At 73.0% G+C, this 461,373-nt stretch carries 324 protein-coding genes, 4 tRNA genes and 7 pseudogenes (2 of these 335 running past the window's edge); 178 read left to right on the top strand and 157 right to left on the bottom strand.

Features of this window, described 5'->3' with window-relative positions:
- Positions 1-827 (bottom strand): annotated as a pseudogene (locus tag ACSMXW_RS15945) (helix-turn-helix domain-containing protein); it reaches 381 nt to the left of the window's first position.
- Positions 828-1,088: 261 nt separating this feature from the next.
- Positions 1,089-3,380: a potassium channel family protein gene (locus ACSMXW_RS15940; RefSeq protein WP_485808075.1), complete on the bottom strand. Its 2,292-nt coding sequence runs from the start codon at positions 3,378-3,380 to the stop codon at positions 1,089-1,091.
- Between the two features lie 336 nt (positions 3,381-3,716).
- Between ACSMXW_RS15940 and ACSMXW_RS15935 the strand changes: the two genes are divergently transcribed.
- Positions 3,717-4,586 carry an acyl carrier protein gene (locus tag ACSMXW_RS15935; RefSeq protein ID WP_485807139.1) on the top strand — a complete coding sequence of 290 codons (870 nt, stop codon included), beginning with the start codon at positions 3,717-3,719 and terminating at the stop codon, positions 4,584-4,586.
- Between the two features lie 203 nt (positions 4,587-4,789).
- On the opposite strand, the gene ACSMXW_RS15930 is transcribed toward ACSMXW_RS15935, so the two are convergent.
- Both ACSMXW_RS15930 and ACSMXW_RS15925 read right to left on the bottom strand, forming a co-directional pair.
- Entirely contained in the window at positions 4,790-5,626 is an 837-nt protein-coding gene (locus tag ACSMXW_RS15930; protein ID WP_485807137.1) for an undecaprenyl-diphosphate phosphatase, read from the bottom strand.
- 354 nt (positions 5,627-5,980) lie between these two features.
- On the bottom strand, positions 5,981-8,368 hold the full coding sequence (locus tag ACSMXW_RS15925) for a glycoside hydrolase family 9 protein (RefSeq protein ID WP_485808073.1): 2,388 nt from the start codon (positions 8,366-8,368) through the stop codon (positions 5,981-5,983).
- Positions 8,369-9,301: 933 nt separating this feature from the next.
- Between ACSMXW_RS15925 and ACSMXW_RS15920 the strand changes: the two genes are divergently transcribed.
- Complete coding sequence (locus ACSMXW_RS15920) at positions 9,302-10,501, top strand: hypothetical protein (RefSeq protein ID WP_485808072.1); 1,200 nt, start codon at positions 9,302-9,304, stop codon at positions 10,499-10,501.
- Entirely contained in the window at positions 10,498-11,211 is a 714-nt protein-coding gene (locus ACSMXW_RS15915) for a hypothetical protein (RefSeq protein WP_485807135.1), read from the top strand. Before ACSMXW_RS15920 ends, ACSMXW_RS15915 begins: the two co-directional genes overlap by 4 nt.
- Before the next feature lie 296 nt (positions 11,212-11,507).
- On the opposite strand, the gene ACSMXW_RS15910 is transcribed toward ACSMXW_RS15915, so the two are convergent.
- A complete protein-coding gene (locus ACSMXW_RS15910; protein ID WP_485807134.1) occupies positions 11,508-14,006 on the bottom strand; it encodes a tetratricopeptide repeat protein in 2,499 nt (832 codons plus the stop codon).
- Between the two features lie 1,203 nt (positions 14,007-15,209).
- Between ACSMXW_RS15910 and ACSMXW_RS15905 the strand changes: the two genes are divergently transcribed.
- Both ACSMXW_RS15905 and ACSMXW_RS15900 read left to right on the top strand, forming a co-directional pair.
- Positions 15,210-18,608, top strand: a complete 3,399-nt coding sequence (locus tag ACSMXW_RS15905; protein WP_485808071.1) for an AfsR/SARP family transcriptional regulator — start codon at positions 15,210-15,212, stop codon at positions 18,606-18,608.
- A 420-nt stretch (positions 18,609-19,028) separates the two neighbouring features.
- Positions 19,029-19,757, top strand: a complete 729-nt coding sequence (locus tag ACSMXW_RS15900) for a GntR family transcriptional regulator (RefSeq protein WP_485807132.1) — start codon at positions 19,029-19,031, stop codon at positions 19,755-19,757.
- A 577-nt stretch (positions 19,758-20,334) separates the two neighbouring features.
- Here ACSMXW_RS15900 and murQ read toward each other — a convergent pair.
- Together murQ and ACSMXW_RS15890 are read right to left on the bottom strand one after the other, a co-directional pair.
- Complete coding sequence (gene murQ, locus ACSMXW_RS15895; protein WP_485807130.1) at positions 20,335-21,402, bottom strand: N-acetylmuramic acid 6-phosphate etherase; 1,068 nt, start codon at positions 21,400-21,402, stop codon at positions 20,335-20,337.
- A gap of 630 nt (positions 21,403-22,032) precedes the next feature.
- Positions 22,033-22,959 carry a MurR/RpiR family transcriptional regulator gene (locus ACSMXW_RS15890; protein ID WP_485807128.1) on the bottom strand — a complete coding sequence of 309 codons (927 nt, stop codon included), beginning with the start codon at positions 22,957-22,959 and terminating at the stop codon, positions 22,033-22,035.
- Between the two features lie 175 nt (positions 22,960-23,134).
- Between ACSMXW_RS15890 and ACSMXW_RS15885 the strand changes: the two genes are divergently transcribed.
- Entirely contained in the window at positions 23,135-23,551 is a 417-nt protein-coding gene (locus ACSMXW_RS15885; protein WP_485807127.1) for a hypothetical protein, read from the top strand.
- A complete protein-coding gene (locus ACSMXW_RS15880; protein WP_485807125.1) occupies positions 23,548-23,853 on the top strand; it encodes a DUF4031 domain-containing protein in 306 nt (101 codons plus the stop codon). The genes ACSMXW_RS15885 and ACSMXW_RS15880 overlap by 4 nt, the downstream gene beginning before the upstream one ends.
- Here ACSMXW_RS15880 and ACSMXW_RS15875 read toward each other — a convergent pair.
- Both ACSMXW_RS15875 and ACSMXW_RS15870 read right to left on the bottom strand, forming a co-directional pair.
- Positions 23,744-25,132 carry a Cmx/CmrA family chloramphenicol efflux MFS transporter gene (locus ACSMXW_RS15875; protein ID WP_485808069.1) on the bottom strand — a complete coding sequence of 463 codons (1,389 nt, stop codon included), beginning with the start codon at positions 25,130-25,132 and terminating at the stop codon, positions 23,744-23,746. The two genes, ACSMXW_RS15880 and ACSMXW_RS15875, sit on opposite strands and share 110 nt — an antisense overlap.
- A 411-nt stretch (positions 25,133-25,543) precedes the next feature.
- Positions 25,544-26,215, bottom strand: coding sequence for an HD domain-containing protein (locus ACSMXW_RS15870; protein WP_485807123.1), 672 nt, complete (start codon positions 26,213-26,215; stop codon positions 25,544-25,546).
- Positions 26,216-26,438: 223 nt separating this feature from the next.
- Between ACSMXW_RS15870 and ACSMXW_RS15865 the strand changes: the two genes are divergently transcribed.
- Positions 26,439-27,158 (top strand): maleylpyruvate isomerase family mycothiol-dependent enzyme, encoded by a 720-nt coding sequence (locus ACSMXW_RS15865; RefSeq protein ID WP_485807121.1) that lies wholly within the window; start codon positions 26,439-26,441, stop codon positions 27,156-27,158.
- Positions 27,159-27,472: 314 nt separating this feature from the next.
- Positions 27,473-28,180, top strand: coding sequence for a copper homeostasis protein CutC (locus tag ACSMXW_RS15860; protein WP_485807119.1), 708 nt, complete (start codon positions 27,473-27,475; stop codon positions 28,178-28,180).
- A 353-nt stretch (positions 28,181-28,533) separates the two neighbouring features.
- Here ACSMXW_RS15860 and ACSMXW_RS15855 read toward each other — a convergent pair whose 3' ends face one another.
- On the bottom strand, positions 28,534-30,657 hold the full coding sequence (locus ACSMXW_RS15855) for a HelD family protein (protein ID WP_485808068.1): 2,124 nt from the start codon (positions 30,655-30,657) through the stop codon (positions 28,534-28,536).
- Positions 30,658-31,524: 867 nt separating this feature from the next.
- Between ACSMXW_RS15855 and ACSMXW_RS15850 the strand changes: the two genes are divergently transcribed.
- Positions 31,525-31,725: a hypothetical protein gene (locus ACSMXW_RS15850; protein ID WP_485807117.1), complete on the top strand. Its 201-nt coding sequence runs from the start codon at positions 31,525-31,527 to the stop codon at positions 31,723-31,725.
- 298 nt (positions 31,726-32,023) lie between these two features.
- Here ACSMXW_RS15850 and ACSMXW_RS15845 read toward each other — a convergent pair whose 3' ends face one another.
- Both ACSMXW_RS15845 and ACSMXW_RS15840 read right to left on the bottom strand, forming a co-directional pair.
- The gene (locus tag ACSMXW_RS15845; protein ID WP_485807115.1) at positions 32,024-33,673 is read right to left on the bottom strand and encodes a DNA repair helicase XPB; all 1,650 of its coding nucleotides are present in this window, start codon (positions 33,671-33,673) and stop codon (positions 32,024-32,026) included.
- Between the two features lie 750 nt (positions 33,674-34,423).
- Positions 34,424-37,174, bottom strand: a complete 2,751-nt coding sequence (locus ACSMXW_RS15840; protein WP_485807113.1) for a helicase-associated domain-containing protein — start codon at positions 37,172-37,174, stop codon at positions 34,424-34,426.
- A 749-nt stretch (positions 37,175-37,923) separates the two neighbouring features.
- Between ACSMXW_RS15840 and ACSMXW_RS15835 the strand changes: the two genes are divergently transcribed.
- The 3 genes from ACSMXW_RS15835 (at position 37,924) to ACSMXW_RS15825 (ending at position 40,892) form a co-directional block, all read left to right on the top strand.
- Positions 37,924-39,072 (top strand): hypothetical protein, encoded by a 1,149-nt coding sequence (locus ACSMXW_RS15835; protein ID WP_485807111.1) that lies wholly within the window; start codon positions 37,924-37,926, stop codon positions 39,070-39,072.
- 152 nt (positions 39,073-39,224) lie between these two features.
- Complete coding sequence (locus tag ACSMXW_RS15830; RefSeq protein ID WP_485807109.1) at positions 39,225-39,998, top strand: hypothetical protein; 774 nt, start codon at positions 39,225-39,227, stop codon at positions 39,996-39,998.
- A gap of 270 nt (positions 39,999-40,268) precedes the next feature.
- On the top strand, positions 40,269-40,892 hold the full coding sequence (locus ACSMXW_RS15825) for an HAD family hydrolase (RefSeq protein WP_485807107.1): 624 nt from the start codon (positions 40,269-40,271) through the stop codon (positions 40,890-40,892).
- A gap of 40 nt (positions 40,893-40,932) precedes the next feature.
- Here the strand turns inward: ACSMXW_RS15825 and ACSMXW_RS15820 are convergent, their stop codons facing one another.
- Positions 40,933-41,163, bottom strand: a complete 231-nt coding sequence (locus tag ACSMXW_RS15820) for a hypothetical protein (RefSeq protein ID WP_485807105.1) — start codon at positions 41,161-41,163, stop codon at positions 40,933-40,935.
- 167 nt (positions 41,164-41,330) lie between these two features.
- On the opposite strand from ACSMXW_RS15820, the gene ACSMXW_RS15815 reads away from it, so the two are divergent.
- Positions 41,331-41,714, top strand: coding sequence for a cold-shock protein (locus ACSMXW_RS15815; protein WP_485808067.1), 384 nt, complete (start codon positions 41,331-41,333; stop codon positions 41,712-41,714).
- Between the two features lie 113 nt (positions 41,715-41,827).
- Here ACSMXW_RS15815 and ACSMXW_RS15810 read toward each other — a convergent pair whose 3' ends face one another.
- From ACSMXW_RS15810 to ACSMXW_RS15795, 4 genes are all read right to left on the bottom strand, one after another.
- Positions 41,828-42,712 (bottom strand): 1,4-dihydroxy-6-naphtoate synthase, encoded by an 885-nt coding sequence (locus ACSMXW_RS15810; protein WP_485807103.1) that lies wholly within the window; start codon positions 42,710-42,712, stop codon positions 41,828-41,830.
- Positions 42,669-43,508 (bottom strand): futalosine hydrolase, encoded by an 840-nt coding sequence (locus ACSMXW_RS15805; RefSeq protein ID WP_485807101.1) that lies wholly within the window; start codon positions 43,506-43,508, stop codon positions 42,669-42,671. Before ACSMXW_RS15805 ends, ACSMXW_RS15810 begins: the two co-directional genes overlap by 44 nt.
- A gap of 254 nt (positions 43,509-43,762) precedes the next feature.
- Positions 43,763-44,365 carry a DUF2771 domain-containing protein gene (locus ACSMXW_RS15800; protein ID WP_485807099.1) on the bottom strand — a complete coding sequence of 201 codons (603 nt, stop codon included), beginning with the start codon at positions 44,363-44,365 and terminating at the stop codon, positions 43,763-43,765.
- Between the two features lie 134 nt (positions 44,366-44,499).
- Entirely contained in the window at positions 44,500-45,945 is a 1,446-nt protein-coding gene (locus ACSMXW_RS15795) for an MFS transporter (protein ID WP_485807097.1), read from the bottom strand.
- Between the two features lie 898 nt (positions 45,946-46,843).
- Between ACSMXW_RS15795 and ACSMXW_RS15790 the strand changes: the two genes are divergently transcribed.
- The 3 genes from ACSMXW_RS15790 (at position 46,844) to ACSMXW_RS15780 (ending at position 52,931) form a co-directional block, all read left to right on the top strand.
- Positions 46,844-47,764, top strand: coding sequence for a DUF3027 domain-containing protein (locus ACSMXW_RS15790; protein WP_485807095.1), 921 nt, complete (start codon positions 46,844-46,846; stop codon positions 47,762-47,764).
- Between the two features lie 544 nt (positions 47,765-48,308).
- The gene (locus ACSMXW_RS15785; protein ID WP_485807093.1) at positions 48,309-51,854 is read left to right on the top strand and encodes a sacsin N-terminal ATP-binding-like domain-containing protein; all 3,546 of its coding nucleotides are present in this window, start codon (positions 48,309-48,311) and stop codon (positions 51,852-51,854) included.
- Positions 51,855-52,052: 198 nt separating this feature from the next.
- Positions 52,053-52,931: a calcium-binding protein gene (locus ACSMXW_RS15780; RefSeq protein WP_485807091.1), complete on the top strand. Its 879-nt coding sequence runs from the start codon at positions 52,053-52,055 to the stop codon at positions 52,929-52,931.
- A 3-nt stretch (positions 52,932-52,934) separates the two neighbouring features.
- On the opposite strand, the gene ACSMXW_RS15775 is transcribed toward ACSMXW_RS15780, so the two are convergent.
- On the bottom strand, positions 52,935-55,433 hold the full coding sequence (locus tag ACSMXW_RS15775) for a cation-translocating P-type ATPase (RefSeq protein ID WP_485807089.1): 2,499 nt from the start codon (positions 55,431-55,433) through the stop codon (positions 52,935-52,937).
- A gap of 114 nt (positions 55,434-55,547) precedes the next feature.
- Positions 55,548-55,844 (bottom strand): DUF2530 domain-containing protein, encoded by a 297-nt coding sequence (locus tag ACSMXW_RS15770; RefSeq protein WP_485807087.1) that lies wholly within the window; start codon positions 55,842-55,844, stop codon positions 55,548-55,550.
- A gap of 182 nt (positions 55,845-56,026) precedes the next feature.
- On the opposite strand from ACSMXW_RS15770, the gene ACSMXW_RS15765 reads away from it, so the two are divergent.
- A complete protein-coding gene (locus ACSMXW_RS15765) occupies positions 56,027-57,454 on the top strand; it encodes an NCS2 family permease (protein WP_485807085.1) in 1,428 nt (475 codons plus the stop codon).
- A 33-nt stretch (positions 57,455-57,487) separates the two neighbouring features.
- Here ACSMXW_RS15765 and ACSMXW_RS15760 read toward each other — a convergent pair whose 3' ends face one another.
- A complete protein-coding gene (locus tag ACSMXW_RS15760; protein ID WP_485807083.1) occupies positions 57,488-57,676 on the bottom strand; it encodes a ribbon-helix-helix protein, CopG family in 189 nt (62 codons plus the stop codon).
- A gap of 165 nt (positions 57,677-57,841) precedes the next feature.
- On the opposite strand from ACSMXW_RS15760, the gene ACSMXW_RS15755 reads away from it, so the two are divergent.
- Both ACSMXW_RS15755 and ACSMXW_RS15750 read left to right on the top strand, forming a co-directional pair.
- Complete coding sequence (locus ACSMXW_RS15755) at positions 57,842-58,279, top strand: MarR family winged helix-turn-helix transcriptional regulator (RefSeq protein WP_485807081.1); 438 nt, start codon at positions 57,842-57,844, stop codon at positions 58,277-58,279.
- Positions 58,280-58,823: 544 nt separating this feature from the next.
- Entirely contained in the window at positions 58,824-60,089 is a 1,266-nt protein-coding gene (locus tag ACSMXW_RS15750) for an MFS transporter (protein ID WP_485808066.1), read from the top strand.
- A gap of 87 nt (positions 60,090-60,176) precedes the next feature.
- Here the strand turns inward: ACSMXW_RS15750 and ACSMXW_RS15745 are convergent, their stop codons facing one another.
- Together ACSMXW_RS15745 and ACSMXW_RS15740 are read right to left on the bottom strand one after the other, a co-directional pair.
- Positions 60,177-60,455, bottom strand: a complete 279-nt coding sequence (locus ACSMXW_RS15745; RefSeq protein WP_485807079.1) for a DUF397 domain-containing protein — start codon at positions 60,453-60,455, stop codon at positions 60,177-60,179.
- On the bottom strand, positions 60,448-61,242 hold the full coding sequence (locus ACSMXW_RS15740; RefSeq protein ID WP_485807077.1) for a helix-turn-helix domain-containing protein: 795 nt from the start codon (positions 61,240-61,242) through the stop codon (positions 60,448-60,450). Before ACSMXW_RS15740 ends, ACSMXW_RS15745 begins: the two co-directional genes overlap by 8 nt.
- A 132-nt stretch (positions 61,243-61,374) precedes the next feature.
- Here ACSMXW_RS15740 and ACSMXW_RS15735 point away from each other — a divergent pair, with 132 nt between their 5' ends.
- A complete protein-coding gene (locus ACSMXW_RS15735; protein ID WP_485807075.1) occupies positions 61,375-61,740 on the top strand; it encodes a hypothetical protein in 366 nt (121 codons plus the stop codon).
- A 415-nt stretch (positions 61,741-62,155) separates the two neighbouring features.
- Here the strand turns inward: ACSMXW_RS15735 and ACSMXW_RS15730 are convergent, their stop codons facing one another.
- Positions 62,156-63,145, bottom strand: coding sequence for a winged helix-turn-helix transcriptional regulator (locus tag ACSMXW_RS15730; RefSeq protein WP_485807073.1), 990 nt, complete (start codon positions 63,143-63,145; stop codon positions 62,156-62,158).
- 394 nt (positions 63,146-63,539) lie between these two features.
- On the opposite strand from ACSMXW_RS15730, the gene ACSMXW_RS15725 reads away from it, so the two are divergent.
- Entirely contained in the window at positions 63,540-66,503 is a 2,964-nt protein-coding gene (locus ACSMXW_RS15725; RefSeq protein WP_485807071.1) for a S8 family serine peptidase, read from the top strand.
- Between the two features lie 159 nt (positions 66,504-66,662).
- A complete protein-coding gene (gene thpR, locus ACSMXW_RS15720) occupies positions 66,663-67,241 on the top strand; it encodes an RNA 2',3'-cyclic phosphodiesterase (RefSeq protein WP_485807069.1) in 579 nt (192 codons plus the stop codon).
- A 261-nt stretch (positions 67,242-67,502) separates the two neighbouring features.
- Here thpR and ACSMXW_RS15715 read toward each other — a convergent pair whose 3' ends face one another.
- Both ACSMXW_RS15715 and ACSMXW_RS15710 read right to left on the bottom strand, forming a co-directional pair.
- Positions 67,503-68,492, bottom strand: coding sequence for an aldo/keto reductase (locus ACSMXW_RS15715; protein WP_485807067.1), 990 nt, complete (start codon positions 68,490-68,492; stop codon positions 67,503-67,505).
- Between the two features lie 128 nt (positions 68,493-68,620).
- Positions 68,621-69,238, bottom strand: coding sequence for a Uma2 family endonuclease (locus ACSMXW_RS15710; RefSeq protein ID WP_485807065.1), 618 nt, complete (start codon positions 69,236-69,238; stop codon positions 68,621-68,623).
- 149 nt (positions 69,239-69,387) lie between these two features.
- On the opposite strand from ACSMXW_RS15710, the gene ACSMXW_RS15705 reads away from it, so the two are divergent.
- Entirely contained in the window at positions 69,388-70,371 is a 984-nt protein-coding gene (locus ACSMXW_RS15705) for an aldo/keto reductase (protein ID WP_485807063.1), read from the top strand.
- A gap of 409 nt (positions 70,372-70,780) precedes the next feature.
- On the opposite strand, the gene ACSMXW_RS15700 is transcribed toward ACSMXW_RS15705, so the two are convergent.
- Complete coding sequence (locus ACSMXW_RS15700; RefSeq protein ID WP_485807061.1) at positions 70,781-71,470, bottom strand: SGNH/GDSL hydrolase family protein; 690 nt, start codon at positions 71,468-71,470, stop codon at positions 70,781-70,783.
- 116 nt (positions 71,471-71,586) lie between these two features.
- Here ACSMXW_RS15700 and ACSMXW_RS15695 point away from each other — a divergent pair, with 116 nt between their 5' ends.
- Positions 71,587-72,576, top strand: a complete 990-nt coding sequence (locus tag ACSMXW_RS15695; RefSeq protein ID WP_485807059.1) for a WD40 repeat domain-containing protein — start codon at positions 71,587-71,589, stop codon at positions 72,574-72,576.
- A gap of 187 nt (positions 72,577-72,763) precedes the next feature.
- On the opposite strand, the gene ACSMXW_RS15690 is transcribed toward ACSMXW_RS15695, so the two are convergent.
- From ACSMXW_RS15690 to ACSMXW_RS15680, 3 genes are all read right to left on the bottom strand, one after another.
- The gene (locus tag ACSMXW_RS15690) at positions 72,764-73,213 is read right to left on the bottom strand and encodes a PPOX class F420-dependent oxidoreductase (protein WP_485807057.1); all 450 of its coding nucleotides are present in this window, start codon (positions 73,211-73,213) and stop codon (positions 72,764-72,766) included.
- Between the two features lie 119 nt (positions 73,214-73,332).
- Positions 73,333-74,451 (bottom strand): phosphoserine transaminase, encoded by a 1,119-nt coding sequence (gene serC / locus ACSMXW_RS15685; protein ID WP_485807055.1) that lies wholly within the window; start codon positions 74,449-74,451, stop codon positions 73,333-73,335.
- A 195-nt stretch (positions 74,452-74,646) separates the two neighbouring features.
- The gene (locus ACSMXW_RS15680; RefSeq protein ID WP_485807053.1) at positions 74,647-75,528 is read right to left on the bottom strand and encodes a LysR family transcriptional regulator; all 882 of its coding nucleotides are present in this window, start codon (positions 75,526-75,528) and stop codon (positions 74,647-74,649) included.
- A 296-nt stretch (positions 75,529-75,824) separates the two neighbouring features.
- Here ACSMXW_RS15680 and ACSMXW_RS15675 point away from each other — a divergent pair, with 296 nt between their 5' ends.
- Positions 75,825-76,538, top strand: a complete 714-nt coding sequence (locus tag ACSMXW_RS15675; RefSeq protein ID WP_485807051.1) for an SDR family oxidoreductase — start codon at positions 75,825-75,827, stop codon at positions 76,536-76,538.
- A gap of 290 nt (positions 76,539-76,828) precedes the next feature.
- Here ACSMXW_RS15675 and ACSMXW_RS15670 read toward each other — a convergent pair whose 3' ends face one another.
- Positions 76,829-77,119: a hypothetical protein gene (locus tag ACSMXW_RS15670; protein ID WP_485807049.1), complete on the bottom strand. Its 291-nt coding sequence runs from the start codon at positions 77,117-77,119 to the stop codon at positions 76,829-76,831.
- Between the two features lie 83 nt (positions 77,120-77,202).
- On the opposite strand from ACSMXW_RS15670, the gene ACSMXW_RS15665 reads away from it, so the two are divergent.
- The 8 genes from ACSMXW_RS15665 to ACSMXW_RS15630 all read left to right on the top strand — a co-directional run bounded on the left by ACSMXW_RS15665 (position 77,203) and on the right by ACSMXW_RS15630 (position 88,542).
- Positions 77,203-77,907, top strand: a complete 705-nt coding sequence (locus ACSMXW_RS15665) for an RNA polymerase sigma factor (RefSeq protein ID WP_485807047.1) — start codon at positions 77,203-77,205, stop codon at positions 77,905-77,907.
- Between the two features lie 71 nt (positions 77,908-77,978).
- Positions 77,979-78,488, top strand: a complete 510-nt coding sequence (locus ACSMXW_RS15660; protein WP_485807045.1) for a hypothetical protein — start codon at positions 77,979-77,981, stop codon at positions 78,486-78,488.
- A 435-nt stretch (positions 78,489-78,923) separates the two neighbouring features.
- Positions 78,924-79,784 (top strand): helix-turn-helix domain-containing protein, encoded by an 861-nt coding sequence (locus ACSMXW_RS15655; protein WP_485807043.1) that lies wholly within the window; start codon positions 78,924-78,926, stop codon positions 79,782-79,784.
- 215 nt (positions 79,785-79,999) lie between these two features.
- A complete protein-coding gene (locus tag ACSMXW_RS15650; protein ID WP_485807041.1) occupies positions 80,000-83,215 on the top strand; it encodes an FAD-binding and (Fe-S)-binding domain-containing protein in 3,216 nt (1,071 codons plus the stop codon).
- A gap of 317 nt (positions 83,216-83,532) precedes the next feature.
- A complete protein-coding gene (locus ACSMXW_RS15645; protein WP_485808065.1) occupies positions 83,533-84,552 on the top strand; it encodes an EamA family transporter in 1,020 nt (339 codons plus the stop codon).
- Between the two features lie 46 nt (positions 84,553-84,598).
- Complete coding sequence (locus ACSMXW_RS15640) at positions 84,599-85,339, top strand: SDR family oxidoreductase (protein ID WP_485807039.1); 741 nt, start codon at positions 84,599-84,601, stop codon at positions 85,337-85,339.
- Positions 85,340-85,785: 446 nt separating this feature from the next.
- The gene (locus ACSMXW_RS15635; RefSeq protein WP_485808064.1) at positions 85,786-87,483 is read left to right on the top strand and encodes an APC family permease; all 1,698 of its coding nucleotides are present in this window, start codon (positions 85,786-85,788) and stop codon (positions 87,481-87,483) included.
- Between the two features lie 189 nt (positions 87,484-87,672).
- Positions 87,673-88,542, top strand: coding sequence for an LLM class flavin-dependent oxidoreductase (locus ACSMXW_RS15630; RefSeq protein WP_485807037.1), 870 nt, complete (start codon positions 87,673-87,675; stop codon positions 88,540-88,542).
- 177 nt (positions 88,543-88,719) lie between these two features.
- Here the strand turns inward: ACSMXW_RS15630 and ACSMXW_RS15625 are convergent, their stop codons facing one another.
- Entirely contained in the window at positions 88,720-89,517 is a 798-nt protein-coding gene (locus ACSMXW_RS15625; protein WP_485807035.1) for a GntR family transcriptional regulator, read from the bottom strand.
- A gap of 2 nt (positions 89,518-89,519) precedes the next feature.
- Positions 89,520-90,068, bottom strand: a complete 549-nt coding sequence (locus ACSMXW_RS15620; RefSeq protein ID WP_485807033.1) for a GntR family transcriptional regulator — start codon at positions 90,066-90,068, stop codon at positions 89,520-89,522.
- Positions 90,069-90,214: 146 nt separating this feature from the next.
- Here ACSMXW_RS15620 and ACSMXW_RS15615 point away from each other — a divergent pair.
- Positions 90,215-90,517 (top strand): annotated as a pseudogene (locus ACSMXW_RS15615) (ATP-binding protein); the annotation flags it as partial.
- A gap of 105 nt (positions 90,518-90,622) precedes the next feature.
- Here ACSMXW_RS15615 and ACSMXW_RS15610 read toward each other — a convergent pair.
- Positions 90,623-91,303, bottom strand: a complete 681-nt coding sequence (locus ACSMXW_RS15610; protein ID WP_485807031.1) for a response regulator — start codon at positions 91,301-91,303, stop codon at positions 90,623-90,625.
- Positions 91,300-95,973 (bottom strand): HAMP domain-containing protein, encoded by a 4,674-nt coding sequence (locus ACSMXW_RS15605; protein WP_485807030.1) that lies wholly within the window; start codon positions 95,971-95,973, stop codon positions 91,300-91,302. The genes ACSMXW_RS15610 and ACSMXW_RS15605 overlap by 4 nt, the downstream gene beginning before the upstream one ends.
- 160 nt (positions 95,974-96,133) lie before the next feature.
- On the opposite strand from ACSMXW_RS15605, the gene ACSMXW_RS15600 reads away from it, so the two are divergent.
- From ACSMXW_RS15600 to ACSMXW_RS15565, 8 genes are all read left to right on the top strand, one after another.
- Positions 96,134-97,933, top strand: a complete 1,800-nt coding sequence (locus ACSMXW_RS15600; protein ID WP_485807028.1) for a SpoIIE family protein phosphatase — start codon at positions 96,134-96,136, stop codon at positions 97,931-97,933.
- A 261-nt stretch (positions 97,934-98,194) separates the two neighbouring features.
- A complete protein-coding gene (locus ACSMXW_RS15595) occupies positions 98,195-100,252 on the top strand; it encodes an acyclic terpene utilization AtuA family protein (RefSeq protein WP_485808063.1) in 2,058 nt (685 codons plus the stop codon).
- On the top strand, positions 100,249-101,853 hold the full coding sequence (locus ACSMXW_RS15590; RefSeq protein ID WP_485807026.1) for an acyl-CoA carboxylase subunit beta: 1,605 nt from the start codon (positions 100,249-100,251) through the stop codon (positions 101,851-101,853). The genes ACSMXW_RS15595 and ACSMXW_RS15590 overlap by 4 nt, the downstream gene beginning before the upstream one ends.
- Before the next feature lie 9 nt (positions 101,854-101,862).
- Positions 101,863-104,154 (top strand): acetyl/propionyl/methylcrotonyl-CoA carboxylase subunit alpha, encoded by a 2,292-nt coding sequence (locus ACSMXW_RS15585; protein ID WP_485807024.1) that lies wholly within the window; start codon positions 101,863-101,865, stop codon positions 104,152-104,154.
- Complete coding sequence (locus tag ACSMXW_RS15580; protein WP_485807022.1) at positions 104,151-104,468, top strand: hypothetical protein; 318 nt, start codon at positions 104,151-104,153, stop codon at positions 104,466-104,468. Before ACSMXW_RS15585 ends, ACSMXW_RS15580 begins: the two co-directional genes overlap by 4 nt.
- Entirely contained in the window at positions 104,465-105,631 is a 1,167-nt protein-coding gene (locus ACSMXW_RS15575; RefSeq protein ID WP_485807020.1) for an acyl-CoA dehydrogenase family protein, read from the top strand. Before ACSMXW_RS15580 ends, ACSMXW_RS15575 begins: the two co-directional genes overlap by 4 nt.
- A 530-nt stretch (positions 105,632-106,161) precedes the next feature.
- A complete protein-coding gene (locus tag ACSMXW_RS15570) occupies positions 106,162-106,899 on the top strand; it encodes an enoyl-CoA hydratase family protein (protein WP_485807018.1) in 738 nt (245 codons plus the stop codon).
- Between the two features lie 51 nt (positions 106,900-106,950).
- On the top strand, positions 106,951-107,550 hold the full coding sequence (locus ACSMXW_RS15565; protein WP_485807016.1) for a TetR/AcrR family transcriptional regulator: 600 nt from the start codon (positions 106,951-106,953) through the stop codon (positions 107,548-107,550).
- A 336-nt stretch (positions 107,551-107,886) separates the two neighbouring features.
- Here the strand turns inward: ACSMXW_RS15565 and ACSMXW_RS15560 are convergent, their stop codons facing one another.
- Entirely contained in the window at positions 107,887-109,023 is a 1,137-nt protein-coding gene (locus ACSMXW_RS15560; RefSeq protein WP_485807014.1) for a citrate synthase 2, read from the bottom strand.
- A 328-nt stretch (positions 109,024-109,351) separates the two neighbouring features.
- On the opposite strand from ACSMXW_RS15560, the gene pdxH reads away from it, so the two are divergent.
- Together pdxH and ACSMXW_RS15550 are read left to right on the top strand one after the other, a co-directional pair.
- Positions 109,352-109,990 (top strand): pyridoxamine 5'-phosphate oxidase, encoded by a 639-nt coding sequence (gene pdxH, locus ACSMXW_RS15555; protein ID WP_485808062.1) that lies wholly within the window; start codon positions 109,352-109,354, stop codon positions 109,988-109,990.
- 622 nt (positions 109,991-110,612) lie between these two features.
- Positions 110,613-112,082, top strand: a complete 1,470-nt coding sequence (locus ACSMXW_RS15550) for a PAS domain S-box protein (protein WP_485807012.1) — start codon at positions 110,613-110,615, stop codon at positions 112,080-112,082.
- 113 nt (positions 112,083-112,195) lie between these two features.
- On the opposite strand, the gene ACSMXW_RS15545 is transcribed toward ACSMXW_RS15550, so the two are convergent.
- On the bottom strand, positions 112,196-112,963 hold the full coding sequence (locus ACSMXW_RS15545) for an SIS domain-containing protein (RefSeq protein WP_485807011.1): 768 nt from the start codon (positions 112,961-112,963) through the stop codon (positions 112,196-112,198).
- A gap of 434 nt (positions 112,964-113,397) precedes the next feature.
- Here ACSMXW_RS15545 and ACSMXW_RS15540 point away from each other — a divergent pair, with 434 nt between their 5' ends.
- On the top strand, positions 113,398-114,090 hold the full coding sequence (locus ACSMXW_RS15540) for an iron-dependent transcriptional repressor DtxR (protein WP_485807009.1): 693 nt from the start codon (positions 113,398-113,400) through the stop codon (positions 114,088-114,090).
- Between the two features lie 727 nt (positions 114,091-114,817).
- On the top strand, positions 114,818-115,678 hold the full coding sequence (locus ACSMXW_RS15535) for an alpha/beta fold hydrolase (protein WP_485807008.1): 861 nt from the start codon (positions 114,818-114,820) through the stop codon (positions 115,676-115,678).
- A gap of 312 nt (positions 115,679-115,990) precedes the next feature.
- Here ACSMXW_RS15535 and ACSMXW_RS15530 read toward each other — a convergent pair whose 3' ends face one another.
- The 3 genes from ACSMXW_RS15530 to ACSMXW_RS15520 form a co-directional block, all read right to left on the bottom strand.
- Positions 115,991-117,655, bottom strand: coding sequence for a transporter (locus tag ACSMXW_RS15530; protein WP_485807007.1), 1,665 nt, complete (start codon positions 117,653-117,655; stop codon positions 115,991-115,993).
- Entirely contained in the window at positions 117,652-118,404 is a 753-nt protein-coding gene (locus tag ACSMXW_RS15525; RefSeq protein ID WP_485808060.1) for an ABC transporter ATP-binding protein, read from the bottom strand. The genes ACSMXW_RS15530 and ACSMXW_RS15525 overlap by 4 nt, the downstream gene beginning before the upstream one ends.
- A gap of 855 nt (positions 118,405-119,259) precedes the next feature.
- Positions 119,260-119,883 (bottom strand): bifunctional DNA primase/polymerase, encoded by a 624-nt coding sequence (locus ACSMXW_RS15520; RefSeq protein ID WP_485807005.1) that lies wholly within the window; start codon positions 119,881-119,883, stop codon positions 119,260-119,262.
- A 1,079-nt stretch (positions 119,884-120,962) separates the two neighbouring features.
- Between ACSMXW_RS15520 and ACSMXW_RS15515 the strand changes: the two genes are divergently transcribed.
- Together ACSMXW_RS15515 and ACSMXW_RS15510 are read left to right on the top strand one after the other, a co-directional pair.
- Positions 120,963-122,351, top strand: a complete 1,389-nt coding sequence (locus ACSMXW_RS15515) for an NsdA family TPR-like regulatory protein (RefSeq protein WP_485807003.1) — start codon at positions 120,963-120,965, stop codon at positions 122,349-122,351.
- Positions 122,352-122,862: 511 nt separating this feature from the next.
- On the top strand, positions 122,863-124,698 hold the full coding sequence (locus tag ACSMXW_RS15510) for a hypothetical protein (RefSeq protein ID WP_485807001.1): 1,836 nt from the start codon (positions 122,863-122,865) through the stop codon (positions 124,696-124,698).
- Between the two features lie 169 nt (positions 124,699-124,867).
- On the opposite strand, the gene ACSMXW_RS15505 is transcribed toward ACSMXW_RS15510, so the two are convergent.
- Positions 124,868-126,247, bottom strand: coding sequence for an ABC transporter substrate-binding protein (locus ACSMXW_RS15505; RefSeq protein WP_485807000.1), 1,380 nt, complete (start codon positions 126,245-126,247; stop codon positions 124,868-124,870).
- 171 nt (positions 126,248-126,418) lie between these two features.
- On the opposite strand from ACSMXW_RS15505, the gene ACSMXW_RS15500 reads away from it, so the two are divergent.
- Both ACSMXW_RS15500 and purU read left to right on the top strand, forming a co-directional pair.
- Positions 126,419-126,865, top strand: coding sequence for an SCO4402 family protein (locus ACSMXW_RS15500; protein WP_485806998.1), 447 nt, complete (start codon positions 126,419-126,421; stop codon positions 126,863-126,865).
- 31 nt (positions 126,866-126,896) lie between these two features.
- Complete coding sequence (gene purU / locus ACSMXW_RS15495) at positions 126,897-127,778, top strand: formyltetrahydrofolate deformylase (RefSeq protein WP_485806997.1); 882 nt, start codon at positions 126,897-126,899, stop codon at positions 127,776-127,778.
- Positions 127,779-127,828: 50 nt separating this feature from the next.
- Here purU and ACSMXW_RS15490 read toward each other — a convergent pair whose 3' ends face one another.
- Both ACSMXW_RS15490 and ACSMXW_RS15485 read right to left on the bottom strand, forming a co-directional pair.
- Positions 127,829-129,277: a zf-HC2 domain-containing protein gene (locus ACSMXW_RS15490; RefSeq protein WP_485806995.1), complete on the bottom strand. Its 1,449-nt coding sequence runs from the start codon at positions 129,275-129,277 to the stop codon at positions 127,829-127,831.
- Between the two features lie 290 nt (positions 129,278-129,567).
- Positions 129,568-130,239 carry an RNA polymerase sigma factor gene (locus ACSMXW_RS15485; RefSeq protein ID WP_485806994.1) on the bottom strand — a complete coding sequence of 224 codons (672 nt, stop codon included), beginning with the start codon at positions 130,237-130,239 and terminating at the stop codon, positions 129,568-129,570.
- A 632-nt stretch (positions 130,240-130,871) separates the two neighbouring features.
- Here ACSMXW_RS15485 and ACSMXW_RS15480 point away from each other — a divergent pair.
- The 3 genes from ACSMXW_RS15480 to ACSMXW_RS15470 all read left to right on the top strand — a co-directional run bounded on the left by ACSMXW_RS15480 (position 130,872) and on the right by ACSMXW_RS15470 (position 133,117).
- Positions 130,872-131,246, top strand: coding sequence for an STAS domain-containing protein (locus ACSMXW_RS15480; protein ID WP_485806993.1), 375 nt, complete (start codon positions 130,872-130,874; stop codon positions 131,244-131,246).
- Between the two features lie 288 nt (positions 131,247-131,534).
- Positions 131,535-132,047: an EF-hand domain-containing protein gene (locus tag ACSMXW_RS15475; protein WP_485806992.1), complete on the top strand. Its 513-nt coding sequence runs from the start codon at positions 131,535-131,537 to the stop codon at positions 132,045-132,047.
- 557 nt (positions 132,048-132,604) lie between these two features.
- Positions 132,605-133,117 carry an ATP-binding protein gene (locus ACSMXW_RS15470; RefSeq protein WP_485806991.1) on the top strand — a complete coding sequence of 171 codons (513 nt, stop codon included), beginning with the start codon at positions 132,605-132,607 and terminating at the stop codon, positions 133,115-133,117.
- A gap of 654 nt (positions 133,118-133,771) precedes the next feature.
- Here the strand turns inward: ACSMXW_RS15470 and ACSMXW_RS15465 are convergent.
- Positions 133,772-134,797 (bottom strand): GlxA family transcriptional regulator, encoded by a 1,026-nt coding sequence (locus ACSMXW_RS15465; RefSeq protein WP_485806989.1) that lies wholly within the window; start codon positions 134,795-134,797, stop codon positions 133,772-133,774.
- Between the two features lie 70 nt (positions 134,798-134,867).
- Here ACSMXW_RS15465 and ACSMXW_RS15460 point away from each other — a divergent pair, with 70 nt between their 5' ends.
- Complete coding sequence (locus tag ACSMXW_RS15460) at positions 134,868-136,181, top strand: MFS transporter (protein ID WP_485806987.1); 1,314 nt, start codon at positions 134,868-134,870, stop codon at positions 136,179-136,181.
- Between the two features lie 188 nt (positions 136,182-136,369).
- Here the strand turns inward: ACSMXW_RS15460 and ACSMXW_RS15455 are convergent, their stop codons facing one another.
- Positions 136,370-137,557 carry a flavin-containing monooxygenase gene (locus ACSMXW_RS15455; RefSeq protein WP_485806986.1) on the bottom strand — a complete coding sequence of 396 codons (1,188 nt, stop codon included), beginning with the start codon at positions 137,555-137,557 and terminating at the stop codon, positions 136,370-136,372.
- 356 nt (positions 137,558-137,913) lie between these two features.
- Here ACSMXW_RS15455 and ACSMXW_RS15450 point away from each other — a divergent pair, with 356 nt between their 5' ends.
- Entirely contained in the window at positions 137,914-138,663 is a 750-nt protein-coding gene (locus ACSMXW_RS15450; protein WP_485806985.1) for a GNAT family N-acetyltransferase, read from the top strand.
- 376 nt (positions 138,664-139,039) lie between these two features.
- Here ACSMXW_RS15450 and ACSMXW_RS15445 read toward each other — a convergent pair whose 3' ends face one another.
- Positions 139,040-139,687 (bottom strand): TetR family transcriptional regulator, encoded by a 648-nt coding sequence (locus tag ACSMXW_RS15445; protein ID WP_485806983.1) that lies wholly within the window; start codon positions 139,685-139,687, stop codon positions 139,040-139,042.
- Between the two features lie 220 nt (positions 139,688-139,907).
- On the opposite strand from ACSMXW_RS15445, the gene ACSMXW_RS15440 reads away from it, so the two are divergent.
- The 6 genes and pseudogenes from ACSMXW_RS15440 to ACSMXW_RS15415 all read left to right on the top strand — a co-directional run.
- Complete coding sequence (locus ACSMXW_RS15440; protein ID WP_485806981.1) at positions 139,908-140,231, top strand: hypothetical protein; 324 nt, start codon at positions 139,908-139,910, stop codon at positions 140,229-140,231.
- 593 nt (positions 140,232-140,824) lie between these two features.
- Entirely contained in the window at positions 140,825-143,239 is a 2,415-nt protein-coding gene (gene afsK, locus ACSMXW_RS15435; RefSeq protein ID WP_485806979.1) for a protein serine/threonine kinase AfsK, read from the top strand.
- A gap of 402 nt (positions 143,240-143,641) precedes the next feature.
- Positions 143,642-144,640: an aldo/keto reductase gene (locus ACSMXW_RS15430; RefSeq protein WP_485806977.1), complete on the top strand. Its 999-nt coding sequence runs from the start codon at positions 143,642-143,644 to the stop codon at positions 144,638-144,640.
- Between the two features lie 48 nt (positions 144,641-144,688).
- Positions 144,689-145,528: a helix-turn-helix transcriptional regulator gene (locus tag ACSMXW_RS15425; RefSeq protein WP_485806975.1), complete on the top strand. Its 840-nt coding sequence runs from the start codon at positions 144,689-144,691 to the stop codon at positions 145,526-145,528.
- Between the two features lie 705 nt (positions 145,529-146,233).
- Positions 146,234-147,364: a helix-turn-helix domain-containing protein gene (locus ACSMXW_RS15420; RefSeq protein WP_485806974.1), complete on the top strand. Its 1,131-nt coding sequence runs from the start codon at positions 146,234-146,236 to the stop codon at positions 147,362-147,364.
- A 69-nt stretch (positions 147,365-147,433) separates the two neighbouring features.
- Positions 147,434-148,486 (top strand): annotated as a pseudogene (locus tag ACSMXW_RS15415) (AMP-binding protein); the annotation flags it as partial.
- Positions 148,487-148,618: 132 nt separating this feature from the next.
- Here ACSMXW_RS15415 and ACSMXW_RS15410 read toward each other — a convergent pair.
- The 5 genes from ACSMXW_RS15410 to ACSMXW_RS15390 all read right to left on the bottom strand — a co-directional run bounded on the left by ACSMXW_RS15410 (position 148,619) and on the right by ACSMXW_RS15390 (position 152,896).
- The gene (locus tag ACSMXW_RS15410; RefSeq protein WP_485806972.1) at positions 148,619-148,978 is read right to left on the bottom strand and encodes an ASCH domain-containing protein; all 360 of its coding nucleotides are present in this window, start codon (positions 148,976-148,978) and stop codon (positions 148,619-148,621) included.
- Entirely contained in the window at positions 148,975-150,090 is a 1,116-nt protein-coding gene (locus tag ACSMXW_RS15405; RefSeq protein ID WP_485806971.1) for a hypothetical protein, read from the bottom strand. Before ACSMXW_RS15405 ends, ACSMXW_RS15410 begins: the two co-directional genes overlap by 4 nt.
- 562 nt (positions 150,091-150,652) lie before the next feature.
- Positions 150,653-151,093 carry a hypothetical protein gene (locus ACSMXW_RS15400; RefSeq protein ID WP_485806969.1) on the bottom strand — a complete coding sequence of 147 codons (441 nt, stop codon included), beginning with the start codon at positions 151,091-151,093 and terminating at the stop codon, positions 150,653-150,655.
- 55 nt (positions 151,094-151,148) lie between these two features.
- A complete protein-coding gene (locus tag ACSMXW_RS15395) occupies positions 151,149-152,381 on the bottom strand; it encodes a helix-turn-helix domain-containing protein (RefSeq protein ID WP_485806968.1) in 1,233 nt (410 codons plus the stop codon).
- Between the two features lie 194 nt (positions 152,382-152,575).
- The gene (locus ACSMXW_RS15390; protein WP_485806966.1) at positions 152,576-152,896 is read right to left on the bottom strand and encodes a hypothetical protein; all 321 of its coding nucleotides are present in this window, start codon (positions 152,894-152,896) and stop codon (positions 152,576-152,578) included.
- Positions 152,897-153,303: 407 nt separating this feature from the next.
- On the opposite strand from ACSMXW_RS15390, the gene ACSMXW_RS15385 reads away from it, so the two are divergent.
- From ACSMXW_RS15385 to ACSMXW_RS15370, 4 genes are all read left to right on the top strand, one after another.
- On the top strand, positions 153,304-154,830 hold the full coding sequence (locus ACSMXW_RS15385) for an AMP-binding protein (protein WP_485806964.1): 1,527 nt from the start codon (positions 153,304-153,306) through the stop codon (positions 154,828-154,830).
- 367 nt (positions 154,831-155,197) lie between these two features.
- Complete coding sequence (locus tag ACSMXW_RS15380; RefSeq protein WP_485806963.1) at positions 155,198-155,623, top strand: hypothetical protein; 426 nt, start codon at positions 155,198-155,200, stop codon at positions 155,621-155,623.
- A 266-nt stretch (positions 155,624-155,889) separates the two neighbouring features.
- Complete coding sequence (locus ACSMXW_RS15375; protein WP_485806962.1) at positions 155,890-157,137, top strand: alpha/beta hydrolase; 1,248 nt, start codon at positions 155,890-155,892, stop codon at positions 157,135-157,137.
- A 303-nt stretch (positions 157,138-157,440) separates the two neighbouring features.
- Complete coding sequence (locus ACSMXW_RS15370; protein ID WP_485806960.1) at positions 157,441-158,628, top strand: phospholipase D-like domain-containing protein; 1,188 nt, start codon at positions 157,441-157,443, stop codon at positions 158,626-158,628.
- Positions 158,629-158,823: 195 nt separating this feature from the next.
- Here the strand turns inward: ACSMXW_RS15370 and leuS are convergent, their stop codons facing one another.
- The 7 genes from leuS to ACSMXW_RS15335 form a co-directional block, all read right to left on the bottom strand.
- Positions 158,824-161,289, bottom strand: a complete 2,466-nt coding sequence (gene leuS / locus ACSMXW_RS15365) for a leucine--tRNA ligase (RefSeq protein ID WP_485806958.1) — start codon at positions 161,287-161,289, stop codon at positions 158,824-158,826.
- A 427-nt stretch (positions 161,290-161,716) separates the two neighbouring features.
- Positions 161,717-162,130, bottom strand: a complete 414-nt coding sequence (locus ACSMXW_RS15360; protein ID WP_485806957.1) for a nuclear transport factor 2 family protein — start codon at positions 162,128-162,130, stop codon at positions 161,717-161,719.
- Positions 162,127-163,359, bottom strand: a complete 1,233-nt coding sequence (locus ACSMXW_RS15355; protein ID WP_485806955.1) for an FAD-dependent monooxygenase — start codon at positions 163,357-163,359, stop codon at positions 162,127-162,129. The genes ACSMXW_RS15360 and ACSMXW_RS15355 overlap by 4 nt, the downstream gene beginning before the upstream one ends.
- Before the next feature lies 1 nt (position 163,360).
- Positions 163,361-172,354 carry an amino acid adenylation domain-containing protein gene (locus tag ACSMXW_RS15350; RefSeq protein WP_485806954.1) on the bottom strand — a complete coding sequence of 2,998 codons (8,994 nt, stop codon included), beginning with the start codon at positions 172,352-172,354 and terminating at the stop codon, positions 163,361-163,363.
- Positions 172,355-173,071: 717 nt separating this feature from the next.
- Positions 173,072-173,455: a hypothetical protein gene (locus tag ACSMXW_RS15345; RefSeq protein WP_485806953.1), complete on the bottom strand. Its 384-nt coding sequence runs from the start codon at positions 173,453-173,455 to the stop codon at positions 173,072-173,074.
- Between the two features lie 243 nt (positions 173,456-173,698).
- Positions 173,699-176,656: an SARP-family global regulator AfsR gene (gene afsR / locus ACSMXW_RS15340; protein WP_485806951.1), complete on the bottom strand. Its 2,958-nt coding sequence runs from the start codon at positions 176,654-176,656 to the stop codon at positions 173,699-173,701.
- A gap of 795 nt (positions 176,657-177,451) precedes the next feature.
- Complete coding sequence (locus ACSMXW_RS15335; protein WP_485806950.1) at positions 177,452-179,098, bottom strand: CehA/McbA family metallohydrolase; 1,647 nt, start codon at positions 179,096-179,098, stop codon at positions 177,452-177,454.
- 733 nt (positions 179,099-179,831) lie between these two features.
- Between ACSMXW_RS15335 and ACSMXW_RS15330 the strand changes: the two genes are divergently transcribed.
- From ACSMXW_RS15330 to ACSMXW_RS15320, 3 genes are all read left to right on the top strand, one after another.
- Positions 179,832-182,435, top strand: coding sequence for a bifunctional FO biosynthesis protein CofGH (locus tag ACSMXW_RS15330; RefSeq protein WP_485806948.1), 2,604 nt, complete (start codon positions 179,832-179,834; stop codon positions 182,433-182,435).
- Between the two features lie 303 nt (positions 182,436-182,738).
- Positions 182,739-186,056 (top strand): tetratricopeptide repeat protein, encoded by a 3,318-nt coding sequence (locus ACSMXW_RS15325; protein ID WP_485808059.1) that lies wholly within the window; start codon positions 182,739-182,741, stop codon positions 186,054-186,056.
- A gap of 195 nt (positions 186,057-186,251) precedes the next feature.
- Positions 186,252-187,367, top strand: a complete 1,116-nt coding sequence (locus ACSMXW_RS15320) for an ADP-ribosylglycohydrolase family protein (RefSeq protein ID WP_485806946.1) — start codon at positions 186,252-186,254, stop codon at positions 187,365-187,367.
- Here ACSMXW_RS15320 and ACSMXW_RS15315 read toward each other — a convergent pair.
- The 7 genes from ACSMXW_RS15315 to ACSMXW_RS15285 all read right to left on the bottom strand — a co-directional run bounded on the left by ACSMXW_RS15315 (position 187,364) and on the right by ACSMXW_RS15285 (position 198,879).
- Positions 187,364-188,101, bottom strand: a complete 738-nt coding sequence (locus ACSMXW_RS15315; RefSeq protein ID WP_485806945.1) for an SDR family oxidoreductase — start codon at positions 188,099-188,101, stop codon at positions 187,364-187,366. The genes ACSMXW_RS15320 and ACSMXW_RS15315 overlap by 4 nt on opposite strands.
- A gap of 241 nt (positions 188,102-188,342) precedes the next feature.
- Positions 188,343-190,976, bottom strand: a complete 2,634-nt coding sequence (locus ACSMXW_RS15310) for a fibronectin type III domain-containing protein (RefSeq protein WP_485806943.1) — start codon at positions 190,974-190,976, stop codon at positions 188,343-188,345.
- A gap of 82 nt (positions 190,977-191,058) precedes the next feature.
- On the bottom strand, positions 191,059-193,404 hold the full coding sequence (locus ACSMXW_RS15305; protein WP_485806942.1) for a glycosyl hydrolase family 95 catalytic domain-containing protein: 2,346 nt from the start codon (positions 193,402-193,404) through the stop codon (positions 191,059-191,061).
- Positions 193,405-194,061: 657 nt separating this feature from the next.
- On the bottom strand, positions 194,062-195,594 hold the full coding sequence (locus tag ACSMXW_RS15300) for a sodium:solute symporter family protein (protein ID WP_485806941.1): 1,533 nt from the start codon (positions 195,592-195,594) through the stop codon (positions 194,062-194,064).
- 474 nt (positions 195,595-196,068) lie between these two features.
- Positions 196,069-196,278 carry a DUF397 domain-containing protein gene (locus tag ACSMXW_RS15295; protein ID WP_485806940.1) on the bottom strand — a complete coding sequence of 70 codons (210 nt, stop codon included), beginning with the start codon at positions 196,276-196,278 and terminating at the stop codon, positions 196,069-196,071.
- A gap of 337 nt (positions 196,279-196,615) precedes the next feature.
- Positions 196,616-197,473 carry a helix-turn-helix domain-containing protein gene (locus ACSMXW_RS15290; RefSeq protein ID WP_485806939.1) on the bottom strand — a complete coding sequence of 286 codons (858 nt, stop codon included), beginning with the start codon at positions 197,471-197,473 and terminating at the stop codon, positions 196,616-196,618.
- A gap of 659 nt (positions 197,474-198,132) precedes the next feature.
- The gene (locus tag ACSMXW_RS15285; protein WP_485806937.1) at positions 198,133-198,879 is read right to left on the bottom strand and encodes a GOLPH3/VPS74 family protein; all 747 of its coding nucleotides are present in this window, start codon (positions 198,877-198,879) and stop codon (positions 198,133-198,135) included.
- A gap of 192 nt (positions 198,880-199,071) precedes the next feature.
- Between ACSMXW_RS15285 and ACSMXW_RS15280 the strand changes: the two genes are divergently transcribed.
- Positions 199,072-202,023, top strand: a complete 2,952-nt coding sequence (locus ACSMXW_RS15280; protein WP_485806935.1) for a serine hydrolase — start codon at positions 199,072-199,074, stop codon at positions 202,021-202,023.
- A gap of 942 nt (positions 202,024-202,965) precedes the next feature.
- Entirely contained in the window at positions 202,966-204,684 is a 1,719-nt protein-coding gene (locus tag ACSMXW_RS15275; protein ID WP_485808057.1) for an MFS transporter, read from the top strand.
- A 205-nt stretch (positions 204,685-204,889) separates the two neighbouring features.
- Here ACSMXW_RS15275 and ACSMXW_RS15270 read toward each other — a convergent pair whose 3' ends face one another.
- From ACSMXW_RS15270 to ACSMXW_RS15260, 3 genes are all read right to left on the bottom strand, one after another.
- A complete protein-coding gene (locus ACSMXW_RS15270) occupies positions 204,890-205,783 on the bottom strand; it encodes a MerR family transcriptional regulator (RefSeq protein WP_485808055.1) in 894 nt (297 codons plus the stop codon).
- A gap of 723 nt (positions 205,784-206,506) precedes the next feature.
- The gene (locus ACSMXW_RS15265; protein WP_485806933.1) at positions 206,507-207,028 is read right to left on the bottom strand and encodes a glutathione peroxidase; all 522 of its coding nucleotides are present in this window, start codon (positions 207,026-207,028) and stop codon (positions 206,507-206,509) included.
- Between the two features lie 85 nt (positions 207,029-207,113).
- Positions 207,114-207,845, bottom strand: a complete 732-nt coding sequence (locus ACSMXW_RS15260) for a chitinase (protein ID WP_485806931.1) — start codon at positions 207,843-207,845, stop codon at positions 207,114-207,116.
- 767 nt (positions 207,846-208,612) lie between these two features.
- On the opposite strand from ACSMXW_RS15260, the gene ACSMXW_RS15255 reads away from it, so the two are divergent.
- The 3 genes from ACSMXW_RS15255 (at position 208,613) to ACSMXW_RS15245 (ending at position 212,505) form a co-directional block, all read left to right on the top strand.
- A complete protein-coding gene (locus tag ACSMXW_RS15255) occupies positions 208,613-210,049 on the top strand; it encodes a 2-oxoadipate dioxygenase/decarboxylase family protein (protein ID WP_485808053.1) in 1,437 nt (478 codons plus the stop codon).
- Between the two features lie 270 nt (positions 210,050-210,319).
- Entirely contained in the window at positions 210,320-211,990 is a 1,671-nt protein-coding gene (amaB, locus tag ACSMXW_RS15250) for an L-piperidine-6-carboxylate dehydrogenase (RefSeq protein WP_485806929.1), read from the top strand.
- A gap of 442 nt (positions 211,991-212,432) precedes the next feature.
- A tRNA-Arg gene (locus tag ACSMXW_RS15245) sits at positions 212,433-212,505 on the top strand.
- A gap of 129 nt (positions 212,506-212,634) precedes the next feature.
- On the opposite strand, the gene ACSMXW_RS15240 is transcribed toward ACSMXW_RS15245, so the two are convergent.
- From ACSMXW_RS15240 to ACSMXW_RS15200, 9 genes and pseudogenes are all read right to left on the bottom strand, one after another.
- A complete protein-coding gene (locus tag ACSMXW_RS15240; RefSeq protein ID WP_485806927.1) occupies positions 212,635-213,120 on the bottom strand; it encodes a tyrosine-type recombinase/integrase in 486 nt (161 codons plus the stop codon).
- A gap of 90 nt (positions 213,121-213,210) precedes the next feature.
- A complete protein-coding gene (locus ACSMXW_RS15235) occupies positions 213,211-213,576 on the bottom strand; it encodes a tyrosine-type recombinase/integrase (protein ID WP_485806926.1) in 366 nt (121 codons plus the stop codon).
- Positions 213,576-213,782 carry an excisionase family DNA-binding protein gene (locus tag ACSMXW_RS15230; protein ID WP_485806924.1) on the bottom strand — a complete coding sequence of 69 codons (207 nt, stop codon included), beginning with the start codon at positions 213,780-213,782 and terminating at the stop codon, positions 213,576-213,578. Before ACSMXW_RS15230 ends, ACSMXW_RS15235 begins: the two co-directional genes overlap by 1 nt.
- Positions 213,775-214,218, bottom strand: coding sequence for a replication initiator (locus ACSMXW_RS15225; protein WP_485806922.1), 444 nt, complete (start codon positions 214,216-214,218; stop codon positions 213,775-213,777). Before ACSMXW_RS15225 ends, ACSMXW_RS15230 begins: the two co-directional genes overlap by 8 nt.
- Positions 214,219-214,569: 351 nt before the next feature.
- Positions 214,570-214,854 (bottom strand): annotated as a pseudogene (locus ACSMXW_RS15220) (replication initiator); the annotation flags it as partial.
- Complete coding sequence (locus ACSMXW_RS15215) at positions 214,790-215,134, bottom strand: replication initiator (protein ID WP_485806921.1); 345 nt, start codon at positions 215,132-215,134, stop codon at positions 214,790-214,792. The pseudogene ACSMXW_RS15220 and the gene ACSMXW_RS15215, both read right to left, overlap by 65 nt.
- 417 nt (positions 215,135-215,551) lie before the next feature.
- The gene (locus ACSMXW_RS15210) at positions 215,552-216,430 is read right to left on the bottom strand and encodes a hypothetical protein (RefSeq protein ID WP_485806919.1); all 879 of its coding nucleotides are present in this window, start codon (positions 216,428-216,430) and stop codon (positions 215,552-215,554) included.
- On the bottom strand, positions 216,427-217,629 hold the full coding sequence (locus ACSMXW_RS15205; RefSeq protein WP_485806917.1) for a hypothetical protein: 1,203 nt from the start codon (positions 217,627-217,629) through the stop codon (positions 216,427-216,429). Before ACSMXW_RS15205 ends, ACSMXW_RS15210 begins: the two co-directional genes overlap by 4 nt.
- A 665-nt stretch (positions 217,630-218,294) precedes the next feature.
- A pseudogene (locus ACSMXW_RS15200) lies at positions 218,295-218,735 on the bottom strand (transposase); the annotation flags it as partial.
- A gap of 178 nt (positions 218,736-218,913) precedes the next feature.
- On the opposite strand from ACSMXW_RS15200, the gene ACSMXW_RS15195 reads away from it, so the two are divergent.
- On the top strand, positions 218,914-219,072 hold the full coding sequence (locus ACSMXW_RS15195) for a hypothetical protein (RefSeq protein WP_485806916.1): 159 nt from the start codon (positions 218,914-218,916) through the stop codon (positions 219,070-219,072).
- 135 nt (positions 219,073-219,207) lie between these two features.
- Positions 219,208-219,474, top strand: coding sequence for a hypothetical protein (locus ACSMXW_RS15190; RefSeq protein WP_485806914.1), 267 nt, complete (start codon positions 219,208-219,210; stop codon positions 219,472-219,474).
- Between the two features lie 542 nt (positions 219,475-220,016).
- Here the strand turns inward: ACSMXW_RS15190 and ACSMXW_RS15185 are convergent.
- A complete protein-coding gene (locus ACSMXW_RS15185) occupies positions 220,017-220,415 on the bottom strand; it encodes a hypothetical protein (RefSeq protein WP_485806912.1) in 399 nt (132 codons plus the stop codon).
- A gap of 872 nt (positions 220,416-221,287) precedes the next feature.
- On the opposite strand from ACSMXW_RS15185, the gene ACSMXW_RS15180 reads away from it, so the two are divergent.
- Together ACSMXW_RS15180 and ACSMXW_RS15175 are read left to right on the top strand one after the other, a co-directional pair.
- A complete protein-coding gene (locus ACSMXW_RS15180) occupies positions 221,288-223,915 on the top strand; it encodes an MFS transporter (RefSeq protein WP_485806910.1) in 2,628 nt (875 codons plus the stop codon).
- 340 nt (positions 223,916-224,255) lie between these two features.
- Positions 224,256-224,744: a hypothetical protein gene (locus tag ACSMXW_RS15175; RefSeq protein ID WP_485806909.1), complete on the top strand. Its 489-nt coding sequence runs from the start codon at positions 224,256-224,258 to the stop codon at positions 224,742-224,744.
- Positions 224,745-224,751: 7 nt separating this feature from the next.
- Here the strand turns inward: ACSMXW_RS15175 and ACSMXW_RS15170 are convergent, their stop codons facing one another.
- Together ACSMXW_RS15170 and ACSMXW_RS15165 are read right to left on the bottom strand one after the other, a co-directional pair.
- The gene (locus ACSMXW_RS15170; RefSeq protein ID WP_485806907.1) at positions 224,752-225,432 is read right to left on the bottom strand and encodes a DUF899 family protein; all 681 of its coding nucleotides are present in this window, start codon (positions 225,430-225,432) and stop codon (positions 224,752-224,754) included.
- Positions 225,433-225,852: 420 nt separating this feature from the next.
- Positions 225,853-226,299: a hypothetical protein gene (locus tag ACSMXW_RS15165; protein ID WP_485806905.1), complete on the bottom strand. Its 447-nt coding sequence runs from the start codon at positions 226,297-226,299 to the stop codon at positions 225,853-225,855.
- A gap of 264 nt (positions 226,300-226,563) precedes the next feature.
- Here ACSMXW_RS15165 and ACSMXW_RS15160 point away from each other — a divergent pair, with 264 nt between their 5' ends.
- Entirely contained in the window at positions 226,564-227,109 is a 546-nt protein-coding gene (locus ACSMXW_RS15160) for a GIY-YIG nuclease family protein (protein ID WP_485806903.1), read from the top strand.
- A 76-nt stretch (positions 227,110-227,185) separates the two neighbouring features.
- Here ACSMXW_RS15160 and ACSMXW_RS15155 read toward each other — a convergent pair whose 3' ends face one another.
- Positions 227,186-229,327, bottom strand: a complete 2,142-nt coding sequence (locus ACSMXW_RS15155; protein WP_485806902.1) for a glycoside hydrolase family 31 protein — start codon at positions 229,325-229,327, stop codon at positions 227,186-227,188.
- Positions 229,328-229,767: 440 nt separating this feature from the next.
- Positions 229,768-230,376: a TetR/AcrR family transcriptional regulator gene (locus ACSMXW_RS15150; protein WP_485806900.1), complete on the bottom strand. Its 609-nt coding sequence runs from the start codon at positions 230,374-230,376 to the stop codon at positions 229,768-229,770.
- A 145-nt stretch (positions 230,377-230,521) separates the two neighbouring features.
- Here ACSMXW_RS15150 and ACSMXW_RS15145 point away from each other — a divergent pair, with 145 nt between their 5' ends.
- Both ACSMXW_RS15145 and ACSMXW_RS15140 read left to right on the top strand, forming a co-directional pair.
- Positions 230,522-231,301 (top strand): SDR family NAD(P)-dependent oxidoreductase, encoded by a 780-nt coding sequence (locus tag ACSMXW_RS15145; protein WP_485806898.1) that lies wholly within the window; start codon positions 230,522-230,524, stop codon positions 231,299-231,301.
- A 179-nt stretch (positions 231,302-231,480) separates the two neighbouring features.
- Positions 231,481-232,374: an amidohydrolase family protein gene (locus ACSMXW_RS15140; RefSeq protein ID WP_485806896.1), complete on the top strand. Its 894-nt coding sequence runs from the start codon at positions 231,481-231,483 to the stop codon at positions 232,372-232,374.
- Positions 232,375-232,505: 131 nt separating this feature from the next.
- Here ACSMXW_RS15140 and ACSMXW_RS15135 read toward each other — a convergent pair whose 3' ends face one another.
- From ACSMXW_RS15135 to ACSMXW_RS15125, 3 genes are all read right to left on the bottom strand, one after another.
- Entirely contained in the window at positions 232,506-233,603 is a 1,098-nt protein-coding gene (locus ACSMXW_RS15135; protein WP_485806894.1) for an esterase-like activity of phytase family protein, read from the bottom strand.
- 547 nt (positions 233,604-234,150) lie between these two features.
- A complete protein-coding gene (locus ACSMXW_RS15130; protein ID WP_485806892.1) occupies positions 234,151-236,490 on the bottom strand; it encodes a galactose-binding domain-containing protein in 2,340 nt (779 codons plus the stop codon).
- A gap of 320 nt (positions 236,491-236,810) precedes the next feature.
- Positions 236,811-237,191 carry a peptidase inhibitor family I36 protein gene (locus ACSMXW_RS15125; RefSeq protein ID WP_485806890.1) on the bottom strand — a complete coding sequence of 127 codons (381 nt, stop codon included), beginning with the start codon at positions 237,189-237,191 and terminating at the stop codon, positions 236,811-236,813.
- Positions 237,192-237,745: 554 nt separating this feature from the next.
- Between ACSMXW_RS15125 and ACSMXW_RS15120 the strand changes: the two genes are divergently transcribed.
- The gene (locus tag ACSMXW_RS15120; protein ID WP_485806889.1) at positions 237,746-238,678 is read left to right on the top strand and encodes a ketopantoate reductase family protein; all 933 of its coding nucleotides are present in this window, start codon (positions 237,746-237,748) and stop codon (positions 238,676-238,678) included.
- A 584-nt stretch (positions 238,679-239,262) separates the two neighbouring features.
- On the opposite strand, the gene ACSMXW_RS15115 is transcribed toward ACSMXW_RS15120, so the two are convergent.
- Positions 239,263-240,060 (bottom strand): type III effector protein, encoded by a 798-nt coding sequence (locus ACSMXW_RS15115; protein ID WP_485806888.1) that lies wholly within the window; start codon positions 240,058-240,060, stop codon positions 239,263-239,265.
- Positions 240,061-240,326: 266 nt separating this feature from the next.
- On the opposite strand from ACSMXW_RS15115, the gene ACSMXW_RS15110 reads away from it, so the two are divergent.
- A complete protein-coding gene (locus ACSMXW_RS15110; protein ID WP_485806886.1) occupies positions 240,327-240,761 on the top strand; it encodes an Hsp20/alpha crystallin family protein in 435 nt (144 codons plus the stop codon).
- Between the two features lie 236 nt (positions 240,762-240,997).
- Positions 240,998-241,558, top strand: coding sequence for a DUF2267 domain-containing protein (locus ACSMXW_RS15105; RefSeq protein ID WP_485806884.1), 561 nt, complete (start codon positions 240,998-241,000; stop codon positions 241,556-241,558).
- 413 nt (positions 241,559-241,971) lie between these two features.
- Here the strand turns inward: ACSMXW_RS15105 and ACSMXW_RS15100 are convergent, their stop codons facing one another.
- On the bottom strand, positions 241,972-243,210 hold the full coding sequence (locus ACSMXW_RS15100) for a M6 family metalloprotease domain-containing protein (protein WP_485806882.1): 1,239 nt from the start codon (positions 243,208-243,210) through the stop codon (positions 241,972-241,974).
- A 617-nt stretch (positions 243,211-243,827) separates the two neighbouring features.
- Between ACSMXW_RS15100 and ACSMXW_RS15095 the strand changes: the two genes are divergently transcribed.
- Positions 243,828-244,448: a TetR/AcrR family transcriptional regulator gene (locus ACSMXW_RS15095; protein ID WP_485808052.1), complete on the top strand. Its 621-nt coding sequence runs from the start codon at positions 243,828-243,830 to the stop codon at positions 244,446-244,448.
- Positions 244,449-244,938: 490 nt separating this feature from the next.
- Positions 244,939-246,507 (top strand): MFS transporter, encoded by a 1,569-nt coding sequence (locus ACSMXW_RS15090; protein ID WP_485806880.1) that lies wholly within the window; start codon positions 244,939-244,941, stop codon positions 246,505-246,507.
- 234 nt (positions 246,508-246,741) lie between these two features.
- Here ACSMXW_RS15090 and ACSMXW_RS15085 read toward each other — a convergent pair whose 3' ends face one another.
- The gene (locus tag ACSMXW_RS15085) at positions 246,742-247,266 is read right to left on the bottom strand and encodes a MarR family winged helix-turn-helix transcriptional regulator (protein WP_485808051.1); all 525 of its coding nucleotides are present in this window, start codon (positions 247,264-247,266) and stop codon (positions 246,742-246,744) included.
- 266 nt (positions 247,267-247,532) lie between these two features.
- The gene (locus tag ACSMXW_RS15080; protein WP_485806879.1) at positions 247,533-248,081 is read right to left on the bottom strand and encodes a GNAT family N-acetyltransferase; all 549 of its coding nucleotides are present in this window, start codon (positions 248,079-248,081) and stop codon (positions 247,533-247,535) included.
- A gap of 214 nt (positions 248,082-248,295) precedes the next feature.
- Here ACSMXW_RS15080 and ACSMXW_RS15075 point away from each other — a divergent pair, with 214 nt between their 5' ends.
- From ACSMXW_RS15075 to ACSMXW_RS15060, 4 genes are all read left to right on the top strand, one after another.
- Entirely contained in the window at positions 248,296-249,303 is a 1,008-nt protein-coding gene (locus tag ACSMXW_RS15075; protein ID WP_485806877.1) for a sigma-70 family RNA polymerase sigma factor, read from the top strand.
- A 528-nt stretch (positions 249,304-249,831) separates the two neighbouring features.
- Complete coding sequence (locus ACSMXW_RS15070; protein WP_485806876.1) at positions 249,832-250,722, top strand: DeoR/GlpR family DNA-binding transcription regulator; 891 nt, start codon at positions 249,832-249,834, stop codon at positions 250,720-250,722.
- The gene (gene pfkB, locus ACSMXW_RS15065) at positions 250,719-251,702 is read left to right on the top strand and encodes a 1-phosphofructokinase (protein WP_485806874.1); all 984 of its coding nucleotides are present in this window, start codon (positions 250,719-250,721) and stop codon (positions 251,700-251,702) included. Before ACSMXW_RS15070 ends, pfkB begins: the two co-directional genes overlap by 4 nt.
- A complete protein-coding gene (locus tag ACSMXW_RS15060) occupies positions 251,699-253,894 on the top strand; it encodes a PTS fructose transporter subunit IIABC (protein ID WP_485806872.1) in 2,196 nt (731 codons plus the stop codon). The genes pfkB and ACSMXW_RS15060 overlap by 4 nt, the downstream gene beginning before the upstream one ends.
- 604 nt (positions 253,895-254,498) lie before the next feature.
- On the opposite strand, the gene ACSMXW_RS15055 is transcribed toward ACSMXW_RS15060, so the two are convergent.
- From ACSMXW_RS15055 to ACSMXW_RS15040, 4 genes are all read right to left on the bottom strand, one after another.
- On the bottom strand, positions 254,499-255,302 hold the full coding sequence (locus ACSMXW_RS15055) for a DUF6227 family protein (RefSeq protein WP_485806870.1): 804 nt from the start codon (positions 255,300-255,302) through the stop codon (positions 254,499-254,501).
- A 216-nt stretch (positions 255,303-255,518) separates the two neighbouring features.
- The gene (locus tag ACSMXW_RS15050) at positions 255,519-256,832 is read right to left on the bottom strand and encodes a L,D-transpeptidase (RefSeq protein ID WP_485806868.1); all 1,314 of its coding nucleotides are present in this window, start codon (positions 256,830-256,832) and stop codon (positions 255,519-255,521) included.
- Between the two features lie 155 nt (positions 256,833-256,987).
- Positions 256,988-258,151 (bottom strand): P1 family peptidase, encoded by a 1,164-nt coding sequence (locus ACSMXW_RS15045; RefSeq protein WP_485806866.1) that lies wholly within the window; start codon positions 258,149-258,151, stop codon positions 256,988-256,990.
- A gap of 12 nt (positions 258,152-258,163) precedes the next feature.
- Entirely contained in the window at positions 258,164-259,429 is a 1,266-nt protein-coding gene (locus ACSMXW_RS15040) for a low temperature requirement protein A (RefSeq protein ID WP_485806864.1), read from the bottom strand.
- A 601-nt stretch (positions 259,430-260,030) separates the two neighbouring features.
- On the opposite strand from ACSMXW_RS15040, the gene ACSMXW_RS15035 reads away from it, so the two are divergent.
- Positions 260,031-260,171 carry a hypothetical protein gene (locus ACSMXW_RS15035; protein ID WP_485806862.1) on the top strand — a complete coding sequence of 47 codons (141 nt, stop codon included), beginning with the start codon at positions 260,031-260,033 and terminating at the stop codon, positions 260,169-260,171.
- A 166-nt stretch (positions 260,172-260,337) separates the two neighbouring features.
- Here the strand turns inward: ACSMXW_RS15035 and ACSMXW_RS15030 are convergent, their stop codons facing one another.
- From ACSMXW_RS15030 to ACSMXW_RS15010, 5 genes are all read right to left on the bottom strand, one after another.
- Complete coding sequence (locus ACSMXW_RS15030; RefSeq protein ID WP_485808050.1) at positions 260,338-260,766, bottom strand: large conductance mechanosensitive channel protein MscL; 429 nt, start codon at positions 260,764-260,766, stop codon at positions 260,338-260,340.
- Between the two features lie 189 nt (positions 260,767-260,955).
- On the bottom strand, positions 260,956-261,585 hold the full coding sequence (locus tag ACSMXW_RS15025; RefSeq protein WP_485806860.1) for a hypothetical protein: 630 nt from the start codon (positions 261,583-261,585) through the stop codon (positions 260,956-260,958).
- A 551-nt stretch (positions 261,586-262,136) separates the two neighbouring features.
- Positions 262,137-262,988: an S-methyl-5'-thioadenosine phosphorylase gene (locus tag ACSMXW_RS15020; protein WP_485806858.1), complete on the bottom strand. Its 852-nt coding sequence runs from the start codon at positions 262,986-262,988 to the stop codon at positions 262,137-262,139.
- A 526-nt stretch (positions 262,989-263,514) separates the two neighbouring features.
- Positions 263,515-263,871 carry an FmdB family zinc ribbon protein gene (locus ACSMXW_RS15015; protein ID WP_485806856.1) on the bottom strand — a complete coding sequence of 119 codons (357 nt, stop codon included), beginning with the start codon at positions 263,869-263,871 and terminating at the stop codon, positions 263,515-263,517.
- A 388-nt stretch (positions 263,872-264,259) separates the two neighbouring features.
- Complete coding sequence (locus tag ACSMXW_RS15010; protein ID WP_485808049.1) at positions 264,260-265,786, bottom strand: potassium/proton antiporter; 1,527 nt, start codon at positions 265,784-265,786, stop codon at positions 264,260-264,262.
- A 399-nt stretch (positions 265,787-266,185) separates the two neighbouring features.
- Here ACSMXW_RS15010 and ACSMXW_RS15005 point away from each other — a divergent pair, with 399 nt between their 5' ends.
- On the top strand, positions 266,186-269,047 hold the full coding sequence (locus tag ACSMXW_RS15005; RefSeq protein WP_485806854.1) for a penicillin acylase family protein: 2,862 nt from the start codon (positions 266,186-266,188) through the stop codon (positions 269,045-269,047).
- A gap of 256 nt (positions 269,048-269,303) precedes the next feature.
- Here ACSMXW_RS15005 and ACSMXW_RS15000 read toward each other — a convergent pair whose 3' ends face one another.
- Complete coding sequence (locus tag ACSMXW_RS15000) at positions 269,304-269,927, bottom strand: 5-formyltetrahydrofolate cyclo-ligase (RefSeq protein ID WP_485806852.1); 624 nt, start codon at positions 269,925-269,927, stop codon at positions 269,304-269,306.
- Positions 269,928-270,020: 93 nt separating this feature from the next.
- Between ACSMXW_RS15000 and galU the strand changes: the two genes are divergently transcribed.
- The 12 genes from galU (at position 270,021) to pglX (ending at position 289,337) form a co-directional block, all read left to right on the top strand.
- Entirely contained in the window at positions 270,021-270,926 is a 906-nt protein-coding gene (gene galU / locus ACSMXW_RS14995; RefSeq protein WP_485806851.1) for a UTP--glucose-1-phosphate uridylyltransferase GalU, read from the top strand.
- 4 nt (positions 270,927-270,930) lie between these two features.
- Positions 270,931-272,277 carry a molybdotransferase-like divisome protein Glp gene (gene glp / locus ACSMXW_RS14990; protein WP_485806850.1) on the top strand — a complete coding sequence of 449 codons (1,347 nt, stop codon included), beginning with the start codon at positions 270,931-270,933 and terminating at the stop codon, positions 272,275-272,277.
- Between the two features lie 339 nt (positions 272,278-272,616).
- Positions 272,617-273,087, top strand: a complete 471-nt coding sequence (moaC, locus tag ACSMXW_RS14985; protein ID WP_485808048.1) for a cyclic pyranopterin monophosphate synthase MoaC — start codon at positions 272,617-272,619, stop codon at positions 273,085-273,087.
- Positions 273,088-273,443: 356 nt separating this feature from the next.
- Entirely contained in the window at positions 273,444-273,953 is a 510-nt protein-coding gene (locus ACSMXW_RS14980) for a MogA/MoaB family molybdenum cofactor biosynthesis protein (protein WP_485808046.1), read from the top strand.
- Positions 273,950-274,585 (top strand): GNAT family N-acetyltransferase, encoded by a 636-nt coding sequence (locus ACSMXW_RS14975; protein WP_485808044.1) that lies wholly within the window; start codon positions 273,950-273,952, stop codon positions 274,583-274,585. The genes ACSMXW_RS14980 and ACSMXW_RS14975 overlap by 4 nt, the downstream gene beginning before the upstream one ends.
- Before the next feature lie 631 nt (positions 274,586-275,216).
- On the top strand, positions 275,217-276,800 hold the full coding sequence (locus tag ACSMXW_RS14970; RefSeq protein WP_485806849.1) for a hypothetical protein: 1,584 nt from the start codon (positions 275,217-275,219) through the stop codon (positions 276,798-276,800).
- Positions 276,801-277,030: 230 nt separating this feature from the next.
- Positions 277,031-277,104 (top strand) — tRNA-Ala (locus ACSMXW_RS14965).
- 384 nt (positions 277,105-277,488) lie between these two features.
- A complete protein-coding gene (pglW, locus tag ACSMXW_RS14960; RefSeq protein WP_485806848.1) occupies positions 277,489-281,925 on the top strand; it encodes a BREX system serine/threonine kinase PglW in 4,437 nt (1,478 codons plus the stop codon).
- A gap of 84 nt (positions 281,926-282,009) precedes the next feature.
- The gene (locus ACSMXW_RS14955) at positions 282,010-282,471 is read left to right on the top strand and encodes a hypothetical protein (protein ID WP_485806847.1); all 462 of its coding nucleotides are present in this window, start codon (positions 282,010-282,012) and stop codon (positions 282,469-282,471) included.
- Positions 282,468-283,877: a KGGVGR-motif variant AAA ATPase gene (locus ACSMXW_RS14950; protein ID WP_485806846.1), complete on the top strand. Its 1,410-nt coding sequence runs from the start codon at positions 282,468-282,470 to the stop codon at positions 283,875-283,877. Before ACSMXW_RS14955 ends, ACSMXW_RS14950 begins: the two co-directional genes overlap by 4 nt.
- The gene (locus ACSMXW_RS14945) at positions 283,877-285,361 is read left to right on the top strand and encodes a hypothetical protein (protein WP_485806845.1); all 1,485 of its coding nucleotides are present in this window, start codon (positions 283,877-283,879) and stop codon (positions 285,359-285,361) included. Before ACSMXW_RS14950 ends, ACSMXW_RS14945 begins: the two co-directional genes overlap by 1 nt.
- Before the next feature lie 169 nt (positions 285,362-285,530).
- Complete coding sequence (gene pglX / locus ACSMXW_RS14940) at positions 285,531-289,337, top strand: BREX-2 system adenine-specific DNA-methyltransferase PglX (protein ID WP_485806843.1); 3,807 nt, start codon at positions 285,531-285,533, stop codon at positions 289,335-289,337.
- Positions 289,338-289,341: 4 nt separating this feature from the next.
- Here pglX and ACSMXW_RS14935 read toward each other — a convergent pair whose 3' ends face one another.
- Positions 289,342-289,626, bottom strand: a complete 285-nt coding sequence (locus tag ACSMXW_RS14935) for a GntR family transcriptional regulator (protein ID WP_485806841.1) — start codon at positions 289,624-289,626, stop codon at positions 289,342-289,344.
- A 289-nt stretch (positions 289,627-289,915) separates the two neighbouring features.
- Between ACSMXW_RS14935 and ACSMXW_RS14930 the strand changes: the two genes are divergently transcribed.
- The 9 genes from ACSMXW_RS14930 (at position 289,916) to ACSMXW_RS14890 (ending at position 304,429) form a co-directional block, all read left to right on the top strand.
- Positions 289,916-290,236, top strand: coding sequence for a hypothetical protein (locus tag ACSMXW_RS14930; RefSeq protein ID WP_485806839.1), 321 nt, complete (start codon positions 289,916-289,918; stop codon positions 290,234-290,236).
- A gap of 98 nt (positions 290,237-290,334) precedes the next feature.
- Entirely contained in the window at positions 290,335-290,757 is a 423-nt protein-coding gene (locus ACSMXW_RS14925) for a hypothetical protein (RefSeq protein WP_485806838.1), read from the top strand.
- A 212-nt stretch (positions 290,758-290,969) separates the two neighbouring features.
- Positions 290,970-291,434 carry a hypothetical protein gene (locus tag ACSMXW_RS14920; protein WP_485806836.1) on the top strand — a complete coding sequence of 155 codons (465 nt, stop codon included), beginning with the start codon at positions 290,970-290,972 and terminating at the stop codon, positions 291,432-291,434.
- A 9-nt stretch (positions 291,435-291,443) separates the two neighbouring features.
- Positions 291,444-293,267 (top strand): alpha/beta hydrolase, encoded by a 1,824-nt coding sequence (locus ACSMXW_RS14915; RefSeq protein WP_485806834.1) that lies wholly within the window; start codon positions 291,444-291,446, stop codon positions 293,265-293,267.
- Positions 293,268-293,430: 163 nt separating this feature from the next.
- The gene (locus ACSMXW_RS14910) at positions 293,431-293,895 is read left to right on the top strand and encodes a hypothetical protein (RefSeq protein ID WP_485806833.1); all 465 of its coding nucleotides are present in this window, start codon (positions 293,431-293,433) and stop codon (positions 293,893-293,895) included.
- A 173-nt stretch (positions 293,896-294,068) separates the two neighbouring features.
- Positions 294,069-298,067: a BREX-2 system ATPase PglY family protein gene (locus tag ACSMXW_RS14905; protein ID WP_485806831.1), complete on the top strand. Its 3,999-nt coding sequence runs from the start codon at positions 294,069-294,071 to the stop codon at positions 298,065-298,067.
- Positions 298,067-300,856, top strand: a complete 2,790-nt coding sequence (pglZ, locus tag ACSMXW_RS14900; RefSeq protein ID WP_485806829.1) for a BREX-2 system phosphatase PglZ — start codon at positions 298,067-298,069, stop codon at positions 300,854-300,856. Before ACSMXW_RS14905 ends, pglZ begins: the two co-directional genes overlap by 1 nt.
- Before the next feature lies 1 nt (position 300,857).
- Complete coding sequence (gene brxD / locus ACSMXW_RS14895; RefSeq protein WP_485806827.1) at positions 300,858-302,195, top strand: BREX system ATP-binding protein BrxD; 1,338 nt, start codon at positions 300,858-300,860, stop codon at positions 302,193-302,195.
- Positions 302,192-304,429 (top strand): DEAD/DEAH box helicase, encoded by a 2,238-nt coding sequence (locus ACSMXW_RS14890; RefSeq protein ID WP_485806826.1) that lies wholly within the window; start codon positions 302,192-302,194, stop codon positions 304,427-304,429. Before brxD ends, ACSMXW_RS14890 begins: the two co-directional genes overlap by 4 nt.
- A gap of 15 nt (positions 304,430-304,444) precedes the next feature.
- Here the strand turns inward: ACSMXW_RS14890 and ACSMXW_RS14885 are convergent, their stop codons facing one another.
- Positions 304,445-305,755 (bottom strand): 7-cyano-7-deazaguanine synthase, encoded by a 1,311-nt coding sequence (locus ACSMXW_RS14885; RefSeq protein ID WP_485806824.1) that lies wholly within the window; start codon positions 305,753-305,755, stop codon positions 304,445-304,447.
- Positions 305,752-306,525 (bottom strand): hypothetical protein, encoded by a 774-nt coding sequence (locus ACSMXW_RS14880; protein ID WP_485806823.1) that lies wholly within the window; start codon positions 306,523-306,525, stop codon positions 305,752-305,754. Before ACSMXW_RS14880 ends, ACSMXW_RS14885 begins: the two co-directional genes overlap by 4 nt.
- Before the next feature lie 785 nt (positions 306,526-307,310).
- On the opposite strand from ACSMXW_RS14880, the gene ACSMXW_RS14875 reads away from it, so the two are divergent.
- Positions 307,311-309,296 carry a type I restriction-modification system subunit M/S gene (locus ACSMXW_RS14875; protein WP_485806821.1) on the top strand — a complete coding sequence of 662 codons (1,986 nt, stop codon included), beginning with the start codon at positions 307,311-307,313 and terminating at the stop codon, positions 309,294-309,296.
- 62 nt (positions 309,297-309,358) lie between these two features.
- A complete protein-coding gene (locus ACSMXW_RS14870) occupies positions 309,359-309,598 on the top strand; it encodes a hypothetical protein (protein WP_485806819.1) in 240 nt (79 codons plus the stop codon).
- A gap of 745 nt (positions 309,599-310,343) precedes the next feature.
- On the opposite strand, the gene ACSMXW_RS14865 is transcribed toward ACSMXW_RS14870, so the two are convergent.
- The gene (locus ACSMXW_RS14865) at positions 310,344-311,114 is read right to left on the bottom strand and encodes an isocitrate lyase/PEP mutase family protein (protein ID WP_485806818.1); all 771 of its coding nucleotides are present in this window, start codon (positions 311,112-311,114) and stop codon (positions 310,344-310,346) included.
- A gap of 460 nt (positions 311,115-311,574) precedes the next feature.
- On the opposite strand from ACSMXW_RS14865, the gene ACSMXW_RS14860 reads away from it, so the two are divergent.
- Together ACSMXW_RS14860 and ACSMXW_RS14855 are read left to right on the top strand one after the other, a co-directional pair.
- Complete coding sequence (locus ACSMXW_RS14860; RefSeq protein ID WP_485806816.1) at positions 311,575-312,249, top strand: transcriptional regulator; 675 nt, start codon at positions 311,575-311,577, stop codon at positions 312,247-312,249.
- Positions 312,250-312,493: 244 nt separating this feature from the next.
- Positions 312,494-312,976, top strand: a pseudogene (locus ACSMXW_RS14855) (GNAT family N-acetyltransferase); the annotation flags it as partial.
- 134 nt (positions 312,977-313,110) lie between these two features.
- Here ACSMXW_RS14855 and ACSMXW_RS14850 read toward each other — a convergent pair.
- A complete protein-coding gene (locus ACSMXW_RS14850; RefSeq protein WP_485806815.1) occupies positions 313,111-313,797 on the bottom strand; it encodes a MerR family transcriptional regulator in 687 nt (228 codons plus the stop codon).
- Positions 313,798-314,044: 247 nt separating this feature from the next.
- Here ACSMXW_RS14850 and ACSMXW_RS14845 point away from each other — a divergent pair, with 247 nt between their 5' ends.
- The 3 genes from ACSMXW_RS14845 (at position 314,045) to ACSMXW_RS14835 (ending at position 317,582) form a co-directional block, all read left to right on the top strand.
- The gene (locus tag ACSMXW_RS14845; RefSeq protein ID WP_485806813.1) at positions 314,045-315,577 is read left to right on the top strand and encodes a flavin-containing monooxygenase; all 1,533 of its coding nucleotides are present in this window, start codon (positions 314,045-314,047) and stop codon (positions 315,575-315,577) included.
- A 179-nt stretch (positions 315,578-315,756) separates the two neighbouring features.
- Positions 315,757-316,683: an alpha/beta fold hydrolase gene (locus ACSMXW_RS14840; RefSeq protein ID WP_485808043.1), complete on the top strand. Its 927-nt coding sequence runs from the start codon at positions 315,757-315,759 to the stop codon at positions 316,681-316,683.
- Positions 316,680-317,582 (top strand): SDR family oxidoreductase, encoded by a 903-nt coding sequence (locus ACSMXW_RS14835; protein ID WP_485806812.1) that lies wholly within the window; start codon positions 316,680-316,682, stop codon positions 317,580-317,582. The genes ACSMXW_RS14840 and ACSMXW_RS14835 overlap by 4 nt, the downstream gene beginning before the upstream one ends.
- Before the next feature lie 251 nt (positions 317,583-317,833).
- Here the strand turns inward: ACSMXW_RS14835 and ACSMXW_RS14830 are convergent, their stop codons facing one another.
- The 8 genes from ACSMXW_RS14830 to ACSMXW_RS14795 all read right to left on the bottom strand — a co-directional run bounded on the left by ACSMXW_RS14830 (position 317,834) and on the right by ACSMXW_RS14795 (position 327,950).
- Positions 317,834-318,013 (bottom strand): hypothetical protein, encoded by a 180-nt coding sequence (locus ACSMXW_RS14830; protein WP_485806810.1) that lies wholly within the window; start codon positions 318,011-318,013, stop codon positions 317,834-317,836.
- 26 nt (positions 318,014-318,039) lie between these two features.
- Positions 318,040-321,573 (bottom strand): S41 family peptidase, encoded by a 3,534-nt coding sequence (locus ACSMXW_RS14825; protein ID WP_485808041.1) that lies wholly within the window; start codon positions 321,571-321,573, stop codon positions 318,040-318,042.
- Between the two features lie 243 nt (positions 321,574-321,816).
- Positions 321,817-322,182, bottom strand: a complete 366-nt coding sequence (locus ACSMXW_RS14820; protein WP_485806808.1) for an SsgA family sporulation/cell division regulator — start codon at positions 322,180-322,182, stop codon at positions 321,817-321,819.
- Positions 322,183-322,364: 182 nt separating this feature from the next.
- Entirely contained in the window at positions 322,365-323,216 is an 852-nt protein-coding gene (locus ACSMXW_RS14815) for an EamA family transporter (protein WP_485806806.1), read from the bottom strand.
- Positions 323,213-323,779: a YbaK/EbsC family protein gene (locus tag ACSMXW_RS14810; protein ID WP_485806805.1), complete on the bottom strand. Its 567-nt coding sequence runs from the start codon at positions 323,777-323,779 to the stop codon at positions 323,213-323,215. The genes ACSMXW_RS14815 and ACSMXW_RS14810 overlap by 4 nt, the downstream gene beginning before the upstream one ends.
- 43 nt (positions 323,780-323,822) lie before the next feature.
- Positions 323,823-324,452, bottom strand: coding sequence for a TetR/AcrR family transcriptional regulator (locus ACSMXW_RS14805; RefSeq protein ID WP_485806803.1), 630 nt, complete (start codon positions 324,450-324,452; stop codon positions 323,823-323,825).
- A 77-nt stretch (positions 324,453-324,529) separates the two neighbouring features.
- Complete coding sequence (locus ACSMXW_RS14800; RefSeq protein WP_485806801.1) at positions 324,530-325,423, bottom strand: SDR family oxidoreductase; 894 nt, start codon at positions 325,421-325,423, stop codon at positions 324,530-324,532.
- Positions 325,424-326,321: 898 nt separating this feature from the next.
- Positions 326,322-327,950, bottom strand: coding sequence for a penicillin-binding transpeptidase domain-containing protein (locus ACSMXW_RS14795; RefSeq protein ID WP_485806800.1), 1,629 nt, complete (start codon positions 327,948-327,950; stop codon positions 326,322-326,324).
- A gap of 217 nt (positions 327,951-328,167) precedes the next feature.
- On the opposite strand from ACSMXW_RS14795, the gene ACSMXW_RS14790 reads away from it, so the two are divergent.
- The gene (locus tag ACSMXW_RS14790; RefSeq protein ID WP_485806799.1) at positions 328,168-328,788 is read left to right on the top strand and encodes a dihydrofolate reductase family protein; all 621 of its coding nucleotides are present in this window, start codon (positions 328,168-328,170) and stop codon (positions 328,786-328,788) included.
- 222 nt (positions 328,789-329,010) lie between these two features.
- Here the strand turns inward: ACSMXW_RS14790 and ACSMXW_RS14785 are convergent, their stop codons facing one another.
- Positions 329,011-330,777 (bottom strand): dolichyl-phosphate-mannose--protein mannosyltransferase, encoded by a 1,767-nt coding sequence (locus ACSMXW_RS14785; protein WP_485806797.1) that lies wholly within the window; start codon positions 330,775-330,777, stop codon positions 329,011-329,013.
- Between the two features lie 158 nt (positions 330,778-330,935).
- Between ACSMXW_RS14785 and rsmI the strand changes: the two genes are divergently transcribed.
- The 10 genes from rsmI (at position 330,936) to ACSMXW_RS14735 (ending at position 344,690) form a co-directional block, all read left to right on the top strand.
- On the top strand, positions 330,936-331,835 hold the full coding sequence (gene rsmI, locus ACSMXW_RS14780; RefSeq protein WP_485808039.1) for a 16S rRNA (cytidine(1402)-2'-O)-methyltransferase: 900 nt from the start codon (positions 330,936-330,938) through the stop codon (positions 331,833-331,835).
- 216 nt (positions 331,836-332,051) lie between these two features.
- Positions 332,052-332,573: a hypothetical protein gene (locus ACSMXW_RS14775; protein ID WP_485806795.1), complete on the top strand. Its 522-nt coding sequence runs from the start codon at positions 332,052-332,054 to the stop codon at positions 332,571-332,573.
- A gap of 116 nt (positions 332,574-332,689) precedes the next feature.
- The gene (locus ACSMXW_RS14770; protein WP_485806794.1) at positions 332,690-333,619 is read left to right on the top strand and encodes a TatD family hydrolase; all 930 of its coding nucleotides are present in this window, start codon (positions 332,690-332,692) and stop codon (positions 333,617-333,619) included.
- A 139-nt stretch (positions 333,620-333,758) separates the two neighbouring features.
- Positions 333,759-335,342: a resuscitation-promoting factor gene (locus tag ACSMXW_RS14765; RefSeq protein ID WP_485806793.1), complete on the top strand. Its 1,584-nt coding sequence runs from the start codon at positions 333,759-333,761 to the stop codon at positions 335,340-335,342.
- A gap of 287 nt (positions 335,343-335,629) precedes the next feature.
- Entirely contained in the window at positions 335,630-336,541 is a 912-nt protein-coding gene (gene rsmA / locus ACSMXW_RS14760) for a 16S rRNA (adenine(1518)-N(6)/adenine(1519)-N(6))-dimethyltransferase RsmA (RefSeq protein WP_485806792.1), read from the top strand.
- The gene (locus ACSMXW_RS14755) at positions 336,538-337,440 is read left to right on the top strand and encodes a 4-(cytidine 5'-diphospho)-2-C-methyl-D-erythritol kinase (protein WP_485806791.1); all 903 of its coding nucleotides are present in this window, start codon (positions 336,538-336,540) and stop codon (positions 337,438-337,440) included. Before rsmA ends, ACSMXW_RS14755 begins: the two co-directional genes overlap by 4 nt.
- A 120-nt stretch (positions 337,441-337,560) precedes the next feature.
- Entirely contained in the window at positions 337,561-339,375 is a 1,815-nt protein-coding gene (locus ACSMXW_RS14750) for an ABC-F family ATP-binding cassette domain-containing protein (protein WP_485806790.1), read from the top strand.
- A gap of 366 nt (positions 339,376-339,741) precedes the next feature.
- Positions 339,742-341,637 carry an outer membrane protein assembly factor BamB family protein gene (locus ACSMXW_RS14745; protein ID WP_485806788.1) on the top strand — a complete coding sequence of 632 codons (1,896 nt, stop codon included), beginning with the start codon at positions 339,742-339,744 and terminating at the stop codon, positions 341,635-341,637.
- A 61-nt stretch (positions 341,638-341,698) separates the two neighbouring features.
- Positions 341,699-343,612, top strand: a complete 1,914-nt coding sequence (locus ACSMXW_RS14740; protein ID WP_485806786.1) for an outer membrane protein assembly factor BamB family protein — start codon at positions 341,699-341,701, stop codon at positions 343,610-343,612.
- 394 nt (positions 343,613-344,006) lie between these two features.
- Positions 344,007-344,690 carry a response regulator transcription factor gene (locus ACSMXW_RS14735; RefSeq protein ID WP_485806784.1) on the top strand — a complete coding sequence of 228 codons (684 nt, stop codon included), beginning with the start codon at positions 344,007-344,009 and terminating at the stop codon, positions 344,688-344,690.
- Positions 344,691-345,321: 631 nt separating this feature from the next.
- Here ACSMXW_RS14735 and ACSMXW_RS14730 read toward each other — a convergent pair.
- The 3 genes from ACSMXW_RS14730 to ACSMXW_RS14720 form a co-directional block, all read right to left on the bottom strand.
- Positions 345,322-346,446 (bottom strand): hypothetical protein, encoded by a 1,125-nt coding sequence (locus ACSMXW_RS14730; RefSeq protein ID WP_485806783.1) that lies wholly within the window; start codon positions 346,444-346,446, stop codon positions 345,322-345,324.
- A 316-nt stretch (positions 346,447-346,762) separates the two neighbouring features.
- Positions 346,763-347,098 (bottom strand): hypothetical protein, encoded by a 336-nt coding sequence (locus ACSMXW_RS14725; RefSeq protein ID WP_485806781.1) that lies wholly within the window; start codon positions 347,096-347,098, stop codon positions 346,763-346,765.
- A 49-nt stretch (positions 347,099-347,147) separates the two neighbouring features.
- Complete coding sequence (locus ACSMXW_RS14720; RefSeq protein ID WP_485806780.1) at positions 347,148-348,818, bottom strand: sodium:solute symporter family protein; 1,671 nt, start codon at positions 348,816-348,818, stop codon at positions 347,148-347,150.
- A gap of 258 nt (positions 348,819-349,076) precedes the next feature.
- On the opposite strand from ACSMXW_RS14720, the gene galT reads away from it, so the two are divergent.
- The 3 genes from galT to galK all read left to right on the top strand — a co-directional run bounded on the left by galT (position 349,077) and on the right by galK (position 352,455).
- A complete protein-coding gene (gene galT, locus ACSMXW_RS14715; protein WP_485806778.1) occupies positions 349,077-350,198 on the top strand; it encodes a galactose-1-phosphate uridylyltransferase in 1,122 nt (373 codons plus the stop codon).
- Positions 350,195-351,187, top strand: a complete 993-nt coding sequence (galE, locus tag ACSMXW_RS14710) for a UDP-glucose 4-epimerase GalE (protein WP_485806777.1) — start codon at positions 350,195-350,197, stop codon at positions 351,185-351,187. Before galT ends, galE begins: the two co-directional genes overlap by 4 nt.
- A 77-nt stretch (positions 351,188-351,264) precedes the next feature.
- Positions 351,265-352,455, top strand: a complete 1,191-nt coding sequence (gene galK / locus ACSMXW_RS14705) for a galactokinase (protein WP_485806776.1) — start codon at positions 351,265-351,267, stop codon at positions 352,453-352,455.
- A 74-nt stretch (positions 352,456-352,529) separates the two neighbouring features.
- On the opposite strand, the gene ACSMXW_RS14700 is transcribed toward galK, so the two are convergent.
- Positions 352,530-352,991 carry a GNAT family N-acetyltransferase gene (locus ACSMXW_RS14700; RefSeq protein ID WP_485806775.1) on the bottom strand — a complete coding sequence of 154 codons (462 nt, stop codon included), beginning with the start codon at positions 352,989-352,991 and terminating at the stop codon, positions 352,530-352,532.
- A gap of 324 nt (positions 352,992-353,315) precedes the next feature.
- Between ACSMXW_RS14700 and ACSMXW_RS14695 the strand changes: the two genes are divergently transcribed.
- Entirely contained in the window at positions 353,316-354,125 is an 810-nt protein-coding gene (locus ACSMXW_RS14695; RefSeq protein WP_485806774.1) for a response regulator transcription factor, read from the top strand.
- Between the two features lie 344 nt (positions 354,126-354,469).
- Here the strand turns inward: ACSMXW_RS14695 and ACSMXW_RS14690 are convergent, their stop codons facing one another.
- Entirely contained in the window at positions 354,470-354,967 is a 498-nt protein-coding gene (locus ACSMXW_RS14690) for a MarR family winged helix-turn-helix transcriptional regulator (protein ID WP_485806772.1), read from the bottom strand.
- Positions 354,968-355,167: 200 nt separating this feature from the next.
- Here ACSMXW_RS14690 and ACSMXW_RS14685 point away from each other — a divergent pair, with 200 nt between their 5' ends.
- Positions 355,168-356,106, top strand: coding sequence for a trans-aconitate 2-methyltransferase (locus ACSMXW_RS14685; RefSeq protein WP_485806770.1), 939 nt, complete (start codon positions 355,168-355,170; stop codon positions 356,104-356,106).
- 27 nt (positions 356,107-356,133) lie between these two features.
- Positions 356,134-356,502, top strand: coding sequence for a VOC family protein (locus ACSMXW_RS14680; RefSeq protein ID WP_485806769.1), 369 nt, complete (start codon positions 356,134-356,136; stop codon positions 356,500-356,502).
- Here the strand turns inward: ACSMXW_RS14680 and ACSMXW_RS14675 are convergent.
- The 3 genes from ACSMXW_RS14675 to ACSMXW_RS14665 all read right to left on the bottom strand — a co-directional run bounded on the left by ACSMXW_RS14675 (position 356,489) and on the right by ACSMXW_RS14665 (position 359,003).
- Positions 356,489-357,091 carry a Uma2 family endonuclease gene (locus ACSMXW_RS14675; protein ID WP_485806767.1) on the bottom strand — a complete coding sequence of 201 codons (603 nt, stop codon included), beginning with the start codon at positions 357,089-357,091 and terminating at the stop codon, positions 356,489-356,491. The two genes, ACSMXW_RS14680 and ACSMXW_RS14675, sit on opposite strands and share 14 nt — an antisense overlap.
- 233 nt (positions 357,092-357,324) lie before the next feature.
- A complete protein-coding gene (locus ACSMXW_RS14670; RefSeq protein ID WP_485806765.1) occupies positions 357,325-358,002 on the bottom strand; it encodes a TetR family transcriptional regulator in 678 nt (225 codons plus the stop codon).
- Positions 357,999-359,003: an acyl-CoA desaturase gene (locus ACSMXW_RS14665; protein WP_485806764.1), complete on the bottom strand. Its 1,005-nt coding sequence runs from the start codon at positions 359,001-359,003 to the stop codon at positions 357,999-358,001. The genes ACSMXW_RS14670 and ACSMXW_RS14665 overlap by 4 nt, the downstream gene beginning before the upstream one ends.
- 330 nt (positions 359,004-359,333) lie before the next feature.
- Here ACSMXW_RS14665 and ppc point away from each other — a divergent pair, with 330 nt between their 5' ends.
- Positions 359,334-362,090 (top strand): phosphoenolpyruvate carboxylase, encoded by a 2,757-nt coding sequence (ppc, locus tag ACSMXW_RS14660; protein WP_485806763.1) that lies wholly within the window; start codon positions 359,334-359,336, stop codon positions 362,088-362,090.
- A 566-nt stretch (positions 362,091-362,656) separates the two neighbouring features.
- On the opposite strand, the gene ACSMXW_RS14655 is transcribed toward ppc, so the two are convergent.
- The 6 genes from ACSMXW_RS14655 to ACSMXW_RS14630 all read right to left on the bottom strand — a co-directional run bounded on the left by ACSMXW_RS14655 (position 362,657) and on the right by ACSMXW_RS14630 (position 368,251).
- Positions 362,657-363,181 (bottom strand): hypothetical protein, encoded by a 525-nt coding sequence (locus ACSMXW_RS14655; protein ID WP_485806761.1) that lies wholly within the window; start codon positions 363,179-363,181, stop codon positions 362,657-362,659.
- A gap of 115 nt (positions 363,182-363,296) precedes the next feature.
- On the bottom strand, positions 363,297-363,890 hold the full coding sequence (pth, locus tag ACSMXW_RS14650; RefSeq protein WP_485806759.1) for an aminoacyl-tRNA hydrolase: 594 nt from the start codon (positions 363,888-363,890) through the stop codon (positions 363,297-363,299).
- Between the two features lie 224 nt (positions 363,891-364,114).
- Complete coding sequence (locus tag ACSMXW_RS14645) at positions 364,115-364,708, bottom strand: 50S ribosomal protein L25/general stress protein Ctc (protein ID WP_485806758.1); 594 nt, start codon at positions 364,706-364,708, stop codon at positions 364,115-364,117.
- Between the two features lie 482 nt (positions 364,709-365,190).
- Positions 365,191-366,165 (bottom strand): ribose-phosphate diphosphokinase, encoded by a 975-nt coding sequence (locus ACSMXW_RS14640; RefSeq protein WP_485806756.1) that lies wholly within the window; start codon positions 366,163-366,165, stop codon positions 365,191-365,193.
- A 268-nt stretch (positions 366,166-366,433) separates the two neighbouring features.
- Positions 366,434-368,104, bottom strand: a complete 1,671-nt coding sequence (glmU, locus tag ACSMXW_RS14635) for a bifunctional UDP-N-acetylglucosamine diphosphorylase/glucosamine-1-phosphate N-acetyltransferase GlmU (protein WP_485806754.1) — start codon at positions 368,102-368,104, stop codon at positions 366,434-366,436.
- Between the two features lie 75 nt (positions 368,105-368,179).
- Positions 368,180-368,251: transfer RNA gene (locus ACSMXW_RS14630), tRNA-Gln, on the bottom strand.
- A 412-nt stretch (positions 368,252-368,663) separates the two neighbouring features.
- Here ACSMXW_RS14630 and ACSMXW_RS14625 point away from each other — a divergent pair.
- A complete protein-coding gene (locus ACSMXW_RS14625) occupies positions 368,664-369,980 on the top strand; it encodes a sensor histidine kinase (protein WP_485806753.1) in 1,317 nt (438 codons plus the stop codon).
- Between the two features lie 480 nt (positions 369,981-370,460).
- On the opposite strand, the gene ACSMXW_RS14620 is transcribed toward ACSMXW_RS14625, so the two are convergent.
- Together ACSMXW_RS14620 and ACSMXW_RS14615 are read right to left on the bottom strand one after the other, a co-directional pair.
- Positions 370,461-370,976: an SUKH-3 domain-containing protein gene (locus ACSMXW_RS14620; protein WP_485806751.1), complete on the bottom strand. Its 516-nt coding sequence runs from the start codon at positions 370,974-370,976 to the stop codon at positions 370,461-370,463.
- 257 nt (positions 370,977-371,233) lie between these two features.
- Positions 371,234-371,848, bottom strand: a complete 615-nt coding sequence (locus ACSMXW_RS14615) for a YwqJ-related putative deaminase (protein WP_485806749.1) — start codon at positions 371,846-371,848, stop codon at positions 371,234-371,236.
- A gap of 484 nt (positions 371,849-372,332) precedes the next feature.
- Here ACSMXW_RS14615 and ACSMXW_RS14610 point away from each other — a divergent pair, with 484 nt between their 5' ends.
- Entirely contained in the window at positions 372,333-373,337 is a 1,005-nt protein-coding gene (locus ACSMXW_RS14610; RefSeq protein WP_485806748.1) for an SMI1/KNR4 family protein, read from the top strand.
- A gap of 31 nt (positions 373,338-373,368) precedes the next feature.
- Complete coding sequence (locus ACSMXW_RS14605; protein WP_485806746.1) at positions 373,369-376,773, top strand: SUKH-4 family immunity protein; 3,405 nt, start codon at positions 373,369-373,371, stop codon at positions 376,771-376,773.
- Positions 376,774-377,214: 441 nt separating this feature from the next.
- On the opposite strand, the gene ACSMXW_RS14600 is transcribed toward ACSMXW_RS14605, so the two are convergent.
- Positions 377,215-378,111: a cellulose-binding protein gene (locus tag ACSMXW_RS14600; RefSeq protein WP_485806744.1), complete on the bottom strand. Its 897-nt coding sequence runs from the start codon at positions 378,109-378,111 to the stop codon at positions 377,215-377,217.
- Positions 378,112-379,109: 998 nt separating this feature from the next.
- On the opposite strand from ACSMXW_RS14600, the gene ACSMXW_RS14595 reads away from it, so the two are divergent.
- From ACSMXW_RS14595 to ACSMXW_RS14565, 7 genes and pseudogenes are all read left to right on the top strand, one after another.
- Entirely contained in the window at positions 379,110-379,928 is an 819-nt protein-coding gene (locus ACSMXW_RS14595; protein ID WP_485806742.1) for an ABC transporter ATP-binding protein, read from the top strand.
- Positions 379,925-382,495, top strand: a complete 2,571-nt coding sequence (locus tag ACSMXW_RS14590; protein WP_485806740.1) for an ABC transporter permease — start codon at positions 379,925-379,927, stop codon at positions 382,493-382,495. The genes ACSMXW_RS14595 and ACSMXW_RS14590 overlap by 4 nt, the downstream gene beginning before the upstream one ends.
- Before the next feature lie 366 nt (positions 382,496-382,861).
- Positions 382,862-383,653: a S1 family peptidase gene (locus tag ACSMXW_RS14585; protein ID WP_485806739.1), complete on the top strand. Its 792-nt coding sequence runs from the start codon at positions 382,862-382,864 to the stop codon at positions 383,651-383,653.
- A gap of 318 nt (positions 383,654-383,971) precedes the next feature.
- Positions 383,972-387,532: a transcription-repair coupling factor gene (mfd, locus tag ACSMXW_RS14580; protein WP_485806737.1), complete on the top strand. Its 3,561-nt coding sequence runs from the start codon at positions 383,972-383,974 to the stop codon at positions 387,530-387,532.
- A 139-nt stretch (positions 387,533-387,671) separates the two neighbouring features.
- Positions 387,672-388,181: pseudogene (locus ACSMXW_RS14575) on the top strand (hypothetical protein); the annotation flags it as partial.
- A gap of 161 nt (positions 388,182-388,342) precedes the next feature.
- Positions 388,343-388,999: a SurA N-terminal domain-containing protein gene (locus ACSMXW_RS14570; RefSeq protein ID WP_485806736.1), complete on the top strand. Its 657-nt coding sequence runs from the start codon at positions 388,343-388,345 to the stop codon at positions 388,997-388,999.
- 187 nt (positions 389,000-389,186) lie between these two features.
- A complete protein-coding gene (locus tag ACSMXW_RS14565) occupies positions 389,187-390,323 on the top strand; it encodes a nucleoside triphosphate pyrophosphohydrolase (RefSeq protein WP_485808038.1) in 1,137 nt (378 codons plus the stop codon).
- 154 nt (positions 390,324-390,477) lie between these two features.
- Here the strand turns inward: ACSMXW_RS14565 and ACSMXW_RS14560 are convergent, their stop codons facing one another.
- Positions 390,478-391,734 (bottom strand): cytochrome P450 family protein, encoded by a 1,257-nt coding sequence (locus ACSMXW_RS14560; RefSeq protein WP_485806735.1) that lies wholly within the window; start codon positions 391,732-391,734, stop codon positions 390,478-390,480.
- A 323-nt stretch (positions 391,735-392,057) separates the two neighbouring features.
- On the opposite strand from ACSMXW_RS14560, the gene ACSMXW_RS14555 reads away from it, so the two are divergent.
- The 6 genes from ACSMXW_RS14555 to ACSMXW_RS14530 all read left to right on the top strand — a co-directional run bounded on the left by ACSMXW_RS14555 (position 392,058) and on the right by ACSMXW_RS14530 (position 398,688).
- Positions 392,058-393,143 (top strand): transglycosylase family protein, encoded by a 1,086-nt coding sequence (locus tag ACSMXW_RS14555; protein ID WP_485806733.1) that lies wholly within the window; start codon positions 392,058-392,060, stop codon positions 393,141-393,143.
- A gap of 464 nt (positions 393,144-393,607) precedes the next feature.
- Positions 393,608-394,330 carry a transglycosylase family protein gene (locus ACSMXW_RS14550; protein WP_485806732.1) on the top strand — a complete coding sequence of 241 codons (723 nt, stop codon included), beginning with the start codon at positions 393,608-393,610 and terminating at the stop codon, positions 394,328-394,330.
- Positions 394,331-394,592: 262 nt separating this feature from the next.
- Positions 394,593-395,882 carry a phosphopyruvate hydratase gene (gene eno / locus ACSMXW_RS14545; RefSeq protein ID WP_485806730.1) on the top strand — a complete coding sequence of 430 codons (1,290 nt, stop codon included), beginning with the start codon at positions 394,593-394,595 and terminating at the stop codon, positions 395,880-395,882.
- Between the two features lie 175 nt (positions 395,883-396,057).
- Positions 396,058-396,609 carry an FtsB family cell division protein gene (locus ACSMXW_RS14540; protein WP_485806728.1) on the top strand — a complete coding sequence of 184 codons (552 nt, stop codon included), beginning with the start codon at positions 396,058-396,060 and terminating at the stop codon, positions 396,607-396,609.
- Positions 396,610-396,892: 283 nt separating this feature from the next.
- A complete protein-coding gene (locus ACSMXW_RS14535; RefSeq protein ID WP_485808036.1) occupies positions 396,893-397,414 on the top strand; it encodes a DUF501 domain-containing protein in 522 nt (173 codons plus the stop codon).
- Positions 397,415-397,734: 320 nt separating this feature from the next.
- A complete protein-coding gene (locus tag ACSMXW_RS14530) occupies positions 397,735-398,688 on the top strand; it encodes a Ppx/GppA phosphatase family protein (protein WP_485806726.1) in 954 nt (317 codons plus the stop codon).
- A 37-nt stretch (positions 398,689-398,725) separates the two neighbouring features.
- Here ACSMXW_RS14530 and ACSMXW_RS14525 read toward each other — a convergent pair whose 3' ends face one another.
- Positions 398,726-398,995: a type II toxin-antitoxin system RelE family toxin gene (locus ACSMXW_RS14525; RefSeq protein ID WP_485806724.1), complete on the bottom strand. Its 270-nt coding sequence runs from the start codon at positions 398,993-398,995 to the stop codon at positions 398,726-398,728.
- Complete coding sequence (locus ACSMXW_RS14520) at positions 398,992-399,264, bottom strand: type II toxin-antitoxin system Phd/YefM family antitoxin (RefSeq protein WP_048457331.1); 273 nt, start codon at positions 399,262-399,264, stop codon at positions 398,992-398,994. Before ACSMXW_RS14520 ends, ACSMXW_RS14525 begins: the two co-directional genes overlap by 4 nt.
- 691 nt (positions 399,265-399,955) lie before the next feature.
- Between ACSMXW_RS14520 and ACSMXW_RS14515 the strand changes: the two genes are divergently transcribed.
- Together ACSMXW_RS14515 and ACSMXW_RS14510 are read left to right on the top strand one after the other, a co-directional pair.
- The gene (locus ACSMXW_RS14515) at positions 399,956-401,362 is read left to right on the top strand and encodes an NAD(P)/FAD-dependent oxidoreductase (protein ID WP_485806722.1); all 1,407 of its coding nucleotides are present in this window, start codon (positions 399,956-399,958) and stop codon (positions 401,360-401,362) included.
- A gap of 442 nt (positions 401,363-401,804) precedes the next feature.
- Positions 401,805-403,187: a class I SAM-dependent methyltransferase gene (locus ACSMXW_RS14510; protein WP_485806721.1), complete on the top strand. Its 1,383-nt coding sequence runs from the start codon at positions 401,805-401,807 to the stop codon at positions 403,185-403,187.
- 253 nt (positions 403,188-403,440) lie between these two features.
- Here ACSMXW_RS14510 and ACSMXW_RS14505 read toward each other — a convergent pair whose 3' ends face one another.
- Both ACSMXW_RS14505 and ACSMXW_RS14500 read right to left on the bottom strand, forming a co-directional pair.
- The gene (locus ACSMXW_RS14505; RefSeq protein WP_485806719.1) at positions 403,441-405,969 is read right to left on the bottom strand and encodes an ABC transporter permease; all 2,529 of its coding nucleotides are present in this window, start codon (positions 405,967-405,969) and stop codon (positions 403,441-403,443) included.
- 21 nt (positions 405,970-405,990) lie between these two features.
- Positions 405,991-406,797: an ABC transporter ATP-binding protein gene (locus ACSMXW_RS14500; protein WP_485806717.1), complete on the bottom strand. Its 807-nt coding sequence runs from the start codon at positions 406,795-406,797 to the stop codon at positions 405,991-405,993.
- 429 nt (positions 406,798-407,226) lie between these two features.
- Here ACSMXW_RS14500 and ACSMXW_RS14495 point away from each other — a divergent pair.
- A tRNA-Leu gene (locus ACSMXW_RS14495) sits at positions 407,227-407,312 on the top strand.
- Between the two features lie 379 nt (positions 407,313-407,691).
- Here ACSMXW_RS14495 and ACSMXW_RS14490 read toward each other — a convergent pair.
- The gene (locus ACSMXW_RS14490) at positions 407,692-407,883 is read right to left on the bottom strand and encodes a hypothetical protein (protein WP_485806715.1); all 192 of its coding nucleotides are present in this window, start codon (positions 407,881-407,883) and stop codon (positions 407,692-407,694) included.
- A gap of 437 nt (positions 407,884-408,320) precedes the next feature.
- Entirely contained in the window at positions 408,321-410,330 is a 2,010-nt protein-coding gene (locus tag ACSMXW_RS14485; RefSeq protein WP_485806713.1) for an IclR family transcriptional regulator domain-containing protein, read from the bottom strand.
- A 359-nt stretch (positions 410,331-410,689) separates the two neighbouring features.
- Here ACSMXW_RS14485 and ACSMXW_RS14480 point away from each other — a divergent pair, with 359 nt between their 5' ends.
- Positions 410,690-411,904, top strand: coding sequence for a 4-hydroxybenzoate 3-monooxygenase (locus ACSMXW_RS14480; protein WP_485806711.1), 1,215 nt, complete (start codon positions 410,690-410,692; stop codon positions 411,902-411,904).
- Positions 411,905-412,170: 266 nt separating this feature from the next.
- The gene (locus tag ACSMXW_RS14475; protein ID WP_485806709.1) at positions 412,171-413,076 is read left to right on the top strand and encodes a Bax inhibitor-1/YccA family protein; all 906 of its coding nucleotides are present in this window, start codon (positions 412,171-412,173) and stop codon (positions 413,074-413,076) included.
- Between the two features lie 271 nt (positions 413,077-413,347).
- On the opposite strand, the gene ACSMXW_RS14470 is transcribed toward ACSMXW_RS14475, so the two are convergent.
- Positions 413,348-413,578 carry a DUF4287 domain-containing protein gene (locus ACSMXW_RS14470; RefSeq protein ID WP_485806707.1) on the bottom strand — a complete coding sequence of 77 codons (231 nt, stop codon included), beginning with the start codon at positions 413,576-413,578 and terminating at the stop codon, positions 413,348-413,350.
- 101 nt (positions 413,579-413,679) lie between these two features.
- On the opposite strand from ACSMXW_RS14470, the gene ACSMXW_RS14465 reads away from it, so the two are divergent.
- Positions 413,680-413,991: a hypothetical protein gene (locus ACSMXW_RS14465; RefSeq protein ID WP_485806705.1), complete on the top strand. Its 312-nt coding sequence runs from the start codon at positions 413,680-413,682 to the stop codon at positions 413,989-413,991.
- Between the two features lie 130 nt (positions 413,992-414,121).
- Here the strand turns inward: ACSMXW_RS14465 and ACSMXW_RS14460 are convergent, their stop codons facing one another.
- From ACSMXW_RS14460 to ACSMXW_RS14450, 3 genes are all read right to left on the bottom strand, one after another.
- Positions 414,122-414,955: a hypothetical protein gene (locus ACSMXW_RS14460; protein ID WP_485806704.1), complete on the bottom strand. Its 834-nt coding sequence runs from the start codon at positions 414,953-414,955 to the stop codon at positions 414,122-414,124.
- Positions 414,956-415,552: 597 nt separating this feature from the next.
- Positions 415,553-416,773 (bottom strand): acetyl-CoA C-acetyltransferase, encoded by a 1,221-nt coding sequence (locus ACSMXW_RS14455; protein ID WP_485806702.1) that lies wholly within the window; start codon positions 416,771-416,773, stop codon positions 415,553-415,555.
- A 363-nt stretch (positions 416,774-417,136) separates the two neighbouring features.
- A complete protein-coding gene (locus ACSMXW_RS14450) occupies positions 417,137-418,153 on the bottom strand; it encodes an SGNH/GDSL hydrolase family protein (protein ID WP_485808034.1) in 1,017 nt (338 codons plus the stop codon).
- Positions 418,154-418,338: 185 nt separating this feature from the next.
- Between ACSMXW_RS14450 and ACSMXW_RS14445 the strand changes: the two genes are divergently transcribed.
- Positions 418,339-419,745, top strand: coding sequence for a cystathionine beta-synthase (locus tag ACSMXW_RS14445; RefSeq protein ID WP_485806700.1), 1,407 nt, complete (start codon positions 418,339-418,341; stop codon positions 419,743-419,745).
- A 730-nt stretch (positions 419,746-420,475) separates the two neighbouring features.
- Here ACSMXW_RS14445 and ACSMXW_RS14440 read toward each other — a convergent pair.
- A complete protein-coding gene (locus ACSMXW_RS14440; protein ID WP_485806698.1) occupies positions 420,476-420,892 on the bottom strand; it encodes a hypothetical protein in 417 nt (138 codons plus the stop codon).
- A gap of 252 nt (positions 420,893-421,144) precedes the next feature.
- Here ACSMXW_RS14440 and ACSMXW_RS14435 point away from each other — a divergent pair, with 252 nt between their 5' ends.
- Together ACSMXW_RS14435 and ACSMXW_RS14430 are read left to right on the top strand one after the other, a co-directional pair.
- Positions 421,145-421,978, top strand: coding sequence for a MurR/RpiR family transcriptional regulator (locus tag ACSMXW_RS14435; protein WP_485806697.1), 834 nt, complete (start codon positions 421,145-421,147; stop codon positions 421,976-421,978).
- Positions 421,979-422,411: 433 nt separating this feature from the next.
- Positions 422,412-422,981, top strand: a complete 570-nt coding sequence (locus tag ACSMXW_RS14430) for a hypothetical protein (RefSeq protein ID WP_485806696.1) — start codon at positions 422,412-422,414, stop codon at positions 422,979-422,981.
- Positions 422,982-423,428: 447 nt separating this feature from the next.
- Here ACSMXW_RS14430 and ACSMXW_RS14425 read toward each other — a convergent pair whose 3' ends face one another.
- Together ACSMXW_RS14425 and ACSMXW_RS14420 are read right to left on the bottom strand one after the other, a co-directional pair.
- On the bottom strand, positions 423,429-424,793 hold the full coding sequence (locus ACSMXW_RS14425) for an APC family permease (RefSeq protein ID WP_485806694.1): 1,365 nt from the start codon (positions 424,791-424,793) through the stop codon (positions 423,429-423,431).
- 361 nt (positions 424,794-425,154) lie between these two features.
- Positions 425,155-426,669, bottom strand: coding sequence for a type III PLP-dependent enzyme domain-containing protein (locus ACSMXW_RS14420; RefSeq protein WP_485808033.1), 1,515 nt, complete (start codon positions 426,667-426,669; stop codon positions 425,155-425,157).
- Positions 426,670-427,246: 577 nt separating this feature from the next.
- Between ACSMXW_RS14420 and hutU the strand changes: the two genes are divergently transcribed.
- From hutU to hutI, 4 genes are all read left to right on the top strand, one after another.
- Entirely contained in the window at positions 427,247-428,962 is a 1,716-nt protein-coding gene (gene hutU / locus ACSMXW_RS14415) for a urocanate hydratase (RefSeq protein WP_485806692.1), read from the top strand.
- Between the two features lie 368 nt (positions 428,963-429,330).
- Entirely contained in the window at positions 429,331-430,719 is a 1,389-nt protein-coding gene (locus tag ACSMXW_RS14410) for an allantoate amidohydrolase (RefSeq protein WP_485808032.1), read from the top strand.
- Positions 430,716-432,059 carry a formimidoylglutamate deiminase gene (locus tag ACSMXW_RS14405; protein ID WP_485806690.1) on the top strand — a complete coding sequence of 448 codons (1,344 nt, stop codon included), beginning with the start codon at positions 430,716-430,718 and terminating at the stop codon, positions 432,057-432,059. Before ACSMXW_RS14410 ends, ACSMXW_RS14405 begins: the two co-directional genes overlap by 4 nt.
- An 18-nt stretch (positions 432,060-432,077) precedes the next feature.
- Positions 432,078-433,502, top strand: a complete 1,425-nt coding sequence (gene hutI / locus ACSMXW_RS14400) for an imidazolonepropionase (protein ID WP_485806688.1) — start codon at positions 432,078-432,080, stop codon at positions 433,500-433,502.
- A 212-nt stretch (positions 433,503-433,714) separates the two neighbouring features.
- On the opposite strand, the gene ACSMXW_RS14395 is transcribed toward hutI, so the two are convergent.
- Positions 433,715-434,644, bottom strand: coding sequence for an RNA polymerase sigma factor SigF (locus tag ACSMXW_RS14395; RefSeq protein WP_485806687.1), 930 nt, complete (start codon positions 434,642-434,644; stop codon positions 433,715-433,717).
- A 236-nt stretch (positions 434,645-434,880) separates the two neighbouring features.
- Between ACSMXW_RS14395 and ACSMXW_RS14390 the strand changes: the two genes are divergently transcribed.
- Both ACSMXW_RS14390 and ACSMXW_RS14385 read left to right on the top strand, forming a co-directional pair.
- On the top strand, positions 434,881-435,249 hold the full coding sequence (locus ACSMXW_RS14390) for an STAS domain-containing protein (protein ID WP_485806685.1): 369 nt from the start codon (positions 434,881-434,883) through the stop codon (positions 435,247-435,249).
- A gap of 234 nt (positions 435,250-435,483) precedes the next feature.
- Positions 435,484-436,107 (top strand): ATP-binding protein, encoded by a 624-nt coding sequence (locus ACSMXW_RS14385; protein WP_485806683.1) that lies wholly within the window; start codon positions 435,484-435,486, stop codon positions 436,105-436,107.
- Positions 436,108-436,199: 92 nt separating this feature from the next.
- On the opposite strand, the gene ACSMXW_RS14380 is transcribed toward ACSMXW_RS14385, so the two are convergent.
- Complete coding sequence (locus ACSMXW_RS14380) at positions 436,200-437,717, bottom strand: peptide MFS transporter (RefSeq protein WP_485806681.1); 1,518 nt, start codon at positions 437,715-437,717, stop codon at positions 436,200-436,202.
- Between the two features lie 593 nt (positions 437,718-438,310).
- On the opposite strand from ACSMXW_RS14380, the gene ACSMXW_RS14375 reads away from it, so the two are divergent.
- Together ACSMXW_RS14375 and ACSMXW_RS14370 are read left to right on the top strand one after the other, a co-directional pair.
- Complete coding sequence (locus ACSMXW_RS14375; RefSeq protein WP_212912349.1) at positions 438,311-438,988, top strand: response regulator transcription factor; 678 nt, start codon at positions 438,311-438,313, stop codon at positions 438,986-438,988.
- Positions 438,989-439,293: 305 nt separating this feature from the next.
- A complete protein-coding gene (locus ACSMXW_RS14370; protein WP_485806679.1) occupies positions 439,294-440,562 on the top strand; it encodes an ATP-binding protein in 1,269 nt (422 codons plus the stop codon).
- Between the two features lie 240 nt (positions 440,563-440,802).
- Here ACSMXW_RS14370 and ACSMXW_RS14365 read toward each other — a convergent pair whose 3' ends face one another.
- Positions 440,803-441,312 (bottom strand): GtrA family protein, encoded by a 510-nt coding sequence (locus tag ACSMXW_RS14365; RefSeq protein WP_485806677.1) that lies wholly within the window; start codon positions 441,310-441,312, stop codon positions 440,803-440,805.
- A 101-nt stretch (positions 441,313-441,413) separates the two neighbouring features.
- On the opposite strand from ACSMXW_RS14365, the gene ACSMXW_RS14360 reads away from it, so the two are divergent.
- From ACSMXW_RS14360 to ACSMXW_RS14350, 3 genes are all read left to right on the top strand, one after another.
- Complete coding sequence (locus ACSMXW_RS14360) at positions 441,414-442,619, top strand: 5-(carboxyamino)imidazole ribonucleotide synthase (protein ID WP_485806676.1); 1,206 nt, start codon at positions 441,414-441,416, stop codon at positions 442,617-442,619.
- Between the two features lie 131 nt (positions 442,620-442,750).
- Complete coding sequence (gene purE / locus ACSMXW_RS14355) at positions 442,751-443,257, top strand: 5-(carboxyamino)imidazole ribonucleotide mutase (RefSeq protein ID WP_485808030.1); 507 nt, start codon at positions 442,751-442,753, stop codon at positions 443,255-443,257.
- A gap of 4 nt (positions 443,258-443,261) precedes the next feature.
- Positions 443,262-444,680: a dipeptidase gene (locus ACSMXW_RS14350; RefSeq protein ID WP_485806674.1), complete on the top strand. Its 1,419-nt coding sequence runs from the start codon at positions 443,262-443,264 to the stop codon at positions 444,678-444,680.
- A gap of 258 nt (positions 444,681-444,938) precedes the next feature.
- Here ACSMXW_RS14350 and ACSMXW_RS14345 read toward each other — a convergent pair whose 3' ends face one another.
- Positions 444,939-446,279 (bottom strand): UDP-glucose dehydrogenase family protein, encoded by a 1,341-nt coding sequence (locus ACSMXW_RS14345; RefSeq protein WP_485806672.1) that lies wholly within the window; start codon positions 446,277-446,279, stop codon positions 444,939-444,941.
- A 283-nt stretch (positions 446,280-446,562) separates the two neighbouring features.
- Here ACSMXW_RS14345 and ACSMXW_RS14340 point away from each other — a divergent pair, with 283 nt between their 5' ends.
- Positions 446,563-447,750: an acyl-CoA dehydrogenase family protein gene (locus ACSMXW_RS14340; RefSeq protein ID WP_485806671.1), complete on the top strand. Its 1,188-nt coding sequence runs from the start codon at positions 446,563-446,565 to the stop codon at positions 447,748-447,750.
- A 129-nt stretch (positions 447,751-447,879) separates the two neighbouring features.
- On the opposite strand, the gene ACSMXW_RS14335 is transcribed toward ACSMXW_RS14340, so the two are convergent.
- From ACSMXW_RS14335 to ACSMXW_RS14315, 5 genes are all read right to left on the bottom strand, one after another.
- The gene (locus ACSMXW_RS14335) at positions 447,880-448,365 is read right to left on the bottom strand and encodes a hypothetical protein (protein ID WP_485808028.1); all 486 of its coding nucleotides are present in this window, start codon (positions 448,363-448,365) and stop codon (positions 447,880-447,882) included.
- A gap of 83 nt (positions 448,366-448,448) precedes the next feature.
- Positions 448,449-448,673, bottom strand: coding sequence for a DUF397 domain-containing protein (locus tag ACSMXW_RS14330; RefSeq protein WP_485806669.1), 225 nt, complete (start codon positions 448,671-448,673; stop codon positions 448,449-448,451).
- A gap of 306 nt (positions 448,674-448,979) precedes the next feature.
- Entirely contained in the window at positions 448,980-449,810 is an 831-nt protein-coding gene (locus tag ACSMXW_RS14325) for a helix-turn-helix domain-containing protein (RefSeq protein WP_485806667.1), read from the bottom strand.
- Positions 449,807-450,331: a DUF6879 family protein gene (locus ACSMXW_RS14320; protein WP_485806665.1), complete on the bottom strand. Its 525-nt coding sequence runs from the start codon at positions 450,329-450,331 to the stop codon at positions 449,807-449,809. The genes ACSMXW_RS14325 and ACSMXW_RS14320 overlap by 4 nt, the downstream gene beginning before the upstream one ends.
- Entirely contained in the window at positions 450,315-450,506 is a 192-nt protein-coding gene (locus ACSMXW_RS14315) for a hypothetical protein (RefSeq protein ID WP_027734738.1), read from the bottom strand. Before ACSMXW_RS14315 ends, ACSMXW_RS14320 begins: the two co-directional genes overlap by 17 nt.
- Positions 450,507-451,110: 604 nt before the next feature.
- On the opposite strand from ACSMXW_RS14315, the gene ACSMXW_RS14310 reads away from it, so the two are divergent.
- Together ACSMXW_RS14310 and ACSMXW_RS14305 are read left to right on the top strand one after the other, a co-directional pair.
- On the top strand, positions 451,111-451,323 hold the full coding sequence (locus ACSMXW_RS14310; RefSeq protein ID WP_485806663.1) for a helix-turn-helix transcriptional regulator: 213 nt from the start codon (positions 451,111-451,113) through the stop codon (positions 451,321-451,323).
- Positions 451,324-451,837: 514 nt separating this feature from the next.
- A complete protein-coding gene (locus ACSMXW_RS14305) occupies positions 451,838-452,116 on the top strand; it encodes a DUF6415 family natural product biosynthesis protein (RefSeq protein ID WP_485808027.1) in 279 nt (92 codons plus the stop codon).
- Positions 452,117-452,252: 136 nt separating this feature from the next.
- Here ACSMXW_RS14305 and ACSMXW_RS14300 read toward each other — a convergent pair whose 3' ends face one another.
- The 3 genes from ACSMXW_RS14300 to ACSMXW_RS14290 form a co-directional block, all read right to left on the bottom strand.
- Positions 452,253-453,341: an amidohydrolase family protein gene (locus tag ACSMXW_RS14300; RefSeq protein WP_485806661.1), complete on the bottom strand. Its 1,089-nt coding sequence runs from the start codon at positions 453,339-453,341 to the stop codon at positions 452,253-452,255.
- A gap of 143 nt (positions 453,342-453,484) precedes the next feature.
- A complete protein-coding gene (locus ACSMXW_RS14295) occupies positions 453,485-454,849 on the bottom strand; it encodes an LCP family protein (RefSeq protein WP_485806660.1) in 1,365 nt (454 codons plus the stop codon).
- 449 nt (positions 454,850-455,298) lie between these two features.
- The gene (locus ACSMXW_RS14290; RefSeq protein WP_485806659.1) at positions 455,299-456,870 is read right to left on the bottom strand and encodes an LCP family protein; all 1,572 of its coding nucleotides are present in this window, start codon (positions 456,868-456,870) and stop codon (positions 455,299-455,301) included.
- A 297-nt stretch (positions 456,871-457,167) separates the two neighbouring features.
- On the opposite strand from ACSMXW_RS14290, the gene ACSMXW_RS14285 reads away from it, so the two are divergent.
- Positions 457,168-458,199 carry a glycosyltransferase family 2 protein gene (locus ACSMXW_RS14285; RefSeq protein WP_485806658.1) on the top strand — a complete coding sequence of 344 codons (1,032 nt, stop codon included), beginning with the start codon at positions 457,168-457,170 and terminating at the stop codon, positions 458,197-458,199.
- 227 nt (positions 458,200-458,426) lie between these two features.
- Here the strand turns inward: ACSMXW_RS14285 and ACSMXW_RS14280 are convergent, their stop codons facing one another.
- Together ACSMXW_RS14280 and ACSMXW_RS14275 are read right to left on the bottom strand one after the other, a co-directional pair.
- Entirely contained in the window at positions 458,427-460,172 is a 1,746-nt protein-coding gene (locus ACSMXW_RS14280) for an LCP family protein (protein ID WP_485806656.1), read from the bottom strand.
- A 70-nt stretch (positions 460,173-460,242) separates the two neighbouring features.
- Positions 460,243-461,373 carry the 3' portion of an LCP family protein gene (locus ACSMXW_RS14275; protein WP_485806654.1) on the bottom strand. Its footprint extends 708 nt past the window's final position, so 1,131 of the gene's 1,839 nt are visible here — the last part of the coding sequence; its start codon lies beyond the right edge, outside the window; the stop codon is at positions 460,243-460,245.

Here is a 461,373-nt window from a genome sequence, read left to right as displayed (position 1 = left end):
CGCCATGGCGCGTGCCTGGTCCCAGTACCGCCATGCCGTGCCGGTCTCCATCCGGCGTGCCGCGGTGTACCCGGCGGCGAACGTCAACGCGCCCGCGATGGCCAGTACGTCGTCGGAGGCGTCGGGGAGAGGGGTGCGAGGTAGGCCAGGCCTTCCTGCGCAATGGTGTCGGCGGCGTCGAAATGCGCAGGACCGGAATCCCGGTGGGCCTCGGCGGCGAGCCAGGCGGCCACGCCGATCGCCCTTGCGTCGCCGCTCTCCTGAGCCGCTACCAGGGCCCGCTCCGCGACGCGCCACAGGAGTGCGGCGTCCGGCTGGTAGGCCACGAAGAACTGGCAGAGCGAATAGGTCTCGCTCAGCAGAGCCTGCGCCCTGCGCCGATCAACGGAGGTGTCCGCCTGCCGCGCGGAGGCCTGGGCGTCCCGGATGAGGTCAGGAAGGAGCGCACCGATGACGTCGCGGTGGTTGGGCGCCTTGTGACGTGCCTGCCAGGCCAGGTCGAGACGCGCCCGCACATGGGCGATCGGCGGCGCTTTTGTGCGGTCGGCGACGGGAAAGGCATCGACGGCCGCTCTGACACCGGGCAGACGGGGATGGCCCGGTCCGGCGAAGAGGTCGACCGGAATGTCGTTGCCGGTGAGCTCTGCCAGGTTGCGCACCCGCAGGATCTCCGCGATGCGCAGGACGACGTCCAGTTTCGGGGTCTGGAGCCGACCGCTCTCCACGCCCTTCACCCAGGACCCGGTCAGCCCCAGCAATCCGCCGAGCTGATCCCGCGTGATGCCTCTCCGCTGCCGGAGGATCTGCAAACGCTGACCGAAGGCCAGCGGGTGGGCGTTGGGGTCCGGAGTACCGGTTGAGGAAGTCACGGCGGCCTCGCCCTCCTTGCGGCTTCGTGACTGTCAAGCGTAGGGCAGCACCGCCTGCTTGTGAGCGGTGTCCGGTTACGCCGCCCGTAGACCCCAGGTGACGGGCGGCACGCGCCCCGGCTGGCGGGCGGGCCGAGGCGGCGGCCCGGCGCGACCTGCCGGGCCGGACAGGCGTTCATGCACCTCGGGGCAGGCCGCGCCGTCGCGCCCAGCGCTCCCTCACCGCGGCGCCGAATGCCGCGTCCGCCGTCCCAGAAGCTCGGCCAGGCCCTGGCGGGTGGCCGCGAGGACGACCCGGTCGCCGGGGTGGAGGCGGGTGTCGGGAGGCAGGTTCCAGACCAGGTCGGGGTTCCGGTCGGAGCCCGGGGCCCGACCGCCGGAGGCCGCCGTCCGTCCGCCGGACCCGGACGCCCGTCCGCCGGACCCGGACGTCCGTCCGCCGGACCCGGACGCCCGTCCGCCGGACCCGGGTGCCCGCCCGCCGGAACCGGAACCGGAACCGGAGCCCGCCGTCCGCCCGCCGGAGCCGGAACCAGACGTTCGGCCGCCGGTCGCCGGCGGGCGCTCCGCCGAGGGGTCCGTGGGGGCCGCGAGGGCCAGGATGCGCCACTGGCCGGGGCGGAATGCCTCCCGGACCGTGTGACCCTCCAGCTGGGGGTGCCCGGCGACGTCGACCACCGCGAACAGCAGCACCCGCCGCTCCACGGGGATCGCGCCGAGGATCTGGCGGCCCATCATCGCCCCGGCGAACGAGGGCGCGGCCAGATGGGAGACGCTGCGGCTGCGGGTGAGCGCATGCGGGTGTGCGGCGCGCAGGGTGCGGTAGACGACGGTCGCGAAGTCGTCGTCGTACAGCCGCAGCACCACCCGCAGTTCCGGCTTGACGGAGCGGGCGATCAGCGCGGCCTCCAGATTGATGGTGTCCAGGCTGGTGAGCGCGAGCAGCGCGCCCGCGCGGTGGATCTTGGCGGCCTCCAGGACGCCCTCCTGGGTGACGTCGCCCAGCACCACCGGCACCCGCAGCCGCCGCGCCACCGCGATGCCCCGCGCCTCCGGGTCCAACTCCACGCACACCACCGGGATGTTCAGCTTCCGCAGCTCCACCAGCACCCGGGTGCCGATCTTGCCCAGGCCGAGCAGCACCACGTGGTCGGAGAGGCCGCGCGGCGGCCGGCGCGCCACCGACCCGCTCCGGAAGCTGCCCAGCGCCTCCAGGACCGCCGCCAGCAGCACCGGCAGCAACAGCAGCCCCACCACCCCGGAGAGGAGTTGCAGGATCTGCCGGGCTCTGGGCCCGTGCGTCGCCGGGTCGTTGATGGCGAGCAGGTCCAGCACGGTGAGGTAGATCGCGTGCAGCGGGTGGTCGCCGGTGGTCAGCATCGACGCCACCGCGAGCGCCAGCACCGCTCCCACCAGCACGGTGAACGACCAGCGCAGCCGGCGCGACAGCAGCCACCCGAGCGGCACGCTGCGGCTGCGCGCCGGCTGCGGACCCGAGTACGACACGGTCTGCAGCACCACCTTGCCGCGGCCGGCCGCCGCGGCCACCTCCGCCTCGTCCGGAAGCAGCCGGGGCCGCTCCGCGCCGCTCATGTCGGAGCCCTCGGCACCGGCCGGATCGGCGGCGGTGGACGACAGCAGCGCCAGCACGCACATGCCCTGCCCGGCCGCCTCGCCCCGCCGCGGGTCGACCTCCGCGGCCCGCAGCAGCAGGCCGCCCGCGCGGACGACCTTGCTGGAGCCGGCGATCGCGGTGGCGGCCAGCGCGGGCGCGGCCGTGTCGGCGTCCGACAGGACGGTGGTGGAGGCGTCCAGCTCCGCCGTGTCCATGCCGGGACTGACCATCGCCGCCGCCTGGTCGAGCAGGTCCTCCAGGTACTGGCCGAGGCGGCGGTTGTAGAGCCGGATCACCAGGCGCAGCCGGGGGTTGAGGCGGCGGGCGGCGAGTGCGGCGCGGATGTTGGTCTCGTCGTCGTCATGGACCAGGGCGAGGGCGGCGGCCTGCTGCACACCGGCGTCGGCGAGCACGTCCTCGGTGAGCTCGGGCGCCTCGATGATCCGGTCGGCGGCCTCCATGCCCCGCTCTCCGGCACCCCGCTCGGCCGTCCCCGGCGGGCGTATGCCCCGCTCGGCGGGCCCCGCGGTGCGCCCGGTTCGGTCCGCCGGTCCCGCGGATCGTCCGCCCCGCTCGGCGGCGGGGCCGGTCGAACGGCCGCCCTGCGCAGGCCGGGTGCCGGAGCCGGCGCGGCCGGGCACCGCCTCGCCGCCTCCGGACCCGCTCGCGCCGTTCGCGCCGTTCCCCCCGCCCGCCGCCGCGGTCGCGGCGCCGGTGGCGCGGGTGACGGCCGCCGAGATCCGGCCGAACAGCATCGAGGCGCGGGCCCGGCCGGAGGCCGGCTGACCGGTGTCGCTTCCCGGACCCGGCACCACCAGGGTGACCGTTTCTCCATAGAGGCCGCGCAGCTCGGCGGCGAGCCGGTGCGCCAGGGCGTCGTCCCCGCAGACCACCATGGTCCCGGTGACGTCCTTCGGCGGCGCGGCGGTTTGCAGCGGAAGACTCGGAAGACTGGCCACGTAGGGAAAGACTGCCCCACGGCACGGCATAGTTCCCATCCGGCCGGCCAACAAGCGGTGCACGCGCTCCGGTTGACGCCGCGCCATCCCAACGGCACCCGTACACCTGCCGAATTCCGGGTGTCCGGCCCGTGCATTCTTGCCGGCCGCTACAACCGCGCCCCACCGCTTGCGGTCCAACGGGTGCCGGCACGCCAGGGGCGCCGCCGGCAAGACGAACCGGCCGGCCGTACCAACCGGCCGGCCGCCTCGACCACGGAGCTGCACGTGCACATGAGTCCCACCACGGCGCGCCTCGCCGCGACCGCCCTGCTCGCCCTCGCCACGACCGCGGCCGGTGTGCTGCCGGCCCAGGCCCTCCCCGCCGGGTCCGGCGCCGCCGCGCACGGCGCCGCCGCCGAACCCGGTACCGCCGCCGAACCCGGCACCGCCTCCACCGCCGCGGCCGGCTACCACCTCGCCCTGACCACCGACCCCGCCTCGCCCGACTTCGTCAGCCGCACGGTCGACGTCACCGGCGTGCTCACCCGGGACGACGGCACCCCGGTCGCGAACGCCCCCGTCTCGCTCGGCGAGGCAGTGCTGTACGAGACCTGGAACCCGTGGGGCGACCCCATCGACCCCGTGGAGCGGGAGAGCCGGAGCCTCGGCACCTTCCAGACGGACGAGAACGGCCGCTTCACCGTCCCCGGCGTCACGGCGGACCGCTGGGACAGCACGCCCAGCCCCTTCCTGAACCCGCTCCACGAGGTGCAGTTCTGGGCGGACTACGACCCGCCGGAGGACCCCACCGACCAGGACCTCGTCTACGCCGACGCCTACGTCAACACCCCGTCGGTCAGCAGCGGCATCACCTACAAGGTCAACAAGACCAAGGTGCGCGCCGGTGACACCCTCACCGTGACGGGCAAGGTGATCTTCCCCGACGGGCACGGGCCCGTCGCCGGCACCCGGGTCTTCCTGCGCGGGTACTACGAGAGCGAGTACAACGCCCAGACCACCGCCGACGCCGCCGGCAACTTCACCGTCAGCCTCAAGGTGAAGGACTACTACCAGGACTTCGCCGTCTTCTCCGCGCCGGACGACTACTACATCTCGCGTGCCGGCCAGGATCTGCCGGTGACGAACGTCTCGGCGCCCTGACCCTCCTCCGTGGTCCGCCGGGCCGGACTCGCCCCGGCGTGGTGAGCGCCGTCACGGTGGAGGGCCCGCTGCCGTCTCCACCGGCAGCGGGCCCTCGGTCCGTGGTCCCGGGCGTTCCGCCCGGCCCCTTGTGGTTTCGTCGTCGGCTGCCCGGCCGGTGGGGGCCGGGCGCGGCCCCGCGGCGGAGCCTCCCTTCGGGTGCCCTACGCGTTCAGGACGCCCGTGCCCAGGAGCCCGAAGAGCAGGACGCCGACCGCGATGCGGTAGAGCACGAAGGCGTTGAAGGAGTGCTTGGCGACGAACTTCAGCAGCCAGGCGATGGAGCCGTAGGCCACCACGAACGACACCGCCGTGCCCACCGCCAGCGGCATCACGGGCGCGCCGCCGCCCACCGCGTCCTTCAGCTCGTAGACGCCGGCGCCGGTGAGCGCGGGCAGGCCGAGGAAGAACGACAGCCGGGTCGCGGCCACCCGGTCCAGGTCGAGGACGAGCGCCGTGGACATGGTGGCGCCGGAGCGCGAGAAGCCGGGGAAGAGCAGCGCCAGGATCTGCGAGCAGCCCACCAGCATGGCGTCCTTGAACGACGTGTCGTCCTCACCGCGCTTGTGCCGCCCCATCTGGTCGGCCGCCCACATCACCGCGCTGCCCACGATCAGCGACCCCGCGACCACCCAGAGCGAGGCGAGCGGCCCCTCGATCAGCGGCTTCGCGGCAAGGCCCACGGCCACGATCGGAATGGTGGCGTAGATCACCCACCAGGCGAACTTGTAGTCGTGGTGATAGCGCTCCTCGCGGTTGGCGATGCCCCTGAACAGGGCGCGGACGAACCGCACGATGTCCTTGAAGAAGTAGACGAACACCGCGGCGATGGCCCCGACCTGGATCACCGCCGTGAACGCCACCACGGACTTGTCGTCGACCGGGATGTCCATCAGGCCTTCGGTGATCTTCAGGTGGCCGGTGGAGGAGACGGGAAGGAATTCGGTGATCCCTTCGACGATCCCGAGGACCGTGGCCTGGCCCGTGTTGATGGCGCTCACGTGATCCGTCCTTATGCGCGGGGGAGACGGAAGCGACTGTACTGGAGCGGGCTCGCGGGCCCGTACCGCGCACTGGGCGTGCGGCCCGCCCGGGCGGGCGGTGGGCACCCGGCCACCCGGGCCGCCTGGCCGGCGGGCCCCTGCGGAGGGCGCCCTCCGGGCGGGCGTCTGCCCTCCGGGCGGGGTGGTCCGGTCGTTGCGGGATCGTCCGCCGGTGGGGGCTGAGCGCGCAGTTCCCCGCGCCCCTTCTGGGGTGGGCCCGGACGATGGGGCGTCCTGGGAACGGCCGGGGTGTCCCCCCACGGGGCGCCCCGGCCGTTCGTCTCTCAGTGGTGCACTACCGTGTGGGCCGGCTCACCCCCGGTGACCGCCGTGGCCGTGCCCGTGGCCGCCGTGCCCGTGGCCGCCGTGCCCGTGGCCGCCGTGGCCGTGAGAGCCGTGGCCGTGGTGGTCGTGGGAACCGTCGGGGCCCTGGGGGCCGGCCGCGGTGCCCAGGTCGTCCACGTAGGACGCCACCCAGGCCAGCGGCGCGTTCCAGTTGATCGCCATCTCGTTGGTCGAGTAGGACTCGATGTCGTCGATGTAGCACATCGCGGCCACACACCCCGCGAGCTTCTGCTCCGCCTTCGGGTCCTCCAGCGCGTCGTCGGGGCCGCCCGCCATCGAGCCGGCGATCGGATGGGCGAGGTCCGCGTCGAGCTGGTGGGCGTAGATGCGGTTGTGCTGGTTCTGCGTCGCGCGCTCGCCGAAACCGGTCACGTACGACTGGTTCATCGGGTTCTCGCCGAGGATGTAGTCGACGGCGCCCAGCACGGCGTCCTTGTACTTCGCCCGGCCGGTCAGGTCGGCGGCCGTGGCGAGCACCACCGCGTTGTTGAGCACCTGGCTGTTGGAGCCCCACACCCAGTGGCCGCCCTCCGGGTCGTACGGCATGCCGTACGCGGCCTCGGCGGCGTCCGCGGCGTACCCGTCGGCCGCGGCCGTGACCTCGCCGCGCACCTCGGCGAGCTGCGCAGCGGTGAGCCCGCTGGGCACCGTCGCCAGGTCGAGCGCGCCCAGCGCGGCCGTCGAGCCCCAGGAGAAGCCGCCCTGCGGGAAGACGTCCGCGGTCTCGCCCCACAGCGGGGAGTCCAGCACCGCGTCGCGGTAGGCGGCCTCACCGGTGGTGAGGTACAGCTCGGCCGCGGCCCAGTAGAACTCGTCCGTGACGTTGTCGTCGTTGTACGCGCCGCCGCCCGTGGAGTCCGTCGCGGGGGCGTAGACCGCCGGGTGCGCCACCGCCGCGTCGTACGCGGTGCGGGCCGAGGCCAGCAACTTGCCGGCGAACGCCGGGTCGTGGTCCTCGAAGAGCCGGGCGCCCTGTGCGGCGGCCGCGGCGAGGTTGAGCGTGGCCGCCGTGGACGGCGGGTGCAGCTCACGCGGCTGGTCGTCGTCGGTGGGCTGGGTCGGCAGCGCGGTCCACTGCGCGTCGTGCAGCTTGTGGTGGACCATGCCGGCCAGCTCCTCGCCCTCCGGCACCTGCATCGACATCAGGAACGACAGCTCCCAGCGGGCCTCGTCCAGGATGTCCGGCACACCGTTGCCCCGCTCGGGCACCCGCAGCGTGCCGTCGCCCAGCGCGTCCTTCGACGCGCCCTTCGCGGTCAGCGTCCGCTCGTAGCCCGACAGCAGCTGGGCCGTCGCGATGCCGCCGTTCACCACGTACTTGCCCTGGTCACCGGCGTCGTACCAGCCGCCGGCCGCGTCCAGGGTGTAGTCGCAGGGGTGGGCGGCGACACAGGTCACGTTGTTGTCGCCCTTGTTCGGGGCGACGTTCAGGTGCCCCGCGGGCCGCGCCCAGGCGTCGCCGACGAGGTCGCCGCGGATCTCGACGCCGCTGCGCTCCACGTAGAAGTACTGGAGCGCGTCCTTGCGCAGGTCGCTGTAGATGTCCGCGCCGATGGAGAACGGCTCGCTGGTCTGGTCGCCGATCGTCACCGTGTAGCCGTCGCCGTGCGCCGTGACGTCGCTGAAGTCGAACGACTGCACGTTCTGGCCCGACGACTTGTCCACGCCCCGCGGCGTGGTCGTCCCGCTCGCCACCTCTGTGCCGTCGGCGTCCTTCAGCAACCAGGCGGCGGGCGTGGTCGCGTCCGTGACGAACACGCCGGTCTTCGGCCCGTCGGGCAGGTAGCCGACCTGGTTGACGCGGACCGGTGAGCCGGTGTCCGGGTCGTACGGGGGCGTCTGAGCGCCGCCCGTCAGCGAGATGTCGTCCACGCAGAACGTGTACGCCTCGTCGCTGCCGCCGATCTGGAACGCGAGCTGCGCCGCGGCGTCGTCCGTCTTCGCCGTGAACGTCTGCTGGAACGTCTTCGGCTCGTCGGTGAGCTGGTCCGCCGACGTGAAGTACTGGGTGTACGGCTCCGTGGCCCGCTGGACGTTGGTGGTGACGGTCACCGGGACCGTGGCGCTCGCGGTGTACGTCAGCGCGTAGGTCTCGCCTGCGGTCACCGGCAGGTCGTTCTGCCCGATGATGGCGTCCCACGGGTTGGCGGTGCCGGCCGGCACGTCGGCGCAGAGCCGGCCGTCGACCACCGAGGCCGGGTTGTTCGCGGTCCACCACCAGGGTGCCGTGGCGCCGTCCGCGAAGTCGCCGTTGACGATCTCCTCGGCGCCGGCGCCGGCGCCGGCGCCGGCGGCGGATCCGGCGGCCGGGGCCACGGGCGCGGCGGAGGCGTTCGCGGCGAGCGCGCCGGCCATCAGCCCGGCACAGGCGAGCGCGGCGACCAGGCGGAACACCGGTCTGCCACGCCGCCCACGCCGCACACGGGCCGCACCGGCGGCTTCCTGAACGGGGGGTTGGGTCACGGTCGGATCCTTCCGGGTAACAGGGGCAACGTCGGTGAGCAGAGGGTCGATCGACTCGGCGAGCTGGGTCGGGCGGCGAGCGGCGGCTCCATTCGCGGGGGGCGATATGACCATCGGAGCGGAGGCCCACGTGTCGTGGGGCATCGGGGGTATGGGAGCGCTCCCATACCCCCGCATCGTGGTGGGTTGCCCAAAGGTTCGTCAAGACGTTGGAAGCTTCCGGGACTTCACCTGTGTAACGCGGCAGGTGGTGGTCGGGGTGCGCGTGGGATGGGGCGCGGCGTCTTTCCGGCTGCGGGGTGTGTCGGGATGCGGGGTGTACCGGGCCGTCATGCTCCGGTTGCGGTGGGCGCGGGGGCGGCTCTGGCGCGTTGGCGGACGTTGTGCGAAGGTCGCGTGCGCCGTATTCGGCGCCCCGATCGCGGCGGGCACCCCCGGCGCGCCCGCGTGCTCCCGGGAATGGGGCTCGGCAAGGTTTCTGCAAGGCAACGGCAAGGGCGCTTCGAGGATTTGGCAGGCAATCCGTCGGATCGGCTGGTGACCACCCCCTGCAGTGGCCCGTGGACCGCGGGCCCGCCAACCGGAATCTGCCAACCCATCTGTCCGGCCGCGGAGCCCATCCGCGCGGCGGCAGAGGAAGCACGGGGGATTGTCATGTCTGTCTGGAACACGGCAACGTCACCACCTTCACCGGGGCTGCCTCCGCGGGGGCCGTCTCCGCAGGGGCTGCCCGGATCCCATGGGCCCGGTGTGCAGCCGGAGGAGTGCCGCGACGGCCGGGCGTCCGGCGGCGCCGGGCCCTCCGGTCGCCAGTGGCTCACCAAGGTGGGGGCCAAGCGGGTGCTGGCGATCGTGCACACCGTCACCTACGTCAAGCGGCTGCTCGACGTCCTGGCGCTGCTGGAGGCGGACTTCCGCATCCAGGTGCTGTTCACCGCGCCGCCGCACGTCTTCGGCGACGAGGTGCCCCGCTTCCTCGCGGAGCTGGGCAGCGCGGTGCTGCCCTGGGAGACCGCCACCAGGATGACGTTCGACCTGGCCCTGGCCGCCGGACCCGGCGGTGTCTCGGACGTCCGGGCGCCGTTGGTCGCTCTGCCGCACGGGGCCGCCTACCTCAAGCGGATCACCGAGGCCGGCCCCGCCGAGGCCGGGGTCGCCGGGCTGCGCCGCCGCGACATCCTGCCGGACGGCCGCACCCTGCCGGCCGCGCTGGTGCTGCCGCACACCGACGAGCTGCGGGTGCTCGCACAGAGCTGCCCGGAGGCGCTGCCCGTCGCCCACGTCGTCGGCGACCCGGTCCACGACCGGATCACGGCGAGCCTGCCGTACCGCGCCGCATACCGCCGTGCGCTCGGCCTCGACGACGGGCGGCAGCTGGTCGTCGCCGTCTCCACCTGGGGCCCGCACTCGTCGTTCGGCCGGATCGAGGCGCTGTTGCCCCGGCTGACCGCCGAGCTGCCCGCGGACCGGTTCCGCGTCGCGGTGCTGGTCCACCCCAACGTCTGGTCGGGGCACAGCGCCTGGCAGGTGCGGACCTGGCTGGCGCACTGCACCCGGCGCGGGGTCTCGGTCGTGCCGCCCGAGGCCGACTGGCGCCCCGTGCTGCTGGCCGGCGACTGGATCATCGGCGACCATGGCTCGGTCACCCTCTACGGCACGCTGACCGGTGCCCCGATCCTGCTGGCCGCCTCGCCCGAGCAGGAGATCAACCCGGCCTCGCCCGCCGCGGCCCTCGCCATGACGGCGCCCGCGCTCAGCCCGACGCACCCGCTCCCGAAGCAACTGGAGTACGCGCTCGCCGAGTACCGCCGGGACGAGTACGCCGCCATCGCCGCCCGGATCACCTCCGAGCCGGGCCGCTTCAACCGCACCATGCGCCGCCTGATGTACCGGCTCCTCGGCCTCGGCCAGCCGGCCCACGAACCGGTGACCGTCCCCCTCCCGCTGCCGCCCCCGCTGGAGGAGTGGACGGCACGGGGCGCGGCGGCCGGCCCCGACGACGCACGAGGGGAGGTGCCGGCGTGATGCGCTGCGTCATGGTGGCCGTCCTGGGCGAGGTGCCGGAGGCGGTGGCGCGGGACGCGCTGCGCGGGCCCCGCGTTCGGGGGCCGGTGCTGACGGTGACGGTGCGGCCCGGTGGGGAGGACCCCCGGGGCCCCCGGGACTCCCGGGGTCCCTCGGACGCGTACGGGTACTCCCTGCTGGCATGGGAGGCCGAGGCGCCCGGGGCGCCGGTGCCCGGGGCGCCGGTGCCCGCTGGGTCGGCGGCCGGGGTGCGGGTGCTGGACGAGCACCTTGCCGTGGACGTCGACGGCCTTTGGTACGGCGGGCGCGCGGAGCCCGCCGCGGACGGTGCGCCGGGCGACCGGTGCGTGCCGACGGGCCGGCACGCCCACGACCTGTGTGCTCAGGCGGACGTCCTGCTGCGCAGCCGACCGCGGTCCCACGAACGGTCCGCACGGGCAGCGGCGGAGCTGGCGACGGGGCACGGCGGTTGCCTGCTGGCCGCGGTGCCGCGCGCCGACGGCGGCTGGGCCGTCGCCCGGCCGGCCGGGGACGTCCACCACGTCCGGACGGCCTGGGCGCCCCGGACACCGTCCCCGTCCGGCGCCGACATGTCCGCGCCCGTCCTCCCCGAGCGGCACCTGCTCCTGCCGTCCTGCCTGCACGCCTGGCTGGTGGCCGGACGGGACCTCGACGAGCTGGCGTCGGCCACGCTCGTCCTCCGGTGCTGACCCCGGCACCATGGCGGGCCGGCCTCTGGGGCCGGCCCGTCTCCCCGGGGGTTCCCGGGTTCCGGGGCGGCCTCACCACCGCGACGCATGGTCCCGCCCCTTGGACGCTCCCGGCCGCGTCCGGAGCGGCCGCGTCCGGTCCGGAGTGGGCCTGTGTCCGGAGGGGCCCGTGTCCGGAGGGGCCCGTGTCCGAAGTGGCTGCGTCCGAAGGGACTGCGTGGAAGTGGCCGTGTCCGAAGTGGCCGCGTCAGAAGTGGCCCTGCGTGAAGAGGCCCCGTCCGGACGGCCGCCGTCCCTCACCCCTCATCCGCTACCTGGTTCACCCGCTCCCGCACCCGTCGTGCGTCGGCCGGACTGGTGGTCTCGTAGTGGGTGCGGGCCGCCGCGAAGTGGTCCAGGGCGGCCTCCCGGTCGCCTCGTTCCAGGGCGCTGTCGCCGAGCATCTCCCGTGTCCGGGCCTGCCAGTGGAGCGATCCCGCGGCGCTGAACACGCCGAGTGCCCGGCCGAGTTCCCGCACGCCGGCGTCGTGGTCGCCCGCGACGACCCGCGCGCGGCCGAGCAGTGCCAGGGCACGGGCCGTGTCATGGGGGTCGTGCACGCCGGCGAGGATGCCGTGGGCGCGGGTGAGACGGTCCACGGCGTCCTCGGGCCGCCCCGTGTCGAGGAGCACCTCCCCGAGCACGATCAGCGACAGCGCGACTCCCCGCACGTACCCGCAGCCCTGCCAGGTGTCGATGGCGCGGTGCAGGAACGTGGCCGCCTGCTCGGGGCGTCCGGCGTCGCGGTGACAGGTGCCCAGGCCGTGCAGCGCCTGGCCCTCGTCACGGACGTCGCCGGCGGCGCGGGCCGCCGCGAGGGCGTCCTGGTACCAGGCGATGGCGGTGTCCGTGCGGCGGGCCGCGGTCAGGCCGATGGCGCCGGAGTTCAGCATCTGGCGCTCCGCCTCGCGCCGTTCGGGATGCCCGGAGTGGCGGGCGCAGTCGAGGCCGATCTCGTGCGCCTCGAACCACAGGTCGTAGTGGCGCAGCCGCAGGAACAGCGGCCAGCACGCGTCGACGAGTTGCCACCCGGTGTCGTGCCACTCCCGTTCCGCAGCGGCCCGGACGCAGGCCATCAGGTTCTGCCGCTGGGCGTCGAGCCAGTGCAGCGCGGCCGCGTCGTCGGCGAACCCGGCGGGTTCCGCGGGCGGGTGGGCGTAGTCGCGGGAGAGGACGAACTGCGCCGGGGTGAGCAACTGCTCCGCGGCGGTGGCGGTCGCGAGGTAGAGGTCGCAGACCCGCCGCACGGCCTCTGCCGCGGCCGCCCCGGAGCCGTCCTCGGCCGTGGCCCGGTCGCGGGCGTGGTCCCTGACGAGATCGTGGAAGCGGCAGTCGTCGGGCCCGGGTCTGGCCTCCTCCAGGAGGTTGGCCTCGATCAGCTCGTCGAGCAGCCGCTCCGCCTCGTCCCGCGGGAGCGCACCGGCCGCGGCGGCGGCGCGGGCGTCGAACGTCCGCAGGGGCAGCACCCCGAGCGTGCGGTAGAGGCGGGCGGCGGCGGGGCCGAGGGCGGCGTACGAGAGGTCGAGTGCGCTGCGCACCGCGGTCTCTCCTTCCACTGTGAGGACGGTCAGCGGGCCCGCGTCGCGGGCCAGTGCGTCGGCCATGGTCCGGACGGGCTGCCGGGGGCGGGCGGCGAGCCGGGCTGCGGCCAGGCAGAGGGCGAGCGGCAGCCCTCCGCAGAGCTCCACCACGCGCCGCGCGGCGGCCGGCTCGCCCGCCATGCGCCGTCGCCCGATGCCGCCTGCGAGGAGGGCGAGCCCCGCATCGGTGTCCAGCACCCGGAGCGGATGGAACCGCGCGCCGTCCACGCCGAGGCCGGTCAGCCGGTTCCTGCTGGTGACGACGGTGACGCAGCCCGGGCTGCCGGGCAGCAGTGGGCGAACCTGGGCGGCCGTGAAGGCGTTGTCGAGCATCACCGCGAGCCGGAGCCCGGCGGTCATGGACCGCCACAGGGAGACCTGCTCGCTCGCCTCCGCGGGGACGGAACCGGCGCCCAGCGCGCGCAGGAACTGCCCCAGGATCTCCGTCGGCTGCGCGGGCCGCACGGCGGAGTGCCCTCGCAGGTCGGCGTACATCTGCCCGTCGGGGAAGTCCTCCGCGACCGTGTGCAGCCACGCCGAGACGAGGGTCGTCTTGCCGACGCCCGGGGGGCCGTTGACGACGATCAGCAGCGGCGCGTGCGCGGTCTTCTCCCGCAACAGCACGTCGAGCGCGGCCAGGTCGGGGGCCCGGCTGGAGAAGTGGGCGGGGGTCGGGGGCAGTTGGTGGAGAGCGGGCGGCGGGGACGGCGCGGGGGCGGTGCCCGGCGGCGGGTAGCCCGGGACACCGCCGGGTCCGGGGCCCGGTCCGGTGCCGGTGCCGGTGCCGGGCACGAAGGCGCCCGGCGGATAGGCGCCTGGGGGGTAGGCGACCGGGGGGAATGCGCTCGGCGGGTAGGCGGTCGGAGGGTAGGCGCCCGGAGGGAAGGAGGGGCCGGCGTGGATGTGCACGGAGCCGTGGATGTCGCCGGCCTGGAGGGCGGGGCCGTGGACGTGGGCACCCGCGGTGATGGAGTTGGCCTGTCTGGGGGCGGGCGGGGGAGCGGGTGCGGGTGTGGACCCGGATTCGGATCCCGGTGCGGCTTCCTCCGCCGGGAGCGCCGTTCCGGCTAAGTGCGGATCCCGTTCTGCGAGGAGCGCCACGAGGCCGGAGAGTTCGGCATCCAGTTCCGGGCGTGCCCCGGCGTGTTCGAGGAGCTTGTCCGCGAACGCCCGCACGGACGTGCGGTCGGCCGGTGAGGCGAGGGCCTGCTCCCAGAGCGCCTCCAGACCGCTGGGCCCTGGACCCTGGACCCGGCCCGGACCCTGACGCTGCTCCGGATCGGACTCCGGGCCGGACTCCGGGGCGGACTCGGGGTCGGTCGGCGGGCTCGTCGAGGCGTGCCCGCCGCCGGTGGGGCCGCCCCGGCCTGCCCGTGGTCGGCGCGGTCCAGCTCGGAGCGCCCGTGGTCGGCGGGGTCCGGCCCGGCGTGTGCGGCCGCGGTGACGAGGGCGCCCAACGCCCGCCGCACATACGCCGCTCCCGCACGGCTGGCGTGCTCTGCACCAGCTCCGGAACCCGGACCGTCCGGCCCGCGGAGCGCCACGGCCACCAGTTCCTCGATCCCGGCGCGCGTGACCGTGCCCATACGCCCGTCCCCCCGATGTCCGGCCGCCACCGTCTGCCGACCGCCGCTCACCCGGCCGCCCGGCCGCCCGGCCGCCCGGCCGCAGGGCCGCCGGACCACCCGGCTCTCCGGCCCCGCCTCTCCGCGACTGCGAAGTGGTCGTTCATGAGGTCAGCAGTGGTCGTTCTTTGCGTGTTCGTACCCACAACGAGAGAGAACAATGATCGACACCCGAACAGAACACGACCGACCAGTACAGTGCATGGCCCCACCCGTACAGTTCGATCCGTACGCGGTCCGCCCCCTCTCTCGCCGCCTGCGGCCGTCAAGGCTCTGGGAGAGTTGTGAATTTGGCCAATGTGCGTCCGGCCGTCGGCAGGGGTCAGGGAAGCCCGGGCGGAAGATCGCAGAACAGAGCGGTCTATGGCCTGGGCATAACTGTCCGTTCTGGACTGTGAAGGGCGCGAACACACAGGTCAACCACTGAGGCGGGCTTGACGGACCGCCGCAGAGTGCCGCACTTCACGAACATCAGAAGTAACCGGTACGGGTGCCGTCGCATTCACCAATGCGATTTCTCCGACCCCTCTCCTCGCCCGGCGCTCACTCCGAAAGCGATCACCTACCGACACGCCGGAAACCACGCGGAGGAATACCGGCCAGTGCCCACCACACCGCCCGGCGCGCCGCCCTGGCGGCCCCGTCGGACCCCGTGCCATCCTCGAACGGAAACACGTCAAACCGACCACAAGTGCGCCGAAACCGTGACGTGCCGACGATTCATGTACCAGCGGGAGGTTCGCTGGTGGACATCATGCTCCTCGGTCCGGTGGAACTCCGTGCCGGTGGGTGCATTTTCGAACTGACATCCGACAAGGTGCGCTCCCTCATCGCCGTTCTCGCCTTGGAGGCCGGTAAGCCGATCGCCAGCGACACACTTGTCGAGCGCCTGTGGGAGGGCGATCTCCCCCATGCCCGGGAACGTCTGTACTCGCATGTCTCCCGAGCGCGCAGGCAACTGTCGGAGGCCGCGGAGCTGGAGCGGAACGCTGATCATGCGACTGGGCGCGAGGGCACGGCGAGTTCCGTGAGAGGTGCGACGCCCACCATCAGCGGCCGTGCTCACACCTACACCCTGGAGGTCGATCCCGAACACATAGACCGCCACCGGTTTCGGCGGCTGTGTGACCTCGCCCGCAGGGCGTCCGCACACGGCGAGGACGAGCGGACCGTGGCGCTGTTCGCTGAGGCACGCTCCTTGTGGCGCGGAAAGCCGCTGGCCGGACTGCCCGGCCTCTGGCCCAAGCAGGTGCGCAAGTCCCTGGAGCAGGAGTTCCTCAGGGCGACGGCCCTCAGTAGCGCGGCCTCTCTGCGCCTGGGCCGCTTCGAGGCGGTGGTGGAGGACTTATCCGACATCGTCGAGCGCAACCCGGAAGACGAGCAGCTTGCCGGCCACCTGATGCTCGCCTGCCACGGCAGCGACCGACACGGCGACGCGGTCCGGGTCCACCAGCGGCTCAGGCAGGTGTTGCGTGCTCGATTCGGTGCCGAGCCCGGAGCCGCCCTGGAACGGATCTATGAGGGAGTGGTCGCGAGGCGTCCCATTCCGGATCTATTGCGCGATGCTGTACCCGGGGCCGGGGGAACGACGGTCGTCGTCCCGCGGGCCTCCGCCGTGGCGCCGGCTGCGGAGGGCGGGACTCGTGCAGAGACCGGGGAGCCGGTTTCCACCCGGACGGCACCGGCCGCCGGCGCGGGACCGGCCGGGAGTCCGTCGAAGCATGAGCTGTGGGCCCCGCGTGGCCTGGTGGACACAGACGAACTGCCGTCGGTGGCGCCCCGTCCGCGGATGCTACCGCGCCAGGTCCCCCTCGAGGGCCGGCACACTGAGTTGCACCAGCTCACCACAGCCGTGTGTGCGGGCCATGGCCGGATTGCCGGGCTCATCACAGTCTCCGGGATGCCGGGCGTCGGGAAGACCGCCCTCGCCGTGAGCGCGGCCTACCGACTCGCCGACAGGTTCCCGCACGGCGAGCTGTACATCAATCTCAAAGGCCACGAGGGCTCCCAGGGCCCGCTCAAACCTGAGGCCGCACTCGGCATCCTGCTGCGCGGGCTCGGAGTCCAGCCGGAGTCGGTGCCGGTGAACGTCGACGAGTGTGCCGCACTGTGGAGAGCCATGCTCGCGGGCCGTCGCTGCGTCGTGGTGCTCGACGACGTGGCGGACACGGCCCAGGCGAGGCCGCTGCTGCCGGGGGACTCCGAGTCGGCGGTGATCATCACCAGCCGCCGGTATCTCGCCGGCCTGCCCGACGCACACTCCATGACACTGGAGGCGCTCTCGCAGAAGGACGCGATCGCCCTCTTCCGGCGGCTCGGCGGCGAAGAGCGCACGCGCGACCTCATAGAGGTCGCCCGCATCGTCCGCTACTGCGGTTATCTTCCGTTGGCCGTCGAGATAGCCGCCATGCGTTTCCGCGGCAGGCCCACCTGGGGATTGAACACGCTGACCGAGCGCCTCGGGCGCGGCACGGGCCGACTCAGTGAACTCAGCGACATGGACACGCACCGAGGCGTGGGCCGAGCCTTCTCGATGTCGTATCGCGTGCTCGGCCCGGCCGAACGCCGCGCGTTCCGTCTCCTGAGTCTGCACCCGGGAGCGGGTTTCTCGGCGGAGGCGGCCGCTGCCCTGCTGGACGTGCCGCTGCAACAGGCCGAACGTCTGCTTGAGGCGCTGCTGTCGTGCCACCTCCTCCAGGAGACCGCACCGAACCGGCACAGTTACCACAGCTTGCTGGGCGAATACGCAACGTTGCTGTGCCAGGCCGAGGACAGCGGACCCGAGCGCAACGGAGCTGTGGCCCGCCTGATGGACTACTTCATCTGCACGGCGGACCAGGCTGAGCGCCTGGCGTATCCGCATCGCATCGAGCCCGCTGCGTTTCATGGCATCATGCCCGGGCCGCTCCCGTTCCATCCGACCGCGGACAGCGCGAAGGTCTGGTTCGAGACGGAACGAGAGGCCCTGCTGGCCATCGCACGGCACGCCTTCTCCCATGGCGCAGCCCATCAGGCGGCCGTCCTCGGCCAGTACCTGGCCACCTACTTGGACGCCGAGTGCTACTGGGACGAGGCGAGAGAGGTGGCCGGCAACTCGGCGGACCACTGGCGCCGCCTCGCCGATCACCGCGCCCTGTGCCGCGCACTGCTGTGCCTCACCACCGCCGGTGTGCAGACCGGGCGGTATGCGGCGGCGGCGGCCACGGGGGAAGAGGCGCTGAGACTCGCCGAGGAGACGGCCGATCCGGATGTCCAAGCCGAAGCGTGCCATGCCCTGGCGATTCTCCATCTCGGCCTTGGTGAACACAGTCGGAGCCTGGCACTTCTCGAACGTGCCTATGCAATCAGGGTGGCTTCCGGGACGGAGGGGGGCAGGGCGGCTGTGGAGAACGCACTGGGCACCACGCTTCTCTACCTGGGAGACTACGACAGATCTCTTGAGTACTTCCGTAAGGCGGTTCGGGGCTTCCAGTCCTCCGGTGACGGCAGACGACTGGCCAGGGCTCTGAACAACACAGGAAACCTGTTCAAGCGGCTGCAGAGGAACGACGACGCACGTGCCTGTTTCGAGGAGGCGATCCCTCTCATGCGCGCCTCGGGAAATCGACAGGAACTGGCCGCCGCGACGATCAATCTTGCAGATCTCGTGGCCAATTCCGGCGATCCTTCCTCGACCCGTTCCGCCATTTCACTGCAGAGGGACGCGCTCAGCTTGTTCCGGCTGCTCGGCGACAGGAAGAACCAGGCGCATACTCTGAATGGCACAGGGCAGCTCTTCCTCAGATCGGAGCACTGGGAGGAGGCCATCGAATGCCACCGCAACGCCCTGCTTGTTGCCGATGAGATCGGTGCAACGCGTGAGCAGGAGATTGCTCATCGTGGCCTGGGTGAGGCGGAGTTGGCCCTCGGCAGGACCAGCGCTGCGGCCGATCACTTTCGCGAGGCCATGGATCTTGCAGACCGAACCGACGACAGAATCGAAAGCGTCAGGTCCAGAGAGGCGCTGGCCGATGTCTGCCTGGAGCGGGACGCCAAGGATGAGGCGATGGCTCTGCTTCGGCAGGCTGTCGACGCGGTACGAGGGCACAGCCCGGAAGAGGTGGTCCGACTCAGCGACCGTATCCGGGAGTTGGGTCGCACGACGGCCGCGTGACCGACCGCGGTCACAAGGTGTCCGTTCCCTGCGGCGACATCACGCCTGACTGTGCCGTCGGGTCGAAGGTCCCGGCCGGCCGGGACCGGTGGGGCATACTGCCAGTGGCATAGTCTTAGCCATTGCGAAGCATTCGCCCAAGCGAAGCAGGCACTCGTGGAGCAAACACGCAGTCGTGAATCTCCCCCGGTGTGACCTCGTCTGGCCTTTGAGTGCGCCTGCGAGGGCGTCAGATGCCCTGGCTGGGGGGTGATATGAATTCCGCCACTGTTGCTATGATCCTTTTTTGGTATGCGCGACAATCGTGTGAGAGATGTTTGTCAGGGCGTGTGGGTGACGTGTGAATTGTCCCATTTGTAGTCGTGCGTAGCGAGCTAGGCTCTTGGTCGATTGATGGGCACAATCTGAACGGGATGACGGATGACATACGAGGTGGAGGCGCCGAAGTATGTACGCCTCGCACAGGTCATCCGGCGCCGGATCGAAGAGGGGACGTACCAGCCCGGGACGCGTGTGCCGAGCGAGAGCCAGCTTGCGCAGTCCTTTGGAATGTCACGTCCCACCGTGGTGCGCGCACTCGAACTCCTGAAGCGTGATGGCTGGATCGAGTCCAGGCAGGGATTCGGCACCGTCGTGCGTGGGCGTCCTGAAGCCGTCGAGCAGCGGGCACGGCCTGTGCGGATTGCCTTGGAGCGGGGTGAGAGCCAGACGCAAGGCCAGGTGGTGGACGTCGGCTTCGTTCGGGCACCGGAGCGCATTGCCGAGCTGCTGGACGTCCCCAAGCGGACGATGGTGGTCCTCCGGCGCTTCCTGGTCGAGGAGGACGGCGAACCGACCGAGGTCGTGTGTTCCTACTTCTCCAAGGAGATGGTCGAAGGCACCGAACTCGCGGACCCGGACCCACTGGAGGAGAGTGCGCGCTCGCACGTGGAGGCCCGTAAGAAGGTGCGCTACGACAATGTCCACGAGCATGTGTCCACACGGCCGGCCTCGGATGACGAATCCCGCCTCCTCGGACTGCGCGGTCGCGAGTGGCTGCTGAGCGTGCTCGCCGCGGTACGCGACCTGTCCGGACGTACTCTTCAGGTCGTCGAGGTCCTACTGCCTCCTGACGGGCGCGCACTGGACGGGGTCTATCGCCTGGAGTGAGGTCGTCGGCGGCCACATGCTAAGTCATCTTGTTCTGTATGGACCGTAGGTGACCAGGTGGCTGAGTAGATGAGACGACTGACCCGAGTGGTCTAGAGTGAGTCTCCGCAATCAAGGCCAAGGGCCTCGATCCCCAGCGCTTCTCGACCCGTACTCCCGGTACTTAGGATCTGAATGACCAAAAAAATCGCGGCGCTCATCGTCGGCGTGGCTGCACTCGTCGCCATAGTTGCCGCCACCGAGATCATGCTGCCGATCGCGCCGCAGACTCACTCAGTCACTCAGTAGCTGTCGTCGACGCCGACCGTGCGCGTCACGGTCGGCGTACTGCTCTCTCAGCCAGTCACCCGAGTCAGGGCCGGGGCTCCTTACGCCGAAGGCTCTGCCCGGCCATGGTGCCGAGCGCCGTGGGCCGGCCCGGTCCCGCGGCGGCTTTCGGAAGAACCGGCTTCGGCCCGGTGGGGCGAGGGGAACGTCCGCAGGGGAGGGGGCGGCCCCAAGGTCTCCCCGGCCGCCCCGCACCCGGTACAGCCCCCACCGGAGCGTACGCCCAGGGCGCCGCGTGCCCCCGGGTCCGCTACCCCGCCGCCTCCGACAACGCCTCCCGCAGGTGCCCCCCGGTCCCGGACAGCAAGCGGGCTGCCGTCGGTGCGTCGACCTTGCCGAGGATCATCAGGATCGCGTTCTTCACCTCGCCGCCCGTCGCCGTGAGGGCCTCCTCGATCTCGGTGTCGGAGGCCTCCGTGGCGAGGGCGACGATGCGGCGGGAGCGGGCGCGCAGCTTCTCGTTGGAGGCGCGGACGTCGACCATCAGGTTTCCGAAGGTCTTGCCCAGGCGGATCATCGTGATCGTCGAGATCATGTTGAGGACGAGCTTCTGTGCCGTGCCCGCCTTCAGGCGGGTGGAGCCGGTGAGCAGCTCCGGGCCGACGACGACCTCGATGCCGTGCTCGGCGGCGGCCGCGAGCGGGCTGTGCGCGTTGCACGACAGGCCGATGGTCAGCGCGCCGAGCGCCCGGGCGTGCTCGACGGCGCCCACCGCATACGGGGTGCGCCCCGACGCCGAGATGCCCACGACCACGTCCTCGCCGGTCAGCGCCAGGTCGTCGAGGTCCCGGGCAGCCAGCTCCCCGGAGTCCTCGGCGCCCTCCACCGAGGTGACCATGGCCCCGGGGCCGCCCGCGATCAGGCCCACCACGTCGGACGGGTCCGTGTTGAACGTGGGCGGGCACTCGCTGGCGTCCAGCACCCCCATCCGGCCCGCGGTGCCCGCGCCCGCGTAGATCAGCCGGCCGCCGCGGGACATCCGCTCGGCGGTGGCGTCGATGGCCGCGGCGATCTGCGGCAGCCGCGCGGCGACCGCGGCGGGGACGGTGGTGTCCTCGCCGTTCATGAGCCTGGCGATCTCCTCGGTCGGCAGCCGGTCGATCTCCGCCAGCTCCGGGCGGAACGCCTCGGTGGTGAGGGACGCCAGCTCCGTGCGGAGTGCGCTGTACGTCTCCGGGGACCCGGGGACGGGCGCGGGGGACGAGGCGGCCGGGGCGGGGTCCGCGCCGGAGGCCGAGCTCGCGCCGGAGGCCGAGCCCGAGCCGGACGTCGGGCCGCCCGCTGCGGGCGTGGTGGGGTCGTCGGGTGTGGAGGTCATGGGGTGCGGCTCTTTCCGGTGCTTTCCGTTGTCGTCTGGGCCGTTGTCGTCTCGGGCCGTGGGGGTCTGGGCCGTTGTCGTCTCGGGCCGTGGGGGTCTGCGCCCTTGTCGTCTCGGGCTGTTGTCGTCGGGGGCCGGTGTCACGTGAGTCCGGTGTCGTGTGAGTCCGGTGTCGTGTGAGTCCGGTGTCGTGTGGGGCCGGTGTCGTGTGGGGCCGGTGTCGTGGGGGTGGTTGGGATGTGACGCCGTTGTCACGGTGACCGTTGTCACATGGGCTTGTCATGGGGGCGTTGTCACACGGTGTGTCGCGTGGGACGCGGTGCGGTGGAGTCGGGGGACGGCAGCCGGGGCACCGGCACGGTCCGGGTGCGCGCCGCGGAGCGCGTCCACGGCGGGACGCCGGCTGCGGGCCGCCCAGCGTACGGGCCGCACGGGCCGGGCGCCTGGCGGCGTGGCGGGACGGCGCGGGTGGACGAGGTACAGGGGGACGAGGTACGGGGGGCGAGGTACGGGGGGACCGGGTGCGTGCGCCCCGGGTGCGGGTGGACGTGGTCGGGGTGGTGCAAGGTGCCGGGCGGGGTCGGGGGGCGGTGCGTGGTCGGTTCGGGTCGGGTCGCGGAGGGCCGCTGGTCAGCGGCCGCTTCCGGGGCGGGCCGTGTGGCGGTGGGCCAGCGCCTCGTAGGACGCGGCGAGTGCGGGGGCCGCGGTCTCGTAGGTGCGCTGGGCGACGCCCACGAAGAGGCAGTCCACGACGAGGAGCTGACTGGTGCGGGACGACATCGCGGCCGGCCGCAGCTCGCTCTCGCGGGCCGTGGAGGTGGTCAGGACGTGGTCCGCGTACTGCGCGACCGGGCCGTCGGGCCGGCCGGTGATGGCGATGGTGGTGGCGCCGTGCTCGAAGGCGACGCGCAGCGGCTCGATGACGTCGCCCGTCGAGCCGGAGTGCGTGATCGCTATCGCGACGTCCTTGGTGCGCAGCTGCACGGCGTTGGTGATGGCCAGGTGGGGGTCGCCGTGCGCATGCGCGATCAGGCCGATGCGCAGCAGCTTCTGCGCCAGGTCCTGTCCGACCAGGGAGGATGCGCCATGGCCGTAGATGTCGATGCGGCGGGCGGCGGCGAGGCTGCCGACGGCGGCGCCGAGCTGCACCGTGTCCAGGGCGGCGGCCGTGTCGGCGAGGGTCTGCTGCTCGTCGTAGGCGAGCTTCGCCACGACGTCGGCGATGGGGTCGTCGACCGCTATGTCCGCCGTGACCGCGGGGGCGCGGCCGGACTGCTGCTGGGCGGCGAGGCCGGCCAGCGCGAGGCGGAGGTCGCGGTAGCCCGGGTAGCCGAGGAGGCGGGCGGTGCGCACGACGGTGGCCTCGCTCGTGCCGGTGAGCTCGGCGAGTCCGGTGACCGTGAGGGCCGCGCACCCCGCGGGGTCACCCGCGACCGCCTCGGCGACGCGCTGCATGGAGCGGGTCATGGAAGGCGCCAGGGTGCGGACCTTCGCGGCGAGGGCCGCCGGGGCCGGCGGCGTCTCGCCCAGGAAAATTTCCTTCACATCTTGGGTCACCTTTGAAAGATATTTTCGAAAACGGTGACGGGTCAAGGGGGTGCGGGAGCGCAGGTTACGGCCCGCGTGCGCCGGCGCGCCACGGCCCGGTCCCGGACGCCTCCGGGACCGGGCCTGTACGGCGGGCCGGGCGCCTCCCCGGACCCGGCGCGCGGCCGCGGCGCACAATGGGTGCATGGCGGATTCGGGAGATTCCGGGGCGGCGGCGATCGGCGCCCTGGAGCGGGCGCTGCACGCGGCGCGGGCGCTGGTACTGGCCGACCTCGCGGCCGGGGAGGTGGCGGACGCCGACGTCGTCTCCATGGTCGAGGACTCGGTGGCGCACCGGCGGTGGTGGGTCGAGCAGTGGCCCGAGGGCGCCGCGTACGTCGCAGGCCTGGTCGCCCAGGACGTGCAGGACGCCCTGCTGGAGACGTACGGGCGGTGGCCGCTGTGCCCCGTGTGCCACACCCAGGATCCGCACATCCTCGACGTGCGCCCCGAGCTGGGCCCCGACCCGCAGTGGGTGTGCCACGAGACGGGCGTGCTGGTGGCCCCCGTCGGGGACCTCGGCACCGTGCCGGGGCACGGCCGCGGGACGCCCTCCGCATGACCGTCTACATCGACCCGCCCACCTGGCCGGGGCACGGCCGCATGTGGTCGCACCTGGTCAGCGATGTCTCGTACGACGAGCTGCACGCCTTCGCCGGGCGCCTGGGCGTGCCGCCCCGGGCGTTCGAGCGCGACCACTACGACCTGCCGTCGCACCGGTACGCCGACGCGGTGCGCGCCGGCGCGGTGGAGGTCAGCAGCCGTGAGGTGGTCCGCCTGCTGACGGCTTCCGGGCTGCGGAGGCCGAAGGGGCGGTTGCCGGAGGGGAGATCGCCGGAGGGGAGATCGCCGGAGGGGCGGTGACGGAAGCGGCGGTAAGGGGTTCTTCCCGTGCGCCCGTGCCCCCGCTTCCGCCGGCGGCGACGCCCGTGCTCCCCTCGGCGCCCGTGCTCCCCCCGGAGCCCGTGCTCCCGGCCACCCGGCGGCTGGGCGCGGGCGTGCCGCGGTGCAGGCGCGCCGAGACGGCCACCACCGCGAGCGCGACCACGGCCATCGCGGCGCCCGCCCACGCCGTGGCGGCGTAGCCGAAGCCCGCGTCGATCACCGTGCCGCCGACCCAGGGGCCGCCGCTGTTGCCGAGGTTGAAGGCGGCCGTGGTGGTCGCACCCGCCAGCGTCGGCGCGGCGCCGCCCAGGTTGAACATCCGGGCGTTCAGCGCCGGAGCCGTGTAGAACGCCGAGACGCCCAGCAGCAGCGAAAGACCCACCGCCGCGACGGGATACCCGCTGAACAGCGCGAGCGCCACGAGCAGCACCGCACTCGCCGCGATGCCGGATGACATCACCCCGAACAGGTGCGCGTCCGCGATCCGCCCGCCGACCGTCGTACCGATCAGCGCGCCCACCCCGAACAGCGCGAGCACCGTCGGCACCCAGCCGTCGTCGAGGCCCGCCACCTCCGTCAGCACCGGCGCGAGATAGCTGAACAGGCAGAAGACGGCACCGCCGGAGAGCGCGATGAGGACGACCGACAGCCAGACCTGCCGGTCCCGGTAGATGCGCGCCTCGCGGCGCAGTTGCGGCATCCGCCGCGGCCGGGGGATGGCCGGGATGAGGGTCGCGATACCGGCGAACGCGATCGCGGACGCCGCCCCCACCGCCCAGAACGCGGCGCGCCAGCCGAGGCCCTCGCCGAGGAAGGCACCGGCCGGCACGCCCAGCACGTTGGCGATCGACAGGCCGCCTATCATCACGGCCATGGCGCGTGCCCGCGCCGTCACCGGCACCATCGCGATGGCGACGGCCGCGCCCACCGCCCAGAACCCGGCGCACGCCAGGGCGCTCACCACCCGCGACACGAACAGCACTCCGTACGTCGGCGCCAGCGCCCCCGCGACCTGGCCCAGACCGAAGACGGCGATCAGGGCGAGCAGGGTCGCGCGGCGCGGCAGCCGCAGCGTGGTGACCGCGAGCAGCGGGGCGCCCACCACCATGCCGATCGCGAACGCCGAGATCAGCAGGCCCGCCTGGGGGATGGTCACCCCCATGTCGTCGGCGATCGGCGGCAGCAGCCCGGACAGCATGAACTCGCTGGTGCCCAGCGCGAAGACGGCGAGGCCGAGGACGTAGACGGCCAGCGGCATACGGGAACGGGACGGGGAACGGCCGGAGCGGGAACGGGTGGTGGGGTCGAGGGGGCCCGCGCCCGTCGAGCCGGTGGTCGCGCCGGTGGGCGAGCCGGTGGTCGCGTCGGTGGCCGAGTCGGTGTGCGCCGGGGCGCCTCCGGTCGCCGCCGCGGCCGTTCCTGAGAGCGGGACGGAGTGCGGGGTGGAGAGGGTGTCGGCGGTGGGCACGGAGACGGAGACGGAGACGGAGACGGTGTCGTGAACGGACTCGGAGACGGAGACCGCGTCGTGAACGGACTCGGAGGCGGCGCCGGAGACGACGCCGGTGTCGGCGTCAGCGGGCAGGGGGATCGGGCCGGTGGGCTCGGGGGCAGGCATGTTCAGGGGAACGGGTGTTCCCTGCGGCCGCATTCCCCGTCTGAGCCGGCGTCATACGGAGAGCAGCTCCAGTTCCGTGCTGAGGTTGTGGCGGGCCGGAGCCTCCCAGTGGGCGGCACCGTAGGGGGTGCGGAAGAGCGCGGGGAGCGCGAGGAGCTGGCGCAGTACGCCGGCGCGGCCCGCGCGGAACGCGTCGTCCGGCACGAAACCGTACTCCTCACGGACCGCCGCCGCATACGCGGCGTACTCCGTCGCCGGCGCGGCGAGCACCGCCAGGTCCGCGTCGCACAGCACCTCTCCGTCCGCGTCGGCGGGCCGCGGGTCGTGGGTGACGGTGAGCCGGACGAGACGGGCCACCTCCGCGGTGGGGCCGGGACCGAGCCCCGCCTCGGGCAGCGCGCGCTCGGCCAGCGCGGCGGACCGCTCCTCGTTCTCGGAGCGGTCCGGCCGGTAGACGGCGTCGTGGAACCAGGCGGCGAGCCGGACCACCGCCGCGTCCCGCGCATGCGCCTGGAGGACGTCGATGCGGTCGAGGACGGCCACCAGGTGGTCGGTGGTGTGGTAGCGCCGGTGGGGCTCCGCCCAGCGGACGAGGAGGTTCTCGGCGTACGGCGCGGGGTCCGGGTCCGGCGCGCCGCCGCGTGCCGCGAGCAGGGCCGCGCGCCAGCGCTCGCGCAGGTCGTCGTGGGCGGGGTGCGGCGGGAGGGGGGCCATGCGGTCCATTATCGGGGGCGGGTGCGGATGATTCGGGGGACGGGTTCCGGGTTCTCCGTGACCGGCTCGGACGGGACGGCGGCCGGCTGGGTGCGGGTTCGGGGGACCGTGGGTTCCGGGGGTCGTGTGTTCTGGGCTTGCGGGCTCCGGGGACCGTGGGTTCCGGGGGCTGGCCGGGGCGGGTCCGCCGCCGGCCGGGTGCGGGGAGCGGGGTTGCCTCTAGCGTGGAGTCATGACTGCAGACGTACGAGATGTGCTCCACGCGCGCCATGCCGGCCGTCCCGGTGCCGCGACCGGTGCGGAGGCGTCCGACCCCGAGCTCCCCGGGCAGCTGCTCCGGATCGAGCGCGACGCGCTGCTGCCGCTGCTGCGCGCCCGCGACGCCGAGGACTTCGCCCTCTACACCGCGTGCCCCGGCTGGACGGTCCGCCATGTGGTCGCCCACTGCAGCGCCGCGCTGCTGCGGGTGGTGGAGGGCCGGACCGGTGACGGGGCGTTCACGCCCGAGGGCAACGAACGGGACATCGCCGAGCGCGCCGACTGGCCGCTCGAGCGGCTGCTGGACGAGCTGGAACGGGGCATGACCGACGCCGGCCCGGCCATCGCCGAGGCCGGCGGCCCGCTGGACGGGGTGGCGCTCGGCGAGTGGGTGCACGCCGGGGATGTGCGGGACGCGCTGGGCGAGCCGGGGGCGTACGCGGGGGACGGGCTGCCGTATGCGCTGGCGCTGCTCGCGCGGTGCAGCCGGGAGCGCGGATACCAGGCGTTGCACGCGGACCTCGACGACCAGGACGAGCCGCTGCTGCTCGGCGCAGCGGCCGGGGACGCGCCGCCGGCCCGGTACATCGGCGACTCCCCGACGCTGGTCCGGCTGTACACGGGGCGTCCGGTGGTGGGGGCGCGGTATGAGCTGGCGGGGGCGAAGGAGAGGGATCTGCTGTTTTACCGGTGAGGCCGGGGCTCCTTCCTGCGGTGTCGGTGCGGCCGTGCTTCCGGCCCGGCCGTGTTTCGGGTGCGGCCGTGCCGGCCGGCCCAGCCGTGGTGCCGGTGCCCCGGTGCAGCCGTGGTGCCGGTGCAGCCGTGGTGCCCCGGTGCAGACGTGGTGCCGGTGCACCGATGAGGCCGTGCGCCCGGTGGCGCCCGGGGGGCTTTCCAGGGGCGCGGCGTGGTCCGTCTCCTCGGGGTGCCGGTGCGGGTCCGGCGGTGGGTCAGTGGACTAGACCTGTAAATTGAGGCTGTCGTCCGTCGAGCGAGGAGCGGGGTTCCATGAGCAAGCCTGCGGGCCGTGCGCTGCTGGAGGTGATCGCCCTCGACGCCGAGGACGCGCTGGCCGCCCAGGAAGGGGGCGCCGACCGGCTTGAGCTGGTCTCCGAGATGGCCGCCGACGGGCTGACGCCGTCCCGCGCGACCTTCGCCGCGGTGCATGCCGCCGCGCGCGTCCCGGTGCGGGTGATGATCCGCCTCGCGGACGGCTTCACGCCGGCCACGGCCGGTGAGCGGGCGGCGCTGGTGCGCCGGGCGAGGGAGCTGCGGTCGGACGGGGCCGAGGAGTTCGTACTCGGGTTCCTGGACGCGACCGGGGCGCCGGACCTCGCCATGCTGGAGGAGCTGGTGGGCGAGCTCGGCGGGTGCCGGTGGACGTTCCACCGGGCCATCGACCATGCGGCGGACCGGGAGGCGCTGCGGAAGCAGCTCGCCGATGCCACCGGCCTCGACACCTATCTGACGGCGGGCTCGGCCCGGGGCGTCGACCACGGCATGCCGGTGCTGCTGGCGGAGGCCGCGCGGCGCGGCGAGCCCGGGTACGAGCAGGAGCTGCTGGTGGGCGGGGGACTGCGGCTGGCGCATGTGGCGGCGCTGCGGGACGCCGGTGTGCGCGCGTTCCACATCGGCGGCGCGGCCCGCCCCGGGGGGTGGGGTGGTCCGGTCTCCCCCGGGGCGGTGCGGGAGTGGCGGGCCGCGCTCGACGCGTGAGGGCGCCCCGGCGGGCGCGGCTTGTCGTGTGGCTCGGGTCTGTGGGCGCGACCAGTCGCGACGCGCCTGCGGCGGGCGACGGGCCCGGCCACTCGCGGCCTCGTCGCCGGTGTCCGCTGGTGGGGGTTGTGCGCGCAGTTCCCCGCGCCCCTTTTTCGGCTGCGCCGAGTTCCTTGTGGGTTCGTTGCGGGCTGCGGGTCGGTGGGGGTTGTGCGCGCAGTTCCCCGCGCCCCTTTTTCCGGCTGCGCCCAGCCCCTTGTGGTTTCGTTGCGGGCTGCCCGCTGGTGGGGGCTGGTCGCGCAGTTCCCCGCGCCCCTTGCGGGGTGGCCCCCGCCTGGAGGTGCCCCCCGGGGCTAGGTGAGTTGTGGGGGGAGTGGGGACGCGTGGAGGACCGTGAGGCCTGAGACCGCGCGGGTGAGGCAGACGTACAGGCGGCGGAGGCCGGTGCGTTCGTCGGGCTCCCCGGCGACGATCGCGTCGGGCTCGTCGAGGACCACGTAGTCGTACTCCAGGCCCTTCGCCAAGGACGCCGGCACCAGCGTGAGGCGCGTGGTGAGCGTGGTCTCCTCGCCGGGCGCGAGGTGCGTGAGGCCCGCCTCGGCCAGTGCCTCCGCGAGCACCGGAACGCGGACGTCCGCGGCGATCAGACCGATGGACCCCTCGTGCCGCAGCGCCGCCCGGCACGCGTCCACCACCGCGGCCGTCAGCTCCCCGGGCGCCGCCCGCCGCACCTCCAGTGACCCCGGCGACTGCCGCACCGACGCCACCTCGGCGAGCCCCGGCGCGATCGCCGGCAACAGCCGGGAGGCGTACGCGATGACCTCGCGCGGCACACGGAAGCCCGCCGTCAGCTCCTCCACCACCGCATCGCTCTTGCCCAGGTGCGCCAGCGCCTCGTCCCAGCCGCGCGTCGCCCACGGCGTGGTGCCCTGGGCCAGGTCGCCCAGGACCGTCGCCGACCCCGTCGAACAGCGCCGGCCCACCGCCCGGTACTGCATCGGCGAGAGGTCCTGCGCCTCGTCCAGCACCACATGACCGAGCGACGGAGTGCGCGAGACCAGGTCGGCCGCCTCGTCGACGAGGACGGCGTCGGCCGCCGACCACCGCGCCGACTTCACGCTCCGCGGCGGCTTGACCCACAGGATCGCCTTCTGCTCCTGCTCGGTGAGCACCCCCTCGGCGTGCGCGGCGAGGAAGTCCGCGTCGGAGAGCAGCCGCAGCACCAGCCTCGCCGGGTCCACCGCCGGCCAGACCGCCTTGACCAGCGCCTTCACGGCGGTGTTGCGCGCCACCGCGTCCTGTACCCGGTCATCGGGGGCCTCCCCCGCCTGCTCCATGCGGACCAGCACCGCGTGCGCGACGCGCTGCGGGAGGGCGTCGCGTGCGGCGCCGTAGCGGATGTCGCGGGCCAGCAGCTCGTCGACGATCTCCGCCAGCTCGTACGCCGGGATCCGCCAGCGGCGCGAGCCGCGCACCACCACCAGCGGCTCCGCGGGCGGCGTGACGTGCGAGCGCAGCGCGCGCCGCAGCACCTCCGCCATACGCGCGTCGCCCTTCACCAGCGCCGCGGCCGGGTCGTCCGTGCCGGAGACCGGCACCTGCCCGACCAGCTCCCCGATCGTCGCCTGCTTCACCTCCAGCTCGCCCAGCGCGGGCAGCACCTGCTCGATGTAGCGCAGGAACGACGCGTTCGGGCCGATGACGAGAGTGCCGGTCCTGGCCAGCCGCTCCCGGTGGGCGTAGAGCAGGTACGCGACGCGGTGCAGGCCCACCGCGGTCTTCCCGGTGCCCGGGCCGCCCTGCACACAGACCGTGCCGGACAGGCCGGAGCGCACGATCTCGTCCTGCTCGGGCTGGATGGTCGCGACGATGTCCCGCATCGGGCCCACACGCGGCCGCTCGATCTCCTGCTGGAGCAGCCTGCTCGCCCGCACCGCCTCGGCCGGGTCCATGAGGTGCTCGTCCTCGTAAGCCGAGAGGTCGCCGCCGGTGTAGCCGAACCGGCGGCGCAGCACCACGTCCATCGGGTTCTTCTTCGAGGCCTGGTAGAACGGCTGCGAGACCGGGGCGCGCCAGTCGATGACCATGGGGTCGCCGTCGGCGTCGTGCACATGGCGGCGGCCGATGTAGAGGGCGGTCGCCGGTTCGTCGGCATCCGGTTCGGTGGGGGTGCGGGGTTCGGCGGGGGTGCGGGGTTCGGGGGCACGGTCTGGGGTGGGGGTTGGGGTGGGGGCTGGGTCTACGTCGGTGGTCTGGTCGGGGGTGGGGGCCCGGTCTGTGGCGGTGGGGCGGTCTGCGGCGGTGGGGCGGTCCGGGCCGGGGGCGTGCCGATAGTCGAGGCGGCCGAAGAAGAGGGGGGTGTGCGCCAGGTCCGCCAGGGCCTTGATGCGGGCCTCCATCTGGCGCCGGAGCACCTCGGCGTTCACCCAGTTCGCCGTGACGTCGCTGATGTCCAGGGACTCGACGTCCTCGCGCATGGCGCGCAGGGCCGCACGGGAGGCGGCCAGGTGCGCCTGCTCACGGGCCAAGGGGCCGGGGTCGTCTTCGCGGGCCGCGTCGGGGCCGGCGGCCTCTTCGGGGTGGGTGCCCGGGGCGGTGGCCTCTTCGGTTTCGCGGGCCGCGTCGGGGCCGGCGGCCTCTTCGGGGTGCGTGCCCGGGCCGGTGGCCTCTTCGGTGTCCGGCGCGGTGCCGCCTCGTGGTGCGGTGCGCTGTGGCGCGCTGGTCCCCGGTGGCGAGTCCTGCGGCGAACGGGCCGCGGGGATGCCGGACGGTTCGTCGGCGGGGTGGGGGTCGGCGGGTGGGGTGGACACGGGTACTGCCTCCGGGAGCGTACGGATACCCGGCGGGGCACGCGCGGATGCGGTGCGCCGCCGGGCGCTGTGCGGTGGGCCTGTGCGGTGGGTGCGCGCACGCGGGCGCGCGGGAAGAGCCGGCCGGTTTCCGTCCGGGCGGCGGCGCTCCACAGAGGGGAGGCGGGCAAGAGGCGAGAGTGTAGTCGGCGGAGGGTCGGGAGGCGAAGCGTTTTTCTCCCGCCCATCCGCCCTTTGGGGCGCGCCCGCCCAGGCCCCGGTCCCGGTATCGCGCCGGCCCCGGTATCGCCCCGGTCCCGGTATCGCGCCGGCCCCGGTATCGCCGGCCCCGGGTATCGCGGCCGCGCCCAGTCCGGTGCGTCGTGGTTGCCCGCCTCGCGGGGCGCGGGCGGTCCTGGGTCTCACCTAGGGGACGGGAGGCCGGCGGGTCAGCCTTGAGGTGTAGGGGATGGGCCCCTGGGCGGACGGGGTGGGCCGCGGCTATTACATCTGTGGGCTGATGCCCCCGAGCTGGTCGGAAACGACCATGGATACATGAGCATATCGGCCTTTTCCCTCACCCCGGCCGCCATGCCGTCCGGCCCGCCGGGCGCCACGGCCGCGACTGGAACACCCCATCAGCACCGTCTCGGTGATGCTCTGCGAGCGATCAGGGTCTACGTGGCCTCCGCCTTCGAGGTGGCGATCTTCGGGGAGTACATGGAGGAGGTGGAAGTGGTGCTGCGGCGCCACTGAGCGGCGCGGGCGGTTCCCCTCCCGCTCCCCGGCGGCGGTCCCCGGCCGCGGATCCTCCCCCTCCCGCGGTCGGGCCGCGGAATCCTCCTCGCGGTCCTTGTCTCCCCGACCCCGGCTCCCCGGGACCGCCGACCCTGCCCCCCGGGGCCGGCGGTCCCGGGGGCCGGCTTGCGTCCCGGGTCCGAGAGGGACGGCGCCTCCGTCCGCCGGTGCCGGTCGGTCGCGGTGGTGCCCGCGCCCCTTTCGGGGGTGCGCCCCCATGAGCCGGCAGCCCCGGCCCCCGGCGGGGCGCCGTCTCTCAGGCCTCCAGCTCGCCCGTGAGCAGGTCGTCCGCGTCCACGATGCGGTAGGCGTAGCCCTGTTCCGCCAGGAAACGCTGGCGGTGCGCCGCGAAGTCCTGGTCGATGGTGTCGCGGGCGACGATCGAGTAGAACCGCGCCTCGTGGCCGTCCGCCTTCGGGCGCAGCACCCGCCCGAGGCGCTGGGCCTCCTCCTGACGGGAGCCGAAGGTGCCCGAGACCTGGATCGCGACGGTCGCCTCCGGCAGGTCGATGGAGAAGTTGGCCACCTTGGAGACCACCAGCACCGAGATCTCGCCCTCGCGGAACGCGCCGAACAGCTTCTCGCGCTGGGCGTTGGTCGTCTCGCCCTTGATCACCGGGGCGTCGAGGTGCTCCCCCAGCTCGTCGAGCTGGTCGATGTACTGGCCGATGACGAGCGTCTGCTCGCCCGCGTGCCGGCGCACCAGCGCCTCGGTCACCCGGCGCTTGCTGTCCGTCGTCGCACAGAAACGGTACTTCTCCTCGGTCTCCGCGGTGGCGTACGCGAGCCGCTCGCCGTCGGTGAGGTTCACCCGGACCTCCACGCAGTCCGCGGGCGCGATATAGCCCTGGGCCTCGATCTCCTTCCACGGCGCGTCGAACCGCTTCGGGCCGATCAGCGAGAAGACGTCCGACTCGCGGCCGTCCTCCCGGACCAGTGTCGCGGTCAGGCCCAGGCGGCGGCGGGCCTGGAGGTCCGCGGTGAACTTGAAGACCGGCGCCGGCAGCAGGTGCACCTCGTCGTAGACGATCAGGCCCCAGTCGCGGGAGTCGAAGAGTTCCAGATGGGGGTAGATGCCCTTCCGCTTGGTCGTCAGCACCTGGTACGTGGCGATGGTGACCGGGCGGATCTCCTTCTTCGTACCGCTGTACTCGCCGACCTCGTCCGCGGTGAGGGAGGTGCGGGCGACCAGCTCGTGCTTCCACTGGCGGGCCGAGACGGTGTTGGTGACCAGGATCAGGGTCGTCGCCTTCGCCTGAGCCATCGCGCCCGCGCCGACCAGCGTCTTGCCCGCGCCGCAGGGCAGCACGACGACGCCGGAGCCGCCGTGCCAGAAGCTCTCCACGGCCTGCTTCTGGTACGGGCGCAGCGCCCAGCCGTCCTCGGCGAGGTCGATGGGGTGCGCCTCGCCGTCCACGTAGCCCGCCAGGTCCTCGGCGGGCCAGCCCAGCTTCAGCAGGGTCTGCTTGATCTGGCCGCGCTCGGAGGGGTGGACGGCGACGGTGTCGTCGTCGATCCGGGCGCCGACGAGGGGTTTGATCCGCTTGGAGCGGAGGATCTCCTCGAGGACCGGACGGTCGGTGGTGGTGAGGACGAGGCCGTGGGCCGGGTCCTTGCTCAGGGTGAGGCGCCCGTAGCGGTCCATGGTCTCGGCGATGTCGACGAGGAGGGCGTGGGGGACCGGGTAGCGGGAGAACTGCACGAGCGCGTCGACGACCTGTTCGGCGTCGTGGCCCGCGGCACGGGCGTTCCAGAGGCCGAGGGGGGTGACGCGGTAGGTGTGGATGTGTTCGGGGGCGCGTTCCAGTTCGGCGAAAGGGGCGATGGCGCGGCGGCAGGCGTCGGCCTGGTCGTGGTCGACTTCGAGGAGGAGGGTTTTGTCCGACTGGACGATCAGGCAGGACACGCTTGGCCTCCGGCGGAGGGGTGGGGTTGGGGTGGGGTGGGGTGGGTGTCTTCCGGGGGCGCGGCATGGGGACGGCGCCGACGCCAAATAGTGGAGTCTACTTGGTGGGGCGCGGGGGTGGGGGTGGGCTGGGTATGGCCGGGCGTGGGGGCGCTGGGTACGGCCGGGCGTGGGGATGCGCTGGGTACGGCCGGGTGGGCTTTGGGGTTCGCCGGGGGGCGGGTGCCACGGCGTGTGCGGGTTTCGTCGTGGCGGGTGCGCCTTGGGGTTCGTTGTGGGGCGGGGCCGCGGGGGGATCTCCGTCCTCGGTCCGGCGCCCTCCGTGGGCTGGAAGGGTTCTCTGGCCGTGGCGCCGGCCGCTGCGGGCGGACATCCCCCCACGTCCCCTCACGCCTCGTCGGCGACTGCGGCCCGGTGGGACCGCACCTTCCAGCCTGGTGCCCACCGCTGTGGGCAGTCGTTCCGCGGGGCTGGGGGTACCTCCCAGGCACTTGGGGCACTGGGGGAGGGTGGGCGCAGCCCACGGCGCACGGCAGCCGGACGGCGCCGGCCCGCACCGCCAGGGGCAGACGAGGGAAGGGGGGAGGAGCCGCCTCCGCCCCCACCGAGCAGCGCACAGCGCACGAACGTGCCCGCCCGTACCGGCGGGGGCAGGCGGGGGATGGGGGAGAGCCGTCTTCGCCCCGCCCCCTGGCCCGGGGGGCACGGAGACGATGCCGGGTAGGCCGGGGGCGGAGTGAGCGGTGGGTGTCAGTCCGTGGCTAGTTCTGCTGCGCCCGTGATGCGGTGGAGAGGGTAGGTGCGGACCTCGTCCGCCGTGTGGTCGAAGGCGGTGACGAAACCGCCTTCCACGCTGATCGGCGCGATCACCCGCTGACTCGCCGCCCCGTCGGCGTTGACGTACCCGATCCACACCGCCTCCCCCGCCAGGACGGCCGCCTGCATCGTCGCCAGCGTGTCCGCGGAGGTGGTCCGCGGCAGCCCCGAGGCGGGGGCGGCCGGAACTCCGGGGGCGGCCGCCCGGGGCACCGGCTTGCGGGGCGCCGTGGATGCCGCGTCCCCCGCCCGGATCGCCCGCACCGCCGCCCCCAGCAGCGTCCCGTCCGGCACCGGAGGACCGTCGGGCACCGGCTCGGGCGCCGCACGCGGCGGCGTCCGGTGCGCGGTGGCGCGGGTGATCAGCACATCGCCGTCCGCCGACTCCGCGGCCGGCGCGAACCCCATCGCGCGCAACCCCTCCAGCAGCGTCGCCGGATCGGCCTGCGCCGCCAGCACGGTCGGCGCCAGGCGGCGCAGCCGCAGGGCCGCGGCGCGCCGGTCCGCGAGGATCTCGCCCAGCACGGCGTCGTCGTCGCAGCGGACGTACGCCGATGCGGCGCCGATCCGCAGGTGGCCGTGCCGGCGGGCGACGTCGTCGATGAGGTACGACAGCGGCTGCGGCACCGGCGTCCGTGAGTGCGCCGCCAGGAACGCGTGCAGCTCCGCGGCGGACTGGCCCGCGTCCAGCGCGCGCCGCACCGAGGCGGGCGTGAAGCGGTAGACGGTCGCGCCGCCCTTGGACTCGACCTCCGCCAGCACGTCCAGCATCGCCGCGAGCGGACGCAGCAGCGGGCCCGGCGCGACCGCGGTGAGGTCGGCCTGGAGCAGCACGTGGTCCAGCGGCTCGGGCAGCAGCGGGGCGAGCCGCCGGGCGGCCTCCGCGGCGCCCACCGCCGGGGCGGCCCCCGCTTCGCGCGGCGCGCCGAGCAGCGCGCGGCCGTGCGCAGACAGGGCACCGCGGCCGGTGACGCCGAGGAGTTCCGCCTCCGCCAGCGTCCAGCGCGCCACCCGGGTGCGCAGGTCGTCCTGGTCGTCCGGGGCCGGGCGGCGGGGGCCGGGCGGCTCGGCCGGGCCTCTGGCCGCCGGCTGGCCGGCCGCCGCACCGCGCAGGGGCCGCTCCCAGTGCAGCCTGGCCAGCAGGGCGTCCTGGTCGGGAGCGGCGCCCTCCGGGAGGCCGGCGAGCAGCTCCAGCACCCGGTGCCGCACCTCGGGGGCGGCGGAACGGTCCAGGCCCGGGCCGAGCGCCGACAGCACCCGGTCCTTGCCGTCCCGGCCGCCGACCAGGCCCGCCGTGCGGGTGGCCGCCAGCCACGCCGAGACGAGCCGCGCCCAGCGCTCCGCGGCCGGCAGGCCGAGCCAGTCGTCGTACGCGGGCGTGGGCGCGTACCGCTCCGCTTCGCGCCGCCCGCCGGGCTCCCCTTCCGGGTGCGCCGCGCCCTCGAAACCGCCGTCGGACGCCAGCAGCCCCGCCGCGTACGCCAGCTCCACCCAGAACGCGGCCGTCGGCTCCGGAACGTCCAGCAGCGCCGCCGTCCGCTTCAGGTCCCGGACGCTGAGCCCGCCCGCGCGCAGCACGGCGGGACCGCCCTCGCCCCAGTCCTTGAGCAACTCCTCGACGGTCGCGAGCGCGGTGTGCGCCTGGCCGGCCGCCGTGCTGTCCACAACCTGTGGACGGTGCTCGGCGGCCGGGATGACCTCCGGTGCCAGCGGCGCGAGGTCGCGGTGCGCACGGCCGCCGCGCAGGTGCAGGGCCACCTCGCGGGGCAGCACGACGGTGCCGGGCGCGGTGGGCAGCAGCAGGCCGCGGTCCAGCAGCCAGCGCAGGTGCGGCGCGGGGTCGGCGGTGACCTGCCCGTACGGCGGTCCCCACTCCAGCCGGGCCAGCACCTCCAGTGACGCCGCCGGCGCCCGCGCCAGCAGCTCCGCCATCCGTGTCCGGTCGGTGAACAGGGCGGTCAGCGCGGCGACCGCGGAGACCGAGTCGTGGGTCGTCGGCAGCCCCGCCGCCGCGACGATCTCCTGGATCCGGCCCGGCGACATGCCCGCGGTGGCCTCCGCGACCGCCGGCCCCAGGCCGGTCGGGGACGGGTGCCGTGGCGCGGGCGCCAGCAGTTCACGGGCCGTGCGGACCAGGCGGAGCTGGTCGTCGGGGCCCCACACGAGTGCCTGTTCGCGCAGCGTGTGCAGGGCGTGGGGGAGGGCTTCGGCGACGGTGGCGGGGTCGGGTTCGGGGGCCGGGCCCCCGGCCGGCTGTGTGCGTGTGTCCGTGGCGGCTTCTGCGGCTGTGTCCTGCGCTGTCTCTTCGGCTGTGTCCCCGGTTGTCTCTTCGGTTGTCTCTTCGGCTGTGTCCCCGGCGGTGCCGCCGGTTGTGTCCCCGGCGGTGTCGCCGGCTGAGTCGCCGGTGAGCAGGGTGAGCAGCGTCTCGTACGGGGTGGGCTCGGGGGCCACCGCCAGGGCCTGGGCGGTCTGCAGTGCGAAGAGGTCCAGACGGCCCAGGGCACGGACGACGGAGGCGCGGGTGCCTGCGCGGGTGGCCAGCTGCGTCAGGTCGCCCGGGACGGGGGAGAGCAGGTCGGGGCGGGTGCGCAGGAGGGTGGCCAGGGAGGAGTCAGCGCGGAGGCGGAGGTCCTCCGCGAGGGAACGGGGTGTGGTGCCGCCGTTCTGGGGTGCATGACCGCTCATCCTGTTCACGGTAATGGGTGCGGGTGACATCGGGGGTGTGGCGTGGGGGTGCGGGGTGTGGGGGCGTGGGGGAATCGGCACCGCCGACGGGCTCGTGGGGGTCTCGCCGGTGCGGCGGGGCGGGGTGCGGATGCTCACCGCTCGCGCCTTGGGTTTCGTTGTGGGGTCGGCTGTCTGGGCGTGTGCGGGTTTCGTTGTGGCCGGTGCGCCTTGGGTTTCGTTGTGGGGCGGGGCCGCGGGGGGATCTCCTCCCCCACTGCCCTGAAGGCGTGGGAGGTGCCCCCACGGTCCGGCGCCTTCCGCCCACTGGAGGGCTCTCTGGTCGTGGCGCCGGACTCCCCCAGTGCCTTAAAGGCCTGGGAGGTACCCCCAGGGCGGACATCCCCCCACGTCCCCTCACCTCTCGTCGGCGTCTGCGGCCCGGTGGGACCGCACCTTCCAGCCTGGTGCCCACCGCTGTGGGCAGTCGTTCCGCCGGGGGCTGGGGGCACCTCCCAGGTCCTTGAGGCACTGGGGGAGGGTGGGCACAGCCCACGGCATACCGCGCCCGGGCGGTACCGGCCCGCCCCGCCAGGGCAGACGGGGGGAAGGGGGAAGAGCCGCCCCCGCCCCCACCCGCCCAGGCCCCGGCGCGAGGGGGAGGGAGAGGGGGAACGCCGGCGCACCGGCGGGGCGTGGTGGGTTGGGTGGGGTGGGGCGCGGTACCGTCGGGCGGGGTACTGGAACGGGTGCGCCCCGGAGGGGACTTCGTGGGGATCGAGAGCGATCGGCTCGTCTACGACTACCTGAGCAAGGTCGGAGACCTAGCTCAGCAGCGCCAGCTGCCGTCATCGGAACGCATGCGGCTGGTCACCGAGCTACGCGGCGAGATCGACCGGCGCCGCACCGGCGCCGAGAGCCCCGCCGCCGTCCGCCGCCTCCTGGCCCGGCTCGGCAGCCCGGACGAGGTGGTCACCGCGGCCGGCGGCACGGCGCCCGCCCGGCAGGACGCGGGCGGTACGGCGGCACGGTCGCGGCGCCGCGACGAGGAGGCGGCGGGACGCCGTGCCGGCGGGCCGGCGGACGCCGACGAGGCGGGCCGCAAGGCCGCCGAGAGCGGTGAGCGGGCGCCGCGGCCGCGCGGGCTGCGCCGGCGGATGCCGCGCCCACGGCCGCCGGAGGCGGGGAGCGAACCCGGCACGCCCGGGGCCGAGGCCCCCGAACTGCCCGTCTACCGGGCGGTCCCGCTCGACGGCCCCTCGCCACCGCACCTCGCCGGCTCCGACGAACTGGGCCCGCCGGGTTCGCAGCCCGACTGGTGGCGCATCGACGCAGGCCCGCTGGGCGGCTCCGACATGGTGCCCGGCTTCACCGGCGGCGTGGAGATCCCGGAAATACTGAAGCCGCCGCCGCTGCGGCCGTTCGACGAGAGGAAGCAGGCGGACGAGGTCCGCGGCGCGGACGAGGCCGCCGGGCCGGACGGCGCCGCGCCGAGCGCTGTCCCGCGCGGCGGGTGGCGTCGGCTGCTGCGGCCGGGAGCCGGTGCGGCCCCCGCCGCCAAGGCGGCCGCCGGGGCCAGGCGCTGGACCAACCCGCTGCTGCTGCTCGCCGCCGCCCTCCTCGTCGCGGGCGCCGCGGTCGGCAACTGGATCGCGCTCGGCCTCGGCTGGGTCATCGCCTACGCGTCGCGGCGGCTGACGGCGGCGGAGACCAAGTGGGCCGTCGTCTTCCTGCCCGGCCTCGCCGTGGCCGTCGGCGCGGTCTGGCTGTGGGGCCGGCAGAACGGCCGCTGGGGCGAGCCCATCGCCGACGGCCACATGAACGACGCGGTCTCCGGCACCTGGCCGTGGGTGGTGCGCGGCGCCGCCCTCGCCTCGGCGCTCTTCCTCATCTGGCGGTCGCAGCGCGGACGTTCGTGACCAAGGTCCCGGCGCGCACCTCCTGATAGCCCACCCGGCGCGCGCGGGGCGGCCGAGCCCGGCAGGATCGGTGCTGGACCAGCACGTTCCCCCTGCTCGGAGTACCCATGCGCCTTGGACTCAGACCGTGCCCCGGCCCCGTCGGGACGACCGTGACGGCGGCGCTCACGGCCGCACTGCTGTGGCCGCCGCCCGCGGCCGCCGCACCGGCCGAGGACCCCGCCGCCCCCGTCACGTACTGCGCTCCCGCGGGGCACCGCCCGGCGGGGCTGTGCGTCACCCTCGCGGGGGCGGCGATGACCGTGACGGCGCTTGAGTCCTGTGCGTGCCGGGTGTCGGGTACGTGGACGGCGCGGCCGGCGCGCCGCGGGGCGGCCGTCGTCGCCTCCGGTGTGCTCGCGGAGCGGGCCGGGTATCCGGGGCCGGGCACGTACGAGATCACGGCCGCGACCGAGACGCGGCCCACCGGGCGGGCCGCGCCCGTGGTGCGGCGGCAGGTGCGGGGGACGTTCACCCTCACCGCTCGGAAACCGCCGGTCACCCGGCGGATCGAGGTGCATCCGCGGGTGGTGCGGGCCGGGCGGACGACCACCCTCACGTACACGATCTCCCGGACGGGGGAAGGGGACAGCAGCGCGCGCCTCGGGCTGATCGGGGAGGAGGCGTCGGGGGTCGTGCTGGCCTCGGCGGACCGGCGGTGCGTGAATCCCCTGACGGGGAGTTACCCGTCGAACGCGCGGGTGGGGTACGCGCTGGACTGTGCGCTCACGGACGTGCAGCCGGGGCGGGCGGCGCGGGTGGTCGTGCGGGTCGCCGTGCCGGGGGCCTGTTCGACGGTGGTGTCGATGCTGGGGTACTGGACTCCGGTGGGTCAGCACGTCACCGGCGCCATGCTCAACGGTCCCACGGTCACCTGCTCCCCGTGACCCTCCGGGGCCTCGCCCCGGCCCCCTACGGTGACTCCCACGGGCAGATGGGACGGCTCTCCCCCTTCCTTACCACGGGCGGGCGGGGGCGGAGGTGGCTCTCCCACCGCGGCCCCGCCCCACAACGAGAACCGAGGCGCACCCGCCACGACGAAACCCGCACGCGCGCAGCGTCGAGCGCCACGCCGAGAGCCGCGCGCCGCAGCACCCCGCCCCGCGGCGGAACACAAGCCGCACCGGTCGGCACGAGCGCCGCGCACAATGGCGGGTATGAGTTCTCCCGCCCTGACCGTCGGCTTCGACCTCGACATGACCCTCATCGACTCCCGCCCCGGAATCCGCGCCGTCTACCAGGCCCTCTCCACCACCACCGGCGTCCCCATAGACGCCGACCTGGCCGTCACCCGCCTGGGCCCCCCGCTCGACGAGGAGATGGCGAACTGGTTCCCCGCCGAGCGGATCGCGGAGGCGAGCGACCTCTACCGCGCGATGTACCCCGCCCACGCCATCACCAGAACCCTCGCGATGCCCGGCGCCCGCGAGGCCGTCGACGCCGTGCACGCCGCCGGCGGCCGCGCGGTCGTCGTCACCGCCAAGCACGGGCCCAACGCCCTCCTGCACGTCCGCCACCTGGGCATCGAGGCCGACGTCGTGGTCGGAGACCTGTGGGCGGAGGGCAAGGCGGCGGCCCTGCGCCGGCACGGCGCAAGCATCTACGTGGGCGACCACGTCGGAGACGTACGGGGTGCCCGCGCCGCGGACGCGGTGTCCGTCGCGGTGGCCACCGGCCCCTGCACGGAGGCCGAACTCCTCGCGGCGGGCGCGGACACGGTTCTGGCCGATCTCCACGCGTTCCCCGAGTGGCTGGACGACCACGTGGCAGCCGCGGCCTGACGCGAGGAGCCCGGCCCCCACGGCACAGCCGTCACCCCCGCTACCGCCGCTGCGCCGCCACCACCCGCAGCAGCCCGACCGCCGCGATCACGAACCCCACGGCCATCAGCATGCTCAGGGCGAACATATACGCCGGAAAAGGTTTGACCCCGAGGAACAGCGGTGCCACGGTGATCAGAGTGGCCACGGCCCCGGCAAAGAAAACGATCGCACCGATTCGAACCAGCCGATCTCCCGCGCCACCGCCGCTCCGAGTGGTTTTGTCACGCACCCGACCAGGGTAGTTCCCAGCGCGAAGGAACTCCGGCAGCGTCTTGTCACCGGCCACGGGACCATTAGCCTTGGTGACGGCGGGTCGGGTGACCCGCTGTAGTGCTATCCAGAGCCGTTTTTCACCCGTGAAGCGGCATGACACAAGTACGAGGACGAGGACTTCAGGTGCCCACCGGCAAGGTCAAGTGGTTCAACAGCGAGAAGGGCTTCGGCTTTCTCTCCCGCGACGACGGCGGCGACGTCTTCGTTCATTCCTCCGTACTGCCGGCCGGTGTGGACGCACTCAAGCCGGGACAGCGCGTCGAATTCGGCGTGGTGGCGGGACAACGCGGCGACCAGGCACTTTCCGTCACCATTCTCGACCCGACCCCCTCGGTCGCCGCGGCCCAGCGCCGTAAGCCCGATGAACTGGCCTCGATCGTGCAGGACCTGACGACGCTGCTGGAGAACATCACCCCGATGCTGGAGAAGGGCCGCTATCCGGACAGGACATCCGGCAAGAAGATCGCCGGCCTGCTCCGCGCCGTGGCGGACCAGCTCGACGTCTGACCCAGGCCCGCCCAGCGGCGCGGGGAACCGCGCGGAACCCCGACGCACCCGACCGGGCCGCCGGGGCCCACCGGGCCAACCGTCCCGGCCCGGGCCCCGGCCCGGGCCGGCGCTCACGGAAACGCCAGCGCCTCCGCCCGCACCGCCGGAACCAGCCCCTCCGCCGCCGCCCGGGTGAGCAGGCCCCGCACGGCGGCGTAGCCGTCCTCGCCGAGGTCGGCCGTGAACTCGTTGACGTACAGGCCGATGTGCTGGTCCGCCACCGCGGGGTCCATCTCCTGGGCGTGCTCCAGGACGTACGGACGGGACGCCTCCGGGTCGTCCCAGGCCATCCGGACCGACGCGCGCGCCGCCTCGGCGAGCCGCCGCAGGGTGCCCGCGCCCAGCGAGCGGCGGGCGATGATGGCGCCCAGCGGGATCGGCAGGCCCGTGGTGGTCTCCCAGTGCTCCCCCATGTCGGCTAGGCAGTGCAGGCCGTAGTTCTGGTACGTGAAGCGGGCCTCGTGGATGACGAGGCCCGCGTCCACCTTGCCGTCCCGCACCGCGGGCATGATCTGGTCGAACGGCAGTACGACTATCTCGCCGACCCCGCCCGGCACGGTGTCCGCGGCCCAGAGCCGGAAGAGCAGGTACGCCGTCGACTTCTCGCTGGGCACCGCGACCACCGCGCCGGTGAGGTCGCGGCCCGGCTCGGCGGTCAGCACCAGCGGCCCGCAGCCCCGGCCGAGCGCGCCGCCGCACGGCAGCAGCGCGTACTGGTCCAGCACCCACGGCAGCACCGCGTACGACACCTTGAGGATGTCGTGCTCGCCGCGCTCCGCCATGCCGTTGGTGATGTCGATGTCGGCGAAGGTGACGTCCAGCGCGGGCGCGCCGGGGACCCGGCCGTGCGCCCAGGCGTCGAAGGTGAAGGTGTCGTTCGGGCAGGGCGAGTAGGCGATCCGCAGGGGGCCGTCAGGGGTCCTCGCGCCGGGCGTCGTGTCGGGCGTCGTGTTCATGATCTATCCAACCTTCCAGTACGGGCCTGAGCTTCCCGAACGCCTCGGTGAGTGCCGCCAGCGCCTCCGCGATCCGCCAGGCGTCCCGGTCGCGGGGGCCGACGGGATTGGAGACCGCGCGCACCTCCAGCACCGGCACGCCGTGCGCGGCCGCCGCCTCCGCCACCCCGAACCCCTCCATGGCCTCGGCCACGGCGTCCGGGTGGCGGGCCCGGAGCGTGGCGGCGCGCTCCGCGGTGCCGGTGACGGTCGAGACGGTGAGCACGGTGCCGGTGACCGCCGAGGCCGCGGCGGCCGCCTCCCGCACCAGGGCGGGGGGCGCCGGGTGTGTGACGGTTCCGAAGCCGAGGGCGGTGACGGGCAGGAAGCCGTCCGGGGTGTCGGCGCCCAGGTCGGCGACGGTGATCGCGTCGGCGACGACGACCGAGAGGGGCGGCGCGGCGGGCGCGAAGCCGCCGCCGATGCCGGTGGAGACGACGAGCCCGTACGGGTCGCCGGCGAGCGCCGCCGCGGTCAGCGCGGCGCTGGTGCCGGCGGCGGCACGGGCCGGTCCGACGCCGGCGGCCAGCAGGTCCCAGCGGGGCGCCCGGGCGCCGGGGGGCACGCCTGCGTCCGGTGCCGTGGGCCGGTCGGGAGGCACCGGGACGTCCGCCGGCGAGAGCAGGACGGCACCGGGGAGCCTCTCCCACTGCCTCACGGGCGCGGGAGGCGCCCCCGGGCCGCGGGCCGGGGTGGCGAACGCCTCCGCCACCGCGTCCCGCTCCGGGGCGACCGCGGTGGCGACGAGAATGCGCATGGGCGGCGTGGCTGTCCTTCGTGGTGGGTGGTTCCGCCGGGTCCGCCGGGTCCGTTGGGTCCGGTGGGTCGGGTGGTTCCGGCGGGTCCGTTGGGTCCGTTGGGTCTGGTGGGTCTGGTGGTTCCGGCGGTCCGGGCGGTCCGGGCGGTCCGGATGATCGGGCTGTGGGCTGGTCGCGGTGCTCGTTCTCCTGGTGTACGGGTCGTACTGACCGTATACGGGCGTACCGGGCGCACCGGCGCACGGCCCCGGGGTCAGGTCTTCCTCTTGAACGTGAACGACCATAGGCCGATCGGCCGGCTCGCGCTGCCCTCCAGGATGCTCACGGTGCTGGCGCCGCCCTGCGCACCGAACTGCGGGTTGAAGAACACGCTGCCCGGGATGGTGCGGTACGTCTTTCCGGTGGCGTCGGTGAGCGACCGGCCGTTCAGGAGGATCGTCCAGCCCTGGTCGGCGATGTCCGGATCCACCCCGAACCGGACCGTGGCGTCCGGGTCCACCCCGATGCTGTGGAAGTCCCGCTGCCTCAGACAGCGCTCGAGCTCCGCCGCCGGCACCTGCTTGCCGTCCCGGTAACAGGCCGCCTCCGTGTGCACCGAGTCCTGGCCGACGGTGACGGTGGCCAGCGGCGTCGGCTTGCCGCACCCGGAGAGCGCGAGCAGCGCGGCACAGACCGCGCCGGCCGCGGTGGCCGTCGTGGCGGGGCGGCGGGCGCGGGGCGTGCGGTGGGGGCGGCGCGTGCCGTGGGGGCCGCGGGTCAGGAGCGCGCTCTGGGTGCGGTGGACGCGGCTGGTGCGGTGGATCCGGTGGGGCTGGACGGTGCCGGGGCGCGGTTCCGCCGGGGGCGGGGAGGTCATGGGCGCAGGCTATCCGCCGGGTAGGCGGGGCGCGGGGTGCGGCGGCGGCGTGCCGTGCCGCGTGGTGGCGGGTCGTGCCGGGGCGGCGGCCGGGCGCCACGGGGGCCGCGGCCCGGTGTACCGAGCCAACCGGTTCAGACCACTCTCGTACGGCCCGGGGCACCGCCGTGCCGGGTCGCGGACAACAGCCCCCGTACGGTCGTCAGCCACCCGGTGGCCACCACGCCCGCGGCGACCGAGAGCCCCAGCGTGCCGTTGAGCGGCAGGGCGATGCCGACCGCGCCGCCGATCACCCACGCCATCTGCAACAGCGTCTCCGACCTGGCGAACGCGGACGTGCGCACCTCCTCCGGCACGTCCCGCTGGATCATCGCGTCCAGCGACAGCTTCGCCAGCGCCTGCGCGAACCCGGCGGTCGCGGCCAGGCACGCCACCAGCAGCGCACCGAACAGCGCGGCGGCGGTGACGGCCACCCCGGCCGCGACCGCGACCACCGTGACGACGATCACCTCGGGTGCCCGGGCCTTCAGCCAGGCGCCGACCGCCGTGCCCAGCGCGTTGCCCGCGCCCGCGCCGACGCCCGCCGCGCCCAGCGACACCGCGGCGCTCTGCCCCGCCAGCGGGTGCTCGCGGAGCAGGAACGCGAGGAAGAAGATGAGGAAGCCGGAGAGCCAGCGCAGCACCGCGTTGGCCGCCAGGGCGTGCGTCACCGCGGGGCCCACCGTGCGCAGCCCGGGGCGGCGGCCGCGCTCCCCGGGCCTCTCGTGTGCCTCGTGTTGCTCGCGGGCCTCGCGTTCCGCGCGGGCCGTGCGCGGGCCGTGCAGGTGTTCCTCGTCGGCCGCGAGGAGCGCCTTGTCCTCGCCCTTGCCGGAGTCGACCTTCGGCGGGAGCTGGAAGGAGAGCACGGTGCCCGCGATGAAGATCACACAGGCGCCGTAGAGGGGCCAGCGGGGGCCGATCAGGTGCAGGCCGGCGCCGATCGGGGCGGCGGCGCCGGTGGCGAGCAGGCCGCCGAGAGTCACCCGGGAGTTCGCCTTCACCAGCGAGAAGCGGGGCGGCAGCAGCCGCGGTACGACCGCGCTGCGCACCACTCCGTACGCCTTCGACGCGACGAGCACGCCCAGGGCGGCCGGGTACAGGGCCAGGGAGCCGGTGACGACCGCGTTCGAGAGCAGCAGGGCGAGGAGGACGCGGGCCAGCATCGCGGTGGCCATCGCGGCGCGGCGACCGTGCGGGATGCGGTCGAGGAGGGGGCCGATGACGGGGGCGAGGAGGGTGAAGGGGGCGAGGGTGACGGCCAGGTAGAGGGCGACGCGGCCGCGGGCCTCGTCGGTGGGGACGGAGAAGAAGACCGTCGAGGCGAGGGCGACGGTGATCATGACGTCGCCGGCGCCGTTGACGCTGTGCAGCTCGATGAGCTTGCCGAGGCCGGATTCGCCGGCGCCGTGGGCGTTGGTGGCCTTGCGGATGGTGCGGGCTGCGAGGGTGAGGGGGAAGTTCAGGGCGTGGGCCAGTGCCCGGACGGTCCGGCGCAGCGGGCCGGGTCCGCCGGCGGTCAGGGACGCCCGTGCGGCTGCCACTCCGTCATAGTGCCCCCAGATGCCTCCCACTAGCTCGCTTCGCACGCTGCACGCGGCACGTTTGGCGGTAGGCACCGCATGCCTCGGCGTCTACGTGCCCTGGCTTCGGTGACGCCGCGGCGGGTTCGTGGTGGTGCTTGGGGCTGGGGCGGGTGCGGGTTTCGTCGTGGCGGGTGCGCCTTGGGTTTCGTTGTGGGGCGGGGCCGCGGGGGGATCTCCTCCCCCACTGCCTTGAAGGCGTGGGAGGTGCCCCCACGGTCCGGCGCCCTCCGCACACTGGAGGGTTCTCTGGTCGTGGCGCCGGCCTCCCCCAGTGCCTTAAAGGCCTGGGAGGTACCCCCAGGGCGGACATCCCCCCACGTCCCCTCACCTCTCGTCGGCGACTGCGGACCAGTGGGCCCGCACCTTCCCACCTCGTGCGCCGCAGGCAGTCGTACCGCAGGACTGGGAGTACCTCCCAAGCCCTTGAGGCGCTGGGGGAGGGTGGGCACAGCCTGGCGTATAGCGCCGAACGGTGCCGGCCCGCACCGCCAGGGGCAGACGGGGAAGAGGGCCCACCAGCGGCAGACGGGGAAGGGGGAGGAACCCCCCGTGGAGGTGGTCCAAGGGGCCGGAGAACCCGGGGTCGGGGCTGGGGGAGAGTTTGTGTGGACGGGGCGGCGCGCGGCGTGGTCACCCGGGGGTGTGGGACCGTGGGCCCAGAAGAGGTAGCGTGCGTAACGCGCCCCGCGGCGGTCCACTCACCCCCGCGCCTGCGAGCATCCCGCAGAATGGAGGCAGCAGGCGCGCCCGAGGACGACCGGGCGCGGACGTCGACGCGGCCCCCCGGTCCGCTCCGTCCGCACCCTCGCCGACCGGAAGCGCACCCGTGAGACGGCGTAGGAGAGAAGCGATACCTGTGAGCGCAGCGACAACGCGAGGCCGTACCCCTGACCGTCTGTGCGCCGAGGCGGTCGGCCTTGCCAGGGCCGCGGCGGAGGAGGCCGCCGCCCCCGGTGCGGTCGGTGAGCACGTCGCCGCGGTGGGTGAGGGCGACCGCGTCGTCACGCACCTCTTCGAGTGCAACGAACCGGGCTACCGCGGCTGGCGGTGGGCCGTCACGGTCACCCGTGCCTCCCGCGCCAAGGTCGTCACGCTCGACGAGTCCGTGCTGCTGCCCGGCCCCGACGCCCTGCTCGCACCCGAGTGGGTGCCCTGGAGCGAACGGCTCCGCCCCGGCGACCTCGGCCCCGGCGACCTGCTCCCCACGGACGCCGACGACCTCCGGCTCGAACCGGGATTCTCCGGCGAGGACGTGCCGCCGCCGAACTCCGCCGTGTCGCACGAGATGGCCGACCTCGTCGAGGCCGAGGACGCCGAGGTCACCTCCGGCCCTCCGGCGAACCTCCCCACCGCGCCGTCCCGCGGCAGCATCGCCTCCGTCGCCGAGGAACTGGGCATGACCCGGCCGCGGGTGCTCTCCCGGTACGGGCTGCGGAAGGCGGCGGAGCGCTGGGAGGAGGCGTACGGGCCGCGGACGGCGATGGCGCAGGCGGCGCCCGCGTCCTGTGTGAGCTGTGGGTTCCTGGTGCCGGTCGCGGGGTCGTTGCGGCAGGCCTTCGGGATCTGTGCGAACGAGTACTCGCCGGCTGACGGGCATGTGGTGTCGTTGGCGTTCGGGTGTGGGGGGCATTCCGAGGCGGCGGTGATGCCGCGGGCTCCGCAGCCGGCGCCGCCGGTGATCGATGAGACGCGGGTGGACCCGCTTCCCCTTCGCCCCTCCGACGACTCGGGCTCCGTCGAGCCCGGCACCCCACCCGAAGACCTCGGCCACAGCTAGCCCCCCACGGCACCACGTTGTGCCGCCCGCCTCCAACCCCTCCCCCCGAGCGGCGGCGGCTCCCCATCCCGGGTGGTGGGCCTCTCCCGTTCCCCCTGCCCCTGGCGGCGCGGGCCGGTACGTTCAGGCGCGGTGGGCCGTGGGCTGTGCCCACCCTCCCCCAGGCCCTTAAGGCACTGGGGGAGGCCGGCGCCAAGACCAGCGAGCTCGAACGTCTACGGAGGGCGCCGGACCGTGGGGGCACCTCCCACGCCTTTAAGGCAGTGGGGGAGGAGATCCCCCCGCGGCCCCGCCCCACAACGAAACCCAAGGCGCACCGGCCACGAGGAAACCCGTACACGCCACACCCTCGCCCCACAGCGAAACCCGCACGCGCCATCGCGCCACGCGCCCTGACGAGGCAGAAGGCGCATTGGTGACCAGGCACCCGGTGACCAGGCACCCCCAGCCACCCACCCCCCCAGCCCCCACGCGGTACCTTCGGGCGGCGGCGTACCCTCGTCGTCCCGGTGAAGTGCAGGTTCGGTAACGAGGAGTGACCACCGTGAGCAAGTCCGTGCGGCCGGCCCCCGAAGGGGCGGACCCCTTCGGAACCGCGCGCCTGCGCCGCGGCGTCCTCGACGCCTGGCGCACCAGCCCCGCCCGCTTCCGCGAGGACGCCAACGCGGAAGAGGACCTCGCCCTGGGCGGCTACCGCGACCGTCTGATCGTGGAACTCGCCCAGAACGCCGCTGACGCCGCCGCCCGCGCCCGCACCCCGGGCCGCCTCAGCCTCACCCTGCACGACGACGTCCTGGTCGCCGCCAACACCGGCGCCCCCCTCGACGCGGCAGGCGTCGAATCCCTCTCCACCCTCCGCGCCTCGGCCAAGCGCGACGAGCCGGATACCCCGGACACCCCGGGCACCCCCGCCCCCGGCGCCCCCGGCACCCCCGGCACCGCCCACACCCCCGCCGAACCGGCCCCCGTAGGCCGGTTCGGCGTGGGCTTCGCCGCCGTCCTCGCCGTCAGCGACGAGCCCGCGATCGTCGGCCGCACCGGCGGCGTCCGCTGGTCGCTCGTCGAGGCCCGCGGGCTGGCCACCGAGATCGCCCGGGACAGCAGCGGTCTCCGCGACGAACTGCGCCGGCGCGAGGGGCACGTACCGCTGCTGCGGCTGCCGTTCCCGGCCGAGGGCACGGCCCCGGAGGGCTACGACACGGTCGTGATCCTGCCGCTGCGGGACGCCGCCGCCCGTGACCTCGTGGAGCGGCTGCTCGACGGCATCGACGCGGCCCTCCTCCTGACGCTCCCCGGCCTCACCGAGGTCGTCGTGGAGACCCCCGCAGGCACCCGCACCCTCCGCCGCCGCACCGCCCCGAGCGGCGAAGCCGCGCCGCCCGCCCCCGCCGCCGCCGAGCCCACCCCGACCCGCGAGCCCGCCCCCACCGGCGCGCCCACCCCGGCCCCCGAACCCCTCACCCTCATCGAGGACACCCGCGAGGGCACCACCCGCTGGCGCACCGCCCACGTCCACGGCGCGCTGGACAGGGAACTCCTCAAGGACCGCCCCATCGAGGAACGCCTCCGCCCGCACTGGTCGGTCACCTGGGCCGTCCCGGTGGACGACGACGGCGCCCCGCGCCGCCCGGGCACCGAGCCCGTGGTGCACGCGCCGACGCCGAGCGACGAACCCCTCGGCGTCCCCGCGCTGCTGATCGCCTCGCTGCCGCTGGACACCACGCGCCGGCACGTCGCCCCGGGCCCGCTCACCGACTTCCTGGTGGAGCGCGCAGCGGACACGTACGCCGCGCTGCTGGCCGCCTGGCGGCCGGTGAGCACGGGGCTGCTCGACCTGGTGCCCGGACCGCTCGGCAAGGGCGAGTTGGACGGTGCCCTGCGCCGGGCGATCCTGGAGCGGCTGCCCCGCACCCCGTTCCTGCCGCCGGCCCTGGCGACGACCGCCGCCGAACCGGGTCCGGTCTGGACCGACGACCTCGGCGACCTCGACCGGGGCGGCCCCGGCGAGGCCGGGACGGCCGCGCTGCGTCCGCGGGACGCCGAGGTGGTGGAGGGCGCGGGCGCCGAGACCGTACGGGTGCTGGCCGAGGTGCTGCCCAGCCTGCTGCCCGCGGGCCTGGAGCGCCGGGTGGAGCTGCGCACCCTGGGGGTCGCCCGGGTGCCGCTGACGGAGGCGATCGACCGGCTCGCCGGCCTGGAGCGCGAACCCGGCTGGTGGTGGCGGCTGTACGACAGCCTGGCGGGTGTGGACCCGGAGCGGCTGACCGGCCTGCCGGTCCCGCTGGCCGGCGGCGCCCCGCGCGGCGGCGAGGCGGAGGAGGACACCGGCGAGCAGGGCCCCGCGATGCCGCGCACCACCATCGGCCCCCGCCACGTCCTGCTCCCGCTGCCCTCGTCGGAGACGGCCGCCGAGCCCGCCGGTGCCACCGCCCGCACCGGCACGAGCGCCTCCGTTCCGTCCCCCACGGCCCTCGCCCGCCTCGGCCTGAAGGTCGCGCACCCCGACGCCGCCCACCCCCTCCTGGAGAAGCTCGGAGCGCTGCCCGCCTCGCCGCGTGCAGTGCTGACCACCCCGCAGGTGCGGGCCGCGGTGGCGGCGTCGCTGGACGACGAGCCGGACTGGTTCCCGGACGGCCCGGGCGGCGAGGAGACCCGCGGCCTGGACGCGGAGGAGCTGGCAGAGGTGGTGCTCGCGCTGGTGCGGGACGCGGGTCTTGAACCCGGCGACGAGCCCTGGCTCGGCGCCCTCGCGCTGCCGGACGAGGACGGCGAGCTGGCGCCCGCGGGCGAGCTGGTGGTGCCGGGCAGCCCGTTCGCGCAGGTGATGCGGGAGGGCGAACTGGCCGAGGTGGACGCCGAGCTGGCCGAGCGCTGGGGCACCCAGCCGCTCGCGGCGTGCGGTGCGCTGGCCGAATTCCAACTGGTGCGTGCCACCGACGTGGTCCTGGACCCGGACGACCTGGAGCCCCGCGAGGGCGACTACGCGGAGCCGGACGACGTCGGCCTGCTGGACGCCGTGGACGTCTGGTGCGAGGACGTGCTGGACCGGCTGCAGTTGTCATCGTCGCCGGGGAGCGGCGACGACGAGGGATGGTGGTCGGGCGGCGGGCGGACCTCCGTGCCGCCGGTGGCCACCGAGATCGTGGCGGTGCGGGACCTGGACCTGGTCGACGAGGACCGCTGGCCGCAGGCGCTGGCGATGCTGTCCCGGCCGCCGCTGCGGGACGCGCTGACGCAGCCGGTGCGGATCCTGCTGCCGGACGGCACCTCCGAGACCGTCCGCCCGTACACGGCGTGGTGGCTGCGCGGCCACCCGGTGCTGGACGGCCGCAGGCCCGCCGGGCTGCGCGCCGCCGGCGGCGATCCGCTGCTGGCCGGCCTGTACGACTCCGCGGACGCCACCGGTTTCGAGGACGAGCAGGTGCTGCGGGCCCTCGGGGTGCGCACCTCGGTGGCCGCGCTGCTCGACGAGCCGGGCGGCGCCGCCGAGCTGCTCGACCGGCTCGCCGACCCGGACCGCGAGGTCGGCGCCGCCCAGTTGCACGGCCTGTACGGGGCGCTGGCGGAGCTGGACCCGCAGCAGGTGACGCTGCCGGACGAGCTCCGGGCCGTGGAGAGTGCCGAGGGCGCCGGGGGCGGCGGCCGGGTGGTGGTCGTGGACGCCCGGGAGGCGCTGGTCGCGGACTCCCCGGACGTGCTGCCGCTGGCGGCGGGACGCCCGCTGCTGCCGGTGCCGCCCGCCGCGGCCGCGGACCTCGCGGAGCTGTTCCAGGTGCGGCGCCTCAGTGAGACCGTCCCGGGCGAGGTGCGGGGCGAGGGCGCCCGGCGCGAGGTGCCCGAGTCGGTGCGGGTGCTGCTGGGCGCGGGCACTCCCGGGTCGTACGTCGAGCACGAGGAACTGGTCGTGGACGGAGTCGAGCTGGACTGGTACCGCACCGAGGACGGCGAGGTGCACGCGGCGACGCTGGAGGGGGTCGCGGCGGGCCTGGCGTGGGCGGCCGGCGAGTGGCCGCGCCGCTTCGAGGTGGCGGCGCTGCTGGAGGATCCGTCCCGGACGGCGGAACTGGCCCGGGACCGCTGGTTCGACTGACCGCCCGCGCCGCCTCCGCGCGCCGGGCGGTGGCCGTGGAGAAGCGACGGAGAGTCGGTCACGGAGAATTCACCTCTTGTACAACCTCTCTCCCCCTTTGGGGGTCTGATCCCCTGAGTCAGCAGACTCCTGGATCACCCGGGCCCCGTGCGTGCCGTCCAACGGCACCCCGGGGTCCCCTCTCCACATGGGGAACACATGCGTATTCGCACCCTGGTGGCCGCCGCGACGATGTCGGGCGCCCTGGCTCTGACCGCGTTCGCCGTCCCCGCCGCGCAGGCCGCCGGTGGCACGGGCGCCCACGAGGCGTTCACCGCGCCGGACGCCGCCTCGCGGTTCGGCGACGCCCCGGCGAAGAAGGCGCCGCGCGCCGCGGTGAGCGCTGACGTCACCGAGCCGGTGGTCATGGACGTGCGCGTGCACGGTGGCGCCGACATCGTCCTGGGCACCACGGACAAGAAGACGATCAAGGTCGCGGTCACCGCCTCGCACCCCGCGGGCATCCGCGACGCCTATCTGGACCTGTGGCACGGCACCGACCTCGGCACCATCGACGGCCTGCTGCTGCCGAACGAGGACCAGGCCACCTGCACCGCCGTCGACGCCACCACGTCCACGTGCGTGCTGAGCTACACCATCGACCCGCGCTCCGACCTCTCCATGAACGCGCTCGCGGGCACCTGGCACGTGACGGTGGGCGCCCTCTCCCACGACAACCAGGTGTTCTGGGACGACTACTACACCACCCACCACGTCCAGCGGCTGTCCAAGCAGACGGTCAACGCCTCCCCGGAGCCGGTGAAGAAGGGCGCCGCCATCACCGTGACCGGCAAGCTCTCCCGTGCCAACTGGGAGGACCACGCCTACCACGGCTACACCGGACAGAAGGTGCAGTTGCAGTTCCGCAAGAAGGACTCCAGCACCTACAGCACCGTCAAGACGCTGACCACGGACGGCACCGGCGAGCTGAGGACCACGGTCACGGCGGCCACCGACGGGTACTGGCGCTACTCCTTCGCCGGCACCTCCACCACCCCGGCCGTGAAGGCCGCCGGTGACTTCGTCGACGTGAACTAGCCCTCAGACGGCCCCGCGTCGGCCGGCCTTGTGCCACACGATCTCCAGGCCGGCCGACGTCACCGCCGAGATGGCCACCGCCGCCCACGGCACCGCCATGCCCACCAGCTTCAGCCCGAAGAACTCCTGGAGGCCGGGCAGGGTCAGCACCAGCAGGAAGCACAGGCCCATGGCCAGCACCAGGCAGACCCGCCACCATGTGTAGGGGCGGGCGACGATCGCCAGCACCCACAGGGAGATCAGGAAGAGCGCGAGCGTGGCGGCGCTGGTCTCCGCGGCGAGGGCGCCGCTGCCCGTGTAGTAGTGCCGGGCCAGCATGTACGTGGCGAAGGTGGCCGCGCCCATGAGGATGCCGCCGGGGATCGCGTACCGCATCACGCGCCGCACGAACTGCGGCCGGGCCCGCTCCGTGTTGGGCGCGAGCGCCAGGAAGAACGCCGGGACGCCGATGGTGAGCGTGGACAGCAGCGTCAGGTGCCGCGGCAGGAACGGGTACTCGACCTGGAACAGCACCACCAGGATCGCGAGCAGCACCGAGTAGACCGTCTTGAGGATGAAGAGCGTGGCGACGCGCGTGATGTTGCCGATCACGCGGCGGCCCTCCGCGACCACCGCGGGCAGCATGGCGAAGGTGTTGTCGAGCAGCACCACCTGTGCCACGGCCTTCGTCGCCTCGGATCCCGAGCCCATGGAGACGCCGACGTCGGCGTCCTTCAGCGCCAGGACGTCGTTCACGCCGTCGCCGGTCATCGCCACGATGTGGCCGCGGGACTGGAGTGCCCTGACCATCTGCTGCTTCTGCCGCGGGGCTACCCGGCCGAAGACGGTGTGGGTCTCGACCGCCTCGGCCATGGCGTCGGGGTCGGCGGGCAGCGTCCGGGCGTCCAGGGCGCGCTCGGCGCCGGGCAGCCCCAGCTTGGCGGCGACCGCGCCGACCGAGACGGCGTTGTCGCCGGAGAGCACCTTCGCGTCCACCCGCTCGGCCGCGAAGTACCGCAGCGTGTCCGGGGCGTCCGGGCGCAGCCGCTGCTCCAGGACGACGAGGGCGGTGGGGCGGACGTCCGCGGTGACCTCCGGGTCGTCCAGGTCGCGGTCGCGGGCGGCGCGGGCGAGGAGCAGGACGCGAAGGCCCTGTTCGTTGAGGCGTGCGGTGGTGGACAGGTGGGGGTGGGTGGGCGGCAGCAGGACGTCGGGGGCGCCCAGCAGCCAGGTGCGGGGGGTGCCGGCTTCGTCGGTGCGGTCTGCGTCGTTGGTGTTTCCGCTTCCTCTTCCGTTTCCGCTTTCTCCCTCTCCTTCCCTGTCGTTTTCCAGGGTGGCCGCGCTGTAGCCGCGGGCTGAGGAGAACGGGAGAACCCGGGTGCCGGGGCCCGCGGGGCGGCGGCGTTCGCCGGCGAAGGCCTCGATGATGGCGCGCAGGCTGGCGTTCGGGCGGGGGTCGGTGTCGCCCAGCGCGGCGAGTACCGCGCGGACCTCCTTCTCGTCGCTGCCGTCCAGGGTGCGCAGCTCGGTGACGCTCATGCCGCCCTCGGTGAGGGTGCCGGTCTTGTCCAGGCAGACGGTGTCCACCCGGGCCAGGCTCTCGATGGCGGGCAGTTCCTGGATGAGGCAGCGGCGGCGGCCCAGCCGGATCACGCCGATCGCGAAGGCCACCGAGGTGAGCAGGACCAGGCCCTCCGGGACCATCGGGATGATGCCGCCGACGGCGCGTGCCACCGACATCTTGAGGTCGGTGTGGTGCGCCACGAGCTGGCTGATGGCCAGGGCGATCGCGGTCGGGATCATCATCCAGGTGACGTACTTGAGGATCACGGAGACGCCGCCGCGCAGCTCGGAGTGGACCAGCGTGAAGCGGGACGCCTCCTCGGTGAGCCGGGCCGCGTAGGCGTCGCGGCCGACCTTGGTCGCGGTGAACGCGCCGGTGCCGGCGACCACGAAGCTTCCGGAGAGCAGCTCGTCGCCGGGGCGCTTGGCGACGGGGTCCGGCTCGCCGGTGAGCAGGGACTCGTCGATCTCCAGGCCGTTCGTCTCCAGGCACGTGCCGTCCACGACGATCTTCTCGCCCGGGCCGGTCTCGATGACGTCGCCGAGGACGATCTCGGCGGTGGTGATGCGTTCGGCTCTGCCGTCCCTGCGGACGGTGGGCTTGGCCTCGCCGATGACGGCGAGGTTGTCCAGGGTCCTCTTGGCGCGCAGCTCCTGGACGATGCCGATGCCGGTGTTGGCGAGGATCACATAGCCGAAGAGGGTGTCCTGGACGGGGGCGACCGCGAGCATGATCAGCCAGAGGATGCCGATGATGGCGTTGAAGCGGGTGAAGACGTTGGCCCGGACGATGTCTGTGGTGGAGCGGCTGGAGCGGACGGGGACGTCGTTGGTCTCGCCGCGGGCGACGCGCTCGGCGACCTGGGCGGAGGTGAGGCCGCGGGTGCGGGGGGCGTCGGGGGGTGCGGGGGGTGTGGGAGGTCTGGGGGTGGGCCCTCCGCCCGGTTCGTTGGCCGCCATGCATCAGACGGTACGGGGGAGAGGGGGGTTTGTCCGTCTTCTATGAGTTTGTTGCGATCCGTCTTGTGTGGGCTTGTGGCGGTCCGGGGCCGTGGGCTTGTTGCGGTCCGGCTTCTACGGGGTCGTCGGGGGCTGGTCGGAGTCCGCGTGCTGCGCCGCTCGCCTTATCGCGGCGTCGCGGCGGCGGACGTACCAGATGCCGATGGTGCCGAGGGCGGCGCCGGTGAGGCAGGTCCACAGCCACCAGGTGTGGCCGTGGGAGTGGAACCAGTTGTAGAAGGGGAGCTGGGCGAGGAAGAGGACGAACCAGATGATCGTGCCGCCGGTGATGGTGGCGACGACGGGGCCTTCCAGGGGGGCGGGGGCTTCATGCCTGACCGGCTGCCGGAAGACGCTGGGAACTCCACGCATGCGGTCAGCTTACGGGGGCGGCGTTGTTGTGGCCGGTGCGCCTTGGGTTCGTGGTGGGGCGGGGGGCGGGAGGAACCCGGGCGTATCGGGCGGATGGCGGGACCGGGGCGGAGTCCCGGATGAGGGGTGTGGTGTATTCGTACCGCCAACGTCGGAGCCCACCCGAACCCGAAGGTCCCCGCATGCCGAACGCCGCCGAGGCCACCCCCCAGCCCCCGCGGGACGCGATCGACCGCTTCTTCAAGATCTCCGAGCGCGGCTCGACCTACGTGAGGGAGATCCGCGGCGGCTTCGCCACCTTCTTCGCGATGGCCTACATCATCGTCCTGAACCCGATCATCCTCAGCAGCGGAACGGACATCGAGGGCCACCACCTGGACAACGGCCAGCTCGTCACCGCGACCGCACTGACCGCCGCGTTCACCACGCTCCTGATGGGCGTCATCGGCAACGTCCCCATCGCCCTCGCCGCCGGCCTCGGCGTGAACACGGTCGTGGCGCTCCAGCTCGCCCCCCGGATGACCTGGCCGGACGCGATGGGCATGGTGGTGCTGGCCGGGTTCATCGTGATGATCCTGGTGGCCACGGGCCTGCGGGAGCGGGTGATGAACGCGGTCCCGCACGGCCTGCGCAAGGGCATCGCGATCGGCATCGGCCTGTTCATCCTGCTGATCGGCCTGGTCGACTCGGGCTTCGTCACCCGCATCCCGGACGCCGCCCACACCACCGTCCCGCTCCAGCTCGGCACCGACGGGCGGCTGCACGGCTGGCCGGTGCTGGTGTTCGCGCTGGGGGTGCTGCTCACGCTGGGGCTGCTGGTGCGCAGGGTGCCGGGGGCGATCCTGATCAGCATCATCGCCATGACGGTGCTCGCGGTGATCATCAACGCGGTGGGGCATGTGCCGTCCTGGGGCCTGACCACCCCGAAGTGGCCCGGCAACCCGGTGGCCAGCCCGGACTTCGGCCTGATCGGCAAGGTGAGCCTGTTCGGCGGCTTCCATCGGGTCGGCGTCGTGACCGGTGTGCTCTTCGTCTTCAGCGTCCTGCTGTCCAGCTTCTTCGACGCGATGGGCACGATCATGGGCATCAGCGACGAGGCCGGGCTCACGGACGCCCGGGACAACGTGCCGGGGATCAACCGGGTGCTCTTCGTGGACGGCATAGCCGTGGCGGCGGGCGGGGCGTCGTCCTCGTCGGCCACCACCTGTTTCGTGGAGTCCACGGCCGGGGTCGGCGAGGGCGCGCGCACCGGCTTCGCCAACCTGGTCACGGGCGGTCTGTTCGTGCTCGCCCTCTTCCTGACGCCGCTGGCCACCATGGTGCCCTCGCAGGCGGCCACCCCCGCCCTGGTGACCGTGGGCTTCCTGATCTTCGCGGGATCGATCCGCGAGATCGACTGGAGCGACTGGACGATCGCCATCCCGGCGTTCGTGACGATGCTCCTGATGCCGTTCACCTACTCGATCACCAACGGCATCGGGATGGGGTTCATCACATTCGCGGCGCTGCGGCTGGTGGCGGGGCGGTGGCGCGAGGTGCCGGTCCCGATGTACGTGGTCGCCGCGATCTTCGCCTTCTACTACCTCATGCCCGCGCTCGGACTCGTCTGACGCCGGCCGTCGGTCTGACGCCGGCCGTCGCCCTCAGGCGCCTGAGACGCCGTAGAACCGCTGTGTCTCCTCGACGGCGGCGCTGAACCGTTCGTCGAAGTCGTCGCGGACGAGCATCTGGATGACGTAGTCCTGCACGGTCACCCCCCTTCTGGCGGCGTGCTTCCGCAGACGGTCGAGGAGCTGGTCGTCTATCCGCAGGCTCAGCACGTTGGTCCCCATGGGCACGAGGGTCCCGGGGGTGGGCCGTGGTTTGTAGCACTTTCCGGCCTCTCATCACTCGTATGGGTGAGATGGGGGTTCCTGTGCAGGTCCGGTGGGCATTTGGCGCTGGGTGACGCGCGTCATGGTGGTACTTAGCCAGAGTAATGAGTTATGCTAAAGACCATGCCGGATCTTTCCCTGGGCGAGGACGCCGACGCGGTGAACGCACTGCGTTCCGCGGTCATGCGCCTGTCGCGTCGACTCAAGCACCAGCGGGTCGACGAGTCGCTGAGCCCCACCGAGATGTCGGTGCTCGGCACCCTGGCCCGGTGTGGCACGGCCACACCGGGTGAGCTAGCCCGAAAGGAGCATGTGCAGCCGCCGTCGATGACCCGCATCGTGGCGCTGCTGGAGGCCAAGGGCCTGGTCCGTCTGGAGCCGCATCCCGAGGACCGCCGCCAGAAGGTCGTCACGCAGACCGAGCGTGCGGAGGCCATGCTGGAGGAGAGCCGCCGGCGACGGAACGCCTGGCTCGCGGAGCTGGCGGCCGGCCTCGACGAGGAGGACTGGGCGAAGCTGCGCGTCGCCGCCCCGGTACTGGAGAAGCTGGCCCAACTCTGATCCGCCCGCCCATGAGCCCCCGCCCACCCCCGGGGACCACACCCGACCACGGCACGCCAGGCGTGCCCCCGCGCCAAGGAGGCGAACCCCTTTGAGTACGGGATCCGGAGCAGATTCCGCCCCCGCACCGATACCCGACCCCACCCACCACCCCCAGACCCCACACCCCGCCCGGTCCGCCGCGGCGGCCGGGGCGACCCCGGCATCCCCGGCCGCGAGCGCCGCCCCGCACCCAGGCGCCGCCCCGCACCCAGGCACCGCCCCGCACCCAGGCACCGCCCCGCACCCAGGCACCGCCCCGCACCCAGGCACCGCCCCGGACGCGGACACCGCCCCGCGGGAGAGCGCCGACGACTCGGCGCACTGTCAGCGGCCCGCGGCCCCGGCCGACGACGCCGCGGACTCCCCGGCCGCCCCCGCCGCGGCCGTGCCGCGGGCCACCGCCCAGGGCGCCGGCACCCGGGGCGCCCTCGCACCCGGCGCCGGTTCCGTCGCCGTCGGCGGCCCCAAGGACCCCGGCAAGCCCGCCGGCCGCCGCGACGGGATGTTCTCCTCGCTGCGGATCCGCAACTACCGGCTCTTCGCGTCCGGCGCCGTCATCTCCAACACCGGCACCTGGATGTCCCGCATCACCCAGGACTGGCTGGTCCTCAGCCTGACGGGTTCGTCCGCGGCAGTGGGCATCACCACCGCGATGCAGTTCCTGCCGATGCTGCTCTTCGGCCTGTACGGCGGCCTCATCGCCGACCGCTTCGCCAAGCGGAAGCTGCTGTTCTGCACCCAGAGCGCGATGAGCCTCAGCGGCCTGCTGCTGGCCGCGCTCACCCTCAGCGGCGTCGTGCAGGTCTGGCATGTGTACCTGGCCGCGTTCTGGACGGGCCTCGTCACGGTCGTCGACAACCCCACCCGGCAGACCTTCGTCTCCGAGATGGTCGGCCCCGACCGGGTCCGCAACGCCGTCAGCCTGAACTCCGCGAACTTCCAGTCCGCCCGCCTCGTCGGCCCCGCCGTCGCCAGCGCGCTCACCGCCGCAGTCGGCCCCGGCTGGGCGTTCCTCGCCAACGGCCTCTCCTTCCTCGCGCCGCTCACCGGGCTGCTGCTGATGCGCACGAGCGAGCTGCACGAGATCCAGCCCACCCCGCGCGGCAAGGGCCAGCTCCGCGAGGGCCTGAAGTACGTCACCGGGCACCCCGAGCTGATCTGGCCGATCGTCCTGATCGGCTTCGTCGGCACGTTCGCGTTCAACTTCCCCATCTGGCTCAGCGCCTACGCCAACGACATCTTCCACGGCGGCGTGGGGATGTACGGGCTCTTCAACATCCTGATGGCGTCCGGCTCCCTGATCGGCGCCCTGCTCGCCGCGCGGCGCCGCAGCACCCGGCAGCGGATGCTGATCGCCTGCGGGCTCACCCTGGGCGTCCTGGAGGCGGTGGCGTCCTGGGCGCCGTCGTACTGGATGTTCGTGGTGCTGGTGGTGCCGGTCGGCATCGTCGGCATGACCACCAACGTCACCGCGAACTCCTCCGTGCAGATGGCCACGGACCCGGAGATGCGGGGCCGGGTGATGAGCCTGTTCATGATGGTCTTCACCGGCGGCACTCCGCTCGGCGGCCCGCTCTTCGGCTGGCTCGCCGACTCCTACGGCGTCCGCGTCAGCTTCTGCGTCGGCGGGCTGGTCTGCGCCGCCGCGGCGGTCGTCGTCGGCTTCATGCTCGTGCGCGCGGCCAACCTCCGCCTCAAGGTCGACCTGCGCCCGGGGCGGCGGCACGTCCAGTTCGTGCCGCGCGGGGAGCTGGCGACGGCGGCGTAGGGCTGGGGTGGATCGTCGCGGCCGGGCAGCTCGGCTATCCGCGTGGGCGCTGCCCCTGATACGCCGGAGCGAGTGCGTGCCGCGGCGTCAGCACAGGGTGCCGGCCTTGACCGCGGAGACGAACGCCGACCATGCGGTCGGCCCGAATATGGCGGCTGGGCCGTGGGGGTTCTTGCTGTCGCGAACGGGTACGCCGGTGGGGTGGTCGTCAAGGACCTCGACGCAGCTAGCCCCGATGTTGTCGCTGTAGGACGACTTGCGCCAGATGTCCAGTACCTCCAGGCAGTCGCCTCCCACGTTGTCGCTGTAAGACGACTTGCGCCAGCCGGTCAGCCTGCTGGCTTCCGGAATCGTGTGGTCACTCATGGTCTCCGTATTCCTTCGCTGTCGCCTTGAGTAGGGTGATGGACTCCTTTAAGGGCAGCGCATCACTCAGTACGAGAGCGTAGGAGTGTTGGAGCCGCTGCACCATGGAAGGTGAGTCGATCATCTTGCCCATGCCGATGCCCTCGGTGTAAGCCACCGGTGGCTGATCCTCAAACCACATCAGCTTCAGCATTCCCTGCGTCAGTGTGTGTTCCCCCAAACCGAACGGCAGGATGTGTACCCGCACCCTTCCGCCTTCGGCCAGGCGCACGACGTGCATGAGCTGGGCTGCCATGACATCGGGTCCGCCTGCTGGGCGGCGAAGCACCGCCTCGTCCAACAGCGCCCAGAATACGGGCGTCACAGGGTCTGAAAGGATCTTCGCGCGTTCCAGCCGTGATACGACGAGCCTGTCACACTCATCTTCGCTCCACGGGGGGAACGCGGTCCGCATCAAGGCCCTTGCGTACCCCTCGGTTTGCAGGAGGCCCGGCACCAGCATCGACGCGAAATCGTGGATGATGGTCGCCTGCTGTTCCAGGTCGCGTGCCGTCGCGAAGTGGTCGGCGATTGCCGAATCGTCCTCCGGCAGAAAACTGCTCAGCACATCCCCGGTACCCAGCGCCTGATCGAGGCGCCGCGCGTCCTCGCGGGACGGAATCCGGCGTCCCGCCTCGATGTGCGCGATGTGCGAGCGCGTCATGAACGCCGCGTCGGCCAGCTCCTGCTGTGTCATGCCCGCCGCCTCGCGCTGCGCCTTCAGCCATGCCCCGTAGGTATTGCCCACCGTCAATCCCCCTGTGACAGAACCAAGGTCACCGTCGACCTGCTGGCGAGCGTAACCCGCACCGCCCCACTCTGTGAGCGAATCGCTACACAAAGGAACCGTCCCAGCTCACCGACGCCACAAGGAGTTGCCGTGGACTCTCAACCCCCCACCCCGGACTGGCCGGACGAGGCGCGGCTGCTGCCGTGGCGGCGGCCCGACGGCGGGCCCTGCTACCTCGTGGGCGACGGCACCGGGCGCGTGTCGCGGCTCGCCGACAGCATCGAGGCGATCCAGCTCGGCATGGCGGAGGAACTTCTCCGGCACGCCGACGACATGGTCGCCGACCGGAGGGTCACGTTCGCGCAGGTGCTCTTCCTCGCCACCCGCCTGGCCGAGGCGCTGCGGGACGTGATCCGGATCGCCGAGAGCAGGGGAGCCCGCCTGACGACGGCGTGCGGCGCAGGCGGCTCCGGTGGCGCGGGCGCGGGCGGGGCGGCAGCCGGGTCGGATGAGTGAACTCCCAGCGGCGCCACGCGCCCGTGCCGGGGCGCGGACACCTCCGCGTGAAAGGCAGTCCGTTGCCCAAACTGACCATGCTCCGCAGCGCACGCGCACGCTCCCTCTCCGTGAGGGTCCCGTCCCGTCCCGTCCCGTCCCGTCCCGTCCCGTCCCGGCCCGGCCCGTCCCGGCCCGTCCCGTCCCGGCCCGTCCCGGCCCGTCCCGTCCCGTCCCGGCCCGTCCCGTCCCGGCCCGTCCCGGTCTGCCTCGGCCCACCCGGTGGGGCGTGGGGGCGGACCGGGGCGCACGCCGTGGCGCAGGTGTGAGCCGCGGAGCCGTCTGGGCCCCGGGCCGCTCAGGCCAGGCCGGCACCCGGCTCGTCCGGACCAGGCCGGCGCACGGTCCTTCCAGGCCGGGCCGGCCCCCGGGCCGTTCAGACCAGGCCGCGGGCCGCCGCCTCGAAGCCCGCCTGGAAACGGGTCCGGGCGCCCAGCCTGGCCAGCACGGCGGCGATGCGGCGGGTGGCCGTGCGGGTGCTGAGGCCCAGTTGGTGGGCGATGGCCTGGTCCTTGAGGCCCGCCTTGAGCATGCCGAGCAGGACCACCTCCTCGTGGCTGAACCCCTGAGCCCGAGACGCCTCCGGCGACGCCTGCCCGAGCGGCTCGGCCCGTTCCCAGTACGCCTCGTACAGCTCCACCAGCGCGTCGAGCAGGCCCGACGGGTGGACGACGGCCAGGCTGTCGTAGACACCCCCGACGAGCGACACCAGGGCGACGCGCTTGTCGATGATGTGCAGCTTGAACGGCAGGGTGGGCAGCATCCGGCACTGCTCACCCTCGGCGGCCAGGCCCAGCAGTGTCTCGAACCGGCCGGGGCGCTCCATGGACTCGGGGCAGTAGATGGAGCGGACCTCGATGCCCCGGGCCAGCCAGGCCCGGGTGACGGCGCGCTCGTCGTCGTTGCTGTGCTGCGCCCCGTCCGTCCGGCCCAGGTAGGGCGGTCTGTCCAGTGCCCATATGTGGCTGCTCGCGGACCGGTTCAGCTCCTCGACACGGGCCATGACGACGTCACGTCCCGACAGCACCTCCACCAGGTTGCCGGGGTCGGCGCGCAACTGGCCCGCCCGGTAGGCGTCGGCGATGGTGTCGACCTCGGCGCGGGCCGCGCTGAACGCCGCCTCCGCCTCCAGCCGGCGCCTGCTCAGCAGCGGCAGCAGCGCCGTTTGGGGGTTCACCGCCTGGTAGGTGCCGGGGTGGGTCCTGCGCAGCAGCCCGAGGGCGGTCAGGCGGGAGAGGCAGCCCCGGACGCGGCCCGGTGTCAGGCCGCTGGCCTCGGCCACTTGGCGGGGCGTCAGGTCGTCGCCTTCGAGGAACAGGCGGTAGACGCGTTCGTCGGACGGAGTAATCCCCAGGGCCGTCAGCACGACTTGTCCTCCGCATCACCCATGGCGGGCCTCCCCGATCACCGAGGGGCCTCCCGCGGCGTGGCGATCTCCGCCAGTTGACCAAGAACGCCAGTCAGAGTATCTGGACAGCTTTCCGTGGCGCGATGTTCACTTTCCACGCTGCGACGAGGAGGCCGTGGCGTCCCCCCACCAGCCTGCTCCCTCCCGTCCTTTCCTTCCCTTTCCTTCCCCCGGCTTCCGTTCCCCCGCTCCCCCCTGCCCTCGCCGTCGGTCCTCCATCGCCGGGCGGGGCGCGGTGCCGTCGAGCGGCCGGGGCGCGCGGCCGGGCCATGCCCAAGAGGAGGACCGTGTGACGTCGACGTCACGAAGAAGATCCTTTGGACCCGCTGGCAGAGTTCCGGCCCGGGGGGCGGTGGCAGCGGCCGCCGTCCTGGTCACGCTGTCGGCGGGCGTGCCCGCCGAGGCGGCCGGGGGCCCGCCGCGGCCGGTGCCGGCCGCCGGCCACCTCGCCGCCGGCCGCTATGTCGTCACCCTCGCGGACGCGCCCGTGGCGTCGTACCGGGGCGGTGTCGACGGGATACCCGCCACCGCGCCGGCCCACGGCGCGAAGGTGGACACCACGGGCGCCGACGCGCGCCGCTACCGCGCCTACCTCACCGGCCGGCAGAGCCAGGTCGCCGCGTCCGTCGGGGCGAAGATCGGCAAGCGGTACTCCGTGGCGACCGACGGCTTCACCGCAAAGCTGACGGCGGAACAGGTGGTCCGCCTCGCCCACCGGAAGGGCGTGCTGTCGGTCGCCCCGGACCGGCTGAACAAGATCGCCGACGACACGCGGTCCACCGACCTCCTCGGCCTGTCGGGACGGCACGGCCTGTGGTCCGCGCTCGGCGGCACCGCCGAGGCCGGCCGGGGTGTGGTGATCGGCGACATCGACACCGGCATCTGGCCGGAGAGCGCGTCGTTCGCCGCGCCCGCGCTGGGGACCGCGCCGCCCACCGCGAAGGACCCGTACCGGCCCTACCGCAAGGGCTCGTCCATCGTGATGCGCAAGGCCGACGGCGGCACGTTCACCGGAACGTGCCAGACCGGCGAGAAGTTCACGGCGGACCTCTGCAACACGAAGATCGTGGGTGTCCGGTACTTCGGCGACACCTGGCTGTCGGCCTACCCGCCCGACAAGCGTGCCGACTACGTCTCCGCACGGGACGGCGAGGGCCACGGCACCCACACGGCGTCCACGGCCGCGGGCGACGCCGACGTGGACGCCACCGTGAACGGCACCGACTTCGGGAAGGTCAGCGGCGTGGCCCCCGCCGCGAAGATCGCCGTCTACAAGGCGCTCTGGACCGACACGAGCGGCAATGCGGGCGGGTACGACTCCGACATCGTCGCCGCCGTCGACCAGGCGGTCGCCGACGGCGTCGACGTGATCAACTACTCGGTCGGCTCCACCCTTGAGACCGCGCTCGACTCACCGGTCCAGCAGGCCTTCCAGGCCGCCGCCGCGGCCGGTGTCTTCATCTCCACGGCGGCCGGCAACGCCGGCCCCGACGCCGCGAGCCTGGACAACACCGCCCCCTGGACCACCACGGTGGCCGCCAGCACCATCAAGCCCCTGGAGGCGACCGTACGGCTCGGCGACGGGCGCGACTTCACCGGCGTCAGCACCAGCGTTTCGGCGCAGGTGGGCCCGGAGCGGCTGGTCCTCGCCGAGGACGTCAAGAACGCGGACGCCACCACCGCCGACGCCGCGCTCTGCCAGGCCGGCACCCTCGACCCGGCGAAGGCGGCGGGCACCATCGTGGTGTGCGACCGCGGTGTCAACGCCCGGGCGAGCAAGTCGCTGGAGGTGGCCCGCGCGGGTGGCGTCGGCATGGTGCTCGTGAACACCCAGGACCTCGACACCGACGGGGACACGCACGCCGTGCCCACCGTGCACCTGAACACGCCCGACGCGACCACGGTCCGGGACTACGCGGGCACGGCCGGCGCCACCGCCAGCCTGGTGCCCGGCGGCTCCTCGGGCGAGCCCTACCCGCAGATCGCGGCGTTCTCCTCCCGGGGCCCCTCGACGCAGAACAAGGGCGACCTCATCAAGCCGGACATCGCCGCGCCCGGCGTGGGCATACTCGCCGCGGTGGCGCCGCCGACGCAGAACCGCCTCGGGTACCCCTTCGACTTCATGTCCGGCACGTCCATGGCCGCCCCGCACATCTCCGGCCTGGCCGCGCTCTACCTGGGACTGCACCCCACCTGGTCGCCGATGGCCGTCAAGTCGGCCATGATGACGACCGCGGTGGACACCAGGACCGCCACCGGCGCCGCGAACACCGACGTGTTCGCGCAGGGCTCCGGTGAGGTCGACCCGGCCCGGATGCTCGACCCGGGCCTGGTGTACGACTCGTCCCGCACGGACTGGCTGGCCTACGAGGAGGGCCAGGGCATCGACACCGGCTCCGGTGTGAAGGCCGCCGACCCCAGCGACCTCAACTACCCCTCCATCGCCATCGGACAGCTCCTCGGCCGGCAGACGGTGACCCGGACCCTCACCGCCGAGCGCCCCGGGACGTTCCGCGCCTCCGTCGACCTGCCCGGGATCCGGGCGACGGTCACGCCGGCCACCCTGCACTTCACCCGGGCCGGCCAGACCGCCGAGGTCGGCATCACCTTCGAGCAGACCACCGCGGCCTCCGGCAAGCTGGTCACCGGCTCGCTCACCTGGACGGGCCCCGGCCGCACCGTGGTGCGCAGCCCCATCGCGGTCACCCCGCTGACCCTGCTCGCCCCGGACCGGGTGACCGGCAGCGGCGCGGACTCCGGCACGTCGTTCCAGGTGACCCCGGGCAACCTGGACCTGACCATCACCGGCTACGGCCCCGTGTCGGGCCCGCGGGTCACGGCGGAGCTCTCCGCGTCCGGCACCTCGGAGCGGGACTTCCGGATCACCGCGCCCGCGGGTACGAAGGCGGGCGAGTTCTTCGCCACGACCGACGACCCGGAGGGCAAGGTGACCATGCTGGTCGCGCGTGATCCCGGCGCCGGGCAGCCGCTGGAGCTCGTCGGGGACATCACGCCCGACGCCCACCAGGCGCGGGTCAGCGTGCCCGACCTGCCTCCGGGCGACTACCTGGCCATCGTCGTCGACCTGGGCGACGCTCCGGGGACCACGGCCACGCCGTTCACCTTCCAGGCGAACCTCGTGGGTGCCGGCTCCACGCCGTCCGGGACGCTCACGGTCTCGCCGACCGCGCCGCCCCGGGCACCCGGTGTGCCGCTGACGGTCACGGCGTCGTGGACGGGCGTCGACACGTCGAGCCCCGCCACGGCGTACATCGGCTATCCGAACGGGGCCGGGACGTTGTTGTCCATCGGGTGAGGCTCGCGCCGCTCCCCGCGCCCCTCGGGGCGCTCGGGCCGTCGTGTCCCCTCCGGGAGGTTCCCGGAGGGGACACGGTGCCACGGGGCCTCGGTACGATGCGCTGGTCGCCGAGGGACCGGGGAACGGGAGACGGGAGACGGGAGTGCCCGTAGTCGTATGAGACTTTTCACAGCAGTCCTCCCGCCGGAGCACGTGGTGGCCGAGCTGGCCGCCGTCGTCGACCTGCTGCGCAGCCGCGACGGGTCGGCCGTGGACGGGCTGCGCTGGACCCAGCGGCCCGGCTGGCACTTCACCCTCGCGTTCTACGGGGAGGTGCCCGACGAGACCGTGCCGGAGCTGTCGGCACGGCTGGAGCGCGCGGCGTCCCGGACGGAGCCGTTCCGGCTGGCCCTGCGCGGCGGAGGGCAGTTCGGGCCGGGGCGGACCCTGTGGGCCGGGGCCGAGGGGGAGCTGCCGGTGCTGCGGCGGCTCGCGGACCGCGCGGAGGCCGCGGCGCGCCGCGCGGGCCTGGACATGGGGCGGCACCGCCGCTACCGCCCGCACCTGACGCTGGCGAGCACCCGTGCGCAGCGGGACCTGGACGCCCTGGTGACCGAGCTGGACGGGTTCACCGGCAGTGAGTGGACCGTGGACGAGCTGGCGCTGGTCCGCAGCACGCTGCCGCGCAGCGGGGTGCCCGGTGAGCAGCCCCGGTACACCAAGGTCGGCGGGTGGCCGCTGCGCGGCGCCGGTTAACCTCAGCTCTGTGGACCCGAAGACCCGGAACCGGATCATGGCCGGTGTGCTCGTGCTGATGTTCGCGGTCGTCGTCGTGGCGGCGGCGGTCAACAGATGAGGCGCGCGGACGCCTCCGGCGCGCCTGGGGGCGACCAGACGTGTCCGGTCCGCGGTGATCTGTCCGTTTCGTCACGGTAGGGACGTGGGAGGTGCCCCCGCCCCCGCGCCCCGTCCGGGGCGCCCGGCACGGCACGAGACGCGCCGCCGCCCGCGCGCCCGCTACCAGGCGAACGCCTCCGGGGACGGGCCGGTGCCCGGGAAGATCTCGTCGAGACCGGCCAGGACCTCCTCGGACAGCGTCAGCTCGACCGCCCGCACCGCCGAGTCCAACTGCTCCTGGGTGCGCGGACCGATGATCGGTCCCGTCACGCCGGGCCGGGTGAGCAGCCAGGCCAGAGCGGCCTCCCCGGGCTCCAGGCCGTGCTTGTCCAGCAGGTCCTCGTAGGCCTGGATCTGACTGCGCACCGCCGGGTTCGCGAGCGCGTCGGCGGCCCGGCCGCCGGCGCGGCGGCCGCCCTCCGCGGTCTTCTTCAGCACGCCGCCGAGCAGGCCGCCGTGCAGCGGCGACCACGGGATGACGCCCAGGCCGTAGTCCTGCGAGGCGGGTATGACCTCCATCTCGGCGCGGCGCTCGGCGAGGTTGTACAGGCACTGCTCGCTGACCAGGCCGTAGCTGCCGAGCCGGGCGGCGGTCTCGTTCGCCTGGGCGATCTTGTAGCCGGAGAAGTTGGACGACCCCGCGTACAGCACCTTGCCCTGCTTCACGAGGACGTCGATCGCCTGCCAGATCTCCTCGAACGGTGTGTTCCGGTCGACGTGGTGGAACTGGTAGAGGTCTATGTGGTCCGTCCGGAGCCGCTTGAGGCTGGCGTCCACGGCGCGGCGGATGTTCACGGCGGAGAGCTTGTCGTGGTTGGGCCAGGCGTCGCCGTCGGCGGCCATGTTGCCGTACACCTTGGTGGCGAGGACGACCTTGTCGCGGCGTCCGCCGCCCTGGGCGAACCAGTTGCCGATGATCTCCTCGGTGTGGCCCTTGTGCTCGCCACCGCCGTAGACGTTGGCCGTGTCGAAGAAGTTGACTCCCGAGGCCAGTGCCGCGTCCATGATGGCGTGGCTGGTGGCCTCGTCGGTCTGCGGTCCGAAGTTCATGGTGCCGAGCACCAGCCGGCTGACCTTTGAGCCTGTGCGTCCGAGCTGCGTGTACTCCATGGTCGTCAAGCCAACGACGTCGAGTGCGCTCTAATCAAGGGGGCGGGGGCGCCGAGGCGCCCGTCGCAGGCCGGGCCGGCCCCCGGGCGTTCACCCGGGGGCGGTGGGGGCGGTGGGGGTGGGGACGGTCAGTCCCGGGGGAAGTCGGCCGTGTGGAGGACGAGGCCGACGGGGGTGCGGGTGAGGTCGATGTCGGAGCCGAAGGTGATCTTCGACTCGGTGGTGTACTCGCCGTCCTTGGGCTCGCTGTAGACGCGGCAGGTGCCCTGGTAGGGGTCGGCGATGAGGTAGACGGGGACTTCGGCGGTCGCGTAGATGTTTTTCTTGGGGCCGTAGTCGTTCATTCCGGTGCTTCGGGAGATCACTTCGGCGACGAACTCGACGTCCTGGTACCGCCAGCGGCCCGCCTCGTTCTTGACGGCGTCCTCGGCGAGCACCGTCACATCGCTGGCGAAGCCGTTGAGGAGGTCCGGGTAGTCGATGCGCACATCGGACTTCAGCCGACGCCGGGGGTACTTGGCCCGCAGTTGCTCGATGATGTCCAGGGTGATTTCCCAGTGCGTGTCGCGCTGCGGCGCCATGAAGATGTTGCCCCCGACGATCTCGGTCTTGAATCCCTCGGGGACGGGCATCCTCTCAAGCCACTCGAACATCATGTCCAGGGTGCGCTCGTCGCGGCTGTCGGCCATTTCGATCCCGTCGGTCGCTTCGACATCGATCCTGTCGGTCTCCTGGACCTTCATCATGGCGCTCCTCCCCAGCCGCCGCTGATCGCGCGCGGCCGCGCAGTACAACGATACGCAGGGTGACGAGGTAACGCGGCAGGGCTGGGGTAGGTGGGGTGGATGTGGCAGGTGGGGGCTGGGGCGGGTGCGGGGGTTGTCACACTGGGGGTATGGAGCAACGTGAGATCAGCAGGCTCGGCAAGCAGGTGTCCGTCGTCGGCCTCGGCACATGGCAGCTCGGCGCGGACTGGGGAGACGTGGCCGAGAAGGAGGCGCTGGACGTCCTGGACGCCGCCGTCGAGAGCGGGGTGACGTTCTTCGACACGGCGGACGTCTACGGCGACGGGCGCAGCGAGCAGCGCATCGCGGCCTTCCGCAAGGCGCGCCCGGACGCGGACGTCCTGGTCGCCACCAAGATGGGCCGCCGCATGGAGCAACTGCCCGAGAACTACGTCCTGGAGAACTTCCGCGCCTGGAACGACCGCTCCCGCCGCAACCTCGGCGTGGACCGCCTCGACCTCGTCCAACTGCACTGCCCCCCGACCCCCGTCTACTCCTCCGGCGAGGTCTACGACGCCCTGGACACCCTGGTCGCCGAGGAGCGCATCGCCGGCTACGGGGTGAGCGTGGAGACCTGCGAGGAGGCGCTGACGGCCATCGGGCGGCCGGGGGTGGCCAGCGTGCAGATCATCCTGAACCCGTTCCGGATGAAGCCCCTGGAGAAGGTGCTGCCGGCCGCCCGCGAGGCCGGGATCGCCATCATCGCGCGCGTGCCGCTCGCCTCGGGCCTGCTGTCCGGCCGCTACACCAAGGACACCGTCTTCGCGTCCGACGACCACCGCACCTACAACCGGCACGGTGAGGCGTTCGACCAGGGAGAGACGTTCTCCGGCGTCGACTACGCGACCGGCGTGGAGGCCGCGGCGGAGTTCTCGGCGCTCGCCCCCGAGGGCGCCACGCCCGCGCAGACCGCGTTGCGCTGGATCGTGCAGCAGCCCGGCGTCACCACCGTCATCCCCGGCGCGCGCTCCGCGGAGCAGGCCCGCGGCAACGCCGCCGCGGCCGACCTGCCGCCGCTGTCGCCGGAGACCATGGGCGGGATCCGGGACCTGTACGACCGGAGGATCAGGCCGCAGGTGCACGACCGCTGGTGAGCGGGGCTCCGGGGTCCGGTCGGGGCGGTCCGGATGCCGGGCCGGGGCTGGTTCAGGGCTGGTCCGGGGGCCGGGCCGGGGCTGGTAGGGCTGGTTCGGGGGCCGGGCCGGGGCTGGTAGGGCTGGTTCGGGGGCCGGGCCGGGGCTGGTAGGGCTGGTTCGGGGGCCGGGCCGGTGCGGGGGCGGTGTCGGGCCGGAGCCGGAGACGGTCTCCCGGCGGCTCTCCGGTCACCCCGGCGGGCCGGGGGATCTCCCCGGCTCCGGTCACCCGGGCGGGCGGGTCTTCCCGGCGGCTCAGGACCCCGCGGCTCCGGTCACCCCGGGCGGGCCGTACCGTTCACCGGACGCCGGTACCCCGGGCCCACCGGACGCCGGTGCCCCGGGCCCGCCGCGGCCGGTGCGCACCGGCCTACCGCCGCGGCCGGTACGGCCCGCCCAGCCCCCACGCCTCGTGCAGCGCCCCCGCGAACGCCGCCGCGAGCTTGTGCTCGCCGGAGGCGTTCGGGTGGGTGCCGTCGTAGGTGTCGCGGTGGACGTCGTACTCCTCGGGCGGGGAGGCCGCGAGCAGCGGTGACGCGGGCCGGTCGAGGTTGGCGACGGCCTTCGCGAGCAGCGCGTTGAACTGCTCCACCTCCGCGGCGAAGAACGCGTCCGACTCCGCGCGGATGTTCGGGATGACGGGCAGCAGCACGATCGCCACGTCCGGGTTGGCGGCCCGTGCCTCGGCCACGAACCGGTGCATGCTGACCGCGGTGTCGGCGGCGCCGGTGAAGAAGCCGAGGTCGATCAGGCCCAGCGACACCAGCAGCACGTCGGCCCGCTCCCGGGCCACCGTCTCGCCGATCAGCGGCGCCATGTGCCGCCAGCCCTCGCCCCAGCCCGCCAGGTGCCGCCGGGCCCGCGCGGGGAACGCGGGATCGGCGTACGCGGACGACACGGGGGCGTCGGCCGCCTTGTCGTAGAGCGTCTCGCGCGGTCCGACGATGGCGAAGGGGCCGCCGAAGGTGGCGCACAGGTGCTGCCACATCCGGTAGCGCCAGGTGTGCTCTCCGGCGCTCCCTATCGTCATGGAGTCGCCGACGAACATGAACCTCAGCATCCGGTCATCATCCCGGACGGTCCGCGCCGCCCGGTGCCCGGGGCCGCCCGAGCCCGAGGGCCGCCCGTTGCCGCGAGCCCCGTACGCCCGGCGACGGGGATGGCAGGCTTGGCCCCATGCGTGCGCTGACGCCCCTCGCCGGGGCCGCTCTCCTTGTCGCCCTGTCCGCGGGCCCCGCCGCCCTCTCCCCGGGGGCCGCCGCGGCGGACGGCGCGCCCCGGGCGTTCACGATCGAGGACCCGCGGATCACCGAGTCGAGCGGCCTCGCCGCCAGCCGCCTCCACCCGGGGATCTACTGGACGCACAACGACAGCGACGACGGCCCGTACATCTACGCGGTCGACTCGCGGACCGGGAAGACGGTCGCCACCGTCACCATGACGGGCGTCGGCCGCCCGCGCGACGTGGAGGCCATCTCCATGGGCCCCGGCAACACCCTCTACGTGGGCGACATCGGCGACAACCTGGGCGGCACCTGGCCCCACGTGTGGATCTACAAGCTCCCCGAGCCCCGCGAGCTGCACGACCAGACCGTGCGGGCCACCCAGTACACCGTGACGTACGAGGACGGCCCGCGGGACGCCGAGGCGCTGATGGTGCATCCGAAGACGGGGCGGGTCTACATCGCCGACAAGAACGAGGACGGCGGGCACCTGTACGAGGGCCCCGCCACGCTCTCCCCCTCCGGCACCAACGTCTTCAGGAAGGTGGCCCCCATCGACCTGTGGGTGACCGACGGGGCGTTCTCCCCGGACGGCAGGCACCTCGCGCTGCGCGGCTACTTCGGCGGCATCCTCTACGACTGGCTGGACGGCAGGCCCAAGCGGAACGCCCGGCTGGACGTGCCCATGCAGGGGCAGGGCGAGTCCGTCACGTACACGCCCGACGGCGGCACGCTGATGTACGGCAGTGAGGGCGCCCGGAGCAAGGTCGTCCCGGGCCGGCTGCCGGGCGCCTCGGGCTCGGGCGCCGCGGGCGGCAGCGGGGCCACGGGCGGCGGCTCGGGCGGGCACGGCTCCACGGCCGACTACGGGAAGGGCGCGCTGGTGCTGCTGATCGCGCTGGCGGTGGTGTTCAGGGCGAAGAAGGTGGTGCGGCGGGGGTGAGGACCCGCTTGCGGCGCAAGTGAGGACTCGCGCGGCGAGTTGTCCGGCCGTCACCGGCCGACGGGGGCGGTTTCTGTCGTGTCCGGGCCCGGGGGAGCGACCGGCCACGACGAGACCGCCGGGTCCCGTCGGGTCGTCACCTGCGAAGGGGGCCCTTTCTGTCGTCGCCGGCCACCGGCCGGTGGTGCTACGGCTCGCCGGCGACGCCGTCGGACCGCGGGCGCGCGCCGCGACGCTCGGCGGGGAGCGGCCGTAGCTCGTAGTGGAGCGTGGCCTCCCGCCGCATCCGGTGGAACGCCGGGACGAGCACGCCGTGCACCAGCGGGTACTTGCGGGTCAGCAGCCGTGCGGCGTGCCGGTCCTCCGCGCCGCCGTGCTCCAGCAGCCGGACCCGGGCCTTGACCGCCGGGCCGGTGGGGACGCCGCGGGCCGTCGACGGCGCGAGCTCCACCACGGGGTCGTTCCGCATCCGCCTGGCCTTCCAGGAGGTGCTGAAGGTGCGGAAGTATGCGTGGTCGCCCTCGACCACCACGTTGACGGGGGTGCCGACGCCCGTGCCGTCCCTGCGGTGGCTGGTGAGCAGCGCGGCGAACTGTTTGACGAAGGGGCGGAGCGGTTCGCTCGGGGGAGTCGTCATGCCTCCATGAAGGCACAGGGGCGTGGGGCCGGCGACCGGTGTGCCGCGCCCCCGCCCCGCCGCCGGCCCCGGCTTCCCGGGCCGCCGGCCTCAGAGGCTCCCCGGGGCCGCCGGCGCCGTCAGAGCTGCTCGATGACGTAGTCCACGCACTTCGTCAGCGCCTCGACGTCCGCCGGGTCGATCGCGGGGAACATCGCGACGCGCAGTTGGTTGCGGCCCAGCTTGCGGTAGGGCTCGGTGTCGACGATGCCGTTGGCCCGCAGCACCTTGGCGACCGCGGCGGCGTCGATCTCGTCGCTGAAGTCGATGGTGCCGATGACCTGCGAGCGCTTCGCCGGTTCTGAGACGAAGGGGTTGGCGTACTTGATGTCCTCGGCCCAGCCGTACAGCGTCCGGGCGGAGGTGGCGGTGCGGCGGACGGCCCAGTCCAGGCCGCCCTGGCCGTTGATCCAGTCGAGCTGCTCGGCGAGCAGGAAGAGCGTGGCGAGAGCGGGGGTGTTGTACGTCTGGTTCTTGCGGGAGTTGTCGATCGCGGTCGGCAGCGAGAAGAACTCCGGCACGTGGCGGCCCGAGCCGTGGACGCGCGCGGCGCGCTCCAGTGCGGCCGGGGAGAAGACGCCGATCCACAGGCCGCCGTCGGAGGCGAAGGACTTCTGCGGGGCGAAGTAGTAGACGTCGGTCTCGGCGATGTCGACGGGCAGGCCGCCCGCGCCCGAGGTGGCGTCCACCAGTACGAGGGCGCCGTCGTCCGCGCCGGCCACACGCCTGATGGGCATGGCGACGCCGGTCGAGGTCTCGTTGTGGGTGAGGGCGTACACGTCGGTGCCCGGCTCGGCGTGGGGCTCCGGGTGGGTGCCGGGGTCGGCGGAGACGATCGTCGGCTCCGCGAGCCAGGGCGCGAGCTTGGCCGCCTTGGCGAACTTCGACGAGAACTCTCCGAACGAGAGGTGCTGCGACTTGTCGTCGATCAGGCCGTGGGTCGCGATGTCCCAGAAGGCGGTGGAGCCGCCGTTGCCGAGGATCACCTCGTAGCCCTCGGGCAGTGAGAAGAGCGCGCTCACGCCTTCGCGCACCCGGCCGACCAGGTTCTTCACCGGGGCCTGGCGGTGCGAGGTGCCCATCAGCGAGGCGCCGGTGGCGGCCAGCGCGTCCAGCGCCTCGGTCCGCACCTTGGAGGGGCCCGCGCCGAAACGGCCGTCCGCGGGCTTGATGTCAGCAGGAATCCGGATCTCAGCCACGATCCGGAGCGTATCGCCTTACGGAAACGGGAGGGAAAGGGTGTCCGTCCGATGAGACACGGGGCTCCCGCTCCGGGTGGGCCCCCTGCCGGGGCGCGCCCGGGTGCGGGGGCCCGCCCGGGTGCGGGGGCCCGCCCCGGCCCGCGCAGGGGCGCGGGGAACTGCGCGGCCGGCCGCGGTGACGCCCGCGGGTCGTCACCGGCCGGGGGAGGCTGTTGCCGTCGTGGTGGCGACCTGGTCGAGGAACGCCCGTACGGCCGGGGACGAAGCCCGGTGGTCGGCGACGGCGACCGCCAGGGAGCGGGGGGTCCGGGGAGCGAGCGGGCGCGTGACGACGGCGCCGAGGTCCGCGGGGAGGCCGAGGGTGGGCAGGATGCTCACCCCGAGACCGGCCCCGACCATCTCCAGCACCGCGGACATCTCCCTCGCCTCGAAGGCCATGTCGAACTCGACGGAGACCGTGTGCGCGACGGCCAGGAACACCTGCGCACAGCCCCCCGTCGGGCAGACGAACGGCTCGCCCGCGAGCTCCTGATAGGTGACCGCCGGCCGGCCGGCGAGCCGGTGGGAGGCGGGCAGTACCGCGACCATCTCGTGGGTGTCGAGCAGGACCGTGTGCAGGTCCGGGGCCGGCAGCGTGACCACGCCGGCGTCCACCGCCCCCTGGCCCAGCCAGTCGCGGACCTCCTGATCGCTGCCTTCGAGCAGCCGCACCTGCACCTGGGGGTGCCTCCCGGCGAACGCGCGCAACTGGGACGAGACGAGCCTCTCGGTGGCGCTGGGCACGCTGGCCAGCCGCAGCGCCCCCGTGACCCGGCCGGCGACGGCGGCGACCTCTGCGTGCAGCAGGTCGAAGTGGCGGACCGACTCGCGGGCGTGCGCGACGGCGCGCGTCCCCGCTTCGGTGAGGGTGACACCGTCGCGGTGCCTGACCAGGAGCGGGACGCCCAGCTCCGCCTCCAGCGAGGAGACGGACCGGCTGACCGACGGCTGGGACATCCCGATCCTCCTCGCCGCGCTGGTGAACCCGCCGTGCTCGGCGACCGCCAGCAGCACCCTGAGCTGGAGCAAGGTCATCGCGGCCCTCTCGCCCCTCGTCCCTCGTCGTCCATCGTTCGTCCCTCGTTCGTCCCTCGTCGTACAGCGCAGCCCTGGCGCGCGGCCATGACCGCAACGCATATCCGCTATAACCAGGATGATATTTCACTAACTCCATCCAAAACAATAAAGTCATGGATCCAAGCGCTCCCCTCGCAGGAAGCTGAGGAAGCTGAGGAAGCCCGGGAAGCTGAGAAGCCCATCCGGCGACGCGGCGGCGCTGAGACGCACGTCCGGCCGCACCGCGCCGGGCCCCGGATGGAAGAGAGTGAGCGATGGACAGCAGGAGAGTGCTCATCACCGGTGCCTCGAAGGGCATCGGGCGGGCCGTGGCCGAGCGGCTCGCCGCGGCCGGGCACCGGCCCGTCGGCCTGGCGCGCACGCGCCCCGAGGACTTCCCGGGCGAGTTCCACGCCGTCGACCTCGCCGACCGCGCGGCCACCGCGGCCGCGCTCGACGACGTCCTCAGCGCCGGCACCGTCGACGCGGTGGTCAACAACGTGGCGCTCGTCCGCCTCGCCGAGCTGGGCTCCATCGACCTCGACGACCTCGCACCGATCCACGACCTCAACGTGCGCGTCGCCGTCCAGGTCGCCCAGGCGGCACTCCCGGGCATGAAGGCGCAGGGCTGGGGGCGGATCGTGAACATCTCCAGCATGGTCACCCTCGGCACCCCGCAACGGACCGCCTACGGGGCGGCCAAGGCCGCGCTGGACGCCTGCACCCGCATCTGGGCCGGTGAGCTGGGCACGACCGGGATCACCGTGAACGCGGTGGCGCCGGGCCCGACCGAGACGGAGCTCTTCCGTGCCAGGACCCCGGTCGGCTCCGCCGGCGAGGCCCGTTACCTCGGCGGCATCCCCGCGAAGCGGTTCGGCCGGCCCGACGAAATCGCCGCCGGCGTGTGCTTCCTGCTCTCGGACGACGCGGGCTTCGTCACGGGCCAGATACTCCGCATCGACGGCGGCGGCAGCCTCGCCGCCGCCTGACACACCACGGAGGAAGTGGGGGAGCGACCGGGCAGGGCGGTGCCCGCGGGTCTTCACCGGCCGAATGGGTCTCTCTCCGCCGCCCCCGCCCACCCCCCGGCCCGGGGCCGGGGCCGGGGCCGGGGGCGGGGGCGGAGAAAGTCGGTGAGTGGCTGCAACCTCGGCGAGGGGTGCGCGTCTGTCGGGGTGGAGGCGCCTTCGCAACGGGGCCCGCGGTACGGGACGCCACCCGTGCCGTGCGCCCGCCCACGCCAACGTCGAGCTGATTCGAGGAACGGAATGTCCGCACGTCACACCGCCACCCGCAGCACCCTGCGGAGCCGGATGCGCAGGGTCCTGGGAACGTCCGTGGCCGTCGCCGCGCTGGGTCTCGGAGGCGCCGTCGCCGCCCACGCGAACACCTCGGGACCGAGCCCCGCCCCGGCACCGGCCCCGGCGAAGCCCGCGCCTGCGAAGCCTGCGCCGTCCACGCCCGCGAAGCCCGCGCCCGCGCCCGCGAAGCCTGCGTCCGCGAAGCCCGCGCCCGCGAAGCCTGCGTCCGCACCCGCGAAGCCTGCGCCCGCGAAGCCCGCGCCGTCCACGCCCGCCCCCGCCCCCGCGAGGTGACGCCGCCGCGCCGGTGAGGTGCTGCCGTCCCGTACCCACCCCCACGTCCAGGAGATGCATGAGGACAGCGACGTTCCCGGTCGTTCCGGTGCGGGATGCGGTGCGGGATCCGGTGTGGAGCCCGGTGCGGGCGATCGCGCCGGGCCCCGCGCCGCGGTGGTGGCGCGCGCTGCTGCGGAGCATCGAGCGGAGCCGGGGGCGCCCGGCGCCCTCACCCGGGCCCGCGGCGCCCTCACCCGGGCCCGCGGGCCCCGCCGTCGGGGCGGACGGCGGCGGGGTGCGGCCGCGCATCGACGAGCTGTACCACCACCGCCGCCTGGACCTCGTCCGGCTGGCCCTGCTGCTGGTGGACGACCTGCCGACGGCGGAGGACGTCGTCCAGGACGCGTTCGCCGCGCTGTTCCGGCGGCACGGCGAGCTGCTGGCGGGCGTGGAGGACCCGGAGGCGTACCTCCGTACCAGCGTGGTGAACCGGGCGCGTTCCGTGCTGCGGCGGCGCAGGACCGTCCGCGCCCACACCCCGGAGCGAGAGGGGCACGCGCCGCCCGCCGAGGAGTACGCGCTGCTCCACGAGGAGCACCGGCAGGTGCTCGCCGCGCTCGGGCGGCTCACCCGGAGGCAGCGGGAGGTGCTGGTGCTGCGGTACTGGTCGCACCTCACGGAGGCGGAGATCGCCGAGACGCTCGGGCTGTCCCGCGGGGCGGTCAAGTCCACGGCGAGCAGGGCACTGGACGCGCTGGAGAGACGGCTGCGGGAGGAGTGAGGACTGGTGCGGACTCAGGCGGGGTGCCGCGGGGCGCGGGTCCTCAGGGATACGCCGAGGGGAGGGTTCCGGTGAAGGGGTGGCCCAAGCGGCTGTGGGCGCCGCGCTGGGCGGTGGGGCGGCGAGGGACGCGTCCGGGCGCCGGCGGTGCGCTGATCGAGCGGCGGCTGCGGGACGCGCTGGAGGCGCGGGCCGGCGCCGTCGGCCATGCGGACCTGCGGCGGGCGGTGCCGCCGTCCGCCGCCGCGGGGCGCGGCCGGTTCGCGGTGGTGCGCGGTCCCGGCGGCGGGGGACTGGCGGCGCTGGGGCTGGCCGCCGCGGTGGTGTGTGTGCTGGTGGTCGCCGGTCTGCTGGTGCGGGGCGGGGCGCCGCGGCACGAACCCGTCGGGCCCGCGCACCCCTCCCGACCGCACACCTCTTCCCCCGTGCCGCGACCGCCCACCACGCACGGCCCTTCGCCGGCGCGGCCTGCCCCGCACGGGTCTGGCCCGGGCTCCGCGCCGGCGGCGGGGTCAGGGCCCGCGGCCCCGCCGAGCGCCGGCTCCGGTTCCCCGGCCGGCGCGGGGCCCCTGCCCCGCTGACCCGCCGCTCGGCGCGTTCGGCTGCTTCGGGTGGGTGGTGCCATGCCTTGCCCCTTCGGGGCGGTGGTTCCCTGGCTGTCTTGTTGTGGTTGCGCGCGCAGTTCCCCGCGCCCCTTGCGGGGCGGGGCTGCGCCCCTGCCCTGTTCTCTCGGGTTGGTGGTTGCCTGGCTGTCTCGTCGTGGTTGCCGCGCAGTTCCGCGCGCCCCCGATACGCGGGGCCGCGCCCCGATCAGGGGCGCGGGGCTGTGACATCGTGCCGCTCCGCCGCGTGGCGCGGGCACCACCCACCGGGCCGCGGGCCGGAAGGGGGCCGCGGTGCGCTCCGCGCCATCGCTCACCCTCCGTGCTCTCCACGGAGTCAACACCTCCGAACCGGCGCCGCAGAAGAGCCCCTGTGGCAGACTGCCGCGGGTCATCAGGCTCGGAGGTGGGGGCGTGAGCGAGCCGCGGTCGGCTCCGACGATCGGTCAGCTAGTGCTGAGCAGGCAGCTCCGCGCGCTGCGCGAGAAGGCCGGCGTCAGCAGGGAGCAGGCCGCCGCCCTGCTGCACGTCACGCCCAGCACCATCCGGCGCATGGAGACCGCGGAGGTCGCCCTCAAGATCCCCTACATCCAGTTACTCCTGCCCGCGTACGGCGTCTCGGAGAGCGACGTGGCGGTCTTCCTCCGGCTGGCCGACGAGGCCAACGAACCGGGCTGGTGGCAGCGGTTCCACGACATACTGCCGGACTGGTTCAGCGGCTACGTCAGCCTGGAGGAGTCGGCCCGCGTCATCCGTTCGTACGAGCCGCACTTCGTGCCCGGCCTGCTCCAGACGGAGGACTACGCGCGCGAGGTCCTCACCAGCGGCTCGGTCGGCCGCCGGGAGCCCGGACGTGTCGAACGTCACGTCGCTCTCCGTCTCGAACGCCAGGCGCTGCTGAGGCGTCCGGACGCGCCCCGGTTCTGGGCCGTGGTCGACGAGACGGTGCTGCTGCGTCCCGTCGGCTCGTCCGCGGTGATGCGGGCGCAGATCGACCGGCTGCTCCAGGCGACCGAGCTGCCGAACGTCACCCTCCAGATGGCGGAGCTCTCCGCCGGCCACCACCCGGGCACGTACAGCCCGTTCGTGCTCTTCCGGTTCGCCGCGCCGGAACTCCCCGACATGGTCTACATCGAGTACCTGACCGGTGCGCTCTACCTCGACCAGCCGGACGAGGTCGCGGAGCACATGGAGGCGATGGACCGCATGGTGGCCCACGCGGAGTCCGCCCAGCGCACCCGGGAGATCCTGCGGCGGTACCGCGACCGGGTCTGAGACCGGTCACTGCTGCGGACTGCCGGGGCCGCACCGGGGGTTCGCACGCGGCCGCACCGGGTCCGCACGCGGCCGCACCGGGTCCGCACGCGGCTGAACGGGTCCGCACGGACCGAACGAGTCCGCACGGGCCCCGTACCGAAGACGGCACCCGTGCACAGCACGCCCACCTCGGCCACACGGTTCGCCCGGGGTTCCGGATGCATGCTGGAGGCATGACGGATCTCGACGATGCGGCCCGCCACCCCCACCCCGGACATCACCCCCGATCCCACCCGGACCCGGCCGACCCCGACCGGCTCACCGCGCTCCGCCGCGAGCTGGCCGCCGCCGTCTCGGGCGGCGCGGGCGACGTGGACTTCTCCACCACCGCCCGGGCCCTCACCACCATGGACGCCTCGAACTACCGGCGGGTGCCCGTGGGCGTCGTCACGCCGCGGGACGCCGACGACGTGGCCGCCGCGCTCGCCGTGTGCCGGAGCCACGGCGTGCCGGTCGTCGCGCGGGGCGGCGGGACGTCCATCGCGGGCCAGGCCACCGGCACCGGTGTCGTCCTGGACTTCACCCGCCACATGAACCGCATCCTCGCCCTGGACCCCGCGGCGCGGACCGCCGTCGTCCAGCCCGGTGTCGTCCTCGACCGGCTCCAGGAGGCGGCGGCACCGCACCGGCTGCGGTTCGGGCCCGACCCGTCCACGCACGGCCGCTGCACGCTCGGCGGCATGATCGCCAACAACTCCTGCGGCTCGCACTCGGTGGCGTGGGGCACCACCGCCGCCAATGTCCGGGAGCTGTCGGTCCTCACCCACCGCGGCGAGCGGCTGCGCCCCGGCCCGCACTGGGCGGGCGCGCCGGACGGGCTGCGGGCGCTGGTGGACGGCGATCTCGCGCTGCTGCGCACCGGTTTCCCCGAGCTGCCCCGCCGGATCTCCGGCTACGCCCTGGACGCGCTGCTGCCGGAGCAGGGCGCGGACGTCGCCCGGTTCTTCTGCGGCAGCGAGGGCACCCTGGGCGTGCTCACCGAGGCGGTCGTCGGCCTTGTCGAGGCACCACGCGCGCGTGCCCTCGCCGTGCTCGGCTACTCCGACGAGGGCGCCGCCGCGGACGCCGCGGCCGGGCTGCTGCCGTTCGGGCCGCTGACCGTGGAGGGCATGGCGGCGGACCTGGTGCCGCCGGGCACGGCGGGGCTGCCGAAGGGCGGGGCCTGGCTGTTCGTGGAGACCGGCGGCGACACGGAGCAGGAGGCACGCGCGCGTGCCGACGCGATCGTGCACGCCGCCGACGTGCTGGACGCGCTGGTCGTGGCCGACCCGGCCGGGCAGCGCACCCTGTGGCGGGTCCGCGAGGACGCCTCCGGCACCGCCACCCGGATGCTTGACGGCAGCGAGGCCTGGCCCGGCTGGGAGGACTGCGCGGTGCCGCCCGCCCGGCTCGGCGGCTACCTGCGCGACTTCCGCGCGCTGCTCACCGAGCACGGCCTGCGCGGCACACCGTACGGGCACTTCGGCGACGGCTGCATCCACGTCCGCATCGACTTCGACCTGATCGGTGCGGACGGCATCCGGCGCTTCAGGCGGTTCTCCGAGGCGCTGGCGCATCTCGTCGTGGAGCACGGCGGCTCGCTGTCCGGGGAGCACGGCGACGGCCAGGCCCGCGCCGAGCTGCTGCCGAGGATGTACGGGCCCGAGCTGGTGCGGCTCTTCGAACGGACGAAGGCGGTCTGGGACCCGGACGACGGGCTCAACCCCGGCATGCTGGTCCGCCCCGCCCGGATGGACGAGAACCTCCGGTTCGCGCCGCTGCCGCGCGAGCCGGTCCCGGTGGCGTTCGGCTACCCGCACGACGGCGGCGACTTCTCGGCCGCGGTACGGCGGTGTGTGGGCGTGGCCAAGTGCCGTGAGACGGCGGTCTCGCCGGGTGACACCGCCGTCATGTGCCCCTCGTTCCGGGTCACCGGTGACGAGAAGCACTCCACGCGCGGGCGTGCCCGGCTGCTCCACGAGATGCTTGCGGGTGGCGTCGGCGGCGGCGGTGCGGCCGCGCGCGGGCCGGGCGCCGGGGCGCCCGGCGGCGGGGGCGCCGTGGGGCCCGTGGACGTCGTCATCACCGACGGGTGGCGCTCCTCGGAGGTCATGGAGGCGCTCGACCTGTGCCTGTCCTGCAAGGGCTGCCGCAGCGACTGCCCGGTGGGCGTGGACATGGCCACGTACAAGGCGGAGTTCCTGCACCACCACTACCAGGGCAGGCGCCGGCCCGCCGCGCACTATGCGCTGGGGTGGCTGCCGCGCTGGCTGCGCGCCGCCGCCGCGCTGCGGCTCGCGGGCCCCGCGAACGCCGCCGTGCGCGTCCCCCCGCTCGCCGCCCTCGCCAAGCGGCTCGGCGGCCTCGCGCCCGAGCGGGAGATCCCGCGGCTGCCCCACGAGACGTTCCGGCAGTGGTTCGCCCGGCAGCCCGGGACGGCCGGCCTGGGCGGTCTGGGCGGCGTGGGCGGTCTGGGCGGCGTGGGCGGCCTGGGCGGCGTGGGGACGGGGGGCACGGGGACGGGCGCGGGCGACGGCACGTCCGCGGGCGGCGGGCCGAGGGGTGGCGGTGGGCGCTCGGACGGCGGCCGGCCGCGGGGCGGTGACCGGCCGGGCGGCGGTGACCGGCCGCGGGACGGCGCCCGGGCCCCCGGCGAGGAGGGGCCGCTCGGCGACGGCGTCACCGTGCTGTGGCCCGACACGTTCACGGACCACCTCTCCCCTGAGGTCGGCAAGGCGGCCGTCCGGGTGCTGCACGACGCGGGGCGCCGGGTCGCGGTGCCGCCCCGGGGCGTCTGCTGCGGCCTGACGTACATCTCGACGGGCCAGTTGGACCGCGCCCGTGCCGTCCTGCGCCGCACCCTGGACCTGCTGGAGCCGGCCGGCCTCGACCGCCCCGTGGTGGTCCTGGAGCCGAGCTGCGCGGGCGCCCTCAGGTCCGACCTGCCGGAGCTGCTGGCCGACGACCCGCGCGCGCGTCGGCTCGCCGACTCGGTGCGGACCTTCGCCCAGGCGCTGGAGGAACAGGCCCCCGACTGGCGCCCGCCGCGCCTGGACCGGGCGGCCGTCGGCCAGACCCACTGTCACCAGCACGCGGTGCTCGGCGACGCCGCGGAGCGGCGGCTGCGCGAGCGGGCGGGCCTGACCGGCACCCTCAGCGGCGGCTGCTGCGGCCTCGCGGGCAACTTCGGCTTCGAACGCGGGCATTACGACGTCTCCGTGGCCTGCGCCGAGGAACAACTGCTGCCCTCCCTGCGGCAGGCCCCGTCCGGCGCCGCGGTCCTCGCCGACGGCTTCTCCTGCCGCACCCAGCTCCAGCAGCTTTCCGGCGTCCGCGCCCGCCACCTCGCGGAGGTGCTCGCCGAGGGGCTGGCGGTGCGGGGCGACGGGGAGGTGCCCGGGAGCGGTTGACGGGGCCGTGGGCGACCCCGGGTCCCTCCGGGGCGCGGGCCTTCCGGGGCGCGGGCCTTCCGGGGCGCGGGCCTTCCGGTCGGCGGGCCGGTCGCCGGCCGTGGGGGTGGTGGCGGTTGCCCACGGTCTCCCCGCGCCGTTCCCGTGGCCTTCTCCGCGCCGTTCCCGTGGCCTTCCGCACGGGGATCCCGGGGGGTTCCCGCGCCTGCCGGGGCGGGTCCGGACGCCCGGGTTCCGTACCGTGGACGTCCAGTCGACGGGACGGGACAGCGATGACGGACGGCAGAGCGGGCGGGGCGGGGTCCGGCACGGAGGCCATGGGCGCGGGCGGCGGGGTGCGTGCGGACGGCGTGCCGCCCGGTGGCGGGGGCCCGCGGGACGGCGTGCCGCCGGGCGGCGGGGGCGTCGCGGGCCGCGAGCGGCTGCGGTCCACCCTGCCGTCCGTGACGATGGTGGTGAGCGCGGCGGTCTCCGTGCAGTTCGGCGGGGCGCTCGCCGTGTGGGTGATGCCGCGCACAGGGCCTGCCGGGGTGGTCGCGCTGCGGCTGGTCGTCGCCGCGGTGGTGCTGCTCGCCGTCTGCCGCCCCCGGCTGCGCGGGTACACGCGTGCCGACTGGGGCACGGTCGTCGTCTTCGGTGTGATCACCGGCGCGATGAACAACGTCTTCTACCAGGCGGCCGCGCGGATCCCGCTCGGCATCGCCGTCACCCTGGAGGTGCTCGGCCCGCTGGCCCTGTCGGTGATCGCCTCCCGGCGGCTGATCAACGTCCTCTGGGCGGCCCTCGCCCTCACGGGTGTGTTCCTGCTCGGCGGGGGAGGGTTCGGCGGGCTCGACCCGGTGGGCATGGCGTGCGCGCTCGGCGCCGGCGCGCTGTGGGCGCTGTACATCCTCTTCAGCGCCCGTACCGGGCAGCGGTTCCCGCAGGCGGACGGCCTGGCGCTGGCGATGGCCGTGGCGGCCGTGCTCTCGCTGCCGTTCGGTGCCGCGGCGGCCGGGCGGCGGCTCCTGGTGCCCGGCACCATCGGCCTCGGCGCGGGCGTGGCGCTGCTCTCCACCGTGCTGCCGTACACGATGGAGCTGATGGCGCTGCGCCGGCTGCCCGCCGCCACCGTCGCGGTGCTGACGAGCCTGGAGCCGGCCGTCGCCGCGCTGGCCGGCTTCCTCGTCCTGCACCAGGCGCTGTCGGCCACCGACGCCCTCGCCGTCGCCATGGTGATCGTGGCCAGCATGGGCGCCGTGCGCACGCGCACCGGGCGGCTGCGGCCGCCGCGCCGCAGGCCGCCCCGGGGCGGGCCACCCCGGCGCGGGGCGGCGCGGGGCATGAGCGAGGCTTGAGCAACTGTCCGGGCGCGGTAGGCGCCAGGCCGGAAGGAGTCCCCACGTGTCACGTCCGATCACCGTCGTCACGGGTGGCAGCCGCGGCATCGGCGCCGCCACATGCGTCCGGCTCGCCGCCGAGGGGCACGACATCGCCTTCAGCTACGTACGCGACGGGGCCGCCGCCGAGGAGACCGCCCGGAGAGTGCGTGCGGCGGGCGCGCGGTGCGTCGCGGTGCGCGGGGACACGGCGAGCGAGGCGGACGTGGAGCGGCTCTTCGACACCGCGGTGGCCGAACTGGGCACGGTCACGGGGCTGGTGAACAACGCCGGGGTGACCGGGCCGCTCACCCGGCTCGCCGACGTGGAGACGGACGTGCTGCGCCGGGTGCTCGACGTGAACGTCCTCGGCTGCCTGCTGTGCTGCCGCCGGGCCGCCCGGGACATGGCGGCGTCCGGCGGCGGCGCCATCGTGAACGTCTCCTCGGCCGCGGCCACCCTCGGCAGCCCCGGCGCCTATGTGCACTACGCGGCGTCCAAGGGCGCCGTCGACACCCTCACCGTCGGCCTCTCCAAGGAGTTGGGCCCGGACGGGATCCGGGTCAACGCGGTCGCGCCGGGGATCATCAGGACGGACATCCACGCGGCGATGGGAGCGCCCGACCGGCCGGTCACGGCGACGGCCGGTCTTCCGCTGGCGCGGCCCGGGGAGGTGGGGGAGATCGCGGGGGCGATCGCGTGGCTGCTGTCCTCGGACGCCTCGTACACGACGGGTACGGTCCTGAGGATCGCCGGGGGAATGTAGTCCGCCCCCCCAGCGTGATCGCCCCGCGGGCTCGACCTCCCTCTCCCCTGGGGATACCTCCCATGCCGTTGGGGCCGTGGGGGAGCGACCGGCCCCGACGAGACCGCCGGATCGCCACGCACCGCAGGGCCCGGTCCCGGACGTCCGGGCCACCAGGGCCACCGGGACCGCCCCACGCCCACGGGGGCGGTCCCAGGCGCCCGCGCCACGGAGGGGCGGGAGGAGGCCGCCGCTGTCGGAAGAAACAGTCGCGGGAGGCAGTTCGAAAGGGTGTCCAGAGGGAGCCGGGTGGGGAGACGGGTTCCAGAGAAGGGGCCGCTCGGGACGGAGTCCAGGGGAGGCCGGTTCGCGATGCCGTCGTCAAGGAGGCCGCACACGTGACGGAACAGCCGCAGGCGCCCGGGGCGCCAGGGCCGGCGCAGGCCGGGCAGGACGTCCCCGGAGCGGTGCTCACCCAGGAGCACCGGCTCCGCAAGGACCTCGGCTTCTGGGGCCTCACCTCCATCGGCTTCTCCAACATCGTCGGCTCGGGCTGGCTCTTCGCCGCCCTCTACGCCGCCCAGACCGCGGGCCCCGCCGCCCTCCTCTCCTGGATAGCCGCGGGCATACTCTGCGCCCTCGTCGCGCTCGTCATGGTCGAGCTGGGCGCCACCCGCCCGGAGGGCGGCGGCACGGTCCGCTGGCCGCTGTACGCGAGCGGCCGCCTGGTGGGCACGGTGATCGGCTGGTCGGTGGTGCTGTCGGTCGGCGGCACCGCCGCCGAGATCGCCGCGATCATGCAGTACGCGGCGCACTACGTGCCCGGCCTCTACAGCGGCGGCAGCATCACGGGCGCCGGCCTGGCCGTGGCCGCCGTGCTCAGCGTGGTGCTGACCGTGCTCAACTGGTTCGCGGTCCGCGTCTTCGCCCGGATGAACAACCTCGTGTCGCTGCTCAAGGTCGTCATCCCCGTGATCACGGTGGTGGCGCTGTTCCTGTCCGGTACGCACGGCGGGCGCCTCACCGACCACGGCGGCTTCGCCCCGTACGGCTACGCGGCCTGCCTGAGCGCCCTGGCGAGCGGCGGCATCGTCTACTCGGTGAACGGCTTCCAGGCCCCGCTGGACTTCTCCGGCGAGGCCCGCAACCCGCGCCGCACGGTCCCCGCGGCCGTGCTCGCCGGCATCGGCCTCGCGGTGGCCATGTACCTGGGCCTGCAACTCGCGTTCCTGTTCACGGTGCCCGACTCGCTCCTCGGCCACGGCTGGCAGGGCGTGAGCTTCGAGTCGCCCTTCGGCCAGCTCGCCCTCATCCTGAACCTGCACTGGCTGGCCACCCTGCTGTACGCGGACGCCGTGCTGTCCCCCGGCGGATCCGCGTACGTGGGCGTCGCGATCGACGCCCGGCACACCTATGCGCTCGCCAAGAACCGGCTGCTGCCGCGCTGGTTCATGCGGATCGACCCGCGGCACGGCATGCCGCACCGGGCGCTGGTGCTCAACCTCGCGGTGATCGTCGTGTTCATGCTGCCGTTCGGCGGCTGGCAGGACATCGTCAGCGTGATGGGCGACATGTACCTGCTGATCTACGCGGCCTCCGCGGTCGCCGCCGCCGCGTTCCGCGCCCACGACCGCGACCGGGGGGTGCCGCGCGCCGCGGGGCAGGTGCCCGGGATGCGCTGGATAGCCCCGGTCAGCTATGTCGTGGCCAGCGAGTTCATCTACTGGTCCGGCTGGGACGACCTGCGGCTCGCGCTGCCCATGGTGCTGATCGGCGTGCCGCTCTACCTGGGCCTGCGGTACGGCGACCGGCGGCGCGCGGCACGCGGGGGCGCGCAGGGGGCGCGGGAGGCGCAGGGCCCGCAGGGGGCACAGGGCGCTGGGGGCGCGTCCGCCGGCGGGGCCGGGAGCCGGGAGCCGGCCGGGGCACCGGCCCTGCCGGCCCTGGACGAGCTGCGCCGCGGCGCCTGGCTGGTGGTGCACCTGGCCGTGCTCACACTGCTGTCCTGGCTGGGCACGTTCGGCGGCTCCGGGCACCTGCCCGCGCCCTGGGACAGCATCGCGGTCGGCATGGTGGCGCTCGGCGTGTTCGCCTGGGCGGTACGGTCCGGAGCCGGCCACCTGAGGACGTCGCCCCCGCCCGGACTGGTGGACGCGCAGACGTGAGGGGACGCCCGCGCGGCGAACAGGGGGGACGCCCGCGCGGCGAACAGGGGGACGGGGACAGGGGACGGGAGCCCGGACAGGGGACAGGGACGCGGGGTACGGGGGGTACGGGGTTACGTGGGGTTACGGGGGGGACCGGGGGTACGGGGGTTACGGGGGGTACGGACGACGAGAGGAACAGGAAGCACCATGCGCATCGGGATCGCCCTCCCCAACACCACCACCGGCACCAACGGCCCCTTGATGCTGGACTGGGCGCGCCGCGCCGAGGAGCGCGGGTTCGCGTTCCTCTCCACCATCGGACGGGTGCCGTACCCGTCGTTCGACTCGCTCACCGCACTGGCCGCGGTCGGCGGCGCCACCTCGCGCATCGGGCTGCTCACCAACGCGGTCCTGGCGCCGACGTACCCGCCCGCGGTGCTGGCGAAGATCACGGCCACCGTGGCCCAGCTCACCGGCGACCGGCTCACCCTCGGTCTTGGCGTGGGCGCGCGGGAGTCGGACTACCGCGCCTCCGAACGCGACTTCGCCGGCCGCGGCGCCGCCTTCGACCGGCAGTTGGAGTATCTGCACCGGGCCTGGCGCGGCGAGCACGTCGAGGACGGCGACTTCCCCGGCGAGCAGCGTGCCGTCGCCCCCGCCGGCAACCCGATCCCGATCCTGATCGGCGGCCACAGCAAGCGTGCCGTGCGCCGCACCGTGCGCTGGGGCGCCGGCTGGACCGGCGCGGGCGGCGGCCCGCGCCGCGCCGAGCCCACGATCCGCGAGATCCGGGACGCCTGGGCGGTCGCGGGCCGCGAGGGCGAGCCCCGCCTCCTCGGCCTCGCCTACTTCGCCACCGACCTCCGCCACGAGGCCGAGTCCGACCGCTACATCCGCAGCTACTACGCCTACGCGGGCGACCACGCGAACACCATCGCCGACGGCGTCGTCCGCACCCCGGCCCGCATCCGCGCCATCATCGACGAGTTCGCCTCCGTCGGCATGACGGACCTCACGTTCACCCCGACGGTGGCCCGCCTGGAGGAGGTGGACCGGCTGGCGGACCTGGTGCTGTGAGGGCGGCCCGGACATCGTCGGGCAGGGCGTCGAAGTCGTCCGCGACGTGCACCAGGCCGCCGAGTGAACCGCGTCCGGCTCGCCTCCCCGCCGGGCGCGGCGCCGCTCTCCTGCCCGGACGCGGCGCCGCCACCTCGGCCACCGGCTCCCCGGCCCCGCTGTACCGGAGGCAGCCCCTCACTCGGGCACGAACTCGTATTCCAGCTCGTAAAGGTGTCCTGCCTTCACCATCACCGTGGCCTCCACGGGCCGGTCGTCGTCGCTGTGGACGGTGCGGAGGGTCCGTAGGACGGGAAGGTCCCCGGGGAGCCGGAGCATGCGGTACTGCTCCTGGGTGGGAACGCGGGCCGAGACGCGGTCGACGCTGCGGCGCGGCGGGTGGCCGAGAGTGGTGAGGAGGGTCGGGGTGCCGCCCTTGATCCTCCGTTTGACGGTCAGGGCCGTGCCGTGGGCGATGTCCAGCGGGTAGTAGGACCTGACCAGTTCCAGCGGCTCGTCGCCGACGGAGATGAGCTGGAACCGCAACAGGGCTCTCGGGGGCTCCGGTCCGCCGGCGGCGAGTCCCAGCGCGGCTGCGACGTCCGCCGGGGGCCTCTCCTCGCTGACGTCCAGCAGCGTGAGGTGCGCCTGCCTGCCTCGCTCGCCGGCCTCGGCGAGCCACCGGTACGGCGCGCCTGGCGCGGAGGGCGCGAGCGAGGAAGCCGGGCGCAGCGTCCGCTGCCGGTGCGCCCGCACCGTGACGGCCGCGCCGGCGCGGCCCACCACGAGCTGTTCGTCCTTGAGGAGCTGGAGGGCCTTCTGCACGGTGGCGTTGGAGGCGTCGAAGCGTGCCTTGAGCTGTGCGGTGGAGGGCAGCTTGGCGCCCGGCGGCAGGTCACCGGTCATGATCTCGTCGCGGAGGTCCGCGGCGATGCGGGCGTGCAGCGAGCGGCGGTCGGGCGCGTCTTCGGACGGGGTGGGGCCGTGGTGGGACATGGTCACCCGATCCGGATCTCGTAGCGGAGGCGTTGCCGGCTGGCCGGCATGGTCATCCTGTCCGCCTGGATGGAGCGGCCGTCCGCGTCGAGCGTGCTCCTGGTCAGCCGCAGCACCGGTTCACCGGGGCCCAGGTGGAGCAGGTCCCGTTCCCCGGTGTCGGGCATCCGGGCCGTCACGTCCTCACGGACGAGGACGCCGACGTGCCCCAGCTCGGCGAGCAGGGCGACCGCGCCGCCGCGGATCTTTCCGGTCCGGCTGAGCGGCGTGCCACGGGCGATGCCGACCGGGTAGTAGGTGTCCGTCAACTCGCAGGGCTCGCCGTCGAGTTCCATGATGCGGCGGCGCACGACCACCGGCTCGCCTTCCCGTACGCCCAGCAGCCCCGCCACTTCCGCGTCGGCCGGGACCTCGCCCGCCTCGACGATCCGCTGACCGCCCTTGCCTCCGCGCGCCGCGGCCTCGGCACTCCACGGGTCGGGCCGCCCGTCCGTCGCGCGCGGCGCGAGGTAGGGCAGCGAGCTGCCGACCCACGTCGTGGCCTGGCTCATGACGATGTCCTCCCTGCGGGTGTGACCTTACCGCCTTACACATTAAGTGAATCACTTCGAATGACAGACGTCAGGGAAGCTTGCTGCTTTTCGCGAAAGGAAATACGGTTCTGATTGTCCGTTCGCGACCAAGGTGGTGATGTTCCGTGCGTCTTTCCCGGCAGCGACGCTTCCCTCGTGAGCGCCGTTCGGTGCCAGCAGCGCGTTCGTTCGCCGTCGAGACCCTCGTCCGATGGGATCTCGCCGAGCGCTATGAGGACGTTTCTCTGTGCGTGTCCGAGCTCGCGACCAATGCCGTGGTGCACGGTGCGCCGCCGGGGCGGGAGTTCTGTCTGCGCCTCGTGGCCGGGAGCGGGATCCTCCGGGTCGGGGTGCGTGACAGCGGTGGAGGGCATCCGGAGGTGTGCCGGCCCGGGGAGGGGCGGGACGGCGGGTGGGGTCTCCGCCTTGTGTCCGCCCTCGCCGACGACTTCGGCGTGACCCCCCATTCGGTCGGCAAGACCGTCTGGTGCGGTTTTGGTCGCGGACGAGGCGGTGGACCGTGCCGTGGCCGGCTAGGAGCGCGTAGGGCCCCCGCCGGGGGTCGGCGTCGGGCCGGGGGCCGTCTGCTGGAGGTCGTGGACCACGGCCTCCAGCTCGCCGATGCGGTCGGCCAGTGCCGTCGCCGTCGGGCCCTCTCCGTCGCGGAGGAGCGTCTCGATCTGCATGAGCCGCCAGATGATCTCGGTGAGGCGTTCCGGGTATCCGGTGCCCTCGCCCTGGTCGGTGATCAGCAGCCGGCGCAGTTGTTCGGTCTGCACGGCGAGCTGGCGGTTCTTGCGGTGCAGCTCAAGGAACACGCTGACCTTCGTGCGCAGCACCCACGGGTCGATCGGCTTGGCCAGGAAGTCCGCGGCGCCCACGGCGTAGCCGCGGTAGGCGTAGTCGGGGTCGACGTCGGTGCCGGTGAGCAGGATGATCGGCACGTCCTTGGTCTGGTCGAGCCGCTTGATGTTCCCCGCCGTCTCGAAGCCGTCCATGCCCGGCATCAGGATGTCGAGCAGCACGACGGCGAACTGCTGCCGCAGCATCGCCTTCAGGGCCTCCTCGCCGGAGTGGGCGAACACCACCCGCTGGCCGAGCGGGCCGAGCACCGCGGCCAGCGCGACGAGGTTCTCCTCCATGTCGTCGACGATGAGGATGCTGGACCTCTCGGGGCTGGGCGCGACGGGGGGTGCCGATGCTGGTGTGGTCATGAGGACTGTCCTCGTGGCGGTGATTCGTCTGACTGCTCCCCCTCTTCGGGGGTTCCCTTCTCGGGGGCCCCTTCCTCGGGTGCCCCGTCCTCCGTGGGCGCGGAGGTCCCGGAGGGACCGGAGGGACGGGGGGTTTCGGGGGCTTCCCCGGCTTCCCGGGTCTCCCCGGCCGCCGTCTCCCCGGCTTCCGGGGCTCGCGGGGCTCCCCGTGTCCCGGGTGCGGGCCCGGGTTCCGGCCCGCCCGCGTCGGGCCCCGCGTCGGGCCCCGCATCCGGCCCCTGCCCGTCACGGGCGTTCAACTGCTCGTAGATGGCCGACAGAAGCTCGTCGACGTTCACCGGCTTCGGCACGTACCCGTCCGCGCCCGCCTCGATCGCCTTCTCGCGGTCGCCGGACATCGCCTTCGCGGTGAGCGCGATGATCGGCAGGCCGGCGAGGCGGGGCGTGGCACGGATGGTGCGGATCGCCTCGTAGCCGTCGATCTCCGGCATCATGATGTCCATCAGGACGAGGGAGATCTCGGGGGAGCGGTCCAGCACCTCGAAGCCCTCCCTGCCGTTCTCGGCGTACTTCACGGAGATGCCGACGCGGCCCAGCATGTGCGTGAGGGCGAAGACATTGCGGATGTCGTCGTCGACGATGAGGATGTGCCGGCCGGTCAGGATGCGGCCGGGGCGTCCGCTGAGCCACTGCTTCAGGCGGGTCGTCTCCGGCCACGCGTCGTCGCGGTCGCGGCCCCGCTCGCCCGGGCTGCGGAACGGGGGCTCCGTCTCGGGCGCCGCCGTCCCGGGTGCCGTGCCGGCCGCGGTCGCAGCCTCCTCCGGGGCCCCCTCGGGCGCCCGGGCGGGTCCGGCCACCCGCTCCTCCCTGTCCCGTTCCTGCTCCGGCAGCACCGGGGGCGTCCCCGCGGAGGCGAGCACATCGTCGGCCCTCTCCGGGCGGGTGCCGGTGCCGGGGCCCGGACCCGCGGGCACCCCGGTCCCCGGGCCGCGGCCCGTGCCCGTGCCGGGAGCCCGGCGCCCGCGGCTGCCGTCAGGACCGACCGCCGCCCCGGCTCCCGGAGCGCCGCCGGCCGCCGTCGCGCCCGCGAGCCCCGCACTCGTGGCGCCCCCCGCCCCGGGCACCCGCTCCACCTGCGGCCCGGGACCGCCGAGCCCCGGCGTCGCGCTCCCCGAGGCGGCGGCGAGGGCCCTGGTGGGCAACCGGGCCGGCACGTAGAGGGTGAAGCGCGAGCCGACGCCCTCCTCGCTCTCGGCGGTGATCCGGCCGCCCAGCAGACCGGCGATCTCCCTGCTGATGGAGAGGCCGAGACCGGTGCCGCCGTACTTGCGGTTGGTGGTGCCCTCCGACTGCTGGAACGCCTCGAACACCACCGCCAGCTTCTCCGGCGGGATGCCGATGCCGGTGTCCTTCACGGAGAAGGCGATGACGGTCTCCGCGTCGCGCAGCGTGACCTCGTCGAACGCGGCCGGCGACACCCGCTCGACCCGCAGCTCGATGCCTCCGGAGTTGGTGAACTTCACCGCGTTGGACAGCAGGTTGCGCAGCACCTGCTGGATGCGCTGCTCGTCCGAGTACAGTTCGCGCGGCACGTTCTCGCCGACGGCGATGTCGAAGCCGAGGCCGCGTTCGATCGTGAGCGGCCGGAAGGTGGCGTGCACGTAGTCGAGCAGTTTCGTCAACGGCACGTTCTTGGGGCGCACGTCCATCCGGCCCGCCTCGACCTTCGACAGGTCCAGGATGTCGTTGATGAGCTGCAACAGGTCGGATCCGGAACGGTGGATGGTGCCGGCGAAGTCGACCTCCTGTTCCGACAGGTTGCCGTCCGGGTTGTCGGCGAGCAGCCGGGCCAGGATCAGCAGCGAGTTGAGCGGCGTGCGCAGCTCGTGCGACATGTTGGCCAGGAACTCCGACTTGTACTGCGAGGAGGTGGCGAGCAGGGCGGCCTTCTCCTCCAGCTCGGCGTTGGAGCGCTGCAACTCGTCGGAGCGCTTGCGCAGCTCGGAGGTGAGGCGCTGGGACTCCGACAGGAGCGCCTCCGTGCGGGCGTTGGCGAGGATGGTGTTGAACGAGACGCCGATCGTGTGCGCGAACTGGTCGACGAAGGTGAGCTGGATCTCGTTGAACGGGCTGAACGACGCCAGTTCGATGACGCCCAGCAGCCGGTCCTCGAAGAGGATCGGCAGGATGAGGATGCTCGACGCGGGCGACGCGCCGAGACCGGACTGCACGGTGACGTAGTCCGGCGGGGCGTCCTCGATGAGGATGCGCTTCTTCTCCCGCAGGGCCTGGGCCACCAGGCCGCGCAGCGGCGACTCCGTCGGGAGGTCCTCCCGGCCGCGCCCGCCCATGCCGTAGTCGGCGATGAGCTCCAGGCCCTCGCGGGGCTGGGCCGCGGAGTCGACCAGGAAGAACAGCTCGGAGTGCGCGTTCACCAGCGGGGCCAGCTCGCGCAGGATCAGGTCGGCCACCTCCACCAGGTCCCGGTGGCCCTGCATCAGGCCCGCGACACGGGTCAGGTTGGACTCCAGCCAGTCCTTCGTCCGGGTGGTCTCCCGGAGGTTGGACACCATGCGGTTGACGTTGTCCTTGAGGTCGGCGACCTCGCCCTGGGCCTCCACCGTGATGGAGCGGGACATGTCGCCCTTGGCCACCGCGCTGGCGACCTCGCCGATCGCGCGGACCTGCGTGGTGAGGTTCAGCGCCAGCTCGTTGACGCCGGTCGTCAGCCGCTTCCAGTTGCCGGACACGCCCTCGACGCGGGCCTGGCCGCCGAGCTGCCCCTCGCTGCCGACCTCGCGGGCCACCCGGGTGACCTCCGAGGAGAAGGCGGACAGCGTGTCGACCATGGTGTTGAGGGTGGTCTTGAGTTCGAGTATCTCGCCGCGTGCGTCGACGTCGATCTTCTTGGAGAGGTCGCCGTTGGCGACGGCGGTGGCGACCTGGGCGATGTTGCGGACCTGGCTGGTGAGGTTGGACGCCATGAAGTTGACGTTGTCGGTGAGGTCCTTCCACACCCCCGACGCCCCGCGCACCTGGGCCCGGCCGCCGAGGTTGCCCTCCGTGCCGACCTCCCGGGACACCCGCGTCACCTCGTCCGCGAAGTCCCGGAGCTGCTGCACCATGCTGTTCACGGTCGTCTTGAGTTCGAGTATCTCGCCGCGTGCGTCGACGTCGATCTTCTTGGAGAGGTCGCCGTTGGCGACGGCCGTGGTCACCTGGGCGATGTTGCGGACCTGGCTGGTGAGGTTGGACGCCATGAAGTTGACGTTGTCGGTGAGGTCCTTCCAGACGCCGGAGGCGTCCCGTACCTGCGCCTGGCCGCCGAGGTTGCCCTCGGTGCCGACCTCGCGGGCCACCCGTGTGACCTCGTCCGCGAACGCCGAGAGCTGGTCGACCATGGTGTTGAGGGTGGTCTTGAGTCCGAGTATCTCGCCGCGTGCGTCGACGTCGATCTTCTTGGAGAGGTCGCCGTTGGCGACGGCGGTGGCGACCTGGGCGATGTTGCGGACCTGGCTGGTGAGGTTGGACGCCATGAAGTTGACGTTGTTGGTCAGGTCCCGCCACACCCCGGAGACGTCCCGGACATGGGCCTGGCCGCCGAGGTTGCCCTCGGTGCCGACCTCGCGGGCCACCCGTGTGACCTCGTCGGCGAACGCCGAGAGCTGGTCCACCATCGTGTTCACGGTGCTCATCAGCTGGCGTATCTCGCCCTTCGCGTCCACCGTGATCTTCTGGCTGAGGTCGCCGCGCACCACCGCGGTCGTCACCTGGTCGATGTTGCGGACCTGGGAGGTGAGGTTGGACGCCATGAAGTTGACGTTGTTGGTCAGGTCCCGCCACACCCCGGAGACGTCCCGCACCTGCGCCTGACCACCGAGGATGCCGTCGGTGCCGACCTCGCGGGCCACCCGTGTGACCTCGTCGGCGAACGCCGAGAGCTGGTCCACCATCGTGTTCACCGTGAGCTTCAGCTCCAGCAGCTCGCCCGCGGTCTCCACGGTGACCTTGCGGGTCAGGTCGCCGCTCGCCACCGCCGTCGTCACCGCCGCGATGTCCCGGACCTGGGCGGTCAGCCGGCTCGCCATGGAGTTGACGGCCTCCGTCACGCTCCGCCACGAGCCGGAGAGCCCCCGCACGCTGGCGCGCCCGCCGAGCCGCCCCTCCGTGCCGACCTCGTGCGCGACCCGCATCACCTCGCCGGTGAAGGAGGACAGGTGGTCCACCACGGTGTTCAGGGCCACGGCCAGGCAGCGCAGATCGCCGCGGAGCTGCCGGGTGCCCACGCGCTTGTCCATGTGCTGGGTGAGGTCACCCTCCGACACCGCCTCCAGCACGCGCGTGGCGTTCATCATCGGTTGGGCCAGGGCCTCCACCAGGTCGTTCGTGTCCCTGACGGCCTGCGCCCAGGCACCCGGGCCCGGGCTCTCCGCGATCCGCTCGTCGAGCGCGCCCTCCATGCGCACCACTCCGCGCACCCGGCGCACCTCCGAGGCCAGGTGTTCGTTGCGGGCGGCGACGCGGTTGAGCGTGCCGGCCATCTCGCCGAGCAGGCCGTCGCCGTCCTCCGCCACCCGAACGGAGAAGTCCCCGTCGCACAGCGACCTGAGCGCGCCCAGGAGTGGTCGCAGGTCGTCCGTCCGCACCGTCTGTGCGTTCCGGTCCTCCATACTGTCCGTTTCCTGTCGGTTCGGCTTTTTGATGCCTGGGATTCGCATGCGGTGTGCGCGACCTGCCTGGCGGGCGAAATCAGGCACTCCATATGAGAAAGGGTTATTTATGTCACTATAGTGGTTTCTAGGTCATTCGTTCGAGTCAGGAGTTTGTCCTGTGCAGGCCCTCTCCTCCGGCGGGCGTGGCGCCAGGCCGAGAACGGGGCTGCCTGCGAGCCAGGTGGCCCCCTCCCGGGCCCGTGACTTCGTCCGGGCCGTCATCACCGAGCGGGCCCTGTCGACGTCCTCGCTGGGCCGTCCCGCCGAGCGCCTCGCCGACGACGCGGCCCTGCTCGCCGGCGAGCTGACCACGAACGCGCTGATCCACGCCGGGACCACGATGGACGTGATCTGCCAGGTCGAGACGGCACCGGGCCCGGACGGGGCGCTGACGGGCGCCAGGATCGAGGTGGTGGACCGGCAGCCGTCGGGCACGGTGCCCGGGGGCTCCGTGCCGGTCGGCGGCGGGCGGGGGCTCGGGCTCCAGATCGTCGGCGCGCTCGCGGAGTCGTGGGGGGTGACCTACCGGCGCACGGAGAAGGCCGTCTGGTGCCGCCTGGAGATCTCCGCGCCCGACGAGCCCCCGGTGCCCGTCGGCCCGCTCAACAGGGCGCTGTACCGGCAGCTGGAGGCCACCGAGGTGGCGTTTCCGTCCGCCCGGGTCGAGTATCACGGCGCCGCGGGACCCACCGCACGCGGCGGCACGTTCCTGGCGGAGGCCAGCGAGCTCCTCTCCGGCCAACTCGACGAGGACATGGTGGCCGCTCTGGCCGCCCAGCTCATGGTGCCGAGGCTCGCGGACTGGTGCGCGGTGTGGATCGCGCCCGAGACCGGCCGCCTGCGGCTCGCCAGCGTCTGGCACGCGGACGAGCGCAGGATCGCCCCGCTCCGGCGCGACCTGGAGCACGACCCGCCGCCCTGCGAGCCGTGGAGCGCCGGCCTGGCCTGGCCCTGGCCCGAGGCCGCGGGCGGCGAGCGCGGCGGGTCCGCGCTGGCCTTCTCCATGGTGTCCGGCGGGGTGTGCCGGGGCGCGCTGCTGATCGGCCGGGCCGCGCCCGGGGAGATCACCGACTCGGCGGCACGCACCGTGGAGGACGTGACGCGCAGGGTGGCCCAGGCGCTGGACACGGCCCGCCGGTACGCCCACCAGACCAGCATCAGCAGCGCCCTCCAGCGCAGGCAGCTCCCCTCGTCGCTGGGCAGCCTGCCCGGGGTGGAGTCGGCGATCGTCTACGAGCCGCACGCCAGCGGCCTGACGGTCGGCGGCGACTTCTACGACCTGTTCCCGACCGGCGACGGCCGGTGGTGCTTCCTGCTCGGCGATGTGCAGGGCAAGGACGTCGAGGCGATGTCCGTCACCGGTCTCACCCGCCACATGGTGCGGCTGCTGGCGCGCGAGGGGCACGGCGTCGAGTCGGTGCTCGGCTGGCTGAACGCGGTGATGGCGGAGGACGCCGCGGAGGCGGTGAGCGTCGCGGGCGAGGGGGCCCGGCCGCGGTTCCTGAGCATGGTGTACGGGGAGCTGACCCCCGATCCGCACGTGGGGGGTGCGCAGTGCACCCTGGCCAGCGCCGGACACCCGCTCCCGCTGCGGATGACCGCCGACGGGCGGGTGACGGCCGTGGCCCACTCCCAGATGCTGCTCGGCATCGACGAGGACAGCGACTTCACCGCGGAGTCCTTCCGCCTCGAACCCGGCGAGACGCTGCTGTGCGTGACCGACGGCGTCACCGAGCGCCGTGACGGGCAACGGCAGCTCGACGACGGTGAGGGGCTCGCCCGCATCCTCGCCGGCTGCGCGGGCATGGGGGCCATGGCGGTGGCCGAGCGTGTCCGCCAGGCGACGCACGACTTCGGGGCAGAACCGGTCGAGGACGACCTGGCGGTGGTGGTGCTGCACGCCACGGCGCGGCGGTGAGGGGGATGCCTTCTCGGGGGTGACGGCCGGCGGTCGTGGCGGGGCGGCGGCTTCGTGTGCGTGCGGGGGCCATATTCAAGCACGTGTGCTTGTTTTGCTCCTGGCGCCGTGCCATGCTCGCCCCACACCGCCGCCCTCCGAGGGACGGGACCGCCGTCCTGTCGCCAACGCGGCGCTGTCGTGAGGGAGTTGTGGCGTGTCCGACCTCCGGATCAGTCAGCCCGCGCCGTGCCGGGGGTTCGGGGGTGCTCTGTGAGCCGGATGCTGCGGGTGGGGAACTTCTCCGGGTTCTACGGCGACCGGTTCGACGCGCCGGCGGAGATGCTCGGCGGCGAGGTGGACGTCCTCACCGGCGACTACCTCGCCGAGTTGACGATGCTCATCCTGGGCCGGGACCGGATGCGGGACCCCGCACAGGGGTACGCGAAGACGTTCCTGCGCCAGCTCGAGCAGTGCCTGGGCCTCGCGCACGAGCGGGGCGTGCGGATCGTGACCAACGCGGGCGGCGTCAACCCGGCCGCGCTCGCCGCCCGGATCCGGCACCTCGCCGACCGCCTCGGCATACCCGTACGCGTCGGCCACGTCACCGGCGACGACCTGACAGGCCGCGGGACCTGGGGCGAGGGCGTCGTCACCGCCCACGCCTACCTCGGCGGGCGCGGCATCGCCGCCTGCCTGCGCGCCGGCGCCGACATCGTGGTCACCGGACGCGTCACCGACGCCGCCTTGGTCACCGGGCCCGCCACGGCGCACTTCGGGTGGTGGCCGGAGGAGTACGACCGGCTGGCGGGCGCCGTGGTCGCCGGGCACGTCCTGGAGTGCGGCACCCAGGCGACCGGCGGCAACTACGCCTTCTTCGCGGAGCACGGCCCGGGCGCCGTGCACCGGCCCGGCTTCCCGCTCGCCGAGATCCACGAGGACGGCTCCTGCGTCATCACCAAACACGACGGCACGGGCGGCTTCGTCGACACCGGCACCGTCACCGCGCAGCTCCTCTACGAGACGTCAGGAGCCCGGTACCCGGGCCCCGACGTGACCGCCCGCCTCGACACCGTCCGGCTCACCCAGGAGGGCCCCGACCGGGTCAGGATCGACGGTGTCCGGGGCGAACCGCCGCCACCCGCCCTGAAGGTCGGCCTGAACCGGCTCGGCGGCTTCCGCGGCGAGGTCGTCTTCGTGCTGACCGGACTCGACATCGACGCCAAGGCCGCCCTCGTGCGCGACCAGATGGAGGACGCCCTCGGCAAGCGGCGCCCCGCCGAGCTGCGCTGGGAGCTGGCCCGCACCGACCGCCTGGACGCGGACACCGAGGAGACCGCCAGCGCCCTGCTGCGGCTGATCGCGCGCGACCGCGACGAGGAGGCGGTCGGACGCGCCCTGGGCGCCGCCGCGGTCGAGCTGGCCCTCGCCTCCTACCCCGGCTTCCACGTGACCGCACCGCCCGGAAAGGGCACGCCCTACGGGGTGTTCGAGACGGCGTACGTCGCGCAGGGCGACGTCGAGCACGTGGCCGTCCTCCCGGACGGGCGGCGGGAGCGGATACCGGCACCCGCGCGGACCGCCAGCCTGGGCCCGGAGGCCTTCCGGGGCGGCGACGGACCTGGGGAGGGCGGCGACGGACCTCGGGAGGACGGCGACGCATCCCGGGAGGGCGGCGACGGACCTCGGGAGGGCGGCGACGGACCTCGGGAGGGCGGCGACGCATCCCGGGAGGGCGGCGACGGACCCCGGGAGGGCGGCGACGCATCCCGGGAGGGCGGCGACGGGGCGGGCGAGCCGGCCCGTACCCGTGCCCGGCGTGTCCCGCTGGGGCTCCTCGCGGGCGCCCGCAGCGGTGACAAGGGCGGGGACGCGAACATCGGCGTCTGGGCGCGGCAGGGCGCCGACGAGGGCCGTACGGACGCCGTCTGGGACTGGCTGCTGCGCACGCTGACCACCGACCGGCTGCGCACCCTGCTGCCGGAGTGCGCGGAGCTGCCCGTCACCCGCCATGTGCTGCCGAACCTGCGGGCCCTGAACTTCGTCGTCGAGGGCCTGCTCGGCGAGGGCGTCGCCGCCCGGCACCGCTTCGACCCGCAGGCCAAGGCCCTCGGCGAGTGGCTGCGGGCCCGGCACGTGGACGTCCCGGAAGAGCTGCTGGACGCCGTGGGGGCCACGGCGGAGGGCGTGGCGGGCGGCGCGGGGGAGGGCGCGGCGGGCGGCGCGGTGGAGGGCGCGGCGGGCGCCTCGTCCGTCGTCCGCGCGCCGCGTGAGACGGCCGGGCCCCGGAACACCGCCGCGCCCCGGAACCCCCCGCACCGCTCCGAGGAGCCGCTGTGACCCTGCTCGCGTCCGCCCTGGACACCACCGCGCCCGCCTACGCGGCGCACCGCGCGGCCATGCTCGACAAGCTCGCCGAGCTGGCGGCCGAGCACGCCAAGGCCCTCGCGGGCGGCGGCGAGAAGTACGTCGCCAGGCACCGGCGGCGGGGCAGACTCCTCGCCCGGGAGCGGGTGGAACTGCTGCTCGACCCCGACACGCCCTTCCTGGAGCTGTCGCCGCTCGCGGCCTGGGGCAGCGAGTACACCGTGGGCGCCTCCCTGGTGACCGGCATCGGCGTCGTCGCGGGCGTCGAGTGCCTGATCACCGCCAACGACCCCACCGTGCGCGGCGGGGCCAGCAACCCCTGGACGCTGAAGAAGGCCCTGCGCGCAGGCGAGATCGCGCTCGCCAACCGGCTGCCCTGCATCAGCCTGGTCGAGTCCGGCGGCGCCGACCTGCCGTCCCAGAAGGAGATCTTCATCCCCGGGGGCGCGCTCTTCCGCGACCTCACCCGGCTGTCCGCCGCCGGCGTCCCCACCCTGGCGGTGGTCTTCGGCAACTCCACGGCGGGCGGCGCCTACGTGCCCGGCATGTCCGACCACGTGATCATGGTCAAGGAGCGCTCCAAGGTGTTCCTCGGCGGACCGCCGCTGGTCAGGATGGCGACCGGTGAGGAGAGCGACGACGAGTCCCTGGGCGGCGCCGAGATGCACGCGCGCGTGTCGGGTCTCGCCGACCACTTCGCCGTCGACGAGCACGACGCGCTGCGCCAGGCGCGCCGGGTCGTCGCCCGCCTGGGCCACCGCAAGGCGTACCCGGATCCGCCGCCGTACGCGGTGGAACCGCCCGCCTATGACGCCGACGAGCTCCTGGGCGTCGTCCCGGGCGACCTCAAGGTCCCCTTCGACCCGCGTGAGGTGATCGCCCGGATCGTCGACGGCTCCGACTTCGACGAGTTCAAACCGCTCTACGGGACCAGCCTCGCCACCGGCTGGGCACGGCTGCACGGCTACCCGGTCGGCATCCTCGCGAACGCCCGGGGCGTGCTGTTCAGCGCGGAGTCGCAGAAGGCGGCCCAGTTCATCCAACTGGCCAACCAGCGGGACATCCCGCTGCTGTTCCTGCACAACACCACCGGCTACATGGTGGGCAGCGACTACGAGCAGGGCGGCATCATCAAGCACGGCGCCATGATGATCAACGCCGTCTCCAACTCCCGGGTGCCGCACCTGTCCGTGCTCATGGGCGCCTCCTACGGCGCCGGGCACTACGGCATGTGCGGCCGGGCGTACGACCCGCGGTTCCTCTTCGCCTGGCCGAGCGCCAGATCGGCCGTGATGGGTCCCCAGCAGCTCGCCGGCGTGCTGTCGATCGTCGCCCGGCAGTCCGCGGCGGCCAGGGGCAAGCCGTACGACGAGGAGGCCGACGCGGCGCTGCGGGCGATGGTGGAGCGGCAGATCGAGGCGGAGTCGCTGCCGATGTTCCTGTCGGGGCGGCTGTACGACGACGGGGTGATCGACCCGCGGGACACCCGCACCGTGCTCGGCCTCTGCCTCTCCGCCATCCACACGGCGCCGTTCGAGGGCGTCCGCGGTGGTTTCGGTGTCTTCCGGATGTGAACGGACGGTATGTCAGCGGTGATCACCTCCCTGCTCGTCGCCAACCGCGGTGAGATCGCCTGCCGCATCGTGCGCACCTGCCGCGACCTCGGCATCGCCACCGTCGCGGTGTACGCGGACGCGGACTCGACCGCGCTCCACGCGCGCGTGGCCGACGCCGCCGTACGCCTGCCGGGTGACGCGCCCGCGGACACGTACCTGCGCGGCGACCTCGTCGTGAAGGCCGCGCTCGCGGCCGGCGCGGACGCCGTGCACCCCGGGTACGGCTTCCTCTCCGAGAACGCCTCCTTCGCGCGTGCCGTCCTCGACGCGGGCCTGGTGTGGGTGGGCCCGCCGCCCGCGGCGATCGAGGCGATGGCGTCAAAGACGCACGCCAAGAGGCTGATGGGCGTCGCGGCCGTGACCGACCCCGGCGCGCTGACCCAGGACGACCTGCCCGTGCTGGTGAAGGCCGCGGCGGGCGGCGGCGGGCGCGGCATGCGGGTGGTGCGGGACCTCGCGTCGCTGGACGCCGAGCTGGCCGCCGCGCGCGCCGAGGCGGCGAGCGCCTTCGGGGACGGCGAGGTCTTCGTCGAGCCGTACATCGAGGGCGGCCGGCATGTGGAGGTGCAGATTCTCGCCGACGCGCACGGCACCGTATGGACTCTCGGCACCCGCGACTGCTCCCTTCAGCGCCGCCACCAGAAGGTGATCGAGGAGGCCCCGGCGCCCGGCCTCGCCCCGGGCCTCGTGGCACGCCTCACCGAGGCCGCGGAGCGGGTCGCCCGCGCCACCGGGTACGTCGGCGCGGGCACCGTCGAGTTCCTGGTCGACGGTGCCCGCGCCGACGCCGCCGACGCGCGCGTGCACTTCCTGGAGATGAACACCCGCCTCCAGGTGGAACACCCCGTCACCGAGGCCGTGTTCGGGATCGACCTGGTCGCCTGGCAGATCCGGATCGCCGAGGGACAGCCCCTCGACGCACGTCCGCCCGCCGCGCACGGCCATGCGGTGGAGGCCCGCCTCCACGCCGAGGACCCGGCCCGCGACTGGGCCCCGTCCACCGGCGTCCTGCACCGGCTGCACGTCCCGGGCGCCGTGCCGGGAACAGCCACCCAGGGGGCCGTTCCCGGCACGGCCACGGAGGGAGCCGGTTCCGGAACCGCCACCCAGGGAGCCGTTTCCGGCACGGCCGCCCAGGGCGCGGTGCCCGGATCGTTCGCCCCGGGGAGCGCGGTCGGGTCGTTCGCCGTGGGTGCCGGGGCCCTCGTCCCGGGGAGCACGGTCGGGTCGTTCGCCCAGGGGAGCCCGGTACCGTACGGCGCGGGGCTGCGGCTCGATGCCGGGTACCAGGACGGCGACCGCGTCGGCGTGCACTACGACCCGTTGCTCGCCAAGGCCGTCGCATGGGCGCCCACGCGCGCGGAGGCGGTGCGCAGGCTCGCCGGGGCGCTTGAGCACGCGCGCGTGCAGGGCCTCGTCACCAACAGGGAGCTGCTGGTGCGGTCCCTGCGGCACCCGGAGTTCGCCGCGGGCCGCATGGACACCGGCTTCTACGAGCGGCACCTGTCCGAGCTCACGGCGCCCGCCCCCGACCCGTCCGCGCCGGTGGCCGCGGCCGTGGCCACCGCGCAGGGCCGCTCGCGCTTCGGCGGGTTCCGCAACGTTCCCTCGCAGCCGCAGGTCAGGCGGTACCGGGGCGAGCCCGACGGCACCGAGTACGAGGTGCGCTACCGGCACACCCGCGGGGGGATCGTCGTCGACGACGTCCTGTGGAACGGCCCGGGGGCCGCCGCGACGGCCCCTGAGCCCGCACCGAACGCCCCGGGCGCCGGCCCGTCCGCCCCCGCCGCCCAGGACGGCCCCGCGCCGGCCCTCCGGGACATCCGCGTCCTGCGCGCCGCCCCCGGCCAGGTCGTGCTCGAAGTGGGCGGCATCCGGCGCACGTTCGACGTCACGGTGCGCGGCGAACGGGTGTGGGTCGGCGACACCGCCCTCACCGCCCTGCCCCGCCTGCCGCCGCCGGCCGCCCCGGAGCGCCCGCCGGGCTCGCTGCTCGCCCCGATGCCGGGGACCGTCGTCCGGCTCGCCGAGGGCGTCGCGGAAGGGGCGCGGGTGAGCGCGGGAGCGCCCCTGCTGTGGCTGGAGGCCATGAAGATGGAGCACACCGTCACCGCCCCCGCCACCGGCACCCTCACCGCCCTGCACGCCGCCCCCGGCCGTCAGGTCGAGTCCGGCACCCTGCTCGCCGTGGTCACGGCGGACGGGCCGCCGAGGCCGACGGAGGACGGGATCCGGACGGGCACGGACGTGCCGCCGTGAGCAGGGCGGACGACGGGCCCGTGGCGAGTGCGGGGGACGGGCCGCTGGTGAGCGCGGCGGACGGGCTCCGGACGAGCGCGGGGGAGGGACTCCGTACGAGTGCGGGGGACGGGCCGCTGGTGAGCGCGGCGGACGGGTTCCGGACGAGCGCGGGGGAGGGACTCCGTACGAGTGCGGGGGACGGGCCGCTGGTGAGCGCGGCGGACGGGTTCCGGTCGAGCGCGGCGGACGGGCTCCGGAGGAACCCGGCGGACGGGCCCGTCAGGAGCACGGAGGAGAAGTCCCCGACGAACGCGGAGGAGAAGCCCCGATGAGCACCGCCCACGAAAGCGCCGAGCACCAGGACCTGCGCGCCGCCGTCGCCGCGCTCGGCAAGCGCTACGGCCGCGCCTACCTGACCTCCGTGGTCCGCGCCGGCGGCCACCCGGACGAGCTGTGGCGGGAGGCGGCGAAGCTCGGCTACCTCGGCGTCAACCTCCCCGAGGAGTACGGCGGCGGGGGCGGCGGCATCGAGGAGCTGTCCCTGGTGCTGGAGGAGCTGGGCGCCGCGGGCTGCCCCCTGCTGATGATGGTGGTGTCGCCCGCCATCTGCGGCACCGTCATCGCCCGCTTCGGCACCGAGGCCCAGAAGCGGGCCTGGCTGCCGGCGTTCGCCGACGGCAGCCGCACCATGGCCTTCGGTATCACCGAGCCCGACGCAGGCTCCAACTCGCACCGCATCACCACCACGGCCCGCCGCGACCGGGCCACCGGCGACTGGCTGCTGACCGGCCGCAAGGTGTTCGTCTCCGGTGTCGACGCCGCCGACGCCACCCTGATCGTCGGCCGCACCGAGGACGCCCGCACCGGCCGTCTCAAGCCGTGCCTGTTCATCGTCCCGCGGGACGCCGACGGGTTCGGGCGGCGCCGGATCGACATGGAACTGCACGCCGCGGAGAAGCAGTTCGAGCTGGTCCTCGACGACGTCCGGCTGCCCGCGGACGCGCTCGTCGGCGACGAGGACGCCGGCCTGCTCCAGCTCTTCGCCGGGCTCAACCCCGAGCGCATCATGACCGCCGCCTTCGCGATCGGCATGGGCCGGTACGCGCTGGACCGCGCGGTGGCGTACGCCAAGGAGCGCACCGTCTGGCAGGCCCCCATCGGCGCCCACCAGGCCATCGCCCATCCGCTGGCGCAGGCCCACATCGACCTGGAGCTGGCCCGCCTGATGATGCAGAAGGCCGCCCGCCTGTACGACGCGGGCGACGACACCGGTGCGGGCGAGGCCGCGAACATGGCCAAGTACGCGGCGGGCGAGGCCTGCGTACGCGCCGTCGACCAGGCCGTGCACACCCTCGGCGGCAACGGCCTCACCAGCGAGTTCGGCCTCGCCTCCCTGGTCACCGCGGCCCGGGTGGCCAGGATCGCGCCGGTCAGCCGGGAGATGATCCTCAACTATGTGTCGCATCAGAGCCTTGGCCTGCCCAAGTCCTACTGAGCACGCTGGTCGGTAGGCCTGCCGGAAGGAGCCGCCGTGGTCCACCCCGGCCACCACGCGGACGTCCCGGTACTCGAACACGCGGACGTCCCGGTCCCCGAACCGCCCCACGACGCCGGGGAGCTGATCGAGCACGAGGACCACCGGGCGGCACCCGGGGAACTGGAGGTGGCGGCGCCCCCGGGGCTGGAGGCGGTGCTTCTCGGCCAACTTGGGGTGGCGCGACGCCGCCGTGGTCGGCGTCCCCGAGGACGGCGGGAACTCAATCCCCATGGCGCCTGCGGCGCCCGCCGGGGAAGCGGCGCCCACGGCGGACGACGTGCCGGCCTCGGGGGCCGCGCGCCGCGCCGTACCGGAGGATCAGGCGGGCGGGGTTCACCGGGGCGGTACTCCGGGCAGCGTCCGGAAAGATCCTCCGCGGGGAACCGAAGAGCCTGCCGTGTACGTGTCCCGCCCCGCGGAGCACACCGCCGGCCCCGGCGTGCACCATCGCGCGGGGCCACCGCCCGACACGACCCTGGGAGCCGCCGGTGACCGAGCCCCTCACGACGGCGCACGAGCGCGGCGTCGCCGTCCTCACCCTCGACGACCACCGCCGGCGCAACGCCCTGTCCGGGCCCCTGGTGAGCGCCCTGACCCAGGCCCTGGAGAAGGCCGACGGCGACGAGGACGTGCGCGCGATCGTGCTCACCCACTCCGGATCGACGTTCAGCGCGGGCGCCGACCTCAGGAACCCGCCGGCGCCCGGGGCGTTCCTCGCGCTGCTGCGGATGCTCCTGGAGCTGTCCACGCCCGTGGTCGCCCGGATCAACGGGCACGCGCGCGCGGGAGGGCTCGGTCTGATCGGCGCGTGCGACATCGCCGTGGCGGGCCCGGAGGCCACCTTCGCGTTCACCGAGGTGCGCCTCGGGGTGTCCCCCGCGGTCATCAGCCTGCCGCTGCTGCCCCGCCTCGACCCGCGGGCGGCGAGCCGCTACTTCCTGACGGGCGAGACCTTCGACGCCCACGAGGCGGCCCGCATCGGCCTGGTGACGTCGGCCGCGCTGAGCGTGGACGCCGCGCTCGTCCCCGTCCTCGACGGGATGCGCAAGGCCGCCCCGAGGGCGCTGCGCGCCACCAAGCGGCTGCTCAACGCCAGGGTCCTCGATGCCCTCGACACCGGCAGCGAGGCCGTGACGGCGCTCGCCGCCCAGCTCTTCACCTCCGCGGAGGCCCGGGAGGGAATGACCGCCTTCCTCGAACGCCGCGACCCCGCATGGGTACGGTGACGGCATGGGGACGGCGACGGCGTGGGACGACCGCGTGGGAACGGTGACGGCGTGGGGGCGGTGACCGCGGCCGACCGGACGCCGAAGCAGGACCGCAGCCGCCTGACCCGGCAGCGGCTGCTGGAGGCCGCCGTGACCTGTCTCGCCGCGCACGGCTGGGCGGGCTCCACCGTCGCCGTGGTCGCCGAGCGCGCCGGCGTCTCACGGGGCGCGGCCCAGCACCACTTCCCGACCCGCGAGGACCTGTTCACGGCGGCCGTCGAGTACGTCGCCGAGCAGCGCTCCAGGGCGCTGCGGGCCCTCTTCCCGGACGGCACGCACGACCGCCGGGCGGTCGTCGCCGCGCTCGTCGACCTCTTCACCGGGCCGCTGTTCAAGGCGGCGCTCCAACTGTGGGTGGCCGCGGCCCACGAGGACCTGCTGCGGGTGCGGGTGACCGAGCTGGAGGCCAGGGTGGGCCGTGAGACGCACCGCATCGCCGTGGAGCTGCTCGGGGTCGACGAGTCCGTGCCGGGCGCCAGGGAGACCGTCCAGGGCCTGCTGGACATGGCCCGCGGCCTGGGCCTGGCCACCCTCCTCACGGACGACACCCGCCGCAGACAACGCGTCGTCGACCAGTGGTCCACCCTCCTCGACACCACCCTCCCCTGACCACCGTCCCAAGGGGGCAGTTCCGGTCGCTTCCGGGCCACCGGCGGGTGGGTGGTCGCTCGCGCGGTTCCCCGCGCCCCTTGGTGGGTGCGGTTGGTGTCGGGGCATCCCGGGGTTCCTGGGGGCGCGGGGAACTGCGCGCCCGGCCACGACGAGACCGTCGGGTCGCCACCGTCCCAAGGGGGCTGTTCCGGTCGTTTCCGGGCCACCGGCGGGTGGGTGGTCGCTCGCGCGGTTCCCCGCGCCCCTTGGTGGGTGCGGTTGGTGTCGGGGCATCCCCGGGTTCCTGGGGGCGCGGGGAACTGCGCGACAAGCCACGACGATGCCCGCGCGTCGTCACTGCCCAGAGGGAGCCGGTCCGGCCGCCTCCGGACGCAAGCCGGACGTACGGTACCCGGGAACCTCGGCCACCCCCCGCGGCCCGGGCCCCGCATACCGGGCCGTGGGCCGCACCAGGCGGCCCGTCCGCTTCTGCTCCAGGATGTGCGCCGCCCACCCCGCCGTCCGCGCACAGGTGAACATCGACGTGAACATGTGCGCCGGCACCTCGGCGAAGTCCAGCACGATCGCCGCCCAGAACTCCACGTTCGTGGCCAGCACCCGGTCGGGGCGGCGGGCGTGCAGTTCCGCGAGCGCCGCGCGCTCCAGGGCCTCGGCCACCTCGAACCGCGGCGCGCCCAGCTCCCGGGCCGTGTGCCGCAGCACCCGCGCGCGTGGGTCCTCGGCGCGGTAGACCCGGTGGCCGAAACCCATCAGCCGCTCGCCGCGGTCCAGCGCCCGGCGCACATAGCCCTCCGCGTCGCCCGAGCGCTCGATCTCCTCGATCATGCCGAGCACCCGTGAGGGCGCTCCGCCGTGCAGCGGCCCGGACATGGCGCCCACCGCCCCGGACAGCGCCGCGGACACGTCCGCGCCGGTGGAGGCGATGACGCGGGCGGTGAACGTGGACGCGTTCATGCCGTGTTCCGCGGCCGACGTCCAGTAGGCGTCCACGGCCGCCACGTGCCGCGGGTCCGGCTCGCCCCGCCACCGGGTCATGAACCGCTCCGTGATGCTGCCGGCCTTGTCGATCTCCCGCTGCGGCACCATCGGCAGCCCCTGCCCGCGCGCCGACTGCGCGACGTACGACAGCGCCATCACGGCGGCCCGCGCCAGGTCCTCCCTGGCGCGGGCCGCGTCGATGTCGAGCAGCGGCCGCAGGCCCCACACGGGCGCCAGCAGCGCGAGCGCCGCCTGGACGTCCACCCGGACGTCGCCGGAGTGCACCGGGATGGGGAACGGCTCGGCGGGCGGCAGCCCCGGGTCGAAGGAGCCGTCCACGAGGAGCCCCCACACATGGCCGAAGGAGACCTTCCCCACCAGGTCCTCGATGTCGACGCCCCGGTAGCGCAGGGCGCCGCCCTCCTTGTCGGGTTCGGCGATCTCCGTCTCGAAGGCGACGACTCCTTCGAGGCCGGGTATGAAGTCGGACATGGGGCGGCTCCTGACTGGGCTCCATACTGCGAACGGTCCACGTGCGGGCTACGAATCTATGAGAAGTCCTCGAACGAAGGCTGTCACCGTCGTCGCCGGCCGTTCACCCCGCCCCGAACCGGAAACGCGTGCGGGACCTCACCACCGCCGGGGACGGTCCGTACGGCAAGATGACTGCGTGACAGACCGCGCGCACCCAGCCGACGCCAGCCCAGCCGACCCCGCGGACAGTGCCGCCGCAGCGGCCGCCGCGGCCGATGCCGCCGCCATCGACGCCGCCGCCCACCCCGAGGTGGCGGTGCCGCCCGGCGCGGCCGACCCCGCCGAGATGCGCGCCCACTACCGCGCCGAGGGCCTGTCCGAGAGCGATCTCGCACCGGAGCCGATGGAGCAGTTCAGCCGGTGGTTCCAGGAGGCCGCACACGTCGCCGAACAGGGCGGGCTCTACGAACCCAACGCCATGGTCGTCTCCACGGCCGACGCCGAGGGCCGCCCCAGCTCCCGCACGGTGCTGCTCAAGCAGTACGACGGGCGGGGCTTCGTCTTCTACACGAACTACACCTCGCGCAAGGCCCGCGACCTGGCCGCCAACCCCCGCGTCGGGCTGCTCTTCCCCTGGCACCCGATGGCCCGCCAGGTGATCGTCACGGGCACGGTGTCCCGCACCGGCCGCGACGAGACCGCCGCCTACTTCCGCACCCGTCCGCACGGCTCCCAGCTCGGTGCCTGGGCCAGCGAGCAGTCGTCGCAGGTCGCCTCCCGCGCGGAGCTGGACCGGGCGTACGAGGAGCTGGCCAGCCGCTACCCGGAGGGGGAGGCCGTGCCGGCGCCGCCGCACTGGGGTGGGTTCCGGGTCGCGCCGGAGACGGTGGAGTTCTGGCAGGGGCGGGAGAACCGGCTGCACGACCGTCTGCGGTACGTCCGCACGCCGGCGGGGGCGTGGCGGGTGGAGCGGCTCTATCCCTGAGCGCGGCGGGGCGGCGCGCCCCCGGCTTCTCCCGAGCGGGGCCGGGTCCCCGGCTTCTCCCGAGCGGGGCTGCGCCCCCGCCCCTTTGGGGTGCCGCCGGAAGGTCCGGAAAACGGACAACCCGCGGGCCATGGTTCCTGCCGCCTGGGCGGAAGGAAGCCGGCCGGACGTACCGGCGGCCCGCGGGTCGGGTGACTGTGTGGAATTGGCCGGCTGCGCTCACGCGCTGGTCCGGCACCGCACTTGAGTGTGATGTCGGGCCGCTAGCCCGCAGTCACCTCTCGTGTCCGGTTGTCATACATCTGCCGAACCACCTCCTTTCCCGAGTGACCCCAGCCTAAGCACGCCCCCGCCCCGTGCTCAAGGGGATTTTTCCGGGGGCGCACGGCCCCGCCGGGACGGCGCGGTGTTTTTCACAGGGAGGGCAGTTGTTCGTGGGGCCCGGAACGGGCCATCATCAATGGCGGGCGTAAATGCGGATGTCATCCCCATGCCGCCGGATATTCACGGCGCAACGATTTTCGGGGAACGGCATGTGGGCTCCGTCACGTTCGAGTTGAATGATCTGGAGTGCCGTCACCGCGTGCACTCCACCTGGAATCGGCCGGCAGGGGGTGCCCCGGTGAGTGCTTCCCGGCGCAGCGGAACCACCGACGAGCTGGGCCCGCCCGACCCCGGGCGGGACGGCGCGGATCTGCTCGCCGCGCTGCTCGACGGCATGGACGCGGCACTGTGCGCCTTCGACGCCGACGGCGTGGTGACGCACTGGAACCGCGAGGCCGAGCGGATCCTCGGCTGGAGCGCCGAGGAGGCGGTCGGCAGGCAAGGCTTCGCGGGCTGGGCGGTGCGTCCCGCGGACGCCGCGGAGGTGGAGGGCCGGCTGATGTCGGCGATGCGCGCGCCGAGCCGCCAGGTGCACGAGTTCGCGCTGCTGACCAAGGACGGCGGCCGGGTCCTGGTGCGCACCCAGTCCGCCGCCGTGCGCGGCCCCGACGGCGAGCCCGCCGGCGTGTACTGCGCCTTCAGCGAGGTGCACGCGCAGATAGACCTGGAGCGCTCCATCGCGCTCAGTGAGGCACTGTTCGAGGACGCCGCCTGGGGCGTCGTCCTGGTCGACGCCGACCTCCGCCCCGCCGTCGTCAACCGCTACGCGGCGCGCGCCCTGGGCACCGGCCGCACCGCTCTGCTGGGCCGCCCCCTGGGCGAGCTGATCACCCAGGGCGCGGAGGAGCTGGAGAGCGCCCTCACGCACGTGCTCGCCGAGGGCGCGCCGCCCGCGCCGGCCGAGATGTGGGTCACCCTGCGCACGGCCGACGGGGAGCGGCGCCGCTGCTGGCGCAGCGGCTTCCTCCGGCTCGCCTCGCCGCTCGCCGAGGAGCCGGTGCCGCTGGGCGTCGGCTGGCTCTTCACGGACGTCACGGAGACCAAGCAGGCCGCCCAGGAGGCCGCCCAGCTCAGGTTCCGCGCCAACCAGCTCCACCGCGCGGCGCGCGCCGCGGCGGAGTGCGAGGACCCGGCCGAGGCCGCCGCCGTCCAGCTCGACTTCGCCCTCGCGGGCTTCGCCGACCATGCCCTGATCGACCTGATCACGCCCGGCGGCGCCCCGGACGGCGGCCCGGTCCGCCTGGTCCGCGCCGTCACGACGCCCTCGGGCACCTCGGGGCCGAGCGCCCCGGCGGGCTCCGCGGGCCTGCCCATGCGGTACGCGGCCGGGCACCCGGCGCTGCAGTGCGTGGACCGCGAGGGGTCGGTGCGCGCCAGCGCGTACGCCGCCTCCCGGAGCCTGTCGGGACCGTCCGAGGCCCGCGGCGCACGGGACGCCGGAGATCGCCCCCGCGCCGCCCGGAGCGCCGCCGACCGGATCCCGGACCCGGCGTGGGCCACGGAGCGGCAGTGGCCCGAGGACGCGGTGCACGCGCTCTGCACGGTGCTGCGCAGCCGCGGCAGGACGCTCGGCGTGGTGACGTTCCTGCGCGGCGCGAGCCGGGCGCCCTTCGACCGCACGGACGCCTCCTACGCGGAGAGCGTCGCCGTGCGGATAGCCGCGGCCCTCGACCTCTCCCAGGTCCTGGACGGCGGCGGCCTGACCTGACGCACGGCACCTCTGCCGGGGGCGCGGCCCCGCTTCGGAGGGGCGCGGGGGAACCCGGGGCACCATCCGCGCCATCCGCCGGCGGCGGGCTTCGCCGCCGGTTCCCCGCGCCCCTACCGGGGCACTCCGTGCTGGTAGAAGATCCGGTCCCCGTACTCCGTGAACACCTTCTCGTTCCACGCGTGCCCGCCGTCGACATTCGCGGACCGCAGCAGCGGCGGCTCGACGCCGCGCTCGGCGAGCAGGCCCGCCGCGGTCGCCACGGTGGCCTGGAGCAGCGCGCTGGTGACGACGGTGGAGGCGGGGGCGAACGGCGCCGCGATGCCGTCGGCGGACAGCGCCGCGTCGCCGACCGGGATCCGGCTGTCCAGCACGACGTCGCAGTGGTCCTTGAGGAAGGTGCCCGACGCGTGGCGCGACGCGGTCGCCGCGGTGTAGCCGACCGACGTCACCCCGATCACCTTCAGGCCGCGCTGCCGGGCCGCCAGTGCCATCTCCACGGGAAGCGCGTTCCGGCCGGACAGCGAGATGATCACCAGGACGTCGCCGGCCCGCGCGGGGCTCGCGCCCAGCACGGCCGCCGCGAGCCCGCCCACGTGCTCCAGGGCGGAGCCGAGCGTCGCGGGCATCACGTCGACGCCCACCGTGCCGGGCACCGCGAGCAGGTTCACTAGCGCCAGCCCGCCCGCCCGGTAGACCAGGTCCTGCGCGGCCAGCGAGGAGTGGCCCGCGCCGAACGCGAACAGCCGGCCCCCGGCCTGGACGGTGTCGGCGAGCAGGGCGCCGGCCGCTCGGATGCTGTCCGCCTCCTCGTCGCGCACCCGCTCCAGCAGCGCGATCGCGGCGTCGAAGTACCGACCGGCCAGGTCCCTGTCGCTCATCCGGGAGTCCTCTCGTAGCCGGCCGCGGGCGGGAACCCGCGGCCCTGGGTGGATGCCGTGCCGAGCCGGGGGTGCGGCCGGGTGCCCGGGGGCCGGTTCGTCGCGGCGCTCCCTGGCCACGGCCCCCGGTCCCCTGGCACACTCCTGTGACCCGGGTCGGCCCGGTGCGGGACCCGCGAGCGGTCCCGTGTGCCTGTCCGCGCCCCGCGCGCGTCCCGCGGCTGTGCCGCGGATCACGGTGCGGTCCGGACCAGTGCGCTGTCAACCGGTCTTCCCGTGCGGGGTGCGCCTCCCGCCGGCCCGCCGCGGTACGGCATCTGCGACGGGTCCGGTTGTCAGCGGTATGCGTCAGAATTGTTCCAGGGCCACGCGCACCCGTGGTGATCACCAGCGGGGCGAGCAGTAGAGCCAGCAGAGCCAAGCGAGGGGCACGTATGTCCGGACTGATCGACACCACGGAGATGTATCTCCGCACCATCCTCGAGCTGGAGGAGGAAGGTGTGGTTCCCATGCGGGCCCGGATCGCCGAGCGGCTGGACCAGAGCGGCCCCACGGTCAGCCAGACCGTCGCCCGGATGGAGCGGGACGGCCTGGTCGCCGTCGCCAGCGACCGCCATCTGGAGCTGACGGAGGAGGGCCGCCGGCTGGCGACCCGGGTGATGCGCAAGCACCGCCTCGCCGAGTGCCTCCTGGTCGACGTGATCGGCCTGGAGTGGGAGCAGGTGCACGCGGAGGCGTGCCGGTGGGAGCACGTGATGAGCGAGGCGGTGGAGCGCCGTGTCCTGGAGCTGCTGCGGCACCCCTCCGAGTCGCCGTACGGCAATCCGATCCCGGGCCTGGAGGAGCTGGGCCAGAAGGACCAGGCCGACCCGTTCCTGGACGAGGGCATGGTCTCGCTGGCCGACCTCGACCCCGGCCTGGACGGCAAGACGGTCGTGGTGCGCCGCATCGGCGAGCCGATCCAGACGGACGCCCAGCTCATGTACACGCTGCGGCGCGCCGGCGTGCAGCCGGGCTCCGTGGTGAGCGTCACGGAGTCGGCGGCCGGGGTGCTGGTGGGCAGTGGCGGCGAGGCCGCCGAGCTGGGCTCCGACACCGCGTCGCACGTCTTCGTCGCCAAGCGCTGAGGTCCCCGCGCCGGGTGCCCGCCGGGATCGTGCCGGGCCCCGTGGCCGGATGCCCGCCGGGGCCGATGACGGGCCTCCGCGCCCCGGCACCGTCGGGGCGTGACGGGCCTCGCGCACCATGCGCGCCGGGCGGCGCGCCGGCGGCCGCTGGGATGTCAAATTATGTGGCATCAGGGGAGGTTGTGTTCAGGTCACCGGGTCGCGGGATGCAAAATTAACCGGATTCTGTGTGCGGAACGGCAGCGCCCGGACGCTTCGCGTGCGAGGCTGTGTGCCCAGAGGCATATGACCTGAGAGGGCTGTCCTCGGCTTTTCCATGACCTGGTGCAGGCCCGGCACCGGGCCCTGGCGGCGCCCGCCGCCGGGCCCGCCACACGGCCGGGAGAGGGGGCAGTGCGATGTGCCGTGCGACGCGAAGACGGCGCCGGTGTGGCCAGAGCGAAGGTCCCGGCGCCGGGCGGCGCCGGGACCCGTCCTCCCCTGTACTGACCCGGAGCCCCGAGCTCTCAGGGTCAATCCCCTCGGACCGATGTCCCCGAGCGGTCCGCCTCCCGCTGAAGATCTCCCCTCGGCCGCACCGCTCAATCCCTGGGCGCGGTCACTCGAACGAGGGGTCTTGGCGCCAGAAGCAGCATCTTCGAATAATAGTTCGATAGCGTGCAGGTGCTCTGGGGCGAACGGCATGTACACAGGTCAAGTCGGCCGGAGACACAGGGGGTGCCCATAGATGGTGCGGCGCATCGACGTGACGGGCGCCGGCGGCGTACGCCTCGCCGCCTGGGAGTTCGCCGATCCGCCCAAGAGCGGTGAGGCCGGGCGGCAGCCCGGTGTGCTGTTGCTGCACGGCCTGATGGGCCGCGCCTCGCACTGGGCGGGCACGGCGCGCTGGCTCGCCGAGCGGCACCGCGCGGTCGCGCTCGACCAGCGGGGCCACGGCCACAGCGCCAAGCCCGCCGCCGGCCCGTACGACCGCGAGGCCTTCATCGCGGACGCCGAGGCGGCCATCGTCCAGCTCGGCCTCGCGCCCGCCGTGCTGATCGGCCACTCCATGGGTGCCCTCACCGCCTGGCAGCTCGCCGCCCGCCGCCCCGACCTGGTGCGCGGTCTCGTCATCTGCGACATGCGCGCGTCCGCGCTCGGCGTCGCCTCGCAGCGCGAGTACGAGGACTGGTTCACGTCCTGGCCGGTGCCCTTCGCGACGCTCGCCGACGTACGGAAGTGGTTCGGCGGGGACGACCCCTGGGTGGAGCGCCCCAGCCCGGCCCGCGGCGCCTTCTACGCCGAGGTGATGACCGAGGGCCCCGACGGCTGGCGGCCGGTCTTCGACCCCCGGCAGATGCTCAAGGCCCGCGAGACCTGGGTCTACGACGCGCACTGGGAGGAGCTGGCCCAGGTGCAGTGCCCCACCCTCGTCGTCCGCGGCCTGGACGGCGACCTCGGCCGCGCGGAGGCGCAGGAGATGGTGCGGGTGCTTCCGCGCGGGCAGTATGCGGAGGTGGCCGATGCGGGGCATTTGGTCCACTACGACCAGCCGGAGGGGTGGAGGGCGGCGATCGAGCCGTTCCTCGAAGGCGCGCTGGCCTTTTGATGTTCGGGGTGCCCCGGGTCCGGCCCGGGGGGTCTCCCCCCGGCCCCCCTTTGTCGCCCTGCGGGCTCGTCCTCAAACGCCGGACGGGCTGGGTGGGCCGATGTCTCGTCCTTGGCTGCGGGCCCGGTGCCAGGGGGTCGCCCTGCGGGCTCGTCCTCAAACGCCGGACGGGCTTGGTCGTGGTCGCCGGACGGCGTGAGCGTGGTCGCCGGACGGCGTGAGCGTGGTCGCCGGGCGGGCTTGATTGTGGCCGCCGGGCGGGTGCTTCCCGGCCACCCGACGAGCTCCGTGCAGGGGGAACGCCGGGTGCCGTCAGCCGATGGTGACCGCCGTCAGGATCTCCGGGAGGCGGCGGGCCATGCAGGGGGCCGCGGCGCGGAGGCCGATGATGGTGGCCGCCGTGCCGTAGAGGGCGCCCAGGGGGAGCAGGAGCCAGGTCCAGGTGGTCTGGCCGGACAGGTGGAGCCAGATGGTGAGGGCCAGCAGGGGGGAGCAGATCAGCGCCGAGGCCGCCATGCCGCCGAAGATGGAGATGCCCGCGAGCCCGCCCTGGCCGGGGGCGACGTTCTTGTAGCCGTCGCGGGGGATCGAGTACGGGAACCGGGCCGAGGACCAGGCACCGGTCGCGAGCAGGGCGCCCAGCAGGGCGTAGGAGAGACCCAGCACCTCCGGCAGCCGGTCCCAGTCGTCGACCAGGGCGGTGGTCACGACGGTCACCAGCGTCGCGTACGGCACCGTGATGAGGACGAGTACCTGCGCCCGCCCGCGCAGCTCCAGCAGGGCCTCTCGCGGCGAGGACACCGTGGTGGCGATCATCCAGAACGCGGACGTGTCCTGCCCGAACTGGTTGAACATCTGGATGCCGAGCATGCCCGAGGCGAAACAGGCGAAGTACACCGAGCCGGAGTGCTGGAGGGCGTTGAAGACCGGCACGATCAGGCCGACGGCGAGCGACGTCACCCAGGCCGCCTTGGTCTTCGGGTCGCGCCACACATAGCGCAGGCTGCGCTCCATGACCGTCCCGACGCGTCCGTCCGGCAGCAGCCGGGTGAGGCCGGAGCCGCGGGAGGCCTGCTCACGGCCGCCGGCGGAGGCGTCCAGGGTGGAGCCGTCCGGGGCCGTCATCAGCCGGGTCATGCTGCCCTGCCACAGGTACAGCAGCACCGCCAGCGCCGCCACGGCCAGCGCCAGTTGCACGGCTGCGGAGACATAGGCGCCGTCGCCGACCGAGTCGACCGCGCCCAGCGCCGACGCGGGCGGGATCCAGCGCACCACGTCGCCGACCGGGTCGAGCTTGCCGAGGCCGGCCGCGCCGAGCTTCTGCGCGCTGAAGTTCACCACCTGGATGCCGACGGCGATGATCAGACCGCTGAGCACGGCGAGGTCACGGCCCCTGCGGGAGGTCAGCAGCCGGAGATTGGCGGCGGCGACGGTGCGCGCCAGCGCCACGCAGATCAGCAGCGCCAGCACGACGGCGGGCACCGCGACGACCGCCGCCGCGACGCCGTGCGCCGTCGCGATGGCGGACCCGACCACCAGGCAGAGCGTGAACAGCGGACCGATGCCCACCAGGGAGGCCGCCAGCAGGGCCCGGACCAGCGGCCGCGGGTGCAGCGGCAGCATCACCAGCCGGGTCGGGTCGAGAGTCTCGTCGCCGCTCGGGAAGAACAGCGGCAGCACCGCCCAGCCGATCGCGAGCACGGCCACCAGCAGCACGCACACCGTCGTCGCGTGCTCGGTGCCGCGCAGGGCGACGAGCCCCAGGAGCTGGAGGGCGGCGAAGAGCAGCACGACGACGATCGAGGTGATGTACACGGCCCGGCGCTTGGCCGACTGCCGCAGCCCGTTCCTGAGCAGCGACACCTTCAGCCGGACCAGCACGGGTGTGATCGATCCCGTGGGGGCGCCGGCCGGCGTGGCGCCGGGGGTGAGGACGGCGGCGGGGGCGGGGCCGCCCGCGGGGGCGGGTGCGCTCATCGGGCGCCACCGCCCAGCCAGTCGAGGGAGGAGCCGGCGTCGCTGTCCTGGGCGCCGACCAGTTCCAGGAAGGCGGCCTGGAGGGAGGGCGCTTCGCCGCGCACCTCGTCGAGGGGGCCCTGCGCGCGGATCCGGCCCGCGGCCATCACGGCGACCCAGTCGCACAGCGACTCGACCAGTTCCATCACATGGCTGGAGAACACCACGGTCGCGCCGGAGGCCGTGTACCGCTCCAGCACACCGCGGATGGTCTGCGCCGAGACGGGGTCGACGCCCTCGAACGGCTCGTCCAGGAAGAGCACTTCCGGATTGTGCAGCAGGGCGCAGGCGAGGCCGATCTTCTTGCGCATGCCGGTGGAGTAGTCCACGACCAGCTTGTGCTGGGAGCCGGCCAGGCCGAGCACGTCAAGGAGCTGGGTGGCGCGCTTGTCGACCTCCGCGGTGGGCAGTCCGCGCAGGCGTCCCGAGTAGGTGAGGAGTTCACGGCCGGAGAGCCGCTCGAACATCCGCAGGCCCTCCGGGAGGACGCCGATACGGGACTTGACGTCGACCGGGTCGCGCCACACGTCGCGGCCGACGATCTCCACGGTGCCCTGGTCGGGGCGGAGCAGGCCGGTGACCATCGAGAGGGTGGTGGTCTTGCCCGCGCCGTTGGGTCCGACGAGGCCGATGAAGCGGCCGGCGGGGAGGGTGAGGTCGATGCCGGCCACGGCGACCTGCTGGCCGAAGCGTTTCCAGAGTGACCGGATCCTTACGGCCGCGTCGGGTTCCCTCCCGGCGTCCGGTTTAACTGCTTCCGTACTTTTTGCCGGTTCTGCACCTGTCACCGGTCTGCCTTTCCCCGTATCCGTCAACTCCTCGCCCGCACCCTACGGCTACCCCGCACGGTCGCGGGGGCCCCTTCCGTGCCCCGGGCACCCCTGGCGGCGCGGACCGGTACCGTCCGCACACCGTGCGCTCCCCCCCCCTCCTCGTGTGCCCCTGGTGGTGCGGGTCGTACGTTCGGGCGCCGTGGGCCGTGGGCTGTGCCCACCCTCTCCCAGTTGCCTTAAGGGCCTGGGAGGTGCCCCGAGCCCTGCGGAACGACTGCTCACAGTGGTGGGCACGAGGTGGGAAGGTGCGGTCCCACCGGGCCGCAGCCGCCGACGAGACGTGAGGGGACGTGGGGGGATGTCCGCCCGCAGTGTCCGGCGCCACGACCAGAGAACCCTCCAGTGTGCGGAAGGTGCCGGACCGAGGACGGAGATCCCCCCGCGGCCCCGCCCCACAACGAACCCCAAGGCGCCCCGGTCACAACGAAACCCGCACCCGCCACAGCCCCCGGCCCGGCGAAACAGAAGGCGCACCGCCCATGACGAAACCCGCGCACGCCGAAGCAGCGAGCCCCATAACGAGCCCAAGGCGCCCCAGCCCCCGGCGCAAGCCGCCGTACCCGAGCGCCCACCACCCCAAGTCGCCGCCCTACACACGCCCCCGGAACCGCCGAAGCCCCCGCCGTCGCGCAGCCGGTACCGGGCCGCCCCGGAACCCGCACCGCCGCACCCACAACGAAACCCAAGGCGCCCCAGCAATCACGCACGCCGCCCCCGCACTGCCGAATCCCCTCAAAGCGCCCCCTCCCGCCCACACGCATAGGCCACCGCAGCCACCAGCTCCTCCACATCGGGCAGCCATCGATTCGCGGCAGTCGGCCGCCGGGCCCACTGCACGACCCCCCGCCCCCCGACCCGCGTAGGTGGCGCCGCCACATAGTCCCCCTCGCCGAGCGCCACCAGGTCCAGCCCCGCGGGCGACCACCCGAGCTTCCGCACCAGCCCCGGCACCTTCCCCGCGCCCCCGGGCAGCACGAAGAACTGCAACCGCCCCGTGGGCACCCGCGTCACCGGCCCCAACGACACCTGCATCCGCTCCATCCGCGCCAACGCCAGGAACCCCGCCGTCTCCGGCACGTCCAGCACGTCGAACGCCCGCCCCGCGGGCAGCAGGATGGCCGCCGTGGGCCGCTCCTCCCACATCCTGCGCACGCCCGTCGCGCTCCCGGTGGCCACCGCGGGCCAGTCCGCGTCCAACGCATGCGCCCCGGGCACAGCGCACGCCGGCGCGCGGCACGAGCAGGTCTGCACCCCCTCCGCCACCTCCAGCCACGCGCCGGGGAACACGTCCCAGTGCCGCTCCTCCGCGTACCGCACGGCGGCGTCCAGCAGCCCCTCGTCGTACTGCTGGGTCATCGGCACGGCCTCCCGCCGACCGCCCTTGCGCGCCCGCGACCCGGCCGCGGCGCCACCCGCCGGCCCGCCGGCCCGGTCGGCGGACCCGCCGGTACGGGCACCGGGGCCACCGGTACGCGCCGCGGGCGCGGCGGCACGAGCCGCGGTGGCGGCGGGGGCCGCGGGAGCCGAGGGGGCCGACGGTGCGGTCGCCCGTGCCGAGGGCGCGGCGGCACGGGGTGAAGCGGCTGCCGGACGAGTCGAGGGGGCGGCCGTGCGGGCCGAGGGGATGGCTGAAGTCACTCCGATGGTCTCTTCCACAACCATCCCAACGTCCTTTTGTCACACCGGGTTACGCCTTTGGTGAGTGCAATACGAAAACATCGTTCGATCGAGCGGGCACACCGTGCACACCGGGCACACACCGACCCCGGGGGGGGAGCACCAGCCCACAGACGGAGCACCGCCCCCCGCGCAGGGCGCACGGATGCACACCCGGGGGCGCGCACGGGCAACCATTCCGGGCGCCGGGTAACCAGGTACGGGGCGAACGGGGCCAGGGGGACCCCTCGTCAGGCGGCCGCAGGCCGGACCGGGCTCGGGCAACAGTGCGAAAATCTCTTACCGGGCATTCCTCGCATGTCCTCGCATTGACCCATTGTTTGCTGGGCATCGATCACCGGTGAGGGCCCCTGAGGGCCCCGAGCCTGAGGAGGAGAGGCCCCGCGTCGGCGTCAGATGGCATGCGGACGGGACGGCACCTCCAGGCGGCACCCCTGTGGTTCCCTCCGGAAGGAGTCCCACAAGGGGGCACCCCGCAAGGAGAACCCTCACAAGGGGATCCCCTCCGGACCGGAAAGCCGCCCCGAAGGAAACCCCCGGCGGGGAAGCCCCGAGGGAAGGCCGCCACAGGGAAGCCCGAAGGCCTCCGGAAAGGCAACCCCGAGGGGGCGGCCACGAGGAACGCCTTCCGGAAGGCGAACCCTCCGCAGGGGCGCCCCGAACCGGCCCCAGGAAACGCATCCGCACGACACACACGACCCATCCACTCCACCGGTGCACGGGCAGGGCACCACCGCAGCCACAGGGGGTACGACGCCATGGCCGCACGGCCACTCGTCGCGCGGCAGCCGAACGAACGGTTGCAGGCGCTCATCCAGGAAGCCGCGTGCTCCAACGCAGGACTGGCCCGCCGGGTCAATCTCTGCGGCGCCGAGCACGGTCTCGACCTGCGCTACGACAAGACATCCGTGGCCCGCTGGCTGCGCGGACAGCAGCCGCGCGGCAGGGCCCCGGCCATCATCGCCGAGGCCCTCGGCCGCAAGCTCGGCCGTACGGTCACGATCGACGAGATCGGCATGGCCAACGGCAAGAACCTCGCCTCGGGCGTCGGCCTGATGTTCTCGCCGACCGTGCTCGGCGCCATCGAGCAGGTCTCCGAGCTGTGGCGCAGCGACGTCGGCCGGCGGGACTTCCTCACCGGCTCGGCCGTGGCGGCGTCCGCGCTCGTGGAGCCCAGCCGCGACTGGCTGATCTCCACCCCGGACGCCCAGGTGGCCCGCACCGCGGGGCCCCGCGTGGGCCTCTCTGACGTGGCCGCGCTGCGCGCGATGACGGACGCGCTGGTGGCCCTCGACCACCAGTACGGCAGCGGCCAGGTCCGTCCGGTCGTCGTCCACTACCTCAACAGCGTGGTCTCCGGGCTGCTGGCCGGCTCCTACCGGGAGGCGGTCGGCCGGGAGCTCTTCGCGGCGGCCGCGCGCCTGACGGAGCTGGCCGGGTACATGGCCGTCGACACCGGGCAGCCGGGCCTCGCCCAGCGCTACTACATCCAGGCCCTGCGGCTCTCCCAGGCGGCCGGGGACCGCGGGTACGGCGGGTACGTCCTGGCGGCGTCCATGAGCCACCTGGCCGCACAGCTCGGCAACCCGCGGGAGATCGCACAACTGGCGCGCGCGGCCCAGGAGGGCACCCGGGGCAGGGTCACCCCGCGCGCGGAGGCGATGTTCCACGCCGCCGAGGCCCGCGGCCACGCCCTGCTCGGGGACGCCCGCCAGACCCAGGAGGTGGCGGGCCGCGCGATCACGGCGATGGAACGGGCGGTGGGCACCGCCGACTCGGGCGACGACCCGGTGTGGATCGCGCACTTCGACGAGGCGTACCTCGCCGACGAACTCGCCCACTGCCACCGCGACCTGGGCCAGGCCGAGGCCGCGGCCAAGCGGGCGCAGGAGGCGCTCGCGGGGCTCCCGGAGACCCGCGCCAGGCGGCGCGCCATCGGCTACGTCCTGCTGGCCACCGCCCAGGTGCAGCAGCGTGAGGTGGAACAGGCCTGCCACACCGGCCTTCAGGCCGTCGAACTGCTGGGCTCGGTGCGCTCCAACCGCGGCGCGGAGTACCTGGAGGACCTCCAGGAGCGCCTGGAGCCGTACCGGGACGAGCCGGTGGTACGCGAGTTCGGGGCACGCCTGGAACTCCAGGCGGCGTGAACGGTGCCGGCGTGAACGGTGCCCGCGCCCGGGGAGAGGGCGCGGGCACCCGCGGGCCGGCCGGCACCCGCGGGCCGTCAAGCATCCGCAGGCACCCGGGCACCCGGGCACCCGGGCACCCGGGCACCCCGGCACCCGGGCACCCGCCAGGGTCCTGGGAACTCGCCAGGGCTGTGGGCACCCTGCCAGGGCAGTGGGAACTCGCACAGGGGAGCCCGGGAAGGGCTTCGGCGCACCGGAGAAGGGGCTGGGGAACACCCGGGAGTGGCTGGAGCAGCCCGGCGGGCCGGATTGTGACGGAGACCATTCCCGACAGCGGCCGTCCGCAAGGAGGGCGTTGAACAGCGTCGTACCGGGCGAAGGTGTTACCCGGCCACGCGCAGTGTCCGTTTTCTCCCTGCCCCGGCGCCGTGCCACGCGCGCGCGTGGACCGCTGCGCGTGGCACCCGGCTGCGGGCACCCGGTAGCGTAATCCGACGATTCCGTAGATCCCCCTTATGTAGGAGTCCCGGTGACGCAGAGCGGACACGGCGAGGATCCGCGCCTTCCCGCGGCACGGCAGCCGCGTGAAGGGATCGTGCTGCCCGCCGACGGCAGCGGGCCGCTGATGCCGGGCAGCACAGGAGACCAGGCGGCGCCGGCCGGCGGCAGCCCGTGGGGGCAGCCGTGGGGGCCCGACGCGGGCGCCCCGCCGTGCGACGCCGCGGGGCCGGCACCGGGCGGCGCATGGGGGGACGGCCCCGGGTCCCCGGGGCTGCCGGACCCGTCCGCCTCGTGGGGTGCCCCGGGCGGGGCCCCACAGCCGCCCGCGGGCGGGCAGCCGCAGCAGCCCGGCGGGCATCAGCAGCCCGGCGGGCATCAGCAACCCGGCCCGCACCACACACAGCAGCCTTACGCGTCCTACGGCGCGGGACCCCTGCCCCCGCAGGCCCCGCAGGCCCCGCAGGACTCGCAGGCCCACTCGCCCCACGCCCGGGGCCCGGTCCCGCAGGCGCCCGCCCAGGGCCCCTACGCGGGCCCCTTGCCGCCGGCCGTGCAGACCGGCGGGCAGCCGCCGCAGGCCGGTCCCGGGGGCCCCTCGGGGGCGCACGGCGGCGCGGCACACGCCGCACGGCACGGCGCACCCCTGCCGCCCGCCGCGCAGCACGGCGCGCCTCCGCCCCACGCAGCGCAGGCCGGAGCGCCGCTGCCGCCCACCGGCGACGAGGCCGCCACGCAGTACCTTCCGCCGATCAGGCAAGGCGCCCCCGGCGGACCCGGCTCCTCCGGCACCCCCGGTGGCCCCGGGGCGCTGCCGCCCGAGCGGCCCGCCGAGTCGACGCAGCGGCTGAGACGCGTGCCGGGACACCGGCGCCCGCCCCAGCCGGCCCCCGCACCGGCCCAGGACCCCGACAACCAGCCCACGCAGTACATCGCGCCGATACCCGGCCCGCCGCCCGGCGCCCCGTACGGCGTACGGCCCGGTTCACCCGCGGACGGGCCCGGTTCCGACCGGCAGCCGCCCGCCGAGTTCGACAGCCTCTTCCGCACCCAGCCGGAGTCGGAGGCCGCGGGCGCCACCCAGCAACTGCCGCGGATCGACCAGCAGGCGCCCGGCCGTCCGGGCCCCGGTCAGCCCGGGCCCGCCGCCCAGGCCCCGGGACCGTACGGCGGCTACGGCGGCGACGCGTACGGCGGTGGCGGCGGCTACGACGACGGGGCGGGCCGGAGCGCGGGGCGCCGCGGCGGCCGCGCCAAGGGGCCGCTGCTCGCGGCCGTGGGCATCGGCATCGTGGTGCTCGGCGTGGGCGCGGGCGCACTGCTCAGCAGCGGTGGGGACGACGGCAAGGACGGCGACAAGAAGACCGTCTCGGCGACCGCACCGACCGGTGACGCGTCCCCGTCGGCCGATCCCGGGCAGGCGCAGGCCGCCGCGCTGGACAAGCTGCTCGCGGACAGCAACAACAGCCGGGACGCCGTCATCGGGGCCGTCGGCGACGTCAAGAACTGCAAGAACCTGGGGCAGGCGGCGACGAACCTGCGGAACGCAGCGAAGCAGCGGAACGGTCTTGTGACCCGGTTGTCCCGGCTCGCCGTGGACAAGCTGCCGAACCACGAGCAGTTGACGTCCGCGCTGAACGACGCCTGGAAGGCGTCGGCGTCCGCCGACAACCACTATGCGGCGTGGGCCGATCAGGTCTCCGGCAAGCACGGGTGCCGTAAGGGGCACGCGCGGAACACCGGGGAGGCCGCGGCGGGGAACAAGGCGAGCGGGGACGCGACGTCCGCGAAGGAGACCGCGGCGGGGCTCTGGAACGCGATCGCCTCGAAGTACGGGCTGACTTCCCGGGACAAGTCCGAGCTGTGAGTTCCGGGGGGGGCGCTCCCTCCGGGGGCGCCCCGGACAGGCGTTTTCCGGGGGAGTGCCCCGGACGGGCGTTGAAGTCCGTCCCTGTAGGCCGGGTAGGCCGGGTGAGCCGGTTGAGCCGGTTGAGCCGGACAACGGCAAGCCGGCAGGCCCAGGCGGCCCCGGTGTCCTAAGACGTGCTCTCCAGCGTCCGGGACACGTTGATGAACCCCTTGTGCTCCGAAACCAGGCGGCCGTCGCGTACCTGTTGGAAGGTGACGTCCGCGTTGACGAGGCGGGGGAAGTCGGGGGCCGCCAGGAGGTCCTGGAAGCGCCAGCGGAGGGGTGGGGTGAGGCCGCCCGTCTCGACCTGGAGGCCGTTGTCGAAGGCGTGGCGGAGGGTGTTGGCGGTGACGTCCTTCTCGCCCAGGGACTCCACGGCCTTCCGCAGGACGGTGTAGGCGATCCAGGTGGTCTGCACGCCCGCGTCCGCCGGGTCGACGCGGTTGTCGCCGAAGGCGTACTTGCGGATGACGTCCCGCATGCCGTCCCACCGGGAGTCGGTGAGGACGGGGTACCAGCCGGTGACGTAGGCGCCCTCGTAGGGGCTGTCGGCGCCGCCCGTGCGGTCCACGGTGGACTGGTCGACGCTGCCCAGCACCGAGGCGACCCTGACCTTCGGGTAGCCGTCGCGGGCGCGGCGGAAGGAGTCCGCGAAGGTGTCCGTGCGGTCGCCGAGCACGGCGGAGACGCAGCCCGTGCCGGTGGCCGACGGGTCGGTCACGCCGCTGGCCACGGTCAGCGCGTGCTCGGCCTGGGCGTCGTAGGAGGTGGCGTCCTCGGTGGTGCGGATGTCGGTGGCCGGGTCGTGCCGGCCGGCGCGCAGGCCGGCGTCGAGCAGCAGCGGGAGGCTGTCGCCGGCGATGGTGTCGGGCCGCACCAGGGCTATCCGGGCGCAGTTCGCGGCGAGCTGGCGGCCGTTGCCGGCCATCAGCGCGGGCTGGCCGCCGTTGACGGGGTACGACAGCGGGCTGGTGAACTCGTCGTCGGTGAGGCCGTACCCGCCGATGTAGGGGATGCCGGCGGCCTCCAGCGGGGCGAGGAACGAGCCGCTGTACTGGCTGTACGAGCCGACGACCGCGACCGCCTTCGCGGTGACCGCGCGGCGGGCGCAGTTCGCGGCGCCCACCGGCGTGTTGTGCTCGTTGCAGGTGAGGACGTTGACGTGGTGGCCGCCCAGGCCGCCGTTCGCGTTGGCCCAGCGGGCGTAGGCCTGGGCCATCGCGGGCATGCCCGGCTTGTTGGTGGCCTTGGTGTTGTCCGGCGCCCAGGTCATGACCGTGATCGGTGCCCCGGAGCCCCCGCTGCCGCCGGGCAGCACCCCGCAGGCGGCGCTGAGCACCGCGCAGAGCCCCACGACACCGGCCCGGAGTGACAGACGTCCACGACGGCGGGGGGCAACGGCCGAGGCGGCATGGCGCCCCACGACACCGGCCCGGAGTGACAAACGTCCAGGACGGTGGGGGGCAACGGTCGGAAGAGTCGTGCGCCTGCTTCGCCGGGCGGTCATGCATCCGCACGATTCCTCCGCCCCGCGAATCTTCGTGTGCGAGTCGGCCAACGGAAGGTGACACGGCGGTGAATTGCGGGGTGGCCGGTGACGTTCCGTAGGAGAAACGTATGATCACTCAGCGTGCGGAGTTCCGAGAAGTCTTCCCGTCGCGGTCCGGCCTCATCCACCATGGATCGCATGCCACTGAACGACATGCCGTGGTGGCGCTGGCGCAGCAATGTGCGCTCCGCGCTGCACATGCTCTCCGATCCGCAGTTCCAGCGGGACTGCTGGCTGGCCGGGCGTACCGAGTACGGCGACGTCACCGACGCCGTCTACCGGCTGGTCGAGGACACCTGGCTGGACAACTGGTCCGCGGAGAAGTACGTGGGCACGATATTCCGCGACTCCCAGGAGGCGTCCCTCGTGGACGTCGCCGTCCTGCGGGTGCTGCGGATCATGCACCAGGTCGGCCCCGACGCCCCGGTCTCCGCCTATCTGGACCACCACGGGTGGCCGGAGGCGGTGCGGGCCGCGCGGGACGCCCACGTCCGGCTGGCGACCAGCGACGGCGACGATCCCGACCAGCCGCCCCGGACACTCGAAGTGCTGCAGATCATGACGAGGTCCGCCTGAGGCCGGGGGCGTGTGTGCGATTCTTGCGGGCATGAACGAGCAGTCCGCCCGCGGGGCCGCACCCGCCGAGCAGTATGTGCTGACCCTCTCCTGCCCCGACAAGCAGGGCATCGTGCACGCCGTGTCGAGTTACCTGTTCATGACCGGCTGCAACATCGAGGACAGCCAGCAGTTCGGCGACCCCGACACCGGTCTCTTCTTCATGCGGGTGCACTTCTCGGCGGAGCCTCCGGTGACCGTGGAGAAGCTGCGCGCCAGCTTCGCCGCCGTCGGCGACTCCTTCCAGATGGACTGGCAGATCCACCGCGCGGACCACCGCATGCGGGTCGTGCTGATGGTCTCCAGGTTCGGGCACTGCCTGAACGACCTGCTGTTCCGGGCGCGCACGGGGGCGCTGCCGGTGGAGATCGCCGCGGTGGTCTCCAACCATACGGAGTTCGAGGAGCTGGTGGCCTCGTACAATATTCCATTTCGCCATATTCCGGTCACGGCGGACACCAAGTCGGAGGCCGAGGCGGAGCTGCTGGAGCTGGTGCGCGAGGAGCGGGTGGAGCTGGTCGTGCTGGCCCGCTACATGCAGGTGCTCTCCGACGACCTCTGCAAGCAGCTCAGCGGCCGGATCATCAACATCCACCACTCGTTCCTGCCGAGCTTCAAGGGCGCCAAGCCCTACCACCAGGCGCACGCGCGCGGGGTGAAGCTGATCGGCGCGACCGCGCACTATGTGACGGCCGACCTGGACGAGGGGCCGATCATCGAGCAGGAGGTGCAGCGGGTCGGGCACCAGGTGACACCGCGGCAGTTGGTCGCCATCGGCCGGGACGTGGAGTGCCGGGCCCTGGCCAGGGCGGTGGCCTGGCACGCGGAGCACAGGATCCTGCTGAACGGCCGGCGGACGGTGGTGTTCGCGTAGGGCGCCCAAGGCCCGGGTGTGACGCGTGAGCGCAGGCGCGCACAGGGGTGCTACAGGCGGCTCAGGGACGCCGTCGCCGTCAGGACCGCCGTGATCGCCGCACGGTCCCCGGTGCTGCCCGCCACCGCGTCCCCGGGGGCGATCCGGCCCGCGGCCAGGCGGCAGAACTCGATGCCGTCCAGGGCCAGGTGCGCGACCTCCTCCAGTTCCCGCGTGGCGTCCGGCGGCGGGACCGGCGGGACCGGAGGAACCGGCGGGACCGGGCGGTCCAGCGGGACCCGCCACACGCCCCCGCCCGCGCCCTCGATCTCCAGCCGCAGGACGCGGCCGGGCCCGGCGGCGGGGTCGTGGCCGGTGCGCCCGGGGCCCGCGCGCTGCCGGGCCAGGGCGGCGGGCAGCAGCCGGGCGGAGAGGTCGATCATGCGGTGCAGGTGGGCCGCGGCGGGCGGCCCGTACGGGTAGGCGACCGCCTCCGCGATGTCGCCCGCGTGGAGCCAGCACTCGAAGGCCCGCTCCAGCAGGGCGTCGGGCAGCGGCAGGGCGACGTCGCCGTACCGCACCGGCACCTCGGACGGCGTCGGTGCGTCGCCCGTGCGGGGCGTGGCCGGCCCTTCGTCCCCGCCGGGCGCGGTCGGCCCTTCGTCCCCGCCGGGCGCGGTCGGCCCTTCGTCCCCGCCGGGCGCGGTCGGCCCTTCGTCCCCGCCGGGCGCGGTCGGCCCTTCGTCCCCGCCGGGCGCGGTCGGCCCTCCGCGCGGGCCCGGCCCGCCCCGCTGTCCGGCGAGGGACGAGGCCGTGCGCACCAGGCGGCGGCTCTGGTCGCGCCAGGGCAGCCGGACGGCGGAGGTGGGCGGCACCGGCGAGGCGTGCCAGTACGCCTCGGTGCGCCTGGTGGGGTCGAGGTCGCCCGGGGTGCCGCCACCCAGCGGGTCGGCGAGGCCCAGCGCCACCGCGACCAGGCCGTCCACGCAGAGCAGATGGGCGATGGTACCGGCGACGGTGGTCCGGTGGCTGACCCGCGCACCGCGCTCGTACCAGCGCAGCCGCACCGGGGCGTGCCACTCGGCGTCGCCGATGTCCTGGAGCAGCGCGTCGAGCCGGGCCGTCTCCGCCTCGTACGGCGCGGCCCACTCCGGCACCGGCACCCGCGGCGCACGGCGGGCGAGGCAGTACTCCAGGACCCGGGCGCGCAGCTCGGGGGCGAGGTCCAGGTTCTCGGCCGGGTGCAGCAGGCCCACCGTGTCGCGCAGCCGCAGCGCCTCCTCGGCGCAGGGCCCGCAGCCGCCCAGGTGGTGCTCCACGGCCGCGGTCTCCTGCGGCGAGAGTGCGGCCAGTGCCCAGGCGCCGAGGAGCGACCGCAGCGTCGTGTGCGACAGTTCGGCCGCCCGGCGGCGCTCGGCCGGCCGGCGGCGCCGGGCGAGCGGGCCGGCGGGGCCGGCCACGGCGGGGAGCGGGAAGGGGGCCCGCAGCCGGCCGCCGTCCTCGACGGGGCCTCGCTGCATGGGGATGCGCGCGCCCTCCATGGGCCGGGCACGGCCCGGAGCTCCGCTCTGTCCGTGCGCTTCGGCCTGCTCTCCAGATTGACCTGATTGTCCTGTTTGGTGCGAATGCAGTGCAGTGCCGGAGTGTTCGGGGTCACAAGGGCGTGCGGGATGCTCGGAGTGCGCCGGCCGCTCGGGGTGCGCGGGCCGCTCAGCGGGTTCCGGATGTGCGGGCCGTTCGGGCTGTGCGGGCCGTTCGGGCTGTGCGGAGCGCTCGGGGTGCTCGGGGTGCTCGGGGTGCTCGGCGTCGGTCACGGCGTTCTCCCGGGGCCTGGCGAGGGGCCGGACGGGTCCGGTGAGGTGTCGTGGCCGAGGGGCGGGTCCAGCGGGCCGGAGCAGTGCGCGGTGGCGAGGAGTTGCAGGCCGAGGTGGAGTCGGTGGTGCGCCTCGTCCTCGGTGATGCCGAGGTCGGCGGCGGTCTGGCGGCAGTCGCGGCGCTGGGCGTAGGCGAGGTGCAGGGCGGCGCGCAGCGACACGGGCATGGACTCCACGAGATGGTCGGCGCGGGCCGCCGCCGAGGCCCTGCGGACCGTGCGCTCCAGCTCCGCCGCGGTCCCGGTGTCCGCCGCGGTCCCGGTGTCCGCACCGGTCCCGGTACCGTCCCCGGATTCCGCCCGGGCGTCCGCCGGTCCCGCGCTCCGGGTGCCGCGCAGCCGCCGTACCGCCAGCCGGTGGGCCAGCTCCGCGAGCCAGGAGCGCAGGGGCCCGTCCCCGGGGTCGTAGGCGTCCGGGCGCTCCCAGACGTGGCCGAAGACCTCGCGGGTGACCAGGTCGGCGGCGGCGTCCTCGGCGAGCACGCGGTGGGCCAGGCCGTGCACGAGCGGGGCGAACCGGTCGTACAGCTCGCCGAGCGCCGCCGCCTCGCCGTGGGCCAGGCGCAGGTGCATGACGCGGTCCCAGCGGGGCGGTGCGCTCTCCGCCATGTGGCCCCCTCAGCCTGTGTCGTGCCTGGCGCCGGTCCGTCGTACCGCCGTGCGGTCCCGGGGCGCGCCGTGCGGTCCGGGACCGTCGTGCGGTCCGAGCCCGCCATGCGGTCTCCGGGTCCGCCGGTGCGGTGCCGGGTCCGCCGTCGGTCCCGGGCGCCGCGGGCGCGGTGATGGTGGCTGCCGCGGTTGCCCGTTCCCCGGGCCGCCGGGCCCCGGTCGGCTCCTGCCGCCTTCCTTTCGCCGCCGCCGGCCTCGCGACCGGGACGGCGATGGTGGTCGGTGATGAGCGGTGGTGGTCGGTGACGAGCGGTGGTCCGCGCCCCGGGTCGGGGTCGAATGTAGCGGCCCTCCCCCGGATGCACCCCCCTTTGCCGCATTGTGCGCCCCGGAGCAGGGCGCAGATGGTAGAGGAGTGCTCACGCTCTGTGGGGACTGCCCTGGGCTTCTTTATCGTTGATGCTCGGCTATTGGTCAATAGTGACCGAAAACGTTCGTTGCTGTCCTGAGTAGTTCTGCTTCCCGTTCTGGCGCGTTTCTCACAGACGTGTTTCGGCGGGTGGCCGAGAGGGCAGCCGCGCAACACGGGGTGGTGGCCGGGGGTTGTGCGGGCGAGTGGAAGGCATAGGGGCGTGACGCTCAGGGTGACCGAGGACGCGCAGGGCGGCTGGGCCGTGCTGCGGGTCTCGGGTGAGATGGACCTGGTGACCTCCCCCGTGCTGCGCGAACGGGTGCATCACGCCGTCGCCGACGGCCGGCACAGCCTCGTACTCGACCTGTCCGACGTGCTGTTCTGCGACTCCAGCGGAGTCGGTGTGCTGGTCGCCACACGCCGGCTGATGCGCTCCTGCCACGGCCGCCTGCGGGTCGTGCTGCCCGCGCGGGGCGCGGAGGACGGCTCGCACGTCAACCGGGTGATGGCCGCCCTCGGGGTGCGCCGCCTCTTCGACGTCTACGCGGACGCGACGGACGCCGTCGACGACACCGCGGGGCCGCTCTCGGCCTGACGCCGGGCCGCTGCCGGCCCGGCGGGCCGGCCCGGCACCCTCCGTGCGCCTCGCCGGGCACGCCGCGAACCGCCCCCCACGCGCCCGCTCCTCCCCGTACGCTCCCCCGTGCGCCGCCCGCTGCCCCCGGCGCGCGTACCCGAACTCCCGCGCCTCCGCAAGAGGCATTCGCACGCCGGACACGACGTCGTACGCTCGCCGCACAAGGACGTAGGCTCCCCAGGACACACGAGGACGTACGCTCCCCGGCAGATTCACCCACCGGATACGTGAGGCGGCCCGACACGAATGGTCAGTCCCGAGTACGAGCACAGGATCGCCACCAGGTTCGCCGGCTTCGACCAGGACGGCAACGGCTACATCGACCGTCAGGACTTCAGCGGCGCGGCCAAGGCGCTGCTGGCCGAATTCGGCACCACGGCCCGGTCGGACAAGGGCCAGGCCCTGTTCATCGGCGCCGAGGCGTTCTGGCAGGGGATGGCCGGCATCGCGGACCGGGACGGCGACCAGCGCATCACCCGGGACGAGTTCGTGAACGGCGCGGTGAAGCGGCTGCGGGACAACCCGGAGCGCTTCGCCGCCATCGCCCGCCCCTTCCTGCACGCGGCGCTCGCGGTCGCGGACGGCGACGGGGACGGCACGGTCACCGTCGACGAGGTCGGCAGGGTGCTGCGGGTGCTGGGTGCGGCCCCGTCGATCGCGACCGCCGCGGCCGCCGCGCTGGACGCGGACGCGGACGGCCGGGTCGCCGAGGAGGAGATCGTGGCGGCGTTCGCGCAGTACTTCACCGTCCCCGAGTAGTCCGGACGGTGGCCGAGGGCGGCCGCCCCGGAAGCGGGGCGGCCACGGGGTGCCTGGGACCACGACAGTGCCGGCGACGGTGTGGAGGTGCGGTGGGGGCGGCTTGGAGCACGGCGGTGGTGACGGAGCGTGCGAATGCGCCGTCACTGAGCGTTGAGAACGACGTATGTCCGGCAGGCGCCTTGTCACGTCACGGAGCCGGTGCCCGGCTCGGGTACCTTGGTGCCGATGCGAGTGGTTCCCAGGTCGACGTGTTCCGGTGGCGCCCCCGGGTGCGCCCCCGACCTGGTCATGTGCGCCGGTCAATGGGCAGGGTGCAGCCCCATGCCCCCGTGTTCGACTCCCCGCGGTGCGCGTCGCACAGTATGCCGCACGCGTACTCCTTCGCGCTGGAATATGCCCGAAGCGCTTGTTGGGGTGACTGTACGTCAACCATGCTGTCTCGCAGGGGGGTCACGTTCCGTGAACCCTGTTGCTCATCGGAGGCGCAAGGGATGTTCCCCCAGAGCTTGAAAGGCCTGGGTGGGACACCCGGGCCGGTTCGGATGGTGTGAGCGGTGCAGGTGCTTCAGTTACAGCTTGAGGTCCGGCCCGACCCCGCGGAGGTGGGACGGGCCAGACGATGGGCCCGGTCACGGCTCGCCCGGTCCGGCATAGACGTCGACGAACCCATCGCGGAGACGCTGATCCTGATCGTCTCCGAGCTGGTCACGAACGCGGTGGTGCACACCGGTTGCCCGGCGGTGCTGCGGATCCTGCTGCGCTCAGGCCCGGAGAGCGGCACGCCGGACGCGCCCGCCGGGCCGCGAGCCGTGGTGCGCACGGTCCGCGTGGAGGTCTCCGACAGCTCCCGGCGCCCCCCGCGGCCCCGGCTGGCGGAGGGCGAGGAGACCGGTGGCCGCGGCCTGGCGCTGGTCGACGGCCTCGCGGACCGCTGGGGCTGGGAGCCGGCCGGTGCGGGCAAGCGCATCTGGTGCGAGCTGGACCGCTGCACCGCCCCGCCCGCGGCCCCGGCCGCCTGTTGCAGCCGGGCACCGTACGAGGGCATGGCGGCGTACGAAGCGGTCTGAGGGGTGCGGACCCGTGTACCGCGTGTGCGCCCCCGTGCTCCCTGTGCGGCGAGGCGCGTCAGGAACCCCCGAGCGGGTGTTGACGTGAGGTGTCCGTTTGATCACGCTTGTGGTCAGCGATTCGCCGCGAGGGGACGTCAAGGGCGCCCGGGGGAGACGTGCTTGACGAGCGCGGGTCGCCGCCGCGGCGTCGGTCACCCGGGCCCGGAGCACGGCCGACGGGTCAGGCGCCGGGGCCGGGCCGCCCGGCCCGCTCATCCCACGGGGCATGCGCCCGAGCCCGCTAGCCATCCTGCGGACCGCCCCGACTCCCGCCCCTGAGCTGGCTCGTGCCCTTGTGCCGGCTCGCCGACTCCCGGCTCTGTGCCGGCTCGTGCTCTTGTGCCGGCTCGTGCCCCTGTGCCGGCTCCGGCTCCTGCTCCTGCCTGCGCGCGCCGGCTACCGCGCCGGCTCCCGCTCCTGCCTGCCTCCCGCTCCTGCCTGCCTCCCGCGCCGGCTCTGCTCCTGTCCGCGCCGGCTCCCGCCCCGCTCCTGTCCGCGCCGGCTCCGGCGCCCGCGCCCCCGCTGACTCGAACGGGCAGGCGCCCACCGCACGTTCGAGGGTCACCCTGCGCTTCCCGGTCTTCCCGGTCTTCCCGGCCGGCGGCGGGACGGCTACGTGTTCCGGGCTGGGGGGTGGCCGGCCGTGGTGCGGAAGGTGCGGCGGTAGGCGGTCGGGGTGACGCCGAGGGCCGCCTGGAGGTGCTGGCGCATGGACTGCGCGGTACCGAAGCCGCAGTCGTGCGCGATCTGGTCGATGGTGAGGTCGGTGGACTCCAGCAGGTGCCTGGCGCGTTCGATGCGCTGCTGCGTCAGCCACTGCCCGGGGCTCGTCCCGGCCTCCTCGCGGAACCGCCGGGTGAAGGTCCGCACCGACATCGACTCCCGCTCGGCCAGGTCCCGTAGCTGGAGGGGCTCGTGCAGCCGCTGGAGCGCCCACGAGCGGGCCGCGGCGGTGGTCGCCTGCTGCTCCTTCGGCAGCGGCCGCTCGATGTACTGGGCCTGACCGCCGTCCCGGTGCGGAGGGACGACGGTACGGCGGGCGACGTCATTGGCGACCGCCGTACCGTGGTCGCGGCGCACCACGTGCAGGCACAGGTCGATACCGGCGGCCACCCCCGCGGAGGTGAGCACGTCGCCGTCGTCGACGAAGAGCACGTCCGCGTCGACCCTGGTCCGCGGGAAGAGCCGCTGGAAGTGCTCGGCGTGCGACCAGTGCGTGGTCGCCGGGCGGCCGTCCAGGAAGCCCGCGGCGGCCAGGACGTAACTGCCGGTGCAGATGGAGACCAGACGGGTGCCGGGTGTGAGGTGCGCGAACGCGGCGGCCAGCTCCGGGGTCAGCCGGCCCTCCTCGAAGACCGGGCCCAGCTCGTAGGAGGCGGGCACCACGACCGTGTCGGCGGTGGCCAGCGCCTCCGGGCCGTTCTCCACCAGCACGGCGAAGTCCGCGTCCGTGGTCACCGGGCCCGGCGCGCGGGCCGAGCACGTCACCACCTCGTACAGCGGGCGGCGCGCGGCGTCCCGCGCCTTGCCGAAGATCCGCTGGGGGATGCCGAGTTCGAACGGGAGGAGGCCGTCCAGAGCCAGCACCACCACGCGGTGCAGGGATCTCCGTACGGCCTGGGGCGGGGGCGGGGTCATGGCCCGATCCTAACGAACACTGTCCCTCGGGCCACTCGTACGGCTGTTCCCGGTCCGGAAGTCTGAGGGGGTGACGCAGACAACCGAAGCTCCCGCTCCCCAGGGCGACCCCGCGGCAGACGGCGCGCGCTCCCGGCGTCCGCGCCGCGCGATCACGGTGCACCGCGCCTGGTTTGTCGCGGCTGTCGCCTTTGTCACCATCATCGGCGCGGCTGCTTTCCGCTCCCTGCCCGGCCTGCTGATCGACCCGCTGCACCAGGAGTTCCACTGGTCGCGCGGCACCATCGGCGCCGCCGTCTCCATCAACCTCGCGCTCTACGGGCTCACCTCGCCGTTCGCCGCCGCGCTGATGGACCGCTTCGGCATCCGCAAGGTGGTCGCCGTCGCGCTGAGCGTCATCGCGCTGGGCTCCGGGCTCACGGTGTGGATGACGGCCGCCTGGCAACTGCTGCTCTGCTGGGGGCTGCTGGTCGGCCTCGGCACCGGCTCGATGGCGCTGGCCTTCGCGGCGACGGTCACCAACCGCTGGTTCACCGAGCGGCGCGGCCTGGTCACCGGCATCCTCACGGCCGCCTCCGCCTCCGGCCAGCTGATCTTCCTGCCGATGCTGTCCTGGCTCGTGGAGAAGCACGGCTGGCGGCCCGCGGCGGTGACGGTGGCGCTGGCGGCGCTCGCCGTGGTGCCGTTCGTGTGGCTGCTGCTGCGGGACCATCCGGCGGACGTGGGGCTGAAGCCGTACGGGGCACGGGAGTTCGTGCCGAAGCCGCCGCCCGCGCGGGGCGCCGCCCGGCGCACCGTGGGCGTGCTGTTCTCGGCCGTGCGCACCGGTCCCTTCTGGCTGCTCGCCGGCTCCTTCGCGATCTGCGGGGCCTCCACCAACGGGCTGATCCAGACGCACTTCGTGCCCGCCGCGCACGACCACGGGATGCCGGTGACGGCCGCGGCGTCGCTGCTCGCGGTGGTCGGCGTCTTCGATGTCGCCGGGACGATCGCCTCCGGCTGGTTCACGGACCGCTTCGAGGCGCGCCGGCTGCTGGCGGTCTACTACGCGCTGCGGGGTGTCTCGCTGCTGTTCCTGCCGGTGCTGCTGGGGCCGAGCGTGCATCCGACGATGCTGTTCTTCATCGTCTTCTACGGGCTCGACTGGGTCGCCACCGTGCCGCCCACCGTGGCGCTGTGCCGTCAGCACTTCGGGGCGGACAGCGCGATCGTCTTCGGGTGGGTCCTCGCGTCCCACCAGGTCGGGGCCGCGGTCGTCGCCTACCTTGGCGGTGTCGCCCGGGACACGTTCGGCTCGTACGACGTCGTCTGGTACGCGGCGGGGGCGTTGTGTGCGGCGGCGGCGCTGATGTCTCTCGTGATCCGCCGGGTGAACCCGGTGTAGGCCCCGGCCCGGGTTCCGCCCACAACGGCTTCCCTGTGCCGGGGGAGTCGCCCTTCGGGCTCGTCCTCAATCGCCGGACCGACTTGGTGGGTTGGGGAGCGGGTCGCCCTGGGGTGCGCCGGGGTGTGTCGCCCTTCGGGCTCGTCCTCGAACGCCGGACGGCCCGGTTCGGCGGCCCCGGGACGGGCCTACCGCGAAGCCCGGGCCAGTGCGCGGGCGAGCTTGCGGGAGTCGCGGGCCAGCTCCCGCAGCGTCCCGCTGATCGGTGTCGTGAAGCCGAGGAAGAACAACCCGGGCGCGTGCCGCACGGCACGTGCGCCCTGGATACGCGGTAACCCCCGCTCGTCCAGCACGTCCAGGTGCCCCACGAGCCCCTCCAGGCCCTGCCGGTACCCCGTCGCCGCGATGACCACATCGGGCGCGACCACGCTGCCGTCCGCGAGCACCACCTTGCGCTCCTCGAACGACACCACCGCACCCACCGGCTCCACCCGCCCCTTGCGCACCGCGTCGATCAGCCCCACGTCCTGCACGGGAATCGCCCCCTGCCGGGCCCGCGTGTACAGGCCGGCGTCCGGCCGCGGCAGGCCGTGCGCCGCAAGGTCCGGCACGCTCAGCCCGGCGAGCGGCCGGGCCAGCCGGTCCACCACCCACACCGGCAGCCGGCGGCACAGGATGCCGGTGGCCTGCGCGGGCCACCCCGCAGTGGACCGCCGCACGATGTGCGGGGGCGTGCGCACCGCGAGCCGCACCCGCGCGGCCCCGCCCTCCACCAGGTCGACGGCTATCTCGGCACCCGTGTTGCCGGCCCCGACCACCAGCACGTCCTTGCCGGCGAACGGCGCCGCGTCGCGGTACGCGCGCGCGTGCAGCAGCTCGCCCCGCCAGGCGTCCCGTCCCGGCCAGTCGGGCAGCCGGGGCGTGTGGTTGTAGCCCGTCGCGACCACCACCGCGCTGGCCAGCAACTCCCGGCCGCCGCTCGCCCGTAGCAGCCAGCGGTCGCCGCCGTCGCTGCCGGTCCGCTCCACCCGGGAGACCTCCACCCCGGTGACGATCTCCAGACGGTGCTCCTCGGCGTACTGCTCCAGGTACCGCACCACGTCGTCTCGCGCCACCCAACGCCCGTAGGCGCGGGGGATCGGCAGGCCCGGCAGCGCGGACATCCGCCGGGTGGTGTGCAGCCTGAGCCGGTCGTAGTGCCCGCGCCAGGCGGCGCCGACCTGCCCCGACTTCTCCAGCACGACGGCCCGTACGCCCCGGGCGCGTAGCCCCTGCGCCACCGCGAGCCCGCCGGGACCGCCGCCGATGACGTACACGGGGTGGTCCTGGGAACCGCGCGCGGGCCGGACGTCCCGGGCGGTCGTTTCTGTGGCCATGGGCGGGAGCGTAATCCGGGCATTCGTTGATCGGTCCCGGTCAAATGCGAAATCGGTTGCGAATGGATTACGAACACGGCACGCACCCGTGCGCCGCCCGGCGGGCCTCAGGGCAGGGGCAGGGCAGGGGGAGGGGCAGGGGGAGGGGCGGCGGGCCCAGGGGCAGGGCGGGGGCAGACGCCGGAGCAGGGGGAGCAGGGGCAGGGGCCCGGGGCATCAGGGACGTTCAGGGGTCTTCGGGTCGGGGTCTCGGGGCTTCGGGGCATTCGGGATCTCGGGGCTGCCGGCGTTTCGGGTCTCAGGGCTTCGGGGTCTTCCGCGGGTCAGGGCGTTCACCGGGGGAGTTCAATGGGGCGATGACCGACGAAGCGAGAAGCGAGGATCACCTCACCGGCGTCAGGGTGCCGTCCGCCGCCGGGATGTCCGGGCACGGGCTGCGGCTGCGGCCCTGGCGCCCCGAGTCCGCCGAGGACGTGGACGCCTGGCTGCGCGGCGTGCTCGACCCGGAGTTCCTGCGCTGGAACACCCCGCTCAGGACCGTCGCCACCCCCGACGACGCGCGTGCCTCGCTGCGCGCCCGGCTCGACGACGCGGCGCAGGGCGTCTCCGCCGCGTTCTGCGTCACGGACGCCGGGACCGGCGCCGTCCTCGGACACATGGGCGTCAACAACATCGAGCACGTCCTGCGCACCGCCCGCGTCGGCTACTGGGTGCTGCCCGAGGCCCGCGGCCGCCGCGTCGCCCACCGCGCCCTCGCGCTCGTCTCGGCCTGGTGCTTCACGGCCGCGGGCCTGTACCGGGTCGAGCTCGGCCACGCCGCCGGCCACCAGGTCTCCTGCCGGGTCGCGGAGCGCTGCGGCTACCGGTACGAGGGGACGCTGCGGGGCGCGATGTTCGAGGCGGGCCGGAAGGACGCCTTCCGTGACGTCCACCTGCACGCCCGGCTGGCCACCGATCCGGACCCGCAGGTACCGGACGGGGCGGCGGCGCAGGCCGGGGGGAGAGCGCCTGAGGCGCGGCAGCACGCGGACGGCATCCAGGACCCGCCGCACGGGGGCCCGGCCGCCCCGGCGCCCACGGAGTTCACTTTCGCAGACCCGGCCTGACCCGTCCGGGTGACGCACGGCCGGCGGCCAGGCGTGCGCGGCCACCACGTCCCACGGCCCACCGGTCACGACGGCCCACCGCTCACGTCTCACGTCTCACGGCTCGCCGACGCCTCACGGCGCACAGCCCCCGCCGCTCACGTCTCACGGCGCACACCCCCCGCCGCTCACGTCTCACGGCTCGCGGCCCCCCGCCCGACGCCTCACGGCCCCCGCCCGACGCCTCACGGCTCACCGTCCACGGACATACGACAGCGGCGGGGCGCGGGCTTCAGCCGCGACCCGCCGCTGCGAGACAGGACCCCGGGGGTGACCCCCGGCTATTCGGGTGAACGGTGACCGGCCGGCGGTCGCTCCCACGCCGGCGCCGGCGGCGTCATCTCGGCGGCTTGCGCCCGGTCACCCCCAGGTGCACCAGCAGTGCGAGATTCGGCTTGATCTCCGCCTGCTTCACCCCCCAGGCCTGCAGGTTCTTCTGGTGGGAGGCGACGGAGGCGAGCATCGTGACCAGGGAGCCCGCCACGGCCTGGGGGCTCACCTCGCGGTCGACGCGGCCCTTGGCCTGGAGATCCTTAACGCTCTCCGACAGAGAGCTGAAGATCGAGTTGAGGATTCGCATACGGAGCCTGGCGAAGCGTTTGTCGCCCTCGGCCGCACCGAGATCGATGACGCGGAGAATTGCGTCGTTGCGGCGCCAGAAATCCAGGAAACCGTCCACGAGATCCTGGGCCGTCTGCCATCCTGACTTACCCGCCCAGGAACGGCCGGCGACCAGCTCGCTCAATCCGGCGCCTTCCGACGTCAATTGCTGCGCGAGCTCCAGAACCGCGCCTTCGACATCCGGGAAGTACTGGTAGAACGTCGCCGGTGAGGTGCCTGCTTTCCGGGCGACGTCAATCACCTTGACGTCCCGGTAGGGCGAGGTGCGAAGCATCTCACCCAGGCACTCCAGCAGTTTCTGACGCGTTGCCTGACCTCGCCGTCCGGCCACCCGGCCGTCGACGGTACGCACTTGTCCTGTCATGCCGTCAGCTTACCGACGGGGGGTCCGAGCGCGATTCGGCCGACTGCAAATGGGGTTACCCGGCCGGTTCACCGGCCCTGTGCGGACGAGAACGAGGGGCGATCGAGGGCCGGTACACAATCACGTCCGTATTGATGACGTAATTGGTCTAGACCTGGGATGTCCGGGTGATCCATAGTGGTTGCCCGTCCGTATCGCAGAAAGCGAAGGGAAATCCGTCATGCCCAGGAAGACCGCCGCACTGGTCACCGCCGGACTCACCGGTGCCGCCGCCCTCACCGCGTCACTGCTCACCCTTGCCGCCCCCGCCGGCGCGGCCTCGCTGCCGTGCAACCTGACGAGCAGCGGCAGCACGGCCTCCGCCACCTGCTTCAGCGGCTCCTCGTACACCTGGCGGCTCGTCGCCGACTGCTCCGACGTCAGCGACCCGCGCAACCCCTCGCACGTCACCACCCTGTACGGCGACTGGCGCACCGGTGACGGCACGGAGACGCTCACCTGCGACGGTGGGCTGCGGGCTACCGGACACCTCGAAGCGAGCTGACGCGCGCTGACGCGCGCTGAAGCGCGTTGTGCCCCGTGCTCCGCGCCGGGCGCCTCTGCGCCGCCCGGCGCGGGTGCGCCCCTGCGGGGTGCGGGAAACCGCGATGCGCCTTGGGCGTACCTCCCACGCCCTTCAGGTCAGGCAGTGGGGGAGGGTCACCGGGACGAGCTCCCTGCGGTCTCGTGGCCCGCCCCGCCGCGGTGACCCCTGCGGTCTCGTGGGCTGCCCCGCCGCGGTGACCCCTGCGGTCTCGTGGGCCGCCCCACCGGGGTGAGCCCCTTGCGGTTCGTGTCCGGCCGCCGGCCGGCGGGGGCCTGCGGCGCGGTTCCCCACGTCCCTTCGGGATGCTCCGTGTCCACGATGTGACCACTGGGCTTTCTGATACCGGACGGTAGGGATGTCAAGGGGGGTTGTTTTCCTGCGCCCTCACTTGATACGTCCTTGTTTGTCCGGGACACCCCCGTCCTCACCCGGGTTCGCAACCAGCGCTCCGGACAGGAAGAATCAGGGTGCGTGCCGCCACGGCGGTTCGGTGGTGAGACGCTGCACGGGGCCGTTGCTCGGCACGGCCGTACGGGGAGGTGGCAGGCAAGGTGGACCAGCTGACGCAGCAGGATCCGAGACGGATCGGGCCCTTCGAGGTGCTGGGCCGGCTCGGAGCCGGGGGCATGGGCCTCGTCTATCTCGCGCGCTCGGCGTCCGGCCGGCGCGTGGCGATCAAGACGGTCAGGACGGAACTGGCCGAGGACCAGCTCTTCCGTGTCCGCTTCACCCGCGAGGTGGAGGCCGCCCGCGCCGTCTCCGGCTTCTACACGGCCGCCGTGGTGGACGCCGACCCGCGCGCCGCCGTGCCCTGGCTCGCCACCGCCTACGTCCCCGCGCCCTCGCTCGAGGAGATAGTGAACGAGCAGGGCCCGCTGCCCGCCCAGGCGGTGCGCTGGCTGGCCGCGGGCGTCGCGGAGGCGCTCCAGTCCATCCACGGCGCGGGCCTGGTGCACCGGGACCTCAAGCCGTCGAACGTCCTGGTCGTCGAGGACGGCCCGCGCGTGATCGACTTCGGGATCGCGAGCGGCGTCTCCAACACCCGGCTGACGCTGACCAACGTCGCGGTGGGCACGCCCGCGTACATGTCCCCCGAGCAGGCGAAGGACTCCCGCAGCGTGACCGGCGCCAGCGATGTCTTCTCGCTCGGCTCCACGCTGGTCTTCGCGGCCACCGGCCATGCGCCCTACCACGGCGCCAACCCGGTCGAGACCGTCTTCATGCTGCTGCGCGAGGGCCCCGACCTGTCGGGGCTGCCCGACGAGCTGCGCCCGCTGATCGACTCCTGCATGCAGATGGACGCCGCCGCCCGGCCCAGCCCCGCCGACCTCCAGGCCCAGCTGGCGCCGCACCTCTTCGCCGGCTCCGACGACGACAGCGGCTCGGCCTCCGCCTGGCTCCCCGAGCACGCCGTGGCCCTGATCGAGGCCCGCCGCGCCGGCCGCCCCCACCCCAAGCCTGCCCCGGACGGCGCACGCGCCGGCAGCCGGGGCGCGCCCGCGGTGCCACCGCCCCCGCGGCACGCGCCGGCGCCGGCGCGCCCGCCGGTGCCGGCCCCGGTCACCGGCGGAGCCACCGGCGGCCCGGGACTCGACGGCCACGCCCCGGCCGGGATGCGGGACAGCGAGCCGGTGCGGCTGGGCGGCGCGCAACTGCCCATCGGCCCGGGCCCGCGGGTGGCCGACGCCCGCGCCACCGCCGTGCACGCCGCCCCGGCCGCCGCCGGGACCGGCCTGGCCGCCTCCTGGACACGCGGCAGGTCCGCGCCGCCCGGTGACGTGCCGGCGCCCGCGCCCGGCATCCCCGCGCCCCCGGCGGCGCCCCCGCCGGACGGTCCCGGCACCTGGCGCCCCTGGCGCTTCCGGATGTCGAACGACGTCTGGGGCACCCCCGCGGTCGCCGGCGACCTCGTCTACGTCACCTCCTTCGAGGTGCACGCGCTGGACGTGGCCACCGGGCGGCGCAAGTTCAAGACCCGCGACGTCGCCTGGTCGATGGCCGTCTCCGACGGCCGGATCCACGCCTCCGACGGCCCCACGCTCTACGCGCTGGACGCCCGCGAGGGCACCGACCTGTGGCGGCTGTCCACGGACGGCTGGGTGTACTCCCTGAAGGCCGACCGCGGCACCGTCGTCACCGGCACGCGCGGTGGCGGCGTCCAGGCCTGGGAGGCCGCGAGCGGCCAGAAGCTCTGGGAGCTGACCGGCGCCCAGGCGGACTTCGAGGCGCCCGAGTCGGGCCCCGTCATCCACGACGGCACGGTCTACGTCTGGCAGGACGCGCGACTGCGCGCGCTGGAGGCGCGCACCGGTGACGAGCGCTGGTCGTACCCCATCGGGGACGCGGCCTCCTGCGGCGGCGTGCCGGTGCGGCTGACGCAGGCGCCGGACGGTTACGTCTACGTCTGCGCGGGCACCCGCGCACTCGCCGTCGACGTCGCCTCCGGGCACGTCCGCTGGCACTTCGAGGCGCCCGCGGTCTTCCTCTCCCCGCCGGCGTTCGCGCCGGGGCCCTCCGTCACCGGCGGCGGCGTCTACCTCGCCGACTACCTCGGCACGGTGTACGCGGTGGACGCCACGGACGGCCGGGACCGCTGGCGGATCGCCACCGAGGCCCGCGCCTCCATCGAGCCGGTGCTGATCGTCGGCGGACATGTCCACGTCGGCAGCGGCAAGGGGCTCTACACGCTGGACGCGGTGACCGGGACGCCCAAGTGGCGCTTCCAGGCGGGCGGGGACGTGGTGGGCTCGCCGGTGGTGGCGGAGGGCCGCATCCACTTCGGCTCCACCGACCACCTCCTCTACACGCTCAAGTCCGACGACGGGCGGCTGCGGTGGAAACTCGCCACCGGGGGTGAGATCACCGGGGCGCCGGTGGTGCAGGGAGGTGTGGTGTACGCGTGCAGCAAGGACCGGTGCGTGTACGCCCTGGACGCGGAACGGGGCACCGGCACCGCCCGCACCTGACTCGGGGCTCCGCCCCGGTGCCGGAACGGGGCGCGGGGAACCGCGCGCCCAGCCCCCGGCGGCCGGTCGCTGGCGACGGAACCACTGGCGACGAGACCGCAAGGGGCCTGGCCCGGTGGCCCTCCCCCACTGCCTGAACGGCGTGGGAGGTACCCCCGAGGCGCGTCGTGGCCGGTCGCTCCCCCACTGCCGGAAAGGCGTGGGAGGTACCTCCATCCCCGCGCCCCTGGGGGCGGAGCCCCGCGACGCCGCGCCGCGGGCCCGGCGTCGTCCTCGGGCCGCGGGCCCGGCGTCGTCCTCGGAAGACGGGTCTGAGCTGGGCGCTCACAGCGGCGCGGGGCCGGCCCATGCTGGTGGCGGAGGCCACCGGACGGCGGTGGCCGGCCACGACAGGAGGATCTCATGGGCATCAGGACGCACCAGGTCGGCAGCCAGGGCATGACGAGCTCGGTCGAGGGACTGGGCACCATGGGCATGACCGCCATGTACGGCGCCCGGGACGACGCCGAGTCGACCGCCACGATCCACCGGGCGGTGGAGCTCGGGGTCACCATGTTCGACACGGCGGACTTCTACGGTCCGGCCACCGGGGAGGAACTGGTCGGACGGGCCCTTGAGCCCCACCGGGACAAGGTCGTCATCGCCACCAAGTTCGGCGGCGCCACACTGGACGACACGGGCAGGATCGTCGGCCCCCCGAACGGCCGGCCCGACTATGTGCGGACCTCCGTGGAGCGCTCGCTCCGCCGGCTCCGCACGGACCACATCGACCTGTACTACCAGCACCGTGTGGACCCCACCGTGCCGGTGACCGAGACGTTCGGCGCGCTGGGCGAGCTGGTCGCCGAGGGCAAGGTGCGGTACCTGGGCATCAGCGAGGCGTCCGCCGAGACCATCCGCGCCGCCCACGCCACCGCGCCGCTCACGGCCGTGCAGACGGAGTACTCGCTGTTCACCCGGGACGTGGAGACCAACGGCGTGCTCGACACGGTGCGCGAGCTGGGCATCGGGTTCGTGGCCTACGCGCCGCTGAGCCGCGGTTTCCTGACCGGCGAGGTGCGCTCGCTCGACGCGCTCGACGACAACGACTGGCGTCTTCGCATGTCCCCCCGGTTCAGCCGGGAGAACTTCGCGCACAATCTCGCCCTCGCCGACCGCGTACGGGTGATCGCCGACAAGTACGACGTCACCCCCGCCCAGTTGGCCCTGGCGTGGGTGCTCGCCCAGGGCGTCACCGCCATCCCCGGCACCAAGCGGCGCCGCTACCTGGAGCAGAACGTGGCCGCCGCGTCACTCACCGTGGCGTCCGAGGCGCTGGACGCACTCCGCGAGGCGGTTCCGGCCGAGGCGGTGTCGGGCCCGCGGTACGCCCCGGCCGGGCTGCGCACTGTTCAAGAATGAGAGCACATGCAGTGATCAGGGAAGATCGTCTTCAGTGATGGGGCCGCGATGAAACGCAACGACCTGGGGAGCTTCCTGCGGGCTCGGCGCGAGGCGCTGCGGCCGGCCGACGTCGGCCTCGCCGCCGGTGGCCGACGCCGCACACCAGGGCTCCGCAGGGCCGAAGTCGCGTTCCTGGCGAACGTCTCCGTCGACTACTACGAGCGGCTGGAGCAGTCCCGTGACGCACACCCCTCGCAGACCCTGCTGGCGAGCCTGGCCAGGGCCCTGCGGCTGTCCCTGGACGAGCGCGACCACCTCTACCGGCTCGCCGGCTACGCGCCCCCGCTCACGGGCGCGACCGGCGGGTACGTCGACCCGGCGATGATGTTCCTGCTCGACGCCCTGACGACCGTGCCCGCGCACGTCATCGACGACCTCACCACGGTGCTCGCGCAGAACCGGCTGAGCCAGGCACTGATCGGCTCGTGGGAGCTCGGCGACGAGCGGGCGGGCAACGTGACCTGGCGCTGGTTCACCGATCCCGCCTCACGCGCGCTCAACGTGGCCGAGGAGCACGAGGAGATCGGACGCGGCTACGCGGCGGACCTGCGGGCGGCCGCCGCGCGCCGTGGCGGGGACGCGGTGGCCGAGCGTCTCGTCGCCGACCTCCTCGAAGCGAGCGAGGAGTTCGGCCGGTACTGGGCGGAGATGGCGGTGGCACCACTCCGCTCCACGCGCAAGCAGTTGGTCCATCCGCACGCCGGGCCCCTCGACGTGCAGTGCGACTTCGTCCTGAGCACCACCACCGGCCACCGGCTGGTGATCTTCCGTCCCCAGCCCGGGTCCGCGACCGCGGCGAACTTCGAGTTCCTGGAGGTGCTCGGCGAGCAGAGATTCGACGCCTGACGTCGGCCGGCTCTCCTGTGCCCGTGCCATCTCCGGCGGTCTCCGGCCAGGGGGCCGCCCGGTGGTGCCGGGCTGTCACTTCGCATGGCGGCCCGCCGAGTGGCGCGGGGACCCGCGCGCGACCACGATGAGACCGGCAGGTCGACGGGGGCACCTCCCATGCCCTCCAGGCAGTGCGGCGCGTCCCCGGGGGGACCCTCTGCCGTGCGCCGTGCCCGGGGCGTCCTCCGCCGTGCCCGGGGCACCCTCTGCCGCGTTCGGGACCACCGGTACGTCGCGGGACCGCGGACACCGCGAAAACCTCCGCCCACGTGGCCGAAGATGTCGATGTGGCAAGCGCACGCCTCGCCGGGGAAGGCGCGAACGGATGACCGAGAGAGTCAGAGCTGATCAGCACGAGCAGATGCGGCGGCTGTCGCTCCGGCCGGACGGTCTGAACCGCCTCCTGCGCCGGCTGGCGCGGCAGGTCGGCGGTCACGCCCTCGTCGTCGACGCGCACCGGCCCCGCCACGAGTCGCTGGCACGGCTACCAAAGGACCTGGTGGCGCCGGCCGCCGACGCGGTCCGGCGCGTCACCGCCGGAGAGGTCCGGTCGGCCGTCCTGGACGTCGGCTCCCACACGGTGTACGCGGCGGCGATCGGCGACGAGGGGCCCCGGGCCACCTCGTCGTCGCGCGGGAGGGACCGTTCCCGCCGGTCCGGGACATGGTCACCGACGCCTCGGGATATGTGTGGCTGCGCTGGCGGGTGGAGGAGTTGCAGCGCCGGCAGACCGCGATGGAGCTGGCGGGCACGCTGGCCCGGGAAGCGGCCCTGCACCTGCTGCTGGCCGGACACGTGCACGAGGCCAAGCGCGTCACCGCGGCCCTGGGCTCACGGCTTTCGGATCTCACCCGTGTGTACGTCATCGAGTGCCCGCCCGGCCTGCGGGAGGAGTGCGCGCGGAGCTGCGACGAGGCCACCGGCGGCCGCGCCTGGCTGGTCCGCTGCCTGGTGAACAAGCGGCACCTGATCGTCCTGACCCGTTCCGGCTCCACGGAGCAGGACCGTGCCCTGGACCACGCCCTGCGCCCCTGGGTGACGAGCCGGCCGAGCTGCTACATCGGGGCCGGGCACGCCGTGGCCCTGCGCGACACCGCCGCAGGGTACGAACAGGCGTTCCACGCGCTCGCGGTCGCCAGGAACGGCGCCACACGCTGTGCGACGTTCAGCGCCCGTACGGAGCCGGCCGCCCTGATCGGCCCGTCCGGTCACCCGTGGGCCTCCCGCACGCTCCGCCCGCTGCTCGACCACCGGCCCCGGCGCCCGCAGGGCCCGGACGCCGGCGAACTCCATGCGACCCTCATCGCCTGGCTGGCCTTCTCCACCCGGGCGTCCCGCCAACTGAAGATCCACCGCAACACGCTCACCGCCCGGCTCCAGCGCATCGGACAGCTCCTGAACACGGACCTGCACAAGCTGTCGTCGCTCGCCGAACTCGACCTGGCGCTACGGATCTTCCACCGTCCCGAGCCCGCGCGTGGCGACCACGCCCACGCACCCCTGGACCTGGACGGACTTCTCGCGGCACCCGAGGCCCGCCACTGGACTCGGGCCGCTCTCGACGAGATAGGCAGGGGCGATCCGCAGCTCTTGGGCACCCTGCGCTCCTGGCTGGACCACAACGCGCATCTGGCCGACACCGCGGCATCGCTGAGGCTCTCCGTACCGGCCGTCCGCAAGCGCCTGCTCCGCATCGAGCAGATCACCGAGCGCTCCCTGCTCCACGCGCCCTCGGCGCTGTACGACGCGCACCTCGCCTTCCGCATCGTCGACCGGAGCCGCGGGCACGCCTGACCGGTCCCGTCCGACCGGCTTCGGCTGCCGGTGCCCGGGGGCCGGTGCCCGCACCGGTGCCCCGGGCCGATGCCCGGCTGCCGGCGCCGGGCGGGCTGCCGACGCCCCGCTGACGCAGCAAACGGAAACCGGTCCCGGCGGTCACTGTGCAAAGAGGCCGTTGAACGGGGAACGTCCCATTCCGCAGAGTGGACCGGTGAGATGCCGGTCGTGGCCGGGCGCGGGCTGGGGGCCACGCGCCTGACGGGGATGGGGGAACCCGGCGAGCCACGGGCTCGGGCCACTGACCGTGGGCCAGGGGTCACGGGCCCGGAGCCGCGGGCCGCGGGCCACGCGGTGAGGCGGGGGAATCGTCGACGGCCCGAGGGGGCTGGGTCCGCCGTGGCCGAGCCACCGGTCTCGCGTAGTTCCGCGCCCCTTACCCGGGGCGGCGTACAACGGGGGTGCGCCCCGATGGGGCGCGGGGCTGTGATCTGGGGGCCGGGGCCGACGGGGCTGGCCCGACGACACCGTCAGGTCACCGTCGGCATATCCGGCGAGGCGCCGAGGAACATTCGGGTCAAGTGTCCTTCGGTGAAGGAGCCGCCCCGTGTTGTTTCCCCTGACCATCCAGGACTTCCTGGACCGTGCCGTCACGGTCTACCCCGAGCGCACCGGCATCATCGACGAACCCGTCCAACCCGCCCCGTCGTGGGGCGAGGTGACCTACGCCGAACTGGCCCGCAGGGCCGCCGCGCAGGCCGCCGCGCTGGACCGGCTCGGCGTGCCGACTTCCGCCTCACCGCGGCCGAGATCACCTACATCGTGGGCCACTCCGGCGCCGAGGTGCTGCTCCTCGACCCCGAGCTCAAACAACTGGCGGGCGAGATCGGCGCCCGGCACACCTTCGTCCTGGGCGAGGACGACGACGCGGTCTGGGGCACGGACGACCGCGGCGCGGACCCCCGCCCGTGGGAGGCGGACGAGGGTGCGACGGCCACCCTCAACTACACCTCGGGCACCACCGCCCGCCCCAAGGGCGTCCAGCTCACCCACCGCAACCTGTGGCTGAACGCCGCGACCTTCGGCTGGCACACAGGCGTCGGCGACCGCGACGTCTACCTGCACACGCTGCCGATGTTCCACGACAGTGAACCTAAAGGGGCATGGCCCCCAAGGGACGGAAAGGCACAGCACAGCGCCCCCGGCAGTGCCGGGGGCGCTGTGCTCCACAGGACCCGGCCGCCCCTCGGGGGAGCGGAAGCGGCACGGCCGTCAGGCGGTAAGCAATTCGATCCTGATCGCGAGGGCGCCGAGCGCTTCCTTTTCGGGCGGGTAGATGGTGCGGATATTGGTGAGCTGTTCCTCGCGCGTCGCCGTCGGGTTGACGTTGGCCGGCCCCTCGCCGTCGAGCAGTGCCTCGAAGTCGTTGTACTCGGTGACTTGCCGTACGTGCACGTCGCACGTCTCGTCGGTGCCCTTGATCCGGAACCGGATCACGTCGCCCGCGGCGAGGTCGGCGAGGTGCGGGTACTTGACCCGCACCTCGATCGACTTCCGGCCTGCGGCGATGAGGTCGAAGTACCGACGGTAGAGGTTCAGCTCGCGGACGCGAGGGGCGGCGGTTCCGGTCATTGGACGGGAATGCTCCTAGCTGCTGGTGCGGTCATCAGCCGGCCGATCTCGCCGGCCGAGTACGAGCGGAAGAAGTGCCGTGGGTCAGAGAGTACGACCTCGGCGAGGCCGAGCAGGTGCTCGACGAAGTCGGAGACGGAGCCGGGCCATTCCCGAGTGTCGAGCATCCAGGGGGCGGCCCCGGCGGGCAAGGTGGCACGCCTTTCGCGAATGAGGGACTTGGACAGTTTCGCGCCGGTGTCCGTAACGATCTGCGGGCAGAAGAGGCGCGCGGGGAGCTGCCGCGGGGGGAGGCCGACGGCCTGTAGGGCGCCATCGACCAAGTGGGAGCCGAACACCCAGTCGCCGCCCTTGACCATCACGTACAGGGTGCCGTGTCGCCCCGACAGGTCGAGTTCCTTCACGAGGTTCCGGTACAGGGTGGCGAGGTCGAGGTATCCATTGCCGTACCGGTCGAGTGTGACCTCGTACTCGCCGTGTTCCAGGCAGACGGCTGTGATCTTGGCGTAGTCCGGGCCAGCCTCCCGGACTGCGGTGCGCTCCGCGTATTTCTCGGCCCAGCCGCAACCGACATGCGGACAGGGCACGCGCAGGTGGGCGACGCCTGCTGAGGGAGCCAGCCACCAGCGGGCCGCCTCGATCCGCGGCAGCACGCGAAGCCACGTCTGGCGGAAGTGCTCGCCGGCCTGCTGCTTCGAGTAGGTGTGGATGGAGTAGGGGATGTGCAGCCGTGCGGAGAGGGCGGCGAGCAGGGGAAGGTACAGAGCGTCGATCTGTTCGCCGATTGCCTGCATGCCGAGTGCATGCGCGTAGGTGCGCTGGTAGCGGTGGCCGGTCACGTTGTCTGTGACGATCTCGTGCGGGGCGTTGTCGAGTGCCCCGAACCAGACCTCAGCCGGTAGGCCGAACTTGTCGCGGACGTGGGCCGCGGTCGCGAAGGTGAGGGATTGCACGAGCGAGGTCCCGACATGGGGTGTGCCGTTGATCTGCGTTCCGACGATGAAGACGACGCGGTCAGGCGCGGAGTCGACCACGCGGGGAGTGAGTACGTCGACGGCGTGCGAAAGTGCGTTGGCCAGGACGGTATTCGGTGATACCGGGTGGATTGTCACCCGTTCCCCCCTTGGGATGATGGATAAGACGATGTCGAGCGGATCCGGGAGCGGTTCTCTCTCCGCGGTTTTCGGTGGCGACCCGCCCCCGTCGGGGAGAAGTTGGGTGGACACCCGACGGGGGCGGGGGACTGTGGGAGCCGTGGTTGGCGTGTCGGAATCGGGTACACGCGCAGGGAATACCGGGCGTCGTAGTCGGTCACGCTGAGCCGCAGCGGGCGCCCCGCGGCGAGGGCGCGCAGCGCGTGGTCGTATGCCTGGTCACTGCCGGCCCACCCGCGCAGCTCTGCCTCTGGGCGGGGAGTGTCCGGGTCGCTGGCGAAGAGTGCGGTGTGCAGGTGGGCGGCGTCCGGGGCCGGGTCGAGTAGGTCGGCGAGGTGCCTTGCAGCGGTTCGCAGCCATCGGGCGGCGAGACGTGGCGAGCGACCGCGGTAGACGGCGAGCACGACCTCGCGGGATCCGCTGAGGTCGTGCGCGACGGCCTCGCAGCGGAAGCCGACGGCGGGCAGCGCGGGGGCGCACGTGGCGGCGGCCGGCGGCGCGGGTGCCTGCGAGTCCGGGCTCACCATTCCCGTTCCCGGGCCGACGTCCGGTGTTCGATCATCTGGTCGAGCTGCATTCGGTACAGCTCGACCTGACCAGGCGTGAGAATGAGCAGAGCCTCGGACGTCCCGCCGTCCTCGTGGTGGACGATTACCGGTAGCGTGGCGTGCTGCGCCTGGTGGTCATGGACCGCGTCGCGGTGGAGTGGGGTGACGTGCGTGACCGGGACGGGGACGGGGCGCAGCGTGGTCCCGTCGCGCTTCGCGCGCCAGTCCTCGCCGCCGCCCGGCGGGCGCAGTTGGTAGGACGCCGACGAGGCACCCGGCAGGGCGACGACGACCCCGATTCGTCCCCCCTTGGCGAGGTCGGAAGCGAGGTCACCGAGCCGGGGGTGGAACGGGGCGCCTGCACCTAACTCGACGCCCCGCGCGGGGAGTTGCTTCGAGGTTTGATCGGCCATGCCCCGAAGCTAGGCGGATGCGAACGGCCCAATATGAACCCCAGGAATACGACCCTTATCCGTCGAGGTGGAAGCGGTCCGACATGCGGCGCAACTTCTCGCGGGTGCTCGCCCGTTCGGCGTACACGATCTTCCGAAGGGTTGACCGGGCAATGGGGTGATTCCGGACCAGCTGAGGCGCCAGCCGCTCGGCCTTCTCCAGCTCCTTCAAGGCGTCGTCCCGGTTGCCGTCCCACAGCCACGCACGCGCGAGGTCCATGTGGTGATGCCCCTGCCGGGAATTGGGCAGAGCCGCGACCACCTCTGGACTAGTGCGCCGGTTTATCCTCAACGCCTGGCGCTGCTGGTGCATCTCCAGTGCGACACTGATTGCGTGAATCTGCACATTCCCGGCTGAGAACGTCAGGCTGTGCCGGTCGTACACCGGGGGGCCGGCGTACTGCTCCAACCGTTTTGCGGCGCTGCGGGCGTGGCCGATGCGGTCCTCGGCTTCCGACTTCCGGCTAGCACGCGCCGCGGAGACCGCCGCGCGGAGTTGCAGCGAACCCCACGCGCGAACGGCAAGCGGCTCTCCCTGCTCGTATCCCTGCTGTACGCCCTCGATCGCCTTGTCGGAAAGGGCCATGGCGTCGTCCCAATCCGCCGTCGCCCACATGTCCCACACACGCATCCAGTCGGCGACGGCCAACATGACAGGGTCGCCGGACTGCCGTGCCGACCAGGCGGCCCGTTCACACGCCATGGCGATCAGCTCGGGATGCCCGAGGGCATGCGCGGCGGTGTGCGCGAACTTGCAGCACACGGCATAGACGGCGAACGCTTCCTCCCGCTCGTGCTGCCCGGTGCTCACCTCAGCGAGGGCGCGTGCCTCGCGGAACATGTCGGGGAGTACTTCCATGATGGCCACGTTCGCCGCAGCGTCGCGCAGGCGGTGCAGCCGAGTGGTTTCCTGCCAGAGCTGCGCGGCCGGCCGCGGGGTGCCGTTGAAGACCGGGGAAAGGTCGTACCGGCGCAGTTCACGCAGGATGGATGCGGCAGAGACCTGCCACTGATTCTCTTCCGGTGAGCTGTTGTACGGGCGCCCGATCAGGTCGTTGGGGTGTACATGAAGTTCTGCGGCGAGAAGGTTGAGCAGGCCGACGCGGTCAAGCTCAATGTCGCCCCGTTCCATCTTGGACACCCAGCCTTGCGTTTTGCCGATGGCAGCGGCGAGGTCGGCTTGTGTCATACCGAGGCGAAGCCGTGCGCGGCGTGCGCGGCGGCCGATCTTTTCGGCTTCTTCCAGCATCAGCGCGCCCCCTTTTGGGTGAGGCGCCGGCGTACTGCGCGGCGAGGCATCCGAGCTCCAGACGTAGGGGCTTTCACTCATGAAAGGTACCCAGCGGGTGCCACTCGTGTGGAGTGCCGTCAGGAAGTGCCCCCACGAATACAGAAGGCGCCCCCGCCCGGCGCAGGGCCGGGCGGGGGCGCGCTCAGGACGAACTACTCATCGACGGTGAGACGGGTACGGGCGTCGACGCGGTCGACGGCATCTCGCAGGCTCGTTCCGCTGTTCGGGTGTAGCTCGTGCTCAACGGCGGCGAGCTGCCGCTCGATGGCGTCGAGCCGCTGCATGACGCCTGGGCGGGCCGGCACCCCGGGGCGGGCGGGTACGCCCTGCCAGTCGTCGGCAACCTCGCCAAGCCGGTCAGCGAGGCGCGCGCCCCTGCTGGCCCGGTAGAGCAGGCCGACGGCGCCCCCGACGGCTGCAACGACACCGCACCAGACGACGGCCAGGTCTACGCCCGGAATTCCGGTGGTCACTGGCGCGGGGCCTCCTCGTCAACAAGCCGAGGCCGAGGCCGAACCGGTCGAGCAACTGCTCGACGACCGGCAGAGCCATGACCCGGGACAGGGCTCCGGCAACAGCGATGGCGCCGGTGGCTCACGCCGCGGGCTGCGGGCCGCGGGCCACGCGGTGAGGCGGGGGAATCGCCGACGGCCCGAGGGGGCTGGGTCCGCCGTGGCCGAGCCACCGGTCTCGCGTAGTTCCGCGCCCCTTACCCGGGGCGGCGTACAACGGGGGTGCGCCCCGATGGGGCGCGGGGCTGTGATCTGGGGGCCGGGGCCGACGGGGCTGGTCCGACGACACCGTCAGGTCACCGTCGGCATATCCGGCGAGGTGCCGAGGAACATTCGGGTCAAGTGTCCTTCGGTGAAGGAGCCGCCCCGTGTTGTTTCCCCTGACCATCCAGGACTTCCTGGACCGTGCCGTCACGGTCTACCCCGAGCGCACCGGCATCATCGACGAACCCGTCCAACCCGCCCCGTCGTGGGGCGAGGTGACCTACGCCGAACTGGCCCGCAGGGCCGCCGCGCAGGCCGCCGCGCTGGACCGGCTCGGCGTGCCGGCCGGCGGCCGTGTCGCGGTCGTCTCGCAGAACAGCGCCCGCCTGTTCACCTCGTTCTACGGCGTCTCCGGCTGGGGCCGCGTGCTCGTTCCGATCAACTTCCGCCTCACCGCGGCCGAGATCACCTACATCGTGGGCCACTCCGGCGCCGAGGTGCTGCTCCTCGACCCCGAGCTCAAACAACTGGCGGGCGAGATCGGCGCCCGGCACACCTTCGTCCTGGGCGAGGACGACGACGCGGTCTGGGGCACGGACGACCGCGGCGCGGACCCCCGCCCGTGGGAGGCGGACGAGGGTGCGACGGCCACCCTCAACTACACCTCGGGCACCACCGCCCGCCCCAAGGGCGTCCAGCTCACCCACCGCAACCTGTGGCTGAACGCCGCGACCTTCGGCTGGCACACAGGCGTCGGCGACCGCGACGTCTACCTGCACACGCTGCCGATGTTCCACGCCAACGGCTGGGGAATGCCGTACGCGGTGACCGGCATGGGCGGTACGCACATCGTGCTCCGCAAGGTCGACGGCACCGAGATCCTGCGCCGTGTCGAGCGGCACGGCGTCACGCTGCTGTGCGCCGCGCCCGCCGTCGTCAACGCGGTCCTGGACGCCGCCCCCGACTGGGATGGCGCGATCCCGGGCCGCGACCGCACCCGTATCGTCGTGGCCGGCGCCCCGCCGCCCACCCGCACCATCGAGCGCGTCCGCGCCGACCTCGGCTGGGAGTTCATCCAGCTCTACGGCCTCACCGAGACGTCCCCGTTCCTGACCATGAGCCGGATGCGCGCCGAGTGGGACGGCCTCGACCCGCACGAGCAGGCCGTCAGGCTGGGCCGCGCCGGCGCCCCCGGTATCGGCGTACGGATCACCACCGACGAGACCGGCGAGGTGCTGGCGCGCAGCAACCACAACCTGGCGGCCTACTGGGACGACCCCGAGGCGACCGCGGCGGCCCAGGCCGGCGGCTGGTTCCACACCGGCGACGGAGGCGTCGTCGAGGACGGCCAACTGACCCTGACGGACCGCAAGAAGGACGTCATCATCACCGGCGGCGAGAACGTCTCGTCCATCGAGGTGGAGGACGTGATCACCAGCCACCCCGCGGTCCGCGAGGTCGCCGTCATCGGCATCCCCGACGACAAGTGGGGCGAACTCGTCACCGCGCTCGTCGTCACCGCGGACGAGGCCCTGACCGCCGACGACGTGATCGCGCACTGCCGCGCGAACCTCGCCGCGTACAAGTGCCCCAAGCGCGTGGAGTTCCGCGCGGAGCTGCCGCGCACGGCCACCGGGAAACTCCAGAAGTTCAAACTCCGCAAGCCGTACTGGGACCGGGACCCGTCGTAGGGCCGGGACCTGGCGTGGGGCCACACGGTCCGGCTCGGCTGGGCGAGGCAACAGAGCACCGCCCGCCGCCTCGGAGTCCCGTCGCCATCGACCCCGACCACGCGTGGTGCCACTGCACATCGCCGTCGCCCCACGCCGGCTCGCAGCTTCACCCGGGCGGATGAGGGTTCCTGCGAGGACAGGGCGAGGGCACAGGCGCGGGATGACTCCACATGCCCTGCCGGCCCCGCGACAAACACGCGAGCTTACCTATGCCCCGAAACCGGTAGCCGAGTCAAATGACTGATGTGTCTACGCTGCTGCGCTTCCTAGTCTTTTCATTGTTCAACTCGGCACGATGGGAACGACACTGTAAGGACTGGGAGAGATGAATCGGATTGCGGCAAAGGCCGGAGCGGTTTTCTACGTCATCTGGGGCCTTGTGCACCTCAACGCGGCGCACGACCTGTTCACGCTCGGGGGCTCGCTCGACGCGGGCATGGTCCAGGCCCGCGTCTATCAGGATGCCTGGAACATCCTCTTCGGTGCGATCGCGGTGATCATCATCGGCACTGCCATGAACTGGCGCAACTCCAAAACCGGGTTCTGGCTCAACCTTGCCCTCGTCTCACTGCTGGACATCGCCTTCGTCATCTACGTCATCGTGCCCGGCTACGCGCCGCTGTGGCCGGGTCTCGAAGGCCCGATAGCCTGGGTGATCGCCGCAGCCTTCAGCGTGGTGGGAATCCTCGGCCGCGCACACCGGCCCGCGACTCCCAGGAACACACTTTCCTCGTCGGGGAACTCCCGCTGAACCACAGGCGAATATTCGATGGACGCCACGGTCTTAAATTCCAAGGACGTATCGGAGACAATATGCGAAAGAGAATGTGGGGACTGGCCACTGTAGCGGCGGCAGCTCTGGTGGTCCCGCCGGCGAATGCCGCTGGTGCCGCCGTTGCTGTTTCTGCTCCTACCCTTGCCTCGTCCCGTACCGTTCCCGCTGACGCCGGTGCGTCGGTCTCGCCCCTCGACTGGCACGCGTGCGGAGACCTGGGCGCCGACTGCACGTCCGTGTCGGTGCCCCTCGACTATGCACACCCCGACGGTGAGAAGATCAGCCTGGCGGTGAGCCGGTTGAAGGCAACCGAACCCGCCAAACGGATCGGCGTGCTGTTCTTCAGCCCGGGCGGCCCGGGCAACGCCGCGGGTTCGTGGATCCAGGAACTGGGGACTCAGGTGTTCCCGGCCGAACTGCGCGAGAGATTCGACATCATCGGGGTCGACACGCGCGGGGTCGGTGACAGCAGGCCCCTGGTCCAGTGCCAGGAGCCGACGTCGGATATGAACGGCGGCCGCTATCCGAAGACGTCCGAGGAGTTCAACCAGCTTATCGACCACAACCGCACACTGGCCGCGGGATGCATCAGTGCCACCGGCCCGCTCATCTACCACATGGACACGCCCACCATCGCCAAAGACTTCGACCAGGTGCGCAGCGCACTCGGTGAGAGGCAGGTGAGTCTGGAATTCCTCTCCTACGGCACTCAATACGCTGCCTCCTACGCTCAGCAGTTCCCCAACAGGGTGCGTGCCGCCGTGCTGGACGGACCCCTCGACCACTCCATGGGGACGGAACGGCTGGTCACCGAGGATGCTGCCGCGGCCGAGGACGTGTTCGGAAGATTTGTCGACTGGTGCCAGTCGGCCCCCAGTTGCGCGCTGTACGGCCACGACGTCAAGGCGGAGTACAACTCCCTGATCGACCGGGCCCCGTTGCCGGCCGAGGGTTTCCCGGGCGGTGCCACCGCGGAGCAGATCGGAAACGGCACCTACCAGCTACTGATCCGGCAGAGCTCGTGGCCCAAGCTGGCGCAGCAGATCGCGGACGCCTCCACGGACGCGGCGGCCTTCGCCGCCGTCACGGCGCAGAGCCCTGCTTACCGGGCCACAACCTGTCAGGACATGCCCACCGGTGATCTCAGCTTCGATCAGTTCGAGTCACTCCTGGCGGAAGCACGCGCCAAGGGGCCGGACATCCACGCTTTCATGGAGGCCTGGGACGTCGCGGCCGGCTGCCTCGGCTGGCCGATTCCGCCCCGCAACCCGTGGGGGCCCTACCACGTGACCGGCACCCCGCCACTCCTCGTCGTCTCGGGCGCCCATGACCCCTCCACCCCACTCACCTGGGGCCAGGGCATGGCGTCGCAGATCACCGGATCGCACCTGCTCACCTGGGACGACGCCACAGGCCACACCGCGTTCCTCAACTCCCCGCAGACGCTTGCCAAAGAGGTCGACTACCTGGTCAGCGGCACAGTGTCATAGCCCCGCGCCACCCCGGGCACGTGCGTGAAGGCCGCGCGGCGACGGCCCGACGCCGTTCCCCGTGCCCGGGGCTGCCGGGGCCCGCGGTCCCCCTCCCCGGCCGTGCCGCGGCCCGGCTCCCGCGAACCGGAGTGCCGTCTCTCACCCACCGCCGCGCTATTCCCGCGACCCCTGCGGCCTGGGAGACTCCCTTGCCATTCCGCGCGGGCTCCCGGGCCCGCGGGCGGCCGGGCGGGGCCACGCGTGCCGGGGCCTCCCACTGCCGCCGGCCCGGGGAGCCCGGATTCCGAAGGGAGCACACCGGTGCAGAGATCCACCGTCTGGCGCCTGGGACTCGCCACGGCACTCCTCCCGGCCACCCTGCTGGCGTTACCCGCCGACGCACAGGCCGCGGCGGACGCGATATCCCCGGCCGTCTTCAACGACCCGGCCGGTACCGCGGCCGACCAGAGCCGCATCCGCGACTACGTGCTCGGCCTGATCGACGACACCGCGGCCGGCCAGGAGATACGGGTGTCGATGTACGGGTTCACGGACGACCCGGTCGCCGACGCCCTGGTGGCCGCGGCACAGCGCGGGGTCGCCGTGAAGGTGATCGTCGACCACTACACCGTGGGCCTGGACGGCACCGAGTACCCCACGCTCCTCACGGGCCTCGGCACCGACCGGTCGAAGCCCTCGTGGGTGCTGGCGTGCCCCTCGGGCCGGGCCTGCATCGCCGACCGCGACGGCATCAACCACACCAAGTTCTTCCTGTTCTCGCAGGTGGACGGCGAGAGCAATGTCGTCGTGCAGACCTCGGCCAACATGACCGGCACGCAGCGCACCGACCTCTTCAACAACGCGGTGACGCTGTCCGACGCGCCCCTCTACGCCAGTTACATGGCGTACTTCGACGACCTGGTGAAGTACGGCACCGCCGCGAACGGCCTCACGGACTACTACAGGACCACCACCAGCGGCCCCTACAAGGACTACTTCTTCCCGCGCCACGAGAAGTCCGGCACCACGCCCACCACGGATCCGAGCACGGACACCATCAAGCTGATCCTGGACAACGTGAGCTGTTCCGGGGGCACCCAGATACGCGTGGCGATGTTCGCCTTCACCCGGACGCAGGTGGCGCAGAAGCTGGTCGACCTCCAGAACGCCGGCTGCACCGTCACGCTCGCCTTCGACGGCCACACCGACCCGAACGGCACACCGCACCTGCCGCCCAGCGTGGAGAGCATCGTCTCCGGCAAGCTCGCCCAGCGCGTCGAGTGCGACGACGGGCCCACCGGCATCGGGGTGCACTCCAAGTACCTGCTGGTGAACGGCACGTACGACGGGAAGACCGGGCGCAAGATCGTCTTCACCGGAAGCCACAACTATACGTACGGCGCGTTGCGCGACAACGACGAGGCGTTGCTGAAGGTGGACGATGCGGCGATCTTCGACGCGTACAAGGCCAACCACGACCGGTTGATGGCGTACTGCGAAGGGTCCTGACGGACCCCCACGGGCCCCCTCCGTGGGGCTCGTGGGCTGTGCCCCGGTGCCGCGAAGGGGCGCGGGGAACTGCGCGCTCGGCCCCCACCGGCCGGTGGGGGAGACGAGACCGCGAGGGGCTCGGCCCGGTGGGCCGGCGCCCGGCGCCTCGTGGTCGCTCGCGCAGTTCCCCGCGCCCCTGAGGCGGGCCGGGGCTCAGCCGACGAGGACGTTCACCAAGCGGCCCGGCACGACGATGATCCGCTTGATCGGGCGGTCGCCGACCTCCTGGCGGATCAGGGACGTCTCCCGGACCGTCGCCCTGATGTCGTCCTCGGACGCGCTCGCCGGGACACTGACGCGCCCCCGCGTCTTCGCGTTGACCTGGACGATCAGCTCGACCGTCTCGGTCTGGAGCAGCGACTCGTCGGCGACGGGCCACGGCTCCTTCCAGACCTGCTTGCCGGTCAGCCGGTGGTAGACCTCGCTGGCCAGGTGCGGCGCGAACGGCAGCAGCAGGGACGCCAGCGTGCTCACCGCCTCCGTGACGGTCTCGCGGCGGATGCCGTCCTGGAGGGCCTTGCTGCAGTCGTTCGAGAGCGTCATCAGCGCGGCGATGGCCGTGTTGAAGGCGAACTTCCCGGACATGTCGTCGGTGACCTTGGTGATCGCCCAGGCCGTGCGCCGCCGCAGCGCGAGGTCGCGCTCGGGGTCCTCGGCCCTGCCGATCACCTCGGCGTCGGTGCCGGTGATCTGGTCCGTGTACCGCCAGACGCGCCGGAAGAAGCGGTGCACGCCCTCCAGGCCCTCGTCGGACCAGTCCGCGCCCTGCTCCGGCGGGCCCATGAACAGCACATAGCAGCGGGCCGTGTCGGCGCCGTACTTCTCGATGATCGTCCGGGGCGAGACGACGTTGCCCTTGGACTTGGACATCTTCGCGCCGTCTTTGGTGATCATGCCCTGGGTGAAGAGCTTCGCGAAGGGCTCCTGCACCGGCAGGTGGCCGAAGTCGGCGAGCGCCTTCACCAGGAAGCGCGAGTACAGCAGGTGGAGGATGGCGTGCTCGACGCCGCCGATGTACTGGTCCACCGGCATCCAGGCGCGCATGGCCTCCTGGCTCCACGGCGCCGACTCGTTCTTCGGGTCGCAGTACCGCAGGTAGTACCAGGACGAGTCGACGAAGGTGTCCATGGTGTCGGTCTCGCGCCGGCCCTCGCCGCCGCACTTGGGGCAGGTCGTGCGCACCCAGTCCTCGGCGGCGGCCAGCGGGGACTTGCCCTTGGGGGCGTAGTCCTCGATGTCCGGCAGGTGGACCGGCAGCTCCTCCTCGGGCACCGGCACCAGGCCGCAGTCGTCGCAGTAGACGATCGGGATGGGGCAGCCCCAGTACCGCTGGCGGGACAGCAGCCAGTCGCGCAGCTTGTAGCTGACGACGGACTCGCCCTGGCCCAGGTCGGCGAGACGCCCGGTGATCCGGGTGGCGGCCTCCTCGCTGGGGGTGCCGTCGAACTCGCCCGAGTGCACGGCCGTGCCCCGGCCGCTGAAGGGCAGCTCGGGGGAGCTGCCGTCGTCCAGCGCGATCACCGGCTGGATGGGCAGGTCGATGGCCTTGGCGAGCTGGAAGTCGCGCTCGTCGTGCGCCGGGACGCCCATGATGGCACCGGTGCCGTACTCCATCAGCACGTAGTCGGTGACGACGATCGGGATCTTCTGCTCGGTCAGCGGGTGGATGGCGTGCCGGCCGGTGAAGACGCCGGTCTTCGGGCGCTCGTCGTTGCCCCGCTCGGCGTTGCCGGCGCGGCGGGCGGCGTTCACGTACTCGCGGACGGCGGCTTCCTGGGGGGTGCCCGCCGTCAGCTTGTCCAGGTCCGGGTGCTCCGGGGACAGGGCCAGGAACGTGACGCCGAACAGGGTGTCCGGGCGGGTGGTGAAGACCCGGATCTCCTGCGGCTGGTCGGCGACCTTGAAGGTGACGCCCGCGCCCTCGGAGCGGCCGATCCAGGCCCGCTGCATGGTCTTGACGTGCTCGGGCCAGTCCAGGCCGTCCAGGTCGCGCAGCAGCCGCTCGGCGTAGTCGGTGATCCGGAAGAACCACTGCTCCAACTGCTTCAGCTCGACCAGGCTGCCGCAGCGCTCGCAGTGGCCGTCGACGACCTGCTCGTTCGCCAGGACGGTGGCGTCCTGCGGGCACCAGTTGACGGCGGAGCGCTTGCGGTAGGCCAGGTTGTGCTTGAACAACTGCAGGAAGATCCACTGCGTCCAGCGGTAGTACTCCGGCTGGTGGGTGCTGACCTCGCGGGACCAGTCGATGGAGATGCCCCACTGCCGGAACTGCTCGCGGAACGACGCGATGGACTCGTCCGTGGAGATCCGCGGGTGCTTGTGGGTGCGGATGGCGTGGTTCTCCGCGGGCAGCCCGAAGGCGTCGAAGCCCATCGGGTGCAGCACGTAATGGCCCTGCCGTCGCAGGAAGTGTGCGACCGCGTCCCCGACCGAGTAGTTCTTGAGGTGCCCCACGTGGGGTTCCCCACTCGTGTAGGGGAGCATCTCAAGGACGTAGGCCCGCTTGTCGGCGGTGTGGGAGTTCGAGACCTCCCAGCTCCGCTCTTCGAGCCAGACCTGCTGCCAACGCCTTTCGATCGCGCGAGGATCGAACGGTGTCGATGGAGTGACCTCGGTCATGGGGTTCCTAGGGTGAACTAATCCGGCCTGATCGTAATGATGAGAGATGTATCCTATCACACGGGGGAAGTGATCGTCCCCATTAATGGTGCCCTTGGCGGCGGCATTAGCGACGGTATTACCGAGGGAATTTCCGACAGCATTAGCAGAGGTGCAAAGCTCCAGGTCGGAAGTGTTGTGGAGAATATCTTACGCCCTGGATTCCGTGGCGTCCTTCTCCCGGCCTCCGGATATTCACACGGTGAATACGGGGCGCCGTCGCCCGCTATTCCGGGAGCCATTGTGCGGCCTTGACGCCGAAGGCCGTCGGATGGTCGTCCGTGCGCTCCGCCGCGCCCCCGAGTGAGGGCGTCGGCCGTCGGGACGGCGAAGGGCCGCCTGGGCCCCGGCCGGCCTTCGCGCCGCCCGGGGCCGTAGGCCCCGGGCGTCAGCTCCGGCCGAACAGGACGCGCGAGAAGTACTGCGTGTCGAAGAACTCCCGCATGCTCGTGATCCTCCCGTCCTCCACCGTGAAGTGCGCACTGATGTCGATCGCGTACGGCATCCCCGTCACCGTCGCCGTACTCGTCACGCACTCCACGACCACCTGGTTCCCCTCGGCCACGACATGGGTGACGTCCACGTCGTACTCCGCCGCCGGATCGAAGAGCTTCCCCATCGGCGCGAAGAAGTTGGCCGCGATGTCGTCCAGACCCGACCAGGTGCCCGCGAGCGGATGGTCCCCGGGGATGCGGTAGACGACGTCGGGAGCGAGCAGCTCGGACACCGCGCCGAGGTCGCGCTGGCGCAGGGCCTGAAGATAGCGGTTGACGACGCTCTTCGCGTCGGGGTGCGTGGTCACGGGGTCTCCCTTGTGGTGACGGGTGCGGAAAGATCACGCCGGTCCGCGGGGGCCGGCTCGTCCGTGAGGAGGTGCGGCGTCATGGCCCGCCGGAACGGCGCGAGGAGGGCGGCGGACGGCCCGAAGCGGATGTACAGGTCGCGTGCGGCGCGCCGCACCGGGCTCTCCAACTGCTCGAACGCGGCCATCTTCCGGGAGACGTCCACCATCTCCTTCGTCCGGGCCCGCCGCATGTTCTCGTAGGTGCGCAGCGCCGCCACCGGATCGGACTGCGCCCTGAGGCACTGCGCGAGCACCACCGCGTCCTCGATGGCGGTGCTGCCGCCCTGGCCGAGGCTCGGCAGCATCGGGTGCGCCGCGTCGCCCAGCAGCGTCACCGGGCCCTCGCCCCAGCGCGCCAGGAACGGCCGGTCCTGCGCGGGCACGGCGACGACGTCCGTCACGGGCGTGGTGCGGATCGCCGCCCGCACCTCGTCGGCCCAGCCCGCGTACGTGCGCAGGATCTGCTCCTTGTCCCCCTTCCAGGCGCTCGCCCGCTCCGCGGGCATGTTCACCGTGCCCCACCAGTAGACGCGGCCGTGGCCCACGTCGTGGATGCCGAAGCGGCGGCCGAGGCCCCAGTAGTGGGCGTTGAAGCCGGCCGTGATCCGCGGGTGCGAGAACGGGGTGACGGCCAGCCAGCACAGGAAGCCGCCGTACCGGGGCCTGCTGTCGCCGGCGATCTGCCGCCGGACGGCGGAGTTGATGCCGTCGGCGCCGATCAGCACGTCCCCGGTGTCCTGCGAACCGTCCGCGAAACGCACCCGCACCCCGTCCGGGGTGGTGTCGAAGCCGGTGGCGGCGGCGCCCAGGCGGATGTCCCTGTCCTCGCCCAGGCCGCCGAGCAGCGCCTCGTGCAGGTCCCCCCGGTACATGGCCACGCTCGGCGCGCCCAGCTCGCTGCCCGTGCTCCCGATCGGCAGCTTGCGCAGCGTCCGGCCCCGGTCGTCGAGGATCTCGGTGCGCAGCACGGTCTGGCCGAGCGCCTCCAGGCCCAGGTCGATGTCCAGGGCCCGCAGCGCGCTGACCGCGTTGCTCACCACGGTGATGCCGAAGCCCTCCGGACGCAGCTCGGGAGCGCGCTCGTACACCGTCACGGCCACGCCCACGCGGCGCAGCGCCACGGCCGCGGCCAGGCCGCCGATGCCGGCTCCGATGACCAGTGCTCTGGTGTTCGCCTGCGGCGCCATCTCAGTGTCCTTTCCTCGGGTGTGGGGTGCCGGTGCCGTTCCCCGGGCGTGGGGTGCCGGTGCCGTTCCCCGGGCTCGCGGTGCCGGTGCCGCCGGGCGGGACGGCCGCCCGTGCGCGGTCCGCGAGCAGCGCGGCGACCCGGGCGACATGCGGCTCGGCCACGATCGTGAGGTGGTCGCCGGGCACCTCGACGACCTCGACGGTCCCGGTGGTCATGGCCCGCCAGCCGTTCGCCGGGTCCTCGAACCGTGTGCCCGCGGCCCCGTGCATCGCGCGCAGCACGTCCGGCAGCGGCTCCTGGGCGCGCAGCAGGGTGAGGTCCAGGTCGGCGGCGGGCGGCCGGTAGTCGAGCGTGGCCCGCCAGTGCGCCGCGTACATCCGGAACAGCCGGCGCACCAGCGCCGCGTCGCCGTGCTCCGGCAGCACCCCCGCCCGGGCGGCGAGCCGTGCGATGTACGCGAACTTCTCGTCCAGCGTGGTGAGTTCCGCGGGCAGCACGGCCGGTGGCGCGCCGGCGCCCCGGCCCAGCCACAGCAGCTCCCAGAAGAACCAGACCAGCAGCGCCTCGTCGGTGTAGGTCGCCCGCCGCGCCGTCGGCCCCAGCGCCACGGTGTCCAGCAGGATCACGTCCGCGACCTCCTCCCCGGCCGCCCGCAGCCGCCGGGCCATCTCGAACGCCACGAACCCACCGAACGACCAGCCGCCCACCACATACGGGCCGTGCGGCCGCACCCGGCGCATCGCCGCGACGTACGCCGCCGCCATCTCCGGCAGGCTGGTCAGCGGCTCGGTTCCGGCGTCGCCGCCGGCCGACTGGAAGGCGTACAGCGGCTGATCGGCGGGGAGGCGCCGGCCGAGCGGGACGTAGCAGAGCACGTTGCCGCCCATGGGGTGCGCCAGGAAGAGCGGGGTGCGGCCCGGGGGCGTGCGGCCCGCGGCCGGGGTGCGGCTGTCGTCCGGGGTGCGGCCGGCGGGCGGCGTGCGGCCGGCGTGCGGCGTGCGGGTTCCGCCCGGGGTGCGGCCGTCGGGGGTGTGCCCGCTGGAAGGGGTGCGGCTGTCCGGCGGCACGCCGCCGTCCGGGGTGCGGCTGTCCGGCGCCCGGCTGCCGTCCGGGCCGTGGTCGCCGGTCGGCGTGCGGCTGCCCCCCGTGCGGATCGGGACGAGGTGGTCGAAGGCCGCCCGTGCGCCGCCCGCACGGAGGGTGCCGGCCAGCGCGGCGACCGTCGGGGCGGCGACGAACGACGCCAGCGAGACCGGCACGCCGTACCGCCGCTCGATCTCCACGACCAGTCGCATCACGGTGATCGAGGTGGCACCCAGGTCGAAGATGCCGTCGTGGACGCCGACGGGGCCGGTGCCGAGCAGGTCGCCGAGGAGTTCCGCGAGCGTACGCTCCAGCGCGTCCCGCGGCGCCCCGCGGCCGCCGTCCCCGCGGCCGCCGTCCCCGCGGCCGGCGTCCCCGCGGCCGGCGTCCCCGCGGCCGGCGTCCCCGCGGCCGCCGTCCCCGCGGCCGGCGTCCCGGCGGCGGTCCTCGCGGCCGTCTCCGCCGCCCCCGCCGCCGTCCGTCCGGGGCCGGGCCGGCGGCATCGCCCGCAGCGCCGCGTCGTCCCGCTTCCCGCTCGGCGTGAGCGGCAGCGCGGGCAGCCACTCGATGCTCGCGGGGACCATGAACTCGGGGAGCACGGCACGCAGCTCGGCGCGGAGCAGCGCGGGGACGTCCCCGGGGGCGGGGCTCGTGCCACCGGACGGTTCGGTGCCCGGGGGCTCGCCGCCGGCGGGTTCGGTGCCGGACGGCTCGGGGTCCTCGGGGTGGCCGCCGGCGGGGGTGCCGTCCGGCGCCGTCCCGTCCGCCACCAGGAACGCCGCCAGGCCGGTGAGCCCGTCGCGCTGCTCGCGGGCGACCACCGCGGCGTCGGCGACCCGGACGCCCGTCAGGCGCCGCGCGGCGGCCATGAGGGCGACCTCGACCTCCGCCGGCTCCACGCGGTACCCGCGCACCTTCACCTGGGTGTCGGCACGTCCCGCGTAGGCGAGCGACCCGTCCGGCAGGACGAGCCCCAGATCCCCGGTGCGGTACACGCGCCGCTCGCCCGCCGGCGTGGGGATCCGCACGAACCGCTCGGCGGTCAGCGCGGAGTCTCCCAGGTAACCGTCCGCGAGGACCGCGCCGCCGAGGTACAGCTCGCCCCTGACGCCCACCGGCACCGGCCGCAGCCGCGCGTCCCGCACGTACACCTCGGCGCCCGGCACCGGGGCGCCGATCGGCACCAGCGCCGGGAACGCCGCCGGGTCGCCGGTCAGGGTGTGGCGGGTGGCCACGTGCGACTCGGTGGGCCCGTACTGGTTCTCCAGCAGTGCCCCGGGCGGCAGCGCGGCCAGCAGCGCCCTGATCTCGCCGGTCACGCGGAGCTGCTCGCCGGACGAGACGATCACCCGCAGCCGCCGCGGCACGATCCCCAGCGCCGCGGAGGCCTCGGCGAGCTGCTGGAGCGCCACATACGGCAGGAAGATCCGCTCCACACCTTCGGCGTCCAGCAGCCGGAGCAGCGCCGGCACGTCCCTGCGCTGCTCCTCCGTCACCAGCCGCAGGGTGCCTCCGGAGCAGAGCGTCGAGTAGATCTCCTGGAACGAGACGTCGAAGCCGAGCGGGGCGAACTGCAGGGTGGTGCCGCCCGCCGCGCCGCTCGCCGCAGCCGTCTGCCAGCCGACCAGGGCGGCCAGCGACCGGTGCGGCATCAGGACGCCCTTGGGGCGGCCGGTCGAGCCCGAGGTGAACAGCACATAGGCGCCGGACGCCGGGTCGATGACCGGCAGCGGGTCCGCGGAGCCGCCCACCGGGTCCTGTCGCCCGCGGGTCCTGCCGGTCCCCTCCGGCCGGCCCGTCCCGTCCGGCTCTCCGGTGAGCAGGGCGTCCGCGGGCAGCAGCAGGCCGTCGGCCGGCCCGGGACCGCCGTCGCGGGCCGCCGTGGCGGCCAGTTCGGCCGCGAGGCCCGCGTGCTCCGCGGGGACCACGACGCGGAACGGTTCGGCCTGGGCGAGCATCGTCGCGAGGCGGGCCCGCGGGTAGCCGGTGTCCAGGGGGACGGCGGTGGCGCCGGCCTTGGCGATCGCGAGCAGGGTGGCGACGGTGCCCGGGGTGCGGTCGGTGAGCAGGGCGATCCGGTGGCCCTCGCGGACGCCTTGCCGGCGCAGCTCCCGGGCCGCACGGTCGGCGGCGCGGTGCAGCTCGCGGTAGGTCCAGACGGTGTCCCCGGTGCGCAGCGCGGGCGCGTCCGGGGTACGGGCGGCCTGCCGGTCGAAGCGGGCGACCACCGTGCAGGCGGGGTCCACGGGGTCCACGGGGTCCGCTGGGTCCGCGGGGTCCACGCGGTCCGCGGGGGCGGTGCCCGCCGGGACGCCCCCGTCCGCCGCGGGCCGCTCCCGGGGTGCGGAGGGTGCCGCGGAGGGCTCCGCGACGCGCGCCGGGCGGTCCGCCATGCCGTCCGCCGGGCCGTCCGCCGGGCTGTCCACCATGCCGTCCGCCATGCCGTCCGCCGTGAGGAAGCCGAAGCCGGCCGGTTCCCCGGGGGCCGTCACCATGCGGCGCAGGATCTCCGTGTAGGTGCGCCCGAGCAGATCCACCTGGGACGGCGGGAGAGTGCGGCCGTCGCCGTCGACACGCAGGGAGAGCGCGCCCGTGACCGGGTCCGCATAGGCGTTCACGAGGAGCTGGAAGTCGGTCTCCTCGAAGGTGGTGAAGGACTCCAGGGTCAGTGCGGGGTGGCTCAGGACGTCGGCGAGCACATGGAAGTGGACGTAGTTGAACGCGGTGTGCAGCGCCGGGCCGCCGTGGTCCTCCTGGATGGCGCTGAGCGGGTAGCGGCGGTACGGGTGCGCCTCCCGCTCCTGGCGGAAGACATCATGGACGGCACCGAGCCAGGTCGCATCGGGCGCGCCGGCGGCACAGGCACCCCCCGCCGCGGCACCGGCGTTGTCCCCGCCCGCGGAACCGGACCCGCCCGCGTCGGACCCGCCCGTACCGGACCCGTCCGCCCTGGACCCGCCCACACCGGCGTCCCCCGGTACCGCGGCCCCGCCGCTCCCCGCCGCGTCCACCGGTGCGGCCGGCCGACCAGGTGCTCCCAGCTCCGGCACCCGCACCGGAACCGTGTTGAGGAAGAGCCCCGCCATCCGGTCCGCCCCCGCCCGCCCGGGGCGGCCGTGGACGATCAGACCCGTGGTGAAGGTGCCGGGCGCGCCGAACAGCCGCAGCGTCAGGCAGTGCGCCGCGAGCAGCACCGACTTCAGCGGGACCGCGTGCCGGCGGGCGAACGCGCGGGCGGCGCGGGTGACGTCGTCGGGCAGGGGCACGTGCCGCACCACCAGGTCGCCGGCCCGGGGCGGCTCGTGGGCGGCGAGGCCGTCCAGGCGCAGTGCCCGGGCGCCGGCCAGCACCCGCCGCCAGTGCTCACGCGCACCCGGGTCGGCGAGCGCGGCACGCTCGGCCCGCACATGGAGGGCGGGTGCCACCGTGGGGCCGTCCGGCACCGGATCGGTGCCCGCGCCCGTCAGGTGCAGGTAGTCCTGGAACAGCTCCCCGAGCAGTCCCGCGACGCTGCCGCCGTCCAGCAGCGCGTGGTGGAAGCTGAGCACCAGCTCCACGGCGTCGTCGTCCAGTACGTGCGCCCGCAGCAGGTACAGCGGGGCGCGCTCGAAGACGTACCGGTGGAAGCGGCGCCGCTCGACGTGCGCGCGGATTTCGTCCTCGGCCGCGGCCGGTGGGCGGCCGCGCAGGTCGGCGACCTCCAGGCCGCCGGTGACGTGCGGGTGCACGATCTGGAGCGGCTCGGTGAAGCCGCCCAGCGCGAACGAGGACCGCAGCGCGGAGTGCCGGGCCGTGAGCCGCCCGAACGCGCTCCGGAACGCCTCCTCGTCCCATGCCACGGCGAGCCGGTAGCGGAAGACGTCGTGGTAGACGGCGGAGTGGTCGTCCCGGCGGCTGTGGTAGACGAGCCCGAGCTGCATCCGGGTGAGCGGGAAGGCGTCGACGGCGTCCCCGAGGCGGGCCCGGTCCATGCCGGACACCAGGGCGAAGGGCGGCGGGTCCGCGGACTCGGCGGCGCGGCCGGACGGGGACGCCGGGCCGCCCGCTGCGGTGCCCGCGGTGCCCGCTGCGGTGCCCGCGGAGCCGTCCGCGGTGGTGTCCGTGCGGCCGGCCGCGGAGGCTTCCGCGGCCGGGTCCGAGCGGTCCGAGCGCTCCGAGCGGTCCGAGCCGTCCGAGCCGTCCGAGCGGTCCGCGAGGGTCGCGAGGGCCGCGAGGGCCGCGACCGTGGGATGCCAGAGCAGGTCGTTCAGCGAGAAGCGGATGCCGCGCTGCTCGGCCGCGGCGCGGATGCGGAGCATCAGCAGGGAGTCGCCGCCCAGGGCGTAGTAGTCGTCGTGCACGCCGACCCGTTCGACGCCCAGCACCTCGCGCCATATCTCGGCGAGCGCCGCCTCGGTGGCGTTCCCCGGCGGGGTCCCGCCGGTCTCGCACCCGGTCTCGGGGCCGGGAGCGGGCAGGCGGCGGCGGTCGAGCTTGCCGCTGGGCGTCAGCGGGATCGCGTCGAGCGGCACGAGGCGGGCGGGGAGCATGAAGTCGGGCAGCACGAGGGCGAGCTGCGCGCGCAGCGCCGCGGGGTCCGGGGCGCCGGCGCCGGGGTGGCCGTCGGGCACGTAGTAGGCGACCAGGTGGGTGCCGCGCTCCGGGTCCGTGCGGACCGTCACCGCGGCGTCGCGTATGCCGGGTATGCGGGCCAGCGCGTCCTGGACCTCGCCCGGCTCGACCCGGTTGCCGCGGATCTTCACCTGGTCGTCGAGCCGGCCCAGGTACTCCAGCTGACCGTCCGCCAGCCAGCGCGCCAGGTCGCCGGTGCGGTACAGCCGCGCGCCGCCGGCCGCCGGGGCGGGCGCGAACCTCTCCCGGGTCAGCTCCGGGCGGCCCAGGTACCCGCGGGCCAGGCCCACGCCGCCGACGCACAGCTCGCCCGGCACCCCGGGCGGCTGGGGGAGGCCCTGGGGGTCCAGGACGTACAGGGAGATGTTGTCGATGGGCCGGCCGATGGGCACCCGGGCGACCGGGCGGCCCCTCCCGTCGGGGCACTCGTGGGCGGAGACGTCGACGGTGGCCTCGGTGGGGCCGTAGAGGTTGACCAGCCGGGGCGGCCGGTGGCCGCCGGTGCCGAGGACGCGGTTGAACTGCTCCACGCGCCCCGGCGGCAGCGCCTCGCCGCTGGTGAAGACGGTGCGCAGCGACTTGGTGGCGGCCCGCGGGTCCGGCGTGGCCTCCAGCAGGTCGAGGAACGGGCCGAGCATGGAGGGCACGAAGTGCGCCACGGTGACCCGCTGGGCGCCCACGGCCCGCAGGATCTCCTGCGGGTCCTTCTCGCCGCCGGGCGGCAGCAGCGCCACGGCGGCGCCCTCGACCGCCCACCAGAACAGCTCCCAGACGGACACGTCGAACGAGATCGGGGTCTTCTGCAGCAGCACGTCGTCCGGGCCGACGGGGTACGCCCGCTGCATCCACGCCAGCCGGTTCACCACCGACCGGTGCTCGACCATGACGCCCTTGGGCCGGCCCGTGGAACCGGAGGTGTAGATGACATAGGCCAGGTCGCGGGCCGTGGCCAGCGGCTCCAGCGGCTCGCACGATTCGGCCAGCAGTTCCTCGACCGGGCAGACGAGCGGGCCTCGCCCCGGGCGGTCGCGGGGCTCACGCCCCGGGCGGTCGCGGGGCTCACGCCCCGGGCGGGGGAGTGGGTCACGCCCCGGGCGGACGAGTGGGTCACGCACCGCGCGGGCACGGGGTGCCGCGCCGCCGGGGCCACCGCTCTCCGAGAGGTCGGGCACGGGGCCGCCGGGCCGGTCCGTGACGACCACCCGGGCGCCGCTGTCGGCCAGCACGAACGCGTTCCGGCGCGCCGGGTGCCCGGGGTCCACGGGCACGTACGCGGCGCCCGCCTTGAGCACCCCGAGGATCGTGGCGAGCATCCGCGGGCCGCGCTCCATCAGCACCGCCACCCGTTCACCGGGCCGGGCGCCGCGCTCCCGCAGCGACCGTGCGATCCGGTTGGACTCCGCGTCCAGCCCGGCGTAGGTGAGCGGCTCGCGGGCGCCCGCGGCGAAGACGGCGGGCCGCCCGGGGACGCGGGCCGCGCGCCGCTCGAAGAGGGCGCCGAGGGTGGCCGTCTCGTCGAACGGCACCCGGGGGCCCCGCGAGAACCGCCGCAGCGTCGCGCGTTCGTCCGCGCCGAGCATGGGAAGCTCGCCGGCGGGCGTGCCGGGCGCCGCCAGCATCCCGGTGAGCAGCGCCGTCAGGTGTCCGGCGACGGAGGCGATGGGGAGGTCGGCGTCGAAGACGTCGCGGGCGTAGTGCAGGTCGACCCTGAGCTCCGCCGTGCCGCGGGTGCCGACCACCATGACGGCCAGCGCCTCGTCGTCGTGCGGCGGGGCGAAGAACCGGAGGCCGTCGTGGCGCACGCCGGGCAGCGGGGTGGGCGGCCTGGTCGTCATGAAGGAGAGCGTCACGTCGAAGAGCCGGCGCTCGCCGCCCGCCGCGTCCGGTAACTCCCGCAGCACCTCGCCGACCGGCAGCTGCTGGTGGGCCTGGAGCCGCCGCGCAGCCTCCCCCACGTCCGCCACGAGCGCACCCACCGGGCGCCCGTCGGGCACCTCGATACGGAGCGGGAGGGTGTTGGCGTAGTAGGCGACGGCGGCCAGCTCCTCGCGGGTGCGGCGGTTGAGGAGGGGCACGCCGAGCACGGCCTGTCCGCTGCGGTGCACCCGCGACAGCCAGATCCCGAGTGCGGTGGCGATCGCCGGGAAGGGCGCGAGACCGGCCTTCTTGAGGCCCGCCATCAGCTCGTGCCCGAGGGTGAAGCCGTACCGGCCGAAGGGGGGCCGGACGGCGGGGACGGGGACGGGACCGCCGGGGACGGGACCGCCGGGGGCGGAGCCGGTGGGGGCGGTGCGGTACCGCTCCGGGGCGGCGCACTCGGCGGGGCCGCCGGACTCCGGGTCGAGCGGCCCACGGACGGCCGGCTCGCGGACGGCCGGCTCGGGGCCGCCTGGCTGAGGGCCGGTTGGCTCGGGGCCGCGTGACGCGGGAACGGCCCGCGCGGCCTGGGGTGCGCCTGCCGTGGGCGCGCCTGCCGTGGGAGCGTCTGCCGTGGGTGCGCCTGCCGTGGGGCGGCGGCGCGGGAAGAAGCTGGGGGTCATCGCGGCGAGTTCCGCGCGGTGGAACGCGCGGTCCGCGGCGTGCTGGGCGGAGCCCGGGTAGCCGTCCCTGCTGCGGACCGCCGCAAGCACCGGGACACAGGGCCCGGGCGCGGGTAACTCCGCGCCGGCCGCACGGCGGGCGTAGTCCTCCACCACCTCCCCGTGCAGCAGCTGCACGGCCCGTCCGTCGACGAGGATGTGATGCGCCTTCAGGAAGAGGTGCACGACCGTGTCGCTCTCCTTGAGCAGCGCCGCCTCGAAGAGCGGGTGGTCGCCGAGGAGCGGCACCGGTGTGGCCTGGGACCGCTCGTGCCAGGCACGGCGGGCGGCCGCCGGGTCGGGACGGCGGCCGGAGAAGTCCACGATCTCCACCACCGGGGCGCCGTCCTCGCGCAGCGCGCCGGCCAGCCACTGGCTCGGTGCGTCGTCGAAGCGGAGCCGGAAGGTGTCGTGCCGCTCCAGGGCCCGGGTGAAGCACTCCCGCAGCAGCGGGATGTCCACGGCCCCGCTGAACCGCTCGGAGACCACGGCGTTGAACTGCGGGCTCCCGGGTGCGCGCAGGCAGGCCAGCCAGATGTCCCGCTGGTGGGCGGAGAGCGGCTGGTGAGCGGTGGCGCCGACCGGTGGGACCGCGGGTGACCCGAGGGCCGGCGGGGCGGTGGGCGCCTGACCGGCCGGCGGGGCGGTGGGCGCGCCGCCGCCGGAGGGCGGGGCCCCGGTGCTCTTCGGGGCAGGCCGCAGCGGACTGGCTGTGCTCATGCTTCTCCCCCCAGGGAACGAACCGTGCGGTGCGGCGCCGTGCCGGGTACGGCGTGTCCCCCGACACCGCCGCGGCTCCCCTCCGCCCCGCGGTCGACTCCGTGCGATGTGGTCGTTCCGGGCGGCCGGTCCGGGTGGTGCTCGTGGTGCCGTCGACGGCATGCCGGCCGCGGAGGCGGTCAGGTGGCCGGCCGCGGCCGGCGGGTCACGCAGTGTCCGGTGTGCACGTCGACGTCCGAAGTGGCGGATGCGGTCGCGCCGCGACCGCGCATGGCCCGTCCGCCATGGTCGTGGTCACGACGAGCTCTCGGGGCGGGACATTCCCGGCTCCCCAGGAGCGGCACGATGTCCAGAACATCGGCAGTGACTGTAGTGGCGATTCAGTCGGTTGTTCGAGACAATCAAGCGGTTTCCGCCATTCATTGGCGCAAAGCAGCGCTTCGCAAGCACGCGGCGGTGAGGGTCCGGCCATGAGCGCCGGAGGGTGACCGATAGGCGCCGAAGGCCCGGCGGCGAACGGCGGATGGTGAACGCCGGCTGGTGAACGTCGGAGGCCACCGCCGGACGGCGACCCTCCGGCGGCCTCCGGCGGCGGACATGCGACGGCCGCGGCGGCTCCCCCTCCGCGCCGCCGCGGCCGTTCTCCTGCGTGGTGCGCCTGGCTGTCGCTGCCCAGGTGCGCAGGCGTTCCCGCCTGCCCGGGTGATCGCCGCCCGGCTAGGCGGTCCCGCCGGAGCGGAACTCGTCGAGCGGCTTGGCGGGCTCGCTCGGCAGGTGCTCACCCTCGGGCTCGATCCGGCCGCTTCCGCCCGAGCCGTCGGCCTGCCTCTCGGGCACAAGCGGCATGTGGTGGTCGAGCGGCTTGATCGGTCCGCTCGCGAGGGCCGTGGTGGGCGGCGCCGGCATGTGGTGGTCGAGCGGCTGGACCGTCTCCTCGGTGAGGGCCGTGGTGGGCGGTGCGGGCATGTGGTGGTCGAGCGGCTGGACCGTCTCCTCGGTGAGGGCCGTGGTCGGCGGCGCCGGCATGTGGTGGTCGAGTGGCACGACCGTTTCCTGGTCCTGCTGCGGCGTCACTGTCCCGGGCTTGTCATCGGCGCTCATCGCAACTCCTGAACTCGCAAGGGTGGGGCGAGAAGCACACACCCGGCGACTCCCCCGAGGGCCGCCGGGTGCTTGCTCCGGGTTGTTCACCCTAAAGGTGAGGCCCCGGCGACCCGTCTGCCCCCCGACGCGACGGATCGACAGCAATGAGAGTGCCGTGCCGCGATAAACAAACGATGAACGAACCCACGGGCGGCCGGCCCGCGGGCGGCTGCCGGGGTCCCCGCCCCGGTCCCTGCCCCGCTATGAGGCGGACACCGCGCTCAGCAGGGAGCGGGCCTCGGACGCCTCGGGCGAACCGAGTCTGTCATAACTGCCGTAGATCGACAGCGCTTCACGCAGACACGCCTCCGCGCGCACGCTCTGGCCGATGCCCATGAGCGCCTTGCCCAGCACCGTCAGCATCATGCCGCGGCGCCACTCGCCGCCGAGTCCGCGCAGGGCCAGGGCCTGTTCCGCGTGCTCCGCGGCGCGGGCCGGGCGGTGCGCTGCGAGGTGCGCCTCCGCGATCCGGCAGTGGGCCATGCCCTCCCACAGGCGCTGCCGGCTCTCGCGGAACGCGGCGAGCGCGTCGGTGAGCTGGTCCAGCGCCTCGTCGGGCCGCCCGTCCTGGGTGAGCGCGAGGCCGAGTGCGTACTTGGCGTTGGCGAGCCGGAAGGTGGCGCCCAGGCTGGCGTAGATCTGCACGCTCTGCGAGGAGAGTTCGACGGCGGCCTCCGTCTCGTCCAGCGCCAGGTGGACCCGGGAGAGGTTGGACAGGGCCCCTGCCTCGCCCGAGCGGTTGCGGTCGGCCCGGAAGACCTCGACGGCCTGCCGCAGATGGGCCAGCGCGCTCTCGTGGCGGTGTGCGTAGATGGCGATGATGCCGCTCTGGTTCGACACCCGGGCGATGACCAGGGAGTCCTCCGCGGCGGTGCCGGCCTTCAGCGCCAGCTGCGCCTCCTCGTCGGCACGCTCGAAGCGCCCTGTGACGCTGTGGACGTGTACCAGGCAGGTACGGGCCCGGCCCTCGGCGTGGACGTCACCGGCCGCGCGCGCCGCCTCGCCGACCGCGACGGCGGCGACCTCGTAACCGCGGTGGTTCGCCCCGGACTCGGCCAGGTCGTTCGACGCCATCAGCAGGTCGGCGGCGCGGCGCAGCGTGGGTCCCGCCGCGCACTGCTGTGCGCAGGCCAGCAGGCAGTCAGACTCGGCGAACAGCCAGTCCAGCGCCGCCTGCCGGCTGGGGAAGGTGAGCCCCGGGTACTCGGTGCGCTCCATGTGGTCCACCAGCCGGTCGCCCGGCCGCTCGATGGCGTACACGCCCGCGGCCGTCACCACATAGAAGTCGAGTAGGCGGGAGAGGGCCGCGTTCCGCTCGGCTGGGGGTTCGTCGCGTTCGGCGCAGGAGCGGGCGTAGAGGCGTACGAGGTCGTGGAAGCGGTAGCGGCCGGGTGCGGCGGATTCCAGGAGGGAGGTGTCGACGAGGGTTTCGAGGATGTCTTCGGTTTGGGGGGTGGGGAGGTTGAGGGTGGCTGCGGCGGCGGGGAGGGAGATGTCGGGTCCGTCGGCGAGGCCGAGGAGGCGGAAGGCGCGTGCTTGGTCGGGTTCGAGTTGGCCGTAGCCGAGTTCGAAGGTGGCTTTGACGGCGAGGTCGCCGGCTTGGAGTTCGTCGAGTCGGCGGCGTTCGTCGGCGAGTTTGGTGGCGAGGATGGTGACGGTCCAGGTGCGGCGGGCGGCGAGGCGGGAGGCGGCGATGCGGATGGCGAGGGGGAGGAAGCCGCAGGCGGCGACGACATCGAGGGCGGCTTTGCGTTCGGAGGCGACGCGTTCGGCGCCGACGATTTTGGTGAAGAGTTGGAGGGCTTCTTCGGGGGACATGACGTCGAGGTCGACGAGGTGGGCGCCGGCGAGGTCGACCATGCGTACGCGTGAGGTGACCAGGGCGGCGCAGCCCTCGGTGCCGGGGAGCAGGGGTCGTACCTGCGCGGCGTCATGGGCGTTGTCGAGCAGGACGAGCACCCTGCGGCCGTCCAGCACCGACCGGTACAGCGCGGCCCGCTCCTCCAGCGAGTCGGGGATGCTCGCCTCGGCGGTGCCCAGGGCACGCAGGAAGGCGCCGAGGACGGCCTCCGGGTCGGCCGCCCGCGGGCTGGTGCCCTGGAGGTCCACGTAGAGCTGGCCGTCCGGGAAGGCGCCGCGCGCGGCGTGCGCGACGTGCACGGCGAGCGTCGTCTTGCCGACGCCGCCGATGCCGGCCAGCGCGGAGACCGCCATGACCCGGCCCTCGGCCGTCGCCAGCACCTCGGTCAGCTCGGAGACGAACGCGGTGCGGCCGGTGAAGTCCGGTACGGTCGCGGGCAGCTGGGCGGGCCGCACCGCGGCCACGGCCGGCTCCGCGGCCGGTGAGGCGGGCTCCGCCAGGCCCGGGTCCGCGCGCAGGATGCGCTGCTGGAGGTCCTTCAGGCCGGCCCGCGGGTCGACGCCCAGCTCCTCGGCGAGCAGCCGCCGGGTGTCGGCGTACACCGCCAGTGCCTCGGCCTGCCGCCCGCTGCGGTACAGCGCCAGCATCAGCAGCTCCCGCAGCCGCTCGCGCAGCGGGTGAGCGGCCGTCAGGGCGGTCAGCTCCGAGACCGCCTCCGCGTGCCGGCCCTGCTCCAGGTCCATGTCGAGGCGGGACTCGAGCAGTTGCAGCCGCCACTCCTCCAGGCGGGCCCGCTGGTTCTCCGCGTGCGGCCCCGGCACGTTCGCCAGCGGCTCGCCGTCCCACAGGCCGAGCACCTTGTTGACGAGGTTCCTGGCGGCCGTGAGGCTGCCCGCGCCGCGGGACTTCTGGGCCTCGGCCCACAGCTCCTCGGCCCGGGTCAGGTCCAGGGCCTCGGCGCCGGTCCGGATCGAGTAGCCGCCAGCCTCGCTGACCAGCACGCCCGGACCCAGGGTCTTGCGCAGCCGGGAGGCGTAGGTGCGCACCGCGGCCAGCGCCTGGGACGGCGGCTCGGTGCCCCACAACGCGTCGATCAGCTCGGGAGCGGTGGCGGTGCGGCCCTCCCGCAGCAGCAGCACCGCCAGCAGGGCACGCTGCTGGGGCGAGCCCATGGGCAGGGGCTCCTCGCCGCGCCAGGCGCGCACCGGACCGAGCACGCTGAAGCACAGCGCCGGCTGCGCGGGGTCGGGCCCCGCGGCCGGAAGCCGCTGCTCCGGTACTCGCGGTACACCGCTCATCGCTGCCCCCTGCACCAGTTGGATCGCCTCCGTCAGTTTGCCTTGTTCATGGCAGATGCGTCAGCTCCGCGGATGACCTCTCACAGGGTCCTCGCACGTGGGTGTGTGTTCTCGCCATGGCGCCACACCGCGTGAGGGCGCGCCTGACGGCGCCTTGAGGGGCGCATTCCGGATTCCGCTTAGCGGCCGGCGGGGCCGCGCGCCGGCGTCCTGCGCCGGGCCGGGCCGCGCACGGTGCGAGCCGGATGCCGCGGGCGCCCGTGCCGTGCGGTCCGGCCCGTGCCGTGGCGTCCGCTTTGCGTCGGGGGACCGGTGTGCCCGGCGGGGCCCGCCGGGCGGCGCCCACCCGCGGGGCGGCCCTGCCGAGCCCGGGTCCGGCGGGGGCGGCGGGCCGGTTGCCAAGGTTGCACGGTGTATACGGTGGAACGCGCTCGGGGAGCGGCATTGGCCGAATACAAGCGGAGGACGAATTCCGGATAATTCCGGGGGCAGGACCGCCGCGGTACTCCACCGGGCCCCGGTAACGGCGGCCGGCTGTCGGTCACGTTCGATCAGGCCTTCCATGCTGCCGGCCCGAGGTGTTCGGAGCCCGGCGGGGCCGATCACCCTAACGCGTGACGCGGCCGCGGTGAGCCGGAACTCACCACTCCGGGTGGCCGCGCCCCTTCCGGGGCGCGGCGAACCGCGCGTCCGGCCGCGAGCCCTCTCCGCCCCGGGGCAGCCCGTGAGCCCTCTCGGCGCCGGGGCCGGTGAGCCCTCCTGGCGCCGGGGGCAGCCCCGGCGAGAGGCCCCTGCCTACCTCCCCAGGAAGATCGGGTTCGTGAGCGCCGTGAACGCGCCGGGCAGGCCGGGGGTCGCCGACGGGTGCCGGACCTCGGCGCGCACGTAGGCCGCGTACGAGGCGGTGGTCTGCCACTCCACCGTGCCCGCGCCGGAGTCCGGCAGGGCCGGGCCGGTGAAGAGGGTGCCCTGGTCGGTGACGATGTGCGTGGTGCGGCCCGGCGCACCCTTGACCTCCAGGCGGACCGTGACCGGGGTGTTGGGGTCGACGTCCAGGCGCTCGCCGATGCCCGCGTGCTCCCCGCGGCTGCCGGACGCGGTGAAGGCCACCTCCACCGCCGACGACTCGGCGATGTAGCTGCGGCCGGCGCGGATGCCCGCGAGGATCGCCTCCCTGGTCAGGTCGTCGGCGAGCACCACGGTCTGCGGCAGGCCCACCACGTCGGGGTCGCGGTGCGCGTCGCTGTTGCCCATCGCGGGCAGCCAGTCGCGGCGGCCGGCGCGCACGCCCGCGACGAGGGTGTTGTCCCAGTCGGCGAGCTGGATCTCGTCGTCGGCGGTGTAGGGGCCGTTCCACACCTCGACCGCGTCCGCGTCGTTGAAGCCGAACTTCCAGCCGCAGCCGACGCAGGTGGCGTGCGGGTGCGCGGGCACGACGAGGCCGCCCCGGCGGTGGATCTCGCGGGCGAAGCTGCCGAAGCGGTTGTCGCGGGCGCGGTAGCGCCAGTCGATGAAGGTGCCGGGGTCGGTGCTGAGCGCGACCACGTGACCGTTGCGGGTGGTGATTTCCTCGCCGAGCAGGATCAGCAGGTCGTCGCCGGCCTGGTCCGCCCAGTGCGGGTGGGAGGAGTTGGTGTTGTGGTCGGAGGTGTTGATGAAGTCGAGGCCCGCCTGACGGGCCAGGGTGGCGATCTCGGCGGGGGTGCGGCGCCCGTCGGAGTACCAGGAGTGCAGGTGGCAGTCCCCGCGGTACCAGGCGCGGCCGCGGCCCTTGGCGCGCTCGGGCGGGTAGACGGGCTTGGGCGTGGGATCGGAGGGGCCGTAGGTGAGCGTGAGGGTGACCTCGTACGGCAGGCCGTCCGGGGCGACGGTGTAGGGGCCCAGCGCGATGTGCCAGGTGCCGGGGCGTACCGGGCCGGGGAGGTAGCCGGGCGTGGCGTCGTCCTCACGCACGAAGAACTCGGTGCGGGCGCCGCCCGACCAGCCGCGGAAGCCGGCGCCGCCGAGGGCGGTGCCGCGCTCGTCGAAGAGGCCGATGTCGAGGGCGTTGCCCTGCGTGCCGGCGGGCACGGACGGCTTCTCGTAGGTGTACGCCACGTGCAGCTCGCGGACGCCCGGCGGCACCTCCACGGGCAGGTAGACGAAGTCGGGCGAGCCGGGCGGCAGGGTGCCGCGGACGGTCCTGGTCTGTTGGCCCGAGGCCGGGGGGCGCCCGTCGGCGCCGCTCGCGAAGCTCACGGTGCCCAAGGTAAGCGCGGTGGCGGCGGACGTCACGAACAGTGCGCGTCTGCCCAGGGGGCGGCCGGTGCGGGGGCCGCGTTCGCCCTGTTCGGTGGCGCCTTCGGCGCCGGGTGTCCGGCTGGTGCCGGTGGTGCCGGCTCCGGTGGTGCCGGTGGCTCCGGTGGCTCCGGTGGTGCCGGTCCTGGTGTGGTCCTCGCACATGCATGCCCCCATGAGGGTGGGTCGGTACGGCGTGTGTGGTTCGGCCAACCCTGGTATTGAGCCGTGAACTGCGGAGGAAGGGAAGGGAATCGACGCGTGCACAGCCACGAACCCTCGCCACGTCCGACTTCACCCTTACGCAGGGGGCGCCCCGGTGGGGGTGGCCCTGGCCCGACTCCCTACGGCGGCCACCTCGCCAAGCCCCTTACGACCTCCGGCCCCGGCCACCGGCCTGGTGGGGGCTTGTCGCGCAGTTCCCCGCGCCCCTTGGGGGTGCCACTTGCGCTTGTCGTATGTCTGCGGCCCGGCGGGGGCTTGTCGCGCAGTTCCTCGCGCCCCTGGGGAGCCGGGGCGGCCCGGCGCTCAGGGGGCGCCCCGGTAGGGGCGCGGGGAACTGCGCGACGAGCCACGATGTGCGTGTGCTGGGGGACGGCCTCTGCCCGTTGCGGTGGTGGCTGAGGGCGCCGGAGGCGCCGTGGTAGGGGCGCGGGGAACTGCGCGACGAGCCACGGCGTGCGTGCGCCGGGGGGACGGCCTCCGCTCGTTGCGGTAGTGGCCCGACGGCGCCGGAGGCGCCTGCAAAAGGGGGCGCGGGGAACGGCGCGAGAAGCCTCCACCGCCCGGTGGGCCGGGGCGAACCGGGACCGTCGCCCCGGTGGGGGTGCACGTTCGGACAAGAAGTGCGCGCCGTACCGTTCGACAAATGGCCGCAGGCCGATCGTATGCTCGGTTCATGACCGATGACCGTCTTGTCCCCACCGCCCCCACCGCGACAGCGATGCGCCGAGCGCTCCGGCGGGCGCGGGACGGCGTCGCACTGGACCGCACCGAAGCCGCCGTCCTCCTCCAGGCCCGCGGCGACGACCTGACGCAGCTGTGCGCCGCGGCCGCCCGCGTCCGGGACGCCGGACTGGTGGCGGCGGGCCGCCCCGGCACGCTCACCTACTCGAAGTCCGTCTTCATTCCGCTCACCCGGCTCTGCCGCGACCGCTGCCACTACTGCACCTTCGTCACCGTCCCCGGCAAGCTCCGGAGCGCGGGCCACGGCATGTACCTCTCCCCGGACGAGGTCCTGGACATCGCCCGCCGCGGCGCGGAACTGGGCTGCAAGGAAGCCCTCTTCACCCTCGGCGACAAGCCCGAGGACCGCTGGCCGGAGGCCCGCGAGTGGCTCGACGCGCACGGCTACGACGACACCCTCGCCTATGTGCGCGCGATGGCCGTCCGCGTCCTGGAGGAGACCGGCCTGCTGCCCCACCTCAACCCCGGCGTGGTCGGCTGGACCGACTTCCAGCGCCTGAAGCCCGTCGCGCCCTCCATGGGCATGATGCTGGAGACCACCGCCACCCGCCTCTGGTCCGAGCCCGGCGGCCCGCACCACGGCTCCCCGGACAAGGAGCCCGCCGTACGCCTGCGGGTGCTGCACGACGCGGGCCGCTCCAACGTGCCGTTCACCACCGGCATCCTCATCGGCATCGGCGAGACCATGGAGGAGCGCGCCGAGTCCCTTTTCGAGATCCGCCGCGTACAGCGCGCCTACCACGGCATCCAGGAAGTCATCATCCAGAACTTCCGCGCCAAACCGGACACCGCCATGCGCGGCATGCCCGACGCCGAGCTGACCGAGCTGGCCGCGTGCGTCGCGGTGGCCCGGCTGATCCTCGGCCCCGACGCCCGCATCCAGGCCCCGCCGAACCTGGTGGAGGGCGAGTACGCGCTGCTGATCGGCGCCGGCATCGACGACTGGGGCGGCGTCTCCCCGCTCACCCCCGACCATGTGAACCCCGAGCGCCCCTGGCCCCAGATCGACGAACTCGCCGCCCGCGCCGCCGAGTCCGGCTTCACGATGCGGGAACGCCTGGCCGTCTACCCCGAGTACGTCACCCGCGGCGAGCCCTGGCTCGACCCCCGCCTGCTGCCGCACGTCACCGCCCTCGCGGACCCGGAGACCGGCCTCGCGAACGAGTCCGCGCGCCCCGTCGGCCTGCCCTGGCAGGAGCCCGACAGCGGCTTCACCGCCACCGGCCGCACCGACCTGCACCGCACCATCGACACCGAGGGCCGCACCGCGGACCGCCGCGACGACTTCGACGAGGTGTACGGCGACTGGGCGGCGCTGCGCGAGCAGGCCGCGCCCGGCATGGTGCCCGAGCGCATCGACGGCGACGTCCGCGCCGCGCTCCGCCAGGCCGCCGACGACCCCACGCTGCTCACCGACGAGCAGGCCCTCGCCCTGCTGCACGCCGACGGGCCCGCCCTGGACGCGCTCTGCGCGGTCGCCGACGACCTGCGCCGCTCGGTGGTCGGCGACGACGTCACCTACATCGTCACCAGGAACATCAACTTCACCAACGTCTGCTACACCGGCTGCCGCTTCTGCGCGTTCGCCCAGCGCCGCACCGACGCCGACGCGTACACGCTCTCCCTGGAGCAGGTCGCCGACCGGGCCGCGCAGGCCTGGGACGTCGGCGCTGTCGAGGTCTGCATGCAGGGCGGCATCCACCCCGACATGCCCGGCACCGCCTACTTCGACCTGGCGCGCGCCGTGAAGGAGCGGGTGCCCGGCATGCACGTGCACGCCTTCTCGCCCATGGAGGTCGTGAACGGCGCCGCGCGCACCGGCATGTCCGTGCGCGACTGGCTCACCGCCGCCCGCGAGGCCGGCGTCGACTCGCTGCCCGGCACCGCCGCGGAGATCCTGGACGACGAGGTCCGCTGGGTGCTCACCAAGGGCAAGCTGCCCGCGGCCACCTGGATCGACGTGATCAGCACGGCCCACGAGGTCGGCCTGCGCACCTCGTCCACCATGATGTACGGGCACGTGGACCAGCCCCGCCACTGGCTCGGCCACCTGCGCACCCTCGCCGGCATCCAGCGCAGGGCCGTGGAGAAGGGGGTCGCGGGCTTCACCGAGTTCGTGACGCTCCCCTTCATCCACACCAACGCCCCCGTCTACCTGGCGGGCATCGCCCGCCCGGGCCCCACCCTCCGCGACAACCGCGCGGTCACCGCCATGGCCCGGCTGCTCCTCCACCCCTACATCCCCAACATCCAGACGAGCTGGGTCAAGCTCGGCACGGAGGGCGCGGCGGAGATGCTCCGCTCCGGCGCGAACGATCTGGGCGGCACCCTCATGGAGGAGACCATCTCCCGCATGGCGGGCTCCCGGTACGGCTCGTACCGGTCGGTGCGGGATCTCGTCGCCATCGCGGAGGCCGCGGGGCGGCCGGCCCGGCCGCGGACCACGCTGTACGGTCAGGTGCCGGACGAACGCAGGCGGGCGGCGGCGGCCTCGGACGGTCACCTCCCGGAGTTGCTCCCGGTCCTGACGGACTGACCGTCCACCCACGGACTGACCGTCCACCCACGGACTGACCGTCCACCCACGGACTGACCGTCCGGCTACGGACTGACGTCCGTCCACCTGTCGGCGGGGCTCCGCCCCGGTGCCCTCTGGGGGCGCGGGGAACCGCTGGGGGGGCACCTCTGGGGGCACCCCAGCGATCCCCGCGCCCCAGTCGGGCGCGGCCGACCGGAAGGTGGCCTCTGCCGGGGCCCGTCCTGGGGCAGGATGGAGGGCGGGAGGGACCGCCGGGGGACCGTGGGAGGGGGAGGGGCCGTGGCGCGTGCCGGGCTGTCCATGCACGAGCTGATCCGCCGGCGCAGGCGTGCCGGATTCGTCGGCCGGCAGGGCGAACTCACCGCGTTCCGGGCCAACTTCGACCTGCCACCGCAGGACGACCGGCACCGCTTCCTCTTCCACGTGCACGGCGCCGCCGGCGTCGGCAAGACCTTCCTGGTGCGCGAGATGGAGCAGGCGGCGCGCGAGCGGGGCGCGCTCACCGCGTACCTGGACGAGTCCGTGGGCAGCGTCCCCGAGGTGCTGGCCGCCGTGAGCGCCGAGTTCGCCCGGCAGGGCCGGCCGCTGAAGACGCTGGAGAAGCGGCTAGCCGCCTACCGGCAGAAGCGGCAGGAGGCCGAGTCCGTCTCCCTGCGGGAGGCGGGGGCCGACGACGCCGGCGCCCGGGGCCGCCCCTCCACGGGCGGCATGGTGGCGGCCCGCGCCGGTCTTGCGACGCTCGGCCTGGTGCCGGGGGTGGGCCCGTTCGCCGGGGTCCTGGACCCGGCCGATCTCGCGCACGGCGCCGACCGGCTGCGCGCCACGCTCGCGGCCCGCTTCCACGACCAGGGCGACGTCCAGCTCGTCCTGGCGCCCGAGCGCGCCCTCACCCCCGTCCTCGTCGACGAGCTGTGGGAGGCGGACGCCCCCTGGATCGTCCTCTTCTTCGACACCTACGAGCGGACCGGGCCCTTCCTGGACGGCTGGCTGCGCGATCTGATGACGACGGACCGGCACGGGGAGCTGCCCGCGCACGTGGTCGTGGTGCTGGCGGGCCAGCGGCCGTTCGACGCGGTGCGCTGGGGCGGCTGGGCCGACTTCGTGGCCGACCTGCCGCTCGGACCGTTCAGCGAGGCCGAGGCGAGGGACCTGCTCGCGGCCAAGGGTGTCACGGACGAGCCGGTGGTCGCGGAGGTGCTGCGGCTCTCCGGGCGGCTGCCGGTGCTCGTCTCCATGCTCGCCGAGAACCAGCCGGGCAGCGCCGGGGACGTCGGCGACCCCAGCGCCACCGCCGTGGAACGCTTCCTGAAGTGGGAGCCGGACCCGGTGCGGCGCTCCGCCGCCCTCGCGTGCGCGCTGCCGCGGAGGCTGGACGAGGACGTGTTCCGCGCGGTCGTGGACGAGGCGGCGTCCGGGCTGTACGCGTGGCTGTGCCGCCTGCCGTTCGTGAGCGAGCGCGGCAGCCGGGTGCAGTACCACGACACCGTGCGGGGGCCGATGCTGCGGCTCCAGCGGGCCCGGTCGCGGCGGGAGTTCGCGGCGCGGCACGCGCGGCTGGCCGAGGCGTTCGGGGCATGGCGGGCGGAGGCGGAAGAGGGCGTGGACGTCCACAGGCTGTGGACGCACGAGCCGTGGCGGGCGTACCGGCTGGAGGAGATGTACCACCTGCTGTGCGCCCACCCGGCCGCCGAGCTGCCCGCGGCGCTGAGGGACACCGTCGAGGCCTGCCGCCAGGGCGCCGCCGTGGGCCGGCGGTGGGCGCGGATGCTGGCGGACGCGGGGCGGGACGTGGACGACGCGGGCCTGCGGGAGTGGGGGCGGGCGCTGGGCGGGGCGCTGGCGGGCGCGGGTGGGACGACGGCCGCCGGCACCACGGACCCCGGGGGCAGCGTGCCGGCCGCCCTGGACCTGCTGCTCGCCCGGCCCGGCCTGGACGTGCGCGGCCGGGCCCTGGCGCACAGCACACGCGGCCGTCAGCTGTACGACGCGGGCGATCTCGACGCGGCCCTCGCCGAGTGCGACCGCGCGATCGCACTCGATCCCGGACTCGTGAACGCCTACCACGGCCGGAGCCTGGTGCACCGGCGGCTCCAGGCGTACGAAGCCGCCCTCGCCGACACCGACCGGGCCGCTGCCCTCGCGCCCGACGACCCGCACCTCATCGGGACCCGGGGCGAGATCCTGCGGACGGCCGGGCGCTTCGCCGAGGCCATCACGGAATTCGACCGGGCCATCGCGCTCGACCCGACCGGTGCCGGGTCCTACGCGTCACGCGGGGTCTGCCACGGCGCGCTCGGCCGCCGGGACGCGGAACTGGCCGACCTGGACCAGGCACTCGCGCTCGACGCGGACCACGTGTGGGCGCTGGTCCGCAGGGGGCGCCTGCGCGGCCGCGACGGCGACTGGGACGACGCCTTCGCGGACTTCGACCGGGCGGTGCGGCTGGCGCCCCGTTCGGCCTGGATCGCCTCCGAACGGGGCGACGCCTACCGGCTCGCCGGGCGTCACGACGATGCCGTCGCCGAGTTCGACCGAGCGCTGGCCATCGACCCGGACCATGTCTCCGCGCGCGCCAGCCGGGGTGCCGCGTACCGGGAGCTGAACCGCCACGAGGAGGCGCTGGCCGACCTCGATCGTGTCCTGGAGGCGCGTCCGGGCCATGCCTGGGCCTTGGTGCAGAGGGCCTGGGTCCGGGAGGCGCTGGGAGACCGGGCGGGCGCCCTGGAGGACCTCGAACGCGCCGCCGGGGCCGATCCCACGAACCCCGGGCCGGCCTCCTTCCTCGCCGTCGGATACGAGGACGCGGGGCGGTACGACGAGGCGCTCGCGGTGCTCGACCGCGTGCTGGACGCCGCGCCGGACTTCGCGTACGCACTGACCGCACGGGGCAGGGTGCACCGCGTCCTGGGCGCGTTCCGGGCGGCACTGCGGGATTTCGACCGGGCGGCCGAGGCGGATCCCGGTGCCTGGCAGCCCCTGGCCGGACGCATCCGGACCTGCGTCAACATGGGGCGTACCGGTCAGGCGCTGGAGGACCTGGACCGGCCCGAGGTCGTCGGGTCGAGCCCCGGCTGGGCGGCGGTCACCGCCGCCCGGCTGATGCTCTGGTCCGGCCGCCAGGAGGAGGCGCTACGCCGACTGGCGGACGGACCCCACGACGCCGAGGCCGACGCGCTCCGCTCGGACGCCCACCGCGACGCGGGCAGGTGGGCCGCGGCGCGCCGTCTCGCGGAGCGGGCACGTGCCGGAGCACCGCTGAACGGCACGTGCCGGCTCGCGTTGGCCATCTCCGGGGCAGCCGGACCGGGCGCGGCGGCGGCGCTCTGGCACCGGACCCGGGACCTGGCGACGGAGGCGGACCCGGACGGGCTGACCTGGTCGTGCGTGCAGGCCGTCGGCAGCCACGCCCTCGGCGAGTGGGACCGCGCAGACCACCACCTGCGCACCGTCCTCTGCGTCGAGCGGGACTGGAACGTCCTCGCCGAGCTCGCCCACGACCTGGCGGCCCTGCTCCGCTCACCCGGCGCCGACCGCCCCCGCCTCGGCGCCCGCCTCGCCCATGTCGCCGCCGCCCGGGACGCCGTCCGGGCCCGGTACGCGCAGGACCCACCGGGCTGACCGACACGCTCCGGCCCCGCCCCGCCCGGCGTCTCGGCCACCCGGGCGACACCCGTCGAACCCCCTGAAGGGACGACTCCGGTCGATTACAGTGCAGCAGGGTCACCCTCACCGGTGGCCGCGAGGACACGGACACCGGGTGCGCGGGGGCGCCGGGAGATGTCGTTGAGGCGAGGTCGGTGAGGAGGAGGCGCGGTGAACGCTGGGGCCAGCGCCGTCTGGGGCCGCGCGGAGCAGCAGGACTTCCGCAGCCGGGTCCGGGGCACCCTGCTCGGCCTCGCCGTCGGTGACGCGCTCGGGGCGCCCGTGGCCTCGCTGACCCTGGAGGAGATCCGCGCGGCGCACGGCCCGGAGGGCCTGACCGGCCTCGCCCCGGTCCACGGCAGGCGGGGTACGGTCACCGCGGGCACCCAGCTGGCGCTCTTCACCGTGGACGGCCTGATCCGCGCGCAGGTGCGCCGGGACACCGGCGCCTGGCACCCGCCCACCGACCTGCACCGTGCCTACCGCCGCTGGCTGGCCACCCAGCACGACTGGGGGCCCGACGAGCGCCGCGCGGAGGACGGCTGGCTGGCCCGCGAGGAGTGGCTGTACGCGCGCAGGGACCCGGCGCGGGCCTGCCTGCTCGGCCTCGGCGACACCCCGATGGGCACGCTGGACGCCCCGAAGAACCCCGAGGAGCGGGGGCCGGAGGCCGCGGTGCGCGCGGCGCCGTTCGGACTGCTGGTGGGCTGGGAGCCGCAGCTGGTGGTGCAGCTCGCGGTCGAGTGCGCCGTGCAGACGCACGGCCACCCGGTCGCGTACCTGGCTGCGGGGGCGCAGGCGGTGATCGTGCATGCGCTGGCGCGCGGCGAGAGCCTGGACGGCGCCGTGCAGCGGGCGCTGGCGCTGCTGTCCGCGCGCCCCGGGCACGAGGACGTGACGGCCGCGTTGCAGCGGGCGCTGGGCGCGGTGCGGCAGGGCATGCCGACGCCCGGCCGGGTGGAGGAGCTGGCCGCGGAGGGCACGGCGGAGGGCGTGCTCGCGGCGGCCGTGTACTGCGCCCTGGTCGGCGAGGACATCCGGCACGGGCTGTGCCTCGCGGTCAACCACGGAGCGGGCTCGGCGGTGTGCGGGGCGCTGGCGGGGGCGCTGCTCGGTGCGCTGCACGGGGAGACGGCGCTGCCACCGGCGTGGGTGGCCGAGCTGGAGGGGCGCGCCGCGATCCTGGAACTCGCCGACGACTTCGCCATGGAGATGACCCAGGGCCCCGCCCTGCACGGCCCCGCCCTCGCGTCCCAAGCCTGGCTGCTCCGCTACCCGCGCGGCTAGGGGGTGGCCTGCTTCAGCCAGTCGGTGTAGTGCGTGGGGGCGATACGGGCGCCGCTGTTGGTGGTGAGGACGTCGCCGTGCACGGCGGCGAACATGCCGGCGGTGTCGTCGGTGGTCACCGAGCGCCCGTCGCCCCTGGCGGCGAGGGTGATGCGGCCCAGCTCGTCCAGCAGATACGTGTCCGGCCCGCCGACGTCGAGGGTGCCGCCCAGGGGCGCGCCCGCCGCGACCTCGGCCACGGTCGCGGCGACGTCCGCCGCGGCGATCGGCTGGACGGGGGTGCGGGGCAGGCGGACGGTGTCGTCGTCGGCGGTCCAGGACAGGACGGCGTCGACGAACTCCATGAACTGGGTGGCGCGGACGATGGAGTAGGGGACGGGGCCGGCCTTGAGGATGTCCTCCTGGAGGGTCTTGGCCCGGTAGTAGTCCAGCTCGGGCACCTGGTCGACACCGACGATGGACAGGATGACGAAGTGCCCGGTGCCCCGGGCAGCGGACAGCAGGGTGTCCATCGAGGTCCGGAAGAACGCGACGGAGGCCTCGTCGAAGGTGGGGGAGTTGGTCAGGTTGACGACGACATCGGCGCCGGCCAGCGCCGCGTCCACGCCCCGACCGGTGAGGACGTCGACTCCCGTAGACAGCGAGTGCGGCACCGCCTCGTGCCCCGCCGCGTTCAGGTTCCGCACGACCTGTGACCCGATGAGCCCTGTTCCGCCGATGACTGCGCAGCGCATGGTGTGCCCCACTCTCCAGGGGTATGCCGGTTATGCCCACTGTAAGGCCCGCGCCCCGGAGGGGCGCGGGCAGTTCCGGTATGCGGCTCGGCCGCGTGGGAGGTACCCCCAAGGCGGACCGTGGCCGGTCGCGCGGTTCCCCGCGCGCCTGCCGGGGCGCACCCCCTGCCGGGGCGCACCCCCTGCCGGGGCGCACCCCCTGCCGGGGCGCACCCCCTGCCGGGGCGCGCCCCGCGCCGGGTCAGGCGGAAGGAGTCGTACCGGACGTCCCGGCCGACGGCCCGGTGCCCGCCCCCGTGACCGCCGCGACGCTCACCGCGTACGCCGTACCCGGCCGCAACCCGCCGACCACCCGGAACATCCCCTTCCCGGTGGGCTGGCCGACCAGCGCGTCCCGCCCGGAGACGTCCACGACCCGGCTCCCGGAGGGACCGGTGAGCGTGATCCGGTACCCGGTCACGGGCGAGTCCCCGACGCTCGTGGGCGGCGTCCACGCCACCGTCGCGGCCGTCGCCTGGGCGCGCAGCTTCACCCCGGTGGGAGCCGCGGGCAGCGCCTGGGACGCCCGGGGCGCGAGCGGGGCCGAGGGCAGCGACGCCGCGCTGGTGCCCACGGAGTTGGCCGCTGTCACGACGACCCGGTACGCCACCGTGTCGGTGAGCCCGGTGAGCCGCACCAGCGCCGACGAGCGGTAGTCAGCCGCCGTCACCCGCGCGCGGGCCGCCACGTGCCCGGCCGGGTCGAGCGCCGTCGCCTCGTAGGCCGTCACCGGCGCGCCCCCGTCGACGTACGAGGGGTTGAAGGTGACGAGCAGCGTCCCGGAAGGACCGGTGGCCGCGGCGACCCGGGTCGGCGTCACGGGGGCCGTGCGCGCCCCGAACCGCTTCCCGAGGATCGACCGGTACGCCGGTTCGAGTCCGGCGCGCGCGACCACGTCCTCGGGCGCGTCCGACGGGTCCGCGATGATGTGGTTGCCCCTGGTGACGAGGCCCTTGTCGGCGTTGTCCGCGTCCCCCTGCTCCCACCAGTTGTCCGAGACGAGCGTCGGGTCGTTGTTGCCGAGGCTGTCGCGGTAGTCGGTGTGCCGGCTGGCGACGTTGGCGTAGGACGCGTCGTACAGGACGTTGCCGGAGACCGTCTCGTACGTGCAGCCGTTGTCGGTGTAGACGTTCTTGCCGAGACCGAACTGTCCGTGGATGACGTTCCCGGTGACCTTCTCGCCGTCGGCCATCGAGGTGCCGGTGATCCCTTGCGTGTAGATGCCACCGCCGTCGTCGAGGCCCTGCATGTAGTCGGTGATCAGGTTGTCGCTGACGGTGTTGTCGTGGCTGTTGTTGGGGGTCGCGGGCGAGCCGATCTTGTCGGGCCAGCCGCCCCAGCCCATGGAGATCGCCGAGTAGCCGACGTGGTCGATCTGGTTGTGCGAGATCAGGTTGTGCTGGGTGTAGCCGTTGAGGATGGCGACCCCGCCGGCGTACTCGCGCGGCAGCGCGTAGAGGTGGTTGTCGGTCACCGTGACGTGGTGGGTGACGTCGGCGCCGGTCGCGAGCGGCTTGTCGACGCCGCCGATCTCCAGGCCGTTGCCGGAGATGTCGGTGAAGACGCTGCCGCGGACGGTGGCGTTCTGGGTTCCGTCGCCCAGTTCGAGGCCCGCGGCGCCGAGGTGGACGAAGGCGTCGCCGCTGAACTCGATGTCGTGGGCGTGGGCGAGCGAGACGTTCCCGGGCTCCTTGGTCCAGTCGCCGAAGGGGCACGTACCGCCCTCGGTGAAGCCGCACAGCCCTTCGTCGGCCCAGCCGGTCGGACCGGAGATGGTGTAGCCGGCCTGGATCTCGGAGAAGCCCTCCGGCGAGGACGGCTCAAGCCAGGTGGCGTACGAGAACTGCACGTCGCGGAAGGCGATGTCGTGCAGCGGCGCCTCGGCGGTGCCGCGGCCGTCGACCAGCTTCTGCAGCGCCGGCGCCTCCACGTCCGCGTGCCGCAGGTCCTCGCCCTTGCGGGGCAGGTAGTAGACGGTGCGGGCCGCGCGGTCGAGATACCACTCGCCGGGGGTGTCGAGCAGTTCCCTGGCGTTCTCCATGTATGTGACGTGGGCGTTGTTGGTGAGGGCGCCCGGGCCGACCATGCTGACCGTGCGGCCGGGGATGTCGGGGAACTCGACGCGTTTGTTGGAGTTGTCCCAGCACGGCTGGACCATGGTCACGGTGGTCCCGGACGCGGCGGCGATGTCGCAGCGCGGCTGGGTCCACTGGCCGAGACCGTCCCGCTGGAGGTTCCAGAGCGCCTCGCCGCTGGTGTAGACGAACTCGGCGCCCTTGATGTCGGGCCAGGAGGCGAGGGTGTCGGCGGACGCGGTGTAGCCGGAGTCGGTCCTGGTGAGGGTGACCGGAACCTCGCCCGCGGCCCGCACGGCCCGCGCCCCGTCGACGTAGAGCTGCCGGGTGTCGTCGAGCCCGCGTGGCGCCGGGGCGGACCAGAGCCCCGGGTGCCCCGGGGCCGGGCGCCAGCCGGTCACCTGCCTGCCCCCGCTGATCACGGTGCCGTCGGTGCCCTGCCAGACGACCCGGTGGCCGTTCGACCCCGAGTCCCGCGCGTCGAGCGTGAGCGGCTCCGACTCCCGGTAGGTCCCGGGAGCCAGATGCACGGTCAGGTCTTCACCGAGGTCCGTGTTCCGCTGCCGCACCAGTTGCTGGGCGCGCTGGAGCGTACGGACGGGGTGGGCCCGGTCGCCCCGTGCGGCGTCGGTGCCGTTCGGGGCGACGTAGACGTCCGCGGCGGACGCCGCCTGCGCGGCGGGTATGGCGGCCAGGGTGCCCGCCGCCAGCGCGAGCGCCGCCGCGAGGGCGGGCAGCAGTGATTTCCTACGCACGTTCATCGTCCTCCGAGGGGTTCGTTTCGATGTACGCGGTACGACTGTTCGGGGCTGCGCCCCGTCAGGGACGCGCCCCTTGCGGGGCTCACTCGACCGGAAGGCCCCACCGTGGGGCGGGCGCGTTCGGGGTGACCGGGCGGACGACGGGCGAGGGCCGGCTGCCGTGCGGGTGGATCCACGCCTCCTCGCCCCGCCGCAGTTCGATCCGGAACGTTCCCCCACCGAGGTCCTCGAACGCCAGCCCCCGCCCCCGCGCATCCCGGACGTCGACCGGCCCTTCGATGTCCGTCCGCACCACACAGGGCGCCCCGGCCTCGCTGAACAACCGCACCCACCGCGTCGCACCGCCCTCCCGTGCCGCGCTGAGCAGGAACGCGCCCTGCGTCCGGAAGTCGTGCACCGTCACGTCCCGCCAGTTGGACGGCACCGCCGGGAAGACCCGGATGACACCGCCCCAGCTCTGGCAGACCATGTCGTGCAGGGACTGCGACGCCGACAGCGGTGTCTCGATGACGGGGCCGGACTCCTTGTAGAGCGTGTTCGGCTGGACGTACAGCCGCAGCAGGTCGGACAGGTAGCCGGCGGCCCGGTCGCCGTCGAGCATCTGTGCAGAGAAGGACGCCGCCCCGGTGTAGCTGTAGCCCTGGAGGGCGCCGGTGAAGCTGATCCAGTGGTCGAGCGAGGTGCTGATCAGCTCGCGGTTCTCCGGCTGCTCCCAGTTGACCAGGTACAACGGGTAGACGGACAGCATGTGCGAGTAGTGCCGGTGGGACTTCGCGAAGGGCTGCCCCGCGCCGATCATGAAGCCGTTCTCGTCGGTCGGCGCGGGCACGAGCCGGGCCAGCACGTCCCGCCAGCGCGGCGCGAGCGGGTCGTCGACGCCGAGGGTCTCCGCGGAGTCCAGCAGCGTGGTGCAGCCCCACCGGATCAGCGCCAGGTCGTAGTTGGTGTCGGGGGTGTCGACGCCGTACTCCGGCGAGAACGTCTTCGGCAGGTGCAGCTTGCCGTCGCTGCCCGGCTGAAGGAAGTGCAGGTAGTAGTTGATCGCCTGGCGCAGCAGCGGGAAGACGACGTCGCGCAGGATCGACTCGTCCATGGTGTGCCGGTACGACAGCCAGACGTTGTGCAGCGCCCAGGTCAGGTTGCCGACCTCGGGCGTGGGCGGGTCCTGGCCGGGGATGCCGCCGCCGGTGCCGCCGGGCCCCGCGTCGGTGCCGTGGCTGAGCGTGATGTCGTTCGACCGGGCGATGACGAGGGAGTCGGAGCGGTAGGCGGGCGCCGTCTGGGCCTTGATGTTGTCGCGGAACTCGCTCAACGAGCGGGTGACGGCGTCGAGTTCGAGGTGGTTGGAGCCGTGGATGAGCCAGTACTCCAGCTGGACGTTGAGGTTCCACCAGGACGCGGGCCACGGGGTGGGCTCCAGCCAGGGCCCTGTGGTGGCCATCACGGGGGCGTCCCGGCGGGCCGCGGAGGCGACCTTGTACAGCTGGATCCAGTAGAAGCTCTGCAGCCGGGCGTCGGGGATCGACAGGAAGCTCTTGCGGTAGTAGGCGTGCCACCAGGCGCGGTGGCCGAGGGCGTGCCCGCCCAGCGGCAGCAGCGCCGCCTCGCGCACGGTGCGGCGGGCCGCGGCGGTGGCGCCGGTGCCGGGGAAGGAGTGCGCGACGGTCGCGTAGAGGGTGCGGGCCCGGCCGCGGGTCACCTCGCGCCAGGCGGTGACGTGCTGCCCGCCGCCCAGCAGCGACTGCACGGCGGTGCTCGTGCCGCCGTCCTCGGTGACGACCGCGGGCGGGTTGCCCGTGTAGCCGTCGGGCAGCGGCTTGAACGCGGCGCGGGGGCTGATGGCGTCCGCCGGGTGGAAGACCCAGCGGTGGTCGCGCTCGCCGTCGCTGGGCGTGATCTCGACGGCCAGCACCTGGCGGGTGGCGTGGATGAGGGCGCGCAGGCGCAGGGTGCCGGCGTCGGTGGTGACGGTGCCGGTGAGTTCGCCGTTCCAGAGGTCGAGGCGCCAGTCGACGGCGGTGATGGTGCCGACCGGCTCCAGTGTGAAGTAGCCGATGGGCAGCCGCGCGAGGCCGAAGAGGGAGCCGAACTCGGGCCGGTGGTCCTGGACTTCGGAGTGCTGGACGTTGAAGCGGACGGCGTTGGCGTCGGGTTCCGCGTAGATGCCGGAGCCGAGGAAGCCGTTGCCGAGGAACGGGCCCTCCTCCCAGGTGGCGGGCAGCTTCTGCCAGACCAGGTCGGAGTCGGCGAGGACGTCCGCCCAGGGGCGGTCGCCGCCGTCCCGCACGGCCAGCGGGGCCCCCGTCCCGTCCGCGGCCCCCGGCTCGGGCGCCGCCGCCGCCGTCCCGGCCGCTCCGGTTCCGACGGCCGCACCGGCCAGCGCGGTGCCCAGCACCACGCGCCGTGACACGTCTCGTCTACTCCCCATCACGCCTCACGCCCCTTGAGATCCGTTCGCCTACATGAACACAGATCCGATGTATGACCCTCCGGGACGCTAGACCTGGCCAGGACCCAAGTCAATGACTAGAACACCGGCTCAAGCCATCCGACGACTGAAGGCGAGCCCGTTGTCCGAGCCGGCCCCCATGGGTGAGCCTGTCGTCGGGCCGGCCCCGGAAAGGGGCGCGGGGAACTGCGCGACCAGCCACGACGCAGTCGCACCGGGCCGACGGGCCGAGGCCCTTGCGGCCCCGCATCCGACCACCGGCCGGTGCGCCCGAGCGCGCCCCCGCGGCGGAGCCGCATCTCGACACAGCGCCGCGTCCCTGCGGGGTGCAGGTTGTTGTAAGGGTGCCGGCGGAAAAGGGGCGCGGGGAACTGCGCGACCAGCCACGACGCAGTCGCACTGGGCCGACGGGCCGAAAGCCTCTTGCGGTCTCGTATCCGACCACCGGCCGGTGCACCCGAGCGCGCCCACGCGCCGGAGCCGCATCTCGACGCACCCCCGGGCGGCCCCTGCCGGAGGCAGCCCCCGCCGGGGAAACCGGGGCCCGGGGTGGGCGAACGGCGAAGCCCGCCCACCCCGGAAAGGGGCGGGCGGGCGGGAAAGTGGAGCGACGAGGACCCGCCTCGGTCGAACCCCTCAGTCGGAAACCCCCGCAGGAGCAGCCGCGGAAACCCCCGGACCCCCCACATCGTCCCCGTCCGTGTTGACCCGGTCGAGAATCGCGTCCCGCTTGGCCGTGGACTCCGGCTTGATCCACCCGATCACGGTGTACAGCACCAACGACGTCGCCACCGGTGTGGCCGTCTGGATCTGTGTGCTCAGACCGGAGATGCCGTAGTTGGTGAGCCAGAAGGCGAACAGCCCCAGCGCCCAGGAGACCAGCGCCGCCGTCGGCCCGGACCGCCGCCACGGCCGCAGCATGCCGAGCATGAAGGGGATGGCGATGGGCCCCATCAGCCCGGCCACCCACTTGATCACGACGGAGATGATGCTGCCGAAGGTCGGCGAGGACACCTGCGTGGCGATCGCCATGGACAGCGCGAGGAACGCGATCGTGGTCCACCGCGCGGCGATCAGCCCGGCCCGGTGTGTCCAGGTCCGGGCGTGCTTGTTGATGACGGGGAGGATGTCCCGGGTGAAGACGGCCGCGATGGAGTTGGCGTCGGACGAGCACATGGCCATGGTGTGCGAGAAGAACCCGACGACGACGAGCCCGAGCAGCCCGTGCGGCAGCAGCCGCTCGGTGAGCAGGGCGTAGGAGTCGGACGCGTCCGGCTTCTTCGCGTGCACCAGCAGCGGCGAGGCCCACATCGGGAAGAACAGCACCGCCGGCCACACCAGCCACAGCGCCGCCGACAGCGCCGCGGACCGCGAGGCCGCACGGGCGCTGCCGGTCGCCATGTACCGCTGGGCCTGGTTCCACATGCCGCCGTTGTACTCGAACGTCTTGATGAACACGAACGCCAGGAAGAACGTCACGGTGTAGGGGCCGGCGGTGGGGTCCCCGTGCCCGGGGGGCAGCTTGTCCCAGACGGTCCACAGGCTGGAGAAGCCGCCCAGCTCCGCCAGCACCGCCACCAGCATCGTGATGCCCGCGACGAACTGGATGACGAACTGCCCCATCTCCGTGAGCGCGTCGGCCCACAGTCCGCCGATCGTGCAGTAGATGGCGGTGACCACGCCGGTGATCAGGATGCCCTGGTTGAGGGAGAGCCCGGTGAAGACGGAGAGCAGGGTCGCGATCGCGGCCCACTTCGCTCCCACGTCGACGATCTTCAGCAGTCCGCCGGATATCGCGAGCGCCTGCTGGGTCGTCACGTTGTAACGGTCCTTCAGGAACTCCAGGGGCGAGGCGACCCCCAGCCGGGACCGCAGCCGGTTGAGCCGCGGCGCGAACGTCTTGATGCCGATCGCCACACCGATGGCGATCGGGAACGACCAGGTGGCGAACGAGGTGAAGCCGTACTGGTAGGCAATGCCCGCGTACCCCGTGAACATGACGGCGCTGTAGCCGGACATGTGGTGCGAGATGCCGGACATCCACCAGGGCATCTTGCCGCCCGCGGTGAAGAAGTCGCTGACGTCGCTCACGCGTTTGTGCGACCAGTAGCCGATGGCCGCCATCACGCCGAAGTAGGCGATGAGCACCGCCCAGTCGAATCCGTTCATGCCCCCTCCTGGGGTCCGCCTTGTGAACTTCCGTGTACCGGTGCGCTCTTCGCCAGTACTCCCCACGGCGTCGGGCGTGGGCGGGGCCCCCAGGTCGGGCAACCGTTGCGGGAGGGGACTTCGGGGATTGAACCGTCGGATCCAGGGCCCGGTCAAGACCTGCAAGGTCACGGATATGAACGGAGGTCAGAAAGCAGAACGATTTTACGTTCTCTTGACCTGCTGGGCGGTTGTCGCGACGGCACCGGCGAATCCACCATGAGCGGGCACTTCGTCAGACATACCCAAGACAGGCCCGCCAAGAAGACGGCCGCCCAGGGATGCGGGTCCCGGGCGGCCGGTGGTGCGGGCGGGCGTGCACACCGGGGCGGGATGTGCACGTATGCGGACATGGCCGAGCCCCCTCGGCCGGGACGGCGAACCAGTCGAGAGGGCTCACTGCGTGGTGCATGGGCGGGCGGTCACGCCCGCGTGTCAGTCGAGGTCGAACGCGCCCCGGCTCACCTCCGACACGAAGGCGGTCCAGGATCCGGGCGCGAACGCGAGCGAACGCCCTTCCGGCACCTTCGAGTCCCGCACCGCGATCGCGTGCGAAACCGGGGACTTGACCTCGATGCACGCGCCGTTTCCGGTGGAATACGAGGATTTGGTCCACGCGGACGTAGCGCCCTGCTTGATTGCCATGATTGCTCCGGTTCAGCCAGTCGTCAGTGAACTGGTGCGCCGCCGCCGGGCGGCGTACCGCCGACGCCGGGGCGCCGACTGCGATCGACGCTACTCGTCCCGCGCGGACGCCGAACGAGGCATTCACTCGACTGGATGGCATATTCCAACGGTGCTTCCGCCGTCACCTGGGGAGGTGTACCGTGCGACACCTTTGGAACGAGGGGGATTTGGGGCTCCGGCTCTCGTCCGCTATGGCGGCGTTCGCCAGCGTACGTCGTCCTCCTCGGAGCGCGTGACCCCTTGTCAGTGCATCCCTGGTTTCAGTGCATCCCTTGTCGGTGCGCGTAGTCCTTTATCAGCGCGCGTAGTCCTTTGCGATCTTTGAAATCAGATCGCGTGACTGCTCCGCGTTCAGGGCCTGTGCGCGCAGGTGCTCGTACATCACGCTGTATTTCTGGACGTCACCCGACTTCTCCAGGTAGAGATCGCTGGTGACCCCCTCGATATACACCACGCTTGAATCGGTGGCCTCCGGGAATTCCAGAATCGCATACTGGCCGTTGAGCCCCGGATGCGCCCCCATCTCGAACGGGATCACCTGCACGGTCACATGCGGCAGCTGGGACTGCTCGACGAGGTGGTCGAGCTGGTCCCGCATCAGGCCCCGGCCGCCGACGACCCGGCGCAGCGCCGCCTCGTCCATGACCGTCCACAGCCGCAGCGGGTTCTCCGAGGCGTAGACGCGGTCCTGCCGGCGCATCCGCACCTGCACCCGCTTCTCGATGTCGGCCTGTGGCGTCTCGGGCAGCGCGCCCTTGATCAGCGCCTCCGCGTAGCTCCGGGTCTGCAGCAGGCCGGGCACGACCTGCGGATCGTAGACGCGCAGCGACGCGGCGTCGGTCTCCAGGCCGATGTAGACGCTGTACGGGATGTCGCCGAAGGAGTGCCACCAGCCCTGCTGCCGGGAGTCCTTCGCCATCTGCATCAGCGACTCGACGACGCGGTGGTCCTCCACCTCGTAGACCCCGCACAGGTCGCGGACGTCGCGCTGGCTGATGCTGCGCCGGCCGTTCTCCAGACGGCTGATCTTCGACTGCGAGACCAGCAGCCGCTCGGCCACCTCTTCGGCCGTCATGCCTTTCAGCTCGCGCAGTCTGCGCAGTTCCTGGCCGAGACGGCGTCGTCTTACGGTGGGATTGACGTGGGACGCCACGGACGTGCACCTCCGGCTTTCGGCCTGCGGGCCTGTACTTTGCGTATCTGCTGTTGAGCAGATTGCCACCAAGAGGCTCGGCGCCGCTGGGAAACGGCGGATATGCAAGGGGTATGCGGCGGATCCGCCATAAATATACGGCGCAAAGCGGGTACTTGACCGGCGTTTTGCAGGTCCGGACGCCCCCCGGCGTGCACCCCCGTGCCGGAGACCTCGCCCCGGGGGAGCCGGGGTGCCACGGCCCACATGGGGCCGCGCGGGGCGGTGGGCCGTGTCGTCGTCCGTGACGTCCGGCGGTCACCGCTCCGCGCGGCCCAGCGGCTCCCGGGCCGGGTCCGGCGGACTGCGGCTCGGTGGCTGCGGCGCGGTTCCTGAGTCCGCGCCGCAGCACTCGCTGGTTCGTCGTTGCTGAGCGTCGTTGCTGGTGTGTGGGTCTTGGTGCGTGGTACGTGGTGCGTGGTGCGTGGTGCGTGGTGCCGGGTGGGTGGTTCCTGGGTTCCCGGCTCGTGCCGGCTTGTGCTGCTGGTCGTTCTCGGGTCGTACGGTCGTTCGTCGGCGGCTCTGCCGAGCCGTCCCGGGCCGGTACTGGATCGTGGTCCGGGATGGTGCCGGCTGCCCGCAGGGCCGGTCTCGCTCCGTGGTGCGGTGCGCCCCGGGTGTCAGTGGGCCACGGCGCGTGCCATGGACCCGCGGCGCGGCTGCATCGGGACCCTGCCGGGCTCCGGTGCCGGCCGCCCTGCCGCCTGTCGTCCGGTGGGGGCCGGACCGCGCCGGGGCTGTGCCGCGACACCGTTCTGGACGTCCATCACGGCGTGCGCCACGAGGCCGCCCATCGGGTCGTGCCTGATGAGGTCCCGGAGCCGGGAGCGGGAGGACCGCCCCTCGTTACCGGGATAGAGGTGCTTGCCGAGGCCCACCGCATGGGCCAGCGCGGCGAGCGCCGCGGTCCGCGGGTCCGGCGGCACGCCGGTGCGGATCGCGGAGTCCAGCCGGGCCCTGATCTCCCGGCTGATGGCCGTGTCCGTCGCCTGGTAGCGAGTGGTCGGCAGCACCCCGCACATCTGGCCCGCCACGGCATGGACCATGCCGCACCGCTCCAGGTGTGAGAGATATGTCTGGCGGAGCCCCAGCCGGGGCCCGCCGATCCAGTGGACCGCCCGCACCGGGGCGCCGCGCCTTCGCAGCAACTCCAGTGCGCAGTCCAGAGTCGGATCTCCGGTCGGCCGTGGCACCACCACGGCGATACGATCCCCGTCTGGGGCTATTCGTCCGGCCAGCGCCAGCTCCACTAGCTGTGCTCCGGCCAGACCGAGGTCGAGCGACTGCGGCTGCGCTGTGGTACCCGTGGCCGGGTCCAGAGCGAGCAGCAGAAGCTCCTCCGGAAGTGTTCTGCGGCTCCTGCCCATCCATGCCTCCCCGCGTGGATGAATGACAGGGTGACCCCTCTCACATTGGTCTGTCGAGAGTGCGTGACCGCTTCGTAAGGGAACCGGTAGGTATGTCGTTCTCGTCTAGCACAGGGGTCAACCCCTCACACGGGACACTGGTACATGGTTCGGACACCGGGTTCCGGGACGGTTGACTGGGTGTTGGACGGCATGAGCGCAGGGCGTATGGAGGAGGCATCGGTGGCGGGTCAGTCCCCCGACAGGTCGGAGCAGCAGAAGACGCCGGGGGGCCCGATCGCGGCACCGGCGCCCGGCCCCGCACCCTCGTCGGACGAATCCGACCCCCGGCACGAGGTGGCCCGCGGCCGCGTCGACCAGCCGACGGCGGTCTTCCGCACACCACCCGAGCGCGACGAGCCCTCAGCGGCTCCTGCGCGGAGAAGGACGCCCGACGGGGCGGGATTGGTTGCGCCGCGCCGGCAGGAGGCGGAAAGGGACGAGCGGGGCTCGTCCGGTGAGGAGGACGCGTCCGGCGATCCGGAATCGTCCGGATCCGGCGAACGGGTCTCGTCCGGGTCCGGCGATCGGGTCTCGTCCGGCGGCTTGGGTTCGTCCGGCGGCTTGGGTTCGTCCGGTGACCTGGGTTCGTCCGATGATCCGGGCTCGTCCGGTGCTCCTGGCTCGTCCGGTGGCCCTGGCCCGTCCGGCGCCTCGGACGCCGGCGGTGCCTCGGACTCGTCGGGGGAGCCGGACGGCTCCGGTGGCCGGGAGGCCGGCTCCGGCGGTTCCGGCGCGCGTGACGCTTCGGGTGAGGACGGCGGTGGCTCGGACGAGGTCGGCGGTGGCTCGGGGGAGTCTGGCGCCGGTCGCGGGGACGAGGGTGCCGCCGCCGTCGGCGGCGAGGATTCCGGTAGCGGTGCGGACGGCGGTAGCGGTGCGGACGCGGGCGCAGGTCAGGGCGCGGAGGACGACGCGGACGCGGAGGTCGGCGACGGCGGCCGTGGCGCGGGCGGCGGCGAGGAGAGCGCGAGTACCGGCGAGGGGGCCCGCGCGGGTACCGGCGAGGCCGTTGGTGCCGGTGCGGGTGTGAGCGCTGGCGCCGGTGGGGAGCGGGGCGCTGACGAGGACTCGGGTGCCGCTGCCGGGAGCCCGGAGGGCACCGGGGATCGGGGCACCGCCGAGGGTTCGGATGTGGCGGACGGTCCGGATGCGGCGGAGGGCTCGGGTGCGACGGAGGCCTCGGGTGCCGACAAGGGCGCCGGCTCCGACGAGATCACCGGCTCCGGTGAGAGCGCCGGTGGCGACGAGCGCGCCGCCGGTGCCGACAAGAGCGCCGGTGCCGGCGACGACGCCGCGAGCAGGCCCGCCGACCGGGACGTCGATCAGAAGACCACCGCCTTCCGGGCCCCGAAGCCGCCCCCCGCCGACCAGCCGACGACCGCCCTGAAGTGGGGCGGCCCGCGCCGCGCCGGCGGTGAGGGCGAGGACGGCGACGCCCCGGCGTCCGGGACCGCCTCCCCGTCCGCCGCACCGGACGCCGCACCGGACGCCGCCAAGGCCACCCCCGGCGTCCCGCCCAAGCCCGCCACCGCCCCGGACGGTGCCCGGCCCCCCGCGTCGTCGCCCCTGCCGTCCGCCGCACGCACCGAGGAGCCGTCCTCCGGGGCGAGCGGTGCGGACGTGCCGGAGAAGGCCGCGGAGCGCACCAGCAAGTTCGTCGCCCTCAAGCCGCTCGACGAGCCGGCGCCCCCGCGGAGGCAGCAGGCCGGCACCGCGACCGGGGCCGAGTCCGGGCAGGCCCCGTCCGGGCTGGCGGACGACACCAGCAAGATGCCCGTGCCGCCCCGGCCGCCGCTCGATCTGCTCGCCGAGCTGACGAACACCCCGCCGCCCCCGCAGACCCCGCTCCGCACCCTGCTGCGGCGGATCAAGATCTGGACGCCGCTGGTGGTGCTGCTGGCGATCGTGTTCGCAGTCGTACAGGCGGTCAGGCCGCTGCCGGCCCCGACGCTCACGCTCACCGCGGACGACAGTTTCGCGTTCGACGGCGGCCGTACCGCACTGCCCTGGCCCGGCGAGGGACAGGGCTGGATGGACGTCTCGGGCATCGGGACGATGGACCACTTCGGCGCGCAGAAGCCGGTGCCGATCGGCTCGGTGGCCAAGGCCATGACCGCCTATGTCGTCCTCAAGGACCACCCGCTGAAGCCCGGTGAGGCCGGGCCGAAGATCCGGGTGGACGCGACGGCGGAGAAGGAGGGCGGCCTCAGCGCCGACGGCGAGTCCACGGTCGACACCATCAAGGAGGACGACACGCTCACCCTTCAGCAGGCGCTCTCGGCCATCATGATTCCGTCCGCGAACAACGTGGCGCGGCTGCTGGGCCGCTGGGACGCCGGCTCCCAGAAGGCCTTCCTGGCGAAGATGAACGCCACGGCCAAGGACCTCGGCATGAAGAACACCACGTACACGGACCCCTCGGGCCTCGACTCGACCACCGTGAGCAGCGCCGAGGACCAGGTCAAGCTCGCGGACGAGCTGGTGAAGATCCCCGCCCTGATGGACATCACCAAGCTGCCCTACTGGGTGGATCCCTCGGGTCACAAGTGGCGGAACTGGAACACCCTGGTGCCGTACGACGGCGCCATCGGCATCAAGACCGGCTCCACCTCCAAGGCGGGCGGCAATCTGCTGTTCGCGGCGACGAAGGACGTCGACGGGCAGACCGTCACCGTCGTCGGGGCGGTGCTCGGCCAGCACAAGAACCCGATCATCGACACCGCCAACGCCGTCAGCAAGACGGCCATGCTCGCCGCCCGAGACGCGCTGAAGTCCGCCGTGATCCTCAAGAAGGGCGACGTCGTCGGGTATGTGGACGACGGCCTGGGCGGCCACACTCCGGTGGTGGTCACCAAGGACGTCAGCGCGGTCGGCTGGTCCGGGCTGACCGTGCGGCTCGGTCTGGACGGCCGGACGGGCACGAGCCTGCCGCACGAGGCGAAGGCGGGGACCGTGGTCGGCGCGCTCAACGTCGGCGGGACCGCCGCGGGGGCCGCCGCCGGGAGCGGCGGCGGCAAGGGCAGTGCGATCAAGGTGCCGGTGGCCTTGCAGAAGGATCTTGTGGAGCCGGGGTACGGGGCGAAGTTCACGCACCTCGGGTGAGGGGGTTCCCGTGGGGTGGCCGGGTTCGGCTGCCCCTTCGGGGCAGATCCCGTGTGGGGGGTGCCTCTTTGGGTTCGTGGCGGGCTGCGGGTGCGCTGTGGCTGGGCGCGCAGTTCCCCGCGCCCCTCGGGGGTGCCTCTTTGGGTTCGTGGTTGGGTGCGGGTCCGTCTGGGCCGGGCGCGCCGTTCCTCGCGCCCCTTTTGGGGCGGCCCTGGGCCGGAGGGCGTACGTCGGTGGCGCTTGTCGCCCGTCGGGAGGCCGTCCGCGTTCCCGGCGGCGCACCGCGTGCTAGCGTCGCGAGATCGGGGTACGTCACCGGACCAGCAGCCGGAAATTCCCAGGGGCGAAGGCCCTGGAGCCGGCAAGGAGAAACGGGGAGAGCCTTCAGTGGCCACTGCGGAGCCGACGCGGGCCGACGACGCCGACGAGACGGGTGCCGGCCGGGGCGTGGGGGCGGGCGCCAGGACAGACACTCGAATACCGCAGTCCCCGGCACAGGACCCGCGGGACGGCCGCGGAGCGCCCGACCCCCCGGACGCCCCCGACACGGCGCGCCCACACCCGGAGGGCCCCGGCACGGTCGAGGGCCCCGGCGCGGGCCCGGACGCGGACGCGGAGGGCGTCCGTCCGCACCCGGAGGACGTCCGCACCCATCCGGAGGAGGTTCCGCCGTGCCCGGACGAGGCCCGTCCGCGCCCCGACGAGGAGGCGGCCCCGGGAGACCCGGAGGAGCCGGCCCAGAGGGACCCGAGCGGGTCGGCCACGGCCGCCCCGGAAACCCCGGAGACCCCGGAGATCCCAGGCACCCCGGGCACCCCGGAGACTTCCGGGTCCCTGGGCCCGGACACCCCCAACACCCCGGAGACCTCCGGATCCCTGGGCCCGGAGGCCCTGGAGGATCCGGCGGCCCCGGAAGCCCGTGCCCCCCGGCCCGCCCGTTCCCTGGCGCGTGAGCGTGTCCGCAGGTTCCTGCACCACCCGGTGACCGTGGTCACCGCCGCGGCCGCGCTCCTGCACATCGTGTGGGTGTTCGCATTCGCCAACGGTGGCGGTGACCTGGCGGCGCAGGACGCCTGGGCCGAGTTCGTCGGCCGGCACCCGGACTCCGCGTACAACCTCGCCTGGTACGGCGGCATGCACCCGGTCTCGTACAGCGTGGTGTCGCCGTATCTGATGTCGGTGCTCGGGGTCCGGACCACCATGATGGTCGCCGGCACCGTCTCGGCCGCGCTGCTCACCCTGATCCTGATGCGCAGCCGCGCCGTGGCGAAGCCGCTGCCGCCCGCGCTCTTCGGCGTCCTCGGGCTGCTCTGCAACGCCATCTCGGGACGGGTCACCTTCGGGCTCGGCACCATGTTCGGGCTGGGCGCCGTCGCCGCCGTCTTCTGCTGGCCGTACCGCTGGCGGTACAAACGGTGGGCGAAGGCGGCCGTCGCGGCGCCGCTCGCCGGCATCGCCACCGCCGCATCGCCGGTCGCCGGTCTCTTCGTGGGGCTGATCGCGGTGGCGCTCTTCCTCCAGCACCGCCGCCCCGGCGCGTACGCGCTGGGCCTCGCGCCGGCCGCGGTGGTGGGGCTCTCGGCGTGGCTGTTCCCGTTCTCCGGCACCCAGCCCATGACGATCCTGTCCGCGCTGGAGCCGATCGGGGCCGGCCTCGTCGCGTTCTTCCTGGTGCCCAAGCAGTGGAAGACGGTGCGCATCACCAGCGCCGTGTACACGCTGTCGGTGCTGCTCGCCTGGCTGGTCAGCTCGCAGGTCGGCTCCAACATCACCCGCCTGGCGATGCTGTTCACGGGCGCGGTGCTGCTGGCGGCGCTGCCGTTCACCGTGCCGCGCACCCGCAGGTGGTACACGATGGTGCTGGCGCTGGTCGGGTTCGTGGTGTGGATAGGGATACACACCGTCGCGGACGTCGTGCACACCCGGCCCGCGGCGTCCTGGGCGCGCGAACTCGCACCGCTGGTCCACCAGCTCCAGGTGGTGGGCGCGGAGCGGGGCCGGGTCGAGGTGGTCCCCGCCCGCAGCCACCGGGAGGCCTCCGCGCTCGCGCCGTACGTCAACCTGGCCCGCGGCTGGAACCGCCAGGCCGACATGGAGCGCAACCCGCTCTTCTACGACGACACGCTGAACTCGGCGAACTACCACGAATGGCTGCGCCGCTGGGCGGTGCACTACGTGGTGCTGCCCAAGGACGAGCCGGACGGCGACGGCGGACAGCGCGAGCGGCAGCTGCTCCAGCGCGGCCAGCCGTATCTGAGGCAGATCTGGGGCGACGCTAACTGGCAGCTGTTCGCCGTCACCGACCCCGTACCGCTCGCGACGCCGCCCGCGGTGGTGGACCGCGCGGCGCAGGGCGAGCTGACGATCGAGGTCAAGCGGGCCGGCCGGGTGCTGATCAGGGTCCCGTACTCGCCCTGGCTCGGCCTGGTCGACGAGCACGGCAAGGGCGTGAAGCCGCCGCAGGAGACCGAGGAGTCCAAGCACCGCGCGGACGGCGAGCCCAAGACGTACGACAACGTCAACGGCTGCCTGATGGAGACCGAGGAGGACGCCGCGGGCGACCGCTGGACCGAACTGCTGGCCCCCCACGCCGGCGTCTACCGCCTCGCCGCGCCCTACCAGCTGCCGCGGGGGACGCCGTGTCCGAAGGAGCTGCGGTAGGGGCGCGGCAGCGAGCCTCGCCCGACCCCGACCCCGACCCCGACCCCGACCCCGGATCCGGAGCCGGACTCCGACCCTGACCAGGCCCGGCCCCCGACGCGCGCGCCACGCGCACGGGCTCACCCGCACGCCACGCGCACGGGCTCACGCGCCTCACGCGCACGCGCCTCACGCGCACGTGCGCTCGCAGACCCGAGGCCGGTGCTCACCCGGTGACCGGGAACGCCACGTCGCAGACCTCGTCGTCGGGTCCGGCGGAGGTCCAGTCCGTGAAGTAGACCTCGCGGCTGGGCCCCGCGATGCCCAGGCCCTGCCGGGCGATCCACTCCTCCACCGCCTCGAAGGCGGCGATGATCTGCGGATACACCACCTGCGCCTTGGTGATCCTGGTGTACGCCAGCCGGTGCGCGCGCTCCTCGCGGGCGCGGGTGTCCCAGCTGCGGCCCTGGGCGAGCGCCCAGGCGCGGGCGGCGGCCGGGTCGCTGACGGGCACGCAGGTCTCGACGGGCCCATCACTCTCCTGGGTGACCTCGGCGTGGTAGACGACGAACGGCGGCCCCGCCACTCCGCCGCACTCCCGGGCACCGGCCAGCAGCCGGGTCAGGGAGGCGCCGATCCAGGCCGGCAGCTCGTCCGCGAGGGTGTGCCGCGCCTGGGTGATGACGTACTGCGCCGGTACGTCCACGGTCCTGATCCCGAACCTTGCGTACACCTCGGAGCCCCTCCCCGACAGGCGTGCGCGGAGGTACTCGACCAGGGTCCGCTGGGCCGCGATGCGTTCCTCGACGCCGCGCCAGTACGCGGTGACCCGCTGTGCCGCGGGCTCGCCCGGCTCACGCACCACCTCGGCGATCCCGGCGAGCGGCATGTCCAGCCGGCGCAGCAGCGCCACCAGACGTGCGCGTTCGACCTGGTCGGCGCGGTAGTAGCGGTAGCCGTTGGCCTCGTCGACGTGGGCCGGGGCGAGCAGTCCCGTGCGGGCGTAGAGCCGCAGCGCCTTGGGGGAGAGGCGGGCGCGGGCGGCGAAGGCACCGATGCTGAGCAGTGCCCCCGTACCGTCCCCCGCCGGCCCACCGTGAGGCCCCGCCCCACGGCCCACGCCGCCACCACCCACGCCGCCGCCCCTGTCGTCCGCGTCCACGTCCCCATCCTCCGCCACCGGGCACCACGCGCCCGGCCACAGAGACGATGAACTCTGCCCCAGAGACAGAGCCACCCCGAATCCGACCAGCCCCCCGGCCCCCCACGCAAACCCCGACCACAACGCACGAGCACACCGGGACCCGACCAGGGGCGCGGGGAACTGCGCAGGAAACCCGCCGGGGCTCACCGGACCACGAGACCTCAGCCACGACGGCTCAGGGGCGCGGGGAACTGCGCAGAAAACCCACCGGGGCTCACCGGACCACGAGACCTCAGCCACGACGGCTCAGGGGCGCGGGGAACTGCGCAAAAAAACCCACCGGGGCTCACCGGACCACGAGACCTCAGCCACGACGGCTCAGGGGCGCGGGGAACTGCGCAAAAAACCCACCGGGGCTCACCGGATCACGAGAGCTCAGCCACGACGGCTCAGGGGCGCGGGGAACTGCGCAAAAAAACCCACCGGGGCTCACCGGATCACGAGACCTCAGCCACGACCGATCAGGGGCGCGGGGAACTGCGCGAACAACCAAGACGAACCCGCACCTCGCCACCGACCGAAAGAGGCACCCCCCAAGGGGCGCGGGGAACTGCGCAAAAGCCCCACCGGCGCACAGCCGGTCACGGAAGACCCACGCCCCCGGGCCACCCCCGGGGCCACCCCCACGCCCCGCACCCCCTACTCGGCCAACACCTTCTCCACCGCAGCCACCACCTCCGCCGCATCGGGCACCGTCTGCGGAGCGAACCGAGCCCGCACCACCCCATCCCTCCCCACAAGAAACTTCTCGAAGTTCCACCGGACGTCCCCGACGTACCCCTCCGCATCCGCGTGCCCCACCAGCCGCGCATACAGCGGATGCCGCCCCTCCCCGTTGACCTCCACCTTCTCGGTCATCGGGAACGTCACCCCATACGTCGCCGAGCAGAACTCCGCGATCTCCTCCGCACTACCCGGTTCCTGCCCCATGAACTGGTTGCAGGGCACCCCCAGCACACTGAAGCCACGCGCCGCGTACTGCTCGTGCAGCCGCTCAAGCGCCTCGTACTGCGGCGTCAGACCGCACCGGGAGGCCACGTTGACCACCAGCACGACCTTCCCCCGGAACTGCTCCAGGTCCGCGGATCCACCCCGCAGCGCCCCGATCGGGACCCCGTACACGTCCTGTCCTGCCTGCGCATTCTGTACATCGTCGCTCATACCCGGATGCTAACGCCGATGCCGCCGCCACGGACGTGGCACGGCCCCCCGGACTCCGGATCGCCGGCGGGCCGCTCCCGCGCCCTCAGCAGGTCTGATGGCGCCCGGGAAGGGTGTGCAGGACACGCGTGAACTGCCGGAACAAGGTCACACGGTGCCGCATCTGCTCCGGGTTGCCGCCGTCGCACTCGGCGGTCCCGTTGAGGCTGCGGATGGTCTCGCCGAAGCCCTTGTGGCGGACGATGGCGTCGTGGCCGGTCATGGTGCCGGGGCCGGTCTGGGTGTTCCAGTACCACAGGGCGGTGGCCCAGGCGACGGCCGGATCGCGCTCCACCAGCCAGGGGTCGTTCAGCAGGTCGAGCCCGAGCGCGTCGCCGGCCGCCTTGTAGTTGAAGTTCCAGCTCAGCATGATCGCGCCGCGCCCGTAGTACGCGTCCCGCCCCGCCGGACAGCCGTACGGCCGGGTGTCGTCGCAGAAGAGCGGGTACGACGCCGGGTTCTGGTTGACCTTGTAGACCAGCGCACCCGTCTCATGGCTGACGTTGGCCAGGAAGGCGGCCGCCTCCTGCCTGCGCACCAGCAGGTTCCCGGTGTGCGCGAAGGCCGGGTACGAGCGGGTCGCGGCCAGCAGCCCGGCGTAGGTGAAGAACGGGTCCCGGTCCGGGAACATCCGGTCGAACTGTGCCTCGCTGACCACGAAGCCCGTCCCGTGGGCACCGCGCGGCGCCCCGTCCGCGGCCACCGCCGTCGAAGCCGCCGGTACGAGGGCCGCCAGGAGCACCGCCAGAAGGCCCAGCGCCCGGCTCGCTCGACTCACCCGGCTCACGCCGCTCGCTCGCCTCACCCGGTTCACCGCGCCCGGCCTGCTCAGATGTCGTCGCACCACGCGCTTCGTCACTCCTCGGATCGGGGACGGGTCGGGACCGGCCAGGGAGGGGAGGGGCCGGGGGAACGTTCCGGTAGGGAGGGAGCCGCCGCGAGAATAGGCTCAGATGAGGCAGAAGGTCTAGACCATGCCGGGAAGTTTTCACGGTCGCCGTCCGAGTGGTCGCCGCGCCCGTGGCCACCGGACGAGAGGGGCCACCTGGACGCCCGTGGCGCAAGTGCTGCACGATGACGGAGGGGCAGCACGCCGACACGGAATGCACGCGGAGGCCGGACCCGTCGCCGCCTGACCGAGGCGCGCCGAAACCCACCGAAGCCAAAACCGCTGAAACCCACCGAAGCCAAAACCCGCCGAAAGCCGCCGAAACCGAAACCCGCTAGAGCCTCCGAGTCGTAGGCCCTCAAGCCGCAGGAAAACGCAAGTCCGCACGAACCCGCACACCGCACGAACCCGCAAAGCAAACCGTAGGAACCCGCAAACCCTAAGAACCCGCAAACCGTAGGAACCCGCAAACCGTAGGAACCCGCAAACCGTAGGAACCCGCAAACCCTAAGAACCCGCAAACCGTAGGAACCCGCGAACCGTAGGAACCCGCAAACCGTAGGAACCGTGGAAACCCGCACGAAGGGAAGCCGTTCAAGGTGAGGACGATCAGCCAGTGGCGCCTGCGGGCCGCCTTCGCCCGGCGGCTCTCGGAGATGTACGGGCAGGAGGTCCCCGCGTACACGACACTCGTGGACGTCTCCCGCGAGGTCAACGAGGACGTGCTGCGCACGCGCGGAGCCGACGCCGAACGCCTCGGCTCCATCGGCCGGGTGACCGCGGAGCGGCACGGCGCCATCCGCGTCGGCACCCCCGGCGAACTCCAGCAGGTCGCCCGCGTCTTCGGCGCCCTCGGCATGCACCCCGTCGGCTTCTACGACCTGCGCGAGGCGGCCGCCAGCGCCGTCCCGGTGGTCTCGACGGCGTTCCGGCCGGTGGCCGGCGAGGAGCTGGCCCGCAACCCGTTCCGGGTCTTCACCTCCCTGCTGACCCCCGCCGACCCCCGCTTCTTCGACGCGGAGCTCCGCGCCCGGCTGGAGACCTTCCTCGCGGGGCGCGAGCTGTTCCCGCCCGAGCTGCTGGCCCTCGCGGACCGGGCGGAGTCGGAGGGCGAGCTGCCGGAGGCCGAGGCAGAGCGCTTCCTCCAGCTCGCCGTGGCCGCCTTCGAGCTGTCCCGGGAGCCCATCGACCGGGTCTGGTACGAGACGCTGGAGAAGGTGTCCGCGGTCGCCGCGGACATCGGCGGGGTGCGCAGCACCCACATCAACCACCTCACCCCGCGCGTGCTCGACATCGACGAGCTGTACCGCCGGATGACCGCCCGCGGCATCGAGATGATCGACACCATCCAGGGCCCACCGGGTGGCCGCGTCACGCCCGGTGCCGGCGCCCGGGACGCGGGCGGTGGCCGGAACACGTCCGATGACGGCGCGGGGTGGCCGGACGTCCTGCTCCGCCAGACCTCGTTCCGCGCCCTCGCCGAACCGCGGGCGATGCGCGAGCCGGACGGCCGGGTGCGCGAGGGCGCGTTGCGCGTGCGGTTCGGCGAGGTGGAGGCGCGCGGCATCGCGCTGACCCGGGCCGGCCGGGAGCGCTACGACACCCTGCTCGCGCGGGTCGACGAGCGGCTGGCGCAGGAGCCGGGGGCGGACCGCCAGGCGGTCGCCCGGAGCCTGTGGCCGGACCTCATCCCCGCCACCGAGCACGAACTCGCCGCCCAGGGCCTGGCCTACTTCACCTACCGGGCCGCCCCCGTCCCCGGCCGCGACCGACCCGCCGACGGCACCCGCCCGCCCACCGCCCTCGCCGACCTGCTCGCTGCGGGCTGGCTGCGCGCCGAGCCGATCGTCTACGAGGACTTCCTGCCGCGCTCGGCGGCCGGCATCTTCCAGTCCAACCTCAGCGGCGAGGGCCGCAGGGACGACGAGCAGGAGGGCACCGCCTACGACAGCGCGTGGCTGGCCGACGCCCTCGGCCGCGACGTCCTGGACCCGTACGAGCTGTACGCGGACCAGCAGGAGCGGTCGCTGGCGCGGGCGGCGGAGGAACTGGGGGTACCGCTTCCGGCACCGACGCCGGCGCCCGCCCGCTGACCCCGGCACGGTGCAGGGCCCGCGCGCCCCGCGCGCACCGCACCCGGGCTCTTGGGCCGTCGGCCGTCCACGGCTCCGCTGCCGTACCCACCGCCGTACGTGCCGCCGTCCCCACCGCCGTCCCCACCGCCGTCCCCACCGCCGTGCCCGCCGCCGTGCCCGCCCCCCGCAGGCACCCGTACATACTCGTACATGTACATATGAGCCGTAGTGGTGCGAGGACCCGTACCATCCCCTCCGCACCCGTGACGTGAACAGCCAGGAGCCCCCATGAGCACCACGACCGGCACCCCCACCCCAGGCGGCACCCCCGGCACCCCTGGCACTCCCGGTACCCCCGGCGCCACCAGCGGCGCCGTGCCCGCCGTCGAGGCCCTGCCCAGCGCGGAGGAACTGCGGGACCGGGCGCGGGCGAGCCTCCAGCGGATCGGGGTGACTCTTCCGGAGCCCACGGCGGCCCCGGGGCCGGGCGCCCGCGGCACGAACGGGGACGGCGCCGCGGACGTCCTCCGCTCGCGCACCCCCCTCACCGGCGAGGACCTCTTCACGCTGGCCGCCGCCACCCCCGCCACCACACAGGAGGCCGTCCGGGCGGCGTCGGAGGCGTTCGCGGCCTGGCGGAGCACCCCGGCACCACGCCGCGGCGAACTGGTCCGCCGCTTCGGCGACCTGCTCCGCGCCCACAAGGACGACCTGGCGGACCTCGTCACCATCGAGGTGGGCAAGATCCGCTCGGAGGCGCTGGGCGAGGTCCAGGAGATGATCGACATCTGCGACTTCGCGGTGGGCCTGTCGCGCCAGCTCTACGGCCGCACGATCGCGTCCGAACGTCCGGGCCACCGGCTGGCGGAGACCTGGCACCCGCTGGGCGTGGTCGGGGTGATCTCGGCGTTCAACTTCCCGGTCGCGGTCTGGTCGTGGAACACGGCCGTGGCTCTGGTCTGCGGGGACACGGTGGTGTGGAAGCCGTCCGAACTGACCCCGCTGACCGCGCTGGCCAGTACGCACCTGCTGGCGAGGGCCGCCGAGGAGGTGGGCGCGCCGGACGGCGTGCACCGGCTCCTGCTGGGCGGCCGGGCGGTCGGCGAGGCGCTGGTGGACGACCACCGGGTGGCGCTGATCAGCGCGACGGGCTCGACCCGGATGGGCCGCGAGGTGGGCCCGCGGGTGGCCGCCCGGTTCGGCCGGAGCCTGCTGGAGCTGGGCGGGAACAACGCCGCCGTGGTGACGCCCTCCGCGGACCTGGACCTGGCGGTGCAGGGCATCGTCTTCGCGGCGGCGGGCACGGCGGGCCAGCGCTGCACGACGCTGCGCCGCCTGATCGTGCACAAGGACGTCGCGGACACGCTGATCGCCCGGCTGACCGCGGCGTACGGCAGGCTACCGATCGGCAACCCGTTCGATGAGAGGACCCTCGTGGGCCCGCTGATCACGCCCGAGGCGCTGGAGCGGATGCAGGACGCGCTGACCCGCGTCCAGGCCCAGGGCGGCAGGATCCTCACCGGAGGCAACCGCCGCATGGCCGCCGCGGCACCGGGGGCGGCCTACGTCGAGCCGGTCATCGTCCAGGTCGAGGAGCAGACGGACGTGGTCCGCGAGGAGACCTTCGCGCCCATCCTCTACGTCCTCACCTACGACACCCTCGACGAGGCCATCACCCTCCACAACGCGGTCCCCCAGGGCCTCTCGTCCAGCATCTTCACCCGCGACCAGCAGGAGGCGGAACTCTTCCTCTCCGCCGAGGGCTCGGACTGCGGCATCGCCAACGTCAACATCGGCACGTCCGGCGCGGAGATCGGCGGCGCCTTCGGCGGCGAGAAGCAGACGGGCGGCGGCCGCGAATCGGGCTCGGACGCGTGGCGCGCGTACATGCGCCGGGCCACGAACACGATCAACTACTCGAGCGAGCTGGCTCTGGCCCAGAACGTGAGCTTTTTGTAGGGGCGGGTCGGCTCGGGTGCGGGGGTCGGGTGCCAGGGGGTTGGGAGCTGGGCGCCGGGGGTTGGGTGTTGGGGGGCTGGGGGCTGGGGGTAAGGGTGCCCCTGGGCCCGGGGGTACGTACGGGTGCCTGGGGGCCCGGGGTGCGGCGCCGGGGGCCGGGGCCGGGCCGGGGGCTGCGGGTGCGGTGCCGGGGGCGGGGCCTGAGGCCGGAGTAACGCGGGTGCCGGGGTTCTGGGCCCGGGCCCGGGACGCCGGCTGCCGGGACCGGGATGCGGTCGCCGGCGGTGCCGGCGGACGCACCCACCACCTCGCACCGCTGCCACCGCCCCAACCGCTACACTGTCGGGGGTACGCCAGACCTCGGCGTACCCCCGGACTGCCCGGGTGCCACACCCCGACCCGCCACCAAAACGGCCCGGGGCCCACCACCCGACAGCTCCTCGCCTTCGTAGCTCAGGGGATAGAGCACCGCTCTCCTAAAGCGGGTGTCGCAGGTTCGAATCCTGCCGGGGGCACAGAACGCCGCGCGAGCGGCGAGCACGACGAAGGCCCAGGTCAGCCGGTATGTAGCCGGATGCCTGGGCCTCAGTCATGTGCGGGGGTGGATCAGGGCGCCGGAGCTGTCGTGCCAGATCCGTGCCAGATCAGTAGTGCACGCCCTTGACGCCGGCCCGGCGGCACGCGGCGGTCCACGAGTCGTGGAAGTTGTTCCGCCGCAACCGACCACCCTTCGGGCCGACGAACAGCAGGCCGGTCCGGCCGTCCTCACCGAAGATGCGCAGATGCTCGCTGATCTCCGGGACGAGGGAGGCCGGGAACGACACCGTGCGGACGCCTGCCGCGCTCTTGGGCGCCTTGATCTCCAGCTTGCCCGACTGCGGCTCGGCCTGGGCCCGGCGCACGTGGACGAAGCGTCCCTCCACGTCGATGTCACGGCGTTGCAGGGCCGCCAGTTCGCCGAACCGGAGACCGGTGAACGCGGCGAGCAGGACCAGCACGCGGTAGCGGCCCTCGATGGCGCCGGCCACTGCGAAGACTTCCTCTACGGTGAGCACGGGCCGTTCGGGGGACTTGGTGATGCCTGCGCCCCTGATGCGGCACGGGTTGCGCTGGATCAGTCCGTCGTCCACGGCGGTCGGTGTTCATGGCGGCCCGCAGGATCTGGTATGCCTTGACCACGGTGGCTTCACCCACGCGTGCGTCGAGCAGGTCACGCGCCGTCACTGCCGCACGCGCGGTGTGGTGATCTCGGCGACGGCCAGGTCTCCGAGGTACGGGCGGATGTGCAGCCGGATGACGCGCCCGTTCCTGCCGCGACTGGTGGCCGCGTAGTCCCGTTCGCGGAACCAGCGGTCGATGAAGTCGCCGAGCGTGACCTTCCCGGCGTTCGGATCGGTCCAGCGACCCCGGTCGATGTCCGCCTCGATCCCGGACAAGGCGACCTCGGCGTCACGCTTCGTCGGATAGGCCCGGTCACCGTTGCGGAGCTGCTTGGCCACCGGGTCGGGGTAGCGGACCTGGAACCGGCCGGACGGGAGTTGGCGCACGGCACCGAAGCGCCGCTTGCGCCCCTTGTTGTTCGGCATCAGGCCACCGTCCTTTCTGCCGTGGTGGTGTGTGGGTTCGTCGTCCGGCGCTCGATGTAGGCGTTCAGCGCGGACTCGGGTATGCGGACATGGCGGCCGACCTTGACGAAGGCAATCCGCCGTTCGGTGATCAGCCGTCGGGGGAAGCGCTGCGTGGTCCCGAGCCGCTCGGCGACCTGGGGGACGGAGAGGAGCCGGTCACTCATGCCCGCACCCCCTGTGCTTCTGTCCCTGGTGCGGGTGCCTCGGTCTTGGCCGCCCGGACGTCCGCTGCGATGAGCGCTTCGTCGGGTGCGTAGCCGCGTCCGGCGAAGCGCCAGTGGGAGACGGTGACCGTAGGCCGGTCGGCCAGGCCGAGGGCGGTGCGCTGTTGCTGCGCGCGGTGTTCGCACGGGCTGTGCGGAGGGCGGTCAGGGCGGTCGAGTAGCGGCGGGACTTGGTGGAGAAGTGGCCGCCGTAGCCGAGCATGTGCGTCCACTGCCGCAGCCGCAGCGGCTGGAACTGCGGCAGCGCGCCGAGCCACCAGCACGTTCCGATCATGCGCAGCGTGTGGTCCCGGACGGGGAGCTTCGCCAGGTCGACCGCCCGGTGAATGCGGGCATCGACGGCGCCGGCTGCTTCGGCTCCCTTGGTGGCGTACATCGCCGCTCCCTGGTGCCAAACTCGGCGATGGGCCGGACGTCGATCTGCCAGCCGAAGCGCAGCACACGCGGCCCGATGACGTCACCGCCCCGAGCGCGCAGGCGGACCAGGGCGGCGGAGCCGTGTACCGAGTCGGCCAGGAGCGCTGTGGTGGCCCACACGGGCGGAGCGGACTCAGGCCCGTCCGGCCCATCGAGCCGGATCACGGCATGGAAGTGGATCAGTCCGCGCCGCTGGTACTCGGCGACCTTGGCGTACGAGACCCGCAGTCGGCCGCCCAGCTCTGCACGGGTGAGCCCTGACCCGCCGGGCGATCTCGCGGCGCAGCTCCAGCGCGAACCGGTGCCAGAGCTGTCCCGCGTGAGCCTGCCAGAGGACGGCGCCCGCGTAGTCGTAGCACCGCGGGCAGAGCGGTTCGCCGAGTCGCTTGTCGTCTTCCGCGTGCCGCACGCGGCAACCGGTCGGTACGCCGTGCGGGCAGCGCTCCTGTGCGCGGCGGGACGGCAGGACTGGACCCGTCCGGAACGTTCGCGGCGGGTATGGACGGCACCGAACCCGGGCGCGGTGAGGGTCACGAAGACGCGCGGGTGCCCGCCGACCGTGGCCGGTGTCTCCTTGCGCCGACGAGTCCGGCACGGATGAGCTGGTACGTGTCGGCACGGTAGAGGCTGGCGCAGGTCGGGAAGACGCTCGCCCGCCGGTTTCCACAGGCTGTGAGCAACCGACCGCCACGGTGGTCGGACGCGAAGGAGTGCAGCACCTCTCCCGTGATCGTGTCGACGAGCGAGGCGTTCCCTGAGGGGTGCACGGGGTTGGTGCAGCCGCCCAGATGTTCGATGTTGCGGTAACTGGCCCCGAAGTCACCCGCCGACGCGCGTTCGGCAAGTGGGGTGACGGCGTTCGTCCTGGCGTTCATCGGCCACCTCCGAACGCCTGCGCCATGACGGTCGCGATGGCTTCCGGCCGGGTCTTGGCGCTGAACCGCAGGGCGGGAACTGTCAGCCACAACGCGGCGGCGTGCGCCGGGCGGAGCCGCTGCTCGGCGCCGTTGCGGTCAACCAGGATGGCTTCCGGGCGTCCGACACAGGCGGGTGCCCCGTCCTCGCATCACCCACTGCCTGGTCTTTCCGTCGCGGCTTGGAGCGCCAGCCCCTGCGAATGGCGGCTGGGTCAGCCGAACGGATGTATGAACTGCCAGCTTCCCGATGTCAATCGCGGTAGGCCGTGCCTCCAAGTCCGGTAGGTGCCCCTACGCTCCTTCCACTCTATGGACCCCTCTATGGACACCGGGATGTGCCGATCCGTTGGGCGCTGTCTCGATGCCGAGTTCCCCTCACCACGGCAACGGACTGGGACGCCGTCTCCACCACCAACCCGCGGCCGAAGCTCCGAGGTCGTCGCCGGACGTCAAGGCCTTCCGGAGCGAGCCGGGATCCTGGATGGTCAGGTCGGTGAATTGGGCGTCCAGCTGTTCAACGGGCTCCTGTAGCAGAGCCCGGACATTCTCAGGGAGCTGGTCGCGCACCTGTTCCAGTTCGTCACGGGATTCGAGGCGTTCTCGGTACAGGTCGGGGGGATACCAGCCGGCTGGGGCCCAGGAGGCTGCCATCTGGCGGACGAGTTTCTCCCAGGCGCCCAGGCGGGTGCGGGCCAACCAGTGGGGGGTCCCGGGAGTGGCGGATTCGTCGGGGGCCAAGCGTTCGAGGTAGGCGGTGAAGGTGTCCGTCAGCGGGGTGGCGACGTGCTGCTCGCGTACGACTTCCGCGATGCGTGTGACCGGGACGTTGGGCAGTTGGGGGACGGCGGCTTCGACGGCGTCGATGGTGTACCGGGGCAGGTCGTCGTCGGAGGCGTACATCCGTGCGCGTGTGACGGTGCCGTCCGGTGTGGTGAGCCAGTAGGCGCTCGGCAGGTCTTCCTCGGCCGGGAAGAGGATCACGGTACCGGCCGACTGCGCAAAGGCCGATGCCAGCTCGGTTTCGTCCGGTTGCGGTTGGGCGGAGTCCTGGGCGTAGATGTCCAGCGATGACGACACGTCGCCGGTGAGCGCGGTCTGCTCGCAGAGCACCAGCGCGTCCCAGTTACGCAGGTCGGGGTCGGTGTCCTCGCCGGCGACATCCACCTCGTGCACGGGCACGGCCAGGCAGTGGGCGAGTGCCGTCGCGATCGTGTCCGGGGACAAGGGCTCCATGAGGAGCAAGTTGTACGTCATCGATATGTTCCGTTGTAGACGGCCAGGGCCTTCTGCACAGCCTCTGGATTGTTGGTGAAGCGCGGGTTCTTGGTCAGTTGCGGTGCGGCATCGATGTCGCCCTTGGCTTTGGCTATCTGCTGGAGTGCCGCGTACTCGTTCCGGTCGAGTTTCACGATGCCCTCGCCGCTGTCGGGGAACACCCGCCCCGTTTCCTCAACACCGTACGAGCGTCCATTGACCTCGTAGCGACCCGTCGCGTCGTTGAACGCGGCCCGGCCGGCGGCGATATCCGCGACATCCTGGTTCACCTGCTGCTCGTAGCCCCGTACAATGACGCTGTTCACCTCCTTGACCTGGCCGCGGGCTGACCCGGCGATCGTATGGCGTGGATGGGGCGGCTTGAGTTCTTTGCCGGCGGCCGGTCCCTTGATTCCGGAGGACGTCGGCCACGGACCCTCGCCCGGTCCAGCTCCTGTGCTACCGCCCTCTCCCGCGCCGCCGACTCTCATCGCATAACGGTCACTGGCGGCGAGGTCTTCCGGTACCCCGGCCAGCGCAAGACCTGGCCCGTTCAGACCGACGTCAATGCCGTCGAAGAAGCTCGACAGCCCACCCGCCCTCTTCATGCCCTGGTACGCCGCCCCGCCACCGCCCAACAGACCCCCGGTGAGGGCGCCGAACAGGCCGGCCTGCCGGGCTTCGTCAAGGTTGAGACCGCCCTTCTGCTCGCCGGTCGCCATGGCGACCGGCTGGGCGACGGCCAGGTCGACGGTGACCGATTCGATACCGGCGAGGGCGGCGGTTGCCAAGGTGGTCCCAGCGATGGCGGCCACCTCGGTGGAGACGGACACCCCCACTGTTCCGGCAAGCTCCACGATGCTGGCGGTCGCGGCGGCTGCGGCTCCTTCGGAGATGCCTGCGGTGAAGATGGCCAGTGCGGTGCCTGCGGCGATGGTCGCACCGACGATCTCCAGCTCATGCTCAAGCTTCTTCACCGCGCCATGCACGGAGTCGGCGTACTTGTCGAGGGCCTTGGCCATGTCGCGGGAGCCGTCGATCAGATCCTGGAGCCACCCGTGTTTCTGGTAGTAGTAGCGGCGCCAGAACGGGTCGTCGAAGGCGGAGATGGCTTCACCCTTGTTTGCTCGATCAGTGAGCGGGCGGCCTTGTTGGCCGCTGCGGTGACGTCCTCGACGTCGTCGGCGAAGTCCCGCCATGCCTGTGCTGCGTCCCGCAGCTTGCCCTCGTCCGCGGCCGGCCACCACATGCCGGTGAGATCTTGCACGATCTCCTTGGCCTTGTCGGCTGCGCTCACTTGTCGTGGCCCTTGGAGCCGTTCTCGACGTTGATTCGGCTGAACATCGCGCGGATCAACTCGTCGTTGTCGATGTGGCCGTCGGCCATGTCCGTCATGGCTTCGTGAATGCCGGCCAGGCCTTCGGCGAGGATCCCAGCGGATCTGCCTGAGGTGCGGCGCATAGGCCTTGTGGAAGGCGGCGCCCTGGTCGTCGTCTCCCCAGCAGTCACCGGTCCTGGCCAGGGCGGTCTTCAGCTTGCCGAGAGCCTTCGTGAGGTCGACGCTCTGCGTGTGGAAGTGGGGTGCTGTTCTTCTCAGGTCGGCGATCTTGATGTCGAGGATCTTCTCCTGGTCTCCCACTGTTCGCCGTACCCCTCCGTCAGCTGACATGCGTACGGACCGGACCAAGGCACGACGCTCCTCGTCGTGTCATGCCTGGTCCATGGCACCGTCACATCATTTCATCAGATGGTGTAGCCATCATCAGATGGTGTAGCCGTTTGAGGACTTGCTCGGCGGCTTGGCGCGAAACGACCCGTCATAGACGGTCGGTGATGGCGTCAGGAACTGGGCCGAACGAAGTGAGTTCTTCAATTGTCGCCGCCAGATGATGCTGTTGGCCAGAGTGAGGGATGCCTCGTGGATGTCGTCGCGGATCTCCCAGCGGATGCGTAAGCGTCGGAACCAGTGCCCCAGCGCGAAGCTCTGCTCGACGACCCACCGGTTGGCACCCAGTCCTGAGCCGTGTTCGGTGCCGCGGCGGGCGATGACGGGAGTGATCCCGACCGCCCGGACCTGCCTGCGGCGTTTGTCGTGATCGTAGCCGGGGTCTGCGTAGGGCCTGTCGGGGCGTGGGCGGGGACGTCCGCGTTGGCCGTGCACCGGTGGGACGGCCTCGACCAGCGGCATGAGCTGGGTGACGTCGTTGCCGTTACCGCCGGTCAGCGAGATGGCCAGCGGAATGCCGCGCGCTTCTGCGATCAGGTGGCGCTTGGAGCCTGTTCCGGCACTGCCAACCAGCATGGGGATTGATCTGGAGCTGCACTCGTCACGGCCGGCACGCAACAACTGGCGCAAGTCCCGAACAACACTCGTGCGGAGCTCCTATGGGCACGGCGACACACTGGCCGATGCACTCGGCTCGCTCCAGCTCCTTGGAGTACCCGGGAGGCTCACTGCGGTCGATCCGTACGGGGACACGTTGATGAACCAGCAGGAGGCCGCAGCCGCCCTCCAGGAAATCCGCGACCTAAGGCAGAAATGCGGTGATGAGCGTCAGCTGGCCGCATTGGACGACCTGGCAACAATGCTGGCAGAGTGCGCGGCCACCCCAGGCGGTTATCTGTGGTTCGCGGGCGACTGAAGCACGTACCGTGCCTGCCGTGTGAGTGTCCAACTGCGTGACAACACCCGCGATCCCGGTGGAGAACTCGACAGATTCAACGCGTTGACCCAGAGACGTAGTTGGATATCCATTTTTCGGAGGACCGAACTGAGCATGTTCCGCAACCATCGGGAACTCGATGTGACGGTCGTCGCAGTGGCCCCCGTGGGCGCCAAGGTGGAAGTACACGGGACAGACGGTGCGACCGGGTTCATCGACCAGGTGAAGCATCCCTCATGGTGGAACGAGAGCGTCGCACCACCTCAGGTGGGCGACGAACTGCACGTCGTCGTCCTGGACGCCAGCCGCCGGCCGCCACGGCTCAGTGCGTTGCAACGGGACATCGACATCGCACGCCGTCTCCGCGACGAGGCACCCTGAGGCTGACCGCATGCGGAAGCGGGTTGCGGGGCGTTCACACCGTGTGCCGAGATTTGCACGAGGGAGGCCTCGGACCGCCCCAGGAGACCAACTCCTTTGCATTCGTCCGCCTCCGGGAGCGCGGTGGCGAGCAGGTCGCGTCGGTCGGGCCCGCGGATACGCTCGGTGAAGAACTCGTGCAGGGGATCGAGCAGGCCGGCTTCCCTGGTGCAGAGGCTGTTGGGGCGGCTCGCGGCCCGGTGGGATGTACTCGGGTTCGGGGCGCAGCCGCAGAAGCCGCACTCGCGCCCGCTCTCGCCGAACATGTGCCGCTCGCGGATCGCGCAGAGCAGGAACGATCGCAGGGCATCGGTGCGGGTGGCCTGCGGATGGCCTGCGGGTGGGCGGTGTCCGGGCCGGTGGCGATGCGCACGCGCTCGCGTTCCCGGGCCGGACCACGGTCCGGGCGTGGTCGAGGGTTTCGGGAGGCGGGCAGTCGGGTGGGTGGGCTGTGGTGATCAGATCCAGTCCTCGACCGGGGTGACCTTGCCGCCGCGGCTCTTCTAGGTGGTCTCGATCACCTCGGAGTCTTCGGGATCGTGGATCCAGAATTCGGGATGTGACGCGGTGATGTCCGGCAGCTGGCTCAGGACGGAGGAAAGCGGCATTCGCGCGCTCGGCAGCGCGAGACTTCCCCAGAAGACTACGAGGCCGTCGGTCCCCGCGCAGTGGTGCCTGACCAGGGCGTCCAGATCGGCGGTGTCCTCGTCCGTGGAGACGAGGACCAGTCCCGCGGACACCTCGTCCCACGCGATCGTGCCGTCCGAACGGTGCCGGAAGCGGCCGAGGCTCGCGTGCTCGTACCGGACGTGCTGGTCCACGTCCAGCAACTGGACGTCGGGACGGCCGACCCAGGTCAGCTTGCGGCCCTCCGGTTGTTCCGTACGGGCCAGGCGGACCATGGACCGCGGCAGGAGGTCAGGCCGCCTGTTCCTCGGGCCCCCGAATCACCCGGGTGCCGCCATTCCTGCTGTTCCGGGAGTTCACCAGCCCCGCGACCGACCGTGGCCGCCGGCAATTCCAGGAACAGGGCGGACACGGAGGGAGTGCCCTCCGGAGCACACCTCTGCCGCGCCTCTGCGGCACGAAGTTGCCCAAGGCAAACAGTTGCGCTAAACTTGCTGATGCCAAGCAAGTTTGCAGGGAACAGGCGATCGATACGAGAACAGCCCATGACCGCGGGAACAGGCCCCGCCGGTACGAGTGGTGACACGCCCGCCCCGGGCACCGCTACCGGCATGAGCCCCGGCAGGCTGACCGCAGCGGAGCCGCCCCAGCGTCGGAGTCGAGGTGATACGGCTCATGCGGCTGGTGTCAGCCTTGAGGCATCTTGCCGCGTACGGGGTTGGCGGCGCGGATCGCCCACTGCCGGCCCGACTCCTGATGGACGGCCCACAGTGGGCCACCGATCCGGCCGTGGACGCGCTCCTCGATCTCTCGGCGGTCAGTCGTCGGACCGGGTGCCCGGCGGACCGCGGCTCGGTGGAACGTCGGCCGGAACCGGAAGACGGGCGTGGCATGCCGCTGACCGCCACCCGTGCCGGGTTCGCCGTCCTGGAGCGGAACCGGCGGGAGGAGAACCGGCGGCAGCAGTACCGGCACGAGCGGGACTCCGAAGTCGCGGCCGTTCCTCCGGGACGGCCGCCCGAGGGCCGCTTCCGGCTCGTCCGGCTGTCGACGCATCTCGACGACGACTTGCTGGCACATCACAACGCGCGACACTGCCCACGAGCTCGCTCCGGGGTGTCGGTGGAGGACAGGGAGAAACAGCACGATGAGCCATGCAGCCCCCGCGCAGAGCGTGGGGTCCACACCGATAGCCTCGCCGGGCGGCCTCAGCCACCGGCAGATCCTCACCATTCTCAGCGGCCTGTTGCTGGGCATGTTCCTGGCCGCGCTCGACCAGACCATCGTCAGTACGTCCATCCGGACCATCGCGGACGATCTGCACGGCCTCAGCCAGCAAGCCTGGGCCACCACCGCGTATCTGATCACCTCGACGATCTCGACACCGCTGTACGGCAAGCTGTCCGACCTCCACGGCCGCAAGCCCTACTTCCTGGCCGCGATCAGCATCTTCATCGTCGGCTCCGCGCTGTGCACCTTCTCGACCTCGATGACCGAACTGGCCGGGTTCCGGGCCTTCCAGGGCATCGGCGCCGGTGGTCTGATGTCACTCGCGTTGGCGATCATCGGTGACATCGTCTCGCCCCGCGAGCGCGCCCGTTACCAGGGCTACATGCTCGCGACGTTCGGCGTCTCCAGCGTGGGCGGACCGCTGATCGGCGGTTTCCTCGCGGGGACGGACAGCATCCTGGGCGTCGTCGGCTGGCGCTGGGTCTTCCTGGTCAACGTGCCCATCGGCATTATCGCGCTGTTCGTCGTCGCCAAGGTGCTCAACATCCCGCACACCCGCCGGGCGTCCCGTATCGACTGGTGGGGTGCGCTCACCCTCGTCATCGGTGTGGTGCCGCTGCTGCTCGTCGCCGAGCAGGGCCGGGGCTGGGGCTGGGGCTCGGCGCGGTCCCTCACCTGCTACGCGATCGGCGCGGTCGGCATCGTCGTCTGGGTCTTCGTCGAGCGCTGGATGGGCGACGCCGCACTGATCCCGATGCGCCTGTTCCGCATCCCGATCTTCAGTCTGACCAGCCTGGTCGGGGTGCTGATCGGTATGGGCATGTTCGGCGGCATGCTGGTGATCCCGCAGTACCTGCAGATCGTCAAGGGCGCGAGTGCCACCAAGTCGGGTCTGGAGATGCTGCCGCTGATGGCCGGCATGATGGCCGCATCGATCGCCTCCGGCCAGGTCACCTCCAGGACAGGCCGGTACAAGATCTTCCCGATCGTCGGCAGCGCCCTGATGGTCGTCGCGATGGGGCTCTTCTACTTCAGGGTCGACTGGGACACGCCGCTGTGGCAGACCATGGTCTTCATGGCCGTCTTCGGCCTGGGCCTCGGCTGCTGTATGCAGACGCTGGTCCTGGCGGTGCAGAACGCGGTGCCCATCAAGGACATGGGTGTCGCGACCTCCTCCTCCACCTTCTTCCGGCAGATGGGCGGCACCGCCGGTACCGCGATCTTCCTCTCGGTGCTCTTCAGCACGGTCAGCGGCAAGATCGCATCGGCGTTCACCGCGGCCGCGTCAACCGCGAGTTTCAAGGCCGCGCTGAAGGATCCGGCAGTGCTGGCGGACCCGGTGAACAGGCCGGTGGTGAGCATGCTCAAGGGCGGCTCCAGCGGCAGCTCCACCAGCGTCCTCAGTGACTCCTCCTTCATCCAGAAGCTGGACCCGCGCCTGGCCGTACCCTTCAAGGCGGGCTTCGCGGACGCCATGCACTCGGTGTTCCTGCTCGCCGCGATCGTGATGCTCGTCGCCTTCGTTGTGATCCTCTTCATCAAGGAGGTGCCGCTCCGGAAGTTCTCCGCACTGGAGGCGCGTGCTGCCGAGGCGGCGGGGGCTGCGGAGGCGGCGGGGGTTGCGGAGGCGGCGGGTGCCGTCCAGCACCCCGAGCAGGAGCGGGTCCCCGTGGGCGCCGCGGCCGCAGCCGCAGTCGCGCAGCCGCAGCAGCAGCCGCGACTGGAGCCGGTGGCCGCCTTCGCCTCGTCGGGTGGCGATGACGACCCCGTGGCCGGCGCCACCCACGCCGTCCACGGCCACGTGCGGAGCTCCGACGGCACACCGCTGGCGGCCGCCACGCTGACCCTGATCTCCCTCACCGGACGGCAACTCGGTCGCGCCGCCGCCCAGGCCGACGGCTGCTACACCCTTCCGGTGCCGGGCGCCGGGTCGTACGTCCTGATCGCGGCCGCCGACGGCTGCCGACCGCAGGCATCCACCATCACGGTCGGCCGGGAGCCGGTGTCCCACGACGTGTCGCTGTCCGCGAGCGGTGGACTGACAGGCGTCGTGACCACCGCGCTGGACGGCCTGCCCGTGGAGGGCGCGATGGTCGTGGTGACCGATGTCCGGGGCAACGTGCTGGCCACCGGCAAGACCGACGCGGGCGGTGGCTTCACCATGGCCGAACTGCCGGTGGGCGAGTACACGGTCGCGGTCCATGCCGCCGGTTGCCGGCCGAATGCCCGCCTTGTCGAGGTCGGCGGTGCCGGGCTCACGCGGCTGGAGATCGTCCTCCAGGAGGGTGCCCAACTGCAGGGCTCCGTCCGGGCCGGTGCCGACCACCGTCCGCTCGCCGATGCCCGGCTGACCCTGCTCGACGCGGCCGGGAACGTCGTAGGCACCGCCACCAGCGGCCCGGACGGCGCATATGCGTTCACCGACCTCGACGAGGGCGGGTACTCGCTCATCGCCAGTGGTTACGCCCCGGTGGCCACCGCCGTCACGCTCGACGGCACGGGAACCAAGGACGTCGACGTCGAGCTGAGCCACTCCGAAAGGTGACCTTCCGGTGAAAAGGCCGGCCTGTACGTGCAGCACAGAGTGCAGCACAAGGTACAGGCCGGCCTTGCCGTTGGCCGCCAACGACGGCCGAGGGCGCCACCCCGTAGGCTCAGCCACCAGAACGGCGCAACTGACCAGCCCCCCCGCGATGCCCCCATACGACCAAGTCCTGTCCTGGCCGGAGTGCTCGACGGGGCCGCGTACGCCGTTCCGTAACGCTCGCCTTGTCCGGCAGCCCACCGGCCGCACCGGCGGCCGGGTCGGCAATGGAGAACGGTGCTGCTGCCCGCCGGGCCCGACGAGCCTCGTTGACGAGTCGAAGAGAGCACCGATGGATCCCATGAGTATTCCGTCCGTCACGGAGTGGGCGGAAGCAACCGGCGACGGTACCGACTACCTGGACTACCTCTCACAGCATGTGGGTCTAGGTGAGTGGGCTGCCTTCACACGGGTGTTCGTGCCGCAGTTCGTGGAGGTGGAGGGCTGTGTGCTGTGGGACCGAGTTTATGACCCGGGAAACTTCCGCGAATGGCATGAGCGGTTGCGGGGCGGTACCAGGGCTATTGAGGCCACGTTGAACCAGTTCCGGCTGTGGCTGCACGTTGACATTCCCGAGGATCCCGCGTCCGAGGCCGGTGCCCTCGCGCTGGCAGAACAGATATCGGTGTCCTGGCGTCGCTGTCTGCGGGAAGCATTCCCGGACCGTACGTTCGAGGTCACGGCATCGAATTCAGAGGACGGTCCTATCGTTCGCTTTGTGACGGCTCTTACATGTAGTGAAGAGATTCCGCAGACTCGGACAGCTCTCAGAGATCGGCTATCCGGGTGACGGTGCCCTAGTAGCTGAGCGCGGCGATCCAGTCGCCGCGGCCCCGGCGGGTGAGGTCGAGGATGTGCCACACCGGGCTGAGCAGGTCGATGCCGCGTTGGTCGATGTCGTCGGACATCCTTGGGTGCACCGAGTAGTAGTGGCGCACCGCCCCGTTGCTGTCGCGGGTGAACACCGACACCGTCGAGTCCTGGTTGCCCTCGGCGTCCTCGCTGCCCAGGTCGTACTTGAAGGTGTTCGCCCGGGCGCTGAGCAGGCGCAGGTTCGTCCACTGGCGGTTTCGGGCGTGGGCGCGCAGAGTGGGCAGATCGGCCGCGGCGACGATCACGAGATCCGCGTTCTGCCTGACGTGGTGGGCGACTCCGTTGAACCCGTCGATCCACATCGTGCACATGGGGCAGGCCTGCGTCTGCTGCTTGCCGTACATGAAGTGATACACGACAAGATCACGGTCGGGCCGGGTGAACAATTCGCTCAGGCGTACGGTCCGCACCGGCGCGTCGCCGGCGTTCAGGTCCGCGGGGCCTTCCTCGAAAACGTAGTCCTCGACGACGGGGCCCGGGGGCAGTCGGCGGCGTTGTTCCGCGACCCGTTCGCGATGGCGCATGAGGTCGATCTCGGCCTGGCGCAGATCCTCGCGGGCGCTGACGTAGTCAGCCGACTCCTCGGCGAGATTGGTTCGGCCCATTGCTGCCTCCTGGACGACCGGCGCGTGACCGCGGCGCTGCCACCATTGTCTGGTCGCCTACGAGACCTCGCCACGCGAGCCGGCGGAGCAGTGACCTTCGCGGGGCTGACGCTCGCCCCGGTGGGGCCGTGGCGCCCGTGCGGCGTCAGCCGACGGGTTCTCGGCATTGGCCGGGGAACGGAGTGGGCAGTCGGTGCCGCTCGGCTTGGAGAGACGCGCCGGTGCGCCACAGGGTGGTGCGCTGCTGCCAGGTGAGTTCGCCGTCGGGTGTGGCGGGCTCGGGCGGGGTGCCGAGGGAGTGGGTGAACGACGGCGTGCGGACGAGGGGCCCGGTCGGCGTCGTCGGTGAGCTGGGTGAGGAACGACTTGCCAGACCGCCGGACCAAGGGACGCGCCCCGGGGCGTCTTGCGTGCCGTGTCCTAGACGTGCTGCCCGGGTTCCCGGCCTGCCGGCAGCCGTGCGGCGGTCACGAATCCGGCGATGCCGAGCACGCCGAGCGCGATGCCGCCGATGAGCCGAGGCGTCTCCACCTTCGAGCACGCCGCGTCGCCGCCGGGGCTGTCCGCCTCGTTGTCGCCCGAGGTGAACACGAGGCCGCAGTTGAGCCGAACGCTGGTGACCGCCCCGTCGTCCCCGCCGCTGCCGACCGCCGGGTCCTCCTCGCCGAACAGGTCGGCCGGCAGGATCATGACCTGGTCACTGGTGCCGCGGCCCCAGGCGTACTTGACCTCGACGTCGTAGGGCGCGCCGCCGTCGTCCACGTAGTACAGCGCGATCCGCGGGACCAGCAGCAGCCACAGCGCGAAGCCGAGCGCGACGACGGACGCGAGCCGCACCCACGGGCGGGGGTACCGAAGCGGGTTCATGCCGCGAACGTAGCTCCGCGCTCCCGGGACCGGTCCCCGCATCGACCAAGGGACGTCGTCCTGCCGGCCGCCGGCACCCGCGGCCCGTGCCGGCGGCCGCTGCCAGGCCACACCGGCACCGGACTCCTCACCGCTGCTCTGGACGACGAAGGAGCAGCCCGGAGGCAGGCGACCGTACCGGGCTCGCCCGGCCGTGCAGTCCGAGAGGCACCGGCATCAGCCAAGTAGCCTTCAGCTGTCGGCGTCGGCGCACCTGGAGGCCTCGTGGAAGCGACCGCTCTCACCGGTCCTGATCGACTGTGGTCAGCTCACGACGTCCTGGCGCGTCCGAGCCCCGTCCCGGCGGTGGCAGGGGTCTACGGCTGGTGGTTCGAGCAGGCCCCCCACCCGGACCTGGCGGCCGGGCGCCTGCTCTACGTCGGCATAGCGCCCCGGTACATGGCCAACCGGACCAGCAGGCAGAACCTGCGCAAGCGGGTCCGGTACCACTACCGGGGCAACGCGGAAGGCTCGACGCTGCGGCTCACCCTCGGCTGCCTGCTCGGACTCGAGCTGCGCCGCGTGGGCAGCGGGAGGCGCATGACCTTCTGCAAGGCCGGTGAAGCCGCGCTCAGTGAGTGGATGGCGGACAACGCGCGAGTGTGCTGGATCGAGCATCCCGAACCCTGGACCGTGGAGTCGGAGCTCATCTCCCGACTCGACCTACCGCTGAACCTCGATCAGAACCGTCACAACGCGTTCCACGGCCGTCTCAAGGAACTGCGGGCTCAGGCGCGCCGGCGGGCACGAGAGTTGCCCGTCGCCCCCTAGCCATGGGTGTCCCGGCCCGCCCCCGGTGACCCGTAGGGCTCACCGGAGCCGGGTGGGTGGGGGCTTCGGGGTGGGCTCATGGATGTGCGCCGGCGTCGCCGCCCCGCAGTGCGCTGAGCGCCTTGGTGGCGCCCTCGGCCCCGAGGTGTACGAAGGTGGGGGTGACGCCGAGGGGTGTCGCGTAGTCCTCGAGGGTTCGGGGGCCGTGGAGCACCCTGGCCTGGTTGACGTCGTACCAGGTGCCCGGTGGCAGGTGGACGGTGCGGGTGGTGCCCGCGCCGAGGTCGGGGGCGGCCAGCACGGCGGGGCCGAGCATCCACTCGTCGGTGACGGTGTAGCTCGCGTCGTCCCGGGGGAAGTCGAAGAAGAGCGGGCGCATGATCGGATCGCCCGTCTGCAGCGTGTGCCGCACCTGGTCCCAGATGTACGGGGCGAGCCGCTCGTGCCGCTGGATCGCCGCCCGGTAGAGGTCGACCGTCTCCTGGTCGTAGTCGACCTTCTGGCCGGTCGTCGCGTCGACGGTGTCCACCGGTGACGTGGATCCGTACATCAGCGGCATCAGCGAGGCCGACTGCGCCCACCGCACCAGCACCTCCTTCGACGGCGCGGGCTGGCTGAGGGAGCCGCCGATCATGTCGGACTCGATGAACGGGTAGCCGATGGTGGAGATCGCCAGGTTCTGGGTCACGGACGCCTTGAGGGAGTCCCAGCCGGTGCCCTTGTCGACCTGGCGGGTGACGAAGCCGGCCTGGTGTGCCGTCTCGGTCCAGTGCACGCGGATGCCGGCGCCCTGGAGGTCGAACTCGTCGGCCAGTTCGCTGCCCAGCCGCTGGTAGTCGGAGGCCTTGTAGCCGTCGCGCGGGGCGCACTTCTCGTCGAAGAAGCGGGTGTCGAACTTCAGCCCGTCGACGTCATAGGTGCTCATCAGCGTCTTGAGCCTGCCCTCGTACCACGCCCTGGCCTCGGGGTTCGCGAGGTCGACGATCCCGGCCGTGCCGTTCCACCACGTCACCTCGCACGGCTTGGCGGGGTCCTCGGCGTCCCTGAGCAGATAGCCCTTGTCGGCTGCCTCCCGGTACTTCTCGGAGTCCAGGTTGATCCAGAGGGTGACCCAGAGACCGAAGTCGAACCCCATGTCGTGGATCTTCTCCGACATGGCCTTCGGATCGGGGTACGCGGCGGAGTCGAAGGTCAGGTTGCCGTAGTTCGACTCCCACTTGTCGTCGAGCTGGATGGTGTGCCCGGCCAGTCCGTTGTCCTTGAGGTCGGTGGCGTAGTCGAGCAGTTTCGCCTGGTCGACGTGGGTGTAGAACTGGGCCCACGAGTTCCACAGCGGTGTGGCGTACTGCTCGTAGGTGGCGTCGCTCTTGGCGGGTTTGCCGACGATGCCGATGTAGTCGCGGTACACGTCCAGGGGTGTCGACTCGACGAACACGGTGGCCCGGTAGGTGTCCGGCGACTGAACGGTGAAGCGGCCGGTGCCGTCCTCCCCGCCGCCGTTGATGGACACGTCCATGACGTGCCCGGTGTCGACCCGGAGCCCCGTGGAGCGGGAGGTGTACCAGAACGGGTCGATCATGTTGTACGAGGCCGGCCCGAAGTCCTTGTGCTCGACCACGCCGGCGTCGAGGGGCCACGGCTGTTCGACGCCCGGGCCGCCGGCCGGTGTCTCGGCCTCGCCGTGGCCGTACCAGTGTCCGGCCGAGGAGAGGTCGTAGGCGAGACCGAGCTGGTCGGGGCTGCCGCCCTTGACGTCCCAGTCGAGCTGGTAGCGGTCGGCCTCGGGCGTCAGGCGGGCCTCCACCGTGGCTCGGTCGAGCGTGGTGTCCGCGGTGAGGGTGAGGACGCCGCCGTCGAACGTCCAGCCGGTGAGCCCGGTGGCGTGCTGCCAGGTGCCGCCGGAGCGGAAGCGCAGCCCCCCGGTGTCACCGGTGGCGGACCTGAGCACGGTCGCCCCTGCCCGTCGGGTGGTGAGGGTGAGATCCCCCTTCGCCACGTCCACGGTGTAACCGGGCGAGGTCATGCCGGCGGGCACGGTGACGGAGACCGCGCCCGGGCTCTCGGTGACCTTCGGACCTGGCGCGGCGTCAGCACGGGCCGGGGCTTCGGCCCTTGCCGGTGAGGCGTGGAGCAGGCCGGTCACGGATGGGAGGAGAAGCAGAGACAGCGAGGTGGCCAGGAAGACTCTGAGGCTACGCCTGCGGGGGTATGCGCGCACGACTCATGCCCTTCGGAGGGTGGACCATGGCGTCCTTGAGCTGTTGTGCAATCGCCCTGTTCAATTCTGCTCATAGTCCGGCGGTTTACGTCACATGTCAACACGATGTCCCGCGTCTGGCTCCAACAGCTCCGGCTGGCGCCCGCGTTCGGGACGGGTCCCGGGGCGGAGGGCTTACCGTTCGGTCCGGCCCGACGCGCCGGCCCGACGCGCCGGAGACGAGCCGGAGACGAGCGAGGCGAGCCGAAGACGAGGAAGGCGAGCCGAAGACGGGCCGGACGTCAGCGGAGGACAGGGGGATGGTCATGGCGACTGCGGCGCTGCCGCGCCGAGCACCACGGCCCTGACCACGGGTGAGGATCCCCGGCGGTCCCGTCCGGACGCAGCGCGGCGGTTTCCGCAGCGTGCCGTGCCGTGCTGTGCCGTGCCGTGCCGCGCCGTCAGTCCGTGCGCGCGTCGCGCAGGCCGTCGATGACCACCGCCAGCATGCGCTCCGGGCGGTCCGGTGTGGACGGCACCTGCTCGTTGATCAGGACGATGCCGTGCACCACGAGGAGGAGGTCGCCCAGGTCGATGCCGGGCCTCACCCGCCCGGCCGCCACTGCCCGGTCCAGCAACCTCTGGCCGGCCTGCTTCATCTCCAGGCAGCTGGTGTTGACGGGCGTGCCCGCCTGGAGCTTGGCGCTCATCACACGGGCGGCCAGGCCGCGGCCGCAGGCACCGCTCTCCAGGTGGAGGCGCAGCCACTGGACGAAGGCCGAGCGGGGATCGTCCGCTTCCAGCAGCTCGGTCGCCTGATCGCGCAGGGTGTCGGCGATCCGCAGGAAGACCGCCTCCACGAGGTCCTGGCGGGTCGGGAAATGCCGGTACAGCGTCGCGATGCTGACACCCGCCCGGCGCGCGATGTCCTCCAGCGACGCCTCCGTGCCCGATGCGTCGAACGCCGCGTCGGCGACCTCGATCAGGCGCTCGTAGTTGCGGCGCGCGTCGGCGCGCATGCGCCGACCGACGGGAGCGGTCTCCAACCGCTGCCGGTCACCCACGGTCATCGCCGCGCCACCTCCTCCTCGTGTTTGTAACCGTAGCCATCCTACGCTTACTCTCATCCGTAGGACCCCTACGGTTAAGCGGGCCGATCGGTGCGGCGTCCGGGCCGTGCCCCGCGGCACCGGCATCTCCACAGAAGGAGGACATGTGTCCAGTCCAACGCAACAGGGAGGCGTGGCGCTGATCACGGGCGCCGGCTCCGGCATCGGACGAGCCTGCGCGCTGGCCTTGGCCGACGCCGGGACGGCCGTCGCCGTCACCGACATCAACGCCGAGACCGCGGATCAGACCCACGGCCTCATCCGGGACGCGGGAGGAAAGTCGGCCGCTTACCCGCTCGACGTGGCGGACGAGGCCGGGTGGCGGACCGTGGTGGAAGCGGTGCGCCGGGACCTCGGCCCCGTCACCGTGCTGGTCAACAACGCCGCCCTCAAGGCATCGGTGGCCGGAGACGGCGGCCTCCTCGACACCACCGTGCCGGTATGGGACGCCGTCGTCGCCGCGAACCTCCGCGGGCCGATGCTCGGTGCCCGTCAGGTGCTGCCGGACATGCTCGACGCCGGCCGCGGCTCGATCGTCATGATGACCTCGACGGCGGCGCTGCACAGCGTCCCCGGATTCGCCACCGCCTACTCCTCGGCCAAGGCCGGGATGATCGGGCTCATGCGCTCCCTCGCCGTCACCTACGGACCGCGGGGCGTGCGCTGCAACGCGATCGCGCCGGGCGTGATCATGGTCGGCGACGACACGGCGAGCCAGGAGGCCTTCCGCAGGTCATCCCATGGTCTGGTGCAGCGCCCCGGCCGGCCCTCCGACATCGCGGACACGGTGGTGTTCCTCGCCGGGCCCGGCGAGTACGTCAACGGTCAGGTCATCACCGTGGACGGCGGTCTCATCGCACACATGCCGTCCCTGTCGCCCGCATAGCAGAGCCCGTCGGCACGGCGGGCCGCGAACCGGACGACGAGCCAAGCGACCGACGAACCAACCAAGCACCCAACGCACCAAGCATCCAACGCACCAAGCATCCAACGCACCAAGCATCCAACGCACCAAGCATCCAACGCACCAAGCACCCAACGCACCAGGAACCAAGGAAGACCGCAATGGAGATCGTTGACGGGCAGTTGCACGCCAACCAGATAGGGCCCAACTGGCGCGAGGTCGGTCTGGAGGCCACCCTCGACGCCACCGTCGTCGCGATGGACGCCGTCGGCGTGCACGCCGCCGTCCTCGACGAGTTCACTGGGCTGGACGACGAGTACCACATGCTCCCGGGCGGCTACCACGAGAACGGAGCCTGGCGCCCCGAGCGGCCGTTCTCCGAACTCGCCGCCGCCAGGTACCCGGACAGGTTCGTGTGGTTGACACGGGTCGACCACAAGGATCCCGAGCTCGAAGAGCTCGTGGCCGGCATACGCTCGCGGCCGGGCTGTGCGGGGATCCGGGTGCATGCCGGTGTCGACGGTGGCGTCTGGCGCGACCCCGCCTTCCTCGACGGCGGCTACAACGACCTGTTCGCCGCCTGCGAGGCCCACCAGGTGCCCGTGTTCATCATGATCACGCCGCGCCTGGACACGCTCCAGCCGTATCTGAAGCGATTCCCCGACCTGCCGTTCGTCGTCGACCACATCGGCATCGGCTGGCCGGCCGCCGACGCCTCACCCACCGAGCGGTACCGCCGCCTGGACCCCGTCCGCGCCCTGTCCTCGTACGGCAACGTCCACCTGAAGTGGTCGCACGTCGAGCGGCTCGCGGCCGAACCGTACCCGTACCCGGACCTGATGCCGCACTTCCGCAAGGTCGTCGACGCGTTCGGCCCGGAGCGGGTCCTGTGGGCGAGCGACCACACGCAGGCCGTCAAGGAGGGGCTCTCGCCCCACCCGGCGCCGTACTCGCACAGCCTGCACTACCTCCGCGACTCGGACGTGTTCTCCGAGTCCGAGAAGGAGTGGCTGCTCGGCAGGACCGTCCGGACCGTGCTGCGGTGGCAGAGCTGACACCGCACCGTCGGATCGTCCCCGGTGGCACTGTCGGATCGTCCCCGGCGACACCGCCGAATCCCGCGCGGTGACACCGGTACCGGCGAACCGGTCGCCGGGCCGGCGGTGCCGCCGCCCCGGCTGGTGCGTCAGCCCTGTGCGGCGCCCGGGAGCCGGACCGTCAGGGAGTAGAAGCGGGTGATCTGGGAGTCGCTCTGGTTGTCGTCGCTGACCAGCAGCAGCCTGAGGTGGCCGCCGGGGGTGCGGGCGGTGACGGTCATGCCCTCGATGTTGTCCAGCAGCGGGTTCGGCTGGGGCTGCTTCGCGGTGGCGCCCAGCGACGGGCAGGCGCCGATGTCGGCCAGCAGGGTCTTGTGGACGGTCCTGATCCCCGGCCGGCCCGTCAGCTCCGCCGTACCGCTCACGTCGGTCGCGTGGGACGGGTCGGCCAGGTAGAGGCGCACCGTGTTGCCGACGTCCGGGGTGTAGCCGCGCTCCAGGACCAGCAGCCTGCCGTCGCCGGCCGACGCGATGTCGGAGACGCCGAGGACGGTGCCGTGCTCGTCGGTGTCGACGTGGTAGGCGTACTGAGCGCCCGGGGCGAAACCCCGGCGGCCCGTCCGATGCCAGGTCTGGAAGCGGACGAGGTCGGTCTTGTCGCCGGACAGCGCGCCTTCCATGGAGGCGACGAGCGCCTGGCCGCCGGGCTGGAGCGCCAGGCCCTCGAAGGTCTGGTTCGACGTGGCCCGGCCGGCGGGCGTCACCTTGAGGGGAGCGGGCACAGGCAGGCTGCCGACGATGTGCCCGGCGCGGTCGTAGCGGCGGACGCCGGGCTCCACCTCGCTGGTGATCAGGCGCGTGCCGTCGCGGTCGACGACCAGGGCCTCCGAGTCCAGCGGCCGGCCCTGCTCGTCGGCCAGGGGCTGTACGTGCTCCGGGCGGAGTGTCCGGCCGTCGAGCGTGAACAGCGACGAACGGTCGGCCAGGGCGTCGACGGTGCCGTGGGCGTCCACGGCGAGCGCCGAGAAGTTGCCGACGTAGGTGCCCTCGAAGGTGGTCTTGTCCAGCGCGTCGGAGAACCAGTCGATACCGGTGGACGGCGAGCAGGCGTGGGCCGTGGCGGCGGCCGGGTGCGCCACGGCCGCGGCTCCGGGTGCCTCGTGGGCCTGTGCGCTGCCGGTGACCGTGAGGCAGGCCGCCATCGTCAGACCGGCGGTGATGCCGGCGACACGGGGAGGAAGGGGCATGGTCGCGTGCTCCGCGTGAGAGGGACGGATTTCCGCCCGGGGGCGTGGAGCGGCTTCGCGCCGGTCACGCCGCCGGTGCGCACGGGTGTGGGTTGAGGTCTGCGCTGAGGTGTTCGCTGAGGTCTGCGCTGAGGTCTGCGCTGAGGTCTGCGCTGAGGTCTGCGCTGAGGTGTGCGTCTGTGTGTTGAGGTGTGCGTCGCCGACCGATCTTAGACCGCGGGCACCCGGCGGTCCTCCGCGGCTGGCCGGCCGCGGAGTCGCGCTGGTGCTCCGGGGGCGCTGGTGCTCCGGGGGTTGCTACCGCGGCCGCGCGGGCGCCGGGGTCCCGGACGGCGTCCGGAGCGTCCTCGGCCGGGCCCCGAGGGGCTTCACGCGTTCGCGAAGGACGCGGCGGCGGCCGGGGGCGGACGGCGAGGAGGCCGCGACCCGGGTGCGGGTCGCGGCCCCATGCCGGTGCGAGGGCGGATCGCCGGTGCGGCGGACGCGTCGGCGTCGGCTGCCGTACGCCTCCAGCTCGGTGTCGGCTGCCGTACGCCTCAAGCTGGCGTCAGCTGCCGTACGCCTCCAGCTCGGAGAGCTGCGCCGCCGGCCACCCCGTGTTGCCCGTGAACGTCAGCCGCAGGTAGCGGACCGAGGTGCCGGGCAGGGTGACGGTGACGGTGTTGCCGCCGGACGGGGTGAAGGTGTAGCCGGCGGAGCCCTTGAGGGTGGTGTACGTGCCGTTGTCGGTGCTGCCGAGCACGCTCAGCGTCTGGGTCCGGGTGCTCCACGCCGCGGCGGGCGGGAGTTTCAGGACCAGGCGGCCCACGGCCTTGGCCGCGCCGAGGTCGACGGTGAGGGACTGCGGGAACGCGTTGTTCGGGCTCTCCCAGTACGTACTCGCGTTGCCGTCCACGGCGTTGGACGGCACGTAGACGTCCGCGTGGCCCGCCGTGACCGGGTGGCTCAGGGCGAGGTTGCCGCCGTCACCCGGGTCGCCGGGGTCCCCGGGGTCCTCCGGGTCGCCGCCCCCGTCCGACGGGACACCACCGTTGGTCCACACCGGAGTGGGCCAGCCGCCGCAGTACGGCTTGTCGGTGTACCAGCCGGAGTTCCCGCTGCCCTGGGTGATGGCGAACGCGTTCCCCTGGCAGCTGTAGATCGGAGAGGGGCCGTTCACGTGCTTGGCGGTGACGTTGGTGAAGGTGCCGGCGCCGCCCGCCTGGAGCTGGAGGACGAAGGTGCCGGTGCCGTCGATGTTGATGTTGGTGAAGTTCAGCGTCTTCCCGCCGCCCTCGATGGTCTGGATCGCCTCGTAGGAGGAGTCGAGGATGTCGGAGTCGGTGATGTTGACGGTGGCGTTCAGCGCCTCGTTGAGGCCGTCGAACCACATCGCGCCCACGCCGAACTGCCAGTTGTAGTCGCTGTTCCCGGTCCTGATCAGGGTGTTGCGGGCGGCCGTGATGGTGCCGGACACGGCGGTGCCCTGGCCGGAGTTGACGCCCGGGTAGCGGTTGGCGATGTGCAGGCCGCCGCCGTTGGTGACGGTGTCCGACATGGTGTTGTCGGAGATGGTGATGTTCTTCCCGCCATAGGTGACGATGTTGTTCGCCAGGATCGGGGCCACCACCGTGTTGTGCGTGAACGAGTCGTTCACGTTCGGGACGTTCTCCGCCCACATCGCGAGGCCGTCGTCACCGGTGTTCCGTACGAAGGTGTTGGTGACGGTGGAGTTGGTGACGCCCATGTGGAAGTTGACGCCGTCCGCGGTCTGGTCGAGGATCCGGCTGTTCTTGATGGTGAACCTGTCCATCGGGCCGTCCATCCAGGCCCCGACCTTGGTGTGCTGCATCCAGACGTCGTCCACCGTCGAGTTCGACAGCGCGCCGCCGATGGCGTTGACCTGGTCGGCGTCCACCCGCTCCTGGATGTCGCCGATGATCGCGAAGTCCTTGAGGGTGACGTCGCTGCTGCCGCCCTGGTTCGCGTACTTGCCGTAGACGCCGACGGCCTTGCTGCGGTTGGCCGGGTCCCGCCCGGTCAGCACGCTGTACCAGGGGCCGGCGCCGGCCAGGGTGACATGGTCGACGACGATGTGGTCGCGGACCTGGAAGGTGCCCTGGGGGAGGTAGACCGTCCTGCCCTGCTGCTGGCCCGCGGTGACCGCCGCCTGGATCTCGGCGGTGGAGTCGGTGGCGCCGGTCGGGTCGGCGCCGAAGTCGGTGACCACGTTCAGCGCGCCGGAGGGCTGTCCGATCGGCGCGGCCACCTGCTCGAAGTCCGCCAGGTCGATGGTGAACGACGGCGACTGCGCGGTGGAGGAGACCTGGAGCCGCACCTTGCTGCCGGCCGGCAGGGTCCTGCCGAACAGGGTCCGGGCCTCGTCGTAGAAGTGGTGCGGGTTGCCGCTGCCCGGGTTGTTGTTGAACGGGTAACCGCCGTAGTACCAGCCGTACTTGGACGTCACCGGGACGCTCTTGAGGACGCTCCCGTCCACCCGCACGTCGAGCGAGGCGGTACGGCCCGTGCCGTCGGGGCTGTCCGGGACGGAGTAGCGGAAGTCGACCGCGTTGGCGGGCTGGGTGAGCGTGAACTCGACGTACTCGCCCGTCGCGTCCAACGTCACCGCCTGCCGGCCGGACGCCTCGGAGGCGAGGTGGGTGTAGAGGCGGTCGGGGGCGATCACGGTGCCGTTGGTCGCCGCGTACTCGGCCTCCAGCTCCGTGAACGGCACGGACGCGCCGCGCCCCGATATGCCCACGGGGGAGGGGGCCGGCACGCCGGCGGCCTGTGCGGGCGCGGCGACGGTCAGGACCGCCGCGGTGGCGACGCCCGCCGCGACGAGGGTCAGCGAGGTGACTGCGGAGAGCGCGCGGCGCAGCGCGCGGTGTCTCGGGGGTGGGGTCACGGATCCACATCCTTGCGGCTCGGGGAGAACGGGACTTGGACGTGCCGGACGCGAAAAGGCTAGGAGTGTGGGCGTAGGAAGTCTATGAATTCGCGCAACTCTGTTACGAAAGCTTGCAAGAAGTCGTCTACCGAGGCTTGCAAGGAGTCGTCGCGAACGCTCTGAAAGGGGCGTGCTCCCGGTCGCCGGCCGGTGGGACCGCGCCCCTGTCCGGAGGTGCCGCGCGCGCCGTCGGTCCCTTGCGTCTCCGGAACGCAGTTCGACCGGTCCCGGACGTGGTGCGGGGTCCGGGACCGGTCGAGGTTCAGGGTGCCGACCGGCTACTGCGGCTGGAAGGACCGGATCTGGTAGTTCCCCTGGAGGTTGCCGCCCTGGCCGGCCTTCGTGGAACCGACCCGTGACTTGTAGTTGGTCTGCGTGTAGTACTGCACCCGGTGGCCGGTGTTGTTCCACACGGAGAGGACGTTCGTGCCGCGCTGGATGAACGAACAGTTGTCGGCGGTGTTCGCCAGCTTGGACTGCGACCACTGGCAGCGCGTACCGCCGCCGTTCCAGCCGCTGTAGATGCAGAAGTACCCCGAGGCGCAGTTGTAGGCCGCCGCGTCGGCGGCTGCCGTGGGGGCCGCGGTGGCGGTCGGGACGATGCCGGAGGCGGCGGCGAAGGCGAGCGCGGCGACGGCGAGCGAGCGGAAACGGCGCATGGCACACTCCTTGTTCCTCCGGAGCGGCAGGCGCCGCTCCGGACAGACTGAGAAGAAGGGGCTGAGCGCGGCAAGGAGCCGCTCCCGGCGGCTCCGGGCGGGCGGTCCTGCGGCACGCCGTCAGTATGTCCGCGTTGGGTCGGGTGCCGGGGACATTCCCGAACCGTTCCGTCTCCGGGTGAAGCGCACCGGTGTGCCCGCTTTCGTGTGCGCCCGCGTCTGCGCCCCCCCGGCCGCGACGGGCGCCTGCCGGTGCCTCGGGCCGTTACGGCCGGGGAGGGTGGTGGTTCGGCTGTTCCGGCCGGGGAGAGTGGTGGTTCGGCTGTTCCGGCCGGGGAGAGCGGTGGTTCGTGGCGGGTCATGCACCATTGTGGGCCTTTGTCGGATAGCGTCGCCTTATCGAAAGCGTGACCGGGCGGTTGCCGGAGACGGGCTGTTGCCGGAGACGGGCGGTTCGGCCGGTGACCGGTGGTTCGGCCGGAGACAGGCGGCCGGTGACAGGCGGCCGGTGACAGGCGGCCGGTGACAGGCGGTTCGGCCGGAGAGGCGACGACATGAGGGTCCTCATCGCGGGGGCGGGGGCTGTCGGTGGTGTGGTGGGTGCGGCGCTCATGGGCGGTGAGCGGGAGGTCGTCTTCCTCGTCAGGCCCGGCAGGGCGGAGCAGTTGAGGGACCGGGGGCTGCGGGTCGCCGTGGGCGAGGACACCCGGGTGCTGTGGCCCGGGGCGGTCACCGCGGACGGCCTGGACGGGCCGTACGACCTGGTGTTGATCGCGGTGAAGGCCGCGGCGCTCTTGCAGGTGGTGGACGATCTGGCGCCGGCGGTCGGGCCGGACACGGCGGTCGTGCCGTTCCTCAACGGCATGGCCCATATGGACGCGCTCACGGCGCGGTTCGGCACCGCGGTGCTGGGCGGTGTCATCTGGGTGGCGGCGCAACTCGGCGACGACGGCACGGTGGTGCAGCTGGCCCCGGGGGTACGGATCGAGGTGGGCGAGCTGGACGGCGCGGACACGCCGCGGGTCGGTGCGGTCGTGGCGGCGCTGGACGTGCCGGGCGTCGAGGTGCACGGCCGGGGCGACATCCTCGACGCGATGTGGGCGAAGTGGGTCTTCATCGCCGCGCTCGGCGCGGTCACCTCGCTGATGCGGGCCCCGGTCGGCGATGTCGTCGCGGTGCCGGGCGGCACGGACTTCGCCGAGGAGGTGCTCGCCGAGATCGCCGGTGTGGCCCGGGCTGCCGGACATCCCGTCGCCGGCCCCGAACTGGCGGCGACCCGGGCCGCGCTGACGGCGCCGGGCGCCCCGACGACGTCCTCGCTGGCACGGGACCTTGTCGCGGGGCGGCGCACGGAGGTCGAGGGGGTGCTCGGCGATCTCTGTGAGCGGGCGCATGCTCTGGGGACGGCGGTGCCGCTCACCGAGGCGGCGACGCTGGCGCTCCGCGTCCACGACCGCGTCGGCCGGGCCGCGACCGCGCCCCGGTAAGCGGCGCCCCTCGTGGTCGCGGCCTCCGGCCACGGCCGGTGGGGCTGTGGCCCGGCACGCGTGAGGGTGGGGGCGGCGTTGACTGTGCGGCTCGCCGCGTGGGCGTGACGCCGCGTGTCGCCTGCGGCGGGCCATAGGGTTCAGCCTCTTGTGGTCTCGTTCTTGACTGGCGGTGGGTGGGGGTTGGTTGCGCAGTTCCCCGCGCCCCTTGGAGGTGGTTGCCTCTTGTGGTCTCGTTCTTGACTGCCGGCGGGTGGGGGCTGGTCGCGCAGTTCCCCGCGACCCTGAGAGGGCGGTGCCCCCTTGCGGTCTCGTGTTCGGCCGCGGGCTGGTGGGTTGCCCCGGCCCGCCTGGGGGCGCGGGGAACTGCGCGACCAGCCACGACGTCGTCTGTGGCGGGCCACCGGGCCGAGCCCCCTCGTGGGCTCGGTCTGCCCCGCCGGCCGGTGGGACCTGTGCCCCGGTGCCTTGAAGGGGCGCGGGGAACTGCGCGAGCGACCACGACGGGGCTGAGGTGGGCCACGGGCCGAGCGTCTTGCGGCCCCAGGACCGGCCACCGGCCGGTGGGACCCCAGGGCGCACCCTCAACCGTTCGCGCGGCGCATATCGTCGCTTTCGCGACGGAGCTCCGTCGTCCGATGGGTGATCGCGGCGATCCGGGCGGCCAGTTCGGGGTGGCTGTGCTCGATGTGGGGGCGGGTGTCGGCCAGGGGCGTGACGAGGGTGGCCGGATCATCGTCGGCGAGGGCGCGGGCGAGCAGGGCCACCGGGGAGTGCGCCTCCGCGGGGAGGTCCGTGAGGGCCGTGATCTGGCCGGCGAGCTGGCGCAGGCCGGTGGCGTTGGCACGGGACCAGGCGGTGACCGAACGGTCGGCGGCCCGGCGGTCACGAGTGGCCTTCACCCGCTGCTCGCCCGTGCTGCCCGCGGCCCCGGGCCGCAGGCGGAGGTACCGGCGCTCGGCGGCCTGGCGGCTGGTGACACCGAGCGGCCGGGCGAGGTCGGCCCAGCTCGCCCCCGCCGCGCGCGCGGCCTCGATGAGCGCCGGCTCCCACCCCGCGAGCCGGTGCCGCACCTCGCGCAGCAGAACGAGCGCGGTCAGCGCCTGCTCGGGGCCGGCTGCCCCGGTGCCGTCGCCGAGCGGCCCCGCGCCCTCTGGTAGCCGTCCGCCCCCGTCAGCCGCGGGCGCCGCCCCCGTGGCGTCAACCGGCTCCCCGGTCTGCGCCGCGCGCACCGCCTCGTCGATGGCGGTCAACGCGGCGGCCGCGGCCAGGAACGAGGCCGGCGCGGGGGACTCCGCGGGGCGTGGTGGACCGGGTGTCCCGGCCCCGGGCGGGCTCTGCGCCGGGGACGCGGTGTGGGGCGGCCGGTCGGTGCTCGGCATCGTGATCGGCTCCTTCCGGTAGGTGCGCCGGACGGACGGCGCGCTGATCGCGGGGGTGTGGTCCTTCTGATCCTGCTGGGCGAGGGGGTGACGTGCCTGCGGTGACCTCCGTCCTCCACTCACACGGTATGTCGTCGCAACGGTGACTTTCCTTGTGTCGTCCGATCAGCGACGTTTCGACTTGTCGTCATTCCGATGACATGCTACAACCGAAAGCAAGGTGGACGCATTGGCAGACCACGGAACAACTCGGAGGTGTGTGCACGATGTTGATGCGTACCGACCCCTTCCGTGAGATCGACCGGATCACCCAGCAGCTCCTCGGCACATCCGGCACCTGGACGAGGCCGTCGCCGATGCCGATGGACGCGTACCGCGAGGGCGACGAGTACGTGATCGCCCTGGACCTCCCGGGCGTCTCCCCGGAGGCCATCGACGTCGACGTCGAGCGGAACATGCTCACGGTCAAGGCCGAGCGCCGTCCCTCCGCGCAGGCGGAGCAGGTGCAGATGGAGCTGTCGGAGCGGCCGCTCGGTGTCTTCTCGCGCCAGGTCGTGCTGGCCGACACCCTGGACGCCGAGCACATCAGGGCCGACTACGACGCGGGCGTCCTCACCCTGCGCATCCCGATCGCGGAGCGCGCCAAGCCCCGCAAGATCGCCGTGAACGCGGCGCCGGAGCCCCGGCAGATCAGCAGCTGACCGGTGCCGTCCGGGCCGGACCGGGCCGCCCCCGCCGGGGCGGCCGGCCGGCAACCCCCGCCGGGGCGGCAGGCCGGCCCGGCCCGGCTTCCCCGCCGGGACGGCAGCCCGGTCCGGGCCCGGCTTCCCCCGCGCGGAGCAGCACCCGGAGCGGGCCCCCTGGCACGCCCCGGAGCAGGAGCCTGAACCCAGCAGGCCCTGATCAGGACCCAGAGCAGGAAGGACAGCCAGACGTCATGAGCCGGCGCACACTCGTGCAGCGGATACGCAACTCGGGCGGGTACGACAGCGACGCGGAGGCACAGCGTGTGCTGCGCGCCGTCCTGACCGTCCTGGGCGGTCATGTCATCGGCGACGAACGCTGCGAATTGGTGCGGTTGCTCCCGCCGGACGACGCGGAGCTGTTCGCCGGGCAGATCCCGGTCACCCAGCCGCTGACCGCGCCCGAGTTCGTGGCGGCCGTCGCCGCCCGCCTCGACATGCCCCAGCTCACCGCCCGCTGGGCGACCAGCACGGTCCTGACCGTCCTCGCGGAGCACGCGGGCGACGCGCTCACCCGCCGGATCCTCGCCGGCCTGCCGCGCGGCTACGCGCTGCTCTTCGGCGTCGCGGACCTCACGGCGGCCCGCGCCGTCCCCGCCGCGAGCGGCCGGACCGGCCGGACCGGCCGGGGCAGCCGACGGAGCCGGTATGTCCGGAGCGGCAGGGGCCGTTCGGTGTTCGCTCAGGCTCAGGCCGCCGGCGTCCCCGCCGAGACGCCCCAGAGGCGGCCGGCCGCCGCGGGGTCGAGCGCGTAGGGCCGGACACCCGAGCCGACCGGGAGCCCCAGCCGGCTGGGCCCCCAGCCGGCCGGATACCTGACCGTCCGGATACCTGAGCTGGCCGGTGTCCGAGTTGTGCCGGGACGGAACCTCGCCCCGGCCCGGGACGGAACCTCGCCCCGGCCCGGGACGGAGCCTCCCGGCCCCTGATGGAGGCGCCTGCCGCCCCCGGGCCGGAGGCCCGCCCCGGTGCGCAGCCGCGAAAGAACACCGCATGCGCCCCCGGCGCACCCACCGGCTGACCCCTGGCGCACCCACCGGCTCGCCCCGCCCGCACCCCGGCGCGCCCACCGGCTCGCCCCGCCCGCACCCCGGCGCGCCCACCGGCCCGCCCCGGCCGCACCCCCCACACCCCCTGGCGCCCCCGCCGCCCCCGGCGCACCGCCCGCTCACCGCCGGGTGACCCGCACCCGGTAGTTCCCGTCGCCGTCCACCGACAGCACCCTGATCCGGACCCCGGAGGCACGGTCGCGGAACGTCCCGCCCGGGGTGAACGTCGCGTCGGACAGCTCCGCGTGCACATTGGGGCTGCGGGTGCAGCCGCCGCTGTGCCGGGTGGCGTCGTAGACCGTGACGGGACCCTCGCCGGTGTCCACGTCCGCGTCCACGCGGTACACGAGCACGCCGGGCCGGCAGACCGCCTCGTCGTTGCCCGCATGGGTGCGGACCTCGGCGGCGAGCCCCGCCGTGCCGCCGAGCGGGACGAAGAGCAGCTTGCTCCCGCCCGTGCGGGCCAGCGGCGTCAGCACGTGCTCACTCGTCCCCGGCGGCGAGGCGCAGTCGACCTGGTCGTCGTCGAGCCAGCCGAGCTTCCATTTGTGCCAGGCCAGCAGGTCGTTGTTGGCACCCCAGTCCTCGCTCATGATGTCCCAGTGGCCCACCGCGCCGCCGCCCTGGCGGGTGTAGAGGTCGGGCAGTCCGAAGATGTGCCCGTTCTCGTGCGGCAGCACCCGGTAGCCGGTCCGCGCGTAGGAGCCGGAGCCGTCGTCCTGGCGGCTGTAGATGAACGAGGCGTTGGAGAGCGGCACCCCGTCCGCCACGGGTGCGTCGTGGTTGCCGGCGAAGGTCACCGACAGCACCGTGTTGAGCGCCGAGGGCCCCGCATTCGGCGTCATCAGCACGTTGACCAGGTCGTATGCGCGGAAGTCCACCACCGGGTCGGCCTTCTTGATGATGTCGTCGACCAGCCCCCGGTAACCCGGCTCGTAGGGGGCGCCGCGCTCGATGCCGTACGCCTTGAAGGCCTTGGGCATCCGCAGCCAGTGCGGGATGGGGGCGCGCGGCAGGTAGTCGAGACGGCCGTACGAGGCGGTGCGGAACCAGGCGCGGGTCTGCGGGAAGAACTCGTCGAGGCGGTCCAGGGCACGCCCCTGACCCGGCGCGTCCGGAAAGTCGATCATCAGGTTCAGTGCGCGCACCACGCCCGTGGAGCGCACATAGCCCGGCGGGGTGGGCACGCCCTCGGACATCTGCACGCCGAGGGCGCCACCGATCATGCAGGGGCCGAGCGCGCTGGTACGCGGCAGGGCGACGGGACCCGTGGCGGTGCCCGCGCCCGCGGGCGGCGGGGCGGTGCTCGCCGAGACCGTGACGGCCAGGACCGGTGAGACGAGCGCGGCGAGCAGCACCGAACGGCGACGAGGCGTCCGCGGACGAGGGGCTCGCGCGCCGGGAGCCCGCGGACGGAGGATCCGCGGACGGAGGATCCGCGGGCGGAAGACTCGCGAACCGAGAACCCGCCAACCGAGAACCCGCGGACCGAGAATCCGGGAACGGAGGGCTCGGGGATGAAGGGCCCGTGACCGGGGGGCCCGTATGCGGCGGCCGGAACGATTGTGACGACCGTGACGGTTACGACGGCTGGCCGGCTGCATCGCATGACCCTCCGCTCCGCCCGCGGCAGCCGGCCGGCCCGGCTGCACCCTGTCCGATCACCCTGTGCCGGTGGCTCCGGGTCCGCTCGCTGGGTGCGACCGAACGTGGGTTTTTTCGGGGCGGGCTCCCGGAGGGAGAGGGATGTGACGCAGGTCACGGAAACGCCGGGAAATAACCGGGGATGGGATCCCCGTTTAACCGTGTGTCCGTACGGAACGAGAGCGTTCCTTCAGGGCGGAGCAGACCGGATCACAGAGCAGACGGGACACGCGGAGCGCATCGGGCACTCCGCGGCGGAGCGAAGGAGGCAGCCGTGACGACCGCCACCGCCACCAGTGTGCAGCGTCAGGTGCCGCGGCAGGTGCCGCGGATGCGCGCCGACGCCCTGCGCAACCGTGAGCGGATCATCGCCGCGGCCCGCGAGATGTTCGTCGAGTACGGCGCGGAGGTGCCGCTCGACGAGGTCGCCCGCCGGGCCGGCGTCGGCAATGCCACGGTCTACCGCCACTTCGCCGACCGCACCGAGCTGGTGCGGCAGGTCGTCGTCGCCGTGCTGGACCGCGTGACGGACATCGCCGAGCGGGCCGTCGCCGCCGCGGATGCCGTGGACGGTGATCCCTTCGTCGAGCTGCGGCGGTTTGTGCACGCCGCCGCCGACGAGCGGATCGGTGCCCTCTGTCCGCTGCTCGCGGCCGGCTTCGACAAGGGCCACCCGGACCTCACCGCGTCCCGGCTCCGCCTCGAAGTCGTCCTCGACACCCTCATGGAGCGGGCGCGCGACGCGGGGCAGCTGCGCGCCGACGTCGCCGTCGGGGACCTGCTGGTGGCCCTCTCCCAGCTGACCAGACCACTGCCCGGCACCGTCTGCTCGGGCATCGACCGCTTCGTCCACCGCCATCTTCAGCTCTTCGTGGACGGCCTGATGGCGCCCGCCCGGTCGGAACTGCCCGGGACGGCCGCCACCCTGGAGGATCTGCGACAACAGGCCTGACGTTGAGACTCGCCTGAACCGGCACCCCGGCCACCCTTGGCCGGCAGCACACAGCACCGGCCATCCGTGGCCGGTGTCCCACCTCCGTCCCGGCGCAGTGCGGCGCCCGGACGGCTCCCACCAGCCACATCCCTCCCCTCAGTGGCCCACCAGGGGACAGCAGCGATGAGTTCCGCGGCTCCGCCGAGTCTCATCCGTCCCTGAGGCCACTGACGTCGCTGGCACCCCACGGCCGCGGCGTCACCCACATCACTGGCGGCGCTGGCGTCACTGGCATCGCTGGCATCACCGATGTCACTGGCGTCACGGACGTCATCGGTGCCACCGGCGTCACCGATGCCACCGGCGTCAGCGGTGCTACTGGCGTGATCGGTGCCACCGGCGTCACCGATGTCACCGGCATCGCTGAAGTCGCCGCGTCTTCGCTCTCCTTTTCACCTCACTTTTCCCTACCGTCACGATCTTGCGACCTACCGAAACGGGTACTTTCATGTCCGAAACCGTCCTTGCCAAGGGACGTCACGCGCAGCGGCAGGACGCCGACAACCGCCGCTGGCGCGCCCTCTTCTTCATCGCCCTGGCCCAGCTCATGGTCGTCCTCGACGCGACGATCGTGAATATCGCGCTGCCGTCCGCCCAGCAGGACCTGGGCATATCCGACGCCAACCGGCAGTGGGTCATCACCGCCTACGCGCTCGCCTTCGGCGGCCTGCTGCTGTTCGGCGGGCGCATCGCCGACCTGTGGGGGCGCAAGCGGGCCTTCGTCACCGGCCTCGCCGGCTTCGCCCTCGCCTCCGCGGTGGGCGGCGCGGCGCAGAACGAGGTGATGATGCTCGGCGCCCGCGCGCTCCAGGGCGCGTTCGGCGCGCTGCTCGCGCCCGCGGCGCTCTCCCTGCTCGCCGTGATGTTCACCGACGCCAAGGAGCGCGCCAAGGCGTTCGGCATCTACGGTGCGATCGCGGGCGGTGGTGGTGCCGTCGGCCTGATCCTCGGTGGCTTCCTCACCGAGTACCTGAACTGGCGCTACACGTTCTTCGTCAACGTCCCGTTCGCCATCGTGGCCGCCCTCGGCGCGCTCCTGGTGATCCGTGAGCCCGCCGGCGGGCGCAACCGCGCCCCGCTGGACATCCCGGGCGTGGTGCTGGCCACCCTCGGCCTGGTGACCCTCGTGTACGGGTTCACGCACGCCGAGTCCAGCGGCTGGACCGACCCCGTGACGCTCGGCCTGTTCGTCGCGTCGGTCGTGCTGCTCGCCGCCTTCGCGGTGACCGAGGCGAAGGTCAAGGCGCCGCTGCTGCCGCTGCGCGTGGTCACCAACCGCAACCGTGCGGGTGTCTACCTCTCGCTGGGCCTGGCGATCATCGGCATGTTCGGCCTGTTCCTCTTCCTGACGTTCTACCTTCAGATCGTCAAGGGCTACTCGCCGGTCGAGACGGGCTTCGCCTTCCTGCCCATGATCGCCGGCATGATCACCGGCTCCACGCAGATCGGCGCCCGGCTGATGACCCGCGTCGCGCCCCGGCTGCTGATGGGCCCGGGCTTCCTGGCCGCCGGCATCGGCATGCTGCTCCTCACGCAGCTGACCGTCGGCTCCTCGTATGCGGGGCTGCTGCTGCCGGCGATGCTGCTGCTCGGCCTGGGCATGGGTACGGCGTTCATGCCGGCCATGGCGCTGGCGACGCACGGTGTCGAGCCGCGGGACGCGGGTGTGGCCTCCGCGATGGTGAACACCTCCCAGCAGGTGGGCGGCGCCATCGGCACCGCTCTGCTGAACACCATCGCGGCCTCGGCGACCGCGTCGTACCTCGCGGGGCACGCCGCGGGTGCCACCAGCCGGCCGGCGCGGCAGCTTCTCCAGCTGCAGGGCATGGTGCACGGGTACACCAGCGCGATCTGGGTTGCCGTCGGCATCCTGCTGATCGCCGCGGTGATCGCGTTCACCTTCGTCACCACCGGCCGTCCCGGCACCAGCCGCCCGGCGGCCTCGGGCGGCACGCGCTCCGGTGCGGCGGCGGAGGGTGCGGAGGACGAGGTGCACGTTCCGGTCATCGCCCACTGAACGGTCGCCTCTGCCGGGGCGGGGGCCCGGGTGCGGGGAACTGCGCGAGCAACCACGACGCGCCTGCGGTGGGCTATCGGGTCCGGTCCCTTGCGGTGTCGTCGTCGGCCGCCAGCCGGTGGGGGCTTGTCGCGCAGTTCCCCGCGCCCCTTGCGGGGCACCGGGGCACCCGGGGCCGCCCCCGGAACCCGGGGGGCACCGGGGGCGGCCCCGGAACAGAGATCTGTCCTGGCTTCAGCGGAGCCAGGGCAGGTCCGCGCCGACGGTGGGCTGCAGCCCGTCGGCGATCACCTGCATGATCTCCCCGAGCGCCCGCTGCTGCTCCCGGCTGAGCCGGTCGAAGAGCGCCTGCCGCACCGCCTCCACGTGCCCGGGCGCCGCACGGTCCAGGACCCTCCGGCCCTCTTCCGTGAGGATGGCGAACTGCCCCCGCTTGTCCGAGGGGCACTCCTCGCGGCGCACCCACCCGTGCTCCTCCAGACGCGCGACGGCGTGTGAGAGCCGGGATCGGGTGATCTTGGCCCGGCGGGCCAGTTCGGTCATCCGCAGCCGCCGCCTGGGCGCCTCGGCGAGCTGCACCAGCAGGCCGTAGTACACATGCGGCATGGCCGCGTCACGCTGGAGCTGACGGTCCAGGTGGTCGTCGAGCAGCATGGTGGCGTTCAGATAGGACCGCCAGATGCGCTGCTGCTCGGCGTCGAGCCACTGCCCCGCCCGCCCGGCGCCGGCCTCGGAGGGTCCGGTCGCCTGCTCCGGTATGGCCTGCTGCGGGCAGCGGGTGTGCTGTGGATCGCCGGTGCCCTGTGGACCGCCGGGCCCGCACGGGCCCGGCCCACCGCTCGCCTGCCGCCGCTCGGCCTGCGGTCCCCGGACGGGTGGTGATGCGGGAGCCGTAGTCATGTCACCACTGTAGGGACCGGATGGCGTCATATGTAACAAGCCTGCATATACGAGTGGGCCCTCCCGTGACGACCTTGTGTAAATAAGGCGCACGGACCTGCGGTCACGCTCCCGGCGGCCGCCGTCTAGGGCGCCCCGGGCGCCGCGGGCACCGCGGGCAGTTCCCTCTCGTACCAGGCCACGTCCCAGTACCTGCCGAACTTGCGGCCCACCTCCCGGTACGTGCCGAGGTGCCGGAAGCCGAAGCGCTCGTGGAGCCGGGTGGACGGGATGTTCGGCTGGGCTATGCCGGCGTAGGCGCGGTGCACGTCCTCGTCGGCGAGGGCCTCGAAGAGGCGCTTGTAAAGGAGGGTGCCGACGCCGCGCCCGACCGCGTCCGGCGCCAGGTACACGCTCACCTCCACGGAGGTGCTGTACGCGGGCTTCGCACGGAACGCGCTGGACGTGGCGTAACCGAGGGTCGGGCCTGACATGCCTTCCTGAGCAACCAGGAGGCGGTGCGGACCGTCTTCAGGGTGGGAGAGGAGCCACGGACGCCGTTCCCCGGGGGTGAAGACCGTGGTGTCGAACGTGATGGCCGTCTCGCGTACGTAGTGGTTGTAGATGTCCGTGAGGGTGCCGAGGTCGGCCTCGCCGCCCGGTCTGACCTGGACTTCCGGGGGGTGAGCGGGCAACGGACCTCCCTGTGTGCGAGCGCAGGATACTGCATGATCAGAAAATTTGATGGGCGGGTTGGGAATTCTGTCCGGATTCCAGTCGTTGTTTCCATCGGATGCAGGGCACCCGACCGGTGTCCGGCACGAAGGAGCACGTCACGTACCGCGGAACGTACTGCTGAGCCTACTGACAACTGCTGAGTACCGACCTGACCACCGTAAGGGAGCACGCATGGCAACCCGTGCCGTCGCCCGTCGCCAGTCCACCTCGGGTGGCACTGAGACGGCAAGCAGTGTTCGCGCCGTAGGCGGCGAGGTCGCCGACCGCGACCTGGTCGGCATGTACCTTGACGAGATCGCGCGTACGCCGCTGCTCGACGCCGCCAAGGAAGTCGAGCTGTCGCAGATCATCGAGGCGGGTGTGTACGCCCGGCAGATTCTCGACGGAGAGGTGGAGAGCAAGGCGGCCGAGAAGGCCGGTGCCACCCATGAGGAACTGCAGGCGCTGATCGCCGAGTCCGAGCGCGCCAAGGACATCTTCATCCGCTCCAATCTGCGTCTCGTCGTCGCCGTCGCGCGCCGCTACCCGCGCAGCGGTCTGCCGCTGCTCGACCTCATCCAGGAGGGAAACGCAGGCCTGGTACGCGCCGTGGAGAAGTTCGACTACCGCAAGGGCTTCAAGTTCTCCACCTATGCCACCTGGTGGATCCGCCAGGCGATCACCCGCTCGATAGCCGACCAGTCCCGCACCATCCGGCTCCCCGTCCACCTGGTGGAGGAGCTGGGCCGCATCCGGCGCGTGCAGCGCGAGTTCAACCGAGAGCACGGCCGCGACCCGGAGCCGGAGGAGGTCGCCGCCGAGCTGGGCACGAGCCCGGAGCGCGTCACCGACGTCCTGGACTGGGCCCGTGACCCCGTCTCGCTGAACATGTCCGTGGACGACGAGGGTGAGACCCAGTTCGGCGACCTGCTGGAGGACACCTCCGCGGTCTCCCCTGAGCAGTCCGTGCTGACGCTGCTGCGCAGCGAGGAGCTCGACGAGCTGATCAGCCGGCTCGACGACCGCACCGCCTCCATCATCAAGATGCGGTACGGCATCGAGGACGGCCGTGAGCGTACGCTCACGGAGGTCGGCAAGGAGCACGGGCTGACGCGTGAGCGCATCCGGCAGATCGAGAAGCATGCGCTGCTGGAGCTGAAGAAGCTGGCCCGGGACACCGGGTTCGACGCGGCGGCGTGAGCCGCCGCGGTCCACGACGGACAGCCGCGTAACCGCGTAACCGCACAACCGCATACGACCACCGAGACCAGCGCTGCGGGGAAATCCCCCGTCACCGCAGCGCTTCCCGGGGGGGCACATGCCCCCCCCGCGAGCCCCGGCGCCTCCCCCCTGGCGTCGGGGCTCGCCCCTTTCGTCCCTGAGCGGTATGTGCGGCTCCGCCGCGTGGGGGTGGGGTGGCGGTTGCGGTTGGGCCGGTGGCTCGCCTCGGGGGCGTCGTGGTCGTTCGCGCAGTTCCCCGCGCCCCTCAGGTGGGCCGCCCAGCCCATGAGGGTGCGCTTCGGGGGTGGCGTGGTGCTCACCGGCCCGTGCTCCCGTTGGCGCCGGGGCGGCTGTGCATGTCCGTTTGTGTCCGGATGGTGTCCGGGCGTATTTACTTGTGCTGGTCACGGTCGTACCCTCCTGTGAAAACCACACCTTCGGGCATGCGACGGAACGAATCGGCGCCCGAAGGGCCCAGAACGACCGGAACGAGAGCGGCGCCCGCGTATGTACGCCCAGGAGCGGCAGCAGGAAATCCTCCGACTCGCCCGCGAGGGCGGCCGGGTCGACGTGCTGTCGCTCAGCGACACCTTCCAGGTCACCGCGGAGACCATCCGCCGCGATCTGAAGGCCCTCGACCGGGCGGGCCTGCTGCGCCGGGTGCACGGCGGGGCCATTCCGGCCGGCCGCCTGGACTTCGAGCCCGACCTCGCACAGCGCGAGGGCACCGCGGCCGAGCAGAAGGACCGCATCGCGCGCGCCGCCCGCGGCGAGCTGCCGACCGACGGCAGCGTGATCCTGGACGCCGGGACGACCGTCGCCCGGCTGGCCGCGGCGCTGCCGCTGGAGTCGACGCTGACCGTCGTCACGCACAGCCTGCCCACCGCGGCCCAGCTCGCCGACCACCCCGGCATCCAGCTCCACCTCGTCGGCGGCCGGGTGCGCCACCGTACCCGTGCCGCCGTGGACGCCTGGGCGCTGCGCGCCTACGGCGAGATCCGCGCCGACGTCCTCTTCCTCGCCGCCAACGGCTTCTCCGTCGAGGGCGGCCTGACCACACCGGACCTGGCCGAGGCCGCCGTGAAGCGCGCGGCCGTCGCCGCGGCCCGCCGTGTCGTGCTGCTCGCCGACTCGGCCAAGTACGGCCAGGAGCACTTCGCCCGCTTCGCCGGCCTCACCGACGTCGACCTCCTCATCACCGACACCGGCCTCTCCCCGCTGGACGCCGCCGCCATCGAACGCGCCGGAACCGAGGTCCTCCGCGTCCCACCCGACGGCCGTCCGCAACCGCCGGCACGTCGCGCGGCACCGCCCGACGGTGACCCGACACCGCCCGACGGCCACCCGGAGCCGCCGGACAGCGCCCCGGGCCCGGCGGGAGGGGAGACGCCCGCATGATCCTCACCGTCACGCCCAACCCCTCCCTGGACCGCACATACGAGGTGCCGTCCCTGGACCGCGGCGAGATCGTCCGGGCCGAGGGCGAGCGCATGGACCCGGGCGGCAAGGGGGTCAACGTCTCCCGAGCGGTGGCCGCCGCAGGCCGCCGCACCGTCGCCGTGCTCCCGCTCGGCGGCGCCCCCGGCGCCCTGGTCGCCGAACTGCTCACCGCCCAGGGCATCGAGGCAGCCCCCGTCCCCATCACGGGCCTGACCAGGTCGAACATCGCCCTCGCCGAACCCGACGGCACCCTCACCAAGATCAACGCGCCGGGCCCGGAACTCACCCCCGAGGAGGCCGAGGCGCTGCTCGGCGCCGTGGCCGAGCGGTCCCCGGGCGCCCGCTGGATCGCCTGCTGCGGCAGCCTGCCGCGCGGCCTCGGACCCGACTGGTACGCGCAGCTGGTGGCCCGCGCCCATGCCGCCGGCGCCAGGATCGCGCTGGACACCTCGGGCCCCGCTCTGCTGTCCGCGCTGCGCGAGGGACCGGACGTCGTCAAACCCAACGCCGCCGAGCTGTCCGCCGCCGTGCGGCGCCCGCTCGCCACGGTGGGCGACGCGCTCAAGGCCGCCGAGGACCTGCGCGACCTGGGCGCCGCCGCCGTGCTCGCCAGCCTGGGCGCCGCCGGTCAACTCCTCGTCGACGCCTCCGGTGCCTGGTACGGCACCGCGCCGGCCGGTGCCGTACGCAGCGACGTCGGCGCCGGGGACGCCTCGCTCGCCGGGTTCCTGACCGCCGGCGGCGCCGGGCCGGACGCGCTCGCCTCGTCCACCGCCCACGGCACGGCGGCGGTCCGGCTTCCCGGCAGCGCCATGCCGACCCCGTCCGACCTCGTGCCGTCCGCGGTGACGGTCACCAGGGACGTGCCCCTGGAGCGGCCCCTCGCCGTCCCGAGCCCCGTGAACCCGTCCGCACGCGAACAGAGGAGCCCGCGATGAGCGACACGATCACCGCGGACCTGGTCGACCTCGACCTGTCCGCCGACACCAAGGAGACCGCGGCACACACCCTCGCCGAACGGATGGCGGCCCTCGGCCGCGTGACGGACCTGGACGGCTTCCTCGCCGACGTGGCCGCCCGCGAGGCGCAGATGCCGACCGGCCTGGAGGGCGGCATCGGCATCCCGCACTGCCGCAGCGCGCACGTCACCGCGCCCACGCTCGCCTTCGGCCGCAGCGCCGGCGGCATCGACTTCGGCGCCCCCGACGGGCCCGCCGACCTGATCTTCCTGATCGCCGCACCGGCGGGCGCCGACGACGCGCACCTGACCATGCTCTCCGCCCTGGCCCGCCGGCTCATGGACGCCGACTTCACCGCGGCCCTCCGCCTGGCCGACGACCCGGCCCGGGCCGCGGCACTGATCCGCGGCGAGGAGCCTGCTGCGGAGGCAGACGCGGAGGCGGAGGCGGACGCGGAGGCGGAGACGGACGCGGAGCCGGACGCGCACGCGGGGGAGGCGGGGTCCGGGACGGAGGCGGTGCCCGGGACCAAGGTGGGGACCGAAACGGCGGACGGTGCCGGAGGGCGGCCGTTCCGGATCGTCGCCGTGGCCTCCTGCCCCACCGGGATCGCGCACACGTACATGGCGGCCGAGGCGCTGGAGAACGCGGGACGCGCGGCGGGCGTGGAACTGTCCGTCGAGGCCCAGGGCTCGGCGGGCTTCACCCGGCTGGACCCCGCGGTGATAGCCGCCGCCGACGCGGTGATCTTCACCCATGACGTGCCGGTACGCGAGAAGGAGCGGTTCGCGGGGAAGCCCACCGTCGACGTGGGCGTGAAGGCGGGCATCAGCCGCCCCGCCGACCTCATAGCCGAGGCCCGCGCCCTGGCCGCCCACGGCACGACGCCGGCGCCGGGCGACGCGCCGGCGCACCGGACCGCGGGGACAGGTGCCGGCGCGGGGGAGTCCGGGCGGGGCGCGGCAGCGCGCACGCCCGTGGAGAGCGCCGGTGCGCACACCGATGGGTATGGGACAAGACTCCGCACCTGGCTGATGTCCGGCGTCAGCTACATGGTGCCGTTCGTCGCCGCGGGCGGCCTCCTCATCGCGCTCGGCTTCGCGATCGGCGGCTACCGCATCGACAAGGCCCCGTCCGTCGCCGAGCACTTCGTCTGGACCGACCACACCAGCTGGGCCGCGCTGCTCTTCCAGACCGGCGGCCTGGCCTTCGGCTTCCTCATCCCGGTGCTCGCGGGCTATATCGCCTACGGGATGGCGGACCGCCCCGGCCTCGTCCCCGGATTCGTCGGCGGCTCCGTCGCGGTCACCATCAACGCCGGTTTCCTCGGCGGCCTCGTGGCCGGCCTGATCGCCGGCACGGTGGTGCTGGGCCTGCAACGCCTTCGGATCCCTGCTCCGCTGCGCGGCATCATGCCCGTGGTCGTCATGCCGCTGGTGTCGTCGATCGTCGTCGGCTTCCTGATGTATCTGGTGATCGGCAAGCCCATCGCGTCCCTGCAGAGCGCCCTCACGGACTGGCTGAAGGGCCTGTCCGGCGCCAACGCGGTGATCCTCGGCGTCGTCCTCGGCCTGATGATGTGCTTCGACCTCGGCGGCCCGCTGAACAAGGTCGCGTACACCTTCGCGGTGGGCGGCCTTGCGGGACCGACCACCGGCAGCCTCAAGGTGATGGCCGCGGTGATGGCGGCGGGCATGGTGCCCCCGCTGGGCATGGCGCTCGCGACCGTGGTGCGCGGCCGGCTCTTCACCCGCACCGAGCGGGAGAACGGCAAGGCGGCCTGGCTGCTCGGCGCGTCCTTCATCACCGAGGGCGCCATCCCGTTCGCCGCGGCCGACCCGCTGCGGGTCATCCCCTCGTCGATGGCGGGCGGCGCGGTCACGGGCGCCCTCTCGATGGCTTTCGGCTGCACGCTCCGGGCGCCGCACGGCGGCATCTTCGTGGTGCCGCTGATCGGTGGGCCGCTGTTCTACCTGGTGGCGATCGCGGCCGGCGTGTGCGTGTGCACGGCGCTGGTGGTGGTGCTGAAGGGGGCCAGGGCCGCGCGGTCCACCGCCGCACGTGACCCGCGCCCCGGAAGGGGCGCGGGGAACCACGCGAGCGACGCCCCACCGGCCGGTGGCCCGCAGACGGCAGAAGCAGCCCCTACGGGCCCTCGTCCCCTGCCTTGAGGCCGTCGGAGGTGGCCCCTGGACCCGGCCGGGTGGCCGTGGGTGGCCGGGCCGTGGGTGGCCGCGCGGTTCCCCGCGCTCCGGAGGGGGTGCGGAAATCGCTTCGCGCCGTTCTGTCTCATAATCGCCTGTCAGGTGCCGGCATCATGCGGTCTACTGGGTGATATGTCCGAACACGTCTCGACAATTCGGCGCTTGGGGCAGGTCGTTCTGACCGCGGCGACCACCGCCGTGAACGCTGTGCGCACCGCGGTGCCACGCGGGCTGGCCCGGCTCGCCCGCATGGTGCGGACGAACCCCAGGGTACGTCCGTCGCACCCGTCCGGCCGGGAACGACAGGCGGAACGCGCCCGGCCGCACGGTGGACGCCTGCCGCACCGGGGGCGCCGACCTGCCGTGCCGGAGCGCGGCAGCGGCCGGGACCGGCCGGGTCTTGCCGGGTGGCGGCGGGTACAGGCCCTTCATGCGATGCCGCGTCAGGTGGTGCCCCCGACCGAGACCGTGGAACTGACTCCCGCGGAGCGTGCGGCCTTCGCCGGTCTTGTGCGGCAGTTCACCGAGGGCCGCCGCTGAGCCGGCCGTGCCGGTGCCGTGGGGTAGGTCCTCAGGGGGTGCGGGAGGCGCGCAGTGCCATGGCCTGGCGGGCCTCGGCCTCGCTGGCGTAGACCTCGCACATGTGTCGCCCGTCGGGGGTGGCCGTGTGCTCCACCTCCCAGAGGCTGACCTCCCGGCCGTCCGCCAGCAGGAAGGCGTGCTCGTACAGGGAGTACCCCAGCCAGGCCTCCCCGGGCGGCACGGGGCGTCCGAACGCCTGTGTGATCTGGTGCGCGAAGGCGGTACCGAGCAGGCGTAAGGTGTCCAGGCCCGGCCGGTCGGCGTTCTCCGCGCGCCGCAGCACGCGGCGGGCGTGGTCAGCGGAGTTGTCCGGGACGTAGGCGTGCCGGGTGAGCGGGACGGGTGGGCTCTGCACCGGTACGGGCGGATCGAAGTCCTGCGGCTCGTCCGCCGGCAGCGGCAGCCGCGCCACGGCGGCACGGAGCTCTGCCTCGTCGGCATAGAGCTCGTGCTGCTCGGGGCGCGAACCGGTGGGCGGCTCGGAGCGGGGCGTCTCCGGGGCGCCGGGGGTGGCCTCGGGCGGCAGGGGGGTGTTGTGGACCAGCTCCCATAGGGTGACGGCGCTGCCGTCGGTGAGCAGCCAGGTGTGCCGGTAGGTGAGCCGGTGCAGGCCGCCGCTGTGGTGCGCGGAGTGCAGTGAGCCGTCGTACGCGAGGGCCGTGTCGAGACGGCGCAGGATCTCGTCGGGGAGCTCGAAGGAGTTCAGGGCGCGCCCGAGGAGCCGCGCGAGCTGCTCCTCCGGAGTCTCCGGCGACTCGGCTGGTTCGCACGCTGTTTCGTACGGAACGCTCAAGGCTTCTCCCGGCGTTGCTACATGTCACCTCGTGAGTGCATACCGTAGCCCCTTCCCGGGCCGTCATGTCCAGGAACCAGGAAAACGCACGGTCTGCGCGAGAAGTTCCTCATCTGGCCCCCGCGGACGGGCAGTTCAGGTGCGGGCGCCGGTCCGGGCGCGGTCGGTCGGGCCTCGGATGCCGGCCGCGCGCGCCCGGGCTCGCGGACGCCCGCCTCAGAGTGCGCTGCCGGCCTTCCAGGCGCTCCACGACATGTTCCAGCCATTCAGCCCGTTGCCGGGGGCGACGGTCTTGTCCGGCGAGTTCTTCACCGTCACGACGTCCCCGATCAGCGAGTGGTCGAAGAACCACTCGGCCGGGGTGGCGGCCCCGCCGCCCCGCACGTCCTGCAGGCCCACGCAGCCGTGGCTCGTGCCCTGCCGCCCGAACGGCGGGTTGCCGCGGGCGTACCAGTAGTTGCCGTGGATGAAGGTGCCGGAGTCCGTCAGACGCATCGCATGCGGGACGTCCGGGATGTCGTACTCCCCGCCGAAGCCGACGGTGGACCCCTGCATACGGGTCCGGGTGAACTTCTGCGAGATCACCATCCGGCCGTTGTAGGTGGTGTGCTGCAGGCTGCCCGACGAGATCGGGATGGTCTTGACGGTCTTGCCGTTCCTGACCACCGTCATCGTCTGGGTGCCCGCGTCCACCGTGGAGACCTGGGACCGGCCGACGGTGAACGTCACCGTCTTGTCCTGCACGCCGTAGACCCCCTTCGCGCCCTCCACGCCGTCCAGGTGGATCCTCACGGTCACCCTGGAACCAGCCCGCCAGTACGACTGCGGCCGGAAGTCCAGCCGGTTGGCGCCGAACCAGTGGCCCACCACCTCCTGCCCGCTGCCGGACGTCACGTCGATGCCGGACTGCACCGCCTTCCTGTCCGAGATCGCCTTGTCGAAGTGGAACGAGACCGGCATGCCGACCCCGACCGTCGTGCCGCCGTCCGGAGTGTAGGTGCCGATGAAGCTGTGGGCCGGAGTGACCGTGGTGAACTGCGCGTTGGCCGCCGCCGGGCGCCCCCTGGCGTCCTTGGCCGTGGCCGATATGCGGTACTGGGTGGCGCGCTCCAGCTGGTCGTCGGGCTTCCAGACCGAGCCGTCCGCCGAGATCGTCCCCGGCACCGACCGGCCGCTCACCGCCTCGGTCATGCTGACCTTCGTCAGCTTGCCGCCGCTGACCTTCACACCGGTGGCATTGATCGAGGCGTCCGTGGAACCGTCCTTCGCCGAGATGGCGATCTTCGCGGTGGAGATGCGCCCCGAGTTCCTGCCGCCGCTCGCACTCCCCTGGTGACCGCTGCCCTTGCTGTTGTCCGCCGAGGCGTCGCCGCCGCAGGCGGTCAGGGTCAGCGCGCCGACCGCGAGCACGGCGCACGCCGGCAGAGCCCGCCGGGCGGCACGCCCGCGGCTCGGCCGCACCGGCTGGACACCCCGTACGGCGGTCTCCCGCTCCGCCGCCCTCTGCCCCACCATGTCCTGCGTTGTCACGAGTTTGCTCCAGTTGGTCCGTGATAAGCGCGATCTTCGCGACCCGGGCGATCCAGGTGATCTGCTCCGTTGTGGGTAGAGAGACGGACTCGGCGGGAATGGTTCCCTCCAGTTGGCTGCGCCGCCCTTCTCAAAGCCGGTGCGGGCGGTGGCCGTTACCGGGACTCGTACAGCTCGCGGTAGGACGGGAACGTGCCGCCCGGGCCCGACACCGACTCGGCCGCCCGCACCGCCGCGACGATCGCCCGCGTCACCAGGTCCGCGCCCGCCGCCAGGATCTCGTTCTGCGCGGCCACGGCGGCCGCCTGCGCCAGCGCGGCGGCCTCGCTCCCCGGCTCCGCCGGTCCCTCGCCGGCGCCGCCGGTCAGCGGACGGGCGCCGGTGGCCAGCGCGAACACCGTGTCCCCGTCGTGCAGCAGATGCACGGGCCGCACGGCGCGGGCGATGCCGTCGTGCGCGGTGCCGGCGAGCTTCTGGGCCTGGGCCCGGGTCAGCGCGGCATCGGTGGCGACCACGGCGAGCGTGGTGTTCAACGGAGGCGGCGCGCCCCCCGCGGCCTCGGCCAGCCGCCGCCGCGCCGTCTCGTGCACCGCCGCGTCGGGATACCGCACCCGGCCCCCGAGGTACTCCCCGTACAGGACGCCCGTGGCGGGATCCAGCGCCGAACCCGCGGCGTTCGCCACGACCAGCGCGCCGACCGTCACCCCGGACGCCAGCACCGTGCTCGCCGTGCCGACACCGCCCTTGACGCCGCCGACCACCGCGCCCGTGCCCGCCCCGACGCAGCCCGTGGCGACCGGGGCGCCCGGCCCCGAGGCCGCCGCGGCCTCGACCGCTGCGCGCCCGGTGGCGGCGTCCGGCCGGGCCCGGAAGTCCCCGCCGCGGCCCAGGTCGAAACAGCAGGCGGCCGGCACCACCGGAACCACATGTGCAGGATCGGGCCCCACCCGCACCCCCCGGCCCTGCTCCTCCAGCCACGCCATCACGCCCGACGCGGAGTCGAGGCCGTAGGCGCTGCCGCCGGTCAGCACCACCGCGTCGATCCGCTGGACCACATTGCGCGGGTCGAGCGCGTCCGTCTCCTTCGTGCCGGGGCCGCCACCGCGGACGTCCACCGCCGCCACCGCGCCGCCCTCCGGGGCGAGCACCACCGTGGTGCCCGTGAGCCACCCGCCGCCGGTCAGCGTCGTGTGCCCGACGCGCAGCCCGGGAACGTCCGTGAGAGCGTCCCGTCGCGCCGGGACCCGGCCCGCACCGCCCGCGTCGTGCCCCGCCTGCGGCCCGTCCGCGCCGCGTCGATCGTCACTGTGCTCCGTCATGCGGCATGCGTATCACGGGGGTTCGCCACCGGTGGCCGTCCGCTCCCCGGTCCGGGCCTCGCGGGCCGCCGTCCGCGCGGTGAGAGCGGTGCCCGTGGCCACGGCGAGCGCCGCCGCGGCACCCGCCGCGAGGACCGCCCAGTGCCCGGCGAACGTACAGGCCAGCACAGCCACCGCGGTGCCGGGCAGCACCAGTTGCTCGACCGCCCCTACCTTGGAGAAGCGGGCGTGCAGCGCCCACACCGTGAGCAGGTACACCGCCATCGGTACCGTCACGGCGGCGTTGGCGGTGAGCCGGGGGATGTCGGCCCCGCCCACCGTCTGCTCCACGGCCACCTCGATGCCCGCACCCAGTGCCGCCGCCGAGGCGAAGATCAGGTAGTGGCCGTAGCCCCAGAGGAAGGCCCGCCGCTTGGTGCGCAGATGGCCGTGGATGGGAACCACGAAGTAGATCCACCACGCGGAGAACACCAGCAGCAGTCCGCCCGCCGCATACGGCAGCAGCTCGGTCAGCGCGTCGTTCTCCTCGATGCCGGACTTCACGGCTGCCGTGGCCGCGGCGATCGACTCGCCCAGCACGATGATGGTGAAAAGGCCGTACCGCTCCGAGATGTGGTGCGGGTGCCAGGACGACTTCGCACGCCGCTCCGCGTAGGGCGGCACACAGATCTCGGCGATCGCCATCACCAGGAACACCCAGGGCCTGGCCGGCCTCGGCGCGAGCAGCACGGCCAGCCAGCCCGCCTGGCAGAGCAGCACGCCCGTCGCGTACCGCAGGGCCATCCCCCGCTCCCTGCCCGTGGCGGCGCCCGCCACTCTCAGCCACTGGGCGGAGAGCGCCAGGCGCATGATCGCGTAGCCGAGCCAGACGGCCAGGAAGTCGTGGCTCACGAAGACCCGCGAGACGCCGGCCGCCAGCACCAGCACCCCGGCGATCTGGACGAGGGTCGCCAGACGGTAGAGGACGTCGTCGTTGTCGTACGCCGAGGCGAACCAGGAGAACTGCATCCAGGCCCACCAGATGGCGAAGAAGATCATCGCGTAGTCGAGCAGGCCCTCGCCCAAGTGGTCCGCCGCGATCATGCGGACGAGCTGCCCGCCCGCCTGGGCGATGGCCACCACGAAGCAGAGGTCGAAGAAGAGCTCCAGGGGCGAGGCGACCCGGTGGGACTCGTCGCGGCGCCGCGCGGAGATCCTGCGCACCGGCCGGGTCGGCGGGGGACGGCCGTCGGACGCACCGGAGGGGGAGTCGGAGGGGGAGCCGGAACTGGAGGTCATGTGCCCAGCACAGCAGAACCGTCTCACCCGGCGGCCCCTCCGGGGCCGTGTCGATCGGTGCGTGCGGGGAGGTGGCGGCGGTGGGGCGGTGTGTGGTTGGGCCGGAGGTGGGGGCGGTGGGGTGGTGTGCGGCTGGCGGGGAGACGGGGGAGACGGGTCGAGTCGGGTGGTGTGTGGTTGGCGGGGAGATGGGGGCGGTCGGTCGGCGTGTGGGCGGTGAGGACGTCGGTGTGGGGGACCGGCGTGTGGGCGGTGGGGAGGCGGAGGCGGATGGCCGGTGTGTGGGCGGTGGGGACGTCGGTGTGGTGGGCCGGTGTGCGGTCGGTCGGGAGGTGGTGGGTTCCGCCACGGGAGTCCCTGGCCGGGCGCCCCTGCGTCGCGCCCTGGCCGGGGGCGGTCCGGGGTGCGGACCCTGGGGGTGGGTCGCGACGACGGGTCGTACGCTGGGGGCATGACCACCGCTTCCGGCCCCGCGTCGCGTGACGCCGAGGCAGCGTCCGATCGGCAGACGCCTTCCGAGCCAGAGGGTCCGTCGCGTCCGGCGGCCGGGTCCGGTCCGAGGGCTTCCTCGGGCTCGACGGCCTCGGCCCGTCGGAAGGACATGATCGTCTTCGACGACCCGCTGTCGCAGCGGTCCTCCGACGACTCGGACCAGGGCTGGGGCGAGCGGCCCTCGGGAGGCGGCGACAGCGCCGCGGACCTCGCACGGTTCCTCGACGAGAAGCCGCCCCACCACAGCTGAACCCGGTGGCCCGGGCCCTCCCGCAGCCACCGGACGGCCTTCACCATGGGACGGCCGCGACGGCTGGGGTGGCCGCGATGGCCGCCACGGCAGCCCAAGAGGCCTGCGCGGCGGACGGTGGCCACCGGGCCGGCCCGCCCGCCGGGGGCCGTTAGCGGCCGGGCCGTTAGTGGCCGACGACGGGGCCGCCGCGCTGGGCCACCAGCTCGTCGCGGATCTGCTGGAGAACCTCCAGCTCGGTGATGTCCGAGGCATCCTTCGTGCCCTCCTTGGCGGCCCTCCGCGCCGCTTGCCGGGCGAGCACCCTGGACATCGGCAGCACCATGAGGAAGTAGACGACGGCCGCGGTGATCAGGAAGCTGAGGGCGGAGCTGAGCACCGTGCCCCACATGATGGGGACGCCCTCCGTGACCGTCCCCGTCTTGAGGTCGTACCGGCAGGGGTCCTTGAGACACGAGCTGTACTTGTCCAGGTCCTTGGTACCGAAGGCGCCGACGACCGGGTTGATGACGCCTTTCACCACGGAATTGACGATGTTGGTGAATGCGGTGCCGATGACCACCGCGACCGCCAGATCCACGACATTTCCGCGCATCAGGAAGGACTTGAAGCCCTGCCAGACGCTGGGCTCCTGGTTCACGCTCACCGAGAGGCCTTTCTTCACATGGGCAGCTTGTGGAGTAATCAGGTCCGCAACCTACGGCAGCGCGCGGGAGGCCTGTCCATTTCGCTGACTCATATGTGGGACTTGACACGGAAACGTCGTGCGCTGGGTACTGGAGCGTCAGCACAGTGTCACCGCCAGCCTTGCCGTGGCCCCGGCTCCGGCGAGCCGGGCGGCGGTCGGACGGGGTACGGAGAGTACGACCAGCGCGCCGGTGCCCACGCCGCCGTCCGTCGGCTCCGGCACCTCCACGACGCGGGCGCCCTCCGCCACCACCTGGGGCTGCCCGGTACCGCCAGGGCCCTGGGCGTCGGCCGCGATCACGTCCACCCTGTCGCCGGGGTGCAGCAGCCGGGCCGTGTCCGCGTCGGCGATGCGTACGGGGGCGGTCACCAGCTCGGGTGCCGGGTGTGCGGGGTGCCGGGCGGCCGGGTGGTCCCCGGGCTGCGGCCTCGCTCGGCCGGAGTCGGACGGTGCCGCCGCGACGAGGGCGGCCGCGGTCATCGCCAGACCGGCGGCCACGGCACGTCTGCGGTGGCGCAGTAGCCGGCGGAGCCGGGGGTGACCGGGACCCACCCGGACCGGGGCGAAGTGCGGCACCTCACATGTGGGCGGCGCGCCCCCGCCGCGGTCGCCCGCGGGGACGAACTGTGTGCCTCCGCGGTAGCTGCCGGCGGGGACGGGCTGTGCGCCTCTGCCGAGCGCGCTCGCGGTGGCCGCGGAGCTGGGCGGCGCGCCTCTGGAGGGCATGGCGTCCCCTCTGGAGGGCATGGCTTCCGGGGCCGCCCACGACGGCACGGGCCGCGCCGCCGCGGAGGTGCGAGGCTCCACCCGCGCTGCCGCCGCGAAGAGATCCGCGCGGCGGCCGGGAACGGAGAGAGAGGAGGAGGACGAGGAGCCGGGACCGGAGCGAGAGGAGCCGGAAGGAGAGGAGCCGGAGGGAGAGGAGTCGGGACCGGAAGGAGAGGAGCCGGAAGGAGAGGAATCGGGACCGGAAGGAGAGGAGCCGGAAGGAGAGGAATCGGGAGAGGACGAGGGGAACTGGGACATGACGACCACCGCCTGCGTAAGAGTCCGGAGAGGCCCTCCCACGATGCGGCGATCTGCCGGATCCCGCTGAGGCCCGTGGACAACTCACCGGTTGTGGATAACTTCCTCACCCGAAGGTGAGGCTCCGCCGCCCCGGCGCAGGAGGCGTGCCATCCGTCATGGCCGCGAGCCACTCAGGCGTTCACCGGCTCCGGCACCGTCACCGGGCTCCTCCCCCGCTCCGGCCTCACCGGTGCAGGCGGCACCGTGCCTCACGGCAGCACGATCCCCGTCTCCAGACCGTTCAGCGCACCGCCGCACAGGCACTCCCGGCCCGCCTCCGCCGGCAGTTCGGCCACCGCGTCGAACAGCACCGTGCGCAGCCGGCCCACATTGGCGGCGAACACCTTCAGCACCTCCTCGTGCACCACGCCCTCGCCGGTCTCGGCGCCCGCGTCCAGGTCGGTGACCAGGGTGATCGAGGTGTAGCAGAGCTCCAGCTCGCGGGCGAGTGCCGCCTCCGGGTGGCCGGTCATGCCGACGACGGACCAGCCCTGGGCCGCGTGCCAGCGGGACTCGGCACGGGTCGAGAAGCGGGGGCCCTCGACGACCACGAGGGTGCCGCCGTCCACCGGCTCCCAGTCGCGGCCGCGGGCCGCCTTGACGGCGATCCGGCGCCCGGTCGGGCAGTAGGGGTCGGCGAGGGACACGTGGACCACCTTCGGGGTCGTGCCGTCCGGCAGCGGCTCCCCGTCGAAGTAGCTGTTCGCCCGGCTCTTCGTGCGGTCCACGAGCTGATCGGGAACGAGGAGGGTGCCCGGCCCGTACTCGGGCTGCAGACCCCCCACGGCGCACGGGGCCAGCACCTGGCGGACGCCCACGGCGCGCAGCGCCCACAGGTTCGCGCGGTAGTTGATCCGGTGCGGGGGCAGGTGGTGGCCGCGGCCGTGCCGGGGGAGAAAGGCCACCCGGCGGCCCGCGACCTCACCCACGAAGAGCGAGTCGCTCGGCGCCCCGTAAGGGGTGTCCACCTGGACCTCGGTGACGTCCTCGATGAAGGAGTAGAAGCCGGAGCCGCCGATGACACCGATCTCGGCCTGCGTCGCGTTCGCCTTGTTCGCCATGGTCAGCACAGTATCCGGACAAGATTGCGACCGAGACCCGCCGTGGGAACGGCCGGGTCTCGTGAGGACTGCCACCGCGGTCCCGCGGGCACCGGCGCACCGACGGCCCACCAAGGAAGGAGCACGGGGAGGCACGCAACCGCCCGCTGCGCCGCCGAAGAACTCCTGAGCCGCAGACGAGCGGCTCGGCGGGCCCGGCCGACGGGCTACCAAGCGGGCCGAGAAGCCGATCCGCCGATGAACCGGCCCATCGACGGGCCGATCCGCCGGTCCACCGACGAGCCGACCCACCGACGAGCCGCTCCGCCGACGAGCCGGTCCGCCGACCCACCGACGAGCCGCTCCGCCGACGAGCCGGTCCGCCGACCCACCGACGAGCCGCTCCGCCGATGAGCTGCTGACCCCGAGAAGCCGCTCGGCCAGCCCGCTGACGAGGCGATGGACTACTGAGCCAGAGGGAGCTGCACGGCCAGCCCGCCGCGAAGGCGCCCCGCGGCTGCCGAGCCCCGGTCCGGCCCCCGCGCCGCTAAGCCGCCGAAGAACTGGTGCTGGTGCTTGAGGACGACGACGAGCCGGAGTCCTTCGAGCCCGATCCCGACCCCGAACCCGAACCCGAGCCGGATCCGGACGAGGAGGAAGCCGAGTCCGAGGAGGAGCCCGACGTCTTCGACCCGGACGACGACTTCGAGGACGACCCGTTGGACGAGCTACGGCTGTCGTTCCGGTAGAAGCCCGATCCCTTGAAGACGATGCCGACGGCGGAGAACACCTTCTTCAGGCGGCCACCGCAGTTGGGGCACTCGGTCAGGGCGTCGTCGGTGAACTTCTGCACCGCCTCGAGGCCCTCGCCGCACTCGGTGCACTGGTACTGATAGGTCGGCACTGGTCTTCCTCCTGGCACTCTCACTCGTTGAGTGCTAACGACGGTCCATAGTGACGTATTCCGCGGTGGGAGTCCACTGCCATGGGGGCGCGGTGATCCACGCCACGCGCGCGGGGGACGTGCGGGGGAGCCCCCTCCGCGCACCGCGGAGCCGCCGCCGCGCGCTCCACCCAGGTTGATGCCCAGGCCGGCGCCCAGGTCGGCGCCCAGGCCGGCGCCCAGGCCGGCGCCCAGGTCGGCGCCCTGGCCGGCGGCCTGATCGGCGCCCTGGCCGGCGGCCTGATCGGCGCCCTGGCCGGCGGCCTGATCGGGGCCCGTTCACGGGCCGGCCAGTGGCCTGGTCGGCGCCCCGCTCAGCGGCCCAGCCACCAGCCCGGTCGACGACCGGTCAGTGGCCCCGCGCGGGCCCCCGGCGATCGCCCTGCTCTCCACCGGTCCCCAGCCACCCGGCGAGCTTGCCGCCGCGGGCGACCGCGCGCAGTCGGCGTTCCGCGGCGTCCCGCACCGGGTCCGTCGCCACCACCAGGAGCTCGTCGCCCTGCCGCAGCAGGGTGGTGGGCAGCGGGACGAACGAGGCGCCGTCGCGCACCACCAGGGTGACCGCGGAGCCCAGGGGGAGCCGCAGCTCGTTGATCTCGACGCCGTTCATCCGGGAGCCCTCGGGGATCGACACCGACAGCAGATGGCCGCGCAGCCGCTCCAGGGGCGCCGCCTCGATGCCGAGGTCGGCCGCGCCCTCCTCGTCGCCCAGGTGCAGCTTTCTGGCCAGCCAGGGCAGGGTCGGGCCCTGGACGAGGGTGTAGACCACCACCAGGACGAAGACCATGTTGAAGATCCGGCGGCTGTCGTGGACGCCGGTCACCATCGGGATGGTGGCCAGGATGATGGGCACGGCGCCGCGCAGCCCGGCCCACGACAGCAGGGCCTTCTCCCGCCACGGCATGCGGAACGGCAGCAGACTGAACACGACGCCCACGGGCCGGGCCACCACCGTCAGCACCAGGCCGATGATCAGCGCGGGCAGGATGTCGTCCACCAGGTCGTGCGGGGTGGCCAGCAGTCCGAGCAGGACGAACATGCCGATCTGCGCCATCCAGCCGAGCCCTTCGGCGAAGCCCCGGGTGGCGGGCCAGTGCGGCAGCCGGGAGTTGCCCAGCAGCACCGCCGCGAGGTACACGGCGAGGAAGCCGCTGCCGTGCGCCAGCGCGCCGGCGGCGTACGCGGTGACGGCGATCGCCAGCACCGCGATCGGATAGAGGCCGGAGGCGGGCAGGGCCACCCTCCGCAGGCCGTAGGCGCCCATCCAGGCGACGGCGATCCCGATCGCGGCGCCGATCGCGAGCTCCATGGCGATCTCTCCCAGCAGCGCGTACCAGTGCTCCACGGGGCCCCTGCTGGAGAAGGCCACCACAAGGATGACGACAGGGGCGTCGTTGAAGCCCGACTCGGCCTCCAGGACGCCGGTGATGCGGGACGGCAGCGGCACCTTGCGCAGGACGGAGAAGACCGCGGCGGCGTCGGTCGACGACACCACCGCGCCGATGATGAGGGACTGCCGCCACTCGAGCCCGGCCAGGTAGTGCGCCGCGGTCGCCGTGACTCCCACGCTCACGGCGACACCCACCAGGGAGAGCGCCACGGCGGCCGGCAGGACGGGCTTGATCTGACTCCACTTGGTGCCCAGGCCGCCCTCGGCCAGGATCACCACCAGGGCCGCGTACCCGACCATCTGAGTCAGCTCGGCGTTGTCGAAGGCGATGTTGCCGATGCCGTCCTGCCCCATGGCGATGCCGATGCCCAGGTAGACGAGCAGGCTGGGGAGCCCGCTGCGGGACGAGAGACGGACCGCCACCACCGCGACGAGCAGCACGAGCGAGCAGACGAGCAGGAGCTGGTTGAGGTCGTGGACAGTCAGCGGCCGTTCCTTCCCCTTCTGGGTCCGAGTGCCCTTCTGGGCCCAAGTGCCGTCCCGGCGCACGGGCCTGTGCACGCGCGCGTGCCGCGTCCGCGCACCTGGCACCCGCGCCGGGCACCTCCAGGTACTTCGTTACCTTACCTAATCGTTAACGCTTCCTTGACGCGTTCCCGGCAGTCGGTCGCGGCCGGCAGGCTCCCTCGGGGTGCCGCGGTGGCCGGAGAAGGTCTGAAGAGCCATGGCCGCGTCCGGGGCCCACAGCTCCTGCGCCTATGGTTGCTCCAGCGCTCTCGCGCCACCGGCCGAACGGCCGCCCGCACTTGCGCCCGTACGTCCCAGCCCGCACGTTCCCGACCGCCCGTTCCGCCCTGCCGCTCGCGAAGGACTGCAAGGACAGCGATGCCCTCCACCACCACCGCCTCTTCCGGTCGAAAGTCCGGCAAGTCCGGCCGAAAGAAGGGGCGCCGTGCGCGTCTCCTTGTGCTGGTTCTGGTCCTGGCCATCGTTGTGGGCGTCGGCTATGGCGCGTACTGGAGCGTCAGCACAGTGCGTGCCTCCTTCCCGCAGACCAAGGGGTCGGTCAGGCTGCACGGTCTGGACGGTCCGGTGGACGTGAAGCGGGACTCGTATGGCGTCCCGCAGATCTATGCCTCCTCCGACGAGGACCTGTTCATGGCGCAGGGCTATGTGCAGGCCCAGGACCGGTTCTGGGAGATGGACGTCCGCCGTCATACGACCTCCGGGCGGCTCTCCGAGATGTTCGGCAAGAGCCAGATCAAGACCGACGAATACCTCCGCACGCTCGGCTGGTACCGGGTGGCGCAGGAGGAGTACGACTCCAAGCTCTCGCCCGCGACCAAGAAGTACCTCCAGGCGTACTCCAAGGGAGTCAACGCGTACCTGGCGGGCAAGGACGGTGCCGACATCTCGGTCGAGTACGCCGCCCTGGGCTTCAGCAACGACTACAAGCCGCAGAAGTGGACCCCGGTCGACTCGGTCTCCTGGCTGAAGGCGATGGCCTGGGATCTGCGCGGCAACATGCAGGACGAGATCGACCGCTCTCTGATGACGAGCCGGCTGAGCGCAGCCCAGATCAAGGACCTCTACCCGGAGTACCCCTACGGCCTGCACAAGCCCATCGTCCAGGAAGGCTCCTACAACGCCGTCACGGACACGTTCGACGGCACCGGGACCACCCAGGAGAGCACCGGGACCCCCCAGGGGAACGCGGGCACCACCCAGGGGAGCGTGGGCACCACTCAGGGGGGCGCCGGGTCCGCCGGAGGCTCGGTGACCGGCCAGCAGGCGAGTGACCCGGCGGGCACCGGGCTCGCGGGCGACGCCGCCGCCCCCGGCGGCCTGCAGAGCCAGCTGTCGGCCGTCTCGGACGTGCTGGACGGGGTGCCGTCCGTCTTCGGGCCGAGCGGCAGCGGCATCGGGTCGAACTCCTGGGTCGTCTCAGGAGCCCACACCATCACCGGGAAGCCGCTGCTGGCGAACGATCCGCACCTGGCGCCGCAGCTGCCCTCGATCTGGTACCAGATGGGCCTGCACTGCCGGTCCCTCTCCGACACCTGCCACTTCGACGTCTCCGGGTACACCTTCTCCGGGATGCCGGGTGTGGTCATCGGTCACAACCAGGACGTCGCCTGGGGGATGACGAACCTGGGCGCCGACGTCACTGACCTCTACCTGGAGAAGCTCTCCGGCAACGGCTACCAGTACGGCGGCCAGGTGCTGCCCTTCAAGACCCGCAAGGAGACCATCAAGGTGGCGGGCGGCAAGCCCGTCACGATCACGGTCAGGGAGACCAACAACGGCCCGCTGCTCTCCGACCGCGACGACGAACTGGTCAAGGTCGGCAAGAAGGCCACCGTGGACGCCGCGGCACCCGACCGGGGCGACGGCTACGGGGTAGCGCTGCGCTGGACCGCGCTGACGCCCGGGAAGTCCATGGACGCCGTCTTCGAGCTGGACCGTGCGCAGAACTGGCAGCAGTTCCGCGCGGCGGCGGGGCACCTGGAGGTGCCCTCCCAGAACCTCGTCTACGCCGACACCAAGGGCAACATCGGCTACCAGGCCCCCGGCCGTATCCCGGTGCGGCCCAAGGGCTATGACGGCTCCCTGCCGGCACCCGGGTGGGACCCCAGGTTCCGCTGGACCGGTCAGTACATCAAGCAGGCCGCGCTGCCCAACGAGTACAACCCGAAGCGCGGCTACATCGTCACCGCCAACCAGGCCGTCGTCGGCAAGGACAAGTACCCCTACCTCCTGACCACCGACTGGGAGTACGGCACCCGCAGCCAGCGGATCACCGACCTGATCCAGTCGAAGATCAAGAACGGCGGCAAGATCTCGCCGGACGACATGCGCCAGATGCAGATGGACAACAGCAGTGAGATCGCCAAGCTGCTCACGCCCAAGCTGCTGAAGATCAACGTCTCCGACAAGTACGTCCGCCAGGCCCAGGAGCTCCTGGAGGGCTGGGACTACACGCAGAACCCGGACTCGGCGGCCGCGGCGTACTTCAACGCCGTCTGGCGCAACATCCTCAAGCTCGCGTTCGGGAACAAGCTCCCCAAGGAGCTGCGGGTCGAGGGCCAGTGCCTCAACGTGCCGCCGGCCGACAAGACCGTCCCGGAGGACGAGGAGAAGCACCTGGTGACCGAGTGCGGCGAGCGGGACGCCGACTCGGCGCAGCCGGACGGCGGCGACCGCTGGTTCGAGGTCGTCCGCAGGATCCTGAACGACCAGCACAACGCCTGGTGGCAGTCGCCCAAGACACGCCTGGAGCCCGCCACCAAGACCCGCGACCAGCTCTTCGCGCGGGCCATGAAGGACGCCCGCTGGGAGCTCACCGCGAAGCTCGGCAAGGACATCGACACCTGGAGCTGGGGCCGCCTGCACCGGCTGACCCTGAAGAACCAGACCCTCGGCACCGAAGGCCCGGGCATCCTGCAGCGCCTCCTGAACCGCGGACCGTGGAACCTGGGCGGCGGCCAGGCCGCCGTGGACGCCACCGGCTGGAACGCCGCCGGGGGCTACGGAGTCATCTGGGTGCCCTCCATGCGGATGGTGGTCAACCTCAAGGACCTCGACAAGTCCAAGTGGATCAACCTCACCGGCGCGTCAGGACACGCCTACGACTCCCACTACACCGACCAGACGGACAAGTGGGTGAACGGCTCCCTGCTCACCTGGGCCTACTCGCAGAAGGCGGTCGACAAGAGCACCCGGGACACGCTGGTCCTGCGGCCTTGAGGCCGGGCGGCCCTGAGGCCGGGTGTCCCCGGCGGGCGGTGACGCCCCGCCCGGCGGCCCCTGCCCGGGGGCCCCGCCCGGCGGCGCCTGCCCGGGGCCCCGCCCGGCGGCCCCCGCCCGCCGGGCGCCCGGTGCGCTCCCGCCCGCGTCTCTTCCGGCCCGCGCCCCTTCCCGCCCTCTCGCTCTCCCCCCTCGGCGGTCACCCCGCGCCCTCCCGCGCCGTCCAGAACCGCCGCGCCCCTTCAGGGCCGCACGCTCAGAACCTCCGCACCCCCGACGGCGTCACCACCGCCTGCACCGGCCGGTCGTGCGCCAGCCCTGGCAGCCGCTCCACGACCTCCGTGTCGTACAGCAGCACCACCAGGGCCGGGGCGGCATCCGCGGCCGCCAGACGGGCCAGTACGCGGTCGTACGAGCCGCCGCCGCGGCCCAGCCGCATCCCCCGCTCGTCCACGGCCAGACCGGGCAGCAGGACGACGTCGGCGGCGAGCACCGCCTCACGGCCGAGTCGCGCGCCGCGCGGCTCCACCAGGGTGAGCCGCCCCGGACGGGGGACGCGCACCACCGAGTCCGGGCCCTCGTACACACCCCAGTCCAGGTCGTCGTCGGGCAGCAGCACCGGCAGCAGAACACGCGCACCGCGCGCGTGGAGGGCGTCCAGCAGAGCCCGGGTGCCCGGTTCGCGGCCCACCGAGACATACGCCGCGACCGTCCGCGCCGCCGCCACCTCGGGAAGCTCCAGGGCGCGCCGCGCCAGGAGCCGCGCCGCCTTCTGGACGTCATCGTCCGTAAACCTGTCCCTCACCGACAGGAACCCTCGGCGCAACTCGCGCTTCTCAGTATGGGAACCCTCGGGGAATTTCTTCCCGCGCTGACGCATGGGGTGCTCACAAACCTCTCTGAACGCACTCATATGCCGATGAATTATGTGGAGCCACAGTTACCGCACATAGCCACCCGTTATGGTGGCGGCATGACTGAGTCTCCCCACCCCCCGATCAGCAAGGCTGTCATTCCCGCGGCCGGCCTCGGCACGCGTTTCCTTCCGGCCACGAAGGCCACGCCCAAGGAGATGCTTCCGGTCGTCGACAAACCGGCGATCCAGTACGTGGTCGAGGAGGCCGTCGCCGCGGGCCTCAACGACGTCCTCATGGTCACGGGCCGCAACAAGCGCCCTCTCGAGGACCATTTCGACCGCAACTACGAGCTGGAGGAGGCGCTGTCCAAGAAGGGCGACAGCGCCAGGCTCGCCCGGGTGCAGGAGTCCAGTGACCTGGCGACCATGCACTATGTGCGCCAGGGCGACCCCAGGGGGCTCGGCCACGCCGTGCTGTGCGCCGCTCCGCACGTCGGCAGGGAGCCCTTCGCCGTCCTCCTCGGGGACGACCTGATCGACCCCCGCGACCCGCTGCTCGCCCGCATGGTCGAGGTGCAGAAGCAGCAGGGCGGCAGCGTCATCGCGCTCATGGAGGTCGAGCCCGAGCAGATCCACCTGTACGGCTGCGCGGCGGTGGAGGCCACCACGGACAGCGACGTCGTCAGGGTCGGCGGCCTGGTCGAGAAGCCCGACGTCTCGGACGCCCCCAGCAACTTCGCCGTCATCGGCCGGTATGTCCTCGACCCCGGGATCTTCGACATACTGCGCCGGACGGAGCCCGGCCGCGGTGGCGAGATCCAGCTCACCGACGCGCTCCAGCAACTCGCCGTCGACGAGAAGGTGGGCGGCCCGGTGCACGGCGTCGTCTTCAAGGGCCGCCGCTACGACACCGGGGACCGTGGCGACTACCTGCGTGCCATTGTCAGACTCGCGTGCGAACGTGAAGACCTGGGCCCCGACTTCCGGGCCTGGCTCCGCCGTTACGTCACCGAGGAGATGTAGCAATTTGAGCAGCACCGCCACCCCGCATGCCGCAGGTCAGGACCGCTTCTGGTCGGTGACCGAGCACCTGGAGGACATCCTCGCCACGGTCCGGCCCCTGGACCCCATCGAGTTGCACCTCCTGGATGCACAGGGCTGCGTCCTCGTCGAGGACATCGCGGTGCCGCTCTCCCTCCCGCCCTTCGACAACAGCTCCATGGACGGCTACGCGGTCCGCTCCGCGGACGTCTCGGCCGCCGACGCGGAGTCCCCCGCCGTGCTCACGGTCATCGGGGACGTCGCCGCGGGCCAGGCCCAGCAGCCCACCGTCGGCCCCGGGCAGGCCGCCCGCATCATGACCGGCGCCCCCCTGCCGCCCGGCGCGGACGCCGTCGTACCCGTGGAGTGGACCGACGGCGGCCTGGGAGGCGGTCCCGTCTCCGGCATGCGGGCGCACAGCGCCGCTCCGGAGGGCGCCTCGGGCGAGGTCCGGGTGTACCGGCCCGCGCGGCAGGGCGCCCATGTGCGCGCCCAGGGCAGCGACGTACGCGCCGGCGACCGCGCCCTGGCGGCCGGCACGGTCCTCGGCCCGCCGCAGATCTCCCTGCTCGCCGCGGTCGGCCGCAATGCGGTACGCGTGCGCCCGCGCCCGCGCGTGGTGATCCTCTCCACCGGCAGCGAACTGGTCCAGCCCGGCGCCGACCTGCGCCCCGGCCAGATCTACGACTCCAACAGCTTCGCCCTCACCGCCGCCGCGCGGGACGCCGGCGCCCTCGCCTACCGGGTCGGCGCGGTCACCGACGACGCGGACACCCTGCGCGCCACCATCGAGGACCAGCTCATCCGCGCCGACCTCCTGGTGACCAGCGGCGGCGTCAGCGTCGGCGCCTACGACGTCGTCAAGGAGGCGCTGTCCGCCATCGGCGACCCCGCGGACGCGCACGACCCGGCGGCGGGCAGCGGCATCGAGTTCCGCAAGCTCGCCATGCAGCCCGGCAAGCCCCAGGGCTTCGGCACCATCGGCCCCGAGCGCACCCCGCTGCTCGCGCTCCCCGGGAACCCGGTGTCGTCGTACGTCTCCTTCGAGTTGTTCGTCCGCCCGGCCATCCGCGCCCTCAGGGGCCTGCCCGACGTGCACCGGCCCACCGTCAGCGCCACGCTGCGCGCCGAGACGCCGCTGACGTCCCCGGAGGGCCGCAGGCAGTTCCTCAGGGGGACGTACGACCCCGAGACGGGCACCGTCGCCCCGGTGGGCGGTGCCGGATCCCATCTGGTCGCGGCGCTCGCCCATGCCGACGCCCTGATCGTCGTCCCCGAGGACACGTCCTCCGTGGCCCCAGGCACCAAGGTGGAGACGATCCTGCTCGGCTGAGGCGCCGCGCCGCGCGGTACCGTGTCGCGCACACAGGGTCCGTGCGCCGTGGCGCCCGGACCAGGACCGGGAGCGCAGAAGATGACGGCGATGTCCAGGGGAGAGACCCCCGGACCCCCTCTCCGGGGCCGGGAGGCCGAGCAGGACCTCCGGGCCCGGCAGGGTGAGCAGGGCTTCCAGGGCGAGCACGGCTTGCAGGGTGAGCACAGCGTGCAGAGCGCGCAGGGTGTCCGGGGCGGTCAGGGCGGCGAGCGGGGCCGGGGGAGCCCGCCGGACCCCGGCGCCCGCCAGGGCGCCGGGGACGGACGCGGCCCGGGGCCGGGCGACCGGCTCACGCACATCGACGAATCGGGCGCCGCCCGGATGGTCGACGTCTCCGGCAAGGACGTCACCGCGCGCACCGCGCGCGCGAGCGGCCGGGTGCTGGTGAGCCCCCGGGTGGTCGAACTGCTCAGGGACGGCGGCCTGCCCAAGGGCGACGCACTGGCCACGGCGCGGATCGCGGGCATCATGGGTGCCAAGCGCACCCCCGACCTGATCCCCCTCTGCCACCCACTGGCCGTCTCCGGCGTCACGGTCGACCTGGCCGTCGCGGACGATGCCGTCGAGATCCTGGCGACCGTGAGGACCACCGACCGCACCGGCGTCGAAATGGAGGCCCTCACCGCGGTCAGCGTGGCGGCGCTCACGGTGATCGACATGGTGAAGGCCGTCGACAAGGCGGCGGTGATCACGGACGTCCGCGTGGAGGAGAAGACCGGCGGCAGGTCGGGCCACTGGACCCGCACCCGCCCGGAGGCAGAAGCATGACCGACCACCAGGAAGCCCCCCGGCACACGCCGCAGCACGACGGCGCGGGGCACGGCCCACACACGCCGCAGCACGACGGCGCGGGGCAGGGCCCGCACGCCCCCCACCACGACGGCGCAGGGCACGGCCCACACGCCCCGCACCACGACGGCGCAGGGCACGCCCCCCACACCGGACACGTTCACCACACTCCGCACCACGGTGAGACCGGGGACTCCCGCCACACTCCGCACCACGGCGAGACCGGAGGATCCCGCCACACTCCGCACCACGGCGGGACAGGGCGTGCCCCGCACGCTCCGCACCACGACCACGCCGGCGAGGACGCCCCGGAGAGCCCCGGCCGGGCGCTCGTCGTGACCGCCTCCAACCGTGCCGCATCCGGTGTGTACGCCGACACGGGCGGCCCGCTGATCGCCGAGGCGCTCGAGGAGCTCGGCTTCGCCGTGGGCGGCCCCCGGGTGGTGCCGGACGGCGACCCGGTGGAGCAGGCCCTGCGTGCCGGCGTCGCGGACGGGTACGACGTCATCGTGACGACCGGCGGCACCGGGATCTCACCGACCGACCGCACCCCCGAGGCGACCCGGGAGGTCATCGACCACGAGGTGCCGGGCATCGCGGAGGCCATCCGGGCGTTCGGAAGGGAGAAGGTGTCTACGGCGGCCCTCTCGCGGGGGCTCGCCGGAGTCGCCGGCCGGACACTGATCGTCAATCTGCCCGGGTCCACCGGTGGTGTGCGCGACGGCCTGGCCGTCCTGGCGCCGCTGCTGCCGCACGCCGTGCAGCAGCTCCGCGGCGGCGACCATTCCAGACCCTCGCCCAGCGCCGAAGCGGCCTGGGAGGTACCCCCAGGGAGTGCGCACTGAACAGCCCGTCCTGGCCCGTCGAGCTGGCGGACGGCGAGGTAGCCCTCCGCCCCATAAGGCTGCGCGACCAGCGCGCCTGGCGAGAGGTGAACCGCCGCAACCGGGACTGGCTGCGCCCCTGGGAGGCGACCATCCCGCCGCCCCCGCCCACGGGCCCGATAACCCAGCGGCCCACCTACCGCCAGATGGTCCGCCATCTGCGCGCCGAGGCGCACGCGGGCCGGATGCTGCCGTTCGTCGTCGAGTACGGGGGACGCCTGGTGGGGCAGCTCACCGTGGCCGGCATCACGTGGGGCTCCATGTGCTCCGGGCACATCGGCTACTGGGTCGACCAGGATGTGGCGGGCCGCGGAGTGATGCCGACGGCGGTCGCGCTCGCCGTGGACCACTGCTTCCGCACGGTCGGCCTGCACCGCGTCGAAGTCTGTATTCGCCCCGAGAACGCGCCGAGCCGCCGGGTCGTGGAGAAACTCGGATTCCGTGAGGAAGGGCTTCGTCCACGTTATCTTCACATCGACGGGGCGTGGCGTGACCACCTTGTGTTCGCGCTGACCGCGGAAGAGGTGCCCGAGGGGCTGCTCAACCGCTGGCGCCGGGTGCGCGCCGAGGACGCCCGCCGACGCATGGCGTGACGCCCGCCTCCCCGGGCGGGCCGCGCCCGGCCCAGGCTCCGGCGCCCGGCTCCCGGCCCCGGCCCCGGCCCCGGCCCCGGCCGCAGGCCCCCGGACGCCCGGCTCCCGGCCCGGGCGCCGGGCCCCGGCGCCCGATCGGGACTCCCGGCTCCCGGCCCACGGCCGCATGTGCGACAGCCGGCATCCGGGCAGGTGACGGCGGTGTCCACAGGCCCCCGTGCCCGTCACCCGGGCGGAGACTGCCGGCTCACCGGGACCGTCGGCTGGTCTGGGCCGTCGGCTCACCGGCACCCTCTCCCCGCCGGGACCGTCGGCCCGCCGGGACCGTCGGCCCGCCGGGTGACCGGCGCACGGGTCACGTCGCACAACCCCCCGCGCCTCGGCGCCCCGAGCCACCCGAGCCACGCCCCGAGCCATGCGCCGACCTTCCCGGGCCTTCCCACCACCCCTGGAATAAAATAAATGTTCGAAGAAAGCGCTCGACTTCGATCGCTTCCCTTACGAAATTCGCCCTCCCGGCGGTCGGCTGATCGCATCAGTCGCAAGAAAGGCTCGGAATATCAGCCAGATCGTGCGACACACCGGAGCAATTGGCAGATGGCCCCATGCAAACCCCTCTACCGTGTGAGGCGTGAGCAGCAGCGGCCTCATCTACGCAGTCATCGTCGGGGCCTGGGCCGCCTACTTGGTGCCGATGTGGCTCCGTAGGCAGGACGAGCTGAACGAAGCCCGTCCGACCGAACGCTTCAGTACCGCCATCCGGCTGCTGTCCGGACGGGCGGGAATGGAGCGCCGGTACGCCAAGGACCTGCAGGCGCGCTCGGACGCGGCGGACGAGCCGCGGAGCGACCCGGACCAAGTCACCGGCTCGGTGGACGTCCGGGCCTTGGCCGTGCCCACCCGCACGGAGCCGCGCCCGGGGCGCGGCTCCCGGACGCCGTCCGCGTCCCCGGCCGCGTCGGGCTCCTCCGCCTCCCCGTCGGCCGGTCGTCGTCCCGCCGCCGCCCAGCAGGTACCGGGCCAGGCGGTGTCCGCGCGGTACGAGCCCGGGCAGGACCCGGGCGCCCGGCGGGCCGCGGCCGGGGCTTCGGCCGGGCAGCCCGGGCCGGGGGGACAGCCGGGGGCGGAGCGGCACGCTGCCGGGCGCGGGTCGGCCGCCGCGGAGGCCGCTGCGCGCGCTCGGCGCTCGAAGGTGCTCGCACGCCGCCGCCGCACCACGGTGCTGCTCTTTCTCGCCTTCACGCTGGGCACCGTGATCGCCGCGGTGGGCGGGATCGCCCTCCTCTGGGCGCCCGGCGCCCCCGCCGTGCTGCTCAGCGTGTACATCGCGTACCTGCGCCGCCAGGAGCGGCGCCGTTTCACGTACATCATGGACCGCCGCCGCGCCGAGGCCGCGGCGCAGCGGCTGCGCGAGCGGCAGCCGCGCAGGCGGCCCGGCCCGGCCGCCCAGGACCCCGCCGGGCGCGGCAACGGCGGCGCTCCCGAGGGCGCCGGCGACTCCCGGCCGGGCGGCGACGCGCCCTCGCCGGAGCTCTCCGCGCTGGCCGCGGACCGCCGGGCACTGGTGGAGCAGACCGATCACGCCGAGTGGGTCGACCAGCAGCGCGAGCGCCGCCGCGGTCCCGCACCTGGCGAGAGCTGGGACCCCGTCCCGGTGCCGCTGCCCACCTACGTCACCGCACCCGTCGCACCGCGCGCCGGGGGCGACGTCGACCTCGGCGGCCCCGACACCTGGAGCTCGGTGCGGTCGTCCCCGGCCGAGCCCCCCGCGGGAGCACGCACGGAACCGTCCGAAGGGACGCACCCGGACGCGCCGGGAGACCCGGGGACGGACGCGGACCCGGCCACGGGCCCGGCGGGACCGGAGAACTCCAGGGGCCAGGCGGGCCCGGGCGGACGGGCCGCGGGCCGCAGGCGCGGTGGCGCGCAGGGCGGCGCGTCGGGTGCGTCGGGCGGCGCGCGGACGCGGGGCACACGGGCTCAGCGCGGGGGGAACGGGCGCGGGGGCGAGGACGCCAGCGATCGCGCCGCCCCCGGAGTCCCCGGCCCGGGCCCCTCAGCGGGCTCCGCCGACGGGGACGAGCAGGACGACACCGCGGGCGGACGCAGCGACGCCCGCCGCGCCGCATCGGCCCGGCGCTCCCGCGAGCGGGGGCGCACACCGCTCTTCGACCAGTACGCGGAGGGCGAGCGGCCGTGGGCCGCGAACCAGTGAGGCACCGGGCCATCGCGGTCACCCCGGTCCCAGAACCCCGGGTACGCCGGCACCGGATGTCCGGGTACGCCGGCAGGGGACGCCCGGGTACGCCGGCGCGGGATGCCGGGTACGCCGGCGTGGGACGCCCCGGCGCGAGTCCGCCGCGCGGTGGCTGACCAGCACCGGGGGCGTACCGGAACGCATTTCCAAGCACACGCGGCGGGATGCTAGAGTTTCACTCGTTGCAGGGGCCTGTGGCGCAGTCCGGTAGCGCACCTCGTTCGCATCGAGGGGGCCAGGGGTTCAAATCCCCTCAGGTCCACAACAACAAACACTGCACGCGCAGGGCCGTTCGTGGGTTAGCCCGGAACGGTTCGCAAGATCCCGATCAGACGGTCACCGTCGGGTCGGGATCTCGCCGTTTCAGGCTTGGTCAGTACGCCAGTCTGCCCACCGGCTCGCCGGGGCGACGCCCGCCGAGCGACGGGCCAGGATCAGCTGTGAGGATGCGGGCATGCCGCGGGAGCGCGGGCGTCGGGCCGTGTGCAAGCGGCTCCTCCAAGCGGGCGACCACTAGGATGCTGTTCGGCGGTTGAGCCGTTCAGGCCCCGCGACCAGGGGCAGCAGCGAGAGCCCATGCACTCGGCCGATGCTGCGCGGTGCACGACCTGCCTTTCGCGCCAGATGTTCAAGCCAGGAGGTCCCGGTGACTCCACCTGCGCGGCCGTCCGCGCCGAAGCCCGCCCCTCCCGCCGGCCGTGAACGCTGGTTCCAGCCGCGACGCTCCGGTCACGCGTGGGAGCAGGAGGGCCTGGAGCACATCCGGCAACTGATGCCGAAGGCGGAGCCCTACCGCGCGTGGGCGACATTCCAGTTCACGGCGCCGTCCGGCCGGGTCAACGAGTGCGATCTGCTGATCGCCGTGCCCGGTGGCGTGTACCTGCTGGAGCTGAAGGGACATCCGGGCCGGGTCGTCAACCACGGGGACACGTGGCAGTTCCACGGCGAACGGGTGCGCACGCTGAAGAACCCGCTGCATCTCACCGACGTCAAGGCCAAGGACCTCAAAGAACAGCTGGCGCGAGCGGCACGCGCCATGGGCGTCGATCCGAGGCGAGTTCCGTTCGTCAAGGCGGCGGTCTTCCTGCACAGCCCCGACCTGGCGAGTGACCTCGACGACTTTCAACGCACCGCGGTATACGGCCGCAACGGCGCGGGGAGTGGACTGCCCGGCATCTGGGACGGGCTGCTCGGCGTGCCGCCCGAGCGGGAGAGCTGGCGCGTCACGCCACAGAAGAGCCAGCTCCTCGAAGAGCTCATGAAACGCATCGGGGTCAGTCACTCGACGGCCCACCTGCGCTTCGGCGACGACTGGCGTTTGGAACCGCGTGCCCTGGATGCGGGGCCAAGCTGGGAGGACCGGCTCGCGATACGCGACGACGGTCTGGTCAAGGAGAGCGGTCGGGTACGGATCTACCTGGCCGGGGAGGCAGCGTCCGAGCAGCAGCGGCAGAAGGTCGACCGGGCGGCACTCCGCGAGTACCAGGTGCTCCAGGGCATCAACCACCGCGGGATCGTGCAGGCCGTGCAGATCCGCGAGCACGTCAGCGGACCCGCGATCCTGTTCCGGCACCGCGCGTCCGACCTGCGGCTCGACGCCTACCTCGACGCGTACGGTGGCCGGCTCACCCCCCAGGTCCGCCTCGACCTGGTGCGGCAGCTCGCCGAGGCGGTCCGCTACGCCCACAACCGCTCCCTCTACCACCGGGCCCTCTCCGCGCGCTCGGTATACGTGTCGGCGAAGGAGGACGGCGGCGATCCGGTCCTGCGGATCGCGGACTGGCAGACGGCCGCCCGCGACTTCCGGACCACCCTGCACCGCACGCTCGGGGACACCCCGTTGGACGGCGGCCTGATCGCCGACGTCGCCCAGGTGTACCTCGCCCCCGAAACGGACCAGGAGTTTGCCGATCCGGTCGACTTGGACGTCTTCGGCCTGGGCAGCCTCGCCTACCTGCTGCTCACCGGCCGTCCGCCGGCTGACCGGCGCGGTGCCCTGGTGGACCGGCTGCGCGAAGAGGGTGGCCTGCACCCGTACGCGGTTGCCGATGGTGTTTCGGCCGCCCTGGACGAGCTGGTCTTCCGGGCCACCGCCGCGGACGTACGGGACCGCTTGCCATCGGCCGACGAGTTCCTGGTGCTGCTGGATGCGGCGGAGGCCGACGCCACGACGCACGCGTCCCCGGGTTCAGACGTGGATCCGCTGACCGTCCAGCCCGGTCAGCCGCTGGACGGCACCTGGACGGTCGCCCGGGTGCTCGGCACCGGTGCCACGGCCCGAGCCCTGCTGGTACGCAGCACGGCCGACGAGCCGGGCGCCGGGACGGATTCCCTGCGGGTCTTCAAGGTCGCCCTGGACCACGAGAAGGACACCCGGCTGTACGCAGAGGCCCGGGCGCTCAAGGAGGTCGGCGGGGGCCGGATCGTTAAGCTGCTCGCCGAACCGCGCGAACTGGGCGATCGCACCATCCTGGAGATCGAGTACGCCGGCGGGTTCCGGGCTCCCGACGATCGAGACCCGGTGAGCCTCGGCTCGCGGCTGCGCGGCGAGGGCGCCCTCGGCTACGGCCAACTGGAACGCTTCGGGAACGACCTCTTCGACGCTCTCGACGCCCTTGCCGCCCGTGGGGTCCGCCACCGCGACATCAAGCCGGACAACCTCGGCCTCTTCAAACGAAGTGACGGTTCCTGGCAGCTGATGCTGTTCGATTTCTCCCTGGCCGAAGCCTCCGACCAGGACCTCCACGCCGGTACCCGCGGCTATCTGGACCCGTTCCTCGGTGGCAGCCGCCGGGCCCGTTACGACGACCACGCCGAGTGGTACGCGGCCGCGGTGACCCTGCACGAGATGGCCTCCGGTGAGCGACCGGTGTGGGGGGACGGCAAGACCGACCCGTTGACCGTGTCGGACGCCGAGCTGTACGTCGCCAGCGAGCTGTTCGACCAGACGCTGAGCGAGGGCCTGACCGAGTTCTTCCAGCGGGCGCTGCACCGCGACGTCGAGCGGCGCTACGACAGCCTGCGCGACATGCAGGAGGCATGGCGCCGGATCTTCCGCAGGGCGGACTCGACACGGCCGGCCACCACCCCCGCAACGGTCGGCATGACCGTCGGGGACATCGAGGACGCCCGCGAGCAGGCCGCGGCGGCAGCCGGTCTGAAGACGCCGCTGGAGGCGGCGGGCCTGTCCCCGCGCGCCGTGTCCGTCGCGGGGGCGCTCGGGGCGGCGACCGTCGAGGGCCTGCTCGACATCGCCCCGCACACGATCTCCCGGGCACGTGGCGCCGGCAACGTCATCCGCAAGGAACTCAACCGCCGGCACCGCCAGTGGACCCAGGCCCTGAGGAAGCGTCCCGCGTCCCACGGGCCCGTCGTCATCCCGACGGACGCCCCCCAGGAGGCGCTGGAGTCGGTGGAGACACTGGCCGCCCGGCTGACGCCCGAGGAGCGCAGGCGCCGGGGCAAGCCGCGCGCGGACGTCGTGCTCGCCACGCTCCAGTTGCCGGGCGGTGAGCGCCTGGAGCCCTGGCCCGCCCAGCCGGCCATAGCCAAGGCCCTCGGCATAAGTCAGCCCACGGTCTCCCAGCACCAGCAGGCCGCGGTCGAGCAGTGGGCGGCCCTTCCCTGGTTGCGCCGCATCAGGGACGAGTTGGTGCTGGTCCTGTCCGAGCACGGCCGGGTGATGACCGCCGAGGAACTCGCGGGCGAGCTGTGCGTCCGGCACGGTGCCGGTGCCGGCGACCCCCACGACACGCAATCCCGTGCGCTCGCCGTGGTCCGTGCGGCAGCGGACACCGAGGCCCGCAAGCGGGGTGGGGAGGGCGGCCCGGACGATGAGCTCCCAGCCCGGCTGGCCGTGCTGCGGCGCGGCGGGCGCGTGCTGCTGGCCCTGGAGGACCAGCCCGGCGCGGACGACCCGACGCCCGCCGAACTCGCTGACTACGCGGCGGCCCTCGGTGAGGTGGCGGCCGCAGTGGCACGCCGCGAACCCCTGCCCGGCCGTGCCACGGTGCTGCGCGAACTGCGCGGCGTGCCCGCCCCCGAAGGCATGGCGGCCCTGGCCGACACCCGGCTCGTCGACCTCGCCGCCGCGATGGCGGGCGGCGTGGGCGTCAGCCCGCGTTTCGAACTCTTCCCGCTGGACCTGGACCTCGTACGTGCCCTGCGGATCTCGCAGGCCGCCGCGGGCGTGCGCGCCGACACCGGCATCGGCACCGACGACCTCCTGGCCCGTCTACGCGCCCGCTTCCCCAGGTTGGCGGTGCTGGCCGACACCACCTACGTGGAGCTGGCGGACGCCCTGAGGGAAGCCGCCTTCCCGCTCGACTACGACCACAGGGCGAAGCGCTTCCTGCCGCGGGTCCCGGAGGCGCCCCGGAGCGGCATCGAACCGTCGGTCTCGATGCTCACCAGCACCGGCTCCCTCCTCGCGGCCGCACAGCGGGACCTGGCCCTGGGCCGGGACCCGAGGCGCGTGCTGGCCGCCCGCCTGGAGACGGCCCGCAAGCGGGGTGGTTTCGTCGCGCTCACCCTCAAGGGAACGGAGGTGCCGGGCGTCGCCGAGCGGCTGGCGACGCGTTTCGGCGTCGTGCCCGTCGCACTGGACGAGCTGTTCCTCACGACGCTGCGCGAGCTGGCCGCGGAGCAGGGCGCACCGTGGCAGGCGCTGCTGAAGGCCGACGCCAAGTACGCCGCCTCCGGAGTGATCGGTGCCGGCCTGGCCTCCTACACGCGCCTGGCGTCCGAGCGTCTGGCGGCCCGCGTCACCGCCCTGGCGGAGGGCTCGCAGCCGCGCACGGTCGTCCTCGCCCACCAGGCCGCGCTCATCACCCGCTACTGGTCGACGGGGGGCCGCGAACTGCTGGTCGCCCTCCAGGAAGCGGCCCGCCGCCCGGCCGACGCCCCGCACGGCCTGTGGCTGCTGGTCCCCATGGAGGACCCCGAGGCCTCGCCCGCCCTGGACGGCTGCACGGTCGACGTGGTGGATCGGGTGAGCGAGTGGGCGGTGCTGGAGGGATTGTTCCTCAAGGAGCTGAAGGAGGAGCAGGGAGAGAGGGTGCCGGAGCCATCGGCTCTTGGCTGATGGGCAAACAACTGCTGTGCTGCTGTGCCGGGTTGATGTACGGATCCCGCCCGCTCGGTTCCCGGATCACCTAGGATCCGGTGCGTGCCGGAAACTCCACCTGAGCGCCATTTTGCGTCTGCCGCGAAGCGGCACTTCGACGACGCCGACTTCCTCCGTACCGACGGGCGGCTGCCCACCGCCGACCACCTTTACGGATTCGCGGCCGAGTGCGCCGTGAAGAGCCTGCTGCTGCGGTTCACCGAGGTGACCATGGGGCAGCCCAAGCCTCAGGCGCCGCACCCGGACAACCCGAGCCGTGTGATCCAGTTCGGGCACGTCAACGAACTCGTTGGCGAGGTCAGGCTGCTGGCACGCGGCCGGACCGGAGCACCGATCCACGCCGCACTCGACGGTGACCTGCGCGCGTTCACGGAATGGCATGTGAAGTACCGGTACTTTGACGGCACCTACGTCCAGGTGGACGTGGTGGGCAAGCGCCGGGACGCCGCCCACCGCATACTCTCCCTGCACGAACAGGCCGTACTCAACGGAAGGCTGCCGTGACCACCCGCCCCTCTCCGGTCCGCTTCGACGAGGCACGGCACCGTGCGTTCGAGACCGCCCGCGCCGCCGCCGGCAGGGGTTTCCCCGTCGTGCTGGTCCGGGACGTGCTCGGCCGCTTCTCCCTCGTCGTCGACGACACGGGTGGACGCAGCGCGGGCCGGTTGCCGCAGGACTGGACGGCGGAGCTCACCGAACGCCTCGGCCCGTACCTGTCCGACCAGCCGGTGCTGCTCGCCTCGGAGATGTTCTCCGCGGACGCGCTGCTGAACTCCCCGCGCACCGTGCCCGACCCCGCCGGCCCGGCCGGTGCGGGCTCTGTCCGGTTCCTCGACAACACCGTCGTCGGTGAGGACTGGGCCAAGGTCTCCCGGCCGGTCCGTCCGTCCGGCGACGACCGCCCGCACCGCATGACGCTGTACGGCTTCAAGGGCGGCGTCGGCCGCACCACGGCGACCGCGGTGCTCGCCCGCCACCTGGCCGACCGGGGACACCTGGTCCTCGTCGTCGATCTGGACCTGGAGTCGCCCGGCGCCGGCCCGCTGCTCGTCGGCAAGGACCTGCCGCCGTACGGGCTCGTGGACCAGCTCGTGGAGGCCGCGGTCGGCAACGCCGACGGCATGGAGGTCGTGACCCGCTCCTCGTACACGCCGCGGAGCCGGTTCGGCGAGCTGTGGGTGGCCCCCGCCAGGGGCGAGGGCCCCCAGGGCGTGCCCTACTCGTTCGTCGACAAGCTGAACCGCGTCTACGCCGACACCGCCGACGCGACCTTCGCCGACCGGCTCGAACAGGCGGTGGGCGCCTGCGAGGACGCCGTCGAGCGCGCCGGTGACAGCGGACGCCGCCCCGACGTCGTCCTGCTGGACAGCCGGGCCGGCATCCACGACGTCGCCGCCGTCGCGATCTCGCGCCTGTGCGACCTGGCGCTGCTGTTCGGCGCGAACAGCGCTCAGACCTGGGAGGGCTACGGCGACCTGTTCACCGCCTGGCGGTCCTCGGGACAGGCCCCGCGGATCCGGGAGCGGCTGCGCATGGTGGCCTCGATGGTGCCCGACTCGGTGCACTACCCCATGGAGGAGTATCTGGACGCCTTCCGCCGGAAGGCGTTCGAGTGCTTCGAGACCCTCTACGACGAGGTCGTCCCACGGCGCGACGGCGACGGGCAGAGCGGCGGTGGCGACCCCGCCGCCCCCGAGGAGCCGTACGCGCCGAGCGAGTCCGACGAGTCGGCTCCGCACTGGGCCATCCCGATCCTGTTCGAACCGGGCCTGGTGGGCATGGACGCGGTCGCCGCACCGGGCTGGCAGGACCGCGCGTTCGTCCGGGCCGCGTACGGTGACTTCGTGGCCACCGTCGGTGGGCTGGTCGAGGAGGCCCTGGCGGCGCGTGGGAGCCGGGAAGGAACGTGATGGCCGAGGCGCCCCTCACCGCGGGCGAGTACCGCGACCTGCTGTCGTCCGCGCTGGAGGACGCCGCCTACGCCGACACCCGGCAGCCGACCGCGCACACCCTCTTCATGCCGGACGCGCACCGCAACGCGCTGTACGTGGACACCACGGTGGTGCCGGGCGGCCGGGGAGTCGGCAAGACCTTCTGGTACCACTCGCTGCTTCAGGACGAGCTCCGCGAACTCGCCGCGGTCGAGTACCGCATCAACCGGTTGAGCCGCCTGCGTGTCGCTCCTGGTTTCGGCTTGAAGCTGCGGCTGGATTGTTACCCAGGCGGGCTTGCCCTGCGGGCCCTGGTCGAGGCGGGCGAAGACCCGTACCTCATCTGGTACGCGGTCCTGTTGACTTCCCTCGGCCAGGAGGAGCTGTGCGCCCGGCCGGAGTGGCCCGACAAGATCGCCTGGGTGCGTGCCAACCCCGGCCCCGCTCAGCGCACCCTGGAGCGCGCGGACCGCGAGCTGTACGAGCAGAAGCAGGTCCACCTGCTGCTCTTCGACGCCCTGGAGCACTTGCACCCCGACCGCAATCAGGCGGACCGACTGGTCGCCGGCATCCTGCGGCTGGCCCTGGAGATGCGGTTCGGCACCGGCAGTATCCGCCTGAAGGTCTTCATCCGCCCGGACATGTTCGATGCGGCGAAGCTGCACTTCGCGGACGCCTCGAAGCTGTCGGGCTACGCGGCGCGGCTGGAGTGGAGCCGCACCGACCTGTACGGCCTGCTGTTCCACTTCCTCGGCAACGAGGACGGCGACCGGGCCGACCTGGGACGCCGCTTCCGCGGCATCACCGGAGGCTGGGAGCCCTACGGCGACGGCGCGCGCCATGTCCCGCCGCCGCTGCTGCGCAACGACGAGGCGATCCAGAGCCGGACGTTCGAGCCGATCGCAGACCCGTTCATGGGTGGCAACTACCGCAAGGGCAAGCCCTACACCTGGCTGCCCAACCACCTCATGGACGGTCAGGGCCGGATCAGCCCGCGCAGCTTCCTCAAAGCCCTGTGGACTGCGGCCGAGGCCACTCGCAGCGGTTACCCTTCCCACGACCGCGCCCTGCACCAGGAGGCGATCCGCCAGGGCGTCCAGGAGGCGTCGAAGGGCCGCGTGGCGGAGGTCAGCGAGGACACGCCGTGGGTCGAGCTGGCGATAACTCCGCTCGCCGGCCACCAGGTGCCCATCGAGAAGGACAAGGTGCTGCACCTGTGGGGGGAGCGGGACCTGCCGGCCGAGCTGGCCCGGGACTCCGCCCGCTATGCGCAGCTCGACGAGCCCGAACTCGTCAAGACGGGCCCGCGTCACCCGGACGACCTGCCCCGCTTGGTGGATGAGCTGATCGAGCTGGGCGTCATGACGTGGCCCCGCAGCGACGGGCGCCTGGACCTGCCCGACGTGTACCGGATCGCGTTCGGTCTGGGCCGCAAGGGCGGGGTGCCGCGGCCGAAGCCGTAGGCCCCCGCCGCATCCCCTCCTCCGACCCGACCCGCCGTGTTCCGGATCGCGGCGGGTCCCGATCGGGGCGGCGGGGCTGGCAGGATGGGTGGGCGGCCGCCCGGGCGGGCGGCCGGGCGGCCGCCCGGGGGAGCTCGGCCGCCGCGCAGGGGATGGAGAGGTTCCACGGGTGTCGTCTGAAGAAGTCCGTACCGTGCCGGGCGCGTCGCTGGACCGCGCGAAGCAGCAGGCGTTGCTGAAGGATCTCCAGAAACAGGTCGCCCTCCTGGAGGCGGACCTGCGCCGGCAGGCCCGCCTGGAGAGGTTCGACGGGCCGCTGCGGGCCGAGTACGCCCGCGCCGTGCAGGCAGACCGTACGGCAGCCGACTACGAGCCGTGGCTCGACGACCGCCTCGTTCAGATCGCCGCCGCGTGGGTGCTGGCCTGCGTCTTCGTCCGCTTCTGCGAGGACAACGGGCTGATCCCGGAGGCGTGGCTGTCGGGCCCCGACGAGCGGCTGGCCGAAGCTCAGGACCGCCACGACGAGTACTTCCGCGCCCATCCCGAGCGCAACGACCGGGACTGGCTGAAGGAGGCCTTCCAGGCCCTCGCCGATGCCCACGCCACCGCAAGGGGCCTCTTCGACGAGCGGTACAACCCGTTGTACGAGGTCGAACCGTCCTACGAGGCCGCCAGCCGCCTGCTGGCCTTCTGGCGCGAACGCGGCCCGGATGCCAAGATCCGCTACAACTTCAAGGACGAGGAGCTGAACACCCGCTTCCTCGGCGACCTCTATCAGGACCTCTCCGAGCACGCCCGCAAGACCTACGCCCTGCTCCAGACCCCCGTCTTCGTCGAGGAGTTCATCCTCGACCTGACGCTGGAACCGGCCGTGGAGGAGTTCGGCCTCGACCCGGTGTGGAAGCACCGGCCGGATGGCTGGCGCGGCGAGGTCGACGGCGACGGCCAGGTGCGCGGCCTGCGCTGCATCGACCCGGCGTGCGGCTCGGGTCACTTCCTGCTGGGCCTGTTCCGGCGCCTGCTCGCCAAGTGGATCGACCTGGAACCCGGCACCGACCGCTGGCTCCTCATCCGCCGCGCCCTGGAATCCGTCCACGGCGCCGACAAGAACCCGTACGCGGCGTCCATCGCACGCTTCCGGCTGCTCGTGGAGGCCCTGAAGGCGGGCGACATCCGGGACCTTAGGGCCGCTCCCGGGCTGCCGATCCGGGTGGCGGTGGCGGATTCGCTGCTGCACGGCCGGGAGGCCGGCCGGGACCGGGACCCGACGCTGGACGACGCCGAGCGGGGCGACGTCTTCACGTACCGGACGGAGGACGTCGGGCAGTACGTGGGTGAGGCGGACCTGCTGGGACGGGGCTCTTACCACGTGGTGGTGGCCAACCCGCCGTACATCACGGTCAAGGACAGGCAGGAGAACCAGAATTACCGGGAGGCCTACTGGGCCTGCTCGGGCAAGTACGCTCTGTCGGTGCCGTTCGCCCAGCGGATTTTCGATTTGGCGGTGCGGGCCGGTGGTGGTGAGCAGGACGGTGGGTTCACCGGGCAGATCACTGCGAACTCCTTTATGAAGCGGGAGTTCGGCAAGGTCCTCATCGAGTCGTTCTTCCACGGGGGCGTGCCGTATACGGATCCGGTGATCAAGCGGAAGCGGACTTTCGGGGGTGTCGATCTCACGCATGTCATCGATACGTCTGGGGCCTATATTCCTGGGCATGGTACGCCGACGGTGATACTGGTTGGGCGGAATCAGGTGGCACGGCAGGCGCGGCCTATTCGGGCTGTGTTGGGGGTGCGGGGGGAGGCGAGTGTTCCGGAGGACGGGGAATTCGGTCCTGTTTGGCTTTCGATCACTGAGTTGGTGGGGAAGCCGGGGAGCGAGTCGGAGTGGGTGAGTGTGGAGGATGCGGAGCGGGGTCGATTCGCTACGTATCCGTGGTCGCTTAGTGGCGGTGGTGCCAAACCCGTCATGGAACTGCTTGAGCGGGCTCCAAATCGACTGGCGACAGCTATTTCGGAGATCGGCCGCACAACTCATACCGGGCAAGATGAGGCATACTATATGCCCCCGCCGACTGTAGTAACGCGTGGTCTGGTTGCTGGAAGTGTGCCTGTGATCCTCGGGGACGATGTGCGAGATTATTGCGTCTCGCCCTCAACGCGAACTCTTTTTCCGTATGCGACGGTGGCGCCTCAGAGCGTACGGGGTTGCCTTAGAGATCTGACTGCGAACGAAGAGAAGTTCATCTGGAGGAACCGGGCGGTACTTCGTGGGCGGCTGGACTTCGGGCGGACGCCAGAGCAGCGAGGGCTTAGCTGGTTTGCGCACAGTATGTTTTTTCCGAAGCGCTATCGGAGCGATTACTCTATCGCTTTTCCGTTTGTCTCTACTCATAATCATTTTGTTCTTGATTGCGGCGGTAAGGTTTTTAATCGTACTGCGCCTGTGGTTAAGTTGCGTGAAGATGCTGGCGAGGAGCGGCATCTGGAGTTGCTAGGGGTGCTAAACTCTTCGGTTGCTTGCTTTTGGCTGAAGCAGGTAAGTCATGACAAGGGGAGTCAAGGGGTTAACGAGGGTTTCAAGTCGCAGGAGTGGGAGAGATTTTTCGAGTTCACTGGAACGAAGCTCCAAGAATTTCCGCTCGTCGAAACTCTCCCTCTAGCTCTTGCCTATCAGCTTGACACTCTTGCGCGGGACCTCGCCCACCATGAGCCCACCGCCGTCGCTGGCTCCGAAACGCCCACCCGCGCCGCCCTAGCAGAGGCCTGTGCCGCGCAGGAGCGGATCCGTTCCCGAATGATCCTCCTCCAGGAAGAGCTGGACTGGACCGTGTACGGGGCGTACGGGCTGCTCACACCCGATGAGGTCGCTCGGACCACGATGCCGGGTGACCCGGCCGAGCTGAACGACGCCGACGTGCCGCAGCTTCGACTTGGACAGCGGGCGTTCGAGATCGATCTGAAGCGGAAGGTGGATCGCGGCGAAGTCGAGACCGCCTGGTTCACTCGCCACGGGTCCACCGAGACCGCCGTCTCCGAGATCCCGGCCGACTGGCCCGAGGCGTACCGGAAGGTCGTACAGGCCCGGCTCGACATCATCGAGTCCAACAAGGACATCCGGCTGATCGAGCGGCCCGAGTACAAGCGGCGCTGGTCCACCGAGCCCTGGGAGAAGCGGGAGGCCGCCGCCCTCCGGACCTGGCTGCTGGACGCCGCCGAGCGCAAGGAACTGTGGTTCGAAGAGCGCGGCGACTACGTCGCTCCCCGCCCGCTCACCGTGTTCCAGCTCGCCGACGCCCTGCGGCACGACGAGGACGTCCAATCCGTCGCCGCCCTCTACGCCGCCGACCACCTCGGCAACCGGCACGCCTCCCTCGCGACCGTCCTCGCCACCGTCATTGAGCCCGAACACGTCCCGTACCTCGCTGCCCTGCGCTACAAGGACTCCGGCCTGCGCAAGCGCGCGGTGTGGGAGCGGGTGTGGGACCAGCAGCGCGAAGAGGACCGCGACGGTAAGCGGCTCGACATCAAGGTCCCGCCGAAGTACGCCGGTGCTGACTTCCTCAAGCACTCCTACTGGTCGAACCGCGGCAAGCTGGACGTGCCCAAGGAACGGTTCATCTCCTACCCCGGCGCCTCCCCGGACGCCGACCCGTCACTTCTCCTCGGCTGGGCCGGCTGGAACCACCGGGATCAGGCGGAAGCGCTCGTCAACCTGATCAACGACCGTTCCTCGGTGAACGGCTGGGAGAGGGAAGACCCGCGTTTCGTTCCGCTGCTCGCCGGGCTCCAGGAGGTCATGCCCTGGGTGCACCAGTGGTACGACGAGGACGACGAGGAGTGGGGCGGCAACCCCGCCGAAGAGTTCCAGACCGTGCTGAACCGAGCCTGTGCGGAGCGCCGCCTCTCGGAGTCCGACCTCCGTGCCTGGCGCCCGGAGAAGCGGCGCGGCGGCCGGAGGTCGGCTGTCGAGTAGCGCGTCAACTGGCGGAGTCGGCTGTATCGCTGGGCGGCTGCTCGGCGCACACGAAAGTGCCCTTGACCGGAACCGTTATAACGAGGCCCTGATCGCGGAGTTCGCGGACGGCCCGGCGAACTGTGGTGACAGCTACGCCGTACTGCTCCGCGAGGTCACGTTCACCAGGAAGTCGTGCGCCGACTGGCAGGCGCCCCTTGCGGATCTGCTCGGCGATGTGGTGCACGACCTGTAGATACACGTAGACGTGGCTCGCTGGGTCGGGCCTCCAGTCACGGTCGTCAACCATGGCTGCACGCTAAGGCGTCGTATAGCGATGCGCTATACCCGATAGCACACGTGTGCTATGAAGTGCTCTGCATTGCTATGCACTGCTATCCAGTGCAAACTGGGCAACAGAAGACCCCGGCGAGGTGGCCAGACCTCCCGGGGCATGGCCAACGCTGACTAGGAGCGTCGACGTGCAGAACCTTATCCGCCGCATCGCCGAATGGCTGAGCCTGCTGTTCGGCCCTGGCACCGGCACCCACCGCCGAGGCCCCCGCCACGCATTACCCGCACGCCGCCGGCGGCCGAACGTGGGCTCCGCCCAATCCACTGCCCCAGTCGCCGCCCCGGTTCACCTCACCGCCGTACCGTCCCCCGACCAGCGCCCCGCACACCTACCACCCCGCCCCCGCTCCCCGTACGGAGCAGCCGGAGCCGCCGACACCCGCATCGACGCCACCGCCACCGGCCCCGCCTTCGTACGCCCCTACGTCCTGGCGCACGAACGCGAACGCGAACGTCAGCGGCGGCGCCGGATCGCCCTGGTGCTCGCCGCGGACTTCGGAGTGGACTTTGACCAGCACCTGGTCGGCGCGCCAGACGCGCCCCTCGGGCAGAAGGCGGCGGCGTGACGAACCCCCAGAAGCGGAACCGGCAGCAAACCCCGAAGCAAGACCGGAAGCCGGAGCAGAGGCAGGACCAGAGGGTGGGCGAGAAGGTGGGTCGGAAGGTGAGTCGGCAGGAAGTTCCGACGGGAACGTCGATCCCGCCCCGTCTGCTGCCGTGGCCGTCCGAGGACGGCAAGCCCTGCTACCTCCTCCCGGACGCCGACGGCGGCTACCTCTCACGGCTGGCCGACGACATGGAGTCCGAGCAGCTCGAAACGGGCGCGGCGGTGCTGGGACACGCGCGGAAACTGCTGGACGATCCCACGTCGCCGTACACGGAGGTGCGGTACGCCGGGATCCGGCTCGCCGAGTGCCTGGGCGACGCACTGCGGGTCGCCGAGTCCCGCGGCATGCGCATCCCCGCGCCGGAACCCGAACCGCACACACCGGAGACCGCCGAGCCAGGCAGCACCGGCACCTGCACCAGCGCCAGCACCGGCCCCGATCCCGGCCCCGGAGTCCACCCGGCCGCCCGCGACGAGTAGTCCGAACGCACCGCGGACGCTGTCCGAACCGCACCACCTGGCTCGGACGGCGTCCGCTCGTGTTCTTCGCCCAGCGAGCGACGGCCGGATGACCGAGCGCCCGCTTGCTCTGTGCACCTGTCCGACTACTGTCTAGTGCAGGACCCTGGCGTCCACCAGGCTGGACCAGGTCGGCAACTGGACCGGCCCACAAACGGGGAGGGGGCTCACGCGTGGCGTGGGACGAGTGGGAACAGCTCAAGACGCAAGCCGCCGAGCGGCAGTCAGCCGGGATGCAGATCGACCACCTGCCCGATCCGGACAGGGGCGGAGGCGGGGCCAGGAGCAGCGTCACCGGGGGCCTGAAGTCCACGAAGGCCGCGTGGAACAAGGCGGGCGAAGGTGTCGGCGGGCTGCGCGAAGGGATCGGCAAGGCCCTGAATCGACTTGAGGACGGGCAGAAAGGGCTGGTCTCCGACGCCGGCTGCCTGTGTACCGGCGCGCAGAAGGACGTGTACGACTCCTGGGCGCGCTACGTGAAGAGCGTGGGCGAGCGCTGCGGCAGCGTTAAGGAGATCTTGGAACAGGTCGGGCACGACCTGCTGATGACTGACGAGTCCGTACGGTCCGCATTCGGTGCGATCGACACCACGTACGCCGACACACCCGCCCTCGGCGGGCAGGGTACCGGGCGGTGACCGGCGGCCATGGACCTCGCGACGCTCAAGAAGCTGAAGCCGTCCGAGTTCGAGGAAGCGGCTGACGGGTACCGCGCCGTCGGCGAGATGGCCAGCGCGGCCAAGGACCACCTCGACAACGTCGTGGTCGCCGGCATGCGCAAGGCCCTCAGCGGCCAGGCCCTGGAAACGGCGGCCGGAGAACTGAAGAAGCTCTCCGCCGACTTCCACTACACGCAGATCGAATGCGGACTGGTGAGCACGGCGCTCAATGGCTTCGCCCACGACATCGACGCTGCCCGGAAGAAGCTCCTGTCCGCACTCGACGACGCGGAGGCGCTCACGTTCACGGTCAACGCGGACGGCAGCGTCACCTACCCGGAAGGACAGTCGAGGAACGGGGTCGAGTTACCCCCGAGGGGCGGCACGGTCGGTGGCGCCACGGACCCGACCGCCCAGGCCGTGGGCCGCCAGTCCGCCCACTTAGACCCCAATCCCCACCACGCCGAGGCACTCGCCCTCGCGGATCGCATCGCCGCTGCGCTCAAGGAGGCGACGGAGGCGGACGCGAAGTGGGAGCCGAAGATCCGGGCGCTCAAGGCCGACGACGACCTCACCGTGTCCAACCAGGACCTCAAGGACGCCCTGTCGGACATGGGCGGCGTACGGGAGGCGGGAAAGAACTATCTGGACTCCATCGGTGGCCCTCCCAAGGGCGCCACCCCTCAGCAGAACGCCGACTGGTGGCGGGGCCTGACCCCCGAGGAACGGGAGGCGTACCTCTCCACGCACCCCGATCTCGTCGGCACGTTGGACGGTCTGCCCTCCGCGGTCCGGGACGAGGCCAACCGGATCGTGCTCGACGAGAAGCAGGCCGAGTACCAGGTCAAGCTGGACTCGATCCCGAAACCGCCCGCGAACGAGTGGACGTGGATCATGGCAGGCACGTACCCGTCCAAGGTCCACACGGACGAGTGGATGGCGTGGGACAAGAAGTACGGCGACGAGTACCGTCATCTCACCGCTTCGCTGGGCGGCATGAAGGCGATAAGGAACCGCTTCGACGACACCGGGAAAGAGGGACTGCCCGAGGCGTACCTGCTCGGCTTCAGCCCGGAAGGCAACGGCCGGGCCATCGTCGCCAACGGCAACCCGGACACGGCTCAGCACCAGGCGGTGTATGTGCCAGGCACTACATCGAACCTGGAAGGGATCGGCGGCGACATCAACCGGATGACCGAACTCTGGCGCCAGACGAGCAAGGCGGACCCGAACGCCTCCGTCTCCACCATCACCTGGCTCGGATACGACGCCCCGCAGGACATCGTCAAGGACTCCCCCTTCGAGCACTACGCCTACGACGGGGCACCGGCCTATCGGCAGTTCATGGACGGCCTCGACGCTTCACACAGCGGCCCCGGCGAACCCCATCGCACCGCCATCGGGCACTCCTACGGCACCACCCTCATCGGCGCCGCCGCACAGACCGGCGACCTCAACGCCGATGACGTGATCTTCGCAGGTAGTCCCGGCGTCAAGGTCGGTTCCGCCGAGGAGATGGACGCACCGAAGGGGCACGTGTGGAACGAGGAGGCCGACGGGGACCCGGTCCCCGACATCGGCCGTTGGGGCCACGGCGGCAGCCAGTGGAAACTCGGCGGCGGCACCTTCCTCATCCCCAGCGACGAGGTCTTCGGCGCGAACCAGATGAACACGCACGCAGAAGGCAGCGGTCCCACGGCCACCACGGGAGCGGAAGGCCACAGTGAGTACTGGAACCGGGGCACGACCGCGTTGAAGAACCAGGCACTGGTCGTGGTCGGCGAGTATGACGACGTCACGAAGCCCCGGTGAGCGCCGCAGCGGTACCGGCCCGCCGAGCGATCCGCCACCGGCCCACCCAAGGACACCTAGGACCCTCATGCTCCGTGCACTATGCTCCGCCGCTCGTCGGCCCCGCGTGGTCGGCGTTCCCGTGACACTCGCACTGACTGGACTTCTCCTGAGCGGATGTGGCATGACCGAGGACGACGCACCTTCGGAGATCCCGTACGCGGGGACCGCCGGCACCGATGAAGCGGTCGCCGCAGTCAAGGGCGTCTCCAGCCAGATTTACGACTTCGCAGGTGTTCCCGGCAAAGCATCTGAACCCGGGCCCGGTGTCAAGGAATGCGAGGGCAAGGACCCGAAGAAGTACTTCGTGGTCTATCACCCGTGGAATTTCGCTCCGAAGAGCGCCGACGACATCGACGCGGCCATGGCGAACCTGAAGAAGAAGCTGAACACCGGCGGCTGGGTCGTCAAGGACACCTACCGGGACAACAGCCCCAACAAGAACCTCAACCTGGTGGCGGACAACGATTCCAAGAAGATGAGTGTCTGGATCGTCGCGTACGGCGAGCGCGACACGCCGAGCCTCGGCATCGAGGTCACATCCGGTTGCTACCGAGTACCCGAGGGACAGACGATCGACCACTTCTGACCGCCCGGTCCGCCTCCGGCCCGCCCCGGTCCGCCCCGGACCGCCCCCTCCGCCCACCGCCCGGATGGCAGGATAGGAAGACATGTGCGTGCCGCGGGTGACCGCCGGGGCGCGCTGCGTGAGGGAACCGGTCGTGGGGCCGGGCGGTGTGCCGAGGGGAGCGGGAGCGAGCGATGGCCAGGGGTAGCGACGCCGTGCTGAGGGACGTCCTCGACATCAAGGAGGACGCGCACGCCGGCGACTTCAAGGTCGCGCTCGCCCAGGGGTTCGGCGACGACTCGGCCGGATCGGTGGCCGAGTACGTGGTCACCGAGCAACTGGCGAAGCAGTTCGACGTGGCGCTCGGTCTTGTGCGGGCCGCGGTGCGCAGGAACACCTCGTACGCCGCCTACCTGCACGGTTCGTTCGGCGCCGGTAAGAGCCACTTCCTGACCGTGCTGCACGCTGTGCTCAACGGCGATCCGGCCGCGCGGACCAAGCCCCGGCTGCGGGAGGTGACAGCCGCGCACGACGACTGGCTTCCCGGGAAGAAGTTCCTGATGGTGCCCTACCACCTGGTGGGCGCCGCCACTCTCGACTCCGCACTGCTCGACGGGTACGTCAAGACCGTACGGGCCCGGCATCCGCACGAGCCCACGCCGGCGGTGTACCGGGACGACTCGCTGCTCGCGGACGCCCGCGCGCTGCGCGACTCGCTCGGCGACGAGGCCTTCGTGCGGCTGCTGCCCGCCGCCAGGCCGCAGCCCGCCGCCGACGACGGCCTGACGCCGATCGGCGCCGGCCCCGCCGCGGGCGCGACGGACGACGGGGAGCTGCGGCCCATCGGGGCGGTCGCCGGCGCGCCGTGGACCGGGGCGGAGCTGGACGCCGCCTTCGCCGCCCCGCCCGGCGACGAGCGCCGCACGCGCCTGGTGTCCGCCCTGCTCGACGGCCCGATGAAGTCGTACGCCACCGGCAAGTCGGGCGCCGCGGACGCGTTCGTACCGCTGGACGACGGGCTCAGCGCGATCAGCAGGCACGCCCGGTCCCTCGGCTACGACGGGGTCGTCCTCTTCCTCGACGAGCTGATCCTTTGGCTCCAGGCCCGGATGCGGGAGCGCACCTGGGTGAACGAGCAGATCCAGCAGCTCGTCAAACTGATCGAGGCGGGCAACGCCGACCGACCGGTGCCGATCGTCTCGTTCATCTCCCGCCAGCGGGACCTCTCCCAGCTCATCGGCAAGGACATCCTCGGCTCCGATGTGCAGAACATGGAGAAGTCGCTGGAGTACCTGAAGGAGCGCTTCACCGTCATCAGTCTGGAGGACCGCAACCTCCCGGAGATCGTCAAGGAACGGGTGCTCAAACCACGGCCCGGCCAGGAAAGCGCGCTGGAGGCAGCGTTCGCGGGTGTCGACCGGTCCAGCCAGCAGGTCAAGGACGTCCTGCTGGACGACGCGGGCGCCACCAGCGCGGACTGGGACGACTTCCGGGCCGTGTACCCGCTGTCACCGGCGCTGCTGAACGTCCTCGTCGCGCTCTCCGGGGCGCTCCAGCGCGAACGCAGCGGCCTGAAGCTGGTGCAGCAGCTACTGGAGAAGAACGCCACCGCCCCGCTCGGCCAGCTCATCCCCCTGGGCGACCTGTGGGACGTCCTCGTCGACGGGACCGGGGTCGCCTTCACCGAACAGCTGACCCGCGAGGCCACCGCCGCGGAGACCTTCTACGCCAAGGCCCGCCAGCACCTGCTGGACACCTACGGCGACCCGGACCACAAGGACTTCCGCGCCGACGACCGCTTCGTGAAGACGCTGCTGCTGGCCTCGCTCGCACCCGAGGTCCCCGCGCTCCGCAGACTCACCGGCGCCCGCCTCGCCGCCCTCAACCACGGTTCCCTGCGCTCCAGGACGGTGCCCCCGGGGGACAGGGTCATCGAGCGGCTGCGGTCCCTCCAGGGCGAGTTCCCCAGCCAGCTGCGCGCCGAGGGCGAGCAGGACCCGGTGTTCTCGCTGCACCTGTCCGACGTCGACGTCGAACCCTTGCTCAAGGAGGTGGAGGGGGAGGACAAGGCGGGTGCGCGGCGGGTGTGGGTGAACGACCGGCTGTGGGAGCTGTGCGGCGTGAAGGTGGGAACGTTCACCAGCGAGAAGGAGATCGTCTGGCGGGGCACGCGGCGCACCGCCGAGTTCGTGTTCGGCAACGTGCGCAACCCGCGCGAAGTGTCGGACGAACAGTTCACCCCGTCCGAGGACGGCCGGATCCGGTTCGTCGTCGACTACCCCTTCGACGAGGATCACAACCGCTACCCCAGCGACGATTTCCAGCGCTGGCAGGGGTTGTACGACAGCGGCCAGCACGCCCCGACCCTGGTGTGGCTGCCCGACTTCTTCTCCGAGCAGCGCAAGGCCCAACTGGGCCGCCTCGTGAAGATCAACTTCCTGCTGGAGCGCGATCGCCTGGACGAGTACACGCGCAAGTACGCCCCGGACGACCGCGCCAAGGCACGGCGTCAGCTGGAGGTCGGCCAGGAGACCCTCACCCGCACCCTCGTCGAGGCGCTGGCTGAGGTATACGGCATCTCGCAGCCCAAGGAGGGCACGGTCGGCGCCACGGTGCCCCCCGGCCGCCACGTACTGTCGCTGCTGCCCCAGTTCCAGCGGCCCGAGCCGCAGGGCGGCAAGACCTTCGAGGACAACGTGGTCCACCTCGCCGACGGGATGTTCGCCGCGCTCTACCCGAAGCACCCCGACTTCGGCCGGGCCCCGGGCCGCGTCGGCCAGCCCAAGGCCGTCACGGTGGGGGACCTGCGCACCACGCTGAAGTGGATCACCGGGGCCATGGACGAGGCGGACGGTCGCGTGCTGGTGGAGGGCCGCGAGGGCGAAACCGTCAAGCGCATCGTGGAACCTCTGGAGCTCGGGACGGTCCACGACGGTCCGCTCGTGCTGCGCGCCGACTGGCGCACCCGCATCAACCAGGCCGCCGCCGCGGCACGCAAGGAGCGCGGCAGCGACGACCTGACCGAGCTGGCCGTCGAGGACATCCGCCGGTGGATCACCAGCGACCTCGGCTACGCGGGCCTCGACACCCAGGTGACGAATCTGCTGATCGCCGCCTACGCGCTGCTCGACGACCGTGCCTGGGTGTCGACCCACACCGGGCAGGAGGTACCCGCGCCCGACCTGACGTCCATCGGGCCCGGCCTGGCGCTGCGTGCGCAGCCGCTGCCGGACAAGGAGGAGTACGAGGCCGCGCGGGACCGTGCCGCGCGGCTCTTCGGCGTGAACGCCAAACCCAACCCATATGCGCGCAATGTGAACAAACTCGCCACCCAGGTCCGTGAGAAGGTCGAGGCGTACGAGGGGAACGTGGCGGATGTGCGGGCCACGTTGGAGCGGCATGCCGCCCTGCTCGGCCTCGACGACGGCACACCGGCGCCGCGCACGGCCGTGCTGCGCGAGGCCGCGGGCCTGCTGGCCCGACTCGCCCGGCACGGCAACGACGCCACTGGTTTCGTCAAGGAACTGGCCGCGCTCACGTACGACACGCCTGACCGGGACCTGGCGCACGCCATGAGCAGTGCCGGGCAGGTGCTGCGCGCCCTGGACGACACCGACTGGTGGAGGCTCGGCAACGTACAGCGCCTCATCGACCGGGACGACAGCGTCGGCGACCGCGCCGTGCGGCTGCTCGCACGGATCTCCGAGGCCGCCCGCGCCTGCGAGTTCGAACGGCCGTTGGTGCCCGTGTTGCGTGAAGCTCGGGAGAAGGCGGAGGGCATCCTCGACGCCGCGCTCAAAATGGAACGCACCGCGCCGCTGCCCCCGCCCGCACCCGCCCCTGGCCCGGAACAGATCCCCCTCAGCACCCACGGCAACCCGCCGGTGCCGGCGCAGCCCGCCGCACAGGGGCCGGACGGTGCGCCGGCGCAGGCCGCTGCGCCGGCGGACGCGCCCGAGCGACCCGCCCCGGTGGGCCGCAGGGTCATCGACGGAGAGTCCGGCGGCCTGGAAGCCCTGCTCGCCGCGGAGTTGGCCGCCGTGCGGAAGGAGATCGAGGAGTTCCGGGCCGGGCACCCGCACACCGCGGTGGAGATCGTCTGGCGTCCGCTCGCCGCCGACCCGGGGGCCGCCGACGACGCGGCGCACCAGTCCGGTGGCGAGGCCGGACTCCGACCGGAAGGACCCCGCTGATGGCCCCGCGCCCCACCGTCGGGCGGCGCGCGATCGAGGTGCTGTTGGAGGCGAACCTCAAGAAGGTCCACCGGCAGCCTCTCGTCCTGGTCGACGCCGCCTACGACGCGCCTGAGCGGGAAGTGGACTTCACCGTGCGGGTCGACGGTCAAAGCCGTCGGGTGCACCTCACCGACCAGGACTCCCTGCTCGGCATCGTCGAGGCCTGGCAGCGCCACCGGACGGACAACGGCAGCGGTGACGGCGTGCTCGTCGTCACGGGCTCCGTCCCCGCCGACCAGATCGGCTGGGACCTCAAGGCGCACGCGGTCGGTCATCGCCCCCTCGGCGTCGACCGCGCCGAGATCGTCAAGCAGCTCTTCGGAGTCACCGACCTCGACCCCCGGATGGTCGGCGAGCGGTGGCTGCTGGACGCGCTGCTGGAGGCCGAGCCGGTGGACGGCTGGCGGCGCGCCGGTTCCGTCCTCACCCGTGACCGCGCCGTGCGTGCCCTGCTCGCTGCGCGACTTGGCCTGGGCGACACCTCCGCCGACACCCTCGACATCGACGCGGACGCGTTGTTCGCCTGGACCCGCAACCCGTCGGGCCCCGACCGCTTCGCCGCACTCCCCGAGGCCGAACGAGGCGGGCTCAGCGCCTGGCTCGCACGGGCCGTCGGCCCGGCCGCGCCCACCCTGCTGGCCCTGGTGGCCGACGGGCGCGGTAGTGACGCGCTGCCGCTGGGCGCGCTCGCGTCGGCCGCGCTGAGCAATGGGGCGTCGGAGGCCGCCGGGTTCGCCCTCGGGACCCTCTTCGGATCGGCCCTCACCTCGTTCGAGGCACTGCGGCCCTTCTCCGACGTCGCCGCCGGTGTCCTCACCCGCTGGATCGCCGAGGCCGAGGGCAGCGGGACACAGCGCGCGGACGCCCGCCGCCGGGTCCTCGACGTCCTGGACCGCGCCGACCGGCTCGCCGACGAGGCCGGGCTCAGCCCCCTGATCGGCGCCGACCGGCTGCTGCCGGCCGGCTACCGTACCCGGCTGCGGCACCTCGCCACGGTCCTGGAGGGGCCCGCTCCCGCCGCCGAGGCGGGGCTGCGCGAACTGGGTGAACACCAGCTTGCCGCGCTGTACGGCGACTCGACGGACAAGGCCCGCACCGCCGTGCGCCTGGTGCGCTGGCTGGCGGCGGCACCGCAGGTGCGGGTGGCGTCGGTGGCCCAGGGCGTCCAGGCCCACCTGGACTCCACTGCGTGGGTCGACGTGGCCGTGGGGATCCTCGCTGAGGGCGACACCTCCCGGGACCCCGTCGTCTCGGAGGCCTACCGGCGGTTGGTGGACACGGTGCGGGCGCGCCGGGCGCGCATCGACGAGGAGTTCGCGCAGCGGCTCGCCGTGTGGACGGAGAGCGCCAGCCAGCAGGCGCCGGGCGGCGCCCTGCTCATCGAGGACGTGCTCGCCGAGGCGGCCGTGCCGCTCAGTAGGCCGCTCAAGCGGGAGGAAGACGGTGACACACCGCCCAACGGCGAGAACGGCGGACCGCGGAGCCGCGAACGCGGTCGTCCGCTGATCCTGGTCCTGGACGGCATGAGCGCCGACGTCGCCATCCAGCTCGTCGCACGCCTCGACCGGCGGGTGTGGACGGAAGTGGTGCCCAAACCGGAACCCGGTCGGCGCGCCGCCCGCCGGGCGGCGGTGGCCATGCTACCGACGGTGACGACGGTCAGCCGGGCCTCGCTGTTGGGCGGACGGGCCGTCGAAGGCGGGCAGAGCGTGGAACGCGCGTCATTCACCGACTTCTGGAAGAGGCGGCGCAGGGGCGCCCGCCTGTTCCACAAGGGCGGTTACGAAGGGCCTCCGGGGCACCGGTTGGCCCCCGAGCTGATCGAGGCGCTCGCCTCCGACGACATCGTCGGCGTCGTCCTCAACACCGTCGACGACACGCTGGCCGACGGGCGCGAGGGTGCGCGCGGCCGGTGGGCGCCCGAGGACGTCGGCAAGCTGCCCGACCTGCTGAACGCGGCTCGCGACTACGGACGCCCCGTCGTCCTGGTGTCCGATCACGGTCACGTCCTGGACCGTACGCCCCGGGGCGTTCAGCAGCCCGAAGCCGACGGTGTGGAGGGGGCTCGGTGGCGTACCGGGGCACCCAAGGAGGGCGAGATCGAGCTGGCCGGCCCCCGGGTGCGCGCCCGTGGCGGCCGGGTCACCCTGCCCTGGCGCGAGGACCTGCACTACACCGCCCGGCAGGCCGGCTACCACGGTGGCGCGTCCCTCGCGGAGGTCACCGTGCCCGTGATCACACTTGTTCCGTCGGCCGATCTGGTGCCTGAGAAGTGGACCCTGCTGCCTCCCGAACGCGTCGCGCCCGACTGGTGGCGGGGTGAGGAGGATGCGCCGCACACCGCCACCGCGCCACCCGTCCGCCCGGACCCGGCGCGCAGTGCACGACCGGCGCCTGATCAGCCTGGCCCGCCCCAGGGGACCGAAGCCCCCAGCCTCGGTCGGCGGACCGTGAAGTCCGGTCCCTACAAGGCCCTGCGCGAGTTCGTCCGCGGTGCCCCGAGCGACAGCGCCGTCGCAGCCGTCCTGGATGCGCTGGCCGCGGCGGGCGGGAAACTCTCGCCGGGCGCCGTGGTCGCAGCCGCCCAGGCCGCCACCGGCAAGTCGGAGCGCAACCCGGAGCGCTTCGCCACCGTCCTGGAACGCCTGCTCAACATCGACGGCTACCCGGTGCTCCAGCTCGTCGAGTCGGGTCGCACCGTCCAGCTCGACAGGGCCCTGCTCGAACAGCAATTCCTCGGGACGTGACATGAGCACACCTGCGTTCGACGTCAGCACCGCGCGGCGGCGTGACGTGATCGACGCCCTGCGCCGCGGCACGGTGCCGCACACCGGCCTCGACCTGTTCGCCGTCGGCCTGGGACGGTTCGCGGCAGCTCTGGACGACGACCTGGCCACCGTGGCCCGTGGCGGCTCGGCGTTCCACGCCCTGCGCGGCGAGTACGGGTCCGGCAAGACCTTCTTCGCGCGCTGGCTCTCCGAGCGCGCCAAGCGCCGCGGACTCGCCGCGAGCGAGGTGCAGATTTCCGAGGCGGAGACTCCGCTGCACCGTCTGGAGACGGTCTACCGCAGGCTCGTCGAGCACCTCACCACGGCCACCCACCGGCCCTCAGCCCTCCGGGCGGTCATCGACTCCTGGTTCTACGCCCTGGAGGAGGAGGTCCTCGCCGCGGGCGAGGTCGCCGCGGACGACGAGGAGGCGCTGGCACGCGCCGTGGACGAGCTGCTGGAGCGCCGGCTGGCCGACGTAGCCCGCACCACGCCGGCGTTCTCCGCGGCCCTGCGCGGCTACCGCCGGGCCGTGGCGAGCGGTGACGGTGTGCACGCCGAGGCGCTGATCGCCTGGCTCGGCGGGCAGCGGTCCGTGGCAGCCGCCGCGAAACGCGCCGCGGGTGTCCGCGGTGACCTGGACCACTTCGCCGCCCTCGGGTTCCTCCAGGGCCTGCTCACCGTGTTGCGGGACTGCGGACACCCTGGGCTGCTGCTGGTCCTGGACGAGGTGGAGACCCTCCAACGGGTGCGTGGCGACGTGCGGGAGAAGTCCCTGAACGCGTTGCGCCAGCTCCTCGATGAGATCGACTCCGGTCGCTTCCCCGGCCTGTTCCTCGTCATCACCGGCACCCCCGCCTTCTACGACGGGCAGCAGGGCGTCCAGCGTCTGGCGCCCCTCGCCCAGCGGCTCGCCACCGACTTCACCACCGCCCCCCGCTTCGACTCGCCGCGCGCCGTCCAACTGCGCCTGCCCGGCTTCGACATCACGGCCCTGGGCGAACTCGGCCGCAAGGCGCGTGACCTGTACACGGGCGTGGCACGTCACCCCGAACGGCTCACCACCCGGGTCGACGACGCCTACCTCGACGAACTCGCCAGGGCCGTCACCGGTGCACTCGGCGGCAAGGTCGGCATCGCACCGCGTCTGTACCTGCGCAAGCTCGTCGCCGATGTCATGGACCGCGTCGACGAGTTCGAGGACTTCGACCCCCGCGTGCACTACGCGCTCACGGTCGGTGGCTCCGAACTCAACGAGACCGAGCGGAGCGCCGCTGCGAGCGCAGGGGACGTCGTGCTGGACCCGGACCCGTCGTGACCCGGACCCCTCCGGAAGGAGACGAGCCACTCACGGGGGAAGCGGCCGATCCCTTCGACATCCTCGACCCGGTGATCGGGTACCACATCGTGAATTCGCTGGGGTGGCGCACCCTGCGGCCCTTGCAGGAAGAGGCCGTCGCACCGCTGCTGGGCGGCGAGGACGCCGTGCTGCTCGCGCCCACCGCCGGAGGCAAGACCGAGGCAGCCGCGTTCCCCCTGCTGACCCGCATGAACCGGAGCGGCTGGAAGGGCACCAGCGTGCTGTACGTGTGCCCGCTCAAGGCGCTGCTGAACAACCTGCACCCCCGGCTGCGGACATACGCCGAGTGGTTGGGCCGCACCGCCGAGCTGTGGCACGGCGACGTCGTCACGTCCCAACGCCGGCGCATCCTCACCCAGCGGCCCGACATCCTCCTCACCACGCCGGAGTCCCTGGAATCCATGCTGGTGAGCACGCACGTCGACCACCGCTCGTTCTTCTCGGGGCTGCACGCCGTCGTCGTCGACGAGGTGCACGCCTTCGCTGGGGACGACCGTGGCTGGCACCTGCTGGCCGTTCTGGAGCGCCTGAGCCACGTCGTCGGACGTCCGCTCCAACGGGTGGGCCTGTCCGCCACCATCGGCAACCCAAGCGAGCTGCTGGCCTGGTTCCAGGGGTCGGGGCGAGGACGCCGCCCTGCCCGGGTCGTCGCCCCGCACCTCGCGGGTGGGGAAGGCCACGAAGGGGGCGCACGGACCCCGGCCCAACCCCTGGCGCCGCACTCCGATCTCACCTTCCCCACCTCCGCGCCCCCGCCGCCGGGGGACGTAGAACTCGACTACGTCGGCTCCGTCGCCAACGCCGCCACCGTGATCGCCGCTCTGCACCGGGGCGAGAAGCGGCTGGTCTTCTGCGAGAGCCGCCGCACCGTCGAGGAACTGGGCGAGAAACTGCGCCTGAAGGGGGTCACGACCTTCCTGTCGCACGCATCGCTCTCCGTGGACGAGCGGCGACGGGCTGAGGCGGCCTTCGCCGAGGCGCGTGACTGCGTGATCGTCTCCACCAGCACCCTCGAACTCGGCATCGACGTGGGGGACCTCGACCGCGTCATCCAACTGGACGCGCCGTCCACCGTGGCCTCCTTCCTCCAGCGCCTGGGCCGCACCGGACGGCGTCCCGGCACCACACGGAACTGCCTGTTCCTCGCACTCGACGGGGAGGGACTGCTGTCGGCCGCGGCGCTGCTGTTGCAATGGGCCCGCGGTTGGGTGGAACCCGTCCTCCCCCCGCCGGAGCCCCGCCACTTGGTGGCGCAGCAAGTACTTGCGCTGTGCCTCCAGGAACACCGGGTCGGGGAGAACCTGTGGCACGAGTGGTGGGGCGGCCTCGGTCCTTTCGGAGTGGGTGCGGCGCCCGTCGTGCGCCACCTGGTGGAGCAGGGATACGTGGACCGGGACGGTGGACTGCTCTTCATCGGTCCGGAGGCGGAGCGCCGTTATGGCCACCGCCATTTCATGAACCTGACGGCCGTCTTCACCGCCCCGCCCGAGTTCACCGTCTTCAACGGTCGCACCGAGATCGGCCGCACCGACCCCGACCTGCTCACCGAGGAGATCGAGGGACCCCGCAGACTGCTCCTGGCGGGGCGCAGTTGGCTGGTGACCTACATCGACTGGAGCCGCAAGCGCTGCTTCGTCGAACCCGCCGACGGGGGAGGCCGTGCCCGCTGGAGCGGCTTAGGTGCGGAGCGGGTCCGCTCCTTCGCTCTCGCCCGCGCGGCCCGTGACGTCCTGCTAGGCGCGGATCCCCCGGTCAGGCTGACCAACCGGGCAACGACCAAACTCGCCGAGGCCCGGGACGTGCACCTGAACGCCGTGCACCCGGCGGGGACGCTGATCACCCGCTCCGGCGATGGCGACAACCGGTGGTGGACATGGGCCGGCCACCGGGCCAACGCCACGCTGGCCGCCTCCCTGCCGACCGCTGTCACACCGCACCGGCGCGTCAACGACCGTTGGATCCGGCTCCGCGACGACCTGACCCCGGGCGGCTGGAAGACCGCAGTTACCGACGCGTCCTGCGGACTGTGCCTCCCCGAAGTCGACGGGCGGGCCGTGCGCGGGCTCAAGTTCGGGGAGGCGCTCCCGGCCCGGCTGGCCGAGGCGACGCTCGCCGTCCGGTCCGCGGACGCCGAGGGCGCTGCCGAGGTACTGGCGGAGCCGGTGCGCTTTGTGACGCTCACCGGTACCTAGGCACACACCCGGCTCCTACGCCGCGGCGGCCCCGGAGGAGCGGAGCAACTGCGCCAGTTCCTCCCGGCCCCGCCGGATCACGTTCAATACCCCTGCCGTGTCCGTACCAGGTGGGAGCGGGGTGTCCGCGAGCAGGTCGTCGAGGTCGTACCGGGTGTGCAGCCAGAGCTGGAGGGCACGCCAGTCCCGGCTGCGGCGGGGGGAGAGGGCATCGCTCCAGGGAGAGGTCTCGTAGGGGGTGAGGTCCCCGCTCTCCGTCTGGAGCAGTCCGGAGCGGCGCACCAGACACGGGAAGCAGACGCCGCAGTTTGCCGAGCGGGAACCGTGCCTCTGGCGCACGGGCGGTTTGCCGCAGCTGAGGGTGGCAGCCAGGTCCAGCGGGCTCAGTCCGGCGCTGCAGGCCAGCCGGCAGACCCCGCCCTTCGTCAGGTGGGCGAGCGGATTCACCACCCGCACGCCGGGGCTTCCCGAGCTGATCAGGGCGATCAGGGCGTTGAGGTGGTGCAGGGTGAGGGGGTGCACCGACCGGGTGGAACAGGCGGCGCAACGGGCTGCGGTCAGTGGCGGATTCAGGGCGACCTGGCCGTTCTCGGGCACGTTCACAGTCGATGCCCCGTGCGCGGCGGCAGCCCGTACGGCGCCCGCCGCGTACAGCAGACCACGGGTGCGGGACGAGGTCTCCAGCCGCTGACGGGTGCCGTCACCCGCAGGGGTCTGGCCCAGCTCGAGGAGCTGGACGTCCCTGGCCGTGCTCAGACCCCTGACCGCCTCGTACACGCCCCGTTGGAGTCGACGCAGACTGATCTCGCGGAACATCACCAGCAGCAGCGGCCGCGAGTCGTTGGCTCGGGCACGTGTGGCCGCCCAGCTGAGGGAGTCCAGCCCACCGGAGAACAGTGCGACCTCGCCGGCACGCTCGGCGTCGGTCAGCGGAAGGGCCTCCGCGACACAATGCCCGGTGAGGGCGCGGAACTCTACGGTCCACATGTCCGCGGTGAGGATCCCGAGCAGCGCACCGAGATGGTGTCGGGCGGCCGGGCTTCGCCACAGCCCCGGGTCTTCCACGGGGACGGACACTCGGACACGACGGGTCCACCGGTCAGCGGCAGAGGTTCTCCGTACGCGCTTGTCGGTGGTGAACACGGCCCTGGCGACGCGGAAGAGGTCGTCGGCCCACTGTGGCACGCGACCGGGCAGGCGATCGAGGCCCGTCACGCGGTTCTCCGTCTCCTGGAAATCGTCCTCGCCGACCACGGTCCAGACGGCGTCATCCGGCCGGTCCTGGGGCTGATTGCTCCACCAGATGGAGTGCACGGTGTCGCTCACGCTGCTTCTCCCTCCGCGCTCTCTTCGTCAAGGACGCCCAGGACCGTGGCGACAGATTTCGGCACGAGTCGGGCGGCGATCTTTGGGAGTACGTCGTCCGGGTCCTGCACGACGTCCACCGCGGTGTCCAGCGCCTCGGCGGGGTCGGCAGCCCCCGCTGCCTCCTCGCACGGGCTCGGGACGAGTTCCAGCAGCCGGTCCGCGACCCGATCTGCGATCGTGCCCTCAGGATCGATCGCCACGAGCACGGGTACGGACAGCTTGATGTGCTCGGCGATCATCGACCTCAGGAACTCGGCGACCACTTGGGCGAAGAACACCTGGTACAGGTCGCAGAGGAGGTCCCACGCCCAGCCACCGCATGTCGAACTCGGGGGAAGTGACTCCGCGGTCTCCGCACGACGGTCGATGACGTGACGGCCGGCCCGGACGGCCGCTCTCCGCACGACGGCGTCCGCAAGGGTACCGCCGTCCCCACCCACTTCGAGGGCGAGGCGGGTGATGAGCGTGTCGGGCGATTCCGGGGCCTGGCGTGCCAGCGAGCCGAGGACCGTGGTGAGACGATTGCCTGCAGCACAGGTCGTGTCGTACAGGCCGAAAGCTGATCGATCAGCTCGCAGCGTGGTGTGCAGAGCATGCAGGAGGTCGTCGGCGATCTCTTCGAGGCGTTCGACCGCGTTTCCGGTGTCGTGCCGCCACCGGGCCACCCGTCCGCCCAGGGCGCTCCATCGGCCGCCTCCGGGTCCCTCCCACGGTGTGGACGTGCCCATTGCACCCCCCGAGTAGATGCCTCGTTCGGCTCCTCTCCGGATGGCAGCAGATGTACGGCCGGATCGGTAGGGCACAACCACGCCATGATCCGCGGCGTCCGGGCGTCGAGGCATCGGTGACCTGTCGTGGTGGGCGGTCGCGACCCGGGGGTGCGCTTCAGGAGTTGGAGGGGTCGGTCGTGGTCGCCGGCACGGTCATCGGGACGGAACGATGTGGAAGAAAGCGAACGGCGTTAGCGGTATGCCCAGCCCCGTGACGACCTCCGATCCACTGATAGGTGCTTTCACGTGGGAGAATGACGTGCGTGTCGAAGTGGACTCAGCAGGAAGATGGAAGTGGAGGTAGCTGCGCATTCTGAATGCGCAGTTGGCGTGAGGGTTTGGCTGCTCCTATCGTCAACGGCAACAGGAAGACACCGAGAGCAGTTCGCAGGGGGAGTTGAGCCATGTCCACCAGGGGCAGCCACGATGATCCACTGATCACCCGGTCGGAGATCGGCAAGTTGGCCGGGGTCGAGAGACCGACAGTCACCCCCTGGGTGCGGGACCCGGGGTTCCCCCGCCCGGTACGGGCGGGAGGTATGGAGTTGTTCCGCCGGAGCGAGGTCCTCATGTGGCTCGACGCCCGCCGCATCCCTCGGAGGTCCCGTCGCGGGTCGGAAGTGGAGGGCACCACGTACGGCGACCGTGCCCGCCGAGCCCTTGGTGCGCAGGAGGTGCGGAAAGCGGGGGGCAGGCCGTCCCTCGCCGCTCCTCCGCCGGAGGACTCCCGTGACCGTCTACGCGTGCGCGCACTCATGGGCGATCCGGTCGACCGCGTGCGCGGTGCCGGTTCCGTGGTCGACTACATGAACCTTTTGCTCTGCCTGCTCTACCTCCGGAGCGCGGGGGGCCCCCGGTGGGAGGGCGTGGCGCACCGGGCCCGAACCGGACGTGGCTCGGACGGCGCCGCTGCCTTGCTGTCCCACATCGGCACGGCGACGGACGAGCTCCTGAAGGGCCTCGGGGCCGTGCCGGGCATGCGGGAGACGCTGCTGGGCTTGGAGCCACGCACGTACGACGACCTCAAGGGCGTGGTGCACCAGGTCGAGGAGCTGGACAGAAGCGCATTCCGGCTCGTGCTCGACGAGTACGAGATGCGTGCCGGACTGCGCAGCACCGAGTTCTTCACGCCCCGCGCGGTGGCGCGGATCATGGTGCAGATCGTCCGCACGGAGCGTCACGGGAAAGCGCCCCGGAGGATCTACGACCCGTACGCCCGTGGTGGTGAACTCCTGGCTGCAGCGGTCGCCGAGTGTGCGGCAGGGGGAGACCCGAGCGCACTGGACGTGCGCGGGTACAGCCACGGGCGCGACACCATGCGCCTGGCGAGCATGAACCTGGCCCTCCAGGGAGTGCGCCCGGGTGTGGTCCTCGGCCGCAGTACGCCGTGGGCGCCTCAGCGCGCCCGCCATGACGCTGAGCGCTTCGACCTGGTACTGACCAATCCACCCTTCAACATGAGCGACTCCGCGGGGGAGCCACGGGCCAAGGGTGCGTGGCCGTACGGTCCGCCACCGGTCGGCAACGACAACTTCGCCTACGTGCAGCACGTGCTCGAAGCATTGGACGAGGACGGCGCAGCCGCCGTGGTGATGCCCAACAAGGCAGGCAACTCGGCGAACGAGGCGGAGGTGAAGATCCGTCACGTCATGCTGGAACGCGGTGTGGTCAGATGCGTGATTGCATTGCCGGACCGACTGTTCTCCAGTACGCCGGTGCCGGTGTCGGTGTGGATCCTGGTGTCCCCGACGCGCCCCTGCGATGAGGTCCTGTTCCTCGATGCCCGCGCGCTGGGCAGCAGGCGCAACGGTAAGCGTGTGCTCGTAGACGAGGACGTCGAAGCCGTTCTCACGGCCTACCGTTCGGCCCTTCCACCGCAGGCGGACGCGCACGCGGGGCAGTCACGCGATACGGGCGTGCTGTCCGCGGTCGTGCCCCGTTCGGTCCTCCTCCGGACCGTGGATCGCTCGCTCAGCCCCACGGACCACGTCCACGCTGGACAACCTCGCCAGGGTGATGCGGGATCGGCATTCGAGAAGGCCGCGCGCGAGGTGGAGGCCCGACGGCGGGAGCTGTACGACGCCGACTCGGCCGCTGCCCCCGTGGGTATCGAACTCGAGCGTCCGACGCCCACGGAGCGAAGGAAAGTCCGGCTGTCCGAGTTGTGCTACATCAAGGCCGGTCCGTCCTACAGCCTCCTGAGGGCCGAACAGCGCACACCGGACGGCGGCGTTCCGCTCGTGTTCCCCAAGGACCTCCACGACGGCCGCATCCAGGGCCCCGGTGATCGACGCGTTCCAAGGGAGCTCGCGGAGCGCTTGCGGGGATTCCAACTGCAGACGGACGACATCGTGTGCGTCCGGTCGGGGGCGATCGGTCCGCCGGCGCTCGTCAGGCCGGAGCAGAGCGGATGGTTGCTGAGCACCAACCTGCTGAGGCTGCGACTGCGCGAGGAAGCGCGAGTCGACCCTGAGTACCTGCTGGCCTGTCTCAGCCGTCCCGAGGCCGTGGCTTGGGTGCGTGACCGGGCGACCGCCACCGGAGCCCCGTCGATCAGTGCTACTGCACTGGGCAATCAGCAGGTCGTGCTCCCGCCCCACGGTGAGCAGCAGCGGATCGCGCGCGCTCTCGCAACCCTCGAAGCCCAGGTCTCCGCGCACCTGCGGTTCGCGGATGCGGTGCGGGGCGCCCGTGATGCTCTCGTCGAGCACTTGGTGGGCGGCCGGTGATGTCGGTCGACCACTTCCCGAACCACCAGCTCCACTCAACACACACCCCGAAGGGAACCAGCGTGACACCTCCCACCACGCCGACCCAGCCCCCGGCCCGTGCCGCGGGCGCATGGGTGCCGTGGCTCCTGGCGATGACCTTCTTCTCGCTCGTCGTCGCCATGGCCGTCGGCATCCTCAAGTCGCTCGGCGGGGCCGCCCTGCCGGAAGTCGTTCTGGCAGGTGGAACCGCGTTCGGTGCGACCATGGGCGCCTGCTTGGCTGCGATCACCGCGGTGAAGGAACTACGGCGGATCACGTAGTCGCCTCAATCGCCGGGAGAAGGGCGTCGGGTGGGCACCAGCCCCTTGTACAAGGGCCGCCTTGACCCCGTTGTCGCAATCGCGGGGCGAAGGCGCGGGGCCGCTGTCGCATGCCTGCCACAGCGGCCCCGCGCTACGTTCTGCACAGAGGGGGCGGGGACCAGGTGGCCGAGTTGGACGCGCTCGCTTCCCGGGGCACCCGCGACGCTGCGCATCCGGAGCGGAAGCGTGACGACAAGCAGGTAGGCGCTTATAGATGGCCTATGAATTGGGGAATGATCTTCCAGGCGGTGGGAAGGCCCGGCGCGACGCCTCCGTAGTCGCAGGTCAGCCCCAACCGTGAACGTCCCACAACACAACATGAGATCCCGATCAGACGGTTGCCGTCGGATCGGGATCTCGTCGTTTGGGGAATGAGGGGCGCGGAAGCCGTGCTGGGCCTGCCGGGGCACCGCCGTCCGGCGGTGGAGGGCGGTGCGGCGAGGGCGGCGTGGGTACGGTGACCGGTCCGGTCCCGGCGCGATAACGCTGGTCGACCGACCACGAGTCGAAGACGTTGAGGTTGCCGAGCGCGGCCGGTAAGCGGGCCGCGGACCGGCCGGGCGTCAGCAGGGCGACATCGGCGGCGACCCATGGCAGCTGTCCGTGTTCGCGGCTCACCTTGCCCGTGCCGGGTCCGGCACCCAGGAGGCCTTTGCCGGAGGCTTTCCCTGCTTACTGGGGCCCATGGTGGCGGTAGTGAACCTCACATCCGTGCGTAGTGGCGCAGTTGTGTCTGGAGGTCCGAGTACGGGACAGCCGGCGGCAGGGGGGTCTCGTCGCGGGTGGAGAGGGCGGTTAGGGCTGCTGTGTGCAGGGCGGCGCGGTACGGCAGGGAACCGGTGCTGACGCGGCGTACGCCCAGGTCGGCGAGGGCGGTCAGGGTGAGCTGGGGAGCCACCAGGACGTTCAGCGGGACGGGGAGGTGCGCGGCGAGTTCGCGGAGTACCTCCGGGTCGGCGGTGCCCGGCACGAAGATGCCGTCCGCGCCGGCCTCGACGTACTGGAGGGCGCGGCGGAGCGTGGCGTCGGTCGCGGCGTCCTGGCCGAGCCAGAACGTGTCCACCCGGGCGTTGACGAACAGGTCCGGGCGGCGCTCTTTGACCGCGGCCACCTTGGCGGCGTGCGCCGCGGGCCGGACCAGGAGCTCCCCGCTGCTGTCCTCGATGTTGACGCCCGCCACCGGCAGCCCGGCGACATACTCGGCGACCTGCTCGGGGCTCTCCGCGTAGCCGTCCTCGATGTCCACGCTGACGTGGCAGGGCAGCTTCGACAGCTGGTGCGCCAGGGCGAGGTTCGCCTGCGCGGTCGCCGGCCGGGCGTCCGGACTGCCCAGGGCGGCGGCGACGCCGAAGCTGGTCGTGCCGATGGCCGGGAAGCCGGCGGCCAGGAAGACCAGGGCGGACGGGACGTCCCATGCGTTCGGGAGGACCAGCGGCCGGTCCCCGTGGTGGAGATCGCTGAAGGAGTCGGTCATGGGGTGGTTCCCTGCATGCGGTGGGTGCGGTGGGTGCGGTGGGTGCGGTGGGTGCGGTGCGTGCAGTGGGTGTGGTGGGTGTGGTGCGTGCGGTGGGTGCGGTGCGTGCGGGTGGTGTGGTGGGGTTCGGTGGGTGTGGTGGTTTCCTGTCGTGGGTTCCAATGGGGGCCCGCGGTGGGTTCCGGTGGGGGGCCTGCGGCGGGTTCCGGTGGGGGGCCTGCGGCGGGTCCCGGTGGGAGGCCTGCGGCGGGTTCCGGCGGGGGTTTCCTGGTTTCCTGCTGCGCGTCTTCCGGCTGCTCCCCGCCGATTCTCGGCCGCCCTCCGTTCGACGGGCGTCGAAACGTCCGAGAACTAGCCTGGGGCGCATGGAGCGATCGTCATCCGTGCCGGCGCCGGGCGCATCCGGGGGCGGCGACAGTGATATCGCGGCCGTCGGGTCCCTGGTGGCCGACCCCGGGCGGTGCCGGATCCTGCTGGCACTGGGCGACGGGCGGGCGCTGCCGGCGAGCCGGCTCGCCGCGGAGGCCGGGGTGAGCGCGGCGACGGCCAGTTCCCACTGGGCAAGCTGACCGCCGGCGGGCTGCTGACCGTCGAGGCGCACGGGCGGCACCGGTACTACCGGCTCGCCGGGCCCGCCGTGGGGGACCTGATCGAGGCGCTGCAACGGCTGGCGCCGGCCGCGCCCGTGCGCTCGCTCAGGCAGAGCAGCAGGGCCCGCGCGCTGCGGCAGGCGCGGACGTGCTACGACCACATCGCTGGGCGGCTCGGGGTGGAGCTGATGCGGGCCATGATCGAGCGCGGGTACGTGACCGGGGGCGACGGCACGTACGACCCCGCGGTGGCCGTCGCCGACGGGCGTACAGGCTACGGGAGGGACGTGGAGTACGCCCTGACCGGGGCGGGGCGGGCGTTCCTCACGGAGTTCGGGGTGCGGATCCCGGAGCGGCGGCGGCTGATGCGGTACTGCATCGACTGGAGTGAGCAACGGCACCATCTCTCGGGGGCCGTGGGGCGGGGCCTGCTGGACCGGATACTCGAACTGGAGTGGGTGCGGCCCGCCGGGGACAGCCGGGCCGTGTTCGTCACGGAGGCCGGGGGGCGGGGGCTCGCCCGGGTCTTCGGAGTGCAGGTGTAGCGCGGAGTCAAGGCGGTGCGGACGCCTATGCCTGTCTGTTCTCTGTCCGGCTGCCGGCCGGTGGGGGCGGTTGCGCAGTTCCCTACGCCCCTGAGCGGGTGCCCCTTGGGGTCTCTCGTTCGGCCGGTGGCCGGTGGCCGGTCGGGGCCGGTCGCGCAGGTCCCCGCGCCCTGAGGGCGTCCGGTTCCGGGGGCGGAACCGCTGACCGGGCCTCGCGCAGGGCGGGGGGATTACGCTGACGTGCATGAACATATGCCGCGTTCCGTTCGACCACCCCGACGCAGTGAAGCTCAACGACCGTGTGCTGCTGGAGTACGCCGAGCGGTACGGGGACGGGGACGGGGATGCCACGCCGCTGGACGCGTGGATGTTCGAGCCGCCGCACGGGCTGTACCTGATCGGGTACGACGAGCGGGGCGTGCCCGTGGCGACGGGCGGCTGGCGCAGCCAGGAGGCCAACAGCATGGGCTACTCCGACGGCGACGCGGAGATCAAGCGGATGTACGTGGTGCCCGAGGCGCGCGGCCGGGGGCTCTCGCGGCGGGTGCTGGCCGCCCTGGAGGCCGACGCGCGGGCCGCTGGGCGGGCGCGGATGGTGCTGGAGACCGGGACGAAGCAGCCCGAGGCCATCGGGCTGTATGTGTCGAGCGGCTACGAGCCGTGCGCCAAGTTCGGCCACTACCGTGACGACCCGCTGAGCCGTTGCTACGCCAAGCCCCTCGCCCCGGCCCTGCACAGCGCGGTGCCGGGCGACTCCGCGCGGGAGAGCGTGGCGCGTGAGAGCGTGGCGCGTGAGGGCGTGGCAGGGGAGAGCCTGGGGCGGGAGAGCCTGGCGCATGAGACCGCGGGGCGCGAGACGAGCTAGCCGGACCCCGGCTGCCGGGCCCCCGCGCGGCGGTCCAGGGCCAGGGAGAGTTCCGCCTCGAAGACGCTCTTGGCGAGCGGGCGCAGCTCCTTGGGGTCCTCGTCGGCGGCGTGCTCCCTGACCAGCTCCGTGAAGATCTCGGCGAGGGCGTCCGTGTGGGCGCGCACCCGGCGACCCGCCTCCAGGACCGCGGCGAGCGGGACGCCCTTGTGCACCAGCGCCGAGGAGGCGTCGAGCAGGCGCCTGCTGACGTGCACGACCTCCTCGCCGTCGGTGCCCAGGTAGCCCAGCTCCAGGGCGGTCGCCAGGTTCTCCGCGGTGTCCTGTCCCGCGAAGTGGTCCGCCAGTTCCTCGGGGGTGAGCCGCACCGGGGTCTCCTCCGTGGGGGCGCCCAGGCCCAGCAGCTCGCCGACGCCCCGGCCGTGGTCGAAGGCCTCGGCCAGCTCGGCGATGCCGGTGAGGGTGTGGCCGCGGTCCAGGAGCGCGGCGATGGTGCGCAGACGGGCCAGATGGTGGTCGTTGTACCAGGCGATCCGGCCCTCCCGGCGGGGCGGTGGGAGGAGCCTGCGCTCACGGTAGAAGCGGAGCGTGCGTACCGTGATGCCCGCGGCCCGGGCCAGCTCCTCGGTCCGGTACTCGCGGGCCCCGGGGGCCGGGGTCGGGACGGGGTTCGCATCGGGCACGCCCGTCACCCTACGGCGCCCGGACGGGCCCCGGCGGGGTGGTGCCGGCGGGGTCCGGCGGACGGAGGCTCGTACCCGCGGTAACTTTCCCGCCCCCGCCCCCTACCCATGAGTACGCGCCTCGCCTACGCTCCCATCGTGCCAGTGGTTACTGGCACGATCGCGGGGCGCCGCGACCGCGGGGTGCCGCGGTGGGGCACCTCCGACCGCGCGGGCGGCACGGTCGCAGGACGTTGGGAGGGTCCGGATGGACGGGCATGTGCGGGTGGCTGTGGTCGGGTCCGGGTTCGGCGGTCTGGGGGCCGCCGTCCGGCTGCGGCGGGCGGGCGTCTCCGACTTCGTGGTGCTGGAGCGGGGCGACGCGGTCGGCGGCACCTGGCGGGACAACAGCTATCCGGGGTGCGCCTGCGACGTGCCGTCGCACCTCTACTCGTTCTCCTTCGCACCGCACCCCGACTGGCCGCGCACCTTCTCCGGCCAGGAGCACATCCGCGCCTACCTGGAGCACGTCGCCGACGTCTTCGGGATCCGCCCGCACCTGCGGCTGGGCTCCGAGGTGACCAGGATGCGCTGGGACGCCGCACGGCTGCGCTGGGAGCTGGAGATCGGCGGCCGCCCGGGGCTCACCGCCGACATGGTCGTCTCCGCCACCGGACCGCTCTCCGACCCCCGGATCCCCGACATCCCGGGACTGGACGCCTTCCCCGGCAGGGTCTTCCACTCGGCACGCTGGGACCACGGCTACGACCTGCGCGGCAAGCGGGTCGCCGTGGTCGGCACCGGGGCCTCCGCGATCCAGATCGTGCCGTCCATCCAGCCGGACGTGGCGCGGCTGACGCTCTTTCAGCGCACCCCGCCCTGGGTGCTGCCGCGCGCCGACCGCGAGATCACCGGCGCCGAGCGCTGGCTGCACCGCCACCTGCCGCTCACCATGAAGGCGCGACGTGCAATGCTGTGGGGCATCCGGGAACTCCAGGTGCAGGCGTTCACCAAGTGGCCCGACGAGCTCGGGCTGGTCGAGCGGATGGCCAAGCGGAACATGGCCCGCGCCATCGCGGACCCGGCGCTGCGCAGGCGGCTCACCCCTTCGTACCGCATCGGCTGCAAGCGCATCCTGCTCTCCAGCACCTACTATCCGGCGCTCGCGCGGCCCAACGTGGACGTGGTCGCGGCGGGTCTCGCCGAGGTGCGCGGGTCCACCGTGGTGGGCGCCGACGGCAGCACGGCCGAGGTGGACGCGATCGTCTTCGGCACCGGGTTCCACGTCACCGACATGCCGGTCGCCGAGCGGGTGGTCGGCGCGGACGGGCGCACCCTCGCGGAGAGCTGGGAAGGCGGCATGGCGGCGCTGCGCGGCAGCACCGCCGCCGGTTTCCCCAACTTCATGACGGTCATCGGGCCCAACACCGGGCTCGGCAACTCCTCGATGATCCTCATGATCGAGTCCCAGCTGAACTACCTCGCGGACTACCTGCGGCGGCTGGACGCGCTGGGCGCCCCGGGCGAACGGGTCGCGCTCGACGCCCGGCAGGGCGCCGTGGACGCCTGGAACGCCGCGGTGCAGCGGCGCATGCGGCGCACCGTCTGGAACACCGGCGGCTGCACCAGCTGGTACCTGGACGCGCAGGGCCGCAACACCACCATCTGGCCCGGCACCACCACCGAGTTCCGCGCCGCGACGCGCCGCGTGGACCTCGCCGAGTACGACGTGATCAGGGCCCAGGGCCCCGGGACGACGACGGACGACAGCACAGCACAGAAGGCGGAGGCCGGAGCGTGAGCCGAGTGAGCAGCTGGGGCAGTGGGGGCAGTCGGGGCAGTGGGGGCAGTCAGGGCAGTCAGGGTGGTGGGGGCAGTCGGGGCCGCTGGGGCCGCTGGGGCGGCACACGGCGGACGACCACCGAGGGGCGCCCGGGCGGGCGGTCCGGGCCGATCGCGGCCGGGGGACGCGGCGCCGGGCTGTCCGGTCCGATCGCCACCGGGCGGTACGCCCCGCCGCCTCCCGTCCGCGAGCTGACCGCCGTCTCCGGCGACGGCACCTCCCTCCACGTCGAGCTGCACGGCCCCGACGACGCGCCCGCCGTGGTGCTGGTGCACGGCTGGGCCTGCTCCACCGCGTTCTGGGCGGCCCAGATACGCGACCTCGCGGCCGACCACCGCGTCATCGTCTACGACCTGCGCGGCCACGGCCGCAGTGACGCCCCCGAGGCGCCCGCCGGATACGGCACCCGGCAGCTCGCCGACGACCTGACGGCGGTGCTCGGCACCGCGCTGGGGCCGGGCCGGCGCGCGGTGATAGCCGGCCACTCCATGGGCGGGATGACGGTGATGGCCGCGGCCGGCACCGACGCCCTGCGGGAGCGTGCCGCCGCGGTGCTGCTGTGCAGCACCGGCAGCTCCCGGCTGGTCGCCGAGTCGCTGGTGCTGCCGCTGCGCGCCGGACGGCTGCGCTCCGCGGCCACCGGCCTGCTGCTCAACTCACGTGCGCCGCTCGGTCCGGTCACGCCGCTCAGCAGGCGGATCCTCAAGTACGGGACGATGGGCCGGGCCGCGACGGCCGAGATGGTCGAGGCGAGCGCCCGGGTCGTGCACGCCTGCCCGCGCCGGCCGCGCCACCACTGGTCGCGGGTGCTCGGACGGCTCGACCTCGACGCCGAGGTGCGGCAGCTCACGGCGCCCACCGCGGTCCTGGTCGGCACCGCCGACCGCTTCACACCGCCCGTGCAGGCCCGCGCCCTCGCCGCCGCGCTGCCGCGGTGCGTGGAGAGCACCGAACTGCCCGGGCTCGGCCATATGGTGCCGGTGGAGGCACCGGACGAGGTGAGCGGGCGCATCCGCGCACTCACCGGAACGTACCTGTCGGCGAAAGGGGTGGTCTCCGCGTGAGCACCGCAAGGAACGTCCTCGAAGGGCGGGTCGCGGTCGTCACCGGGGCCGCGCGCGGCATCGGCGCCCTGCTGGCCCGCAAGCTGTCGGCGCGCGGCGTGACGGTGGCGCTGGTCGGCCTCGAACCCGAGGAGCTCAAGGGGGTCTCGGCACGGCTGCACGGCGAGAGCGGCCACTGGGAGGCCGACGTCACCGACCGGGCCGCCATGGAGCAGGTCGCCGAGGAGGTCTCGGCGCGGTTCGGCCGGACCGACATCGTGGTCGCGAACGCGGGCGTGGCCACCGGCGGCCCGTTCGCCACCTCCGACCCGGACGCCTGGCGCCGGGTCGTCGAGGTCAACCTCATCGGGTCCGCGGTGACCGCCAGGGCGTTCCTGCCCGCGCTGCTGCGGAGCCGGGGCCACCTGCTCCAGATCGCCTCGCTCGCCGCGATCACCCCGGCACCGCTGATGACCGCGTACTGCGCGTCCAAGGCGGGTGCCGAGGCGTTCGCGCACAGCCTGCGCGCGGAGGTGGGGCACCGGGGGGTCACGGTCGGCGTCGGCTACCTGTCCTGGACCGACACGGACATGGTGCGCGGCGCGGACGAGGACGAGGTGATGCGGGAACTGCGGGGGCGGCTGCCGTGGCCGTCCAACCGGACGTACCCGGCGGGGCCCGCGGTGGACCGGCTGGTGGCCGGTATCGAGCGGCGCTCCGCGCATGTGTACGGGCAGTGGTGGCTGCGGGGCATGCAGCCGCTGCGGGGGCTGCTGCCGTCGGTCATCGGGACCGTCGGGCAGCGTGAGATGCGGCGCGTCGAGCCGCGGCTGTCCGCCGGCGGGCGGGGGCTGGTGGGGGCGGGTGGGGCGGCTGACGCCCACGCAGCCGGCCTGTCGGCCGGCGGTGACCCGGCGTAGGGGCCACCCCGACAGGGGCGCGGGGAACTGCGCGAGCAACCACCCACCGGGCCGGTGGTCCGGCTACGACGGAAACTGCCCCTTCGGGTCGGTGGCGGAGCGCGGGTAGCGCGGTGGCTGGTCGCGCCGTTCCCCGCGCCTTCTGTGGGGCCGCGTGGGGCCGCGCCTTCTGTGGGGCCGCGCCCCTATCGGGGCGTAGCCCCGCCTCGAAGGGGCGCGGGAACTGCGCATCGCGCACCGTCGACGGGGCGTCAGATGTCGTAGTCCTGCTTGTAGCGGTCCTCCTCTTCCTGGGCCGAGCGGGGCTCGTCCTCGGAGATGTGCATCCGGCGGTCCCGTTCACGTTCCCGTTCGCGCTCCCGCTCCCGGGCGCGCTCGGCGGAGTCGGGTGCGGACTCCCTGCCCTTGTTGCGCTGATCGTTGGCAGCCATGGGGGCTCCCTCCGTGGATGGCGGCTTCAGACGGCGTCCGGCCGGTGTCTGGGGGGCAGCTTCGGGCGGATCCGGGCCGGGACGTGAGCGTGGTCGGGCGGCGCGGACGGCGGGTGCTCGGCGAGTAGGTCGAGAGCGACGCGGACGGCGTCGTGGAGCTGCGCGTAGCGGCCCTCGGCCCAGTCGACGGGCGTGCGCAGGGCCGGGATGTCGGGCGGCACGCCCCGGTTCTCGACGGACCACCCGTACGCGTCGAACCAGGCCGCGTTCATCGGCACCGTGATCACCGTGCCGTCCGCGAGCCGGTGCCTGCCGGTGATGCCGACCACGCCACCCCAGGTGCGCTGGCCGACCACCGGCCCCAGCTTCAGCAGCTTGATCGCCGCGATGATCATGTCGCCGTCGGAGGCGGTGGACTCGTCGGCGAGGGCGACGATCGGGCCGCGCGGCGCGTCCTTGGCGTAGGAGACGGGCTGGGCGCCGCGGGTGAGGTCCCAGCCGATGATGGCGCGGGTGAGCTTCTCGACGACGAGTTCGCTGATGTTGCCGCCCGCGTTGCCCCGCACGTCCACGATCAGCGCGGGCCGCGACACCTCCCGGCGCAGGTCGCGGTTGAACTGCGCCCAGCCGGAGCCGCCCATGTCCGGAATGTGCAGGTAGCCGCACTTGCCGCCGCTCAGCTCCCGCACCACCGCGCGCCGCCCGGCCACCCAGTCCTGGTAGCGCAGCGGCCGCTCGTCGATGAGCGGCACCACCGCGACCCGCCGCGGCCCCCGGCCGCCCGCGCTGCCCTCCGCGGGCCTGAACGTCAGCTCGACCGTCGTGCCGCCCGCGCCCGCCAGCAGCGGATAGGGGCCGGCGACCGGGTCGACCGGGCGGCCGTCGACATGGGTGAGCACGGCGCCCTCCCGGATCCCCGTGCCGGCCAGCGGCGACCGCGCCCTGGAGTCCGAGGAGTCGCCGGGCAGGATGCGCTTGACCATCCAGCCCTCCTCGCGGGGCACCAGGTCGGCGCCGAGGAAGCCGATCAGCCGCTGGTAGTGCGGCGGCCCCTCGTTGCGGCGGGCCGGGACCGCGTACGCGTGCGAGGTGCCCAGCTCGCCCAGCACCTCGCGGAGCAGGTCGGTGAACTCGTCCGGCGAGGCGACCCGGTCCACCAGCGGGCGGTACTGCGCGAGCCGGCCCGGCCAGTCGATGCCGGCCATGTGCGGCTCCCAGAAGTAGTCCCTGATCAGCCGGCCCGCCTCCGCGAAGGCGCCCCGCCACTCCGCGGCCGGGTCCACCTCCTTCAGGATGCGGCGCAGGTCGATCCAGACCGTGGTGTCCGCGTCGCCGGGCCCGGTGGCCGGCATCGCGCGCAGCTCGCCCTGGTCGGCCACGACCAGCCGGGAACCGTCGCCGCTGACTCCGAACGAGTCCAGGTGCACGACCAGCTCCGCCTTCCGGCAGCGCGCGATGTCGAAGTACTCCAGCGTGGGCCGCCCCGAGGTGTCCGCCGGGTTGACGAAGGTCTCGCCGAGCGCCCCGGAGATCGGCCAGCGCAGCCACACCAGGCCGCCGCCCGCCACCGGCCTGAGCGCCGAGTACTTCGACGCCGCCACCGGGAACGGCGTCACCCGGCTCGCCAGGCCCTCCACCTCCACCGCCGCCGCGCCGCCCGCCATGGCCGCGGCCCGCGCGTCGGCCGGGTCGATGCCCAGCGGGTCGTGGGCGCCCGCCGCGGGCCGGCCGTCCGGCAGCAGCGCGAACGGGGAGGGGATCGCGGAGGACAGCGGGACGAGGTAGGGGCGGCAGCCGAGCGGGAAGGAGAGGTCGCCGGTGTGCACGTCGTAGACCGGGTCGAAGCCGCGCCAGGACAGGAACGCCAGATAGCGGCCGTCGCGGGTGAAGACCGGGCTCTCGTCCTCGAAACGGCCGTCGGTGACGTCCACCACGGTCCGCGCGGTGAGTCCCTCGTCCGGCCGGCCCGGTGTGACGTCCTCGATGCGGGCCAGCTTGATCTGCCGCAGCGACCGCCCGATTCCCGGGTGCGACCAGGTCAGCCAGCCGCCGTCCGGTGAGAACGCGAGGTCGCGCACCGGGCCGTTGAGGGACCGCGCCAGCTCGCTCACGACGGTGCCGTCCGGAGCCGGGGGCGGCGGCGCGCCCCGCTCCCCGCCGGCCCCGCCGCCCAGCTCACCGACCCCGCCGCCCGGTTCCCCGGTGCCGGCGCCCTGCTCCCGGGTGCCTGTGGTGCCGCCCGCCGTCGTGGCGCCCGCCGTCGTGCCGCCCGCCGTCGTGGCGCCGGCCCCGGGCCGCGCGGCCGCTCCGCCGGCGAGGGCCGCGGCGGCCGCGGCGTCCTCCGGATCCTCCGGCACGTCCACGATCAGCAGCCGCCCGTCGTGCGAGGCGATCGCGAGGCGCCGGCCCTCCGGGTCGGGAACCATCTCCAGGACCCGGCCGAGCCGCCCGCCGGCGAACCGCACCGGCGGCGGCGTGCCGACGGCCCGCGGCAGGTAACCGATCTCGACGGCGTCCTCGCCGTCCGCGTCCGTGACGTAGGCGATCCGCCCGCTCGCGCCCAGCATCGCGGGCAGCCGCACCCGTACGCCGGGGGTGTCCGCGACGGCGCGGGCGGGACCGTCCCGGTGGGTGAGCCAGTGCAGGCTGCCGCGCACCACGACCGCGCTGGAGCGGCCCGTGGCGTCCACCGAGATCCCGTCCAGGTGCTGTGCCGGGGGTATCTGGTAGCGGCGGCGGCCGGGCCGCGGGCCGCCGAGGCGGACGTCCACGCGGTGCGGGACGGAGTCGGGCGTCAGCTCGTCGACCATCCAGATCTCGCCCGCGCACTGGTAGACCACCCGTTGTCCGTCGGTGGACGCGTGCCGGGCGTAGAAGCTGCCGTGGTCGGTGTGGCGGAGCAGGTCGGAGCCGTCCGGACGGCACGAGTAGAGGTTGCCGATGCCCTCGTGGTCGGAGAGGAAGGCGATCCGTCCCGCCACGAACATCGGGCAGTCCAGATGCCCCTCCAGGTCCTCCAGCAACCGCCTGCCGTGCAGCCAGAGCCGGCCCATGCCGCCACCGCGGTACCGCTTCCAGCCCGCGGGCTCGTGCGGCGCACTGCCGGTGAGCAGCAGCGTGACGTGCTCGCCCGCGAGGTCGGACACGGCGATGTCGTTGACCGGGCCCCACGGCAGCGGGCCGCCCGGGGAGCCGTCCGTGGGCACCTTGTAGGCCCAGGTGTGGTGCGAGAAGGGCCGGCCGTGGGAGGCGACGGCGAGGATGCGGGGCGCCTCGTCCGGCTCGGGCGGGCTCCAGCCGCAGATGCGGGTGTCGGCGCTGCCCCAGTACGTCAGCCGGCGGGCAGGGCCGCCCTCGACCGGCACCAGATGGATCTCCGGGTCGATGCTGCGCCAGCTCGTGTACGCGATGTGCCGGCCGTCGGGTGCGAAGCGGGGGTGGCCGGCCTTGGTGCGGTCCGCGGTGAGCCGCCAGGCGCGGCCGGTCGTGGTGCCGTCGCCCGTCAGGGGCGCGAGCCAGAGGTCGTCCTCGGTGATGAAGCAGAGGCGGTCGCCGTGCAGGTGCGGGAAGCGGAGGTAGCCCCGTGCGTCGGGGGTGCCCGGTGCGTCGGGGGTGCCCGGTGCGTCGGGGGCGCGGCCGGCGGCCGTTGCGTTGTCGCGCACGTCACTCACCCCACCATGCTTTTCCGGCTGACGCCCGGCGGCAACTCGTGCACTGCCCGGCCGACGGCGGCCCCTTCCGGGCGGGGCGTGACCCTGCCGGGGCGCGGCCCCGGCGGAGCGTGACCAGACCGGGGCGTAGCCCTAGTGGTGGACGGGGCCGGTGGTCGCGTACGTGCGGCGGAGGAAGCGGGTGAGGGCCGCGGAGTCGAACTGCACCACCGCCACATGCCGCTCCGAGTGCAACTCCACCACCGCCCGCACCCGCCCGCTGGGCCACACCCGCACATCGCCGCCGCTGACCGGCCCGCGCAGGCCGCGTTCCAGGAGGTCACGGGTGAACGTCCAGTGCCGCGGCGGGGCACCCGGGGACTCCGGCAGGCTGATCCGCACGCTGCGCGGTGCCTCATCGGGGTCGTACCGCAGATCCACGGGGACCGCCCACCGTTCCTCCTCCGCGCCATCCGTGACGACGCGGACCTGCGCGTGCTGCTCTACGGCGACGGACATCGGACCGCTCCTCACGCTCATGGCCATCTTGTCCGTTAATGTTCCATATTTTGGGTTTCATCAACCATGGAATCCACAGGGAATACGGACGGCGGGCCAGTGAGCCGGGAGGACGCCCGGCGCCGGGAACCGTCCGACCTGCCCGCGGCATCATCCCGTGTGGAGCATCAAGCCGATCCCGATCATCCCGTGTGGAGCATCAAGCCGATCCCGGCCACCATCAGCCCCGCGGCGGCGATCCTCGGCAGGCCGAAGCGCTCCTTGAAGAAGAGGGTGCCGATGGCGGCGCCGACGATGATCGAGGACTCCCTGAGCGCCGCGACCGGCGCCAGCTCCGCCCTGGTCTGCGCCCACAGCACCAGGCCGTAGGCGGTCATCGACATGGCCGCGCCGAGCAGCCCGCGCACCGCGTACGGGCGCAGTGCGGCGAGCAGCCTGCCGCGCCGCGCCCTGACCGCGTACGCCGGGATGAGCATGCCCTCAAGGACCATCAGCCAGGCGAGGTAGCCGAGCGGGGTGCCGGAGGCCCGCACGCCGACGCCGTCCACGACGGTGTACGCGGCGATCGCCAGACCGGTCGCCAGCGCCGCGGCCAGCGCGGGCCAGTCCGGTCGGGCGCCGGAGCCCCTGATGCCCCACAGGGCCAGCCCGACCAGGCCCGCGCAGCACACCAGGACGCCAGCGGCCTGCGGCCCGTCCAGCGTCTCGCCCACGAAGAGGGCCGCGAGCACCGTCACCACCAGCGGCGCCGTACCGCGGGCGATCGGATACATCTGCCCGAAGTCGCCGAGCGTGAAGGACCGCATCAGCAGCAGCTGGTAGCAGGTGTGCAGCAGCGCGGACACCAGCAGGTAGGGCCAGGCCGCGCCGGACGGCAGCGGCACGAAGCAGGCCAGCAGTGCGCCGAGCACCGTCGCGCCGCCGCCGATCAGCGTGAACGCGACGACCTGGTCCCTGATCGCGTGGGCGATGGCGTTCCAGGCGGCGTGCGTGACGGCCGCGAGCAGCACCGCGGTCGCGACCAGCGGTGTCACTCCGACTGCTCGCGGACGTCCACCAGAGTGCCGCCGGCATGGGCGATCAGGGCCTTCGGCTCCATCGGGAAGACGGTGTGCGGGGTGCCGGCGGCGGCCCAGACGGTGTCGTGGGCGAGCAGGGAGCGGTCGGCGAGGACACGGGTGGGGGCGCGGTGTCCGAACGGCGGCACGCCGCCGATCGCGTACCCGGTGGTCTCCCGGACCAGTGCCGCCCTCGCCCGGGCCACCTTCTCGGCGCCCAGCTCGTGCCGTACCAGCTCGACGTCGACGCGTGAGGCGCCGTCCATCAGCACGAGCACCGGCTCGCTTCCCCCGGGTTCTCGACCTCGCCCGGACCGGGAGGATCCCCAGGCCTCGAAGACCAGCGACTTGCAGATCTGGCTGAGCTCGCACCCGATGGCGGTGGCGGCCTCGGCCGCGGTGCGGGTGGCCTCCGGGAAGCTGCGGATCCGCGGCACGACGTCAGCGAGGCCCAGGTCGGCGAGGGCGGCCAGGAAACGCGGGTGGGGGGCGGGCTGTTCGGCGCCGTTGCCGGACGGCGGTGCGGTGGAACTGGTCATGCCCGGCACGCTAGTGGTCACCGCCGGCGCGGGCGAGCGGGTTTCAGCCCCTGCGTCCGGTGCCGATCCCGTCCAGCAGGTTGTCGACCAGGGCCACGACGAAGTCGTCGGTGACGGGCTCGTCGGGGATGAGCAGCCGGTGGTACACCGCGCCCCAGAGCTGGTCGACGAGGACCTGAAGATCCACGTCGGCCCGGATCTGGCCCAGCTCCCGGGCCCGCCCCAGCCGCTCCACGGCCAGTCGGCGGCGCTCCGACGAGTACAGCTCCCGGTAGGCGGCGGCCAGTTCGGCGTCGGTCTGCGCCTGGCCGATCAGCTCGGCCAGCACCCTGCCGCCCGGGGTCCTGGTCATCACCTTGGCGAAGGCGCGCAGCTGGTCGAGCAGGTCGGCGCGGATGTCCCCGGTGTCGGGGAAGGCGAGCGTCTCCTGCACGGCGTGGAAGTAGCCGTCGAGTGCGAGGGCGCCCTTGGACGGCCACCACTTGTAGAGCGTCGTCTTGCTGACGCCCGACAGGCGGGCCACCCGCTCGAAGGTCAGGTCGGCGGTTCCCTCGTCGAGGAGGAGGGCGCTGACGGTCCGCAGCACGTCCGCACGGACCTCGTCCACGGGGCGGCGTCCGCGCCCGCGGCCACCGCGCTCCTTGACGACGGCGCCTTCCGACTCCTTCGCCACGGTGCTCTCCCGTCCGCATAGCTGCTCGGTCCGCGCCAGTGTAAGCCGCGCGCCGCGGAGCCCTCCCCACGTGGTGACTACCGCTTGACGGTGAGCAGATCGGCGAGGTCGACCCGGGCCAGAAACTCCCGGCGGATGCGGTCCGCCACCTCGCTGACCTCCTCGGATCCGTCGTCCGCCGGGTCGATGTGGACCCGGTAGGGGCGCTCCCCGGCGGGCAGGGCGACGATCCGGGCGATCTCGTCGGAGACCAGCGAGGCATCCGCACCCTCCGGGGCGAGGTCGGCGAGCTTCTGGCCTACCTGGTCCATCAGTCCCGCGTACCGGGTCTCGTACTCCGCCTCGACCGCGCTGTCGGCGGGGCTGCCGGAGTGCGCGAAGTGGTTCGTGCCGCTGGTGAACGAGCCCGGGACCACGATCGACGTCTCGACGCCCCAGCGGGCCAGCTCGGCGGCGTAGCTCACCGCGAGCGAGTCCATGCCCGCCTTGGCGGCGAAGTACGGCGCGAGGTAGGGCGGGGTACCGCCCTTCACGCTGGAGCTGGAGACCCAGACGACCAGGCCTTCTCCGCGGTGGCGCATGCCGGGGAGCACGGCGCGGTTGACCCGCTGCGTCGAGAGGACGTTGACGTTGTACAGCTCGGCGAGCTGCTCGGGGGTGAAGGCCTCGGCGGGGCCCACCACCATGTGGCCGGCGTTGTGGATCAGCACGTCTATGCGGCCGTGCTCGGCCTCGATCCCCGCGATGGCGGCGTCGACGGACTCCTGGGAGTTCACGTCGAGCTCCACGGAGCGCAGGTCGACGCCGTGCTCCTTCGCGTAGTCCGCGGCGGACCGTACCTGCGGCGCGTTGCGGCCTGCGGTTTCGCGCATGCCGGCGTAGACGGTGTGGCCGGCGTCGGCGAGGGCGCGTGCGGTGAGGGCACCGAAGCCGCTGGAGGCTCCTGTGATGACGATCACGTTGGCGGTCATGATGCTTCCTTTCGGGTGCGAACGCCGTCCCATATGGACGACGCGTTCATATAACCATGCCAACGCCGCCCCCGTCCATCCCCGCACGAAATTTCCTCCACCGGAGCCCCGTACGAGCGCGAACGGCCAGAGGGCCTTCCAGTCCCCCGTCCCGGGCGGGTGGGGGTGGAGGCGGCTCTCTCCCTTCCCCCGTTCCGGGCAGGTGAGGGAGGGGACCTTGTCCCTTTCCCCCGGCCACGGGTGGGCGGGGTGGGGGTGGCTCTCCCGCTTCCCCGTCTGCTCCTAAGGGCCTGGGAGGTACTCCAGCCCCGCGGAACGACTGCTCACAGCGGTGGGCACGAGGTGGGAAGGCGCGGTCCCACCGGGCCGCAGTCGCGTACGAGACGTGAGGGGACGTGGGGGGATGTCCGCCCTTGGGGGTACCTCCCAGGCCTTTAAGGCACTGGGGGAGGCCGGCGCCACGACCAGAGAACCCTTCCAGCCCACGGAGGGCGCCGGACCGAGGACGGAGATCCCCCCGCGGCCCCGCCCCACAACGAAACAGAAGGCGCACCGGCCACAACGAAACCCGCACACGCCGAATCGCCGAGCCCGCAACGAAGCAGGGGGTGCACTGGCCACAACGGAGCCGCGCCCGCCGCAGCGTCAGGCACCGTCACGAAACAGAAGGCGCACCGGCCACAACGAAACCCGCACACGCCGAAGCGTCAATCGCCCTCACGAAGCAGAGGGCGAGGCGGCCGCCGCGGGTTGCTGAGCTGCTCCGCCCCGACGCCCCGACTTCCCACCGCCGGGCTCACCCCACCGCCGGGCTCACCCCACCGCCGGGCTCACCCCACCGCCGGGCTCACCCCACCGCCGGGCTCACCCCACCACCGGGCTCACCCCACCACCGGGCTCACCCCGCCGCCCTGAGCACCCCCGCCACAATCGGCCCCGCCGCATCCCCGCCGTGCCCGCCGCCCTGCGTCATCGCCGCCGCGGCCACGTCATTCCGGTACCCCGCGAACCAACTGTTGGACTTGGCCTGCGCATCGACCTCCGCGGACCCGGTCTTCGCCCCGATGTCCCCGCCGAGCCCCGCCATCACCCCGGCCGCGGTCCCGCTCACCGCCGTCCGGTGCATCATCTGCCGAAGCTGCGCCACCGTCCCCGCGGGCAACCCCTTCGCCGTCGCCAGCGTCCGCCCGTCCAGCGACTGCGGCACGATCACCGGCTGCCGGAAGACCCCGGTCATGGCCGTGGCGGTCACCGAGGCCATGTTCAGCGGGTCCATCTGGACCTGCCCCTGCCCGATCATGTTCGCCGCGGTGTCGGGCCCGCCGGACGCCGGCACGCTGCCGTCGAACGACGATATGCCCGTCTTCCAGTTGTCCCGCCCCAGCCCGAACCGGTCCTGCGCCTCCCTGGTGAGGGAGTCGACCTTGACCTCGTCCGCGTACTTGATGAACGCCGTGTTGCAGGACCGCGCGAAGCTCGACGCGAGGGTGGCGTGCTCGTCGGGCGCCATGCCGGCGAGATTGTGGAACGTCTGGCTCTGCCACGTCGCCGTGGCGGGGCACGGCGCGGGACCGCCGGCGGTCGTGATGCCGTTGTCGATCAGCGTCGCCGCGGTGATGATCTTCATGGTGGAGCCGGGTGCCAGCTCACCCTGGAACGCGGCGTTGAAGGCGTCGTCCCGGTGGTTGGCGACCGCGAGCACCTCACCGGTGCTCGGCTTGACCGCCACCACGGACGACTCCGGGTACCCCGCGACCGCTCGCTCCGCGGCGGCCTGCGCGGTGGCGCTGAGGGTGGTGTGCAGCTTCCCGGGGCTGCCCTTGGCGAGCGTGGCGAGGACGGTGTCGGGCGCGGACTCGTCCTGGTGCCGGATGGCCAGCTCGACGCCGGGCGTGCCGCCGGCCTTGGCGCCGTACTTCGTGCGCAGCTCGTCCAGGATCGGGCCGAGCGACGGGTAGGCCTCCTTGGTGAGGACCGTGCCGTTCCGGTCCACCGCCTCGATGGGCGGGGCGCCGGACGCGTCCGTGACCAGCGTGTCGCCGTCCCCCAACTGCGGGTGCAGCACGCTGGGCGTCCAGTCGACGAGCGCGCGGCCGGTGGTCACGCCGCGGACGACCGTCAGCTTGCTGTCGTACGAGAGCTGCTTGCTCTTTCCGTGGTACGAGACGGTGGCCCGGACCGTGTAGGGCACGGTGGCGCCGGTGGCCGCCCCGGGGGTGATCGTGACGTGGCTGATGTGCGCGTCGTCGTGGTAGCCGGTCAGGGCCTCCCCGGCGGACGCGGCGTCGTTCGTGTAGGACGCGGCGCCGGTGGCGTCGCCCTTCTCCCAGGCCGCGAAGAACTTCCGGGACGCCTCGCGGATCTCCTTGGCGTCGGGCGGTCCGGTCCGCTCCGGCGCCGGGTGTCCGCTCGCCGCGGAGACCGTGTCGCCCGCCAGGCCGTTCCAGAGGTTGTATCCCGCGTACCCCACGCCGCTGGCCACCAGGACGAACGCCCCGACGACCGCACCGGCCACCCCCCTGCGCATACCGCGCCCTCCCCATCTCCCCGTGTCCCCGCGCACGAGCGGGAACATCATCGCCAGCACTGTAAGCGCAGGGTGTGACAAACGGCGCCGTTGTTCCGGATGGTGGCCAAAAGGAGACCGAGGGCGACATACGTGTCCCGCCACGCGCGCGCCGATGAGTTCCGGGCCCCGGGGCGGTCCACCATGAGGACGTACCGCCCCGGTAAGGAGAAACACCATGCGCCTCATCGTCATCACGTTCCTGACCCTCGACGGCGTCATGCAGGGCCCCGGAGCGCCCGAGGAGGACCGCAGCGACGGGTTCGAGCACGGCGGCTGGCAGGTGCCGTACACGGACGAGGACACCCTCCGGACGATCAGGGAGTGGTTCACGCACGCCGACGCCTTCCTGCTCGGCCGCCGCACGTACGACATCTTCGCCGCGTACTGGCCGAACGTCCCCGACCGGGACGAGGACCCGATCGCCCTGCGGCTCAACACCCGGCCGAAATACGTCGTGTCCACCACGCGCGACGAACTGTCCTGGGAGCACTCAACTCCGGTCAAGGGGAACGTGCCGGAGGAGGTGCGGAAACTGAAGGCGTTGCCGGGCGACGAGCTGCAGGTGTGGGGCAGCGGCCGGCTCGTCCGGACGCTGATGGAGCACGGCCTCGTCGACGAGTACCGCCTGCTGACCTACCCGGTCGTCCTGGGCACCGGCCGCCGCCTGTTCGACGACGCCCCCGTGGCCGCGCTCCGGCACGTCGACACCGCGGTCACCGCCTCGGGCACGATCGTCACCACCTACGAGCCGGCAGGCACCCCGGGCTACGGCTCCTTCGCCCCGGACCATTCCTGACGGCAGGCGCCCCGAAGGGGCGCGGGGAACTGCGCGACCAGCCCCCGCGAAACGGAACGCCAGCCACCGCCCGCAAGGGGCAGCCGCGCCCGCCCCCGGGCCACCGGCCCGAAGGACCGGAAACCGAAGGACCGGAAACCGAAGGACCGGAAACCGAAGGACCGGAAACCGAAGGACCGGAAACCGAAGGACCGGCCACCCCCGGCCCCCCGGGCCGGCCCGCTAGATCCACGTATCCAGCCACATCCGAGCCCGCCACGCGTCCAGCGAGATCGGCTGCCCCGTGAAGATCGGCCAGAAGTACACGAAATTCCAGATGATCAGCAGAACCAGCACGCCCGCCCCCACCGCGCCCACCACCCTGCGCCGCTCACTCGCCCCGGGCGGCCCGAGCACCGCGCCGACCATCATGGTCACCGCCAGGCACAGGAACGGCACGAAGACGACCGCGTAGAAGAAGAAGATCGTCCGCTGCTGGTACATGAACCACGGCAGGTAGCCCGCGGCGACGCCGCACAGGATCGCGCCCGCCCGCCAGTCGCGCCGCAGCAGCCAGCGCCACAGCACGTACAGCAGCGCGAGGCACCCCGCCCACCACAGCAGCGGCGTGCCGAGCGCCAGCACCTCGCGGGCGCACTTCCCGCCGGCGTCCACGGGGCAGCCGTCCGTGCCCGGGGCGGGCGACTCGTAGAAGTAGGAGACGGGGCGGCCGAGGACCAGCCAGCTCCACGGGTTGGACTGGTAGGTGTGCGGGGAGTCCAGGCCGACGTGGAACAGGTACACCTGGTACTCGTAGTGCCACAGGCTGCGCAGCCAGTCCGGCAGGAACGTCCAGTCGCCGCCGCGCCCCGCGGTGGCCGCCCAGTTCCTGAAGTAGCCGCCGGTGCCGTCCGCGGGCGAGAGGATCCAGCCCAGCCAGGACAGCAGGTACACGCCCACCGCGACCGGCACCGTCGAGACGAACCCCCACACCGCGTCGTACCTGAGCACCGCCGCGTACGGCCGCTCGGCGCCGGCCACCCGGCGGGCGCCGACGTCCCACAGGACCGACATGAGGGCGAAGGCGGCGAGCACGTAGAGGCCGTTCCACTTGGTGCCGAAGGCGAGGCCCAGGCAGAGGCCGGAGGCGAGCCGCCAGGGGCGCAGGCCCAGCCGGAGCGTCTGCGCGGTCGGCGGGTCCGGCCGCACCGTGCCGTCGGGGCCCGCGGGGAGCGCGGCGGCCAGCCGGGCGCGGGCGCGGTCCCGGTCGATCAGCAGGCAGCCGAAGGCCGCCACCACGAAGAACATCAGCACCTCGTCGAGGAGCGCGGTGCGGCTCATCACGAAGTGCAGCCCGTCCACCGTGAGCAGCGCGCCCGCCAGGCAGCCGAGGAACGTGGACCGGAAGAGCCTGCGCCCGATGCGGCAGAGCATCAGCACGGAGAGGGTGCCGAGCAGCGCCGTCATGAAGCGCCAGCCGAACGGGTCGAAGCCGAAGAGCCACTCCCCGATGCCGATCACGTACTTGCCGACCGGCGGGTGCACCACGTACGCGGCGTCGGTGGGCAGGGTGACGTGGCCGCCCTGCGCCAGGACGAGGTCGTTGGCGTCCTTGGGCCAGTTGACCTCGTAGCCGCGGTGGATCAGCGCCCAGGCGTCCTTGGCGTAGTACGTCTCGTCGAATATCACGGCCCTCGGGCTGCCGAGGTTCCAGAACCGCGTCACGCCCGCCACCAGGGTGACCAGCAGTGGTCCCAGCCAGCCGGACCAGCGGCCGAGGCGCGCCGCGGCGGCCGAGCCGAGGCCGGGCAGCGACCACACGCGGGGGCTCGGCTCCGCGTACGGCGGCACCAGCCGGTCGCGGACGCCGGCCACCGGGCGCGCGACGTAGCCGTAGCCGCGCAGGTGCTGCTGCCAGGCCGGCGGGCGCCGGCCGGACGCGCTGTCCTGGCGGTCGTCCGTGGAGTCCGTGGAACCCGGAGAACCCGGGGAGGCTGCCGTACTGGTCACCGCGCCATCGTAGGGAACCCGCCTGTGCCCCGCCCGCTTCCGGCCCCTGCGAGGATGGATCCGTGACGAATGGAACCGTGCCGGAGACGGCTCAGGCGCAGCACGACGGGGCCCCCGGCGCCGCGCGGGACGGGGCGGACGGCGGGCCGCGTGGCGGGGTGCTGGTGCTGGCCGGCACCCCCATCGGCGACGCCCGGGACGCACCGCCGCGGCTCGCCGCCGAGCTGGCGGGCGCCGACGTGGTGGCCGCCGAGGACACCCGCAGGCTACGCCGGCTCTGCCAGGCGCTCGGGGTTCGTCCCGCCGGGCGTGTCGTGTCGTACTTCGAGGGCAACGAGGCGGCCCGCACCCCCGAGCTGGTGGCGGCGCTCGCGGACGGGGCCCGGGTGCTGCTGGTCACCGACGCGGGCATGCCGTCGGTCTCGGACCCGGGGTACCGGCTGGTGGCGGCGGCGGTGGAGGGGGGCATCCGGGTCACCGCGGTGCCGGGCCCGTCGGCCGTGCTCACCGCGCTCGCGCTCTCCGGGCTGCCGGTGGACCGGTTCTGCTTCGAGGGGTTCCTGCCCCGCAAGCCCGGCGAGCGGCGCGCCCGGCTCGCCGAGGCGGCCCGGGAGCGCAGGACGCAGGTCTACTTCGAGTCGCCGCGCCGCCTGGACGCCACCCTCGCCACGATGGCCGAGGCGTTCGGCGGGGAGCGCAGGGCGGCGGTCTGCCGGGAGCTGACCAAGACCTACGAGGAGGTCAGGCGGGGCACGCTGGCCGAGCTCGCCGCGTGGGCGGCGCAGGGGGTGCGGGGCGAGATCACCGTGGTCGTGGCGGGCGCGGACACCTCGCCCGGGGACGCCGCGCCGGACGCCGCCGAGCTGGTGCGCAGGGTGCGGGTGCGCGAGGAGGCGGGGGAGCGGCGCAAGGAGGCGATCGCCGCGGTGGCGGCCGCGGCGGGAGTGCCCAAGCGCGAGGTGTTCGACGCGGTGGTGGCGGCCAAGAACGCCGCCCGCGACCCCGCACGGACCCAGGACTTCCCGAACGCCCCAGGGCACGGCAAAGGACTATCGTGAAAAGCAAAGCAAGTACCGCGTCTCCGGCTGAATCCGGCTGATTCTTAGCGGAATTGCCAAATCGCGTTCAATAGTCGACAGGCCTGGTGCACCCACGCCGTGAGAAGCGTCCACTGGACAGGGAGGACGCTTCCGTCCCCCGCTTCCGCGGGCCGTCGGGGCCGCACGGTCTCCGAGGGTCCGGAAGTGCTCGTCCAGCGGACACGAGGAGCTGGCATGAGTGAGATCGCAGGGACCGGCCGCAGCGCCACCGGACTCCCGGTTGTGCACGAGTCGTATTCATTCGTCTGCATGCGCTGTGGGCACGGCTGGGAGCAGTCGTACGACATAGAGCACCACATAGATGTGAACGGCAAGGAATTCGTCGTCTACAAGGCGGACGGCCAACGGGTGCCGTCGCCACTGAGCCAGCCGACGTGCGACCACTGCGACGGGCACGTGGTCAGGATCATGCGCCCGGGCCGGGTCTCCACGGTGCGCGAGTGGATGCGCGCCGACCGGGTGCCGGGGCAGGCGCTCGGCGGGCCGGCCGTCGAGGGGTCCGCCCGGCGGCGGAGGGGCCCGTACCGCACCGGGTCCACGGACGCCGCGGCCCTGGCGGAGGGCGCCGGGGGCGCGGGCGGTTCCGGGAGTGCCGCTCCCGGCGGGGCCGGGAGCGGCGCCGGAGAGGCAGGCCGCCACTCCTGGCACGTGTCAGGCCTGCTGCGGCTGCTGCACATGCAGCGGCGGGCGCGCTGAGACGACGCCTCGGCCGGCCACGGGACGGTCGGCCGGGGCCGGCCGGCCGCGAGACGGTGGGCCGGGGCGGCGGGCACCCCTGAGGCGGGCGTGGGCCGGTTCGTAGGATCGGGTGCATGTCCGCGAACGACGCCGCCGCGACCCCGACCCCGACCCCGACGCCGGGCCGGGCGAAGAAGGCCGACCGCCAGGCCCCACCCCCGCTGCCCGAGCCCCTGCCGGTGCCGGCGGCCGACTCGCACACGCACCTCGACATGCAGTCCGGCACCGTCGAGGAGGCGCTCGCGAAGGCGGCCTCGGTGGGGGTCACGACCGTCGTCCAGGTCGGCTGCGACGTGCCGGGCTCCCGCTGGGCGGCCGAGACGGCGGCCGCACACGAGGCCGTGCACGCGGCCGTCGCCCTCCATCCGAACGAGGCGCCGCGGATCGTGCACGGGGACCCGGAGGGCACACCGCGGCAGGGCGCGCGGGCCCCGGGCGGCGCCGCCGCGCTCGACGAGGCGCTGGCCGAGATCGACCGGCTGGCCGGCCTCGACCACGTCAGGGCCGTCGGCGAGACGGGGCTGGACCACTTCCGCACCGGCGAGGCGGGCCGCGCCGCCCAGGAGCGGTCCTTCCGCGCGCACATCGAGATCGCCAAGCGGCACGGCAAGGCGCTGGTCATCCACGACCGCGACGCGCACGCCGACGTGCTGCGCATCCTCAAGGAGGAGGGCGCCCCGGAGCGCACGGTCTTCCACTGCTACTCCGGCGACGCCGCCATGGCGGAGGTCTGCGCGGCGCACGGCTACTACATGTCGTTCGCCGGGAACGTCACGTTCAAGAACGCCCAGCCGCTGCGGGACGCGCTCGCCGTCGCGCCGCTCGATCTCGTGCTCGTCGAGACCGACGCGCCGTTCCTGACCCCCGCGCCGTACCGCGGACGGCCGAACGCTCCATATCTCATTCCGGTCACGGTACGGGCCATGGCGGCGGTGAAGGGCGTCACCGAGGAGACCTTGGCGGCGGCGGTATCCGCCAATACAGGCCGCGCTTTCGGTTACTGAATGATTACGGTACGAAACTTTCGGGTGCGGCCGATCGTGGGAGGCCGCCGCGACACGGCGTGATCGGCTTGCTTGGGAGAGTGACCAACGCTCATTAGGTTCGGTCCCGCCCTGACCGGACTCTCCTTGGAGCGTTGGCATGAGCACAGACAGCCGTCACGACGGACCGGCGGCCGGCGGACGCGCCGGCCGACCGCACCACCAACCGCGCGGCATCCGGGACGGCGCCTCGTCCCTGCGGCTGCGCGAGCACCCCCGCGACGCCCACGGCCGGCCGCTGTGCGGGACCGGCCGGGCCGAGCGGGCCGTGCGGACCGTCCGCGAGGTGCGTCAGGAGCGGCAGGCGCGCGGCACCCGGGGTGCGCGCGAGGCGCTGAGCGCGGCGCGGGCGGTGTGCGGGGTTCCGGCTCGCGCCCGGCGGCGCGGCAAGGCGGCCGCGGCCCCGGAGGGCGGCGCGTCCGCGGCGGCCGGCTCGCCGGACGGCGCCGGGGCCGGCGCGGGCGGGGCCGGTGCGGGCGAGGTCGTCCGCGCCGGGGGCGGGCTTGGGGCGGGGGCCGGGGGCGCCCGGGTGCGCGGGGGCTGGGCGCGGCGGGAGCCGCTGCGGCGGCTGCTGCCGCAGGCGCTGGTGGTGGCGTGTCTCGCCGGGGGCACGTCCGCGTTCGTCGCCGACGACAAGGAGGTCAGGCTCAGCATCGACGGGGCGCCGCGCATACTGCATACGTTCGCCGACGACGTGGCCGGGCTCCTGGCCGACCAGGGGATCGTCGTCGGCGCCCACGACATCGTCGCGCCCACCCCGCGCACCCCGCTGACCAGCGGGGACGAGGTGGCCGTGCGCCATGGGCGGCCCCTTCGGCTCACCGTCGACGGGGCGCGCCGCAAGGTGTGGACGACCGCGCACACGGTCGACGGTGCGCTACGCGCCCTCGGGGTACGCCCCGAGGGCGCGTACTTGTCCGTGTCCCGGTCCCGGCGGATCGGCCGGGAGGGACTGGCGTTCGACGTCCGCACGGAGCGGACGCTGCGGGTCGCGGCGGACGGCCGGACGCGCACAGTGCACACCAACGCGGCGAGTGTCGCCGCGGCGCTGCGCGAGGCCGGGATGCGGCTGCGCGGGCACGACCGGCTGTCCACGGCGGCGGGCAGCTTCCCGCACGACGGGCAGATGGTGACGATCACGCGGATCACGGTGGGGCGCAAGGTGCGGGCCGAGTCGATTCCGTTCGGGGTGCGGCGGGTGGTGGACCCCTCGCTGCCGGCCGGCAAGGAGGTCGTGCAGCGGGCGGGCCGTGCCGGGACCCGGCGGGTGACGTATGCCACGCGGACGGTGGACGGGGTGGCGCACCGGTCCCGGCGGGTGGCGGAGGACGTGGTGGTACGGCCGCGGGACGCGGTGGTCCTGGTGGGTGCCGGCGCGCGGGCGCCGGGCGGTGCCCGGGCGCACGCCGGGAGCGGTCCGGCGCCGGGGGGCGGCGCCGGGTCGGAACGGCTGGACTGGGAGGCGCTGGCGCGCTGCGAGTCCGGCGGGCGGCCGGATGCGGTGGATCCGTCCGGGACGTATGGCGGCCTGTACCAGTTCGACGTGGCGACGTGGCGGAGCCTCGGGGGGCGGGGCCTGCCCCAGAACGCGCCCCCTGCGGAGCAGACCCGCCTGGCCAAGCAGTTGTACGCCCAGCGCGGCGCCAGCCCCTGGCCGGTCTGCGGCACCCACCTCAGAGGCTGACCGTGCCGGTGCCTCCGGTGCCTCCGGTGCCTCCGGTGCCTCCGGTGCCTCTGGTGCCTCCGGTGCCCCCGATGTCTCCAGTGCCCCCGGCTCCCCTGGGGGCGCGGGGAACTGCGCGCGAAACCCGCCACCGGCCCGTGGTCTGGCTGCGACAGGGACCGCCCCCTTGGGCCGGTGACGATCCGACGGTCGCGTCGCGGCTGGTCGCGCCCACGCGGCGGAGCCGCATACCGACACGGTCCGGCGCCCCTGAGTGGGCCGGGCTGGGCGGCGCATAGGGTGGGCCTGTGGAAGATGTGTTGCTGGGCCCCGCAGAGATCAGGGAACTGGCGGCCGTACACGACATACGGCCGACCAAGCAGCGCGGCCAGAACTTCGTGATCGACGCCAACACGGTCCGCCGCATCGTCCGCACCGCGGACGTCCGGCCGGACGACGTCGCCGTGGAGGTCGGCCCGGGCCTCGGCTCCCTCACGCTCGCCCTCCTTCAGGCCGCCGGCCACGTCACCGCCGTCGAGATCGACGACACCCTCGCCGCCGCACTGCCCGGCACCGTCGCCGCCCGCCTCCCGGAGCGCGCGGACCGGTTCGCGCTGGTGCGCGCCGACGCCCTGCACATCCGGGACCTGCCCGGCCCGCCCCCGACCGCCCTGGTCGCCAACCTCCCCTACAACGTCGCCGTCCCGGTCCTGCTGCACATGCTCGACACCTTCCCCAGCCTCGAACGCGCCCTGGTCATGGTGCAGTCCGAGGTCGCCGACCGGCTCGCCGCCGCCCCCGGCTCGAAGGTGTACGGCGTGCCCTCGGTCAAGGCGAACTGGTACGCCCGCGTCAAACGGGCCGGCGCCGTCGGCCGGAACGTCTTCTGGCCCGCGCCCAACGTGGACAGCGGCCTGGTCTCCCTGGTGCGCAGGACCGAGCCGATCGCCACCACCGCCTCCAAGGAGGAGGTCTTCGCGGTGGTCGACGCCGCCTTCGCGCAGCGCAGGAAGACCCTGCGGGCCGCCCTCGCGGGCTGGGCCGGCTCCCCGGCCGCAGCCGAGTCCGCGCTGGTCGCGGCCGGCGTGCCGGCGCAGGCGCGGGGCGAGGCGCTGACCGTGGCAGAGTTCGCCCGTATCGCCGAGAACAGGCCCCGGGCGGGCGGCGAGCAAGGACGGGCCGCGGGTGCGCGGCCCGCGGAGAGGCGGAGAGCGCAGTGACAGTGACCGTACGGGTCCCGGCCAAGGTGAACGTCCAGCTCGCGGTGGGCGCCGCGCGCCCGGACGGCTACCACGACCTGGCCAATGTGTTCCTGGCCGTGGGCCTCCACGACGAGATCACCGTCGAGCCCGCCGACGACCTGTGGGTGACCTGTTCGGGCCCGGGCGCCGACCAGGTGCCGCTGGACCGGGGCAACCTCGCGGCCCGCGCCGCCATCGCACTGGCCGAGCGGGCCGGACGCTCCCCCGACGTGCACATCCACATCGCCAAGGACATCCCCGTGGCCGGCGGCATGGCGGGCGGCAGCGCGGACGGCGCCGGTGCGCTGGTCGCGTGCGACGCGCTGTGGGGGACCGGCGCCGGCCGGGCCGAGCTGCTGGAGCTGGCGGCCGGCCTCGGCAGCGACGTGCCCTTCAGCCTGGTCGGCGGGGCGGCGCTCGGCACCGGGCGGGGCGAGCACCTGAGCGAACTGCCGGTAGGCGGCACCTTCCACTGGGTGTTCGCGCTCGCCGAGGGCGGACTCTCCACGCCCGCCGTGTACCGGGAGTTCGACCGGCTGGCGGCCGAGCGGGGCGTGCCCGTGCCCGCGCCGGTGGCGTCCGGGGAACTGCTCGCGGCGCTGCGGGACGGCGACCCGGTGGCCCTCGCGGCCGCGGTCGGCAACGACCTGGAGCCCGCCGCGCTCTCCCTGCGCCCGTCGCTCGCCGACACCCTGACCGCCGGCACCAAGGCGGGCGCGCTCGCCGCCCTGGTCTCCGGCTCGGGACCCACCACGGCCTTCCTCGCCGCGGACGCCGCCGCGGCCCGCACCGTCGCGGACGCCCTGCTGGACTCGGGCACCTGCCGCACCGCACGGGTGGCGACGGCCCCGGCCCCGGGCGCCACCGTCGTGCCGTAGCGCCCGGCCGCACCGCCGCGTGCCGGGGCGCGTTCCACCGCGGCCCGCGCCCCGGTCCGCCGTCACCCCCGGCAAGTACGCTGGGAGGCTGATCCGTCCCGCAGCGCGTCAGGAGTGTCGGTGGCCGTCAATCTGGTCAATGTCGAGGCAGTCAGCAAGGTGTACGGCACCCGTGCCCTGCTCGACTCGGTCTCCCTCGGCGTCTCGGAGGGCGACCGGATCGGCGTCGTCGGGCGGAACGGCGACGGCAAGACCACCCTGATCCGGATGCTGGCCAAGCTGGAGGAGGCCGACTCGGGACGCGTCACGCACAGCGGCGGCCTGCGCCTCGGCGTGCTCACCCAGCACGACTCCCTCGACCCGGCGGCCACGGTGCGGCACGAGGTGATCGGCGACCTCGCCGACCACGAGTGGGCCGGCGACGCCCGCATCCGCGACGTGCTCACCGGCCTCTTCGGCGGCCTGGACATGCCCGGCTTCCCGGCCGGCCTGGACACCGTCATCGGGCCGCTCTCCGGCGGCGAGCGGCGGCGTATCGCGCTGGCCAAGCTGCTCATCGCCGAGCAGGACCTGATCGTCCTGGACGAGCCCACCAACCACCTGGACGTGGAGGGCATCGCCTGGCTCGCCGGGCACCTGCGGGCCCGCCGCTCCGCGCTGGTCTGCGTCACGCACGACCGGTGGTTCCTCGACCAGGTCTGCACGCGCATGTGGGACGTGCAGCGCGGCACCGTCCACGAGTACGAGGGCGGGTACTCCGACTACGTCTTCGCGCGGGCCGAGCGGGAGCGCATCGCCGCGAGCGAGGAGGCCAAGCGGCAGAACCTGGTCCGCAAGGAGCTGGCCTGGCTGCGGCGCGGCGCCCCGGCGCGGACGTCCAAGCCCCGCTTCCGCATCGAGGCGGCCAACGAGCTGATCAAGGACGTGCCGCCGCCCCGCGACAGCGGCGAGCTGATGCGGTTCGCCTCGTCCAGGCTCGGCAAGACCGTGGTCGACCTGGAGGACGTCACCGTCCAGGCCGGCCCCAAGACGCTGCTGGAGCACGTGACCTGGCAGCTCGGCCCGGGCGACCGGATCGCCCTGGTGGGGGTGAACGGCGCGGGCAAGACCTCCCTGGTGCGCGCCATGACCGAGGCGGCGGCCAGCGGCGGCGACGCCCAGCCGGCGGGCGGGCGGATCGTGGTCGGCAGGACCGTGCGGCCCGCGTTCCTCTCCCAGGAGGTGCGGGAGATCGACCCGGCGCTGCGGGTGCTGGAGGCCGTGCAGCAGGTCAGGGAGCGCGTCGACCTCGGCAAGGGCCGGGAGCTGACGGCCGGCCAGCTCTGCGAGACGTTCGGCTTCGGCAAGGAGAAGCAGTGGACGCCGGTGGGCGACCTCTCCGGCGGTGAGCGCCGCCGGCTCCAGCTCCTGCGGCTGCTGATGGACGAGCCCAACGTGCTCTTCCTCGACGAGCCCACCAACGACCTGGACATCGAGACCCTCACCCAGCTGGAGGACCTGCTCGACGGCTGGCCCGGCACCCTGGTCGTGATCTCCCACGACCGGTTCTTCCTGGAGCGCACCACCGACCGGGTGTTCGCGCTGCTGGGCGACCGGACCCTGCGGATGCTGCCGCGCGGCGTGGACGAGTACCTGGAGCGGCGGGAGCGGATGCGCCAGGCCGCGGCCGCGGTGCCCGCCCCGGCGGCCGGGGAGGCGCAGAAGGCGGCGCGCGCCGTCTCGGCGGCCGACGCACGCGCCGCGAAGAAGGAACTCCAGCGCATCGAGCGGCAATTGGACAAGATCGCGGAATCCGAGAAGGAACTGCACACCAGGATCGCCGACAACGCAACCGATTTCGAGAAAGTGGCCGAATGGGACGGGGAGCTGCGTGAACTCGCCGGCCGCCGTGAGGAACTGGAGAACCGCTGGCTGGAGCTCGCGGAGGACGCGTGAAAACCGCGTAACAGAGCCATCACGGCAGGGTCCGACGTTGGGAACAGGACACGATCCGATCAGGTGTGCTAGGGCGTCAGGGTGATAGAAAGGCGCCCTGGACGACAACCTGAGCGCGATCAGGTGTGCCGAAAACCAGCGTTGTGCGCATCCCGGGATGAGCCCCGGGCCCCGGCCGTGACGTTCCGACGGTCGTAGGAGCCCGACGGCCGTGACGGGTCTGACGGCCGTGGTGGTGCCGACGACCGTGACGGTTCCGACGACCGTGACGGTCGGACGGCTGTGACGGTCCGACCGCCGTGACGGCCACGGGGCGCCGGCGGGCCTCGGCCAGGCGAGATATCAGTGAAACGAGGGGGGAGCGCTGTGACTCAGCCGCCCAACCAGCCGCCGCAGGGCGGCTTCGGAGCTCCACAGGACCCATCCCGGAACCCGCCGGGCAGCCCCGGCGGGGGCTACCCGAACCAGCCCGGTACGCCACCGCCGCCACCCGGTCGGCCCCCGCAGATGCCGGGCACCCCACCGCCGCCGGCCCCCGGCACCCCACCGCCGCCGGCCCCGGCCACCCCGCCCCCCGCGGGCCAGGGCGGGTACGGCCAACCCCAGCAACCCCAGCCCCAGCAGCCCGCCGGACCGGGCTACGGCTACCCGCAGCAGCAGCCCGCCGCCAACAACCCGTACGCGCAGCCCTACCCCCAGCCGCAGCAGGTGGGCCCCTACGGTCAGCCCGCGGCACCCGGCTTCGGCTACCCGCAGCAGGGGCAGTACCCTCCCGGCCCCGGCATGCCCGGCGGGCCCGGTATGCCGGGGATGCCGGGAGGCAGTGGCGGGAAGAGCCCGTTCAAGGGCAAGCCCGCGGCGATCATCGGCGCGGCGGTGGCCGTGCTGCTGGTGGCCGGTGGTGTCGTGTGGGCGGTCTCCGGCGGGGACGACGGCAAGCAGAAGGAGGCCGACGCCCCCAAGAGCCCCGGCGCCTCGGCCCCCGTCAACCCGGGTGACGGCAGCGGCGACGGCGAGGGCAAGGGCGGCGGCGACCCCGACAACCTCAACGCCGGACGCCAGGCGGGCGAGGACAAGGTGCTCTGGTACAAGTCGGCGCCGGACGCTCCCCGTTCCGGAGCGGCCGCCCCCGGCATGTGGATCACCGACACGGTGGCCGTCAAGGCCGCGTACAAGCAGATCCTGGCGTACCGGGTCGCCGACGGCACCCCGGCATACGCGCCGGTCACCCTGCCGCAGGCGATCTGCGCCGCGTCCAGGCAGGTGAGCCAGGACGGCAAGGTCGTGGTCGCCTACAAGAGCGACACCACGAACTCGGCCAAGTGCAACCAGCTCGTCCAGATCGACCTGAAGACCGGGAAGAAGGGCTGGACGAAGAAGATCGAAGAGGGCGAACTCTTCGACAGCACGATCACCCTGGAGCTGTCCATCGCCAAGGACACCGTGATCGTGGGCCGTGACCAGTCCGGCGTCGCCCTCCGGGTGAGCGACGGCAAGCAGCTGTGGACCAAGAAGGAGGAGAAGGAGGGCGTCTGCTTCCCCAGCGGCTTCACCGGCGGCGACCGGATCATCCTCGCGCTGTCCTGCGCGGCCGGCCAGCCGAACCAGCACGAGCGGGTGGAGGAGCTGGATCCCGTGAGCGGCAGGACCAAGTGGACCAAGGACCTGCCCAAGGGCTGGCAGCTCAGCCAGGTGTACTCCACCAGCCCCGTCGTCCTCTACCTCACCAACGAGGACAAGAAGCAGTGGAACATCAGCACCCTCAAGGACAATTCGAGCGCGACCCGCTCGCAGGTCGACGTCGACGAGAGCTTCGCGCCCGAGTGCGGCTTCTCGGTCATCGACCGTGACCTCCAGCGCTGCGTGGGCGTGGCCTCCGACGCCGACACCCTCTACCTGCCCACCGAGGCGAAGAGCGGCGCGAACGACATCGTCGCGATCAGCCTGGGCACCGGCAAGGAGAAGTGGCGGGTCAAGGCCCCCGGCGACACCGCCATGCTGCCGATGAAGGTGTCCGGCGGCGCCCTCATCGCCTACGAGGACCCCTCGTACGACAAGGGGGGCAGGGTGCTGTCGATCCCGACCGGCGGCGACCACAAGGCGAAGACGCTGCTGCAGAACCCGCAGTCCGCGGCGGAGATCGAGAACGGCTTCTTCTCGAAGGCGATCGACTACGTGGACGGGCGCTTCTACATCTCCACCACTCGGCTGACGGGCAATGACAAGGCCCCGGAGAAGCTGATGATGGCATTCGGCAACTGATGAGCCCCGCCCCGCTCCGTCCTCCCGACCACTCCGCCCGCTTCCCAGAGGTTGACACGTCATGACGCAGCCGCCCAGCCAGCCGCCGCAGGGCGGGTTCGGCGCACCGCAGGATCCTCCCCCCGGCTTCGGCGCACCGCAGGACCAGCCGCCCACCCCGCCCCAGAGCCCCGGTTACGGCTACCCGGCGACTCCGCCGCCGCCCGGGCCCCCGCAGGCTCCTCCGCCGCCCCCGGGCCAGCCGCCGCAGGCTCCTCCGCCCGGTCAGCCGCCCGTGCCGCCCGGCCCGCCCGGTCAGCCGCCCGTGCCGCCCGGCGGCCAGCCCGGTTATGGGCAGCCCGGCTACGGGCAGTCCGGTTACGGCCAGCAGGGCCCTGGGTTCCCGGGGGGTCCCGGCGCCGCCCAGCAGCCGACGGTCGTGGCCCAGCCCGGGGTGCAGCCGGGCGTGCAGCAGTACGGCTATCCGGCCCAGCAGCCCTACGGCGGCCCGTACCCGCAGACGAGCGTGGGGCATCCCGCGGCGTCCGGCGGCCGGAAGATCAACGCCCAGATGACGATCATCATCGCGGCGGTCGTGGCCGTCGCGCTGATCGTCGGCGGCGGCATCTGGTACGCGTCCTCGGGCTCCGGCGACAAGAAGGACGAGGCCTCCTCGTCGGGCAGCGGCGGCTCCGCCGGCGGCGACGGCAAGAACGCGAACGGCGGCCAGGGCGGGGGCGGCAAGGAGAAGGTGCCGTCCAACACCAGCGCCAGGGTGCTCATGCAGGTCCCGGCGCCCGAGGTCGGCAAGCAGGACGTGATGGACGTGCACGGCTCCTGGCTGCACGGCTCCGTCTACGCCAAGTCCGGCGAGGACAAGATCGTCGGCTACGACACCGCCAGCGGCAAGCAGTCCTGGACCATCCCCCTGGACGGCCAGGCCTGCGCCGGCTCGCCCGAGGTCACCGACGCGGGTGTGGCCGCGGTGGTCTACGCGGAGGGCAAGTCCAAGGGCAGGAACGACTACAAGCACTGCGACAAGCTCGCGGCCATCGACCTCACCTCGGGCAAGAAGCTCTGGTCCAAGGAGATCCTGCTCGGCGACGACAAGCCCGACTACGACGAGGTGAGCATCAGCGGGAACGTGGTCGCCGTGGGCGGCGGCACCGACGGCGGCGCCGCGTTCGACCTCGCGACGGGCAAGGCGAAGTGGACCCCGCAGCCCGGCGACCAGTGCCACGACGTCGGTTACCGGGGTGGCGAGCAGCTCGTCGCGGTCCGCACCTGCGGTGAGTACGACCATCCGAAGATCTCGGTGCAGCTGCTCGACCAGAGCGGCAAGCCCAAGTGGTCGTACAAGCTTCCCGACGGCGTCGACAACGCCAAGGTGATCTCCTCCAAGCCGGTGGTCTTCGGTGTGGACTCCGGTGAGATCACCGCCTCCGGCGTCACGGACGTCTTCGCGCTCGACGACGCCACCGGCAAGCTGCGCTCGAAGATCACGCTGGAACCCGACAAGTACAACCACCGCTGCGAGATCACCGAGGTCCACTCGTGCTTCGCCATCACCGTCGGCAACGACAAGCTGTACGTGCCGACCGCGGAGCACGAGGGCAGCGGGAACGGGTACAGCACCACGAACGAGATCGTCTCGTTCGACCTGGCCACCGGGAAGCCCACCGGTGACCGCGCCGACGCCGGCCAGCGGTACAAGATCTTCCCGCTCCGGATGGACGGCTCCAACATCCTCGCCTACAAGGACGGCCCCTATGACAAGGGGGCGCAGATCGTCTCGGTCGACAGCCGGACGTTGAAGGAGACCAAGCTGCTTGAGACCCCGGCGTCCCGGAACGTGCTGGACGTGCTCAGCAGCATGGTGCCGGACCGGGCCGAGATCCTGTACGGCGACGGCAAGCTGTTCATCGCCAAGCAGCTCATCGGCTCCTCGATCACCCCGGACCAGAAGGCGTACGCGGCGATCGGCTTCACCGACTGAGCGCGGCGCTCCACGGCACGCGCCGACGGCCCCGCCCCCTGCCGGGCGGGGCCGTCGGCGTTCCCGGACGGCTTCGCGGACGGCTTCCCGGACGGCGTTCCCGGGCGGCGAGACCGCCGGGGTGCGGCTGTTCGCGCGTCGTGCGGCTGTTCGCGGGCCGGCCCTGTGGGTGGCCGCGACCCGAAAGGAACAGGGCGAATTCCGGTGACCGCCCGGACTTATCGACGGTAAGGGAAGCGTAATGTCGAACAGGCGTGTAGTTTCCGGGGGATGAACAGCGCAGGCAGGGCGCCCACCAGACCCTTGGGGCACTGGTGGGGCACCTCCCAGGCCTTTGTGGCACTGGGGGAGAAGGGGGGATCGGTTTCGGTATGGGGGACTGGGGGGTTGCTCTATGGCGGCGGTCCGGATCGTGGTGGTCGACGATCACCGGCTGCATGCCGAGGCACTGGCATCGGCCCTTAAGCTGCGCGGGCACCGGGTGCTGGCGGCCGCCGCGCCCGCGGGCGGCGCCGCGGAACTGGTGATCGCGAGGGCGCCCGAGGTCTGCCTGCTGGGCACGGCCGCCCCCGACCGGCCCGGTGTCTTCGACCCGGTGCTGAAGATCAAGCAGGACCGCCCGCAGGTGGCGGTCGTGGTGCTCGGGCCCGTGCCGTCGCCGCGTGGCATCGCCGCCGCGTTCGCCGCCGGGGCCAGCGGATACGTCCGGCACGACGAGCGGATCGAGGGGGTGGAGCGGGCCATCGTCAAGGCCCGTGCCGGGGAGGCCGCGGTGGCCCCCGCGCTGCTTCAGGGGGCGTTCGGCGAACTGCTCAACCCGGCCGCGCAACCCGACGACGAGGGCCAGCGGCTGCTGGGGATGCTGACGCCACGGGAGGTAGAGGTGCTGGTGCGGGTCGCCGACGGCGAGGGCACCCGGTTGATCGCGGCCGGCATGGGCATCGCGCCGTCCACGGCGCGCACCCACGTCCAGCGGGTCCTGATGAAACTCGGCGTCGGCTCCCGCCTGGAGGCCGCGGCCCTGGCCGCGCGTACGGGCCTCCTCGACCGGGCGGGGCGCTCCCGCGGCGCGCGTTAGCCGCTTCCGGTCCGCACCCTGGCGAGGTGGAACGCCGTGTGAGGCGCGGGCCCGACCCGGGTCATGCGGTCCGGGTCGGGCCCGCACTGCCCGACGAGGGGCGGTGACGGATCAGGCGCGAGCTCTCCACCACGTCACCGTACGGAACACGCCGTCAGGGCGGACGCTCTGCCGGAGTGGCTCAGGCGCAGGGCACCGGGGGCTCGAGACCGCATCCGACGGGGGTGGTGCAGCAAGGTGCTCCGGCAGTGCTGGCCTGGGCGACGCCGACACCTGCTCCGGCTGCCAACAGCATGGTCGCCAGCAGGGCGGCAAGCCTTCCCATAGTGCGCATGATTCGTCCTCGTTCTTTCTTGTCACAGGTATTCCGCGGCCATCTCGGCCACGGCTTCCGTGAGACTGCCATATCGCGCACGGCCGTTGTTGAATTCCGAGCAAATGGTTCCCGGTGATTCGAGAGAGAACGAGGAAGCCCCGCGACTTTAATTGTCAGAATGTGGAGAACCCGGGGAAGGGCGCTCCGCATAACCTGGCTCTCTGCGGCGGCGAAGCCGGATTCCCCACGCCGCCGCAGCGGCGACCGCCGCCGACGCGTTCCGGCGGCCCCGGGCCGCGGGCGGAGGCGACGGTGTCAGTGCGCCGTGTTGGACGCCCAGAACACCGGGCCGCCCTGGCCCTGTTCGATCACGACGTTTCCGTCGTTCTGGAGCACGAGTTCGGCGCCGTTGTGGCCGGCTGTCCCCGAGGTCCAGAGGGGCTGGTTGGCGCTGTTGTAGACGGCCAGGTTGCCGTCCGCCTGGAACACCGCCCTGTTCCCCGAGCCGGAGGTGTGCGAGGCCCAGCGGGCGTGTCCGTGCTCGTCGTAGATGACCAGGTTGCCGTCGCCCTGCATCACCATGCGCGCACGCGTCGCGTTCCAGGACTGGCCGGCGCTCAGCACGCGCGTCGCGCCGATCACGAGGGTGGTGGCGCCCGGGTGGGAAGCCGATGTCCTGTTCGCGGCGGTGAGGTGCCGTGGGGCCGTGGTCCGGTCACCCGTCTCCTGCGCGCGCCCGGATCCGGTGGCGTGCGTGGACGTCTTGTCCGGCGCCGCGTGCTTGGCCTTCTTCTCGGACTGGGGCACGTCACTCGGCGAAGTCTTCGCGAGTTTCTCGTTCTTCGCGGGGCTTCCCCGGTGTTTGCCGGTCCCCGACGAAGTCGGAGCGGCCGCGGCGAAGCCGCCCTGCCCGCCGTCGCCGGCGTCGCCCAGCACGGTGCCCGCGGGTACGTCGGACTGGCTGCTGACGTTCTTCCCGTCGTCCTGGCCACGGCCGAGGAACATCAGCGGGATGCCCATCAGCAGGGCCCCGGCGATGCCCGCGGCCGCCAGGACGGGCTTTCCCGGACGCCCCGGGGCCGGTGCCGCCGCGGTCGCGGTCCCGGCCTCGCCGTCAGCCTGTGCGGTCTCGTCGGCAGTTGCCTGTTGGGCGGACGGCTCGGGCTCATCGGCGGCGGTCTGTGCGGTCTCGTCGGCAGTTGCCTGTCGGGCGGACTGCTCCGGTTCGTCCGCAGCGGCCTGTGCCGTCCCGGTGGCGGTCGCCGGTTTTGTGGACGGCTCCCGTTCACCGGCGGCGAGTGCCTGCGCGGCCGCGGGCGCCGCGCCCTTGGTGGCAGCGCGGTACGGAGCCGGTTCTTCTTCCCTGGCTGGTGCGGCCGCGGACGCGGCGGCTATGGCGGTGCCCGAGGGTGCTACCGGACTACCTGACGTCTGCCCCATGTGAAATCCAAGCGTTCAGAAGCGATGTAGGCGGCGTGAGCCTCGATGATTTCATGACCACCCCCCGCCCAGGAACGCTTTCCTATACCGAGTGCGTATCAACTGAGGGAAGTCCTAAGGGCGTTTTGTGAACGAGGAGTGCGAACGCCGCTACGGCCGTCCGGTCCGCCTGGGCGGGCGCCCGGCCCGCCCCGGGACCCAGGAGCAACACCACCGGCGGTGACACCGTACGGCTGCCGGCGCGTCGCCACGGGCAAGGGGCGGGCCGCGCGTTCGTTCCCCGGCCGGCCTTCCGGAACAGACCGGCCGGGGGCCGTTACTCCGACGACTCGGAGACCGGCGGAGCCGGCGGCACCGTAGGCCGTAGTTTCAGCCAGAGAAGGAAGAGCAGGCCCAGGACGAGCATCCCGATCCCCGTCCACAGGTTGATGTTGATGTCCTGCGCCTTCTTGATGTCCGCGTCGGACGCGGTGAACCCGGCGATCGTCACGATCACCCCGTACACCACGAACAGCCCACCGATGATCCGCCGGATGTCGAAGAGCCGAGCGGCGGTCGCGGACCGTCGCTCCAGCTCGGCCACCTGCTCCTGGTAGTCGGCCTCCGCCGGGGCCCCGCCCCGGCCGGCCTCGTTCTGGTTGTCGTCAGACATGCTGCGCCGTCCTTAAACGTGCTCAGAGGGAAGCGTGCTCGAAGCGTGCTCAGAAGGAGAAGGGGAGGTAGCAGAGCGCGGCGAGGACCACCGCGCCCCAGCCCAGCAGGGCCGGCCTGCGGTACCACGCGTCGTCGCCCTCGCCGGGCGGCTCCTCCATCCCGGGGGACCGGGTGCCGTAGACCAGCCCGGCGAGCGCCTCGGCGGGCTTCGGCTTCGTCGCGTACGAGATCACGACCATCACGACCGCGCCGACCACGAAGGCGACGATGGACGAGACGAAGTTGGCGCCCTGGTCGCTGGGGATGCTGATGACGCCCTGCTTGTAGAGCCAGAAGTAGTTGACCATCGCGGCGACGGTGCCGGACAGCAGCCCCCAGAAGCCGGCCGCGGCGGTGGTCCGCTTCCAGAACATGCCGATGATGAAGACCACGAAGAGCGGCACGTTGAAGAACGAGAACAGCGTCTGAAGATAGTTCATGATGTTGCTGAAGCTGGAGGCGATGAACGCCGTGCCCATGCCGATCAGCACACCGGCCGCGGTGACCACGCGCCCGGTCAGCAGGTAGTGCCGGTCGCTCTGGCCCTTCTTCAGGTAGGCGGCCCATATGTCGTTGGTGAAGACGGTGTTGAACGACGACACGTTCGCCGCCATACCGGCCATGAACGCGGCCAGCAGGCCGGTCACGGCGATGCCCAGCACACCGTTGGGCAGCAGGTCGCGCATCAGCACCGGGATCGCGTCGTTGTAGGTGAGGTCGCTGTTCTTCTGGCCGATGGTCGGCTCCATCACCAGCGCGATCAGGCCGGGGACCACCACGACCATGGGTATCAGGATCTTGGGGAAGGCGGCGATCAGCGGGGTGCGCTTGGCGGCGGAGAGGTTCTTCGCGGACAGCGCGCGCTGCACCTCGGCGAAGTTGGTCGTCCAGTAGCCGAAGCTCATCACGAAGCCCAGGCCGAGGACGATGGTCAGCCAGTTCGCGCCGAGCGGGTTGGCCGAGCCGATGCCGGTGCCGCCCCAGGCGCTCATGAAGTCCTGACCGTGTGACGCGGTGAGCTTGTCGCTCATGCCGTCCCAGCCGCCGACCCGCTTCAGGCCGACGATGGTCAGCGGTATCAGCGCCGCGAGGATCACGAAGAACTGGAGCACCTCGTTGTAGATCGCCGAGGAGAGCCCGCCGATGGTGATGTACACCAGCACGAAGAACCCGGCCACCACGATGGCCACCCACTGCGGCCAGCCCAGCAGCGCCTGGAGCACGATCGCCATGGCGTACAGGTTGACGCCCGCGATCAGCACCGAGGAGACGGCGAAGATGATCGACGAGAGCAGGTGCGAGGAAGGGCCGAAGCGGTGCAGCAGGAACTCCGGGACCGAGCGCACCTTCGAGCCGTAGTAGAACGGCATCATCACCAGGCCGAGGAAGACCATGGCGGGGATGGCGCCGATCCAGTACCAGTGCACCGTGTACGCGCCGTACTGCACGCCGTTGGCCGCCATGCCCAGGATCTCCGTGGCGCCGAGGTTGGCGGCGACGAAGGCGAGTCCGGTGACCCAGGCGGGCAGCGAGCGGCCCGAGAGGAAGAAGTCGAGGCTGGTCTTCACCGAGCGCCGGGCGGCGAACCCGATGCCCAGCACGACCGCGAAGTAGATCGCGAGGATCGTGTAGTCGAGCCCGTTCGTGGGGAGACGGAGCCCATCGGCCAGGTTATGCATGGGGGGTACCCGCTTCGTTGCGTGAACTGAACGGAGCGGAACCTACGCTTCTCCCTTTAAGAACTGAACCGTTTCCTTGATGTTCTTTGTTTGATTGTGATCGAGCGAGGCGTTTTGTCTGAGATGTTCCCGGTCGGGAGAGGGGAACCTCACAGAGAACGCCTAGGTTTACCCCGTCCCCTCCGTTGACGATGCTGTTGTGTTGTGGTTTGTTATGTTTAGTTATGTTGGGGCGGTGGCAGGAAGCGGGAGCACGGCGTGAAGAAGACCTCGACCCGGCTGGCCGACGGTCGTGAACTCATCTACTACGACCTCCGCGACGACGTCGTCCGGGACGCGGTGGACCGGCGCCCGCTGGAGTCGGCCGCCCTGGTGCGCTCCGAGATCCGCCACGACCGGCTGCTCGGTGACTCGGTCGCCATCGCCTCGCACCGCCAGGCCCGCACATACCACCCGCCGGCCGACGAGTGCCCGCTCTGCCCGTCCTGGGAGGGCCGGATGAGCGAGGTCCCCGACTCCTGGTACGACGTCGCGGTCTTCGAGAACCGCTTCCCCTCCCTGGCCGGCGACTCGGGCCGCTGCGAGGTGGTCTGCTTCACCCAGGACCACGACGCGTCCTTCGCCGACCTCACCGAGGAGCAGGCCGCACTGGTCCTGACGGCCTGGACCGACCGCACCGCGGAGCTGGGGCGGCTGCCCGCGGTACGCCAGGTGTTCTGCTTCGAGAACCGTGGCGAGGAGATCGGCGTCACCCTGGGCCATCCGCACGGCCAGATCTACGCCTACCCGTTCGTCACGCCGCGCACGGCACTGATGCTCCGCTCGCTCGCCGCCCACCGGGAGCGCACCGGCCGCAACCTCTTCGACGACGTCGTCGCCGACGAGCTGGCGGACGGCCGCAGGGTCGTCCTGTCCACCCCGAACTGGACCGCGTTCGTCCCCTACGCCGCGCACTGGCCGTACGAGGTACACCTCTACCCCAGGCGGCGGGTGCCCGACCTGACGGCGCTCGACGACGCCGCGCGCGCCGAGTTCCCCCGGGTCTACCTGGAGCTCCTGAGGCGCTTCGACCGGATATTCGCGACCGAAACCGCCACGGGCACCGGGGCCGCGGCTGTCGCCGGGGCCGCGGCGGGCACCGGGGTGCACACCCCGCCCACCCCCTACATCTCCGCCTGGCACCAGGCCCCCACCGGCGACCTCGCCCCCTTCGGGGTCGCGCGCCACGACGTCGCCCTCCACCTTGAGCTTTTCACCATCCGCCGCACTTCCGGCAAGCTGAAGTTCCTCGCGGGTTCCGAATCCGGCATGAGTGTGTTCATCAACGACGTGCCGCCGGAGGCCGCGGCCGAGCGACTGCGAGAGGTAGCGAGTAGATGAGTGGGACGTATCTGGTCACCGGCGGTGCGGGCTATGTGGGGAGCGTCGTCGCGGCCCACCTGCTTGAGGCCGGACACCGGGTGACGGTGCTCGACGACCTCTCCACGGGCTTCCGGCAGGCGGTGCCCGCGGGCGCCGAGTTCATCGAGGGCCGCGTCCAGGACGCCGCCACATGGGTGGACTCCCGCTATGACGCGGTACTCCACTTCGCCGCCTTCTCCCAGGTTGGCGAGTCCGTCGAGAAGCCCGAGAAGTACTGGGAGAACAACGTCGGCGGCACCATGGCCCTGCTCGCCGCGATGCGCGACGCCGGGGTCCGCACCCTGGTCTTCTCGTCGACCGCGGCCACCTACGGCGAGCCGGTGAACACCCCCATCACCGAGTCCGACCCCACCGCGCCCACCAGCCCCTATGGCGCCAGCAAGCTCGCCGTCGACCACATGATCAGCGGGGAGGCGACGGCGCACGGACTGGGCGCCGTCTCGCTGCGCTACTTCAACGTGGCGGGCGCGTACGGCGACCAGGGTGAGCGGCACGACCCGGAGTCCCACCTCATCCCGCTGGTCCTCCAGGTGGCGCAGGGCCGCCGCGACGCCATCTCCGTCTTCGGCGACGACTACCCCACCCCGGACGGCACCTGCATCCGCGACTACATCCACGTCGCCGACCTCGCCGAGGCCCACCTGCTCGCGCTGGACGCCGCCACCCCCGGCGAGCACCTGATCTGCAACCTCGGCAACGGCAACGGCTTCTCCGTGCGCGAGGTCATCGAGACCGTCCGCCAGGTCACGGGGCACCCCATCCCGGAGGTGGCCGCGGCGCGCCGCGGCGGCGACCCCGCCGTGCTGGTCGCCTCCGCCGAGACCGCCCGCACCCGGCTCGGCTGGCGCCCCGCGCGCCCGGACCTCGCCGGGATCGTCGCCGACGCCTGGGCGTTCGCCCAGCAGGTGGCCGGCGAGCCGGCGGCGGGGAGCCCGGCCGCTTCGTAGCCCGTCCGTCCCACCGCGCCGCCCGGCCCGCGCCGGGCGGCGCGCCAGTTCAGCAGCCAGCACCAGGAGGAGCCGCCGTGACCAGCCCAGAGACGGCCGAGGCCGTGGCCAAGGGTTTTGAGAAGCTGTACGGGGCCGCGCCGGACGGCGTCTGGGCCGCTCCCGGACGGGTCAACCTGATCGGCGAGTACACGGACTTCAACGAGGGTTTCGTGCTGCCCCTCGCCCTGCCGCACACCGCCGTCGCGGCCGTCTCGGCGCGCACCGACGGCGTGCTGCGGGTGCACTCCGCGGACACCGGCACCCCCGTGACCGAGCTGCGCATCGACGACCTCGTGCCGGGCGCCGACGCCGGCTGGGCCACCTATCCGGCGGGCGTGGTCTGGGCGCTGCGCCAGGCGGGGCACGACGTCACCGGCGCGGACCTGCACCTGTCGTCGACCGTGCCGACCGGCGCGGGACTCTCCTCGTCGGCCGCGCTGGAGGTGGTCACGGCCGTCGCCCTGAACGACCTGTTCGGCCTCGGCCTGAAGGGCCCCGAACTGGCCCGCCTCTCCCAGCGCGCGGAGAACGACTTCGTCGGCGTGCCCTGCGGGGTGATGGACCAGATGGCGTCCGCGTGCTGCACCGAGGGCCACGCACTCCACCTGGACTGCCGGGACCTGTCGACGCGCCAGGTCCCCTTCGACCTCGCCGCGCACGGCCTGGACCTGCTGGTGGTGGACACCCGCGTCAAGCACGTCCTGGGCGACGGCGCGTACGCGGAGCGGCGCGCGGGGTGCGAGGAGGGCGCCCGGTTGCTCGGCGTCCCGCACCTGCGCGACATCGGCTACGCGGAGCTGCCGGCCGCCCTGGAGAGGCTGGCCGAGCGGGAGCGGCGCGGCGCGGCCCCGGACGACCGGGTGCGCCGCTACGTCCGCCATGTCGTCGCCGACGACCACCGGGTGGAGCAGGTCATCGCCCTGCTGGACGCGGGCGAGGTACGCGCCATCGGCCCGCTGCTCACCGAGGGCCATGCCTCGCTCCGCGACGACCTGCGGATCTCCTGCGCCGAGTTGGACCTGGTGGTCGAGCGGGCCAACGCGGCGGGGGCGCTCGGGGCACGGATGACCGGCGGCGGCTTCGGGGGTTCCGCGGTGGTGCTGGTGGAGCGCGCCGGTGCCGAGGAGATCGGGACGGCGGTCGTCGAGGCCTTCGCCACGGCCGGCTTCACGGCCCCCCGGGTGTTCTCCGCGATACCGTCGCGGGGGGCGCACCGGGTCGTCTGAGGGCGCGCACGCCCGGGGCGTGCCTCGGGATCCGGGCGGTGTCCGGGCTTCCGCCGCCGGGCTCCGCGGCTCGCTCAGGCGAGGCTTTTCGTCAGGGTGTACTCGGTGATTCCCGGCGGATAGTCCGGGATCTCGCACACCACCTCGTACCCGTACTTCCGGTAGAATTCCGGTGCCTGGAAATCCCACGTCCACACACGGGAGTTGAGGCAGTCGCGGTCCTCCCGGGCCGTCCGCTCGGCGTCCAGGAGCAGCCGGGAGCCGAGGCCGGCGGAGCGGTGCCGGGCGTCGACCCAGAGCAGGTTGACGTGCAGCCAGTGCGCCCAGGTGTGCGCGTCCAGGCCCGCGACCAGCTCCTCTTCGGGGCCCTCTGTCGTGAACACCCATATCTGCAAGGGGACTTCGCGCTCCTCCGCGGTGCCGCGCAGGGCGCGCAGGGCCGGGGAGGCCGCCGTGTTGGTCTCCCGCAGCCGGTCCCTCAGCAGAGCACGGCGCGGCCTGTCGACCTTGGCGGTCTCGGTCTCCACTCGAAACATATGACTCACGATAATGTGCCGGCCGCACCCCGCCGCAATGGATAACTCCCCGGCACATGCCGCCCCGGGGCCCGCTCGCCGAGTTCTGCAAAGGGGCTTCCGCTCCGGCCGGGCGCCCGTACTCTGAGAGAAGCACCGGTGGGGGCCGGTGCCGATCAGGGGGCGAGAGAAACCGGGTACGACGCCCGGAGTGGGGGTAGCAGTTCCAGCACGGCGGCGGCCGTGCGGCTGCGGCGACCCCGCACCGGCCCGTGAGGGTTCCGGTCACCGCACTCCGGGCGCCGTGCCCGCACCGACCGTCCCCCGACCCGTGGGGGTTTTGACGTGGTTCGCATCCGAGTCCTGGTCGTCGACGACCACCGTATCTTCGCCGAGTCTCTCGCCGCGGCCCTCGCCGCCGAGCCCGACGTCGACGTCACCCCGGCCGGCAGCGGCCGGATGGCGCTGCGCTGCCTGGAGCGGGCCGCCGCCGTGGGCCGCCCGTTCGACGTCCTGCTCGTGGACGCCGACCTCGGCCGTGCCGCGCTGGGCGCCGCGGCGGGCGCGGTGCCCGGCGGGCCGGGGAGCGCGGGCGGGCCGGCCGGACAGCCGGGGCCCGCCCGGCGGGCGGTGGCCGTGGCCGACGGCAGCGCCGACCAGCTCGTCGACGGCATATCCCTGGTGGCGGGGGTGCGTTCGGCGCAGCCCTCGGTGCGCTGCGTGGTGCTCGCCGAGAAGGACGACCCGCACCGCGCGGCCCTCGCCCTCGGGGCCGGCGCCTGCGGCTGGGTCGCCAAGGACTGCTCGCTCACCCGGCTGCTCACGGTCGTGCGGGGCGTGCTGCGCGACGAGACGCACCTGCCGCCCGCGCTGCTCACGGGCGTGCTCCGCGAGCTGACCGCGGCGCGCAAGCACCGGACGGAGAGCGAGCGGCTGGTGGAGTCGCTGACGCCGCGGGAGCGGGAGGTGCTGCGCTGCATGGTCGCCGGCCTCGGCCGCAAGGCCGTCGCCGAGCGTCTCTTCCTCTCCCCGCACACGGTCCGCACCCATATGCAGAACGTCCTCGGCAAGCTGGGCGTCCACTCCACCCTCGCCGCAGTCGCCCTCGCCCGCCGCGCGGGGGTCGGCCCGGCGGACCTCGAAGAGGCGTCCTGACCCCTTGCGCGGGGCTCCGCCCCGGCCCACCCGGGGGCGCGGGGAACTGCGCGCCCAGCCCCGACGAGACGCGTCGGGTCGCCACCGTCCCAAAGGGGCTGTCTCTGTCGTGCCGGCCCACCGGCCGGCGGCGTGGTCGCTCGCGTAGCCGCTGATCGGGGCGCAGCCCCGTTTTGAAGGGGCGCGGGGAACTGCGCGCGCAACCACGACGAGACGCGTCGGGTCGCCACCGTCCCGAGGGGGCTGTCTCTGTCGTGCCGGCCCACCGGCCGGCGGCGTGGTCGCTCGCGCAGCTCCCCGCGCCCCTGGGCAGGCCGGGCCCCCGCGCGCCGTGCGCGAACCGGTCAACCTGGAAGGTTGTCGAACGGCGCCGTCAGCTGCCGCAGCAACGCCGCAAGCTCACTCCGCTGCGCGCGCGACAACTCCGCGAGCAGCGCCCGCTCCTGCTCCAGCAACCCCGCCAGCGACTCGTCCGCGCGATCCCGCCCGTCGTCCGTGAGGCGGACGAGCACACCGCGCCGGTCGCTGGGGTCCGGCAGCCGCTCGACGAGGCCCTTCTTGGCGAGCCGGTCGATGCGGTTGGTCATGGTGCCCGAGGTGACCAGCGTCTGCGTGAGGAGCTGGCCCGGTGAGAGCTGGTAGGGGGCCCCGGCGCGGCGCAGCGCCGTGAGGACGTCGAACTCCCAGGGCTCCAGACCGTGCTCCGCGAAGGCCAGCCGGCGGGCACGGTCGAGGTGCCGGGCGAGCCTGCTCACCCGGCTGAGCACTTCGAGGGGCTCCACATCGAGGTCCGGGCGCTCCCGGCGCCATGCAGCAACCAGCCGATCGACCTCGTCCTCCATGGAGATCAGTCTAGTCGGTCTGTCGACGTGAAGTCTCTTGACGTCAAGATATGCACCCTGTGAGGATGGCGATGGTCACCCGGACGCCGGTTGCCCGCGGCTCAGGGCTGCCGCAGACCCACGGCCCAGGACGGCCGCGAGGCACCGGGGCCGCCCGGGGCCGTGATCCGCGCCCCACCCGCAAGGAGGCTGCATCCGTCATGCCCAGCACCGTGCCCACCTGGGACCCCGGCCAGTACCTGCGCCATGCGGGGCACCGCGCCCGCCCCTTCGCCGACCTGCTCGCCCGGGTCCCCGACCTGCCCGCCACCGGCGGCCGGCGGCCGGTGATCGCGGATCTGGGGTGCGGCCCCGGCAACGTCACCCGGCTGCTCGCCGAGCGCTGGCCCACCGCCCTGATCACGGGCCTGGACAACTCCGGGGAGATGCTGGAGCGGGCCCGCCGCGAGCACGCGGGCCCCACGCCCGGCGGCGGCCGGATCGAGTTCGCCCACGCGGACGCCCGCACGTGGGTGCCCGACGGACCGCTGGACCTGATCGTCAGCAACGCCACGCTCCAGTGGGTGCCGGGCCACCCGGACTCCTTCCCGGCCTGGCTCGACGCCCTCGCGCCCGGTGGGGTCCTCGCCTTCCAGGTGCCCGGCAACTTCGAGGCGCCCAGCCATGCGCTGATGCGGGAGCTGGCCGTCTCCGAGCGGTGGCGGGGCCGGCTCGGCACGGTGCTGCGACACGCCGACGCGGTGCTGGAGCCCGCCGGCTACCTCGACCGGCTGCTCTCGCTCGGCGCCGACGCCGACGTCTGGGAGACCACGTACCTGCACCTGCTGCCCGGCGAGGACCCCGTGCTCGACTGGGTCAAGGGCACCGGCCTGCGGCCCGTGCTCGCCGCCCTCGCCGACGACCCCGCGGCCACCGACGCCTTCCTCGCCGAGTACCGCGACCTGCTCCGGGCGGCCTACCCGCCCACCCCGCACGGCACGGTGCTGCCGTTCCGGCGGATTTTCGCGGTCGCGGTGCGGCGGAGCACGGAGGCGGAGGCGGAGGCGGCCTCCGGCGCGGGCGGCGCGGGCGGCGCGGGCGCGGGGCGCGGGGCGCGCGGAGGGTGCCGGGTCCGCGGAGGGCGCCGGGCACACCGATGACACCCGCACGGGGGAGGGTGCTCGGTGATGCTGGTCGCCATCGACCATGTGCAGCTCGCCGCACCGCCGGGCTCCGAGGACGCGTTGCGTGCCTTCTACACGGGTGTCCTCGGCATGACGGAGCTGCCGAAGCCGCCGGCGCTCGCGGCGCGCGGCGGCTGCTGGTTCCAGGCCGGCTACGTCCGGCTGCACCTGGGGCTGGAGGCGGACTTCCGCCCCGCGACGAAGGCCCACCCGGGTCTCAGGGTCCGCGACATCGCCGCCTTCGCGGCCCGCCTCGCCGCCCGCGGCGCCCGGATCGCCTGGGACGACGGCCTCCCGGGCCACCGCCGCTTCTACACGGCGGACCCGGTGGGCAACCGCCTGGAGTTCCTGGAGCCGGTCACAGCTCCCTGAGGGCGTCCAGGGAGATGTCGATGTCGATGTCGAACGGAACGCTGATCTTGAGCTGCTCGTGGTGGCTGCCTGTCAGCTGGTACCGCTTGGTCACCGGGTCGCGCTCGTAGACCCGCACCACCGGGTGGCGGTCGGTCCCGGCGGTCTCTACCAGCCAGAAGTGGGGGATGCCTGCCGCCGCGTACTTGGCGGGCTTCGTGTCGCGGTCGCGGGCCTCGGAGTCGGGGGAGACGACTTCCACGGCGAGCACCACGTCTGCGGCCTCGAAGCGGGTCTGCTCCAGATCGACTGCGGCTTCCGCGCGGACGACGGACAGGTCGGGCTCTGGGCCGTTGCGCCGGTCGAGCAGGATGGTCATCTCCCGCTCGACGCGCTGGTAACTCGGCACCGTGCGCCTCAGCCCCTGGACCAGAAGGTCGATCATCTTGCTGTGGAAGCGCCTCTGGGGGCTCACGAAGACCAGACTCCCGTCGATCATCTCTGTGTGCGGCGGGAGGTCCGGCAGCGTGAAAAGGTCGTCCACGGTGTATCCGTCCCGGGGTGGCACCGGCCAGCGGCAAGCCTGCTCGGCGGTCGGCTCGGCAGTCATGATTCCTCCCATGGACAGGATTCTGAGCCTGCTCTTCCACGGTATCGGGCGGAATTCACCGCTGTCACCGCAATGAGTGATCAAGGACGGGTTCGATCGGTGATGTTCGATGGGGGTGGTGCGTGGCGGGCGGCGCGCACCCGGCCGGGCGGACCCCGGCCCCGCGCCCCCGGCCCCCGCGCCCCCGGCCCCCGCGCCCCCGGCCCCCCGCCCCCGGCACCCCGGCACAGAACCTAGGCCTTCCGGTGCCCGATCAGCCGGGGCCGCTGTTCAAGACCGTCCAGGCCGTGCCAGGCCAGGTTCACCAGGTGGGCCGCCACCTCCGCCTTCCTGGGGCGGCGGACGTCCAGCCACCACTGGCCGGTCAGGGCGACCATGCCGACCAGGGCCTGGGCGTACAGCGGTGCGAGCTTCGGGTCGAAGCCGCGGCTCTTGAACTCGCGGCCGAGGATGTCCTCGACCTGTGTGGCGATGTCCGAGATCAGCGAGGCGAAGCTGCCCGTGGACTGCGGGATGGGGGAGTCGCGGACCAGGATGCGGAAGCCGTCCGTGTGCTCCTCGATGTAGTCGAGCAGCGCGAACGCCGCCTGCTCGCACAGCTCACGCGGGTGGCCCGCGGTCAGCGAGCTGGTCACCATGTCCAGCAGCCGCCGCATCTCGCGGTCCACCACCACCGCGTAGAGCCCCTCCTTGCCGCCGAAGTGCTCGTAGACCACCGGCTTGGAGACCCCGGCCTTCGCCGCGATCTCCTCCACCGATGTGCCCTCGAACCCCCGGGCCGCGAAGAGGGTGCGACCGATCACCAGCAACTGCTGACGGCGCTCCGCGCCGGTCATCCGGGTGCGGCGTGGCCGCCGCGGCTTCTCGCTGCTCGGTGTGCTGCTGGAGTCGGTCGCCACACCGTCCATCATGCCGCGTCGGCGGCCCGCCCATCGCCCGGGGAGGCAATCGGCTTGCGGCGGGAGTCGATCCGCGACTGGGACGGCCAGCGCACGTCGTAGGCCCAGCCCAGCTGCTCCATCCAGCGGATGAGGCGCGCCGAGGAGTCGATCTGGCCGCGCATCACGCCGTGCCGGGCGGAGGTGGGATCGGCGTGGTGCAGGTTGTGCCAGGACTCGCCGCAGGAGAGCACCGCCAGCCACCAGACGTTCCCCGACCGGTCGCGGGACTTGAACGGCCGCTTGCCCACCGCGTGACAGATCGAGTTGATCGACCACGTGACATGGTGCAGCAGCGCCACCCGCACCAGCGAGCCCCAGAAGAATGCCGTGAACGCCCCCCACCACGACATCGTCACCAGGCCGCCCACCAGCGGCGGAAGCCCCAGGGACAGCACCGTCCAGAGCACGAACTGCCGGGAGATCCGGCGGATCGCCGGGTCCTTGATCAGGTCGGGCGCGAACTTGTCCTGCGGGGTCTGCTCCTCGTCGAACATCCAGCCGACGTGCGCCCAGTACAGGCCCTTGATCAGCGCCGGCACCGTCTCGCCGTACCGCCACGGCGAGTGCGGGTCACCGTCCGCGTCGGAGAACTTGTGGTGCTTGCGGTGGTCCGCCACCCAGCGCACCAGCGGGCCCTCCACGGCCAGCGACCCCATGATGGCCAGCGCGATCCGCAGCGGCCGCCGTGCCTTGAACGAGCCGTGCGTGAAATAGCGGTGGAAACCGATCGTGATCCCGTGGCAGCCCAGGAAGTAGAAGAAGACGAGCAGGCCCAGGTCGAGCCAGCTCACCCCCCAGCCCCACGCCAGCGGCACCGCGGCGAGCAGGGCGAGGAAGGGGACGGCGATGAAGAGCAGTAGCGTGATCTGCTCGATCGAGCGCTTCTGCTCGCCGCCGAGTGTGGCGGAAGGAAGGGGAGTGTCGGACGGCGCCGGTGAGGCGTCTTCGATCACATCGGAGCTCGTGCTCATGGGCATTCCTGTGGGGTGTCGAGGGCGATGGCAGGTTGCCCGGCCGGAATCCTACGCTTCCGTAACCTACGGCATCGTAAGTATGACAGCGCGTCGCCCGGCAGCAAGAGGCCGGACGGTTGCGCCGCGGCCGAGCCACCTATCCTTGACTCGGTCGGACAGCGTGGTCCGCTCTCTCTTCTTCCCGGGCCCGCGCGGCGCTAGCCGTGGATCAGTGGGACGTCAGCCGGGAATCAGTAAGGAAATACCGGTACAGATCAGTGCGTACCCACTAACAGGGCCGGCACTGAAGACGTGAGACGTGCCTCACCACTGCAAGGAGTCGCACCTGTGAGCAGTGCAGACGACCACGGCCACCGGGCCACCACGCACGGCGCCGGCACCGCCGGTGCCGAACTCCGCGCGGACATCCGCCGACTGGGTGATCTGCTGGGGGAAACCCTCGTACGCCAGGAGGGACCCGAACTCCTGGAACTCGTCGAACGTGTCCGCCGCCTCACCCGCGAAGACGGTGAGGCCGCCGCACGGCTCCTCGGCGAGACCGACCTGCTGACCGCCGCCAAGCTGGTCCGCGCCTTCTCCACCTACTTCCACCTCGCCAACGTCACCGAGCAGGTGCACCGCGGCCGCGAGCTGCGCGCCCGGCGCGCCGCGGAGGGCGGCCAGCTGGCCCGCACCGCCGACCGCCTCAAGGACGCCGACCCCCAGCACCTGCGCGAGACGGTCGGCAATCTCAACGTACGCCCGGTCTTCACCGCGCACCCGACGGAGGCCGCCCGCCGCTCCGTCCTCAACAAGCTCCGCAGGATCGCGGAGCTGCTGGAAACCCCCGTCATCGCGGCCGACCGCCGGCGCCACGACATCCGCCTCGCGGAGAACATCGACCTCATCTGGCAGACCGACGAGCTCCGCGTGACGCGCCCGGAGCCCGCCGACGAGGCCCGCAACGCCATCTACTACCTGGACGAGCTGCACGCCGGCGCCGTCGGCGACGTCCTGGAGGACCTCACCGCGGAGCTGGAGCGCGTCGGCGTCAAGCTCCCCGACGACACCCGTCCGCTCACCTTCGGCACCTGGATCGGCGGCGACCGCGACGGCAACCCGAACGTCACGCCCGACGTCACCTGGGACGTTCTGATCCTCCAGCACGAGCACGGCATCAATGACGCCCTGGAACTCGTCGACGAGCTGCGCAATTTCCTGTCCAACTCCATCCGCTACACCGGCGCCACGGACGAGCTGCTCGCCTCGCTCCAGTCCGACCTCGACGGGCTCCCCGAGATCAGCCCCCGCTACAAGCGCCTCAACGCGGAGGAGCCCTACCGCCTGAAGGCCACCTGCATCCGGCAGAAGCTCGCGAACACCAAGAAGCGCCTCGCCAAGCGCACCCCGCACAAGCCGGGCCGTGACTACCTCGGCACCGCCGAGCTGCTGCACGACCTCACCCTGATCCAGACCTCCCTGCGCGAACACCGCGGCGGCCTCTTCGCGGACGGCCGGATGAACCGCATCATCCGCACCCTCGCCGCGTTCGGCCTCCAGCTCGCCACCATGGACGTCCGCGAGCACGCCGACGCCCACCACCACGCCCTGGGCCAGCTCTTCGACAGACTCGGCGAGGAGTCCTGGCGGTACGCGGACATGCCGCGCGAGTACCGCAGCAAGCTGCTCGCCAAGGAGCTGCGCTCCCGCCGGCCGCTGGCTCCGACCCCGGCGCCGCTGGACGCGGCCGGTGAGAAGACGCTCGGGGTCTTCCACACCGTCCGCCGCGCGCTGGACGTCTTCGGGCCCGAGGTGATCGAGTCGTACATCATCTCGATGTGCCAGGGCGCCGACGACGTCTTCGCCGCCGCCGTGCTCGCCCGCGAGGCCGGCCTGCTCGACCTGCACGCCGGCTGGGCGAAGATCGGCATCGTGCCGCTGCTGGAGACCACGGAGGAGCTGCGCGCCGCCGACGTCATCCTCGACGAGATGCTGGCCGACCCCTCCTACCGGCGTCTCGTCGCGCTCCGCGGCGACGTCCAGGAGGTCATGCTCGGCTACTCGGACTCCTCCAAGTTCGGCGGCATCACCACCAGTCAGTGGGAGATCCACCGCGCCCAGCGCCGGCTGCGTGACGTGGCGCACCGCTACGGCGTGCGCCTCAGGCTCTTCCACGGCCGCGGCGGCACCGTCGGCCGCGGCGGCGGCCCCTCGCACGACGCCATCCTCTCCCAGCCGTGGGGCACCCTGGAGGGCGAGATCAAGGTCACCGAGCAGGGCGAGGTCATCTCCGACAAGTACCTGGTGCCCTCGCTCGCCCGGGAGAACCTGGAGCTGACGGTCGCGGCCACCCTCCAGGCGTCCGCGCTGCACACCGCCCCGCGGCAGTCCGTCGAGGCGCTGGCCCGCTGGGACGCCGCCATGGACGTGGTCTCCGACGCGGCGCACGCCGCCTACCGGCGCCTCGTCGACGACCCCGACCTGCCCGCGTACTTCTTCGCCTCCACCCCCGTCGACCAGCTCGCCGACCTGCACCTGGGCTCCCGGCCCTCGCGCCGTCCCGACTCCGGCGCGGGGCTCGACGGGCTGCGCGCCATCCCGTGGGTGTTCGGCTGGACCCAGTCGCGGCAGATCGTGCCGGGCTGGTTCGGCGTGGGCTCCGGCCTCAAGGCGCTCAGGGAGGCCGGGCTCGACCCGGTGCTCGACGAGATGCAGGAGCACTGGCACTTCTTCCGCAACTTCGTCTCCAACGTCGAGATGACCCTCGCCAAGACGGACCTGCGGATCGCCCGGCACTACGTCGACACCCTCGTCCCGGAGGAGCTGCGGCACGTCTTCGAGACGATCGAGGCCGAGCACGAGCTGACGGTCGCCGAGGTGCTGAAGATCACCGGCGGGGAGAGGCTGCTGGACACCCAGCCGGTGCTCCAGCAGACCTTCGCCATCCGCGATGCCTACCTGGACCCCATCTCCTACCTGCAGGTCTCCCTGCTCGCCCGGCAGCGGGCCGCCGCCGCCCGCGGCGAGGAGCCCGACCCGCTGCTCGGCCGCGCCCTGCTGCTCACGGTCAACGGCGTGGCCGCGGGGCTGCGGAACACGGGCTGACGCCCCGCCTGACGCTTCGGGTGCACGGATCGTCAAGGAACCGTGCACCCGACGTCAAGGACAGCGCGCCTCGGGACCGGCATCCTCGTACAGACGGGGGCGGCCCGTGGAGACCTCGTGAGGGGGATATCCGAACGCAGGGGGAACGCGCGGAAACCGCGGGCCGGCCGCCATGGCAGCGGGATCGTGCACCGAACCGCTGCGGGACCCGGTGTCCCGGCGTGCGTACGCCGTCGCCTGCCGGCCGCTGCGCTGATGGGGGTCAGCGCGCGTGGGGGCGGTAGCCGCGAGGACGGCGGACACCGGAAGGGGAGCGGCGGGCGGGGTCTCGCACCGGCCCGCCCGTCGCTTTCGTCTCCGTCGCCGGTCACCCGGCCCACCTGCTCGGGCCGACCCTCGGCCTGCCCAGAGGGCCTGCTCGGGCCGAGCCCCGGCCTACCTGGGGTGGGGGGCTGTGTTCGGTATGCGCGGCTGCGCTGCGGGGGTGTGACGAGCTGCGAGGGGGCCGTCCGGTCGTCACCGTCCCGAGGGGGTGGTCTCCGCCGGCGTCGGAACACCGGCCGGCGTCACAGCGTGACGGCCGCCGCCCCCAGCAGGGCCAGGCCCAGGAAGCCCGTCGCCCAGGCGGTCCTGCGGAGTCCGAGGCCGCCCGCGACCATCACCGCCGCGAGCAGCAGGGCGCCCCCCAGCGGCAGGCACGCCCGGACCAGGCCCGCCCAGCCGGCCCGGACCACCTCGTCGCCGTGGGCCGTCACCACCGGCACCTTCGTGCCCTTGTGCATGCCCACCGTCTCCTTGAGGACCACGGTGTCCCGGGGCGCCGCGCCGGGGGACGCGGGGGCGTACATGCCGGTGCAGCGGTCGTCGGAGCAGTGGGTGACGGTCATGGTGCCGCGCCCCGCGGTGGCCATCGCCGCCCGGGCCGGATGCCAGGACGCCCGGACTCCCGCGGCGACCACCAGCACGATCAGGAGGGCCAGCAGAAGGTGCCGGGCCAACAGCAGGAGACCGTACGCGCTCTCGCCGGCCCTGCGCACCCGGCTCCGTCTGAGGACCGGGCCGACGCGGGACGAGGTGCGCGTGCGGGCCATGGCGGCGATCCTTGGCCATGGGTGGGGACCCGGTCAACCGCCGTGGTACGGCTCGCGGCAAGTGCGGTGAGAGATCACCTGTGAGCGGAGTCGTCAGGAGTTGTGCGGGTGTCGGTCAGGAGTTGTACGTGCCTTGTGCGCGTTCCAGCCCCTCGATGACCAGGCACTCCACCGCGTCCGCCGCCCGGTCGACGAAGTAGTCGAGCTCCTTGCGCTCGGCCGACGAGAAGTCCTTCAGCACGAAGTCGGCCACCTGCATCCGCCCCGGCGGCCGTCCGATGCCGAACCGCACCCGGTGGTAGTCGGGGCCCATCGCCTTCGTCAGGGACTTGAGGCCGTTGTGGCCGTTGTCGCCGCCGCCGAGCTTCAGCCGCAGCGTGCCGTAGTCGATGTCCAGCTCGTCGTGGACGGCGACGATGCGCTCCGCCGGGATCTTGTAGAAGTCGCGCAGGGCCGCCACCGGGCCGCCGGAGAGGTTCATGTACGACAGCGGCTTGGCGAGCACCACCCGGCGGCTGCCGGGTCCCTGCGGTCCGATGCGGCCCTCCAGCACCTGGGCCTGCGCGCGGGCAGCCCGTTTGAACACTCCGCCGATCCGCTCGGCCAGCAGGTCGGCCACCATGAAGCCGACGTTGTGCCGGTTGCCCGCGTACCCGGGGCCCGGGTTGCCCAGACCCACCACCAGCCAGGCCCCGCCGCCGTCCACCATCCCCGGACCTCCTCGCCATGCGGAAGCAGCCGCCCCGGGGAGGGCGGCTGCTGATACCTCGTCATCGTGCCGGGTGTGGCGCGACGGGTCGCGCCACACCGGTTCCGGGCCACCGCGGCCCGGCCGGGAGTCAGGCTCCTGAGCAGGGGACCGGCTCCCGGAAGTGGGACCGGCTCCCGGAAGGGAATCGGCTCCCGGAAGGAGATCGGGCTCCGGGAAGGAGGTCAGGCCTCCTCGCCCGCCTCGCCCTCCTCGGCGCCCTCCGCCGGGGCCTCCTCGGCCTGCGCGGACAGCACCTGGAGGACGACGGTGTCCTCCTCCACGCCCAGCGAGACGCCGGCCGGCAGCGGGATGTCCTTGGCCAGGACGGCGTCACCGGACGCCAGGCCCTCGATGGAGACGGTCACCGACTCCGGGATGTGGGTGGCCTCGGCCTCGACGGGCAGGGCGTTCAGCACGTGCTCCAGGAGGTTGCCGCCGGGGGCCAGGTCGCCCTCGGTGTGCACGGGGATCTCGACGCTGACCGTCTCGCCCCGGCTCACCAGGAGCAGGTCGACGTGCTCCAGGAAGCCCTTCATCGGGTCACGCTGGACCGCCTTCGGGATCGCCAGCTGGTTCCTGCCCTCGATGTCCAGGGCGATCAGGACGTTGGGGGTACGCAGCGCGAGCAGCAGCTCATGGCCGGGCAGTGTGATGTGCACCGGGTCGGCACCGTGGCCGTAGAGCACACCGGGCACCTTGTCGGCGCGGCGGATGCGGCGCGCGGCCCCCTTGCCGAACTCGGTACGGGGCTCGGCGGCGAGCTTCACCTCGGGCATCTGCACTCCTCGTAACTCGGACGTCGTGGGACGTCATCCAGTGGTCTTGAGCGGGTTCCCCTGCCCGAACGAGCCTGGGAAGGTCACCCGGCCACACGACTGGCCTGCTACGAAGAGCGCGTCGATAACGGACCGCCGCGGCCATCCCGGCCACGGCCTCCCTCGCCGAGCAACGCCTTCAGGGTACCCGAACGTCCGGGGCACCCCCTTACCCCCAGGGGCGCGGGGAACTGCGCGGCCCGCCCCCACCGGGCGGGTGGGGGCGGGAACGGGACCGTAAGGGGCTCGGCCCGGTGGCCGCCGCGGGCGTGCCGCGCCGGGCGCGCAGTTCCCCGCGCGCCCCCTTTGCGGGACGCTTTGGGGGACGGGGGCGCTGCCCCCCCGTCCGGCCCGGGGCGCTGCCCCCATCCGGGCCGGGGGCGCTGCCCCCCATCCGGGCCGACGCCGGCCCCAGGTCCGTGGGCCGGGGCGCCGCCCCGGCCCTACTGCTCCTCGAAGAGGCTGGTGACGGAGCCGTCCTCGAAGACCTCCCGGACCGCCGTGGCGATCGTCGGCGCGATGGAGAGCACCGTGATCTTGTCCAGCTCCAGCTCGTTCGGCGTCGGCAGTGTGTTGGTGAAGACGAACTCGCTGACCTTCGAGTTCTTCAGCCGGTCCGCCGCGGGACCGGACAGCACCCCGTGCGTCGCCGTCACGATCACGTCCTCGGCGCCGTGCGCGAAGAGCGCCTCCGCGGCGGCGCAGATCGTCCCGCCGGTGTCGATCATGTCGTCGACCAGGACGCAGACCCGGCCCTCCACGTCGCCGACCACCTCGTGCACCGTGACCTGGTTGGCCACGTCCTTGTCCCGGCGCTTGTGGACGATGGCCAGGGGTGCGCCGAGGCGGTCGCACCAGCGGTCCGCGACGCGCACCCGTCCGGCGTCCGGCGAGACCACCGTCAGCTTGTCCCTGTCCACCTTCGCGCCGACGTAGTCGGCCAGGATGGGCAGTGCGAAGAGGTGGTCCACGGGGCCGTCGAAGAAGCCCTGGATCTGGTCGGTGTGCAGGTCCACCGTGAGGATCCGGTGGGCGCCGGCGGTCTTCATCAGGTCGGCCACCAGCCGGGCGGAGATCGGCTCCCGGCCCCGGTGCTTCTTGTCCTGCCGCGCGTATCCGTAGAACGGCACGATCACCGTGATGCTCCGCGCGGAGGCCCGCTTCAGAGCGTCGATCATGATGAGCTGCTCCATGATCCACTTGTTGATCGGGGCCGTGTGGCTCTGGATCAGAAAGCAGTCCGCCCCGCGGGCGGACTCCTGATAGCGGACGTAGATCTCACCGTTGGCGAAGTCGAAGGCCTTCGTCGGCACCATCCCGACACCGAGCTGGTGCGCCACCTCCTCGGCGAGGTCGGGGTGGGCGCGGCCGGAGAAGAACATGAGTTTCTTCTCGCCCGTTGTCTTGATCCCGGTCACAGCACTGTCTCCTCGGCGTGTCTCAGGGTTGTCAGCCGCTGCACCCGCACGCGTCCCTCAAGCGACGAGCCAGCCGCGGTGTCTTCAGGGGACGCCCCCAAGCCCCCGCGTTTGTGCACGTAACACGGTACGCCGCCATTGGCGCACCTATTTCCCGACAGTTCCCTGGATGCTTCCGGCCACATCCGACCGGTCCTGGGCAGCACGCGGTGCCCCGGAGTCACCCGGGGCACCGGACCGCCGATCCGGACCACCCGATGGCCGGAGGTCAGACGCCGTCGTCCGACCCGCTCCCGGCGCCGCCCGCGCTCCGGGCCGCCTCCGTCTGCCCGGCGCCCGCGGGCGCCGGGGGCTGATGTGCCGTGCCCGCCGCCGCGGCCTCGGCGGCCTCGGCCGCCTTCGCCGCCGCGCTGCCCGGCCGCTTCCGTGCCACCCAGCCGTCGATGTTGCGCTGCTGGGCGCGGGCCACCGCCAGGGAGCCCGGCGGCACGTTCTTGGTGATCACCGACCCCGCGGCCGTGTACGCGCCGTCGCCGACCGTCACCGGGGCCACGAACATGTTGTCCGAGCCCGTGCGGCAGTGGGAGCCCACCGTGGTGTGGTGCTTCTCCTGGCCGTCGTAGTTCACGAAGACGCTGGCCGCGCCGATGTTGGTGAAGTCGCCGATGGTGGCGTCGCCCACGTAGGACAGGTGCGGCACCTTGGTGCCCTCGCCGACCGTCGCGTTCTTCATCTCCACGTAGGTGCCGGCCTTCGCCTTCGGGCCCAGCCGGGTGCCCGGGCGCAGGTACGCGTACGGGCCCACCGACGCGCCCGCGCCCACCTCGGCGGTGTCCGTGACGGCCGTGTGCACCCGGGCGCCGGGGCCCACCAGGGTGTCGGTGAGCCGGGCGTTGGGGCCCACCTCGCAGCCCTCCGCGAGGTGGGTGGTGCCCAGCAGCTGGGTGCCGGGGTGCACCAGCACGTCCTGGCCGAAGGTGACGCCGACGTCCACCCAGGTCGACGCGGGGTCCACGACCGTGGCACCGGCGAGCATGGCGCGCTCCAGCAGACGGTCGTTCAGGATCCGGCGGGCCTCGGCGAGCTGGACGCGGTTGTTGATCCCCGCGATCTCGCGGTGGTCGGCGGCCACCGCGGCGCCCACCCGGTGCCCCTGCGCGCGCAGGATCCCCAGCACGTCGGTCAGGTACTCCTCGCCCTGGCTGTTGTCCGTGCGCACCTGCCCGAGCGCCTCGGCGAGCAGCCGGCCGTCGAACGCGAAGACGCCGGAGTTGATCTCCCGGATCTCCCGCTGCCGCTCGGTCGCGTCCTTGTGCTCCACGATCTCCAGCACCGCGCCCGAGGCCTCGTCGCGGATGATCCGGCCGTAGCCGGTGGCGTCCGGGACCCGCGCCGTGAGCACCGTCACGGCATTCGCGTCCGCGGTGTGCGTCTCGGCCAGCCGCCGAAGCGTTTCCCCGGTGAGCAGCGGGGTGTCGCCGCACACCACGACGACGGTGCCGGCCACGTCGGGGACTGGTCCCGAGCCGTTCGCCGCCGCGCCGGACGGGTCGCCCAGCTCGGCGAGGGCCACCCGCACGGCGTGGCCGGTGCCGCGCTGCTCGTGCTGGACGGCGGTCCTGGCCGCCGGGTCCACCTCGGCGCAGTGCGCCACCACCTGCTCGCGGGCGTGGCCCACCACCACGACCACCTGCTCGGGCCCCAACTCCCGCGCCGCCGCCAGCACGTGTCCGATCAGCGAGCGGCCGCAGAGGTCGTGCAGGACCTTGGGGGTCGCCGACTTCATCCGGGTGCCCTCACCCGCGGCGAGGACGACGACGGCTGCCGGCGGGTTCTCCCCTGTTCGAGCGGAGCCGAGAACTCGGGGATCGATGGCGCTCACAAGACTGCCCTTCGGCTGGGGTGCGGGGGACGTCCAGGGTGTTTCGGCTGGGGACATCCGCAGGATACCGGGGCGAAGGGGGCCCGAAACGGAAGCGGGTCCCGACCAGAGGTCGGGACCCGGAGAGCGCGGCTCCCCCGCCAGGATTCGAACCTGGACATACGGCACCAAAAACCGCAGTGCTGCCAGTTACACCACAGGGGAATGGACCCCACTAAACCCGACATTCAGTCGGCCTGTCGAGTCGGGCCACCCCCACTATGCCGTACCAGGGGCCCTCGATGCGACGGTGTAGTGGGTGTCCGCAGCCGCACGGACGGGGTCCTGCGGCCGGCCGGCGGCGGGTCGGGCCTGGGTGGCGTCCGGGGGGCTCGGGTTGGGGTGCGGCTGAGGGGGGCTGAGGGGGACGGCGGGGTGCGCCGCGTGGGGCGGGGCGGGTGCGGGCGGGTGCGGGGCGGGTGCGGGGTGCCGCGGACGGTGCCGTGCATGCTTCCGCGCAGGGCGTGCGGTGCGGCCGGCGCCGGCCGCACGGTGCCGCGGGTGTGGGCGGGACCTCACCGCCACGCCGGGGAAAACCCCTCGGAGAAGCCGCCCCCCGCGCCCGTACGCTGGGGGCATGACCACGACGGGGGAAGACCACACGACGGCCCGGGGAGGGCCGTGGTGGTGGACGCGCCGGCGCAGTGCCGTGCTGGACGTGGCGCTGGCGCTGATGTCCGCCCTGGAGTGCGGGGCAGAGGGCATCGACTTCTCCGGGGACGCCGGCCTTCCCGTGTCGGTGGGAGTGGTCTTCGGCCTGCTCGGCGGCTCGGTCCTGCTGGTGCGGCGGCGCTGGCCGATCGCCGTCGTGCTGGTGTCCATCGCGGTGACACCCGCCCAGATGGGCTTCCTGATGGGTCTGGTGGGGCTCTACACGCTGGCCGCCTCGGAGCTGCCGCGGCGGCTCATCGGCGCGCTGGCGGGGGTGTCGTTCGCGGGCACCATGATCGTGACGTTCGTGCGGGCGAAGCAGGACATGGCGCACGGCCACCTGACGATCGGCGACTGGTTCGTGCCGTTCCTGGCCGTCACCACGTCCGCGGGGGTCACGGCGCCCCCGGTGCTGCTGGGCCTGTACGTGGGGGCCCGCAGGCGGCTGATGGAGAGCCTGCGGGAGCGTGCGGACTCCCTTGAACGGGAACTCCAGCTGCTCGCGGAGCGGGCGGAGGAGCGCGCGGAGTGGGCGCGTGGCGAGGAGCGCACCCGGATCGCCCGTGAGATGCACGACGTCGTGGCGCACCGTGTGAGCCTCATGGTGGTGCACGCCGCGGCGCTTCAGGCGGTGGCGCGGAAGGACCCCGAGAAGGCCGTGAAGAACGCCGCGATCGTCGGGGACATGGGCCGCCAGGCGCTGTCGGAGCTGCGGTCGATGCTCGGGGTGCTGCGAGCCGGCGACAGCCTGGTGCCGCACGATGCCGTGCCGCTGGCCGCGGTCGGGGCAGCCGCGGCCGCCGCGGCGTCCCGGGCCGTCGGTGACCCGGCGGCGGACGCCTGCAAGGACGGGCCGACCCTCGCCGAGCTGGACGAGCTGGTGGACCAGTCCCGGGCGGCGGGCATCGTGGTGGAGCTGTCCGTGGAGGGCACGGAGCGCGTCTATCCGCCCGAGGTCGAGCAGACGGCCTACCGGGTGGTGCAGGAGGCGCTGACGAACGTCCACAAGCACGCGGCCGGCGCGAAGACGTACGTACGGCTGGCGCGCCGGGTGTCGGAGATCGCCATGCAGGTCGAGAACGAGTCCGCGCCGGACGGCGAGGGCGAGAGCGCGCGGCTGCCGAGCGGCGGCAACGGTCTGGTCGGCATGAAGGAACGCGTCGCCGCGCTGGGCGGCGTCTTCGTCTCCGGTCCCACGGACACGGGCGGTTTCCGCGTCTCGGCGGTCATACCGGCGTCCTGAGCCCGCAGGGGTGACGGTGGGCGGCTCTGTGAGGGTGTGCGGCCTTGTGGGGGTGTGCAGCCTTGCGAGGGTGCGCGGCCTTGTGAGGGTGTGCGGCCTCGTGAGGGTGCGCGGCCTTGTGAGGCCTTGTGAGGGTGCGCGGCTCCGCGACGGTGGGGCGGCTTCGGGACGGTGATGCGGTTTCGTGAGATGCGCGACTTCGCGACGGTGATGCGGCTCCGCCGGGTGGGTGGAGGGTGCTTGGGCCGGTGGTCGGTGGCTGGTGGTCGGTGGCCGGTGGCCGGTGTCCGGTGGTCGGGGGCCGGGGCGGTGGAGGTGCCCCTTCTGGGCTGTGGCGACGTGACGGTCTCGTCGGGCTGGTCGCGCCCGCGCCGCGGAGGCCGCACGGTCGACACAGCCCCGCGCCCCTTCAAGGCGGGGCCTGTGGCCGATGGGCAGCAGTCCCTCCGGACTGGCCACCCGACCGTCCCGCTCCCTCCCTCACCCCGTGGTGAGCCGCTGTGGCACCGTGCCGGAGATGAGCGTGTCGAAGGCGTGGTGGAGGTCGGGACCGAGGTACCAGTCGCCGCTGTGGTCGAGGCTGTACACCCGCCCCGCGGCGTCGATGGCGAGCAGCGCCTGAGGCTCAGCGCCCTCCGGCACCGGGGCGATCTCCTGCCCGAGCGGACACACCTCGGTGCCGAGCGCCCGCCCCAGGTCCCCCAGGGTGCGGGCCATGTGCAGCCCGTGCAGCGGGTCGAGGTCGAGCACAGTGGGAGCGACCTGGCGGCCGGGCGCCGTCGGGTGGATGCGCAGGCCGCCGAACTCCGCCCAGGCCTCCACCGCGGCCGGGAAGATCGCATGCTGGTGACCGGCCGGCGAGGTGTGCGCGCTCAGGGTGTCGGCCCAGAACTCGGCCTGCTTGATGTCCCACCGCCCGGGGCGCCAGCCGGCGGCGCGCAGGGCGATGTCGACGTCGACGGGGAAGCGGGTGGTGGCGGAGGGATCGGGGTGCATCGGGCGTTGTCTCGTCCGGATTCGTCGATGAGGCGGGATCGATGGGGCGGGGCCGGTGCGGCAGCGGCGGCCGGGAGCTGGTCGCGACGGCCCGGGCGGGGCGCGGAGTGAGCACGGGCGGTCGGCGCGGTCGGTGCGGTCGGTGCGGTCGCAGCGCTCGCGACGGCGGCCCGGCGACGTCGGACCGGGCTGCGGGCCGGGACCGGGGCGCGGGCCCGCCCGGGGGCGCGGCACCCGTGCGCTGCGGCGCCGGTGCGTCAGCCGTCCGGCGCGGCCGGGTCGACCACGCGGATGCCCAGGTGCTCGGCGAGCGCGGTGCAGGCCCGGCAGGGATGCGCGAAGCTGCCGTGCAGCGGGTCGCCGTCCTCCCGGATCCGCCGGGCGGTGAGCTTGGCGTTCTTGACGGCCTTGCGCGCCTCGTTCCGCGTCATCGGCTTGCGCCGGGCGCGCTTGCTGCGTTCCGCGTCCGCGGTACCGAGGTGGCGGGAGATGAGCAGCGTCTCCGCGCAGCGTCCGGTGAAGCGGTCCCGTTGCTCGGGCGGGAGGGCGTCCAGGAACTCCTGGACGAGCGGGTGCAGCGCGGGCGCCTGGTCGCCGCGCGCGGCCGTGCCGGTGAGCGTGGTGCCGCGCACGGACAGCGCGGCGGCCACCGTGGGCAGGATGCCGTCGCGGCGGTGCCGGAGCACGGGCACGTGCGGGACGGCGTCGCGGAGGGCCGTCCGGGAACCCGCGAGGCCGCCCGGCGCGCCGGCCCGGGTGCCGGCCGTGACCTGGCCGGGCACCTGCACGGGAGCACCGGCGGCGCCGGGGCCGTCTGGGCGGCTGAGGCCCGCGTCCCGGTCCGTTCCGGTATTCGTTTGTGCGGTGTGCATGGTGGTGCTTCCCTCCCGGCCCCCGGCAGTGGACCCCGTGACTCCGGCACCCGCCGCAGGCGTCACGCCCCCGAGTTGCGGTGACAGCCTGCCAAACCCGACGGCCGCTCGGGAAGCTGAGGCCATGCGACACGCTGATCAGGCGGCCCACCGTCATCATCGGGTGACTACAGGTCACTGGATCGGGGGCCGGTGACCGGCCGGGCCCTACCGCTTAGGCTGTCGTCATCCGTGGGAGGCCGCGCACCGGCGGGTCCGGCAGAACACGGACGGAAGGAGAGTCCGCACACGGACAGAAGGAGAGTCCGCGCGGACGGCCCAGTCCATCAGATCAATCAGGATCCATCCAGCACGATCCATCCATCACGACCCGTCAATCACGATCCGTGGATCTCGATAATCACGATCCGTGGATCTCGATCCATCGATCCCGCCGAGCACAGACACAGCAGGACACAGCAGGACGCAGCAGGGGGCTACCGCCATGACGACAGGTCGGCTCGGTCTTGGGGCGCCTGGCGCCCCGGCCGGGGGACACGCCGCACCGCCGAACGCGGCGTACGCCGGGCAGGTTGTGCACTTCCCGGACCCGGTGCGCGCCGCCCGGCACCCCAGGGGTGTCCGCGTGGACGAGCGGGGTTATCCGGATTTCTCGCCCTATGCGTGCGCGGCGGCGGAAATAGCGGAGCCCCCGGAGGGCTTCGGCGTGGACGAACTCCGCCTGACGGACTACGTGTCCGCGAACGCCGCGCTGGCGGCGCGGGGCCACGACCTGTGGAGCGGCATTCCCCCGGTGGCGACGCCGCACGGCTGGACCTGGCACCATGTGCCGTTCTCGCGCCGGCTGGAGCTGGTCCCGGCCGAGGTCAAGGCCCTGCTGCGGCACCACGGCGGCCTCGCGACGGCCACGGTGGACCAGAACAAGCGGGGCACCCGCCCCCTCCAGGATCCCCGCCCCGCCCACGTCGGGCTGCCGGAGCGCGGCACCGCGGTCACCGAGCGGCAGGTGCAGGGCGTCGAGGAGGACCTCGGCTACCGGCTGCCGGGCGCGTACCGGTCGTTCCTCAAGGCGGCCGGCGGCTGCGCCCCGGTGGGCGCCGCGCTCGACGCCGAGTGGGGACTGCTGGTGGACCAGCCGTTCTTCACGGTGCGCGGCGAGGCCGCGATCGACGACCTGGTGTACGTCAACAAGTGCCTGCGCGACCACCTGACGAAGGACTACCTGGGCGTCGCCTTCGTGCAGGGCGGCCTGCTCGCGGTGAAGGTCAAGGGCGAGCGGCCGGGCTCGGTGTGGTTCTGCGCGTACGACGACGCGCGCGACCGGGACGGCTGGACGGTCACCGACCGGGTGCCGCGGCTGCTGCTGCCGTGCGGCGAGGACTTCGACGCGTTCCTGACGCGTCTCGCCGGCAATCCGCCGGAGCTTCAGACCGTGGCGAGCCTGATGGTGGACGGCGGATTCGCGCGCGCCGTGCCGGTGGCGGAGTGAGTGGGGGAGTGAGTGGGGGAGTGATCTGCCGATGGTGACGTTCGCCCAGGCGCAGGACCGCGCCGAGGAGTGGATCAACGCCGGGGTGCCCGCGTACCAGCACCGGGAGGTGCGGGTGCGGGAGTTCGAGCTGGGCTTCGTCGTCTGGGCGGAGGACCGTCCGGACGGGCCCCGTTCGGAGGGCGGCGCGCAGCGGCTGGTGATCCCGCGCGACGGCGGCACCGCCACGCTGTGGCCGGGCCTGCCGGTCGGCGAGGTGATCCGCCGCTACGAGGAGGAGTACGGCACTTCGGACGAGCCCGCCCGGGCCCCGGCGCCGGCCGCGGAGCGCGTCGACCTCAACCAGACGTCGTTCCTGCTGAGCCCGCCCGAGTGGCTCCAGGAGGCGGCGGACAGGCTGGGCATCCCGGACCGGCGCTCGGGCGACACGGCGAGCGCGGCGAGCGCGGACGGTGCGGCCGTGGACGGTGCCGGTGCGGGGGCGGGCGGTGCCGGTGCCGGTGCGGGGGTGGGTTCCGGTCTGGCCGTGGGCGGCTCCGGTGCGGTCCCGGGTTCTGGCTCGGGGGCGGGTGACTCCGGTGCGGGGGCGCATGCGGGGGCCGCGAGCGGCTCCGCTGCTCCGGGCTCCGGTGCGGGTGCGCATGCCGGGGCGGGTGCTTCTGCTTCGGGCGCTGAGGACGATTCCGGGGCCTCTGCGGCTTCTGCGGCTTCTGCGGCCTCTGCGGCTGCTGGTGCCGTTGGTGCCGGCGGCTCCGCCGGGGACGGTGCGGAGGCCGCAAGGCCCGGTGCCGGTCCGGGGGCGCCCGAGCCCGCCGCCGTCTCGGACGACGCCACGCCCTGGGCGGGCACGGACACCAACGCCGACGCCGGCGACGACCGTTCCGTACCGCTGCCCGCCACGGTCTTCGCGCCGCCGCTCTCGGGCCTGGACGACGACGCGCCGCCTCCACCGTCGGTGACGCCGGAGGCGAAGACGGCGCTGATGTCCGGCGGCAGCCAGTTGCCGCCGACGGCGATCGCGCCGGCGCTCGACGTGCCGGGTGGTGGTCCTGGTGGCGGGCCTGCGCCGGATGGGCCCGGTGGGCCTGTGCCGGATGGGCCCGGTGGGCCAGTGCCGGGTGGCTGCGGTGGGCCTGTGCCGGGTGGCGCCGGTGGGCCTGTGCCGGGTGATCCGGGCGGGCCGGCTTATGGCTATCCGCAGGGGGACGGGGGGCCGGAGGGTTCTGGTGTGCCGGGTGTGCCCGGTGGTCTCGGTGCGTCGGCTTATGGCTATCCGCAGGGGATTGGGGGGCCGGAGGGCCCTGCTGTGCCGGGTGTGCCCGGTGGTCTCGGTGCGTCGGCTTATGGCTATCCGCAGGGGGGCGGAGGGCCGGAGGGCCCTGCTGTGCCGGGTGTGCCCGGTGGTTCCGGCGGGTCGGCTTATGGCTATCCGCAAGGCGCCGCGGGGCCGGAGGCTCCGGGTGGGCCAGGTGTGCCAGGTGAGCTGGGTGCGCCGGGTGCGCCGGGTGCTTCTGGACGGCCTGGCTATCCGGGTGGTCCGGATGGCCCCGGTGGGGGTGTGGCTCCCGGCGCGCCGGGCAGCGCCGCGGTGCCGGGTGATCCTGCGGTGCCGGGTGCGCCGGCTGTCCCGGGCGTCCCGGGCGTCCCGGGGGCCCCGGGGGCTCCGGGCGGATCCGGTGCGCCGGATGCTCCTGGTCGACTTCGTGGACCCGGTGGACCCGGTGGACCCGGGGACGCTGCCGTGCCGGCGGGCCCGCCGCCCGGGGATCCGGGTGCCCCTGGTGCCGATGCGCCGCTCGCGCCGGGTCCGGGCGCGCCCGGTACTCCGGCGGGCGGTTACGTACCGACCCAGCTTGTGTCGGCGCTCGGCCCGGACGGCCCCGGCGGCCCCGGTGCTCCGGGAGCCGGCGGTCCGCCCGCGCCGGGAGCACCGGGTGCCGGAACCCCGCCACCACCGGGTGCGCCCGGTGCCCCCGGTGGCCCTCCGCCGCCCCCGGGCGCTCCGGGGACGCCCCCCGGCGCCGTGCACCAGGCCGCGACCATGCTGGCCGACCCGAGCCAGGGCGGCCTCGGCCTGCCCAAGCCGCCCGCGCCCGGGGCGCCCGGCACGCCCGCTGGCCCGCTCCCGCCCCCGCCGCCGGCGCCCGGCGTGCCCGGCACCCCGCCGCCCGGGGCCGCCCCCGGCGCGCCGCCGCCTCCGGGCGGGGTGCACCAGGCGGCGACCATGCTCGCGAACCCGGCCGTGGGCGGCCCCGGCACGCCCCCTCCCGGAGCCGCACCGCCACCCGGTGCGCCTGGCGCGCCTGGCGCCCCCGGGGCACCCGGTGCGCCTGGAGTACCCGGCGTGCCCGGGATGCCCGGCGGTCCCGGCATGCCCCCGCCCCCGCCCCCGCCCGGTCACGCCGTGCCGGGCGTACTGCCGCCGCCAGCGGCGTACGGCTATCCCCAGCAGCCGGCCGGCCGGCCGACCGTCGGGCCCGGCTACCAGGCGGTGCTGCGGTACCGCGCCGCGGACGGCTCCGAGCAGCAGCTCATCCGCCGCTCGGCGCCCGGCATGCCGCACCCGGAGTGGCAGATCCTGCACGAACTGCACGCCATGAACGTGCCGCCGCAGCAGGTCCTCGAGCTCCACACCGAGCTGGAGTCCTGTGAGCTGCCGGGCGCGTACTGCGCCCGCATGATCAGGGAGAACTGGCCGCAGGCACGTATCACGTCCATCGCCCCGTACGGCAGGGACCACGCGTCGCGGCAGCAGGGCATGCAGCAACTGCTCGTCCACCAGGGGGAGCTGCACCAGGTGGCGGACGGCCCCGCGCGGCTCGCGCCGGTGCGTGCGCCGCTGCCGCCCGTGCCGCCCGCGCCGCCGCTGCCGCCGGAGGGCGTGGCCCAGGAGCTGGCCGCCGCGTACGGCCCCGGCGTCTACCGCTTCGACCAGCGGGCGGTGTCCCGGCAGGGCGTGCCCGAGGTGGTGGCCGCGACGCTGATGTGGGCGGGGCTGCCGCTGGAGATCCGGCCGTTCTTCTGGGCGCAGGCCCAGCCGGGCCGCCCGGTGCCGACGCTCCAGGAACTGGCCCAGGAGCGCGGCGTGCAGCCGGCCTCCGACGCCGCCTCCTACCTGGTGATGGGCACCGACTTCGGACGGGCGATCTGCGTCCAGTACGGCACGGCGAACATCGTGGCCGTACCGGTGGAGGCCGGCCCGGGCGGCGCGCCCGTACCACCGCAGTTCGTGAACACGGGCCTGCCCGAGTTCGTACGCTGCCTGGCTCTCCTCGGCCGGATGTGGCCGCTGCGACTGGGCCTCAACCAGGAGCAGGCGGGCCGCTGGACGGTCGACTTCCAGGCCCAGCTCGCCTCACTCGACCAGGCGGCCCTGGCCTCCCCGGAGAGCTGGTGGTCCGTCCTCCTGGAACAGATGTGGGACGGCCTCCTCTGACCCCGCCCCCGCGCCCCACCAGGGGCGCGGGGGACCACGCGAGCAACCACCCACGGGCCGGCGGCCGCAAGACTCCCGTGCCTGCGTACCCCTCTCGGAGCTGAAGGCGACGGCCCACGGGCCGCCCGCAAGGGGCGTGTGGAACGGCGCGAGAAGCCCCCAGGGACGGATGGCCGGGAGAGACAACAGGACGCCCCCGTGTGGGTCCGTGGGCAGGCCCTCGGGGTTGGAGGCGACGGCCCGGGGAGGCCGGCGAAGGGGCGCGTGGAACGGCGCGAACAACCCCCACCGGCTGGCAGCCGGAACACGACAGCACGCCCCCTGTTCCGTGGGCAGACCCTGGGGCTGCGGGCGACGGCCCGGGGAGGCCGGCGAAGGGGCGCGGGGAACTGCGCAGAAACCCCCACCGGCCGGCAGCCGGAACACGACAGCACCACCCCGTCAGTCGCCCTCCGCCTGCACACCCCGCCCACCGAGGGCGAGCAACCCGGCACGCACACGTTCCATATGCGCCCGCACCGCATCCCGCTGAGCCGCATGCTCCCGCAGCACCCGCTCCGTCTCCCGCCCCACCCGCTCCGCCCGCACCCGCGCCTCCGCGAGCACCTCCGCCGCGCACGCCTCGGCACTCTCCTGGTCCCGCCTGACCCTCTCCCGGACCGCCACCAGCGCCTGCTGCGCCTCCCGCAGCCGCTCCCCCGCCTGCGCCGTCAGCTCCTCGTGGTGCGCCTCGAGCTCCGCCTCACGCTCCGCGAGCTGCCGCTCGGCGGCCTCCCACCGCTCCTTGTGCTCGCTCTCCTGCTCGGCCAGCAGCTCGGCCACCTGCTGCCGCATCTCACGCAGCGCCGCCTGCACCTCCGTACCGGTCTCCTTGACCTCGGCGCGCGCCGCCGTACGCAGCTCGTCGGCGGTCTCGCGGTCGGTCACCAGCCGCCGTTCGGCGTACTCGTCCGCCTCCGAGCGCAGCGCCTCGGCATAGGCGCGGGCCGCGTCCCGGGTCCTGTCCGCCTCGCCCACCGCGTCCTCCCGGGTGCGGCGGGCCTCCTCCTGCGCGTCCGCCCGCACCGCGAGGGCCTCCTCCTGGGTGAGCGCGAGGAGCTGCTGTGCGCGGCCGCCCAGGGCCTCGTACGTCTGCGGGGTGAGCTGTTCCACGGCGGTGCGCAACCGTGCCAGCTCCGCCTCCATATCCTTGGCCAGCACGGTCAGCCGCGCCGCACGCTCCCACGCCGCGTCGCGCTCCTGCGACAGGCCCGCCACGAACGAGTCGGCCTGCCCGGGACGGTAGCCACGGCCCCGTACGACGTTGAAGCCGTGCGGTGACGCCGATGCAGTGCTCACCCTGATACCCCTTTTCCCGGTTTCCGGTTCTCCGGTCCTTCCGGCGCCGGACGGCACCGGAGCACGGGCCACGCGGCGGCGGGCCCCGGACGCGCGGTGCGGCACCCACGGCGGCAGACGCGTACCACGCCATGTGCCGCACATCTTGATGGATCGAGAGGAACACCCCATAACGCGACACTCCGCACATTCGTCCGTCAGTCGAGCCGACCGACGCGGGGACCGGGCCGCGGACCCCCGCCCGCACCCCGCCCGCCCCGGCCGTGCCCCGCCCGCCCCGTCCGCACCTCACCCGCCCCCGTCCGCCCCCGCCCGCACCCGGCCGCGCCCCGCCCGGACCCGTCCACACCTCAGCCGCGCCCCGCCCGGACCCGGCCCGGATCTCGCCCGTTCCGTCCGTCCATGCAGGTGGGGCCGGGTGCCCCGGAACGGTCGCGGCCGTCCCCTCGGCGCTCACGCGGTGGGAGGGTGGAGGCTGCATGCGCAGCAGGGTGGAGCCGACCCTGAGAACCCCTCCTCCGGGGGATGGAGAGCCCCTAGGGGATCCTCCGTACTCCGTACCGGGGCAGGTTCGTACCGGGGAACGAGGAGGCGGAGCGGGGCCGCCGCCTAGCCTTGCTGTGTACGACGGACCGGGCGGACCGGCGGCCGCGGAGGCCGGGGGACCGACGGGGTGCCGGAAGCGCCGGGCGTCGTACCGGCCGGCCGCCGGCACTGCGTGGCACCACAGCGCGGGGGGTGGGGTTTTCCCCAGGAAAAGACTGCGCTGAGCCTCAGCGCGGCGGGGCGTGCCGACACCGCAGACTGAAGCGCAGAGCGAAGCACGGCTGTCGGCCGCCCCTCACGGCCCGCATCACACCCCTCATCGAACATCTCTCATCGCACACCCTCATCGCACACCCTCATCGCGCGCTTCATCGCGCGACTTCAACGACACCCTCTCGGACGCACCGCACCGATCGGCCTACCCGACAGGTGCCCGACATAGGAGACTTAGCGTGACAACGGCTGTAACCATTCCCAGGCACGGGGAAGCCGGAGGGCGTACGGTCGCAGCCGCCCGTGCCCGGCAGGTCGTCAAGGCGTACGGCGCCGGCGAGACCCGCGTCCTCGCGCTGGACAGCGTCGACGTGGACATCGCGCGAGGCAGGTTCACCGCGATCATGGGCCCCTCCGGGTCCGGCAAGTCCACGCTGATGCACTGCCTCGCCGGACTGGACACGGTGACGTCCGGCCAGATCTTCCTGGACGAGACCGAGATCACGGGCCTGAAGGACAAGAAGCTCACCAAGTTGCGGCGGGACAGGATCGGCTTCATCTTCCAGGCGTTCAACCTCCTGCCCACGCTCAATGCCCTGGAGAACATCACACTCCCCATGGACATAGCCGGCCGCAAGCCGGACCGCGCGTGGCTGGACCGCGTGGTGGAGACGGTCGGCCTGGCCGGCCGTCTGAAGCACCGCCCCAGCGAGCTCTCCGGCGGCCAGCAGCAGCGCGTAGCGGTGGCCCGCGCCCTGGCGGCCCGCCCGGAGATCATCTTCGGCGACGAGCCCACCGGGAACCTGGACTCCCGCGCCGGTGCCGAGATCCTCGGCTTCCTGCGCCGGTCGGTCGACGAGCTCGGCCAGACCATCGTGATGGTCACCCACGACCCGGTCGCCGCCGCCTACGCCGACCGCGTCCTCTACCTGGCGGACGGCCGGATCGTGGACGAGACCCACAACCCCACCGCGGACCAGGTCCTGGAGCGCATGCTGCGCTTCTCCGGCGAGCAGCCCCGTGCCGCGCGCTCCGACGCCCGGGGGCACCGGTCATGACCGTCCTGAAGACCTCGATGCGCAACTTCTTCGCGCACAAGGGCCGCATGGCGCTCTCCGCCGTCGCCGTCCTGCTCTCCGTGGCCTTCGTCTGCGGCACCCTGGTGTTCACGGACACCATGAACACCACGTTCGACAAGCTCTTCGCCGTGACGTCCGCGGATGTCACGGTCGCCCCCAAGACCGGCAAGGACCGCCCGCAGTCGGACAACGGCCGGCCTCAGTCGCTGCCGTCCGCCCTCCTGGCGAAGGTGCGCGCGGTGGACGGCGTGAAGTCCGCCGAGGGCTCAGTGGGCAGCGAGAAGGTCACCGTCGTCGACGCGCACAACAAGAACATGGGCTCCGACACCGGCGCCCCCACCATCGCCGGCAACTGGACGCACAACGACCTGCGTTCCATGCAGATCACCTCGGGCCACGCCCCGAAGGGCCCCTCAGAGGTGATGGTCGACGCCGACACGGCGGACAAGCACCATCTCAAGCTGGGCGACAGCCTGCGCACCATCAGCGCCACCGGCGACCTCACCGCCAGGATCTCCGGCATAGCCACCTTCAAGGTGACCAACCCCGGCGCGGCGATCGTCTACTTCGACACCCCCACCGCGCAGCGTGCGCTGCTGGGCACCACCGGCCGCTTCACCCAGATCGACCTGGTGGCGGACAAGGGCGTCAGCAACGACCGGCTGAAGAGGAACGTCAGCGCGGCGCTCGGCTCCTCGTTGAGCGTGAAGACGCAGGCGGAGACCGCCGACCAGAACCGCAAGGACGTCGGCTCCTTCCTCGACGTGATGAAGTACGCGATGCTCGGTTTCGCGGGGATCGCCTTCCTGGTCGGCATCTTCCTGATCATCAACACCTTCTCCATGCTGGTGGCCCAGCGCACCCGTGAAATAGGCCTGATGCGCGCCATCGGCTCCTCCCGCAAGCAGGTCAACCGCTCGGTGCTGGTGGAGGCCGTGCTGCTGGGCGTGTTCGGCTCGGTGCTCGGCGTGGGCGCCGGTGTCGGTCTCGCCGTGGGCCTGATGAAGCTGATGGCCGGCCTCGGCATGGAACTGTCCACGGCGGACCTCACGGTCAAGTGGACCACCCCCGCCGCCGGTCTGCTGCTCGGCATCATCGTCACCGTCCTGGCGGCCTACCTGCCGGCCCGCCGCGCCGGGAAGGTCTCGCCGATGGCGGCGCTGCGGGACGCCGGCATCGCGTCGGACGGCCGGGCCGGTGTGGTGCGCGGCATCGTGGGCGTGGTCCTCACCGCCGCGGGCGGCGCCGCGCTGTACGCCGCGGCGGTGGCGGAGAAGGCGGCGCAGGGCTCGCTGTGGCTGGGCCTCGGCGTGGTGCTCTCGCTGATCGGGTTCATCGTCGTCGGCCCGCTGCTCGCGGGCGGGGTGGTCCGGGTGATCAGCGTCGTGATCCTGCGGCTGTTCGGTCCCGTGGGCCGGATGGCCGAGCGGAACGCGCTCCGCAACCCGCGGCGCACCGGGGCCACGGGCGCGGCGCTGATGATCGGCCTCGCGCTGGTCGCCTGCCTCTCCGTGGTCGGCTCGTCCATGGTCGCCTCGGCCACCGAGGAACTGGACAAGTCCGTCGGTGCCGACTTCATCGTGCAGTCCAGCACCGGCCAGGCGATCGTCCCGCAGGCCGCGAAGGCCGTGGAGACCACACCGGGCCTCGCGCACGTCACCCACTACATGGGCGTCCCCGCCAGGCTCACCGCGCCCGACGGCGCATCGGAGAACGAGGAAGTGGTGGCCACCGACCCGACGTACGCGCAGGACCTGCGCCGCAAGACCACCGGGGGCGACCTCGCCGCGGCCTACGGCAAGGACGCCATGTCCGTCGGCTCGGGCTACGCCGACCGCAATCACATCAAGGTCGGCGACCGCATCACCGTCGCCTTCACCGGCGGGAGCACGGCCAGGCTCAGGGTCGCGGCGATCACCTCCGACGACACCACGATCGACCAGGGCGCCATGTACCTGAACATCGCGACGGCCCGGCAGTACCTCCCGGCCGACAGGATGCCGCAGAACATCATCATGTTCGGCGCCGCCAAGGACGGCCAGGAGAAGCAGGCCTACGCCGCCCTCAAGCGGTCCCTCGCGCCCTATCCGCAGTACAAGGTGCAGAACCAGACCGACTTCAAGCAGCAGCTCAAGGACCAGATAGGCCAGCTCCTCAACCTGGTCTACGCCCTGCTGGCCCTGGCGATCATCGTCGCCGTGCTGGGTGTGGTGAACACGCTGGCGCTGTCGGTGGTGGAGCGCACCCGGGAGATAGGCCTGATGCGCGCCATCGGCCTCTCCCGCCGCCAGCTCCGCCGCATGATCCGCCTGGAGTCGGTGGTGATCGCCCTCTTCGGCGCGCTGCTCGGCCTGGGCCTCGGCATGGGCTGGGGCGCCACGGCCCAGAAACTGCTGGCCCTGGAGGGCCTGCGCACCCTCCAGATCCCCTGGCCGACGATCACCACGGTCTTCATCGCCTCGGCCTTCGTGGGCCTCTTCGCGGCCCTGATCCCGGCCTTCCGGGCAGGCCGGATGAACGTACTGGGGGCGATCGCGACGGAGTAGGTCTCCGGCGGCCAGGCGTACACCCCCGAGCCTGACCCTCGCCGCGCCACGGTTCGCCCCGCCCTGCGTGGGGGCCGCCCCAGGTGCGATGGCCGCTGCCCGGCACAACCGCTGATCCGGCCGTGCGGGCAGCGGCGTTGCCGCTACGCGTCTGAGCGGATACCGAGACGCGCCTGATACGTGGTGGAGGCCGGTCGGAGGGCCGCCGGGCCCAGGATCGGGGCCGGAGCGGGACGGTCGGGTGCCGTCCCGCGCGGAATCCCGCCGGGGCGGTGCCCGGTGGCAGACGAAAGCGAGTGCCTCTTGCGCACGTCAATAAGCCGACGCACGGTCACGGCCCTTGCGAGTGCCGGAGCGTTGGGGATCGTGTTGACCGCCACGCCCTCCGCCTCTGCGATCATCGGCGGAGAGCCGGTCGCGAACGGCGCGCGGCCCTTCGTCGTGCAGATCGAACAACAGGGTGACGACGGGACGTGGTCGCACTACTGCGGTGCGGCGCTCATCGACAGCCGGGTCGTCGCCACGGCGGCGCACTGTGCCGAGTGGGCCGAGAAGGGCGAAGTCAAGATCCGGCTTGTGCTGGGGCGGGCCGATTCGAGTACCACCGAAGGGACGGTGGTGACCGATGATCACTTCTCCGTCCACAGCGACCCCGATTTCTCGACACAGACCAACACGGACCTGGGCCTCATCGTGCTCGACAGCCCCGTCGACCAGGCGAGCGCGGCCCTCCCCCACTTGGGAACGAAGCTGCGGGAGGGCCGTCTCCTGCAAGCCGCCGGCTGGGGGCGTACGGACCTCGCCGATCCGCGGAAGCCGTCACGCCTGCGGGAAGCGACGCTTCCCGTCACCACGTTCGACACCGAGGGAGGCGTCTGGGACAAGGAGTTCATCTGCGCGGGCACCGCTGAGTCGCGGGTGGCGCCCGGCGACAGCGGAGGCCCGCTGTTCGACACGGCCTCTTCCGGCAAGGCCGTCGTCTACGGTCTCGTGACCGGAGACACCAACACCTGCCCGGGGCTCTTCACCAACCTCTCGGACCCGACCATCTGGAAACCGTTCAGGGACCTGCTCGCCTCCGAGGGCCTCTCGCGCGTCATCCCGACCGAGGCCGCCGGCGCCCGGGTCGGGGCCGGCGCCGCCGCCGACGCAGCCTGACAGGACACCAGCCCCCTGTCGGGGCCGGCTGGGCCCCTTTCGCGGTCTCGTGCCCGGCCGCCCGCCGGTGAGGCTTGATCGTGCCCGCGCGGGGGAGCCCCCCACTGCATCAAGGGTTCCCCTGCCTTGCGGGCGCGGGGGCGTCCCCCAGAGGCGCCCCGGCCCAGCCCCGCGCCCTCCCGGGGCGCGGGCAGCTCCGCGCCCCCGGGCCTCGGGCAGCGCAGAGGGGGCCCGAGGAGTCGTAGGCTGGAGGTTCCGGCCCGCCCGGCGCACCGTGGGGCGGGCGTTCGCGCTGCCCACCGGACGGAAACCCTGTTCATGAGCCTGCACGGCCTGCTCGACGCCGTCGTCAAGGACGCGGCCCTGGCGGAAGCGGTCACCGCGGCCACCGACGGTCACCGGATGCACATCGACCTGGTCGGCCCGCCCGCCGCCCGCCCCTTCACGGTGGCGGCGCTGGCCCGTGAGACCGGGCGCCCCGTGCTGGCCGTGACCGCGACCGGCCGCGAGGCCGAGGACCTGGCCGCCGCGCTGCGCAGCCTGCTGCCGCCGGACGGTGTCGTGGAGTACCCCTCGTGGGAGACGCTGCCGCACGAGCGGCTCTCCCCCCGCTCCGACACGGTCGGCCGCCGCCTCGCGGTGCTGCGCCGCCTCGCCCACCCCAGCGCGGACGACCCCGAGACCGGCCCGGTGTCCGTGATCGTGGCCCCCGTGCGGTCCGTGCTCCAGCCGCAGGTCAGGGGCCTGGGCGACCTGGAGCCCGTAGCGCTGCGCACCGGCATGCGTGCCGACCTGGAAGAGACCGTCGACGCGCTCGCCGCGGCCGCCTACGCGCGTGTGGAGCTGGTCGAGAAGCGCGGCGAGTTCGCGGTACGCGGCGGCATCCTCGACGTGTTCCCGCCCACCGAGGAACACCCCCTGCGCATCGAGTTCTGGGGCGACGACGTCGAGGAGGTCCGCTACTTCAAGGTCGCCGACCAGCGCTCCCTGGAGGTCGCCGAGCACGGCCTGTGGGCGCCGCCCTGCCGGGAGCTGCTGCTCACCGACGAGGTGCGGGCCCGCGCCGCCGAGCTCGCCGAGGCCCACCCCGAGCTGGGCGAACTGCTCGGCAAGATCGCCGAGGGGATCGCCGTGGAGGGCATGGAGTCCCTCGCCCCGGCCCTCGTCGACGACATGGAGCTGCTGCTCGACGTGCTGCCGGCGCGCAGCATGGCCGTGGTGTGCGACCCGGAGCGGGTGCGCACCCGGGCCGCCGACCTGGTGGCCACCAGCCAGGAGTTCCTCCAGGCGTCGTGGGCGGCGAGCGCGGGCGGGGGAGAGGCGCCGATCGACGTCGACGCGGCGTCCCTGTGGTCCATCGCGGACGTCCGCGAGCGGGCCCGGGAGCTGGGCATGATGTGGTGGTCCATCTCGCCGTTCGCCGGCGACGAGGCGCTCGCCGAGGAGTACGCCGACGAGTCGTCGGACACCCTCAAGCTCGGCATGCACGCCCCGGAGACCTACCGCGGCGACACGGCCCGCGCCCTCGCCGACACCAAGCAGTGGCTCGCCGACGGCTGGCGCACCGTCTTCGTCACCGAGGGCCACGGCACCGCCGCGCGCACCGTGGAGGTGCTCGGCGGCGAGGGCATCGCGGCCCGCCTCGACACCGACCTCGGCACGCTCACCCCGTCCGTGGTGCACGTCTCCTGCGGGTCGATCGACCACGGCTTCGTCGACCCGGCGCAGCGCCTCGCCGTGCTCACCGAGACCGACCTGTCGGGGCAGAAGGCGTCGGGACGGGACGGCGCCCGGATGCCCGCGCGGCGCCGCAAGACCATCGACCCGCTCACCCTGGAGTCCGGCGACTACATCGTCCACGAGCAGCACGGCGTGGGCCGCTACATCGAGATGGTGCAGCGCACCGTGCAGGGCGCCACCCGCGAGTACCTGGTCGTCGAGTACGCGCCCGCCAAGCGCGGCCAGCCCGGGGACCGGCTCTACATCCCCACCGACCAGCTGGAGCAGATCACCAAGTACGTCGGCGGCGAGGCCCCCACGCTGCACCGCCTCGGCGGCGCCGACTGGACGAAGACCAAGGCCCGCGCGAAGAAGGCCGTCAAGGAGATCGCCGCGGACCTGATCAGGCTCTACTCGGCCCGGATGGCCGCGCCCGGGTACGGCTTCTCGCCGGACACCCCCTGGCAGCGCGAGCTGGAGGACGCCTTCCCGTACGCGGAGACGCCCGACCAGCTCACCACCATCGCCGAGGTCAAGGAGGACATGGAGAAGACGGTCCCGATGGACCGCCTGATCTGCGGCGACGTCGGCTACGGCAAGACGGAGATCGCGGTGCGCGCCGCCTTCAAGGCGGTGCAGGACGGCAAGCAGGTCGCCGTGCTGGTGCCCACCACCCTGCTGGTGCAGCAGCACTTCAGCACGTTCTCGGAGCGGTACGCGCAGTTCCCGGTCTCCGTGAAAGCGCTCTCCCGCTTCCAGACCGACACCGAGGCCAAGGCCGTGCTGGAGGGCATGCGGGACGGCTCGGTGGACATCGTCATCGGCACCCACCGGCTGTTCTCGTCGGAGACCAGGTTCAAGGACCTCGGCCTCGTCATCGTCGACGAGGAGCAGCGGTTCGGCGTCGAGCACAAGGAGCAGCTGAAGAAGCTGCGTGCCAACGTCGACGTGCTGACCATGTCCGCCACCCCCATCCCGCGGACGCTGGAGATGGCGGTGACGGGCATCCGGGAGATGTCCACGATCACCACGCCGCCGGAGGAGCGGCACCCGGTGCTCACGTTCGTCGGGCCCTACGAGGAGAAGCAGATCGGCGCCGCGATCCGCCGCGAGCTGCTCCGCGAGGGCCAGGTCTTCTACATCCACAACCGGGTCGAGTCCATCGACCGCGCCGCCGCCCGGCTGCGGGAGATCGTCCCCGAGGCCCGGATCGCCACCGCGCACGGCCAGATGTCGGAGCAGGCGCTGGAGCAGGTGGTGGTCGACTTCTGGGAGAAGAAGTTCGACGTCCTGGTGTCGACGACGATCGTCGAGTCCGGCATCGACATCTCCAACGCCAACACCCTCATCGTGGAGCGCGGCGACAACTTCGGCCTGAGCCAGCTCCACCAGCTCCGCGGCCGGGTCGGCCGGGGCCGCGAGCGCGGCTACGCCTACTTCCTCTACCCACCGGAGAAGCCCCTCACGGAGACCGCCCACGAACGCCTCGCCACCATCGCGCAGCACACGGAGATGGGCGCGGGCATGTACGTGGCGATGAAGGACCTGGAGATCCGCGGTGCGGGCAACCTCCTCGGCGGCGAGCAGTCCGGCCACATCGCGGGCGTCGGCTTCGACCTGTACGTGCGCATGGTCGGCGAGGCGGTCGCGGACTACCGCGCCTCCATCGAGGGCGGCGAGGCCCCGGAGGAGCCGCCGCTCGAGGTCAAGATCGAGCTTCCGGTCGACGCGCACGTCCCGCACGACTACGCGCCCGGCGAGCGGCTGCGCCTCCAGGCGTACCGGGCCATCGCCTCCGCCAATGCGGAGGACGACATCAAGGCGGTCCGCGAGGAGCTCACCGACCGCTACGGCAAGCTGCCGGAGCCGGTGGAGAACCTCCTCCTGGTCGCGGGCCTGCGGATGCTGGCGCGTGCGTGCGGCGTGGCCGAGATCGTGCTCCAGGGCAACTCCATCCGCTTCGCGCCGGCCCCGGAGGAGCTGCGCGAGTCCCAGGAGCTGCGCCTGAAGCGCCTCTACCCGGGCACGGTCGTCAAGGCCGCCGCCCGCCAGCTCCTCGTGCCCCGTCCGAAGACCGCGAAGGTGGGCGGCCGGCCGCTGACCGGGCGGGAACTGCTGTCGTGGACGGGCGAGTTCCTGACGTCGGTCCTCGGGTCGTAAGCGGCGGCGGTGGACCACCCCTGCCTGGTGACCGTGCACGACGCGGGCAGCGAGGGCGACGAGCTGTACCTGGTGATGCAGTACGCGGCCGGCGCCGACCTCGCCGACCACCTCGCGCGGCACACCGGGGAGCGGCGCCCGCACCCTCCGCAGGCACTACGCCGCCATGCTGATGGACGACGGCCAGTACCGGCGCGCCCTGCCGGAGCTGCGCAGGCTCGCCGAGGAGCGGGCCGCGGAGGGCGGCGTGGGCGACGAGGAGTCGCTGCGGTTCCGCTACGAGGCCGCCCAGTGCCTGGAGCAGCTCGGCGAGCCGGCGGCGGCCCTCGCCGAGTACCGCGCCCTGCTGCCGTACCACGAGCACCGGCGGGACTCGCGCGAGCCGGCGCCCGGCTACGTCCCGGACCCGCCCTATCCGGCCAACCCCTATGCGCAGGGCGCCCCGGTGGACGGGGTGGGCGAGCCGTCCACCGCGCTCGACATCAGGCGCCGCATCGGCCATCTCCTGCTCGCCCTCGGCGACCAGGCCGCCGCCCACGACACCCTGGGCAAGCTCCTGCACGACGCCCGGCTCCGGCACGGCCCCGGCCACCCGTTCACCGCGGAGATCCAGCGCACGCTCCAGTGGCTGGGGCAGGTACGGGCGTAGCCACGGGCCGCGGTACGGGCGGTTGGGGCGGGAGTGCCCCGACTGGCCCCGAATCGTTGGTCGATTCAGTCCGCCGAATCGGTGGCCCCCGCCACCGGGACTGCATAGCATCGATCACCGCAAGCTTGTGCTCCGTTGCACAATCTCCTCGGGAGGTTCCTTTGCACCGCCGCCGTCGCACTGCGCTTCTCGTCTCCTCCGCCGCACTGCTCGCCGCCGCGCCCCTCCTGACCGGCTGCGGGAACGACACGCACCCCGGCACGGCGGCCGTCGTCGACGGCCGGCGGATCACGGTCTCCCAGCTGGAGGGCAGGGTCAACGAGGTCCGGGGCGCCCTCAGGTCGGCCGTGAAGGACGACGTGCAGTACGAGCAGGTGGTCGGCAAGACCGGCGGTCTCACCCGGAACACCCTGCAGACGATGGTGCTCGACAAGGTGCTGCACAAGGCGGCGGAGGACGCCGGGGTCGCGGCGGGCCGCCGGGAGGTGCAGGAGATGCGGGACGGCCTGGAGCGCCAGGCGGGCGGCGCGAAGGCACTGGAGACGGGCTGGCTCGAACAGTACGCGGTGGCCCCCGCGTACCTCGACGAGAGCCTGCGCACCGAGCTGGAGGCCCAGAAGCTGGCCCGGAAGCTCGGCATCAACATGAGCTCGCCGGACGGCCAGGCCGCGCTCTGGCAGCACCTCTCCAAGACGTCCGAGGCGATGCACATCGATGTGAACCCGCGGTACGGGACGTGGGACGTGCGGAAGAGCAGTCGCGTGGACGCGAAGCTGCCGTGGCTGCGGGAAGTCGGTTCCCCGCAGCAGCAGGTCTAGGGGCTGCGCCCCTGTGGGGGCGCGCCCCTGTAGAGGCGCGGGGAACTGCGCGACAGGCTACGACGAGACCGCAGGTCGTCACCGGCCCGGAGGGGCTGTCTCTGTCGTGTCCGGACCACCGGCTGGCGACGGGTTGCGCGCGCGGTTACCCGCGCCCCTATCGAGGCGCGGCCCCCACAACGGGTGGCTGGGTTACGTTCGAGGCGTGAACACTTCCCCCGGCCGTATCGTTCTGCTCACCACCAGTCACCGGGTGGCACCGGGGCTGCTGTCCTGGCCCGCCTGGCAGGTGCTGCGCACCGCCGAGCGGGTGCTGTGCGCCGACCCGGCCCACCCGCAGCTGCCCTACCTGCGTGACGCGGGTGTCACCGTCGAGCACGCCTCGCCCACCGCCCGGGAGCTGGTGGACGCCTGCGCCGGCGGCGCCACCGTGGTCGTCGTCGCCACCGGCGAGGGAGACCCGCGGCTGACCGACGGCCTCGCCCGGCTGGCCGGCTCCGGCCGGACCCGCATGCCCGACCTGGAGCTGCTGCCCGCCTCGTACGACCTCCCCGGCGCGCGGCTGCTCGACCTCGTCCAGGTGATGGACCGGATCCGCAGCGAGTGCCCCTGGTCCTCGCGCCAGACCCACCAGGGCCTGGCGAAGTACGCCATCGAGGAGGCGTACGAGCTGGTAGAGGCCATCGAGGACGGCGACCGCGACGAGCTGCGCGAGGAACTGGGCGATGTGCTCCTCCAGGTCGTCTTCCACGCCCGGATCGCCGAGGAGGGTGTCCCGGTGGACGCCGCCGGCGCCCGGGGTGTGGACGACGAGGATAACGAGGGCAACGGGGTCAACGGGGGCAACAGGGGCAACGGGGACAGCGGGGAGGACGAAGAGGATGAGGAGGACGAGGAGAAGGGGCCGGACGGCGCGGGAGGGGCGTTCTCCATCGACGACGTCGCGGCCGGCATCGTCGCCAAGCTGATCCGCCGGCATCCGCACGTCTTCGGCGACGACACCGCGGAGACCCCCGAGGACGTCAGGCGGCACTGGCTGCGCACCAAGGCCGAGGAGAAGCGGCGGACCTCCGTCACCGAGGGCGTCCCGCTGGGCCAGCCGGGGCTGGCACTGGCCGCGAAGCTGGCGTCCCGGGTGCGCACGGCCGGGCTCACCGTGCCGCTGCCGGCCGGTGAGGGCGTGGGGTACGAGCTGCTCGCCATGGCGGTGCGGGCGGAGCGGGAGGGCGTCGACCCGGAGGCGGCCCTGCGGGCCGCCGCCCGCGCCTACCGGGACGCGATACGCGCGGCCGAGGCGGCCCCGGAGCATCCCCACTCCGTGTGAGGGTGCGGCTCCGGCGGACCGTCAGGCCGTCACCGTCCCGAAGGGGCTGTTTCCGCCGTCGCCGGACCACCGGTGGTCCGGTGGCTGCTCGCGCAGTCCCCCCGCCCGTACGGGGCGCGCCAGTACGGGAGGCGCCCCGTAGCGGGCGCTCCCCCTATCGGGGGCCCGCCGGGGTGAACGACACCGGCAGGTCCCGGAGGCCGCGCATGATCAGGCCGCCGCGCCAGCGCAGGTCCGCCGGGTCGGCGGCGAGGCGGAGATCGGGCAGCCGGCGCAGCAGCGTCGCGAGCGCGGTGCGCCCCTCCAGCCGGGCGAGCGGGGCGCCCAGGCAGTAGTGGATGCCGTGGCCGTACCCGAGGTGCGGGTTGTCGCGCCGAGCGAGGTCGAGTGTGTCCGGCCGCGCGAACCGCTCGGGGTCCCGGTCGGCGGCCGCCAGCACCACGAGCACCGGCTCGCCCTCGGCGATCCGCTGCCCGCCGATCTGAAGGGGACGGGTGGCGAAGCGCCAGGTCGCCAGCTCCACCGGACCGTCGAAGCGCAGCAGCTCCTCTATGCCGCTCTCCAGCAGGTCCGCCTCGCCGCGCGCCAGCGACCCCGCCAGGGCGCGGCGCTGCGCGGGGTGCGTGAGCAGCGCGTAGGTGCCGTTGCCGATCAGGTTCACGGTGGTCTCGAAACCGGCGAAGAGCAGCACGAAGCACATGGCCGCCGCCTCGTTCCCGGTGAGGTGCTCGCCGTGGTCGGAGGCCCGGATCAGGCCGGAGATCAGGTCCTCGCCGAGATCGGAGCGCTTGCGGTCGATCAGTTCGGTGAGGTAGCCGCGCATCTTCTTGACGGCCCTGCCGACGCCCCCGCGCGGCCCGCCGCCGTGCCGGATCATCATCCCGGCCCAGTCCCGGAAGTCGTCCTGGTCCTCGGCCGGTACGCCCAGCATGTCGCAGATGGCGTAGATCGGGAGGGGGAAGGCGAACTCGTGGATGAGGTCCGCGGAGCCCCGCCCCGCGAAGCCGTCGATGAGGCGGTCGGTCAGCTCCTGGACGCGGGGTGCGAAGGCGGCGACCCGGCGCGGCGTGAAGGCCTTCGACACCAGCCGCCTGAGCCGGGTGTGGTCCGGCGGGTCGATGTTGAGCAGGTGCGTCATCAGCTCGGCCTTGCGCTCGCCGGGGATGCCGGTGCGGCCCTGGGCGTGGGCGGGCTCGGCGTGGTGCGCCGGGTTCTTGCTGAGCCGGGGGTCCGCCAGTGCCTCGCGGGCGTCGGCGTACCGGGTCACCAGCCATGCCTCGACACCGCTCGGCAGCCGCGTCCACCGCACCGGCGCGTGCTCGCGCAGCCAGGCGTAGGCGGGGTACGGGTCCGCGGCGAAGGCCTGGGTGAACAGCTCGGGGGGCGCGTCGGGGCGGGGCACGTCTCTCACGCCCCGACGGTAACCGGTGTGTGCCGCGCACCCGCCCCGGGTGCGCCACCGGGCACGGCAGACGGGCGGTACTCGGCGGCCGGCGGAACCATCGGCTCCGGCGTGCCGGAGTGCCGTCCCCCACGAAAAGCTGATGCCCCGTCAGGAACGTGACACCGATGTGATCTCCGCTGCATCGACTTGTGACAGGCGTTCGAGACCGCTACGTTCACGTCAACCGGCAGGCGTGGTCACATGTGTCACACCTGCCACACCTGTACGACCCGTTTCGTTTGCACCGTCGTCACATCTGTTGCGGCATCCGTCACGCGAAAGGCTTGCGCATGCTCTCCGGGAACGGCCGGCACCGTCGCCCCCGTCAGGCCCCCGCCCTCGTCGTCGCGGCAGGAGTGACCGGCTCCGCCATCGCCATCCCGCTGCTCGGCGCGGCGAGCGCGCACGCCGCGGACGGCACCACGTGGAACCGCCTCGCGGACTGCGAGAGCGGCGGCTCGTGGAGCGCGAACCCCGGCAACGGCTACTACGGCGGCCTCCAGCTCTCCCAGAACATGTGGGTGCTCTACGGCGGCCTGGACTACGCGCCGCGCGCCGACCAGGCCAGCAGGGCGGAGCAGATCGCCGTCGCCGAGAAGGTGCTCGCGGACCGGGGTCCCGGGGCGTGGCCGGGGTGTGCCGACATCACCGGGCTCGGCGGGAAGGGCGGCGGCTCGTCGGCGCAGGACCCGTCGGGCTCCGGCGGCGGCGGGAGCCCGGCTCCGTCGGCGAGCACGGGCTCCGGTGGGGAGTCGTCCGGCGCGTCCGGGGCCTCCGGTGCGTCGGGTGGGCCTGGTGCCTCCGGCGCGTCCGGCAGTTCCGTTTCATCCGGCGCGTCCGGCGCGTCCGGCTCGGCCGGGGCGTCCGACTCGTCCGGGTCGGCTGGAGCGTCCGGCTCGTCCGGTACGAGTGGGGGTGCTTCGGGTGCGTCCACGGGTGCTCCGTCCGATGCATCCGGTTCATCCTCTTCGTCCGGTGCTGGGGCCTCGTCGGGTGCGGCCGGCGAGGACGGCTCCCCTGGCGGCGGCCACGGTGCCACGCCGACGGGGGCGGCTGCCGGCTCCGGCGGTGCGGGTGCTTCCGACGGTTCCGGCCGGCACCGCGGCGACCGCGCGCACGAGGCGCACCGGGGGTCCACGAGCGCCGGCGCGGACGACTCCCGGGGCGCGGGCCGGCACGCCTCGCGCGGCGCGGGCGAGGAGGGTCGCGGCGTCGGCGAGGGCCTGTACAAGGTGCGGCCCGGCGACAACCTCTGGGACATCGCCGAGTCGCACGAGGTGAAGGGCGGCTGGCCGGCGCTGTATGACGCCAACAAGAAGACAGTCGGGGCCGATCCGGATCTGATCCTCCCTGGCCAGACCCTTGATCTTTCCTGAACTCTTCCCGAAACTTCTTGATCTTTACTGCTGAATCGGGCGAAAAACGGCGGAAGTTCGGCCTGTTCTGTCCGGTTTGCTCGAATGAGAGATGGGTCTCACCAACCCCAGTTCACTTTGAAATCCGGCGCATCAGCTGTTTACCGTCATGTCCGCTCGCCACAGGCGGGCACCGACGGACGCCACGCCGAATCCTGCCGGCGTCCGTACGGGAACAGTCGTCGCGTCGAAGCGCCGTAGGCAGGAGCGGGGGACCCAAGGTAAGCGCCGGCCCCACCGGGCGGCTGTGCAGGCCCGTACGACCACGGGACGAGCAGCGGCACGGGGAGCGGACCGGCTAGGGGTGAAGTCGCGCGCAAGCCGCGCGGCCGGGCAAAACCTCCCCACGCTCGCGAGAGCGGGGGATACCCCATCGGCCCGAACCCGACAGCTCACCTCGCAGGCGTCGGTGAGGGGATCACTTCATGCTGCTTTCCGGCAAGGGCCGGCACCGCCGCCCGACCGCGCTCAACCGCACCACCCGTGCCGTCGCCATCGCCGGTGTCGCCGGCGCCGCCGTCGCCGTCCCGCTGGTCAGCGCGGGCAGCGCCTCGGCCGCCACCGCCTCCGAGTGGGACAAGGTCGCCCAGTGCGAGTCCAGTGGCAACTGGTCGATCAACACCGGTAACGGCTTCTACGGCGGCCTTCAGTTCACCCAGTCCACCTGGGCCGCGTACGGCGGCACCGCCTACGCGCCGCGCGCCGACCTGGCCACCAAGGACCAGCAGATAGCCGTCGCCGAGAAGGTCCTCGCAGGGCAGGGCAAGGGCGCCTGGCCGGTCTGCGGCACCGGGCTGAGCAGCACCGCGTACAGCGGTGGCTCGGGCTCCACGGGCTCGGGCTCCGCCGGCCAGACCCAGCAGGGCGCCGTCTCCCCGCAGACCCAGAACACCGCCGACGAGAAGCCGGTCAGCCGGGGCTCGCAGCACGCCGCGCGCTCCCAGCACCGGCAGACGGTGACCACGCCGACCGGCAAGAAGGTCAAGAAGGGCGACGGCGAGTACAAGGTCAAGAAGGGTGACACGCTCAGCGACATCGCCCACGACCACCACGTCAAGGGCGGCTGGCACAAGCTGTACAAGCTGAACGACGACATCGTCGACAACCCGTCGCTGATCTACCCCGGCCAGCAGCTCCACCTCCACTGAGCCGTCCCGGCTCCCCGGTTCGCCCCGCCTCGGTGCGTCGTCCCCCCGGACGCGCCGGGGCGGGGCTCTTCGTGCCTCCGGCACCCCCGAGGGGGCGCGGGGGACCGCGCGCCCGGCTCCCCGCGGCCGGTGGCCGGTGCCTGCCCCTGTCGGGGCGCGCCGTGCGGGCCGGGGCCGGTGGCCGGCCCCCGGCCGGTTAGGCTCATGCCGCAAGGCCCAAGAAACGCACAAGCCAAGCGTCACATCCCAGAAGGAGATGCTCGTGCCGTCCATCGACGTCGTCGTAGCCCGGGAAATCCTGGACTCCCGAGGCAACCCCACCGTCGAGGTCGAGGTCGGCCTCGACGACGGCAGCACCGGCCGCGCCGCCGTGCCCTCCGGCGCCTCCACGGGCGCGTTCGAGGCGCTGGAGCTCCGCGACAAGGACGCCAGCCGCTACGGCGGCAAGGGCGTCGAGAAGGCCGTCCTCGCCGTGATCGAGCAGATCGGCCCGGAGCTGGTCGGCTACGACGCCACCGAGCAGCGCCTGATCGACCAGGCGATGTTCGACCTCGACGCCACCCCGGACAAGTCGAGCCTCGGCGCCAACGCCATCCTGGGCGTCTCGCTCGCCGTCGCGCACGCCGCCTCCGAGGCCTCCGACCTCCCCCTCTTCCGCTACCTGGGCGGCCCGAACGCGCACCTGCTGCCGGTGCCGATGATGAACATCCTGAACGGCGGCTCGCACGCCGACTCGAACGTCGACATCCAGGAGTTCATGATCGCCCCGATCGGCGCGGAGTCCTTCTCGGAGGCCCTGCGCTGGGGCGCCGAGGTCTACCACAAGCTGAAGGCGGTCCTGAAGGAGCGCGGCCTGTCCACCGGCCTCGGCGACGAGGGCGGTTTCGCGCCGAACCTCGGCTCCAACCGTGAGGCGCTCGACCTCATCCTGGAGGCCGTCAAGGAGGCCGGCTACACCCCCGGCCAGCAGATCGCCCTCGCGCTCGACGTCGCCGCGTCCGAGTTCTACAAGGACGGCGTCTACCTCTTCGAGGGCAAGGAGCGCACCGCCGCCGAGATGACGGAGTACTACGAGGAGCTGGTGGCCGCCTACCCGCTGGTCTCCATCGAGGACCCGCTGTTCGAGGACGACTGGGCCGGCTGGCAGACCATCACCGAGAAGCTCGGCGAGAAGGTCCAGCTCGTCGGCGACGACCTGTTCGTCACCAACCCGGAGCGGCTGGCCCGCGGCATCGAGGAGGGCGCCGCCAACGCCCTGCTGGTCAAGGTGAACCAGATCGGCTCCCTGACGGAGACCCTGGACGCCGTCGAGCTTGCCCAGCGCAACGGCTTCAAGTGCATGATGTCGCACCGCTCCGGCGAGACCGAGGACGTCACCATCGCCGACCTGGCCGTCGCCACCAACTGCGGTCAGATCAAGACCGGCGCCCCGGCCCGCTCCGAGCGCGTCGCCAAGTACAACCAGCTGCTGCGCATCGAGGAGATCCTCGACGACGCCGCGGTGTACGCGGGGCGCAGCGCCTTCCCGCGATTTCGCCCGGAGAGCGAGTAGGAACGGCGCGCAGCGCGTCGGCAGGGACGACCTCTGGCGGCTGCGCCGGTACGGCAGAGCGCATGCCCCCGCGCCCGGCGGGGGCACCGTCTGACACTCGCGGATCCCGCCGTCCCCGCCCGCGGTCCCGTACCGTGTGCGGGGACACCGGCACATTCAGGGGAGGCGGGAACAGATGCCCGGAAAGGACCGGGACACGGGCCGCGACCGGTTCTCCACCGCGACCCGGCTGCGGCTGCTCGGCGAGCAGACGGCCGCCCGTGTCTACCGCTCCCAGAGCAGGCGCCAGGCCCGCCGCTCCCGGCTCACCGGCCGTGCGGCGGTGCTCGCCCTGGTGCTCTGCTCGCTGATCGTGGCGCTGGCGTACCCGATGCGGCAGTACGTCTCGCAGCGCGCCGAGATCGGCGACATGCGCCGCGAGATGGAGCAGGACCGTGCCCGCGTCGAGAAGCTGCGCGACCAGAAGGCCCGCTGGCAGGACGACGCCTACGCGGAGCAGCAGATCCGCAAGCGGCTGCACTACGTGAGACCCGGCGAGACCGGGTACACGGTCGTGCGGCCGAGGTCCGACGAGCGGTCGAGCACCGACGAGGGCTCCCGGGCGCCCGCCGTACGGCCCTGGTACGCGCATGTGTGGGAGACCGTGGACCGTGCGGACGAGGCGGGGGACGGCGGCGGGCCCGGCGGTGCGGAGAGCCCCGGCCACCCGGCTCCGGGCGGCCCCTGAGTCCGTGGGGCCGGCCGCCGGGGCGACCTCCGAGCACCGCGCGGTGTGCCCGGCGCTCGTCGCCGCCCGACCACCGTGGCCCCACCGGCCACGGCAGCCGACCATCGGCCGCAGCGCCGGCCACCGGCCGCCCGGGTCCGCCGGCCATCCGCGAGCCCACGGCCCTCAATCCCGCCCCTGTCCTCCACCTCCTCCACCTCCTCCCCTTCCTCCCCCCGACCCCCTTTGCGGCCCACCGACCGCCCCGTCATCCGACCCACCGATGAGAGACACCACCCCGGCCATGCAGACGCCCCCGCCGCCCACCGAGCGCACCGAGCCGACCGAAGCGGACATCGCGGCCTGTACGCGGCAGCTCGGCCGTACCCCGCGCGGCCTGCGGGCCGTCGCGCACCGCTGCCCGTGCGGGCTGCCCGACGTCGTCGAGACGGCGCCCCGGCTGCCCGACGGCTCGCCGTTCCCGACGCTGTACTACCTCACCTGTCCGCGGGCCGCCTCCGCGATCGGCACGCTGGAGGCCGAGGGCGTCATGAAGGAGATGACGGACCGGCTGCGCACCGATCCGGAGCTGGCCGCGGCGTACCGGCGGGCGCACGAGGACTACCTGCGGCGCAGGGACGAGATCGAGGAGCTGACCGGGTTCCCCAGCGCCGGTGGCATGCCGGACCGGGTGAAGTGCCTGCACGTGCTGGTCGCCCACTCGCTCGCGGCGGGCCCCGGCGTCAACCCGCTCGGCGACGAGGCGCTGGCGATGCTTCCGGAGTGGTGGCGCAAGGGCCCGTGCGTCCAGGCCGACGCGGACTGAGCGCCACCGGTACGCAGTGCTCGGTGCCCCGGCGCACGCCGCCCCCGCCGGCGATCGACGCCACGCCGCACCGCCGTCGCCCACGCACCGCCGTCGCCCACGCGCCCCGGCGCGCGCCCACACACGCGCCACGGCCCAAGCCGGCGCGCCCGTGCACGACGCGCACCCCCTGCCCGTAGGAACCGCGGCGGGCGCCACCCGCGCCCGCCACGCGCCCGCCACCGCCCCGTACGCCGGTGCCCACCACGTTCCCCCCACGTACCACCCATGGGCCACGGCCCATGGCCTCGGCCTCGTCCCCGTATCCGACAGGAGCCCCGATGACCCGTGTCGCCGCCATCGACTGCGGTACCAACAGCCTCCGGCTGCTCATCGCCGACGTTCATCCCGGGACCGGTGAGCTGACCGACGTCGAGCGCACCATGGAGATCGTCCGGCTCGGGCAGGGCGTGGACAAGACGGGGCGGTTCGCCGAGGAGGCCCTGGAGCGGACGTTCCGGGTGTGCCGGCGGTACGCGGAGCTGATCGAGCGGCACGGTGCCCGGCGGGTGCGGTTCGTGGCGACGTCCGCCTCCCGGGACGTGGCCAACCGGGACGCGTTCACCGAAGGCGTCCGGGGCATCCTGGGCGTGCCGCCGGAGGTCGTCACCGGGGAGACGGAGGCGGCGTTCTCCTTCACCGGCGCCACCCGGGACCTCCTCGGGCGGACCGATGTGCCGGGGCCCTACCTGGTCGTCGACATCGGCGGCGGCTCCACGGAGTTCGTGCTCGGCGAGGACCGGGTGGCGGCGGCGCGCAGCGTGGACATCGGCTGTGTGCGGATGACGGAGCGGCACCTCGTGCGGGACGGCGCGGTGACCGACCCGCCCGAGCCCGGCCAGGTCGAGGCCATACGGGCCGATGTCGAGGCGGCGCTCGACCTCGCCGCCGAGACCGTGCCGCTCACCGGGGCCCGCAGCCTCGTCGGGCTGGCCGGGTCGGTCACCACGGTCGCGGCCATCGCGCTCGGCCTGACGGAGTACGATCCGGCGGCCATCCACCACGCGCGCGTGCCGCGCGACAAGGTCGCCGGGATCACCCGTTCCCTGCTCACCGCCACCCACGCCGAGCGCGCCGCGATCCCCGTGATGCACCCGGGCCGGGTCGACGTGATCGGCGCCGGCGCCCTCATCCTCTTGGCGATCATGGAGCGCACCGGCGCCGAGGAGGTCGTCGTGAGCGAGCACGACATCCTGGACGGCATCGCTCACTTCGCGGCGAGCGAGGTGCGTTGAGGGGTGGTGCCCGGTGGTCCCGGTGCCGGGTGGGGCGTCACAGGTTGCGGTAGACGTCCCGCCGGTCGCCCACCTTGACAACGAGGACGACGAGTTCGCCATCGTTGATCTGGTAGGCGATCCGGTGGCTTCCGACCCGGAGGCGGTAGAGCCCGGACGGGCCGGTGAGCTTCTTGACGTCGGCGTCCTGGCGGTACGGGTCGTCACCGAGTGCGGTCAACGCGGTCAGGATGCGCATGGCGTCGGGTCGGCTGATCGCCCGAAGCTGACGCTGTGCCGCCGTGGTGAACCGGAAGGCGTACTTCACGCCGCCTCGCCGTCCTGCTCGGTGAAGAGGTCTGCCAGCAGTTCAGCCATCGTCACGGTAGTGCCGCCCTCCGCCAGTACAGCTTCGGCCTCGCGCGCCAGCATCACATCGGCCGCTTCCTCCAATGCTTCGAAGTCCGAGATCGGCACCACGGCGGCCACCGGGGCGCCATTGCGCGTGATGACAGTCGGGACGCCTTCCTCAGCCCGGTTGATGTGGTCGGCGAGGTGTGCGCGGGCTTCCCGTACGGTCACGGTGTTCTCAGTCATGAGGTCAGTGTACGCGTGCACGTGTACACGTTGGCGTCCGTTGGGGGTCGCGTTCGTGAGCGATGCTCGACGGCATCGCGTACGAGGTGGCCCTGGAGGGTCGCTGACCGGGATGCCGTGGGACGGTGTACGCGGAGTGGGTACCCGGTGCCGCGGGTGCGGCGTGCCGCCCCTCCCTCGTCCCCAACTGGCCGTCGGCAGAGGGGCGTAGGAGGGGGGAGTCCGCCGCGGGTGCCGCGCCGGAACCGGTGCCTCCGCGGGGTCTCCGCAGGGCCTCCGCGGAGGCCCGCAGAGCCCGCGTGGCGGTCCGTGGCGGGACCGTGTGAACGCCCTCTCCGGAAAAGTTCGTGAAGTTCTTCACAAGGAATTGGCCCCGGTAGGGGCAGCTTGCGGGGTGTCATCCGCCTCTGGAAGGGGCGCAGGGTCCCTGCCGCCCACTACGGCCCGATGGCGGGAATGTGTCACTCCGATGAAAAGGGGCCGTGGCGCAGACCACACTCAGCCTCTGAGGGGCAGCTCACAGGGGGTGGTCCGGGGGAGGCGGTGGAAGGGGGCGGTCGACGGTTCACGGGGCCGACACGTGCACCCGGGCGCCCCCGGTCGCGGTGGCCGTGCAGGGTAACACACCTCCCCGCGAACCTTGTGAAGGGGCGCACGAGACCCCCCTCCGGTCGGGTGGATACTCGATGGCATGAGCACCACGGAGCGTCCCAGGATCCTCGTAGTAGGCGGTGGGTACGTAGGCCTGTACGCAGCTCGTCGCATTCTGAAGAAGATGCGCTACGGCGAGGCGACCGTCACGGTCGTCGACCCGCGCTCGTACATGACGTACCAGCCCTTCCTTCCAGAAACCGCGGCCGGCAGCATCTCGCCCCGGCACGTCGTCGTGCCGCTGCGGCGCGTGCTTCCCAAGGCCGAGGTCCTCACCGGCCGTGTCACCGGCATCGACCAGGACCGCAGGGTCGCCACCGTCGCTCCGCTGGTCGGTGAGGCGTACGAGCTGCCCTTCGACTACCTGGTGATCGCGCTCGGCGCCGTCTCCCGGACCTTCCCGATCCCCGGCCTCGCCGAGCAGGGCATCGGCATGAAGGGCATCGAGGAGGCCATCGGCCTGCGCAACCACGTCCTCGAGCAGCTCGACAAGGCCGACTCCACCACCGATGAGGAGGTCCGCCGCAAGGCGCTGACCTTCGTCTTCGTCGGCGGCGGCTTCGCCGGTGCGGAGACCGTCGGCGAGGTGGAGGACATGGCGCGGGACGCCGCGAAGTACTACACCAACGTCAGCCGCGAGGACATGCGCTTCGTCCTCGTGGACGTCGCCGACAAGATCCTCCCCGAGGTCGGCCCCAAGCTCGGTGCGTACGGCAAGGAGCACCTGGAGAGCCGGGGTGTCGAGGTCTACCTGAAGACCGGCATGGACTCCTGCGTCGACGGTCACGTGGTGCTGAACAACGGCCTCGAGGTGGACTCCAACACGATCGTGTGGACCGCCGGCGTCAAGCCCAACCCGGTGCTGGCCCGCTACGGCCTGCCGCTCGGCCCGCGCGGCCATGTGGACACCGCGGCCACCCTCCAGGTGCAGGGCACCGACTACATCTGGGCCGCGGGCGACAACGCCCAGATCCCGGACCTCGCCGCCCGGAAGGCCGGCGTCGAGAACGCCTGGTGCCCGCCGAACGCCCAGCACGCGCTCCGCCAGGCCCGGGTCCTCGGCGACAACGTGGTCTCCGCGATGCGCGGCTTCCCGCAGCGCGAGTACAGCCACGCCAACAAGGGTGCGGTGGCCGGGCTCGGCCTGCACAAGGGCGTCGCGATGATCGTGGCCGGCAAGATGAAGATCAAGGTGCGCGGGCGTCTCGCCTGGTACATGCACCGTGGGTACCACGGTCTGGCCATGCCGACCTGGAACCGGAAGATCCGCGTCTTCGCCGACTGGACCCTCGGCATGTTCCTCAAGCGCGAGGTCGTCTCGCTCGGGGCGATCGAGTCCCCGCGCGAGGAGTTCTACGAGGCGGCGAAGCCCGCGCCGGCGCCCGCGGTGCGGAAGGAGGCCTCGGTGGCCTCGTCTTCCGGCGGCGAGAAGGCCAAGGCTTCCTGACGTCCTGGGCCGGCCGCCGGCCCCCGCCCTCCCCGAAGGGGCGCCCGCCATCCGTGGTGCGGGCGCCCCTTCGGCGTTCCCGCGCCTCCGACCACCGGCCGGTGGTGGGGCGATGGTGGGTTGCGCGCGCCGTTTCCCGCGCCCTTGAGGGCAGCCGGGGGCGCCCGCACGTAAGGCCCGCCCGGAAAGGGCGCGGGGAACGGCCGGGGGTACTCCCACGCCTTCCAGGCAGGGGGGACGGCCACGGCGAGGCCGTCGGGGTGCCACCGGCCGAAGGAGGGCCGTTTGCGTCGTGTCCCGGCCACCGGCCGGTGGGGGCTGATGTGTGGTCTATACAGTCACCTTTGCCGTTCCATGACGCCGGACGGGACTGCGGGAGAGGGCCGCCCGTGTTTACGTGGTGTCGGACGGTTCCGGGATCGACGTCACGGAGGTGTGTGCCATGCCGGAAGCCGCGCAGCGGCTGAGGACGCTTGCCGAACAGCTGCTGGGAGCCCCGCTCCCACTGCGCCTGCGGGCCTGGGACGGTTCCGAGGCGGGCCCGCCCGATACCCCCGTACTGGCCGTACGGAACCGCCGCGCCCTGCGCCGCCTGCTCTGGAAGCCGGGTGAACTGGGCCTCGCGCGCGCCTGGGTCGCCGGCGAACTCGATGTCGAGGGCGACCTCTACCGCGCCCTCGACCTGATGGCGGGCCTCATCTGGGAGCGCGGCACCGAAGCCGCACACCCGGACGCGGCCGGGGCCGCGGAGGGCACGGCCCCGGTGGACGCCCTGGGTGCCGCGGGCACCGGCGGCGTGAAGGGCCTCAAGGCCGCGCTCGACGCGCTGCGCGACCCCGCCGTGCGCTCCGCACTCCAGGAGTTCGCGGCGCTCGCCGGCCCCCTGCCGCCCCCGCCCCCGCCCCCCGAGGAGATGCGCAGGACCCGCCGCGGCCACCTGCACACCAAGAGCAGCGACAAGGAGGCCATCAGCCACCACTACGACGTCGGCAACGACTTCTACGAGCTGGTGCTCGGCCCGTCGATGGTCTACTCCTGCGCGTACTGGGAGCACCCGGACGCGACCCTGGAGGACGCCCAGCGCGACAAGCTCGACCTCGTCGCCCGCAAACTCGACCTGAAGCCGGGCCAGCGGCTGCTGGACGTGGGCTGCGGCTGGGGCTCCATGGCGCTGCACGCGGCACGTGAGCACGGTGCCCAGGTCGTCGGCGTCACGCTCTCCTCGGAACAGGCCGCCTACGCCCGCAAGCGGGCCGCCGACGAGGGCCTGGCCGACCGGGTCGAGATCCGGGTCCAGGACTACCGCGACGTCAGGGACGGGCCCTACGACGCGATCTCCTCCATCGGCATGGCCGAGCACGTCGGCGCGGCGCGCTACCTGGAGTACGCCCAGGACCTGTACGCGCTGCTGAAGCCCGGCGGACGGCTGCTGAACCACCAGATCGCGCGCCGCCCGCAGGCCGACGAGTCCGCCTACCAGGTGGACAAGTTCATCGACGCCTACGTCTTCCCGGACGGCGAGCTGGCCCCGGTGGGCACCACCGTGTCGCTGCTGGAGCGCGCCGGGTTCGAGGTGCGGGACCTGGAGTCCATCCGCGAGCACTACGCGCTCACGCTGCGCCGCTGGGTGGCCAACCTGGAGGCCGACTGGCAGCGCGCCGTGCGGCTCACCAGCCCGGGCCGCGCCCGGGTCTGGCGCCTGTACATGGCGGCCTCCGCGCTGTCCTTCGAGCGCAACCGCATCGGTGTCAACCAGCTCCTCGCCGTGAAGACGCCCGCCCCGGGCACCTCCGGGATGCCCCTGCGGTCCCGCACCTGGAACTGACGCGACCGCGCCCCGTACCCGTGGCGCCGGGCGCCCCGTACTTGTGGCGCCGGGGAACGCCCCGTACGCGTACGCCGGGGACGGAGAACGCTCCTGGGGAGTCCATGACCGATGGGCTCCCCAGGAGCGTTTCCCCGGGGGGCGGCACCGAGCCCGGCGCCACCCCCGGCGGCGGCCCGGGCCCCGTGGGGGCGGGTCCGGACCGCCGGGCCCCGGGGCGGGCGGTAGCCGGGCCCCGGGGCGGCCGTGGGCGCTACTCCGCGTGGATCGCGCTCAGCATGTTGAGCCGGGCCGCGCGCCGCGCCGGCCACATCGCCGCCAGCACGCCCACGATCGCGGCCAGCACCAGGAAGATCACCATCCGGCCCCAGGGCAGCACCATCGTGTAGGTGTCGAGCTGGGAGGCGATCGTCCTTCCCGCCGCCCAGCCGAAGAACACCCCGAGGCCGACGCCCAGCACCCCGCCGAAGAGGGAGATGACCACCGACTCCAGGCGCACCATCCGCTTCACCGCGGACCGGTCGAGGCCGATGGCGCGCAGCATGCCGATCTCCTGGGCGCGCTCGAAGACGGACATGGCGAGGGTGTTGATCACGCCGAGCACCGCGATGACGACCGCCATGGCCAGCAGGCCGTAGAGCATGTTCAGCATCAGCGTGATCTGCTTCGCGAGCTGATCGGAGACGTCCTGCTTGTCCTGCACGAGGACGGCCGGGTTGTTCCCGAGCGCACGCTCGATGGCGTCCTTCGTGGCGGCATCGGGGCCGTGTGCCGTCTTCACCAGGACCTGCATGTCGGTCGGGTCGCTCTGGTGCGGGCGCAGCGCGGTGTCGTCCATCAGGATGCCCTGGATCATGTCGTTGCCGCGGTAGACGCCCGCCACGGTCAGCCGCTCGCTCCTGCCGTCCTCGAAGGTGGCCCGGACGGTGTCCCCGGCCCGCCAGTGCTGCGCGTCGGCGGTCTTGTCGTCGACGACGACGTCCCGTCCCGACACCTTGAACGAGCCGCCGGTCACGGTCAGGTCGGTGAGCCGGCCGATGTCGTGGCCGTTCACGCCCGTCAGGTAGTGGCGGTGGCCGTCGACCTGGGCCGGCGCGTTGCTCATCGGGCTGCTCGCCGTGACGCCGTCGGTGTGCGCGATGGTCCGCGCCACATCGGACGCGAGCGGGTTGTAGTTCGCCATGGAGACGACGTAGTCCGCCTTCAGCGCGGAGACCGCCATCTTGTCGATGGCCTGCTGGGCGCTGCCCGCGATGACGGTCAGGCCGGTGATCAGGGTGAGGCCGATCATCAGGGCGGAGGCGGTCGCCGCGGTGCGCCGCGGGTTGCGCACCGAGTTCTGCCGGGCCAGCTTCCCGGAGACCCCGAAGATCCGCAGCAGCGGTGCGGCGGCCGCGATCAGCGGCCGGGACAGCAGCGGTGTCAGCACGAAGACGCCGATCACCAGGACGGCCGCGCCCATGCCCACCACGGGCCGGCCGGTGTCGGCGTCCATCCGGGTGCCGGCGATCACCAGGACGGCGCCGGCGGCGGCGATCAGCGCCCCGATGGTGTTGCGCAGCACCAGCGACCGGGTGGTCGGCTGGGCGTGCACGCTGCTCATCGCGGCCACCGGGGGGATCTTGGCGGCCCTGCGGCCCGGCAGCCAGGCCGCGAGGACGGTGACGACGATGCCGACCGCGAGCGCCGTCGCGATGGTGCCCGGCGACACCACGAGCGGCCCGTCGGGCACGGTGGTGCTGTCCATGGACGCGATCAGGGACTTCATGCCCGCCCCGATGCCGATCCCGGCGATCAGGCCGGTGACGGCCGCGACCGCGCCCACCACCAGCGCTTCGAGCAGCACGGACCTGGTCACCTGCCGGCGGGAGGCGCCGACGGCGCGCAGCAGCGCCAGTTCCTTGGTGCGCTGGGCGACCAGCATCGTGAAGGTGTTGGCGATGATGAAGATGCCGACGAAGAGGGCGATGCCGGCGAACGCGAGGAGCCCCGTCTTCATGTTGCTCATGGACGAGGCGATGCTGCGTGCCTGGTCGTCGGCGAGCTCCTGACCGGTCTCGGTGCGCACCGCGTCCTTGGGCAGCGCATGGTCGAGCGCGTCCTGGAGCTGGACCTGGCTGGTGCCCGGGGCGGCCTTGACGTCGATCTCGTCGTACCGGCCCTCCTCGTGGAAGAGCCGCTGGGCGGTGGCCGTGTCGAACAGCGTGAGGCTGCCGCCGGCGGCCACGTACCCGTCGTGGGTGGTGAAGATGCCGGAGATGGTGGGGGTCAGCACGGGGCCGTCGACGGACATCCGGACGTGGTCGCCGACGTGGTAGCCGGCGCGGTCGGCGGTCCTGGCGTCGAGCGCGACCTCGTCCGGGCCCTTGGGCGGGCGGCCGTCCCGTAGCGGGTAGCGCGGGTCCTTGTCGCCCCAGTAGTTGCCGCCCTCGGACCGGAAGCCCCCGCCGAGCAGCTTGCCGTGCTTGTCGGAGACCGCCGTGAAGCCCTGTACGACCCCGGTGGCGGAGGCCGCGCCGGGCGCCTTCTCGGCGCTCACCCGCAGCCGTTCGGTCAGCTTGGGGTCCTTGTCCGGGGTGTCGGAGGAGGAGGCGCCGCCCGGCGTGACGGCGACGTCCACCTGGTCGTACCCCATGGACGAGCTCTTCTGGTAGGCGTCGGAGATGGTGTTGGTGAAGACGAGCGTGCCGGCCACGAACGCCACGCCGAGCATCACGGCGAGCACGGTCATCAGCAGCCTGGCCTTGTGCGCAAGGACATTGCGCAGGGCTGTACGGAACATGTGAGGTCCTGTGGGGGAGGGTCAGGCGGAGCGGTGCGCGGCACCCTGGGCGGTGGTGTGGGGCGTGCCGGTGCCGCCGGGCAGCATCCGCATGCGGTCCAGCACGGCGTCCGCGGACGGTCCGTACAGCTCGTCGACGATGCGGCCGTCGGCGAGGAAGATCACCCGGTCCGCGTAGGCGGCGGCGACCGGGTCGTGGGTGACCATGACGACGGTCTGGCCGAGCTGGCGCACCGAGTTCCGCAGGAAGCCCAGCACCTCGGCGCCGGCGCGGGAGTCGAGGTTCCCGGTCGGCTCGTCGCCGAAGATGATCTCGGGCCGGGAGGCCAGGGCGCGGGCCACCGCGACGCGCTGCTGCTGGCCGCCGGAGAGCTCGGAGGGGCGGTGCTTCAGCCGGTCGGCTATGCCCAGCATGGTGATCACGTTCTCCAGCCACTGCTGGTCGGGCTTGCGGCCCGCGATGTCCATGGGGAGCGTGATGTTCTCCCGCGCCGTGAGGGTCGGCAGGAGGTTGAACGCCTGGAAGATGAAGCCGATCTTGTCCCGGCGGAGCCGGGTGAGCTGCTTGTCCTTCAGCGCGCCCAGCTCCGTGTCGCCGATCCGCACCGAGCCGGACGAGAAGTCGTCCAGGCCGGCGACGCAGTGCATGAGCGTCGACTTGCCCGATCCGGACGGACCCATGATCGCGGTGAACTCCGCGGCCCGGAAGTCGACGGAGACGCGATCCAGGGCGACCACCTGGGTCTCGCCCTGGCCATAGACCTTGGTCAGTTCCGTGGCACGCGCGGCCACCTGGGTGGTCCGGTCGGCGATGGGGGTGGTGGTCACGGGGGAGCGCTCCTGTCGTACGGGGTTCTGGGGACTGTTCCATCGTGTCGGCCCGGGACGGCGATGTAGTCAGTCGCTGTTCCGGTTCCCGGGGCCGTCTGCGGTCGGACCGGCCGGGCCGCCGTCATACCTGGGGATGACATCCGACCCTCAGAGGGCGCACGCCCGTGTTGACCGCGAGATGATGCCCGATATGCGGCGGGTAACCGTGTCGGGGAACGGTGAATCTCCCCGGGGGTGCGGTGAAATTCCGTCATTCCGTACGGGACGGTGCGGCGGGGCGTAACGGCCTCTGGCGGGTGTGAACAGCTACCGACGCGGTCTGACGGGCCCTCAGGGCTCAATAAAATAAGACAACATCGTTCCATCGCACCGTAGTTCGGGGGAGGCCTCCCGATAGGCTCGGAACCACGACGGAGCGCACGGCCTGCCCGGATGGTGGAATGCAGACACGGCGAGCTTAAACCTCGCTGCCCCTCGCGGGCGTACCGGTTCAAGTCCGGTTCCGGGCACCATCGTTCTGGGCCCTCTGACCTGTGGAAACGGCATGAAGACGCCGTACCGCGGCGGGGTTCGGGAGCACGGTGGGAGCACGGAGCCGCCGGCGTCCCTCGCACGGCGTATACAACGGGCGTATACGGGTTCCGCAGCGGTTCTCCGGTGGTGTCCGCGACAGCCCGCAGGGATGCCGCAGGGGAGGTCGCGCCCGCCGGGGAGGACGGTGGGTTCCGCGAGATCCGTGCCGTGGCTCCGCGATGTGATGAGGGGTCTGTCGCACGCCGGTACCGGCGGTACCGGCGATACCAGCGCCATGCGGCCGACGTGACGCGGTCCGTCCGCGGACGGACCCGGGCCTGACAACCGGACGGGCCCGGCCGGGCCGCGCTCTCGTCGTCAGGCCACGCTCTCGTCGCCGGTCTCCAGGGCGCCCTCGCGGACGGCCGCGGACCACTCCGTGACCAGCCGCTCGTAGGTGCGCCGCTGCTCGGCGGAGAGGCGCCCACCGGCGCGCAGCCACAGCGCACGGATCTCCTCGTTCACCGCGGCGGCGGACCGCGCGGGACGGGAATCAGAAGTCGTGGCCATGTGTGAAGCTTACGGGTAGGCAGGTGAAGGGGGCGTGAATCCCCTCCAACGGTAGGGCGCGGCATCGGGGAGCACCAGCCCTTTTGTGCTCGGAACCCCGGCACGACCGCGCCCGCCCCGCCCCGAAGGGGCAGGTACCACCGCCTCCGGGCCACCGACTGGCGGGTGGTTGCGCGCCCGGTTCCCCGCGCCCCTTGAGGGTGGGGCTGCGCCCCGGTAGGGCGCGGGGCTGCGCCCCAGTAGGGCGCGGGTCTGCGCCCTGGGGTACCTCCCACGCCCTTGAGGCAGTGGGGGAGGCTCTGCCGCCTGGGGGGCGCCGTCCACACCGTTGAGGCAGTGGGGGAGCGATCGGCCGCGGCGAGACGTGAGCGTCGTCACCGTCCCGGAGGGGCGGGTGGTGTCGTCGAGGGCCACCGGCGGGCGGCCGGTGCGGGTGCCTAGGGAACGGGAACCGGGGTGAAGCGAGACGCCGTGTGAAGCTCGGTCTCGATCGCCGTGGCCGCCGCACGCAGCGCGGGCAGCAGCGCCTCACACGCCACCGCCAGGGGCTCCCCGGCGGCATGCCGGGCGACGTTCACCGCGGCCACCACCCGGCCGGCCGCGTCCCTGACCGGCACGGCCACCGCACGCAACCCCTCCTCCAGCTCCTCGTCGGCACACGCGTACCCGTCCCGCGCGGCACGCGCGACGAGCAGCGCAAGCCGCCCCGGGTCGGTGACCGTGTGCCGGGTGAGGGCGACGGGCCGGACGGCGGCCAGCACCCGGTCGCGTTCCTCCGGGGGCAGCCCGGCGAGCAGCACCCGGCCGGTGGCGGTCGGATACGCGGGGAACCGGGCGCCCGGTGCGATGCGCGGACTCATGATGCGGGCGCCGGGCGCGCGCGCCACATGGACGACGTCCGGCCCGTCGAGCACGGCCACGGACACGGACTCGTGCACCCGCTCCGCGAGGTCCTGCAGGTGCGGCTCGGCGAACTCGGCGAACGACAGCCGGGACAGCCGGGCGTGCCCGAGCTCCAGGACCCGCGGCAGCGGCCGGTACAGGCGGCCGTCGTACGTGGCGTACCCCTCGCGCACCAGCGTGTGCAGACAGCGCCGGGCGGTGGCCCGGGGCAGCCCGGTCGCGGCGGCGAGCGCGGCCAGCGGCAGCCCAGGCTCCCGTGCGGCCCCCAGCGCCTGAAGGACCGCGAGGCCGCGGGCGAGCGACTGAAGGAACCCGGGGCCCAGTTCGGCCTTGGCGGCCCGGGCGAGTGCGGCGGGGGAGAGCGGGAGGGGAGGCGCCGCGCCGGTGGCGGCCGGGTCGGTGGCGGCCGGGTCGGTGGTGGGGGTGAGTGGGTTGGCGGCCGGGGTGAGTGGGTCGGTGGCCGGGGTGAGTGATTCGGCGGGCGGGGTGAGTGGGTCGGCGGCCGGAGTGAGCGGGTCGGCGGTCGGGGTGAGCGGGTCGGCGGTCGGGGTGAGTGGGTCGGTGGCCGGGGTGAGTGGGTCGGCGGCCGGAGTGAGCGGGTCGGCGGTCGGGGTGAGCGGGTCGGCGGTCGGGGCGGGCGAGCCGGTGGCCGGGGTGCCGGCGGCCGGGGTGCCGGCGGTCGGGGTGAGCGGGGTGGGCGCCGTCGCGAAGGCCTCGGCGAGTCGGGCGGCCTCCGTGCGCAGCCGGGGCAGGACGAGCTCCGCGAGGCTCGCCGCCGTGTGCCTGCTGGTGTGGCTGACCGCGCTCAGGGCGCAGCGGACGCGGCCGTGCGCGTCGGGCACGGGTACGGAGACGGCGATCAGACCGGGCTCGATGAGCTGGTCGTCCAGGGCCCACCCGGCACCGCCCGCCCGCGCGGCGCGCGGCGCGAACTCCGCTTCCGGGACGGCGCGGGGGCGTACCGCGGGGAAGGCGGCGCCCTCGGGGTCGGCCGCCCGCGCGGTGCGCCAGGCGGCCCACTGAGCGGGCCCCCACTCGGCGGCGAACAGTGCCCCGGGCGCGCAGCGCTCGGCCGGCAGCAGGTCGCCGACGCGGAAGGCGACGGACATGGTGCGGCGCCGGATGGCCTGGGCGACGAACCTGACCCCGTCGCCGTCCGGCACCGCAAGGGAGACCGACTCGTCGAGCTCGTCCGCGAGGCGCGCCGCTCGGGCGGCCATCTCGCCGGTGAGGCCACTCGCGGCGAGGTACGCGTTGCCGAGCGCCATCAGGCGCGGGGTGGTGGCGAGCTCCTGGCCGCGCTGCCGCAGCAGCCCGAGCCGGAGCAGGGTGGCCACCACGCGGTCCACGGTGGCGCGGGCCAGCCCCGTGGCGCGCACCAGGTCGCCCGCCCGCACCGGCCCCGTGGCCCCGGACAGCGCCCTCAGCACCGCCAGGCCCCGCTCCAGCGGCCGCACCGCCTCGGGGGTGCCCGGTCCGTCCACGGCGTCCTGCGCGGCGCTCTCGGCGCCCCTCAGCGGCTGGCCGCTCCCTGCCGTGTCCATCCCCGTCACCGTGCCTCCCTCAGGGCTTCCTCGCCGCCTCCGCGCGCGTGCCCACCGGCCCCCGGGCCCACGGGTCCGAATCCACGGGGCCCGAGCCCACCGGCCCGCGCAGGCTCCGGCGCACCGACTCGGCCACCGGAACCCGAGCCGCTCCCGGGCCCGGACGACCCGGTCCGCCGGAACCGTTCCCGGAGCCGCTGCCGGACAGGGACGGAAACCGCACCCGGGCGTTGACACCGGCCCGCCCCGGACAGAGACTCCCGATGGCGTTTGTGAACGAAAGTTCACCACGCGAACGCCCGCCTTGGCAAGCAGTCCAAGAAGCCCCGACAGTCCGCCCGCGACCCGACAGGACACCCATGCACACCACCGTCGGCATCATCGGAGCCGGCCCCGCAGGCCTCCTCCTCGCCCGTCTGCTGCACAACGCCGGGATCGACAGCGTCGTCCTGGAGAGCCGCGACCGCGCGTACGTGGAGCAGCGGCAGCGGGCCGGGATCCTCGAACAGGGCACCGTCGACGTGCTGCGCGCCGCGGGCGCCGGGGCCCGCCTGGACCGCGAGGGGCTGCGGCACGACGGCATAGAGCTGCGCTACGACCGCCACCGCCACCGGATCGACTTCCCCGGCCTCACCGGCGGCAGGGCGGTGACCGTCTACGCCCAGACCGAGGTCGTCAAGGATCTGGTGGAGCTCCAGCTCCGGGAGGGCGGGCCGCTGCTCTTCGAGACGGAGGCGCTCGCAGTGGAGGACGCCGACACGGACCACCCCAGGGTGCGTTTCGTGCGGCGCGGCGGACAGGACGGCGGGCAGGGCGGGCAGGCGCCGCGCGAGTCCGTCCTCACCTGCGAGTACGTGGTGGGCTGCGACGGCTTCTGGGGCGTGTCACGCAAGGCGGTGCCCGCCGCCGTGTCCCGGGTGTTCGAGCGCGTCTACCCGTTCGGCTGGCTCGGCATCCTGGCGGATGTGCCGCCGTCACACGACGAACTGGTCTACGCCCGCCACGACCGCGGCTTCGCGCTGCTCAGCATGCGCTCCCCGGTGGTCTCCCGGCTCTACCTCCAGGTGCCCGCGGACACCGATGCCGACGACTGGAGCGACGAGGCGATCTGGGACGAGCTGGAACGCCGCCTGGAGACCGCGCCGGACGACGACTGGGTGCTGCGCCGGGGCCCGGTCACCGCCAAGTCCGTCACGCCGATGCGCTCCTATGTGCACGAGCCCATGCGGTACGGCCGCCTCTTCCTCGCCGGGGATGCCGCCCACATCGTGCCGCCCACCGGCGCCAAGGGGCTCAACCTGGCGGTCGGCGACGTCGTCACGTTCGCGCGCGCGTTCGTGCACTTCCGGAAGACCGGCGACCCCGCGCTCCTGGAGGCCTATTCGGAGACGTGCCTGCGGAGGGTCTGGCAGGCCGAGCGGTTCTCCTACGCGATGACGACGATGCTGCACCGGCCGCCGGGGGCGACACCCTTCGACGACCGCATCCAGCTCGCCCGCCTGCACCGCATCGCCACGTCGCGGGCGGCGGAGCAGGACCTCGCGGAGTGCTACACGGGCTTCCCCTTCGAGTGAACCGAACGGCGGCGCTCCTCACCCGTCCGGCGCGCTCCCCCTATACCACGGCCGAGCCGGGCCGCCCCGGTCGTCCACAGGCCAACTGCTCCCGCGCGACACGTTGTCCACAGGCGTCGGGCAGCGCCCAGCGGGGAATCGTCATCGGGCGTACCGTGTTCGACGTCAGGGCGGGGCGAGGATCATCCCCGAGCAGGAGGCTCAATTCTTTGCCCACCTATTACTCTTGAGCCCAAGGCCACGCACGGTGGTTATGGAGGAGTGACATGAGGAGCAGTAACCCGGTCTTCTCGCGACGGGGGTTCAGCCGCGACAACGGCTACGCGGGTTTCCACGCGGCGCCGCAGGCCGGGGGACCTGCCGTCGGCACCCAGGGCAACCCGTACGCGGGCCCGTACGCGGGTGCGCCCGCCAACCCCTACGCACAGAACCCGTACGCCCAGCAGGGCGTCCAGTACGGGGCGCCTCCGCAGGCCCCGGCCACCCCCGACCGCATGACGATGGACGACGTCGTCGCGCGCACGGCCGGCACCCTCGGCGTGCTCGTCGTGGCGGCGGCCCTCGCCTGGGCCCTGCTGCCGGTGGACGACGCGAACATCAACCGCTCCTACGGCATCGCGGTCGTCTCCGGCCTGGTGGCGATGGTCCTGGGCCTGATCCAGTCCTTCAAGCGGACGCCCACGCCCGCGCTGATCCTCACCTACGCCGCCCTGGAAGGCGTCTTCCTGGGTGTGCTGTCCAGCATCGTGGACAACCGCATCGCGAGCGGCGCCGCCATGCAGGCGGTGATCGGCACCATGGCCGTCTTCGCGGCCGTGCTGGTGGCCTACAAGGCCGGCTGGATCCGGGTGAACCGCAGGTTCTACGGCTTCGTGATGGCCGCCGCCCTCGGCTTCATCGCGCTGATGGCGATCAACCTCCTGTTCGCGGCCTTCGGCGGCGGTGACGGCCTCGGCTTCCGCAGCGGCGCCCTCGGCGTCGTCTTCGGCATCCTGGGCGTGCTGATCGGCGCCTGCTTCCTCGCCCTGGACTTCAAGCAGATCGAGACGGGCGTCGCCTACGGCGCGCCCCGCCGGGAGTCGTGGCTGGCCGCTTTCGGCCTGACGCTGACCCTCGTCTGGATCTACCTGGAGTTCCTCCGCCTGATCGCCATCCTGCAGAGCGACAACTGACCATCGGGCGACAGAGCACCTCGGGCACCCGGAGTGCCGGGGCACGCCCCGACGACGGCCCCTGACACGGGAAGGGCCCGCGAACGATCGTTCGCGGGCCCTTTCGCACAGGGCTTCCGAGGGGTCGCACAGGGCTTTCGAGGGGCCTCGGGGGCCCGCAAGCGGGGCCGCACAAGGCATGGCCGGGCATGGGGGCCGACACGACCCCCTGCACTCGCCCCTGACGGCGCAGAGCAGCTCTGCGCGCGGCCTGCACTCGCCCCTGACCGGCTCAGAGCAGCTTGCGCGCGGCGCGGCGCAGATCGTATTCGTGAACGATCGCCTTCGCGTGGCCGTAGGCGAGGTTGTGCTCGCCGCGCAGCCAGCTCACTTTCTCCTCGAAGCGCGACAGCGAGGGACCTTCGTCGACGGTGCGTAGCCAGTCGGAGATATCACGACCAGTGCATTGGGGGATGCGGGCGAGCAGATTCTGGTGGGTCTCCTCAGAGAAGACTTGAGACATCGGCGCCTCCGGCGGCTTTCGATGTGGTCCGTCCTTCACGCCACCGTGCCTGAGCGTTTGCGTGTTGGCAACAGTCCCGGTCGGGCGCATAAGGTCGCCGCGTGCTCGATACCACCCCTCTCACGGCCGCCGTTGATCACTTCGCCGACCGGCTGCGGGCCGCGCCGCAGAGCAGGCTGCAACGTGGCGCGGCGGCCGAGGCACTGGCTCTGGCCAGGGAATTCGCCCGCTGGGCGCAGCGTCTGGAGGACCCGGGGAGCCCGCCGCGGGAGATGCCGGACGCGGGTATGTTCGCCGCCGCGGACCAGATCACCGTCGCCGGCAGGGATCTTGCCCTGGTGTTGACAGATCCGGCCGACCTGACCCGCGCGGTGGCCCTGGTGGAGGAGGCCCGCAAGCGCGCGGCGGTCTGACGACGGCCCGGTGGCCTGGCGGCTCGGGGCTCGACGGACCGGTGCCGTGGATGCGACGGGGCCCGGGTGCATGGACGTGGGTCCCGGCGAGGGGCTCGGCCGAGCCGAGCGCCGGCGTCCGCGCGAGCGGTCAGTGGGACGCGATCACGCGGTCCGCGAGGATGTACACGGTCTCGTCGCCGCAGGTGAACGTCAGCGCGTAGGCGCCGAAGACGCCGGAGCCGCCCAGCAGGACGGGGGCGTGGCCGCGCACCAGCGCGTCGGCGAGCCGTTCGGCGGTCTCGCGGTGGCCGGGCGTCATACAGAGCGTGGTGCCGTCCTCGAAGACGTAGACGTCGAGTGTGCCCAGCGGGCCCGGGCGAACGTCCGCGAGCGCGGTGCGGGCCTCTGCGAGCCCCGCCAGGCAGGCGACCACCTGCTCGTGGTCGCCGCCGGCAGCCGGGTAGGGCGACTGGGCGGACCGCGGCGGCCTGCCGGGCACGAAATCGGGGTGCGAGGGGTGGCGGCGGCGCGCCGCCGCAAGCTCGGGGGAGTCCCCGGGGTGGTCGTCGGGGTCGGTCGGCGTGTCCAGCGGGGGCTCGAAACCGAGGAGGCCGGCGAGGTCGGCTCGGCGGGCCGGGCCGGGGTCCTCCCGGGGGAGGTCGGGCAGGCCGGGCAGGGGGGAGGCGTCCGAGGGGGTGTCCGAGGAGGCGTCGCGCGCCTCCTGCGCCGCCCAGAAGGCGCGGGCCTCGGCCATCTCGCGCTCCCGCTCGTCGGCCAGCGCCTCGGCGACGGCCGTGCGTATCTCGTCGGGTGCCAGCGGGGCCCGGGCCCCCGGCACCTGGGGGCGGGCGCCCGCGCCCCGGAACCCGGCCAGCTCGGTGTGCAGTGCGGCGATCTGCTTGCGCAGCCCGTGCACGGCGTGCACGGCGAGGGCGCCCACGGCGGTGGCGGTGGCCGTGGAGAGCAGCAGAACTACAGGCATGGCGCTCACTCGCATACTCCCGGGTTGGTCCGATCCCTCCGACTTCTACCTCAGGCTGGTGGCCGGGCCGGCGGGCTGTCCGTGCATTACGTTACGAAAGGGGCGGCGGTAGGGGCAGGGGGTCCGTTTCGGGCGCGGGCGTGACCTGCGTCGATGCGGTGGTGGGGGAGGAAGGTCACATCCTGGCGGAGATTTGGCCACGGAGTGGTCCCCGTGGCCGGAACGCGGCCGGGGCCGGGCCGTGGGGCCCGCCCGGTGGGTCGCTGCGGGTGCGTCGTCGTTCGCATGGTTCCCCGCCCCTGCGCACCCCCGGTCGGGCGGTCGGCAACCGCGCGGTCGGGGCGGGATCGGGGACGGCTTGGCCCGGGGGTGCGCCAGGGGTGCGTTGTGGCTGTCCCCCACTGCCTGAAAGGGCTCCCCACTGCCCTGAAGGCGTGGGGTGCCCCCGGAGGTCCCCCCCAGCAGTTCCCTGCGTCCCCGGGTGGCGAGCCCCCTGTGTTGTCCCCTGTGTGTGCTCTCGGTTCCGGCCGCGGCCCGGCAGGGGGCTGGTCGCGCGGTTCCCCGCGCCGCTTGGGGCGCGGGGCCGGAGAGGGCGCGTCAGCTGAGGCGTTCGATGATCATTGCCATGCCCTGGCCGCCGCCGACGCACATGGTCTCCAGGCCGAATTGCTTGTCGTGGAACTGGAGGCTGTTGATCAGCGTCGCGGTGATCCGTGCTCCGGTCATGCCGAACGGGTGCCCCACGGCGATGGCGCCGCCGTTGACGTTCAGGCGGTCGAGGTCGATGCCGAGTGCCCGGTAGGACGGGATGACCTGGGCCGCGAACGCCTCGTTGATCTCGACCAGGTCGATGTCCCCGATGCTCATGCCCGCGCGCTTGAGTGCTTGCTTGGACGCCTCCACGGGGCCGAATCCCATGATCTCGGGCGACAGCGCGGAGACGCCGGTGGAGACGATCCTGGCCAGCGGGGTGAGGCCCAGCTCCCGCGCCCGGGTGTCGCTCATGATGACGAGGGCGGCGGCGCCGTCGTTCAGCGGGCAGCAGTTGCCGGCGGTGACCAGGCCGTCCGGGCGGAAGGCCGGCTTCAGGCCCGCCACGCCCTCCATCGTGACGCCCGGCCGGGGACCGTCGTCCTTGCCGACGACCGTGCCGTCCGGGAGGGTCACCGGGGTGATCTCGCGCTCCCAGAAGCCCTTGGCGATGGCCTGCTCGGCGAGGTTCTGCGAGCGGACCCCGAACTCGTCCATCTCCTCCCGGGTGATCCCCTTCAGCCGGGCCAGGTTCTCGGCGGTCTGGCCCATCGCGATGTACGGGTCGGGCACCAGGCCGTCCTCGCGCGGGTCGTGCCAGCCGGCGCCCTCGGAGGCGGCGACGGCCGCGGTGCGGGCCTCGGCCTCCGCGAAGAGCGGGTTGTGCGTGCCCGGCAGGCTGTCCGAGTTGCCCTTGTCGAAGCGCGAGACCATCTCCACGCCCGCGGAGACGAAGATGTCGCCCTCGCCGGCCCGGATGGCGTGCATGGCCATCCGGGACGTCTGCAGCGACGAGGAGCAGTACCGGGTGACGGTGCAGCCCGGCAGGTGGTCCATGCCCATCTGGACGGCGACGATGCGGGCGAGGTTGTTGCCCTGCTCACCGCCGGGCAGGCCGCAGCCGAGCATCAGGTCGTCGATCTCCGCGGGGTCCAGCTCGGGGACCTTGGCCAGGGCGGCCTGGATGATCGTGGCGGTCAGGTCGTCGGGGCGCAACTCCTTCAGGGACCCCTTGAAGGCGCGTCCGATCGGGGAACGAGCGGCGGAAACGATCACTGCTTCGGGCATCACGGCTCCTGGGGCGGCGGGTTGCGGGCACGACCTGCCAGGAAGTTACCCGCGCGTAGGCTCCGGGTCACGCGTCGGTGCGTGTGACTCCCACTCCACCATCCTAAGCGGTCGCTCAGCCCTGTCGACGGTCCCTCTCCGGCACCACCCGCCCGCCCCCTTTCGGGCGGGGCCCTTACGTGATCTCCATGTGGAGCTGGCCCCGGCCCACCTGCGGGGCGCGGGGAACCGCGCGACAAGCCGCGACGAGGCGCATCGGGTCGTCGCCGGCCGAAGGGGGCTGTTCCGGTCGTCTCCGGGTCACCGGCGGGTGGTGGGTTGCGCGCGCGGTTCCCCGCGCCCCTGCGGGCCCGGGGAGCGCCCTTACAGCGGTGACGGCGTGTCCGCGGACTCCGTCGACTGGATCCTGCGGCGCCGGCGCCGCTTGAGCAGGGCCCACGGTCCCCGGCCACCGGTCCCTCCGGCGGCCGTGACCTCCGTGCCGCCCTCCGCCGCGGCCTCCGCGGCGGCGCGGGCCACCGGCAGGTACCCCTCGTCGCGGGCCGCGTCGGGCCGCTCCCCCTCGGGCCAGAGGCCGAGCGCCGCGCAGAGCGTCGGCAGCACCGCCATGGACGCCGTGGCGTAGCCCTCGGCGGAGGGGTGGTAGTTGTCGGGTCCGAACAGCTCCCTGGGGTTGGCGGCGAACTCGGGGCCCAGCAGGTCGCCCAGCGACACGGCCCGCCCGCCCTGCTCCACCACGCCGATCGTCTGCGCCGCCGCCAGTTGCCGCGAGGCCCGCCGCGCCAGCCAGCTCAGCGGCTGGTACACGGGCTCGATGGTGCCGAGGTCGGGACAGGTGCCGACGACCACCTCCGCGCCCGCCGTGCGCAGTCTGCGCACGGCCGCGGACAGGCAGCGCACCGAGCGGGTGGGCGGCATCCGGTGGGTGACGTCGTTGGCGCCGATCATCACCACGCACACGTCCGGCACCCAGGCCGGGTCGGAGAGGATCTGGGTGACCTGCCGCTCCAGGTCGTCGGAGCGCGCGCCGGACAGGGCGGCGTTGCGCAGCTCCACGGGGCGCTCGGCGACGGCGGCGAGCCCGGAGGCGAGCAGCGCGCCGGGTGTCTGCCGTGCGCGGTGCACGCCCTGCCCGGCGGCCGTGGAGTCGCCGAGCATGGCGAACCTGAGGGGTTCCAAGGCGGCACCCGGCCCCGAGAAACCCTTGCCGTACAGGCCGTCGGCGCGCGGCGGCGGCATGCTGCCGCCGCTGCCCGGGACGATGCCCACCTGCCGCTTCGCGAGCTGCACCTCGGCGAGCAGCACTCCGACCGCCGCCACGCCGATCAGCCCGATCCCGCCCCCGCCGTATGCCGCCCCCGCGGCGATCCGCCGTGCCACTCGCGCTCTGGACATACCGCCCAGTCACCTCCTCCGACCCGTACATCAACTCCTTGCCCCGTACGGACGGTGAGCCAATCGTGCGGAAAAGTGAACCCTCTGTGTGCTCGGCCGTAGGCTGACCGCATGGCGGTCGATCCCGGCCGCCGGCGACTTCCCGTCCTTCATGGAGCCCGGAGACCTCGGTGCATTTCCACGACTCGATGATCAGCCTCGTCGGCAACACCCCGCTCGTGAGGCTCAACAATGTGACCACCGGCATCCAGGCCACGGTGCTGGCCAAGGTGGAGTACTTCAACCCAGGCGGCAGCGTGAAGGACCGTATCGCGCTGCGGATGATCGAGGCCGCCGAGGAGAGTGGCGAGCTGCGGCCCGGCGGCACCATCGTCGAGCCGACCAGCGGCAACACCGGTGTCGGCCTGGCGATCGTGGCCCAGCAGAAGGGCTACAAGTGCATCTTCGTCTGCCCGGACAAGGTCTCGACGGACAAGATCAACGTCCTGCGGGCGTACGGTGCCGAGGTCGTGGTCTGCCCCACCGCCGTCGACCCCGAGCACCCGGACTCGTACTACAACGTCTCCGACCGCCTGGTCCGCGAGACGCCCGGTGCGTGGAAGCCGGACCAGTACAGCAACCCGCACAATCCCCTCTCGCACTACCACTCGACCGGCCCTGAGCTGTGGGAACAGACCCTGGGCCGGATCACCCACTTCGTCGCGGGGGTGGGCACGGGCGGCACCATCTCCGGTACCGGGCGCTACCTCAAGGAGGTCAGCGACGGCCGGGTCACGGTGATCGGCGCGGACCCGGAGGGGTCGGTGTACTCGGGCGGCTCCGGGCGGCCGTATCTGGTGGAGGGCGTCGGCGAGGACTTCTGGCCGGAGGCCTATGACCGCACCGTCGCCGACGAGATCGTCGCCGTCTCGGACAAGGACTCCTTCCAGATGACGCGCCGCCTCGCCAGGGAGGAGGGGCTGCTGGTCGGCGGCTCCTGCGGGATGGCGGTGGTCGCGGCGCTGAAGGTGGCCCGGGAACTGGGGCCCGATGACGTGGTGGTCGTGCTGCTGCCGGACAGCGGCCGCGGCTACCTGAGCAAGATCTTCAACGATGAGTGGATGAACGACTACGGCTTCCTGGACGAGGGCGGGGACCAGCCGCGGGTCGGCGACGTGCTCGCCCACAAGGAGGGCGGCCTGCCGTCGCTGGTCCATATGCACCCGGATGAGACGGTCGGCCAGGCCATCGAGGTGCTGCGGGAGTACGGCGTCTCACAGATGCCGATCGTGAAGCCCGGTGCCGGGCACCCCGATGTGATGGCGGCCGAGGTGGTCGGCTCGGTCGTGGAGCGTGAGCTGCTGGACGCGCTCTTCACCCAGCGGGCCGTTCTCGACGACCCGCTGGACAAGCACATGTCGCCGCCGCTGCCGCAGGTCGGCTCCGGCGAGCCGGTCGCCGATCTGATGTCGGTGCTCGGGGCGGCGGACGCGGCGATCGTGCTGGTCGAGGGCCGCCCGACGGGGGTCGTGAGCCGGCAGGATCTGCTGACGTTCCTCGCCGCCGACGCGGGGGGCGCGGCGGCGGCCAAGCGGTAGCCGCACGCCGTGGGCGCGCCACCGGGGAAAACCGGGGCAGACCCTACAGCGGCGGTTCCCTGAAGTGGTACGAGCGCGTCACGTCGGCGCAGCACACGCGTAACACGGCTCCGGCAGATTGGTGGGCGTCGGCAGGGCACGGCATCTCCTCTCGGTGAGCAGGGATTCGCGGAGCCTCGGCCGGCGAGCACGGCGCCATGGACCTCCGGAGCGGCTCCCGGACCTCCCTGGACGCCTGGGACATGCAGGCCCGGCCCTGAACCCGGCCCGTGTCCCCCGCGGGGACCGCCGTCGTCCCGCCCCCCGTCACAGGGGGTGCGGCGGTCCCCGTGCCGTATCTTCCGGTTCTGGTCGGTGCGGCGATCCCCGCGTGTTTCTTCCGGTTCTGGTCGGTGCGGGGCCCGCGTGGTCCTTCCGGTTCCGGTCGCTGCCTCCGGTTGGTCCCGCTTCCGGTTGGTCCCCGCTTCCGCCGGTCACCGCTTCCGTCTGGTCCCCGCCTCCGCCCGTCGTCTTCCGGTGTCGTCGCTCGTTCGGTGTCGTCGCTCGTTCGGTGTCGGTCGCCCGCCCGGTTCGGTCGCCCGATCGGTCACCGGCTCCCCGGTCACCGGCTCCCGGAGACAGTGGCCCCCCGGACACCCGCTTTCCCCCGGACACCGGCGTTTCCTGGGGGACGGCGGCTGTCCCGACACCGGCCCCCGAGGACAGCGGTTTCCGAGCCCGGTGCCTCCGCTCAGTCGTCCCAGTCCGAGGACTTCCTCGGGACCCTGCTGAGACGAGGCCGGCTCCGGAGCGCCTGGACGACGTTGACACCCACGATGCCGGCCCAGGCCACGAAGAGGCCCGGCAGCTCCGCATTGACGGCGGCTATCGCGGAGAGCGGTATGGCGAGGACCAGGGAGATCACGCCGAACCCGAAGCGCTCGGCCCAGGAGTCACCGCCCCGGGGTGCCGAGGCGCCCCGGGCCACCACCATCTGCTGCTCCGCCAGCTGACGCCGGACCCGGCGGTCGACCGCGGTATCCAGGTGCTGCTCGACCTTTTCCAGGAACGAGTCGACCAGCGCGGACTCGTAATCCTCGCCCAGGTCCCTGCGGGCCCGCAGGGTGGCGTCGAGTTCCTTCTTCAGATCGGCGTCATGCGCGTCCATGGGAACACCGTACGGAGACCGGCGGCCCGGGGCAGTGGGGCTAACCCCCGTCTTCGGGGTGTGGTCCACCGCATCGTCCGATGAGGCGGCGCGGACGCCGGTATGGAGACACCCGGGGCTCCGGGGATGTGGCACACCGCACACCGCGCACCGCACCCCGCCCGGAGCGGCCGTTCCCCGCATCCGCCTTGCCGTGATGCATAAGTCCATGCAGAGTTACCCCTTACTGAATACCAGCGGCGAGAGGACGTGATGGGCGACAGCGCGGCGCGGTTGCAGGCGCTCTTCGAGGGGCGTCGGCTCACGCCCACCCAGCGGCGCATCGCGCACTGCATGGTGCGGCGCGCCGCTGAGGTGCCGTTCCTGTCCTCCGTCGAGCTGGCCGAGCTCGCCGGGGTCAGCCAGCCGTCGGTGACCCGGTTCGCGGTGGCGCTCGGCTTCGACGGCTACCCCGCGCTGCGCAGGCACCTGCGCGAGGTCGTACCCGCCCCGGCCCCCGCGGACGCCGCCGCGCACAACACCTACCAGCAGGCCGTGGAGGCGGAGATCGCCAACCTCCGCCAGCTCGCCCAGGCCCTCGCGGATCCGGAGCCGGCGGTGCGGGCCGGGCGGCTCCTGGCCGGCTCCCGGCCGCTGCCGGTGCTGGGCCTGCGGGCCGCCGCCGCCCAGGCGCACGGCTTCGCCTACTTCGCCGCCAAGGTGCACCCGGACGTACGGCTGCTGACGGAGGGCGGCACGATGCTGGCCGACCGGATTGACGCGGCCGCGCGCGCCGGAGCGAGCGCCCTGCTCTGCTTCGCGCTGCCGCGCCACCCCCGCGAGACCCTGGACGCGCTCGCCCGTGCCCGCGCGGCCGGGCTCACCGTGGTCACCGTCGCGGACAGCGCCTTCGCGCCGGTGGCGAAGGCGTCCGACGTGCTGCTGCCGGCCGCCGTCGGCACCGGCCTCGCCTTCGACACCGCCTGCGCGCCGATGCTGCTCGGCCGGGTCCTGCTGGAGGCCATGTGCGACGCGCTCCCGGACGCCCAGGCGCGCCTGGAGGACTTCGACGCGAGTGCGGCGGCGCGGGGGCTGTTCGTGGAGTAGTGCGGTGGGCATGCGCACGTGCGGATGCCCGGGTACGGAAACCCCTGCGCGGGCCACGTGCTGTGGGCGTCCCTGGACGTCCCCGGTGCACGTCCCGCGTACGCGTCCCATATGCGCACCGTCCAGGCCCCGCGCCGGTGCCCGCGTGCTGTGCGCTGTGCGCTGTGCGTTGTGAGCTGCGCGCGCGAGCGTACGTGCGGTACGCGCGCGCACGGCTCGTGCCGGATCCGGGGGCGCCCCGCGTGCGCCCCGGCTTGCCGCTCGTGGTGCGCCCCGCCCTGCGCACCATCGCGCGCTTTCGCCGCGCCGTCTCTCATGGCGTCCTCAGAAACACCCGCTAGCCTCCCCGGCCGACACCCCTCCCGGCCCCTGCCGGGAGGACCGGAGCGGTGCGCGGGCCGCAGGGAGACGACGGTTACTGAGGAGGCGGAAGGTGGCGCGCGGAGGTCAGGGACTGGCGCGGGTGGCGGTGGTCGTACGGGCCGGGGCCGCACCCCTGTGGTGGCTGGGTGTGGTGGCGGCCGGCATCGGTCTGCTGATACCCGGTCTGACCGGGCGCCGAATAGGTGCGTTCGCCGGGGCCGCGCTGTTCCTGGTGGCGGCGGCCGTGGTCGCGTGCGTCCGCAGGAAGCGGTACGCGGCGCTGGCCCGCGGTGCCGTGCGCGCGGGCAAGCACGATGTGCTCCAGGACCGTTGGGTGACGGTGCGGGGTTGGCGGCGCGGACACCGGTGGTGGCTGGCCGGCGGGTTCCTCGCGGCCGTCGCCGCCTCGTTCGCCGTGCCGGCCGCCGGGGGGATGCTGCTTGCCGGGTGCGGGGCGGGGCTGTGGCTCAAGGCGGTGTGGCTGGGGCGGCGGGAGCGCCGGGAGGAGACGTTGCTGTGGGCGCGGGTCGACTGGCTCACCGGGGGGCTGGGGCGGCCGGCCGGGCCCCGGGTCAAGGCGTACCGGGGGACCGGGCTGGGAGCGGGCGACGCTGCGCCTGGGGGCGCGCGTCGTCGGTGAGTCTGCGGTCTGCGGCCGCCCGGTCCCGGTCCGCGTCTGTCTTGTCTTCGGCCTGCGGCCGCCCGGTCCGGTCCGCGTCTGTCTCGTCTTCGGCCACCTGCCAGTGGGGGTTGGGGGCTTGTTGCGCAGTTCCCCGCGCCCCTGGTCAGGGGTGGTTCTCCTCGTCCGTCCCCGCTGGTTGTGGGGGTTGTCGCGCCCGCACGGCGGAGCCTCCCCCCACCGCCTCAAGTGCTCCACCACCGACTCAAGGCATGGGGGTACCCCCATAGGTACCTCGCGGGGTACCCCCAGAGGTACCCCGGACGTACCCCAGAGATACCTCCGGACGTACCCCTGAGGTGGCCCCTGACGTACCCCAGAGGTACCTCCGGACGGACCCAGAGATACCCCGGACGTACCCCAGAGGTGCCCCACAGATCCCCCCAGGACACAGCCCCGGCGTCTCGATCAGACACGGTTGCGTGCCGACCGCAGCACGGCCCTGTTGACGGCCCACAAGGCGATTCCGACGGCCACCAGGACGGCTGCGCGGATGTAGACGTCGGCGGGGCGGTCGGCCAGGGGGCTGGCGAGGATGAGGGAGGTGAGGGCGCCGAGCACCGGCAGGGGGGTCGGTACGCGGAAGTGCCGGTGCGGTACGCGGTCGCGGCGCAGTACCAGGACGCAGACGTTGACCACCGCGAAGACGCACAGCAGCAGGAACGACGTCGTGTCGCCGAGCCCCTCGATCTCGCCCGTCGCGACCAGGCCGACGGCGAGCAGCGAGACGAAGACGATGCCGGCGACGGGGGTGCGGCGGCGGGGCAGTACGCGCCCCATCGCGGGCGGCAGGATCCCCTCGCCCGCCATGCCGTAGCAGAGCCGCGAGGCCATCATGATGTTGATCAGGGCGCTGTTGCTGACGGCGAACAGCGCGATCACGGCGAACAGCTTGTGCGGGAACGCGACCCCGCCCGCCTTCACCACCTCCAGGAGCGGGCCGCTGGAGGCCTTCAGGGTCCCGGAGTCCACCAGCAGCGAGGAGACGAGGGCGACCAGCACGTAGATCGTCCCCGTGACCGCGACCCCGATGAAGATGGCCCGCGGGAAGGTGCGCACCGGATCGTGCGTCTCCTCGGCCATGTTGACGGAGTCCTCGAAGCCGATGAACGCGAAGAAGCCCAGTGCGGTGGCCCCGAGCACACCGCTGAGCAGCGCGTACCCGGTCGCGCCCGCCTCAAAGTCGCCGAGCCGCGCCGGCTCGCCGCCGCCCGTGAGCACCGCGTACGCCCCGATCCCGAGGACGATCAGCAGGCCCGTCAGCTCGACGAGTGTGAACACGACGTTCGCCTTGACGGACTCCGAGACGCCGCGCAGGTTGAGCGCGGCGAGCAGCAGCACGAAGAGGATGGCGACCAGGGTGGGCGGCACGGCCCCGCCGGTCAGCTCGCCCATGTAGTCGCCGCCGAAGGCACGGGCCGCGGCGCTCGCCGACGACAGGCCCGAGCACATCACCATGAAGGCGATGACGAACGTCAGGAAGGGCAGCTTGAACGCCCTCTGCGTGTACAGGGCCGCGCCCGCCGCCTTCGGGTACTTGCCGACCAGTTCGACGTACGAGGCCGCCGTCAGGATCGCCACCACGAAGCCGATCGCGAACGGCACCCACAGGGCGCCGCCCACCTTGCCCGCGACCTTGCCGGTGGTGGCGTAGATGCCGGTGCCCAGGATGTCGCCGATCACGAAGAGGATCAGCAGCCTGGGTCCGATGGCGCGCTTGAGCGCGCCGTCCTCGGCGTGTGCCGCTCCGGTGGATCTCTCCGCGGTGGGCATGGCGGCCTCCCCGACCTTCCGAACGGCTCCCGGCGGCCGTGTGCGGCCGCCGGGATGCTGACCAGGTGTGAAGGTGTGGATGCCCTGCACGGCCGCCCGGAATGCCTGCTGCCGCCCGCTTCCCGCCTTCGGGTGCTCTCGGGGGGCCGCGGATGAGTGAGGCCGCGCGTGGTGGCGGCTCGGCGCCGGCCTGGGCGAGGCAGCCGGCGTCGAGAGTGAGCCCGCGCGCGTGGTGGCGCCTCCGGGGACGCGGACGGGGTGGCGAGTGAGTCTGCGCGGAGCGGTTCCGCGCGTGTGGTGCGGTTCCGCGCGCGTGGTGCGGTTCCGTGGGACGCGTACGGGTGACCGGGTGCCGGCGGGATCAGAGGCCGCTGACGAGTGACTCCGCGTGTGCCCCGCCCGACTCGGCGACGATCTCCTCGATGCTCTGGGCCGGCCGCACCACGGCGAACCGCACGCCCCCGGGTCCTCCGTCCGCCCCTCCGCCCGCGCTCTCGTCCGCCGCGAAGCCGAAGACCGCGGGACGCGGCAGGGAGTTGTACGCGTAGTGGTGCGCGAAATAGTAGGCACCGGTGTCCAGGACGGCCGCGTAGTCGCCCGGCCGGAGCAGCGGCAGGGCGCGGTCGCGGGCCAGCAGGTCGCCCGCGAAGCAGGCGGGGCCCGCGACGTCCTGGACGACGTCCTCCCCGGTCCTGGGCCGGCCCTCGGCGTCGTAGCCGGCGATGCGCAGCGGCCAGGACGCGGGCGCGTAGACGGTGCGGGCGGCGACCTGCACACCCGCGTGGGTGACGGCGATGGGGCGGCCGCCGGAGGACTTCGTGTACTCGACGCGGGCCAGGACGAGCCCGTGCTTGGCGAGCAGCGACCGGCCGAACTCGGTGACCAGGCCGTACCGCCCGTCGAAGAGCCCCGGCACCCGCTCGGCGAGCAGCCGGGCGTAGTCGGCGTACGTCGGGATCTGCTCGTCGGAGGAGAAGTTGACCGGCAGGCCGCCGCCGATGTCGATGGTGTCGATCTGCCGGCGCCCGGCCTTGGCGTTGATCTCCTCCGCCAGCTCGTACGTGGCCGCCAGGCCCTCGGCGATGAGGTCGAGCGCGACGCCCTGGGAGCCCGAGTGGGTGTGCAGCCGGGTCAGCCACGGCCGGTCCAGGTAGGCGCGCACCACCCACTCGCGGGCGCCCTCGTCCCGCAGGGCGACCCCGAACTTGGACGTCGCGGTGGCCGTGGAGAGCGCCTCTATGGTGCCGCTGCCGGTCTGCGGGTTCACCCGGATGCCGAGGGGCGCGGGGGCCCTGCCCCCGGCGGGACGGTCACCGGGCGCGCCGGGCGGCGCCGACGGCACCAGGGCGTCGATGCGCGCCAGCTCCTGGGCGTTGTCCGCGTTGACGGCGACCCCGAGCGCCAGCGCCTCGCGCAGTTCCCCGGGCGTCTTGGCGGGGGAGTCCAGCACGATGCCGGCGGCCGGGATGCCGGCGGCCCGCGCCAGCGCCAGTTCGCCGGGGCTCGCCACCTCCGCGCCGAGGCCCGCCTCCCGCAGCAGCCGCAGCACCGGGACCAGCGGCGCCGCCTTCACCGCGAAGGCGTGCAGCACGGGGGTGCCGGGCGGGGTCACCGCTGCGAACGCCTCCCGGAGCCGCGCCGCGGACTCGCGGATCCCGTCGACGTCGAGCAGCGCGACGATGGGGATGTCCGGGCCGACGAGGCCCCGCTCCACGGCCGCCCGCACGGCGGCGTCACGGCGCCGGCCGCTCAGCGCCCCGGACGCCGTCCCCCGCGCCGCCGCGCCCCGCGCCGCCGTCCCCCGCGCCGCCGCGCCCCGCGCCGCCGTGGCCTCGTCCCCGCGCACGCCGTCGCGCGTCCCGTCCGGCACACGCATGCCGTCGCCCGCGCCGCCGCGCGACCCGCTGCCCGCGCCGCCGCGCGACCCGCTGCCCGCGCCGCCGCGCGACCCGCTGCCCGCGCCGCCGCGCGACCCGCTGCCCACGTCGCCGTGTGCGCCGCCGCGCGCGCCGTCGCTGACGTCTCCCCGCGCGCCGCCGCGCACGCCGCCGTTCGCGCCGTCATCCACACCGATGTCCACACCGATGTCCACGCCGTCGTCCATGCCGTCCATAGCGTCCATAGGCCCCGGTCCGTCCGTTCCGCGACGCCGCCGCACGATCCCGCCGTGGGTGCACGCGGCCGCCGCCCGATCACTGGTCCGCGGGCGCCCGCCGTGGCCGGGCCACGCCGTGCGCCGCGGTCGGTCCACGCCGTGCGCTGCGGTGGAGCCAACGCACTGGTCCCCCGCTCTGTTCCAGCCAATCACCCCTGGCCGCGGCGGGCACCGGCGGGCCCGGGCCCCACGCGGCCGAGAGCCGTGCCGCGCTTGGCGCAGACCGCCTTGTTGACTAGTTCTATTCAGGAGACGAGGATGTGAATAACTGGCTGTAACAGTCGCGAGGAGGCACTTCATGTCAGGACCACGCCCGCCCGTCTCCCGCCACCACGCTCAGACGAGGTCCTACGGGCCGCCCCCCGGCCCGGTACGCGCCCCACGCGGCACGGAGCTGAGCGCCCTGGGCTGGCCCCAGGAGGCCGCCCTGCGGATGCTGCAGAACAACCTCGACCCCGAGGTCGCCGAGCACCCCGAGCGGCTCGTCGTCTACGGCGGCACCGGCAAGGCGGCCCGCGACTGGCGCTCCTTCGACGCGATGGTGCGCACGCTCACGACCCTCAAGGCCGACGAGACGATGCTGGTGCAGTCCGGCCGCCCGGTCGGCGTCCTGACCACCCACGAGTGGGCGCCGCGCGTGCTCATCGCCAACTCCAACCTGGTCGGCGACTGGGCCACCTGGGAGGAGTTCCGCCGCCTGGAGGCGATGGGCCTGACGATGTACGGCCAGATGACGGCCGGGTCCTGGATCTACATCGGCACGCAGGGCATCCTGCAGGGCACCTACGAGACGTTCGCCGCGGTCGCCGCCAAGCGGTTCGGCGGCTCCCTCGCCGGGACGATCACGCTCACCGCCGGGCTCGGCGGCATGGGCGGCGCCCAGCCGCTCGCGGTCACCATGAACGACGGCGTGGCCATCTGCATCGACTGCGACCCGCGCGCCATCGAGCGCCGCATCGGGCACCGCTACCTGGACGTGCGCGCCGACTCCCCGGCCGAGGCGCTCCGGCTCGCCGTGGAGGCGCGCGACGCCCGCCGGCCGCTCTCCATCGGCCTGCTGGGCAACGCCGCCGAGCTGCTGCCGCGGCTCCTCGCCGAGGGCGCCCCCATCGACGTCGTGACCGACCAGACCAGCGCCCACGACCCGCTCTCCTACCTGCCGCTCGGCGTCGCCTTCGAGGACATGGCCGGCTACGCCGCCGAGAAGCCCGCCGACTTCACCCAGCGGGCCCGCGAGTCGATGGCCCGTCATGTTCAGGCCATGGTCGGCTTCAAGGACGCGGGCGCCGAGGTCTTCGACTACGGCAACTCCATCCGCGGCGAGGCCAAGCTCGCCGGGTACGAGCGGGCCTTCGACTTCCCCGGGTTCGTGCCGGCGTACATCCGGCCGCTGTTCTGCGAGGGCAAGGGGCCCTTCCGGTGGGCGGCGCTGTCCGGCGACCCGAAGGACATCGCGGCCACCGACCGCGCCATCCTGGACCTCTTCCCCGAGAACGAGTCGCTGGCCCGCTGGATCAGGCTGGCCGGCGAGCGCGTCCACTTCCAGGGGCTGCCGGCCCGGATCTGCTGGCTCGGCTACGGGGAGCGGGACCGCGCGGGGGAGCGGTTCAACGACATGGTGGCGAGCGGCGAGCTGGCCGCCCCGCTCGCCATCGGCCGCGACCACCTGGACACCGGCTCGGTGGCCTCCCCGTACCGCGAGACCGAGGGCATGCGGGACGGCTCCGACGCGATCGCCGACTGGCCCCTGCTCAACGCCATGGTCAACGTCGCCTCCGGCGCGTCCTGGGTCTCCATCCACCACGGCGGCGGCGTCGGCATGGGCCGCTCCCTGCACGCCGGCCAGGTGACGGTCGCCGACGGCACGCCTCTCGCCGGCGAGAAGATCCGCCGGGTCCTCACCAACGACCCCGGGACCGGTGTCATCCGGCATGTCGACGCGGGGTACGAGGAGGCGGAGGCGGTGGCCGAGGCGCGTGGGGTGCGGGTGCCGATGCGGGAGGACGGCGAGTGAGCGCGGGGTCGCCGTCCGGGGCCTTCCGCCCCGGGGTGCTCCACTCCGCGTCTGCGGCTCCCCCGCCGGGGCAGGGCCCCGGGGCTCCGGGCGCCCCCGGGGGCGGGCCGGGTCCGGTGGGGCAGAGCCCCGGTGCCCCCGGGGGCGGGGCAGGCCCGGCGGGGGGTGGCGGTGCGCTGCAGGCCGCGGCTCCGGCTGTGCCCACCCGTTCCGCCCTGCGGAACGATTGCCCACAGCCTGTGTGGGCTGCGTCCGCTGCTGGACCTGTGGGCAGCCATTCCGCCGGGGCGATGGGGGTCCCTCCGGTCGAACGAGGCCGAGACGGGGGGAAGGCGGACACAGCCGGACCCGTGGACGGGGGACTGCCGATGGGGGCGGATGCCCGACCGACGGGCGGGCCTTCGGCCGCGGGCCGGGTGGCCGAGCCCGCCTGGGGCGGGGGCGACGCGCCGTCGTTCCGGGAGATGTGGCGCGACCTTGCGCCGGTCGGGCGGAACGCCGGGAGCGGCGGGTACCGCAGGTACGCCTGGACCGCGGCGGACGGCGAGTGCAGGGAGTGGTTCCGGGCGCAGGCCGAGGGGCGGGGGCTCGGCTACGAGGTGGACCGGAACGGCAACCAGTGGGCCTGGCTCGGCGACCCCACCCGAGGCGGCGCCGTGGTGACCGGCTCGCACCTGGACTCCGTCCCGGACGGCGGCGCCTACGACGGCCCCCTCGGCGTCGTCTCCGCGTTCGCCGCGCTGGACGCCCTGCGCGCCTCGGGAGAGGTGCCGGACCGTCCGCTGGGCATCGTCAACTTCGGCGACGAGGAAGGCGCGCGCTTCGGCCTCGCCTGCGTCGGCTCCCGCCTCACCGCGGGCCGGCTGACCCGCGGCGCGGCGCACGAGCTGCGCGACGCGGACGGCGTCAGCCTGCCGGAGGCGATGGCGGCGGCCGGGTACGACCCGGACGCCCTCGGCCCCGACCCGGACCGGCTCGCCCGGATCGCCGCCTTCGTCGAGCTGCACGTCGAGCAGGGCCGCGCCCTGGACCGCACCGGCGACCCGGTCGGCATCGCGTCCGCCATCTGGCCGCACGGCCGCTGGCGCTTCGACTTCCGCGGCGAGGCCAACCACGCCGGCACCACCCTCCTCGCCGACCGTCGCGACCCGATGCTGGGCTACGCGGAGACCGTGCTCGCCGCCCGCCACGAGGCGGAGCTGGCCGGGGCGCTCGCGACCTTCGGCAAGGTTGCCGTGGAGCCCAACGGCGTCAACGCCATTCCGTCCCTCGTCCGCGGCTGGCTGGACTCGCGCGCCCCCGACCAGGCGACCCTGGACGCCGTCGTCGCGGCCGTCGAGCGCGTCGCGCGGGAGCACGCGGCACGGCACGGCGTCGAGCTCGACGTGGTCCGCGAGTCGGCGACACCGGTCGTGGAGTTCGGCCACGCGCTGCGGGACGAGATCGGCCGCATCCTCTCGGGCGGTACCGGACCCGGCGGCACCCTCTCGGGCGGTACCGGACCCGGCAGCGCCGACGGGGCCGCCGGGTCGGGCGGTGGCGCCGCCCCGCGGCGCGTCCCCGTGCTGCCCACCGGCGCGGGACACGACGCGGGAATCCTCTCCGGAGCCGTCCCGACCGCCATGCTGTTCGTACGGAACCCCACCGGCGTCTCGCACTCCCCGGCCGAGCACGCCACCGAGGAGGACTGCCTCACCGGTGTGCGCGCCCTGACCGAGGTGCTGCGGGGGCTCACCCACGGGCAGGACCACAGGTGACCTCGGACACGACCACGTACTGGATGGAGCACGCCTGGCTCGGCACGCACGTCGAACCTGGCGTGGCTGTCGACGTCCACGGCGGCCGGATCGCCGCCGTGCACACGGGCACGCCGGCCCCGCCGCGGGGCGCGGAGCCGCTGCGCGGCCTGACCCTGCCGGGCCTCGCCAACGCCCACAGCCACGCCTTCCACCGCGCCCTGCGCGGGCTGGTGCAGATCGGCACCGGCACCTTCTGGACCTGGCGCGAGCTGATGTACTCGGTGGCGGACCGGCTCACCCCGGACACCTACCACCGCCTCGCGCGGGCCGTGTACGCGGAGATGGCGCTCGCCGGGATCACCGCCGTCGGCGAGTTCCACTACCTGCACCACGCGCCCGGCGGCCGGCCCTACGCCGAGCCCAACGCGATGGGCGAGGCCCTGATCGCCGGCGCGCAGGAGGCCGGCATCCGGATCACCCTGCTGGACGCGGCCTACCTCTCCGCGGGCTTCGGCGCCCCGCCCGACGTGCACCAGCAGCGCTTCTCGGACGGCACCGCCGAGGCCTGGGCCGAGCGGGCCTCGGCGCTGGGGGAGGCCCCGCACGCCCGCATCGGGGCGGCCGTGCACTCCGTGCGGGCGGTGCCCGCGGACCAGCTGGACACCGTCGCCGAGTGGGCCCGGGACCGCGACGCCCCGCTGCACGTGCACGTCTCCGAGCAGACCAAGGAGAACGACGACTGCCGCGCCGCCCACGGCTGCACCCCCGCCCGGCTGCTCGCCGACCACGGCGTGCTCGGGCCGCGCACCACGGGCGTGCACCACACCCACCTCACCCGGGAGGACATCCGGCTGATCGGCGACTCCCACACCGGCACCTGCATGTGCCCCACCACGGAACGGGACCTCGCGGACGGCATCGGGCCCGCGGCGGCGCTCCAGCGCGCGGGCAGCACGCTCTCACTGGGCACCGACAGCCACGCCGTCATCGACCTGCTGGAGGAGGCCCGAGCCATGGAGCTCGACGAGCGGCTGCGCACCCGGCGCCGCGGCCACTGGACCGCCGCCGCACTGCTGCGGGCCGCCACCGCGGACGGCCACGCGGCGCTCGGCTGGCGGGACTCGGGCACGATCGAGCCGGGCTGCAGCGCCGACTTCACGACGGTGGCCCTGGACTCCGTGCGCACCGCGGGCGCCCCCGCCCGGCTGGGCGCCGAGACCGCCGTCTTCGCGGGCACCGGTGCCGACATCCGGCACACCGTGGTCGCCGGCCGGCACGTCGTACGCGACGGAGCGCACACGCTGGTCCCGGACGTCCCCGCCGCCCTGACCGCGGCCATCGAGGCACTGAGCGGCTGACCCCGCCGAGAGGAACGGATGACCACCCCGGAGAACACCCCCACCGCCCCCACCGCCTCCACCGCCCCCACGGCCTCCGCACCCGGGCCGCACCCCGGCGGCACCGGTACCGGCACCGGCACCGGCATCGGTACCGGCATCGGTACCGGCATCGGTACCGGCATCGGTACCGGCAGCGGTACCGGCACCGGCACCGGTACCGGCGTGCCGGTCGCGCCGGGCCCCGGCCTGCCCCTCGGCACGGCCGCCGGCGCCCCCCGGCCCGCCGCCTCCGGCACGACCGTGATCACCGGCATCGCCGCCCTGGTCACCAACGACCCCTCCCTCGGCGACGGTTCCCCGCTCGGCCTGGTCCGGGACGCGGCCGTCGTCCTGGACGGCGACCGCGTCGCCTGGGTGGGCGCAAGCGGCCGGGCGCCCGCCGCCGACCGGCACGTCGACGCGGAGGGCCGCGCCGCGCTGCCCGGCTTCGTGGACTCCCACTCCCACCTGCTCTTCGCGGGCGACCGCACCGAGGAGTTCAACGCCCGGATGTCCGGCCGCCCGTACACCGCGGGCGGCATCCGCACCACGGTGGCCGCCACCAGGGCCGCCGGCGACGGGACGCTGGAGGCCACCCTCACCCGCCATCTGCGCGAGGCGCTGCGCCAGGGCACGACCACCTTCGAGACCAAGTCGGGCTACGGCCTGACCGTGCGGGACGAGGAGCGCGCCCTGCGCATCGCCGCGCGGCACACCGACGAGGTGACGTTCCTCGGCGCGCACATCGTGCCGCCCGAGTACGCGGACGACCCGGACGGCTATGTCTCCCTGGTCACCGGCGAGATGCTGGACGCCTGCGCCCCGCACGCCCGCTGGATCGACGTCTTCTGCGAGCGTGGCGCCTTCGACGCCGACCAGGCCCGCGCCGTGCTCACCGCGGGCCGGGAACGGGGCCTCGTGCCCCGGGTGCACGCCAACCAGCTCACCGCGGGGCCCGGTGTGCGACTCGCCGTGGAGCTGGGCGCGGCCAGCGCGGACCACTGCACCCACCTCACCGACGACGACGTGGCGGCGCTCGCGTCCGGGGACACGGTGGCCACGCTGCTGCCCGGTGCGGAGTTCTCCACCCGGGGGGCGTGGCCCGACGCGCGGCGGCTGCTGGACGCGGGGGCCACGGTGGCGCTGTCCACCGACTGCAACCCCGGTTCGTCGTTCACGTCCTCGCTGCCGTTCTGCATCGCCCTCGCGGTGCGGGACATGGGGATGACGCCCGGTGAGGCGGTCTGGGCGGCCACGGCCGGGGGCGCGGCGGCGCTGCGCCGCACCGATGTGGGGCGGGTCGCGCCCGGCGCCCGTGCGGACGTCGTGCTCCTGGACGCCCCCAGCCACGTCCACCTGGCCTACCGGCCCGGGGTGCCGCTGGTGGCGGCGGTATGGCGCGCGGGCGCCCGCCTTTTGTGAGCCGAGCTCACGCAGGGACGCGGGGAACCGCGCGACCAGCCCCCACCGGCCGGTGGTCAGGCATCAGAGCCCAAGGGCCTCGGCCCACCCCAGGGGTCTCGGCCCGGTGGCCCGCCGCAGGCGCGTCGTGGCTGGTCGCGCGGTTCCCCGCGCCCCTTCCGCGGCTCGGCGGGCCACCGCCTGCCGAGCCGGGGCGAGGCGAGCCGTCAGGCTCACTCCTCGACTGTCAGCCCCTTGCGCAACCGCACCAACGTGCGGGAGAGCAACCGGGAGACGTGCATCTGGGAGATGCCCAACTCCTCCCCGATCTCGGACTGCGTCATGTTCGCGACGAACCGCAGGGACAGGATCTTCCGGTCGCGGGGCCCCAGCTCCGCGATCAACGGCTTCAGGGACTCGACGTACTCGATCCCCTCCAGCCCATGGTCCTCGTACCCGATGCGGTCCGCGAGGGCGCCCTCGGAGTCGTCCTCCTCGGGCTGCGCGTCCAGCGAGCTGGCCGTGTAGGCGTTGCTGGCCGCCATGCCCTCCACGACCTCGTCCCTGGACAGGTCGAGGCGTGCGGCGAGTTCGGCCACCGTGGGCGCGCGGTCGAGCTGCTGGGCGAGTTCGTCGCCCGCCTTGGCCAGGTCGAGTCTGAGCTCCTGCAGTCGGCGCGGCACCCGCACCGACCACGAGGTGTCCCGGAAGAACCGCTTGATCTCGCCGACGATCGTGGGCATCGCGAAGGTGGGGAACTCGACGCCGCGGCTGAGCTGGAAGCGGTCGATGGCCTTGATCAGGCCGATGGTGCCCACCTGGATGATGTCCTCCATCGGCTCGCTGCGGGAGCGGAACCGGGATGCGGCGAACTTCACCAGGGCGAGGTTGAGCTCCACGAGGGTGTTGCGCACGTAGGCGTGCTCATGGGTGCCCTCCTCCAGCGTCTCCAAGCGCTCGAAGAGGGTCTTCGACAGGGCCCGTGCGTCGACGGGACCCACCGTGTCGTAAGGGGGGATCTCCGGAAGGTCGGTCAGGCCCTCCGGGAGGAGGTCGGCTCCAGCGGCGTGGTCCGCGAGCTCGTCCGTGAGGTCAGGGGGGAGAGTCGACGTCGCCTGGTCAGGGTGCGGTGCGTCGAGCCGGGGTGACATGATGTCCTCCATCGTTCTCGGCATATGGCTGCCGAAGCCACTTTCTGGGCTGGGGTGTGCGGCGCCTCCAAGGCCGACGTGTCCGAATGCTTTCCCTCTAGGCCTACCCGGTTTCGCGCACCCGTCGCAAGTAGCGGTTCGCCCCAAATGTCCATTTCTGGGGGGTTGTTCGGGTACCGGAGGGCGGCCACAGGGCGTAATGTTCGAAAGAGTCAGGCAACACCCACGACGCTCGGGAGAGAGACGGCATGGACCGCGGGACGGTCGGCAGTACGCACAAGGGCCGGCTGCACGTCGAGGTGCGAGAACAGGGCTCCACCGCCGTGGTGACCCCGGTGGGCGAGTTGGACCATGCCACCGCGGACGTGCTGCGCGAGCCGCTGGAGAGCAGTCTTGGCAACGGATGCACCCGGGTGGTGGTCGACTGCTCCGGCTTGCAGTTCTGCGACTCCACCGGGCTCAACGTGCTCCTCGGCGCCCGCCTCAAGGCCGAGGCCGAGGGCGGCCAGGTCCACCTGGCGGGCATGCAGCCGGTGGTCGCCCGGGTCTTCGAGATCACCGGGGCGGAGGCCGTCTTCACCGTGCACCCCACGCTCGACGCCGCCCTGGCCGACTGAACCAGGCGTTACGCCACAGTTCTCCCTGCGTGATCGCCGCGTAACCGGCGTCACAGCTCTCGCGTCGAATTAGTGGGTGTTCTCACGGTTCGGCCGGGCAGAAGACACGTGGATCCGTCGTCGTACGGCGGCCGGGGAGGCGTGCCACGGCCCGCGGAGCGGCCTCGGGCGAGGCACGGACCGTTGCTGACATTCTGAATCGTTGAACTGGTGAATCGGTGAGGTGAAGCGCTGATGAGCACCACCCGCCCGGGCTCGCCGGGCGATGGGGGCCCGGAGCCGGGTGCCGAGGGCGCCGCGACGGCGCCGGGGCATCCCGCTTACTCCGTGCCCGGTGCCGTCGCCCCCACCGACCCCGCCCCCACCGACCCCGCCCCGGCCGCCGCCGCGCCCGGCAGCGCCGCCGGCATCGTCGGCGCCCCCGACCCGGGGGACGAGCTGGACGACGCGGGCCGCCGCAGCCGCCGCCTCAGCTTCCGCGACGCCACCGGCATCGTGCCGCTGGCGAGGGACTTCACCCGGCAGGCGCTCTACGCGTGGGGCTGGCTGCCGGCTTCCGGCGCCGACCAGCGCGCCGCGGCCGAGGACGTCCTGCTGGTCGTCTCCGAGCTGGTCACCAACGCCTGCCTGCACGCCGAGGGGCCCGAGGAGCTCTGGCTCGGCTGCGACCGCAAGATGCTGCGCATCGAGGTGTCCGACCGCGGCGCCGGCCAGCCCGCCCCCCGCACGCCGCACCGCGCGGGACGCCCCGGCGGGCACGGCATGTTCATCGTGCAGCGCCTCTGCCTGGACTGGGGGGTGATCCGGATGCCCGGACTGCCGGGCAAGACCGTCTGGGCGGAACTCGGCTCCCCTTAGGGGGCGCCGGAGCCCCGAAGGGACCGTGCCGGGCGCCGGCCTCGGCGGCCCTGACCCGCCTGCCGGCGCCTCAGTGCACCCGGCCCATCGCCTCAGTGCACCCGGCCCATCAGGGTCCTGACCCTGCCCCGGTAGGTGTAGACGCCGATGCCGGCGAGGACCGCGACCGCGGCCTCCAGCGCCACGATCCCGGTGGTGTTGAGGTCGACGCCGGCCAGCGAGAGCAGGCCGGTGACGCAGTCGCCCGCGGTGACGGCGAGGAACCACACGCCCAGCATCTGCGAGGCGTACTTGGCCGGCGCCATCTTGGTGGTCACCGACAGGCCGACCGGCGAGAGGCACAGCTCGCCGACCGTCTGCAGCAGATAGATCCCGACCAGCCACAGCGGGCCGACCTTGCCGCCGCCCGCCGCCGACAGCGGCAGCATAAACAGGAAGAACGACAGCCCCACCAGCGCCAGGCCGGCCGAGAACTTCACCACGGTGCTCGGCTCCTTGGCGCGGCGCGCCAGGTACAGCCAGACCCAGGCGAGCGGCGGCGCCAGCGCCATGATCAGCACCGGGTTCACCGACTGGAACCAGGAGGCCGGGAAGGACCAGCCGAAGACCGAGGTGTCGGTCTTGTCGGCCGCGAAGATGGCCAGCGTGGAGCCGCCCTGGTCGTAGATCATCCAGAAGATGGCGGCGGCCGCGAAGAACCAGATGTAGCCGGTCATCCGGGACTGCTCGCCGGCCGTCAGCTCCTTGTCCCGCTTGATGCGGACCAGCACCCCGATCGGGATCAGCAGGCCGGCCACGGTGATCGGCACCAGCGCCCAGTTCATGGTGTACAGCCCGGCGGCGACCACGGCGCCGTAGAACACCGCGGCCGCCACCACCCACAGCAGTGCCTTGCGCAGCACCGAGTTCCGTTCCTCGCGGGGCAGCGGCTCGGGGACCAGGCTGGAGCGCGGGTTCAGGTGGCGGGTGCCGAACAGGAACTGCACCAGGCCGAGGCCCATGCCGACGGCGGCGAGCGCGAAGCCGAGGTGCCAGCTCACCTGCTGGCCGACCGTGCCGATCACCAGCGGCGCCGCGAAGGCGCCCACGTTGATGCCCATGTAGAAGACGGTGAAGCCGCCGTCGCGGCGGGGGTCGTCCGGGCCGTCGTAGAGGTGGCCGACCATCGTGGAGATGTTGGCCTTCAGCAGTCCGGAGCCTATGGCGACCAGCGCGAGACCGGCGAAGAACGTGGCCTGCCCCGGCAGGGCCAGGGTGAGGTGGCCGAGCATGATGACCGTGGCCGAGACGGCGACCGTCCTGCGCGGACCCCAGACCCGGTCGCCGAACCAGCCGCCGGGCATCGCCAGCAGGTACACCATGGCCAGGTATATCGAGTAGATCGCGGTGGCGGTGGCCGCGGTCATCGCGAGACCGCCGCCCTGCGAGCCGGTGGCGGCCGCGGCACCGCCGGAGACGAGGTACAGCGGGAGCAGGGCCCGCATGCCGTAGAAGCTGAAGCGCTCCCACATCTCGGTCATGAACAGGGTGGCCAGTCCGCGGGGGTGGCCGAAGAAGGTCTTCTCCGGTCCCGGGATCGGGGACGAGTCCTTCGTCAGGCTGGACGCCATGGGTGGTCCTTGTGGGTCGGGACGTACCGCGCGGGGGTTTCCCGCTCCGTTCGGAACCGCGGCACGCCGGTGGGGGGCGCGGCCGGAACCGGTGGCGCACGTCGGACCCGCGGACGGGACGCCCGCTCCCGGGGGAGGGGGCACCACCCCTGGTGGGGGCGTGTGACGGACGACACCGGGATCCACACCCCGGGCGCTTCCTCACGCACGGGGCCCGGCCACGGGTCATTGCTCGGGGACCGGGACCGGCGGGGCCCGACCCCTTCTCACCGGCACATACAGAAGTGACCTTTGGGGAAGAAGCCGTGATGGCCCCCAAAGGCCCTGAAGTGGTTCCGCGTACCGATGAGTACCGCCGAATACTGCTTACAGGCGTTCTGCCACCATACGGCACGTGAGAGTCGCATATGGAAAGGGTTGAGACAGGAATCACAGGTCCCATCTCCTGCGCAACCCTCTTTCCAAGGCGTTCGCCAGCATTGCATCCGCAAGCCGCAGGCGCACACCGCGCGCCCCATGTCAGGGTGCCGTGCGCCCCGGTACGGCCACCGATCGCGCCACGGGCCCTCAGCCACGCGGACTACCATCACCCCATGACCCGTGTACTGCTCGCCGAGGACGACGCGTCCATTTCGGAGCCCCTGGCCCGTGCCCTGCGCCGGGAGGGGTACGAGGTCGAGGTACGGGAGGACGGCCCCACCGCGCTGGACGCCGGCATGCAGGGACAGGTCGACCTGGTCGTCCTGGATCTGGGCCTGCCCGGCATGGACGGCCTGGAGGTGGCCCGCAGGCTGCGCGCCGAGGGCCATGCGGTGCCGATCCTGATCCTCACCGCCCGCGCCGACGAGGTCGACACCGTGGTCGGGCTCGACGCGGGCGCCGACGACTACGTCACCAAGCCGTTCCGGCTCGCCGAACTGCTCGCCCGGGTGCGGGCCCTGCTGCGCCGCGGCGCCGCCGAGCCCCAGCAGCCGCCCGCGACGCACGGCGTGCGGATCGACGTCGAGTCGCACCGCGCCTGGATGGGCGAGGAGGAACTCCAGCTCACCGCGAAGGAGTTCGACCTGCTCCGGGTGCTGGTGCGGGACGCCGGCCGGGTGGTCACCCGCGACCAGTTGATGCGCGAGGTCTGGGACACCACCTGGTGGTCGTCCACCAAGACCCTCGACATGCACATCTCCTGGCTCCGCAAGAAGCTCGGCGACGACGCGGCCAACCCCCGGTACATCGCCACCGTCCGCGGGGTCGGCTTCCGCTTCGAGAAGAGTTAGGGGGTTTCTGATGGATCTTCGTGGGGAAGGAGCGGCGTTCGGTGCGTGCTCTCGGCGTGCCGGGTGCAAGTCCTCGTACTGGGCGTACGTGGGCTTGTGCCCGGTGCGGCGAGTGGGGGTGCCCCCGCGCGAGCGCAGCCGAGCGTGGGGGAGCGTGCCGGGCGTCGCGACGCCGCGGAGATCCATCAGAAGCTCCCTAGTGCAGTGACCGGAACGGTTCACCGGCTCGCAGTGGGGGAGTCGCGAGCTTCCGGCGAACCTTCCCGGTCACAGCGCTAGCCAGACCTACCGGAGGTGCCTGCGCCGTGCGCCGCCGCCTGATCAACTCCACGCTCGCCGTGGTGCTCGTCGTGATCGCCGTGTTCGGGGTCTCGCTCGTCATCGTCGAGACCCGCACGATCAGCAACAGCGCCCATGAGCGGGTGGACTCGGAGGCGGTGCGCCTGGTCAGCATCGTCAACAGCCGGCTGCTCACCGACCGGCAGATCACCGGCGACGTCCTCAAGGACCAGGTCGCCGAGCGGTACGCGGTGATCGACATCCCCGGCCGGCCGCCCATCGAGATCGGCACCCGCCCCACCGGCGACGTGATCAGGGCCAACGCCAAGGGCGACCGGGGCGAGACCGTCACCGTGGAGCAGCCGCAGTCCACCGTCACCCGGGAGGTCGGCAGGACCCTGCTGATCATCGGGGCGGTGGCCGCGCTGGCGATCGCCGCGGCCGTGCTGCTCGCGGTCCGCCAGGCCAACCGCCTCACCTCCCCGCTCACCGACCTCGCCGAGACCGCCGAGCGCCTCGGCTCCGGCGACCCCAGGCCCCGCCACAAGCGGTACGCGGTACCCGAGCTGGACCGCGTCGCCGACGTGCTGGACGGGTCCGCGGAGCGCATCGCCCGGATGCTCACCGCCGAGCGCCGCCTCGCCGCGGACGCCTCGCACCAGCTCCGCACCCCGCTCACCGCGCTCTCCATGCGCCTGGAGGAGATCACGGTCACCGACGACCTGGACACCGTCAAGGAGGAGGCGACCATCGCGCTCACCCAGGTCGAGCGGCTCACGGACGTCGTGGAGCGGCTGCTCACCAACTCCCGGGACCCGCGCACCGGCAACGCCGTCGCGTTCGACCTGGACGAGGTGATCAAGCAGCAGATAGAGGAGTGGCGCCCGGCCTACCGCAGCGCGGGACGCGCCATCATCAACTCCGGCGAACAGCACCTGACGGCCGTGGGCACGCCCGGCGCGGTCGCCCAGGTGCTCGCCGCGCTGATCGAGAACTCCCTGATGCACGGCGGCGGCACGGTCGCCCTGCGCACGCGCGTCACCGGCAACCAGGCGGTGATCGAGGTCACGGACCAGGGGCCCGGGGTCCCCGCCGACCTCGGCGCGCGCATCTTCGAGCGGACGATCAGCGGCCGGAACTCCACGGGGATCGGGCTCGCCGTCGCCCGCGACCTCGCCGAGGCCGACGGCGGCCGCCTGGAGATGCTCCAGGCGAAGCCGCCCGTCTTCGGCCTCTTCCTGTCCCGCACACCACTGCGGAGGCCCGCGGGGACGGGCGAGCCGACTGTGCGGTAAGCCCTGCGGTGAGCCCTGGCCGGGGCGGCCTGCGGCCTGCCTGTGCCCCTGAAGGGCACGGGGAACCGCTGGGGGGTACCTCTTCCTTTCAGGCAATGGGGGACAGCCATGGCGACCCTGCGGGTCGCCACCGGCCACAAGGGGCAGTTTCGGTCGTATCCGGACCACCGGCCGATGGGCGGTTGGCCGCGCACTTCCCCGCGCCCCTTCAGGAAGCCGGGCCGACGTCGGCCGTTGACGCTACGGACGCCCGTTCCGCGCGGGCACCGGGGCGGCCGGGGGCCGCTGCGGCAGCGTCCGGAAGACCCACGTCCGGTACGACCAGAAACGGAACAGCGTGGCGAGGCCGATGCCGAGGAACTTGAAGATGTTGCTCTGCAACGGGGAGTCCCAGCCGAACCAGTACGTCGCCGCGTACAGCAGGCCGTTCTCGATCACCAGCCCGACCGCGCTGAACAGCAGGAAGAGGCCCAGCTCCTTGGTCCGCCGGCTCTTGTCGCGGTCCCGGTACGCGAAGTACCGGAACCCCACGTAGTTGAAGACGATGGCGACCACCGTCGCGATGACGCTGGCGCGCACCACCTGGAGGTCGGTCGCGCTGCGTACCAGGTTGAACACGAGCAGGTTGACGAGGAGCCCCGCGCCGCCGACCGCACCGAACTTGACGAGCTCGCGCACCGTCCGCTCCACCCGCGCCCACAGCGCGCCTGCGGGCGATGTCTTCGGATGCGCGGCGTCGTCCTGGTCCATGGTCTCGTCCCGCCCCCGACTCGCTCGTCGCTCGTGTGCGTCAACCGCACCATGCTAACCAGCCCTCTCGGGCCGCTCTCCGCGGCCGATACCCTGGGGCTGTGACGTTCCCGGTAGTCGGCATGGTCGGCGGTGGCCAGCTCGCTCGTATGACACACGAGGCGGGCATCCCGCTGGGCATCAAGTTCAAGCTCCTCAGTGACACCCCGCAGGACTCGGCGGCGCAGGTGGTGGGCGACGTTGTCGTCGGCGACTACCGCGACCTGGCGACGCTGCGCGCCTTCGCGCAGGGCTGCGACGTGATCACGTTCGACCACGAGCACGTGCCCACGGAGCACCTGCGCGCCCTGGAGGCCGATGGCGTCCGGGTGCGTCCGGGTGCGGACGCGTTGGTGCACGCCCAGGACAAGGGCGTGATGCGGGCCCGGCTGGACGCCCTCGGGGTGCCCAGCCCGCGGCACCGCATCGTGCGGGACCCGGCCGACGTGGCGGCGTTCGCCGCCGAGCAGGCCGGGGGCGCGGACGGCGCAGCCGGGGGCGCGGATGGCGCGGGGGGCCCCACTGCGGGCGGTGGCTTCCCGGTCGTCCTGAAGACCGTGCGCGGCGGCTACGACGGCAAGGGCGTCTGGGTGGTCAGGTCCGCGGACGACCCCGCGATCGCCGAGCCCTTCAAGGCCGGGGTGCCCGTGCTGGCGGAGGAGAAGGTCGACTTCGCCCGGGAGCTGGCCGCCAACGTGGTCCGCTCGCCGCACGGCCAGGCCGTCGCCTACCCCGTCGTCGAGTCCCAGCAGGTGAACGGCGTCTGCGACACGGTCATCGCGCCCGCGCCCGGCCTCTCCCAGGACCTCGCGCTGCACGCCGAGGAGCTGGCGCTGCGGATCGCGAAGGAGCTGGGCGTCGTCGGCCACCTCGCCGTCGAGCTGTTCGAGACCCGCGACGGCCGCGTCCTCGTCAACGAGCTGGCGATGCGGCCGCACAACTCCGGCCACTGGACCCAGGACGGCGCGATCACCTCGCAGTTCGCCAACCACGTCCGCGCCGTCCTCGACCTGCCGCTCGGCGACCCCCGGCCCCGCGCGCCATGGACCGTGATGTGCAACGTCCTCGGCGGCGACTACCCCGACATGTACGCGGCCTACCTGCACTGCATGGCCCGCGACCCCCAGCTCAAGATCCATATGTATGGCAAGGACGTGAAGCCCGGCCGCAAGGTGGGGCACGTCAACACCTACGGCGACGACGTGGACGATGTGCTGGAACGCGCCCGTCACGCTGCCGGCTACCTCAGAGGAACGATCACGGAATGACGCACTCCCCTGATTCGGCGGGCCAGGACGCACCGGGCGCCTCGGCGGGCCCGGTCACGTCGGTGGGCACGGACGCCGCCCGCACCGCGGGTGCCGCACGGGCCGTCGAGGGCCCGGCCGTCGGCATCGTGATGGGCTCGGACTCCGACTGGCCCGTCATGGAGGCGGCGGCCCAGGCGCTCGACGAGTTCGAGATCGCCTACGAGGTCGACGTGGTCTCCGCGCACCGGATGCCCCAGGAGATGATCGCGTACGGCGAGCAGGCCGCCGGCCGCGGGCTGCGGGCGATCATCGCGGGCGCGGGCGGCGCGGCGCACCTGCCGGGGATGCTCGCCGCGGTCACCCCGCTGCCGGTGATCGGCGTCCCGGTGCCGCTGAAGCACCTGGACGGCCTGGACTCCCTGCTCTCCATCGTGCAGATGCCGGCCGGGGTGCCGGTCGCCACGGTCTCCGTCGGCGGCGCCCGCAACGCCGGCCTGCTCGCCGCCCGGATTCTCGCGGCGCACGACGACGAGCTGCTCGCCCGGATGCAGGAGTTCCAGCGGCAGCTGAACGAGCAGGCGACCGAGAAGGGCCGGCGGCTGCGCGCCAAGACGCAGAGCGGCGCCGCGGGCTTCGGCTTCCGTTCGGGGAAGTGAGGAGATGGCGTCCGAATCCGCCGGGACACCGGCCACTGCCGCGGTCTCCACGGCCTCGTCCGCCTCCGCCGCCTCCACCGGCGCGTCTGCCTCCGCCGGGCCCTCGGCCGCGTCCGCCTCCGCCGCCTCCACGGCCTCGTCCGCCTCGGCCGGGCCCTCGGCCGCGTCTGCCTCCGCCGCCTCCACGGCCTCGTCCGCCTCGGCCGGGCCCTCGGCCGCCGAGCCCGAGGCCCGGGCCGCCGACGCCCTCACCGAGGCCCGTGCGCTGCTGAGCGAGTACCCCGTCGTCGACGGGCACAACGACCTCCCGCACGCGCTGCGCAAGCAGGTCCGCTACGACCTCGGCCGGCGCGACATCGCCGCCGACCAGAGCGCGTTCCTGCACACCGACCTGGCCCGGCTGCGGGCCGGCGGGGTGGGCGCGCAGTTCTGGTCCGTCTATGTCCGCAGCGACCTCGCCGGGGACGACGCCGTGAGCGCCACCCTGGAACAGATCGACTGCGTCGAGCAACTCCTCGCCCGCTACCCGGAGGCCCTGGCCCCGGCGCGCACCGCCGCCGACATGGAGCGGGCGCGCGCCGAGGGGCGCATCGCCTCCCTGATGGGTGCGGAGGGCGGCCACTCCATCAACTGCTCGCTGGCGACGCTGCGCGGTCTGTACCGGCTCGGGGTGCGCTACATGACGCTCACCCACAACGACAACGTCCCCTGGGCGGACTCGGCCACCGACGAGCCGGGCGTCGGCGGGCTCTCTGCGTTCGGCCGCGAGGTGGTGCGGGAGATGAACCGCATCGGCATGCTGGTCGACCTCTCGCATGTCGCGCCCAGCACGATGCGGGACGCGCTGGACGCTACCGAGGCGCCCGTGATCTTCTCGCACTCCTCGGCGCGCGCCGTCTGCGACCACCCGCGGAACATCCCGGACGACGTCCTGGAGCGGCTGCCCGCGAACGGCGGCGTGGCGATGGGCACCTTCGTGCCCAAGTTCGTGCTGCCCGCCGCGGTCGCCTGGACCGAGGCGGCCGACGAGAACATGCGCGCCCACGGCCTGCACCACCTGGACACCACTCCGGAGGCGCTGGCCGTGCACCGTGCCTTCGAGGAGCGCCACCCGCGCCCCGTCGCGACCGTCGCCACGGTCGCCGACCACCTGGACCACATGCGCGAGGTGGCCGGCATCGACCACATCGGCATCGGCGGCGACTACGACGGCACGGCCTTCACGCCGAGCGGTCTGGACGACGTCTCCGGCTATCCCCGCCTCATCGCGGAGCTGCACACCCGGGGCTGGTCCCGCGCGGACCTGGCGAAGCTGACCTGGCGGAACGCGGTGCGGGTACTGGGCGCGGCGGAGTCCGTCGCCGCGGACCTCGGGGCCCGCCGGGCCCCGTCCAACGCGACGATCGGCGAACTCGACGGCTGAGGTTCCCCGGTTCCGCTCGGGGCGCCCGTGGTTCGCCGGGTGCCCCGGTTCCGTCAAGGGGCGCCGGGGGACGGCCGGTGGCCGGGGCAGGGCACAGGCCGCCCGGCAGGGCACAGGCCGCCCCTTGCGGCCGGTGGCGACCTCCAGGGTCGCGTCGTGGCTGCTCGCGCAGTTCCCCGTGCCTCTGAAGGGGGCGCCAGGGGCACCCCGGGGCCAGGGGGAGCCCCTGACGGGGCACCGTCGCCCGACAGGGCGCTGTCAGGCCGTCGGGCGGCCCATCGCCCGGTACGTCCAACCGGCCGCACGCCACCGCGCCGCGTCGAGCGCGTTGCGGCCGTCGAGGACGAGCCGCCGGGCGACGACCGGCGCCAGCGCCGCCGGATCCAGCTCACGGAACTCACGCCACTCCGTGAGGTGCAGCACCACGTCAGCGCCGCGCACCGCGTCCAGCGCCGACTCGGCGTAGCCGAGGGTCGGGAAGACCCGCCTGGCGTTCGGCATGCCCTTCGGGTCGTAGACGGTGACCTGGCCGCCCTGGAGGTGGATCTGCCCGGCGACGTTCAGCGCCGGCGAGTCCCGGACGTCGTCGGAGTCCGGCTTGAACGCGGCGCCCAGCACCGCGACCCGCTTGCCCAGGAAGCTCCCGCCCACGCCCTCGCGCGCCAGGGCGACCATCTGGCCGCGGGCCCGCATGTTGATGGAGTCGATCTCGCGGAGGAACGTCAGCGCCTGGTCGGCGCCCAGCTCGCCCGCGCGGGCCATGAAGGCCCGGATGTCCTTGGGCAGGCACCCGCCGCCGAAGCCGATCCCGGCCCGCAGGAACTTCTTGCCGATCCGCTCGTCGTGCCCGATGGCCTCGGCGAGCTTGGCGACGTCGCCGCCGGCCGCCTCGCAGACCTCCGCCATGGCGTTGATGAACGAGATCTTCGTGGCCAGGAACGAGTTCGCCGAGGTCTTCACCAACTCCGCGGTCGGGAAGTCCGTGACGATGAACGGGGAGCCCTCGGCGACGGGTTTCGCGTACACCTCACGCAGCAGCTTCTCGGCGCGCTCGCTGCGCACGCCGACCACGATCCGGTCCGGGTGCAGGGTGTCCTCGACGGCGAACCCCTCGCGCAGGAACTCCGGGTTCCACGCCAGCTCGACGTCGCTGCCCGCGGGCGCCAGCTCCGCGATCCGGCCCGCCAGCTGCGCCGCGCTTCCCACCGGCACCGTGGACTTCCCCACCACCAGCGCCGGCTTGCGCAGCTGCTTGCTGAGCGAGTCCACCGCCGCGTTCACATACGACATGTCGCAGGCGTACTCGCCGTGCTTCTGGGGGGTGTTCACGCAGACGAAGTGCACATCGCCGAAGTCGGCGGCCTCGGCCCAGTCCATCGTGAAGCGCAGCCGCCCGCTGGACCCCTCGATCCCGGCGACGTGCGCCCGCAGCAGCTCCTCGAGCCCCGGCTCGTACATCGGGACCTCGCCGCGCGAGAGCATCTCGATCTTCTCGGGCGCGACATCGAGTCCCAGCACCTCGAAGCCCAGCTCGGCCATGGCCGCCGCGTGGGTGGCCCCGAGGTAACCCGTGCCGATCACGGTGATCTTGAGAGGCATGCGTACTCCAGGACTTCTGCGAGGACGGTGTGGGTGTATGTGGGCGGTCGTGCGCTGGCCCGAGCATAGCCGCGGGCCCCTGTGGGCAGGCCCTGAACGACTGCCTCCGGACGCTGTCGGGAAGCTCACGCGCGTGTGCCTGTGCCTGCCGGGGGCGGGCCCGTAGGATGCGGTTACTTAACGGTAGTTAGCGACCGTGTCCAGGGCGGTGCGGGCGTGCCCGCGGGCCGGCGGGGTCGTGACGGTGCACGTGACGGTGCAGGTGTCTGGGGCTAAGGAGTGAATGGCAGTGGCGGGATCGGCGGGAAACGCGGCGTTTGACCTGTACCAGCCGTCGGAGGAACACATCATGCTCCGGGAGACGGTGCGCTCCCTCGCCGAGGCGAAGATCGCGCCGTTCGCGGCCGCGGTGGACGAGGAGTCCCGTTTCCCGCAGGAGGCGCTGGACGCGCTGCGCGCCGCCGACCTGCACGCGGTGCACGTCCCGGAGAGCTACGGCGGCGCGGGTGCCGACGCCCTCGCCACCGTCATCGTGATCGAGGAGGTGGCGCGGGTCTGCGCGTCCTCGTCGCTGATCCCGGCGGTGAACAAGCTGGGCTCGATGCCGCTGATCCTCTCCGCCTCGGAGGACCTGAAGAAGCGCTACCTGGCCCCGCTCGCCAAGGGCGACGCGATGTTCTCGTACTGCCTGAGCGAGCCGGACGCGGGCTCGGACGCGGCGGGCATGAAGACCAGGGCGGTACGTGACGGCGACCACTACGTGCTGAACGGCGTCAAGCGCTGGATCACCAACGCCGGCGTCTCCGAGTACTACACAGTGATGGCGGTGACGGACCCGGAGCAGCGCTCGCGCGGCATCTCCGCCTTCGTCGTCGAGAAGTCCGACCCGGGCGTGTCCTTCGGCGCGCCCGAGAAGAAGCTCGGCATCAAGGGCTCCCCGACCCGCGAGGTCTACTTCGACGACGTCCGCATCCCCGCCGACCGCCTGATCGGCGAGGAGGGCACCGGTTTCGCCACCGCGATGCGGACCCTGGACCACACCCGGATCACCATCGCCGCCCAGGCCCTCGGCATCGCCCAGGGCGCGCTCGACTACGCCAAGGGCTACGTCCAGGAGCGCAAGCAGTTCGGCAAGCCGATCGGGGACTTCCAGGGCGTCCAGTTCATGCTGGCCGACATGGCGATGAAGCTGGAGGCGGCCCGCCAGCTCACGTACGCGGCGGCGGCCAAGTCGGAGCGCGTCGCCGCCGGCGGCAAGGAGGAGGCCCTCACCTTCCACGGCGCCGCCGCCAAGTGCTTCGCCTCGGACGCCGCCATGGAGATCACCACGGACGCGGTCCAGCTCCTCGGCGGCTACGGCTACACGCGGGACTACCCGCTGGAGCGGATGATGCGCGATGCGAAGATCACGCAGATTTATGAGGGCACGAACCAGGTCCAGCGGATCGTGATGGCGAGGAACCTTCCCTAGCAGGTTTTGCAGGTCGGAGGCTTTGCAGGTCAGAGGCTGTTCAAGGGCTTCGGGAGCCCATCACGGCCGCCGCTGCGGAAACCGGGTAGGAGGGCCGGGCGGCCCGGCCCTCCTACCCGATTGCTCCGGCTACCGCATGGGGCAGGCCAGGTCGGGCATCGAGCGGTTCGGGGAGCATGTCACCAGCGCAAGGTGCAGATACGAGGGGCGTTCGAGGTAGAAGCCCCACGACACATCCGTACCTGACTCCAGCCGCTCCGCAGTAGCTGTGACCAATAGGGCCAGCCGAGTGGTGTCGCGATCCCGCTCGGAGGCGAACCGGAGCGCGTACGCGGCCAGCCGCTCCCCGAGCCAGGCCGCCGCCTCTTCGGCCTCGTCCCATGTGCCACGAACCAGGGCGCGGGGTTTGATCAGCCAGTACGACGTTTCGATCGGCGGCAGATCGGACGTCGGGAATTCTGTCACCACTTCCCGGTAGCGCTTGAGTAGGCGTTCCGCCTGTACGTCACCATCGGATACCGGAGCGGGTGGAGGATCAGGGTGTGGGGGACGCCGTAGAGCTTCGTTGTCGAAGCGCTCTTTCGGGCCGGTCCACAGATAGCCGTGGTGGTGCACGAGCCGTTCCCGTTCGAGAGATGCCAGCCGGGCCGAATCCATGGACGGGGGATGAATACGGCCCGGCTGGTGGAGGGGGAGGATCAGACGGTCAGGCCGAAGCGCGCCGGGTCGATACCGGCCGCGTCCAGCTCCTCCGTGGTGAACCGCAGCGGCTCCGCGTCCGGCCGCTTGCTGTCCCCGAGGGCCCAGGCGTCGCCGCCGATGCGGGCCAGGGTCACGCATCCTTCCGTGCAGGGGCCGCCGCACGCCTTCACGAACGAGGCCCCGCTGATGTCGAGCGCGTACAGTTCACTCCTGTTCAGCATCACTGCACCTTCCTGCTCAACTGATCGCGGTCATGGCTGACCGCCGCCGCCCGGGTCGGACGGGAGCCCATGGGAGGAGAGGGAGAGACTTCAGCGCCTGGAACCTTGGCCGCGTTTCGTGCAGTGCCAGCACTCGCATGGCGGCCAAGCGCTTGTGAGCAGCGGTGGAAGATCGTCCGTCGTGGCCACGGCTTACTCCGGCCCGCAGGTCTGCCTGGCACGTCCGTGCTGTCGTGTGGGTTCCAGGATCGGCAGTTCTCTCTTCGCTCTCCACGGCGCTATCTTCGGCGGGCCATGGATGCGGCTCTAGCCTGTTTCCTGTTCCCGCAAGAAGTCGTCGCGGATACCTTCGACCAGGCCACGCATGTCGTCACCGGACAGCGCCACCTGTTCGAACCCGTGGAATTTCTCTACGTAGATTTCCACGTCCCTGGGGTCGGTGACGAGCACCTCGGCGTGGACCGTCTCGACGGTGACCAGGCGGTTGTCCCGGATGGCGAACGAGTGGTTCGCGATGTCATGCTGCTGAACGCTCAACGGGACTACTTGGATGTCGATGTGAGACAGACGCGACATCGAAACGATTCGGTCCAACTGGGCAGCCATCATCGACGGCGGGACGAGCCGCCACCGTAGAACGGGTTCCGTGATCACGAACCGCAATGACTTGGTGTTGTCGTAGAGGATTGCTTGGCGTTCCAACCGGCCTCTGACGGTGCGGTTGAGGGTATCTTCACTCAGACTGTGACGTTGCAGGACAGCCCAAATGTACTCAGGAGTCTGGAGCAGACCCGGAACCAGAGCTGGTTGGAACATCCGCAGCACTGACATCTGGGCTTCAAGAGCCTTGACCTCCTGCTGACCCTTGTGGACTCCAACCCGTTTCAACAGCCGCCACTCGGTCGTCTCGGTGCCGGCCGTTCGAGCGGCGTCGGTGTACTCGGCCTTGATCTCCTCGGACACGCCGATGGAAATCAGAATGCGTTCGACGTCCGTCGCGCTGGGCGCCAGCTTCGCATTCTCGATCTTGGAGAGCTTGGACGGAGACATGAGAGCGCCACGGGCGACCGCTTTGGCTTCCTTCCCGGATGCCTGACGCAGCGCCCGCAGCGCGGCCCCCAACTGTGCCCTGTTCACGCCCCGTACTTAGCCCACCATTCCGTGAAGGGCTCCGCATGGGTGAGTGCCGAGTCACGGTGCCCGGCGAATTCCGCCGTTCGTTCCGATGACAGGACTTCCGAGCCCAGGTACTTTCCGGCGCCGTCGTAGTTCATCACGGCCACGGACTCGGAGTCGAAGAGCCAGAAGTCAGGTACGTTCTGCAGCGGGTTCGACCTGTCGGTAATGTCCAGAATGAAGAACTCCTCACCCCCGGACATGTTCTTCTGGTATCCCCACCCGAGTTCGAACCTAAGATAATCCGTGAGCGGGCGGCGCAGAATGTGAACCCGGTAGACCCGTTTCCCTTTTCCTGTGTGTGAGCGGAGTTCTTCGACCCAGCCCGCGTTGTAGTCGTCCGGCTGCGGCTCCCCGGCCAGGAACGCGTGATAGGCATCGACGTTCCCCGACTTGCTGTAGTCGTCGAGGGTTTCGAGCCGGAACGCCGCATGCTGGAACGCGTCGAAGAGGTCGCCGAGGGTCCTAGACGAGGTTGTCACGGATAGCCTTTTGGATCAGTTCCATCGGGATCTCGACCAGAGTTTCGTGAGCGGGAATCTGAAGCCCGTGGTCGGTCGGAGTCTCTCCCTGGACCAAGAGCGTGCCGCGATCCGTCGCGTAGATCGTCGGACAGTCCGTGATGTCGCACGTGCTGACCAGCTTGGTGACCTTCATGGTCTGTTCCCCTCTCCGGTGCTGCCAGTACACCGCATCTGCGTTGATGCTCCCGAGGCCAGGGCGCGGGGGTCAAGCGATCACGGTTGACGGAACGGGAAAACCGCGTAACCTCCCCGCAGCCTGCCGCTCCTCCGACCGGTCGGGGAGGCTGCGGCCGGTACCGCGCCGACCTCGACCGGCCCCCTGTTCCAGGGCTCTGACTTGCAAGGACACCCCTCTTGGCAGAGCCCTTCCTCGCCTTTCCCCATGATCGTCAGAAATGGTCGCAGAGTTCATCGGAATCGACCCCGACACGGACCGGACCACTGCCCCACCGTGCGGACGGACGTGGAGGCTCAGAAGATCTTGTTGCAGGGGTGGAGTCGAGCACCGAGAAGATGGAGTAGTCGTTGGACGACGAGATAACTTCAGACCCGGCAGCCCTGAAGCTGTGCTCCGCCGCCTTCGAAACGGTCTGGGAGCGAGCGATCCCGCACCACCTGTACAAGATCTGACGAAAAGCCAGGCCCTGCCTCCCTGTGGCCGCAGTGCCTCGCGATGTCCCGCCGGGCATTCGGCGGAGTACGGTTCGGATTGTCCAGGTCCGAACGGAGGTGCCAGTATGTCCGAGAGCGGTGACACCCGTATCGGTCGGCACGTCCGAGACCTCCGAAAGCGGCGGGGCCTCGCACGGCGAGAGCTGGCCACCGCCTCAGGAGTCTCCCTCTCCACTATCCGGAAGCTGGAGCAGGGGAGCGCGGGAGACACCAGGTTGGAGACGGCACGTGCTCTGGCCATGGCCCTACGTGAGTACCAGCATGCTTCTGCGCCGTGACACAGCCCCGACGGACGAGCCAGCCGGTGGCCACTGGGCTCCGGTACGTGCCGCGCTGATGGCACCGCCGCCGCCGCGTACGTCAGTGACGATGCGCCCGCCCCTGGGGGTTGCGCGCGGCTCTCCAAGACGCTGACCCGCTCTTCGCCCATGACCAGTTCGCCGAACTGGCCGTGGTCCTGCCATCGAAATGGCTGCCTCAGCAGCGTTACGCACGGGACATCATGGCTCGGATCACCAAGCGGCGTCGGACGTTGACAACGGAGATGCGCGAGTTGGCTGACGTGACAGGCGTACCGCTGTGATCTGCTGACGGTCAGTGGCACTTCCACAGGTCAGGCGGGCAATGTGCCCTTGAGGCCCCGTGCCGGCGCCCCGTATTTGACATGAGGAGAGTCACAGAAAGTGATCAATCGTGTACGGCGTCCGAAATGGACGACCCTGTGCACTCTGACGTCGAGTCGACGCGCGCCGCTGCGGCCGAGTTGCTCGACGAAACTGCGCCGCTACCGCGATCCGAAGACCTCGGCGAGATGACCATGCGGTTGCGCGGCTACGCGCAGGTGCTGATCCCCTGCGGGAGGACGCCGCCAGGTTGCTGCCGGAGTACGACGGTGGGCGGATCCGTGTCCAGTTGTCCGTGGAGAGCGCCCGTGTGCGCTTGGCCTCGTCGCCGGGTGTGGGGCTGGTGTCCGCGACGCAGCACGCCCGGAGCCTCGCCCGGGAGGTGGCGTGGTTGTGCGACCACTACAAGACGCTGGCCGTCACCGGCTCGGCCGGGGAGTCGGCATGAGGGGCATGGCGAGCGGTGCCGTGAGCGCGGCGCCGCGGTGCGCGGAGTGGAGGATCGGGCCCGCGCGGGACCGCCGGGGACACCTTGTGGCCCCCAACCGTGCGGTGGGCGACGGACGGCGCCGGGGCCGGGGGACTCACAGCCCGAACAGCCGCGCCCCGTTGTCGTGGCAGACCGCGCGGAGCCAGGCCGGGCCCAGGCCGGTCTGTTCCAGGGCCGTGAGGGCGTCGGCGTACGGATAGGGGATGTTGGGGAAGTCGGTGCCGAGGAGTATGCGGTCGGCGAGGGCGGCGAGGCGGGGGAGTGCGGTCCGCGGGAAGGGGGCCTCGGACTCCACGAAGGGCGTGAACGCCATGGTGGTGTCCAGCATCACCCGCTCGTGCCGCTCGGCCAGGTCCAGGAACTCCTCGTACTCCGGCATGCCCAGGTGGGCGACGACCAGCCGCAGCCGGGGATGGCGGGTGAGCAGTGCCGCGATCGGGCCCGGGCCGGTGAAGGCGCCGGGCACGGGGCCCGAGCCGCAGTGCGTCACCACCGGCACCTCGGCCTCGGCCAGCAGCCCCCAGGCCGCGTCGAGCACCGGGTCGTTGGGGTCGAAGCCGCCGACCTGCACATGGCACTTGAAGACCCGCGCGCCCTGCTCCAGCGCCCGGCGCACGTCGGCGGCGGCCTCCGGCTCCGCGAAGAACGTCGCCGAGTGCAGGCAGTCGGGGGTGCGGGCGGCGAAGTCCGCCGCCCAGTCGTTCAGCCACCGGGCCATGCCCGGCCGGTGCGGGTAGAGCAGCGAGGTGAAGGCCCGGACGCCGTAGCCCCGGAGGATCGTGAGGCGCCGCTCCTCCCGTTCCCGGTAGGTGATCGGCCAGGGGCGGCCGACCAGCGGCCCGGCCGCGTCGAAGTACGCCCAGACCTTGGTCAGGACGCGCTCCGGCATGAAGTGGGTGTGGATGTCGACGAGGGCGTCCAGTCCGAGCGACCCGCGGAACTCCGCGACCCGGCCGCGGTCGGCGGGCGCGGCGGCGGCCTGCGCGGCGCCGGACGCCCCGCCCGGGGCCGCGTCCGGCGTACGGGCCGCGTCCGGCGTACGGGACACGCCCGGCGCGCGGGACACGTCCGGCGTACGGGACTCGCCCGGCGCGCGGAACACGTCCGGCGTACGGGACTCGCCCGGCGCGCGGAACACGTCCGGCCGTCCGTCCTGCGCCGTGGTGCCGCTCGTGGGGGTCATGGTGGGGGTGGTGGGGGTGTTCTCCTGCACGTCCTGCCTCGCTGGGGGTCCCGGCGGCCGGCTGCCGCCCCGCCCGGCACCGTACGCCGACGGCCCGCCGACGTGATCGGCGGGCCGTGGTGGCAGGGGGCGGAGAACGGGGCTCAGTTGCCCGACACCGTCACCTTCTCGTCGTTCTTCAGCTCGTCCACCAGCGTCTTGACCTTCGCCTTGTCCCAGAGGAGGTTGCCGCCGACGGAGCCGGAGACCGGCATGTTCATCTGCTTGCCCTCGCCGCCGGAGACGCCCTTCATCGCCCAGAACATGGAGGCCAGGTCCCACAGGCTCATGTCCTTGTCGACGATCAGCGAGTCCAGGCCCGCACCCAGCACCGGGTACAGCTTGAACGGGTTGAGCACCGTCGACGGGGTGGCCACCTGGTGGGCGAGGGCCGCCAGGAACTTCTGCTGGTTCTTGGTGCGTTGCAGGTCGCTGGCGGCGAACGCGTGCCGGGTGCGGACGAACGCCAGCGCCTGCTGGCCGTTGAGCGTCTGCTTGCCCGCCTTGAAGTCCGCGCCCGAGTACTTGTCCTTGAAGCCCTGGTCCAGGGTCATCTCGACGCCGCCGACCGCGTCCACGATGTTCGCGAACCCGGCGAAGCCGATCTCCGCGTAGTGGTCGATGTGCAGGCCGGTGTTGTACTCGATCGTGCGCACCAGCAGTTCCGGGCCGTCCTCTGCGTAGGCGGCGTTGAGCTTGGTGTGCCGGCCCGTGCCCGGGTACGTCTTGCCTGACTCGGAGCCCTTGAAGGTGGGGATCTCGACGTCGGAGTCGCGCGGCAGCGAGATCATCGTGTCGCCGTTGTCGCCGACGTGCAGGATGATCATCGAGTCCGTGCGCTTGCCCTCCGCCGACCCGGTGTGCAGTTCCTTCTTCTGCTCGGCGGACATGCCCTCGCGGCTGTCGGAGCCGACGATCAGGTAGTTGGTGCCCTTGCCCGCCGCGGGCCGGTCGATCACCTTCGAGAGGTCGACGTCCCTGCGGAGCTTGGAGTCGGCCCAGAAGTAGGTGCCGATGGACGCCACGACCACGACGACGACCACGGTGAGCACGGTCCACTTGATCCGGCGGCCCCAGTTCGGGCGGGGGCGCGTGCCGGCGGTGTACCCGTCGTAGCCGTCGTACCCGCCGCCGCCCGGGCCGCGGCGCTGCGGGGAGCCGTAGACCTGGCCCGAGCTGTAGCCGCTGTCGTAGGGGCCCTCCGGGCCCTCGAAGCCGTCCGCGTACGGGCCGCCCGGTCTGCCGGTCGGCTGCGTCGGGATGACCGGCGGTCTGGCGGGGGCGCCCGGCGGGACGGACGGGCGGGGCCGGGGCGCCTGCCCGCGCGGGACGCGCCGCATCACGCGCGCGCCCTCCGGCTGTGTGCTGCCGCTGCCGCGCCCGTAACGGTCCTGGCCGTTCTGGTCGGGCCAGCCCCCGCCGTTCCCGGTGCCGCCCGGACGGGAGGAGCCCCCTTGCCATTCACTCATACGGGCCAGTGTGCAGGCTCCTGCCAGGGCGCTTACAGGGCGCGAGGAGCTCTGCGCCCGTGCTGTTGCAGAGCTGATGCAAAGTTCCGGGGGCCGGAGGCGGCAAAGGGGTTGGGGGACGCGGTATGCGGGCGTCCCTCACATAGGGGCCGGGGGTGCGCTGGTCGTGTGGTAGACGGCATACGTGAGGTGCGTCACATATGTGGTCGGACGTGCTCGGATGTATTCGGAGGTACGGGGTGCGCTGGGTGCGCTGGGGCCGGTGGCGATCTTCAGGTCCCGTCGTGGTCGCTCGCGCAGTTCCCCGCGCCCCATTCGGGGTGCCTCCGGCGCTCAGCGTGTGTCGTCGAGGTGGTGCCGGCCTTGCGCCGCGGCAGTCCCCGACTGCCCGAAAGCCAGGGCGCCTCCGGCGCCCACCGGGACCCCGGACGACCGGTGCGGCGCCCGAATCAGGTGCAGGCCACCTGGTCCCCCCTCACCGCCCCCGCCCGCCCCGCGTCCGGATCCTCGCCGTGGACGCGGGTGACCGCCCGGAAATCCGCACCGGCGATTACCGTGAGGACGGCCCCCCGCCCGGGAGCGGCCCGCAGTTCACTGCCGGGCAGGGCCGTGGCGAGGGCTTTCGCGGAGCGGTTCCAGCGGGGGTCGTAGACGATGACCGTGCGCCGGGCCCCGCGCTCCTGCGCGGTCCGCGGCGTGCCCGTGGTGCGGAAGCCGGTGGACCTGAGCGCGGCGTCCACGCGCCGGGCGAGACCGGGCGTGGTCGTGCCGTTCTCGACCTGCACCCGGATGCCCTCCGGGGCGACGTCCACCACCCGGGCCCGCTGGGCGGCCGTGGCAGGGGCGAGCGGCCGGTCTTCGCGGATCGCGTCGAACAGTTCCCGCGCCTTCGCGCCGTCCCACCGCACGGTGTCGCCGAGGCCCCGCACGGGACGCCCCGCCTCCCGGACCGGCACCGTCGCGAACTCGGACGACGACGGCGTGAAGCCCCGCATCGCGCGCCCCAGGTCCAGCATCTCGGGCGGCCCGAAGCCGCCGTCCGCGCGGACCGACCCCAGCACGGTCCGGGTGAGCTCGGTGAACTTCACCGGGTTCAGCAGCACCCCCGACGACGTGGCCGCGGAGATCAGCGAGGCGAGGAAGCGCTGCTGGCGCTGCACCCGGCCCAGGTCGGACGCGCCGTCCACATGCCGGGAGCGCACGTACTGCAGCGCCTCCCCGCCGTTCAGCAGGTGCCGGCCCGCGCCCAGGTCGAGGCCCGTGTAGGCGTCCCGCAGCCGGGTGGGCGTGCAGATCTCCACGCCGCCCAGCACGTCCACCGTCTTCATGAAGCTGGTGAAGTCGACCTCCAGGTAGTGGTCGATCTTTACACCGGTCATGTGCTCGACGGTGCGCACGGTCAGCGGCGGGCCGCCCTCCGCGTACGCGGCGTTGATCTTGATGGGGTGGGCGGGCAGCTGCCGGCCGGTGGCCGGGTCCCGGCGGGCGGGGACCTCCGCGTACGAGTCCCGGGGCAGGCTCACCACACTGGCCCGGCTGCGGTCCTCCGAGACGTGCACGATCATCATGGTGTCCGTGCAGTGGCAGGGCGCGCCGCCCAGCCGGTAGGCGGCCCGCTCCGCCGGTGTGATCCTGTCCCGGCCGTCGGTGCCGACCAGCAGGACGTTCATGCCGTGGCCGGGCTCCGGCCGGTTCTTCATGTCCTTGAACGGGTCGACCCGGTCGATGCCGCTGTCCAGGCTGCTGACCACCGCGTGCCCGATGCCCGCCGCGGCCAGCACCAGTACGGAGATCGTGGTCGCGGTGCGCATCGCCCAGCGGGGCCTGCGGCGGCGCCGCACCGCCCGGGGCGGCGGAGCCCCGGGCCCACGCCGCTCGGCCGCACCGGGAGCCGGCGCCTGCGCCGGTGCCGCCGGCGGCCGGGGGCCCCGCGTCCGCCGGGCGGGGACGGGTGGCGGGGTGCGGCGCGGCGGATGCGGGGGGCGTGCGGGGCGTGCTGTCGAGCGGGGCGGCGTGGGCACAGGGCTACCTCCGCGGTGCGGGGCCGGACGATCGCCCAGAACAGTACGTCCATACGACATCCGGCCCGGGTCCGCGACCGGACGGCGCGCGCCGGTGTCCCCCGGACGCGCGCCGGTGTCCCCCGTACGCGGTAACGTGACGGGCTGATGCCGCCGTGCCGCGGGGGCCCGGGCCGTCTCGGCCCGCCGCCGCGGCCGGGCGCCACCAGGGCGTACCGCCGCTCCGGGCGGCGCCCGGCGCCCGGCGGCAGCCGCGCCCCCGGCCGAGAGAACGCGGAAAGAAGCTCGAAAGCAGCCATGGAATCCCTCACGTCCCGCCCCGCGGACCACAAGCCCGTCCCGGTCTCCGTGATCATGCCGGTCCTCAACGAGGAGCGGCATCTGCGCACCGCGGTGCAGGCGATCCTCGCCCAGAGCTACGACGGCGACCTGGAGGTCGTCATCGCGCTCGGCCCCTCCACGGACCGCACCGACGAGATCGCCGCGGAACTGGTCCGCGAGGACCCGCGGGTGCACACGGTCCCCAACCCGACCGGCCGCACCCCCGCCGCGCTGAACGCCGCGATCAAGGCGTCCCGGCATCCGGTCGTGGTCCGCGTGGACGGCCACGGCATGCTCTCGCCCGACTACATCGCGACGGCGGTGCGGCTGCTGGACGAGACCGGTGCGCAGAACGTCGGCGGGGTGATGCACGCCGAGGGCGAGAGTGACTGGGAGCGTGCCGTGGCCGCCGCGATGACGTCCCGGATAGGCGTGGGCAACGCCGCGTTCCACACCGGCGGCGAGGCGGGTCCCGCGGAGACCGTGTACCTGGGCGTCTTCCGGCGGGAGGCCCTGGAGCAGCAGGGCGGGTACAACGAGGAGTTCATCCGCGCCCAGGACTGGGAGCTGAACTTCCGGATCCGTCAGGCCGGGGGCCTGATCTGGTTCTCGCCCGAGTTGCGGGTCTCCTACCGGCCGCGGCCGACGGTACGGGCGCTGGCCCGCCAGTACCGGGACTACGGCCGCTGGCGCCATGTGGTCGCCCGGTACCACGAGGGCTCCATCAACCTCCGCTACCTGGCGCCCCCGACGGCTCTCTGCGCGATCGTGGCGGGCGTCGTCGTGGGCGCGGCCGTCACCCCGTGGGCCCTGCTGGTGCCCGGCGCGTACGTCGCCGGCATCGTGGCCGGCTCCGTCCCGGCGGGCCGCGGCCTGGGGCCGCGGGCACGCGCCTGGATCCCGGTGGCGCTGGCCACCATGCACATGTCGTGGGGCTGGGGCTTTCTGACCAGCCCCCGTTCCCTGGCGAGGCGCGTCAAGGCCAGCCGCCGCGGAGCGCCCCGATAGCAGCGCGGGGAACCGCGCGACCGACCACGACGACCCTGCGGGTCCGGGGGCGCCTCCCACGCCCTTGAAGGTGGTGTGGGCCGTCGCCCACCGCCTCCCACGCCTTGAAGGCAGTGGGGGACGGCCCGGAGGGGCAGTCTCCGCCGTGTCCGGACCACCGGCCCGTGGTGGGTGCTCGCGCAGTTCCCCGCGCCCCTGCCGGGGTGGCCGGAGGCCGAGGGGAGTCGTCAGAACGAGTACGCCGGGTTGACGTGCATGCACGCGGACGAGTCCGCGCCGTTGAGCGGATCCGCGGACTTGGGCGTCTTGTCGCCCACGGCGTCGGAGGACTGCTTCGGATAGGGCCCCGCCATCCGCCAGTCCGCCCCCACCACCAGCGTCACACCGGTGACATCGGTGGAGCGGACCACCGACCCGAGCGGAATGCCGAGCGCCTTGGCGACGCGCTGGGCGTCGCCCTCCAGGTCCGCGGTGGGGTACCGCACCACCGTGTGCTGTTCGCCGAGCGGCGTCGTCGGATCCGCGACGGCCCGGGTGAAGCCCTGCTGGGCGAGCCGTGCGGCCACCGCCGCGGCCCGTCCGGTGACCGGCGCCAGCGCCGGCGTCCTGGTGCCGTTCTGCACCCGCACGCCGATCTCGCCGTCGGGCGCCGCCGGATCGTCGGAACCCTTCGCCTGCGCCGGCTTCTTGTCCTTGACGCCCTTGCCGTCCAGCGGGATGTCGTCGCGGATCAGCCGGAAGAGCTGGTCCGCGTCGCCCGGCTTGGGCTCCACCCGCGCCCCGACGTAGTCGAACGGCATGGTGGTGCTGGTGATGCGATCCGCCGGCACCTTCTTCAGCTCGTTGCTGAGGTCGTACAGCTTCTTGACGGTGTTCAGGCCCTCGTCGACGCGGAGCGCCTTGGTGGCCTCCTCGGCGATGCTGCGCAGCTTGGCCGGGTTGGACAGGGTGGCGTTCTTGCGCAGCTCGCGCACCATCGCGTTCATGTACTGGTGCTGGGCCTTGGTGCGCGCGATGTCGCTGCCGTCCTCGAAGCCGTACCGGGTGCGCAGCCACTGCAGGGCCTGCTCGCCCTTCACGTAGTGCGTGCCCTTGGTCAGCCTCAGCCCCGAGCCGTGGCCCTGGCTGTCCTTGGAGTAGATGTTGGCGTCGACGCAGACGGGGACGCCGCCGATCGCGTCGGCCATGGACACCACGCCCGCGAAGTCGACCATCATGAAGTGGTCGATGTGGATGCCGGTCAGCTGCTCCCACGTGGCGACCGTGCAGCCGGGCCCGCCGCGCTCCAGCGACGCGTTCACCAGCGTCCGTTCCGTGGTGGCCGGATACACCCGGCCGGTGGTCGGGTCGGTGCACTGCGGGATCCGCACGAGCGTGTCCCGCGGCATGCTCACCACCGACATGTTGGTGCGGTCGGCCGAGAGGTGCACCAGCATCTGGACGTCCGCGCGCGGTGCGCCGCCGAAGGTGTCCCGGGCGCCGCCGAGCTTCTGGTTCTCCTTGGAGTCCCGGGCGTCCGAGCCGATCAGCAGGATGTTCAACGGGGTCTGGCCGGCCGCGTTCGGCGTGGGCGGCGGAGCCTTGTGGTCGCCGATGTTCAGCGGATCGGTGCGGATGTTGTGGTTGAGGTGCTGGTAGTACAGGTAGCCCGCGCCCGCGGTGCCGAGTATCAGCACCGACAGGACGGTCGCCGACCAGCGCAGCACTCGCCGGCCGCGCCGGGGCCCCGCGCCGGCGGCCCGCCGCTCAGCCCCGGCCGCCGTACGCGCCCCGGCCGGGGCGTCACGCCCGCCGCCTCCGGCGCCCGGTGGGCCGGTGGCGGCCCCGGGGCCCTCCTCGTACAGGCTGTCGTCCCAGCCCAGCTCGTGGGCCTGACGGACCGCGTGGGCCCGACGGGACCCGTGAGCCTGACGGACCGCATGGCCGCCGGCGCCGACGGCCATGCCGTCGCCGCGCACACCGCTCTGCCTCATGCCCTGCCTCCCCACCCTGCGTCGCTTCGGGCCCCCTACTCCCGGTTAGACGCACAAAACCCCTTGAGGGTTACTTGGCACAGACCGCCTTGTCGGCCTCCACCTTCTGGATTCCCTCCGGCGCCTTCGACGGAGCGGCTATGGGCACCCCCGCGCCCTTGAAGTCCTGCCCCAGCGTGAGGATGACCGCGGGCAGTCCCTGGTCGTTCTTCTCGCTCTTGCCCGGCTTCATCGCCGAGGCGGGCAGCCCCATCAGGTCGGCCAGCTCACGCGCCTGGTCGGCCTGGTCCGGGGAGTATTCCAGCGTGGTCTTCTTCAGGGTCTCAGGGGCGTTGCCCAGCTGGCTGGACTTGAGGACGCCCTCGGTGTTCTGGAGCCAGGTCAGGGTCTCCTGGGCGGAGCCCGCGGGGGCGCCGCCGTTGTAGATGTTGACGCGCACCTCGGACGCGGCCGACTTGGGGCCCTTGAGGCGGTCCGCCGCTTCCTTCTTCTGCGCCGACTCCTTCTTCTTGACCTCCGTCAGCGACACGTCGTCGCGCATCATCGCGAAGAGCGGGTCGGCCTGCGCCTTGTTGACGACCACGGTCGCGTGCACTATCTCGTCCGGGTTGTCCACCACCGGCAGCGTGGCGAAGGTGATGTTCTTCGGCGGCACCTTCTTCAGCTCCAGCGCGACGTCCTTGAGCGTGCTGATGTGGCCGATGCCGGTGTCCACGGTGAGCGCCTTGGTCGCCGTCTCCGCGAGGCTCGTCAGCTTGGTGGGGCTGGTGAGGGTGTCGCTGGACGACATCTTCCGCATCAGCGAACCCAGGAACTGCTGCTGCACCTTGATGCGGTCCAGGTCGCCCTCGTTGCCGAAGCTGTGCCGGGTGCGGACGAACGCCAGCGCCTGCTCGCCCTGGATGTTGTGGTGGCCCGCGGAGAGCTTCAGGTGCGACTCGGGGTCGTCGACGTCCTTCCCCAGGCAGATGTCGACGCCCCCGACGGCGCTGCTCAGCGTCTTCACCGCGTTGAAGTCGGCCATCATGAAGTGGTCGACGTGGATGCCGGTGAGCTGGTCGACGGTGCGCATGGTGCAGCCCGGGTCGCGGCCGTCCTGGCCGAGGCTGGTGTTGAACCGCACGTGCTGCGTACCCGGAATGATCCTGGTGGAGCCGTCGGGCTGCTTCGTCGGGCAGTCCGGGATGTCGGTGATCAGGTC

It is taken from the genome of Streptomyces sp. DSM 116793, from assembly GCF_057320905.1.
The sequence above is the reverse complement of the archived record's forward strand: the minus strand, read 5'-3'. Positions and strand labels throughout refer to the sequence as shown.

What these genes read in the sequence shown, in the direction of transcription:
- ACSMXW_RS15940 (WP_485808075.1), bottom strand. Translation starts at nt 3,380, where the DNA reads ATGGTGGTCTGCGGGGACGACGCCCTGGCGCACCGGCTCGCCGCCGAG.
- ACSMXW_RS15935 (WP_485807139.1), top strand. Translation starts at nt 3,717, where the DNA reads ATGAGTCCCACCACGGCGCGCCTCGCCGCGACCGCCCTGCTCGCCCTC.
- ACSMXW_RS15925 (WP_485808073.1), bottom strand. Translation starts at nt 8,368, where the DNA reads ATGGCCGGCGCGCTCGCCGCGAACGCCTCCGCCGCGCCCGTGGCCCCG.
- ACSMXW_RS15905 (WP_485808071.1), top strand. Translation starts at nt 15,210, where the DNA reads ATGCTCCTCGGTCCGGTGGAACTCCGTGCCGGTGGGTGCATTTTCGAA.
- ACSMXW_RS15900 (WP_485807132.1), top strand. Translation starts at nt 19,029, where the DNA reads ATGACATACGAGGTGGAGGCGCCGAAGTATGTACGCCTCGCACAGGTC.
- murQ (WP_485807130.1), bottom strand. Translation starts at nt 21,402, where the DNA reads ATGACCTCCACACCCGACGACCCCACCACGCCCGCAGCGGGCGGCCCG.
- ACSMXW_RS15885 (WP_485807127.1), top strand. Translation starts at nt 23,135, where the DNA reads ATGGCGGATTCGGGAGATTCCGGGGCGGCGGCGATCGGCGCCCTGGAG.
- ACSMXW_RS15880 (WP_485807125.1), top strand. Translation starts at nt 23,548, where the DNA reads ATGACCGTCTACATCGACCCGCCCACCTGGCCGGGGCACGGCCGCATG.
- ACSMXW_RS15875 (WP_485808069.1), bottom strand. Translation starts at nt 25,132, where the DNA reads ATGCCGCTGGCCGTCTACGTCCTCGGCCTCGCCGTCTTCGCGCTGGGC.
- ACSMXW_RS15870 (WP_485807123.1), bottom strand. Translation starts at nt 26,215, where the DNA reads ATGGACCGCATGGCCCCCCTCCCGCCGCACCCCGCCCACGACGACCTG.
- ACSMXW_RS15865 (WP_485807121.1), top strand. Translation starts at nt 26,439, where the DNA reads ATGACTGCAGACGTACGAGATGTGCTCCACGCGCGCCATGCCGGCCGT.
- ACSMXW_RS15860 (WP_485807119.1), top strand. Translation starts at nt 27,473, where the DNA reads ATGAGCAAGCCTGCGGGCCGTGCGCTGCTGGAGGTGATCGCCCTCGAC.
- ACSMXW_RS15855 (WP_485808068.1), bottom strand. Translation starts at nt 30,657, where the DNA reads ATGCGCGAGGACGTCGAGTCCCTGGACATCAGCGACGTCACGGCGAAC.
- ACSMXW_RS15850 (WP_485807117.1), top strand. Translation starts at nt 31,525, where the DNA reads ATGAGCATATCGGCCTTTTCCCTCACCCCGGCCGCCATGCCGTCCGGC.
- ACSMXW_RS15840 (WP_485807113.1), bottom strand. Translation starts at nt 37,174, where the DNA reads ATGAGCGGTCATGCACCCCAGAACGGCGGCACCACACCCCGTTCCCTC.
- ACSMXW_RS15825 (WP_485807107.1), top strand. Translation starts at nt 40,269, where the DNA reads ATGAGTTCTCCCGCCCTGACCGTCGGCTTCGACCTCGACATGACCCTC.
- ACSMXW_RS15810 (WP_485807103.1), bottom strand. Translation starts at nt 42,712, where the DNA reads ATGAACACGACGCCCGACACGACGCCCGGCGCGAGGACCCCTGACGGC.
- ACSMXW_RS15805 (WP_485807101.1), bottom strand. Translation starts at nt 43,508, where the DNA reads ATGCGCATTCTCGTCGCCACCGCGGTCGCCCCGGAGCGGGACGCGGTG.
- ACSMXW_RS15800 (WP_485807099.1), bottom strand. Translation starts at nt 44,365, where the DNA reads ATGACCTCCCCGCCCCCGGCGGAACCGCGCCCCGGCACCGTCCAGCCC.
- ACSMXW_RS15780 (WP_485807091.1), top strand. Translation starts at nt 52,053, where the DNA reads ATGCGTATTCGCACCCTGGTGGCCGCCGCGACGATGTCGGGCGCCCTG.
- ACSMXW_RS15775 (WP_485807089.1), bottom strand. Translation starts at nt 55,433, where the DNA reads ATGGCGGCCAACGAACCGGGCGGAGGGCCCACCCCCAGACCTCCCACA.
- ACSMXW_RS15770 (WP_485807087.1), bottom strand. Translation starts at nt 55,844, where the DNA reads ATGCGTGGAGTTCCCAGCGTCTTCCGGCAGCCGGTCAGGCATGAAGCC.
- ACSMXW_RS15765 (WP_485807085.1), top strand. Translation starts at nt 56,027, where the DNA reads ATGCCGAACGCCGCCGAGGCCACCCCCCAGCCCCCGCGGGACGCGATC.
- ACSMXW_RS15760 (WP_485807083.1), bottom strand. Translation starts at nt 57,676, where the DNA reads ATGGGGACCAACGTGCTGAGCCTGCGGATAGACGACCAGCTCCTCGAC.
- ACSMXW_RS15755 (WP_485807081.1), top strand. Translation starts at nt 57,842, where the DNA reads ATGCCGGATCTTTCCCTGGGCGAGGACGCCGACGCGGTGAACGCACTG.
- ACSMXW_RS15750 (WP_485808066.1), top strand. Translation starts at nt 58,824, where the DNA reads ATGTTCTCCTCGCTGCGGATCCGCAACTACCGGCTCTTCGCGTCCGGC.
- ACSMXW_RS15745 (WP_485807079.1), bottom strand. Translation starts at nt 60,455, where the DNA reads ATGAGTGACCACACGATTCCGGAAGCCAGCAGGCTGACCGGCTGGCGC.
- thpR (WP_485807069.1), top strand. Translation starts at nt 66,663, where the DNA reads ATGAGACTTTTCACAGCAGTCCTCCCGCCGGAGCACGTGGTGGCCGAG.
- ACSMXW_RS15715 (WP_485807067.1), bottom strand. Translation starts at nt 68,492, where the DNA reads ATGGAGTACACGCAGCTCGGACGCACAGGCTCAAAGGTCAGCCGGCTG.
- ACSMXW_RS15710 (WP_485807065.1), bottom strand. Translation starts at nt 69,238, where the DNA reads ATGATGAAGGTCCAGGAGACCGACAGGATCGATGTCGAAGCGACCGAC.
- ACSMXW_RS15705 (WP_485807063.1), top strand. Translation starts at nt 69,388, where the DNA reads ATGGAGCAACGTGAGATCAGCAGGCTCGGCAAGCAGGTGTCCGTCGTC.
- ACSMXW_RS15700 (WP_485807061.1), bottom strand. Translation starts at nt 71,470, where the DNA reads ATGCTGAGGTTCATGTTCGTCGGCGACTCCATGACGATAGGGAGCGCC.
- ACSMXW_RS15695 (WP_485807059.1), top strand. Translation starts at nt 71,587, where the DNA reads ATGCGTGCGCTGACGCCCCTCGCCGGGGCCGCTCTCCTTGTCGCCCTG.
- ACSMXW_RS15690 (WP_485807057.1), bottom strand. Translation starts at nt 73,213, where the DNA reads ATGACGACTCCCCCGAGCGAACCGCTCCGCCCCTTCGTCAAACAGTTC.
- ACSMXW_RS15680 (WP_485807053.1), bottom strand. Translation starts at nt 75,528, where the DNA reads ATGACCTTGCTCCAGCTCAGGGTGCTGCTGGCGGTCGCCGAGCACGGC.
- ACSMXW_RS15675 (WP_485807051.1), top strand. Translation starts at nt 75,825, where the DNA reads ATGGACAGCAGGAGAGTGCTCATCACCGGTGCCTCGAAGGGCATCGGG.
- ACSMXW_RS15665 (WP_485807047.1), top strand. Translation starts at nt 77,203, where the DNA reads ATGAGGACAGCGACGTTCCCGGTCGTTCCGGTGCGGGATGCGGTGCGG.
- ACSMXW_RS15650 (WP_485807041.1), top strand. Translation starts at nt 80,000, where the DNA reads ATGACGGATCTCGACGATGCGGCCCGCCACCCCCACCCCGGACATCAC.
- ACSMXW_RS15645 (WP_485808065.1), top strand. Translation starts at nt 83,533, where the DNA reads ATGGGCGCGGGCGGCGGGGTGCGTGCGGACGGCGTGCCGCCCGGTGGC.
- ACSMXW_RS15630 (WP_485807037.1), top strand. Translation starts at nt 87,673, where the DNA reads ATGCGCATCGGGATCGCCCTCCCCAACACCACCACCGGCACCAACGGC.
- ACSMXW_RS15625 (WP_485807035.1), bottom strand. Translation starts at nt 89,517, where the DNA reads ATGTCCCACCACGGCCCCACCCCGTCCGAAGACGCGCCCGACCGCCGC.
- ACSMXW_RS15620 (WP_485807033.1), bottom strand. Translation starts at nt 90,068, where the DNA reads ATGAGCCAGGCCACGACGTGGGTCGGCAGCTCGCTGCCCTACCTCGCG.
- ACSMXW_RS15610 (WP_485807031.1), bottom strand. Translation starts at nt 91,303, where the DNA reads ATGACCACACCAGCATCGGCACCCCCCGTCGCGCCCAGCCCCGAGAGG.
- ACSMXW_RS15605 (WP_485807030.1), bottom strand. Translation starts at nt 95,973, where the DNA reads ATGGAGGACCGGAACGCACAGACGGTGCGGACGGACGACCTGCGACCA.
- ACSMXW_RS15595 (WP_485808063.1), top strand. Translation starts at nt 98,195, where the DNA reads ATGCTGCGGGTGGGGAACTTCTCCGGGTTCTACGGCGACCGGTTCGAC.
- ACSMXW_RS15585 (WP_485807024.1), top strand. Translation starts at nt 101,863, where the DNA reads ATGTCAGCGGTGATCACCTCCCTGCTCGTCGCCAACCGCGGTGAGATC.
- ACSMXW_RS15575 (WP_485807020.1), top strand. Translation starts at nt 104,465, where the DNA reads ATGAGCACCGCCCACGAAAGCGCCGAGCACCAGGACCTGCGCGCCGCC.
- ACSMXW_RS15560 (WP_485807014.1), bottom strand. Translation starts at nt 109,023, where the DNA reads ATGTCCGACTTCATACCCGGCCTCGAAGGAGTCGTCGCCTTCGAGACG.
- pdxH (WP_485808062.1), top strand. Translation starts at nt 109,352, where the DNA reads ATGCGCGCCCACTACCGCGCCGAGGGCCTGTCCGAGAGCGATCTCGCA.
- ACSMXW_RS15545 (WP_485807011.1), bottom strand. Translation starts at nt 112,963, where the DNA reads ATGAGCGACAGGGACCTGGCCGGTCGGTACTTCGACGCCGCGATCGCG.
- ACSMXW_RS15540 (WP_485807009.1), top strand. Translation starts at nt 113,398, where the DNA reads ATGTCCGGACTGATCGACACCACGGAGATGTATCTCCGCACCATCCTC.
- ACSMXW_RS15535 (WP_485807008.1), top strand. Translation starts at nt 114,818, where the DNA reads ATGGTGCGGCGCATCGACGTGACGGGCGCCGGCGGCGTACGCCTCGCC.
- ACSMXW_RS15530 (WP_485807007.1), bottom strand. Translation starts at nt 117,655, where the DNA reads ATGAGCGCACCCGCCCCCGCGGGCGGCCCCGCCCCCGCCGCCGTCCTC.
- ACSMXW_RS15520 (WP_485807005.1), bottom strand. Translation starts at nt 119,883, where the DNA reads ATGACCCAGCAGTACGACGAGGGGCTGCTGGACGCCGCCGTGCGGTAC.
- ACSMXW_RS15515 (WP_485807003.1), top strand. Translation starts at nt 120,963, where the DNA reads ATGGCCGCACGGCCACTCGTCGCGCGGCAGCCGAACGAACGGTTGCAG.
- ACSMXW_RS15505 (WP_485807000.1), bottom strand. Translation starts at nt 126,247, where the DNA reads ATGACCGCCCGGCGAAGCAGGCGCACGACTCTTCCGACCGTTGCCCCC.
- ACSMXW_RS15500 (WP_485806998.1), top strand. Translation starts at nt 126,419, where the DNA reads ATGGATCGCATGCCACTGAACGACATGCCGTGGTGGCGCTGGCGCAGC.
- purU (WP_485806997.1), top strand. Translation starts at nt 126,897, where the DNA reads ATGAACGAGCAGTCCGCCCGCGGGGCCGCACCCGCCGAGCAGTATGTG.
- ACSMXW_RS15490 (WP_485806995.1), bottom strand. Translation starts at nt 129,277, where the DNA reads ATGCAGCGAGGCCCCGTCGAGGACGGCGGCCGGCTGCGGGCCCCCTTC.
- ACSMXW_RS15485 (WP_485806994.1), bottom strand. Translation starts at nt 130,239, where the DNA reads ATGGCGGAGAGCGCACCGCCCCGCTGGGACCGCGTCATGCACCTGCGC.
- ACSMXW_RS15475 (WP_485806992.1), top strand. Translation starts at nt 131,535, where the DNA reads ATGGTCAGTCCCGAGTACGAGCACAGGATCGCCACCAGGTTCGCCGGC.
- ACSMXW_RS15465 (WP_485806989.1), bottom strand. Translation starts at nt 134,797, where the DNA reads ATGACCCCGCCCCCGCCCCAGGCCGTACGGAGATCCCTGCACCGCGTG.
- ACSMXW_RS15455 (WP_485806986.1), bottom strand. Translation starts at nt 137,557, where the DNA reads ATGGCCACAGAAACGACCGCCCGGGACGTCCGGCCCGCGCGCGGTTCC.
- ACSMXW_RS15450 (WP_485806985.1), top strand. Translation starts at nt 137,914, where the DNA reads ATGACCGACGAAGCGAGAAGCGAGGATCACCTCACCGGCGTCAGGGTG.
- ACSMXW_RS15445 (WP_485806983.1), bottom strand. Translation starts at nt 139,687, where the DNA reads ATGACAGGACAAGTGCGTACCGTCGACGGCCGGGTGGCCGGACGGCGA.
- ACSMXW_RS15440 (WP_485806981.1), top strand. Translation starts at nt 139,908, where the DNA reads ATGCCCAGGAAGACCGCCGCACTGGTCACCGCCGGACTCACCGGTGCC.
- ACSMXW_RS15430 (WP_485806977.1), top strand. Translation starts at nt 143,642, where the DNA reads ATGGGCATCAGGACGCACCAGGTCGGCAGCCAGGGCATGACGAGCTCG.
- ACSMXW_RS15425 (WP_485806975.1), top strand. Translation starts at nt 144,689, where the DNA reads ATGAAACGCAACGACCTGGGGAGCTTCCTGCGGGCTCGGCGCGAGGCG.
- ACSMXW_RS15420 (WP_485806974.1), top strand. Translation starts at nt 146,234, where the DNA reads ATGGTCACCGACGCCTCGGGATATGTGTGGCTGCGCTGGCGGGTGGAG.
- ACSMXW_RS15410 (WP_485806972.1), bottom strand. Translation starts at nt 148,978, where the DNA reads ATGACCGGAACCGCCGCCCCTCGCGTCCGCGAGCTGAACCTCTACCGT.
- ACSMXW_RS15400 (WP_485806969.1), bottom strand. Translation starts at nt 151,093, where the DNA reads ATGGCCGATCAAACCTCGAAGCAACTCCCCGCGCGGGGCGTCGAGTTA.
- ACSMXW_RS15395 (WP_485806968.1), bottom strand. Translation starts at nt 152,381, where the DNA reads ATGCTGGAAGAAGCCGAAAAGATCGGCCGCCGCGCACGCCGCGCACGG.
- ACSMXW_RS15380 (WP_485806963.1), top strand. Translation starts at nt 155,198, where the DNA reads ATGAATCGGATTGCGGCAAAGGCCGGAGCGGTTTTCTACGTCATCTGG.
- leuS (WP_485806958.1), bottom strand. Translation starts at nt 161,289, where the DNA reads ATGACCGAGGTCACTCCATCGACACCGTTCGATCCTCGCGCGATCGAA.
- ACSMXW_RS15355 (WP_485806955.1), bottom strand. Translation starts at nt 163,359, where the DNA reads ATGGCGCCGCAGGCGAACACCAGAGCACTGGTCATCGGAGCCGGCATC.
- ACSMXW_RS15350 (WP_485806954.1), bottom strand. Translation starts at nt 172,354, where the DNA reads ATGAGCACAGCCAGTCCGCTGCGGCCTGCCCCGAAGAGCACCGGGGCC.
- ACSMXW_RS15345 (WP_485806953.1), bottom strand. Translation starts at nt 173,455, where the DNA reads ATGAGCGCCGATGACAAGCCCGGGACAGTGACGCCGCAGCAGGACCAG.
- afsR (WP_485806951.1), bottom strand. Translation starts at nt 176,656, where the DNA reads ATGAGCGGTGTACCGCGAGTACCGGAGCAGCGGCTTCCGGCCGCGGGG.
- ACSMXW_RS15335 (WP_485806950.1), bottom strand. Translation starts at nt 179,098, where the DNA reads ATGTGCGAGGACCACACCAGGACCGGCACCACCGGAGCCACCGGAGCC.
- ACSMXW_RS15330 (WP_485806948.1), top strand. Translation starts at nt 179,832, where the DNA reads ATGACCGATGACCGTCTTGTCCCCACCGCCCCCACCGCGACAGCGATG.
- ACSMXW_RS15325 (WP_485808059.1), top strand. Translation starts at nt 182,739, where the DNA reads ATGCACGAGCTGATCCGCCGGCGCAGGCGTGCCGGATTCGTCGGCCGG.
- ACSMXW_RS15315 (WP_485806945.1), bottom strand. Translation starts at nt 188,101, where the DNA reads ATGCGCTGCGCAGTCATCGGCGGAACAGGGCTCATCGGGTCACAGGTC.
- ACSMXW_RS15310 (WP_485806943.1), bottom strand. Translation starts at nt 190,976, where the DNA reads ATGAACGTGCGTAGGAAATCACTGCTGCCCGCCCTCGCGGCGGCGCTC.
- ACSMXW_RS15305 (WP_485806942.1), bottom strand. Translation starts at nt 193,404, where the DNA reads ATGGGGAGTAGACGAGACGTGTCACGGCGCGTGGTGCTGGGCACCGCG.
- ACSMXW_RS15300 (WP_485806941.1), bottom strand. Translation starts at nt 195,594, where the DNA reads ATGAACGGATTCGACTGGGCGGTGCTCATCGCCTACTTCGGCGTGATG.
- ACSMXW_RS15295 (WP_485806940.1), bottom strand. Translation starts at nt 196,278, where the DNA reads ATGGCAATCAAGCAGGGCGCTACGTCCGCGTGGACCAAATCCTCGTAT.
- ACSMXW_RS15285 (WP_485806937.1), bottom strand. Translation starts at nt 198,879, where the DNA reads ATGGGCAGGAGCCGCAGAACACTTCCGGAGGAGCTTCTGCTGCTCGCT.
- ACSMXW_RS15280 (WP_485806935.1), top strand. Translation starts at nt 199,072, where the DNA reads ATGAGCGCAGGGCGTATGGAGGAGGCATCGGTGGCGGGTCAGTCCCCC.
- ACSMXW_RS15265 (WP_485806933.1), bottom strand. Translation starts at nt 207,028, where the DNA reads ATGAGCGACGATGTACAGAATGCGCAGGCAGGACAGGACGTGTACGGG.
- ACSMXW_RS15255 (WP_485808053.1), top strand. Translation starts at nt 208,613, where the DNA reads ATGTACGGGCAGGAGGTCCCCGCGTACACGACACTCGTGGACGTCTCC.
- amaB (WP_485806929.1), top strand. Translation starts at nt 210,320, where the DNA reads ATGAGCACCACGACCGGCACCCCCACCCCAGGCGGCACCCCCGGCACC.
- ACSMXW_RS15235 (WP_485806926.1), bottom strand. Translation starts at nt 213,576, where the DNA reads ATGCCGAACAACAAGGGGCGCAAGCGGCGCTTCGGTGCCGTGCGCCAA.
- ACSMXW_RS15230 (WP_485806924.1), bottom strand. Translation starts at nt 213,782, where the DNA reads ATGAGTGACCGGCTCCTCTCCGTCCCCCAGGTCGCCGAGCGGCTCGGG.
- ACSMXW_RS15225 (WP_485806922.1), bottom strand. Translation starts at nt 214,218, where the DNA reads ATGTACGCCACCAAGGGAGCCGAAGCAGCCGGCGCCGTCGATGCCCGC.
- ACSMXW_RS15215 (WP_485806921.1), bottom strand. Translation starts at nt 215,134, where the DNA reads ATGAACGCCAGGACGAACGCCGTCACCCCACTTGCCGAACGCGCGTCG.
- ACSMXW_RS15210 (WP_485806919.1), bottom strand. Translation starts at nt 216,430, where the DNA reads ATGACGTACAACTTGCTCCTCATGGAGCCCTTGTCCCCGGACACGATC.
- ACSMXW_RS15205 (WP_485806917.1), bottom strand. Translation starts at nt 217,629, where the DNA reads ATGGCGGGACTTCGCCGACGACGTCGAGGACGTCACCGCAGCGGCCAA.
- ACSMXW_RS15195 (WP_485806916.1), top strand. Translation starts at nt 218,914, where the DNA reads ATGAACCAGCAGGAGGCCGCAGCCGCCCTCCAGGAAATCCGCGACCTA.
- ACSMXW_RS15190 (WP_485806914.1), top strand. Translation starts at nt 219,208, where the DNA reads ATGTTCCGCAACCATCGGGAACTCGATGTGACGGTCGTCGCAGTGGCC.
- ACSMXW_RS15185 (WP_485806912.1), bottom strand. Translation starts at nt 220,415, where the DNA reads ATGGTCCGCCTGGCCCGTACGGAACAACCGGAGGGCCGCAAGCTGACC.
- ACSMXW_RS15180 (WP_485806910.1), top strand. Translation starts at nt 221,288, where the DNA reads ATGAGCCATGCAGCCCCCGCGCAGAGCGTGGGGTCCACACCGATAGCC.
- ACSMXW_RS15175 (WP_485806909.1), top strand. Translation starts at nt 224,256, where the DNA reads ATGAGTATTCCGTCCGTCACGGAGTGGGCGGAAGCAACCGGCGACGGT.
- ACSMXW_RS15170 (WP_485806907.1), bottom strand. Translation starts at nt 225,432, where the DNA reads ATGGGCCGAACCAATCTCGCCGAGGAGTCGGCTGACTACGTCAGCGCC.
- ACSMXW_RS15165 (WP_485806905.1), bottom strand. Translation starts at nt 226,299, where the DNA reads ATGAACCCGCTTCGGTACCCCCGCCCGTGGGTGCGGCTCGCGTCCGTC.
- ACSMXW_RS15150 (WP_485806900.1), bottom strand. Translation starts at nt 230,376, where the DNA reads ATGACCGTGGGTGACCGGCAGCGGTTGGAGACCGCTCCCGTCGGTCGG.
- ACSMXW_RS15140 (WP_485806896.1), top strand. Translation starts at nt 231,481, where the DNA reads ATGGAGATCGTTGACGGGCAGTTGCACGCCAACCAGATAGGGCCCAAC.
- ACSMXW_RS15135 (WP_485806894.1), bottom strand. Translation starts at nt 233,603, where the DNA reads ATGCCCCTTCCTCCCCGTGTCGCCGGCATCACCGCCGGTCTGACGATG.
- ACSMXW_RS15125 (WP_485806890.1), bottom strand. Translation starts at nt 237,191, where the DNA reads ATGCGCCGTTTCCGCTCGCTCGCCGTCGCCGCGCTCGCCTTCGCCGCC.
- ACSMXW_RS15120 (WP_485806889.1), top strand. Translation starts at nt 237,746, where the DNA reads ATGAGGGTCCTCATCGCGGGGGCGGGGGCTGTCGGTGGTGTGGTGGGT.
- ACSMXW_RS15115 (WP_485806888.1), bottom strand. Translation starts at nt 240,060, where the DNA reads ATGCCGAGCACCGACCGGCCGCCCCACACCGCGTCCCCGGCGCAGAGC.
- ACSMXW_RS15110 (WP_485806886.1), top strand. Translation starts at nt 240,327, where the DNA reads ATGTTGATGCGTACCGACCCCTTCCGTGAGATCGACCGGATCACCCAG.
- ACSMXW_RS15105 (WP_485806884.1), top strand. Translation starts at nt 240,998, where the DNA reads ATGAGCCGGCGCACACTCGTGCAGCGGATACGCAACTCGGGCGGGTAC.
- ACSMXW_RS15095 (WP_485808052.1), top strand. Translation starts at nt 243,828, where the DNA reads ATGCGCGCCGACGCCCTGCGCAACCGTGAGCGGATCATCGCCGCGGCC.
- ACSMXW_RS15090 (WP_485806880.1), top strand. Translation starts at nt 244,939, where the DNA reads ATGTCCGAAACCGTCCTTGCCAAGGGACGTCACGCGCAGCGGCAGGAC.
- ACSMXW_RS15075 (WP_485806877.1), top strand. Translation starts at nt 248,296, where the DNA reads ATGGCAACCCGTGCCGTCGCCCGTCGCCAGTCCACCTCGGGTGGCACT.
- ACSMXW_RS15070 (WP_485806876.1), top strand. Translation starts at nt 249,832, where the DNA reads ATGTACGCCCAGGAGCGGCAGCAGGAAATCCTCCGACTCGCCCGCGAG.
- pfkB (WP_485806874.1), top strand. Translation starts at nt 250,719, where the DNA reads ATGATCCTCACCGTCACGCCCAACCCCTCCCTGGACCGCACATACGAG.
- ACSMXW_RS15060 (WP_485806872.1), top strand. Translation starts at nt 251,699, where the DNA reads ATGAGCGACACGATCACCGCGGACCTGGTCGACCTCGACCTGTCCGCC.
- ACSMXW_RS15045 (WP_485806866.1), bottom strand. Translation starts at nt 258,151, where the DNA reads ATGACGGAGCACAGTGACGATCGACGCGGCGCGGACGGGCCGCAGGCG.
- ACSMXW_RS15040 (WP_485806864.1), bottom strand. Translation starts at nt 259,429, where the DNA reads ATGACCTCCAGTTCCGGCTCCCCCTCCGACTCCCCCTCCGGTGCGTCC.
- ACSMXW_RS15035 (WP_485806862.1), top strand. Translation starts at nt 260,031, where the DNA reads ATGATCGTCTTCGACGACCCGCTGTCGCAGCGGTCCTCCGACGACTCG.
- ACSMXW_RS15030 (WP_485808050.1), bottom strand. Translation starts at nt 260,766, where the DNA reads ATGCGCGGAAATGTCGTGGATCTGGCGGTCGCGGTGGTCATCGGCACC.
- ACSMXW_RS15025 (WP_485806860.1), bottom strand. Translation starts at nt 261,585, where the DNA reads ATGCCCTCCAGAGGCGCGCCGCCCAGCTCCGCGGCCACCGCGAGCGCG.
- ACSMXW_RS15020 (WP_485806858.1), bottom strand. Translation starts at nt 262,988, where the DNA reads ATGGCGAACAAGGCGAACGCGACGCAGGCCGAGATCGGTGTCATCGGC.
- ACSMXW_RS15005 (WP_485806854.1), top strand. Translation starts at nt 266,186, where the DNA reads ATGCCCTCCACCACCACCGCCTCTTCCGGTCGAAAGTCCGGCAAGTCC.
- ACSMXW_RS15000 (WP_485806852.1), bottom strand. Translation starts at nt 269,927, where the DNA reads ATGCGTCAGCGCGGGAAGAAATTCCCCGAGGGTTCCCATACTGAGAAG.
- galU (WP_485806851.1), top strand. Translation starts at nt 270,021, where the DNA reads ATGACTGAGTCTCCCCACCCCCCGATCAGCAAGGCTGTCATTCCCGCG.
- ACSMXW_RS14945 (WP_485806845.1), top strand. Translation starts at nt 283,877, where the DNA reads ATGGCCGAGGCGCCCCTCACCGCGGGCGAGTACCGCGACCTGCTGTCG.
- ACSMXW_RS14935 (WP_485806841.1), bottom strand. Translation starts at nt 289,626, where the DNA reads ATGGTTGACGACCGTGACTGGAGGCCCGACCCAGCGAGCCACGTCTAC.
- ACSMXW_RS14915 (WP_485806834.1), top strand. Translation starts at nt 291,444, where the DNA reads ATGGACCTCGCGACGCTCAAGAAGCTGAAGCCGTCCGAGTTCGAGGAA.
- ACSMXW_RS14910 (WP_485806833.1), top strand. Translation starts at nt 293,431, where the DNA reads ATGACCGAGGACGACGCACCTTCGGAGATCCCGTACGCGGGGACCGCC.
- ACSMXW_RS14905 (WP_485806831.1), top strand. Translation starts at nt 294,069, where the DNA reads ATGGCCAGGGGTAGCGACGCCGTGCTGAGGGACGTCCTCGACATCAAG.
- pglZ (WP_485806829.1), top strand. Translation starts at nt 298,067, where the DNA reads ATGGCCCCGCGCCCCACCGTCGGGCGGCGCGCGATCGAGGTGCTGTTG.
- brxD (WP_485806827.1), top strand. Translation starts at nt 300,858, where the DNA reads ATGAGCACACCTGCGTTCGACGTCAGCACCGCGCGGCGGCGTGACGTG.
- ACSMXW_RS14880 (WP_485806823.1), bottom strand. Translation starts at nt 306,525, where the DNA reads ATGGGCACGTCCACACCGTGGGAGGGACCCGGAGGCGGCCGATGGAGC.
- ACSMXW_RS14865 (WP_485806818.1), bottom strand. Translation starts at nt 311,114, where the DNA reads ATGACCGACTCCTTCAGCGATCTCCACCACGGGGACCGGCCGCTGGTC.
- ACSMXW_RS14845 (WP_485806813.1), top strand. Translation starts at nt 314,045, where the DNA reads ATGGACGGGCATGTGCGGGTGGCTGTGGTCGGGTCCGGGTTCGGCGGT.
- ACSMXW_RS14830 (WP_485806810.1), bottom strand. Translation starts at nt 318,013, where the DNA reads ATGGCTGCCAACGATCAGCGCAACAAGGGCAGGGAGTCCGCACCCGAC.
- ACSMXW_RS14820 (WP_485806808.1), bottom strand. Translation starts at nt 322,182, where the DNA reads ATGTCCGTCGCCGTAGAGCAGCACGCGCAGGTCCGCGTCGTCACGGAT.
- ACSMXW_RS14810 (WP_485806805.1), bottom strand. Translation starts at nt 323,779, where the DNA reads ATGACCAGTTCCACCGCACCGCCGTCCGGCAACGGCGCCGAACAGCCC.
- ACSMXW_RS14800 (WP_485806801.1), bottom strand. Translation starts at nt 325,423, where the DNA reads ATGACCGCCAACGTGATCGTCATCACAGGAGCCTCCAGCGGCTTCGGT.
- ACSMXW_RS14795 (WP_485806800.1), bottom strand. Translation starts at nt 327,950, where the DNA reads ATGCGCAGGGGGGTGGCCGGTGCGGTCGTCGGGGCGTTCGTCCTGGTG.
- ACSMXW_RS14790 (WP_485806799.1), top strand. Translation starts at nt 328,168, where the DNA reads ATGCGCCTCATCGTCATCACGTTCCTGACCCTCGACGGCGTCATGCAG.
- ACSMXW_RS14775 (WP_485806795.1), top strand. Translation starts at nt 332,052, where the DNA reads ATGAGTGAGATCGCAGGGACCGGCCGCAGCGCCACCGGACTCCCGGTT.
- ACSMXW_RS14770 (WP_485806794.1), top strand. Translation starts at nt 332,690, where the DNA reads ATGTCCGCGAACGACGCCGCCGCGACCCCGACCCCGACCCCGACGCCG.
- ACSMXW_RS14765 (WP_485806793.1), top strand. Translation starts at nt 333,759, where the DNA reads ATGAGCACAGACAGCCGTCACGACGGACCGGCGGCCGGCGGACGCGCC.
- ACSMXW_RS14740 (WP_485806786.1), top strand. Translation starts at nt 341,699, where the DNA reads ATGACGCAGCCGCCCAGCCAGCCGCCGCAGGGCGGGTTCGGCGCACCG.
- ACSMXW_RS14735 (WP_485806784.1), top strand. Translation starts at nt 344,007, where the DNA reads ATGGCGGCGGTCCGGATCGTGGTGGTCGACGATCACCGGCTGCATGCC.
- ACSMXW_RS14730 (WP_485806783.1), bottom strand. Translation starts at nt 346,446, where the DNA reads ATGGGGCAGACGTCAGGTAGTCCGGTAGCACCCTCGGGCACCGCCATA.
- ACSMXW_RS14725 (WP_485806781.1), bottom strand. Translation starts at nt 347,098, where the DNA reads ATGTCTGACGACAACCAGAACGAGGCCGGCCGGGGCGGGGCCCCGGCG.
- ACSMXW_RS14720 (WP_485806780.1), bottom strand. Translation starts at nt 348,818, where the DNA reads ATGCATAACCTGGCCGATGGGCTCCGTCTCCCCACGAACGGGCTCGAC.
- galE (WP_485806777.1), top strand. Translation starts at nt 350,195, where the DNA reads ATGAGTGGGACGTATCTGGTCACCGGCGGTGCGGGCTATGTGGGGAGC.
- ACSMXW_RS14700 (WP_485806775.1), bottom strand. Translation starts at nt 352,991, where the DNA reads ATGTTTCGAGTGGAGACCGAGACCGCCAAGGTCGACAGGCCGCGCCGT.
- ACSMXW_RS14690 (WP_485806772.1), bottom strand. Translation starts at nt 354,967, where the DNA reads ATGGAGGACGAGGTCGATCGGCTGGTTGCTGCATGGCGCCGGGAGCGC.
- ACSMXW_RS14685 (WP_485806770.1), top strand. Translation starts at nt 355,168, where the DNA reads ATGCCCAGCACCGTGCCCACCTGGGACCCCGGCCAGTACCTGCGCCAT.
- ACSMXW_RS14680 (WP_485806769.1), top strand. Translation starts at nt 356,134, where the DNA reads ATGCTGGTCGCCATCGACCATGTGCAGCTCGCCGCACCGCCGGGCTCC.
- ACSMXW_RS14675 (WP_485806767.1), bottom strand. Translation starts at nt 357,091, where the DNA reads ATGACTGCCGAGCCGACCGCCGAGCAGGCTTGCCGCTGGCCGGTGCCA.
- ACSMXW_RS14670 (WP_485806765.1), bottom strand. Translation starts at nt 358,002, where the DNA reads ATGATGGACGGTGTGGCGACCGACTCCAGCAGCACACCGAGCAGCGAG.
- ACSMXW_RS14665 (WP_485806764.1), bottom strand. Translation starts at nt 359,003, where the DNA reads ATGAGCACGAGCTCCGATGTGATCGAAGACGCCTCACCGGCGCCGTCC.
- ACSMXW_RS14655 (WP_485806761.1), bottom strand. Translation starts at nt 363,181, where the DNA reads ATGGCCCGCACGCGCACCTCGTCCCGCGTCGGCCCGGTCCTCAGACGG.
- pth (WP_485806759.1), bottom strand. Translation starts at nt 363,890, where the DNA reads ATGGTGGACGGCGGCGGGGCCTGGCTGGTGGTGGGTCTGGGCAACCCG.
- ACSMXW_RS14645 (WP_485806758.1), bottom strand. Translation starts at nt 364,708, where the DNA reads ATGCCCGAGGTGAAGCTCGCCGCCGAGCCCCGTACCGAGTTCGGCAAG.
- glmU (WP_485806754.1), bottom strand. Translation starts at nt 368,104, where the DNA reads ATGTCCCCAGCCGAAACACCCTGGACGTCCCCCGCACCCCAGCCGAAG.
- ACSMXW_RS14625 (WP_485806753.1), top strand. Translation starts at nt 368,664, where the DNA reads ATGACCACGACGGGGGAAGACCACACGACGGCCCGGGGAGGGCCGTGG.
- ACSMXW_RS14620 (WP_485806751.1), bottom strand. Translation starts at nt 370,976, where the DNA reads ATGCACCCCGATCCCTCCGCCACCACCCGCTTCCCCGTCGACGTCGAC.
- ACSMXW_RS14615 (WP_485806749.1), bottom strand. Translation starts at nt 371,848, where the DNA reads ATGCACACCGCACAAACGAATACCGGAACGGACCGGGACGCGGGCCTC.
- ACSMXW_RS14610 (WP_485806748.1), top strand. Translation starts at nt 372,333, where the DNA reads ATGACGACAGGTCGGCTCGGTCTTGGGGCGCCTGGCGCCCCGGCCGGG.
- ACSMXW_RS14605 (WP_485806746.1), top strand. Translation starts at nt 373,369, where the DNA reads ATGGTGACGTTCGCCCAGGCGCAGGACCGCGCCGAGGAGTGGATCAAC.
- ACSMXW_RS14590 (WP_485806740.1), top strand. Translation starts at nt 379,925, where the DNA reads ATGACCGTCCTGAAGACCTCGATGCGCAACTTCTTCGCGCACAAGGGC.
- mfd (WP_485806737.1), top strand. Translation starts at nt 383,972, where the DNA reads ATGAGCCTGCACGGCCTGCTCGACGCCGTCGTCAAGGACGCGGCCCTG.
- ACSMXW_RS14555 (WP_485806733.1), top strand. Translation starts at nt 392,058, where the DNA reads ATGCTCTCCGGGAACGGCCGGCACCGTCGCCCCCGTCAGGCCCCCGCC.
- ACSMXW_RS14550 (WP_485806732.1), top strand. Translation starts at nt 393,608, where the DNA reads ATGCTGCTTTCCGGCAAGGGCCGGCACCGCCGCCCGACCGCGCTCAAC.
- ACSMXW_RS14540 (WP_485806728.1), top strand. Translation starts at nt 396,058, where the DNA reads ATGCCCGGAAAGGACCGGGACACGGGCCGCGACCGGTTCTCCACCGCG.
- ACSMXW_RS14535 (WP_485808036.1), top strand. Translation starts at nt 396,893, where the DNA reads ATGCAGACGCCCCCGCCGCCCACCGAGCGCACCGAGCCGACCGAAGCG.
- ACSMXW_RS14530 (WP_485806726.1), top strand. Translation starts at nt 397,735, where the DNA reads ATGACCCGTGTCGCCGCCATCGACTGCGGTACCAACAGCCTCCGGCTG.
- ACSMXW_RS14520 (WP_048457331.1), bottom strand. Translation starts at nt 399,264, where the DNA reads ATGACTGAGAACACCGTGACCGTACGGGAAGCCCGCGCACACCTCGCC.
- ACSMXW_RS14515 (WP_485806722.1), top strand. Translation starts at nt 399,956, where the DNA reads ATGAGCACCACGGAGCGTCCCAGGATCCTCGTAGTAGGCGGTGGGTAC.
- ACSMXW_RS14510 (WP_485806721.1), top strand. Translation starts at nt 401,805, where the DNA reads ATGCCGGAAGCCGCGCAGCGGCTGAGGACGCTTGCCGAACAGCTGCTG.
- ACSMXW_RS14505 (WP_485806719.1), bottom strand. Translation starts at nt 405,969, where the DNA reads ATGTTCCGTACAGCCCTGCGCAATGTCCTTGCGCACAAGGCCAGGCTG.
- ACSMXW_RS14490 (WP_485806715.1), bottom strand. Translation starts at nt 407,883, where the DNA reads ATGGCCACGACTTCTGATTCCCGTCCCGCGCGGTCCGCCGCCGCGGTG.
- ACSMXW_RS14485 (WP_485806713.1), bottom strand. Translation starts at nt 410,330, where the DNA reads ATGGACACGGCAGGGAGCGGCCAGCCGCTGAGGGGCGCCGAGAGCGCC.
- ACSMXW_RS14480 (WP_485806711.1), top strand. Translation starts at nt 410,690, where the DNA reads ATGCACACCACCGTCGGCATCATCGGAGCCGGCCCCGCAGGCCTCCTC.
- ACSMXW_RS14475 (WP_485806709.1), top strand. Translation starts at nt 412,171, where the DNA reads ATGAGGAGCAGTAACCCGGTCTTCTCGCGACGGGGGTTCAGCCGCGAC.
- ACSMXW_RS14470 (WP_485806707.1), bottom strand. Translation starts at nt 413,578, where the DNA reads ATGTCTCAAGTCTTCTCTGAGGAGACCCACCAGAATCTGCTCGCCCGC.
- ACSMXW_RS14460 (WP_485806704.1), bottom strand. Translation starts at nt 414,955, where the DNA reads ATGCCTGTAGTTCTGCTGCTCTCCACGGCCACCGCCACCGCCGTGGGC.
- ACSMXW_RS14455 (WP_485806702.1), bottom strand. Translation starts at nt 416,773, where the DNA reads ATGCCCGAAGCAGTGATCGTTTCCGCCGCTCGTTCCCCGATCGGACGC.
- ACSMXW_RS14440 (WP_485806698.1), bottom strand. Translation starts at nt 420,892, where the DNA reads ATGGACGCGCATGACGCCGATCTGAAGAAGGAACTCGACGCCACCCTG.
- ACSMXW_RS14435 (WP_485806697.1), top strand. Translation starts at nt 421,145, where the DNA reads ATGGGCGACAGCGCGGCGCGGTTGCAGGCGCTCTTCGAGGGGCGTCGG.
- ACSMXW_RS14425 (WP_485806694.1), bottom strand. Translation starts at nt 424,793, where the DNA reads ATGCCCACCGCGGAGAGATCCACCGGAGCGGCACACGCCGAGGACGGC.
- ACSMXW_RS14420 (WP_485808033.1), bottom strand. Translation starts at nt 426,669, where the DNA reads ATGCGTGTGCCGGACGGGACGCGCGACGGCGTGCGCGGGGACGAGGCC.
- hutU (WP_485806692.1), top strand. Translation starts at nt 427,247, where the DNA reads ATGTCAGGACCACGCCCGCCCGTCTCCCGCCACCACGCTCAGACGAGG.
- ACSMXW_RS14410 (WP_485808032.1), top strand. Translation starts at nt 429,331, where the DNA reads ATGGGGGCGGATGCCCGACCGACGGGCGGGCCTTCGGCCGCGGGCCGG.
- hutI (WP_485806688.1), top strand. Translation starts at nt 432,078, where the DNA reads ATGACCACCCCGGAGAACACCCCCACCGCCCCCACCGCCTCCACCGCC.
- ACSMXW_RS14395 (WP_485806687.1), bottom strand. Translation starts at nt 434,644, where the DNA reads ATGGAGGACATCATGTCACCCCGGCTCGACGCACCGCACCCTGACCAG.
- ACSMXW_RS14390 (WP_485806685.1), top strand. Translation starts at nt 434,881, where the DNA reads ATGGACCGCGGGACGGTCGGCAGTACGCACAAGGGCCGGCTGCACGTC.
- ACSMXW_RS14385 (WP_485806683.1), top strand. Translation starts at nt 435,484, where the DNA reads ATGAGCACCACCCGCCCGGGCTCGCCGGGCGATGGGGGCCCGGAGCCG.
- ACSMXW_RS14380 (WP_485806681.1), bottom strand. Translation starts at nt 437,717, where the DNA reads ATGGCGTCCAGCCTGACGAAGGACTCGTCCCCGATCCCGGGACCGGAG.
- ACSMXW_RS14375 (WP_212912349.1), top strand. Translation starts at nt 438,311, where the DNA reads ATGACCCGTGTACTGCTCGCCGAGGACGACGCGTCCATTTCGGAGCCC.
- ACSMXW_RS14365 (WP_485806677.1), bottom strand. Translation starts at nt 441,312, where the DNA reads ATGGACCAGGACGACGCCGCGCATCCGAAGACATCGCCCGCAGGCGCG.
- purE (WP_485808030.1), top strand. Translation starts at nt 442,751, where the DNA reads ATGGGCTCGGACTCCGACTGGCCCGTCATGGAGGCGGCGGCCCAGGCG.
- ACSMXW_RS14350 (WP_485806674.1), top strand. Translation starts at nt 443,262, where the DNA reads ATGGCGTCCGAATCCGCCGGGACACCGGCCACTGCCGCGGTCTCCACG.
- ACSMXW_RS14345 (WP_485806672.1), bottom strand. Translation starts at nt 446,279, where the DNA reads ATGCCTCTCAAGATCACCGTGATCGGCACGGGTTACCTCGGGGCCACC.
- ACSMXW_RS14340 (WP_485806671.1), top strand. Translation starts at nt 446,563, where the DNA reads ATGGCAGTGGCGGGATCGGCGGGAAACGCGGCGTTTGACCTGTACCAG.
- ACSMXW_RS14330 (WP_485806669.1), bottom strand. Translation starts at nt 448,673, where the DNA reads ATGCTGAACAGGAGTGAACTGTACGCGCTCGACATCAGCGGGGCCTCG.
- ACSMXW_RS14315 (WP_027734738.1), bottom strand. Translation starts at nt 450,506, where the DNA reads ATGAAGGTCACCAAGCTGGTCAGCACGTGCGACATCACGGACTGTCCG.
- ACSMXW_RS14310 (WP_485806663.1), top strand. Translation starts at nt 451,111, where the DNA reads ATGTCCGAGAGCGGTGACACCCGTATCGGTCGGCACGTCCGAGACCTC.
- ACSMXW_RS14300 (WP_485806661.1), bottom strand. Translation starts at nt 453,341, where the DNA reads ATGACCCCCACGAGCGGCACCACGGCGCAGGACGGACGGCCGGACGTG.
- ACSMXW_RS14295 (WP_485806660.1), bottom strand. Translation starts at nt 454,849, where the DNA reads ATGAGTGAATGGCAAGGGGGCTCCTCCCGTCCGGGCGGCACCGGGAAC.
- ACSMXW_RS14285 (WP_485806658.1), top strand. Translation starts at nt 457,168, where the DNA reads ATGGAATCCCTCACGTCCCGCCCCGCGGACCACAAGCCCGTCCCGGTC.
- ACSMXW_RS14280 (WP_485806656.1), bottom strand. Translation starts at nt 460,172, where the DNA reads ATGAGGCAGAGCGGTGTGCGCGGCGACGGCATGGCCGTCGGCGCCGGC.